We start from the raw sequence: 461,373 nt of genomic DNA, 5'->3' as shown, positions 1-461,373 counted from the left end.
GGCGTCGGCTCATCCACATGCAAAGTCTTCGGCAACACACCCCGCTGCATCGCCAGCACCATCTTGATCACACCTGCCACACCCGCAGCCGCCTGCGTATGACCGATATTCGACTTCAACGACCCCAACCACAACGGCCGCTCACGACCCTGCCCATACGTCGCCAACAAGGCTTGCGCCTCAATAGGATCGCCGAGCTTAGTACCCGTGCCATGAGCCTCCACAGCGTCCACGTCTGTCACCGACAATCCGGCATTGGCAAGCGCCTGGCGAATCACCCGCTGCTGGGAAGGCCCATTCGGCGCGGTCAAACCATTCGACGCACCATCCTGATTCACCGCCGAACCACGCACCACCGCCAACACCCGATGACCATTCGCCCGAGCATCAGACAACCGCTCCAACAACAACAAACCGGCACCCTCACCCCACCCAGTGCCATCGGCCCCCGCCGCAAACGGCTTACAACGACCATCGGGGGCCAGACCCCGCTGCCTGCTGAATTCGACGAATGCCCGTGGGGTGGACATCAAGGTCACACCGGCGGCGATGGCGAGCGAGCACTCACCCCGTCGCAGGGATTCGGCGGCCAGGTGCGTCGTGACGAGCGAGGAGGAACATGCAGTGTCAACGGTCATTGCGGGCCCCTCCAGCCCCATGACGTAGGACAGCCTGCCCGACAGCACACTTGCGGCGTTTCCAGTGCCGACGTACCCTTCCGAGCCCTCGGGCATCGAAGTGGCCAGGGTGGCGTAGTCCTGCCCGTTCGTTCCAACGAAGACACCGGTGGCGCTGCCGCGCACGGCCTCGAAATCGAGGCCGGCACGTTCGAATGCCTCCCACGAAACTTCCAGCAGCAGTCGCTGCTGGGGGTCCATGGCGCGTACCTCACGAGGACTCAGTCCGAAGAATCCAGCATCGAATTCGGAGATCGCCTCGAGGAAGCCGCCACTACGGACATAGCTCGTGCCGAAACTCTCCGGATCAGGATCGTAGAGCGCCGCCAGGTCCCATCCGCGATCTGCCGGAAAATCTATGAAGGCGTCGGCTTCACGCTCGAGCAATGACCACAGCCCCTCGGGAGTATCAGCGCTGCCTGGGAATCGGCAGCTCATTCCGACGATCGCGATGGGCTCGGCACACCGTTCCTCGGCATCCCGAAGTTTGCGATTTGCCACGTCCAGGTCCGCGGTGACACGCTTCAGGTACTGGAGGAGTTTCTCTTCGTTTGTCATCTCAACGTGCCCCATACTTCTGGTCGATATATGCGAATACGTCATCAGCGCCAGCCATTTCCAGCTCCGCAGCATCCATGCCGCCCCGGAGCTGATCCAGCAGCGCTTCGATCCGGGTGACTGCGTCGGCCCGAATGCTCTCAGTGTCGAGATCAACCAATTGCGCTGAAAGCCTTTCGAAATCGTGAAGCCATTGCATCGGCTCGTCGCCGCCCAACTCGGCTTCCAGGAAGTCTGCCAGCGCGCTCGGATTCGGTTCGTCGAAGACGACCGTCGCCGACAAGGCAAGCCCGGTCGCGGCGCGCAACGCATTGCGCAACTCGACCGCCATCAGTGAGTCAAGACCCATATCTCGCCAAGGTCTTTGACTATCATTCAAGCTCGCCGCACCGCGCCCTAGCACCGCCGAGGCCTGTTCGCACACCAGTATCAGCAGGGCTTCGCGGCGCTCGGCCTTCGAAAGACCGGCAAGGTTCAGTTCTGGTTTGCTCACCGCGGGCGTTTCCGTGACGTCCGTCAGCAATCGACTGGGGCGGGTGCGCGTGAATCCGGGTATGAACGAAGGCCAGTCGATGTCGGCAATTACGACGGACCCGTCGTGGCAAGTCAGTGCCCGGTCCAGCGCAGCGAGTGCATCCAACGGCTCCATGGGTCGAACGCCATTGCGGCGCAGTCGGTCGATCACCCCGGTGTCCGACGACGCCATCCCGCCGCCAGCCCAGGCACCCCATGCGACGGAAGTGACCGGCTCTCCGAGTGCTCGACGCTGATCGGCAAACGCATCGAGGAAGGAGTTTGCGGATGCGTAATTCCCCTGCCCGGCACCACCGATCGCCCCTGCAAACGATGAGAACACCACGAATGCCCTCAGGTTGTGCTGCGCCGTGAGCTCATGAAGGACCAAGGTCGCATCGACCTTCGGACGTGCGACGGCGGCGAACCGCTCAGGGGTCAAGCTATCCAGGACACCATCATCTAGAACGCCAGCCGCATGGATTACGGTTGTCAACGGATGATTCTCGGGCAGCTCCGCAAGTAGCGCTTCCAGTGCGTCCCGATCGGCAATATCGCATGCCGCGACCGTGATCCGCGCGCCAAGGCCCTGCAGCTCATCAACGAGTGCCCGGCTACCCGGAGCGCTGTCGCCTCTGCGGCTGACGAGCACGACATGTTCTGCTCCCTTGGTGATCGCCCACCGTGCCACGTGGCCTCCCAGCGCACCGGTACCACCTGTTATCAGGACGCTTCCGCTCAGCGGCTCGCCCTTGGCCATATGTAGCGACGGCCCCCGAACCAACCGCCGCACAAACACGCCTTCCGGCCGGAGCGCGATCTGATCTTCATCGGTGTCCGTATCAACCACCGAGCACAATCGATCAAGAGTCGCCGCATCAAGGCGATCCGGGAGATCGATCAGGCCTCCCCACCGGTCCGGGGTTTCGAATGCGGCTGCCCGACCGAGGCCCCAGATCCGCGCCTGCTGAGGCGAGGCCACCCGATCGTCAGGTCCCGTCGAGACCGCGCCACGGGTTGCGCACCAGAGAGGCGCACTGATTCCCGCATCGCCCAGCGCCTGGTACAACGCCAAGGTCGTACGCATACCGGCGGATTCATCGACACCGAGCAGTGACAGCACACCCGAAAGATGTTCCGGGTCAGTGACAGTCTCTTGCAGCGCCGTCCGGCACGCACTTCGTCCGAGACCAGCGCCATCGAGAACCAGGAATTCGACAGTCTCGGATCTCGGCACGAATGCAGCACGAAGATCTTCCGACTCCTGCTGGTTTGGACATACGACGAGCCATCTTCCGGTCAAGCGGCTCGTAGGAGCGAGGTCGGCGAGTTGCCAGTTGAGGTGATAGGTCAAGTCTTCGGCAACTCGAGTGGACTCATGAGCTGTGGGCGTGCGCTCGGGCCAATAGCGTTGGCGTTGGAAAGGGTACGTCGGCAGATCCACCTGACGCCCGGCTACCAACTCCCGCCACCGGACCGCGATACCGCGCGTCCACAACCCCGCGAGGGCGGTCACCGCGGTCTCGGGCTCCTCACGATCACGACGCAGAACCGGGATCGCCAACGACTCCGCCTCGCTCACGCATTCCGGCACCAGCGCCGTGAGAGCACCGTCCGGCCCTAGTTCGACAAACGTCCGCACGCCCAGCGACTCGAGGTGCGCAACGCCCGCCGAGAATCGGACCGGCTCCCGAACCTGCTGCACCCAGTACTCCGGAGAGCACATATCGGCCCCGACGGCAACCGTCGATACTAGAGGAATCCGCGGTGCGTGATATGTCAAACCCTCAGCAACTAAACGGAACTCATCCAACATCGGCTCCATCAGTGGCGAATGGAACGCATGGCTGACCGTCAACCGTTTCCAACGCGAGAACCGCGACGCCACCTCGAGAACCGCAGCTTCCTCGCCCGCGACCACCACCGACGACGGACCGTTCACCGCCGCAATCGCGACACCCGGCTGCAACTCCGCCACCACCTGCGACTCGGACGCGGCGATCGCCACCATCGCCCCGCCAGCCGGCAAGGCCTGCATAAGCTGCGCACGAGCATTCACCAACCGCACCGCGTCCTCGAGCGACAACACACCCGCAACATGCGCCGCCGCCACTTCGCCGACCGAGTGCCCGAGCAGGTAATCCGGCCGCACACCCCACGACTCCAACAGCCGGAACAACCCCACCTCCAACTCGAACAGAGCCGGCTGCGCGAAGCCCGTCCTCGACACATCACCTCCCTCCAAGACCTCCGGGATCACCAAACCCGCAGTACGCACCTCTTCGACCGCCCGCGCGAAAGCCGGGAAGGCCTCGAACAGACCCTCACCCATCCCCCAACGCTGACCACCCTGACCCGCGAACACAAAACCCACACCACCCGAGACCACAGACCCACGCACCACCGCCTCGCCCTGCGCGAACAGCACCGCCCGATGGTCGAAATCGGGTTTCAACGTCAGTGAATAGCCAACATCTTCCGCGTTGAGAGTGGTTGCTTGCGAACGGATTTGATCAACCTGAGCATTCAGGGCGCTCGCATCCTTCGCCGACACGACCCACGGAACCACCCGGGTTGTCGCGGTGCGCTCCGGAGCATCTCCGAGGTCGCCCTGCTCGACGATGACATGCGCGTTGGTGCCGCTCACACCGAAGGAGGACACCGCAGCCCGTCGCGGCCGACCGGTCTCCGGCCACGGCTTAGCCTCAGTGAGCAACTCCACCGCACCGGATTCCCAATCCACGTGCGGCGTCGGCTCATCCACATGCAAAGTCTTCGGCAACACACCCCGCTGCATCGCCAGCACCATCTTGATCACACCTGCCACACCCGCAGCCGCCTGCGTATGACCGATATTCGACTTCAACGACCCCAACCACAACGGCCGCTCACGACCCTGCCCATACGTCGCCAACAAGGCTTGCGCCTCAATAGGATCGCCGAGCTTAGTACCCGTGCCATGAGCCTCCACAGCGTCCACGTCGGACGTCATCAACTGCGCATTTAGCAACGCCAGTTCGATGACTTCCTGTTGGGAAGGGCCGTTCGGCGCGGTCAAACCATTCGACGCACCATCCTGATTCACCGCCGAACCACGCACCACCGCCAACACCCGATGACCATTCGCCCGAGCATCAGACAACCGCTCCAACAACAACATGCCGACGCCTTCACCCCACCCGGTGCCATCGGCCGCTGCCGCAAATGCCTTGCACCGGCCATCCGGGGCGAGCCCGCCTTGCCGGCCGAACTCGGTGAAAAGAAACGGTGTCGACATGACCGTCACGCCGCCGGTGATGGCGAGCGAGCACTCCTTACGTCGCAACGCGGTGCAAGCGGCGTGCAGTGCCACCAGAGAGGTCGAGCAAGCAGTGTCGATAGTGTACGAAGGCCCGGTGAGGCCGTAGAAGTAGGAAAGCCGCCCGGAGAGGACACTGGCCGCGTTGCCTGTCAGTACGTGCCCACGCAGATCTTCGACCGCGTCGCCGGCAACCGATACATAGTCCTGCCCATTCGTACCTATGAAGACACCCGCATCCCCGCCGCGCAGGGTGGCCGGGTCGATTCCCGCATGCTCGAGAAGTTCCCAGGACGATTCCAGCAGCAGCCGCTGCTGGGGATCCATGGCCTGCGCCTCACGCGGGGAGATTCCGAAGAAGTCCGCGTCGAAATCCGCAGCGTTCGTGAGGAATCCAGCAGGGCGCACGTCGGGCGCGCTTTGCCAGCCGCGGTCTGTGGGCGGCGAAGAGAGCGCCTCGTCGCCCGCAGCGAGCAGCTGCCACAAGGATGCCGGTGAGTCGATGCCCCCAGCGAATTGGCAGCTCATCGCCACGATTGCGATGGGCTCATGGCTACTTTGCTCGAAATATTGCAGGCGCTCCTGCGCGCTTTCCAGTTCGGCGGAGATTCGCCGCAACAGGTGTCGAGCTCGATCGTCAACAGACATAGAAATACTCTCAGCAGTAGTGTGGTTCGTGCTTGCTTCGCAGATCAGGCGATGCCGAACTTCTCTCCGATAAGATCAAGAAGCTCATCGTCCGAAGCACTCTCGAAATCTTCGCCCGCGTCCGCTGGGGCCACTTTGGAGGACGCGAGGGCCCGCATTCGGATCAGGATCCGGCGGTGTTCCGCTGTGCCGGGCTCGATGCCGGAGAAGGCGCCCTCGAACTCGATGAACTGTTTGTAGACCGAGTGGGTGGAGCTGCCGTACAGCTGGTTGAGCAGATGCGCACTTAGGGATTCCGGCGTCGGATAGTCGAAGGCCAGTGTCGTCGCCAAGTTCAGCGAGGTCGAGGCGCTCAGTCGATTCCGCAATTCGACGGCGGTCAGGGAATCGAATCCCATGTCGCGAAAAGAGCGTCCCATGTCGACTGCCTGTGCCGACGGCTGCCCCAAGACAGCCGCGACGGTGCCCCGCACCAGCTCGTTAACCGCGCCACCCTGAAGCTGCGGCGGCAGGCCGATTAGTCCGGCCGAGCTGGATTCGGCATTGCGACCGGCACCGTGCGCTTCGGCGATCTCCGAGATCAGCGGGCTGGGACGAACCGCTGTGAATTCCGTTGCGAAGCGCGCCCAGTCGACCGCTGCCACCACCGGCGTCGGGTCATCCGCTGCCAGAGATAGTTCCAGCGCCTCGATAGCGAGATCCGGGTCCATGGGGATCAGGCCGCTGCGGCGCATCCGCGCGACCACCACAGGGTCCTCGGTGGCCAGGCCCACATCACCCCAGGAACCCCAGGCCACCGACGTCGCGGGTAGCGCGATGGACCTCCGCTGAACAGCCAGGGCGTCAAGATAGGCATTGGCCGCCGCATAGTTTCCCTGGCCAGCACTGCCGACGGAACCGGCGAACGAGGAGAACAGTACGAATGCTGACAACTCAGTCCCCTCGGTCAACTCGTGCAGCCATTGCGCCGCAGCGGCTTTGGGCGCCCAAACTTCCGCCATGCGATCAGGGGTCAGTGACTCGAGCACACCGTCATCGAGCACACCAGCGGTATGGAAAACCGATGAGACAGGGTGCTTCTCGAGCAGTCGTTGCACTGCTCCGCGGTCAGAGACATCGCACGCCTCGACGGCGACTTCAGCACCCAGGGCGGTGAGCTCTTCGATCAACTCGGTGACGCCGGGTGCGGCCGGCCCCCGTCGGCTGGTGAGGACCAGCCGATCGACCCCGGATCGCGCCAGCCACCGAGCCACATGTCCGCCGAGAGCACCCGTGCCGCCGGTGACAAGTGCGGTACCTCGGGCGTTCCAGCGGCCGGTGGGTTCCGCTTCGGTGAGTCGCCGCAGGCGACGAGCAACGATTCCCGACGGGCGAATCGCCACCTGGTCCTCGGTACCAGTCAGCACCGAGCACAAGCGTGCGGCGGTTCGGGCGTCCCATACCGCGGGTAGATCGACGACCCCGCCCCACACCTTCGGATACTCCAGCGCCGCGATGCGTGCGAGGCCCCAGTGCGACGCGGCGGAGGCGTCGACTACGTCGTTGGGGTCGATCACGACGGCGCCCGACGTCAGGCACCACAGCCGCGCCGTCGACTCCGATCCGATACGCGCCTGAAGCAGAGACAGCGTCTCCGACGCGTCTTCCAACAGCGAGATAAGGCCATCGACGCGAGGTAGAAGTGGCTCGTCCGTGATGGGGACGCCGGATGAGACCTCGATCCGCACGACGTCCGCACCTGCGGCCCTAAGGGCGCTGTCGACCGCCACAGCGAGACGATCATGCGCAGCGCGAGCGACGATGGCCCACCTTCCCGTCATCCTTGCGCGCGTGGGCTCGGGAAGTGCCGTCCAATCGATTCGATAACGCCACGATCCCACCGCGGTGTTGCGATGCTCCAGCTGTCGAGGCCAGAAGTGCTGGTGCTGGAAAGCATACGAGGGCAACTCCACCCGCTGCGCGTCCGCAAACACCGCACCCCAATCGACCTCCACACCCAACAACCACGCCGCCCCCAACGACGACACGAAACGATCCAAACCTCCCTCACCCCGCCGCAACGACTCAACCGAACGATCCCCCAAACCCGGCAACAACACCGGATGCGGACTCACCTCCACCAACACACAATCGCCAAGACGCTCCACCACCGGACCGAACTCAACCCGTGATCGCAAGTTCCGGAACCAATACTCCGCATCGAAAGCCCCGCCACCACAAGTCGAATGAAACGTCACGACCGGCACCCTCGGTTCCACCGGTGCCAACACCTCCAACAGCTCCTCCCGCAACGCATCCACATCTGCCGAATGCGACGCGTAATCCACCGGAACCCACCGCGCCCGATCACACCCGGCTACCAACTCCCCCAACAACCCCCTGTCCCCAGCCACCACAAACGACGACGGACCATTCACCGCCGCCACCTCCAACCCCTCAGGAACCACAAACCCCTCCAAGGGCAGCGCCACCGACACCATCCCCCCAGTACCGGCCAACCCCCGCAACGCCTTCGATCGCAACGCCACCACCCGCGCACCATCCACCAACGACAACCCACCAGCCACCACCGCCGCCGCGATCTCACCCTGCGAATGACCCACCACCGCGGACGGCCGCACCCCGAACGACTCCCACACCGCAGCCAACGACACCATCACCGCCCACAACACCGGCTGCACCACGTCTACCCGAGCCAACGCCCCCTCATCCGACAACACCTCCAACAAATCCCACCCAACGAACCCCGACAACGCCTCCCGACACTCACCCATACGTGAAGCAAACACAGGCGACGACCCCAACAACTCCACCGCCATACCAACCCACTGCGCACCCTGACCCGGAAACACAAAAACCACATCACGCCCGTAGCTCGCTTCGCCCTCGAACACGTTGGCAGCAGGTACATCTGAAGCGAGCCTTGCCAGGCCATTCTCAAGCCCGGACTTGTTCCCGGTAACAACAGCTCGACGACTGTGAGCCGTCCGCGTGGTCGCCAGCGACCACGCGACGTCCGCCATACTCAGGTCCTCGCGGTCCCGTATGAAATCGAGCAGCCGGCTCGCCTGTCCCCGGAGAGCGCGCTCCGTGTGGCCCGAAACAGCGAACATGGCAACCTGACCGGAGTCATTTGACACGATCGGGTCGGCATCACCCTGTTCGAGGATGATGTGAGCATTGGTGCCACTCATTCCGAAGGAGGACACCGCAGCCCGTCGCGGCCGACCGGTCTCCGGCCACGGCTTAGCCTCAGTGAGCAACTCCACCGCACCGGATTCCCAATCCACGTGCGGCGTCGGCTCATCCACATGCAAAGTCTTCGGCAACACACCCCGCTGCATCGCCAGCACCATCTTGATCACACCTGCCACACCCGCAGCCGCCTGCGTATGACCGATATTCGACTTCAACGACCCCAACCACAACGGCCGCTCACGACCCTGCCCATACGTCGCCAACAAGGCTTGCGCCTCAATAGGATCGCCGAGCTTAGTACCCGTGCCATGAGCCTCCACAGCGTCCACGTCTGTCACCGACAATCCGGCATTGGCAAGCGCCTGGCGAATCACCCGCTGCTGGGAAGGCCCATTCGGCGCGGTCAAACCATTCGACGCACCATCCTGATTCACCGCCGAACCACGCACCACCGCCAACACCCGATGACCATTCGCCCGAGCATCAGACAACCGCTCCAACAACAACAAACCGGCACCCTCACCCCACCCAGTGCCATCGGCCCCCGCCGCGAATGCCTTACAACGACCGTCGGGCGACAGCGCGCCTTGGCGCGAGAACTCGCTGAACACATTCTCCGTGGAAAGGAGGGTCACGCCACCGGCCAGCGCGAGCGAACACTCGCCGCGGCGCAGCGAATCCGCAGCAAGATGCAGCGTCACGAGCGAGGAGGAACAGGCCGTGTCGACTGTGATGGCCGGGCCCTCGAGCCCGAAGCTGTAGGCGATGCGCCCAGACGCGACACTCGGCGCATTGCCGGTCGCGTAGTGCCCCGCGAACTCCTCGGGGCTGCGGTGCAGCGCGATACCATAGTCGGGACCATTCGAGCCGACGAAGACACCTGTCCTGGTGCCTTTCAAGGTATTTGGTGGTATGCCCGCCCGTTCGATCGTCTCCCAGGCCAGCTCGAGCAGGATCCGCTGCTGCGGATCCATCGCGAGAGCTTCGCGGGGCGAAATACCGAAGAAGTCCGCATCGAAGTCGGCGACGCCGTCCATGAATCCGCCGGCCAGCGCGGCGGGTCGGCTTCCGTTCGGCGACTCTATGTCCGGAATGTTCCATCCGCGATCGTCCGGGATCGGCGACTGTACCTCCCTGCCTTCCGAAACGACTCGCCACAAGCCCTCCGGAGACTTGGTGTCACCGCCAAAGCGGCATCCCATGGCGACAATGGCGATCGGCTCGCCGAGCTCAGCACTGAGCTGGTTGTTCCGCTCCCGCAGTCTCTCGTTCTCCTTCAGAGATTTGCGTAGCGCTTCGACAAGTTGATCATTGTTACTCGACATCTGAATTCCCCCGGTATCCGGTAACGATCAAGAGTTTGCGGCGTTCATCGCCAATTGAACGAGCGCGTCGACGTCCATGCCGTCGATATCCTCGCCGGATGTCTTCACCATCTCCTCCGATGGAAGATCGTCGAGCTGCAGTAGGGCATCCAGGAGTCCAGCGTCCTTCAGCCTCGATAGCGGTGCCGTCGCAAGGAGCCTCCGGATCCGCTTCTCATCGTCAGCGTCCGCCAACGCGAGGCTCTCCACGATGTACTCGGCGAGCGCTAGCGGGGTCGGGAAATCGAAGACCAGCGTCGTCGACAGCGCGAGGCCGGATTCGGAAACCAATCGGTTCCGCAGCTCGACCGCGGTGAGTGAATCGAAGCCGAGGTCCTGGAAGGCCGAATCGATGTCGAAGTGTTCGAACCCGTCGTGGCCGAGAACACCGGCCACCTGCCTGCTGACGAGGTCAACGACGGCACGCAGTTGCTCCACAGCGGAAAGCCCCGAGAGCCGCACGGCAAGATCCGACTCTTCGGATCCCGTGTCTGGTGCGCTTGCAAGGTCTTGCACCAGCCGGCTCGGCCGCACCGCCGTGAACCCCGGCACGAAGCGGTTCCAGTCGATATCCGCGACCATGAGAGCTGCGTCGTCGTCCCGGCGCAATGCCTCCTCTAGGGCGCGCAACGCGATCGAGGTCGGTAGGCCCTCAAGTCCATCACGACGCATGCGTTCCAGCACCATTCCATCGGCCGCCATGCCTCCTTCCGCCCACGGACCCCAGGAGATGGCAACGGCCGGATACCCTGCCGCGCGTCGCTTTTCCGCGAGCGCATCTAGGTACGCATTGGCTGCGGCATAGCTTCCCTGGCCCGGACCGCCGATGACTCCCGCAATCGACGAGAAGAGGACGAAAGCGGACAGTTCATCGGTCAATTCGTGAAGATACTGCGCGCTCCGTGCCTTTGCATCGGTCACGCGGGCTAGCTGATCGGGAGTCAGGGATGCGAGGACACTGTCATCGAGCACACCGGCAGCATGGAACACAGCCGATACTGGGTGCTGTGTGAGCAATGCCGACAGCGCCCCCCGGTCCGAAACATCGCATGCCTCGATCACGACTTCGGTTCCTTCGGCGGCGAGTTCGTCAACAAGGTCGTCAGCGCCCGCTGCCGCGCGACCACGGCGGCTCGTCAGGATCAGCCGTTCCGCGCCGCGCGCAGACAGCCATCGGGCCACGTGCCGTCCAAGCGCGCCAGTACCGCCGGTTACGAGGATGGTCCCCTTTGGCTGCCACTCTTCGCCGAGCGAAACCGACTGTGCAGCAGGAACGAGTCGGCGCGCGTAGACGCCCTCGGGCCGTATCGCCACTTGATCCTCGCGACCGGTCAACACCCCGACCAGACGCTGACCGGTGCTGCTGTCCCAGACCTCGGGCAGATCGACCAAGCCGCCCCACCGCTCCGGCAGTTCGAGGGCGGCAACGCGCCCGAGTCCCCAGATCTGAGCTTGGTCTGGATCTGAAACATCAAGCACTGCAGCGGATGTCGCACACCACAACACGGATTCAGTGTCAGCATCTCCCATCGCCTGGAGCAGCGCCAGGTTGGAATCGACATCGCCCAGCAGCGAAACCACGCCTTGGAACTCGTGTTGTCCACCCAGCAATCCGACGAACTCCTCACGTTTACATGATTCTCCGACCGTAAGAAGTCGGGCGTTTGCGCCGCCCACGGTCAAGGCCTCGACAACCGCTCCGGCTCTTGACAGCTGCACAGGATCCGAATAGCAGACGACCAGCCAGTCTCCGACCAAGAGCGCCGATTCTGTCGGCACCGACGACCACTCGATCCTGTAGAGCAAGGCACCCACGCCGGTTTCGTGCTCTTCGCCACCGACCCACAACGGGCGGGCAGTCTCGCTCACCTCGGGCCAATACCGTTCTCGCTGGAATGCGTACGGCGGCAGGGATGTTCTCCTCGGGCCGACAAACAGATCGGACAGGTTCACCGTGTGGCCACTGCTGTGCAGGCTACCGAGTGCGGTCACCGCGGTCTCGGGCTCCTCACGATCACGACGCAGAACCGGGATCGCCAACGACTCCGCCTCGCTCACGCATTCCGGCACCAGCGCCGTGAGAGCACCGTCCGGCCCTAGTTCGACAAAGGTCCGCACGCCCAGCGACTCGAGGTGCGCAACGCCCGCCGAGAATCGGACCGGCTCCCGAACCTGCTGCACCCAGTACTCCGGAGAGCACATATCGGCCCCGACGGCAACCGTCGATACTAGAGGAATCCGCGGTGCGTGATATGTCAAACCCTCAGCAACTAAACGGAACTCATCCAACATCGGCTCCATCAGTGGCGAATGGAACGCATGGCTGACCGTCAACCGTTTCCAACGCGAGAACCGCGACGCCACCTCGAGAACCGCAGCTTCCTCGCCCGCGACCACCACCGACGACGGACCGTTCACCGCCGCAATCGCGACACCCGGCTGCAACTCCGCCACCACCTGCGACTCGGACGCGGCGATCGCCACCATCGCCCCGCCAGCCGGCAAGGCCTGCATAAGCTGCGCACGAGCATTCACCAACCGCACCGCGTCCTCGAGCGACAACACACCCGCAACATGCGCCGCCGCCACTTCGCCGACCGAGTGCCCGAGCAGGTAATCCGGCCGCACACCCCACGACTCCAACAGCCGGAACAACCCCACCTCCAACTCGAACAGAGCCGGCTGCGCGAAGCCCGTCCTCGACACATCACCTCCCTCCAAGACCTCCGGGATCACCAAACCCGCAGTACGCACCTCTTCGACCGCCCGCGCGAAAGCCGGGAAGGCCTCGAACAGACCCTCACCCATCCCCCAACGCTGACCACCCTGACCCGCGAACACAAAACCCACACCACGCCGGCCCCGGACACGATCTGCCTCAATTCCGCCGTGTGCCACGGCCTCCAGACCACGGCAAAACGCTTCCTTGTTGGCGCCCACCAGCGTCACCCGGACCCCGAGGTGACTTCTTCCGGTCGCCAGGGTGTATCCAATATCTTCCAGGTTCGGTGCCGGGATGCCCGCCACATGCTCGTGCAAGCGCTGGGCTTGCGCACGCAGCGCCACACCAGATCTTGCGGAAAGCACCCACGGCACCGCCCGCCCGCCCGGAACCACATCCACCGCGCTCTCGACATCGCCCTGCTCGAGAATCACATGCGCATTCGTTCCGCTCATTCCGAACGACGACACACCGGCGCGATGCGGCCGACCGGTCTCCGGCCACGGCTTAGCCTCAGTGAGCAACTCCACCGCACCGGATTCCCAATCCACTTGCGGCGTCGGCTCATCCACATGCAAAGTCTTCGGCAACACACCCCGCTGCATCGCCAGCACCATCTTGATCACACCTGCCACACCCGCAGCCGCCATGGTGTGGCCGATATTCGACTTCAACGACCCCAACCACAACGGCCGCTCACGACCCTGCCCATACGTCGCCAACAAGGCTTGCGCCTCAATAGGATCGCCGAGCTTAGTACCCGTGCCATGAGCCTCCACAGCGTCCACGTCTGTCACCGACAATCCGGCATTGGCAAGCGCCTGGCGAATCACCCGCTGCTGGGAAGGCCCATTCGGCGCGGTCAAACCATTCGACGCACCATCCTGATTCACCGCCGAACCACGCACCACCGCCAACACCCGATGACCATTCGCCCGAGCATCAGACAACCGCTCCAACAACACAACGCCCACGCCCTCACCCCACCCAGTGCCGTCCGCCGCGGCGGCAAAGGCCTTGCAACGGCCGTCCGGCGACAGGGCACGCTGACGCGAGAAATCGATAAACGCGGTGGGTGTGGACATCACGGTTGCTCCGCCGACAACCGCGAACGAGCACTCTCCACGGCGCAGCGAATCCGCAGCAAGATGCAGCGCGACAAGCGACGACGAACAAGCCGTATCGACGGTCAGAGCTGGACCCTCGAAACCGTAGTAGTACGAGATCCGGCCGGATGCGACGCTGCCTGCGCCGCCGGTGCTCAGATAGCCCTCGACATCATCCTTCGACCGTGCAATGACTGAGGAGTAGTCCTGCCCACTGATCCCGACAAACACTCCAGTATCGCTGCCGTGCAGCGAGTCTGGCACGATCCCCGCGTCCTCAAAGGCACACCACGAAGTCTCCAGCAGAAGCCGCTGTTGGGGATCCATGGACAGCGCCTCGCGAGGCGAGATGGCGAAGAATCCCGCATCGAACGATGCTACTTGGTCGATGAATCCGCCATGTCCCGCATAGGTGGTTCCAGCCCGACCCGGGTCGGGATCGAACACCGCATCGGTGTTCCAGCCGCGATCGGCCGGGAAAGGACCGATCGAATCCGCGCCATCCAGCACCAGATCCCAGAGGTCTTCCGGCGACTCCACGCCGCCTGGCAACCGACAACTCATGCCCACGATTGCGATTGGCTCGTCGCTCGCCGAAACCGTGCGACCGGTCGTGGCGGCGGTGCCGCCGAACAGGAAGTCGACCAGGGACGACGGAGTCGGATAGTCGAACACCAGCGTGGCTGGCAAAGTCATATCGAGCACCGACCGTAGGCGGTTGCGGAACTCGACTGCCGTCATCGACGTGAACCCGAGATCACGGAAGTTCTCGTGCCCGTCCATTTCGGCGGGAACGTCGCCCAGTACGGCGGTGATGGTGTCCTGGACGAGCGTCATCAGCTCGGCGCGATCCCTCGTTCGCAGCTCGGAGCGGGCATCCGATTCATGGCCCGCCGCCTTACCGTCCTGCCTCGGAGCAGTCTTGAGGATCCGCTCGGGCCAATAGCGTTGGCGTTGGAAAGGGTACGTCGGCAGATCCACCTGACGCCCGGCTACCAACTCCCGCCACCGGACCGCGATACCGCGCGTCCACAACCCCGCGAGGGCGGTCACCGCGGTCTCGGGCTCCTCACGATCACGACGCAGAACCGGGATCGCCAACGACTCCGCCTCGCTCACGCATTCCGGCACCAGCGCCGTGAGAGCACCGTCCGGCCCTAGTTCGACAAACGTCCGCACGCCCAGCGACTCGAGGTGCGCAACGCCCGCCGAGAATCGGACCGGCTCCCGAACCTGCTGCACCCAGTACTCCGGAGAGCACATATCGGCCCCGACGGCAACCGTCGATACTAGAGGAATCCGCGGTGCGTGATATGTCAAACCCTCAGCAACTAAACGGAACTCATCCAACATCGGCTCCATCAGTGGCGAATGGAACGCATGGCTGACCGTCAACCGTTTCCAACGCGAGAACCGCGACGCCACCTCGAGAACCGCAGCTTCCTCGCCCGCGACCACCACCGACGACGGACCGTTCACCGCCGCAATCGCGACACCCGGCTGCAACTCCGCCACCACCTGCGACTCGGACGCGGCGATCGCCACCATCGCCCCGCCAGCCGGCAAGGCCTGCATAAGCTGCGCACGAGCATTCACCAACCGCACCGCGTCCTCGAGCGACAACACACCCGCAACATGCGCCGCCGCCACTTCGCCGACCGAGTGCCCGAGCAGGTAATCCGGCCGCACACCCCACGACTCCAACAGCCGGAACAACCCCACCTCCAACTCGAACAGAGCCGGCTGCGCGAAGCCCGTCCTCGACACATCACCTCCCTCCAAGACCTCCGGGATCACCAAACCCGCAGTACGCACCTCTTCGACCGCCCGCGCGAAAGCCGGGAAGGCCTCGAACAGACCCTCACCCATCCCCCAACGCTGACCACCCTGACCCGCGAACACAAAACCCACACCACCCGAGACCACAGACCCACGCACCACGCCGGAACCCACACCACCACGGGCCATCACACCCAACCCATCCAGCAACTCTCCACGGCCGGTCCCCAGCACTACCGCCCTCTGCCCAAGCCCAGCCCTTGACACCGCCAACGACCAACCGACATCCCCCACTGGCAACCGCGCGTCACCGGACACGCACTTCCGCAGACGCTCTGCCTGCTCGTACAAAGCGGCAGGAGTCTTGGCCGACAACACCCACGGTAGAAGCCCAGCAGTGGTGATGGCGTGCTCGCCGCCGGGCTCGGTGGCCGACTGTCCGTCAGCCCGCAAAGGCTCTTCGACGATGACATGCGCGTTGGTGCCGCTCACACCGAAGGAGGACACCGCAGCCCGTCGCGGCCGACCGGTCTCCGGCCACGGCTTAGCCTCAGTGAGCAACTCCACCGCACCGGATTCCCAATCCACGTGCGGCGTCGGCTCATCCACATGCAAAGTCTTCGGCAACACACCCCGCTGCATCGCCAGCACCATCTTGATCACACCTGCCACACCCGCAGCCGCCTGCGTATGACCGATATTCGACTTCAACGACCCCAACCACAACGGCCGCTCACGACCCTGCCCATACGTCGCCAACAAGGCTTGCGCCTCAATAGGATCGCCGAGCTTAGTACCCGTGCCATGAGCCTCCACAGCGTCCACGTCTGTCACCGACAATCCGGCATTGGCAAGCGCCTGGCGAATCACCCGCTGCTGGGAAGGCCCATTCGGCGCGGTCAAACCATTCGACGCACCATCCTGATTCACCGCCGAACCACGCACCACCGCCAACACCCGATGACCATTCGCCCGAGCATCAGACAACCGCTCCAACAACAACAAACCGACACCCTCGGACCAACTAGTCCCATCGGCCGCAGCAGCGAACGCTTTACAACGACCATCGACAGCCAAGCCACGCTGACGCGAGAAATCGACAAACGAATCCGGTGTCGACATAGCAGCAATGCCGCCGACCAGCGCTAACGAGCACTGACCGCGCCGAAGCGCTTGAACACCCAGGTCGAGCGCGACAAGCGACGATGAACAAGCCGTATCGACGGTCAGTGCCGGACCTTCGAACCCGTAAAAGTAGGACACCCGACCGGAGAGGACCGACCCAGCGAGACCGCTACTACGAAACCCCTCCGCACGACCCTCACCCGCGACATGCACCGCGTAGTCGTGATACATGGCTCCGACGAAGACACCGGCCGCAGTGCCTTTCAGTGAGTGTGGATCGATCCCGGCGCCCTCGAACAGTTCCCACGAGGTCTCCAGCAGCAATCGCTGCTGCGGATCCATTGCTAAGGCTTCGCGCTGCGATATACCGAAGAACCCAGCATCGAAACCGGCGATGTCATCGAGGAAGCCGCCGTAACGCGCATAGGTCTTTCCGAGCGCTTCGGGATCCTCGTCGAATAATTCTCCGAGATTCCATCCGCGGTCGTCGGGGAAGGAACCGATTACCTCCCCCTCCGCCAGCAACAGATCCCACATATCTTCGGGCGAAGCCACCTTTCCTGGATACCGGCATGCCATTCCGACAATGGCGATCTGATCTCCGCCGATCGACTCACTGGAAAGCTCTGGATCACCGTGCTGTTCCCCGGCCAGTGGCCCGATCAGTGCACGGCGCAGATAGTCCGTGAGCGCACGGACATTCGGGTAGTCGAATACCACGGAGGACGGCAACGCTAGTCCGGTTCGCGCCGAGAGGCGTCCCCTGAATTCGATTGCCCCGGTGGAGTCCAACCCCAGGTGATAGAACTGCGCGTTCTGGTCGAATCCGGTCGTCAAACCGAGTAGGGCTGCTACCTCTTCGAGCACGATCTGGCCGATGCGTCGCCGCTGCTCTGATTCCGTGAGGGCACCAAGTTCCTCGGCCCACCGCGCAATGAGGGAGTCGTCCGACTCGACGTTGATCGAGATCTCCCGATAGATCCTATCGAATGCCATTACCTCCGCATCCTGAATTCCTGAGAGTATGGCCGCATCGATCCCTCGGCACAGCTCCTGCACCGACAAGGAGTCGGAGAATCGGAGTTCCAAATAGAAATCACGTCCTCGAAGTTCCAACGCATTCGGATCCGCCGGATGAAGCGCAACCTCACAGCCGTGCTGATCCTTAAGATGTTCGAGCACGGACGCTACCCTGTCGTCATTATTGTCCATCCAAAGCGAGACATCGAGACCAGCGAGAACACTCGCATCGGAAGCCGGAATCGTCGTTATCCCTCCATCCTCCACGGATGTCCTCTGTAGATTCAAGAATTGAGCCGTAGCTACGGCTGTCAACCTCGACGGAGTACCGGAGACCAGACGCCGCATGATCTTTCCGCTCCCCGTCCTGGGGATATTTTGAGCACGATAGATCTCGACCGGAACCTTGTAGGAGGACAGGCTTTCACGACAGCTACGGATAATTTCGTCAGGCGCAAGCGATGAACCGCCCTGCGCCACGATGTACGCAACAGGAACCTCACCCAGCGTGCCGTGCGGACGCGCGACAATTGCAACATCCAGCACCTTCGGATGCCGTCGAATTACGTCTTCGACTTCGCTCGGATTGATCTTCTGTCCACCACGAATAATGAGATCCTTCCGGCGGCCAGTGATCGACAGGAATCCCTCGTCATCAAGGACACCGAGATCTCCGGTATGGAACCAGCCGTCAACAAGGGTCGAGGCCGTCTGCTCGGGTGCATTGTGGTAACCCAGCATGAGCCCCGGGCTGCTAACCCAGACCTCCCCTTCGGCCCCCGACGGAAGGCCGATACCCGTATCCGGATCGACGATCCTCAGGTCAATGCCGGGAAGTGCACGGCCGCACGAACCGGCTTTCCTTGATCCTTCGACCCCGCTGCAGGTCATCAGCCCGGTCGTTTCCGTACTTCCATAGCTGTCAACCAGCGGCACACCGAATCGCTGCTCGAACTGCCTCCCCAGCTCGATACCGGTCAATGCGCCGGCCACTACGCAGCCGCGGAGACTACCTAAATCGGAATCTTCCGCTGGTGCGTCTAACAGGAGTTGGATCATGGTGGGCACGGCAGCCATCAGCGTGAATTGATTGGTCCGCAAAGCAGCGAGAACATCTTCGCTCGAAAAGTCCGAGAGGATTCTCGCCGAAGCACCGACCGCTATCACACTCAGCATGCCGAAATGATGCGAAAGACTGTGATAGAGAGGCAATGGCCACAGCACCCGATCGTCCGGCGCCATTTCGAGCACGGACGCATAGCTGGCGCCGACAGTCCACATGGCGGCCCGTTCCGTCGAGATGACACCTTTGGGCGCGCCTGTCGTGCCCGAGGTATAAAGCATCCACGCCGGCTCGTCGAAGCGCTCAGGCGCGCGCATAAACGCAGGATCACCGATGGCGGTGTCATCCGGCAGGATAATCAGATGGAGGTCGTCGATGCCTTCAAACTTACTGGCGCACTGAAAGTCGGTAATCACAATCGTGGCGGCCGAGTCGGCGAGATAATGATTCAACTCGACATCGGTGGATCGCGGATTAACCGGTGTCGCCGTCAAACCTGCACGAACCGCAGCGAGGCAACTCTCGATGAACTCGATTCGATTCCCCATACAGATGAGGACCGGTTGCCCGGCCCGCACATCGAGCGATTTCAGGTGCCCGGCCAATCGCGCTGTTGATCGCTCGAGTTCACGATAGGTGATCTCCCGATGCCGATCGAAGAATGCCACCTTGTCGCCGCGTTCCCGTGCATGGCTCAACAATAGGTCGGAAATCGGTCGAACAAGTTCAGAACGCACGTTGCACAGCCCTTTCATATAGTCACTAAAACTAATCTGGCTGCAATCAACGCATCGAGAATAACAGCCAATGCAATATCGGCGGCCGTAGATTTTTTGGTCCGCAGAATTTAGTCAGGTTACGTGGAATATAAACCGGAATCCGCGCGAGCATGGTCACGAATCAACTCGGACACTCGCGCATTCATCTACCCTTCGAACAAACCCCCATAAGACACCCCCGAATCGCACCACAAAGGCTTCCCCATGTCCCCTCTGTAAAAATAGAGTTCGCTCAGTCGAGGCTCGCATACGATCACGACTTTGTCGACTAGGAAACCATCGTTGTGACACAAGTCACTATCATGATCGCGGAAGCCCCTGCATCTATTGTGGCAACCCCCCACTCGTGCTGTAGTGAATACCCCGGGGGTATTTCCGACATCTTCTGGGAAGTCTCATGCACTTTGTCTATTGAAAGGCAAACCTAACTTGACTATCTCGGCCAACCCCTCGCATTGGTTCCGCACCTTCGGCACGACCCCTGACCCCGCGGCTCGACTCGTCTGCTTCCCGCATGCCGGCGGGTCGGCAACCTATTTCCGACCGCTCTGGTCAGCGCTACCCGCATCAATCCAGCTGGAGTCGGTCCAGTACCCGGGCCGACAGGACCGCCGGAACGAACCGTTCGCGGATACCGTGACCGGCCTCGCTGGACTGATCACCAACGCATTCGAGTGGCGCGACGACGTACCCACCGCGTTCTTCGGACACAGCATGGGAGCAACGGTGGCGTTCGAGGTTGCGCGACGGCTGGAACAGCGCGGACGAAACCTGTTGGTGCTCTTCGCCTCCGGTCGTCGAGCGCCCACCTTCTCACCTTCGGACCCAGTGCGACTCGATACCGATGCCGATGTGCTAGCCGAGCTGCGGCGACTCGGCGGCACGGATGCCGCCCTACTCGACGACGACGATGTGATGCAGATGATCCTGCCCGCCGTCCGAAACGACTATCAAGCCGCCGAGGCGTACCGCTATCAGCCCGGCCCCTCCGTGTCGTGTCCGATCGTCGCACTGCATGGCAGCGACGATTGCCGGGTCTCGTCCGTCGAGGCCGACGGTTGGCGGAACCACACGAGCGACACCAGCTTTAGGTACGAACTCAACGGCGGCCACTTCTACTTGGACACAGAGTATTCCGCGGTCGCGCGCCTCGTCGAGCAGCACCTCGGCGTGACCCCGGAAGGGCATACGCGGCAGTCAGATGTTCACGCCTAGAACGATCCTCTATATTTACAGAGCTTCTAGCCTGCCGGACATGGCGGCCAGGCATATCCCTCGTCGAATGAGGTACTCGAATGCACGAACATCGTTATGACGTGGTCATCGTCGGTGCCGGCGGCGCCGGCATGCGCGCAGCCATCGAGGCCGGCCCTCGGGTGCGCACCGCGGTCCTGACCAAGCTCTACCCCACCCGCAGCCACACCGGCGCGGCCCAGGGCGGCATGTGCGCCGCGCTGGCGAACGTGGAGGAAGACAACTGGGAGTGGCACGTCTTCGACACCGTCAAGGGCGGCGACTATCTCGCGGACCAGGACGCGGTCGAGATCATGGCCAAGGAGGCCATCGACGCGGTCCTCGACCTCGAGAAGATGGGTCTGCCGTTCAACCGGACCCCCGAGGGCAAGATCGACCAGCGCCGCTTCGGTGGGCACACCCGTGACCACGGCAAGGCCTTGGTGCGCCGTGCGTGTTACGCCGCGGACCGCACCGGTCACATGATCCTGCAGACGCTCTACCAGAACTGCGTCAAGCATGACGTCGAGTTCTTCAACGAGTTCTACGCGCTCGACATCGCGCTGACGGAGACCGAGGAGGGCCCCGTCGCGACGGGCGTCATCGCCTACGAGCTCTCCACCGGCGAGATCCACGTCTTCCATGCCAAGTCCATCGTGTTCGCCACCGGCGGCTCGGGACGCATGTACAAGACCACCTCCAACGCCCACACCCTCACCGGTGACGGCATGGGCATCATCTTCCGCAAGGGCCTGCCCCTGGAGGACATGGAGTTCCACCAGTTCCATCCGACAGGCCTCGCGGGCCTTGGCATCCTGATCTCGGAGGCCGTCCGAGGCGAGGGCGGCATCCTCCGCAACGCGGACGGTGAGCGCTTCATGGAGCGCTACGCCCCCACCATCAAGGACCTCGCGCCCCGCGACATCGTGGCCCGTTCCATGGTGCTCGAGGTGCTCGAGGGTCGCGGCGCAGGCCCGAACAAGGACTACGTCTACATCGACGTGACCCACCTCGGCGAGGAGGTGCTCGAGGAGAAGCTCCCCGACATCACCGAGTTCGCCCGCACCTACCTGGGCGTCGACCCGGTCACCGAGCTGGTGCCCGTGTACCCGACCTGCCACTACGTGATGGGCGGCATCCCCACCAAGATCCGCGGTGAGGTGCTTCGCAACAACGACGACATCGTTCCCGGCCTGTACGCCGCGGGCGAGTGCGCCTGCGTCTCCGTGCACGGCGCGAACCGTCTCGGCACCAACTCGCTGCTCGACATCAACGTGTTCGGCCGTCGCGCCGGCATCGCGGCCGCCGAGCACGCCGAGAACACCGACTTCGTGCCGCTGCCGGAGAACCCGGCGAAGATGGTCGAGGAGTGGCTCGCGGTCATCCTCTCCGACCACGGCAGCGAGCGGGTCGCGGACATCCGCACCGAGCTGCAGCAGACCATGGACAACAACGCGTCCGTGTTCCGCACCGAGACCACGCTGAGCAACGCACTCAAGGACGTCCGCGCCCTCAAGGAGCGGTACAACCACATCACCGTGCAGGACAAGGGCAAGCGCTACAACAGCGACCTGCTCGAGGCCGTCGAGCTCGGCTTCCTGCTGGAGATGGCGGAGGTGACCGTCGTCGGTGCGCTCAACCGCAAGGAAACCCGCGGCGGCCACGCACGCGAGGACTACCCCGACCGCGACGACGTCAACTTCATGCGCCACACCATGGCCTACAAGACGAACCCTGGACAGATCTCCGAGATCCGTCTCGACTACAAGCCGGTTGTGCAAACCCGATACGAGCCAATGGTCCGGAAGTACTGACGACATCGCAGATCAGGGTACTTAAGGTAGTGCAGTTAGAACGCGCACACGGACCGCCACTATCGCGTCGCGCGTCCACCGAGTCCCCGGTGTGGAGTCCGCAGTCATGCCGAACTACGTCAGCAACGTCGAGGAGCATTGATGACCCCCGCACGAGAAGTTACGTCCCCTAAACGGGAAGATACGCCGACGATCTCCCGGCGCGAAGCTATCTGCGAAGCTGCCGTGGATCTCGCTGCCGAAGGCGGCAACAAGGCTGTGACGCATCATGCGATCGACGATCGTCTCGGCATCGCACGCGGTTCGACCTCTTACTACTACCGAACCCGCCAGAAACTGCTCAACGCCACGATTCTCCATCTGGCAACAGCATCGGGTCGAGACTTTCGCGCCACTATGGACGCACACGAGCCCAGTAACGAATCGATCGATGACGCGGCCGAGCTGATGGCCAAGCATCTGGATACCCTACTGGGTACCCGTCGCCGCCACGCGCTCGCCCGCTATGCGCTCGCAGTCGACACTGCCGAAGACGTGGAGCTTCACAGCGCACTCGCGGCGTGCCTGTTCTCGGTCCCGGCCGCCCAAGCCCTGCTATCCATGCTCGGCACACCCGACCCGGCTACAGCCACCCGCGATCTCCTCAGCTTGCTTGAAGGACTGCTGTTCGACCGCATCTACGGGACGCGCTCGCGCCCCGAAATTCACGCCGGCACAGCCGAGAGCCTCGAAGATCTCCGACGGACGATCCGGCTGTGGCTCACGGCCCTCAGGTACAGCGACCATCTCATCAACCTGGGCAATAGTTCTTCATAGCGAGAAGCAATGAAGACCAACAATTCTATTGAGGAAACACTCATGGTAACAGTCGACCCTTCGACAATTGAAGAATTGCAAGTAGATGACACGAAACGGGGCTTGGGATTCGCACTCCTCGCACTGAGTGCCGCAGGACTCATAGTGTCGCTGCAGCAAACCGTTGTTATCCCGCTGCTTCCGCAACTCGCAACCCAGCTGCACACCAATGTCGCCGGCGTGACATGGCTTTTCACCGGAGCCCTTCTCGCCGGCGCCGTCGCTACTCCGTTGCTTTCGCGCTTCGGCGATATGTACGGCAAGAAGCGAATGATCCTGCTTTGTATGTGCACATTGATTGCTGGCTCGATCATATGCGCATTCGCAAACTCCCTGGGCACTTACATTGCCGGTAGGTCATTGCAGGGAATTTCCGCGGCGATGATCCCACTGGCAATCGGCCTCATCCGCGACCTGTTTCCCCGTGAGCGACTAACGACGGCGATCGGCGTGGTCAGCGGGACTATTGGGGTCGGCGGCACCGTGGGAATGCTGATCACCGGCCTCATCGCGAACGAGACCACGAATCCGCATCCGGTCTTCTGGCTCACTGCAGGACTCGGCGTGGCCGCGACCGCGCTGATCGCGACGACCATCAAGGACGTGGGCGTTCGACATGGCGGTAAGCCCGACTACGCCGGTGCGATCCTTTTGGCAACGCTGCTGGTGTGTCTGCTGCTCGCGATCAGCGAGGGCCCACAATGGGGTTGGACCTCCCGGAGCGTTGTCGGATTGTTCGGGGCCGCCACCGTGCTCTGCGTGATATGGATCCTCGTGGAGCTGAAGGTAAGCCAACCGCTGGTACGCCTACCTCTCCTCGTCGGCGCAAAGTCGTTGTCGGCCAACCTCGCCTCGGCCTTTCTAGGCTTTGCGATGTTCGGATTCATCTCGCTCATGTCGAACTTCGTCCAGACACCCCACGAAAAGTTCGGCTATGGCCTGTCCGGTTCCGTGCTGGCCGTAGGACTCTACGGAGTACCGACCGCCGTGCTGATGACCTTCTTCTCCTTCCAGGCCGGCCGTATCGTGGCTCGGATCGGCGCCGCGTACACCTTGGCGATCGGCGCGGCGTTCGCGGGAAGTGCGTCATTGTGGCTGGCTGCATTCAACACTCATGGATACGACATGGTTATCTCGAATATTTTACAGGGAACCGGATTCGGAATCGGCTATGCGGCGCTAGGAACATTGGCAGTGCAACACGTGTCGATGGGCGAGAGCGGCATTGCCAGCGGCATCAACGCATTGGTGCGCACGGCAGGCGGAAGCATTGCAGGGGCTCTCACCGCATCGATTCTGAGTGCCTACACCATTGCTGGCACCGATTTTCCAACTCTGCACGGATATATAATCAGCTTTACCATACTCGGCGTCGGGGCTTTGATTGCCGCCGCAATCGCTGTCGGTCACGGACTGAAGTACCGTGGCGAATGAATTGAAATATCTTGGTCACCTGGCGCTTCCGACTTGTTGGAGGTCTGGGTTGACCGATCGGGACCGTGTCGGTGATTGATCGAGGCCTCGCGCCCTTGTGCACAGGGTGTTCTCTACGCATCCATCAGCGGCGAGGTCGCGAGCATGCCCCAGAGTGGTCCAATGCTGTTCGGTCTCGACGGTGTGGTCGTCGCGCCGGCGCGTGGATCCATCCCGATAATTGCCCGGACGCTCCACGTGGTGGGCGGCCCCGCGGCAGGTCAGGTGTGCCAGTCGTGCGCGACCGTCTCGGTTCGGTCGAAAGGGTCGGTGATCACCCGTCCCGCGAGATCAGGATCGGTACAACCGGCCGGCAATCGAGTGACGTAGGCGGAAATGGTTGTGCAGCAAAGCCTCGTGCGACCGCGATTGTTCACCGAGTCGATGGCCGCAGCTCCCGCGGCTGCCCGGGTCATAGTGCGAGCGAAGACTAGCGATTGCTCTGGCGGTCCTTGACGGCGACCGCTCCGTCGAAGCCGCCGAGGCCGCATACGGGTGCTCGCGGAGCACCTGTCACCGGGCCGTATCGCTACCGCCGACCCGGTACTCGTCACCGAGGCCGGCGCCGTCGTCGTTCTCGGTATCGACGACGCCCACCGCGGAAGCGAAGTGGGAGACCTGCGCCGAGACAGGGACACAGGGTGGCCGGTCAACACTGTCGGCGATCGGGGCCTGTTGACTCAGGTGAATGGGCGTACCTCGGTGTCGGTGACCGACTAGTTCGACGCCCGCGACGACGGCGGGAAGGCACAGATCAGCCACTTCGCGGTCGAAGTGTTGACGGTTTACGCGAAAGCGGACGCTACGGCCTGCCACACACGCAACTGATCGTGGACTGGTTTCCACCTGGCGAAGAATGCCAAATGAGGTGGCCGACACCGTCCACCGACGTGTCACGCACGAGCAGCGGTGCTGGCGGGGCCGCAAGAGCGACATCGAATGGATCAATCGTCGCCGACCTATGGTGTCGACAACGAGCTCGTTCTGCAGGACGCGGCTGACGTCGACGGCCTCTTACCCTGGCCGATCGTCGAGGCCAGATCACCTGCGGCATCAGCGCCCTGGGAGTAATAGGTGATGGTGAGACCTGGCGCCCGGGCAGGACGTTACTACCTCCGACTGCACCTGCTATGCCTTGTCGAGTGCGTCGGCTATGTCCCTATGCAGCCTGGCAAACGACGGGCGGGATCACCGGTAACCACGCGCCGCCGCGGGGCGAATTAATGGACACCGCGCCCCGCGTCAGCCGCAGACAGTGACCGACTAGAGCAACTGCGTGGCCATCATTCCTCAGCACTGAGTGTCGTTCCGCATCATGACGTTGGGCTCGCGGGTACCAGCTGCCAAGGAAGCAAGGTCCACTCAGGGAGCTATCGCGAGTTCGGCAATGTCGGGATCGATGCGGCAGAGTTGACCGAGTCGGCTCCTGATTCGTTCGATGTCGACGGGGAGTTGTGCGCCGTGAGTAAGGGTGTCCAGGGGCATGGTTGCAAGGAACACGGTGGTGACATCACGGTCGTAGAGCACGTCGATGACGTTGGCGAAGCGTTGCACTGGCTCGCGCCCAGCGGCACGCAGGTCGGGCACGTCGCTCACCACCCACTGCCGGAACTCTTTCGCCAGTGCGAGGTAGTCGACTGGGGCGGTGGTCTTCTCACACAGGTCGACGAAATCGATCCACAGGCATCCATCACCCGCCCGCCGCACGCGGATGGGGTGTCCAGCTGGAGCAAGTGTCCGGTGTTCGTTAGGGGTTGGCGGATAGAGGCCAAGCTGCTCGAGTTGTTCCGGTGTACCGGGGTTAACCCACGATCCGGCAGCGAATCCAGCCTCGTGGCCGGAGACGGTTCGGTAGTCGACGGAACCATCGACGGTGAGGACCGTCACGGACTGCTCAATCAGCTCAATGGTGGGCACGAAGTCGTGGTGAAACAGAGGGTTGGGCAGCAAAGAATGAGGCGGATAGTTCGAGGTCAAGATTACCCGGACATCCCGGTCGAACAGGGCGGGCAGGAGACGGGCGATGAACTTGCCGTCCGCGGGATCGTGAACGTGAAACTCGTCGAAGCACACAACGTCCAATTGACCGAGAAGATCGTCCAGGGCGGCCGAAAGGTTATTGTTACGCCTCCGGATTGCCAGGTGCAGGTCGCGGAAGAACTCGTGGAAATGGATCCGCGCTTTCCGATTAGTCGGCAGCGCAGCGAAATACGTCGCCATCAACCAACTCTTCCCCCGACCTACAGGCCCCCACAGGTACAGGTTTCGATCATCTTCCGCGAGGGCATCCGCAGCTCGCTGTTGCGCAGCATCGAGTGCAAACCCGAGTTCTTCTGCCGCTCTGTCGAATACAGCAAGGTCTACGCATACCTGACGGCTTGACTGTGAAGCTCGGCGAGTCCATCGCATACCGAGACTCTAACATCGTAGAGTCTCGCAAGGATTGAGATATGGCTCACCGTCGCTCCCGTCGTGACGACACACATGCCTCGACTTGGCCCGGGGTTCGACCTCGTCCTAGTGCCGCATCCGCCGCCCTTTGGTGCCCACTGCTACCGCGCACCTGAAATGCCGCTCTCGTGAGACTTCCTCGATGCTGTCCCGTCGCTCCCGCCGGCAACGACCTGATCGCAGCCCAGCTCGAAACGCTTCTGACAGAAGGACGTCGAGACGTCCTCGCCACGAAGGCGCTGGTAGCCGACGCGACGGTCGTTGACGAACACGGGAGGGCCCGGCATCGCTCCTATTTCTCGCTCCCAACAGCGACGGAACTGATGGGCTTCCTGGCCCTGCCCAACCCGCAGGCTGCCGCACGTGACGTCATCAGCCTGGTCGATTGGCTGGTGGTCCCCATACTTTCGTGGCACGGCTGCTCGGCGCGGACACTTCGATCACCGATTAGACCGAGCCACAGCGGGCTCCCATCCAGCCGTAAATCGATGCACTCGGCAGGGGCCAATGACACCCGCAAGATGAATACGAGCTCCGTGGCCAGGATCTGTCATCCGTGCGCCATCCTCGGGAATGCGCGTGGGAGTCCGATTCGACAGCTCTTCGTGTAGCCGAATGATGTCGTATACCCGCTAGTAGCTGTGGACGTCTTGCAACGCTCTGTACCTACCTATCTGCTGACCGGCGGCCAACGCAACACTCGCGCGTACATCGCACATCGCCGAACGTGACATATCAACAACGCATTCCAGGCGATGCACACAAAAGAGGCTCACCACACACTAGAACTGGTACAGCTCAAAGCCGACGGCACGATCGGCCGCGAAACCGTCCCTCGGACCGGTTGCCATCTCGATCTGCGCCCGCGCCTGGTCCAGCACCGGGACGTCGCTGAGCGCCTGCAGATACCGACCGTGTTCGGCGAGCGACGCCACCGCGGTGTCCACCGTGCCACTGACGTCGACGGCGTGCGTTGCCCCGACCATCACATTGACCGCCACCCACCGCACACCCGTCCACCGCGGTTCGGTGAGCTCGGGAAAGATCCACTCGTTGGCCGCGTCGGACACCGCGTCGAGCACGCTCTGCCCGAGCGCCCGATGGTCGGCGCTGTTGAGGAAGCCCGGCCCCCAGGTCTCGCGATGATTCATGGTGAGCACGAATTCGGGCCGATGCCGCCGGATCGCCGCCGCCAGATCGCGTCGCAGGTCCAGCCCCTCCTGGAGCCTGCCGTCCGGGTGGCCGAGGAAGTCGACCTCGTCGACACCGACGACGGCCGCCGAGCGACGTTCCTCCTCCTCGCGCAGCGGCCCACACTCGGCGGGCGGCAGGCCCGCGATGCCCGCCTCACCGCTGGTCGCGAGGACGTACCGGATGTCCTTGCCCTGTCCGGTCCAGCGGGCCACCGCCGCGGCGGCCCCGTACTCGATGTCGTCGGGGTGGGCGACGATGACGACGCCCCGCTTCCAGTCCTCGGGAATCGGCTCCATGCGCCTCAGCATGCCCGGCCCCGGGCGGTACCGCGCGGCGCCGCGCTAGAGCCGGGTGACGTCCTTCGTGTCGCTGTCGGACATCGCCTTGAAGAGCAGGTACAGCCCGAATACCACCGCACCGACGACCAGAACCCAGAACAGCCCCTTGACCAGCGCGCCGACCACGGCGAGCGCGATCCAGACGAGGGCGACAATACCTACGATCTTCCAGAACACCGGGTTCTCCGTTCACTCGATCCGACCGCCGCACTTGACGGCCCGATGCGTCCAGCCTGGCAGGACTCGATAAGAAAAGCACCAGCTCAGAGGCAAGATCAGGGAAAGATCAGGGTGATCCCTTAGGGCGCCGACGTCGCGGCGGTCCGGGTGAACACCGCGGGTACCTGCCGCTGGCATAGGCTCAGCGGGTTGTCCCCACGTACTCGCAAGGAGCTCGACCGCTCGTGTCTACACGCACCGCAGGCGCCCCCCGCAACACCGCTCGTGACCTCGCCCAGGTCGCGGTGTTCGCCGCCCTGATCATCGCCCTCGGGCTGCCCGGCACGATCACCATCGGCTCCTCCGGCGTCCCCATCACGCTGCAGACGCTGGGCGTGATGGTCGCGGGCGCGCTGCTGGGACCCCGCAAGGGCGTCCTGACCGTGCTCACCGTCATCGTGCTCGGTCTGGCCCTGCCGGTGCTCGCGGGCGGCCGGACCTCGCTCACCTCGCTGTCCAGCGTCACCGGTGGATTCCTCATCGGCTGGATTCCGGCGGTCGCGCTGATCGGCTGGCTCACCGTCAAGATGCTGCCCCGCTACAACGTCTTCATCGGCATCGTCATCAACGCGCTCGGCGGGATCGTGGTGATCTACGCCTTCGGCATCGCGGGCATGATGCTCCGCAGCGACCTCACCTTCTGGCAGGCCCTGAGCGCCAACGGCACCTTCGTGCCCGGCGACCTCCTCAAGGCCGTCATCGCGGCGGTCGTGGCCGCCCAGGTGCATCGCGCCTACCCGGCGCTGCTGACGTCGGCGGCACCCGCCCGCACGCCCGCCGACGCCGTCTAGTCCCGCCGATGCCCGAGATCCGCTTCGAGTCCGTCGCCCACCATTACGGCGAGCGCGCCGTGCTCGCGGGTGTCGACCTGGTCCTCACCGAGGCGCGGATCGGGGTCATCGGCGCGAACGGCAGCGGCAAGTCCACCCTGGCCCGGATGATCAACGGTCTGGTGACACCGAGTGGCGGTCGGGTCACGGTGGACGGCCTCGACACCGCGCGCGAGGGCCGCAAGGTGCGGCGCAAGGTCGGCTTCGTGTTCACCGACCCTGACCACCAGATCATCATGCCGACGGTCGCGGAGGACATCGCGTTCTCCTTGCGCCGCAGTTCGATTCCCGCCGCCGATCGGGCCGCCAGGGTCGCGACCGTGCTCGAGACGTTCGGACTGGCCGGGCACTCCGAGCACCCGACGCATCTGCTCTCCGGTGGCCAGAAGCAGCTGCTCGCCCTCGCCGCGATCATGGTCACCGACCCCGAGCTGATCGTCGCCGACGAGCCGACCACGCTGCTCGACCTGCGAAACACCAGACTGGTCGCCGAGACTTTCGCCGCGCTGAGCCAGCAGGTCATCGCGGTGACCCACCAGCTCGACCTGCTCGGCGACTTCGACCGGGTGCTGGTGATCGATTCGGGCCGGGTGGTCGCGGACGGCGCCCCGGACGAGGCGATCGGCTTCTACCGGCGACTGATCGGATGACCACGCTCGGCATCTACCACCCTGGCTCCTCGCTCCTGCACCGAGCGCCCGCAGGAGCCAAGCTCGCCTGCCTCGTCGTGGCGCTCATCGCGCTCGCGGCGGCGGTGCGCTCCCCCTGGCAACTCGTCCCCGCCGCGCTGCTGGTGGCGGCGGGATTCGCGACGGCGCGCATCCCATGGCGGCTCACCCTCGGGCAGCTGCGCCCGGCCATCTGGATGCTCCTGTTCGTCGGCGCCTTCCAGGTGATCTTCACCGGTTGGCAGCGCGCACTGGTGGTGTGCGGGGTGCTGCTGCTGTCGGTGGCGCTCGCCGCGCTGGTCACGCTCACCACGAGGGTGATGGACATGCTGGACGCGGTGGCGCGAATGCTGGCCCCGCTGAGGCGGTTCGGCGTCAACCCGGAGCGGGTGGGACTCGTGCTCGCCATGACCCTCCGGTGCATCCCCCTGCTCAGCGGCCTCGTCTCCGACGTGACGGAGGCGAGAAAGGCCAGGGGCCTGGGATTCTCGCTGCGCGCACTCGCGGTGCCGGTCGTGGTGGGCGCGCTGCGCACGGCCGACGCGATGGGCGAGGCACTGGCCGCGCGCGGCGTCGACGACTAGGCGCGGTGCCTGCGCCTGATCGCCTCGATCTCCTCGAGCGCCCCGGCCAACCCCTCCAAACGATCCGACGCCGACAGCATCTCGGACCGCTGCCTTTCGAGGGCTCCGAGCGAATCGGCCGTGGCAGGCACCGTCATCTTCGCCACGGAGGCGAGGAGCTCCTCGTACTGCTCCACGCCTGCCGACAGCCGGGCCGCCGTGGCCTCGATCGCGTCGCCGAGCTGCAGCCCGGCCGTCGTCGCACCCGCCCGTTCCATCGCGATGACGTCATCGGCGACCGCGAACAGCGCCTCGGCGGCCGACGCCGCGGTCTCGCCGATCTGCTCGATGTCCTCCTCCGCGACCAGCGCGGACCTGGTGAGCACTCCCAGCAGCTCCTGCAGACCCGTCTGTGCGCCGAGCAGCCGACCAACCGGCTCGCGTGCCGCCGACCCGACCGGTGGCAGTGCCCGTCGCGCCGGGGCGCGCGCGGGCAACGGAATCTCGTTGAGCCGCCGGTAGGTTCGCCATGCGGCGACCGCAGGAACCGCGAACAGCGCGGTGGCGCCGCCACCCACGATCAGCGACCATTCCGGCGCCGACGCCACGGCCAGGCCCACCGTGCCCACCGCCGAGGCACCCGAGACGGTGCCGTACCGCATCCGACGCCGATTGGCGCGGCGCCGCCTGCGGAGCAACTTCGCACGGGGATCGGACCATTTCCGCACGGCCGACGCCACCGACCCGCTCACGGTGCGGGCCGCCTCGGAAGCCGCGACCACGCTGGAGGCGCCGTTCGCCGCGACGGCGAAAAAGGCAGCGGCCGAACGGGAATCACTTCCCGCTCGGCCGCGCCTCGAACTCGTCATCTCACCCTCATCGGACCACGCGACTACTGCGCGGCAGGTCCCGCTGCATCGGGCTTGGCCGCCGGGGTGGCGGGTGCTGCCGGGGTGGCGGGGGCTGCGGCGGGGGTCGCCGTGCCGCCGGTGGGCAGCGCGTCGCCCTTCATCGAGGCCCGGATCTGCTCGAGCCGGCTGTGCCCGGCCATCTGGACGCTGGCCTGCTGGACCTCCATCATGCGGCCCTGCACCGAGTTCTGCGCCAGCTCGGCGGAACCGAGCGCATCCGCGTAACGACGCTCGATCTTGTCGCGGACCTCGTCCAGGTTCGGGGTGTTGCCCGGCGCGGAGAGCGTGCTGTCCATGGAGCGCAGCGAGTCGCTGACCTTCTCCTGCATCTTCGCCTGCTCGAGCTGGCTCAGCAGCTTGGTCCGCTCGGCGACCTTGGCCTGCAGGGCCATCGCGTTCTGCTCGACGGCCTTCTTGGCCTGGGTGGCGGCCTGCAGCGACTGGTCGTGCAGCGCCTTGAGGTCCTCGACGCCCTGCTCGGCGGTGACGAGCTGCGCGGCGAACGCCTCGGCGGCATTGGTGTACTGGGTGGCCTTCTCGACGTCACCGGCCGTGGCGGCCTGATCCGCCAACGTGACCGCCTGACGGGCATTGGCGTTGAGCTTCTCCACCTCGTCGAGCTGGCGGCTGAGCTTCATCTCCAGCTGGCGCTGGTTACCGATCACCGACGCGGCCTGCTGGGAAAGTGCCTGGTGCTGACGCTGCGCGTCCTCGATCGCCTGCTGAATCTGAACCTTCGGGTCGGCCTTCTCGTCGATCTTCGCATTGAAGAGCGCCATCAGGTACTTCCATGCCTTGACGAACGGATTAGCCATGGGTTGATCCTGCCTCCATTTGATGCGCCGCGCGATGCGCGACCCGATGCGCGACCGTCACGCACCGGAACACGGGCACTGCCCTACCTGCTGGTCGGACCCACCAGTCGAGCACTGGTGGTCACACACAAATCTATCGGTTCGGACGACCGCTGGCATCCTCGCCACGGCCCAATTGTCAAGAACTTATGCGGCGGCGAGCGCGGTGGCGTTCGGAGCCGGGATCACCATGCGGGTGTCCTCGGCGATGCGTGGCGAACCGCCTGCCACACCGGGGGTCGCGCTCGCGGGGGCCACGTTGGAGTTCGCCGGGGCGCCGCGATCGGCGGCGGAATCCGACAGCGACTCGCTGACGTCGTACAGAACCTCGGACAGGGGCACTTCGAGGGCATCGCAAATGGCCGCCAGCAGCTCGCTGGAGGCCTCCTTGCGCCCGCGTTCCACCTCGGAGAGATAGCCCAGGCTCACCCGCGCCGTGCCCGAGACCTCACGCAGGGTTCGGCTCTGCGAGACCCTCGCACGCCGCAGACTGTCACCGATTGCTTCACGCAACAGCACCGCCATGTGGCTCCTCCTTCATCTCCGCCCAACAGCTTGTTCAACGCCCGAGGGTTCCGAAATGGTTCCCGGTGGCCGCGGCTTGAGCAAACCGAGCCTATCCCGCCGCGGCCGCGCGCATGCGGACTAGGAGTGCCGACACGGCCGATCTGACCGCGCCGCTCCGAATCGCCCACCGATCACCGGCGAGTTCGAGCCGCTCCGCCGAGACCCCGTCGGGTCCGGCGATACCGAGGTAGACCGTGCCGACCGGCCTGCCATCCTGCGGGTCGGGTCCCGCGACACCGGTCAAACCCACACCCCAGTCGGCCCCGCACCGGGCCTGCGCGCCCACCGCCAGCGCCCTGGCCGTGCTCGCGGCGACAGGACCGTCCGAGGCCAGCACCGCGGGATCGACGCCCGCGAGGCCGGCCTTGAGATCTGTCGCGTACACCACCAGGCCGCCGCGCAGCACCAGGCTCGCGCCCGGAATACCGGCGATGGTGGCCGCGAGCAGCCCCGCGGTCAGCGACTCCGCGGTGGCGACCGTCTGGCCCCGCGAGGTGAGAGCGGACACCAGATCAGCCGCCTCGGTCCCGGCGACCAAGGGGTCGGTCATCGCCCGGGTTCGTGCGGGTGAACGCCTGCCCTGAGGCGAACCGCCTGGATCACGTAGTCCAGTCCGGTCACGACCGTGAGGAAGACCGCCAGGCCCATCGCGATCGCGCTCACCGTCGCCCAACCGGCGGGCAGCGGCAGCAGATACATGCCGATGGCAAGGGATTGCACGAGCGTCTTGAGCTTGCCGCCCCGTCCCGCGGGAATCACTCCGTGCCGCAGGACCGCGAAACGCATCAGGGTGATCCCGAGTTCGCGGGCCGCGATGATCGCCGTGACCCACCAGCTGAGATCGCCGAGCACCGACAGCCCCACCAGTGCGGCACCGATCAGGGCCTTGTCGGCGATGGGATCGGCGAGCTTGCCGAAGTCGGTGACGAGTCCGTACTTCCGCGCGAGCTGGCCGTCGATCCGGTCTGTGATCGCCGCGACCGCGAAGACGATCGTGGCGATGATCCGCCAGAAGGTCGAGTGCCCGCCGTCCATGAACAGCGTCACCAGGAAGACCGGGACCAGGAAGATGCGGAGCACGGTGAGGATGTTGGCGATGTTGACCACGGGCACCGGCTTCTCGTGCGGCACGCCGCCGGAGACCGATGCCACCTCAGTCCCCGAGTCCCGGCGCCCGCCGGACGCCATCTCGTCGTGCGACTGCGCGGTCACCGGGCCGCCACCCACGCAGCGCGAGACGCCACCCCGTAGAAGAGGGTTTCGTCGCGGGAGCTGTCCAATCGGGCGGGCACATGGCTAAGAATATCGGTTGGCTCCATGACTACTCTTCACCACATGACCTCTGGGCCCATGACCTCCGATCCAGACGCTCCGACCGTCCGCCGCGCGCGAACCTCCGACGTGCCGCAGATCAAGCGCCTGATCGACATCTACGCGGGCCGGATCCTGCTCGAGAAGAACCTCGTGACCCTCTACGAGGCCGTTCAGGAGTTCTGGATCGTCGAACTCGACGGCGAGGTGATCGGTTGTGGCGCACTGCATGTCCTGTGGGCCGACCTCGGCGAGGTACGCACGGTCGCCGTCGACCCGAAGGTCAAGGGCCGCGGCATCGGGCACCTCGTGGTCGCACAGCTCGTCCAGGTCGCGCGCGAGCTCGAACTCGGGCGCGTGTTCGTGCTCACCTTCGAGGTCGACTTCTTCGGCAAGCACGGTTTCGTGGAGATCGAGGGGACCCCGGTGACCGCGGAGGTGTTCGGCGAGATGTGCCGGTCCTACGACACCGGCGTGGCGGAGTTCCTCGACCTCAGCTACGTGAAGCCGAACACGCTCGGCAACACCCGCATGCTCCTCACCCTCTAGAGACCCGCCAACCCCTCACCGAAAGCGAGCCCCCATGCCCATCGTCGCCGTCGAGTACACCTACAGCGAGGCCACCACCGCCGCCAGGGACGAGATCCGGCCCGACCACCGCGCGTGGCTGTCCGGACTGGTCGAGCGCGGCACCGTGCTGACCACGGGACCGTTCGCGGACGGCAGCGGCGCACTGATCCTGGCGACGGCCGAGGACGTCGCGGCCGTGCGCTCGCTCTTCACCAACGACCCGTTCGCCAAGGCCGGCCTCGTCGAGGCCGCACGGTTCACCGAATGGACGCCGGTGATGGGCGCATTCTCCTGATACAGCTGCGCCGCGGGTGGTGCGGTCACGAGTCCTCGGACTCCGTGATCGCGCCACCGCGGCGTCAGCGTATTGCTCGGCTTACTTGGCGGCGGTGTTGCGGGTCTTGAGCAGGCTCGCCACCGCGGTCACCACCAGCACACCGAGGATCACGAGCAGCGAGAATCCCGTGGAGATCACGGGGACGCTCACGGGCTCGCCGCCGTTGATGAACGGCAGGGTGTTCTCGTGCAGCGCGTGCAGCACCAGCTTCACGCCGATGAACGCGAGGATGATCGAGAGGCCGTAGGACAGGTACACCAGCCGCTCGAGCAGCCCGCCGATCAGGAAGTACAGCTGCCGCAGGCCCATCAGCGCGAACGCGTTCGCGGTGAACACGATGTACGGCTCCTTGGTGAGGCCGTAGATCGCCGGGATGGAGTCGAGCGCGAACAGGATGTCGGTGAACCCGATGGCGACGAGAGCCAGGAACAGGGGCGTGACCAGACGCTTGCCGTCGATCCTGGTGGTCAGCCGGTCGCCGTCGAACTCCTCGGTGGTCGGCAGGAACCGCTTGGCCAACGCGATGATCTTGCTCTCGCGTTCCTCCTCGACCTCCGCCTCGTGACCTGCCTCGCGGATCAGCTTGTACGCGGTGTAGACGAGGAAGATGCCGAACAGGTAGAAGACCCAGCTGTACGCGTTGATCGCCGCCGCGCCGACGGCGATGAAGGCACCGCGCATCACCAGGGCCATCACGATGCCGATCAGCAGCACCTTTTGTTGGTACTGACGGGGAATGGCGAAGGTCGACATGATGATCACGAACACGAACAGGTTGTCGACCGAGAGGGCCTTCTCGGTGACGTACCCGGCGAAATACTCACCGCCGTAGGTGCCGCCCCAGCCCCAGATGATCACGAAGCCGAACAGGATCGCGATGCAGATGTAGACGGCCGACCAGAAGGCGGATTCGCGGAAGGTGGGCTCGTGGGGGGTGCGCACGTGCGCGAAGAAGTCGAATACGAAGAGCCCCAGGATCACCAAGATGGTGACGATCCAGATGAGCGGAGTGACATGCATCAGCCAACGACCTCCGGTTGCCGATAGGTAGGGCACCGGAGGTCTCTCCCGCCGACGGTGCAGTCGACCGGCAACCCCGGAGCGGCAATGGTGCCGTTCGTGCTGACGAGGTTGCCACAGGAATGGGGGATACTCCCCTCCAAGGCCCGTTCATTCAACCACAACGCGGCCGGCCCGCCGGTCAGGCGCGAACCGTTCCGACTCAGTCCTCCGGCTCGGACTCCGGGTCCCCGCCGCGGATCGACCACAGCAGCCCGTCCAGCTCGTCAGGCTTGATCAGCACGTCGCGGGCCTTGGAGCCCTCGCTGGGGCCGACCACTCCCCTGGTCTCCATCAGGTCCATCAGGCGACCCGCCTTGGCGAAGCCGACCCGGAGCTTGCGCTGCAGCATGGAGGTCGACCCGAACTGGCTGGTGACCACCAGTTCGACCGCCTGCAGCAGCACGTCCATGTCGTCACCGATGTCGGGATCGACGTCCTTCTTGTCTGCCGCCTTCGAGGCCGTGACGCCCTCGGTGTACTCGGGCTCGGCCTGGTTCTTGGAGAAGTCGACGATCGCGGAGATCTCTTCGTCGGTGATGAAGGCGCCCTGCAGACGGGTCGGCTTGCCTGCCCCCATCGGCAGGAACAGCGCGTCGCCCATACCGATCAGCTTCTCCGCCCCCGGCTGGTCGAGAATGACCCGCGAGTCCGTGAGCGAGGACGTCGCGAACGCAAGGCGGGAGGGCACGTTGGTCTTGATCAGTCCGGTGACCACGTCCACCGACGGACGTTGGGTGGCCAGCACCAGGTGGATGCCCGCCGCGCGCGCCTTCTGCGTGATCCGGACGATCGCCTCCTCCACGTCCCTCGGCGCCGTCATCATCAGGTCCGCGAGCTCGTCGACGATGGCGAGGATGTACGGGTACGGCCGGTACACGCGCTCGCTACCGAGCGGCGCCGTGATCTCCCCCGAGCGGACCTTCTTGTTGAAGTCGTCGACGTGCCGGACCTTGTTGGCCTGCATGTCCTGGTAGCGCTGCTCCATCTCCTCGACCAGCCACGCCAGCGCGGCCGCCGCCTTCTTCGGCTGGGTGATGATCGGGGTGATGAGGTGCGGGATGCCCTCGTACGGAGTCAGTTCCACCATCTTCGGGTCGATCAGGATCATCCGGATCTCGTCCGGGGTGGCCCGGGCGAGCAGCGAGACCAGCATGGAGTTCACGAAGCTGGACTTACCCGAGCCCGTCGAACCCGCAACCAGCAGGTGTGGCATCTTCGCCAGGTTGGCGCTGACGAAGTTGCCCTCGATGTCCTTGCCGAGGCCGATCACCAACGGGTGGTGATCCTTCCGGGTCGACGGCGCCGACAGCACATCCGCCAGGCGCACCATCTCCCGGTCCGAGTTCGGCACCTCGATGCCCACCGCGGACTTGCCGGGAATCGGCGCGAGCAACCGGACGTTGTCGGTCGCCACGGCGTACGCGATGTTGCGGGCCAGGGCGGTGATCTTCTCGACCTTGACGCCGGGACCGAGCTCCACCTCGTATCGGGTGACCGTCGGGCCGCGGGTGAAACCGGTGACCGCGGCGTCGATCTTGAACTGCTCGAGCACCTCGGTGATGGCCTCGATCATGGTGTCGTTGGCCGAACTGCGGGTCTTCGGCGGATCGCCCTCGATCAGCAGCGACGTCGGCGGCAACGTGTAGTCGCCCTCGATGACGCGGTCCGGGATCAGCATCGCGGGCGTCGTGTCCTCGGCCGCGGCCGGGGCGGGGGTCGGCTTCGGCTTCGGCCGCGGTCGGGCCGGGGGCGCCGGAGCGGCGGGCGGCGCCGCGATGACCTCGGTGACCGCCTCGTTCGCGGTCTCCCCGACCGGGTAGTTCGCGGCGGGCCCCACCGGCTCCTCCACCGGGTAGCCGTCGGCGTCGAACAGGGCCGGGTCGAAGTCCGACGGGTCCTGGCGCGCCCGACGGGATCGGCGCGCCGGCCGCAGGTTTCGCAGGTCCTCGAGGTCGTCGTGCCCCAGGTCGTCGTGCCCGTGGTCGTAGCCGTCCTCCGGGTCGTACGGCTCGTACTCGTCGGCGTGCCCGTGCACGCCGAACAGCGTCCGCATCCGCTCCGGGACCTCACGGACGGTGGTGCCGGTGACAAGCAGGACCCCGAACCCCATCGCCAGGATCAGCAGCGGGATGGAGAGCCACATGGTGAGGCCGTCGGTCAGCGGTCCACCGATGACATATCCGAGGAACCCCGCCGCGCCGGCCCTGCCCTCCGCATCGACGGGCGCCCCGCTGATGACGTGCCACACGCCCAGCGCGGGCAAGCCGATCAGCAGCGAACCGAGGATCAGCCGTGGCCGCACCTCCGGGTGCGGTTCCGAACGCATCAGCACCACCGCGATCGCGCCCGCGATGATCGGCAGGACCGCGCCCGCGCCACCGAAAAGCGCCCGCACCCCGGTCTCGATCCAGTCCCCGACCGGGCCGCCCGCGGCGAACCACATGGCGGCCGCGACGATCGCGCTGCCCGCGACGAGGCCGAGCGCGATTCCGTCCCTGCGGTGTCCCGGCTCGATGTCGGCGGCCTTGCTGACCGTCCTCGTCGTCGCGCCGACGCCGCGCGCCATCAGGGCCCAGCCGCGGCCCAGCCCTCGCCCGGCGGCCTTGAGCGGGCTCACCGGCGCCTTGGCGGCCGGCTTGCGCCTCGCCGCCTGTGCGTTGCTGCGCGGCGCCGTCGGCCTCCGCGGGGTGGTCACCGTCTTGGTGGTCCGGCCGCCCGACCGCGCCTTCGAACCACCCGACGCCGACGATCCCGAGCTCGCGGAGGACCGCGGCGAGGATGACGCGCTCTTGGTAGTTCTGGTCCCGGTCTTACCTGCCATGCACGTCAGGTTAGTCGCTGAGGCCCCATCAGGACCATCCGCAACACCCGCAACAGGGCTTCTAGATGCCGCGATCGAGCGACATCACACCCTGGACGGCCTGATCGGGGCCGGTGGCCTCGAGCCGGACCGCGTCGCGCCCGAAGGCGTGCAGGGCGAGCTCCGCGGGGTCACCGCGCAGCACCACGGTCTCGCCGCCTGCGCTGCGCACCGTGGCCCGACGTCCGTCCGGGCGCTCCAGCACGACCGAGCAGGACGCCAGTCGATATGCGCGCCTGCCCATCCGCCGGGCAACCGCCCACAGCGGACCCGCCCAGGCCGGATCGAGGATCCGGGGCTCCCAGTCCGGACCACCGCGCCGCACGTCCTCGTGGTGGACGAACATCTCGGCCAGATTCAGCTGCTCGTCGAAGGGCCGCATCAGCGACCACACGGGCGGACCCGTCCTGATCTGCTCGAGGAGGTCCTCGAAGGAACCGCGGGCGATCGACGCCTGCACCCGCTCGGTGTACCCGGAAAGGGCGGAGACCATGATGCCCGCGGCCGCATCGGGCCGTCGTTCGCGGAGCACCAGGTGTGCGGCCAGATCCCGGACGGTCCACTCGCCGCACAGCGTTGGCGCGTCGGGCCCGAACTCGGCCATCGTGACCACGAGCGCGAGACGCTCGTCGTGGGCCAGCTTCATGCCCGCCACGCTACTGCCGCGGCGGCCCGTCCGCGCGCTGACACGCACCCAGTACCGTCCCTGCGGTGCCCATCACCGAGATGATCGTCATCGCCCTCGCCGGTTTCGGCGCGGGCGCGATCAACGCCCTCGTCGGCTCGGGAACCCTGATCACCTTTCCCACCCTGGTCGCGTTCGGCTATCCGCCGGTGGTCGCCACGATGTCGAATGCGGTCGGCCTCGTTGCGGGTGGCGTGTCGAGCACCTGGGGATACCGCCGCGAGCTCCGCGGCCAATGGGACCGGCTGCGCTGGCAGATCCCGGCATCGCTGGTGGGAGCGGGCCTCGGCGCCTGGCTGCTGCTGCACCTGCCCGAGAAGGCGTTCGTCACGATCGTGCCGGTGCTGTTGGCACTCGCACTGATCCTGGTGGTCGCCGGTCCGCGGATCCAGGCCTGGGCCCGCGAGCGCGCGGAGGCCCAGGGCCGGGACGCCGAGCACGTCGGGCCTGGCCGGATGGCCGCACTGACCGCGGGTACCTTCGCGGTCGGGGTGTACGGCGGCTACTTCACGGCCGCACAGGGAATCCTGCTGGTGGGCGTGATGGGCGCCCTGCTGCCGGAGTCGATGCAGCGGATGAACGCCGCGAAGAACCTGCTCTCACTGCTGGTCAACATCGTTGCCGCCACGGCGTACACCCTGGTGGCCTTCGACCGGATCAGTTGGGCCGCAGCGGGACTCATCGCCGTCGGATCGCTCATCGGCGGAGCCATCGGCGCCAGGTACGGCCGACACCTCTCCCCGACGGCGCTCCGCGCCGTCATCGTCGTCGTCGGCCTGATCGGACTGTGGCGACTACTGTTCTGACACCCGCGCGCGGGCCGGCCCGGTGATCGAACCGGGCCGGCCGTCGCGAGGAGTGGTGGTGCGGCGGCTAGACGCCGATGACGGTCGGCACGATCATCGGCCGACGCCGGTACTTGTCCGCCACCCAGCGACCGACCACGCGCCGAACCGCCTGCGCGATCCGATGGGTGTCGGTGATGCCCTCGGACGCGAGCCGGGCGAGCTCCGCCTCGACGAGCACCGCGGCCTCCTTGAGCGCCGCCGGGTCGTCGGAGAAGCCGCGCCCGTGCACCTCGGGGGTGCTGACGGCCTTGCCGGTGTGCGTGTCCACGGCGAGCGAGATCGAGATGAATCCGCCCTCGCCGAGCACGAGCCGGTCCGAGAGGGTCGAGTCACCGACGTCGCCGACGGAGTTCCCGTCCACGTAGACCATGCCGACCGGGACCCGGCCCACGATCTCCGCGAGGCCGTCGACCATGTCCACCACGACGCCGTCCTCGGCGAGCACGATGCGCTCCTCCGGGACACCGGTGGCCTTGGCCAGCGCCGCATTGGCCCGCAGGTGCCGCCACTCGCCGTGCACGGGCATCGCGTTGGTCGGCCGCACCGCGTTGTACAGGTACAGCAGCTCGCCCGCCGAGGCGTGACCCGAGACGTGCACCTTCGCGCTCTGCTGGGTGACGACGGTGGCGCCGCGCTTGGCGAGGCCGTTGACCACCGCGAACACCGAGTTCTCGTTGCCGGGGATCAGTGAGGACGCGAGGACCACGAGGTCGTTCGCGCGGACGTTGATCTGCCGGTGCTCCCCGCGGGCCATCCGCGACAGCGCGGAGAGCGGTTCGCCCTGCGAGCCGGTGGAGATGAGCACCAGCCGGTCGTCGGGCAGGTTCGCCGCGGTGTCGACGTCGACGACGACGCCGTCGGGAACGGACAGATAGCCGAGGTCCTGGGCGATCTGCATGTTGCGGACCATGGACCGGCCGACGAACGCGATCCGGCGGTTGTACCGCACCGCGACGTCCACCACCTGTTGGATGCGGTGCACGTGGCTGGCGAACGACGCGACGATGACGCGCTGTTTGGCCTTGCCGATGACGTTGTCCAGGACACCGCCGATCTCCCGCTCGGGAGTGACGAAGCCGGGCACCTCGGCGTTGGTGGAGTCCACCAGGAACAGGTCGACACCCTCGTCGCCGAGCCGCGAGAAGCCCGCGAGGTCGGTCAGGCGGCCGTCGAGCGGCAGCTGGTCCAGCTTGATGTCGCCGGTGTGCAGCACGACGCCCGCGTCGGTGCGGATGGCGATGGCGATGGCGTCCGGAATCGAGTGGTTGACGGCGAAGTACTCGCACTCGAACGGGCCGTGCGTGGTGCGCTGACCCTCGATGACCTCGATCAGGTTCGGCCGCTGCCGGTGCTCGCGGCACTTGGCGGCGACCAGCGCGAGGGTGAACTTCGAGCCGATGACCGGCAGATCCGGGCGCAGGCGCAGCAGGAACGGGATCGCGCCGATGTGGTCCTCGTGACCGTGCGTGAGCACCACGGCCTCGACGTCCGCCATCCGGTCCTCGATGTACGCGAAGTCCGGGAGGATCAGGTCGACACCGGGCTGCTGGTCCTCGGGGAAGAGGACGCCGCAGTCGACGATGAGGATCTTGCCCTTGTGCTCGAAGACCGTCATGTTCCGGCCGATCTCGCCGATGCCGCCCAGCGCGACGACCCGCAGGCCGTTACGGGGCGCCTTCGGCGGGAGGCCGAGCCGTTCGGTCGGGTCGACGCCGACGCGGCCGTCCGGGCGCTGCCCACCGCCCGCGTTCTTCGGCTGCCGCTGCGGACGTCCCGAACCGCCCTGCGAACGAGACTTGGGGGCGTTGCCACCCTGCGACTTGGCGGCGGCGCCGCCCTGCGACTTCGCGCCACCGCGGCGACGCTTGGGTGCCTGCTCCTGCGCCGCAGGTGCCGACTCGGCCGGTGCCTGCTGCTGCGGCTGTTCGGGAGCAGGGGCCGGCGCCTGCTGCTGCGGGGCGGGGGCCTGCTGCTTCGGGGCGGCCTCGGGAGCCGCGGTGGGAGCCGGGGGTCCGGCCTGACGGCTGGCGCTGCGACGACGCGGCGGGCGAGTCATGACAGCACCCCTGCCGCGCGCAGGTCGGCGGCGAGGACCTCGACCTGATCCGGGCTCGGCGGCACCTGTGGCAATCGTGGGTCACCGACGTCGATGCCCTGCAGTCGCAGCCCGGCCTTCGAGGCCGAGACGCCACCGAGCAGGCCGAGCGAACGGATCAGCGGGAGCAGGCTCACGTTGATCTCACGGGCGCGGTCGTTGTCGCCCGCCAGGAACGCATCGCGCAGCTCGCGCAGGCGCCCCGGGACGAGGTGACCGATCACGCTGACGAAACCGGTGGCTCCGACGGAGAGCCACGGCAGGTTCAGCGGGTCATCGCCGGAGAAGAACTGCAGGTCCGTGTTCGCGATCAGCTCCGCGCCCGCGTTCAGGTCGCCCTTCGCGTCCTTGACCGCCAGGATCCGCGGGTGCTCGGCGAGCCGGTAGATCGTCTCGGTCTCGATCGGCACCACCGAGCGCGGCGGGATGTCGTACAGCATCACGGGCAGGTCCGTCGCGTCGGCGACCGCGGTGAAATGCGCCAGCAGGCCGGCCTGCGGCGGCTTCGAGTAGTACGGGGTGACGACGAGCAGTCCGTGCGCGCCCGCCCGAGCGGCGTCACGCGCCAGCTCGACGCTGTGTGCGGTGTCGTTGCTGCCCGCGCCCGCGATGATCCGGGCCCGGCTGCCGACGGCGTCGATGACCGCGCGCATCAGCTCGAGCTTCTCGTTCTCCGTGGTGGTGGGAGATTCACCGGTGGTGCCCGCGAGCACCAACCCGTCGCAGCCGCCGTCGACGAGGTGCGTCGCCAGCCGAACGCCCGCATCGACGTCCAGCTTCCCGTCGCCGGTAAACGGGGTCACCATCGCGGTCAGGATGGTGCCGAACGGATGCTCGACGGGGGCGGATTCACCGTTGGTCATGGTCAGAAGGTTACCCGGTGGGCAGGTGAAGATTGAACACCGCAGTGCCCGTGCCGAATCGCCCCGCTCAGTCGCGGTTGTCGAACTCGCTCACCGCGACCTCGGTGCCGTCCGGCAGTGTCGCGATCTCGAAGTCTCCGAACACATTCGGTGCTGCCTCCGTGAGCTGACGAAGGCATTCGATTGCCAGGCTGCGAATCTCCACGTCGGCATGCTCGGAGGCACGCATCGCGATGAAATGCCGCCACGCCCGGTAGTTGCCGGTGACGACCACCCGGGTCTCGGTCGCATTGGGCAGCACGGACCTCGCCGCCTGCCGTGCCAGGCGCGCCCGCAGCGACCCGTTCGGGACGTGCGCGAGCTTGGTCTCGAGCGCCTCGAGCAGTTCCACGTAGGCGGCGCGGCTGGCATCGGTCGCCGCCACGAACAGCGCTTCGAGTTCGGGGTCGCCGACCACGGCGGGCGGCACCACGACGTTCGCGTCCCGCTCGGTGACCGATCGCTGCGAGAGCTGCGAGTACGACAGGTGCCGATGCCGGATCAGCTCGTGCGTGCAGGAGCGCGAGATCCCCGTGATGTAGAAGCTCACGCTGCCGTGTTCGAGGACCGACAGGTGCCCGACCTCGAGCAGGTGACGCAGGTAGCCGGCGTTGGTCGCGGTTCTCGGGTTCGGCTTCGACCAGCTCTGATAGCAGGCCCGACCGGCGAACTCGACGAGCGCCTCGCCGCCGTCGGCATCGGTCTCCCACGGCACGTCCGCCGGTGGGGCGAACTCCGTCTTCGCGATGAGTTGCACTTTCAGGGACACCGCTTGCCGCACTGCGTTCCTTCCTTGTCCTGCTCGTCCTGCTGAGTCCTGCTCGCCGAATCACCGCACCCTATCGGCGCGACTCCTCGCGTTCACCTGAACGGTGTACCAACTCCTGTGTCCGAACGTCTTGGATCACCGCGCCGTGATCCGCGCCGACCCCCCCATGGAGACACCTCGTGGCCCTCACCCCGAACCGTGCCCGCGTCCTGCGCGCGGCCGCCGCCCTCGCCATCGGAACCTCGATCTTCGTCGGTTCCGCCGCAGGCACCGCACTCGCCGCGGCGCCGGCGGCCGTCGAGCAGTCGACCTTCGACCGGTCTCTGCACCTCGACGGCGCCAAGAACGCCCGCGACGTCGGCGGATACACCACCGTCGACGGCCGCACGGTCAAGACCGGGCTCGTCTTCCGCACCGATGCGCTGAACAAGCTGTCCCCCGCCGACCTCGCCAGGCTCGAGGGCCGCAACGTCAAGGCCGTCGACGACCTGCGCACCGTCTACGAGCGGGCCCTGCAGCCCGACCTCGTACCCGCAGGCGCCAAGGCCAACTGGTACGACGTGCTCGGCGCCTCACCCGTCACCACGCTGGTCGACCTGAACTCGGCGTACCGCGCCTTCATCACCGGCCCCGGTGCCAACCAGGCCTTCGCCGCCGTGCTCCGCGACATCCGCGACACCGACGGCGCGGTGCTCTTCCACTGCAGCGCGGGCAAGGACCGGACCGGCTGGACCGCGGCGGTGCTGCTGACGATCCTCGGTGTCGACCGCGCGACGGTGAACGCCGACTTCATGCTCAGCAACGTCTACCGCGGGGTCGACGCAACCAGCCCCACCGCGATGCTCGACGGCGTCAAGCAGGAATGGCTCGACAGCGCCTTCGCCACCGCCGACGAGCGGTACGGCAGCTTCGACAACTACGTGCACCAGGGCCTCGGTCTGACCGACGCCGACATCGCCGCACTCAAGGCGAAGCTGCTCGCCTGACGCCATGACATCTTGACCGACGTCAACAATGGCGTCACACTGACGTCATGGAACTGTCGGAGTACACCACCACCCTGCGTCACGACCTGATCGCGGCGGCCGCCCTCGGCGACGAGAACACCAAGAGGATCGCCGAGGCGCTGGCCGTCGCGGCCGAGAACTCGGCGCGATTGATGCTGCTGTCCGCGCTCTCCGACCTGGCGGCGGAGGTGTCGACCGCGCTCGGCGACCGGACGGTGCACGTGCGACTCGACGGCGATCGAACGCATGTCGAGGTGGCTCGCCGTGCGCGGCCCGGATCCGGCCCGCGCGGCGAGAGCACGACGAGCGACTACATCAATGACGCCGTTGATGACGTCACCGGTGACATCTCCCGGGTGACCCTGCGCCTGGTGGATCAGATGAAGTCACGCGCGGAGGAGGCGGCATCCGAGAACGGGATGTCACTGAATTCCTGGGTGTCGCAGGCCGTCCAGGGCGCGCTCCGGGACCAGGTGCGCAAGGGCAGGCGTACGGAGGAATGACCTGGACGCGCGTCCGCAACCCAGGACGGTCCCGGAGTGATGTAATGACGCACTGAGTTTGGACGCAATCGCATTAAGGGGTGGGCTCGATGGCCGTGTCAGGCAACAAGGAATTCCACATCAAGGCCGATCCGGCCAAGGTGATGGAGGCGATCGTCGCGGTGGAGCGAGTACCGGAGTGGTCGTCCTCGCACAAGTCGGTGATCGTCGAGAGCACCCACCCCGACGGCCGTCCGCTGCGCGTGCGCATGAAGGTCTCGGTGCTGGGCGTCAACGACGAGCAGGTCGTGGACTACCAGTGGGTCGGCGACGAGAAGGTGAGCTGGAGCCTCGTGGAGAGCGACCAGCAGAAGACCCAGGACGGCTCGTACACGCTCGTCGCGGACGGCGACGGCACGAACGTGACCTTCGATCTGACCGTCGACCTGAAGATCCCGATGCCCGGGTTCATCGTCAAGCGCGGCCAGAAGATCGCCCTCGAAACCGCCTCGAAGGGCCTGACGAAGTTCGTCGAAACCCTCTGACCGACAACCGGATCCGATCCGGCGTGATCAGACCCGATCGGCGAGCGCGGCGGCGAGATCGCCGCGCTCGCCGACCCTGACGTCCGAGAGCCCGAGCCAGTCCGCCATCTCGCGCAGCGACGAGGCCAGCGACTCCACCACGCGCCCGTCCCCGCCCTCGCCCTCGCCCTCCGCGAAGGCGCCGTGCACCTGGAGCGCGTCGGCGCCACGATCGGCCTTCAGATCCACGCGGGCGACCAACTCGCCGTCGAGCAGGAACGGGAACACGTAGTACCCGTGCACCCGCTTGTGCTGGGGCGTGTAGATCTCGAGCCGGTAGTGGAAGTCGAAGATCCGTTCGGTTCGCGGACGGAAGAACACCAACGGGTCGAACGGGCACAGCAACGCCGCTCCGGTGATCCGACGCGGCGTCCGCGCCTCGACGTGGCGGTAGGCGGGCGCTCCCCAGCCGCGCACGGTCACCGGGACCAGAGTCCCCTCGTCCACCAGGTCCGCGATCGCGGCGGCGGCCTGGGCGCGCGAGAGCCGGTAGTAATCGCGCAGGTCCGGCTCCGTTCCGACGCCGAGTGACCGCGCGGCGCGACGGATCAGTTCGCGCACCGCGTCCGCGTCGTCGATCCGGCTGGACACGACGCCTGCCGGGAGCACCCGGTCGGCGAGGTCGTAGTGCCGGACGAAGCCGACCCGCCTGTCCACCGACAGCGCACCCGCCGCGAAGAGTTGCTCGCAGATGACCTTCGTATCGCTGCGATCCCACCACGGCCCGGCCCTGCGACCGCGGTCGATCTCGAGGTGCCGCTCGATGTCGCCCGCGCTCGCCGACCCGACAGCCGAGATCACGTCGACGACGTCGCGAATCAGGGCCGGGTTCCGCTCGAGCACCTGACGTTCCCCGGCCCAGCGACCGCCCTCGTAGGCGCGCATCCGCCAGCGCAGCAGCGGCCAGTCCCCCACCGGGATCAGCGCGGCCTCGTGGGCCCAATACTCGACCAGCGCACGGGGCTTCGCGGCGGTGTGCCGCCACGCGGCGTCGTCCAGGAGGCCCCGGTCGTAGGCGCCGATCCGGCTGAACACCGGCATGTAGTGCGCCCGTACGGCCACCGCGACCGAATCGATCTGCAGTAGCGAGGTCGTACCGACCGCCTTGAGCAGGTGCCTGCGGGTGGGCGCGGTGGTCGGGCGCGCGTCGGCGAACCCCTGCGCGGCCAGAGCGGTTCGCCTGGCGGCGGCGGCCGTCATCTCAAGCATGTCCCCACCCTGCCATCGGGGTCCGACATCAGCCCGAGAGCGAGGGGCAGATTCACCGCTGCAGACGGGATCTCAGGTTGGACAAGGGTAAGGGTCGTGAGGATTACCGAACGTCGGTGTGGGTACCCGCTGGAAGGCCAATGGTGATGTGACGGTGGCCCTGACCGGGCCGGCCCCGAACAGAAAGTCGATGTGATGAAGGTTCATGAACTCCTCGACCTGCCCGAGTCGGTCGACGCGCTGGATCGGGTCAGCGCACCTCTTCAGCAGCGTCTCGACGGACTGCTCGATCACGGTCCGACCGCCGGGTTCCTGCGCGGTTCCTGGCTGGGCCACCCGATACACCCGATGGCGGTCACCGTCCCCGTCGGCGCATGGACAGCGGCGGTCGTACTGGAGACCGTCATGCGCGACCACCACGCGGCGCGGCGCCTGATCGGTCTCGGGCTCGCCGGAGCGCCATTCGCGGTCGTGACCGGATGGGCGGATTGGGTGGAGCGTGACGAGGCAGACCGCCGGGCCGGGCTGATCCATGCGCTCGGCAATACGGCGGCGGCCACCGCGATGCTCGTCTCGTTTCGGCTGCGCAGGCGCGCACCGAGCGTCCGCGCGCAGGCCTGGAGCTGGACGGGTCTGGCGGCAGCTGCGGCCAGCGGCGCCCTCGGCGGTCACATCGCGTTCGGGTCGTCCCGTCGGGCAACGGCCTCCGAGTAGGCAGGGTGCGGGTCGACAAAGCTCCCGCGCGCGACATCAACGGGGCTGCCACGCCAGAGGGCAGCAGTCCTGCCGCCGTTACACCGGTTCCATCCCCGCTATACCGCCCGTCGCAGGCGATCGGGCACCAGATCACCCGGGCACGGCGACGGCATCGTCGGCCGGGATGTCTGCGTCCTCGACTGCCTGAAATACGGTCGGCAACACGTCCGAGAGGAATCGAATCGAGAATCTTGTGGGCCCTCGGACACCAGGACGTGGGTCGAGTCCGCGAACGGGTTTCTGGGGTACTCCGAAAAGCGCTGCCCCAGTGCCATACTCGCGAACCTGGGTGGTCTCGCACTGTGATTGCAGTCCTCGCGCAGAATCCGATCGTTTCGGCACCACCGCACGGGAGGCCGAGTTCGGTGAGACCCTCGATGAGCGGCTCGCCCAGGAGGAGCCCAAGGACGGGTGATTTTAGGTGGCGCGCCCTGTCAGGTCGACGTCTTGCTGATGCAGTTCATGACCGTCTGGACCACTCATTTGACGCGCTCGTTGTCGACCGGCCGGGCTTCGCGCTCTGCCCGTAGGTCTGCGTTCTCGATCTCCAGTCGGAGTTTTTCGGCCTCGAGCTGCAGGATCCGCGCAATTCCCGCAAGGTTGATTCCGCCGGCGACGAGTTCGGCGATATGACGCAAGGCCATCAGGTCGTCGTCACTGTAACGCCGAGTGCCGCCCTCGGTCCGGGCCGGGGCGAGCAGTCCCCGCTGCTCGTACAGACGCAATGTCTGCGGATCGATGCCCGACAGTTCAGACGCGACCGAGATGCCGTAGACGCCCAGCCGCGAACGAGGGGTGGACTCTTGCGTCATTGCGGTACCTCCAGCGTCTGATGTCCTCTTGCACCAGGCTAGCAGCAGTGGCACCATAATCTGCGCCCGCGATGAGAGATAACTTTACACTTGAAGCTTTGATTATCCAGAGCCGCTTCCATCAGTATTGACCCGCCTGGAGGTAACGGTGATGTTGATGCCCGCAGACCAGTTTCGCGGAAGCGACCGCCTCGCTCGGCAGAAGGTGCAGAGGGTGGCTCGTCCGGCAGTGATACCAGCGGACATGTGGCGCACCGCGCACAGGACCTGACTCCGATCGCATTTCAGCGCTATTCGATCTCGCGGCTACTCACGCACGATCCCTGACCCTGTTCGGCTACCGATGCCTGCTTCTCGCTCTCACAGCGCGACCCGAGTGGAGGAGGTCTGGAAATGCACATTCACATTCGTCAGTACAGCCGCTTGGATGACTGTCTCTGCGAAGCACGGGGCCGAAGCCGGGGCCCTGGATCAACTGTTGTCGAAGTCGGCGGTGAACTCGACTACACGTCCGTCGAAGCTCTGCGATCGGCCCTCGAAACCGGCATCGACACAGCGGTCATGAGCCTGATACTGGATCTGACCCACACGACTTTTCTCGGGATTTCTGGTGCACAGTTGCTGGCGCGAGCGAACATCCGCGCCTCCGCCAATGGCCTCCAACTCCTTCTCGTCGCACCTGCGCGCGGTGTCGTGCGCGCGCTTGATGTGGCCGGCTTGGCGAACCAGTTCCGAATCTTCACGACGATTCAGGACGCGGTCGATGAGAACCGGCGCCTACGCCTGGCTCCAGCCGAAACGCCAGAAGTGCAACTTTTCCCAGCCCCAAGAGGGGCATGAGATCGCCCTGGCAGACTCGACCTGATCTGGTTCACGGAAGCGTGTCTGACCAATGCACTCGAGATGGATTCCTTCATCTCTGATGCCGAACGTTGCGGCGACACGGAAGTGGCCGACTTCTTCCGACGCGCGCAGGCAGACAGCAGGAAGGGCGCGGAGCAAGGCAAGCAACTGATGCTCAGCAGACTTGGCGCCACTGGCTGAGTCCTTCGGCTCCCGAACTCCGGCATGCTCGCCCGATTGCATCCCGCTTTCGCGGGTACCCGGTCTGGCATGAAGGAACTCGATGCAGTGCTAGGTGCCCCGTTCACGTTCGCCTCAGCGTTCCGCCGAGCGCGTATCTTCCACCCGCGTGGGGTGCTCACCCAGGGGCACGCGGAACTGGGAGCGCACTGGTGGCCGGTTCAAGGACGGATACCGGTGACCGCCCGACTCTCCCGGGGAATCGGTCTCCCCGGCGTGCTACCGGACATGATGGGTCTCGCAATTCGTTTACACCTGATCGGTGGGCCGTGGGACCTGCTGCTGGTGTCGGCCCAGCTGTCCACGCGGGTGGTGCTGTGGCCGGCCCGCGGCTGGTCCAGCGCAAGATACAGCAGCGTCACCGCCTATTGCGCGGAGGACGGACCTGCCACCTGGGTTTTCGCCGTGCCGGACCACGGGCAACCACGAACGGGTTCGACGTCGGCGCTGATCGACGGCGGCCCCTTGCACTTCACGCTCTCCCTGGCGACTGCCCGCGGCAAGGCGACCCCGGCGGGCCGGATCTGGCTGGACTCTCCGAGCGCAGTCGCCGACGACGCGCAGCCCGCGTTCGATCCCGTGATCAACCTCCCGCCCGAGCTGCGGATGTGGCCGGAATGGCTTGCCACCCCGCGGAGGACGGCGTACTGGGCGAGCCGAGTCGGGCGCGGCGCCGCGCTCCCCGTACCCGAAGCCGAACCGCGCGCGTAGCGCGCCCTCCCGGCACTGCTTACCGCCAGCCCGCGCGTCCGGAACAACACTCATAGAGGTCGTTCCCACACCACCGCGCCCTGCTCACTTGAGGTCGCCTCTGTGCAGTGAAGTGTCATCTTCGGGTGAGTCGTCACCGCTCGAACCGTCGATTCCCTCTTCTGCTTGCTCTCCATTGCCCACGATGTCCCCCTCCATGAAGAGGATCCCGTGTGCGACAGCCCTCCATTTCGGAATCGATCGCAGAAGAAATCCAGGTCCATGCTGAAGTGCTGGTCAAATCGCATGCTGGCTCCTCTGGATGTGCACCCGCACTCGAGGGTTCCATGGGCGTCCCGCGGCGCGTCAGCGGTATCGGGAGGGCGAGTACGCGGGAGGCTCCTGCATCTCTTGCACCAGGAAGGTGAGGAGTGCCAAAATAATCTGTGGTGGGAATAGAAGATAACCTAAGTACGTTGACACTGGTATCAACTGTTCATTTGGGAAGTTGCCTGGAGGTGACGATGATGTCGATGCGTACTGATCCCTTCCGTGACTTCGACCGGCTCGCCCAGCAGGTCTTCGGCACAGTGGCGCGTCCGGCTGCGATGCCGCTGGATGCATGGCGCGACGGCGACAGGTTCATCGCCGAATTCGACCTTCCCGGTATTGAGGCCGACTCGATCGATCTCGACGTCGAGCGAAACGTACTCACCGTTCACGCGGAACGCCCAGAGTTGAGCGGGGATTGCGAACTGGTCTCCGCCGAGCGGCCCCGTGGCGTGTTCAGTCGACAGCTGTTCCTCCGCGAAACCCTGGATACCGACGGCATCGAGGCGAGCTATGAGGATGGCGTCCTGAGGTTGTCCATCCCGGTGGCGGAGAAGGCGAAGCCCCGCAAGATCGAGATCGCAGGCAAACATGAACAGAAGGTGATCGACGCCTGACAGGCGCGTTGTCCCCAATAGTCCAGGTGCTCTTGAAGTTCAGGCGAATGCGGAATCGAAACCATCGCCGCGGCTCCCCTGGCACTGCCCTGGCGGCTGGAGCCGGTTTGAGCGGTGCCATACGAGGGCATTCCCAGCTTCGATCGATTCGCCACGGATGCTGCGGAATTCACTTCCCGCGCTTGGTTCTTTGCATTGTGCGCGTTCCTCGTGGTCTTCTGGGTGCCGTCGATTGCCGGTGCCACCCACGTGGCTGTTGCGCGCCGCTATCAGATTTACGCGAAGCTTCTCCCGGAATGTCGGACGGGCCGTCGTGATCGAAAACCACCCGAGACCACCACCGGTCGAGGGGGCTCGATTCCGGCCAGATCACTGAGTCCTGGGCTGTCTCTGGCTGGCGTCGCTCACCCGTACGGGACGACCGATGCGTTGTACGGTCCACAACCTCGCCTCCCCATCTACCCCGCGCAGAAATACCATCGTTCGCCGGTTCGGAACCGGCACAGCGGCTTTGGCGAACCGTCACAGATCCTCGTCGATACAGGCCAGGCGGTCACCGGCCATGCCGGCCACGCCGGGACCAGTCATGGTGCGCTGTGCGTGGAGGACGACGGAATTGGCCTCGTCGTCGCGAAACTCCCAGTTGACGGCCGTCGACGACTGCGCGTTGCCGTTCCCATCGGTGGTGACGTCGAGCCAGATCTCGTTCTGTGGGTTCGCGTAGGCAGGATCCGACGACGGCGATTCCGGGGTGGCCATCGGATCGACATCGTTCTGATAATGCGGACCCGAATCCGACGGTTCCCGCCCACACGCCCGCGTGTGCACGTGCACGCCGAAGTCGCGGTTGGGCGCGAGGCCGGTCGCGCTGAATGTGACCGTGGTGCGGCCATCGTCGACGTTCACCGACGAACCCACCGGGACGGCGGCTTCGTCGTAGGTGAAGGCATTGTCGGTGCCGCCTTCCACCGGCAAAGTGAAGCCGCCGCGGGGGGTGAGCAGGCTGGTGGTCGCCGTTTCGAGCGACGTCGGAGGCGTCTCGACTGTCGCGCTGTCGTCAGTCGATTCATCGTCGTTGCCGCACCCCGCGACGACGAGGACAGTCACGGAAGCCCCTGCAATCAAGGTCGCGCATCGTGTGTACATGACTAGGCACTACCCACAATGCGGGGTGCTGAACCACGACCGGCGCTCACCAGCGTGCGATGTCCTGAACCGTGCGGGTGACCGCGAGTTTCACGACCTGCGTGAGGTCACCGGATCGGAGCAGGGTTCGATGCTGCCAGTCGGCGCCGTTGCCGTCCTCGAGCCGGTTCGCGAGGGCCGACTTCACCCGTCGATATTCGCCGAGCTCGTCGAGCGCATCGTGTACGTGATCGAGCAGGGCTCCTACGAGGGCGGCCGGCGTCTTCGGTCTACCGGTGTGCGGGTCCAGGGCCGTTCCGGACACTCCCACCCGCGCGGCCGCCCAGCTTGCCGCGCGCAGTGTCTCGAGCGCAACCGGCGGCGCACCTGCGCCACGTTCGATCGCGCGAGTCGCAGTCATCACGAGCGCCCGGACGATGGTGGCCAGAAGCACGGCGTCATCGACCGTCGGCTGCACGTCACTGACCCGGACCTCGACCGTCGGAAGATGACTGGACGGTCGAACGTCCCAATACACCATCCGTTCATCCATGATCGTCCCGCTGTCGACCAGCATGTCGACGAGTGCCTCATAGTGTCGCCGTGAGTCGAAGTAGGGTGGCGGCCCCGACACCGGCCATCGAGACCACAGGATCCATCGCCAACTGGCGAAACCGGTGTCCAGGTCCCGGTGGATCCGTGAGTTTCCTCCGAGGGCGAGGAGAATCGGCAGCCACGGCCGCACATGGTTGCAGACCTCGATCGCCGTCTCGCGCTCCGGGACGTCCACATGGACGTGGCAACCACAGATGCCCTGCTCGAGTGCAAGCGCGCCATACCTCTCCGCCATGGCGCGATAACGATCGGAGTCGGTGACACTGATCCGCCACGGACCGATCAGGGGTGCCGCCGTGGCCACCAGCCGGCAGTCGTGGCGCAGAGCTGCGGCCGCGGCCACTGTGCGCATCCGAAGTAGGTGCGCGCGCAGTTCGCGGGCATCGTGGCAGATGGGGGTGTTCGTCTCGACCTGGCATTGGGTGAGCTCGAGTTGCAGCTCGAGTCCGAGTTCGGAAGCGCTACGGGCGACGGCAGCGTTGTCCATACGCAGCATTGCCGTGTGTGCGTCGACGAGCAGGAATTCCTCCTCGACGCCGATCGTCGGGCCACTCGAACCCTGCCGAGATGCCCGGGAACCGCTGCCCAGAATTCTGCTCATCCCCGCGACTACCCGCCCGAAAGGTCCCGGAAACGTGATCGGCGATGTTTGAAGGGACGCCTGTTCAAGCGCTGTGGTTGATCATCCGATCGCACACTGCGCCAGCAATTCCAGTGCCCGCTCCAGCGATGCCTGCACCACCTCCGCAGGTGTCCCATCGAAGCGGCTCATCTCGCAGAACTCGGCGACGGGCGAGGTCACCGCCAGCCAGACGGTGCCGGGTTCCTGCCCGTCTTGCCCCTCGGGCCCACCCGCGCCCGTCACGCTCACAGCAAGATCGGCGCCGAGCAATCGGGCGACCCCCGTGGCCATACTGCGCGCCGCGGCCTCCGATACCACCGGCCCGTCGGGCACCCCGAGCACCGACCGCTTCACGTCGCTCGAGTAGGCAACGACTCCACCACGGAACCACAACGAGGCATCGGGCGCCGCGCCGAGTGCGGCCGCCACCTGTCCCGAGGTGAGGGATTCCGCGGTAGCGACGGTCCAGCCCCGTCCGGAGACTGAGCCGGCGACCCGTTCCGCCAGATCACTGACCGAGACCGATTTCGATTCATTTCCCATCGCGACCTCCCGATCGGCGTGCCGCCTGGGCTTCCGCCAGCGTCACCGCAACGGTCGCCCCCAGCTCGTAACAGAGTTCGCGGGCGCGGGCATCGATCCCGTCGGTGACCTCCACCGTCTGCGCCACCTTCGTCAGCGCGAGCCCGGCGACGATCTTGTCCACCGACCGCACCGCCCCGGCGGTGTCGTTGTTGCCGTGCACCCACAGCCCGTACGGGCGGCCCGCGACGGCGTCGAGGCACGGGTAGTAGACGGTGTCGAAGAAATGCTTGAGCGCCCCCGACATGTAGCCGAAGTTCGCCGAGGTGCCGAAGACGTAGCCGTCCGCGGCCAGCACATCCGGGATGGTGGCCCCGAGCGCGGGCAGCGAGCGCACGGTGACCCCCTCGATCTCCGGGTCGTTGGCACCGCCCAGCACCGATTCGACCAACTCGCGGGTGGCGGGCGAGGGCGTGTGGTGCACGACCAAAAGGGTTGGCTGCCTGCGCTCGTCCGTCACGCGGTCCAGAGTACGGCCGAGGCGGGACCGACGGTGCGGGTCAGCCCTGCTCCCGCTCGGCCTGCTCCAGCGCGACGGCCCGGCGCATGGTGTCGCGGGCCCGGCCGCGATCGCCCGCGTAGTCGTACGCCCGCGCGAGCCGGTAGGAGTTGCGCCAGTTGTCCGGATCGGCCTCCCACTCCGACTTCACCTGTGCGAAAAGCTCATCCGCGGCATCCCTGTCGATCCGACCCGAGGGCCGCCTCGGCAGCTCCGACACATCGAGCTCGAGTCCCTCGTCCGCGATGCGCTGCGCGAGGTGCTGGTGCTGGAATCCGGCACGCAGCGTCACCACCACGATCCAGACCCCCAGCACCGGCAGCAGGAGCACGCCGATGCCCAGTCCGATCGGCGCCACTCCCCCCTCCCGGATCAGGTCGAGGCCGCGCTGGCCGAGCAGCACGAAGTAGAAGCCGAGCGCGAGGACGATCGCCGCGATGGTGACGACGACCTTGGTGGTGCCGTTCTTCACAGGTCGAGCAGGGGGTCGATGCCGACGGTGAGCCCCGGACGACCCGCGATCGCCCGGACACCGAGCAGGACGCCGGGCGCGAAGGAGTTGCGGTCGATCGAATCGTGCCGGATGGTCAGCGTCTCGCCCTGGGTTCCGAGCAGGACCTCCTGGTGCGCAACGAGTCCCGCGAGGCGGACCGAGTGAACCCGGACCCCGTTCACGTCGGCGCCGCGCGCACCCTCGAGCTCGGTGGAGGTCGCGTCCGGGCTCGGCCCGCGGCCGGCCTTCTCGCGTGCCGCCGCGATCAGCGCGGCGGTGCGGTAGGCGGTGCCCGACGGGGCATCCGCCTTGTTCGGGTGGTGCAGCTCGATGACCTCGACCGAGTCGAAGAAGCGCGCTGCCTGCTCGGCGAACCGCATGGACAGCACGGCGCCGATGGCGAAGTTCGGCGCGATCAGCACGCCCACCTCGGGGTTCTCCACCAGCCAGGACTGCACGGTGGCCAGCCGTGCGTCATCGAAACCGGTGGTCCCGACGACCGCGTGGATGCGGTTGGCCACCAGGAACTCCAGGTTGCCCATCACCACGTCGGGGTGGGTGAAGTCGACCACGACCTGTGTACGGGTGTCGACGAACGTCTCGATCCGGTCGCCCTGGTCGACCTGCGCGACGAGTTCCAGATCGGGCGCGGCCTCCACTGCCTCGCAGATGGCGCGGCCGACCTTGCCGCTGGCACCAAGAACACCGACCCGGATCATCGTCACTCGATTCACTCTCCGTCTATCACGTTGACTCTCGAAGGAAGCCTACGCAATCGCACCGGGGGTGCGAACGGCGCTACCGATCCGCCGCGGGCACCAGGCCGGGCGCGGTCCGGAACGAGATCCGCTCCATCAGCGGCCTGCGCTTGGTGTTGTGAAACGCCGCGATCCGCCACCGCCCGTCGGCCTCGCGGACCATCGCGTACGTCTGGACCTTGCTGAGCTTCGCGGGCGGATCGCCCTTGTAGGTGTCGCCGCGGCCGGTGACCACGGCGGCGTCCGCGCCGAGGAACCTGACGTCGAGCACCCGGTCCGCCAGGCGGGTCCCCTTGACGAACTTGTCGAACAGCACCCGATGGCTCTCGACGATGTCGGCGCGGCCCCGGTAGTAGGTGCCGACATAGGTGACGTAGGTGGCGTCGTCGGTGAACTGCGCGCCGTAGGCATCGGCGTCGTGGCGCCCCCACGCGTCGACGAGCGCATCGATGACCTGATCGATCGCGGCGCGATCCTCGGTGGTGCCCATACCGTCCTCCTCCTCGTTAGACTGGAGCAGATACTGCACATGAGCATTATCTGCATACGTGCAGATATAATACTAGGAGGGATGCACGGTCATGGCAAGCGACACCGAGGCGAACCGGCATGCGATCTTCCGCGAATACCTCGACGCCGTCGGCCTCAACGGCCTTGCCGGCGCGGAAGCGGCGGGGCTGCACACCTCCGAATGGCACGCCATGAGCAGGATCGGCCTGCACGGCAGCCTGACCTCGGGTCAACTGGCGGCCGAAACCGGCCTCACCACGGGCGCCACCACCCGCCTGATCGACCGACTCGAACGCGCCGGGTACGTGCGGCGCGCGGCCGATCCCGCCGACCGCAGGCGGGTGATCATCGAACCGGTCGCGGAGGCCCTACCCGAGATCGACGAGGTGGTGGGCCCGGCCCGCCGACACCTGGCCGAGGTCCTCACCCGATACTCCCCCGAGCAGCTCGACCTGCTGTTCGATTACTTCGCGCACGCCGCGCCCGCCTTTCGCGCGGCCACCGAGGAGATCCGCGCCGCGACTACTTCCCGGAACAGCGGTCCGCGGAGAAGCTCGGGTCCAGCGCCTTCCTGACGATATAGGCGGCCGTCGGCGAGGTGGCGAGCGCGATGTGATCGGAGTGGTCCGCGGCGCACAGGTCCTGGATCCACAGATTCTCGACCGTGGCACCGGGGCCCGCGGCGAGGAAGGTCGCCTCGGGCGGCGTGGAGATCGAGTCGTTCCGGCTGGCGACTACCGTGTAGTCGATCCCGGGCATGGTGTCACCACCGGAGTTCAGTGCGGTGATCACCGGGCTGTCCACGAGCTGCTGGACCGAGGCCTTGCCCGCGACGCCCTCGGCCACACCGACCATCGGCGGGATCCGCTTCGCCAGCTCCGACATCCCGGACATCGTGGTGCCGTGGTTGGTCGCGCCCAGCGTGATCAGATTGCGCACCTTGTTGCGCGATGGATCCTCGGCGTTCGCGCCGCCCTCGAACTTGAGGAACTGGCGGGCGACCACCCCGCCCTGCGAATGCGCGACGACGTCCACCTGATCGGCGCCGGTGCTCTGCAACACCCGACCGACGAACGCACCGACCTGCCTGGCCGACGTCGGGATGTCGCTGGTCGCGTACATGCCCATCGCGCCCATCATGCTCGTCGGGTCCTTGCCGTAGTTCAGCGTGAAGACGCAGTACCCGTCCGCCGCGAGTTCGGGCGAGAGACCGTCCCAGCTGTTCTGGTTGCTCATGGTGCCGTGCAACAGGACGACGGGACGCGGATGATCGGCGGTGGGCCTGCACTCCCAGAGGTTTGCGCCGGGCGGTGCCTCCGCGGGCTCGGAATCGCCGACCGACCCGGCGCCCGCCGGTCCCGCGATGGCAAACGTCAACGCGCCCAGTGTGATCAACGCTGTTCCGGCCCGACGGATCAGGGTCCAGGCGCTCGTAGGTCTTGTCACGGCTGGACAGTAACGGAGATCACAGCATCTCGCGCGCCGGAGCGGCCGGCTCGCCGGCTCAGTCGAAGACGATCACCTGACGGATCGCCCGGCCCTCGGCCAGCTCGTCCATGCCGCGATTGATGTCGTCGAGCGTGATCTGCGAGGAGATCAGCCGCTCGACGGGCAGTCGGCCCTCGCGCCACATCTGCGCGTACCTCGGGATATCCCTCGAGGGCACGGCCGATCCGAGGTAGCTGCCGACGATGGTCCTGGTCTCGGCGACCAGCAACAGCGGCGAAACCGAGGACCTGGCCTCGGGACTGGGCAGCCCGACCGTGACGGTGGTGCCGCCGGGGGCCGTCGCCGCCACCGCGGACTCGAAGGCGCGCGCGTTGCCCGCCGCCTCCACCACCAGCGATGCCCGCACGCCGCGCTCCGCCAGCTCGCCCGGGGTGTACACCTGCGTGGCGCCGAGTTCGGTTGCCACCGCGAGCTTCTCGGGCATCGCGTCGACGCCGATCACCTCGCCGAGGCCGAGCGACACCGCGGTCAATATCGCGGCCATCCCTACCCCGCCGAGGCCGACCACCATGATCGAATCCCCCGGCGCTGTCCGTGCTGCGTTCAGCACCGCGCCGCCGCCGGTCAAGACGGCGCACCCGAGCACCGCCGCGACCGCGGGTGGCACGTCGTCGCCCACCGGGACCACCGACCGGCGGTCGACCACCGCATGCGTCGCGAACCCCGACACCCCGAGATGGTGGTGCACCGGCTCGCCGTCGCGGTGCAGGCGCTCGCCCCCGCCGAGCAGTGTGCCCGCGTTGTTCGCGGCACCGCCCGCGCTGCAGGGCATCCGGCCGTCGGTCGCGCAGCCCGCACACTCACCGCAGCGCGGCAGGAAGGTCATCACCACGCGCTCGCCGACCCGGACGTCGGTGACGCCGTCGCCGACCCTCTCGACGCGGCCCGCGGCCTCGTGACCGAGCAGCATCGGCACCGGACGCACCCGGTTCCCGTCCACCACGGACAGGTCCGAGTGGCACAGGCCCGCCGCCTCGATGCGGACCAGCAGCTCGCCGGGGCCGGGCCCGTCCAGCTCGAGCTCCGAGATCGAGATGGGCCGCGACTGTGCGAACGGACGCTCCCGACCGATCTCCTCCAGCACCGCACCACGAATCCGCATGCCGCTACCTCTCCTCGTCGCGACCGCCCGTCGCCGGTCGCCCCCGTCCAGCCTGCCACGCCCGGAAGATCAACAGCCCGACTGCCACACCCACGATGTCCGCGACCCAGTCCCAGACCGACGCGCTCCGGTGGATCGGCAGCAGGCCCTGCAGAACCTCCGACGCCGCCGCGTAGAGCCCGGCCCAGACGATCACCGCCGTGACCCCGACCCCCGCGAACCGCGCGCTGTAGGCCAGTGCCGCGAACATCAGCAGGTGGGTCACCTTGTCGATGTTCGGCGGCCCGCTCGGCACCGTGGAACCGGGAGAGAACAGCATCACGAGGGTGATGAGCGTGACGACGGCCAGCGGCACAGCACGCCGCGACCGGAAAAGCGCCACCGGTCAGACGATTCCGCGGACGGCGGCGGGCAGGTCCCTCTTGCGCTTGTAGGGGCCGACGACCGAGGCGCCGTACGGCCGGCTCAGCAGCATCGCGGCGACCTCACGCACCTCCTCGGTGGTGACCTCGTCGATCCGGGCCAGCGTCTCCGTGATGCTGCGATGGTTGCCGTAGTTCAGTTCGCTTCGGCCGATCCGGTGCATCCGGGAGCCGGAATCCTCCAGTCCGAGAACCAGTCCCCCGCGGATCGAACCCTTGGCCCGCGCGCATTCGTCGTCGGTGATGCCGTTGGCCGCGACGTTCGCGAGCACCTCGCGGATCACCGTCGTGACCTCGCCGAGGTTTTCCGGCTGGCATCCGGCGTAGACCGAGAACGCCCCACTGTCCGCGAACGTGTCGATGCTCGAGTACACCGAGTACGCGAGGCCCCGCGACTCCCGGATCTCCTGGAACAGACGGGAACTGAGCCCACCACCGACGGCGGTGTTCAGCACGGACAGCGTCCAGCGGTGACCCTCGTGCCGCCCGAAGGCGCGCACACCCATGCACAGGTGCGCCTGCTCGCTGTCGCGCCCACGCAGGGTGAGCTCGGGGACCGTGCGCAGCCGCAGCCGGCCCTCGCGCCGCTCCGCCGGTTTCGGCCCCCTCGTCAGGTGCCCCTTGAAACTGCGCTTCACCAGTGCGACGGTCTCGTCGTGGTCCACGTTGCCCGCCACCGCGACGACCATCCGCGGCGGCGTGTACCGGCGGACGTGGAACGAGTGCAGCTGGGTCCGGGACATCGACTCGATCGACTCGACGCTGCCGATCACCGGGCGGCCCACCGGGTGGTCACCGAAGAGCGCGGTCAGGAAGTCGTCGCCGAGCAGGTCCTCGGGGTCGTCGTCGCGCATCGAGATCTCCTCGAGCACCACCTGGCGCTCGACGTCGACGTCGTCGGAGCGGCAGCGTCCCCGCAGCACGACATCGCTGACCAGGTCGATGGCCAGCGGCAGGTCGTCGTCGAGCACGTGCGCGTAGAAGCAGGTGTGCTCGCGGGAGGTGAAGGCGTTGAGCTCGCCGCCGATGCCGTCGACCACCTGGGCGATCTCCAGCGCGCTTCGGGTCGGCGTCGACTTGAAGAGCAGGTGCTCGAGGAAGTGCGCGGCCCCCGCCACCGACGGTTGCTCGTCGCGAGACCCCACGCCCACCCACACGCCCACCGATGCGGAGCGGACGCCCGGCATGTGCTCGGTGACCACCCGGAGACCGCCGGGGAGCACGGTGCGTCGGACTCCGAAGTCCTCGGATCTGGTCGTCAATGCGGAGGTTCGACTGCGATTGTGTGCGGCCATGAAGTGGGTCTACGGTCCTCGTCAGCTGTGCGGGTGTGAGGCTCAAACAGTACACACCGGGCGGGATACGAAAACACCGGTGCTCCCGCGCGAGCGCGCGGGAGCACCGGTGTTCAACCAGCCGATAGGGCCGGATCTACTCCGAGTCGGTCGCCTCGTCGGCGGCCGCGTCAGCAGGCGCGTCCGATGCCGAGGACTCGTCCTCGACGGGGATCAGCGAGATCTTGCCACGGTTGTCGATGTCGGCGATCTCGACGCGGAGCTTGGAGCCCACGTTGACCACGTCCTCGACCTTGGCGATCCGCTTGCCGTTGCCCAGCTTCGAGATGTGCACCAGCCCGTCGCGGCCCGGGAGCAGCGAGACGAACGCGCCGAAGGCGGTGGTCTTGACGACCGTACCGAGGAAACGCTCGCCCACCTTGGGCAGCTGCGGGTTGGCGATGGCGTTGATCATGTCGATCGCGGCCTGCGCAGACGGACCATCGGTGGCGCCGACGAACACGGTGCCGTCGTCCTCGATGGAGATGTTCGCACCGGTCTGCTCGGTGATCGAGTTGATCATCTTGCCCTTGGGCCCGATGACCTCGCCGATCTTGTCCACCGGCACCTTGATGGCCGTGACGCGCGGGGCGTACGGGCTCATCTCGTCCGGGGTGTCGATGGCCTCGGCCATGACCTCGAGGATCGTGGTGCGGGCATCGTGCGCCTGCGAGAGCGCGCCTGCCAGCACCTTGGACGGGATGCCGTCGAGCTTCGTGTCCAGCTGCAGCGCCGTGACGAAGTCCTTCGTGCCCGCGACCTTGAAGTCCATGTCGCCGAACGCATCCTCGGCACCGAGGATGTCGGTCAGCGCCACGTACCGGGTCTCACCGTCGACCTGGTCGGAGACCAGGCCCATGGCGATGCCCGCGACCGGAGCCTTCAGCGGCACACCGGCGTTGAGCAGCGACAGGGTCGAGGCACAGACGGAACCCATCGAGGTGGAACCGTTGGAGCTCAACGCTTCCGAGACCTGACGGATCGCGTACGGGAACTCGTCCTGGCTCGGCAGCACCGGCATCAGGGCGCGCTCGGCGAGGGCGCCGTGGCCGATCTCGCGACGCTTCGGCGAGCCGACGCGACCGGTCTCACCGGTGGAGTACGGCGGGAAGTTGTAGTGGTGCATGTAGCGCTTGCTGGTCTCGGGCCCCAGCGAGTCGATCTGCTGCGCCATCTTCACCATGTCGAGGGTGGTGACGCCCATGATCTGGGTCTCGCCACGCTCGAACAGCGCGGAGCCGTGGGCCCGCGGGATGACCGCGACCTCGGCCGACAGCGAACGGATGTCCGTGATGCCGCGGCCGTCGATCCGGAAGTGGTCCTTGAGGATCCGCTGGCGCACGAGCTTCTTGGTCAGCGAGCGGAACGCCGCGCCGATCTCCTTCTCGCGACCCTCGAAGTTCGGGGCGACCAGCTCGAGGACCTCGACCTTGATCTCGTCGGTCTTGTCGTCGCGCTCCTGCTTGCCCGCGATGGTCAGTGCGGCGCTGAGCTTGTCGGCTGCGGCCTTCTCCACGGCGGCGAAGACGTCGTCCTGGTAGGCCGGGAACACCGGGTAGTCGCCGGTCGGCTTGGCGGCCTTGGCGGCGAGTGCCTGCTGAGCGGTGCACAGACGCGCGATGAACGGCTTGGCCGCCTCGAGGCCCTCGGCCACGATCGCCTCGGTCGGCGCCTGCGCGCCGCCCTCGATCAGCTCGATCACGTGTGCGGGCGCCTCGGCCTCGACCATCATGATCGCGACGTCGGCGTCGTCACCGGAACCGGAGACGATACGGCCGGCGACGACCATGTCGAAGACCGCGGTCTCGAGCTGCTCGACGGTCGGGAAGGCGACCCACTGGCCCTTCTTGTTCTCCTCCGAGGTGAGCAGCGCGACACGAACGCCACCGACCGGGCCGGAGAACGGCAGGCCCGCGATCTGCGTCGACGCCGAGGCGGCGTTGATCGCGACCACGTCGTACAGGTCCTTCGGGTCCAGGCTCAGGACCGTCACGACGACCTGGATCTCGTTGCGCAGACCGTCGACGAAGGACGGGCGCAGCGGCCGGTCGATCAGGCGGCAGGTCAGGATCGCGTCCGTGGAGGGGCGGCCCTCACGACGGAAGAAGGAGCCGGGGATGCGGCCCGCGGCGTACATACGCTCCTCGACGTCCACCGTGAGGGGGAAGAAGTCGAAGTGCTCCTTGGGGTGCTTGCTGGCCGTGGTGGCCGACAGCAGCATGGTCTCGTCGTCCAGGTAGGCGACGACCGCGCCTGCGGCCTGCTGTGCGAGACGACCGGTCTCGAAACGGATGGTGCGGGTGCCGTAGCTCCCGTTGTCGATCACGGCGGTGGATTCGAACACGCCCTCGTCGACCTCTACTGCGGAATTCTCTGTCATCTTTTCTCTTCTCGTCCTCTCGTCTTTTGCCGTATCCGTGTGTGGGCGTCGCAGCCCTCCTGGCTGCGACGCGCACCATCACGACGGTCCAGCGCCCGAGGCGGGCGGGAACATCGCTGCGCGGAGGCGGTCATCGATCGAAGCCCTCCGGATTGGCGCCGTCGTGAGATCGACGCGTCCGAGTGACCACTACCGAGGACCGACGCCACGGCTTCAGGTACGTACGGCTGGATCCCGTGGATCCGATGCTAAAGCTGCGGCGTGAAAAACGCCGGTAGCCAGCGAGGCCAAGTCTATGCACTCGGCTCGCTGGCTACCGGGAAGTTCACGTCCAGATGACCCGCAACGTGTCGCGGGTCACCGTGTACGCCGAATTATCGACGCAGGCCCAGACGCTCGATCAGCGAGCGGTAACGCGCGATGTCGACCTTCTGGACGTACTTGAGCAGACGACGACGGCGTCCGACCAGCAGCAGCAGGCCGCGGCGGGAGTGGTGGTCGTGCTTGTGCTTCTTCAGGTGCTCGGTGAGGTCGACGATGCGCTTGGTGAGCATCGCCACCTGCGCCTCCGGCGAACCGGTGTCGGTCTCGTGCAGTCCGTACTCGCCGAGTACGGCCTTCTTCTCTTCGGTGGTCAATGCCACTGGGAATCTCCTGTAACTGACGTCCGCGTGATTGGAACCGGGGCTCACACCCGAAGATGTTCGCCCCAGTTGGTGCGGCCACCGCGGACCGCAGCACACACCGACAGGAGATACTACCAGGGCATACGAGGCGAACTACTCGCCGTGACGCAGGTCGGCCTCGATCAGGATCTCGCGCGAGCGCTCCGCGTCCCGGCCCATCTCCGCGACGAGTTCGTCGACCGAGTCGAACTTCTCCATGCCGCGCAGTCGCTCCACGAAGTCGACCGCGACGTGCTGGCCGTACAGGTCGGCCTCACCGTCGAGCACGAACGCCTCGACCGTGCGGGTGCGTCCGGAGAAGGTCGGGTTGGTGCCCACCGACACCGCCGCCTGGTGCCGCTCGCCGGGAACGACGGTTCCGGTCAGTGGTCCGGCGCCCAGGACGGTGAACCAGGCCGCGTACACGCCGTCCGCGGGGATCGCCGAGTACATCGGGGGCGCGATGTTCGCCGTGGGGAAGCCGAGCTGGCGGCCGCGCCCGTCGCCGTGGACCACCACACCCTCGACCCGGTGTGGTCGACCCAGTGCCTCGGAGGCGGCCGCGACATCGCCCGCGTCCACGCACGAGCGGATGTACGTCGACGAGAAGGTCACCGCGTGTTCGGCCAGCAGGCTGACCCCGTCGACCGCGAAGCCGAACCGTTCGCCGGTCTTGCGCAGCAGGTCCACGTTGCCTGCCGCCTTGCGCCCGAAGGTGAAGTTCTCGCCGACCACCACCTCCGCGACGTGCAGCCGCTCCACGAGGATCTCGTGCACGTAGCGCTCGGGGGTCAGCTTCATGAACTCCGGGGTGAACGGCATCACGCAGAAGACGTCGATACCGAGTTCCTCGGCCAGTTCCGCCCTGCGCGCGAGCGTCGTCAACTGCGCGGGGTGACTGCCCGCGCGCACCACCTCGGCCGGATGCGGATCGAAAGTCATGAGCACACTTGCGATTCCACGCTCGCTGGCAGCCTTGACCGCCCTGCTGATCAGTTGCGCGTGCCCACGGTGCACGCCATCGAAAACGCCGATCGTGAGAACGCAACGACCCCAGTCGGCAGGCACTTCGTCGAGACCACGCCATCTCTGCACGAGTGGCAGCCTACGGCCCCGGTCCGAGTGCGTCACCTTCGGCTCAGGACTCGACGGCCTTCGCGGCGATCGCATTCGCGACCTCGGCGAGCCCGAGGGCGATCGCATCAGTGTCCCGATCGACCAACCAGCGCAGCACCAGACCGTCGACGATGGACAGGCTGCGGTGCGCGATCGACGCGACCGGCTCCGTCCAGACCATCCCGGTGCGGTCCGCACACTCGACGAGAAACGCCGTGACCTCGCGGTCCATCATCCGGTACTGCTCGCCGACGACATCGCCCGCATCCGGCGATCCCGCCTCGCGCAGGCGCATGGCATGCGTGGCGATCTCATAGGTCAGCAACCTGCGGTTCGGATTGGCCTCGACGATCGACCACATGGCCTTCAGCCCGATCCGGACCAGCTCACGCAGGCCCGCCCGGCCGTCCGCCTGCGTTGCATCGCCCACCGCGGCCAGCACCATCTGCGAAGCAGTGCTCAGCTCGTACACCAACCGCTCCGCCATCTCCGTGAGGAGCGCTTCCTTGCTCGCGAAGCAGTAGTGCACCATCCCCAGGGATATGCCCGCCTCCCGTGCGATCGCCCGCACCGTGACCGCGCCGATGCCGCCGCGCTCGGCGACGTCCAGCGCGCACTCGATCAGTTGGCGGCGGCGCTCGTCAGCGGAGAGCCGGGCTGTCGAGACCGGGGCGGAAGCCGCGGGGCCACCCGAGGGCGCCGACTGAAGCGTCACCGCGCCGGTCGCCATCGTGTCGGTCATCATCGTGGAGGTCATCGCATATTGATACCAGCGCTAAGGGGCTCTGGTGGGATGGCGGACACGCGTTAGGGGTCGAATAGGGGCAGGCCCGTGTCCCCAGCCCCTATCCCCCGCGAATCCCCCTGTCCGGTCCCCCGACCCCGGGTCCCGAGAGTGTCGGCTCACACCCGCAGGCGTGCATTGCCTAAGCTCATGATCGTGGCCGAGAGCAAGAGTGGACCGAGCGAGACCGGGAGCGCGGCGGCGCCGGAATCCCTGACCACCGTCGCGCAGGACTACCTCAAGGTGATCTGGACGGCCGGCGAATGGTCCGGCGAGCACGTCTCGACGAAGATGCTCTCCGAGAAGATCGGGGTGTCTGCCTCCACCGTGTCCGAGGCGATCCGCAAGCTCGCCGGCCAGGGTCTGGTCGACCACGCCCGTTACGGATCGATCGCGCTGACCGACCGGGGCAGGACCGCCGCGATCGGCATGGTCCGCAGGCATCGGCTGATCGAGACCTTCCTGGTCAACGAGCTCGGCTACGGCTGGGACGAGGTCCACGACGAGGCCGAGGTCCTCGAGCACGCGGTCTCGGAGCTGATGATCGCCCGGATCGACGCCAAGCTGGGCCATCCGGAGCGGGACCCGCACGGCGACCCGATCCCGACCGCCGACGGCGCCATCCCGACCCCGCCCGCCCGGCAGCTCAGCGATTTCGCGGACGGCGAGAGCGGCCGGGTTGCACGGATCTCCGACTCCGACCCGGCGATGCTCCGGTACTTCGACACGGTGGGGATCGCCCTCGACCTGACGATCACGGTGGTCGAGCGGCGCGATTTCGCAGGCACCGTCTCGGTCCGTCTCGGGGACGGCGTCGACGACACCGTGGACCTGGGCAATCCGGCCGCCGAGGCTATCTGGCTCGTCGAGGGCTGACCGGGTGCGGCGAGTGAGGACCATGCGGCTCGGCGGCGTGCTGACCGCGATCATCGGACTGTTCATCGGGATCATCGCGGCCTGCCCGCTCGCCGAGCGGACCGTGCTCGCCGAGGGTTCTCCGCTCGCTCATACCGCGCCGGCCACCGCCGACCAACGCGATGCCATCGGCAAGTCGCCCGGCTGCCGCAAGGACCCGGCCGCACCGGTCGCGCCGATCCAGGCGGGGGTTCCCCATCGCGAGGACCTTCGGATTCCGCTCGCCGCCCACCACGCACCCGCTCCGGTGATGCTCGGGCGCTCGATCCACACCGGCTCCGGACCGGTCGACACCAACGGTCCGCCGTCGCCTGCCCTGGACCTGACCACAATTCTGCGAATTTAGACGACCGTTCCCGGCCTCGACGTCGCCCCGATGGGCGGTGCTCGGGCCGGGCTTCGTCATGTCCTCAATTCGCGGTTTCGCGTGCCAACCGAGTCGGCGCGCGCCCAGTCAGGAGCCATCCCCATGTCCAACCGTTCCCAGAGTCGTGCCAGAAAGTCCACTCCCGCACCAGTTCGCAAGATCGGCGCGGCGCTCGCCCTCCTCGCGGCGGTCGGATTGCTCTTCCTCGCGATCTCACAGATCGGTGATCGCACCGAGTCCGAACAGCCGGACAAGGCCGCGGCGACGCAGTCCGGCGACAGCGAGATGTACCGACAGCTGGCCGCATTCGCGCGCCGCGATGCGGCCGATCCGATGGCACGGGGCTCGGTGACCGCACCCGTGGTCATGATCGAGTACTCCGATTTCCAGTGCCCGTTCTGCCGCCAGTTCGCACAGAACACCGAGCCCGAGCTGATCGAGAAGTACGTCGACAGCGGCCAGTTGCGGATCGAATGGCGCAACCTCGCCATCTTCGGCGAGGAATCCGAACTCGCGGCGCGCGCCGCCTGGGCGGCCGGGCAGCAGGGCAAGTTCCCGGAAATGCACGCGATCATGTTCGAGCACTCGCCCGCCAAGAAGAACACCGGCGTCTACACCGCCGATCAGCTGACCGAATGGGCCGGGCAGGCCGGAGTCGCGGACCTGACCAGGTTCCGCGCCGACATGGATTCCGACGCCGCACGCGCCTCCGTGAACACCGATGTCGACGAGGCGGTCGGCATCGGCATCAATTCCACCCCCGCTTTCCTGATCAACGGCAGGCCGGTCCTCGGCGCGCGTCCGATCGAGCAGATGATCGCGGTCATCGAAGCCGGACTCCAGGACGACACCGAGGCGGGCCGGTAGTGGGCTTCGGAATCGGATACGGCGCGGCCTTCCTCGGCGGGCTGCTCGCCCTGCTGAGCCCGTGCAGCGCGCTGCTGCTGCCCAGCTTCTTTGCCTACTCCTTCAACTCCACCGGCAAGCTGCTCACCCGCACCGGCACGTTCTACCTGGGCCTGTGCACAACGCTCGTACCGCTGGGCGCGGCCGGTTCCCTCCTGGGAGGGGTGCTCACCCGGCACCGCGACACGGTGATCACCATCGGCGGGGTGACCATCATCGTGCTGGGCATCCTCCAGATCCTCGGCCGCGGTTTCTCATTCGAGTTCGCGCAGCGCACGATGGCCGAGCACGGCCGCTCCGACAGGGGTGGCGCCGTCTATCTGCTCGGCATGGTCTACGGCCTGTCCGGGTTCTGTGTCGGGCCCATTCTCGGCTCGATCCTCACCGTTGCTGCGCTGAGTTCCTCTCCCCTCCACGGTGGTTCGCTGCTGGCCGTCTACGCCCTCGGGATGGCCATGCCGCTGTTCCTGATGGCGATCCTCTGGGACCGCTTCGATCTGGGTCATCGCCGCTGGCTGCGAGGTCGCGCCATCACGGTCGGCCGCTTCCACCTGCACACCACATCGCTGATCTCCGGCGTCTTCTTCATTGCCGTCGGCGTCCTGTTCCTCGTGTCCGACGGCACCTCCGCCCTGGCCGGAACCGTCGGAGCCGATACCGGTTTCACGCTGGAGACCCAGGTCATGCGGCTCGGTGATGCCGTCCCGACGACGGCCCTCCTGCTCCTGCTCGGCGTCGCGGCGCTGCTGGTGCTGGCCTGGCGACTGCTGCGGCCGGGGGTGCGGGTCGAGGATTCGCCCGATTCGGGCTAGCGGTCGCGCGGCGCCGTCAGCACCCCAGCCGCGCGAGCCAGTCCGCGACCGGTCCGAACGTCAGCATCCCGCTGCCCGCGCCCGCGACCTCGTCCCGCGCGGGGGCGAGGGCCGCGCGTGCGCGGTCCGCCGCGCCGTCGTGACCCGTCTCCAGCGCCGCCTGCGCGACGACGCACCACAGCGCCTCGAGCAGCAGACCGGGCGGCGGGTCGGCGAGGCCGTCGAGCAGCGTCCACGCCGAATCCGGGTCGCCGCCGCGCGCCACTGCGAGCGGTCGCACCCACGGGGCGTACGGTCCCCAGCCGTCGGTCGCGACTTCGGTTGTGCGCCCGCGGATCATGTCGAGCCCCAGCAACGCGAGCGGGAGCAGGCCGTCCGCGACGCCGGGCATCCCCGCTCCCCGGAGCGTCCGGTCGGCCAGGGCAAAGCGGTCCGCGGCATCCGGCGCCCCGTCCTGTGCCGCGCGCATCGCGCGGTACCAGGCGACGAGGACGGGTGCGCGCGGGCGCTCGTGGCGGGCCGAGACGGCCTCGATCTCACGGGCGAGGGCGTCGCCGTCGTCTGGCCTGCCAAGGGCCCCCGCCGCCTGTAGGCGCAGCAGCAGCCCCTGCACCTCCGGGGTCGGGAGGTCGTGCGTGCGTGCGAGCGGAATGATCTCCGCGCCGATCCGGTCGCGCTCGGCGGCGAGACCGGCGCGGCTGCAGGTGTGCACGGCGAGGGCGCCGAGGGCGGAGCACAGCAGCGCCGGGTTGTGCAGCTCACGGGCGAGGCGGACCGCTTCCTCGGCGTGGGCGCGGCCCGATGTCCCTGGCAGTCCGCGCGTCTCGACGGCGGCCAGCACGTGCAGCCGCGCCCGCGCGGTCGGCGCGGCGTCGTCGGGCAGGGCCGCCAGGGTGCGCCCGGCGAGCGCGGCGAGCTGCCCGGAGCGTTCCGGGTCGTCGCTGCGCGGCCAGACGCTCGGCACGTCGAAGCCCCCGAGGACCCGCGCGGTGAGGGCCGGGTCCCCGAGCTCCTCCGCGGCCGTCCCGGCGGCGAGCAGATCCTCGTGCGGCTCGGCGGGAGCGGGGGCGGACACGGCCATCCGGCGGAGCATGCTCACGGTGGTCTCGAGCCGGGCACGCGATCCAGGGCCGAGCACGCGCAACGAGTCGTCCGCGACGCGCCGGAACACGTCCTCCGGCCCCCGCACCCGCGGGTCGTGCCGCAGGATGTCCGCCTCCAGGCCGGTGAGCGCCGCGGACGGGTCGAGGCCGAGCTCGTCGCGCAGGACCGCCCGCGCGCGGCGCAGGACGTCGAGGGCGTCGGCCTGCCGTCCCGCGCGGTAGAGGGCCAGGGCCAGCAACCGCCAGCCCTCCTCGCGCCACGGGGACGCGCCGACGTACGGGGTCGCCAGCGTCACGGCCTCGTCGGCGCGCCCGGTCTCCGTGAGCGCGCCGACCAGCCGCTCGACCGCGGTCGCGCGCAGCGCTGCGAGGCGCACCTGCTCGGGCCCCGCCCATGCACGGTCCGCCACGTCGGGGTAGGCGTCGACGGGCCAGTCTGCGACGACCGGCCCGAGCGCACGCACCACGCGCTCGGCGGGGGCGTCCACGGAACCGGCCACCGCGGCGTCGGCACGCCAGGCGTCCACGGCCGAGTCGGGCAGCCGCAGGGCGTACCCGCTGCCCTCGGTCACCAGGACGCGCGCGGGAGAGCGGGCCGGCCGCGCGGGCTCGAGAGCCGCCCTCAGGTCCGCGACGAACGTGCGCACGGTCCCCACGGCGCGGACCGGAGGCGAGTCGCCCCACAGGTCGTCGACCAGGCTCGCCACCGGCACGACGCGTCCGTGCGCGGCAACCAGCCGGGCCAGGAGCTCCCGGTGCCGCGGACCGCGCAGGTCGATTCGGGCCCCGTCGTCGTCCCAGGCGGCGGTCGGCCCGAGGACACGGACCCGGGCCACGCCGCTCGCCCGCCCGTCGTCCCGCACCTCGCCAGCGTAAACGCGGGACCCGGCGGACATGCCCGCCGGACCGGCACTGATCCGGTGCTGATCGGCGCGCCGGAGGCTCGTGCCACCCCCCTCGACGGAAGGAACTCCATGACCACCACCATCCCCGGCTTCGAGACCCGACGCGTGCCCACGGCCGACGGCGTCGCGCTCCACACCGCGGTCGGAGGACAGGGCGACCCGATCGTCCTGCTGCACGGCTTCCCACAGACGCACCTCATGTGGCGGCACGTCGCCGCCGACCTGGCGCGCGACCACACGGTCATCTGCCCCGACCTGCGCGGCTACGGCGCGAGCGACAAGCCGATCGCTACGGACGAGAGCACCTACGCCAAGCGCACGATGGGTTCCGACGTCGTGGCGCTCGCCCGCGAGCTCGGGTTCGAGCGGTTCGCCCTCGCCGGGCACGACCGCGGCGCCCTCGTCGCGTTCCGGACGGCGCTCGACCACCCCGGCGCGGTCACGCACCTGGCGACCCTCGACGTGCTGCCGACGCTGGACATGTGGGAGATCCTGCGCGGTGCCGACGCGCGGGTCGCGTGGCACCTGTATCTCATGGCCCAGCCGGCGGGTCTGCCCGAGGCGATGATCGAGAGCACGGCCGACGCGTTCTTCGGGTCGTTCCTCGACGGCTGGACCGGCCGTCCCGACGCCATCCCGGCGGAGGTCCGCGCCGAGTACCTGCGCGCGTCGCGCGACGCAGTGCCGTCGATCGTGGCGGACTACCGCGCCTCGGCGGGCGTCGACCTCGAGCACGACCGCTCGGACCGTGCGCAGGGCCGGACCCTCGCGATGCCGACGCTGGTGGTCCAGCAGGACTGGGGCGCCCGGCTCGGGTACGACGCGGCCGCCCTCTGGGGCGCCTGGGCCACCGACCTCGTGCACCGCACGCTCGCCGTCGGCCACTTCATGGCGGAGGAGTCGCCCGAGACGATCTCGGCCGAGCTGCGGGGACTCCTCACCCGCTGAGCGTCAGTGCTCCCGCAGAGTCGCGGGGCGGACCACCATCACCGAGCTGGCGCGTCTTCCGCGCTCCTGCAGCAGTGCGATCGTGTGGCCGCCCGGGTCGATGGCCGCGTAGGTGCCCGGGATCCCGATCGGCTCGAGCCACCGACCCTGGCTGATCGACTCGGCCTCGTCCGCGGTGACCTGCCGGTGCGCGAACGCGGTCTGGGCGGCCTGATCGATGTCGAGGCTGACCGCCGGGTCCTCGGCGAGCGCCTCGAGGGTGCGCGCGTGCTCCAGGGTGAACGGGCCGACCCGGGTGCGCCGCAGCACCGTCAGGTGTCCGCCGACGCCGACCGCGGCACCCAGGTCGCGGGCCAGCGCCCGGACGTAGGTTCCGGAGGAGCACTCGACTTCCACGTCGAGATCGACGAACGGCCCCTCGCGCCTGGTCTCGGTCAGCGCGAACCGGTCCACCGTGACGGGCCGGGCCTTGAGTTCGAACTCCTCGCCGGCGCGGATCAGCTTGTGGGCCCGCTGCCCGTCCACCTTGATCGCGCTGACGCTGGCCGGGACCTGGGAGATGTCGCCGGTCAGCGTGGCCATCACGGCCGCGATCTCGGCGTCGGTGACGGCGGAGGCGTCGGCCTCCGAGATCAGTTCGCCCTCGGCGTCATCGGTGGTCATCGCCTGGCCCAGCCGGATCGTCGCCGTGTACGCCTTGGTGGTCAGGGCCAGCAGCCCGAGCAGCTTGGTGGCCCGCTCGACGCCGAGCACCAACACGCCTGTGGCCATCGGATCGAGGGTGCCCGCATGCCCGACCTTGCGCGTGTTCAGGATCTTGCGACACCGCGCCACGACGTCGTGGCTGGTCATCCCCGCGTCCTTGTCGACGATCAGCAGCCCGGCGCCAACGAGGCCGGAGGACGGTTTGCGGTGAGAAGACACGGGTTTCGAGACTACTGGACGGTGATCGCGGTGATCACCAGGCCGTCGGCGACCATCCAGCGGCCGTCGAAGGAGGACAGCGGCGGGCCCGACGTCGCCTCCCCCGGCACCAGCAGCTTCGAGTGGAAGGTGCCCGCCGCCGCGCCCTCCCCGGCCTCGGACAGGGTGAAGGTGATGTGCGCGTCCTCGAACCCCAGCCAGCGACCGGTCACCGGGAACCATGCCTTGTAGGTGGTCTCCTTGGCGCAGAAGAGGATCCGGTCCCAGTGCACGATGCCGGGTTCGGCGGCCGCGATCGCGGTGCGCTCCTCCGGCAGGCTGACGGCGTCGAGGACACCGTCCGGCAGCGGGCCGTGCGGCTCCGCGTCGATGCCCACCGATCGCACCTGCATCGCGTAGCCGAGCACCGCAGCGCGGTATCCGTCGCAATGCGTCAGGCTGCCGACGACCCCGCGCGGAAACAGCGGAACGCCCCGTTCGCCTCTCAGGATCGGTGCCGGGTCCATGCCGAGCTTGTCGAGCGCGACCCGCGCGCAATGCCGCGCGCTGGTGAACTCGCGGCGGCGCTTCTCGACCGCCCTGGCGATCAGCGACTCCTCCTGCGGGTGCGGCACGAGACCCGGCGGATCCTCGAACAGCTCGGCGGATACGACGCCGGTAGGCAGAATCTTCTCGATCACGCGCGCCCCGCCCTCATCGCATCGAACTCGGCTTCCTGCTCCGGGGTGACCTTGAAGTGGCCGCCCCACTTGTTCAGCGTGCCCGGCGGGTACTCCGGCACCGGCAGGATCTGGCGCAGCAGCCGCTCGGGCATCCCGCGGCGCTGCCACTCACGCGGATAGCCGAGCGAGACCTCCTCGAAGCGGACGCCGTCGTAGTAGGTGGTGCGCGGGATGTGCAGGTGGCCGTACACGCTGCAGATGGCGTTGTACCGGGTGTGCCAGTCGGCCGTCAGCTCGGTGCCGCACCACAGCGAGAACTCCGGGTAGAACAGCACCGAGGTGGGCTCGCGGACCAGCGGGAAGTGATTGATCAACACCGTCGGGATGGTGGGGTCCAGCGCGTCCAGCCTGGCCCGGGTCGACTCCACCCGGGCGTGACACCACGCCTCCCTGGTGCTGTACGGCTCGCAGGAGAGCAGGAACTCGTCGGTGGCGACCACGTTCTTGTCCCGCGCGATCTGCAGCGCGTGCGCCTTGGAGATCGATCCCGGCGGCCGGAACGTGTAGTCGTAGAGCAGGAACATCGGAACCAGGGTGGCCGGACCACCCTCGCCCTCCCACACCGGATAGGGATCCTCGGGCGTGATCACGTCGAGCTCGCGGCACATCGCGACGAGGTAGTCGTACCGGGCCGCGCCGTGGATCTGGACGGGATCCTTCGCCGTGGTCCACAGTTCGTGGTTGCCGGGCACCCAGATCACCTTCTCGAACCGGCTGCGGAGCAGTTTCAGCGCCCACGCGATGTCGTCCGTCTTCTCCGAGACGTCGCCCGCCAGGATCAGCCAGTCCTCCGGCGAATCCGGGTACAGCTCCTCGGTGATCGGACGATTCCCCCGATGCCCGACATGGGTGTCGCTCACCGCCCACAGCTTGCGTGTCACGTGCACTACCTTCCCGCCTGAATATCGGCACCGGTCACTGCCCATCGCCCGGAACCCACCCGCCACACGACGGCCAGCATCCGCAGCACCATGAACACCGTAAGCCCCGACCAGATTCCCGCCAGACCCCAGTCCCGCACGAGCGAGAGCCAGATCAGCGGCAGGAACCCGACGATCGCACAACCGAGCGTCGCGTTGCGCAGGAACGGCGCGTCGCCCGCGCCGAGCAACACCCCGTCCAGCGCGAAGACCACCCCGGCGACCGGCATGATCGCGACGAAGAACCACCAGATGACGTCGATCTGGCCGAGGACGGCGGTGTCGTCGGTGAACAGCTCCGGAATCACCGTGTGCCCGAGCGCGAATGCCGCGGCGAGCGCCACCGCGAACACCGTCGACCACTCGGTGAGCCGGCGCGCGAGCCCCTTCGCCTGGGCCGCCCTGCCCGCACCGAGCGCCGCACCGACCAGCGTCTGCGCCGCGATCGCGAGCGAGTCCAGGGTCAGCGCCACCAGGTTCCAGAGCTGCAGCACCACCTGATGGGCGGCGACCGCGGCAGCCCCGAACCGGGCCGCGACGGCGGCCGCCGACAGGAAGCAGGCCTGGAAGGCGAGGCTCCGCAGGATCAGGTCTCGGCCCAGCACGATCTGGGCCCGCATCACCGCGGAGTCGGGCCGCAGGGAAACCACCGATCCCGAGGATCGGGCCTGCCGCAGCAGCGCCACGACGAAGAACACCGCGGTGACGGCCTGGCCGACGACATTGGCGACCGCGGAGCCGATCAACTCCCAGCGCGGCGCGCCGAGGAGTCCGTGCACCAGAACCGGGCACAGCACGGCGGACAGCCCGAGTCCCACCAGCACGAAGCGCAGCGGGCGCACCGTGTTCTGGACCCCGCGCATCCAGCCGTTGCCCGCCATCGCCACCAGGATCAGGGGCGCGCCGAACACCGCGATGCGCAGCCACGACAGCGCCTCGGCGGCGATGTCGCCGCCGCCTGCGATCAGCGAGGTGACCGGCTCGGCCAGGACCTGGACCACGGCGATGATCGCCAGCCCGATGCCAACGGCCAGGTAGGTGGCCTGCACGCCCTCGCGGACCGCGCCCGCCTCGTCGCCCGAGCCGTGCATCCGGGCGGCGCGGGCGGTGGTGCCGTAGGACAGGAAGGTGAGCTGGGTACTGACCTGCGCCAGGATCAGCCCACCGACGGCCAGCCCGGCGAGCGCGAGCGCGCCGAGCCTGCCGACCACCGCGATGTCGAAGAGCAGGTACAGCGGTTCGGCGGCCAGCACGCCGAGAGCGGGCAGCGCGAGCCCCAGAATCCGCGAGGCGGACGGTTCGGCCCGGCGCCGCCGGGCGGTCTGCTCAGCCAATGTCTCTCAGGAGAGGGCGCCGAGCAGCGCGGCGACGACGTACTCGCTGTCGCCCTCGGCGGTGTACCCGGACGCGAACCGGTGACCGCCCCCGCCGAGCCGAGCGGCGACGACGGACACGTCGACGGCGGCCTTCGACCGCAGCGACACCGACCAGTGACCGGGTGCGGTCTCCTTGAGCACCGCGGCGACCTCCGCCTCCGACGTGGTCCGCACGATGTCGATCACGCTCTCGATCTCCTCGGAGCGCATCCCGATGGTGTCCTCGTGGCGGAGCAGCGCGTACACGAGCCCCAGCCCCTCGGCGGAGTCGGGGACCAACTGCGCCGACCCGAGCACCGCGGCGAGCATCGGCAGCCAGCCGAATGGATGGGTGTCGAGCAGCACGCGGGCGATCTCCGCCGAATCGATGCCGGTGTCGATGAGCCGCTCGGCCAGCAGGTGGGTACCGGGCTGGACCCAGCGGAACGAACCGGTGTCGGTGACCAGGCCTGCGTACAGGCAGTGCGCGATGTCCCGATCGATCTCCACGCCCCACTCGTCGAGGAGGCGCGCGAGGATCGCGGTCGTCGACTCGGCCGATTCGTCGACCAGGTTGTGCTGGGCGTACCGGGTGTTGGAGCGGTGGTGATCGATCACCAGACTGGTGCGCGCGCCGTCGAAGCGATCGGCCAGGTGACCGAGCCGACCGCGGCTACCGCAGTCGACCGTCACCAACAGGTCCACCTCGGGGTTGACCTCCGAGGCCGCCGCCAGCAGGTGTGTTCCCGGCAGGCCGCTCATCGACTCGGGCAGGTCGTCCGGGCGGGCGAACGCCACCTGAACGGGGATGCCCTTGCGCTCGAGGACGATCGCCAGCGCGAGTCCGCTGCCGATGGTGTCCGCATCCGGCTGGATGTGGCACAGCACCGTCACCGATGCGGCGGCGGACAGCAACCCGACCGCGCCTGCCAGGTCGACGTCAGAGTTCTGCTCGGTCACGGTCATCCCGGGCCCTAGTCGTCCTCGCCGGCCCGGTCGTCGTCCTCGTCGTCCACCGAACGCGGCTCCTTGTACGGATCGGCCTCGCCAGCATGCGTTGCGTTCGCCCTGGCGCGCGCCACCTCGTCGTCGGCCGCGCGGGCCTTGGCGAGGAGCTCCTCCATGTGCCGGGCCGTGTCGGGCACGGTGTCGGCGACGAAGGTCAGCGTCGGGGTGAACCGGACGCCGGTACCCGCGCCCACCTTGGAGCGCAGCGATCCGGTGGCCTTCGCGAGGCCGGCCGCGGCACCCTCGTAGTCGGGTTCGGTCTCGAGGTCGACACCACGAACCGTGTAGTAGACGGTCGCGTCGTGCAGGTCCGCGGTGACCTTGGCGTCGGTGATGGTGACGAAGTCGAGGCGCGGATCCTTGATCTCGCCCCCGATCGCCGACGCGACGATCGTCGCGATGCGCTTCGCCAGCTTGCGCGCTCTCGCCGGATCTGCCATGACGGGATGTCCCTTCTCGAAATCATCCGACGGCAGTGCCGTCGTTGAAGCCATTCAATTCCATGCGGACACCGAGTCAATCCTCGGGTCCGAAGATCCTTCGCCGTACCGCGAGCAACTGCAACTCGGGTCGGCCCGCCACATGACGCTCGCAGGTGTCGAGCACCTCGGTGAGATGGCCGACGTCGGCACTCGCGACCGCGACACCGAGCAGTGAACGCCGGTAACGGTCGTGCTCGCCGGTCTCGGCGACGGACACCCCGTATCGGGCAAGGGCAGCGATCACGGGCTTGACCACAGACCGCTTCTCCTTGAGCGAACGCACGTCGCCCAGCAGGATGTCCAGCTCAAGAGCACCGAGATACAACGAGCCTCCCGCCGGTCTGCCCAGTGCGCGCCCCGTCGACCAGCGGTCGACGGGGCGCGCACAAGGTGTCACACTGCTCAGTCGCGCGGCTTCTCGCGAAGCTCGTACGCCTCGATCACGTCACCGACCTTGATGTCGTTGTAGGTGACGGTCAGGCCGCACTCGTAGCCCTCGCGGACCTCCGTGACGTCCTCCTTCTCCCGCTTGAGCGAGGAGATGGTGACCGTCTCCGCAACCACGACGCTGTCGCGGAGGAGGCGTGCCTTGGCGTTGCGCTTGATCGACCCGGAGGTGACCAGGCAGCCGGCGATGTTGCCGACCTTCGAGGAGCGGAACATCGCACGGATCTCCGCCTTGCCCAGCTCGACCTCTTCGTAGATCGGCTTGAGCATGCCCTTGAGGGCCTTCTCGATCTCGTCGATCGCCTGGTAGATCACCGAGTAGTACCGGATGTCGACGCCCTCGCGGTTCGCCAGCTCCGTTGCCTTGCCCTCGGCCCGGACGTTGAAGCCGATGATGATCGCGTTCGAGGCCGAGGCCAGGTTCACGTTCGTCTCGGTCACGCCACCGACACCGCGGTCGATGACGCGCAACTGCACCTCGTCGTCGATCTGGATGCCGAGCAGGGCCTCCTCGAGCGCCTCCACGGTGCCCGAGTTGTCACCCTTGAGGATGAGGTTGAGCTGACTGGTCTCCTTGAGCGCTGCATCGAGATCGTCGAGGCTGATCCGCTTGCGGCTGCGTGCGGCCAGCGCGTTGCGCTTACGCGCATTGCGACGATCCGCGATCTGCCGGGCGATGCGGTCCTCGTCGACCACGAGCAGGTTGTCGCCTGCACCGGGGACCGACGTGAAGCCGACCACCTGGACGGGACGCGAGGGCAGCGCCTCGAGCACGTCGTTGCCGTGCTCGTCGACCATCCGGCGAACGCGTCCGTAGGCGTCGCCCGCCACGATCGAGTCGCCGACCCGCAGCGTTCCGCGCTGGATGAGCACGGTAGCGACGGGGCCGCGGCCACGGTCGAGGTGCGCCTCGATGGCGACACCCTGGGCGTCCATGTCCGGGTTGGCGCGCAGATCCAGGGAGGCATCCGCGGTCAGCAGCACCGCTTCCAGGAGGGCATCGATGTTGGTGCCCTGCTTGGCCGAGATGTTGACGAACATGGTGTCTCCGCCGTACTCCTCGGTGACGAGGCCGTACTCGGTGAGCTGCTGGCGGATCTTGTCGGGGTTCGCCCCCTCCTTGTCGATCTTGTTCACCGCGACCACGATCGGCACGTCGGCCGCCTGGGCGTGGTTGATCGCCTCCACCGTCTGCGGCATGACGCCGTCGTCGGCCGCGACCACGAGGATCGCGATGTCGGTGGCCTTCGCACCACGGGCACGCATGGCCGTGAAGGCCTCGTGACCGGGGGTGTCGATGAAGGTGACCAGGCGCTCGTTGCCGTCCAGCTCGGTCAGCACCTGGTAGGCGCCGATGTGCTGGGTGATGCCGCCGGCCTCGCCCTCACGGACGTTGGCCTTACGGATCGTGTCGAGCAGTCGGGTCTTACCGTGATCAACGTGGCCCATGACGGTGACCACCGGCGGACGGGACTCGAGGTCCTCCTCGCCACCGGCATCCTCGCCGTAGGTCAGGTCGAACGAGTCGAGCAGCTCGCGGTCCTCGTCCTCCGGGCTGACGACCTGGACGACGTAGTTCATCTCGCCGCCGAGCAGCTCGAGGGTCTCGTCGTTCACCGACTGGGTGGCCGTGACCATCTCGCCGAGGTTGAACAGCGCCTGCACGAGTGCTGCGGGGTTCGCGTCGATCTTGTCGGCGAAGTCGGACAGCGACGCGCCGCGGGCGAGACGGATGGTCTCGCCGTTGCCGCGAGGCAGCCTGACGCCACCGACTGCGGGAGCCTGCATGCTCTCGTACTCGGCGCGCTTCGCCCGCTTCGACTTACGGCCACGACGAACGGCGCCACCGGGGCGACCGAACGCGCCTGCCGCGGCACCACGCTGGCCGGGACGGCCACCGCCGCCACCGGGACGACCGCGGAAACCACCGGCGGGAGCGCCACCGGCGGGAGCGCCCGTGCCTGCACCTGCGCCGGGAGCTCCGCCACCGCGGTATCCGCCGCCACCGGGCGGACGCCCGCCCGGACCGCCGGGACGACCGCCGCCGCCGGGCCTACCGGCACCGGGAGCGGGACGTGCCGAACGAGACGGCATGGCACCCGGGTTCGGGCGAGGAGGCATCGAGCCGGGGCTCGGACGCGGGCCACCCTGGCCGGGAGCCGGACGGGGACCGCCCTGACCTGCGGCCGGACGCGGTGCGCCGGGCGCGGGACGGGGACCGCCCTGGCCGGGAGCCGGACGCGGGGCACCCGGACGGGGTGCACCCGGGGCCGGACGCGGCGCGGGACGCTCGGCCGGGGCCGAGGAGTACGGGTTGTTACCGACGCGCGGCGGCTTCGGGCCGGGCTTCGGACCTGCGGGGGCCGCAGGAGCGGCCGGAGCCGCGCTCGCGGCGGGTGCCGCAGGCGCTGCCGGTGCCGCGGGTGCGGGGACCGGCGGGGCAGCCGGGACCGGCGCCGCGGGCGCGGCCGGACGCGGTGCCGGCTGCTGGGCGACGGGGGCCGGGGTCGGCGCTGCCGGGGCCGCGGGGGCGACCGGCTGAGCCGGAGCTGCCGGTGCGGGTGCAGCCGGCTTCGGGCCGGGGCGCGGGGCACCGGGCTTCGCCGCGCTGGGCGACGGGGTCTTCGGCTTTGCTGCCTCGGCATCTGCCGACTGTGCGCCGGGGAATGACTCCCTGATGCGCCGTGCAACCGGGGCCTCCACGGTGGAGGACGCCGACTTCACGAACTCGCCTTGCTCCTTGAGCCTCGCGAGTAGTTCCTTGCTTGTGACACCGAGTTCTTTTGCCAACTCGTGCACGCGGGCCTTGCCTGCCACTGCTCTCCTCACTGAGAGGTCGAGCGCGGCTGGGTGCCCGCACGACCTCGGGTTATCTCCGATGGACGATCATCGCTGGTGCTTCACGGTGTGCTCATGATGTGTTTGCCTGACTTCTCGAGAGGTACTGCTCTGTTGTGGGAGCGATTCGATCATGTGATCGAGGGCCGCCGTGTCCAGGCTTCCGGACACTCGCAGTGCTCTGCCGAATGCTCGGCGCTTCTCGGCCTGACTCAGACACTGCGGGTCGGGGTGCAACCAGGCACCTCGCCCCGGGAGTCTGCGTCGCGGGTCGGGCACCAGCGTCCAGCCTTCTGGCTGCACCTCTCGCGCAACGATCCTCAGCAGATCAGCGGCCAACGCTTGTTTACGGCATCCGATGCATGTGCGGACCGGTTTCCCGGGTTTCGCACGCGCCTGTACCGAAAGCTCACGCTGAGCCATTGACCACTCTACCGCTGTTCGGGCCAGTTTCCCGCATGCCGCCCCTAGACACGCGAGGAAGCGGGTCCGGCAGGCCGATCCTGGGAGGGTTCGGCGTCACTGCGGATGTCGATTCGCCACCCGGTCAACCGCGCTGCCAGGCGGGCATTTTGCCCTTCCTTGCCGATGGCGAGGGACAACTGGAAATCAGGGACGACCACCCGGGCTGCACGCGCATCCGCGTCCATGACTGTGACCGACACCACTTTCGACGGCGAGAGTGCGTTTCCGACGAACCGGGCCGGATCCGGGTCGTAGTCGATGATGTCGATCTTCTCGCCCGCGAGTTCGCTCATCACATTGCGCACCCGCTGACCCATCGGACCGATGCACGCACCCTTGGCATTGAGACCCTGGACGCGCGACTGCACCGCGATCTTCGACCGGTGACCGGCCTCGCGGGCAACGGCGATGATCTCGACCGAGCCGTCCGCGATCTCCGGGACCTCGAGCGCGAACAGCTTGCGGACGAGGTTCGGGTGCGTCCGGGACAGGGTGATCTGCGGACCACGCTGGCCGCGGGTCACGCCGACCACGTAGCACTTGATCCGCTCGCCGTGCTCGTAGGTCTCCCCCGGCACCTGCTCGGCGGCCGGGATGATGCCCTCGGCGCCGCTGGCCTCGCTGCCGATGTGCACGACGACCATGCCTCGGGCGTTGGCCCTGGTGTCGCGCTGGATGACGCCGCCGACGATTTCGCCTTCGTGCGTGGAGAATTCACCGAAGCTGCGCTCGTGCTCGGCGTCGCGCAGACGCTGCAGGATCACCTGGCGAGCGGTGGTCGCGGCGATCCGCCCGAAGCCCTCGGGGGTGTCGTCGATCTCTTCGCCGATCATGTTCCCGTCGGCGTCGACGTCATGGGTCATGACCCGGACGACACCGGTCTTGGTGTCCACGTCGATCCGTGCGTGCGCATGGTGGCCCTCGGTATGCCGGTACGCGGTCAGCAGCGCGGTCTGGATCGCCGCGATGATGGTGCCTGCGGAGATTCCCTTCTCCACCTCGATCGCGCGCAGCGCGGCAATGTCGATATTCACTTGTCTACCCCTCTACCTCTTCATCAACCTGAAAATCTGTCTCATCGATCTGCGCCGAGGCCACCCGACCCTCGGCCACGCCACCGGCCAGTTCGAGCTCGCGCTCGTTCGGGGGCGAGAACTCCACCTGCACGACCGCCTTGTCGATGTCCGCGAGCGCGATCTCGCGCACCGACGGACCACCCTTGCCGGGCAGCACGATCGCGATCACGCCGTCACCGAGCACACCGATGCGACCGGTCACGCTCTCGTCGGCGAGGTCGATCTTGACCTTGCGGCCCCGCGCCCTGCGCCAGTGCCGGTCCTCCGTCAACGGACGGTCGATCCCGGGAGAGGTGACCTCGAGCGTGTAGGGCGCCTCCCCGAATTCGGGTGTCGCGTCGAAGATCTCGGAGATCGTCCGGCTGAGCTCCGCGACGTCGTCGAGGTCGAGGCCGGTGTCGCTGTCGATCATCACCCGGACCACACTGTGCTTGCCCGCGAGGGTGACCGCCACATCCTCCAGGTCGTATCCCTGGCGATGAACCAGATCGGAGAGAAGCTCGATCACCCTCTCCTTCGGCGGAACCGGCATCAGTGGAGCTCCCTCGTTCAGTTGTGGTCGGCAGGTCTCGTGTGCACAAGTCGTGCGCGCCCGAAAATGGTTTCCGGCGCGATGATCAAGGATATCGCGCATTCGACCGCTCCGTGACCAGCCTCGGTCGCCGCGATCGACGGGGCACCTGCCAAGATGGTCGGGTGCCTGTAGCCGTCACCCCGTCACCGATCTCCCGGCGTTCGGCCTTCCGGATCGCGGGCGCCGCGTCGGTCGGACTGACCGCGCTCGCGCTGTCCGCCGGGTGCACGTCCAACTCCTCCGACCGGGACTCCTCCGAGCCCGATCCCCTCATCTCCGCGGCGGAAACGGCGCGCCGGGACGCGGCCACCGCGACCGCCGCGACCGCCCTCGCGCCCGAGCGTGCCGGGGCGCTGAGTGTCATCGCGAGCGAGCGGGGTGCCCACGCCGACGCACTCTCGGCCGAGGTCGCGCGCGCGGCCGGGGTCGATCCGACCGCGATGCCCTCACCCAGCCCGACCGGCTCCCCCACCGAGCCGGCACCGCCCCCACCGACCATCGACGAGTTGCGCACACAGCTGGCCACCTCCCAGCGCGACGCCGCGGGCCTGGCCCGTCGCCTGTCCGGATACCGGGCCGGCCTACTCGGTTCGATCAGCGCCGCCGTCGCGGCAGAGCAGGCGGTGTTGCTGCTGTGACCTCCCCCAGCCCCACCTCGTCACTCGGACCGGAGCAGCAGGCCCTGTCCGATGCACTGCGCGCCGAGCACGCCGCCGTCTACGCCTACGGCCTGATCGCCGCGTTCTCGAACCCCGCGCGGATCGGCGACATCACGACCGATGCAGCGGCCCACCGGGCCAGGCGCGACGCCACCATCGATGCGCTCACCGCAGCCGGGGTCCGTGCGCCCGCGGCCGAGTCGGGCTACACCATGCCCTTCCCCGTCGTCGATCCGATCTCCGCGATCCAGCTGGCGGCGGCGGTCGAGGCCGATACCGCGGTCGCGTGGCGGTCGGTGATCGAGCGGGCCGAGTCCGAGCACACCCGCCAGGCGGCGGTCGACGCACTGACGGAAACGGCTCTGCGCGCGGCGAATTGGCGCGCGATCCTGGGAACGGCACCTCCGACGGTGCCGTTCCCAGGCCAGCCCTGACCGTCCTCCGGCTAGACCTGCTGCGCCTGCCTGCTCGGCATGAACAGTGCCGCGACGATCGCGACCCCGACGGCGCCCGCGCCGACGAGCAGCGCCGGCTGCAGTCCCTCCGCGTAGCCGGCCGGGGTGAGGCTGCCGCCGTTGCCGAGGAACACCGCCGTGAGGATCGCGATGCCGAGCGCAACACCGATCTCCCGGATGGTGGAGTTCGCGGAGCTGGCGGTCGCGTGGTCCACCTCCGCCATGTCCGCGAGCACCGCGGTCGCGCTCGGGGCGAAGGTCAGTCCCATGCCGACGCCTGCCATCACGAACGCGGGCACCATCTCGCCGTAGGCGGCGCCCGGCTCGAGCAGCTGGGACATCCACACCAGTGATGCCGCCTGCAGGGCGAGACCGAGGATCAGCAGCGGCCGCAGGCCCACCCGCGGCGCCAGGATGCCCGCGATGGGTGCCACCACCATCGGCGCGGCCGTCCACGGCAGGGTTCGCAGGCCGGCCTCGAAGGGGCTGTACCCCATCACGATCTGGAGGTACTGGGCCAGCAGGAACACCGCCCCGAACATGCCCAGCGTGAACGCGAGACCGATGATGTTGGCCATCGAGAAGCTGCGCGAACGGAACAGCCGCAGCGGCATCACCGGGTTCGACGTCCGCGCCTCGCGGAACACGAACGCGGCGAGCGTGACCACCGAGCCGGCCAGCGCGCCCAGCACGCTCGCGGAGGTCCAACCGTCGTCGTTGCCGTGCACGATTCCCCAGACACCCAGGAAGACGCCCGCGCCTGCCAGCACCACGCCGAGCACGTCGAGTCGCTCACGCCTGCCGCGGGATTCGCTGAGCGCGTAGAGCGCGAGCGGCACCGCGATCAGCGCGACCGGGACGTTGAGCCAGAAGATCGCCTGCCAGGAGACGCCGTCGACCACGGCCCCGCCGACCACCGGGCCGAGCGCGACGCCGAGACCGGACACCCCGCCCCAGACACCGATGGCGAGCGCCCGCTTGGCGGCGGGCACCGCACCCGCGAGCAGGGTCAGCGACAGCGGCATGATCGCGGCCGCGCCCGCTCCCTGCAGTGCGCGCGAGGCGATCAGCAGCTCCGGCGTCGTGGACAGCGCGGAGGCGATCGAGGCGACCGTGAACAGCCCGATGCCGAACAGGAACATGCGCCGCCTGCCCCAGCGGTCCCCGAGCGTCGCCGCCGAGAGCATCAGCGTCGCGAAGCACAACGTGTACGCGTTCATGAACCACTGCAACTGCCCGACCGAGGCGCCGAGATCCGCCTGGATCACGGGCAGCGCGCTGGTCATCACCAGGTTGTCCAGGGTCGCCATGAACATCGGCAGCGAGGCCGCGAGCATCGCCAGCCAGATCGGCACCCGGCGCCCGGCCTGCGTTCGAGACGGGCTCTCGATCAGGACATCGAGCTCATCGGTTGTTGCGGTCATCACCACTCCTCGAAGCGAAGATCTGACTTGTAAGCATCGAATGATTACTTAAATGAAAACGCTAAGGCATCGAGTGATAACCTGTCAACATGGCAGTGCAAGGCGGCTCCGCTGAGTCGACGAAGTCCCCCCGTCCCGCGACCCGGATGAGCGCGCCGGAGCGTCGCGAGCTCGTGCTGGCCGCGGCCTCCCGGGCGTTCGCGCGCGGCGGCTACGCGGGCACCAGCACGGACGCCGTCGCCAAGGAGGCGGGCGTCTCACAGCCCTACGTGGTGCGGATGTTCGGCTCCAAGGCGGAACTCTTCCGCGAGGTCTTCGCCCGGGCTCTGCAGCGCATCGTGGCGGCCTTCGACCAGGAACTGGACCGGATCGCGGCCGAACCGGGCGGCGGCATCGATCCCCAGAGCGAGGACTTCTGGTCCCGACTCGGCGCCTCATACGGCGAGCTCGTCTCCGACGGCGACCTGCTGCTGGTGATGATGCACGGCTTCTCCGCGGGCGGAACCCCCGAGATAGGCGCGCAGGCGCGGGCCGCGATGTCGGAGATCTACACCCAGATCCGTACCCGCACCGGGTGCACCCCGGAGGAGGCGCGGGAGTTCATCGCGAAGGGGATGCTGCTCAACGTCCTGCTCGCCATGCAGGCGCCCGAGCATTTCGACGAGGACCCAGCGCTCGCCGAGCTCTCCGAGTGCGCCTTCGGCCAGACCCTTGACGCAGCGATCTCGGGTTCGGCGGCCATCCTGAACGCCGCCGCGGCCGGTCGGGGCTAGAGAGTGTCTCCCAATCGGCGAGGCGCTTGAGCCAAGCACACCGCCGATAGGAGCACGGATCCCGGGCGGGCACGGCCAGACGCGGGTGCTGCCGGTGCTGGTGATGACGGCGGCGTATTCGCTTCATGACCGCGATGATGTTGCCATCGCGACAGAGCGGCGATCGGCTCGATCGGGAGAGTGACCCCGCACCACCAGCGGCTTTCGCGGGAACACTGGCCACGAAGATCGTGTTGCCCCCCTCCCCGGGATCCGGAATTCAAGAGAATGGTCGAGCGTTGCAACGGTTTCCTGGAGACCTCGTTCCTGCCCGGCCGAAGTTTCGGTTCGCCGGCCGATTTCAACACTCAACTCGGTGAATGGCTCGCTCGCGCGAATACGCGCACGGTCCGGGCGATCAGCGGCCGTCCGGTCGATGTCCTCGATATCGATTATTCGGCGATGACTCCGTTACCGCCGGTCGATCCGCTCATCGGGTTCAATCAGCGAATCCGGTTGGCACGTGACTATTACGTCCACGTCGACACCGTCGAGGCGGGTAACGGGGGGTCTTTCCGTCCGCGTCAGTGATGATGGTGTCGCGATACCACTCACCCGGACTATTGCCACGGAACTCGTCGGTGAGCTTGCCGTTCTCGTCCATCCGGAAGTGGTGTACGCCCGAGTCGGTCTCTTCGGTTCGCGTCAGGACCGTCTTGCCTTGGCTGTCCGAAGACACCTGCCATCGCTGCGGGCCATCCTTACCCGAGATGTCCCGCCAGCCGTTGCCTTCGCTATCGACCTGACCGGTGAATGTACTGACGAGCCCCCCACTCTCGTCTCGGGTGGTCTCTGAGAATGTCTTGTTGCCGTAGTTGTCGACATGAACGTTGTCGTACAGACCGCCCTTGTTCGCGACACCCACATCGGTGCCCACCCGGTTCCCGTCTTCGTCGTAGGAAGCGGTATAGGTCTGTTTGTAGTCGGTGGACATCCCGAACTCGTGGCTGGCGTTGCCCGTAGTCGATGTCCCGGGATTGAAGTGCTGGCCGTAGACCTCGGTGCCCTGCCCGTCCTTGCCGGCGTAGGAGGAGGTGCCGGTGGAGTCGTCGTTCCACCGCTGCCACCCGCCCGCTCCGTTGTCGACTGCACGCGAACTGGTCGTGCTGCCATCAGGATTGGTGATGACCTGATCGACAGTCTGATTGCCGTTTCCTATTGGGATGGTGTTCGCAACGGTTCGCCCGTCGGGCAACGTCGTAATCCACGTATCGCCCTCCTTGCGTCCGTAGGTGTCGGGCAGACCGTAGATATCTGACACGGCTCATCGCCTCCTCAAAGATTTCAGGCGCGTCGCGACAGGACTCGAAATGCTGCAAGCAACGCGGCACCCGGATGGGTAGCGACGGCGAGCAATTCGGCGTGCGCGCGCAGAGAATTTGTCGACCGGTCTGTGACAAGTCGAGAAAAGACATGTGCCGCGCTCAACCAAAGGTTGAGCGCGGCACATGAAGAACGCGATCCCCGACATCGGGAATGGCTTTACACCACTAGATGTGGTGTAGCCCGAGTGCGCGGAGTGCGGGAATAGGCACCGAGTTACGGTGCGATCGCGACGGTGACCGAAAGGTCTCCGGCAGCGGTGGTGACCGCGTTGGCGGTGCGGGCCGTCACCGCGGCGCCGAAGCCCGCGTCCAGGACAACCTGGCCGCCGGACCCGACAGCGACACGAGCCGTGGCCGATCCTTCACTGCCGAGCGAAAGAGTCACCTGCGGTACGGGTTTCGTAGCGAAAGTCAAAGACCCGAGCCCGGTCGCCTCGGCGGCGAGCTTGGCCGAGGGCTTGAAGGTCACGGCTGGGGTGGTGGTTCCGCCGAACGCGGCGTACACGAATACCGGGATGACCGGGACCTGTGCACCGTCGACCCTGCTGACCGGCGACCCCGGCAGTGCCACCACCATCGTCGGTGGCGCCGCGACCGCGGTGAGCACTGTCGGTTGCGTGGGCAGTGCGGCCACGATCGCCTGTGCTGGTGCTGACATAGCAGCCTCCAAATCGAAGAGGTGAATCAGCTCACGGCGAAGGTCGGGGTGATCAGCAGGGTGCCCTGGGCGCCCAGCGTGGTCGGGGCGATCGCGACCTTGTCGATGAACGTGCCTCCGGTGGCGGCGCTCCACAGACCGGCGTGGGTGTAGGTGCCGGCGGGCAGGTTCACTGTGACCTGGCTGCCGGTGATCTGGCCGTTGGCCGGCGCGCCCCAGGTGGTGGCCACACGGACATAGGCCGGCGCACCACCCGAGGCTTCCGCGAGGCCGGTGGGGCCCGGGTCGCCGGTATGGACCGAAACGTACACAGTAGTCGCCGTAGCGGCGTAGGCGGCGCACAGAGCGTTCTTGGTCGACGTAACAGCGATAGCCATGATGTTCTCCTTGAGAATTGTTTCTTTGCAATGAACTTCGCCGCTGTCGAGCGGCGAAAGAGGTCAGTTGCGGATGACGGAGCCGACGTACCAGGCGTAGGTGGTGGCCGGGGTGGTCGTGTAGGTGACCAACATCGTGTAGCGCGAGTTGGTGGGGATCGGATCGGACGTGGCCGCGGGTACGGTCCAGCTGGCCGCGGTCGGGCTGACGGTGGCGGGCCAGGTACCCAGCGAAGCGCCGCCTGGCGCGGTCAGCACGATGGAGACCGTTGTTCCGGAAGGGAATACGGCCCCATCGGAGGGCTGAATGGTCTGCACGAAGCCGGCGCCGGTGGTGAGTTTGAGTGGTTCGATCTTCGGCTGGTAGCCGAGGTATCCGGGATCGATCGGTGATGTCATGTGATTCCTCTGCTATGTTCGACCTCGTCCATGAGTTCTCTGGACAGGTTCAGTTCCGGGATGCGGCCGTGCTGGGCCGCTTCGATCACGCCGCGCAGAACGGCGAGCGCCTCGCGGAAGAGGCCGGTGACACGGTCCAATTCCTGCATGGACGCCGCTTGCGCGGCCTCTACTCCGTCGAGCCGCAGGGAGACGACCCGCAGTTCTTCGGACACACGGGACAGGGTCGCCAAGGCGATGTCGTTGACCTGTTTGGCGGCGGACACTTCGTGGCGAATGTTTTGTGCTGGTCGTGCTTTCCGGACCTGAAGCCAGGAGTAGAAGCTGGTGGCGCCCGAGCCACCCAGAAAGGTGGCGGCGCTGATCAGCGTGGTTTCGAGAAGAGGCATCAGGTCCCTTCGGACCTGGGCACGGCCGGCTGGTGATGGCTCTGCGCCATTGTGGACTCCAGGGGCTAGTAGGGTCGCCAACGGGAGAGGGCTCGACCGAGTCGGCCCTGCGAAGGCATCGGGGTTGAGTTGGGCACCGCTAGGCGCGGTTGATCAGGGCCCCGTCGAAATAGGTGTTGGAGCCGACGAGATTGTTGTTGTCACTGGAGCTGTAGCCAGGAGCGACGACTGCCCCCGCGGGCAGGTAGACGACGAACGTGGCCTCGACGCTCCAGGCGTCGTCGGTGTCAACGGTCTTGGGCCCGGTGCGCAACTGCTGCCAGGTCGCGCCGGGGCTCCGGGCCCACCAGAGATCGGCCCCGATCTGGGTGGTCAGCGCCTTGGCGTAGGTCAGGCCGAGGCTCATCCGGTACCAGCCTGAGACCGGCACCTGAACTTGTCCGGGCCCCAGGGCGGAGACCGTCACTGCCGAGCTGTGCCGAACGGTGTCGAAGGTACCTGCCGCGACGGCACGGGACCCCGCTGGCTGGAGCGCGTTCGTGGAACTGATGCGGGCCAGCGCCCAGCCGATACCGGTGACCGGCGGGGACGCGAGGTCACTAGCCGTCAACGCGGCGACGGCGAAGGAGAAGTACCCGAACAGGCCCGACCAGTAGTACCAGCTGTCGAATCCGAAAGACCTGTTCCCCACCCCGACGGGTGAGCTCTTGGCACTGTCGTTGTAGGCCACGGCCGGGACCCCGTTGATCAGCACCTGGTAGTTCGCTCCGACAGCGTGCAGGGTGACGGTATCGCCGGTTCGGACGGGAACTTTCGCAGCGACCCATTGCGTGTAGTTCAGCCCGGTTGTGCGGGTGCCTCGTCCGAGCAGCACTTCATCGTCCTGTATGAAGAGGTAGACGAAGGTGGCCAAGTCGGGCGCGGCACGAATGTAGAGCGTGGTGGTCGCTGTGCCGGCTTGATTCGCACGGCCCATGACCGCCGAGACCGATTGATCGTCGGTTCGCAGCACCGTCTTCGACAGTGCGACGACGTTGCCGGTGCCCTTGTCGCCTTGCTGGTTCAGTTGAACCTGACCGCCGACAATGGTCAGGTCTGCGACTTGACCGAATTTATAGGTGGTGTAGCCGGATCCGAGCTCCGTGCGCTCGAAGTCATCAGAAAACGTGGTGCCAGTGGGCTGTTCGCCAGGCGGAGGCGGTGTCAGGGCCTCGATAGTGGCTTTGGTGCCATCGGCAACCGCCTGCGCACTGGCGACTGTGGAGTTGGCATCGGAGGACCGCGTTTGCGCTGTTGTGGTGGCGGATTGGGATTTGTCGGTGATCGCCTTCCAGTTGCCGCCGATGGCGGTCACGCCCGCGAACGAGCCGATGACACCGGAAACAATCGACGCTCGGGCACCCTCCCAGGTCAGCTTCTGGAGGTTGCCGATGTTGTTCGAGGCTGCCGCGTCGCCCACGTACGCGCCGCTGGGGACCGATTTGTCAGGTGAGGTCACAGTCATGCTCCATCAGTAGCTCAGCATTGCGCCATCGAAATAGGTTGCCGTGCCGACGAACCCGTTGTCACCACTGAGGTAGTAGCCCGGCGCCACCACCGATCCCTGCTGCAGAAAGACGGTGAATGAGCTGCCGAAGCTGTAGGACCTTTCGTTTTCGGACGTGCTAGCGCCGACCCGCGCCAACGACCAGGTTCCGCCGGGCGCCGGCGCGGTCCACAGTCCGACCCGCGCTCTTTCGGTATACGAAAACAGGGCATATGCGGTCGTGATCGCGTACCAACCCGATTTCTCGATCTGCACCTGGCCGCGTCCGAGATCGGGTACAGCGATGTTTCTGGCGGGGCCGAGGGTATCGAAAGTGTTTGCCGCCAAGCGTGCTTCACCGGCCGGCTGGGTGGCCTTCTCGGGGTTGAGGCGGTACAGCGACCATCCGGTGCCGACGATCGGCGGCGAGGAGAGATCGGCCGCGGTGAGCGCGTTGATCGCGAACGAGAAGTATCCGAACAGCCCGGTCCAGCGGTACTGGCAGCCGAAGCCGAAGGACCGGTTGTTCGCCCCGATCGGAGATTTGGGGGGGTCGGCGGTATCCCCATCCGTGTGACCGGCGACGAGAACGCCGTTCACCAGGACCTTGTAGGTGCGACCCACGGCTTCGACGGTGACAGTATCACCGGTACCTACCGCGGTGTCCCCCGACTTCCAAAAGTTGTACACGGTGGTGTTGCCACTGCGCGTGCCCCAGCCGAGATGAACGCTGTCTCGATAGACATGCGCGTACACGAAAGTCGACAGGTCCGTCGCGGAGCGGACGATGATCCGGGCAGCGGCGCTGTGGTGCTCCTGAATCCGGCCGACCACCACGGACACGCGCTGATCATCGGTGCCCGTCACGGTTTTGGACAGGGCGACAACATCGCCGGTGTTCTTGTCACCGGAGCGATTGAGTTGCACCTGGCCGTCGATGACCACCAGATCCGCCACCGGGCCGGTCTTGAATGTGGTGTAGTCCGGACCCAACTGACTGCGGTTGAATGCGTCGGAGAACGCTGTACCGCCCGTGGCTTGGCCGTACTGAGTGGCAACCAGCCCCTCCAGGGACGCGGCGTTATCGGTCGTGGTCTTTTGCACGGCCACAGCCGACGCCTGCGCCTGGGTGGCGCCGGACTGCGCGTCGGTGGCAGCGTTCAACGCCAGCTTGGTCGCCGAGTTCAGATTCGAGCCGATCGCCCCCACACCGGCGAACGACGCTGTGACGCTGGACAGGATCTGCGACCGGGCCGAGTCCCAGGTGACCTTCTGCAGGTTGCGAATCGAGCCGCCGGTTAACGCGCCCGACGGTACGGCCCGGTCCGGGCTGGTCATCGGGCACCGCCCGTGGAAGTATGTCCCGCCACCACATGGTCGGAGTCCGAGACTCCGACCATGTCGGTGAACGATTCCACCAGCTCGGCCGCAGCGTCCGCAGCGGCTTCCAGCACCGGCTCGTTCTTGACGATCCACACGTTGACGGTGCGCAGCACTTCGAGTGCGGTGAGCACTGCAACGCTCGCGCCGACCGCGGAAGCCGGCGCGTACTGAAGCAATGCCACCGAAACGGTGAGCACGCTGATGATGCCGCCGATCAGCGACACCACCGCTTTCGCGTTGCGAGCGACGAAAGCTCCAACGTTCTGAGCCATGAGCAACTCCTAGGGAGACAATTGCGCCGGAAGGCGCGAGAAGTGAATTGGAGGCGGGCCTGATCTGGACAGGATCGATGCCCGAGCCGAGTCCCAGCTGACCTTGTGCAGATTCCGGATCGAGCCGCCGGTTTGCGCACCGAGGGGAAGGGGTCCATTCGGGCTCGTCATCAGCTGCCGTCCGGGCACTATTCGGCAGAACCGACTTTCGCGGTGTTCAGGTCGAGATCACGCGGGTCCACCAGGTGCTTGAGTTCACCGGATTCCCTGAGCTGCTCTACCAGGTGAGCCCTTTCGTCCGGCGTCAGCTCGGTGACATCCGGTACCGAACTCTCCGGCGGACACGGCGCGCCCTTCTCCGCCCATTGGCCGGCGCCGTTGAGCCAATGCGAGAGACCGCGCGCGGGCGGGTGATATTCCTTGGTCTGCTCGCCGGCGTAATGACGAAATCCTAGGTCCCACAAGTGTTTCGACCACTGCCGCAATACGTCGGGGTGCACGAGAAGTGGTGAGTTCTGGGGTCCGGGTAGGCCGACCAGCGCCCATACGAAGGCCTCGCTGGGATCGTCGGGGTTGCACTGCTCGAGGGAAGGGATGGACATGTTCTCTCCGGTGGGTTTCGATAGGGATTCGGCGGGCGGAACTACATCTGGACGGCCAGTGCGTGGATGTCGTCGACGATGTCGGCGACCACGCGCATGGACTTGGCGAAGGGCATGTCGTGGTCACGTTCCGAGCCAACGGTGACCTGCCAGGCCGGGCTCGCGGTCCGCGACCAAGCCAGTTCGAGTTCGGTGACCTGGTCGACGTACACCGAGCCTTCGGGCATGCCCTTGACGGTGGAACCGACACGATCGCCGAGGAAGAAGTGCCCCTGACCCTGGTCGCCGATCAGATACGGCTCGCCGTTGGCGACGATGAACTTGTGGGTGAAGTGCTGGCGGGTCTTCCACATACCCTCACCCAGGGTCAGCAACGCGCCGAGGGTGTAGGCCCGGTCGGCACTGTTTTCGAAGTGCTCCCAGTAGTGCGACCAGCCCGCGTCCCGGACGCGCTGTCCCGACTTGTGTTTCTGCCAGGCCATCAGCGTGTCCGACAACAGCGACGTCGCGATCGTGTTCGCCACCGCCGTGGAGGCGTTCACCACACCACCGGCGATGGAACCACCGAACGGAATCTCACCGAGGGCGCCGGCGACCAGCATGCCGACCACCTGGATCGCCGAGGAGATCGCCTCGTTCACACCGGGCATCGAGTGACCGCCGGTGAGAACCTGCACCGCCGATGAGGGGTTGACGATGAACTGTGAGGTCTGGATGCCCGTGTTGTCGTTCTGCCGGTAGACCACCCACGGATTCGACGGGAGCGTGCCCATCCAGCCCGGATTCTTGTACAGCTCAGGCACATTCTGATCCGGCAGCACACTTGGGCTGTAGTCGAGCATGGTGTTGTCGTACACCTGCTTGGTGCGCTCGAGCCCATCCCACATGTCGCCGCCGGTGCTCGTACCGGTCCAGAAGCCGGACTTGTCGACGATGTCGACAACCAGGCAGCCGTGCCGGACCTGCGCGCCCGGCCACGGTGGCGGATCACCCTGCAACCAGCGCCGCGTGACGATCGCCAGCTGAGCCGTTTCCAGGGTGCCCGCCGAGGCTTCGTGGAAGTTCTGGAAGCGAGAGCCGAAGATCGTCCACATCGACGTATCAGATCGGAACTCGCCAGGTTTCACCACGACACCCCACGTGGACTGATCAAGGCTGCCCCACTGACTGGGATCCATCGGATCGTCGGGCAACGTCCACAGCCCGCCTTGCAGGCGGAGCAGATTCAAATGCAACGCGGTCTTGAGCACCCAGACGCTGGGCCCCGCAAGCAGGAACTGCCGCGGGAACTGAACCTGTTCCGGCAGAAACGGATTCGACCAGCAGTAGATGTGCTTGAGATCCTGGTACGAGTGCATGAACAGTAGCTCGACGGTGGTGACACCCTGCCCGTCGGTCTTGATGACAGCCTTCTCCAGCCGCCCGTCCCAGCGCGCGCCATCCTTGTCGACCGTGATGTGCACGTTCTTCTTGGTGCGGCCATTGATATCAACCGCCCACTTCGCCAAGTAGTAGTCGTAGGGCAGCACCAGCAGACCGGTGCCGGCCTGGTTCAGAATCCAGCGGAAATCAGCGCTGATCTCCGCGCCGCACACACCGCGCAGGTTCCAGTCGCCATCCCACAGGCGGATCAGAGGCCGCGAGAACCGCTGCTGCTTGCGCACCGTCTTGGCCGATTGCGCATCCGCGTAGATCGCGGGGAGGTCCAGCACCGAAGTCACTGCAGCCCCCACGGGCGCGACCAGTTACGCGGCTGCACCACCAGCACCGACGCGCCGGTCGGCGCACCACTCACCGAAACCGGGACCGCGGTGGCCGGCGTGTACGGGGGCACCGGATAGAGGAAGCTGACGCCGTTCATCAGCGCCCAGACCTGGGAGCCGTCCTTGGCGACGATCATCTCTTCCATCGGGTCGGTGTCGACCGTCAGATCCTTGCCCGCGGCGGTCAGCGGCAAGGTGATCACCCGCGCGCCGTCGCGATCGACCGCACCCCACGAGAAGTCCGGCAGTGTCCACTTACCCGGCGCCGAACACACCCACTTGAGCCACATCGGCTGATCGGTCGGGTTGGCGATGGTGATCGTGCCGGACTGGCTCTTGCCCGCGCCGGTGGTATCGGTCGTGGAGGTCCAGGCCCCGGTCACATCGGACTCGACCCACCACGGATTGCCCGCTGTACAGGTCATGACGACCTTGCCGATCGACTTCAGATGCGGATCCTTGTCCGGCTTGAAGTCCGGCTGCTCCGACATCCGCAGTTTCAGCGTTCGCGTGCCGAAATCGGTCGTGATCGTCAACGTCGCGTCGCGATCGTAGGCCCAGGCCTTGCGCCACGCGGAGTCCACCGCCTCCCACGAACTACCGGCGGTCTGAGAGACATTGACCGCGAATACGACATCGCGCTTGTTCGTCCGGTAACCACCGAACGAAGAACCGGCCTGAAACGCCGACTGATTCCAAATCGTCGTCACCGGCGCGTCGTACAACCCGGTCGGCGACGTAGCCAGCTCTACACCCTCACGACCACTCCCCTGACCGGCGATGGTCCATCGTGAACCATCGACTCCGGTCACCGTGATCATCGCAGCATTGGACGCCACAGATTCACCTCAATCCATATCATTGCCGCGGCGACTAATGAGACAATTCCCATTGCGCCGCAAGAATTTTCAGTCTTCCGATGATGTCTTCATTGCTCGACATCGAGATATTCACCGTCGCCGGCTGCCCGCCGGGAGCCGGCTGGGCCGGGCCGCTACCGCCGCCGGATCCCCCGCCCGGCGAACGCGCCGCCAACATCTTCTGCAAGAAGGACGGATCGGCGTTCAACGCCTGCAGGAACGGGCGGTTTGCCGCGGTCGATCGTGCGTTCATCACGAATTCACCGTCGGAAAGGTAGGCCGGAATCTTGTCGCCGATCGACGATCCCGGCCCCTTGATATCGCCGCCGGTGGCGTAAGCGGGCACATTTCCGCTCTGTCGCAAGAAGCTCTGCAGCCTCCTGCTCGCGTCACTACTTTCGTTCATAGTCATATCGATTCGTTTGCCATCGTCTGCGCGTCAGCTCACGAAGACCGACACGAACAGCCCATTGTCGATGGCCAGCCCCGTGCCGTTCTGGTGCAGTCGCACGTCCAGCACGTCGCCGGAGCGCAGTACCGGTTGCGCGGTGAGCGGAATGGTGACGGGGATTTCCGCGGCCAGATTCAGGTCGGCGGTCAGCGTGAGGCTCGCAAAGGTCTGCAGCACAGCGCCATCGCGGAGCTGGCGGACAGAGATGGTGGCGTTGTTGGTCGCGGCGCCGGTGACAGTGGCAAACCCCGGCGGTGCGACGAGCTGGACGTCGGTGACGGTGTCGCCGCTGTAGAAGGCCGGGGAATAGACCCCGGCCAGGGTCGTGGTGTCGGCCGCGCCGGCGGCTTGGGCCGGCAGCGTTGCGGAATAGATCATTCGTCCTCCCAGGTGGATCCGGTGAACTGGTCGATGAGGCCTTGCATCGACTCGTCTCGTTGTGCGTCGCGGACGATGTCCACCGCGGTGACCGGTCGGGGCATCGGCGTCATCCGGGGCGGATCGCCACCGGCGGCGGCGATCACCGCGGCCTGCACGCCCTGGAGTGCGTCGATGATCGACAGCAGCAGATAGCTGTCGATGGTGTACCCCTCCGGAGCCGGGCCGGCGGGTTCGGTCTTCTCTTCGTACAGGTCGAGTTCGGCCTCGGCTTGTTCAGCGGCGAGCATCTGCTCGGCCAGCTCGCGATCCATCGCCAGCGCCGAGCGATATTGTGAACCGTGCGGCAGTCTGTCCTTGAGGGACCAGATCGTGCGCCAATCACGGTTGCGAATGGTGTGGGGCCCGAAGCATTCCCGGATGTCGATGCCGCGCTCGAGCAAGTCGTAGTCGAGCGCGGCACCGAAACGTTCCCAGAACTCTACGAGCCCTGCGATCCCCCCGGCAGCTCCGAGGAACCCTGGCCGAAGAGGTGGGCGTAAAGGTCCTTCTGGAAGGCGAACCACTCGTCGAGCGGCCGATCGGCGAACAGTTCTTCGACGGCTTCGTACTGGTCGCCCAGCACGATGACCATCTGTTCGTCATCGCTGGCGGTCCCGCGCAAGGCCAGGACCTGGCTGCGGGTGACCGGTGCGATCGCGATGTCGTCGGTCAGGCGGTAGGGCGCGCGTCGGCGCGCGGCGAGCTCTTGCTGCAGCTCGTAGAAACGACCGCCGACCTCGGCCTGGTCGGCCGCTTCGGGTGTGGATGCCATGATGCTACTTCTCCGGGTTATGTTGTGTTACTGGGACTTCGAGGCACGGCCACTGGCCGGCTTGTCGACGGCTTCGACCTCGGCCTTCTCGGCGTGGCCGAGCTTGAAGACCGCGGTGACGTATTCGGTCGCGTTGGCAACGAGGTAGTCGTCGACGCCGTCGGTCATGGTGACGGGGTACTCGGTGGGGATGGCGGACACGGTGGACCCGCTTTCTTCTCCGGCAAGAATGGATAAGGAATGAGTGGGGCGTGCCATGACCGGAGACACATGACACGCCCCACGCCCAAGTCCGTAGACCTGGGAGATCGAGAAACCGTCAGGAGACGGTTGGGGGTGCTTTACGCAGCGTTCGGGATGTTGGTCTGGGTCAGGATCTTCTTCCAGCCCGAGCCGCCGAAGCCATGGGCGATGGCGTAGCCGGCGGTATCGTCCTTGAAGGCGACCATGGTCAGCTTCTGGGCGAGGACCTCGGTGGGGTTCCACTGCTCGCCGCCGTACTTGCTGACCGCGACCTTCGGCAGCACCTTGTAGACGTAGATCGGGTTGGCGTCGTTGCCGTCCTTGCCGATGATGATCGCCGAGTAGTAGGTGATCTCTTCCGAGGTCGGCTGGGCGAAGAACACTTCACCGGAGGCGGCATTGGCCTTGATCGCCGACAGCGCGGTGCCAGTGGCCAGGTTCAGCGTCAGCGCGGTCGTCTGCTGCGGCTGGAACTCGATGGTGGTGATATCGCTGGTGACGTCGTTGCGCACCGGCTGCAGTTCACCGTAGGACTCGATCGGCGCGGCGGTGATGCCACGAGCGAAGGCCACACCGGTCTTCTTGTCGATCAGGCCGACAGGCTGGTAGGCCGGCGGCAGCGTCTGCAGGGCACCGGAGGCGTCGGTCAGCGCGGACGGCGCCGCGGTGTAGTGCGGTGCGATGAAAACGGCCGCGTCGAGCGGCTTGAGCAGCAGCGACCGCTGCGCGTTCTTCAGCGCGGTGAGGTTGGTGGCAGGCATGTGTCTCCATTCGAGCGCCCGCGGATGCGGGCATGGTTAACAGGAATCGGCACCGAGTGGCGCCGGTGAAAGCCCCGTCAAGGACGGGATTCACCCACCGCCTACTGGCGGCGAGCTTCGATCGAGAACGCGACCTCGACCATCTGGTTGAGCGGGTCGAGGTCGGGCACCTCGGTGAGACCGCGGCTGCGACGCAGGATCGGCGGATGGAACTTCGGTTCCTCCGCCGCGATCTCCTCGGTGTAATCGACGAGCACACCGTTGACCCGGTTGGCCGGGGCATCGAGCATCGCCGTTCGGATCTGCACCGAAAGCTGCTGCGCCTGAGCGCGAGTGGCACCGAAGGCCACCACGCTTACTTTCGCCTTGTAGGTGATCGCATTGATGTCGAGCGTTCCCCCGGTGGTCCGCACCCAGATCAAGGGCAGGTTGGACTGCAGGTCCGCCGAGGTGGCGGGCAAGGTGGTGACGGTGGTCGCGGTCGGGGTGAACAGGTCGACCATGAACTGCTCGAAGTCGGGGAACTCCCCCGGTGCGGGATAGGTCGGCATCACGCTGCTTCCGGTGCCGGGCCGACTGTCACCTCGGCGCCGAGCGCGCCCTCGGGGGCACCCTCGGACGTCTCCGGCGGCGGAATGGCCGCGGCCACTGTCATCGCGACACCCTGGGCGAGGTTGGACAGCACATTGACATCGGCCTTCAACGTCGCGAGTCGCGCGACCACGGCCTGCACGTCGGTCTGGATGCGTTCGGCGAGACCACTGGGATCATCGGAACTGGGCACGAGATTCTCCAAATGTTGGGTTCACGGGTGATCCGTGGAAGCGAATGGTTCGGATTCGGTCCGGAGGCATCGACTGCGCTCTTGGACCCAGCGGGGGTTCCACGAACCCCGTTCTGGCACTGCGTGTTAAATACCGAGAAGCGGAAGCAACAGCGGAAGGATCACGCTGACAATTCTGAGGACATCGACGACGGCACCGAGCATTTCTCATCACCCCCTTTCACTCTTGCGAGCGGGAGCGCTTCAGCGCACGTGGCTCAGATAGGTTGCGAGTCGGTCGCGCAACGGGTCGTTGGTGAAAGTCGCACTGTGGGGGGCGGTCTTGATCACGTTGATGGTGGTACTCCGGTCGATCTCCGGTCTCATACGCCCTTTGGGGGTGCGCCATTGGGGCTGCGCCAGCTTCGGGGTGTTCTGGCGGCGGTTCCGCGATGCTGAGGACAGGGTCTGCACCACGGTGCTGACCGTGCTGGTCAACGCCGTGGCCGCGCCCGCGGCAGCGGCTCCGGCCGGGCCGGTGACGGCGCCGACCATAGCCGTGATGGCGGCTTCGCCACCTGCGGAGACGACTTCGTCCCGCGTGCCCTTGTAGATGTCGTACCAGTTGTGCCACTGCAGGAAAGGGAACAGCGAGCCGACCGGAGCCGTGGAGAGGAAGCCGCCGGCGTCGGTGGGACCGTGTTCATCCTCCACTTCGCCACCGGAAGCGTAGGCCTTCACATTGACCATTGCCTTGGTCGGGCCCTTCAGCGCACTGCGGGCAAGCGACGCCCACTGCAGGAAGGGAAGCGGTCGGCCGGGTTGTGAGACCGACAGTGCGCCATCGTCATAGCCTGTGCGGCGGCCTTCCCATTCGCCGTCGGCGAAACGCACGAACTGTGCGTCATCTCGTACATCTTCGAAAGACATTGTCGACCATCCATTTGGTTCTAGGCGGTGACCGCGGGTCGGTGCGCATTGAGCAGCACGGCGAGCCGGTCGCAGTAACCATCGGTTCGGTATCTGACGTTGTGGGCGCCGCCGCGGACGTAACCGTCCATCAGCGCGGCGGCCTGAGATCACAACTGCCAGTGGTGGATCGGGTCACGCCACCGGTCCCGGTGGTTCAGCTGCCAGCGGTTGCCGCGGATATGTTCGGCCAGTGCGCTCCCCCACCCGCCCAGGGCGGCGAAGCTGAAAGCCGACATGGTGTCGGCAAGCGTGGGAAGCGGCGAATCGGCAGGGCAGCAGTTGATTCCATCGGCGACGTGGGCTACTTGTATCCGAGGATCCCCACACGGTTCGGGGTAGCGCGGATTTCCGCGACCAGCGCCCGAGCGCCCCATCGCGACCGACTGTTCCTCGGAGCAACCGGCAAAGAGGTTCTGCGGATTGGAGGGACCGACACTGGCCGGGTAGTGGACGTCGGGGCCGATCAGGCACTTGCTGCTGTCGAGCCGGCGCGTGACGCACGAGAGCATATTCACCGGTGCGCCTCGCACGCTCTCCGGTGCCGCGACACGTCAGAACAGTGATCACGCCGTCGACCTTTCTGTGTTGCGGAACTCCCTGTGCGGGAATCCATTCGATGAGTTGGAGAAGTCCCGCCCCCGGAGTCGAGGGGAATGCTCCGGGGGCGGGACTATGACGCCCCTGCGCTGCGACGACGTCTGCGACCGCGGAACACCCGCGGGAGACGGGCGCGCAAGGGGCGGGGCATGCGGAACGCTCTCAACCCGCTTTTCAACCAGATAGTTGTTCGGGGGCGAGCCGCATGGGCTTGGAGTGACGGGCTATCAGCCCCGTCGAGATTGTTGTAATCGAGAGGTGAGAAACTTTGGAAGGAGTTCCGATTCGTTTCTTGCCTGTGGCTCAAGCCTACAACGGGGTATGTGACAACTCGCCGAAAAGCGACCAACAGTGCAGGTAAATAGTGGTTTGAACCACCCCGCGGTTTGCGGAGGCTTCATTCCTTGGATGGCCGCCGAGATCCGCCACGAACACGGCTCGGAGTGGGCGGCAATCGAGTCCGTCGCAGGCAAGTTCGGGATAGGTAGTGCTCAGACGTTCCACAACTGGATCCGAAAGGCGCAGGCCGATTCGGGGCAACGCGCCGGCGTGACCTCCGCCGCTGCGGCCGAGTTGCGCAAGTGAGAATCGAGAACTCGAGCGGCCAACGAGCTCCTGAAGTCTGCATCGACCTTCTTCGCGGCGGAGCTCGACCGCCAACGCAAGTGATCGCCGACTACATCGACAGCCACAGGGAGGAGTTCGGCGTCGAGCCGATCTAGTGAACATCCCCGTGGACATGGACGTGCGTCTCAAGTCTCGGTACGAGTCGTGTTCGCACCCGGATTGCGATCGAGCCGAGCATCCACCGCGATCGTGAACGGCCGGTCGCCGTGCTCGAGGAGCCATCGGTACTCGATTTCGCAGAACAACGTGTCACACCCCGGGTTCCGCTCCCGACTGGGCATCGATCCGATCAGGAGGTTTCCCGGGACCGGTCGCACCCCAGGCCGTCAGTACCGGGTGTTGCATCGACCAGTTGAACTCGCCCAGGTATACCCAGTCAGCAGCCGTCGATATCGGCGTGCAGGGATCGAGGTGCTTGATCGACGCGCTCGACGATCAGTCGTCGTCGTCCTCGTCCTCGTCGTCGTCCCATTCATCTTCGGGTTCGTCGGTCCATGCTTGGTGCTTGGGACTGACGAGGCGCATGGCGACGGACCCGAGCCCCGCCGAGAGGATGATCACCACGTTCGGCAGATCCCAACGAAGTTTCTTGACGATACCGGAGGTAACGGGGGTTCCCTCCCCGAATTCCGCGGCCATCGGCACGCTCAACTCACCCAGTAGCTCCGCCATCACCTCCGGCATCCTCGTACCAGGGTCGGCTACGTCGGTCACCCACAACCGTATGATTTGGAGGGGTCCCCAAATCAGTGACGCGTCGCCGCTGCGACGGTTGATGTCGAGGTTCGTCGTGAGAGTGGCTGCGTTGTCGGAGAAGCGCTCTGCCTGCCAGCCCGCGGCGGCGCAGAAGCGTTCGAGGTCCTCGGAGTCCCAGGTCCAGTCGAAATGGGCTGCCAGGCGCGCGGTCCGGACCGCGCCTTCGATGTCGGCGTGCATGATCAGGAATCTACCCTTCGATCGGTGTGGTTACAGGTGGGCCGCGGTGCCCCAGACCCGAAGATCTTCCGGCGACCACGCTGAGGTGTCGGGGCGGGTGGTGATGGTGACGTTGAGGCTTTCGTCGACGGGTGAGGGCTGGAACAGGGTCTGGTATATCGCTGGGATCGACGCGAGGGCAGGCAACGCGAGCATCGACAGACCGCTGAGGAAATCGGCTGCGGGTTTCACCAGGCCGTCGAACGGCGACCCGCCACCGCCCCCGGGTGATCCAGACACCTGGTGCACCGGACCCGCGAAAGGAACGGGGGACGCGACCGGCCTGAGGCCGAGCGGTGATGCCGCCGCTGGTGCGGGGATCCGGTATTTCGTGTTCGGGTCCAGTGCGGCGTCCCATTCCCACACGTTGCCGTTCGTGTCGGTCTTTCTGACCTTGTAGACGACGTTGGCACGGCCTTCTCGTAGCGCGTCGGCAAGGGCGGCATATTCGGGGGTGTTGAGTTTGGCGGCCAGGTCGGGGTCGTTGGCGAGGATGTCGTCGAGGTATTCCTTGGTGCCCTGCCCGACCCACTTTTCCTTGCCGTCGATCACGACCTTCCTTCGCCCCATCTTCAAGGCTCCGGGTTTGCCGCCCTTGGCTTCGATGATGTAGAGGGTGAGGTTGTTCGGGTCACTCATGTCGGCGGCGGCGATATCGACCCGGCCCTGCTCCCTGGGTTTGGGCTCACCAGGTTTGCGGGCCGGAGGACGCTCACCACCGATCAGAATGTTCCTCTTCGCCTCAGCGGGCAGGCCGTCACGACCACCGATCATGCCCAGTTCCGCCTTCTCACCGGTGAGAGCGTTATAGGAATCGATCCGTGTTTCGACCAAATTCTCTAGATGAACCCGGTCCGCGTCGCTAACCCCGGAGTTCTTAAGCCCTTCCAGGATGTCGTCCAGGTCTTGTCGTTTGATGAGTCCTTCGAGTTGTTTACCGCCTCCCAGTTTGATTCCGAGCCCGTCAGCAACCTGCTTAATATGGAGTTTCTCATAGAAATTCGATTCACTGCCCTTGAGGCTCGCGAATCGATCCTCTTCGAGCTCAATAACGGACAGTTGCGAATCGATTTCCTCAACCGCCTCCTTAGAGAGTGCCTGTTGTTTACCACTGGCCCCGTTGGTGGTGTGGTAGAGGCTCATCTGGTCGTCGACGTAGCTCTTCGTCTTCGATTCCGGATTGCCGGAGGGCTTCTTCAGCCCCGGCGCCTTCGCCTCCGCGCCGCCGCCATTTCCGTGCTGGCCGGGGCTTCGTCTCGGAATTATGGAACGACCCGGGTTCGGCCCTACATCGAGCATGCCGAGGCCATCCCACTCGTCGGCTAGGGGATTCCTGAGGCCGGGACCACGGACAGGGCCGGGACCACGGACGGGTGGGATGGTGCGTGGTGGCGCGACCGCCACGGGGGCCTCGATGCCGGGGGTGTGCCAGGGCAGCTCCTCGGGTTTCGGGTAGTCCACGATGCTGGGGCGAGAACCAACTGCTGCACCGTCGGCGAGGAAGGGCGTAGGTACGTCCGGGATCGCCTGTGCCACACCGGGTAACGCTCTGATGGGAAACTGGGAAAGCCCGATGGTCGCTTGTGCGGCAACCTCGGCTTCCGCGACTGTCAGCGCCTCGGGTGCGGCCTCGAGTCCCTTTTCGGCCCACTTCACGACACCGGCGCCTACCTTGCCGGCTACCTTGCCGATCCCGCGCCCGATCAGGGTGCCGACACCCGGGACGAAGGTCAGAGCGGTCATCGTGCCGCCCCAGACGGCTTGTCCCCAATTGCCGTCCTCGATACCCTCGGCGAAGTCTTTCAGGCCGGTGAACTCACCGGCCAGGTTGCGGAAATCTTCCCCCCTTTGACCCCGCTTGGAGGACTCACCGAGTTTCGGCTCGTACGGGGTGTCGTCGGGGGTCAGTGATGTGTTCGGGTCGGCCGAATACATCCTGGGTGTGTTCTCGAGTTGCTTGGCCTGTTGAGGAGACAGGAGCCCGATCTCGGCGCGGGCGAGTCGACTACGGGCGTCAAGGGACTTTTGTAAGATCTCATTCTGTGCCTGAGCAGGGCTCAGGCCCTGTGCGAGTAGACCTTTGATCTTCGGGTCGTCGACCGGCAGGCATAGGATCTGCGCCGCGATCTGATCGTCGTCCTGTTGCTTCTTGGTATAGGCATTCTTCTCGAGCCGGTGCTGGGCATCACTACGCAACTGAGTGCTGCGCTCGTCCAAATTGCCTGTAGTCGAGGCCAAACTCAGGTCGTTCGCCAGCTGCGCCGCGCTGTAGTCGAGCCTGGGCATCACGATGCTGCCGTCAGCGAAGGCAGGCAGCGCGGATTGGTCCCAGTGCGCGTTCAATCGTGCGGTCGCGTCCTGGCGGGCGGCTGCCTCCGCCGCCAAACCGGCCTCGGTGTACGGGCCCTGCACACGAGGACCGTTGAGCAAGGCCAGATCCCGGTCGCGGTCGGCGGGCGTGTACGCCGCGTCCGTGGCGAACAGCCCCGCCATCTGCTCGGGTGAGATCGCCAACCCGGGAGTGGACACCACCCTTGGGCTCCCGTTGGGAAGGGCGACCGTGGTCGTCTCTCCGATCAGTCCGTTCACCATCCTGGCCTGATCTGTCTGGACAGTGGTGCCGCTGGGCAAGGTCACCGGCTGGCCTGTGGGTGTCTCGTCCTGCATATACGCCAGCAAGTCCTCCGTACCACCGGCCGGCGGCGGCTGCTGCGGTTGGCTCGCCGGTCCCTGCACCAACATCAGATCCGCCAAGTTCTGCTGCTCTTCGGTAAGAGGCGCCGGGGTGGCGGGCACAGGGGTTCGGGGCTTGCCCCGACTCTCGGCGAGAGTCGGGCCATAAACTGGAGGGTTGGGTGCCATGGGTGTGTCTCGGGGCAGGCCCCGACTCTCGGCGAGAGTCGGGCCATAAACTGGAGGGTTGGGTGCCATGGGAGTACCTCGGTGTTTCATGAAAGAGGCCGCACCCCAAGGTGGGGAGCGGCCGAAGAAGGGAGGGCGGAAGAGGAAAGCGCGGTACCCGACCGAAGGGGTATCTACCGGTGCGGAGTCGATGGGATGTCGGTCATGTGGACCGCGGTGTGCTCAAAGGAGTGAAATGGGTTGGCAGCCAAGGCCGTTTCGCCCGAACACGCCAGGCCGGAAGCGAAGAGAGGACATGAAAAGGCCCAAGCAGCCTGCGTCGGAAACACTGCTTGGGCAATGTGATTCATGACCAGTCGAAGTGTTCTCGAATCTCGATCGGCCACCACGGACCACCTCACACCGAGGGCATCAGCCCATCGCGTGTTTTGTGACAGCCCTATGGAAAGCGACCAACAGTGCAGGTAGAGTACTGTTTCGGCAACCTGCTTCGGCAGGCCGCGTGGCCGGTCTGTGCCCAGCGGGATTGCCCGGGTTTTGGTTGACTTCTGACTGGTGAGGATGCGTCCTTGGCCAGTCGAGTTCGAGGCCCTCCACTACCGCAATCACGAACTCAGTAGGTCTCCGGACTCGCCGGGGCGGTTCACCCCTATCCGGAAATGGCTTTCCGTCCGGACCGACACCGATCATGTCGTATGGATTGACATTCGCTGGTTTGCTGGGGCCGGGTGCGGATGGGCCGGTCGGCTTCCAGGAGTTACTGGTTCCGGAGACATGAGGGTTCTCGCTGTTTCCTGCGCGAGGACGCGACCACAGAGCAATTCACCGAACTCCGAGATGACGGCGATCATGCGGCGAAGCGTCTGGCGGGATCGATCCGGCACAAGATCCCTCAGCAGGGAGTCGGATCAGAAAGAGGAGTAGTCCCGCCCCGGGGCATGTGCCGGCCCGAGGGCGGGTTACCTGGGCGCCCCCGGGCGGCGGCGTCTGCGACCGTGGACTTGCACGGGAGACGGATGCGCAACGGGGCAGGCCTGAGCGGACGCCAGGCCCGGCGGCTGTTCAGCGGAGCTTTGGGCGATGTCGCGCGGGGCGGGGCGCGTGGGGGTTAGGGGGCGGGCGGGATGAAGCGGCTTTCGAACTTGTCCAACCGGCCGATGACGTCAGCGAGGGCGTCGACAAGGGTGTGGCCGCCGAGCTGCGGCCAGCCGGCGTACTGGCCCAGGTCACGTTGGCCCAGGCCGCAGAGCTGTTCGCGGATGTCCTTGACATCGCTACTAATCGGGCCGCAGAACTTGGTGATGAAGTCCTGGAGCTGGGTGACTTCTGAGGCGCTCATCGGCGCGTCCTTTCTCTCAAGGAAGGCCGCTACGTCGCGGCGGAATTCGTTCATGTCGATGCCGGCAGGGTCGATTTTTCCCTCTCGGCTGTACTCCCGGTGGGCTACGCAGTCATCGGCGGTGCGGCCGATGCGTCCCAGAATGGCGGCGCAGCCGCGTTTGTAAGCGTCGAGCTGGGCTGGGGTCCAGTCGGTTCCGTCGCCGCGGGAGACGGCCTCGATGCCGATCACGTGGTAGTTGGCGTTGTCGGTGGGCCAGCCAGGCCAGGAGCCGCGGCCGGCGTGCCAGCAGACGCCCGCGGCGATGACGCGGAAGGTGCCGTCACGTTCCAGCACCAGCTGGGCGAGGGGGCCGTCCAGGTCGGGGCGGCCGTACTGGACGATGCGCCAGTCCTCGGTGCCGCCGCCGGCGGTGTGGTGGCACAGCACGCCGCGCAGGTCGCGGAAGTCGCCGTGGCCCCGGTCACGCCAGCCTTCGTGCTCGATCACCCGCAGGCCGGCCGCGCGCAGCACGTCAGCCAGCCAGATCGGGTCTCCGGTCCAAGACATCGGGTATTTCCTTTGCTGTGTGTATTCGTTTGCAGGGACATTCAGTGGCCCTGCAGCACTGAACGTGTGGAAGAGGGCGTGACTCCGCGGGCCGGCCAGGAAAGTGGCGCCGACTCGGTGGAGGACGAGCCAAGGAAGCGAATGATGTTGGCAGACAACGGCACAAACATCGTATGACGGAAATGACATCGAAATATGTTGCTATACAACAGATCTGCATCCACAACAATCCGACGGCCCAAGCCTATCAGCGGGTCCGTGACGAATCCGGGAAAACTGGCCAACACCCCAGGTAAATAGCCATTTTGAATCGTCCCGGTGAGTCTGGAGACTAACGAGTTCCCTATCCGACAGACTCCTGTGAGACGCAGGACCTGGCCGAGTTTTAGCGATGAGCCGGACCGCGTACCAGGCCTGGCAGGCAGAAACCGTCGAGGACCTCCTCTCGCTGGTGGGTGCGGTGACCGCGTGCCGGCTGGTGGGCCGTTCGCGGGCCACCCATCACCGGCAGGCCAACCCGAAGCCGTCGATGCTGGGCCCGCGACGCAGGCCACAGCACCCGGGCGAGCTCACCGCGACAGAGCGTGAACCAGGTCTGGGCGCGTGAGCTTGACGAGGGCCGCTACTACTGTTCGGCCCGGACGATGTACCGCGTCCTGGCCGCCGCGGGCAATCCCGGAACTGGTCGCGACCGGCCCGAATGCCATGTGGTCGTGGGACATCACCAAGATGCGTGGGCCGTCCAAGGGGATCTGGTACCACGCCTACGTCGTCATCGACATCTACTCCCGCTACGTGCTCGGCTGGCGCATCGAGGCCGTCGAGGACGGTGACCTGGCCGCCTAACTGGTCGCGGACATCGTCGCCGAGCAAGGCACTGCGCCGGGTCACCTGCACGCCGACGGCGGGGCGGCGATGACCTCCAGGCCGCTGGCCTCGCTGCTGGTCGACCTCGACGTGCGCCGGTCCCACAACCGGCCCCGCACCAGCAACGACAATCCGTTCAGCGAGGTGCAGTTCAAGACGATGAAGTACATGCCCGACTACCCAGAGCGGTTCGCGTCCATCGGCGAGGCGCGAGCATGGATGCATGCCTTCACCAGCTGGTACAACCACGAGCACCGCCACAGCGGCATCGGGCTGCACCCGCGCCAGCGTCCACTACGGCACCGCCGACGGAATCCAGCACGCTCGTCAGCGGACCCTGGACGCGGCCTACGCCGCCCACCCCGAGCGGTTCCACCGACGCCCGCAGGCACCCACACCGCCCGCACGCGTCACCATCAACGACCCCGCCACACGCGAGGTAAGAACTCCAGCAACAAAATTGGCTGGACACGTCTCATTTGACTTGACATCTACCGGTCACACCGCCCCGATCGCAGGGGACGGACGGCCCTTGGCCGGATCCGTCAACCTGCGACCCGGCTGCAGGGCAACCCGGCCCGTGCTCGCGCCGCAGGGGTGAACGGTAATCTCGCAACTATGACATACGAGTTGGACCCGCAGACCCCCGACGAGTTCGATGGTGACATCACCTCGACCTTGGATTCGGGACTGGTAGGTACGGCCGGCTACCACGGGCGATCAAACGGCATCCCCCCAAGGGCCGGTGATTTGTCCGACCTGAACGAGGACGACAAGCGCCTGTACGACGAGTTCCTGGCCACTCTGAGGTAACGGCGGCAACATACGCACGAATCCAGCAACCCATGAGGTCTCCATAGATCCAATTTCGAACGAGGTGTCAGCAACAATGGCCAGCCGCAGGGCCAGCAACCGGTACGACGCGCGCGTCCAGGCGGCGAAACTTGACGTCACGATCGGCCATGCCGGCTTCGCAGCACCGATCGTCATCTGGCAACCCGAGTTCCGGGCGATACTAGTCACCGCGGACCTGACCCCAGTGGATCGTCGAGAAGCACTCGCCCACGCGCTCGCGCACGCGCAACTGGAGCACTCGGAGACAGTCCGAAAAGCACGTGCCGGCCGCGAATCTCGTCAGAGGGTGGAACTCCGCGTTTACGAGCTGGCGTGTCGCAACCTGATACCTATCGCGGATCTCAGAGATGCACTCGCGCGTTATATCAGCGTCAAGGACGTTGCCGACTGGCTCCAGGTGAATCCCGATACGGTGCGCTATCGACTCCACCACCTGTCGCGCACGGAACGGCGAGTGCTGCCCCCGGACATCCTGAATCGTCTCGACTGGTATGCAGACGCGAAGTACCCGCTGCCGGTCAGCTGCATCTGGACCAACTCCGCGCCGCTGCCGGCATACCGGAAGCTGCCCGAGGTCCTCAGACAATTTCGGTAGTCCCAATGACAGATGTTCCCTGAAATCTGTTGCGAATCAGGCCGATCGGCGATGGTCCCCCTGCGGCAGCGCACAGAGTTCGATCACGTCGCCCAGCCGGTACACGGTGCCGTTTCCTACTACATGGCCAGTCAGCTTGCCTCGACGGGCCCACTGCCTGATCCGCTCGGCGGAGATGCGGTCACCGGAGCTGTCGGACAGCAGCCTCGCGAGTTGAGCCGCCGTACCCATGATTTCGTAGGCCTGGTCCATCATTTCACGGCGGCGACGCCGCACCGCGACGACGGTCCCGCAGCCCTCGCATCGGACGAGGTCGGCATCGGACTGGGCGGAGAGTCCCCGGCCGCACTCACAGTTGCCAACACCGACACGAGATTCCGGGCGGTCGATCGTGCGATATCCCAACCGAATAGCCCTGGACAATGCGGCATCCAATCCGACGAGGGCATCCGAGTCATCGGGAATCGGGGGCAGGTGACGGATGAGGAACTGGCACTGCTCTATCGCGGTGACCGGAGCACGCTGCGCGATGGCAGCCGAGACCTTCGCGGCATAGTTGGTCAGCACCCCCGCGATGTCTCGGTGCGCTTTCGCGGCACCGCTATTGAACGGCAGGACCTGCTCAGCTCTCGTCGTGCGCACATACCCCAGCGAACCCGCGGAGGTGATGGCGTCTGTGCGACTGAGAGTGATATCGAGTTCCGCCAACAGCGTTGGGACGACCTCGAGGGCCGCCATGACAGCGGCGCGACGCTCGGAGGTGAGATGTTCGGTGTACATATGACCTTCTTGACTAGGCGATCAGATCCTGCGCCGCCGCGGGTTGCTGCGGGTTGTATCGGACATACACGACTCCTGCGCGCACCTCCGACTCGAAGCCCGGACCGAACGCGGCCGCCATTCCGGTGCGGAGACGATGTTTGGTGGAGTGCGGGTATCGCGTCGGCCACGGGTACATCGCCCACCGCCCAGGACGACTGCGCAACTCTTCGGCAAACTGCCGATTCTCGCGTTCACGGGCACGGGTCTGCGGAGGAGGCAGCTGGACAGGGTTGGTGGACATGAGATTCCTTCTGGATGCACAGCGCAAGTCGGGGATCACCGATGCCACCTGGACGGGCACCAACCCTCGCGACAGCGCCGTCGCGGGGCGCGACGCAGCACCCAGGTTACAATGACACATGCAACTCTGCAATATATGCAGCGGCACCGGGCCGACGAAGCGGCCTATTGCCCTTCCCACCAGGCGTTTGAACACACTCAATCGAAGATGTATTAGATGTGTGTAATTGTTGGTAATGATATAGAATCGGATGCATGAGCAATCGTCAAAGCGCCCCGGTGCCCAGGGAGGTCAGCGAGGCGATCCGTAGCGCGAGGCAGGCCAAGGGCCTGTCCCGTGATGCTGCAGCACGAGCGGCCGGGGTCAGCGTCAGCCTCTGGACGCAGGTCGAATTGGGCACCCAGTACAAAGGCGAGAAGAAGGTCGACGCCCGAACCACAGCGCGCACACTCCAGGCCATGGCCGAGGCCGTGGGGGTGGATCCTGCGCCATTGCTGCGCAAGACGGGATTGGACAAGCCCGCGACCGGCACCCCATCCACTTCGCGTCCGCAGCCCGTCCTTGACTTGACGGGATTGTCGAATGAGGACCTGGGCATGGTCGCCGCGTTCGTCGCCGGCCTCAGAGCGCGCTGAATTTCCTACATTGACTACAAGTTCGGTGCATACAACTTGCAATTCATGTTGTAGCCTAGCGCTATGAACGATCAACCACCTTGCCTTGGACTACCTGGATTCCTGCGGCCCAAGGACACGAGCGGCTGGCAGGTACTGCCGGCAACCATCGCTGCGAAGGCGCTGTGTCAGGACAGATGTCCGCGCGACATCTTCCTGGCTTGCGCGCGTTCAGCTTTGACCGCCGGGACCTGCTTTGGGGAAGAAGAGCCCCGCGTCGCTGACGGCGTGGTGATGGCGGGAATCGTCTGCCGCGGCGATGCCCTGACCGAGAAAGCGCTCCGCCGCGTAATCAAGCAACTCGCGCAAGCGCCGACGGCGCGCCCTACCCATTGCCGGAATTGCCACAAGCCTATGACCACGCGCCGTGGCAAGCTGGTCGGCCACGTCGTCCATGAAGGGGGCGGAATGTGCACAGGGTGCCGCCGTGCAGAGCAACGATCTGCGTGACTCGACGCACAGTGCAGCACTTGCGACCACAAGCCGATCAACCTCTTTCCGGGTCGATCACCGACGACTCGTAGCCTAGGCCCGCGACTGTGCCTGATTCGGTCCAAAGTGGGACAGTGCAGGTAAACAACCATTTCGGTGTGGCCCGCTCCGCGTGTCGGTTCAATGCTTCGTTGCAAGGAGTGCGCGGGCGCTGGATCGGCGCAGTTTGCCGGAGGTGGTTTGGGCAGGGTTCCGGGCGCAAGAACGGTCACCGTCCGGGGAGGGATGCCCACGGCTTTTGAGACCGCTGTGCTGATGGCGCGTCGCAGTTGCAGGGTGGGGGCCTCGTCGTTGTGGTGGGCGGATTCGGCGAGCACGGCGAATCCTTCGCCGGGGCTGCCTGCGGCGAAAGTTGCCGCGATGGCGTTGGCGGTGCGGACGCCGGCAACGCGTTCGGTGGCCCGTTCGATATCGGTCGGATACAGGTTGCGCCCAGAGATGATGATGACGTCCTTGCGGCGTCCGCAGATCACGGTTTCACCCTCCTCGGTAAAGCATCCGAGGTCACCGGTCTGAATCCAGCCATCGGCATCCTGGGCGGCGACGCTCCCGCGGGCGGTGAGGTATCCGCTGGTGATGCTCTCGCCACGCAGTTCGAACTCGCCTACCTGCCGGATCGCGAGCGGGGTACGCGTGTCCGGGTCGACGACCCGCACCTCCATCCCGGACAGCGGCTTTCCGAGTGTGGGGTAGGCGGGACCATCGGCCGCGGATGCGGCGATGCCTTCGACTTCAAGCACCTGCCGGTCGACATGGTCGGCCCGCAGACGGTGATGACGACGGCCTTGGGGTCGCCGGTGGTCCCCGAGGACAGATGTAGCAGAGCCGCATCGTCCTCGGCCGGCATCAATGGTTCGGCGTCTGGACCCGTAGCGAGGTCGCCCATTTGTAGCACCGATACAGCCAGCCTGCCTTCGGGCAAGGCGGCTTCGAATGGCGAACCCACGACCAGCACCGCAGCCTCGATAGTCCCCAGCACGCGCTCGGTCTCTGTGACCCACTGGCCTAGGTCGGTGCGGGAGGTGGGCTGCTGCGGCATCCTGAAGGCCCCACCACGCATCCAGATCGCCTGCACCAAATGGGCAACATCTCCCGCGCCCCCCTGCACTTGCCCGCACTGTGGGAAGGATTGCTGCGCGGTGTGACCGGGGCCACCTATCGTCCAGGTCACAGAAGATCAGTGACCAGAGAACGGGACACACCTTGGACCTCGCGCAACGGATCGCCGCCCTCGAAGCGATCGAAGCGATCAAGAACCTCAAGCACCGATACTGGCGGGCGTGCGACGGCAAGGACCCGAAGTCCTTCCGCGCCTGCTTCATCCGTTCGGGAGCGAACATCGACTACGGCCGGCTCGGCGCGTTCGACGACGTCGAGCCGATGGCCGAGATCTTCGAGAAGATCGCCCTGCACCGGGTCGGCGGCAAGCACGTCATCCTCGACATGCACCACGGCATGCACCCCGACATCACCATCACCGGCGAGGGCACCGCGACGGGGCGGTGGACGCTGCGCTTCCGTCAGTTGAACCTGCTCGAGAACACCGAGACCGTCTCGACCGGCGAATACGACGACGAGTACGTGCTCGAGGACGGCGAGTGGCGCATGTCGAAGTGCCACTTCACCGAGACCTGGTCACTGACCCGCCCGCTCTCCCCCGACGCCGTGGTGTCCGAGGGCAAGTTCGCGGGGGTGGCGCAGTGAATATTCATGAAGCAACGAGTGAGCGGCGGGTCGCCCTCGTCACCGGCGCCAGCCGAAGCGTCGGCAAGGGCATCGCGCTCGCCCTCGGCTCGGACGGCTGGACGGTCTACGTCACGGCCCGCGGCGAGGTCGGGACCGACGGCCCCCTCGACGCGACGGCGGCCGAGGTCACCGCGCGCGGCGGCACCGGGATCGCCGTGCAGTGCGACCACACCGACGACGCGCAAATCGAGGCGCTGTTCGCCCGCATCGCCGACGAGCAGTCCGGGAGGCTGGACCTGCTGGTCAACAACGTCTGGGCGCACCCAAAGGGTTTCGCCGGCTTCTCCGACCCGTTCTGGAAGCGTCCCATCAGCGACTGGGACACGCTCATCGGCGTCGGACTGCGCGCGCACTACGTCGCCAGCGTCGAGGCCGCCAAGCTCATGGTCCCGCGCGGTTCCGGCCTCATCGGCAACATCTCCTCGTTCGGCACCCGCGGCTACCTGCACTCGGTGCTGTACGGGATGTCCAAGGCCGGCCTCGACAAGATGGCGGCGGACATGGCGGTCGAACTCAAGGGCACCGGCGTCACGGCCCTGTCCTTCTGGCCCGGACTGGTGCGCAACGAGGCGATGCTGGCGAGCGGGATGGAGAGCTTCGCCGGCTTCCCCCTCTCCGAGGCGGAGACCCCCGAGTTCATCGGCCGGGTGATCGTCGCCCTCGCCAACGACCCGGAGGTCGGCAAGCTCAGCGGGAGCACCCAGATCACCGCGGAGACCGCGCTCGAGTACGGGATCACCGACGTGGACGGCGCCCAGCCGGCCTCGCACCGCGCCGCGTTCGGCGGCGGTCCCCTGTTCTGACACCGACGCCACCCAGGGTGGTGAATCCATCACCCTGGGTGTCTCCCGCCCCACCGCTTGGGGGCCTGTCCGCACCCTCCCCCTCCGACGAGACTTTGAGACCAGAGCAGTTCCCGGTCACCGAAGTCCGAGTCGAGGGAGAGTTTCGTGAACCAGCCAGTGCAGCCCACCAGCATCTCCGGTTGCGGTACCCGGGCGCGGGTCATCGCGCTCTCCGCCGCCGCGCACTCGGTCTGGTTCTCCCAGCGCGTCTCCGGTGACGCGCCGATCTCCGTCGCGCAGTACGTCGACATCCGCGGCGCGCTCGACATCGACCTGCTCATGGACTCGGTCCGATGGGCGGGACGGGAATTCGGGGCGGGACGGCTGCACGTGGTCGAGGTCGACGGGTTCCCGTACCAGACCCTCGCCGCCGCCGCCGACGACTTCGTCGCCGCGGTCGACTTCCGCGGCCGGGTGAACCCGGTGGCCGCCGCACAGCAATGGATGCGCGAAGAACAGTCCCGCCCGGTCGACATGTCGGCCGACCAGCTCATCGTCGCGGCCGTGCTGCGGATCAGCGAGGTGCACACCTACTGGTACGTGCGAGCACACCAGGTCGCCCTCGACGCCTACGGGCTGCGCACACTGATCGAACGCTCCGCCGAGCTCTACACCCATGCATTCGTCGGCGCCTCCGCCAGCCCGTCCGAGGCTCTCGACCTCGAGGCCGTGGTGGCATCCGACGCGACCTACCGGACATCCGACCGTTTCGAGCGCGACCGCGAGGCCTGGGCCGAGCATCTCGCAGGCGTCCCGGATCCGGTCACGTTCGCAGGCGCGGCGGCACCGGCACAGTCCGAGCCCGTGGTGATCGGCGGCGAGCTGGCGCCCTCGGGCCCCGGTGCCGCCCTGTCGGCGCCGACAGTGGTCGCCGCGTTCGGGGCCTTCCTGGCGCAGCACACCGGACGAGACGAGATCACCGTCACGCTCCCGACCCCCGCCCGGGGCACCGCGGCACTGCGCCGCTCGGGTGGATCGCTCGCCAACGTGGTCCCACTGCGCCTGTCCTCGGGCGCGGGGATGACGGTCGGCGACGCGAGCATGGCGGCGGGCCGGGAACTCGCGGGAGCACTGAGCCGTCAGCGCCACCGCCAGGAGGACATCGCACGCGAGGTCGGCGTGATCGGAGACCGCGCGGCCTCCTTCGGCCCCACCATCGAGCTGATGCTCGCCGACAGCGAGGTCCCGCTCGGACCGCTGGACGGCGCGCTCCACGTCCTGACCACGGGCCGGGTCGACGACCTGACCGTCCGGGTCCGACCGGGCGCGGTCGAGGGCGCCACCCGGATCGACTTCCTGGCGAACCCGGACCTGTACTCGGAGACCGAACTCCGCCGGCTGCACCAGCGGTTCCTGGTCTTCGTCGAGGGCTTCCTCGCCGCGGACGCGGACAGCCCGCTGTCAACGGTCGTCTGACCCCACCCACCGCGGCGGTGGGTGAGGGTGCTGGGCGGTCAGGCTGCGAGTTCTTCGATGTCGTACTTGACGTTCCTGTCGCTGATGAGCAAAGCGAATCCGAGTCCGAGGGCGGCGCCCGGAAGTCCGAGCATGATGAATCTCCTCAATGAATGGCTGGTTTCCGGGCCCGTGCGTACGGGTGGGGCATCACCGGAATTCCAGAACGCGTGAACACGCGCGGTCCACCCGAGAGCTCAGACGTACGAACTCCATCGAAATCACCTCGGCTGCGAACGTCCTCAGAAGACGCCGTCGAATTCGGCCCGACACCCGTCGCGGTCACGGATCTGTGCTCTGGGCGGCTCCTCGAGCCCGGTGTCGCGCCCGCAGCTCGCTACCGAGCGGTGCGCAGCCCGGCCGCAGTGCCCGCGCCGAGCAGGCTCAGCACAACTGCGACCACGAATGCACCTACGTACGCCGAGCGGTCCTGGCCGCCCGCGACGAGCACGGCGGTGGTGACCGGCGCGCTGATCGCCGACCCGATCGTGCGGATCACGCTGTTGAGGCCGCTCGCCGCCGCCATCTCGGTCGGCGGCACCAACACGGCCAACAGCTGCGCACAGATCGCGTATCCGAGTCCGTTCCCCAGGCCGATAAGACTGAAGAACACCACTAGCGACCAAATCTGAGTGGGCCACACGGCCATCCCGGCCGCTCCGAGCCCCATCAGCACCATCGCCGCAACGGCCGGCGTCCGCAGGCCGAACCGCGCGGTGATGCTCGAAGCAATCCGCCCGCCGAGGAAGACCATTACCGCCGACGGCAACAGTGCCAGCCCGGTCTGGACCACCGTGAACCCGCTGCCGTAGCCAGTTGCATGCGGGGCCTGCAAGATGCGCGGGATGCACAGATAGAAGACGTACGGAATGAAGCCCAGCACGAGGGTGACCAGGCTGGTCAATGCCATCGGCGCGTCCACGAGGCTGCGGACGTCCACCAGCGGGTTCGGCTGGCGGAGTTCAGCTACGACCAGCGCCACCGCCGCGAGCAGTGCGACTGCGAACAGCCCCAGGGTCGCCGGTGCCGTCCAGCCCCAGGTGCCGCCCTGCGTCGTCGCGAGGAGCAGCGCGACCAGTGAGCTGCTGAGGAGCACCGTACCGACCCAGTCGGTCCGTGATGCGACCTCGGCGCTTTCAGCCTGCGGCACCCATCGCGCCACCATGGCCAACGCAACAAGGATCAGGATGCCGGTACCGACGAACAGCCACTGCCAGCTCAGGTACTCCAGGATCAGTCCGCCGAGGACGAGCGCAGCACCCGCGCCGAGACCGAGCATGCCGGCGACCCAGCCGATGCCGGCCGCCATGGCGGGACCCGACAGGTTACGCCGCAGCACCGCCAGCGCCAGCGGGAAGGCCGCCGTGCTCACACCCTGCACCATGCGCATCACCACCAGCATCTCGATGGTGCTGGCGAGCGCGGCACCGAAGGTGGCGGCCGCGAACACCACCAGCACGGCCAGCAGGACGCGCTTGTCGCCGTATCGGTCGCCGAGAGACCCGATCACCGGAGCGAGCACCGCCCCTGCCATCAAATAGGCGGTGAGGATCCACCCCGTCGCCGGAACCGAGGCGCCGAAGGTCTCGCCGAGCACCGGCAGCGCCGGTACCAGGAGCGTCTGCATCATCGAGTAGATCAGCACGGTGAAGGCCAGCGCCACCACGAGCAGTCCCGGGTGCACCGATGTCGACGACGCACGTGAATGCTTCGGCGACGACGCACGTGAGTGCTTCGGCGCAGTCAGTGGCATGTTCATGGAGGTCCCTTCGGAGCAACGAGCTTCTCGGCCATATGGATGCAAATCGGAACGGAGCGTTCCGGTCCGAAATCAGAACACGGATTGATAGCCTCTGGCAATGCGACAGGACGAGATGCACGGACCCGACCGGGCCCCGACCGGGCCGGGACGGGCCCGGGAAGCACGGTCGAACGACATCGGCGTCTTGCGCGCCGCCCGCGAGATATTCGCCGAGCGCGGCTGGGATGCACCGGTTTCCGCGATCGCCGACCGGGCCGGAGTAGGCGTCGGCAGCATCTACCGCCGATACCGCACCAAGGAGGAACTCGCCCAGTCCCTGCGTGTGTATGTCATCGATCACCTCACCCAACTGGCCCGTGACTGCGTCGCGCGCACCGACCCCGACCAGCGACTACTCGAGGTGTTCTTCCGTCGCCATCTCGCCGAGTTGGACAGCCCGCTCATCCCGACACTCGGCGGACACCTCCCCCGCGACCCAGAAGTGGACCGGGCCACCGGGGACCTTTCGTCGGCACTCGAGGCACTGATCGACCTCGCCCGCGACCGAGGCCAGGTACCGGACAGCTTCACCGCTGCCGACATAATGCTCATGACGGTGCACCTGCGTCCCCGGCTGCCCACGACCACCGAACGCGCCCGCGAACTGCACGAGCGCTACCTCGACTTCATGCTGATGGGGATCGCACACGCCGCGGACCGCGCGGAGCATGGGCCGAGCTGGGACGAGTGGTATGCGATGTGGCAGCCGAACTGACCGCCGCCGTCGCAGACCGCACTCGGCCGCCCCTATATTGGGCGGTGGGCGTGTCTCGAACCATCCCGTTTCACCCGGATGACTTCATGCACAACCAATTACCTGGAAACCGGATGCTCTAGTCCCCCTCCGCGGCGATCCAGCTTTCCGTGGCCATCCCGCGCCCGCCCGGGGCATCGAGGTGCTCCGCCAGCACCGGACCGATCACCGCGACCGCCTCTGGCTCGATCATCTGGTTGTGTTCGCAGTCCACCTCGATCTCCAGGAGCTCGCCGGTGATCGCCTGCCGCCATTCCTGGGCGGAGTGCCCGCTCTCCGACCTCACCGCGGAGAAGAACAGCAGGTCACCGTCGAAGAGCGCCGGGCTGAACCGGGACATGTTCTCGGCGGAATCGGCGAAGCCGTCGGCGATCCGCTCGAGGTGCGCCGCGGTCAGTCCCATGTCCTGGCCCAGCGAATCGTTCAGAAGCTCGGCGGCGCGCTCGTAGGTCAGGCCGCCGTTGCCCGTGTCCTCGGCCTCGAGGCCGAGGCCGGCGAGCAGTTCCTCGGCAGTCAGCCGCGGCTGGACGGGCTCCCCGGTCACCGCGTAACTGTCCAGGAGGGCCAGGGTCGCCACCTCGTTGCCTGCCCCGCGCAGTTCGACCGCCATCGCGTGCGCCACACACCCGCCCAGTGACCAGCCCAGCAGGTGGTACGGGCCCTGCGGCTGGATCGAGCGCAATTCCTCGACGTAGCGGTGCGCGAGCTGCTCCACCGAATCGAAGTGCACGCCCTCGCTGATGGTCGGCAGCTGCAGTCCGTAGACGGGCCGATCCGCGGTGAGCTGCGCGGCCAGGCCGGCGTAGCCCCAGGACAGACCGATCCCGGGGTGCACACAGAACAGCGGCGCCTTGCTACCGGTCGCGCGCAGGGAGATCACCACCGACAGCGCCTCTTCGAGGCCCGAGGCGCCGACCCCTGTGACCTCACCGTCCAGGTCCGCGATGCGCCGGGCGAGACCCGCGGGTGTCGGATCGAAGAACATCAGTTGCAGCGGGATCGGCCTGCCGAGCCGCTCGTGCAGTTCCGCCATCACCCGGGTGGCGACCAGCGAGTTCCCGCCGAGGTCGAAGAAGCTGTCGTCGACGCCCACCCGCTCGAGGCCGAGGATCGCCTCGAAGGCGCCGACGACGGCCTCCTCGAGCGGACTGCCCGGCGCCCGGAACCCCTCCGCCCGCGCCCCGAATTCGGGCGCGGGCAACGCATTTCGGTCGAGCTTTCCGACCGGTGTCAACGGGACCTCGCTCAGCACGCGGATCGACGAGGGCACCATGTACCCGGGGAGGAACGCCGCGGCGTGGGCCTTGACCTCCCCCGGCTCGAGGGTGACGCCCTCGTGCGGGAGCACGTACGACACCAACACTGTGTCGCCGGTGGGTCCGGCGTGCCCGATCGTGGTCGCGAAGCTGACCCCCTGGTGACCCATCAGCACGGCGTCGATCTCGCCCAGCTCGATCCGGAACCCGCGCACCTTGACCTGGAAGTCGCTGCGGCCGAGGTAGTCGAGGGTGTGGTCGGGCAGCCATCGCACGAGGTCCCCGGTCCGGTACATCCTCGACCCATTCGCTGAGACATTCCCCGTCGCTTCGCTCGCCCCGCGGAACGGATTGGCCACGAATCGTTGGGCCGTCAGCCCGCCCTTGCCGTTGTAGCCGCGAGCGAGGGCGGGACCGAACACGTACAGCTCGCCGGACACCCCCATCGGCACGGGCCGCAGGCGGGAATCGAGCACCGCCACACCGAAACCGATTGCGGGCCCACCGATGTCCACCGGCTTCCCGGAGATCATCGGCCCGCCGACCGCTGCCTGAACCGTCGTCTCGGTGGGGCCGTACCCGTTGTACATCCGGCGTCCCGGCGCCCAGCGCGCGACGAGTTCCGGCGGGCACGCCTCCCCCGCTACGACGAGGACCTCCACGTCCTCGAGTCCGCGGTGGTCGATCGACGAGAGCGCCGTCGGGGTGACCAGCGCGTGGGTGACGCCCTCGTCGCGCAGCAGGTCGGCGAGCTCGGCGCCGCCGAAGACGGTGGGCGGGACGATCACCAGGCGCGCGGCCGCCCCGAACGCCATCAACAACTCGTACACCGACGCATCGAAACTGGGCGACGCCAGGTGCGAGACCCGCGACTCGTGCGTCACCTCGAAGAGCTCGCGCTCCTGTCTCGCGAGGTTCGCCAGCCCGCCGTGGGTGACCACGACGCCCTTGGGCACGCCGGTCGAGCCGGAGGTGTAGATCAGGTAGGCGGGGTGCACGTGCCGCAGCGGGGAGATCCGGTCGTGGTCGGTCAGCGGCGCGGCCGAGTAGCCATGAACCCAGGCCTGCACCTCGGCAGCATCGAGCGCCAGCCACGGCACGAGGTCCGGCAGGTTCGCCCTGCTGCCGCTCGCCGTCAGCCCCAGCAGCGCCCCGGAATCGGTCAGCATGTGGCCGATGCGCATCGCGGGATGGTTCGGGTCCACCGGCACGAAGGCGGCGCCCGCCTTGGTCACGGCCCACACCGAGAGCACCGATTCGACGGATCTCGGCAGCCCGAGCGCCACCACCGACTCGGGTCCGACACCCCGGTCGACCAGGGCGCGCGCCAACCGGTTCGAGCGCTCGTCCAGCTCGCGGTAGGTCATCGAGGATCCCCTGTAGGTCAGCGCCACCGAGTCGGGCCGGGCCGCGACCGCGTCAGCGAGCAACTCCGGCCAGGTCCGCGGCGGCTCGCCCGGCAGTCCCATCGCGGGTGCCAGGTCTGCCCGTTCGCTGCCGTCGAGTATCTCGATGTCACCGACCGGCCGAGCCGGATCCGCGGTGACGGACTCGAGGATGCGCAGGAACCGATCCGCGAAGCCGCGCACCGTGCCGGGGTCGAACAGATCGGTCGCGAAGTCGAAGCCGGCCGCCATCCCCGCGGGGGTGCCGTCGGTGCCGAGCTCCTCGGACAGCAGCAGTTCCAGGTCCTCCTTCGCCACGTTCACCTCGAGTTCGACGCCGGACACGGTCAGTCCTGGCAGTTCCAGGCGGGGACGGAGGTTGTTCTGGAACTCCAGCGACACCTGGAAGATCGGCGAATAGGAGGTGGATCGGATCGGGTTGAGCGCCTCTACGATCCGCTCGAACGGGACGTCGGCATTGCCGAACGCCGCCAGATCGATCTCGCGCGCACGGGCGAGCAGTTCGGTGAACGACGCGGCCCCGTCCACGCGGCTGCGGAGCACCAGCGTGTTGACGAACATTCCGACGAGGTCGTCGAGTTCCTCCTCCCCCCGGCCCGCGACCGGCGTGCCGATCGCGACGTCCTCGGTGCCGCCGAGCCTGCTGAGCAGCACGGCGAGCGCGGCATGGACGACCATGAACACGCTCGTGTTGTTCTCCCGCGCCAGCGCGACCAGCCGGCGGTGCAGGTCGGGTTCGACGGTGAAGTCGACACGATCGCCGTGGAAGGACTGCTGAACGGGTCGGGGCCGATCGGCCGGCAGCTGCAACACGTCGGGCAGACCCGCAAGCGTCTCGGTCCAGAAGTCGAGCTGGCGCGACGCCAGGCTGCCCGGATCGTCCGCGGAGCCGAGCAGTTCGTGCTGCCAGAGCGCGTAGTCGGCGTACTGGATCTCCAGTGGCGCCCAGTCCGGCGCGCGGCCGTCGATCCGACAGGTGTAGGCGGTCATGACGTCGCGTGCCAGCGGCGCCATCGAGAACCCGTCGGCGCAGATGTGGTGGACCACGATCGCCAGCACGTGCTCGTCGGGCGCCAGCCGGAACAGGGCGATGCGGTGCGGGATGGCGGTGGTCACATCGAATCCGGTCGCCATGAACCGGCCGAGGCGATCCGGCAGATCGGTCTCGTCGCCGAGATCGATGGGGGTCAGATCGGGCACGATGCCGGTCGCCGGGTGGATCACCTGGCGTGGCCCCTCGGTCGACTCCGGGAAGGTGGTCCGCAACGACTCGTGTCGGGCCACGACATCGGCGAGCGCGATCTGCAGCGCAGGCAGGTCGAGATCGCCGGAGAGGCGGACCGCGAGCGGGATGTTGTACGCGGCCGAGGACGGGTCGAACTGGTTGATGAACCACATCCGCTGCTGGGCAAGGGAGAGCGGGATGTCCGCGGGGCGCGGGCCCGCGGACAACGCGGGCCTGGCGGTGCCGACCCCCGCGTGTCGCTCGACACGGTTGGCCAGCTCCCACACCGTGGGGGCCTCGAACAGCGCGCGCACGCCGATCTCGGTCTGCAGCGCCGCGTTCAGGCGGGCCATCACCCGGGTGGCGGTCAGCGAGTTGCCACCCAGATCGAAGAAGTTGTCGTCGAGGCCCGCGCGATCGCATCCGATGACGGCGGTGAAGACGTCCGCGACAGTCTCCTCGATCGGCGTCGTCGGGGCGCGGAACTCGGTGGTGGCGAAGACGAAGTCGGGTTCCGGCAATGCCTTTCGGTCGAGCTTGCCGACCGGGTTCAACGGGATCTCGTCGAGCACGGTGATCGCCGATGGCACCATGTGCGCGGGCAGCCGACTCGCGAGGTGCTCGGTGAGTTCGCGGGTCGCCACCGGCGCGCCACCGGCGGGCAGCACGTACGAGACCAGCACGGTGTCGCCCGATCGTCCGGTGTGCCCGAGAGTCGCGGCGAAGGCGACGTCGGGATGATCGGTGAGCGCCGTGTCGATCTCGCCGAGCTCGACGCGGAACCCGCGGACCTTGACCTGGAAGTCGCTGCGGCCCACGTACTCGATCGCCAGGTCGCCACTCTCGGTGTCCCTCGTCCACCGGACGATGTCCCCGGTCCGGTACATCCGGGCGCCCGGCTCGAACGGGTTGGCCACGAAGCGGCCCGCGGTCAGCGCCGCCCGCCGGTGGTAGCCGCGCGCCAGCCCGACACCGGCGAGGTACAGCTCGCCCGCGACGCCGACCGGCACCGGTTGAAGCCTGGAGTCCAGTACCAGCTCCGCGACGCCGCGGAGCGGCCCGCCGATGGTGATCGGCTCCCCCGGGGTCATCGCCACGCTGATGTTCGACATGACGGTGGTCTCGGTCGGGCCGTAGGCGTTGAACAGCCGGCGCCCCGGCGCCCACCTGGCCACCAGGTCCGGCGGGCAGGCCTCGCCGCCGAAGACCACGAACTGGAAGTCGTCGAGCCCGGCGGGATCCATGGTGGAGAACGCCGCGGTGGTGATGAACCCGTGCGTGACCCGTTCCGCCGCCAGCAGCCGGGTCAGCTCGATACCGCCGTAGACAGTCGGGGGAACCACCACCATGGTCGCGCCCGCTCCGCAGGCCTGCAGGTATTCATAGATCGACCCGTCGAAACTCGGCGAGGAGAAGTGCAGGGTCCGCGACGCGGGCGTGGCGTGGAACCGCTCGGTCTGCATGGCCGCGAAGTTGTCGAGCCCGCGGTGGGTGACGACGACGCCCTTCGGCACGCCGGTCGACCCCGAGGTGTAGACGATGTACGCGGCGCAGTCCAGGGTGATCGGCGACGTCCGGTCCGCGTCGGTCAGGTCCGTGCAGGAGGTTTCGGCACAGTCCGACTCGAACGCGGGGTCGTCGAGCGCGATCCAGTGCGCAGCTGCGGGAAGTCGATCCCGCTCGGCCGCCGTCGTCAGACCGAGGGTGGCGCCTGCGTCGGTGAGCATGTGCTCGATCCGCTCGGCCGGGTAGTTCGGGTCGACCGGCACGAAGGCGGCCCCGGTCTTGGCGACCGCCCAGACCCCGAGTACCGATTCCACCGATCGTGGGATGCCCAGCGCGACAAAGGTCTCCGGCCCGGCGCCCCGTGCGATCAGCAGGCGGGCGATCCGGTTCGAGCGCTCGTCGAGTTCGCGGTAGCTGACGTCCCGGCCCTGGAAGCTCAGTGCGATCGCCTCGGGGTCCCTCGCCGCGGCGTCCGAGAAGATCTGCGGCAGCGTGCGGATCGACCCGCCGGGGTGCCCACGCACCGGCGCCAACTCGCGGCGCTCGCGCTCGTCGAGCACCTGTATCCGGGCCACCGGCTGGTCGAGGTCCAGGAGGTCGAGCACGCGCACCACCCGCCGCGCGATTGACTCGACGCTGTCGCGGTCGAACAGATCTGGGAGGTACTCGAGCTTGAGGTGCATGCGCGAGTCCACGGACGCGACGAGGCACAGCGGGTAATGCGCGGAGTCGGATCCCTCCACGTCGACCACCCGCATGCCCGCGATGTCCGTCTCCTCGGACAGTCCCGAGCGGTCCACGGGGTAAGACTCGAACACGGCGAGCGTGTCGAAACCGAGCCCCTCCCCGACCGCGCGCTTGATCTCGGGCAGGCCCATGTAGTGGTGATCGAGCACGGCGGCCTGTTCGGTCTGGACCCGGTCCAGCAGTTCGCCGAGGGTCTCCCTCGGCAGCAGCCGGACCCGCACCGGGATCGTGTTGATGAACAGTCCGATCATCGATTCGATCCCGGAGATCTGCGGCGGGCGGCCGGACACCGTTGCGCCGAAGACGATATCGTCGCGGCCGGTCAGGGTGCCGAGCACGATGGCCCACACGGCCTGCACGACGGTGTTGAGGGTCAATCCGCGCTCGCGGGCCACCGACCGCAGACGATCGGTCTGCTGCTCGGTGAGCGAGAGCTCCACCTCGTTCGAGACCGTGGACACCTCCCGGCCCGGATCGGCGGGGACGATCAGGGTCGGATCGGTGACCCCCGTCAGGGCGGTCGTCCATGCCGCGGTGGACTCGGCGGCATCGCGCTCCGACAGCCATTCCAGGTAGTCGCGGTACGAGCGGACACGCGGCAGGACCTCCTGGTCGCCGTCCGTCGCGTAGAGGACCAGTAGTTCGCGCAGCAGCAGCGGGGTGGACCAGCCGTCGAGCAGTACATGGTGGTTGGTCATCACCAGGCGGTAGTGCTCCGGCGCCGTCCTGATCATCGTGAACCGCAGCAGTGGCGCCCGTGCCATGTCGAAGCTGGTGACCCGGTCCGCGGCGAGTCGTGCCGTCAGCTCTGCCTCACGCACCACCGGATCCAGGGCCGAGAGGTCGACCTCGGTCCACGGCAGTGTCACCCGGTCCTGGATGACCTGTACCGATCGGCCCTCCTCGTCCTGGACGAAGGCCGCCCGCAGGTTCGCGTGCCGGTCCAGCAGCGCCTGCCCGGCCCGTCGCATCCGCTGTGGGTCGACGGCACCGCGCAGTTCCAGCCCGAGCTGGACCAGATAGGAGTCGACGCTGTCGTCGGACAGCAAGGCGTGGAACAGCATTCCGGATTGGAGCGGCGACATCGACCAGACATCGGCCAGGTCGGGGTACCGGCTCTCGAGGCGATCGATCGCGGACTGGTCGAGATCCACGAGGTCCAGGTCCGAGGAGGTCAGCCCGCCCGCGCGGGGGCCCGCGGCGTGTGTCGCCAGGGCTCGGAGCGCGCGGATCCACAGCTCCGCGACATCCTCCACCTCGGCCACGGTGAGCACGCCGCCGGGGAACGACCACGTCGCCCGCAGCTGCGGACCGTTCTCGGTGGTCCTGGTCATGGCGTTGATGTCCAGTACCGCCGCGACCGGCATCTCCGGGTTGTGGGGGTCGCCGAGCCCCGCGTAGTCGACCGGCAGCCATGCCGCCTCACCGGAACCGCCCGCCGTGGCCGTCGCGAACCGGCCCAGGTAGTTGAAGCTGACCTGTGGCACCGGCAACTCGCGGAGCACGGCCGCCGACGCGTCGTCGAGATACCGCAGCATGCCGAAACCGATGCCGTGGTCCGGGATCGCCAGCAGCTGCTCCTTGACCGCCTTCACGGCTGCGCCCGCTGCGGGCCCGCCCGCGAAGGCGTCGTCGAGGTCGATGCCCGAGAGATCCAGGCGGACAGGGAATATCGTGGTGAACCAACCGAGGGTCCTGGCGAGGTCGGCGCCGGGAACGACCTGCTCCTCGCGACCGTGACCCTCGAGGTTGACCAGCGCACTGTCGGCCCACACTCCCCGCTCGCGCCGCCACCGGGTGATCGCCATCGCCAGCGCGGCGAGCAGGGCGTCGTTGACGCTGCCGTGGAACGCCTGCGGCAACGAGGTCAGGACCGCGTCGGTCACGTCGGTCGGCACCGAGACCTGAACTTTCTGCACAGTCGCGTTGAGATCGAGGGCGCGGTCCCGCGGCCTGCTGCCGAGCACCGGGTCCTCGGCCGCCAGCATCTCCCGCCACAGGTCCAGCTCCGCGATGCGCTCCTCGCGGTGCACCACCTCGGTCAGTCCGTGGGCCCACCGGCGCAGGGATGTCCCGACCGGCGCGAGCACGGGCTCGGCGCCGGAGGCGATCTGCGCCCAAGCGGCGGCCAGATCCGGTACCAGGATGCGCCAGGACACCCCGTCGATCGCGACGTGGTGCGCGAGCACCAGCAGCCGGCCCTGCCCCTCGGGCGGGTCGAACCAGACTGCCTGCAGCATGATCCCGGCCGCGGGGTCCAGCCGGTCGGCCGCCGCGTCCAGTTCGGCGGCGGCGATCGCGGTGAACCCCTCTCCCACCACCGACGGCACGGCGACCCGGCGGAGCATCCGGTCCCCGTGCTCCGAGCCGATGGGCTGCACCTCAAGGAACCAGTCGCCCCGATCCGACCGCAACCGCGCGCGCAGCGCGTCGTGGTGGTCTACGACGGCCTGCACGGTGCGCCGCAACGAGACCTCGTCGATGTCGGGTGGCAGGGCCAGCACCGCCGCCTGCGCGTAGCGGTGGAACTCACCGCCGCGTTCGAGCATCCAGCGCACGATCGGTGTGAGCGGAACCGTTCCGACGCCGCCGTCGGGGAGTTCCTCCAGCACCTCGGCCCCGGCGGCCTCCGCGACGCGGGCCACCTCGGCGAGCGCGGCGACCGTCTTGCGCTCGAAGACATCTCGGGGCGTGATGACGACCCCTGCGGACTTCGCCCTGGCCACCAGCTGGATCGACATGATGCTGTCGCCGCCGAGCGCGAAGAACGAGTCCTCGACACCGACCGACTCGAGCCCGAGCGCCTCCGCGAACAGCTCGGCCAGCACCCGTTCCGCCTCGCTGACCGGTGCCCGGCTCGCCGTCACCCGTGCCCCGAAGTCCGGCGCGGGCAGCGCCTTCCGGTCCAGCTTGCCGTTCGCGGTCAACGGCAACTCGTCGAGGACCACCAGCGCGGCGGGCACCATGTGCGCGGCGAGCACCTCCGCCGCGAAATCGGAGACGGCGCCGACGTCGAGAACCGTGCCCGCCTCCGGCACGAGGTACCCGACGAGGCGGACTCCACCGCTGCCGTCGTCGCGGGCCAGCACCACGGTCTGCGCGACGCCAGGGCAGCGCAGCAGCGCAGATTCGATCTCGCCGAGCTCGATCCGGAACCCGCGGATCTTCACCTGGAAGTCGCTGCGGCCCAGGTATTCCAGCTCGCCATCGGTGTTCCACCTGGCCACGTCCCCGGATCGGTACATCCGCGCGCCGTCGTCGCGGAACGGGTCGGCCACGAAACGGCCGGAGCTGAGCCCGGTCCGGCCGAGGTAACCGCGGGCGGCCTGGGCACCCGAAACGTACATCTCGCCCGAGACGCCGGGTGGAACCGGGTGCAGTCGCTCGTCGAGCACGTACACCCGGAGCCCGGGCAGACCCCGGCCGATGACGGACGCGGACGCCTGGGCCGCGAACTCCCGGTCCAGGGGAATGTGGCTGACGTGCACCGTGGTCTCGGTGATGCCGTACATGTTGACAAGCGCGGGGGCCCGGTCGCTGTGCCTGGCGTACCAACGGCCGAGCTGACCGAGGTCGAGCGCCTCGCCGCCGAAGATCACGTACCGCAGGCTGAGCCCGGCCGGGTCGCCGCGCTCCGCCGCCACCCGGTCGGCCTCGGCCAGCTGGTAGAACGCGGTCGGCGTCTGATTGAGCACCGTCACCCGCTCTCGCCGCAACAGCTCCAGGAACATCTCCGGCGCGCGGGCGGTGAAGTAGTCGACGACCACCAGCGTGCCGCCGTACACGAGCGGGCCCCACAGCTCCCACACCGAGAAATCGAAGGCGTAGGAGTGGAACATCGTCCACACGTCCGTGTGGTCGAATCCGAACATGCCCTCGGTGTTGGCCATCAGCGTCGCCACGTTCCGATGCGAGACGACCACGCCCTTCGGTCGCCCGGTCGACCCCGAGGTGTAGATCACGTACGCCAACGACGCCGGTTCCAGCACCTCGCGGCGATCCGCGTCGGTGATCGGCGCGGAGGGCAGGGCGTCGAGCCGGCTGACGATCTCCGGCGCGTCGAGCCGGACGGTCGGGATCGCCGACCCGGGTACCGACTCGGCGTCGTCCACCGTGGTCAGGACGCACACGGGCCGCGAGTCCTCGAGCATGAACGCCAGCCGTTCCGCTGGATAGGTCACGTCCACCGGCAGGTAGCCACCGCCCGCCTTGATCACCGCGAGGAGCGCGACGACCAGCTCGGCGGAGCGCGGCATCGCCACGGCCACCAGGTCCTCCGGTCCCACCCCGAGCGAGATCAGGTGCCGCGCCAGGCGGTTGGCGCGGTCGTCGAGCTCCGCGTAGGTCAGGGAGGTGTTCTCGTAGGTGACCGCGACGGCTCCTGGATGCTCCGCGGCGCTGCGCGCGAACAGGTCCGCGAGCGTGACAGAGGGGACGGCGACGCCCTCCTCGCCTGCGAGCATCCGGTCCCGCTCGGCGGGGTCCACGACGTCGATGTCGCCGATGGTGCGGTCCGGGTCGGCCGTGACCGCTTCGAGGATGCGTAGGTACCGTTCGGCGAAGGTCGCGGCGGTTTCCCGGTCGAAAAGGTCGGTGGCGAAGGTGAACCCGGCGCTCATGCCCGCGGGCTCGCCGTGGTCGTCGTGTCGTTCGCCGAGGGTGAGCTGCAGGTCGAACTTCGACACGCCCAGGTCGTGGTCGACCGCGTCGACGGCGAGTCCGGGCAGCTCGAGGTGGGCGGACAGGTTGTTCTGGTACTCGATCAGCACCTGGAACAGCGGAGAGTGCGCGGTGGAGCGTTCCGGCGCCAGCACGTCGACCAGTCGCTCGAACGGCAGGTCCGCGTTCCCGAACGCCGCCAGGTCGGTCTCGCGGACCTGGGTCAGCAGGTCGGTGAAGGTCGCCGTGGCCGGGGCGTCGCTGCGCAGGACGAGGGTGTTGACGAACATCCCGACCATGTCGTCGAGCTCCGCCTCGCCACGTCCGGCGACGGGGGTGCCGATGGCGATGTCGGCGGTCCCGGACAGGCGGGCGAGCAGCACCGCGAGGGCGGCGTGCGCCACCATGAACAGTGTCGAGTTGTGCTGCCGGGCAATCGCCGCCAGCTCCCGGTGGATGCGCGGGCCGATCTCGAAGTCGACCACCTCGCCACGGAAGGACCGGGCGAGCGGGCGCGGGCGGTCCGCCGGGAGCTGCAGCAGATCGGGCAGCCCGGTGAGGTTGGACGTCCAGTACGCCAGCTGCTGGGAGATCACCGAGTCGGGGTCGTCCTCCGATCCGAGCAGCTCGTGCTGCCAGAGCGTGAAGTCGGCGTACTGCACGGCCAGCGGGGCCCACTCGGGCTCCCGCCCCTCCACCCGGGAGCTGTACGCGGTCATGACGTCGCGGGCCAACGGCGCCATCGAGAAGCCGTCCGCGGCGATGTGGTGCACCACGACCGTGAGGACGTGATCGTTCTCGCCGAGTTCGAAAAGGCCCGCGCGTAACGGGACCTCACGCGTGACATCGAATCCGGCCGAGACGAAGGACGCGATCCGGTCGGCCAGGTCCGCCTCGGCCACCTCCACAGGAACCAGATCCGGCCCGGCCTGCGCGGCGTCCACGATCCGCTGGACCGGCTGCCCGTCGATGGTCGGGAACTCGGTGCGGAGCGATTCGTGCCTGGTCAGCACGTCGCGGATCGCGGCGCGTAGAGCGACCAGGTCCAGGCGGCCGGTGAGCCGGATGGCAAGCGGGATGTTGTACGCCGACGAGGCGGTGTCGAACTGGTTGATGAACCACATCCGCTGCTGCGCCAGCGAGAGCGGGATGCGGTCGGGGCGAGGGACCGGACGCAGCACGGGGCGGTCCCGCCGGTCGGCGGTGTGGTGCTCGATGGCGGTCGCCAGGCGGTGCACGGTGGGCGCCTCGAACAGCACGCGCACGCCGATGTCCGAGCCGAGCGCCTCGTTGACCCGGGCGATGACGCGGGTGGCGGTCAGCGAATTGCCGCCGAGATCGAAGAAGTCGTCGTCGACGCCGATCCGATCGGCGCCGAGGACCGCGACGAACACGTCCGCGATGGCTTCCTCCGCCGGGGTCGCCGGCGCCCGGAACTCCGCGGTGGACAGCACGTACTCCGGTGCGGGCAGCGCCTTTCGATCGAGTTTGCCGACCGGGGTCAGGGGGATCTCCTCGATCATCACGATCGAGGACGGCACCATGTGTCCGGGCAGCCGGGTGGCGGCATGTGCGGTGAGCCGGGCGGCGAGATCGGCGGCTGATCCGTTCGCGGCGGCCGCGTCCGGGGCGGGCAGCACGTAGGCAACCAGCCTGGTGTCCCCGGACGGACCGGTGTGACCGACCGTCGTCGCGAAGTCGACCTCCGGGTGATCGGTGAGTACGGCGTCGATCTCGCCGAGCTCGATCCGGAATCCGCGGACCTTCACCTGGGAGTCGGCGCGCCCCAGGTACTCGAGTCTGCCGTCATCCGTCCACCGGGCCAGGTCGCCGGTTCGGTACATCCGCGAACCGGGCTCACCGTGCGGGCTCGCGACGAACCGCGCGGCGGTCAGCGGCCCGCGGCGGTGATAGCCCCTGGCCAGACCTGCTCCGGCGACGTACAACTCGCCCGGCACACCCACCGGAACCGGCTGCAGCCGGGAGTCGAGGACGACCTCGGCGACGCCACGGATCGGGCCACCGATGGTGACGGGCTCCCCCGCCGACATCGCGTCGCTCATGTTCGTCGCGACGGTGGCCTCGGTGGGGCCGTACGCGTTGAACAGCCGTCGCGTAGGCGTCGCCCACTCGCCGACCAGCTCGCGCGGGACGGCCTCGCCGCCGACGATCACGGAGGTGAACTCGTCGAGGCCGTCGGGTTCGATGGAGGCAAGGGCGGACGGGGTGAGGAAGCCGTGCGTGACCCGCTGGGCGCGCAGCAGTTCCGCGAGTTCGGCGCCGCCGTAGACGGTCGGCGGCGCGATCACCATCGTCGCGCCCGGCCCGAACACCAGCAGGTACTCGAGGACCGAGGCGTCGAAGCTGGGCGAGGAGAAGTGCAGCACCCGTGAGGTCGCCTCGGTTCGGCAGCGGGCCCGCTCCTCGGCGGCGAAGTTGTCCAGCCCCCGATGCGTGACCACGACGCCCTTCGGCATGCCCGTCGATCCCGAGGTGTAGATCAGGTAGGCCGGGTGGTCGAAGCGAAGCGCGGTGCGACGGTCGGCGTCGGTGACGGGGGCGGAGGACATGCGCGCACAGTCGCGCTCGAGATCGGGATCGTCGATCGCCATCCAGTCAACCCGGCCGGGCAGCGAGTCGCGTTCGGTCGTGACCGTCAGCCCCTCGGTCACGCCAGCGTCGGTGAGCATGTGCACGATGCGCTCCGACGGGTAGTTCGGGTCGACCGGCACGAAGGCCGCACCGCTCTTGGCCACCGCCCACACGGCGAGCACGGACTCGATCGATCGGGAGATCGCCACGGCCACAAAGGTCTCGGCACACGCTCCGCGTTCGATCAGGACGCGGGCCATCCGATTCGAGCGTTCGTCGAGTTCATGGTAGGTCACCGAGTCGTGGGCGCAGATCACCGCGATCGCGTCGGCCCGGCGGGCCGCCGCGTCGGCGAGCAACTGCGGCAGCAGCCGGATGGACAGCCCCCTCGGCCCGTACACGGGCGCGAGCCGATCACGCTCGGCGGTGCTGAGCAGGTCCAGCGCGGCCAGCGCCGTGCCGGGATCGGCGGCAACCGCCGCCAGTACCCGGACCACCCGGTCGGCGATGGATTCCACCCCTGCTCGATCGAGCAGGTCCGGCAGGTAGGTGAGCCGCAGCCGCAGTTCCGCGTCGGCGGAGGCGATGACGGTCAGCGGGTAGTGCGTCGCGTCGCCACCTTCGATCACATCCGCGATCCGCATCCCGGCGATGTCAGTGACCTGGGACAGCCCGGCCCGGTCGACGGGATACGACTCGAACACGGTGAGGGTGTCGAAGCCGAGCCCGGATCCGACAGCCTGGGCGATCACCGGCAGGCCGAGGTGGTGGTGGTCGAGCAGGGCGGCCTGTTCGGTCTGGACGCGGCTCAACAACTCACCGAGAGTCTCGTTGGGGTCCAGGGTGATTCGAACCGGCAGCGTGTTGATGAACAATCCGACCATCGTCTCGACGCCCGCGATCTGCGGCGGCCTGCCGGAGACGGTTGCCCCGAACACCACGTCGTCCCGACCGGTCAGCATCCCGAGCACGATCCCCCAGGCCGCCTGCACCATGGTGTTCAGCGTGACCCCATGCGTCCGGGCCACCTCACGCAGCGCATCGGTCTGCTCCTCGCTGACCGAGGCGTACGCCTCCCCCGGGATGGTGCTCACCTCGCGTCCCGGCTCCGCGGGGACGAGCAGCGTCGGGTCCTCGACGTCCGCGAACGCGCGTACCCACGCGTCCGTCGACTCCGCGACATCTTGGCGCGCAAGCCATTCCAGATAGTTCCGGTAAGGCGCCACCCGCGGGAGCACGCCGGCATCGCCATCGGTGGCATAGAGGACGAGCAGCTCCTTGAGCAGCAACGGTGTCGACCAGCCGTCGAGCAGGATGTGATGGTTGGTCATATAGATCCGGTGCCGGTGCGGTGCCGTCTTGATCAGCATGAACCGCATCAGCGGCGGCGTCGCCATGTCGAAGCTGGTGGCGCGGTCCGCCGCGAGGATCGTCGCGAGCCGTGCCTCGAGCACCGCAGGAACCTCCTCGGACAGGTCCAGTTCGACCCACGGCACCTCCACGTGCTCGGCGATCAGCTGCACGGGCTCGGCGTCGCCGTCCTGGTGGAAGGCGGCACGCAGATTGGGGTGCCGATCCAGCAGTGCCTGCGCGGCACGCCGCATCCGCTCCGCGTCGACGACGCCGTCCAGCTCCAGTCCGAGCTGGACGAGGTAGGCGTCCACCGACCGATCCGACAGCAGCGCGTGGAACAGCAGACCCTTCTGCAGCGGCGCCATCGTCCACACGTCGGTCAGGTCCGGGTACCGGATCTCGAGCCGGTCGATCGCGGCCTGGTCCAGCGACACCAATCCGAGGTCCGAGGGCGTCAAGCCACCCGCTCCAGGGGATTGGGCATACCCGGTGAGCGCCGTGAGCGCCGTGACCCACAGCTCGGCGAGCTCCTCGACCTCGTCCTCGGCGAGGACTCCGATGGGGAACGCCCAGGTGGCCCGCAGCTGGGGGCCTGCGGCGGTCGTCGCGGTGACCGCGTTGACATCGACGGCCGCCGCGACGGGCAGCCGAGGATCCGTGACGCCGCCGAGGTCCCCCGCGTCCTCGACCGGAAGCCAGCCGGTGTCACCGTGATCGGATGTGGCCGTGGCGAACCGGCCGAGGTAGTTGAAGCTGATCTGGGGTGTGGCCAGCTCGCCGAGCACCGAGGAGGCGCCGTGGTCGAGATGGCGCAGCATCCCGTACCCGATGCCGTGGTCCGGGATCGCCAGCAGTTGCTCCTTCACGGACTTGATCGCCGCACCGGCCGCCGGTCCGCCTGCGAACGCGTCGTCGAGGTCGATGCCGGACAGGTCGAGGCGCACCGGGAACACCGCGGTAAACCAGCCGACCGTGCGGGTCAGGTCTGCGCCCGGCACCACCTGCGCCTCACGACCGTGGCCCTCGAGGGTGACGAGCGCGCCGTTCGCGCGCACGCCGCTGTTCTCACGCCACCGGGTCAACGCCAGAGCCAGTGCGGTGAGCAGGCCGTCGTTCACGCTGCCGTGGAACGCCGAGGGCAGCGCGGTCAGCACCGCCTCGGTCACCGCGGGCGGGAGCTCGATCTCGACCCTGGCCACCGTGGCATTGACGTCGACGGCCGGATCGAGCGGCCGCGACCCGAGCAGCGGGTCCGGCTCGGCGAGCATCCGGGTCCAGGTGTCCAGCTCATCGGAACGGTCGCGCGCGGCGTCGACCAGCGCGTGCGCCCAGCGGCGCATCGAGGTACCGACGGCGGCGAGGTCCGGCCGCTCGCCCGCCTCCAGCTGTGCCCATGCGGTCGCGAGGTCGGGTATCAGGACCCGCCAGGACACCCCGTCCACCACGAGGTGATGCGCGACCACGAGCAGTCGTCCGACCCCGGCGGGGGTCTCGAACCAGACCGCCTGCACCATGTTCGCTGCGGACGGGTCGAGTCGGCCCTGTGTCTGCGCGAGTGTGTCGGCCACCACGGCCGTGAACTCCGGGCCGGTGACCGCGTCGACCGGGATCCGGCGCAGCACCGTCTCCGCCGACACCGATGCGGTCGGCAGTACCTCGAGCCCCCAGCCTCCCGGCCCGCCGTGCAGTCGGGAACGGAGCATGTCGTGGCGGTCCAGCACCGCCTGCAACGCGCGTTCGAGCACGTCGCGGTCCATGCCGGGCGGGAGTGTGAGCAGCACGGACTGGGAGTAGCGGTCGAAGTCACCCCCGCGGTCGAGCAGCCAACGCACGATCGGCGTGAGCGGGACCTCGCCCACCCCGCCGCCGGGGAGCTCGTCGAGCGTGGGCACCTCGGCGGTCTCGCCGACCACGGCCACCTCGGCGAGCGCGGCGACGGTCTTGTGCTCGAAGACATCCCGCGGCGACAGGAACATCCCGGCCGTCTTGGCCCGCGAGACCAGCTGGATCGACATGATGCTGTCGCCACCAAGGGCGAAGAAGGAATCGTCGACACCGATCGACTCCACCCCGAGCACCTCGGCGAACAGCTCGGCCAGCAGGCGTTCGGTCTCGGTGACCGGAGCCCGGCTCTCGGTGGTGCGGGCGCCGAAGTCGGGCGCGGGCAGCGCCTTCCGATCGATCTTGCCCGCGGGCGTCAGAGGAAGCTCGTCCAGCACCACCAGCGCGGCGGGCACCATGTGCGGCGCCAGCACCTCCCCGACCGAGGCCAGGATCTCCGTGGCAGCGAGCTCGGCGCCCTCCTCGGGCACCACGTAACCGACCAGTCGCCCTACGCCGCGACCGTCGCCGGAGACGGTGGCCACCGCGTCGGCAACCCCGACGCAGCCCCGCAAGGCGGATTCGACCTCGCCGAGTTCGATCCGGAACCCGCGGACCTTCACCTGGAAGTCGCTGCGACCCAGGTAGGCCAATTGGCCGTCGGGTCGCCAGCGCACCACGTCTCCGGTGCGGTACATCCGGGATCCGGGGTCGCCGAAGGGATTCGCCAGGAACCGGTCCGCGGTCGCCCTCGCCCTGCGGTGGTATCCGCGGGCGAGCCCGGGTCCCATGACGTAGAGCTCACCCGCGACACCCACCGGAACCGGGTGCAGGCGCTCGTCGAGGACCGCGACGCCGCACCCGACCGGGGGCCGCCCGATCGCGACCGCCGTGCCAGGGACCATCGGATCGCTGACGGCGGCGACGACGGTGGCCTCGGTCGGACCGTAGGCGTTGAACATCGTCACAGCGGCCCACTGGCGCACCAGTTCCGGCGGGCAGGTGTCGCCGCCGGTCACCACGCACTCGAGGGCATCGAGCCCGGCCGGGTCGACGGACGCCAGCGCGGCGGGGGTGACGAAGGCGTGGGTGACCCGCTCGCGGGCGAGCAGTTCGGCCAGCTCCGCGCCGCCGTAGATGGTGGGCGGTGCGATCACCATCGTGGCACCCGCGCCGAAGGCCAGCAGCAATTCCAGCACGGACGCGTCGAAGCTCGGCGACGAGAAGTGCAGTGCCCGCGCGGCCGGGCCGACGCCGAACCTGGTGCGTTCGTCGGCCGCGAAGTTCGCGAGGCCGCGGTGCGTGAGCACCACGCCCTTGGGGACACCGGTCGAACCGGAGGTGTAGATCAGGTAGGCGGGGTGCCCGAGCAGCAGCGGCGCATGCCGGTCGGTGTCGGTGACCGCCGTTCCCGGCTGCCCGTCGATCTCGGCGCCGAATCCCGGGTCGTCGAGGACCAGCCACTGCGTCGTGTCCGGCAGGTGCGTACGCGACCGCGAGACCGTGAGACCCAGCGCGGCCCCGGAATCGGTCAGCATGTGCTCGATGCGCTCGGCCGGATAGCTCGGATCCACCGGCACATAGGCGGCCCCCGCTTTCGCCACGGCCCACACCGACAGCACCGACTCGATCGACCGCGCCATTCCGAGCGCCACGATAGATTCCGGGCCGACGTCCAGGCCGATGAGCACGCGCGCCAACCGGTTCGAGCGTTCGTCCAGCTCGCGGTACGTCAGGCTGTCGCCCTCGCAGATCACCGCGACGGCATCGGGATCGATCGCGGCGGCGTCCGAGAGCAAGTGGGGCAGGGTGCACGGCGCCGCCCCTGCGGGTCCGGTGACCGGCGTCAGCGACCGGCGCTCGCTCGGATCGAGCAGCTCGATGTCCCCCACCGCGATCGACGGATCCGCGGTCGCGGCCTCGAGGACCCGGACGAACCGCGCGGCGAGGCCGTCGATCGTCGCCGCGTCGAAGAGGTCGGTGGCGAAGGTGAACGCGGCCGCCACCCCCACGGGGGCGCCGTCCCTGTCGTAGCGCTCGTCGAGGGTCAGCTGCAGATCGAAGTTCGCTGTGACGGAATCGAGTTCGACGGGTTCGATGACGAGCCCGGGTAGCTCCAGCCGCGCCCGTTCGGTGTTCTTGAACTCGAGCATCACCTGGAACAACGGGGAGTGTGCGGTCGACCGTTGCGGGGCGAGGACGTCCACCAGGCGCTCGAACGGGAGGTCGGCGTGACCGAACGCGCCGAGATCCGTCTCGCGCACGGAATCGAGCAACTCGGCGAAACTGGTCGAGCGATCGACGCGGGTGCGCAGGACGAGGGTGTTGACGAACATGCCGACGAGGTCGTCGAGCGCGGCCTCGCCGCGGCCGGCGATCGGCGTGCCGACCGCGACATCGTCGGTGTCCGCCAGCCTGCTCAGCAGCACCGCCAGGACGGCGTGCATCGCCATGAACACGCTCGAGCTGCGCTCCCTCGCGGTCGCGACGAGCCTGCGATGGGTATCGGCGTCGATCGAGAACTCCACCCGGTCGCCGCGCAACGAGCGCTCCGCGGGCCGTTGCCGGTCGACCGGCAAGGCCAGCACCTCGGGCAGGCCGGACAGCGTCCGCGTCCAGTAGTTCAGCTGCCGCGCGATCAGGGACTCGGGGTCCTCCTCGGAGCCCAGCATCTCGCGCTGCCAGAGCGCGTAGTCGGCATACTGCACCGGCAGCGGTGCCCACTGCGGGGACTCGCCCGCCATCCGGGAGCTGTACGCCGCCATGACATCCCGAGCGAGCGGGACCAGTGAGAAGCCGTCGGCCGAGATGTGGTGCACGACGACGACCAGGATGTGCTCGGTCTCGTTCAGTTCGAACAGCGCCGCCCGCAACGGAGCCGAGGCGGTCACGTCGAAGCCGGCGGCGACGAACCGGGCGAGTTCTCCTGGCATCGCATCCGGTGACACCGCGATCGGTGACAGGTCCCCCACCACGTCGTCGGCGTCGACGATCACCTGGATCGGTTCCCCGTCGACGAGCGGGAACATCGTGCGCAGTGCCTCGTGCCGGTCGACGACGTCGAGGATCGCCTTGGCCATGGCATCCGCGTCGAGCGCACCGGAGAGCCGGACCGGCAGTGCCACGTTGTAGGCGGCGGAGGACGTGTCGAACTGGTTCATGAACCACATCCGTCGCTGCGCGAGCGAGACGGGCACCCGCGGCGGACGAGCGGCCGCCTGCAACGCGGGGCGCGGAACCGCCCGTGAACTCTCGGTCTCGGCGCACACGGCGAGCGCGGCCACCGTCGGGGAGTCGAAGAGCTCGCGCACCCCGATCCGGGTGTCGACCGCCGCGTTCACCCGGGCCACCAGCCTGGTTGCCACCAGCGAGTTCCCACCGAGGTCGAAGAAGTTGTCGTACACGCCGATACGGCCGAGGCCCAGCAGGTCCGCGAAGATCGACGCGATGATCTCCTCGATCGGGTTCCGCGGCGCCACGAACTCGGAGGTCTTGGCCGCGAACACCGGTTCCGGCAGCGCGGAACGGTTGAGCTTGCCGGTCGAACCGAGGGGGAACTCCTCCAGCACCATCAGCTGCGCGGGAACCATGTAGCCGGGTAGCCGCGAGGCAACGCGTTCGAGCACATCGTCGGTGTCGATCTCCAAGCCGCGCTCGACGACCAGGTAGCCGATCAGCGAGTCGCCCGTGAGCGCGTCGCTGTGCATCGTCACCGCCGCCTGCACCACCGCCGGGTGTTCGAGCAATGCCAGCTCGATCTCGGACAGCTCGATGCGCAGTCCCCGCAGCTTGACCTGGAAGTCGGTGCGGCCGATGTACTCGATGTTCCCGGTCTCGTTCCACCGCACCAGGTCACCGGTGCGGTACATCCGCTCACCCGGCGCGAAGGGATCCGCCACGAAGCGGTCCGCGGTGAGGTCCGCGCGACCGACGTAGCCGCGTGCCAGCTGGACACCGCTCAGATACAGCTCGCCCGCGACACCGACCGGGACCGGGTTCAACCGGCCGTCGAGCACGTACACCCGGGTGTTCCACACCGGCGCGCCGATGGGCACGACCACCTCGTCCGCGGCGCTGCACGCCCAGTGCGTCACGTCGACCGAGGCCTCGGTCGGCCCGTACAGGTTGTGCAGTTCCGCGACGCTGAACTCACGGAACGCCTCGGCCGCCGACGGCGCGAGCGCCTCGCCGCTGCAGAACACCCGGCGTAGCGACCGGCATCGGGCCGGATGCGCGCCCGCGGTGAAGGTCGACAGCATCGAGGGCACGAAGTGGATCGTGGTGACCCGCTCGCTCTCGATCAGCCGCGACAGGTAGTCCGGATCCCGGTGACCGTCCGGGGCGGCGACCACCAGCCGGGCACCGGTCTGCAGCGGCCAGAAGAACTCCCACACCGAGACGTCGAAAGTGGCCGGGGTCTTCTGCACCACCACGTCCTCGGAGGTGAGGGGGTACCGGTGCTGCATCCACGACAACCTGTTGGCGATCCCGGCGTGCGTGACCGCGACGCCCTTCGGCCTGCCGGTCGAGCCCGAGGTGTAGATCACGTACGCGACGTCGTCGGGGCGCAGGCAGCCGAGCCGGTCGGCGTCCACGATCGGCGACGGGTCCTGCGCGCCGAGGTCGAGCCCGTCGATCTCCAACGCCTGCAATGACTCCGGGAGTGCGCCGCGATCGGCGTGGGTGGTGAGCACGCACACCGGCTGGGCGCTGCCCAGCACATATGCGGTCCGGTCCGCCGGATGGTCCGGATCGATCGGCACGTAGGCGCCGCCCGCCTTGACCACCGCATACATGCCGACCACGAGCTCAAGGGAGCGGCGCATGGCGAGGCCGACGGTCGACTCCGGTCCGACCCCGAGCGAGATCAGGTGACGGGCCAGGCGATTGGCCGCAGCGTCGAGCTCGGCGTAGGTCAGCCGGTCCTCGCCGAACACGACGGCGACCGCGTCGGGCGTGCGTGCGACCTGCGCGTCGAAGAGGTCGCCGAGGGTGGTCGCGGGCAACTCCTGCTCGGTGGCGTTCCAGTCGGTCAGCACCTGCGAGCGCTCGCTCCCGGCGAGGAGGTCGACATCACCGACCGTGACCGCGACGTCCTCGGTGACCGATTCGAGCACCCGGACGAAACGCTGCGCGAACCGGCGGACGCTCGGCGCGTCGAACAGGTCGGTGGCATAGGAGAACGCTGCATGGATCCGGCCGGGCGCGCCCTGGTCGTCATAGGTCTCGGTCAGGGTGAGCTGCAGGTCGAACTTGGCGGTTCCGTTGTCCAGCGCCTCGACGTCCACGATCAGGTCGGGCAGTTCGAGTCGCGTGTGGCCGGTGTTCTGGAGCACCAACAGCACCTGGAACAGCGGGGAGTATGCGGTGGACCGCGTCGGGTTGAGAACCTCCACGACCCGCTCGAACGGGACGTCGGTGTGGCCGAACGCGTTCAGGTCCACCGTGCGGGTCTGCCTGACCAGCTCCGAGAACGTCACCCCGGCTTCGACGGGTGTGCGGAGCACCAGGGTGTTGACGAACATGCCGACAAGGTCGTCGAGCGCGGCCTCGCCCCTGCCCGCGATCGGCGTCCCGATGGAGATGTCGGAAGACCCGCTCAGCCGCGCCAGCAGGACCGCCAAGGCGGAGTGCAGCACCATGAACAGGCTCGAATCCATCTGCCCGGCCCGCGAGATCAGCTTGTTGTGCAGTTCGGCGGAGATCGTGAACTCCTCGATCGCACCCCGGAACGACTGCTCAGGGGGGCGGGGACGATCCGTCGGCAGCTCGAGCACGTCGGGGGCGCCCGACAGCGCGGTCGTCCAGTAGTCGAACTGGCGAGAGATCAGGCTGTCGGGGTCGTGTTCGTCACCGAGCAGTTCGCGCTGCCACAGGGAGTAGTCCGCGTACTGCACCTCGAGCGGAGCCCAGTCCGGTGGGCTGCCGAGCCTGCGGGAGTTGTAGGCGGCCATCACGTCCCGCGCGAGCGGTGCCATGGAGTAGCCGTCGGCGGCGATGTGGTGGACGACCAGGACCAACACGTGCTCGGTCGGTCCGAGGCGGAGCAGCTCGGTCCGCACCGGGAACTCGGTGGTGACATCGAAGCCGGTCGACGCCAGCCCGGTGACCATGTCGCGCAGTCCGCTCTCGGACACGGGCACGGGCGTGAGATCCGGCACCACCTCGGCGGCGGGCCGGATCAGCTGGAAGGGACCGTCGGGAGAGTCGGGGAACACGGTGCGCAGCGACTCGTGCCGTTCGACGACATCTGCCAGCGCCCTGGCCAACGCGTCGGGGTCCAGTTCGCCCGCGAGGCGCACGGCGATCGGGATGTTGTACGCAGGCGAGGACGGGTCGAACCGGTTGATGAACCACATCCGTTGCTGCGCAAGAGAGACCGGGATACGGTTCGGTCGCTCCCCCGCTGCCAGCACGGGCCGGTCCGAGTCCCGGCGACCGATCGAATCGATCCGCGCGGCGAGCGTCTCGACCGTCGGCGCCTCGAACAGATCCAGCACCCCGATGTCGCTGTCGAGGACGGCGTTGATGCGCGCGACGACCCGGGTCGCGATCAGCGAGTTGCCGCCGAGGTCGAAGAAGCTGTCCCTTGTGCTGATCCGCTCGACGCTGAGGACCGTCGCGAAGACCCCGGCGACTGCCTCTTCGCTGTGGGTTTCCGGTGCTCGGAACTCGGCGGTCGAGGTGACGAAGTCCGGTGCGGGCAGCGCCTTCCTGTCGAACTTCCCCGCGGGAGTCATCGGGATCTCGTCGAGCAGGACGATGCTGGACGGCACCATGTGCCCCGGCAGCCGGGCGGCCAGGTGCGCGGTCAGCTCTGCGGCGGCGATCGCGGCGTCGTTGGTCGGGTGCACGTACGACACCAGCACGGTGTCCCCGAACGGGCCGGGGTGGCCGACGGTGGCGGCGAAGCTGACGTCGGGGTGTGTGGTGAGGGTGGCGTCGATCTCGCCGAGCTCGATCCGGAAGCCCCTGATCTTCACCTGGAAGTCGCTGCGTCCGAGGTACTCGAGGGTGTAGCCGTACCCGTCCTCGGTTCTCGTCCAGCGCGCGAGATCTCCCGTCCGGTACATCCGGGTGCCGGGCCCACCGAACGGGCTGGCCACGAAGCGGTCCGCAGTGGGGACCGGCCGCCGGTGATAGCCACGGGCGAGACCGGTGCCGGTGACATAGAGCTCACCGGGCACCCCCGCGGGCACCGGGTGCAGCCTGCCGTCGAGCACCACCTCACCGCACCCGAGCGGCGGCCTGCCGATGGTGACCTGTTCACCGGGGGTCATCCGGTGGCTGATCGACGAGACGATCGTCGTCTCGGTCGGGCCGTACGCGTTGAACATCCGATGGCCGGGCGCCCACTGCTGCACCAGTTCCGGCGGGCAGGTGTCGCCGCCGGTGACGAGGCACTCGATGTCATCGAGGCCGGCGGGGTCCACGGAGGCCAGCGCAGCCGGGGTGACGAAGGCATGGGTGACCCGGCGGCGCCCGAGTAGTTCGGCCAGTTCCGCGCCGCCGTACACGGTCGGCGGGGCGACCACCATCGTCGCGCCCGCACCGAAGGCCATCAGCAGTTCGAGGACAGACGCGTCGAAACTCGGCGACGAGAAATGCAGGGTTCGCGACGCCGGGGTCACGGCGAACCGGTCACGCTCCTCGGCGGCGAGGCTGGCGAGGCCGCGGTGGCTCAGCACCACGCCCTTGGGCACACCCGTCGAGCCGGAGGTGTAGATCAGGTAGGCCGGGTGCGTGAGCAGCAGCGGGGCACGGCGGTCCTCGTCCGTGACCTGCGCCGGGGAGTAGCGCTCGAGTGCCGCCTCCAGGTCGGGTGCGTCGAGGACCAGCCACGGCACCGCGTCGGGAAGTCGATTCCTGCGTTCGTCGACGGTCAGGCCGAGCGCGGCACCGGAATCGGTGAGCATGTGCTCGATGCGCTCCGCCGGATAGTTCGGGTCGACCGGCACGAAGGCGGCGCCTGCCTTGGCCACCGCCCACACCGACAGCACGGACTCGACGGACCGGGCCATGCCCAGCGCCACTATCGATTCCGGGCCCGCTCCCCGATCGATCAACATCCGCGCGAGCCGATTCGAGCGCTCGTCGAGTTCGCGATACGTCAGGCTCACGTCCTGGAACACGAGCGCCGCCGAATCGGGGTCGATGTGCGCGGCGTCGGCGAACAGCTCCGGCAATGTCCGCGGCGGCACCTCCGGCCCCCCGAACACCGGCGCCAGGGCGTCGCGTTCGTCGGCGTCGAGTAGTTCGATGTCGCCCACCGCGATCGACGGATCCGCGGTCGCGGCATCGAGTATCCGGACGAACCGGGTCGCGAAACGCTCGACGGTGTCCGGATCGAACAGGTCGGTGGCGTAGGTGAACGCGGCCGACATGCCGGCAAGGGCGCCGTCCGCGTCGTGCCGCTCGGCGATGGTCAGGCACAGATCCACCTCGCCCGCGACGCCGTCGGCCTCGGCGTATTCGACTGTGAGCCCAGGCAGTTCGAGGTGTGGTCGCCGCGCATTGCGTACCTCGAGAAACACCTGGACCAGGGGCGCATAGGCTGTCGAGCGGACCGGACACACCGTCTCGACGAGACGCTCGAAGGACTGCTCGGCGTGGTTGAAGGCGCTGAGCTCGCCGAGGCACGCCTCGTGCAGGAGTTTGCCGAACGAGTCGCCGCCGTCGACCCGCGTGCGCAGGACCACTGTGTTGTCGGAGGACTCGACGGTGCCGTCCACGGTCGCGGCGCGAACCGTGACCGGGGTGCCGATGGCCACGTCGTCGGTGTCGCCGAGCCTGCTCAGCAGCACCCCCAGCGCCGCGTGCACCGCGGAGAACACACTCGAACTCCTGTCCCGGGTCAGCGAGATCAACCGCTCCTGGAGATCGGCGCCGATGTCGAACTCCACACGATGGCGTCGGTCCGACAGCACGATCGGGCGGGGTCGATCCGCGGGCAGCGTCAGCACCTCGGGCATCCCCGAGAGGACTCGCGACCAGTGCGCCAGCAACGACGCGGCTTTGTGCTTGCGCCCGGCCATCCGGAAGCTGCGCGCGTGGATCTCCATCAGCCTGGTGTCGGGATCGGCAGCGACGAACCCCTCCAGCATCTCGACGAAGGCGTGGTGCCGCGATCGCAGGTCGTCGTCCTCGTAGAGGTTCGGGTTGCCCCGGAAGTCGATGACGGTGCTCGGCGGGCTGCCGCTCTGATAGATGTTGACCAGCAGGTCGTCGACCGGGCCCGAGGTCATGATGCGGTTCTCGCCGACGACGGAGCCGAGCGTGACCTGTTGGCTGAACAGCATCACGTTGACCATCGGCGCGTGCAGGGAGCGTTCCCCGCTGCGCCCGGCGTCCCTGCGGATGTCCTCGAGGCTGCAGCGCTGATGCCGCAGCGCACCCATCAACTCGAGGTTGACCCGCTGCACCAGCTCGGCGACGGTGTCGCCCGGCCGCACGCTCAGCCGCAGCGGCACCACGTTGACGAGCATCCCGCCGGATCGGTGCAGAACCGAGGTGGTCCGCGCCGAGACGGGGATGTTGACCAGGACATCCTCGGTACCGGTCATCTGGGACAGATAGCAGGCGAATCCCGCGATCACCACGGCCGCCGACGTCGCGCCGCGCCGGAGGTCGGAGTCCTCGAGCAGCAGGACAGCGTCCTCGGTCAGCGGCGCGCTCGCGAGCCTGCTACGGGCGGCGGCGGGCGCGACCTCCGCCACCAGGCTCGAGCCCTCCTCGATTCCACGGATCCGATCGGCCCAGAACTTGCGGTCCGACTCGAACCGGCTGGAGGTGCGGTACTTCACGTCGAGCTCGTACAGATCCGTCAGCGGAGAGCATTTGGCCGGACCGGCGTCCCCGCCCTCCACCGCGGCGGTGTACAGCGCGGCGATCCGGTTCATCACGGTCGCGCCGCCGTAGCCGTCGAGGGCGACGTGGTGAATTCGGCTGTACCAGAGGTAGTCCCGGTCGCCGACCTGCAGGATGGTGATGTCGAACAGGCGGTCGGTCGAGAGGTTCACCGGGGTCGCATAGTCCCGGTGCATCCACTCCACGGCCGCCGCGGCCGGATCGTCCTCACCCCGGAAGTCCACGAAGCCGAGCGGTAGGCCGATCGATTCGTCGACGAGCTGGAACGGTTCACCGTCGACCTCGATCACCCGGAGATAGGGCGACTGGAACTCGTGTGCCGCCGTCTTCGCCGCCTGGTGCAGCACCTCGAAATCGAGATCCCCGTGCAACTCGATGTACTGGGCGATGGTGATCGGGACCGTCGGGGTGAGCTGCTGGGCGAACCACATGGCACGTTGCGCCGCGGAGAGGGGGAACGCTCCGGCTGGAATGTTGGTAGCCACCGACGGGCCCCTTTCAGAGTTCCTCACGGGCCGAGCGCAGCCGCGCCACCTCGGTCTCGAGTTCTACGAGGCGCCGATGGAGTGCCTGGATGGCGGCCATACACACCCCGTTCGCGTCGGCGACGGAGATCCGCCGGTCCGTGGATCCCAGCCCGAACGCCGCGGCGAAGTCCTGTGCCATCGGGCCCATATGACGCACCGACGGGTGATCGAACCCGTAGGTCCACACGCTGAGCGGCATCTCGGCCAGGCGTTGCAGGACCTCGTCGGCGCCTGCGGGCACGGACCGGCCGGTCTGGACCCCTCGCCGGTGACTGAGGGCCGAGTTCAGCCAGGCCAGCGGGTGCCGGGTCCGGGCGGAAAGACGCGCACGCGCTCGCCCCCGGCCGGTGTCCACCCACTGGCCAGGGGCGTCCTGCGCGCGCTCGGTGCTCGCTTTCATGGCTTCGGTCACCGAATCGCCTCGGTTCAGTCCGTGAGTTCTGTGACGTCGTGCTTGATGGTCGCGTCGCTGAGCAAGAGCCCGAGCCCGAGCCCGATCGCTCCGAGTCCGAGTCCGAGCCCGATACTGAGCGCCGCGCCGCCGAGTCCGATTACAAGTCCGAGCATGATTCCTCCTGATTGTCGTCTGGTGTCGGAAGTCGGCCGATGTGCCGAACTCCCTGTTGTGAACACCTACAACCCTGATTCATCGACGCGGGCGCCGAAACCAACCCAAGGGGTGGTGACGCCCACCCTTCCCGAAACCCGTGCGGCGGAACCCAACGACTGAAACAGCTGTGCCACAAGAGAGTTGATGGCTGTACCTTGGTCAGGGCGTCATCAGATCATCACCAGAAATCCTGTGCGTGAGCATGCTGGGGCGACCATCCCCGATTCTTGGCCCGGTCCCCGATCGGGACCGAATCCGGGGCGTGATGTGCGTCTGCCGCCCGCTGTTCGAATAGGCGGGCGCCGCGCCGGCGGGTCTGCCGGCCTGCACGTACGCGTTCATCACAACCACCTTTGACGCAGGTCTTTCACGATACGCCGAAGCCCCTGTGCGCGGTCAGCGGCGAGTTTCCCGATTCGACCCTCACGAAAAAGTATTCGACGTGGTCGAGGTGGGCGTCAAGGCGATCAAGGTTGTTCCTTACCTCAGCTATCGAGAATTCGATCTTGCTGCGCGCACCTCCGGAGGGCACGATGGAAACGTGCCCTGGGGTTGTCGTGGACCGAGCAACTGAGTCTCGCCTGATCTACTCGGACAGGGAAGGTCGACAGCACAAGCTGGACCTCTCCCCCGATAGCCCACGCCTGACCGTCGGGCGCTCACCCGATTCCGGGCTGCCGTTGACCGCCGACGAGGAGGTGTCGCGGCTGCACGCTGTCATCGAATGCGTTGGCAGCCACTGGACCGTCGTCGACGACGGCATGTCCCGCAACGGCACCTTCGTCAACGGCGAGCGGATCACCGGGCGCCGACGACTGCGTCAGGGCGACAGCATCAGGATCGGCGGAACCCTGTTGACCTACAACGAGTTCGGCGGCGCGGTCGACGACGCGACCATGGTCGCCGCGAACATGCCGAACGTGCGGTCGTTGACCGAGACGCAACGCGCGGTGCTGACGGGGCTGTGCAGGCCGTACAAGCACGGGGCGACGTTCGCCAATCCGGCGTCGAACCAGCAGATCGCTGCGGAACTGTTCCTCAGCGTCGATGCGATCAAGACGCACCTGCGGGCACTGTTCGCCAAGTTCGATGTCGAGGACCTCCCTCAGAACCAGAAACGGGTGCGGCTGGCCGAGCTGGCCATGCAGAGCGGCATCATCAACGAGCGCGACCTGTGATCAGCCGGCGTTGGCGAGGATGCCCTTGTCCGTCGAGGTAGCCGACCCGCCGTGACCTGCGCGGGCGACCAGCGCGGCCACCGCGTGCGCGACCTCGGCCGCGCGCTCCAGGATCACCGAGTGACCGGCCCCGCTGATGCGCACCAGCTCGGAGGCAGGCAGCCGGGACGCGATGGCTGCGGAGTGCTCGAACGGGGTCATCACGTCGGCGTCGCCGCACAGGACCAACGAGGGGATCCCCACCAGGGAGGACAGCGACTCCGACTCGTCGAAGCCGATCAGGGATTCCAGGAAGCTGGACATCGTGACCACCGAGGTGTCGTTGACCATCGCGGCCGCGAGCGCGACGACCCGCGAATCCACCTGGCGGTTGCCGCACCCGATCACCCGGACGATTCCGGCGCACAGCATGCGGCTGAGCTGCTTGGAGCCCTGCATCATCCGGGGCGCCCGGCGGACCGCCTTCCGGAAGGCGGACACGATCGGGGAATGGAGGAGCCGGCCGAGGCCGGCGTCCGTGAGCCCGTTGGCGGCCGATGCGATGAGCGCCATCCCGACGATTCGCGAGCCGATCGAGTCCGGGTACTGCCGCGCGTAGGCCAGGGCCGTCATGCCGCCCATCGAGTGGCCGATCAGCACTACGGGGCCCTCGGGGACCACCGTGCGGATGACTGCGTCCAGATCGTGTCCGAGCTGGTCGATCGTGTAGGTGTCGACGGGGCCGTGGCCGGAGTCGCCGTGCCCGCGGTGGTCGTAGAAGACCATGCGGACGTCGGCGCCCCAGGAGTAGGAGAGGTATTCGCGGAGGAAGGACCACGATTCCGTGCGCAGGCAGTGACCGTGCACGAACACCGCGGTGATGGGGGCGTCCACCCGGCCGTACTCCTGGACCGCGAGGGGGACGCCGTCGTCGGCGAGCACCGTGATGCGGCGACCGGCATGATCTCGTGCGCTCGGCGTGCTCAACATTGCGTCCTCCGTGCCTGGGTTCGTCCTGTTCCGCCCTCGTCTGCGGGTACTTACCAATCTGCTATCTGCGGTGATACGGAGCCAGCTACCCAAGTACTCGCTATATCGACCTGAGGGTGAAGTTTCTTACACCTGGGGTGGAATCCGCGGAAATTTTGCTCGACTGGAGTCGTTCCAAGCAGGGGCGGAATCCCTCACCCTCAGAACGGTGGGGGTCGGCGCTTCTCGCGTGCGCCCAGGATCGCGAGGTGTTCGGCGTGGTGGGCGCGCAGTTGTGCGCACCGGGCGAGGTGGCCGGGGTCGGTGATGGTGGCGAGTTCCGGGAGCGTCGGCGGTAGGTCGGTGGGGTGCATGTGGGTTTCCCACCAGGTCGGTTCGTAGATGCCGGGGTCGGGTGGTTCGGGTGGCGGTGGTGCGGGTGTCGGCTTCGAGGTCGGCCGCGCTGCGGGTTTCTTGGTGCGGGCGCTGGGTCGTTGTTCGGCCGGCAGGGGCAGGGTGACCCCGATTGCGCCGTGTTGGCCGATCCAGACGATGACGTCGCCGTCGAGGCGGACGACGCGGAAGAGTCGGTCGGTCTTGGCCTGGTGGTGCCAGATGCAGGCGGGTTCGCCGTTGCTCTCGATGGTCCAGCCGCCCGCGAGAGGGTTGTCGGGGTCGAATTCGACGATGTCGTCGAACTGGCAGTCGCGGGCCTTGACGGTGCAGCCGGGAAACGTGCAGGTGTCGTACTTGTCGAAGACCGCGGCACGGACGGCGTTGCTGGGCCGGTAGGTCAGGGCTCCGCGGGGCGGGTGGGCGTATCCGCCGTGCCCGTCCGGGTACTGGCCGTCGAGCAGGGCCGGGTTCGCGGTGATCGCATCGAGGATGTCGGTAATCCTGGGCTCGCGAGTGCCGACGCCGGGTGAATACGGAGGCGGTGTCGACGAGTCCTGTCGGGGCGGCAATTGCCCTGCCTTCCTCCGGCGCAGTCGATAGCGGCTCGGGACGCCAGGTGTGGCGGTCTGGACAGAGCTGTCCCCTGAACCGATGTCCACTGAATCAATGTCGCCCTTCGGTTCTCGTGGCGAATCATCGTCGTCAGTGTCGCCATGGCTGCCGTTCTCGCCCTCATCGTTGGCGGCAGCGTTGTGCTCCGCCTGGATGCGCCGAGCATCGGTGATCACCGCCTGCCACGTCGCATCCCCGGCGAGCAACCTCGCCAACTCCGGATCGATAGGCCCGTGACCCTCCACATGCCCGGGATGATCCGCCAACCGCAGCAGACTCTCCAGATCGATATGGATATGCACCTCGGGTTTCGGCCGCTCGGTGCGCGGCAAATGCGCGGTCGGACAGTCATCGCGCCCACACAGGCAGTGCAGATAGCTCTCGCCGTGCACCAGCGCCATGAACGCATCCGTGCGCAGGTTGTCGACGGTGCGGGGATCCTCCCGGCAGACGGTGCCCGCCATCTCCTGGACGAGCGAATCGAGGGTCCGGCCCTCCGCCGCCGTCAGCGTCGCATATACCTGGGCCATGCCGTGCAGGTCCGCGGTCACCGACACCCGACGACAGTGACGCTCACGCCGCTTGCGCAACTCTTCTGCCTCGATGGGGTTGATGCGGATCAACTCCCGCATCACCTCCGCTACGAGTTTCTTCGGCGTCAGATACAGGGCCGCGTCCGCGAGGTGGCCCTCCATCCGTTCGAGGGTGGCGTCGGAGATCTCCGCGGTCGCGTCGACGATCGCGAACACCCGCGGAAAATCCACCCGCCCTGACACGAACACCGCACGAATCAACGGCAACCGCAGATCCAGCGCATTGCCCACCGTCACATACCGTTCCGCCGTGAAGGCACTCACACCCAACGCCAGCGAGGTCTCCATCTCCGCCGACCGACCGGCCCGGTAAGCGAACTCCTCCCCGAACAGATCAACCTCGGATGCGAACTGCCGCCGCGCAAACGACGCCGCCGTCAACACCTTGTGCGCCGCGGCGACGTTCTCCGCCCGCCCGTACTCCCGCAACGCCGACAGAGCCGCGGCACCGTCCTCGAAATCCACCGGGCGCTCGACGGCGCGGGCGCCCTCACCTGCGGCGCCACCCCGAAACCCCCCGGTATCGAACATGTGTACGAGCCTACGCGCGGCCGCCGACAGAAATTTTGGGTGCCAACCATGCACACCCAGCACCGGCGGATACCTCCATCGCCAACGCAACACGACCGAAGGCAAACGTCCCGCGAGGTTGACGCTGCCTCAAACAGCAAATCGCCAAAAGTCTCTAGCGGCCCATGCGCGACGACTCGAAGAATGGCTGGTGCCCGTTCGATTCCGTGGATCGCATCACGGCCCAAGCAGAGAAGCTAGTGCCACATCAGGCAATGTTCGCCCTGCTGTGACCATTGGCTGTGTGGATCGATACCCGATGATTGAGCACATGACGAATGGCATGTCCGTGTCCGGAAGGACGACTCGTCCTGGGCCGCCTCATCTGGTCGGTCTGACCGAGCCGGCTGACCGTCCCTGCAACGTATCCGAGAATTTCTGGGCAGAGTTGTTGGAGGTCGGCTGGGCGGCACGGCTGCGATCCCAGGGCGGCCAGACTCGATTTCAGTTGCGCTACTACGGGGAGCGGTCCGAAGGGCTAATCGTCGGTGACGACTTGCCCGCGCTGGTGTACGCGGTCACCGAGTCTGGACAGCAGATTCTGCTGTTCGACGGTGCGGCGCATGGCCATGACGCGATGTTTTGTGACAGCTGGGACGAAGCCAGACTGCGCACTCGCTGTGCCAATCAGGTGTATGTCGATGCTGAAGGCGAGAACACATTCGAGCTGGTGGTCTGGGTCGGCTACAACATCGACTGGGGGGATGAACGGCACTCCATTACGGACGCTGACGATCCCGACCTGGTCACGCTCGTCGACGGTCGTCGTATCCCGTTCGAGGTCGCCCGGCACGCCGCCTTCGACGCTGTGTTGATATCCGCCACGAACGTGCGGGGCCAGGCCACCGATGCCGTGTCGGAGGAACTGGCCTGAACGGTGCCCACGGCGGGGACGTCGCGTGCCGTTCCGGATGCTGGTCCACGCGGCGCGGTGTTGCCAGGCCGTGCGGGTGGCAGAACGGGTACACGTCCGCGAGGTCGTGAACAAGGCGAACGTTGCCTGATGCAGCAGATACTCCGCGACCTGTCTGAGGATTTGTTGACGCACCTCGGCGATGTCCACGGGTGCGACCTCACCGAGTAGCCGGGCACCGGTGGACTCGCGGCTGTCGATGAGAGCGAGCAGGAGGTGTTCGGTTCCGATGTGGTCGTGACCGAGCAGTGCAGTCTCGCGTGTGCTCTGTTCGAGCACGATCTTCGCTCGGGGCGTAAACGGAATCTGTCCTGATCGGCCAGCCTGGGGCTGTTCGGAACAGCTGATCCGGCTGTCAACGGCTTCGACCGACAGGCCCAACGACTCCAGCGTCTTCGCCGCCACACCGTCGCCCTCACGGAGAAGGCCGACCAAGAGGTGCTCGGTGCCCAGGTAGTCGCGGTTGCGTGCCAGCGCTGCTTCGGATGCCAAACATGATCGGTGAATTTCTCGAACACAGGCTGCTCCTATCGGACTCTCCACCGTGTGGTGCCCACCAACCCTCAGTATCTGCCGATCCTGTCCGGTCAGGACGGCTCCGCTCCTGAATCGACACAGCGTTCTCTTAGGCGGCCCCACCCAGGTGTCACATTCGATCCTTCGCCGGTGTCTTCATGCCGAGAGCACATAACCGGAGGAGGAATGATGACCACCAGGATCCCGCGGGCCGAGCTGACCGGCGTCTACGGCGCGATCGTCAAGCGGATGTCCCGCAAGATGTTCGGCGAGGTACCCGAGCCGGCCGAGGTTGCATGGCACAACCGCAAGGTGCTGAATTTCAGTTTCACCATCGGACGCAAGGCGCAGAAGTGGGATCAGTGCGACGAAAACCTGAAGACCTTCGCCCACATGGCGGTGGCCAGCATGGTCGGCTGTAGCTTCTGCCTGGACCTCGGCTACTTCCAAGCCAACAACGACGGGCTCGATCTGACCAAGGCACGCGAGGTGCCACGCTGGCGCGAGTCGGACGTGTTCACGCCGTTGGAGCGGGAGGTCATGGAGTACGCCGAGGCGATGACCCAGACCCCGCCCACGGTGACCGACGAGATGTCCGCACGGCTGCTCGAGCAGCTCGGCGCACCGGCGCTGGTGGAGCTGACCGCGTTCATCGCGCTCGCGAACCTCTACACCCGGAGCAACACCGCAATGGGCATCACCTCGCAGGGGTTCTCGGCGGCCTGTGGCCTCAAGCCGCTCGCCGTACGCTCGAAGTCATGAGCGACGACCCGTTCGTCACCCACCGCAGCCTGCTCTTCACCGTCGCCTACGAGATGCTCGGCTCCGCCGCCGACGCCGAGGATGTCGTCCAGGAGACCTGGCTGCGCTGGGCCGAGGTCGACCGGGCCAAGGTGCACGACCCGCGGGCCTATCTGGTCCGGATCGTCACCCGGCAGGCGCTGAACCGGCTCCGGTCGCTGTCCCGCCGCCGGGAGGACTACGTCGGGGAATGGCTGCCCGAGCCGCTACTGACCAGTCCCGATGTGGCCGAGGACGTCGAGCTCGCCGAGAGCGTCTCGATCGCGATGCTCACCGTGCTGGAGACCCTCGGTCCGGCCGAGCGGGCGGTGTTCGTGTTGCACGAGGTGTTCGAGACGCCGTACCAGGAGATCGCCGAGGTGATGGGCAAGAACCCGGCCGCGGTCCGGCAGATCGCGCACCGTGCCCGCGAGCACGTCGCCGCGCGGCGGCCACGGATGCAGGTGGACCGAGCCCAACAGCAGGCGGCCGTCGAGAAGCTGATGGCCGCCCTCTCCACCGGTGACGTCCAGGGCCTGATGGAGGTGATCGCCCCGGACGTGGTGGTGATCGCCGACGGCGGCGGCATCGCGGCGGCTGCGCGCAAGCCCATCGTCGGGGTCGAACGGGTGGCGGCCTTCCTGTCCCGCGCGGCAAAGATCCCGGATTTCGTGACCACGTCGACGTTCTTCAACGGCCTGCCGGGAATTCGGATCGATGTCGGTGGCGAGGCCACCGCGGTGAGTGTGGTGGTCGAGGACGGCCGGATCACGCGGATCTACGCGATCCGCAACCCGCACAAGCTGGGGCGGCTGGACCTGGTAGCGGATCTGCGGCGCTGAGGATCGCTCACCTAACCGAGCTCGCCGAGTCGCCGCTCGGCCTCCTCGAGACGCCGACGGGCGCCGAGGAGGTCGCTCTCGCTCCGCTCCGCGGCTTGGGCCGCCGCGGTCTCGGCGCTGCGCGCGAACTGCCGCTCCTGTTCGGCCCGCTCGAGTTCGCCCCTGAGCGCGGCGATCCGGACGTCGATCTCCGCCGTAACCTCCGACGCTCGTTCGAGTTCCACCCGTGCGCCCTCGGCGGCCGCGGTCGCCTGCTCCAGGTCAGCGGTGGCCTCGGCGAGTTCGGTTCGGGCGCCTCCCAGCAGGTCCGGGGCGGCCGCCGCAGGCTCCGTTGTCTCGGGCCCCGGCTCCGGCTTCGTCGCGGCAGATTCCTGCTCGGCGACCACGCTCAGCCCCGCCGGCCCGAACCCGCTGTAGCTGGCCGCGGTGACCACGCGGCCCGCACGGACCCGGTCCGCCACCTCTGGATCCGCGAGCGCCGCATGCAGGGTCTGCCCGACCTCCCGCAGCGAACCCTCGCCGACCTTCCGCCCGTGCTCAGCCGCGAGCCGACCCGCCCGCCGGGCGAGCGCGCGGACGACCTGCTGCCGCTGCGAGGACAGCTGCCTCAGGTCTTCGCCGGACAGCTGCCGCTGGGCGTCGCGCAGATCCTCGCCCAGCCGGAGCAGCGCCGCGACCTCGTCCGGCGACTCGCGGGCCAGGAGATTGACCACCCATCCGACCGTCGTCGGCCTCCGCAAAGCGGTGATCGCGCCCGCGAGCGCCCGATCCCCGCCCTCGCGGGCCTCGGCGGCGCGAGCCGTCCTCTTCTCGACAAACTCGCCGGGGTCGAGGGCGTAGAGCTCGTCGGCGACATCGTCAAGATCCACCCCTCGATCCTGTCACCGTCGCCGCCGCGGCGCGGTCGACCCACCGATCAGATCGGGGTCATCTCGGCGATCAACCACTCGTCGCCGACGCGCTCCATCGTCACGATCACCCGACTCGACGTCGAGGTCGGCGCGGGCGACAGCGTGCTGGTGGTGATCTGGTCGACGAAGGCGAGCAGTCGCGCTTGATCGGCGGCACCGCTGAGATAGCCGGTCTCCGCGATCCGCGCCCTGGTGCTGATCCCCTCGCTCTTCGACTTGGGGGCGACGGTGTTCGCCGCGAAGTCACGGAACCCCTCTGCGAACGTCCCGGTGGCGCCTCGCGCCGCCTCGTCGAGATCGGCATCCACCGTCGCGGCGTCGTAGCTCAGCAGCGCCTCGATTCGCTCCGGTGCCGCGGCCAGCGCCTCGCCGCGGGCCGACTCCCGCTGCGCCTCCGTCCGGTTGGTCCACACCAGCGCCGCCGTCACGAGCAGCGTTGCGAGGAGCACCAGAACGGCCCCGCCTGCCGCGACCCGCCGCGTCCGCCCGCTCACGGCACGAACTCCACACCCGACATCAGGAGCCGGCCGTCGACCTCGTCGATCGTCACCCGCAGCCGATAGCTGCGCGGTGTCGCGGTCGGACTGTCGACATTGCCGACCTGTGACGATGCCGCCACGATCACCACGCCCGATTCTCCCGACTCGCTCACCAGCGCGGCCGAGTCGATCCGCCCGTCCGAGTTCACCGCCGCGTCCCGGATCGACGCCGCGAGTCCGACGGAGCTGTCCCCGAGCTCCTGTGCGAACGCACCGGTGCTCCACTCCCGCAGCTGCGCCATGTCGTCCTCCGCGGTGTCGGTGTGCACGTCGATCAGGGCCAGCACCCCGTCGCCTGCGGCCTCGACCAGCGCCTCGCGATGCGACTCGCGCGAGCGATCGGCCAGATAGGTGGTGGTCGCGACGACGGCGCACGCCAGCACCGCGATCGCTGCGGCGCCGGCCAACGCGGACAACAGGATTCGACGTCGTCCCGACGACCATCGGGTACCGTCCTCCGCCACCGGCACGTCGGGGACCTCCGTGTCGACCGCGGTCACGGCCGCGGTCCCGTCAGCAGCTGCTGCCATCCCGGTGTCCCTTCCGCGGGGGCTGACGCGGGCGCCGCCGCGGGGGCGAGGTCGGTGTGTCGGGTTCCCGCTGGGCCCGTGTACAGCTCGTCCGGCGCATTTGTACCGCTCGGGACGAACGGTTCGGGGCTGCGGCAGATCTGGGGGTTCGGCGCCCGCTTGCCCGGCACCTCCGTACACGGGATGTTCCGGGATCCGCGCACCGCGAAGATCGAGTCCTGCGGCACCTTGCAGTACAAGTCCGGGGGTGTGTCGGGGACGGTCGTCTGATTGGGATCACGACGCTCCGAGGCGGGCAGGTATCCGGTCGAGCAGGCGGCCGGGTCCTGGGCCTCCAGGTGGAAGTTGACGTTGGCGGCGCCGTCGGCCTGGCCGCGCTGCACCACCGTCTCCTGGGCCGCGATGAGCGGCGGGAGGATCACCAGGACCTGTTCGAGGGACGCGTTGTACGTGACCGCGACCTGCTCGGTGCTGGTCAGATTCGCCAGCAGCAGGGGCAGGGTCGGACGCAGGTCCTGGAACAGCGTGTCGGCCTCGTCGGCGAACCCCGGGCCCTTGTCGAGGATGCCGCGCACCGACCCGTCTGCGGTCGCCAACTGGCCGCTCAGGTGCGCCACATTCGTGGTCCACTGCCGGATCTGATCGCCGGTCACCACCTGGGTCTCGAGTAGCGGGGCGAGTTGCTGCACCAGGGTGGTCGCGGGAGTGGTCGCCTCCGACGCCTGGTCGATGAACGAGGTGGTCGAGTCCAGTAGCCGCGCGAGGTCCGGAGCCCGGCCCGCGAAGGCGGCCGCGGATTCGTCGATCACCGCGCGCAACTTGTCCTGCGGAACCGATTCCAGCATCGCCTTCGCCTGGTCGAGAACGGGGCCGATCTCCTGCGGCACCGTCACCTGCTCGGCCGCGATGACGTCGCCGTCGGCGAGGAACGGCCCCTCGGTGCCGGTCGGCTGCAGATCCACGTACTGCTCACCGATCGCGGACACGCTGCGCACCGCGACCGTGAGATCGCTGCTCGGCACCGGCACCGCGCTCTCCAGCGTCAGCTCGGCGCGCACACTGTCCGGGTCGAGTCGCACCTCCCGCACCCGACCGACGGTGTCACCGCGATAGGTGACGTTCGCGTTGCGGTACAGGCCACCGGCATTCGGCAGTTCCACGGTCACCGTGTAGCGGCCGATCCCGAGCGCGGTCGGGACCCTCAGGTAGGAGACCGCCGCCGCGGTCATGCCGATCACCGCGATGACCGCGAAGATCGTCAACTGCGTGCGGACCATTCGCGTCAGGATCATCGACCGCTCCCCTCCTGGCCTGCCGCGGCCGTGAGCGGCGCGGTCATCGGGTTGGTGGGCTTGCCGCCGGACACGGACGGCGGCGGACCGAACGGCGTGCCGAAGCCGAGGCCGGTCCGCAAGCGATCGGAGGTCAGGTCCATCAGCGCCCACAGATTCGTGTAGTCGCCGCGCATGCCCTGGTCGATCGCCGTCTGCGGGAACGGGAAGGTGCTGAGGTTGCCCAGGTTGTTGATGAGGTCCGGCCCCGCCTCGACGACCTTGGCCAGGGTCGGCTCGAGTGCCGCGAGATCGGCCTTGAGATCCTCACGGCTCCTGTTCACGAGGTCGGTCCCCACGTCGCCGAATCTCCCGACCGCGTCCAGGGCCGCCGTCAGGTCGGCGCGCTGCGCGGCCAGCACCCCCATCGCCGGGTCCAGGGTTTCGATGGCCCGACCGAGAACGTCTCGCTGAGAGCTGATCTCGCCCGCGAACAGGTCGAGGTTCGCCATCGTGGTCACCATCGCATCCCGCTGCCGGTCCAGGATCTCGGTGAGCGAGTCCAGCTGCGGCAGCAGGTCCCGCACCGCGTCCTGCCTGCCGTCGAGCGCCTTGTTCAGTTCGGTGGTGATGGTCTGCACCTGCGCGAGCCCGCCGCCGTTGAGGACGACGGACAGCGCGGTCAGCGCCTCCTCTGTGGTCGGGTACACCCCCGCCGAGGCCAGCGGGATCACGGACCCGTCGTCGAGCCTGCCCTCCGGCGCGACATCGGTCGGCGGCGCCAGCGCGATGTGCTTGGAGCCGAGCAGGCTGGTCTGGCCTATCTTCGCGGTCGCGTTGGCCGGGAGCTGCACCGAGTCCTCCAGCGACACGGTCACTCTCGCATGCCAGTTCTGCGTCTCGATGGAGCTGATGCTGCCGACCGTGACGTCATCGACGAGCACCGGCGAGTTCGGGCTGATCGTGGTGACGTCGGGCATCTCGATCACCACGGTGTAGCTCCCCTCGCCCCGGCCGGCCGCGCCGGGCAGGGCCACCGAGTTCAGCCCGCTCCACTGGCAGCCCGACAGCAGCGTCGCGGCGGCCACCACCGCGCCGCCGATCCCCCACGCGCGCTTCGTCATCGGGTCGACCTCCCTGGTGTCATCAGATCGGCCAGGTTCGGCGGTACCGGAACCGTCGGCATGGTCAGTGCAGGCATCGACGTGGCCGCCGCCGGCTTCAGCTGCGGTTCGCTGTACACCAACTGGTCCGGGGTGGCGCCGAGCGCCCGCGTTGGATTGATGCTCAGATCCGGGTAGTTGGCCCTGACGGTGTTCAGCAGCGGACCGAGATACTGGGCGCACAGTTCCGCGCCCTTTTCTGAGGTCTCGTTCGCGAGGCCGGCGATGCCACCGCAGATCAGGTCGATCGGGTTGCCGATGTTCTGGAAGGCGGGCACCCCGACCATCGCGCCCTGCGCGGGCCGGTAGACGTTGTAGTAGTTCGACAGTGCGGTCGGCCCCAGGTGCAGCACCTTCTCGAGTCCGTCCTTCTTGTCGACCAGCACCTGCGACACGTCCGCGAGGGTGCGCACCTGCTCGGTCAGCCCGGCCCGGTTCTGCGCGACGAAACGCTGCACGTCGGCGATCGCGGTGTCCAGCTGTGCCAGCGCGGGCGCCAATTGCGTTCGGCTGTCGGCCAGTACCCCTGTCACGGTCGCGAGGCGGCCCTGGAACTGCACGATCTGCTCGTTGCTGGCGGCCAGCGCGGTGGTGAACGCCTGCAAACCGCGGATCGTGCCGAAAAGATCGCCGCCGCTGCCTGCAAGGGTGCTCATCGCCCGCGACAGCTCCACAACGGACTCCCCCAGCGCGGCGCCGTTGCCCTGCAACGCGGTTCCCGCCCCCTCGAGCAGGTTCGCCGCGGGCCCGGGGTCGTCCCCATTCGGCCCCAACGCCTCCGCCGCCCGGCCCAGTTCCTGCTTGACCCGGTCCCACTCGACCGGGACCGCGGTGCGCTCGAGTCCGATCTCGGCGCCATCGGCCAGGGCCGGTGTCGACTCCTCCGTCACCGCAGGGGTCAGCTGGACGAAGCGCGCGGAGACGAGGGACTGCGCCACGATCACCGCCTTCGCGTCCGCCGCCACGGGCACCGAGCGATCCAGTTCGAGTCGTACCCGCACCCGGTCGCCATCCGGGTCGATGCCGGTCACCTTGCCGACGTCGACCCCGACCACGCGCACGTCGTCTCCGACATACAGGCCGGTGACGGAGGTGAAATAGGCAGTCACCCGGTAGTGCCGGAAGTGGTCCACCGCAAGGTAACCGGACACCACGACCGCGGCGGCCAGTGCGAGGCCCACCCCGCCAACGGCCATCCTGCGCCAGGTGATCATCAGCGGACCTCCGGAATCGGCAGCGGCGCGGGCGCCAGCCCGAACATCGCATTGATCAGCGGCTGGTTGTACTGGGCGGGCAACAGGTTCTGGATGTACGCGTAGTAGAACGGGCCGCTGGCCACGGTGTCGCCGAGGGTGCCGACATAGGTGCCCAACCCGTCGATGCCCTGCGCCAGGTTGTCCCGGTTCTTCTGCAGGATCCCCACCACGGTGTTGAGCTCGTCGAGGACCGGGCTCAACTGCGCCTCGTTGTCGTGTACCAGCCCGCTCAACTCTGTCGAGACCGCGGAGACGTTCGTGATCACCTCGGACAGGGCGCCCTGGCGACTGACGAGCTCTCCTAGCAGCGCATTGCCGTCCACGAGCAGGGAATTCACCTGCGGACCACGCTCGGCGAGCAGGCCGGCCACGTTGTTCGCGTCGGCGAGCAGCGCCCTCAGGGTCTCGTCGCGGCTGCTGAGGCTGGTGGAGATCCGGCTGACTCCGTCGAGGGCGGGCCGCAGGTTCGGGGCGCTGTCCGCCATCACCTTCCCCACCTCGTCCAGTGAGGCCGACAACTGGTCGAGGTCGATGTCCTCCACGGTCGTGGTCAGGTCCCCCAGGACATCCGGCAAGGAGTACGCCGACCGGGTGCGTTCGAGGGATATCTGCCCGCCCACCGGCATCCGTCCGTCGTCCGCCAGGTCGAGGGTGACCGCCTGCTTGCCGAGCAGCGACATGGTGGTGATGGCGGCGGCGGTGCTCTCCCCCAAACCGATCGATCCGTCGAGGGTGAAGCTCACCACGGCTCGCCCGCCCTCGACACCGATCTCCTCGACGGTGCCGATCTTCACTCCCGCGGCGTTGACCTCGTCGCCGACGGCCAGCCCGCTGGCATCGTCGAACACCGCGCTGTACCCCACCCCGGACTTCAGGAACTGAAGGTCCTGATACTGCAGCGCGGTCAGCACCACCGCCGCGGTGACGGCGAGGCCGATCACCCCGACCCGCACCGCGTGGCTCTCCACCATGTTCCTCATCGCGGCGCACACCTCCCGGTCTTCTGGTCGACCAGGTCGACCGTGATCGGCCTGCCGTCGGCACCGTCGACCTTCATCGCGATCCCGCACAGGTAGAAGTTGAAGAAGGAGCCGTAGGCGCCGATCCGGATGAGCTGTCGGTAGTTCGCGGGCATCGATTCCACGATCCGGTTCAGCTCGCCCTGCTGCTCGATCAGTGGATCCAGGCTCGTGTTCAGCTCGGTCAGGGTGCCCGCGATGTTCGGCCGGGTGTCGGTCAGCAGGTCGGCGAAGGTTCCGGTGGCGGTGTTCACGCTCGTCACGGCGTCGCCGATCAGTTGGCGGTCCGCGTCGAGGCCGCTGACCAGCTGCTGCAGGTGGTCCAGGGTGCCACTGAACTGCCCACCGCGAGAGCGTAGTTCGCTCAGCACCCCGTCGAGATTGTCGATCACGCGGCCGATCAGCTCGTCGCGGTCCGCCAGGGTGTTGGTGAGCGAGCCCGTGTGCGCGAGCACCGATGAAACGGTCCCCGACTGCCCCTGGAACACCTCCAGCAACGACATCGACAGCGCGTTCACCTGCTCCGGGTCCAGTGCCTGGAACAGGGGCTTGAAGCCGCCGAGCAGCGCGTCGAGATCCAGTGCGGGCGCGGTGCGTTCGACCGGGATGGTCGCGTCCTCGACGAGCGGCTCGGCGGTGCCCGGGCTGTCGAGCAGCTCGAGGTACCGGTTGCCCACCAGGTCCTGGTACCGCACCGCCGCTCTGGTCTCGACGGTCACCGTGTTGCCTGCGTCGACGGTGAACTCCACCTGTGCCCGCCGGTTCTCGCCGAGCTCGACGGCGCTGACCGCGCCGACCGGCACCCCCGCGATCCGTACCTTGTCGCCGGGCTTGAGGCCGGACACGCTGGTGAACTCGGCGCCGTACGAGTTCGCGCCGCCGCTACGCAACTGGCCGAACACGAGGATCAGTCCCGCGTTCACCAGCAGCATCACCAGGACGAAGATCCCGAACTTGACGGTGTACCCGCGCACTTTCATCGGACCGCCGTTCCGAACAGGTAGGTCATCAGGTTCGCTGTCGCACCGCTCGGCAGGCCGCCATTCGGCTGACGCTCGGGGGCAAAGGGATTCACCCCGATATCGGTGACCAGGAAGGGTGCGTTGACGTTCGGGTCACGCAGTGGCAGTCCCATACAGTGCGGGCCGCCGGTCGCCGCGACCTTGGGCAGGTCGTCGGGATAGTGGTAGGGCTCGGTGCCCGCGATCAGGCCGATCGACATCTTGATCCCCGGCTGGCCGTTGTACGCACCGTCGCCGATCTTCTTGCTCTCCTGCAGTCCGGTGAACATGCAGGGGATCACCGGCGAGTACTCCTCGAGGAGCACCGCGGTGGGGCGCAGCAGCGAGACCACGTCGACGGCCGCGTTGCTGTTCTGCGTCAGCACCTCGTCCCCCGTGTTCGCGAGCCCGGTCACCTCGAGCAGCAACAGGTCCAGGTCCGCCTGTCGGTCCACCACGGTGTTCCCGGTGGTGGTCAGCGCGCCGAGCGAACGCATCAGATCCGGGGCCACCGCGGCATAGGTGTCGGACACGGGCGGCAGCTCGGTCAGCACCTGGTCGAGCGCGCCGTGGGCCGCCCCGAACTCCACCAGCGACGAGTCCGCCTGTCCGAGTGCGACACCGAGCCGGTCACCACGGCCCTGCAGCGCGCTCGAGAGGGCGGCAAGCGTGGCGTCCAGCTTCTCGGGCTGGACGGTGCGCAACACCTCGGTCAGGTTCTCGAAGACCGTGTTCATCTCCACCGTCACGTGTGAGGCGTCGATGGTCGAACCCGCGGCGAGCCGCTCGGCACTGGGCTGCTCGGGCGCGGACATGCTCACGAACTTGGCTCCGAATGCCGTGTTCGACGTGACCTGCACGTCGACGTTCGCCGGGATCGCATCGAGCGCATCGGGATCGATCAGCAGTGACAGGAGCGCGGTGGACTCGCCGGACTGGATGATCGAATCGACGGTGCCTACGGTGACGCCCGCCATCTTCACCCTGGCGCCCGGATCCATCACCAGGCCCGCGCGCTGCGCGACCACGGTCACCGGAACCCGGTCGGAGAAGGACTGATCGAACATCGCCACGGCCAGTGCGACGACGCCGCCGATCGCGGCGACCAGCGCGAGTGCGGCCAGCTTGTACCCGTTCGTGCGCATCTTCCCCCCTAACCCGACAGGTTGAAGTTGCCGGACCCGCCGTAGATGGCGAGCGAGACGAGCAGGGTCACCGCGACCACACAGATCAGTGACAACCGGACCGCGCGACCGACCGCGGTGCCGACCCCTGAGGGCCCACCCGTCGCGTTGTAGCCGTAGTAGGTGTGGATCAGCATGACCAGCATCGCCATCACGAGGACCTGCACGAACGACCACATGACATCGATCGGGTCGAGGAAGGTCGAGAAGTAGTGGTCGTAGAGCCCGGACGACTGGCCGAACAGCACCACGGTGGTGAACCGGCCCGCCAGGAACGAGGCGACCAGCGCCAGCGAGTAGAGCGGCAGGATCGAGATCATGCCCGCCACCACCCGGGTACTGACGACGTACGGAACGGAGCTGATCGCCATCGATTCGAGCGCGTCGATCTCCTCGCTGATCCGCATCGCACCGAGCTGCGCCGTCGAACCGGCGCCGATGGTGGCGGACAGCCCGATGCCCGCGATCACCGGCGCCGCGATCCGCACATTGATGAAGGCGGAGAAGAACCCGGTCAGCGCCTCGACCCCGATGTTGCCCAGCGAGCTGAAACCCTGGATTGCGATCGTGCCACCGGAGGCAAGGGTGAGAAATCCGACGACGGCCACGGTCCCGCCGATCAGGGCCAATGCGCCTGTGCCCATACTGATCTCGGCGATCAGCCGGAGCACCTCCTTGGGGTGTTTACGCAGCGCCCACGGCACGTGCGCGAGCGCGCGGACAAAGAAGACCGCCTGGCGGCCGATGTCGTCGACGGTTCGGGACAGGCCTGCCGCACGGTTGCGGGTACGGCCGAACTTGCCGGTCGTCGCCAATGCCATCGCGTCAGCCCGCCGTCAGCCGGATGCCCACCGCGGTGACGATGGTGTTGACCACGAACAGCGCCATGAAGGCGTACACCACGGTCTCGTTGACCGCCTCCCCCACGCCCTTGGGCCCACCGCGCACCGTCAGCCCCCGATAGCAGGCGACCAGCCCCGCGAGCAGGCCGAACAGCGCCGCCTTCACCATCGAGATCGCCACCTCCGGCAGACCGGTCAGCAGCGTGATGCCGTCCGCGAACGCGCCAGGGTTGACGCCCTGCAGGAACACCGAGAACACGAACCCGCCCGCAATGCCGATCACGCAGACCAACCCGTTGAGCAGCAGCGCGACCACCGTCGACGCCACCACCCGCGGGATCACCAGCCGGGTCACCGGATCGATGCCGAGCACCTCCATCGCATCGATCTCCTCGCGGATGGTGCGGGAGCCGAGGTCGGCGCATATCGCGGTGGCCCCGGCACCCGCGACGATCAACACGGTCACCACCGGGCCCACCTGGGTGACCGCACCGAGGGCGGCGCCCGCCCCGCTGAGGTCGGCCGCCCCGATCTCACGGAGCAGGATGTTGAGTGTGAAGCTGACCAGCACGGTGAACGGCACCGCGACCAGCACCGTCGGCACGATCGACACCCGTGCGATCATCCAGCTCTGTTCCAGGAACTCCTGGAGCTGGAAACGGGTGCGCACCAACCCGACCGCGACATCCGCCCCCATCCGGTAGAAGTGGCCGAGCTCGCGCATCGGCCCCTTCAGCGTCGTACTCGCCACGAGCCCTCCCTCGTCGTGTGCACGCCCTGTCAGTGCGCTACGGGACACCCAGACGCGCGGGTTCCGTAATCGACCTCGAAGCTCGTGACCCCGTTGATCCATCCGGACTGCAGGCGGCGGGGATCACCGAGCTTCGAGATGTCGGGCATGTGGTCTGCGATCTTGTTGAAGATCAAATCCAGTTCCATTCGGGCCAAGTTGGCCCCGATGCAGTAGTGCGGCCCGGTCCCCCCGAAGGCGAGGTGCGGGTTCGGATCCCTGGTGATGTCGAAGGTGCGTGGGTTGTCGAACACGTCCTCGTCGAAATTCGCTGACCCGTACAGCAGTACCACTCGCTGTCCCGCCTTGATGGCGGTTCCACCGATTTCCGTGTCCACCAGTGCCGTTCGCTGCAGTGAGGTCAGCGGCGACGCCCAGCGGATGATCTCGTCCGCCGCGGTGCGGGGACGCTCATGTTTGTAGCGCTCCCACTGCTCGGGGTGCTCCATGAACGACATCATGCCGAGCGTCGTCGCGTTTCGGGTCGTTTCGTTGCCTGCAACCGCGAGCATGATCACGAAGAAGCCGAACTGCTCGGGGGTCAGGGCCTCCCCGTCGAGGTCGGCGTGCACCAGCGTGGAGATGATGTCCTCGAGCGGCTCCGTGCGGCGCGCCTCCGCGAGCTGGTAGGCGTAACCGAGGATCTGCGCCGACGCCATCCGCGAGGCGCCCTCGAGGGTCTCGTCGTCATATCCGGTCATCTGGTTGGACCACTCGAAGAGCTGTTTCCTGGCGTCCTCCGGGACCCCGAGCAGTTCCGAGATCGCCTGCATCGGGAGTTCACTGGCGACCTCGGAGACGAAGTCCCCGCTCGGGTTCGCCACCGCGGTGCGGGCGATGAGGTCCGCGCGCTCGTCGAGGGCGGCCCGCATCGACTCGACGGCACGCGGGGTGAACAGCCGGGAGACCAGTTTGCGCAGCTGGGTGTGCTCGGGCGCGTCCTTGTTGATCAGGACGTGCTTGGTCACCTCCAGCTCCTCGGCGGAGATGTCGTCCTGATGCCGTGGGATCGATCCGTTCACGTGGTTCGAGAAGTGCTCGGGGCGGCGCGAGATCTCGCGCACGTCGGCGTGCCGCGAGACCACCCAGCAGCCGCCGTCGTGGAAGCCGCCGGTGCCCGGTTCCTGCTCGTTCCACCACACCGGGGCGCAGCGGCGCAGTTGTGCGAACTCGGCGAGCGGCACGCGGTCGCCGTACAGCTTGGGATCGGTGACGTCGAAGCCCCTCGGGAGATCGAGCGCCGGGACGTGCTGATCGGTCATGGCAGGCCTTTCGGGCGAGGGTCAGTCGATTCGGTGATCGGGCGCGCGGCCGGCGGCATGGCCCTTGGCCCAGCGGTAGTCCGGCTTGCCGCTCGGCGTCCGCTCGACCTCGGCGGCGATCCAGAACGATCGCGGGATCTTGTATCCGGCGAGGTGGCTGCGGGCGTGCTTCTCGAGGCTCTCGAAGTCGGGCGTGCCGTCGCGGGGGCACAGCACCGCGGCCACCCGGTATCCCCAGCGCTCGTCGGGCACCCCGATCACGATGGCGTCGTACACGTCCGGATGAGCCTTGACGATCGCCTCGACCTCCTCGGCGAACACCTTCTCGCCGCCTGTGTTGATCACCATGTTGCCGCGACCGAGCAGCGTGATCGACCCGTCGTCCTCGATCCTGGCCCGATCGCCGGTCACCACGGCACGTTGCGTGGAGCCTGCGGGATGCACATCGGCACAGCCGTTGATCTCCCGGAAGATCTCCGCCGATTTGACGGGGTCGTTGTAGTAGCCGAGGGGGACATAGCCGAGCTTCGCCAGCCATCCCTCCCCACCGGAACCCGGTGCGAGCACCCGATTCTCGTCGTCGACCACCACGGTGTGCCGGTGCGATCCCACCTTCGGGCCGCCGTGCTGCTCGAAACCCTTCGTGGCGAACCCGATACCACCGAAGCCGGTTTCGGACGAACCCACCGAGTCCGAGATCATCAGGTTGGGGATGGCCTCGAAGAACGCGTCCTTGACCGACGCGGAGAACAGCGCCGCGCCCGAGGCCACCACGGCCAGGCTCGACGTGTCCGCCTTGACATTCCGGTAGGCCTCCACCAGCGGCCGACCCATCGCGTCGCCGGTGATGACCATCGCGGTCGGCCGGTGCCGGGCGACCAGGTCCCAGGTGCGTTCGGCATCGAATTTCGCGGAGTAGACCACCGCATTGCCCGCCAGCAACGCCGTGAATGTCGGCATCAGCGCCGAGGTGTGGATCAGTGGCGGCAGGATCAGCATCCGGATCTGCTCGCCCGCGGCCCCGGTGCGGGACTGCTGGTACTCGTCGGCGATCGGTTCCCCGGTGAAGAAGTCGAGGCCGCCGCCGAGGACCCGCCACATGTCCTCCTGCCGCCACACCACCCCTTTCGGCCTGCCGGTGGTGCCGCCGGTGTACAGGATGTAGACGTCGTCGCCGCTGCGTTCGTCGAAGCCGCGGGCCGGGGACTCGGCGGCGAGCGCTTCCTCGTACCGGACCGCGGCCCGAACGAGCACCGGGGCGTCGACGGCGGCCGATTCCAGCTCGTCCGGCACCTCGATCAGATGCCGGATCCGGGGCATAGCGGGCGCGACCTCCGCGACCCGCTCGCCGAACCCGCGGTGATAGACCACCGCCTCCAGGTCGGCATCGTCGTAGAGGTAGGCCAGCTCGTCGGCCGTGTAGCGATAGTTGACGGTCAGCGGCACCGCCCGGATCTTGAATGCCGCCAGCACCGCCACCATGGTCTCGATCGAGTTGTGCATCTGGATACCGACGTGCGCTCCCACGCCCAGCCCGACGGACTCCAGGTGGTGGGCGAGCCGGTTCGCGCGCTCGTCGAGCTCCCTGTAGGTCACCTGCTCGTCGCCTGCGATCACGGCGACGCGATCGCCCATGGCGTCGACGGCGTGCTCGAACAGGTCCGCGAACGTATATGCCATGCGAGTCCTTCCAGCGTTGGACGCTCAGATCACCGTGAGCGGCAAGGGGATTCCACGATCTGCGAACACGAACCCGGCTCCGGTACTGACCCGGGTGATGGCGACCTCCACACACTCGGGCGCGGGTTCGTCCTCGGTCACCACCTCGACGAGGAGCGCGTCGACGTCCTCCGAGAGCACCCGGACGGTGAAGCGGGGATCGACCCCACGCACCAGCGCCTGCAGCGGCTCGAGGTGGTCGCCGTCGATCAGGGCGGGCCAGCCTCCGTCGGCGTCCGCCGCGCCACCGCGACCGAGCAGCAGCTCCAGCCGCCCGCCCCCGAGCCGAATGTCGCTGTCCACGTACTGCTTCGGGCTCAGCAGCGGATGCACCGACAGCACCTCGGCAAGGCCTGCCAGGTCACGCGGCAGCCCGAGCGCATCGCGGATCCGCTGCGCGGCTACCCCCGCGATCCCGGTGAGTTGCTTGCGAGTGATCTCGAGCGCCTTGTCCTCCTCCGCCCGCTTGCGGACCGCGAGCAGGAACCCGAGGGCGAGCAGGTGGTGCTGCAGGCAGACCTCCTCCGCGATCCGCACCAGGGCCGAGTGCGAGAAGTCCGCGAACCGGACGTCGGAGAGCAACGGACCCGAGTAGTCGTGCGCGCCCTCCCCCGTGCGGTCGATGGGGCTCAGCTCCACCGTGTTGGCCGCGGTGCGGCCGATCTGCTCGGTGTGCGTAGTCATCTGGGGCGGCGCGTGCGACGGATCGATGACCACCGTCCACGCGCAGTGCGGCTTCCGGTCCACCGGTCGGCGCGGCGGGCGGTGGATGGGCCGCACCTGTGCGTGCGGGTTGGTGGCCAGCGCGGTCGCATCGAAGGTCGGGTCCTCGATGTCGTGGCACATGGTCTTTACGTACTCGTCGCCGAGCGGCTCGACGTCCATCAGGGCACCGCAGTGATCGAGCCAGAACTCGCCGTGTGCTGGATCGTCGACCCGGTACCGAAAGTCCATGAACTGGGGTGGTGCCCCGATATCGAGCTGCAGTCCCTTGAAGATCGTGACCACGTCGTCGCCCTCGTACCCGAGCGCCCTCTGCATCCGGCGCGTGTACCAGGGGCTCGACGCCTGCCACTCCTCGATCGCGACGGCCGCCATGCCCTCGCGCCCGAACTCCACGATCAGGTGTGCCATTCCCGAGCGATCGATCAGCTGCCCGCACAGCAGCAGCTCGGGCACCAGGGTCGCGAGATCCGCCCGGGAGAGCGCGTCGAACGACCGCCTCGACTGGGCCTCGGTCCTCACCACAGCGGGACCGGAGTCTGGCCGATCGGGTACCAGCCGGGGAGCTTCTCACCGGAGACGGACCGCTGGATGCGGGACTGCATGCCCGTCGACAGCGCGTTGTCCTTGATCATCTCCATGAACAGCGCGGAGACGTGGCCGAAGTCGAAGAAGTCGCGCTGCCAGGACCACTGGAAGTCGCCGGCGTAGCGGAACCAGCTGCCGCCCATGCCGTAGACCTCGTAGTTGCTGCCGTCGGCCCGCTTCGCATCGGCGACCTGCTTCCACAGGCCGATCACGTTACCGCTGCGTTCGTCGACGACGATCTCCTGGTACGGGTAGGTCCACCCCTCGAGCCCTTTCATCTCGAGGCCGAGTGCGATGTCGCGGATCTCCTCGCGGCCGACCGTCATGATGTCCTGCTTCGGGCCGATGTTCCAGCCGTAGGTGGCGTCCTCGGTGTAGAACTCGGCCAACGGCGTCCAGTCCCGCACTGCCTCGGCCTTCTTGTTCGCCTCGATCCAGCGCTCCACCATCTCGTCGAGTTCCGCACGATCGAACTGGGACATCACTGGTCTCCTTCGGATTCGGTCATTCTCAGCGCGCGGGTCGGACAGAACTTCACCGCGTTCTCCACACTCGCGCGCAGGGACTCGGGAGGGTTGGGGTCGAGGATCTGCACGGTCCCATGCTTGGGCACCGAGAAGACCTCGGGCGCCTCCATCTCGCAGGCGGCATGCCCCTGGCACAGGTCCGCGTCGACCTCGATCCTCATCGGATTCCCCGCCTGCGATATCGGACCCGGCACGGTTGCTCGAGTTGGACCACCATCTTGCTGTGGTCGTTCCGGTACGAGTCCGACGGCTGCGCCATCTCGAACTCGAAGTCCCGCAAAAGGATCGAGAAGATCGCCTTGAGCTGCATCTGCGCGAAGGCGGCCCCGACGCAGCGGTGCCTGCCCGCCCCGAACGGGATCCAGGTCCACCGGTTGACGATGTCCTCCTGGTTCGGATCGATGTAGCGACCCGGGTCGAAATCGTTCGGGCGCGGGAAGTCCTCGGGGATCCGGTTGGAGATCGCCGGGGTCGCCGCGACCAGGTTGCCCTTCTCGATCCGGAAACCACCGACCTCGAAGTCATCACGCGCCAGCCGCAGCAGGATGATCAGCGGCGGGTGCAGTCGCAGGGTCTCCTTGACCACCGCCTCCAGCACCGGGATCTGCCGCAGTGCATGAAAGCTGATGTCCGCGCCGTCCGCGTACAGCTCGTCGAGCTCGCCGACCACCTGTTTCATGGCGTCCGGGTGCCGGAGTAGCTCGATCAGGCTCCAGGCCGCAGTGCCGGAGGTGGTGTGGTGGCCCGCGAACATCATCGAGATGAAGATCCCGGTGATCTCGTCGGCGCTGAAACGCTCCGCACCGGTCTCGTCCTTGATCGAAACCAGCACGTCGAGCATGTCCCGGTCGTCCTTGCCCCGCGGTGGGTTCGCGATCCGTCCGGTCATGATCTCCTGCACCAGCGCCACCAACGCCAGCCGCGCCTCGTCGCGGCGCCGGAAGCTCTCGATCGGCGCGTACGGATCGACGAATGCGAGTGCGTCCGTGCCCTGTTCGAGCTCGTGGTACAGCTTGGCGAACCGATCGTCGAGCTGGTCGCGGAACTTCTTGCCGATCAGGCAGGCCGAGGAGGTGTAGATGGTCAGCTCCGCGAAGAAGTCGAGCAGGTCGATCTCCCCCTCGTCGCCCCAGCCCGCGACCATCGCCTCCACCTCGGCACCGATCGTCGCGGCGTGGCCCTTCATCTGCTCACCGCGCAGTGCCTGGTTGTGCAGCATCTCCTTGCGCCGCTCGGGGCTGGCGTCGAACACCACACCCGCCCCGAAGATCGGCTTCATGAACGGGTACGCGGCCTGTTGGTCGAGGTCCTCGTCCGACGAGCGGAAGAAGAACTCGTTGGCCTCGGCCCCGGAGAGCAGCACCACCTCGCGGTCGGCGAGCCGGAAGGTCCCGACGTCGCCGCACTCCTCCCGCACGCGACGCATCAACGCGATCGGATCGGTGCGCAGTTCCTCGAGATGGCCGTGCTCGTGCTCACCGCCGGACACGCGTTGGGGGTCTTGCAGACTCATCTCTTCGCCTCCTTCGGGTCGGGGTGGTTCTCGGTGGCGGGGGCACTCAGCGGCGCCTCCGGCTGGACCTCGACCAGCACCAGGTGCGCGCCGCGCGGCGCCGACACCACCGCGACAACGGCGTTCGCGATGTCGGAGGCGCGCAGGAAGTAACCGTGCCTGGCGAAGCCCCAGGTCTTCCAGGATTCAGCGAGCGGGCCGATGACCTCCGGGGTGGAATCCATCCCCATCCCGGTGAGCGTCGGCCCCGGCCTGACGATGGAGGCGCGGATTCCGGTGCCCTCGAGCTCCATTCGCATCTGCCGACCCATCGCCTCAAGTCCAGCCTTGGCCGCGTCGTAGGCGCCCATCAGCGGCCGCGGACGGTCCGCGCAGTCGGATCCGATCAGCACGAAGTCGCCGCGGCGCCGCTCGCGCATGCCGGGCAGGATCCGGTGCGCCAGCCTTTGCGCACCGACCAGGTGCACCTCGACCTGCTTGAGGAATCGCTCCGGCTCCATCTGGTCGGCCGCACCGAACTCGAGGTCGCCCGCGCTGGAGAGCACGATCTCCGTCGGCCCCAATGCATCCTCGGCGGCCGTGACGAACTCGTCGACCGAGGCGGCGTCGGTGACGTCGAGGAAGTGCGCGAACGCGTCGCCCCCGCCCTGCCGGATCTTCTCCGCGATCGCCTCGCACTCCGCGACCCGCCTGGCGCCCAGCGCCACCGGGTGGCCGAGCTCGGCGAGCGCATAGGCGGTGGCGGTGCCGATCCCGGAGGAGGCGCCGGAGATGACCGCGGGCCTGCGCTCCGGGTTCGGTTCGAATCGTGGCATCAGCGCACCTGCACCTTCACCGGCAGGGCCGCGAAGCCTCTGACGTTCGTCGAATGGACGCGCTCGATCCCGGACTCGTCGACCTCGAAGTCGGAGACCTTCCTGGCGAACTCGGCGAGCGCGATGTTGGCCTCGAGCCTGGCCAGGTGGGCGCCGAGGCAGAAGTGAACGCCGCCACCGAAACTCGCCAGCTTGTTGGTCGAGCTCCGTCCGATCTGGAACTCGTCGGCCTCCTCGAACACGTCGGAGTCCCGGTTCGCGGATCCGATCAGGAGCAGCATCTTCTCCCCGGCGGGCACGGTCTGGCCGTAGTACTCGAGATCAATCGCGGTGGTGCGGGCGACGATCTGGCTCGAGGTGTCGTAGCGCAGCGTCTCCTCCACCCAGTCCGGTGCCCGGTCCGGGTCGGCGAGCACCGGCGCGACCTGGCCGGGATGGCGTGAACCCCAGTACAGCGCGTTCCCCAGCAGCTTGGTGGTGGTCTCGTTGCCCGCCACCACCATCAGGAACATGAACCCGAGGATCTCCTCGTCGCTGAGCCGGTCCCCGTCGATCTCGGCCTCGAGGAGCGCGGAGGTCAGGTCCTCGGTCGCCGACCGCCTGCGCTCGGCGATCATGTCCCGGTAATAACCCATCAGACTGATCGAGGACTCCACCGCGGCCTGCGGGACGTCCTGGACCCCGTCCTCCCGGTGCACCACCAGGTCCGCCATCCGTCGCAGCTCCGCGCGATCCGGCTCCGGCACCCCCATCAGCTCGGAGATCACATCCATCGGCAGCCTGCCTGCCACCTCGGCGATCCAGTCGAACTCGCCCGCCGCCAGCGACGGCTCCAGGTACTGATCGGTCAGTTCCAGGATGCGCCCCTCGAGCTCGGCGACCCGGCGAGGCGTGAACCCGCGAGAGACCAACTGCCGCAACCGCATATGCCTCGGGTCGTCCATCGCGAGGAACGACATCACCAGGTGCGCGTGCGGTCCGTACGCGGCCGGATCGAGCGAGACGCCGTTGGCACTCGAGAGCCGACGATTGTCCTTGAAGGCGTCGGCGACGTCGCCGTGCCGCGAGAGCGCCCAGAACCCGATGTCCGGATTGTGATAGATCGGCGACTCCTCACGCAGTCGCTTGTACGTGGGGTACGGATCGTCGTGGAAGTCGTAGTCGTACGGATTGAAGACCACCGGGGTGATCAGGGCTTCGGTCATCGTGGCTCCAGGATCAGTCTGGCGGAGGCCTCTAGTCGCTGCGCGAGTTGCGGGTAGGACCCGTATCCCATCCCGGCGCGCAGGAGAGCTCCCGCGTAGAGAAGTTCGAGGGTTTCGAGCAGTTCTGGGTCGTATCCCGGGCCGAGGGCCTGACCGAGCCGGTTGTGGATCTCGAATCCGATCCGGCTGCGCAGGTGCTCGACGTCCGGATCGGCGCCGAGCAGCGCGCCGGTCACCGCGTCGGACACCTCCGGCTCGTCGGCAAGGAGCAGTGCAATCCCACGCAGCACCGACAGCACCCGTTCCGTGCGGTCCAGGCCGGTGCCGTCCGGAACCTCGGAGGCCTCGAGCCGTCGCCAGAAGACCTCGGCGACGAGATGTTCCTTCGATGAAAAGTAGGTGTACGCGGTCGCCGGGCCGACGCCCGCCCGCGCGGCCACCGCACGCACGGTCAGCCCACCGAACTCCTGCTCGCGCAGCACCTCGACGGCGGCACCGGTCAGTCGCTCGACGGTGTCGGCCTGCTTCTCGGTCAACCGCCTTCGGGTCGACTCGAAACTACGACTGGACACGTGTCTGGACATTACTACGGTCTCCCGTCCGGCGGTACCCTTTATCGCGCTCTAGAGCCCGATCTTCATCCCGGCCCCGCCGTCGACTCGCAGTTGCTGACCGGTCACGTACCGCGATTCGTCCGAGGCCAGATACACCACCGCGTGCGAGATGTCCGCCGGCTCGACCCACGGAATCGGCATGGCCTGCATGAACGGGAAGGTCAGCGCCGCATCCTCTGCGGTCGGGTTCTCGAGGTCGGGCCGGAACGTCTTGTACATCGGCGGACTCTGCAACATGTCGGTGTTCACGTTCGTCGGATGGATCGCGTTGACCCTGATCGAACTCGGCCCCAACGTCAGCGCCAGCGAGTTCGTGTAGGCCTGGATCAGCTTCTTGGCCAGCCCGTACCCGTCACCCCCCGGACCCTGCAGCGCCTGCTGGCCGTTGAACCCGGTCTGCGGCACCAGGCCGGCAACCGAACCGATCGCGATGACCGAGCCGCCCTCGCCCAGATACTCCATCGCCGCGTGCACGGTGTTCACCACCCCGATGAAATTCACGTCGAAGGCGTCCACGAATCCCGCGTTGGGAACGTGCTTGCCCAGCGGACAGATTCCCGCGTTGGCCACCACGACGTCGAGGCCTCCCAACTCGGCGACCGCCTCGGCCAGTGCCGCCTCGACGGCCGCCCGGTCGCGGACGTCGACGCGGGCCGTGACGGCCCTGCGGCCGGTCTTCTCGACCAACCGCGCCGTCTCCTCCAGGTCGGCCTCGGTGGCGAGCGGGTATTCGTTGCTTGCGATGTCCGCACAGAGGTCGAACGCGATGATGTCCGCGCCCTCTTCGGCGAGATGGACCGCGTGACTGCGGCCCTGCCCCCGCGCTGCGCCGGTCACGAACACGACCTTGCCTGCGACTCGATTCATCGGATCACTCCCTGCAATCAATGGAACGTTCGACGTTCTTCTGCCTGAAAGCATTGCGAGGCACCTCTGTGCGAACTATAGTCCAGACACCTGTCCAGATGTGGAGGAATTGAGCATGACGCTTCGCCCGACCGACAGCTCGGCCCTACTGATCGACGGAAAGCTCGTCGCCGGCTCCGGCGGCACCTTCGAGGTGCTCAACCCCGCGACCGAGGAGGTGCTCGGATCGGCGGCCGAGGCCACCGCCGCCGACATGGACGCCGCGATCGCGGCCGCCCGCCGCGCGTTCGATCAGGGCACCTGGTCCCGCGATCATGCGTTCCGCGCCCGGTGTCTGCGCCAACTGTGCGACGCCTTGCAGTCGCACATCGAGGAGTTGCGCGAGGTGACCATCGCCGAGGTCGGTGCGCCCGCGATGCTGACCAGCGGGCCACAGCTCGAGGGGCCCGTCGAAGACCTGCGCTACTGGGCCGACCTGGCCGAAAACTATTCGTGGGAACAGGATCTCGGGTCCGCGACGCCGATGGGGATCCCCACCGCTCGCCGGGTGCTGAAGGAAGCCGTCGGGGTCGTCGGCGCGATCACCCCGTGGAACTTCCCGCACCAGATCAACTTCGCCAAGCTCGGGCCCGCCCTGGCCGCGGGCAACACCGTGGTGCTCAAGCCCGCACCCGACACCCCGTGGTGTGCGGCGCTGGTCGGCAGGGTGATCGCCGAGGAGACCGAGATCCCGGCGGGCGTGGTCAACATCGTGACCTCCACCGATCACGCGCTCGGCGCGCAGCTGTGCACCGACCCGCGCGTCGACCTGGTCTCGTTCACCGGGTCCACCGCGACCGGCCGCACGGTGATGGCCTCGGCAGCCGACAGCCTCAAGAAGGTCTTCCTCGAGCTCGGCGGCAAGTCCGCGTTCATCGTTCTCGACGACGCCGACCTGGCGAGCGCCTGTTCGGTCGCGGCATTCTCGGTCTGCGTGCACGCCGGACAGGGCTGCGCGCTGACGACCCGGCTGCTGGTCCCGCGCGCCCGCTACGACGAGGCGGTCGCAGCGACCGCCGCGACCATGTCCGGCATCCGCGCAGGCGACCCCAGCAAGACCGGAACCGTCTGCGGGCCACTGATCTCCGCGCGCCAACGCGAGCGGGTGGAGGGCTACCTGAAGCTCGCGGTGGCGGAGGGCGGCACCATCGTCACCGGCGGTGGCCGACCCGCCGACCGGGACCGCGGGTTTTTCGTCGAGCCGACCCTGATCGCCGGGGTGGACAACTCCGCGCGGGTCGCCCAGGAGGAGATCTTCGGCCCGGTCCTGGTGATCCTCCCGCACGACGGCGACGAGGACGCCGTCCGGATCGCCAACGACTCGCCGTACGGGCTGTCCGGCTCGGTGTGGGGCACCGACCCGGAGCGGCTGAACCGTGTGGTCGCGGGCGTGCGTACCGGAACGCTCAGCGTCAACGGCGGGGTCTGGTACTCCGCGGACGCCCCGTTCGGCGGCTACAAGCAGTCCGGGATCGGCCGCGAGATGGGCGTGGCCGGCTTCGAGGAGTACCTGGAGACCAAACTCGTCGCCTCCCCCGCGACAGCCTGATCCGCAGCCCGCTACACCTACCGAGGAGACAACACATGGGACGTTTCGACGGACGCACCGCCATCGTCACCGGCGCGGCGCAGGGCATCGGCGAGAGCTACGCACGGGCACTCGCGGCGGAGGGCGCCAACGTTGTGGTCGCCGACCTCAACCGTGAGCTGGGCGAGACCGTGGCCAAGCAGATCACCGCAGACGGGGGCTCCGCCGCCTTCAAGGAAGTCGATGTGGCGGACGGGGCATCGACGAAGGCGCTCGCGGACTTCACGATCGAGAGATACGGCAGCATCGAGCACCTGGTCAACAACGCCGCGATCTACGGCGAGATGAAGATCGACTCGCTGCTCACGGTCGACTGGGACTACTACCGGCGGTTCATGAGCGTGAACATGGACGGCGCGCTGCAGGTCTGCAGGGCCGTCGTCCCGCACATGCGGGCCAACGGCGGCTCGATCGTCAACCAGTCCTCCACCGCGGCCTGGTTGTACTCGAACTACTACGGACTGGCGAAGGCGGGTGTCAACAGCCTCACCCAGCAGCTCGCCACCGAACTCGGCTGGTCGAACATCCGCATCAACGCGATCGCGCCCGGCCCGATCGACACCGAGGCCACCCGCACCGTCACCCCCGGCAACATCGTCAAGGACATCGTCCGGCGAATTCCCCTGCAGCGCATGGGAACCACCGAGGACCTGGTCGGTATGTGCCTGTTCCTGCTCTCCGACGAGGCGGGCTGGGTGACCGGGCAGATCTTCAACGTCGACGGCGGACAGGTGTTCCGGTCGTGACGGGCGGCGACACCGACATCACGGTCGGCTACATCGGCCTCGGCAACATGGGCGCGCCGATGGCCACCCGGCTGCTCGACTGGCCCGGCGGCCTGGTCGTGTGCGACGCGCGACCCGAGGCGCTGACCCCGTTCACCGATGCAGGAGCCACCGCCGCGGACACGCCCGCCGCGGTCGCCGCACAGGCCCAGGTGATCTCGGTGACCGTCCTCGACGACGCGCAGGTGCGGGAGGTGGTCGACGGGCCCGATGGGATCCTCGCCGCCGCCGCGCCCGGCACGGTGATCGCGGTGCACTCGACGATCAGCGACCGGACCGCCACCGACCTCGCGCAGCGTTGCCGGGAACGGGGGGTCGACCTGGTCGATGCGCCCGTCAGCGGCGGCGCCCCCGGGGCCAAGCAGGGTCGGCTGGCGGTCATGGTCGGTGGATCCGAGGAGGCCTTCGCCGCGGTCAGCGGGCCGTTCGCACACTGGGCCGACCTGGTGGTCCACGCCGGGCCGGTCGGCGCGGGCACCCGGATGAAGCTGGCGCGCAACCTGCTCCACTTCGTCTCGTTCACCGCGGCCAGCGAGGCACAGCGCCTCGCCGAGGCCGCGGGCCTGGACATCCGCGAGCTCGGCAAGGTCGTCCGGCACACCGACGCCATCACCGGGGGCGCCGGCGCGATCATGTTGCGCGAGACCACCGCCCCGGTCGCCGAGGACGACTTCTGGCACCCGATCCTCTCGCACGTCCGCAACCTCGGCGAGAAGGACCTGTCCCTGGCGCTCGACCTCGGCGAGCGGCTCGACGTCGACCTGCCGCTCGCGCGGCGAGCACTCTCCGATCTCGGCCCCGGACTCGGGGTCGGGACCGGCACACAATCCGACGCTGCAACGAAGGAGCACGCATGACCGACGGAAATGGTGTCACCGAAGCCCGCGCGCGGGGGGTGGCGATGATGAATCAGGTCTACGGCTGGGAGATGCCGGCCGACATCCCCGGCGACTTCTTCGCGGTCACCGCCGACCATCTGTTCGCCGACATCTGGACCCGGCCCGGGCTGAGCCTGCGCGACCGTCGACTGTTGCTGCTCGGCGCCATCACCGCGCAGGGTCAGAGCGACGTCGCGAAGATCCAGATCAACGCGGCGCTGCACAACGAGGAACTGACCGAGGAACAGGTCGAGGAGGCGGCGATCTTCCTCTGCCACTATGTCGGCTGGCCGCTGGGTACCGGACTCAACAACGCCATGATCGCCGTCAATGCGGACCGCCGCAAGGCCGCCCGCGCCGCGGAGAAGGCCGCGGAAACCACCACCGGTTGAGGCTCGGCCGGAAATACTGCACTCTAGGCAACAACTCTCGAGACAAGGATCACATTCATGGCCGAGGCCACTCCCATCCGCCCGCAGCCCGCTGACACCATCGAAACCTGGCACTACGAAGCCGACGTGGTCGTCGCCGGCTACGGGATCGCCGGGGTCAGCGCCGCGATCGAGGCCGCTCGAGCGGGCGCGGATGTCCTGGTGCTCGAGCGGACCAGCGGCTGGGGCGGCGCGGCGGCGCTCGCCGGCGGATTCATCTACCTCGGCGGCGGCACCCCGCTCCAGCAGGCGCTCGGCTTCGAGGACTCGCCTGCCAACATGAAGGCCTTCATGATGGCGGCCCTCGGCCCCGGCGCCGACGAGGAGAAGGTCACCGACTACTGCGAAGGCAGCGTCGAGCACTACAACTGGCTGGTGGACAACGGGGTTCCGTTCAAGGAGTCCTTCTACGGCCAGCCTGGCTGGGAGACCCCGTTCGACGACGGGCTGATGTACTCCGGCGGCGAGAATGCGGCGCCGTTCAACACCATCGCCACCCCGGCGCCGCGCGGGCACGTCCCGCAGATGGCGGACAAGCGTACCGGTGAGAAGGGCGGCGGCTACATGCTGATGAAGCCGCTGGTGGAGACAGCCGAGGAGCTCGGCGTCCGTGCCGAATACGACATGCGGGTGCAGCGCCTGATCGTCGACGGGGACGGTCGGGTCGTCGGGATCATCGCCAAGCAGTACGGCAAGGAGATCGCGGTCCGCGCCCGCACCGGCGTGGTGCTTGCCACCGGCAGCTTCGCCTACAACAAGGAGATGGTGCAGAACTACGCGCCGCGCCTGATCGGCAAGCCGGGCGCCTCGATCGAGGAGCACGACGGCAGGGCGATCCGGATGGCACAGGCCCTCGGGGCGGACCTGGCGCACATGGATGCCACCGAGGTCGCGTTCTTCGGCGACCCGCAGCTGATGGTCAGGGGCATCCTCGTCAACGGCCGCGGCCAGCGGTACGTCAACGAGGACACGTACCCGGGCCGGATCGGCCAGGAGACGTTGCTGCGCAACGAGAACCAGGCCTACCTGATCATCGACGAGGACGCCTACGAGGAGGGCTGCGCAGGCGACAGCTCGACGCCGTTCTTCCGGTTCCAGCCGAAGTGGGTGGCGGAGACGGTCGAGGAGCTCGAGTCGGAGATGGGCCTACCTGCCGGCACGCTGGTCTCGACCGTCGAGGTGTACAACCGGCACGCCGAGAACGGCGAGGACCCGGTGCTGGGCAAGAAGTCCGAATGGTGCAAGCCGATCGGCTCCCCCATCGCAGCGCTCGACCTGCGCAACTTCACCGCCGGGTTCACCCTCGGCGGACTGCGCACCACGCTCAACTCGGAGGTGCTGCATGTGAGCGGCGAGCCGATCCCCGGCCTGTTCGCGGCCGGCCGCTGCACCTCCGGCGTCTGCGCGGGTGGCTACGCGAGCGGAACCTCGCTCGGCGACGGCAGCTTCTACGGTCGCCGCGCCGGAGTCGCCGCCGCGAAGGGCTGAGGCGGCTGGGCCGCCTGTGCGTGGTTGACGAGTCCCCACACTCGTGTCTGTGTTCAGGACATCGCGAACAGTTGATGTCTCAGGACATCGTGAACACTGAACGGCCCACCCCGTGACAATCGGGGATGGGCAGAACAGGGTTTTCGATGGATCCAGAGTTCGTGTCCGCGATCGTCCGCGCAGCAGGCGGCGAGAACGTCAACATCGCCGACTTCTGCAGATCCCACTCGATCTCACGCACGACGTTCCACAAGTACTTCGCACGGTTCAAGGCCGAGGGAACCGGCGGGTTCACCAGACGCTCCACCGCCCCGCACACATCACCGACCCGAACGTCGGCGGTGCTGTGCGAGGCGGTGGTGCGTGCCCGTAAGGAACTCGACGACGCAGGACTCGACAACGGACCGCAGAGCATTGCCTGGCGGCTCGAGTCCCTCGGGTTCGATCCGTTTCCATCGCGGGCGACGGTGTACCGGATCCTGCTCGACCACGGCCAGATCGTCGCCCAGCCCCGTAAACGACCCAGGACGAGGCGGCGGTTCGAATACTCCGATCCCGGCGGGTTGTGGCAGATCGACGGCATGGAGCACTACCTGTCCACCGGTGAGAAAGTCTGCGTCCTGCAGATACTCGACGACCATTCCCGGTTGGACGTCGGCTCGTGCGCCGCGGTCAGCGAGAACGGCGCTGAAGCCTGGCGGGCGCTCGAGCAGGCCTTCGCCGGCTACGGCCTGCCGGTTCGGGTGCTCTTCGACAACGGTCGCGCGTTCTCGGCCAAGCACCGTGGAGGAACGTCCGCCCTCGAGCGCACCCTCGCCGCGCTCGGGGTGCAGACCATCACCTCGTCCGTCTACAACCCGCAGACCTGCGGGAAGAACGAACGCGTGCACCAGACCTTGCAGAAGTGGTTACGCAAGCAGCCGGCACCCGACACCCTCGAGGAATTGCAGAGCCTCCTCGAGCAGTACCGGGTGGTCTACAACAACCGGCGCCATCAGAGCCTGGCGGGGAAGACGCCGCAGCAGCGATACGACGAGAAACCCACTGTCGCAGCTACTCCGGAGCCGAAGATCAGGCACGGCGAGATCGCTCGATCGATCTCACACACCGGCATCGTCCAGTTCGACGGACATTCGATCTCCCTGGGCAGAGCCTGGGGAGACCGGACAACTAGTCCCCACTCGAACGGCCTGTTCGCTCTGGATGGGGCGATCCGGGATCACCAGTCTGGTGTGTGTTTCCGCGGGATCCCCCCCTTGACGCGGCCGTAAACCGTGCCTGATTTGTGACCTTTGTCTTTCATGAAGTTCGCGTGCGTGTTTCATTACGGTCCCTTCTAGGGGTGGAGATTCCATCTTGGTCAAGGGGAGGACACAATATGGCTATTCGAATGTTGTCCGGGAAGTCTGCTGCGCGAGCCACATTCGTTGGACTGGCCGCGGCGACACTGGCGGTCACAGGTGCAGGCGTGAGTTCGGCGCAGACCGAGACCGGCTGGGTCGGAGGGACGCCTCCCGTCGGCGGGGTCATCTACCTGCATGCATCGACCATCAGCAACGCGCCAACCCTCTCGGCATCGACAGCCATCTAACCGAGTTTCGGGCAGATGGTTCCCGACTTCAGGATGGGAGTCCAATCACGCCTGTTCAAGAGCGGTGTGCTCTGCAAAATCACTCCCTTGCAGTACAACCCGATCTCCACCTCGCGGCTCGAGAACCGAACGAGCGGTGACTGCGGTTCGGGTTCATACAACAGCCACGGATTCGTGCAGGCAGGAGATGGCGTGAACTGGTCGACCTACGTGACGTTCCCGACCAATCCACTCGACTATGTGGCGCCGGCACCACTGGCGAGGGCGACCGCTCCGACTACAGCTCCTGCCGATCTGTCTGCTGGAACCAACGCGGACGGGTCCACCTACGGAACCGCCGCCGGCGTCAAGGAAGCGACGGACATTCCTGATCTTGTCGCGAGCTACGGATCGGACGGAACCTTCGGATATGTCAAGGCAACCGACCTGAACGAAGTCAAGAACAACAGCGGCAGCATCCCCCCTTTACGACCGCGACGGCCGGACGGTCATCGGGGCCTTCGGACTGAACTAGAGGGGGCGAGAAGTACGTGGCTCGGCTTCCGGCGAACACCCCGGAGTCGAAGCGGAACGAGATCACGGCCGCGCGCGCATCCGCACAGACACGCGCGGCGGCACCGCCCTCATCCGATGATCGAAGTGGAGGGACGATCGTTCCGTTTGGTGGCAACAGTGGCACCGTCGACAGTGCTTGGGAGTGGTCGAGCGACGACCATCGGCCTATCGTCAACTGCCCGGGCGACGGTGGGGAGTGCGTACAGATCGACTGGACCGACATCCATTTCGAGTACAACATCTTCTTCAACAGCGAAGTCACCCTCTCCGGAACCATGCAAGCGCGAGATTCGATCGGAACCTTTGGGGTGAAGAACTTCACTTGCCAGTTGAAGGCCGACAAGAACCTCGCGATTGATCCCGTTCGCGCGACGTTCACCAACTGTGTCGGGGCGCCAAAGACAAAGAGTCTCTTGATCTACGACCAGACGAGGTCGCATACCTACACAAACGAATTGAACTGGATGAACATCAAGTTCGAATCGTATGACACCACATATGGAATCTCCTTCGGCACAGTGGAGTACAAGAGTCCGAACTTCAAGAAGGAAAGTTCTGGAGCCCAGACGTTCAACTACTAGATAGGGGGCTCAAATGACCTCCGACCAGGAACAACGGCTGGCGATACTCGAGGCCGTGCAGTGGGCAGTTGATCACCCACTCGACCTCGTCCGCATCGCCACCGATTCCGATACAGAATCGGATGCGGTCTCGGCGATTATGCGACAGTCTGGGCTGACGGAGTGGCAGTCCGAGTTCTGTCTGTCGATGCCATTTCGGCGGCTCATGCGTAAGAATCGCGAGCAGTTGGCTGCCGAACTGCGTGAAGTCAGAAAGTCGATGGGCCAGGACTGAGTGAAAGTGTCCCGTCGGAGGGGGTCGGTCACGATCATCGTGACCGACCCCCTCCGTTTTCCCTACTGGCGGGGCGAACGCTGAGCCGCCCTCCCGAGCTGATTTGTGCTCGCCCGCGGTGTTCTGCGGGATGATGGCGGCGGGTGCCCACCTATTCGTCAACGCCGAAGGACACCATCATGGCCCCGCACGAGCCGATCTGGCAGGAACTGCAAGACCTCCACGGTGCGAGCAGTGAGCTGTACGTTTCCGGTGTCATGGATCATCAGTACATCCGCCATGACCGGTCCCTGGACGAGGGCACGTGGACGTTCCAGCACGGCCCCGACAGCCGATGGCGGATCGAACGGTCCGGCCTGGTGCAGTACCTCCGGCACGGCGCCGCTGCACTCGCGCGGTTCGATGATGGGATGCGCTCGGTAGCGCCCGAGCAGACACGCCTGGTCGCGCTGCTGCCGATCAGCCCCCTCCGGTTCCTCGGCGGCCCCACGTCGATCCTGTTCGACCTCAATACCGATGCCGAACCGACCATCCTCGGCACTACCACCATCGCTGGACGGCGGGCGTGGCAAGTTCGCCTGACGGCGGGGGCCGGCGCAGACCCCACAGAGCTCGACTTCGACCAGGAGACCGGGATGCTGCTCGGTCTGAGAGGGCTCGGCGGCAAACTCGCCGCGACCATGAAGGACCTGCGAGTCGGTGAGCAGATCCTCGACGACGCGTTCACCTGGGGGCTACCCACGGCGCCCTCACCGCTGATCGAGCGCAGATCAGCGACGGAGATCCAACAGCTCCGAGAGATTCCGGTCGCCGTGCCGAGATACTGGCCCACCGGAATCGGACACATGCCGCAGGCTGGTGACCCCGACACCGGAGAACTCATTCTCAGCCTCGAGGTCGACGGCGCACCCATCCTGGCGCGGTGGCCCCTGAACACCCATCTGACATTGCTCGATCAGCTGCTCGTGGCCGGTCACCGGCATCATGTCGGATGGTCCGACGCCACCTGGCACTGGCGCCTCTACACCCGGACCCCTCTCGAGCAGGACGAGGTCGATCGCATCCGAGACTCCATGCGACACCACTGACATGATCGGAGCCGGCAATGGCCCTAGCCGGGGCGGCGGGCCTTCTTCATCAGCTGGCAGCCCGGGTGCCACCCACCTCGGGAGCGAGGGGCACGGTCGAGGGCATCGGCCCCGCGCTGCCTTCTTCTATCGCCCGGCGGGGCTCTGTGAGATGTGTTCGCGCAGGCGGCGTAGAAATCTCTCGCGATGCCCGTGCAGAAGTTCCGCCTCGGCGGCATACACGGCCTCTTCATGCTGCTCGACCCTGCGCAGTTCGAGTGCGCGGGTCACGCGCGCCGGGGCGGTCTGCTCGTGTAGTCGGCAGGCGCGAGTCGCGGCTGACTCGTCATTTAGCAGGTCGGCGGCCGCGCGATCGCAGTCGATGAGGGCCTTCTCGTATCCCAGGCGCAGCGCCGACTCTTCGGGGAGCCGCACGACGGCGACGTCCTCGATCAGCTGGAGCGGTAGGCGTGCGAGCCGGTAGTTGAATCGGGCCATCGCCATCGGGAGGCCGAGCACGGTTCGATCGTATCGGTAGTGCGGCGGAGCCGGGCTGTGGGTGATTGCTGAACCCCGCCCCGTGTGGTGACCTGCGAGACGACGGGACCGTTCATTCATTGGCTCCGGGTCCGTCCGGTCCTGGCCATCTGCGCCCGTCGTGCACGCCGTGGGCATTTTCTGTGAGGGACGGTGCCGACTGTTGGCTCCTGGAGGGATCGCCTAAGCGGTGCGTTCCCACGCCGATGCGGCTGATGATGCGGCGGCCACGGCGGCTGGGAAGGTAACCGGCCAGACGATGGAAGGGCTGTCGGTGCTGGCCGAAGTCAGCGATGCCCAAATGGAACTGAGTCGGCGCGGGCGCGGTGCATTGTTGCGCCAGGACGCCTAGTAGCCGATCGACGGCAGCCACGCGCCCTTCGGCTCGTTGTAGAGCCCGATCGTCATCAGCGTCGACTGCTGGACGATCTTCAGACCAGCATCGAAGCACCAGGCCATGAGGCGGGTGTTGCGTGACGGCACGAGGAACCCGAGGCCGGTGAACTCGTCGGCGCTGGCGAGCAGCGCGATGACGTCGTCGTCGGCCTTGCCGACCGCATGCCAGGTGTAGCCGATGCCCGTCGCATAGCCGGTGATCTGGCCGCCACGCTCGACCACGCGGGCGGTGCCGACATTTACCCAATGTTGCAGCTCGTCGTGGCGGTCGTGGCCGTGCACCTGCCGGCAGATCTCGTCGCAGGCGGCGATGTCGTCCGGTGTCGCCGGACGCACGACTGCGCCGGGAATCGCGGACCCGCGTGGCGTTCCCTGGAAGACGGACAACAGCTCACGCACGGCGAAGCCGAGCTTGGCGTACAGGGAGAAGGACCGGTAGTTGTACGCCGTCTGTACCAGCCGCACGCCTGCGACGTCGCGCTCGCGCGATCGCTGAAGCAACGCATTCATCAACGCACGCCCCGCCCCCGCGTCCGACGCCGCCGGGTCGACGCAGACGGGTCCTATGCCGACGATCTTGCCGCGCTCGTCCTGTAAGGCGCTGCCGACGATGTGACCGTCGCGCTCGGCAACCAGACTGTAGATGCCGTCGGTGTCCAGCATCGCCTTGATCTGGAAGTCGGCGAATTCGGGCGTGCCCGCTTCGATCGGGAAGTTATGGCGCGTGGCGAGCGCCTCGAAGGCGTCGAACATGAGGCGCCCACACACCTGGGCATCGTCCGACGTCGCCTCGCGAATCTGCAGCTCGGTCATTCACCTATTGTCGCGCTTGCGCTGCCGACGGGTGTCCCAATGGGGGATCCTCATCCGGCGCTCATTCGGCGTTCCTCATTGACCTGGCAGGGGCGCGTTTCGTTAGTCCGGAAAAGGGCCTGGTGCCGTCATGGGCGAAGGATCCGAAGATCGGCTCGCGGATGATCAACGCCCGCTCCGAGACAATCACGGCGAAGCCGGCGTTCAAGGCCGCCGCAGCCCGCCGACGCTGTGTCCCGCCTGCCGAGGGCTACTTAGAGTGGCTCAAGGGCGAGGACGGGAAGAAGATCCCGTACTTCCTGAACGGCGACGGCCCGATCGCGATGGCCGGCCTCTACGAGCTGTGGCCGAACCCCGAACTCCCTGAGGACGATCCCGGCCGCTGGCTGTGGACCTGCACCGTCCTGACGCGGCCGGCCACCGACGCCGCCGGCCAGATCCGCGCGAACCGGCGAGCGGGCCGCGAGGCTGCCGCACCTGTTGCTCACCTACCGCGACGCGGACCGATATCCGGTGATCGCGCCGGTCGGGGTGGCCGGGGCGACGCCGATGGCGTCCGGCTGCGCGTGCCCACCTGGGTTCCGCCAGGCGGCCGCAGTGCCAGTCTGCTCGCGCATTCCTATCGAGCCCAGCTCGTCGGCCTCGAGGCCCGCCAGAACACGGGCTGGCTCGAGGTCACCGGTGCCGAGGCGCGCTACGCGCCGCACACCGACTTCGGGTTCCGCGCACCCGCGAACAAGACGATCGTGTTGCTGGCCAACGGTTTCCTGGCCCGGCGCGGCCTGGCGAAGGCCCGTAAGCAGGGGCGGGTCCAGGCGCTGGGCTGATCCACCCGCGCTACGGGAATTACGCCGAGGACTCGTCGGTGTGGTCGGACTGGTCCCTGAGTTGCCGCCCAACTGGCGAGCAGTTACAGCGCGTCCGCGGTCGGGGGTTCCCGCCGGCGCCGTGTAACGCGCGACGCGGGGCTGACTTCGAGAACGGGAACGGTGGCAACCACCGGTGCGCCCGTCACCACGGCACCGTTCCCGCGTCGTCGAAGAATCCGCCGGTCGGGCCGTCGTCGGGCAGGGTCGCGAGGCGAATCGCGACGGCCGCACCCTGTTGCGGTGTACGGACGCCGCGAAAACCATTGAGGTCGGTGGCAGTGAAACCCGGACAGCCGGAGTTGATCAAAATGTTGGTGTCACCCAGTTCCTTGACGTACTGGATGGTGAGGGCATTGAGGAAGGTCTTCGAGGCCAAGTAGGCGGCGGGAACCGGGCCCATGTCGATGCCAGGTGTGGTTTGCAGGGCGAGCGAGCCGACGCTGCTGGACATGTTGACGATTCGCGGTGACGCCGAGGCGCACAGCATCGGTAGCATCGCGTTGGTCACCCGGATTACCCCGATCACGTTGGTTTCCACGACGATTCGCACGGTCGTGGGATCGACCGTGGTCGGTGTCTGCGGCACACCGCCGGTGATCGCGGCATTGTTGACCAGAACATCGAGCCCTCCGGCATGGTCGGCGATCAATTCGGCCGCCGCGGCCACACTTGCGTCGTCGGTCACGTCGAGCGGCACACCGAACGCATCGGTCCCAGCCGCGCGCAGCTTCTCCACCGCGGTGTCGCGGCGTTGCCGATCACGCGCGCCAACACCGATTCGCCAGCCGAGCGCGCCCAGGCCAGCGGCGATCTCGTATCCGATTCCCTTGTTCGCGCCGGTCACCAGCGCAATCGTCTGTTCACTCACACCGCCGATCCTGCCGCGATTCCGGGGGCAGCGTCCAAGACCGATCGGGTGGGCGGCGATACCGCACGGGTATTGGTCGTGGTCATCGCCGGATACCATGGCCTGGTGGAGACGCGGGAGATGCGATACTTCGTCGCCGTCGCCGAGGAGTTGCACTTCGGACGGGCGGCACAGCGGCTCTCGATCGCGCAACCACCACTATCGCGAGCCATCCAGCAGCTCGAACGGCGGCTCGGAGTCGTCCTGCTGCACCGCACCGCTCGCGCAATCACTTTGACCAAGGCCGGGTCGGTGCTTCTGCAGGAGGCCCGGCCGGCCCTCGAAGCGGTCGAAGCCGCCGAGCGCCGCACCCGCCGCGCCGCCACCGACCGGGCCGGCGTGGTGCTGGCCGCCAAGGCAGGAGCGTCCAGAGAACTGTTGTCGAAGCTGTTGGACGCCTACGCCGCCGACCCCTCCGCTGTCGCAGTCGAGGTGATGCTCTGCGGGCCCGGCGAACCTGAAGGCCTGCTACGCAACGGGCGTGCCGACGTTGCTCTGCTCCAGCCGCCCTACGACACGACGGCCGGATTCGACACCGAGGACCTGCACACCGAACACCAGGTCGTGGTCCTACCCGCGGGGCACCCCCTCGCCATCCGACCCCACATGTCGATGGCCGAGGTCAACGCCCTGACGGACCTGCCCCTGCCACGCTGGCCTCGACGGGATGGGAGTTATCCCGAGGGCCCCGGCCCGAAGGTTCGCGACCATACCCAATTGACCCAGCTGATCACGCTCGGCCGGGCCTGCGCGCTCATGCCCGAATCGCTCCGAGCACAGCTACGCGGCGAGCACGCCATCGTGCCTGTGCCGGACGCACCGGCCGTCACGACCGTCATCGCCTGGCCACCACACAGCAGATCCCAAGCCGTCGCCGACCTTGTCCGTACGGCGGTACACCTCTAGCCGATAACATCAGCAACAGGCCCTAGTTCGAGACCGGCTCCCGGTTCAGCTTGCCCGCGAGCCGCCCCAGGTAGGCCACCACCTCGGCCTCGGACTTGTCGGGCACCCCGAACACGACCTCGGTCACGCCGAGGTCCTCCCAGCGGGCGAGCTTGTCGGGGTCGGGCTTGCCTGCCAGCACCACGACCCGGGGCGCACCCTCGCGGCCTGCCTCCTGCCAGATGCCGCGCAGCAACAGCACATTGTCGTCGATGTCCTGCTCGATCGGGGTGGTCATCCAGCCGTCGGCGGACCGGGCGATCCACTTGAAGTTCTTCTCGTTGCCCGCCGCGCCCACGATCACCGGAACACGAGGCTGCTGAATGGTTTTCGGCCACGCCCAGCTCGGTCCGAACGTGACGAACTCGCCGTCGTACTCTGCCTCCTGCTGCGACCACAGCGCCTGCATGGCCTCGAGGTACTCGCGCAGCATGGTCCGGCGCCGCCCCGGCGGCACACCGTGGTCGGTCAGCTCGTCGAGGTTCCAGCCGTACCCGACGCCGAGCACCACCCGGCCGCCGGAGAGATGGTCGAGCGACGCGATGGTCTTCGCCAGGGTGATGGGATCGTGCTCGACCGGGAGCGCAACTGCGGTACCGAGTGCGATGCGTTCGGTCACCGAGGCCGCGGTCGCCAACGCCACCCAGGGGTCGAGGGTGCGCATGTAGCGGTCATCGGGCAGCGTCTCGTCACCGGTCTGTGGGTGCGCGGCGTCCCGCCGGGCCGGGATGTGGGTGTGCTCGGGGACGTAGAAGGAATCGAACCCGGCCCCCTCCGCGGCGACGGCAGCGGCCGCGGGCGTGATCCCGCGATCACTCGTGAACAGCGTGATTCCAAATTTCACCAGGGTCTCCTTGCGCCGTCTGCGAGCCTCGAATCACGACCGAGACTATTAGCTGGACAGCTGTTTGGCAAGGTGTCCAGACCGATCGGTCTCCATGCGAATCTAGAACTCGTTCACATGCTCAACCAGGGGTGGTACCAGCTATTATTGCCCGCCATCGGTCGGCTTCATGACACAGGTTCGTATAGCAAAGGGCGTGACGACCGGCGGTATCACCACTGGGCGTCACGCCCTCGACCTCGGAGTCAGCGCCTAGGGGACGACGATCGTGCCGCGCCCCTGGACATGCGGGAAGTTCGTGTCGATCTGGACTTCGATCCGCCCGACCCCGGTGTCCGCGGTCATCGGCACCCACGGGCCGTCCGTCGGCGAGAGCGGCGTGTTGTCGCCGAGCGGCACCGGTGGCCCCGGGAAAACTCCGCTCGCGCCGGTGTCCAGGTTCTTCCAGCGCAGGGTGGCTTCGACGCCGCAGTAGGGGGCCTGGAACAGGCCCGGAACGAAGGTGAACTCCGGTCGCACCCAGATCGTCGGGTTCTGCCCGAAGAAGAGGGCGTTCGGGTCGTAGTGCGCGTCCACTGTCCCGACGCACCCGATCGCCCCGCCGCCGAGCGTGTACGTCGGCGAGATCCCCACCGGGTCGGACGACGACCCGGTCGACGCCGTGGCGGTGCCGCCCGTCAGCGACGCCGCCACCGCGACCGACACCACAACTGCCCGAATCGTTCTCATCGTCCCTACCCCCCAGCCGACGCTACGGCGTCATCTCGTAGGCGCCATCGTAGGCCCGCACCTGCTCCCACACCCGACCGAACCGATCCTCGTCCACCACCGGCTTGCGGATCGCACCGAGCGCCCACTCCTGCTGAGCAGGCGTCGACGACGGCTTCCCGTGCAGGGCAACGGCATACCCGGAGAAATCTCGGACCTGGAAGTCGAATATCTGGTCGACCAGGTCCCGGTCGAGCCCGGTCATCTCGGCCTGCTCGAGGATCAGCTGCCCGTAGACGACGAGCGAGAACAGGTGCCCGACGTTGAGCAGGAAGTCCAGGTCCTTCTGCTGCGCGGCATCGGGAGCCGCGGTGGTGAGCAGCTTCTTGAGCTCCAGCGCCTGTTCGTAGAACCGCACCACGTTCGGGATGTCCTGGAACCGCTCGTAGACCTTCGTCCAGTCGTGGAACTGCACCTTGGCCGCGCCGCGGGTGGGACCCTGGTTCCAGAAGAACTCGTCGTCGGCCGCGTCCGTGCGGGTGCAGATCTCGGGGAAGCTCGCCGGGTTGAACATGTAGTTCGGCATGAACTTCAGGATCAGCCCGACGTTGACGTGAACCGTGCCCTCCAGCTTGGGCAGGCAGCCGATGACCTCCACGGCCTCACGGAAGTAGGTGTTCTTCTCGTACCCCTTGGCCGCGACCACGTCGTGCAGCAGCGCGATCACGCGCTCGCCCTCGGAGGTGACCTTGGCCTTGGTCATCGGGTTGAACAACAGGTACCGACGGTCCTCGAGGCTCGCGCTGCGGAAGTAGTCGACGGCCCTGGCGCTGAACTGCTTCATCGCGACCATCCGGGCGTAGGCGTCGACGAACGCCGCCCGCACGTGGGTGAAGTCGGTGACCGGGTTGCCGTAGAGGATCCGGTTCTGCGCGTGGGTGATCGCCTCGTAGAAGGCGTGCTCGGTGATGCCGATCGAGCCGGTGCACAGGTTGAACTTGCCGACGTTGACGGTGTTGAGCGCCGCCTCGAACGCCTGGACACCGGTGTGCAGGATGTCCTCCTCCCGCACCGGGTAGTCCTCGAGCCGGAAGGTACTCACGTACATCTGGCCGTGGATGACGTTGTCGATGAGCTTGTAGTTCGGATGCTGGCTGTCCGCGACGAAGAAGACGTACCCGTCGGACCCTTCGACGTCGGTCCTGCGACCGAACACCGACACCATGCCGGCGACATTGCCGTTGCCGATGTAGTACTTCTCGCCCGTCGCCCGGAAGGCGACGTCGCCGTCGTCCGATTGCGGGGCGAGCAGCATGTCGGTGGAGTACACGTCGGCGCCGTGCTCGCGCTCCGAGAGACCGAACGCCATCACGCCGCCCTCCGCCAGCTCGCGGGCGGCCCGCTGCTTCGCGGCGGTGTTGTCGCTCATCCAGATCGGCCCGAGGCCGAGGATGGTGACCTGCCAGGCGTACCAGTAGGCCAGGCCGTAGAACCCGAAGATCTCGCTGAGGGCGGCGTTGCGGGCCGCGTCCCAGCGACGGTTCGGGTCGCCGTCACCGAACTCCGCCGGGGTCTGGAAGGTGGCGAAGAGCTTCTCGCTCTTCACGAACTCCAGGAAGTCCGACACCCAGGTCGCGTCCAGGTCGTCCTGGAGCAGTTGCTTCTTGCCACGGTTCTCGAACCACTCGACGGTCGCACGCAGCAGCCGCCGGGTTTCCTCGTCGAACTCGGCGAAGTCGCTGGTGGTCGGGTTGAACAGTTGTCCGTTCGCGGACATGGGTTGCCCCTCTCTCGCAGATCAGCTCGCGTCTGAGATGAACCTACCAGCGAGTAGCTATTCCACCCCCTTGTGTCGCAGGTCACTTCGCTGCTACGTTCTGGAACAGAGACACAGTTTTGTTTCATCGTCCAAGAGCCGACAGGAACCCACGATGCCGCTCGACTTCGATTCCGCCATTCGCGAGGCCGTCCCCATGCCGGTCGACGACGAGATCGCCTCGACCTCACCTCGGCTCGGCCCCGATTCCCTGATCTGGAAGTACTACGGCGACGTCCGCGGACTGCTGGGCTTCCAGCGGATCGCCGGGACCGAGAACTGCATCGAACAACTCGGCAAGGCGGTCGAGGACCACTCTGTGATCTTCTCGGACACCCTCGGCCGGGCACGGCGCAGCGGACCCCCGATCATGAAGACCGTCTACAGCGAGGACCCGCACCGCTGGGGCCGCACCGTCCGCGACTTCCACAAGCCGATCAAGGGCACCGTCGCCGATGGATCGCGCTATCACGCGCTCAACCCGGAGCTCTTCTACTGGGCGCACGCCACCTTCGTCGACCAGGTCCTCTACGTCACCGACACCTTCGTCCGGCGCCTGTCCCACGAGGAGAAGGTCCAGATCTTCGAGGAGGGCAAGACCTGGTACCGCCTCTACGGGGTGAGCGATCGCAGTCAACCGCAGACCTACGAGGAGTTCCTCGAGTACTGGGAGCAGATGCTCGACCGGTTCGTCCCGACCCGCACCATCGTGTACGCCACCGGGTACATCAGGAAGGGCGTGCCCTGCCCCCGACGGATCCCGGCACCGGTGTGGCGACTCCTGTCGGCCCCCCTGAACGGCTTCATCCGCACCGTCGTCGTCGGCACGCTGCCCCCACAGATGCGGGAGGTCTGCGACCTCGACTGGGATGCCAAGAAGGAGAAGCGGTTCCAGCGGTTCGCTGCCTTCTCCCGCCGGATCAACCCGCTCGTCAACCGGCTGCCCCTGCGCGCGCTGTACCTGTCATGGGCCTACGACGCCTGGCGCCGGGTCGGCATCGACCCTCGCCCCCTGATGAACGTTCCCACCGCCCCCACCGCCCGCTAGGAGTTCCCCGTGCGCACCAAAGTGCTGGCAGCACCACCCGCAGGCAGCGGCCTCCGACCGATCTACGGCACCGGCGACCCCGGCGTGATCGAACTCCTCCGCTTCTTCCGCAATCCGATCGAGCTGGTGGCCCAGCGCCGCGCGGCCTTCGGGGACATCACCTACATCAAGGCGTTCGGCCTCGAGTTCGCCATCCCCCTCACCGCGGACGGCACCGAGTCGGTGGCCATGAACCGGCAGAAGGCGCTGGCCGCCGAACCCGCGTGGGGCTTCCTCATCGGTCCGTTCTTCCGCCGCGGCATCCTGCTGATGGACTTCGAGGAGCACCGCCACCATCGACTGATCCTGCAGCAGGCCTTCAACAACAAACGCCTGCGCGGGTACCTGGACGAAATGCAGCCGATGCTGCGCAAGGGGGTCGAGCGACTCCCGACCGGCAAGAACGTGCTCGTCCTGGACGAGCTCAAGGCGCTCACCCTGGACCTGGCCCTGGAGATCTTCCTCGGGATGGACCTGCCGCGCGCCGAGGCCGATCGGATCAACAAGGCCTTCATCGACTGCGTGAACGCCGGGATGTCGATCATCCGCAAGGACATTCCGGGAACCAAGTGGGCTAGGGGCCTGGCCGGGCGACGCGTGCTCGAGGAGTTCTTCCATCGACACCTGCCGGCCAAACGCGCATCCGGCGAGACGCCCGATCTGTTCTCGGTGCTCTGCCATGCGCGGTCCGAGGAGGGGCACACCTTCACCGACGAGGACGTCGTCAACCACATGATCTTCGTGCTGATGGCCGCGCACGACACCTCGACGATCACCCTCACCACCATGGCCTACTACCTGGCCAAGCATCCCGAGTGGCAGGACCGTGCGCGGGCGCAGTCCCGTTCGCTGCCCCGCGAGATCAACTACGACAACCTCGACGAGTTCACGGTGCTCGACGCCGTGATGAAGGAGTCGCTGCGACTGAACTCCCCGGTGCCGGGGCTGGCTCGACGAGCGTTGGAGGACACCGAGATCAACGGGCACTTCGTCCCGAAGGGCACCTACGTCAGCGCGGTGGGCATGGTCAACCACCACAACCCGGACCTGTGGACGCATCCCGAGCACTTCGACCCGGATCGCTTCTCCCCCGAGCGCGCCGAGGACAAGTCACACCGCTACGCCTGGATGCCGTTCGGGGGCGGCGTGCACAAGTGCATCGGCCTGTACTTCGCCCAGATGGAGATCAAGACGATCATGCACAACCTGCTCCTCGAGTACGAGTGGTCGGTACCCGCCGACTACACCTGGAAACTCGACAATTCCACGCTGCCGGTCCCGAAGGACCACCTGCCCGTCACGCTGCGGGCGCTGTGACCGCGGATATGCTGGCACACGATGAACACGCGTCCCGCCCCCGTCGCGCCGACCGCACCTCCCGCGGAGCAGGCGATGCTCGACGCCGCCCGGGACGAGTTCGAGCGCTACGGGATCCGTCGGACCAACATGGACGACGTGGCCAAGCGTGCCGGGATCAGCCGCAGCACCCTCTACCGGAAGTTCCCGAACAAGGACGCCCTGGTCGAGGTGCTGGTGTTGCGCGAAGCGGGGCTGTTCTTCGATCAGCTCGACGCCCTGGCCCGGGATCTGGACCCGGTACGGGCCGTGGTCGAGTGCTTTGCGCGGGGCATCGCTCTGACGCGGGAGATTCCGCTACTCGGCCGGATTCTCGAGAGCGAACCGGAGATGCTGGTCGAGGTGACCACCCGCACCGAGGGCGCACCGATCGCGGTCGCTGCCGCCCGGGTGGCCGCCGCGCTGCGACACAGTGGGGCGACCATGCCCGAGGACGACCTGCTCTCGGTCTCCGAGATCCTCATCCGGATCTCGATGTCGCTGCTGCTGCACCCGCACGGCCGACTGGACACCACCGATCCCGATGCGGTGCGTCACTACGCCGAGAGGTACCTCGCCCGACTGGTGTGGTGACACCATGACGGCGTCGGTCGAGGCGCTGTTGCGCCAGCTGCCGCCGTCCACCGAGTTCGCCTCGGCCACGGCCCCTTTCACCGGCGAGCCCCTCCCCGACGTTCCCCAGACCGGAACCGAGTCGGTGGCCGCAGCGGCGCTCGCCTGCCGCGCCGCGCAGCCCGCGTGGGCGGCCAGACCGGTGCGCGATCGGCAGCGGGTGCTGGCGCGGTTCGCACGGCTGCTGGTCGACGACCACGACCGGCTGTGCGACCTCATGCAGTGGGAGACCGGCAAGGCCCGCGTGCACGCCGCCGTCGAGGTGCAGGGCGTCGTCTCCGTGGCCCGGCACTACGCGGCCCGCGGCGGCGCATACCTGGGCGAGCGGCGCGCGCTCGGCGCGGTGCCCGGCCTCGTCTCGGCCCGCGTGGGGTACCGCCCGAAGGGGCTCGTCGGGGTGATCGCCCCGTGGAACTACCCGCTGTTCCTGGCCGTCGGCGACGTGGTCCCGGCGTTGCTCGCCGGGAACGCGGTCCTCAGCAAGGCCGACTCGCAGGCCCCGCTCACCCTGCTGCACGCGCGGCACCTGGCGGTGCGGGCGGGGGTGCCCGAGGCCGCGTGGCAGGTGATCGCCGGACCGGGGAGCCGGATCGGGCCCGCCCTGATCGACGAGGTGGACCACCTGAGCTTCACCGGCTCGACCACGACGGGGCGCGAGATCGCGCGTCGCTGCGCAGACCGCCTGATCGGGGCCTCGCTCGAGCTCGGCGGCAAGAACCCGATGATCGTCTGCGCGGACGCCGACCTCCGCGCCGCCGCCCGCGGCGCCGTGCAGGCCGCCTTCTCCAATGCCGGGCAGATGTGCATCGGCATCGAGCGAATCTACGTCCACGAGAAGGTGTTCGACAGCTTCCGCGACGAGCTCGTCAGACGGACCGCGCGACTGCGGCTGGGAGCCGGACACGGCTACGACGTGGACATGGGTTCGCTCACCTCGCAAGGGCAACTGGACCTCACCCTTCACCATGTGGCGGACGCCTTGGCCAAGGGCGCGAGCGTCGCGACCGGCGGCAGGCCCCGGCCCGACCTCGGTCCGTTCTTCCACGAGCCCACCGTGCTGACCGGTGTCACCACCGAGATGGCCGTCTACGCCGAGGAGACCTTCGGTCCGGTGGTCGCCCTGTACCGGGTGACCTCGGATGCCGAGGCGATCCGCCTCGCGAACGAGGGAGAGTACGGCCTGAGCGCCAGCGTCTGGACCCGGGACCTGCGGCGTGGCCGCCGGGTCGCGGCGCAGGTGGTCGCGGGGGCAGTGAACGTCAACGACGGCTACCTGTCCGCGATCGCCTCGCTCGGCGCGCCCATGGGCGGGATGCGCAGCAGCGGCACCGGGCGGCGGCACGGCCGGGAGGGCGTCGTCCGCTACACCGAACCGCAGACGGTCACCACCCAGCGCATCGCCACGGCCTACCCCGACCGATTCCGCGGACCCCTGCTCCGCGCGATGAACGCGGGCACCCGTGCGCTGCTCGCCATTCGACACCGATCATGAGGAGAACGATGCGAATCCTCGACGAGGCGCTCGCCGCAGGCACGCTCTGGCGGGCAGGGGCAGTGCCGCGCAACCCATGGGCCTTGGCCTCGGGTGCCCGCGCGGTCGCCCGGCTCGGGCCGTTCGGCGGTCTTCCCGCCTTCGGGGCTTCGGCCTTCCCCGACCGGGTCGCCCTCGTGGACGACCGGGGCCAGCTGACGTTCGCCGAGTTCGCGGGGCGCACCCACCGGCTGGCACACGCGCTCACGTCCCGGCTGGCCTCGCCGCGGCCGGGGATCGGCATCCTCTGCCGCAACCACGCCGATGCCGTCGTCGCCCTCTGCGCGGCGTCGGCCGCGGGCGCCCGGGTGGTGCTGCTCAATTCGGATTTCGGCCCGCGCCAGGTGGCCCAGGTGGCCGCCCGCGAGCGACTCGATGCGCTCGTCTACGACGAGGAATTCAGCACCGCGGCATCGGGTTTCGACGGCCCCCGGTGGTGCGCCTGGACCGAGGACGCCCGGGCGGAGAGCTGCATGTCCGCCCTGATGACCGGCGAGTCCGCCGCGCTGCCGGCCCGGCCGGCTCGATCCCCGGCGTTGGTCGTGCTCACCAGCGGCACCAGCGGGCTGCCCAAGGGCGCCCCGCGCTCGCAGGCACCGTCGCTGCTGGTCCCCGCCGGGCTGCTCTCGAAGATCCCGCTACGCGGCGGCGAGCGCGTGCTGCTGTCCGCACCGGTCTTCCACGGCTGGGGCCTGATCGTCGCGACACTGACCCTGACCCTTGGCTCGACGCTGGTGCTGCATCGAAGGTTCGACGCCGCGCGGGTGCTGACGGACCTGCAGCGGCACCGCTGCTCCACCCTGGTGGCGGTCCCGACCATGCTGCGTCGGCTGGTGGCGCTCGGTGACGCGATTCCCGCGGCCGACCTGTCCGCGCTGCGGATCGTCGCGAGCGGCGGCGCCCGGCTCGACGGCGCCCTGGTCGCCCAGGTCACCGCGGCGCTCGGCCCGGTGCTGCACAACCTCTACGGTTCCACCGAGGCCTCGTACATCAGCATCGCGACACCGGAGGACCTGGCCGTGGCCCCGGACTGCGCGGGACTCCCGCCCCGTGGCACCGTCGTCCGCATCGCCGACGCGGACGGCACGAGCGCAGCGGTCGGTGCGGAGGGCCGGATCCTCGTGCGCACGCCGGGCCAGATCGACGCGTACACCGACGGCACCAGGAAGAGCGATCCCGACGGGTTCCTCGACACCGGCGACCGCGGCCACCTGGACGCCGCCGGACGCCTGTACGTGGCCGGCCGCTCCGACGCCATGATCGTCTCCGGTGGCGAGAACGTCTTCCCGGAGGAGCTCGAGATGGCGTTGCTCGCGCATCCTGACGTGGCGGACGCCGCCGTCACCCCGGTACCGGACGCCGAGTTCGGGCATCGGCTGCGCGCGTATCTCGTCCGGGCCGACGCCCCCGCCGGTCGGGACACGCTCGACGAGCAGGCGGTCCGCCGATACCTCGCCGCGGAACTGCCCCGGTCGCGGATGCCGCGCGAGATCGTGTTCGTCGAGCGTCTCTCGCGCAGCTCGACGGGCAAGCTCACCCGCCACACACTCGACGAACTGCAGGAGGAGCACAGATGAGGGGCATCGATCTGACCGGCCGGGTGGTGGTCGTCACCGGCGGGGCCCGCGGCATCGGCCGCGCCACCGCGACCGCGCTGCGCGCCGCCGGGGCCCTGGTCGCGATCGGCGACATCGACGAGGCCGAGGTGATCCGCACGGCCGGGCAACTCGGCGTGCTCGGCGCCGTGCTGGACGTGGCCGATCCCCAGTCGGTGACATCGTTTCTCGCCCAGGTGGAATCGGGACTGGGTCGGCCGTGGGGATGGGTGAACAACGCAGGCATCATGCCGCTCGGCACGCTGCTCGATCAGGACGACGCCATCGTGGACACGGCGGTGGACGTCAACCTGCGCGGTGTCCTGCACGGCACCCGCGCCGCCGGACGGGCGATGGCCTCTTCCGGTGGCGGACGGATCGTCAACATCGCCTCGATCGCCGGCTGCATACCCGTCCCCGGCATGGCCGTCTACAACGCGACCAAGGCCGCGGTGCTCTGCTTCGGCGACGCCGCAGACGCCGAACTGTCCGCCGCCGGGGTGCGGGTGTCGACGGTGCTGCCGTCGTTCACGAACACCGCGCTGCTGGACGGCACCCACCCCGGCCGACTGCTCACCCCGATCCCGCCGGAGACGGTCGCCGACGCGGTCGTCGCGACGCTGCGGTCCGGCAGGCGCCGGGCGGTCGTCCCTCGCCGGCTGTCCGGTGCCCTGCTGTGGCCGCTCTTCCCGCGTCCGCTCGCCCGCCTGCTGCGGCGCGCGACCGGGCTCGACCGGGTGTTCCTGGACACCGACTCCGGTCGCGCCGCCTACGACGCACGAATCCGCGGCGGGTCCACGTAGATCGGGACGCCGCCGCGGTGTGTGAGAGCATCCAGTACCGCATCACCACTCGAGCCGAGGGACCGCTTCCGGATGTTCACCGCCGTCGCACTGCTGGCCGTTGGCGCGGCCGGATACTTCGGCTACCGGCGACTGCGCCGCGATCCCGCGCTGCGCGCGGACCTGTGGGCCCGGGTCCGGACGTATGCACTGGCGGTCGGGCTGTTGGCGCTGGCGGCGGTTGCCGTGCGCAACGGACCGACGGGTGAGACAGCACTGGTCCTCGCCTGCGCCGCCGTGCTCGTCGTCCCGCTCGCCACCCGCGCGACCGCGCAGGACCGGGCCGCGGCCCGCGAGTCCCTGCGACGCTCCCAACTGGGTCTCGAACCGCGCAGGCCGCTGGTCAACGTCCCCGCGCTGCAGGCCCGCTGGGTGGCCGCAGGCGCCCTCGCCTACTTCTGCATCGGGGGCTTCCGCGGCTTCGTCGCGCTCAACGCCGTCTTCTCACAGCACGCACCGGACGCCGGCTGGGTGCTGTCGGCGGTCGTCGCGGCCACCGCGGTGGCCGCGGTCGCCCACGTGAGCGTGCAGCGGCGCCGGGTGGCGGCGGAGGACGCCCGCCTGAACGCACTGGACCGGGCCGTCAGCTGACGGCCCGGTCCGGTACTGCTTGTTTCGTGCGTCAGCCGCGGACGGCGGCGAGCACCTCGTCGAGCGCAGACCCGGCGGGCACCTCACGGGACTCCCCGGTGAAGCGGTCCCGCAGTTCCACGTTGCCCTCGGCGAACCCACGGCCGACGACGACCACCAGCGGCACACCGAGCAGCTCGGAGTCCTTGAACTTCACGCCGGGCGAGGCCTTGCGGTCGTCGAGGATCACCGACAGTCCGGCGCGGTCCAGCTCCGCGGCGAGCGCCTCGGCGCCCTCGCGGGCCGCATCGTCCTTGTTCGCGATCACCAGGTGCACGTTGGCGGGCGACACCTCGGCCGGCCAGCGCAGCCCCTTGTCGTCGTGCTGCTGCTCGGCCATCACCGCGACCAGCCGCGAGACGCCGATGCCGTAGGAGCCCATGGTCGGGCGGACCGGCTTGCCGTTCTCGCCGAGCACGTCGACGCCGAACGCGTCGGTGTACTTGCGGCCGAGCTGGAACACGTGGCCCACCTCGATGCCGCGGGCGGCGACCAGCGGCCCGGCACCGTCGGGCGAGGGATCGCCGTCGCGCACCTCGGCGGCTTCGATGGTGCCGTCCGGGGTGAAGTCGCGGCCGGCGACGAGGCCCACGACGTGCTTGCCCTCCTCGTCGGCGCCGGTGATCCAGCTGGTGCCGTCGACGACCCTGGGATCGACGAGGTAACGGACGCCGTTGGCCTGCAGCGCCTTCGGGCCGATATAGCCCTTGACCAGGAACGGGTTGTTCTTGAAGTCGGTCTCGGTGATCAGCACGTATTCGGCCGGCTCCAGCGAGGCCTCGAGGCGCTTCTCGTCGACCTCACGGTCGCCCGGGATGCCGATGGCGAGCAGTTCCCACTCACCGCCGGGCACGCGGGTCTTGACCATGATGTTCTTCAGCGTGTCCGCGGCGGTGACCGCTTTTCCGAGGTCGGCGCCGTTGGCCCAGTCGACCAAAGACTCGATGGTCGGGGTGTCCGGGGTGTCGTACACCTTGGCCTCGGGCTGCCCGTCGAACGGGATCGCCGCGGGCGCGAGGGTCTTGACCGCCTCGACGTTGGCCGCGTAACCGGACTCGATGCACCGGACGTAGGTGTCCTCACCGATCGGGCTCTCGGCCAGGAACTCCTCCGAGGCGCTGCCGCCCATCGCGCCCGACGTCGCGGAGACGATGACGTACTTGACGCCGAGCCGCTGCAGGATGCGCTCGTAGGCGTCGCGGTGCGCCTGGTAGGACGCCTCCAGGCCCTCGTCGGTGAGATCGAAGGAGTAGGAGTCCTTCATCACGAACTCGCGGCCGCGCAGGATGCCCGCACGCGGACGCTCCTCGTCGCGGTACTTGGTCTGCACCTGGTACAGGGTGACCGGGAAGTCCTTGTACGAGTTGTACTCGCCCTTCACGGTGAGCGCGAACAGCTCCTCGTGGGTGGGGCCGAGCATGTAGTCGTTGCCCTTGCGGTCCTTGAGCCGGAACAGGCTGGCGCCGTACTCGGTCCAGCGGTTCGACGTCTCGTAGGGCTCGCGCGGGAGCAGGGCGGGCAGCAGGATCTCCTGCGCGCCAATGGCATCCATCTCCTCGCGGACGACCCGCTCGACCTCGCGCATCACTCGGAGGCCCAGCGGCAGCCAGGAGTAGACGCCCGGCGCGATGCGCCGCACGTAGCCGGCGCGGACGAGCAGCTTGTGGCTGGCGACCTCGGCGTCGGACGGGTCGTCGCGGAGCGTGCGAAGGAACAGCTGAGACAGGCGGGTGATCACGGGGTATCAGGATAGTCGGAACGCCACGGCGGCGGTGCCGCCCGGTCCCTCAGTGCGCGGCCCGCCCGGTACCGTTACCGCTCGTGCTGGTGCTGCTTCCCCCCTCCGAGACCAAGTCCGACGGCGGCAAGGGCGCCCCCCTCGACCTGGGCGAGCTGTCGCTGCCCAAGCTCACCGCGACCCGCGAGGTGCTGGTGAACGCGCTCGTCGAGCTGGCCGCCGACGCCGAGGCGTCGAGCCTCGCGCTGGGGCTGAGCGCGGGGCAGTCCGACGAGATCGCCCGCAACGCGGCGCTGTGGACCTCGCCGACGCGACCGGCCCTGGAACGCTACACGGGGGTGCTGTTCGACGCCCTCGACGCGAAGTCGTTCACCCGCGTGCAGAAGGCGAAGGCGCTGACCCGCCTCGCGGTCGGCTCCGCACTGTTCGGCGTGGTCCGCGCGGGCGACCCGATCCCGGCCTACCGGCTCTCCGGCGGCTCGAAGCTGCCCGGGATGGGCACCCTGCAGTCGGTCTGGAAGCCCGAGCTGACCTCGGCTCTCGAGGCGGAGGCCGACGGCCTGGTGGTGGACCTGCGCTCGGGCACCTACCAGCAGCTCGGCCCGGTGCCGGGTGCTGTGATCGCCACCGTGCTCACCGAGAAGCCGGACGGCAGCCGCTCGGTGGTCAGCCACTTCAACAAGCACCACAAGGGCCTGCTCGCCCGCGCGCTGGTGGTCTCCCGTGCGGAGCCGTCCGACGTCAAGGGCGTCGCCAAGGTCGCGGCCAACGCCGGGCTGCGAGTCGAGATCGCCTCCCAGCGGGAACTGATCATCCTGACGTAGGCGCCTCCGGCGCCCGTGCGCGTGTTTCACCCCGATGGGGGTACACATCGCTCACAGGTGCGGAAGGCGGCTCACAGCCGGGGATCGACCGCCTCCGACTCCAGGGCGAGCACGGCGAACACCGCCTGGTGGATCCGCCACAGCGGATCGGCCCTGACCAGTCGGTCGACCGCCTCCATGCCCAGCGCGTACTCGCGCAGCGCCATCGACTGCTTGTGCCCCAGGTTTCGGTTGCGCAGCCGCTCCAGGTTCTCCTTCTCGGTGTAGTGCGGACCGTAGATCAGTCGCAGGTATTCGCGGCCACGCACCTTGATGCCGGGCTGAACGCGACGAGCGCCTGCCTGCGCCCCGTTGGCGAGCGGTTTGACCACCATGCCCTCGCCGCCTGCGCCGGTCAGCTCGTCCCACCAGGCGATGCCCGCGGCCTCCGACTCCGGCGAGCCGGTGTCGACGACGACGCGCCGGGTCGTGGTGAACAGGGTCGGTGCCGCCGCCACGAGCCGGTCCGCGATCGCCAGGTGCCAGCCGTGATCGCGATCGCTGTGACCGGCGCCCTCGGTGGCCAAGACCTGGAACGGCGCCACCCGCACGCCGTCCAGGCCGTCGGTCGGCCAGACATATCGCCGGTAGGCATCGGTGTAGCGCGCGACGTCGGCCGCCCTGCTGTTCACCCGCTCGAGGAGATCCCCGACGTCGAGTCCGCGCTCCGCCGAGGCCTCGAGCACCGATCTACGGCCCGCCAGGTCGGCGCGCGCGGCCGCACCCACCGCGGCGTACTGCGACCGGAGCAGCCCCTCGGACTTCGCTGACCACGGCAGCAGCTCCGCGTCCAGGAGCATCCAGTCGGTGCCGAGCTCCTCCCACAGCCCGGCGTCCCCGACGGCCTCCGCGACGAGGGTCACCAGGCGCTCGGTCTGTTCCTCGTCGAACATGCGCCGACCGGTTCGGGTATGCACCATCCCGGACAGGCCGTCCGTGACGCCGAATCGCGCGGCCACCACCGAGGCATCGCGGCACACCATCACGATCGCCCGCGAACCCATGTGCTTCTCCTCGCAGATCACCTCGCTCACCCCCGCTTTTCGGTACTCGGCGAAGGCTTCGGCTGGATGCTCGAGGAGACCGGGTCGCGACGAGGTCGCGCACGGCGCCATCGTCGGCGGCAGGTAGTGCAGCCACTGCGGCGCCACCGCCCATCGGCTCATCACCTCGAGCGCACCCGCCGCGTTCTCGGGCCGAATCGTGATCCGTCCGCGCAGCGCGGTATCCACTCCCCCGACCCGGAGAATGTCCTCGATGTCGAGGGCCTGCGGATCGGGCTCCGGCATGTGCAGCGGCTTGGCCGGCGGATACCACTCCCGATCGGCCGGAACGGAGACCACCTCGCGCTCGGGGTAGCGCATCGCCGTGAGCGCGCCGCCGAAGACGCACCCGGTGTCGAGGCAGGCCGTGTTGTTGAGCCACCGCACATCCGGCACCGGCGTGTGCCCGTACAGCACCATCGCGTCGCCGCGATAGTCCTCTGCCCACGGGTAGCGGACCGGCAAACCGAATTCGTCCGTCTCACCGGTGGTCTCGCCGTAGAGCGCGAAACTGCGCACCCGACCGGACGCGCGATTGTGGTACTCCTCCTTCAGGCCCGCGTGGGCGACGACCAGCCGCCCGTCGTCGAGGACGAGATGCGCGACCAGCCCGTCGCAGAAGTCCGCGACGGCGCGGCGGAACTCCTCGGACTCGGACGCGAGCTGCTCGAGGGTGCGGTCGAGACCATGAGTGGCGTTGACCTTCTGGCCGCGCAGCGCCTTCACGAGCTTGTTCTCGTGGTTGCCCGGCAGTGCCAGCGCGTGACCGGCCGCGGCCATACCCATCACCAGCCTCAGCACACCCGGCGAGTCGGGGCCACGGTCCACGTAGTCGCCCACGAACACCGCGGTGCGCCCGGCAGGCGGAAGTGCATCCACCGGCCTACCCTGCTCGTCCCGCCGCACCGTGTATCCCAGGGCACCCAACAGGGTTTCGAGCTCGCCGAGGCAGCCGTGGATGTCCCCGATCACGTCGAACGGCCCGGGCAGATCGCGACGGTCGCTCCGCAACGGCTGCCGGACGATCCGCGCCGACGCCACGTCCTCGACCCCATCGAGGACGTGGACCGTGCGGAAACCCTCACGAGCCAACCCGCGCATCGACCGCGAGAGCTGCTGGTGTTGACGTCGCAGGACGCTGCGATCGAACCCTCGGTCCCCCCGGGCAGCGTTGCGCTCGGCGCACACCTGCTCGGGCAGGTTCAGCACGATCGCCACGGGCAGCACATCCTGGGAGCGGGCGAGGTCGATCAGTTTCTTGCGGGCCGCAGGCTGGACGCTCGTCGCGTCGATGACGGTCAGCTTCCCGGCGCGCATTCGCTTGGTGGCGATGAACTCGAGGACCTCGAACGCATCGACGGTGGCCTCCTTCGAATTCGGGTCGTCACTGACCAATCCGCGACAGTGATCGCTCGAGATCACCTCGTACGCGCCGAAATGCTCGGCCGCGAAGGTCGACTTCCCCGACCCGCTGATCCCGATGAGCACGACCAACGACGGCTCGGGTATCTCGAGAACACTCATGCCGAAACCTCCCGTCGGATGAACACGGCCATCTGGGTGGGCGCGCCACGGGTTCCGTCGACATCGCCGATCCCCGTGAAGCTCACGTCATAGTCGTGTGCGGACGTGACCTCTGCTGCCCAGGCCTCGAATTGCGTTCGGCTGAACTCGAATCGGTGGTCGGGATGCCGGAAGGTGCCCGGCTCGAGATTCGGATACAGCACGTTGTACTCGGCGTTGGGCGTGGTCACCAGGACCACCCGCGGGTGCATGTCGGCGAACACCGACCGCACCAGCGCCGGCAGCCGCGACTCGTCGACGTGCTCGACCACCTCCATCAACACCACCGCGTCATACCCCCTCAGGCGTGGATCTCGGTAGGTGGCCGACGACTGGAGCACCGAGATCCGCTCCCGCTGACGGTCCGACAGCTCGGCCAGCCCGAGCCTGCGTTCCGCCTTACGCAGCGCGCTGTCGCTGACATCGACGCCGACGATCTTGGTGAAGGCAGGCCGGGCGAGCAGCTCCCGCAACATCTTTCCCTCACCGCAGCCGACATCGACCACCCGCGCAACACCGAGGTCCTCGAGCGTCGCGATCACCGCGTCCTGACGCCGGTTCGCGAGGCCGGCGTTGACCGCCAGCACATCACCTGTTTCCGTGGTTGCGTCCTCGACCAGCCGATCGACGACGGACGCCACCAGCTCACGTCGGTGCGCGAGGTAGCGCGAGGCGATCAGCTCGGCTTCCGGGTGGCCGCTCAGCCACTCCCCCGCCATCCGAACCAACTTGTCGGCCTCCTCCTCGCCGACCCAGTAGTGCTTGACGTCATCGAGCACCGGCAGCAGGACATAGAGGTGTCGCAGCGCCGCGGACAACGTCTGCGTGCCGACGAGCGTCAGGCTCACATATGCCGAGTCACCCCACTGCGGAATGGTCTCGTCCAGCGGGAGCGGCTCCGCGATGACGTCCCAGCCGAGTGGCCCGAAGAGCCGGCCCGGCAGGTCTGCGCCGCCCCTGGCCGGCATCGCCGGAATGGTGACCCGTAGCGGAAGGGCCGTCAGCGGAAGTTCCTGGCGCGATGCAAGCGTCCCGGCGAGGGCCGATTTGAACACTCGCGAGATCGCCACCGCCAGCATCGACGACCCGGCATACGGTCGGTCGTTGACGTACTGCCCCAACGCGAAACCGTCACTGCCCCGCCGGAACTTGCTGCGCGCCAAATCGACTGGATCGACGTCGAGGATCATCGCCACGGTGCAGCTCGACTGCGAGGACTCAGGATAGAGCACGGTCGCGGTCCCCACCGACAACTCGAACGTCTGCACCCGATCGGGATGCTTGTGCAGGAGGTAGCCGAGGTCCGACGCATCCGGGAAGCCGCCAGTCGCGGTCGCGGTCAGTGTGAACAGCACCATTCGGACACTACCGGCGGTGTCGAGCGACTTTCCGTCGCGACGGTCGGCGGGTTGCGGCGGCTGCGCGTCTCCTACTCCCGAAAGGAGTACCGCATGACAGGGGGTGGGCGGCGGGGCCTGATATATGCGCAGCTCCACAGGCCCGTGGCGACTGCGACGATGACAGCGCCGCCGGACCCCAGGCTCGCCGCCTTATGGAAGAGCAACCACACTCCCCCGGCCCACATCACGAAGCCGGCCCCCCATAGCACCGATCTCGTGTGCGATGTCCGCGCCGAGACATAGCGCCAGATCGCCAAGCCGAATCCCCACGTCCCGATGACCGTCACCACCATCGCCGCGAGAAACCACCAGACCGCCGGAGCGTCGGTCCGATCGGTGAGCACTCCCGTACGCCACACCCCCGACTCCCTTACGCGGTGATCGGTTTGGTGTGCGGATTCCCGGTACCGACATGGGGATCGGGTTGGGCCACTCCCGGTTTCGTGAGCGTCCAGGCGTAGGCGGGCGGCAGGTTGGTCCAGACCTTGACGCGATCCTGGCGGAAGCGTGCGCGGAACTCGGCGAGCGCCCGTGCGCTGCCTCGGCGGTGCCGACGGTGCCGTTCCCCGGAAAACCGGTCGACCGCCGCACCGCCGAGATACGAGAAGTAGGTGATGCAGCCGCCGGGCTTGAGTACCCCGTCCAGGGCTTCGCAGATCGCACGCGTCTCGTTCTCGGTGAAGTTCGCGAACGGGAGTCCGACCACGATGACGTCGTACTTTTCGGCCGCCGGGAGTCCGACGATGTCGGCCTGGCGGATCACGATCCGCTCCGCGCAGGCGCGGAGAGCCGGATCGACACCGATCTCCGCTCGGAGGTACGCGGCGAGTCGCGGGTTCCGTTCGACACAGGTCAAGGTGTCGTCCGGGCCGATGCGGGCCGCGATCGCCCGGCTCAGCGCACCCGTCCCCGCACCGACCTCGAGGATCGACAGCGCGGTATCGGTGGAACGGGCGATCGACTCCGTCAGCGCACGTGCCAGTCGGGGACTGCTCGGCGCGATCGCGCCCGTCGTCCGCAGGTCGCGGCCGGCCTCGGCGGCAAACAGCGCGTGGCCGCCGAATCGTGTCGGAGAGATCCTGGCGGCAAAATTCATCATGTCCCCACAGTGCGGGCGCGGCACGGTGGGCCGCATCGGCAATCCGGCCACCGGCACCCCCGACGAAAGTAGGTGGTACCACCGGCGATCGGTCGAAACAGTCGATGCCGAAGCCGATTCCGCGGGTACATTCGCAACGTGATCTCCATCCTCGTCGTCGACGACGATCCGTTCGTGCGCCAGGGGTTGGCCGACATGCTCGCCACCGACGACCAACTGTCCGTGGTCGCGCACGCGTCGGACGGCGCCGATGCGGTGCGAGTTGTTCGGTCCCGTGACATCGACGTGGTGCTGATGGACATCCGGATGCCGACGATGGACGGGATCGAGGCGACGCGCCGGATCGCGGCACTGCCGTCCCGTCCGCGCATCCTGGTGCTCACCACGTTCGATCTGGACCAGCACGTGTATTCGGCGCTCGCGGCAGGGGCAGACGGATTCCTGCTCAAGGAGACACCTCCCGCGGAGATTCTCCGAGCGGTCCACGTCGTCGCGGCGGGCGGGTCGATGTTGCATCCCGGCGCGGCGCGGGCGCTCATCGACCGATTCCACCAACAGACAGCCGAGTCCGCCCAGGCCGCGGCAGAGCGCATCGCGCGCCTCACCCCGCGCGAGACGCAGGTCCTCGAGCGGGTCGCGCGTGGGGACTCCAACGCCGACATCGCGGAGAGGCTGTCGATGCGCGAAAGCACGGTGAAGGCGCACGTCAGTCGAATTCTCACCGCTCTTGACGTCTCGAACCGGGTCCAGGCGGCGCTGGTGGCGCGTGACGCTCAGCTGCTCGGCGAGTCCGGCTGACGGCTGGGCCACGGCAAGCTTGCGAACACCCGGAAGCCGCCGTCGGCGGTGGGCCCGTGCTCGAACGTTCCCGCGGCGACCATGACGCGCTCGCTCAACCCCTCCAGTCCCGCTCCGGACCCGCCCAGGGTCGTGGTCGCCGAGGATTCTGCCGGCGCCGCATTGACGATCTCGATGCTCAGACGGTCGCCGGGTGCGCCGTCGATCGCGATCGTGGTGGCGGCGCCCGCCGCGTGCTTGTGGATGTTCGTCAGCGCCTCCTGGGTCACGCGGAAGGCCGCGTGCGCCAGCACGGAGGGTGCCGGACGGTCCAGGTCCGCGCGGATGTCCTCCACGATCGGGACGCCCGCGGCACGCGACGCGGCGATGAGCGCGGGAATGTCCCGCAGCAGCGGCTGCGGCGGTTCCGGCGCGGGTTCGTCGGACGAGTCCCGGAGCACGCCCAGCACGCCGCGCAGATCCTCGAGCGCACCGCGGGCGGTGTCGGCGATCAGCGTCGCGCTGCGGTGTACGCGGTCGGCATCCGGTGCGCGGGTCACCTGCAAGGCGCCGGCGTGCAGTGCGATCAACGAGACCTTGTGCGCCACCACGTCGTGCATCTCGCGGGCGATGCGGCTGCGTTCGGCCAGCCGAGCCTGGGCCGCTCGTGCCTCGCGTTCGGCTTCCGCCTGACGGACGCGATCGTGAAGTCCGTCCAGATAGGCGCGGCGCAGGCCGATATAGGCGCCGAGAACGGCGAAGGCGGCGATCGCGAACAATGCCGAGCCCAGCACGGTCGGATAGTCCTCCGCGGTACGCCGGAAAGACTCGGACACGGCGTCCGTCAGCGCCCCGGCCACCGCCAGGATCCAGAGCCATCGGTCCCGGCGGCGAACCGCAAGGGTGCAGATCGCGACGAGCATCATCAGATTCGACCCGGACAGAGCACACACGAGAATGCCGACGCACGTGATCGCGATCGGATACCGGCGGCGCCACCACAGCGTCGTGGCGGCGGCGACCGAAATCGCCGACAACCAGAATGCTTGCGCCGAATGGTCGCCCGCCTGCACGAACCGCCCGACAAGGACGAAGATCGTCGCCGCCAGCAGCGCGATGTCGCGAATCCGCGGAAGACGGGGCTCGAGCCTCCGGCGGTACTCCTCGAGGGCGGTCACACGCTGAGTATGTCGCGTATCCGATCACGAACGCTCCGTCAGTTGGTCCATCGTCCGGGCGGAGGGTCCATGGATGTATAGGCGGGGAGCGGGAGCGGCTGATCGTTCAGGAACGTCTCCAGCAAGCCTGTGTAGATCTCCGGTTGGTCCGTCGAGACCCCGTGGCCGGCACCCTGGATGTCGACCAGCGTGGAGTGGGGGAAGGTGTCTCGGTACTCGCGTGAGACCGGCCAGCGCAGGAAGTCGCATTGGGCCGCCATGACCAGGACGGGAACCCGCGCGTTCGTGAGCGCAGGCCTGGGATCCGGGATGGAGCCGAAATCGGCCGTCGTCATCTGATTGACGTAGAACCCCTGCAGATTGTCGTGCGGCGGCGTGGTGACCTCGCGTGAGCACGAGGCCCCGTCGCGGCCGGTGAGGGCGACCTCGTGCATCCACGAGTCGGCCTCGGCGTCGGGGACGAACGCATGTGCGGCTTGGGGATTCACGCCCATCAACAGCGATTGGGCGAGAATGCGCGGGTTGCCCATCAGTTCGTCGTAGCGTGCCTGCTGGGCGGGATCCATCTCGTGCCAGGGTTCGCCGACGCCGTCGGGAAATGCCGTCGGCCAGATCGCTCCTGGCGCGACGAAGACGGCTTTCGCGACGCGATCGGGGTGCGCAGCGATGTACTGCGCCGTCAGCGATCCGCCCCAGGACCGTCCGACCAGGACGAGTTGCTCGGCACCGAGTTCTTGCCGTATCGCTTCGAGATCGGCCACCTGGCGCTGCACGGTGTAGTCGGTGACATCGTCGAGTCGGGTCGAACGGCCCGCCCCCACTTGGTCATACGCGTACACGTCGAACCCCTGGGCGGCGAGTTCGGCGCCGCCGACCGGTATTCCCTCGCCGGGTGTTCCCGGTCCGCCGTGCACGAAGATCACCGGCGGCTTCGGGGTCGGGAGTGCGGCGGCCGGGGCGTGGACGTAGGCGATGCGCGAACCGGTCGGCAGGTCCCAGTACTGGACGTCCGACGGCACCGCGGAGTCCGGCTGAGCAGGGAACGGACTGAGGATCGTCGATGCTGCCAGCGCGGCGACGGCCACGCCGATCACCACGCTCAGTCCGGCCGCACCCACCTTCGCACGACGCGCCCCCGTCAGCCGAAAACCCCACCAGCTCACCAGAAAACAGACGGCGACGGCGCCGGCCAATCCCGCTCCGAGGAACAGCGCCGGGATGTCAACCGCGAGCGCCACCAGGCCCACCGCCAGCGCTCCGACGACGATCGCCACCACGATTCCGAGGACGATGGTCACCACCCCCAGGGCGATACGCCACCGACTGCGCGCCTTCGTGGGCATTGCCGATTCTCGCGGCTCAGCCGTCATTGCAGGTCCTGTCCCCCGTCATTGCCTGTTCGTCGCACCATACTGGACGGTCGCCACAGGCGGAGCGGGACAGGTGCGGCCTCCGGCACCGCTAGGACTCCTGCGCCGCCTTCTCCGCGGCCTGCGCCTGTGCGACCTGCTGCGGGGTGAACCGGATGAACAGGGCCACGACGGCGGCGAGGGCGGCGAAGATCGCGCAGCCGAGCAGGGCCGTCGTATAGCCCTCGCTGAGCGCGAACAGCTGGTCCGCGTTCATGGTCGACGCCACCCCGGAGGTGCCGCCAAGCGAGAGCGTCTTGGACGTGGCCATCGCGCCGACGATCGCCAGCCCGATCGGGCCGAAGAGCACCTGTGCGACCTGGGCGATCGCGGACAGCGGGCCGATCTCGTGCTGCCCGACCCCGGCGATCGCGCACAGCGGCAGCGGCACCACCGCGAGGCCGACACCGAATCCGACGCCGACCACCAGCATGAACAGGTTGCCCATGTAGGTCGCCGAGGTGTCCAGCGTGGAGCCGTACAGCAGGCCCAGCGTGGTCAGGACGGTGCCGGCGACGATCAGCCACCGGGGCTGGACGCGGACCGCGAGCTTGGACGCCACGAATGCGGCGGCGCCGAGGCCGAAGGCGAACGGCACGAACGCCATGCCCGCGGCGAGCGGGCTGTAGCCGAGGATGTCCTGCACGTACAGCGCCACGAACGGCGCCAGGCTGAACATCACCGCGCCCACCAGCGCGATCGCGATGAAGGTGGCCACCCGGTTCCCGTTGCGGAACAGCGAGAACGGCAGCAGCGGGTTCTCCGCCCTGCGCTCGACCAGCAGGAACGCCGCCAGCATGCCCAGCCCCACGGCCAGCGCCGCGATCACCGGCGGGCTCGTCCAGCCCATCTCCGCGCCCTCGGTGAACCCGAAGACCACGCCGGTGCAGCCCAGGGTCGCGAGCACCGCACCCGGCACGTCCAGCTTGAGCCGCTCGGCGCCGGTCTCCACCAGCGAGGGAATGGCGAGGCCGATGATCAGCAGCCCGATCGGCACGTTGATCAGGAAGATCCAGCGCCAGGACACCTCGGTCAGTGCGCCGCCGACGATCAGTCCGGTCACGGAACCGATGCCGGTCATGGCCGCGAAGATCGCGATCGCCTGGTTGCGGACCGGGCCGGGCGCGAATGTCGTCGCCACCAGGGCAAGCGCGGTCGGCGACGCGATCGCCGCACCCACGCCCTGCAGCGCCCGCGCCGCGATCAGCGAGACCTCACCGGTGGCGAGTCCGCAGATGAGCGAGGCCACCGTGAACAGCACCACGCCGCCGATGAAGACCCGCTTGCGCCCGAAGGCGTCGCCGAGCCGTCCGCCGAGCAGCATCAGGCCGCCGTAGGTCAGCGCGTAGGACGTGATCACCCAGTTCCGGCCCGCGTCGCTCAGGTCGAGATCCTGCTGGATCCGGGCCAGGGCCAGCGAGGCGACGGTCCCGTCGAGCACCATCATCAGCTGCATACCGCCGAGGACGACGATGGCGAGACCGAAGGCTCGCGTGGTCACGGGGTACTTCACGACAGTGGAGTCAGGCACGGTCGCCCAGGTTACTGCGCGTCGGCGGTCAGGCCCGCGACCGGCCCGATCACGACGATCGCGGGCGGGCGGATGTTCTCCTCGCGGACCCGGGCCGCGACGGTCGCCAGATCGGCTCGCAGCACCCGCTGAGCGCGCGTGGTGCCCTCCTGGATCACGGTCACCGGGGTCTCGGCCGGCCTACCGCCCTCGGTGAGCACGGCGGCGAACTTCTCGATCCGCTCCACCGCCATCAGCAGCACCAGGGTGCCGCGCAGCTTCGCCAGGGCCGACCAGTCCACCAGCGAATCGGGGTGGTCCGGGGCGATGTGCCCGCTGACGACCACGAACTCGTGGGTGACGCCGCGGTGGGTCACCGGGATCCCGGCCGCGGACGGCACGGCGATCGCGCTGGTGATGCCCGGCACCACGGTGACCGGCACCCCGGCGGCCGCGCAGGCCTGCAGCTCCTCGAAGCCGCGGCCGAACACGTACGGGTCGCCGCCCTTGAGCCGGACCACGAACTTGCCGGCCTTGTAGCCGTCGATCAGCGCGGCGTTGATCGCCTCCTGCGCCATCGCGCGGCCGTACGGGATCTTCGCCGCATCGATGACCTCGACCTGGGGGCCGAGCTCGGCGAGCAGCTCGGGCGGCGCCAGCCGGTCCGCGACGACGACGTCGGCCCGGGCCAGCAGCCTGCGGCCGCGGACGGTGATCAGATCCGGGTCGCCGGGTCCGCCGCCGACCAGCGCGACGCCGGGCACGTGCGGCTCGGCGACGTCCACCACGCCACCGGACTGCAGGGCCTCGACCAGCGCGGTGCGCACCGCGGCCGAGCGGCGGTGGTCGCCGCCCGCCAGCACACCGAGCTCGAGCCCGTCGAAGGACGCGCTCGCGGGGGTGACGGCGGTGCCGTTGCGGGCACTGTCCGCGCGGACGCAGAAGATGCGGCTGCGCTCCGCCTCGGCGACGACGGCGGCGTTGGTGTCCGGCTCGTCGGTGCAGGCGATGGCGTACCAGGCGCCGTCCAGGTCGCCGTCGGCGTACGCGCGCAGGTCGATGGTGATCTGGCCGCCGGTGGCCATCGCCTCGACGGCGGGGGTGACGGCGCGGCTGACCACGTGCACCCTCGCCCCGCAGGCCACGAGCAGGCCCAGGCGCCGCTGTGCGACGGTGCCGCCGCCCACGACGACCACCCGTCGATCGGTCAGGTTGAGCCCTACGAGGTAGTTGGGCTCGTCTCCGGCCGCTGCTGGCACTTCGCGCTCCTTGACTGGGATGTCGGGGGTCTTCGGGCTACCAAACATTACGGGCGACGGCAACGGTGACGCCATTGCGGGCGCGTTTGCGCACCAGCAGGTCGCCGCCGCCCGCGCCGAGGAGCGCCGCGGCCTCGGCGACGCTCGGCGTCCCGACCTCGGCCGCGACCCGTCCTGACGGTGTCGGCACGTCCACGGCCGAGAGTTCGTCGGCCGTGAACCCGAGCACCGGTACACCCAGCTCGGCCGCCGCAATGGCGATCGAGGACTCGGTGGCCTTGCGTTCGAGGGTGGCCAGCGCGTGCAGCTCGGTCGGGTCGTCGACGACGGCGCTGATAGCAGCCAGCACGGTGTCGGGGTCCACCCCGTCGCGGGCACCGATGCCCACCACCAGATCACCCATTGGACGCCTCGAAATCTCTTGCCGCGGAGACGAACCGGCGCACGGAGGCCGGGTTCCCCGCGGGATGGGTGTGTAGATAGGAGGCGTGTACGCCGCCGCCCGCGAAGCCTTCCCGCGCCGAGGTTCCCGCCGCCCGCCAGCCCCAGGCCGGGGCCCAGCCGTCCACCGAGGCCGACGTGAGCCGGGTCCGGTGGAACTCGTGACCGACCACCCTCGTCCCCGGTTCGAACAGCACCGACTCCCCCAGCGCGACGGCCTCCCGATAGCCCAGGGTCAGCGACTTTCCGAACTCAGCATCCACCCCGATCACCCCCGCCATCGGGTGCCCATCGAGACGACGTGCCAGGTACAGCAGGCCCGCGCACTCGGCGTGGATCGGCATCCCGCGGCGCGCCAGTTCGCGGACGGTGGTGAGCAGCGGGATGTTCGCCGCCAACTCGGGCGCGTGCTCCTCCGGGAACCCGCCCGGCAGCACCAACGCGGCCGCGCCCTCGGGAAGCTGATCGACGGCGGGGTCGAAGGTGCACACCCGCGCGCCCGCCGCCTCAAGCAGTTCGCGATGCTCGGCATAGCCGAACGTGAACGCCGAGCCACCGGCCAGCGCCACCACGGGATCGGGTCCCGGCGCGTCCGTACCGGCCTCGTCCGCGGCATTCCAGGCCGGCACGCCGACGCTCGAGCGGGCCAGCGCCCGCACCGCGGGCAGGTCCACGTGCCGCGCGATCAGCTCGGTCATCGCGTCCACCGCGTCGGTGGCGGCCCGTCCGTGCTCGACGGCGGTGATCAGTCCGAGGTGCCGCGAGGGCACCGCCAGCTCCGCGAGCCTGGGCACCACCCCGAGCACCGGCACCCCGACCCGGTCGCAGGCCTGGCGCAGCACCTGTTCGTGCCGCTCGCTGCCGACCCGGTTCAGGATCACCCCGCCGATCCGGACGCCGCTGTCGAAGGTCGCGAAGCCGTGCAGCACCGCTGCCAGCGACTGGCTGTGGCCGCGGGCGTCCACGACCAGGACGACCGGGGCGCCGAGCAACCCGGCGACCTGCGCGGTCGACCCCTCCGCGGCGCCCTCGGGCGCCGGGTCCGCGATCTTGCCGTCGAACAGGCCCATCACGCCCTCGACGACGGCGATGTCGCAGCCCGCGCTGCCGTGCCGGTACAGCGGGCCGACCCTGTCCGCGCCGACCAGCACCGGATCCAGGTTGCGTCCGACGCGGCCCGCGGCGAGGCCGTGATAGCCCGGGTCGATGTAGTCGGGCCCGACCTTGAACGGCGCCACCCGATCACCGGCCGCGCGCAGGGCGCCGATCAGACCCGTTGCGACGGTGGTCTTTCCGCTGCCGGATGCGGGTGCGGCAATGACGACCGCCGGAACGGTGTTCACCACTCGATGCCCCGCTGGCCCTTGCGTCCGGCGTCCATGGGGTGCTTGATCTTGGTCATCTCGGTGACGAGGTCGGCCGCCTCGATCAGGGCCTGCGGCGCATCCCTACCGGTGATCACCACGTGCTGGTTCCCCGGCCGCGCATTCAGCACCTCGACCACCTCGTCGACGTCCACCCAGCCCCACTTGAGCGGGTAGGTGAACTCGTCCAGGACGTAGAACTTGTGCTCCTCGTTGGCGATCCGGCGGGCCACCTCGCGCCAGCCGTCCAGCGCGACGCGGGCGTGGTCCTCGTCCTCGCCCTTCTTGCGGGTCCAGGACCAGCCCTCGCCCATCTTGTGCCACTGCACCGGTCCGCCGATTCCGGTGGACTCGTGCAGCTCACCGAGCGCGCGGAACGCCGACTCCTCACCGACCTTCCACTTCGCGCTCTTGACGAACTGGAACACCCCGATGTCGAAGCCCTGGTTCCAGGCTCGCAGCGCCATCCCGAACGCGGCGGTCGACTTCCCCTTGCCGGGACCCGTGTGCACGGCCAGCACCGGCGCGTTGCGGCGCTGCCGGGTGGTCAGGCCGTCGTCGGGGACGTTCTCGGGAAGCGGTACACCCTTGGGCATCGTCTCTTACTCCTCTTTCCGTTCTAGGCCGCGAGCTTCGAGGTACCGGCCCGGACCACACCGGCCACCTGCTCCGCCGAGAGCTCGCCGAGCCGGATGTAGGCGCCCCGCAGCGCGGTCGCCAGGTCGCGGGCCAGGCCCAGCCGCACCATGCCGGACTCGCAATCCACCACCACCGAGGCCACCGACTCGCCCGCCAGCAGGGTCGCGGCCACCCGGGCGCGATGGACCGGGTCGGTCCCGCCGGTCGCCCGGCCGTCGGTCAGCGCGACCACCATCGCCCGACGCTGGGGGTCGCGCACCTTCTCCCGCAGCACCACCTCGCGGGCCTTCAGGAATCCTTGCGCCAGTGGGGATTTGCCGCCGGTACGCAGCGAGCGCAGTCGCCGGACCGCGACGTCGACGGACGAGGTGGGCGGCAGCACCAACTCGGCGGCGGCACCCCGCACGGTGATCACCGCAACCTTGTCGCGGCGCTGGTAGGCGTCGCGCAGCAGCGAGACGACGGCGCCGGTGACCGCGGAGAGCCGGTCCCGCGCTGCCATCGAGCCGGACGCGTCGACCACGAAGACCACCAGGTTGCCCTCACGGCCCTCGCGGTGCGCCCCGCGGATGTCGCCGGGCGCCAACAGCATCCGGCCGTCCCGCCGTCCGCGGGCGACCTGGTGCTCGGCGGCCGCGAACAGGGTGCCGACCAGGTGTAGCCCGCGTCCCGGTTCGGTGGTGGGCCGCACGGTCCGGCCCTGAGCGGAGCGTGAACGCGAGCGCCTGCCCGGCGCGCCCTCGCCGACGCCGGGGATGGTCAGCAGCCGGGTCTTGAACTGCGCGGAGGGCGCCGCGGCCTGGCGTTCGGGGGCGCGGGCCGGGCCGGGCCGTTCGGTCTCGCTCGGCTCGGCGGACTGCTGGGCGTCGTCGGGGGTCGGTGCCCCGTCGGACTCGGGCTCGGGCGCGCCGCCACCGGGACCGTCGGGATCGGGCTCCGGCTCGGGTTCTGGCTGGTTCGCCTGCTCGGCCGCGTCCCGCATCGCGTCCTCGAGCTGCTGCGGGTCCAGGCCCGGCTCGTCGAACGGGTCGCGGCGGCGGCGGTGCGGGAGCGTCAGCTCCGCGGCGATCCGCACGTCCTCCTCGCCGACGGCCTCGGCGCCGCGCCAGGCGGCGTGCGCGGTGGCCGTCCGCGCCAGCACCAGGTCGGCACGCATGCCGTCGACGTCGAAGGAGGCGCACAGCGCGGCGATGCGGCGCAGTTCGGTGTCGCTGAGTTCGATGGCGGGCAGGGCCGCCCTTGCCGCGGCGATGCGGCGGGCCAGCGCCGAGTCCTCGTCGGCGTACCGGGCCGCGAATCCGGCGGGGTCGGCCTCGAAATCGAGTCGGCGGCGCACCACCTGCATGCGGACGTCCACCTCGCGCGAGGCCGCCACGTCGACGGCAAGGCCGAATCGGTCGAGCAGCTGCGGGCGGAGTTCGCCCTCCTCCGGGTTCATGGTCCCGACCAGGACGAACCGCGCGGGATGGGAGTGGGAGACGCCGTCGCGCTCGATGTGCACGCGACCCATCGCGGCGGCGTCGAGCAGCACGTCCACGAGGTGATCGTGCAGCAGGTTGACCTCGTCGACGTAGAGCACGCCGTCGTGGGCCGCGGCCAGCAGCCCGGGCTGGAAGGCCCGCTCCCCGTCCCGCAGCACCTTCTCCAGGTCCAGCGAGCCGACCACCCGGTCCTCGGTGGCGCCGACCGGCAGCTCCACCAGCCGGGCGGGCCTGCCACCGTTGCCGTCGTCGACGGGCGGCAGCAGCGCGGCGAGCGCGCGCACCACCGTCGACTTCGCGGTGCCCTTCTCGCCCCGCACCAGCACTCCCCCGATTCCGGGGTGCACGGCGCAGAGGGTCAGGGCGAGCCGGAGCGTGTCCTGACCGACGATCGCACTGAACGGAAAACCCGGTTCGGACCCGGTACCAGCTTGTGCCACAGCGTTTTTCCCTTCACTCCCCGGTGTCCACGCCGAGGGTTCGGACCTCTACCCGCTGCCGCGGCGATCTGACTCCGGTTCCGGACGTGGCCGGATCCATCACAGTGGCGGGACCGTGCCTGGTTCACACAGGACTTCCCCGCGGCAGGGATTGTCGGACCCTGACTCTAGACCTCGCGCCAGGGCTCGCCGCCACCGCGCCGCATCGGCACGTGCGGGATCCCGTCCTCGATGAACTCCTCGCCGTCGGGGGTGAACCCGTGCTTGGCGTACATGTCCACCAGGTGGCTCTGCGCGCTGAGCCGGCACGGCGCGGACCCGACCTCCGCGAGCGCCGTGCGCAGCAGCCTGGTGGTGTGCCCGTGCCCGCGCGCGTCCGGGTGGGTGCACAGCCGCCCGATGCGGTAGGAGCTGCCGTCGTCGTGCTCCTCCATCAGGCGGAGGGTGCACACGACCTGACCGTCCTGCTCGATCCACAGGTGCCTGGTGCCGGGGAGCAGGTCCCGCCCGTCCAATTCCGGGTACGGGCAGGCCTGCTCCACGACGAACACGTCGACCCGCAGTCTCAGCAGGTCATAGAGCGTGCGGAGGTCCAGATCGAGCGCCCAGGCGCGGTGCAGCGCCGCTGTTGCCGTCATACGGTGTGACTATCACACCGCGGCGGAGGCGGTCTCCTGAACGTCGGTGTCGAGTTCGAGCACGCGGCTGGACCAGTCCCAGACCTCGGTGAACAGCGACTTGTCGTCGGAGAGCTTCACACCGAGCGAGGGCACCATCTGCTTGAGCTGCGGCTCCCAGGACGCGAACCGGTCCCCGAAGCAGCGCTTGAGCACGTCGAGCATCGCCGGGACCGCGGTCGAGGCGCCGGGCGAGGCGCCAAGCAGACCCGCGATCGAGCCGTCCGCGGCGCTGATGACCGCGGTGCCGAACTCGAGCACGCCGCCCTTGCGCTTGTCGCGGCGGATCACCTGGACGCGCTGGCCGGCCGTGATCAGCTCCCAGTCCGCTCCGATTGCCTCGGGGACGAACTCGCGCATGGTCTCGATCCGACCCTCCGCGTTCTTCGCCAGCTCGCTGACCAGGTACTTGACCAGGCCGAGCTCGGAGACGCCGACGCCGAGCATGGACAGCAGGTTGTTCGGCTTGACCGAACCGGGCAGGTCGGTGACCCGGCCCTCCTTGAGGAACTTCGGCGACCAACCGGCGTACGGGCCGAACAGCAGGCCCGGCTTGCCACCGATGACGCGGGTGTCGAGGTGCGGGACCGACATCGGCGGGGCACCGACCGCGGCCTTGCCGTACACCTTCGCGCGGTGCTGATCGATCAGCTCCGGGTTGGTGCAGCGGAGGAAGGCACCGCTGACGGGGAAGCCGCCGAAGCCCTTGGCCTCCTTGATGCCGGACTGCTGCAGCAGGTGCAGGGCGCCGCCGCCTGCTCCGACGAAGACGAACTTGGCGTTGACGACCTTGCGGCCGCCGGTGCGACGGTTGTGCACCTTGAGCTTCCAGCTGCCGTCGGACTGCTTCTTGATGCCGGTGACCTCGTGACCGAAGTGCACGGTGCCGCCCGAGGAGGCGACGTGGTTGAGCAGCTGCTTGGTCAGCGCGCCGAAGTCGACATCGGTGCCGCCCTCGGTCCAGTTCAGGGCGACGGGGTCGGAGTAGTCGCGACCCTTGGCCATCAGCGGCAGGCGGCGGGCGAACTCGTCCGCGCTGTCGGTGTACTCCATGCCGTTGAACAGCGTGTGTCCAGCGAGGGCGTCGTAGCGCGCCTTCAGGTACTTCACGTTGTCCGCCCCGTGCACGAAGCTCACGTGCGGGATGGGGTTGATGAATTCCTTGGGGGCGGTGAGGATGCCCTGTTCGAGCGCGTGCGCCCAGAACTGCCGGGAGACCTGGAACTGCTCGTTGACCGTGATCGCCTTGGCGATGTCGACGGAGCCGTCCTTGTTCTCGGGGGTGTAGTTGAGCTCACACAGAGCCGAGTGTCCGGTGCCCGCGTTGTTCCACGGGTCGCTGCTCTCCGCGGCGGCGGCGTCGAGCCGCTCGAACACGCTGATCGACCAATCCGGCTGCAGCTGCCGCAGGATGGCTCCGAGGGTCGCACTCATGATGCCCGCACCCACGAGCACTACATCGGTCTTGGTCTCTACCGCGTTGTTGTCTGACACTGGAAAATCGACTTCCTTGTCCATTGGCAGTGCGCAGTCGCGCCGACTGCAGCGGATAGGTTACCCGCGCGTATACGCGTCGTTCACCTCACCCAATTGTGCGCCACTGCGGGGGGCATTCCTGCGCATTACATTGTGATCTGTGACTACTTGGGCTCCCGACGTCCTCGGCGACGGATATCAGCAGTTGACCATCCCACTCGGAATCGATCCCGACGGTGAAGGTGAGATCGACGCCACACTCGTCAGGTACCAGCCCGAGGGCGGGATCGACCGCACACCCGCGCGGGCCGTGCTCTACGTGCACGGGTTCACCGACTACTTCTTCCAGCACCACATGGCCGAACACTTCCACGACCAGGGCTACTCGTTCTTCGCCCTGGACCTGCGCAAATGCGGCCGCTCACTGAAGCAGGGCCAGACCCCGCACTTCGTCACCGACCTCGCCCTCTACGACGAGGAACTGGGCCGCGCGCTGGCACTGGTCCGCGAGCAGATCGGCGGCGGCACCGTCCTGCTGGTGGCGCACTCCACCGGCGGGCTGATCCTGCCGCTGTGGCTCGACCGGCTGAACAAGCGGCCAGGCGGCAGCGCAGGCGCAGGCATCGCCGGGCTGATCCTCAACAGCCCGTGGTTCGACCTGCAGGGCCCGTCGTACCTGCGCAGCGTCGGCACCGTGGCCGTCAAGGCCGTCGGCCGGGTCAAGGACCGGCTCGCCGTCAAGCAGCCGCCGATCGACGTCTACGGGCGCAGCCTGCACGTCGGGACGGGCGGCGAGTGGGACTACAACCTCGAGTGGAAGCCGATGACCGGGTTCCCGGTGACCTTCGGCTGGCTGCGCGCGATCCGCCACGGCCACGCGAAGCTGCACCGCGGGCTCGACGTCGGGGTGCCCTCGCTGATCCTGCGGTCCGAGAAGACGCACTACTCCTCCCGGTACACCGCCAAGTCCGACGAGGCCGACCTGGTGCTGGACGTGAGGCAGATCGCCCGCTGGGCGGGCTGCCTCGGCGACCGCACCACGATCGTGCCGATCGAGGGCGCCCGGCACGACGTCTTCCTCTCCACCGAGGTGCCGCGCAAACAGGCCTTCGACGAGGTGGACCTGTGGCTGAACTGGCTCCACGGACACGGCGCATGAACCACTTCGACCTCGCGATCATCGGATCCGGTTCCGGCAACACCATTCTCGACGACCGGTACGCCGACATGCAGGTCGCGCTGCTCGAGGACGGCGTCTTCGGCGGCACCTGCCTGAACGTCGGGTGCATCCCGACCAAGATGTTCGTCTACGCCGCCGAGGTCGCCCGCACCATCGAACACTCGAGCAAGTACGGCATCGACTCGCGCATCGACAAGGTGCGCTGGCCGGACATCGTCAGCCGGGTTTTCGACCGGATCGACCCCATCTCGGCGGGCGGCGAGCGCTATCGGCGCGACGAGAGTCCGGGCACCACACTGTTTTCCGGCCACGCCAGGTTCATCGGACCGCGACGCCTGGAGACCGGGACCGGCGAGGTGATCACCGCGGACCAGGTGGTGATCGCGGCCGGATCGCGGCCGATCATCCCTGAGGCGGTGACCCGCAGCGGAGTCCGCTATTACACCAACGACAACATCATGCGGCTGCCGGAACTGCCCGAGCACCTGGTGATCATCGGCAGCGGGTTCATCGCCTCCGAGTTCGCCCATGTCTTCTCGGCATTCGGCAGCAAGGTCACGATCATCGGCCGCGGCAACCGCCTGCTGCGACACCTCGACGGCGACATCTCGGCACATTTCACCGCCCTCGCCCGCGAGAAATGGGATGTGCGACTGGGCAATCCGGTGACGACCGTGCGCGGCGGCGACGGCAACGTCGAGGTGGAACTCGCGGATGGCAGCGTGGTCTCGGGCGACACCCTGCTGGTCGCGGTGGGGCGGGCCCCGAACGGCGACCGGCTCGGCGCCGAGACCGCGGGGGTCGACGTCGACGACGAGGGACGGGTGCTCGTGGACCGGTTCCAGCGCACCACCGCGGAGGGCGTCTTCGCGCTCGGCGACGTGTCCTCGCCCTATCAGCTCAAGCACGTGGCGAACCACGAGGCCCGGGTGGTGCAGGAGAACCTGCTGCGCAACGCGTGGGCGGACGGCGCGGACCTGGTCCGCACCGATCACCGGTTCGTGCCGGCGGCGGTGTTCACCGACCCGCAGATCGCCGAGGTCGGGCTCACCGAGGAGCAGGCCCGCGATCAGGGCCTCGACATCACGGTGAAGGTGCAGAAGTACTCAGACGTCGCCTACGGCTGGGCAATGGAGGACACCGAGGGCCTGTGCAAGGTGATCGCCGAGCGCGGTACCGGCAGGCTGCTGGGCGCCCACGTCATCGGCGCTCAGGCGCCCACGGTGATCCAGCCGCTGATCCAGGCGATGAGCTTCGGCCTGAGCGCCCAGGACATGGCCAGGGGCCAGTACTGGATCCACCCGGGCCTCCCCGAGGTCGTCGAGAACGCCCTGCTCGGGCTGGAATAGGCGGCTGCGCCGCCCGTGAGTCTTTCTGGCCCACCTGGGGACCAGAAGGACTCACGGGCGCGGAGCGCCTACCAGCTGCTGGTACGGAGGACGATCTCGGTGGCCATCTCGGCGGCCGCGCCCTGCGGCACCGAGTCGACGCCGTCGAGCTGGACGACACGGAAGTCGGAGTAGACGTGCCTGCCGCTGGTGTCGGCCATCGGCCGGCCCAGCGAGTTCCCGATCAGCAGCGTCGTCGGCATTTCCACGGGCGCACAACCGGACTCGCGCACGACACCCTCGAGATCCGGCACAGCGGGGTGCGGGCAGTCCGCCACGACCAGACTGGCGAACCGGCCGAAGGTCTTCGCGGCGAGCAGCCAGGCCAGCGCGGCACCCTCGCGGTTGCCTGCGAGGTTGACCCACGGCAGCTTCAGCGCGTCGAGCAGCGCGATGGCGCTGGTCTCGTCGAGTCCGTCGATCGACTCGGGCACGACCGTGCGCAGGTCGGAGTTGTGCAGTCGCTCGCACACCGCGTCGAACACGGACGCGGACTCCCCTGCACCAGGGAGCAGCAGCACCGTATGCCTGCTCTCCGGGCCGTCGACGCGAACGGTGTAGGTGCCCTCCCCGACGGGAACTTGCGTCAATTCCATGGCTACGGACGGTACGCCATCGGGCCGCGCCCACGATCGCTTGCACACCGCACCCAAAGGTCCTATGGTTCATTACATGAGTAATGAACCAGTAAGCCTCACGGGCGGCGGTTCCGGTGAACGACGACGGTAGGCCGCTGTTCCAGCAGATCGCCGAGCTCGTGGAGAACTCCATCATCGACGGATCGCTGCCGGAGGACGGCCAGGTTCCGTCCACGAACGAGCTCGCCGCCTTCCACCGGATCAACCCCGCGACGGCGGCGAAGGGGCTCGGGCAGCTCGTGGCCGAGGGGATTCTCTACAAGAAGCGAGGTATCGGGATGTTCGTCACGGAGGGCGCACGAGACGCGCTGCGATTCCGGCGCCGCGAGCACTTCGTGCGCCAGTACATCGAGCCGCTGATCGCGGAGGCCGACAAGCTCGGCATGTCGATCACCGAACTCAAGTCCATGCTCGACAACCGGGAGGAAAGCAGATGACCGTGACCGCCATCGATGCCGAACCGATCGTGTCGGTTCGCGGCCTGAGCAAGCGGTTCGGCGACGTCACCGCGCTCGACGACGTCTCCCTCACCATCGAGCCCGACAAGATCTACGGCCTGCTCGGCCGGAACGGCGCGGGCAAGACCACGCTGATGCAGATCCTGACCGGACAGGACACCCAGACATCCGGCGACGTGACGGTTCTCGGCGGCACACCCTTCGAGAACGCGCGGGTCCTGCGCAACATCTGCTTCATCAAGGAGAGCCAGACGTACGTCGACGACCTCCGAGTGAAGCACGTGCTCGCCGCCGCCGGGCATCTGATGCCCGGCTGGGACCGCGAGTTCGCCGACCGATTGCTCGACGATTTCCAGCTCCCGCTGTGCCGCAAGGTCAAGAAGCTGTCCAGGGGCATGAAGTCCACGCTCGGCGTGATCATCGGGCTCGCCGCGCGGGCACCGCTCACGCTGTTCGACGAGCCCTATCTGGGCCTCGACGCCGTCGCCCGGCACCTGTTCTACGACCGACTGCTCGCCGACTATGCCGAGCACCCCCGCACGATCGTGCTGTCCACGCACCTCATCGACGAGGTCAGCAACCTGCTCGAGCACGTCATCGTCGTCGACGGCGGGCGGATCATCGTCGATGACGACGCCGACGCGCTGCGCAGGCGGGCAGTGGTCGCGACCGGGCCGGCCGAGGCCGTCGACGCGTTCGCGGCGGGCGCCCGGGTGCTGCATCGCGAATCGCTGGGTTCGCAGGCCCGCACCACGGTCGAGCGCACGGCGACCGAGCCCGAGCGCGCCCTGCTGCGCGCGGCGGGTGTCGAGCTCGAACCCGTATCGCTGCAGGACCTCGTCATCGCGACCACCACCGGAGCACGGGAGATCACCGCATGACCACCCAGACCGCAACCACTACGATGACACCGCCGCGCACCGAGCCGGGCTCCGACTCCCGGATCGGCGCCGTCCTCCGCGTGCACACCGTGGCGTGGCCGCTGCTGATCGCCTGGCCTGTCGCCATCCTCGCCTCCTCCTTCCTGATCAGCTACACGATCTACTTCCTGGTCGACAACGATCAGGAAGAGGGTTTCACCGGCAGCGTCTTCTCCGTATACGGGTTCGTGCTGGCGTTCTACCTGCAGGCGATGGCCCAGACCTTCCCCTTCACGCTCGGCATGAGCGTGACTCGTCGCGAGTTCTTCTCCGCCACAGCGCTGTTGGCGCTCGCTCAGTCGGCGGTGTTCGCCGCGGCGCTCTACCTGCTGTCGGTGGTGGAGGCCGCCACCGACGGTTGGGGCGTGTGGATGCGGATGTTCGGCCTGGCCGACTACCTCACCGACAACCCGCTGCTGCAGTTCCTGACCATCTTCTCGACGCTGCTGCTGACCACGGCGATCGCGATTGCCGCCGGCGCGATCTACCAGCGCTGGCGGGCAACGGGACTACTGGCCGCCGGAGTCGGGGTCCTCGGCCTCGGTGGTATCGCCGCGATCCTGATCACCTGGGCGCGGTGGTGGCCCGCGGTGGGCGACTGGTTCGCCGACTCGCCGCGGGCCCTGCCGCTGGTGGCGCTGCCCCTGACCGGCACCGCGATCGCGATGGCGGTCGCCTGGCTTGCGCTGCGTCGGGCGACCCCGTGACGTCCCGCGATCAGCGAACGGGGTCCACCACCGCGCGGCCGTGCGTGACCACCGGAAGATCCCGCGGCGCACCGCAGTTGATGATTTCCTCGATCGCGTCCACGTCGAGGTGCCGCTCCACCAGGTCGGCCAGCAGGTCCAGCTGCGCGGTCCGCTCCGCCGCCACCGAGGTGTCGGGCGCGACCGTGAACGGCCGCCTGGTGACGGCCGCGACCCGGGTCAGGAACCCGCGACGGAACTCGTCCGACTCGAGCAGACCGTGCCAGTGGGTGCCGAACACCTGCCCACGGACGCTGCCCTCCGGCTCGCCGTCCGCGCCGAGCAGCAGCGGCGGGTCTGCGTTGCGGACGACCCGCCCGTGGTGGATCTCGTAGCCGGACACCGCAACCGAGTCGGCGGTCCCGGTGACCTGCCGCAGCACCTTCTCGGGCGCGAACTCGATCTCCATGTCCAGCAGGCCCAACCCGTCCACCGTCCCCGCGCCCGATTCGACGTCGTCGACGATGGTGCGCCCGAGCATCTGGTACCCGCCGCAGATGCCGAGGGTCGGCAGCCCGGCCGCGGCCCGCGCGTCCAGCGCGTCCGCGATCCCGCTCGAGCGCAACCAGGCCAGGTCCGAGACGGTGGACTTGCTGCCGGGGATCACCACCAGGTCGGCATCCTGCAGCCGCGACGGCTCGCCGACCCAGTGCACCGAGACGCCGGGTTCGCAGGCCAGGGCCTCCACGTCGGTCGCGTTGGACACCCGCGGCAGTCGCACCGCGGCCACCCGCAGCCACCCCTGACCCGCCGGCGCGGCGGGCCTGCCTACCGGGGCGTCCACGACCGTGGACAGCGAGTCCTCGGCGTCGATCCAGAGTCCCTCGGCGAACGGCACCACGCCGAGGGTGGGGCGTCCGGTCATCTCCCGCAGCTGGACCAGGCCGGGCTCCAGCAGACCCACATCGCCGCGGAACTTGTTGATCACGAAACCGGCGATCAGTGCCTGGTCCTCGGGTGAGAGCACGGCGAGGGTGCCGAACAGGTGCGCCAGCACGCCCCCGCGGTCGATGTCCCCGACCACGATCACCGGGAGCGAAGCCGCCCGCGCCAGCCCCATGTTCGCCAGGTCCGTCGCACGCAGGTTGATCTCCGCGGGCGATCCGGCGCCCTCGCAGATCACCACGTCGAATTCCGCTCGCAGCGAAGACAACTCGTCGGCGACGACGCCCCGGAGCCACTCCCGATGCTCGATGTAGTCGCGGGCCCCCACGTTGGTCACCGCCCGACCGCGGACCACCAGCTGCGAGGTCCGGTCGCTGCCCGGCTTGAGCAGCACCGGGTTGAAGCGCACGCTCGGCTCGAGCCCGCAGGCCCGCGCCTGCAGTGCCTGCGCCCGCCCGATCTCGCCGCCGTCGAGGGTGACGACCGAGTTGTTGGACATGTTCTGCGCCTTGAACGGCGCGACCGACACCCCGCGCCGGGCCAGCATCCGGCACAACCCGGCGACCAGCACGCTCTTGCCCGCGTCGGAGGTCGTTCCGGCGACGAGCAGCGCACCCTTCACGACCGGAGCGGGCCCCGACATCATGGCAGCGTGAGAATTTCCGCGCCCGTGTCGGTGACGACGATGGTGTGCTCGAACTGGGCCGTCCACTTGCGGTCCTTGGTGACGACGGTCCAGCCGTCGTCCCAGATGTCGTAGTCGACGGTGCCGAGGTTGATCATCGGCTCGATGGTGAACACCATGCCCGGTTCGATGACGGTGTCCACGTTCGGCTGGTCGTAGTGCAGGATGACCAACCCGTTGTGGAAGGTCTCGCCGATGCCGTGGCCGGTGAAGTCCCGCACCACGCCGTAGCCGAAGCGGTTGGCGTAGGCCTCGATGACCCGCCCGATGACGTTGAGCTCGCGGCCGGGCTTGACCGCCTTGATGGCGCGCATCGTCGCCTCGTGGGTGCGCTCGACGAGCAGGCGGTTCTCCTCGGACACGTCACCGGCCAGGAAGGTGGCGTTGGTGTCGCCGTGCACCCCGCCGATGTACGCGGTCACGTCGATGTTGACGATGTCGCCGTCCTGGATCACCGTCGAGTCGGGGATGCCGTGGCAGATGACCTCGTTCAGCGAGGTGCAGCAGGACTTGGGGAAGTCCTTGTAGCCCAGCGTGGACGGGTAGGCGCCGTGGTCGATCATGTACTCGTGCGCGATCCGGTCGAGCGCGTCGGTGGTGACGCCCGGCGCGACCGCCTTGCCCGCCTCCTGCAGGGCCTGGGCGGCGATCTTGCTCGCCACCCGCATGGCCTCGATGGTCTCCTGGGTCTGCACCCACGGCTCGTTGCCCTCGTTGACGGTCGGCTTCCACGCATACTCCGGCCGCTCGATATTGGCGGGGACGGCGAGCGTCGCGGAGACGGTTCCGGGGCTGAGCTGGGTGCGAACTGGCATACGGACAAGGGTAGACGCACCGCGTGGGCACACCGTCAGACCCACCGCGTCGCGTCCTGCCGCGGCGCGGACCATGTCGTACCGAGGTCACCCCTGCTTGGGCACCCAGTGATCGACCTCCAACTCGAAATCGTGTTTGAGCTCGCCGTACGCCGCGCGAAGGGCGTCTTCGCCCTCCCCGTATCGCTTGATGGCCGTGTCGCGTGCCTCCGCGAAGACCACCTGCGCCTCCTTGGACGATCGCCGCACTGTCTGTGGGAGCTCGGTCCGGTTCACCGCTGCCCCTCCTCCGTCGGTCGAGGCCGTCATTTCTTGCCCCTCGATTGTCCGCCCGTCGACACCTCAGCGAAAGCGCCGGTCCGAACTACACAGGTCGACTGACACGCCCGGGGAATCCCCACGCTGTCGCCGCCAGGTGGTACCAACGGAGGCAGGATGCCGATCGCCCCGACCCGGAGGTAGCACCATGGCCTGCGCCGCGTGTGCCGACAGTCTCGACCACTGTCACGGAACCCTGATCGTGCACCGGACCGACCCCGCCGAGTGCACCGAAGAGCAGTGCGCTGACCTGACCGCGATGCGGCACCCGCTGGTGCTGGACTGCGGCGACGTCCCGCTCGGCTGCCGCTGCGCGGATTCGGCCGGGCAGTCGTCGCGCGCGTCGTAGGTATCCGATGACCATCGACCCCGTCGCCGGCGACGACGGCAGACACGAGACCGAGACCGAGCGCCTCGACCGCAACTGGGCGAGCATCCTGCAAGAGCTGCGGGTGACGCAGACCGGTGTCCAACTGCTGACCGGCTTCCTGCTGATCCTGCCGTTCCAGGAGCGGTTCGCGGAGCTGTCGACCTACGAACGGGGCGTCTACCTCGCCACCGTGTTCTTCTCGATCGCCGCCACCGTGCTGTTGATCGCCCCCGTGGGGTTCCACCGGATCCTGTTCCGCAGACGGAAGCTGGACACCATCGTCTCGACGGCGCACCGCCTCGAACTCAGCGGGCTGGTGATGCTGGGACTCGCCCTCACCGGCGTGGTGATGCTGATCGCCGGAACCGTCGTCAACTCGGTCGTCGGGGCCGTTGCCGCCGGCTGCACGGCCATGGCGTTCGCCTACTTCTGGATCGTCCTCCCGCTCACCTACCGACGCGACTGACCCTTTCGGCGGTGTTCGGCTAGTGCTTGAATTGAGCTGAAGTCAGGACCTTTCCGATTCCACGGATCCGAGATGGTATTGATGCCCGAAGTTGGGCGTTCCCCCGCATGAATCACCCCGTGTGCCCGTCCATGGGGGTGGAAGAGGAATTCCTGCTGGTCGACCCGGACACGGGTCTCCCGCAGATGCGGAACTCGGCGGTGATCTCCAGCGCCACCGAACTCGGGGTGTCGCTCCAACTCGAGCTCTCGCAGTGCCAGATCGAAACCAATTCCCCGGTGTGCTGGGACAGCAACGGGCTGCGCACCCACCTGCTCGAGGCCCGCAGGCTCGCGGCCGCCGCGGCCGCCCGCAACGGCAGCAGGCTGCTCGCAACAGGCACGCCGCCCGCGGGTCCCGCCCGGATGCCGGTGAGCGACTCTGACCGCTACCGCGCCATGGCGAAGAGGTTCGGCACCCTCGCCCTGGAACAGGGCATCTGCGGCTGCCACGTGCACGTCGACGTACCCGACCGGGAGAGCCGGGTGCAGGTCTGCAACCACGTTCGGCCCTGGCTCCCGACGCTGCTGGCGCTGAGCGCCAACTCGCCGCTGCACCGGGGGATCGACAGCGGCTTCGCGAGCTGGCGGACGATCCTGTGGTCGAGGTGGCCGGTTTCCGGCCCGCCGCCGTACTTCCAATCGGCCGATGCGTACGACGAACTGGTCGCGATGCTGGTCGACTGCGACTGCCTCCTGGACGAGCGCATGGTCTATTGGGACATCCGGCCCTCCTCCCACCTGCCCACCGTCGAGGTCCGGGTCTGCGACGTGATGCCAACCGTGGACCAGACGGTGCTGGTGGCGACGCTGGTGCGGGCCCTGGTCATGACGGCGGTGTCTGCCGTCGAGCGGGGCGACGACCCTCCCGCCGTCGAGCTGGCGACGCTCCGGATCGCCAACTGGATGGCCGCCAGGGACGGCCTGTCCGGTCTCGGCCTCGACCCGCGGACGGCGCAGCCCGTCCCCTGCACGCGCCGGGTCGAGCTCCTGCTCGACCACGTGCGGGATGCGCTCGACGAGCTCGGGGAGAGCCGCCGGGTCGAGGCGGCGCTCAGGTGTGAGCTCGAGCGGGGCAATGGCGCGATCTGGCAGCGAAACGCGTTGGCGAACAGCCGCAGCATCGGCGAGGTGGTGCGGTCCGCGACGGAACGGACCCTCGAGCACTGCGAGCCCCTACCGGCGTAGTCGCGCCCGCAGGCGTCAGAACGTGGTGTTGATCGGTCCCGGGGTCCACAGCCCGGATCGCGGCGTGGTCGTGACGTCGAGGGTCGCGGGATCGGCCGTCGGGTCGAGCGGCGTGAACTGCTCGATCTCGCCCCAGTCCCGACCCCAGTCCTGATCCAGATATGACGGGATGGTCCTGGCGGCCAGCAGCATCTGCGTCCAGCCGAGCGGTCCGCCGCCGAAGTGGTCCTGCCACAGGTTCGTCGTCATGGCGCCGATCCGGTCCGGGAGGATGCGGTACTCGGGGACCTCGGCCACGCCGTCGCGATGGTCGAACGGTCGCTGACACGGGAACGCCAGCCCGACCGACCAGTCGACCAGCACGGGCGTCTGCGACCCCACCACCGAGTTGAGCGTCTGCGTCTGCGGTACCCGCGGCGGGGTCACCGCGAGCCACTGCTTGGGATCCCGGTCGTTGTCGGACGCGACGATCCGGACTACGTCGGCCTCGGCGGGCAGCGCGTCGAGCGGGACCCGGAGGTTGCGCCAGGACGGCGCGGGACCGGGGTCGAGCGGGGCCACCGTGCCGAGGGCGACCGCCGTGCCGTCGCCCTGTCCCCTGCCGTACTCGAGCTCGAGATCCTGCCCTTCGGTGACGATTCCGTCGGCGTCGACGGATCGGATCCGGCCGGCCGCGGCGATGGAGATGAGGTCACCCCGCGAACCGTCGGAGCCGACGGGCGGGAGCCGGTACCAGCCGGTCGTCAATGTGGCGACGCCGTCGGCAAGGTGGCTGCCGAGCACCGGGGTGGTCGCCGGATCGAGGCCGTACGGGAGGGCCACCGCGCTGCCGTTGATGCCGACCCGTCCGGCCCCGCCCGCCGTGCCCGCCGCGTTGCCCGACTTCGCCTGGTTGTCGTTCGAATCGACCGAGTTCGCCGTGACCGAATCCGACGATTCCTTGTCGGCGCTCAGGTCGGCGGCGACACCGTTCGGCTCGAAGCCGACCGTGCCCGGTCCGGCCAGGCCGGTCGCGGGGCCACCCGAGAGCGGTTGCAGCATGGAGGCATTCGGGTCGGTCTCGAGCAAGACGTCGTTGGCGAGACCGCAGACCTGGCCGCCGAGCGCGTTGAAGTTCGCACGGCCGACGGAGTACGCCGGGTACTGCGCGACGGCGCCCTTGGCGAGCGAGAGGACCTCGAAGAGCACCATCGCCGCCGCGGCGACGGTGAGCGGAGGAATAGCCCAGAGCCGACTGGTCCGCCCCGAACCGTTGCCGGCGTGCGGCTCTCGGACGTGACACCAGACCGCGACGAGCAGCATCGCCATCGTGGCGCCGAGCAGCATGGTGCCCGCGCCCAGCCCTCCGATGGAGACCGGCTTGTCCCACCACGGCACGCTGTAGCTCGAGACGTACCACCAGCCGTTGCTGCCGGTGAACGACATGGCGAGCACGAACAGCACGGCCGCGGCGAACAGCGCACGGTTGCGAGGCGACCGCAGGACGTGGACGCTCACGGCGACCGTGGTCAGCACGGCGACCGCCCCGGCCAGTCCCGCGTAGATCCCCAGGTGGTGCGTCCACTTCGTCGGGGTGAACATCATCAGCACCATGGCGCCGAGGGTGATCCCGAGGATCCGGCGCGCCGGTCCGGCGGCGGTCCCGGGGATGCGGCCACCCTTGCGGAGCATCGCCAGGATGCTCACGGCGACGCCGAGAATCATGATGAAGATGCCGAACCGCCGCGCGAGCGATCCGTCGGGCGAGATGTTCAGCAGCCACTGGTAACGCAGGTACTCGTCGAACCACTTCTCGTTGGGCCCCGCGACCTCGTGCACGCGCTGCATCTCGAAGACCGCCGCCAACGTCTGGTCCGCGAAGATCACCGCCAGGATCGCGGTGCCCGACGCGAGGAGCGGCAGCAGCAGCGCGAGATATCCGACCTCCTTCGCGCGCGCGACGACGACCTGGCCGATGGGGCGCAGTCCGGCGATCAGCGCGGCGAAGCAGATGATCCCCGAGGGGCCGACCGAGAGGGTCATGGCGGCGACCAGGATCGCGCCCGCGGCGGGGAGCAGCCGTCGGGTGGCGATGGCGCGCTCGACCGAGCACCAGGTCAGCAGCACGCCCGCCGCGACGATCGGTTCGGGGCGCAGCCCGTTGTTGTACGGGAGCCAGACGGCGAGGAAGACCAGACCGCCGGTCCACAGGGCCAGCCGGTTGGCCCGCGCCGCCGCGCCGAGGCGCGGCACCACCTCACGGCTGAGCACCAGCCAGGTCACGATGCCCGCGATCAGCGCGGGCAGCCGGACGAAGGGGCTCGCGGGCGTGATGTGGGCGAGCAGCCCGAACACCTCGTAATACGGCGTCCCGAAGGGTGTTTCGGGCACCCCGTAGTACCGGAAGTAGTTCGCCATGTAGCCGGCCCGCTCGGCGGCGCGGGCCATCGTGAACTGATAGCCGTCGTCCGAAGTGGTCGCGCCGATGAAGTGCCACAGCACCAGGGTGCCGATGATCACGGCGTCCACCACGCCGAACTTCCACCAGCGCGCGGGCAGGAACCTGCGCGAGCGCCTGCCGTCGACACGGTCGAGGCGGTGCAGGGCGACGAGGGAGGCGAGCATCGCCAGCACGCCGACGACCATCGCGATCAGCTTGAGCGTCGACGGCGTCGAGGTGAAGCGCGAGTCGAGTTCCGCGGTGACCTGGAGGCCGTCGGGCGCCGCACCAACCAGATCGGTGAACACGCCGACCATCTGGGGACGGAGGTCGCCCTCGTGCACGGTCGGCGCGATCCCGGACCCGGTGATCTCGGCGGTGGTCCTCGTCGCGTCGGAGTACACCGCGATCGCGCAGTCGCCGCCCGCGAGCCGGTCGAGCGGCGCGGACAGCAGCACCGTGTCGCGCAGGACCACCTCGATGCGGCCGGGATCATCCGCACCCGCGGGTATGACCTTGGCCACGAGGCCGTAGCGCTCGGCGTCGGGGGCACCGTTCGGGGCGGTGGCGACGAGGGTGCCGCCCTGCCCCGCCAGCGGGCCGATGGCCGTGCAGGGGATCGCGACGTCGAGGCTCACCGGCGAGTACGAGACGAGCGGCGCCGAGACGCTGCGCGCCAGGTCCTGCTGCGGCCATGAGAGCACCGTCTCGTCCGTCACGACGGGCAGCAGCGGCACCGACAGGGTGAGGAGCATGCCGATCAGGCCCGTCACGATCGCGGTCCAGCGGGCACCGCGGAGCGAGGACTTCCCGTGCGCCTCGTGGGGAGGGATCTCCGGACCGTTTGCCGATGCGGATCTCGTCGCCACGATGCTGTCAACCACGGGTTCGGATGCTAACCGCAATCAACTCATGAGTGAAACGAACGACGCCCGCGCTCACTCCCGCAGCGTGGCGAGGAATGCGACGCGATCGCCGCGATAGAGCGAGCGGACCCGCTCGATCGGCACACCCGCTGTGTCCAGGGAGATCCGGTTCAGCAACAGCATCGGCATCGCGGTCGTCGAGTCGAGCAGGGCGGCCTCGCGCGGCGACGCCAGCACCGTCTCGATCCGTTCGGTGGCCGAGTCGAAGGTCACCCCTGTGGCGCGGATCGCGGCGTACAACGAGGTGCCCGGGTCGAACGTCCGTGCCATCGAGGCGAATCGGCAGGCAGGCAGGTACGTACTCTCGAGCCCGATCTTCTGCCCGTCCGCGAGCAGCACCCGCTCGAGATGGATCACGGCGGCCCCCGCGGACAGCCCGAGGTCGGCGGCGAGCTCGGAATCGGCCCGCTCGTTCGTGAAGGTGACCAACTCCCGGCCGGGCACCCGGCCCTGGCTGACCGCGCCCTCTGTGTACGAACAGAGCGAGAGCGGCTGGGTGAGCTTGGGGCTGGCGACGACGGTGCCGCGGCCGCGACGCTGGATCCTGCCCTCCACCAGCAGCTCGTGCACTGCCTGGCGCACCGTCTCCCTGGACACCTCGAAGCGCACCGCGAGGTCACGCTCCGCGGGCACGGGATCGCCCTCGTCGAGATCGTCGATGATGGTCGCCAGTTCGGTGCGCACCCGGTAGTACTTGGGCGCAGACTCCCCCACCTCGCCCGATCCGATCCCCTTGTCTTTCATGCAGGTCAGCGTACCTCAAATTGGTCTATACCAATTGTTCATCCGGCGTTCTCCCCACCATCACCAGATGGTCTAGACCAAAATGCATGCTCTCGCCATGCGAATTCTGATTGTGGGCGGAGGCATCCTCGGCACGGCCCACGCCGACGAGGCGATCCGCCGCGGACACGACGTGGTCCAGCTCGAGCGCGAGACCGAGGCCCGCGGCGCGACCGTGCGCAACTTCGGCCTGGTGTGGGTCTCCGGCCGCGCCGAACACGAGCTCGACGCGGCCCTGCGCTCGCGCCGACTGTGGGAGGACCTCGCCGCCCGCGTCCCGGCGATCGGGTTCCGCGCGGCCGGCTCGATGACGCTGCTGCGCACTCCCGCGGAGGTCGCGGTCGCCGAGGAGGCGATGGCCCGCCCCGACGCCGAGGCCCGCGGCTTCGCGCTGCTCGACCCCGAGCAGGTGCTCGCCGTCAACCCCGCCCTCCGGGGAGAGTTCCTCGCCGGGCTGCACTGCGGCCGCGACGGCGCCGTCGAGTCCCGCGTGGCCCTGCCCGCGATCCGCCGCCACCTCGAGGAGAGCGGCCGCTACACCTTCCACGCAGACACCGAGGCCCGCGAGGTGACCTCCGACGGTGCAGGCGTGCACATCCGCGACGACCACGGGCGCGTGTTCGGCGCCGACCTGGCCATCGTCTGCCCCGGCGCGACGCTCGGCGGCCTGGCCAGGGACCTGGCCGGGGAGCTGCCCCTGCGCCGGGTCCGGCTGCAGATGATGCAGACCGCCCCGCTCGGGGAGGAGCTGACCACGGCCATCGCCGACGGCGACAGCCTGCGGTACTACCCGGGTTTCGCGGGCGGCGCCCTCGAGAACCTCAGAACCGTCCAGCCGCAGTCCCCGACCGCGGAGGCGCACCGCATGCAGTTGCTCTGTGTGCAGCGCCTGCACGGCGGACTGACCATCGGCGACACCCACGAGTACGACGAGCCGTTCGACTTCGACGTCGACGAGGCGCCGTACGAGCACCTGACCGGGGTCGTCGAGGAGCTGCTCGGCCGCAGGCTGCCCGCGATCGTCAAGCGCTGGGCGGGCGTCTACAGCCAGTGCCTCGACCCCGGCGAGCTCGTGCACCGCGGCAGCCCCGCGGACAACGTCTGGGTGGTGGCCGGCCCCGGCGGTCGCGGCATGACCCTCGGCCCCGCCCTCGCCGAACAGACCGCCGACCAGCTCGGCCTCTGAATCACCGACTCATCCATCGCCCCAGGAGAAATCGTGACCGCCACCCCCATCGAACTCGCCGTGCTCGACATGGCCGGCACCACCGTCTCCGACGACGGACTGGTGCTGCGGGCCTTCGCCGCGGCGGCCGACGCCGCCGGCCTGCCCCCCGAGGGCGCCGAGGCCGACGACGCGCGCCGGTACGTCCTCGACACCATGGGTCAGTCCAAGATCGTCGTCTTCCGCGCGCTGTTCGGGGACGAGGACCGCGCCCAGGCCGCCAACATCGCCTTCGAGTCCGCCTACGACCGGCTGATCGAGGAGGGCAACGCCGAGCCGATCCCCGGTGCGGCGGAGTCGATCACCGCGCTGCGCGAGGCCGGGATCAAGGTCGCACTGACCACCGGGTTCAGCCGCGGCACGCAGGACAAGCTGCTCTCCGCGCTCGGCTGGCAGACCATCGCCGACCTCACCCTGTCCCCCGCCGAGGCCGGCCGCGGTCGGCCCTACCCGGACCTGATCCTCACCGCGCTGCTGCGCCTGCGGGTCGATGACGTGAAATGCGTTGCCGTGCTGGGCGACACGTCCAACGACGTGACCAGCGGGCTGCGCTCGGGCGCGTCCATCGTCGCGGGCACGCTCACCGGCGCGCACGACGAGGACCAGCTCCGCGCGGCGGGCGCCACCCACGTCGTGCCCTCGGTGCGCGAGTTCGCCCGGCTTCTCCTGAATCCCTAGCACCCCTCACCCACAGTTAGGAATCCGTCATGCGCATCCGCCCCAGCCTGGCCGCAGCCGCCCTGGCCGCGACCCTGCTCACCTTGACCACCGCCTGCGGTGGCACCGGCACCGCCGCGAGCTCCGACACCGAGACCGTCACCGTCTACAGCGCCAACGGCCTCAGCAACTGGTACAAGGCCCGGTTCGACGAGTTCACCAAGGAGACCGGCGTCGCCGTGAACCTGGTCGAGGCCGGCTCCGGCGAGGTCGTCTCCCGCGTCGAGAAGGAGCAGTCCAACCCGCAGGCCGATATCGTCGTCACGCTGCCGCCGTTCATCCAGAAGGCCGACGCGCAGGGTCTGCTCCAGCCAAGCGGCATCGACACCTCCGCGGTCCCCACCGAGGAGAAGGACCCGGCGGGCAAGTACGTCCCGGTCGTCAACAACTACCTCAACTTCATCGCCAACCCTGGCGCGAACCCGGCCCCCGCGACCTGGGACGACCTCCTCGGCGAGCAGTTCAAGGGCAAGCTGCAGTACTCCACCCCCGGCCAGGCAGGCGACGGCACCGCGGTGCTGCTGCTGCTCCAGCACCTCAAAGGCAAGGAAGGCGCGCTCGACTACCTGAACAAGTTGCAGGCCAACAACGTCGGACCGTCCTCGTCCACCGGCAAGCTGCAGCCCAAGGTCAGCAACGGTGAGCTGCTGGTCGCGAACGGCGACGTGCAGATGAACCTCGCGTCCATCGCGGACGACGGCTCCGAGTTCAACGTCTTCTTCCCCGCCGAGGCGAACGGTGCCCGCACCACCGTGGCGCTGCCCTACGTGATGGGACTGGCCAAGGGCGCCCCGCAGTCCGAGCAGGCCAAGAAGCTGATGGAGTACCTGCTCTCGGAGAAGGCGCAGCAGACCGTCGGACCCGACGCGTTGGGCGTCTCGGTCCGCAAGGACGTGCGCGAGTCCGCGACCGTCGACGTCAATGACAAGTCCACCCCGGCGGGCCTGCTGAACGGCGTCACCGTCTGGACCCCGAACTGGAACACCGTGATCACCGAGCTCGACGCCGACGTCGCGGCCTACCAGAAGGCCACCGGGAGCTGACATGAGGAAGATCAACACCGGGCTGGCCCGGCCGAGGATCGGATCGGCTCCCACGCGAACCGCCGACACCGGAATCCTCGGGGCCACCGACTACTCCGCGCCCGCCATCACCTTCGACCGCGTCAACGTGGCCTACGGGCGGGGCTCGAGCGCCACCCGGGCGTTGATCGATTTCAACCTGCGGGTGTCCCCGGGGGAGACCGTGGCTCTCCTGGGGCCCAGCGGGTCCGGCAAGTCCACCGCGCTCAAGGCACTGGCCGGCTTCACCCGGCCGGTCTCGGGCTCGGTCCGGCTGGCGGGCAGGGACATCACCGACCTGCCGCCGGCCAAGCGCGGCATCGGGGTGGTCGTGCAGTCGTATGCACTGTTCCCGCACATGCGGGTCTCGGAGAACGTCGCCTTCGGACTGCGCTCGCACCGGGTGCCCCGCGCGGAAATCGGCACGCGGGTCGCCGAGGCGCTGGAGATGGTGGGCATGTCCGCCTTCGGCAAGCGACTGCCCCGCGAACTGTCGGGCGGGCAGCAACAGCGGGTCGCCATCGCGCGCGCCCTTGCGATCCGACCGAAGGTCCTGCTGCTCGACGAGCCGCTGGCCGCGCTCGACGCCCAGCTCCGGCAGAGCATGCTGGCCGAGCTGCAGCAGCTGCGGGCGGCCCTGCCGGACACCGCGATGCTCTACGTGACCCACGACCAGAGCGAGGCCCTGGCGCTCGCCGACCGGATCGCCGTGATGCGCGACGCCCGGCTCGTCGACGTCGACACCGCGGAGAACCTCTGGAAGCGGCCGCCGAGCAGCTTCACCGCGGCCTTCCTCGGCGGCGCGAACCTGCTGCCCTGCACCGTGACCCGGGTGATCGGCACCTCGGCCCTGGTGTCGGTCGGCGGCACGCCGGTCACCGCGCACGCCCCACTGCCGGACATCAGCCCGACCGAGTGGGAGTCCGACGCCGGGGCCCTGCTCTGCCTGCGCCCGCACGCGATCACCCTCACCTCGCCCACCGAGCGCGGCGCGCTCCCCGGCCGGGTCACCGCGAGCGTCTGGCGCGGCTCGACCACCAGGCTCACCGTCGCGCTCGCCGCCCTGCCCGACGCCCTGCTCGAGGTGGACGTGACCGGGCACGACGAGCGGCCCGCCGGAACCGCTGTTGGCGTTCGCTTCCCGGACCAGGGCGCGGTGCTCGTCCCCGCACCGGGGCCGGCGTCATGACCGCCGTCCTCGGACGGGTCCACCTCGATCCCCCGCCGGTCCGGCCAGAGCGGAGCCGGTGGCGGCCGGTGGCCTGGGCGCTGCCGCCACTGCTGCTGGTGCTCGGCTTCGCCGTCTACCCGATGGCCCGGGTGTTGGCCGAGTCCACCGTCACCGACGACGGCAGAGGGCTGTCCACCTGGACAGAGGTGCTCGCGTCCGCGCAGTTCCGAAACGCGTTGTGGCGCACCATCGAGATCGCCGCGTTGTCCACACTCGGATGCCTGGCGCTGGGCACCTTCCTCGCGCTGGTACTCGCCTTCGTTCCATTCCCCGGCTCGAAGGTGGTCGGCCGACTGATCGACACCATCCTGTCGCTGCCCTCGTTCCTCATCACGCTGGCGTTCACGTTCCTGTACGGAACCGCGGGCGCGGTCAACGCCCTCATCGCCCAGCTCACCGGCGCCGACAGCGGGCCGCTGAACTTCCTGAACACCCCGCTCGGTGTGATCGCCGCGGAGATCACCTTCTTCACCCCGTTCGTGGTGCGGCCCCTGCTGGCCGCGTTCACCCAGATGCCCCGCGAACAGCTCGACGTCGCGGCGAGCCTCGGTGCCTCCCCGTGGCGGGTGCTGCGGACCGTCGTGATGCCGGAGTCCTGGCCCGCGCTGATGGCGGGCGGCTCGCTGGTACTGCTGTTGACGCTCAACGAGTTCGGCATCGTGCTGTTCACCGGGGCCAAGGACGTCGTGACGCTGCCGGTGCTGATCTACACCCGCGGCATCGTGACCTTCGACCTGCCGGGCGCCGCGGTGATCGCGAGCGTCCAGGTGGTGCTGTCGCTGTCGCTGTACTGCGGCTACCGATTCCTGTTCAACCGACTGCTTGGAGGCCGCCGTGCTGCTGTGGACCACACGCGCTAGGGCGTTGACCCTTGCCCTCTTCGGCGTCGTGGTGGTCGTGGTGTTCGTCGCCCCCATCGCCACCGTCGTCGCCGCCGCCCTCGCCGGGGCCTGGACCGGGCCGCTGCCGTCGAACCTCGGCCCGAAGAACCTCTCCGCCGCCCTCTCCGAGGAGAACCTGGCGAGCCTCACGGTCAGCCTGCAGACCGCGTTCATCGCGGGCGCGCTGGCGCTGTTCGTCGGCACCTGGGCGGCGCTCGCGGCCCGCGAGGCGCCCGTCTGGCTGCGCAAGACCACCGACGCGGTCTTCCACCTGCCGATCGCGGTGCCGTCGGTGGCGATCGGCCTCGGGCTGCTGATCGCGTTCAACGCCGAGCCGCTGCTGCTCGGCGGCACCAAGTGGATCGTGATCCTCGCGCACACCGTGCTGGTGCTCGCGTTTGCGTTCAGTTCGGTCTCCGCCGCGCTGGACCGGCTCGACCCCGCCTACCGCCAGGCCGCCGAGTCGCTCGGCGCCGGACCGACGCGGGTACTGCTGCGGATCACCCTGCCGCTGCTCCTGCCCGCGCTCGGCGCGGCCGCGGGCCTGGCGATCGCGCTGTCGATGGGTGAGCTCGGCGCGACCATCATGGTCTACCCGGCCACCTGGAAGACGCTGCCGGTGACCATCTTCGGTCTCACCGACCGCGGCCAGGTGTTCCTCGCGGCCGCCGACACCACCCTGCTGATGGCCGTCACCCTGGTCGCCCTGCTGGTGGTCGGGCGCATCCGCAGGCGATAGGCGCTGACGCGCCCGTGCGTGGTTGACGAGTCCCTGGACTCGTCAACCACGCACGGGCGGCAGAGCCGCCTACTTCTGGCGCAGGAGGTAGCGCTGCACCTTGCCGCTGGGGGTCTTCGGCAGCGACGGCACGAAGTGCACGGTCCGCGGGTAGGCGTGCGCGGCGAACTTCTTCTTGACCAGCGTCTGCAGCTCGGCCTCGAGCTCGCCGGTGCCCAGGGCGCCGTCTCGGAGCACCACGAAGGCCTCGAGCACCTCGCCGCGCAGCTCGTCGGGCATGCCGACCACGGCCGCCTCGATCACGTGCTCGTGCATCACCAGGACGCTCTCCACGTCGAAGGGCCCGATGCGGTAGCCGGCCATGATGATCACGTCGTCGTCGCGCGAGGAGAAGAAGAAGTGGCCGTCCTCGTCGGTCTTGCCCGCGTCGCCGGTGATGTACCAGCGGCCGTCCGCGCTGAAGCGCTGCGCGGTCTTCTCGGGCGCGTCGACGTAGCCGGTGAACCACATCAGCGGGCTGGCCTCGGCGTCGATGGCGACGCGACCGGGGGTACCGGCGGGCGCGATCTCGTCCGCCTCGTCGAGCAGCACCGCGCAGCTCCAGCCCGGCAGCGGCCGGCCCATCGAGCCGGGCCGCACGTCCTCGCGCAGGCCGTCCGCCCACGCGTTGACGATGAACATGCCGTGCTCGGTCTGCCCGTAGTGATCGCGCACCTCGACGCCGAGGGCGCTCTGGGACCAGGCCACGACGTCGGGGGTGAGCGGCTCGCCCGCCGAGGACGCGCGGCGCAGCGACAGCCCCTCGGGCACCGGCGTGGTGTCGGCGCGCAGGCTGCGGTAGACGGTCGGCGCGGCCGCGAAATTGGTGACACCGAACTTCTCGATGATCTGCCAGGTGAGCGGCGCGGAGAAGCCCGAGTGCAGCAGCAGGCTGCGGGTGCCCGCCACGAGCGGGCCCAGCAGCGCGTAGTACAGCCCGTAGGCCCAGCCGGGGTCCGCGGCGTTCCAGAACACGTCGTCGCTGCGGACGTCGAGGCCGAACTCCTGATAGGCGTGGAACGAGGCCAGCGCGCGCACCGGCACCGGCACGCCCTTGGGGGTGCCGGTGGTGCCGCTGGTGAACAGCTGCACCATCGGGCCGTTGCCGCCGACCGCGACCGCGGCGCCTGCCGGGTCCTCGGCGGTGTGCGCCGCGAGCAGGTCGTCGAATCGCAGCTGGTCCGCGGACTCGGGCTCCCCCGCCGCGACGATGACCCGCCAGGACGCGTCGGCCGGGATGTCCTCGCCGGGCGCGAGCTTGGCGAGCTGGTTCTGATCGGACACCACGAACTTGGCGCCGCTGGAGCCGAGCCTGAACGCGATGGCCGGGGACGCGAACGCGGTGAACAGCGGCACGTGCACAGCGCCGCGACGCCAGATGCCGAGCAACGCGATGACCAGCTCCGCGGACTTGCCCATCAACGTCGCCACGCAGTCGCCCGGCTCGACGCCGAGCTCGGCCAGCGCGGCCGCGAACTTGGTCGATTCCGCCCGCAGCTCGCCGTAGCTCAGGTTGCGCGAGGTCAGATCGCCCTCGATCACCGTGAACGCGACATCGGTGTCGGGGTGCCGGTCACACAGCAGGTCCGCGGCGCAGGCCTGCGGCGTGTCGTACTGCTCCAGCAGCTCGCGCACCCGCGAGGTGGCATCGGTGCCCATGGTTTGCTCCTTCAACAGCGGTCCGGCAGACGCCGAACTCCTCCATGGCCCTATGATCTAGCTCACAAACAACACGCACCACCCCCGGAAAGGGGTAGCCCATGCTCTCCCGCACCCCACCCCTGCTGCGGCCCCGCGACGGCGACGCCCTGCGCGCCGAACTGCGCGCGGTCGCGGCACGGGCGAACGTGCCAGTGCTGTTCGGCGGCGAGGTCTCCGCGAGTACGTTGCACCTGACCGAGTTCTTCGGGACCAGGACCAACGGGCTCAAGGGCCTGGTGATCCCGCCGAACTCGGGTCTGGGTGGACGGGTGGTCCTGCAGCGGCAGCCGGTCTCGATCCCCGACTACGGCAGCGCGATGTCGATCACGCATCACTACGACCGGCCGGTCCTCGGCGAGGGCATCCGCTCGGTGCTCGCGGTCCCCGTCCTTGTCGACGGCGCCTCGCGCGCGGTGCTCTACGCCGCGGTCCGGGAATCCATGCCGATCGGCGACCGCACCGCCGAGATCCTGGTGCAGGCGGGCCGCAGGCTCAGCACCGAGCTCGCCATCCGCGACGAGGTGGACCGCCGCCTGCAGATGCTCGGGGTGCTCGACAGCAACCGGGGCAACGCGAGCGGGGCGGTGGCCGAGGGCATCCGCGACGCCCATGCCGAACTGCGCGGGCTCGCCCAATCGGTGCCCGAGGGCCCGCTCCGAGGGCGGCTGCGCGCGGTGTCCGACAAGTTGGCTGCGCTGGTCAACGACGAGACAGAGACCGGTGACGCCTCGGTCACGCTGTCGCCCCGGGAACTGGACGTGCTCGCCCACATCGCCCTCGGCTGCACCAACAACGAAGTGGCGCATCGGCTCTCACTCCAGCCCGAGACGGTCAAGAGCTATCTGCGTGCCGCGATGGGCAAGCTCGACGCCCACTCGCGCCACGAGGCGGTGGTCACCGCCAGGAGGTTGGGTCTGCTTCCGTAAGCACCGCGGCCGGCCAGGCCGCCCTCACCGAGGGGATGCGCAGTGACGAAACCACCAGCCGCCGTGAACGAATCGAAGGACGAACCGACCCTCAAGCGGGTGATGGGCCCGTGGTTGCTGCTGCTGTTCATCGTCGGCGACATCCTCGGCACCGGTATCTACGCCCTGACCGGGCAGGTGGCCAACGATGTCGGCGGCGTGGTGTGGCTGCCCTTCCTGGTCGCCTTCGTGGTCGCGCTGATCACCGCGTTCAGCTACCTCGAACTGGTCACCAAGTACCCCCAGGCCGCAGGCGCCGCGCTGTACACCCACAAGGCCTTCGGCATCCAGTTCTTCACCTTCATGGTGACGTTCGCGGTGATGTGCTCCGGGATCACCTCCGCCGCGACCGCCTCGCGGGCGTTCGCCGCCAACTTCGCCGAGGCCTTCGACCTGGACGTGCGGACCGGTATCGGGATCACGCTGATCGGCATCGTCTTCATGATCGCGGTGGCGGCGGTCAACTTCCGGGGCGTCGGCGAGTCCGTCAAGCTGAACGTGCTACTGACCTGCATCGAGCTGTCCGGGCTGCTGATCATCATCTTCATCGGCATGTGGGCGCTCGGCATCGGCGAGGGCGATTTCTCGCGGGCGGCGACCTTCGACACCGGCGACCGGTCCGCTCTTGGCGGCGTCATCGCGGCCACCACCCTCGCCTTCTACGCGATGGTCGGCTTCGAGGACTCGGTGAACATGGCCGAGGAGTGCAAGGAGCCCAGCCGGATCTTCCCCAAGGTCCTGCTCATCGGCCTCGTCTCGACCGGCATCATCTACGTGCTGGTGTCGGTCACGGCGATCGCCCTTGTCCCCGCAGACGATCTCGGCGAGGGCGACACCCCGCTGCTCAAGGTCGTGCAGGCGGGCGCGCCGGGCTTCCCGATCGGGATCTTCGCGTTCATCACCATGTTCGCGGTCGCCAACTCCGCGCTGATCAACATGCTGATGGCGAGCCGACTGCTGTACGGCATGAGCCGCCAGCACGTGCTGCCGCCGCAGCTCGGTAGGGTGCACCGCACCCGACGGACCCCGTACATCGCGATCGGGTTCACCACGCTGCTGGCGCTTGGACTGATCACGATCGTCGGCGAGGTGCCCCAGCTCGGCGGCACCACCGCCCTGCTGCTGCTGTGCGTGTTCACCGTCGTGAACATCGCCGTCCTGGTGCTGCGCAAGGACACCGTGGACCACAAGCACTTCCGCGCGCCGACCGTGCTGCCGATCATCGGCGCGATCAGCTGCGCGTTCCTGGCCACGCCGCTCACCGACCGCGATCCCGCGCAGTACAAGATCGCGGGCGTGCTGCTGGCGATCGGCGTGGTGCTGTGGTTCGTCAACAACCTGGCCAACAAGAAACTGGGCGTGAAGGCCGAGCTGCACCCCGAGTTCCTCGGCGAGGAGGGCGTGCCGCCCGGACCGATGAACTGAGCGGACGCGAGGACTGAATCTAGAACAAGTTCTACCTTTCCTGGCATACTCCGATCGACCGTCCGACGCCGATCCCAGGGGTGCCATGTCCGCGAATCCGTCCACCGACGACCTGCTGGCCCTCGCGCGCTCCTCCCCCACGGCGGTCGCCGTGCACGACAAGGCCGCGTGGCTCGGCCTGTTCGCGCGCCAGCACATCATCGAGGACCCGGTCGGCGGTCGCCCCGTGCTGGGCGGCCTGTACGACCGGAAGTCGGGCCGACGCGGCGGCGACCCGCTGGCCCGGTTCTGGGACACCTTCATCGCGCCCAACGACATCAGCTTCGACATCGAGCACGAGGACATCGTCGACGGCCTGCACGTGGTCCGCGACGTGACCATCGAGACCCGGCTCTCGGCCGGGGTCGTGGCCAGGGCGCCGATGCACCTGCTCTACGAGGCCACCCTCGACGACGGCGAGCCGCGGATCCGCCGCATCGCCGCGCACTGGGAGGTGACGCCGATGTTCGCGCAGGTCGCAGGCGTCAGCCCCGAGCGGCTGACGGTCGCCGGCTCGATGAGCGCACGGATGCTGCGCCTGCAGGGCCTCGGCGGCACGCTCGCGTTCGGCAAGGCCGCGCTGAGCGTGGGCAAGAAGGGCAAGGACGCGGTCCGGCGACTGATCGACTCCGCGCAGCGCGGCGACGCGCCGGCGCTGAAGATGCTCGGCGGCAACGCGATCACCGACCTGACCAAGGTCATCGCCGCGGGCGACGCGGTCACCGCCACCGGGACCGTGGACGGCGCGCACGCGGTGCTGTTCGCCTACCTGGACCGCAAGACCCACACCGTCAGCGAGTGCAAGGTGTACCGCGCGGCCTGATCGTGTCCGGGTGATACTTCTCGGATGCCGCACCGCATCGCCGACCCCGTTCGCTTCGAACCGGTCCAGGACCCCCGACCGTCCGATCAGCGGTGGCCGGCGATGACGTGGCCGGTCCCGGCCGGTACCGAACTCGTCGGGACGTCGGTCCGGCTGACGCCGCTCGACCCGGACACGGACGCGCCCGAGCTGTTCCGCGCCCTTGACCACGACCGCGTCTGGGCACACGTGCCCTGGCGACCGTCGGACCCCGAGCAGTTCGCGGATTTCCTCCGCGAGCGGTGTACGCAACCGGAGTGGCAGCCGTGGACCGTACGCACGGTCGGCCCGTGCGGAGAACTCCCCGCGGGCGCCGTCATCGGCATCAGCTCCTATCTGGATGTCGCGGTTCGTGACGCCCGGCTCGAGATCGGGATGACGCTCTACACCCCCGACGTCTGGAGCAGCGCCGTCAACCCCGAGGCGAAGTCTCTCCTGCTGCGTTACGCCTTCGAGGAGCTGGGGGTTGGGCGCGTCCAGCTCAAGACCGATGTGCGTAACGTCCGCTCCCAGCAGGCCATCGCCCGGCTCGGCGCCACCTACGAGGGGACGCTGCGCCGCAGTTTCCGGCGCGAGGACGGCACCGTCCGGGACAGCGTCCTGTTCTCGATCATCGCCGAGGACTGGCCCGACGTGCGGGCCCGGCTCGCGGCGCGACTCGACCGGGCGGGGTCGCCGGCCTGACCCCGCCTACGCCAGGCCGGATCCCTTCCGCGAGCGCAGAAGCCGCCGCCACCGCCCGGCACGCCGACGCCGGAACAACTCGTCGGCCATCGGTTCGTCCACCGCAAGGATCCGCACCTCCCCCTCCTGCCCGCACCACGACTCACCGAGGTGCCGAACGGAGACGCACACCCCGGTCTGCACGTCGAGGCGGATCACCGTGTCCGCATTGGGAACCCAGGTCATCTGATCGAGCGATTCCGAGCCGCTGAGCAGGGCACAACAGTCGCAGCGCGGTTCGTAGTCGGGCGTAGGCCGAACCCGCGCCTCCCAGGCCGAGCGCCCGTGGTGGGTGACCTCGCGGACATCGCCGATCTCGACCCCGACGGACAACTCGACGGGGTCGAGCAGGGCGACCCAGAAGTAGTCGGAGTGAAACGGCGGGTCGTAGTCGATGGTGGTGTCCTCCGGCCGCTCCGATACCAGCCCGTTGTCACCACAGGTTGGATCTACGTCCGTTGGCCACACTCGGGCGATGGGAACGCCCATGCCGCTGCTCGAGTACCCCACCCGTCCGAACGGCGGGGCCTCGGACTGGATGTGCGCGACCTGGCCCTTCGATTCCACCCGCAGCCGATCCGGCCGCGCGATCCACGCATGCTCGACCGTCCCCGAGCGATCGACCTCGAACTCGAGTGTCGACCACCGCCACGGTGATGACCTGGCGAGCGCACGAAAGTCGGTGACTGCGGGCATCATCGCCCCCTCAGTAGCCCTCGGGCAACGCCGTGAACATGTCCCGGGTCACGGCCACCGCGTTGTCGGAGCTGCCGCCCCTGACCACCAGCGTCGCGAACGCGATGTCGCCGCGGTACCCGACGAACCACGCGTGCGAGCCGCCGTCGACCTCGGCCTCACCGGTCTTGCCGTAGATCTCGCCCTGGTCGGCGATCCGGGTGGCGGTACCGCTGGTGACCACGTCGCGCATCATCCCGCGCAGGCCCTCGACCATCTCCGGGCTGATCGGTGGGTGGGCGCCCTCGATCTTGGTCTCCTCCCCCGAGATCAGCGTCGGCACGGGCGTCGACCCGTTCGCGATCGTCGCCGCCGCCAGCGCCATCCCGAAGGTGCTCACGACGACCTTGCCCTGGCCGAAACCGTCCTCGGTGCGCTGCACCAGTTCCGGTGCGGGCGGGACGGATCCGGAATCCGTCGGCAGGCCCGGCACGTCGTAGTCGGGCCCGATGCCGTAGCGCGCGGCTGCCACCGTCAGGGCGTCGGGCGCCATCTCGCTGGCCAGCTTGGCGAAGGTGGTGTTGCACGAGCGCGCGAACGCGGTGCTCATCGGCACCGTGCCCAACGCGAACTCGTTGTAGTTGGGCACCGACCGTTCCCCGATGACGATCCGTCCCGGGCAGCCGACGGGGGTACCGGGCTGGGCGAGGCCGTTGTCGATCGCCGCGCCCGCGGTGACGATCTTGAAGGTGGAGCCGGGCGGGTACAGGCCCGTCGTCGCGACCGGGCCGTCCCTGTCGGCGGCCTTGTTCTGCGCGACCGCGAGGATCGCACCGGTGGACGGCTGCAGCACCACCATCATCGCCTGCTCGGCCCTGGCGTTGACCGCGTTCTGCGCGGCCACCTGGATGGGCCGGTCCAGGCTCACGGAGAAAGACGGCGCCGGTTGGGGTTTGGTCTCGGTGAGCACATCGATGTCCACGCCGTTCTTGTTGACGGTGACCACGCTCCAGCCGGCCTTGCCGTCCACCTCGTCGATGACCCGCTTCTTGACCTGACCGATCAGGTCGGGGGCGAAGTCGCGATCGGTGGAGACCAGGTCCGCCTCCTCGGTGACCGAGACCCCGGACACCCCGCTCAGGGCGGCGGCAACCGCGTCGTAGTCCTCCTGCCGCAGGCTCGCCACCAGATAGGCGCCGCTGACCGAGGTCGCCGACTCCACGATGGACTGCGGGGTGAGCGTCGAGTCGAACGGCTCCAGCGCTGACGCCAGCGCGGTCGCGGCCGCGGTGGGGTTGGCGGACTCCTTGGCGTTGAACTTGATCCGCTGGATGGTGCCCGGCACCAGCACGTCCGAGCCTGCCCGCTCGTTGACGCGGGCCCGTGGCGCCGGGGTGGCCCGCAGCGTCATCGTCTGGGTGTCGCCGAGCTTCGGGTGCAGGTCGGTGGCGTTCCAGCGGACCGCCCACTCGCCGTTGCGCCTGCCCATCTGCAGGTCGCCGGTGTAGGTCCACACCCGGTCCTTGGGCAGATGCCATTCGTAGGTGTAGCCGACGGTCGCGGTGTCGCCGTCCACCCGGACCGAATCGGTCGTCGCGGTGAGGGATTCGGCCTGCAGCCCCTCCCAGGCGGCGTCGAGCGCGGAGCGGGCGTCCGCAGGCCGGTCGGACAGCGCGGCGGCCCGCTCGGTGTCCCGATCGGCGACGGCGTCGAGGAACTCCTGCGCGGCCGGTTCGGGGCCGTCCGGCTTCGGGGTGCACGCGACCGCGCCGAGTACGAGCGCGCCCGTGACGACGAGCGAGGAGAGGATGCGGGGTGCGGCGGTGGAGATCATCGCCTGCCATCGTAGGTGGGCTCACGGCCGAGACCGGGAAGGCACCCGCACCGTGCGCGCTTTTCACCCCGACCGGGGTACCACTCGCGCGCGGGCGGCGAAGCCGCTAGTCCAGCAGGACCGTCGAGAAGGTGCCGACCTGGGTGAACCCGATGCGCTGGTAGGTCCGCCGCGCCTGGTGGTTGAAGCTGTTCACGTAGAGGCTCGCGGTGCGGCCGGACGCCACCACCGCCGCCGCCACCGCGGCGGTCCCGGCCGCGCCGAGACCGTGGCCCCGGTACTGCGGGTGCACCCACACGCCCTGGATCTGGCCGACCTGCGCGGACATCGAGCCGACCTCCGCCTTGAAGGTCACCTCCTCGCCGTCGAACCTGGCCCAGGCCCGACCCGCGGCGATCAGGCCCGCGACCCGCCGCCGGTAGCCGCGGCCACCGTCGTTGGAGCGCGGGTCGACCCCGACCTCCTCGATGAACATCGCGACCGCGGCCGTGAGGTACGGCTCGAGCTGATCCATCCGCACCGGACGCACGTAGGGATCCGGCGCGACGACGGGCGGCGCCGAGAGCGCGAGCAGCGGCTGCTCGGCGCGCACCTCGCGCGCCGGACCCCAGTCGGTCTCGAGCATCTCCCACAGCGGCAGCGCCAGCTCGCTGCGGCCGACCACCGACGAACACATCCGCGGTCCCCGGCACGCCCGGTCCGCGAAGGCCCGCAGGTCGTCGAGGTCGCCGCGCAGCGGAACCATGTTCGCGCCCGAGAAGCACAGCGATTCGGCCGGGCCGCCCCTGCTCCAGAGCTCGCCATTGATCGCTCGCGGGTCGATCCCTAGGTCCTGGATCCGCGCCGCGACCATGCACGAGGCGATCGGGTCGGCGTCCAGCACGCGCAGCACGTGCACCCTGTCGCGCGCACCGAGCTGCCTGGCGCCGAGCAGTTTGAGCACCGAGTCACCCCCGCGTCGGGTCGTCGGGATTCGAATTGTCTGGTGTTCCCACGATACGTGCGAGTTTCAGCTGACGGTAACGACCGGGGAACCCGATGCAGATTGGTCCTCGCCGAACTCCTCGGCGATCCGCATCGCCTCCTCGATCAACGTTTCCACGATCATCGCCTCGGGCACCGTCTTGATGACCTTGCCCTTGACGAAGATCTGGCCCTTCCCGTTGCCGGACGCGACGCCGAGGTCGGCCTCGCGGGCCTCACCGGGACCGTTGACGACACAGCCCATCACGGCCACCCGCAGCGGGATCTCCATGCCCTCGAGGCCGGCGGTCACCTGCTCGGCGAGCGTGTAGACGTCCACCTGGGCGCGCCCGCAGGACGGGCAGGACACGATCTCCAGCTTGCGCGGACGCAGGTTGAGCGACTGCAGGATCTGCGTGCCGACCTTGATCTCCTCGGCGGGCGGCGCGGACAGCGAGACGCGGATGGTGTCGCCGATGCCCTCCGAGAGCAACGCACCGAACGCGACCGCGGACTTGATGGTGCCCTGGAACGCGGGGCCCGCCTCGGTCACGCCGAGGTGCAGCGGGTAGTCGCACTGCGCGGCGAGCTGGCGGTAGGCCTCGACCATGATCACCGGGTCGTTGTGCTTGACCGAGATCTTGATGTCGCCGAAGCCGTGCTCCTCGAACAGGCCCGCCTCCCACAGCGCCGACTCGACGAGCGCCTCCGGGGTGGCCTTGCCGTACTTCTGCATCAGGCGCGGGTCGAGCGAACCGGCGTTGACGCCGATCCGGATCGGGATGCCCGCGTCGCCCGCGGCCTTGGCCACCTCGGCGACCCGACCGTCGAACTCCTTGATGTTGCCGGGGTTCACCCGCACCGCCGCGCACCCGGCGTCGATGGCGGCGAAGATATACCGCGGCTGGAAGTGGATGTCCGCGATGACCGGGATCTGGCTCTTCTTCGCGATCGTCGCCAGCGCGTCGGCGTCCTCCTGGCGGGGGCATGCCACCCGCACGATGTCGCAGCCGGACGCGGTGAGCTCGGCGATCTGCTGGAGGGTGGCGTTGACGTCGTGCGTCTTGGTGGTGCACATCGACTGCACCGACACCGGGAAGTCGCTGCCGACCCCGACCGATCCGACCTGGAGCTGTCGGGTCTTGCGGCGCGGCGCGAGGACGGCGGCCGGGCCTTCGGGCATGCCCAATCCGACGGGGCTGGTCACGTGGATGCCTTCTTTCGTAGCGTCAGGACAAGTTTAGCGAGCACTAGAAGATCTTGATCGGGTTGACGATGTCCGCGGTCAGCGTGAGCAGCATGTACGCGCCGCCCAACGCGATGACCACGTAGGTGATCGGCATCAGCTTCATGTAGTTGACGGGTCCGCCCGCGGGCAGGCCGCGGCGCGCGCGGATCGAGTCGCGGATCTTCTCGTAGATGGTCACCGCCATGTGCCCGCCGTCGAGCGGCAGCAGCGGCAGCAGGTTGAAGATGCCGAGGAAGAAGTTCAGCGTCGCCAGCAACCCGATGAACAGGTCGATGTAACCGCGTTCGGCCATCTGGCCGCCGATGACGGAGGCGCCGACGACGCTGATCGGGGTCTCGATGTCGCGTTCGCCGCCGGTGACGGCGGTCCACAGGTCCGCGACCTTCGACGGCATCTGGACCAGGGCATCGACGCTGCGGACGAAGACATCGCCGGTGTAGACGAAACTGCCCGGGATGGCGGAGAGCGCCGAGTACTCGAGGAACGTCGGCGGCGCCTTGATGCCGATCGCGCCGACGTCGCGGGAGACGGGCGGCAGCGGGTTGCTGTTCGTGGAGTCGGGGTTGTTGACCCAGCGCTGCGCCTGCTGCACCTGCACGTCGACCACCTGGGTCTGACCGTCACGGTCGACGGTGAACTCCGCGGTGCCCGAGAGCGGCTGCGTGGCCTTGACGACGTCACCGAAGGTCGAGGTCGGCGTCCCGTTGACCGCGACGACCACGTCGCCGGGCAGGATGCCCGCCTGCTGCGCGGGCCCCTCGCCGGTGCAGTCCGCAAGCGCGTAGTCGCCGTCCTTGCCGCTCTGGGTCGGCGCCACGCAGGTGACGCCCTCGACGACGGCCCTGGTCTCGGTGTTCGGCAGCCCCCAGCCGACGGCCTGGATGTAGACGAGCACGAAGCCGAAGATGAAGTTCATCGCGATGCCGCCGGACATGACGACCAGTCGCTTCCACGTCTTCTGCTTGTACATCGCCCGGTCGATCTCGTCGGGCGCGAGCTCGTCGTGCTGGGTCATGCCCGCGATGTCGCAGAAGCCACCGGCGGGGATCGCCTTGAGTCCGTACTCCGTCTCGCCGCGGCGGAAGGAGAAGACCTTCGGCCCGAAGCCGATGTAGTAGCGGCGGACCTTCATCCCCAGCGCACGGGCGGTCCACATGTGGCCGGCCTCGTGCAGAGCGATGGAGACCGTGATGCCCAACGCGAACAGCACCACACCTATGACGAACACCATGCGGCTCTAGTCCTCCTGCTTGACGAGCTCGTGTGCCCGTGCGCGCGCCCACCCGTCCGCGGCGAGCACATCCTCCACGGTAGCCGGTGGCGCGGTCCACTCGTCGCCACCAGCGAGAACGCGTTCGACGGTGCGCACGATCGCCGGGAACCGGACGATCCCGTCGAGGAACGCCTGCGCGACGACCTCGTTGGCCGCGTTGTAGACCGCGGTCAGGCAGCCGCCGGCCTTACCTGCCGCCCTGGCCAGGTCGACGGCCGGGAACACCGATGCGTCGAGCGGCTCGAACGTCCAGGTCGACGCGGTGGAGAAGTCGCAGGCCGCGGCGGCACCGGGTACCCGGTCCGGCCAGCCGAGCGCCAGCGCGATCGGCAGCTTCATGTCCGGCGGGCTGGCCTGGGCGAGGGTGGAGCCGTCGGTGAAGGTGGCCATCGAGTGCACGATCGACTGCGGGTGCACGGTGACGTCGATGCGGTCGTAGTCGATGCCGAACAGCAGGTGGGTCTCGATCAGTTCGAGGCCCTTGTTGACCAGGGTCGCCGAGTTGAGCGTGTTCATCGGGCCCATCGACCAGGTCGGGTGTGCGCCCGCCTGCTCGGGGGTGACGGCCTCGAGGGCGTCGGCGGTCCAGCCGCGGAACGGGCCCCCGGAGGCGGTGAGCACCAGCCGGTCCACCTCCTCGGCGCGCCCGCCGCGCAGGCACTGCGCAAGCGCCGAGTGCTCGGAGTCCACCGGCACGATCTGACCGGGCGCCGCCGCGGCGGTGACCAGCGGGCCGCCCGCGACGAGCGACTCCTTGTTCGCCAGCGCCAGTCGAGCGCCGGATTCGAGCGCCGCGAGCGTCGGTTCGAGGCCGAGGGAGCCGACGAGAGCGTTGAGCACCACGTCCGCCTCGGTGGTCCGGACCAGTTCGGTGACGGCGCCGGGGCCGCTGAGGGCGGGGCCGTCGAGACGGGCGGCAGCCTCGGGGTCGGCGACCGCGACCGCGCTCACCCCGGTCTCGCGGATCTGGCGGGCCAGCAGGTCGATGTTGCCGCCGCCCGCGGCCAGACCGACGACGGTGAACTTGTCGGGATTGGCCGCGATGACCTCGAGGGCCTGGGTGCCGATTGATCCGGTGCTGCCGAGCAGGAGCACGCGCGTAGGTTCTGCCACCCGTCCATTGTTCACGACGGCACCTGAGAAGAAGCTGACAGGACACCGATGCGGGGCGTCGAAGTGATACCTACGCGCGGCCTAACGGAAGGTGTCGGCGTTGGCCGCGGCCCACTGCGCGAAGGTCGTGGCCGGGCGTCCTGTGACCTCCGCGACCGTGGCGGTCGCCCGCTGCGGCGCACCGACCAGCGACGCGACGGCGGTCTCGAGGTAGAACCGGGCATTCACACCCATGACCGGCTCGAGGATCTCGACGGCCTCTTCGACCGGCACCCGGACGTACTCCACGGGCCGGCCCAGCACCGCGCCGAGTTCGTGCACCCGCTCGGCGCGCGAGAGGGCCGTCGGCCCGGTCAGCTCGTAGGTGCGGCCCTCGTGCCCACTGCCGAGCAGCACGGACGCGGCGACCCTGGCGATGTCGTCCATCGCGATCGGCGCGCTGACCACATCGGGGTACGGGTCGCGCACCTGTCCGGTGCGTCGCACCTGGTCACCCCACACGAGGTCGTTCTCGAGGAACTCCCCCGCCCACAGGTGTGTCCAGGCGATCCCGGACCGCTCGACGGCCGAGGTGACCGCGCCCCACCACGATTCGTGCTCCCCGGACAGGTCCACGATGTGCCGGACCCCGGCCTCGGCGGCCAGCGACACCACCTCCTCGACGGTGTCCGGGGTCGGCGCCAGGTACATCCTCTCCACCCCATCGAAGGCGGCGGGCAGCGACTCGGGCCTGCGCAGGTAGCCCTCGGCGACCTCGACGCCACTCGGCAGCATCGCCTTTCTGGGGTTGTTCGTCAGGGCCCGGACATCGGTTGCGCCTGCCGCCAGGAGGTGGTCGACGACCAGTCGGCCGATGTTCGCGGTGGATCCGGTCACCAGAATCGTCATGTAGTACACCGTACGGTTCAGGCCGCCACCCGGCCACCCTGCCAGGATGGCGGGTATGGATCTCGCCAGGCTGCAGACCGCGCGGCTGACCTACCCCGAGGTCGGCGGCACCCGCGCCGTGCTGCCCGACGGGTACCACCACGTGCACGAGAGCGCCGTCATCGGAGTCGGCGTCGAGGACTTCGAGCGGGCGAAACGCGTACTGCTGCAGTGGGACATGCACCGCCGCGCCGGACTGCGCGTGCGGGCCACCGACGATGAGGCCGTCGAGGGCGCCGTCGTGATCCTGCGGCTCGGACCGGGTCCGCTGGCCGTCACGGCGCCGTGCCGGGTGGTGTACCGGATAGACGAGCCGCGGCGGTCCGGCTTCGCCTACGGCACTCTGCCCGGACACCCCGAGCGCGGCGAGGAACGCTTCGCGATCGAGCTCGGCGAGGACGGCCGGGTGCGGGTGGTCATCGACGCCTTTTCGACCGGCGGCGGTGCGCTCACCCGGCTCTTCGGCCCGGCGAATCGGGTGGTGCAGCGGTTGATCACGCGCCGCTACCTCGACGCGTTCACGCGAGCTCCCCTGGCGCGCCGACCCAGCTAGGTACGACGCACGGTCGTATGCCACGATATGCAGGCACACGCACACCCGTACGAGCAGGAGGATCGACCGTGGCCACCGAGCTGGATCCCAGCGTGAACGAGCCCCTCGTCGCCGCACACGTCGACACGGCAGAAGTTCCGTCCGCAGCCTGGGGCTGGAGCGGCGAAGCGCCGCGACTGTTCCGCTTCCTTGGCTGGTTCTTCGCAGCCTTCCTGCTCGTCTACACGATCGGCAACCACGAGGGCAAGGTCGAGGACCTGTGGCTCGTCGGAATCTCCGCCGGCATGGTGTTCCTGCTCGTGCGCGACATCATCCGTCGCCGCAAGCCCCGGTAGCCAAACACTTTCCACAACGGCCGCGCCGCTCCCCTCGGAGCCGCGCGGCCGTTGTGCGTCGAGGCTCGGATAGTGTCCCGGGTGCGATGCGCGCCGGGGGGCGCGCGAACGGGGGGAATCCAATGAGCGTCGTCAACTGTCTACGGGCACTGCGGTTCGCACCGCCGTGGGCGGTCGGGGCCATGTGCGCCTTCATCACCTGCGCTCTCGCTGTGGCGCTTCTCGGCACCCTCGGCCTCGATGTAGGGATCGGCACGGTCGTGCTCGGCCTGGCGTTCGGGCTGGGCGCCGGGGTCGCCATCGCATTCAGCACCGTCCATCGCCGACGCCGCTATCGCGATACCGCGACGATGCGGACCTTTTTCGCGGCGATCGACACCGGCCGCCTCCCCGAGCACCTCGACCAGGAGCAGTGGGGATCGATGATCGGAAGCGAGATCACCGAGCGTACCCGCGCGCAATCCTCGTCATGGGCGTTCCTGATCCTGGCCGCGGGCCTCGTCGTCAACGCCGCCGTCAACGAACCCCGCTGGTTCTACGTCGCGACCGCGGTCTTCCTGCTGGGCCAGTTCGCGTGGATTCGGGTGTCCACCCCGCGAATCCTCGCCTCACTGACCTCACTCGCCGCGCAGGGCCAGGAACGCGGATACCCCGCGATCACCCAGTTCCGCTGAACGAGCTCAGTTCTCGGCGGCGAGCTGCCCGCAGGCCGCGGCGATCTCCTGGCCGCGGGTGTCACGGACGGTGCAGGACACGCCCTGCGCGACGACCCGGCGCACGAACTCACGCTCGACGTCCTTGGGGCTCGCGTCCCACTTGCTGCCCGGTGTCGGGTTCAACGGGATCAGGTTCACGTGCACTCGCGAGCCCAGCGCCTTGTGCAGCTTCTTGCCGAGCATGTCGGCGCGCCACGGCTGGTCGTTGATGTCCCGGATCAGCGCATACTCGATCGACACCCGGCGACCGGTCTGATCGGCGTAGTACTTGGCGGCGTCGAGCACCTCGGCGACAGTCCAGCGGTTGTTGACCGGGACCAGGGTGTCGCGCAGCTCGTCGTCCGGGGTGTGCAGCGACACCGCGAGCGTCACCGACAGCCCCTCGTCGGCGAGCTTGCGGATGGCGGGCGCCAGCCCGACCGTCGACACGGTCACCGAGCGCTGCGACAGCCCGAGGCCGTCCGGCGCGGGCGAGGTGATCCGCCGGACCGCGGCGACCACCCGCTTGTAGTTCGCGAGCGGCTCCCCCATACCCATGAAGACCACATTCGAGAGCCGGCCCTCGCCACCCGCGACGTCGCCGTCCCGCATCGCCGCGGCCGCCGAGCGGACCTGATCCACGATCTCGGCGGTGGAGAGGTTCCTGGTCAGTCCGGCCTGGCCGGTCGCGCAGAACGGGCACGCCATCCCGCAGCCGGCCTGGCTGGAGATGCACAGCGTCGCGCGGTCCGGGTAGCGCATGAGCACGCTCTCGAGCAGCGTGCCGTCGTTCGCCTTCCACAGCGTCTTGCGGGTGGTGCCGTCGTCGCATGCGACGTGCTTGACCGCGGTGAGCAGCGTCGGGAATAGCGCCTCACTCACCTTCTCGCGCACCGACGCGGGCAGGTCCGTCATCTTCTCGGGATCGGCCTCGAGCCGGCCGTAGTACTGACGGGCCAGCTGATCCGCCCGGAATCCGGGCAGGCCCAGCTCCTGAACGGCCGCCTTCCTGCCCTCGGAGTCGAGGTCGGCGAGGTGCGTCGGCGGCATGCCGCGACGCGGAGCGTTGAACACGAGCGGGACTGAAACGGCCATAGTGTGCTCCAGTGTCCCATCCGGCACCCGCGACATGCGAATTCTCGTCGCGATGCGCGTGCAATCACACATCCGGTGCGAAATGATCGGGGCATGGCGCACAGCGACGGACCCAACCCGGACGACCTGAGCGACGACCCGCGTGGTGCGACCCAGCCGGCGCCCGCCGCCGAGCCGCCGGTGGACCCCGCCCAGGCCGCACTCGATCGGCACACCAGCCTCGGGCATACCAAGGCAGCCGCCACCTGGACCGGCCTGGTCATCGGCGTCCTGGTCCTGATCTTGCTGCTGGTGTTCATCCTGCAGAACCTCGACAAGGTCGGGCTCAAGCTGTTCTTCTGGGAGTTCTCGCTGCCGCTCGGCGTGAGCCTGTTGCTGGCCGCGATCGCGGGCGCGCTGATCATGGCCCTCGCGGGCGGCGTCCGCATCGTGCAGATCCGCCGGTTGGCGAAGAAGGCCAGTTCCACCACCCACTGACCCGCCTGTGCGACGGCGCACATTACTTACGCAAACTGGCTCGGCACCCCCGGCGAGAGGACGATGAAAGACGTCGTCCCGATCATCGGAGGAGTTGCTGTGACCATTCACGCGGAGCGTCGAGGGGTTGCCGCCCCACCCGATCTCGCCCGGTCCTGGCTGCTGGTGCCCGCCACCAAGCCCGAGGCTTTCACACCACCCGCCGAATCCGGGGTGGACGCGGTGATCCTCGACCTCGAGGACGCGGTGTCCCCGCCCGCCAAGCCCGCGGCCCGCGCCCGGGTGGTCGAGTGGCTCAGCCGCGGCGGCAGCGCCTGGGTCCGCATCAACGACGCCACCACGCCCTACTGGGCCGACGACCTCGCGGCCCTCGCGGCGGCTCCCGGCCTGGCCGGGGTGATGCTCGCCAAGACCGAGAGCGGCAACCAGGTCGACGCGACCGCGGACCGGCTGCCCGAGGGCACCCGCATCCTCGCGTTGATCGAATCGGCGATGGGCCTGGAGGCCGCGCCCGAGATCGCCAGGGCGGACGGGGTGTTCCGGCTCGCGTTCGGCAGCGGCGACTTCCGCCGCGACACCGGCATGAGCGACGACCCGATGGCGATGGCGTACCCGCGGTCCCGCCTCGTCGTCGCCAGCCGCGCGGCCCGGCTCACCGGACCGATCGACGGCCCGACCATCAGCACGAACGAGACCGTCCTGCAACGCGATTCGGCGCTCACCGCGTCCATGGGGCTGACCGGCAAGCTCTGCATGCACCCCGATCAGGCCCTCGCGGTCAATCGGGCGCTGAGCCCGAGCCAGGACGATGTCGTCTGGGCACGAGATGTGATCGCCGAACTCGGCGAGGACGGCGAACACGTGCGTGACGGCAGCGACCTGCCGCGCCTGGCCAAGGCGAAGAAGGTCGCGGACCTCGCCAGGTCGTTCGGCCTGGACTAGGCCCCGGCTCCGCGATTCGCCGAACACGGCCCAGGTCCCGATCGCGGGACCTGGGCCTTTTCGGTGAATCCGCGCGGGCTCGAGTGGTGTCGCCGCGACAACCCGTGGTGTCGTCGCGGCCGCAGGCACCGTCGTCATGCCCAAAACTCCCCAAGAACGCCCCATTGCGTCGCATCTCCAAAATCTTCTTCGCGAGCATAAGATCGCCTTGACCTGCATATTTATCAATTTCGCATCACAGTGACACCACTGTGATGCCAGAAGTGACACCCCACCCCTTGTGCCGACACCCGAGTGGTGTCATAGTGGTGTCATGAACCTGACAAGATACGTCGACGAGCTACAGCACCAGCTCGCCACCGCAGCCGCCGCAGGCGGCGACGAGGCACGTGAGCTCGCCGACCGCCTGACCGCCCCGCTCGACGCCGCCGTCCGACTCGTGCTGCTCGAGGCGCTCTCGACAGCGGCGAACGAGATCACGGCCGAGCTCGCCCCCGGGTCCGTCGACGTGCGCCTCCAGGGCCGTGACCCGGAGTTCGTCGTCACTCCCCCGCCGGCCTCGGCATTCGACAACGCAGAGCCCGCGACGGCGGAGCCCGCGCTGCCCACGCCCCTCGACCCCGACGACGTCAGCACGTCCCGCACCACGCTCCGCCTCCCCGACCAGCTCAAGGCCCAGGTCGAGGCGGCGGCGGCCCGTGAGGGCGTATCCCTCAACACCTGGCTCGTGCGCGCGGTCGCGGCCGCTGTTCAGCCCGCCGCACCGTCCCGCGCAACAGCACGCACCTCCAGCACCGCCGGTCGGCTGACCGGCTGGGTGCGCTGATCTAACACCCCGAACCCCAGACCCGCGCCCCGCCCACAGGGGCCGACACCACACCCCGAGGACACACCATGCCTATTTTCGCGACCCCAGAATCGATCACCGTCGCCGTCGATATCGCCGCAGGCGCCGTCAACCTCGTCGCCAGCGATCGCGCCGACACCGTGGTCACCGTCCGCCCCAACGACCCGAACAAGTCCGGCGATGTCAAGGCCGCCGAGGAGACCCGCATCGACTTCCACGACGGCACCCTCACCGTGCAGACGAACACCAGGTGGAAATACCTCACCAAGTCCGCCGTCGACATCACGATCGAGCTCCCGACCGGTTCCGCCCTGCAGGGCGGCGCGCTCGGCCCCCTGTTCGCCCAGGGTCGGCTCGGCGCCTGCTCGTTCACGAGCCGCGCGGGCGACGTCCGGATCGACGAGGCCGGCCGGCTCGACCTCCGCGCGACGGCGGGCTCCGTCGTCGTGGGACGCGCCCTCGGCTCCAGCGAGATCGTCGTCACCGCAGGCGGCGTGCGCATCCGCGAGCTCGACGGAGACGCCAGCATCAAGAACCCGAACGGCCCCACCGAGATCGGCCAGTCCACCGGGATCCTGCGGGTGAACGGTGCCCACGGGCCCATCACGATCGAGCGGTCGCTCGGTGACACCACTGCCCGGTCCGCGCACGGAAACATCCGCGTCGAGCAGGCCATCAGCGGCCGGGTCCAGCTCGAGAGCTCGACCGGCGCGATCGAGGTCGGGGTGCCCGAGGGCACGGCCGCCTGGCTCGACGCCACCGCGCAGCACGGCAAGGTCCGCAACCTCCTGCACGACGCCACGGGCCCCGACGAGAACGACAGGACCGTCGAGGCACGAATCAGCAGCACCTACGGCGACATCGTCGTCCGACGTCCGCACGCCTGAACCGAGCCCCAACAACCCACCATCGAAGGAGAACCCATGACCACCACCGTCCGCGGTCCCGCGATCGAGGTCGCCGGTCTGCGCAAGTCGTACCGGTCGAAGGCAGGCGAGCAGCTCGTGCTCGACGGCGTCGACCTGATCGTCCCTGCCGGCTCCGTGACCGCCCTGCTCGGCCCCAACGGGGCAGGCAAGACCACCGCCGTCGGCGTGATGTCCACCTTGCTCGCCGCCGACTCGGGCACGGTCCGCGTCGCGGGCCACGACGTGGCGAGTGAGCCCGAGGCGGTGCGCGCGTCCATCGGCGTGACCGGCCAGATCACCGCCGTCGACGAGCTGCTCAACGCCACCGAGAACCTGCGGCTCATGGCCGACCTCAACCACCTCGGCCGCACCGAGGGACGCCGCCGGATCACCGACCTGCTCGAGCGCTTCGACCTCGCCGACGCCGCGCGCAAGCCCGTGGCGACCTTCTCCGGCGGCATGAAACGCAAGCTCGACCTCGCGATGACGCTCGTCGGCGCACCGTCCGTGGTGTTCCTCGACGAGCCGACGACGGGCCTCGACCCGCGCAGCCGTCGAGTCCTGTGGGACGAGGTGCGGACGCTCGTCGCCGCGGGCACCACGATCCTGCTCACCACGCAGTACCTCGAGGAGGCCGACAAGCTCGCCGACTCGGTCGCCGTTCTGAACGAAGGCCGCATCGTCGCCGAGGGGACGCCCGCCGAACTCAAGGCCGCGCACGACACCGGCTCGCTCGACGACGTGTTCCTCGCCCTCACCGAGCCCCCCACCGAGACCGAGAACGACCCCGCCACCACCGAGGAGAACGTCCGATGACCACCATCGCCACCACCGCTCCCGCCACCCTGCGCTCGCGCCCGGCGACGGATGTCCTCACCATGCTGCGGCGCAACCTCCTTCGCGCGGTGCGCTACCCGGGGCTCACCATGTTCCTCGTCGCCGGCCCGCTGGTGATGCTCGTGCTGTTCGTGTACATCTTCGGCGGCGCCCTCGGCGCAGGCGTCATGCCAGGGGTCGCCCCCGGTGCCGACGGGCGAGCGGCGTACCTGGACTACATCACGCCCACCCTGTTCATCCTCACCATCGTCGGCGCGGGACAGTCCGTGGCCATCAGCGCCGCCATGGACGCCGCGAGCGGGATCATGGCGCGGTTCAAGACCATGGCGATCTCGCCGGGGTCCGTGCTCTCCGGGCAGGTGCTCGGCACGGTGCTCCAGTCGCTGGCAGCGCTCGTCCTCGTGCTCGGCGCCGCACTCGCGATGGGCTACCGTCCCGACGCCGACGTGCTCGACTGGGCCGCGCTCCTGGGTCTGTTCGTGCTGCTGGGCCTCGCCCTCAGCTGGCTGTGCGTCGCCATGGGGCTGAACGCTCGCAGCGTGGAGACGGCCAGCAATACCCCGATGATCCTGCTGCTGCTGCCCTTCCTCGGTAGCGGGTTCGTGCCGGTCGAGACCATGCCGACGGCGGTGCGCTGGTTTGCGGAGTACCAGCCGTTCACGCCGATCATCGAGACCGTGCGCGGGCTGCTCGCCGGCGGCGCGGGGCTCGAGGGAGCGGTGGTTGCGCAGGCCGTCGGCTGGACCGTGGCGATCGGCGTCGCCGGATACGCATGGGCGCGCTCGCTCTACCGCCGCGAGCGTCGCCTCTGAACCATCCACGAGCTGTCAGGGTCACACCGGGGAATCTCCCGGAGTGGCCCTCACAGCTCGTTGGTGGAGGGGATCGGTTGGGTCGCGAACCGGTCAGCGCGCGGCATCGATCTCCTCGCGGCGCAGGGCGATGATGCGGGTGAGCACCTGCGGCGGCAGCGGCCGGTCCGCGGTGAACCTGATCGTGCCCTTCGAGAGCGAGTAGCCGCCCAGCTCGGGCGCGACCGCCTCGACGACCGCCGCGCTGAACGGGAACACCGACAGGTGCGTGGCCGCGGCGCGCACGGCGAGCAGCGGCTTGTCCCGGTAGCGCAACGCCGGCATGCCGTAGCTCACGCCCTCGGTCGCGTCGGGGGCCAGTTCCAGCACGCGCACCCGGATGCCGTCGAGCAACGACCGCTCGGGTTCGTCGAGCGTCGCCAGATAATCGGTCAGCTCAGCCATCGGGCCATCATGCCCCCGCCCGGCGGTCTCGGGCAGGCGGATCGACTCAATACAGCAATCCGGCGGGCGCGCGCCTGGTGTGGATCCGGTAGCCGACCTCGAGCGACAGTCCCGGGGTCTGCGCATAGGCGCGCTGCGCGATCTTTCCGCTGAACTCGATCCCGAGCACGGCGCGCAGGGACCCCCTGCTGTCGAACTCCCACCGGGTCCGCACCCGCGAGAGCTCGAATCCCTGTGCGGCGAAGAAGGACTCGACCCCGGCCGGGTCGTAGTGCGGCAGGTCCGTGCGCATCCACTCGCCGTACGGGCCGACGGTGGCGTCCAGGTCGACCACCGCGAGCACTCCCCCTGGCCGCAGGACCCGCATTGATTCGATGATGCCCGGCCCGCAGCCCGCGCCGAAGAAGTACGCGGTCCGCGCGTGCACGATGTCCACGGAGTTCTCGGGCAGCGGGATCCGCTCGGCGGAGCCCGCCAGCACCGTGACGGTGTCGAGTCCCGCCGTGCGCCTGCGCGCCCGGTCGACCAGCGGTGGGTGCGGCTCGACGCCGACCACCGACCGGGCCCCCGCCGCGAAAACCGGTAGGTGGAAACCGGTGCCGCAGCCGAGGTCCAGCACGTCGCGCCCGGCCCAGTCCGCGACCCGCCGCAACTCCGCGAAGACGGCGCCGTCGGCGTCCTGGGCGCGGTTCTCCACCTCGTAGACGTCCGGCCAGTGCCAGATGTTGGGGCTCGGGATCGGTGCCGTCACGACTGCGCTCGCACGGTCACAGCAGCGCGGTGAACACCAGCCAGGTGACGAACGCGGACGGCAGCAGCGAGTCCAGCCGGTCCATGATCCCGCCGTGCCCTGGCAGCAGCGTGCCCATGTCCTTGATGCCGAGCTCGCGCTTGACCTGCGACTCGATCAGGTCGCCGGTGGTGGCCACCAGGACCAGCACGACGCCGAGCACCACACCGACCACCGCGTCGGCATCGAGGATGAGGGTGACGGTGAGGACCGAGCCGATCACACAGAAGAGCAGGGAACCGGCGAAGCCCTCCCAGGACTTCTTCGGGCTGATCGCGGGCACCATCGGGTGCTTGCCGAACAGCACACCCGCCGCGTAGCCGCCGACGTCGGAGCACACCACCCCGATGATCAGGCAGAAGATCCGTCCCGGACCGTCCTCCTGACGCACCATCAGCGTCGCGAACGAGGCAAGCAGCGGGATCCACGCGGCGACGAAGACCGCGACACCGGTGTCGCGGAGGAAGTTCTGCGGGGTGGCCTTCAGCCCGCCCTGCAGCAGTCGCCACACCATGCACACGAGCACTGTGCCTGCGAACCCACCGAGTACGCCGGTGGTGCCGTACGGCCAGCCCAGCCAGATCGTGGCCTGCCCACCGAGCAGCAGCGGGACGAACGGGACCGCGATCCCGCCCTCGCGCAGCCGCTTGGTGACCTCCCACGTCGCGACGGCCATGGCGGCCGCCACGATGGCGAAGAACAGGTTCGGGACGTAGAGCAGCGCGACGACGAGCATCGCCCCGAGTCCAACGCCGACCCCGATCGCCGCGGGCAGGTCGCGTCCTGCCTTGGCGTTCACGGCCGCGGCGGCGCCCTGGGGCGCCGAGCCTTCGGTTGACACTAAACCTCCAGCAATTCAGCTTCCTTGTGCTTCACAAGTTCGTCGATGTGCGCCACATACTTGGCGGTGGTCTTGTCGAGTTCCTTCTCGGCGCGCCCGACCTCGTCCTCGCCCGCGTCGCCGTCCTTCTGGATGCGCGAGAGCTCGTCCATCGCCTTGCGGCGGACGTTGCGGATGGAGACCTTGGCGTCCTCGCCCTTGCCCTTCGCCTGCTTGACGAACTCGCGGCGACGTTCCTCGGTCAGCTGCGGCACCGAGATGCGGATGATGCTGCCGTCGTTGCTGGGGTTGAGCCCCAGGTCCGAGTTGCGGATCGCGGTCTCGATCGGACCGAGCTGCGCGGCCTCGTAGGGCTTGATGATGACCATCCGCGCCTCGGGCACGTTGATGCTCGCCAGCTGGGTGATCGGCGTGATCGACCCGTAGTACTCGATCACGATCCGGTTGAACATGCCCGGGTTCGCCCGGCCGGTGCGGATTCCGCCGAGGTCCTCCTTGGCCACCGCGACGGCCTTCTCCATCTTCTCCTCGGCGTCGAAGAGAGCTTCATCAATCACGGTGTTCCTCCAGGCTCGGCGGGTGCGGTGGGATGGTTCATGACTTGACGAGTGTTCCGATCTTCTCACCGGCCACCGCGCGCGCGATGTTCCCCTCGGTGAGCAGGTTGAACACCAACATCGGCATCTGGTTGTCCATGCACAGGCTGAACGCGGTGGCGTCGGCCACCTTCAGTCCCTGCTCGATGACCTCGCGGTGGGTGATGTCGGTGTACATGGTCGCGTCCGGGTCCTCGCGCGGATCCGCGGTGTAGACGCCGTCGACGGCCTTGGCCATCAGCACGACCTCTGCCCCGATCTCGAGGGCGCGCTGCGCGGCCGTCGTGTCGGTGGAGAAGTACGGCATGCCCATGCCGGCACCGAAGATGACGACGCGGCCCTTCTCGAGGTGCCTGCGCGCCCGCAGCGGCAGGTACGGCTCGGCGACCTGGCCCATGGTGATGGCGGTCTGCACGCGGGTGGCGACGCCCTGCTTCTCGAGGAAGTCCTGCAGCGCAAGGCAGTTCATCACGGTGCCGAGCATGCCCATGTAGTCGGACCGGGACCGGTCCATGCCGCGCTGCTGCAGTTCGGCGCCGCGGAAGAAGTTGCCGCCGCCGATGACGACCGCGACCTGCACGCCGGAGTTGACGACATCGGCGATCTGCTCAGCCACGGTCTGCACCACGTCGGGGTCCAGTCCGACCTCGCCACCACCGAACATCTCGCCACCGAGCTTGAGGAGGACGCGCTTGAAGCCGTCCCGTCGGGGCGCGGAATCGGTCGGTGCGGGTTCGGTCATGGCTCTCCTCGATCGTCGGTGCCGCGCTGGGCGGTGTGTGGCCAGCATGAATGGGCCACCCGGTGTTCTGGCCACAGATGACCACTCCATCCTGCCTTATCCACCCCCGCGAACGGCGCCCGGGGCCGACGACGCGCGCGGCACACGCAGAAAGGCCCCGCACCCGGAAACCGGGGCGGGGCCTTTCGGTGGAGCTGGTGCCGTCTAGCTGGCGCCGACCTCGAACCGCGCGAAGCGGGTGATGGTCACGCCGGCCTCGTCGAGAAGGGCCTTGACGGTCTTCTTCGAGTCGGTGACGGACGACTGCTCGGTGAGCACGACATCCTTGAAGAAGCCGTTGACACGGCCCTCGACGATCTTGGGGAGTGCAGCCTCGGGCTTGCCCTCCTCCTTGGCGGTCTCCTCGGCGACGCGGCGCTCGGCCTCGACGATCTCCGCGGGGACCTCGTCACGGGTGACGTACTTCGCCTTGAGCGCGGCGACCTGCATGGCGGCGGCGCGAGCGGCCTCCGCAGCGGCGTCGCCCTCGCCCTGGTACTCGACCAGGACGCCGACGGCGGGCGGCAGGTCGGCACTGCGCTTGTGCAGGTAGGTCGCGACCGGGCCGTCGAACGCGACGACGCGACGCAGCTCGAGCTTCTCGCCGATCTTCGCGGACAGCGCCGCGACGAGCTCGTCAGCGGTCTGGTCGCCCGCGGAGGCGGCCTTGAGTGCGTCGAGGTCGGCAGGCTTGGCGGCGGCGGCCGCGGTGACGACCTTGTCCGCGAGCTCCTGGAACTCGGCGTTCTTGGCGACGAAGTCGGTCTCGCAGTTGAGCTCGACCATGACGCCGTCCTTGGCGACGACCAGGCCCTCGGCCGTGGTGCGCTCGGCGCGCTTGCCCACGTCCTTGGCGCCCTTGATGCGGAGCAGCTCGACGGCCTTGTCGAAGTCGCCGTCCGTCTCGGCAAGCGCGTTCTTGCAATCCATCATTCCGGAGCCGGTGAGCTCGCGGAGCCGCTTCACGTCAGCGGCGGTGTAGTTCGCCATTGGGGGCGAGCCTCCTTGAGTGAGATTCGATGCCTGGGGTGGAGCATGAAGTGAAGCGGCCCTGACCTTGGAAGGTCAGGGCCGAGTCACTAGGCCTGCGGGGCCTCGGCTGCGGGAGCCTCGGTCGCCTCGGCTGCGGGAGCCTCAGCTGCGGGAGCCTCGGCTGCTGCCTCCGCCTCGGCGGCGGGGGCGGCCTGCGAGAGCAGCTCCTGCTCCCACTCGGCGAGCGGCTCGGCGCCGGCCTCGGGCTTCGCGTCGTCCGCGGAACCGCGGCCCGCGCGGGCCTGCAGGCCCTCGGCCACCGCGGAGGCGACGACCTTGGTCAGCAGAGCGGCGGAGCGGATCGCGTCGTCGTTACCCGGGATCGGGTAGTCGACCAGGTCGGGATCGCAGTTGGTGTCCAGGATCGCGATGACCGGGATGTTCAGCTTGCGGGCCTCGGAGACCGCGAGGTGCTCCTTGTTGGTGTCGACGACCCAGATGGCCGACGGGACCTTGGCCATGTCCCGGATGCCACCGAGGGTGCGGTCGAGCTTGGTCATCTCACGCGTGAGCATGAGGATTTCCTTCTTGGTGCGACCCTCGAAGCCACCGGTCTGCTCCATCGCCTCGAGATCCTTGAGACGCAGCAGACGCTTGTGGACGGTGGTGAAGTTGGTCAGCATGCCGCCGAGCCAGCGCTGGTTCACGTAGGGCATGCCCACGCGGGTCGCCTCTTCGGCGATGGACTCCTGCGCCTGCTTCTTGGTGCCGACGAAGAGGACGGTGCCGCCGTGGGCAACGGTCTCCTTGACGAACTCGTACGCCTTGTCGATGTACGTGAGGGTCTGCTGCAGGTCGATGATGTAGATGCCGTTGCGGTCCGTGAGGATGAAACGCTTCATCTTCGGGTTCCAGCGACGGGTCTGGTGCCCGAAGTGGGTACCACTGTCGAGCATCTGCTTCATGGTTACGACAGCCATGGCTGTGTACCTCTTTCATAGCCGGTTGACGCAGGCGATCGGTGATCCCTGCCCTGGCGCCCGCCAGCCCCCGGACCTGCACGAGTGCAGGACCAGCCGGAGGCCGCTGTTCATGCGCGGGCGCGCGAAGTCGGACTGTGCGTGCACAGACCGCATGGACAGTGTACGGGCTGACACCAGCAGGTCATAACCAGCGCTGTGGACAGCCGATCTGTCCACAGATCGCCCGACGCGGCCCCGGCGGCGACCCGGCGTGGCCCAGGGTGAAGTGATGCGGATCCTGACCGTTCTCGGATTGTGCGCGATCGTCCTGCTCGGTGGTCCGTCACCGAGCACGGCCGCGCCCGACGGCTACTCCTGGCCGCTGCGTCCGCGCCCGGCGCTCGCGCGGGCCTTCGACCCACCCGAACACGACTGGCTGCCCGGGCACCGCGGCGTCGACCTGGTCGGCAGCCCCGGCCAGGCGGTGCTCGCGGCGGGCGAGGGGGTGGTGGCGTTCGCGGGCGTGGTGGCGGGCAAGCCGGTGGTCTCGATCGATCACCCCGGCGGGCTGCGGACCACCTACGAGCCGGTCCGCGCGGCGGTCGCCGTCGGCGGGCGGGTGGGGCGCGGAACGCCGCTCGGCACCCTGGAGCCCGGACATCCCGGGTGCGGGACGTGCCTGCACTGGGGGCTGCGGCGGGGCCGCGAGTACCTCGACCCGCTCGGCCTGGTGCGCACGGCGCCGGTCCGGCTCAAGCCGCTGGGCGCGGAGGGCAGGCGGAACTAGCTCCACTCGGCGACGGCATGCCTGCCCGAGGAAGCCGGGAAGTCGTCGGCGACCATCGCCGCGAGCTCGACGAAGGCCCGTCGGGTGGCGGGCCGGAGCAGGTTGAGGTCGATCTCGGCGCCCTCGGCCAGGTGCTCGTCGAAGGGCACCACCTGCACGGCCCGGCACCGGGCGAGGAAGTGCCTGCTCAACTCGTCGAGATCGATCGTCGACGCGCCCGGCCGGGCCGAACTGATCACCACGACCGTCCGTTCGACCAGGTGCCCGTAGCCGTGATGTTGCAGCCAGTCCAGGGTGGCCGCGGCGCTGCGGGCACCGTCGATCGCGGGTGAGCTCACCAGCACGAGCGAATTGGCAAGCTGCAGAACGCCGTTCATCGCCGAGTGCATGATGCCGGTGCCGCAGTCGGTGAGGATGATGTTGTAGTACACCTGCAGGATGTCGATGACCGACCGGTAGTCGGCCTCGCTGAACGCCTCCGACATGGCCGGATCCTGTTCGCTGGCCAGCACCTCCAGCCGACTCTCGGCCTGCGAGGTGTGCCTGCGTACATCGGAGTAGCGGCGCAGGTTCGGCGCGTCGGCGAGCAGATCGCGCACCGTCGAGGCGGTCTGCAGCGGGACCCGGGTCGCCAGGGTGCCCATGTCCGGGTTCGCGTCCACCGCGATCACCTGGTCCCCGCGCATCGAGGCGAAGGTCGAACCGAGCCCGACCGTGGTGGTGGTCTTGCCGACTCCGCCCTTGAGCGAGAGGAACGCGATCCGGTAGTCACCTCGGATCGGCTGGTTGATCCGCTCGACAAGCGCCTGCAGTCGCTGTTCCTCGCCGGACTGACCGGGGTTGATGACCCCGCCGGAGATGCGGTGCACGGCAGCGCGCCAGCCGGCATCGGGGGCACGTCGCGGCCGCTTGAGCAGCGCCCCGGCGACCAGGTCCCGGTTGGTGGGCTGGTGCGGCGGCGCCGGTGGGCGGATCGGCTCGGTCCAGGTCTGCTCGACCGGGGCGGGTTCGGGCTGTGCCCAGTCGGGTTCGACGGCGCGGTTGGGCCCGGTCCACGTTTCCTGAGGGCAGGCGGCCGGCACAGCGGGCGCCGCTGGTGCGGCGGGGGCGGCTGTCGACCACGCGGGCACGGCGGCGGGCGGCGCACTCCGATCCGTCCAGGCCGGCTCCTCCGCGGGCGCGGCGGCTCCCTGCAGCCAGGCCGGCGTCGAATGATCGCGGTTCACAATTCCCCCGAATGTGTGGCAGATCTGCGGGTTCGACCCGCAGCAGTCTGGGCGAGGCTACCAAGTGGAGCCTGGACATCGCCCCCCCGCCGGGGAGAAACATCGGTGACAGGCAACCACAGGAGGCAAGCCATGTCCGGATTGGTTCGCAAGAGTTTCGATTCACCCGAGGAGACCCGCCCGTTCGCGGACGGCAAGGGCAAGATCGATCTGGTCGACCTCGCAGGCGGAGCGGTCGGGCGTGGGGTTTTCGAACCCGGCTGGAAGTGGTCCGACCACGTCAAGCCGATCGCCAAGACCGACAGCTGCCAGGCGGCCCACGTGGGCTACTGCGTCTCTGGACGCATGGTCGTGGTCATGGATGACGGCGAACGGCAGGAGTTCGGTCCCGGCGACGTGATGATCGCCCCGCCCGGTCACGACGCGTGGGTGGTCGGCGACGAGGCCTGCATCCTGGTGGACTGGCAGGGCTTCGCCGACTACGCGAAGCAGTAACCGCCGTCAGGCCCGTGGGTGCGCCTGATCGTGCACCGCGCGCAACCGCGCCACCGACACGTGGGTGTAGAGCTGCGTGGTGGCCAGGCTGCTGTGCCCGAGCAACTCCTGCACCACCCGCAGATCGGCGCCGCCCTCGAGCAGGTGGGTCGCCGCCGAGTGCCGCAGCCCGTGCGGGCCGAGGCTCGGCGCGCCGGGCACCGCCTCGAGGACCTCGTGCACGACGCTCCTGGCCTGCCGCTGATCGATCCGGCCACCGCGCCGGCCGAGCAGCAGCGCCCGGCCGGAGCGCTCGTTCACCAGCGCGGGGCGTCCCGACGTCAGCCAGGCGTCGACGGCGGCGGCCGCCGGTCCCCCGAACGGCACCGAGCGCTGCTTGTTGCCCTTGCCCAGCACCAGGAGCACCCGGCGTTCGAGGTCGACGTCGTCGAGGTCGAGGCCGCACAGCTCCCCGACCCGGATTCCGCTGGCGTACAGCAACTCCACGATAAGCCGGTCCCGCACCGCGATCGGTTCGAGCTGCGCCGCACCGGATTCCGCGGCCTGCATGGCCTCCGCCGCCTGGCCCTGGCGCAACACGGCAGGCAGGGTGCGGTGGGCCTTGGGCGCGACGAGGCGGACGCCGGGATCGCGCGGGATCCGGCGGGTGCGGGTCAGCCAGGAGGTGAACGTGCGGGCGGCCGCGGTTCGGCGGGCCAGGGTGGTGCGCGCCACCCCCGCCGACGCCTGCGCCGACAGCCAGGACCGCAACGCCCGGAGGTCGATGTCCTCGAGATCCGCCTCCGGCGAGGCGGCCGCGACGTGCGCGAGCAGCGACCGCGCATCGGCCAGATACGCCCGGACCGTGTGCTCGGACCGGCCGCGCTCGAGCGACAGGTACTCGCCGTAGGCGTCGAGGTGCGACGCCAACCGCGTTGGCACCTCGCCCGGTTCCTGCCGCTTCGCATGCGAACTCATGTTCGCACCGTCTCCCCCGGACGGGAATAAATCAAGCACCCGCGCCGCTGGGTCCCTCATGTGAGCCGAACCATTCCGATCCCGATGCTGTTGATCCTCGCCCTGCTGTCCGCGATCGCGCCGCTCGCGACGGACATGTACCTGCCGGGCCTGCCCGCGCTCGGCGAGGACCTCGGCACCTCGGCCTCGACGGTCCAGCTCACCCTGACCACCTTCATGGCGGGCCTCGGCATCGGCCAGCTGATCATCGGCCCGCTCTCCGACGTATGGGGGCGGCGCAAGCTGCTCATCGGCGGCACCATCGTCTGCGCGATCAGCGGCGTGGCCTGCGCGCTCGCACCATCGGCGGAGGTGCTCATCGGCGCCCGACTGCTGCAGGGCCTCAGCGGCGGCGCGGGAATCGTGTTGGCGCGCGCGGTGATCGCCGACCGGGCCAAGGGCGACAACGCCGCAAAGCTGTTCAGCATCATGATGATCATCGGCGGCGTCGCCCCCGTGCTGGCCCCACTGATGGGCGGCGCGTTGCTCGGACCGATCGGCTGGCGCGGCATCTTCTGGGTGCTCGCCGCGGCCTCCGTGGTGATGCTCGTCGGCGTGCTCACGCTGGTGCCCGAGACGCTGCCCGTCGAACGAAGGCACGGCGGCGGACTCTCGGCTCTCGCGCACAACATGCGGTACGTGACCGGCAACCCCCGCTACGTCGGGTACGCGCTGACGTTCATGTTCGGATTCGGCGCGCTGTTCTCCTACATCTCCGCCTCCCCCTTCGTGGTCCAGGACGTGCTCGGCCTGACCCCCGGTCAGTTCTCGATCGTGTTCGGCGTCAACTCGATCGGCATCGTCGCGGGCAGCATCGTCAACACGAGACTGATCGGGCGGTTCCACGCCCACCAGCTGCTGAGGTTCGGGGTGTCGATGCTGCTCATCGCAGGCACCCTGCTGCTGCTCGAGGTGACCGTCGGCGCCACCGCGACCGCGGTCGTGCTGCCCCTGCTGTTCCTGGTGACCACCAGCCTCGGATTCATCATGGGCAACGCCACCGCGCTCGGGCAGTCCGAGGTGACGGCCGCCGCGGGCACCGGGTCCGCGCTGATGGGCGCGGGCCAGTTCGGCCTGGCGGCGCTGATCTCGCCGCTGGTCGGCGGGTCCGCGCTGGGGATGTCGATCGGCATCGTGGTCTGCGCGGTCGCGGCGATGACGGCGCTGCTCACCCTTGGCAGGCCGGCAAAGCCGGCGGACACGGGTGCCGACGTCGCGGCGGCCCGGGTCTAGACCGACGGCGTGACGCGCCCGGCGTCGACTACACCGTCTGGGACCCGGTGTCCGCGATGATGATCCGGTGAGCAACCGCAACGGGACGGGCAGCAGGTTCCTGGCACTGGTCGCCGCGCTGGCCGTGTTCGGGCTGGCCGCGGGGGTGCTCGGCGCGATCGGTTGGCGCCACGCGACCCCGTACGCCGACTACTCACCCACGGAGCCGAACGGCCGCCTTGGCGTGCGGACGATCTACTACGGGTTCATGTACTTCCCCGGCCCGCCGTGGCTCCCGGCGCTGCTGATCTTCCCGGCCGTCGGTGCGACGATGCTGGCCGCCGTCGGTGCGCTGGTGGGGTTGTCCGGCTGGCGGTTGGTCCGCCGCGGGGGCGACGGCCGAGGACCGTTGTTCGCGGTCTTCGTGATCTGCGGCCTGGTCTACGGCGCGATCGTCGCGCTCGTCGGCGGCATCCATCCGCCCCAACTGGGCCAGCCCTTCGCGCTGGACCGAACACCGACCGGCGATCCCACCACCGCATCACTGCCGTGGCACGTCGACCTCGGACCGACCTGGCTCAGCTTCCCCGCCATCGGCCTCGCGCTGGGCCTGATCATCGCGATAACGCTCAGCGGCACCGGGATTCGTCTGGTTCGCCGCGGTGCGCCGGTCCCCGTCGGCTAACGCGGGCGTTCCGGGTTCTCGGTGGCCGCGAGCTCCGATTTCCACACCCGGAACCCCTCCTCGGTGCGGCCGCGTCGCCAGTAGCCGGAGATCGACGCCCATTCGGCGGCGACCCCGCGCTCCTTGCGGATGTAGGCGCGCAGACCGTGCATCACGGCATGCGCCTCGCCGTGGATGAACACGTGTGGCTGCCCGGGCAACCACGGCACGGCCTTGACCGCATCGATCAGCGGCGCGTTGTCGCCCGCCCGGTCGTCGCCCACCTCGTCGGCGGCGCCGCCGCGGTGCACCCAGGTGACCTGCACTGGCGCGGGCGATGGCAGGGGCACCTCGTCGTCCGGGCCCGCGACCTCGAGCACCACCCGCGCCACCGCGTCCGCGGGCAGCGCCGCGACCGCCGCCGCGACCGCGGGGATGGCCGATTCGTCGCCTGCGAGCAGGTGCCAGTCGGCGTCCGCGCGCGGCGCATAGGCCCCGCCGGGCCCGTACAGTCGCACGCTCTCCCCCGGCTGGGCGGACGCCGCCCACGGTGCGGCCACTCCCTCGTCGCCGTGCACCACGAAATCGATGGCGACCTCGCGGTTTTCGTCGTCCACGGAGCTCACCGTGTAGGTGCGCAGCACCTGATCATCGTCCGGCCCGAAAATCAGCTTGACGTAGGCGTCGGTGAAGTCGTTGGGGACGAACTCCTCGAATCCGGGGTCGCCGAGGAAGACGCGCACCAGGTGCGGGGTCAGCCGCTCGGTGCGCGAGACCGTGAGTGTGGTGATTCGCCTGGCCATTCCGACACCTCTCGCTAGTTAGCGTTACCTAACACAGTACCGGCTGACTCGAGATGGATGGCGTGATTCCCCTCTCGTTCGGCCACGGCCTGAGATACTGCTGCCTGGCCGATTCGCCGTGTGCGTTCGACCGTCCACGCCGGGGCGAGGTGAACCAACCCCGCCGCCAACGACTTCCGCGTCTTTTCTCGAGGGGCAATGACACACATCCGCCGCATCCGTTCGCTCGCCGTCCTCCTGCCGCTGACCGCCGTCCTGCTCGGCGGGTGCTCGGCGGCCTCCTCCGAGCCCGGAACGGCGGAGGCGGCGGCATGCGTCGACGCGACGCTCCCCAACGCCACCGCCGAGGAGCTCGTCGACGTGCTCCGGCCGAGGGGCGACGGGACCACAGACTCCGTCGAGCAGAACCTGGTGGACCAGTTCGCCGCCTCGCGCCCGGCCCAGGTCGAGCGCGTCGGACAGAGCACGGTCTTCCGGAACGTGCCCGAGGGCGGCGACGCCGGGTACGCGAGCGCCGTCTGCGCGGACAGCCGCTGGGACGACATCACCGCGGGCGCGATCACGCTGAGCCCGCGCGCCGAACGCGCCGCCATCGTGTCCGCGGGCCACGGCTACTGCGAGGCCTACGAGCAGATGCTGCCCGCCGCTGTGTCGACCGGCTCCTGGGACGACTGGGCGGGATACACGGCGGCCCTCATCGGTGCCCGGCAGTCCGCCCTGGACGCCGCGAAGGCCGCGGGTCGCGACTCCTCGGCCGAGCAGCAGGCGCTGGAGGAGGAGACCAGGGCCTACGACGCGGCGCGGCAGCACATCTGCCCGCAGTTCGGCTGACGCCCGGCTACGCCTCGCAGACGACGTCTTCGCTCGGCAGTGTGCCTTCCCTGAGGTAGTCGTTCACCGCGTCGCGCGCGCAATCGTTGGGGTAGTCCGGGAACACGGCATGCGTGCGTCCCGGCACAGTGACCAGCCTCGACCCTCGCATTGCCCGGTGCATGCCAAGGCCCTCCTCGTAAGTGGTCCTGGTGTCCCCGAGCGACTGCACCTGCAGCGCGGGGGTGTCATTGCCGATCTCGACCTGCTCGATCGGTTCCCCACGCCAGAACGCACACGGCGTAATGGAATTGTGCACGGATCCGAAGATGGGCTGGTCGGCGCGAGCGCGTTCGATGTTCTGCCAGTACCACTCCGGGTCCGTCGGCATCGCGCGGTCGCCGCAGAGGATGGCCAGGGTCGACGCGTAGTCGGGTCCCGTGCCTGACTCCGGGCGGAACATCGCTTGCAGCAGGCCCGCGAGTTTCGGCATCGGCGTCACCTGCTTGCCTGCCGCGAACTGACGGAGCTGCACCAGGGCGTCCGCGAAGGCGGCGTTGTCCGTGTCGCTGGTGGCATAGAAGTACAGCACGAACGGCAGCGTGTGGTCGTCGAGCGTGAACTGCCCCACCGTGATCGGGGTCGCCTCCGCGTCGGCGATCAGTTGCTCGATGCCCGCCCGCACCTGCGCCGGGGCGGCCCCAAGGCCGTAGTCGTCGTCGCGCTGCGCCGCCCAGCCGGCGAAGTCGTCGATGGCCTTCTCGTTGGCCGGGCCCATGTCCCGGAACATCTCGATGCCGTACTTGGCCGGATCGGCCGCGCTGTCGAGCACCAGGCGATCGATCCTCTCCGGAAACATCTGGCTGTACGTCGCGCCCAGCACGGTGCCGTAGGACCAGCCGTAGTACGAAGCGGTCTCCTCCCCCAGTGCCTCGCGAATTACGTCGAGGTCCCTGGCGATGTTGGCGGTGTTGATGTGCGGCAACACATCCGGATACTTCTCCCAACACAGGTCGGCGGCCTTCGAGGCCCGTTGCACGTTCTCGTCGAACCCCGATCGCCCGGCGCCGGTCGAGCGGAACCAGGTCATGTCCGTCAACCCACAGTCGAGCGGGGTACTGGCGCCTAGCCCGCGGGTGTCCATCCCGATGATGTCGTAAGCGGCGGACACGTCGGGGGTCATCCCTTCGCGCAGGTTGGCAGGCATACCAAGGCCGCGGCCGCCCGGTCCACCGGGGTTGGTCAGGAGGATGCCGCGCCTGCTGTCGGGGTCGGTGGACGCCATCCGGGAGATCGCGAGTTCGATGGTCGCGCCCTGCGGATCCCGGTAGTCGAGCGGGACGTCGACAGTGGCGCACTCGCTGCCGGTCGCCGCGAGTTGCTCGTCGGCGCAGGCCGCCCACGAGACGGGCTGCCGGTAGTAGCGGTCGAGGTCGGCGGCCGACGCGCTCGATAGCGGGCCTGTGGCCTCCGGATCCGCCTGGGGCTGAGCGCATCCGGCGAGCATGGCGCCCACCGCTGCCGCCGCGGCCGTGATGACTGTCAGTTTTCGCATGCGCGTGTACCTCCTGAATTCGGGCATGACAGATGGACCCGCAAGTAACGCGGGCATGAATGGGTGAATCGGTGGTGTGCGGCGCTAGGCGCCGTCGGCGAGCCGGGCGGCCACCGCCCGGACGAACCTCGCGTAACCGGATGAGGCGTTGTTGAAGCGGTGCTCATCCATCAGGGCGGCCATCCGCTCGTCGTCCCTGATGTACGGGACCTCACTGGGACGCATCTGGTCGGGCAGCACCTCCGCCATGAAGGCGCAGTAGTCCGTTGCGAGCGCTTCGATCTCGGCGGCGCCGGCGTCGTCCCCTAGCCGCGAAACCCGGCCGATAAGATCGACGCCGCGCGCCCGATGGGGTTGTGCGAGCACCCGCCGGTGGATACTGAGCAGCCGCTCGCTCACGTCGGGACTCCCGGCCGAGACTGCGAGCACGAGCAGCAGGAACTCCTTCTCCTGCGCGACCCATTCCGGCGACACCCCCGCGGCGAGGTACTCCGACATCACCTTCGCGAACTCGTCGGGCAGCTCCGGATCGAGGCTTCCTCGCAGGTCCGCTATGGTGCGGCGGCGGAGCGCGATGAGCCGGGACTGCTCGGCCAGTTCATCGTCCAGCGCGTCGAGCGCCTGGTGGATGCCGCCGGTCTCGCCATCGAGCAGATCGCCGATCTGGGCGATGGACAGTCCGAGGTCGCGAAGCCTGCGGATGCGGCTGAGCTGGACCAGGTCCTGCGCGCCGTAGCGGCGGTACCCGTTCGCCTCCCGCGGGGGCTCCACGAGCAGGCCACGGGCGTGGTAGTGCCGCACGGTCTTCACAGTGGTGCCCGCCAGTGATGCGAGTTCGCCGACCGTGAGCATCACCGATCACCGCGCCTTCGGGCGTCGCTCGGGGTCTCGGTGCTCGTCATGCCGACCATTCTGCAAGCCTGCCCCAGGGGCAGGGTCAAGTCACAGCGTCATCCCCGCCTGAACCATCGTCTCGTCCGATCCCACCAGCTCCAGCACCGACAGCGCGCCCCACACCGACTCGATCGGCACACCCGCCCCCCAACCGCTCGTGCAACTGGATAACCTCAGCTCAGGCGGTGTCGTCTGACTGAACGACAGCAGTTTCAGGGGACTGCCGACCCGTACCGTTCGGTCTGTCAAACTCTCCGAGCAATCACTGAGCTTGACCCTCAAGAGACGGACTTGGAATGCTCCCTCCCGCTGGCTGGCACTCGGACCCATACGATCCAAGCGCAAGTGAGCGCTACTGGGACGGCGAGAGATGGACCGACCAGGCGCGTCCGCGTGTGGCCGGTAATGGGGCCAAGAAGAAGCATCAAAATTGGCCTTGGCTGGTCGGTGCGGCTGTGGTTGCGTTCATCGCATTCGGGGCAATGACCGACGGCGGTGATACCGGATCCGATGCCGGAACGACGGTTACCGCTACGGTTCAACCGGTTTCCTCGACGCCGCGCGCAACGACAACAACGAGGACGGTTCCGCCCTCATCGCAGCCGGCCACGGTACCGGTTTCACCGGTTGTCGAGTCCACGACGCAGCGGCCGATCACCATCGAACCCACACTGTCACTCGAAGCCTCGTGCAGCGACTCGGACTGGCGGGAGTCGATGGGGCTCGAGGGCGACAGACTCTGCGGATCGACGTGGGTCCCGAGAAACCAGCCGCCAGCTCCTGCACCGCTATTCTCCCCTCCCACGACAACGGTGGCACCTGCGCCCGCACCGGTCTACTCGCCTCCAGCAGTGGAGCGATCCGGAGGAACAGTTCACCCGGGGTCGTTCTGCTCCACTCCAGGAGCGACTGGTGTCACCACGAAGGGCAATCAATGGTGTGCGATGTCGCCAGCGACGGAAAGGATCGTTGGCAGTCCGCGTACTAGCCGGTGCCCAGCAGCCTGAGTCCCGAACCCTCCGGGCCTGCCACGATGGCCGGAACCCGCGGATTCGTAACTCTTTCTCCCGATTTCACCCGCGCCTGAACCACCCCGTCCCGTCCGAGCCGACCAGCCCTGCCAGCTCCAGCACCGGCAACGCGCCCCGCACCGATCCGATCGGCAGCCCCGAGCCCTCCGACAGCTCGCGGACGCCCACCGACCCCGATGCGGGCAGCGCGTCGTACACCAACGCCGCCTTGGCGGAGAGACCGTCGAGCGCGCGCACCGGGCCGCCGTCCTCGCCTGCCACCCCCACCGGCCCGGCCGCCTCCACCACATCGGCGGCCCGCGCCGCGAGCAGCGCCTCACCCTCCCGGATCATCCGGTGGCACCCCACCGAGGACGCCGAGGTCACCGGGCCGGGCACCGCCAGGACCGGACGGCCCAACCGCGACGCCCACGTCGCGGTGTTACGCGCCCCGCTGCGCGCCCCCGCCTCAACCACCAGCACAGCGTCCGCGAGCGCGGCGACCAGTCGGTTGCGGGCCAGGAAGCGGTGCCGGGCCGGAGGCGTGCCCGGCGCATATTCACTGACGACCGCCCCCTCCCTGGCGATCTCGCGCAGCAACCGCGCGTGCCCCGCCGGATAGGCCCGGTCCACCCCGCACGCCAGCACCGCCACCGTCGCACCACCCGCGGCCAGGGCGGCGCGGTGCGCAGCACCGTCGATCCCGTACGCACCTCCCGAAACGACTGTCCAGCCCCGGCCCGCGAGGTCGTCGACGAACTGCCCGGTCACGTGCTCGCCGTAGCCGCTGGCGGCCCGGGTCCCGACCACCGCGACCGCCCGATCGGTCAGCTCGGCCAGCGGCCGCTCCCCCAACACCCACAGCGCCAACGGCGGCGCCGACTCCCGCTCGCGCCGCGAGTCGAGGCCGTCGAAGGCCAGCAGCCGCCACGCCGGCCAGTCCTCGTCGTCCGGCGTGAGCAGCCTGCCGCCGAGCCGCCCGACGAGGTCGAGATCGCGAGCCGCGGAGTCGATGTGCCTGCGCGCCTCCGTCCGCGTCCGCAGCGCCTCCGGCAACTCCGCCCCGCGCACCGCCCGCGCCGCCTCCAACGGCCCCACCGCCTCGACCAGTTCCACCAGCGGGGCACACGGACCCTGCGCCACCTGCGACAGATACGCCCAGGCCTCCCGTCGCGCACTCATTCGCCCCGCCGATCCCGGTAGCCCAGCGCACACCCCACCTGGTCCTCCCCTGGCAACGCCAGGCCGGACAGGTCCGCGAGCGTCCACGCGACCCTGAGCGCGCGGTCGGCGCCGCGGGCGGTGATCTGCCCCTCCCGCAGCGCCCCCTCCAGCGGGCGGAGTGCCCCACGAGAGATCCGGAACCGTTGCCGCAGAGCCGGGCCCGGCACCTCCGCGTTGGTCCGCCAGCCGAACTCACGCCACCGCTCGACCGCCGTCGCCCGGGCTGCCGCCACCCGCGCGCGAACCTCCGCCGTCGACTCGGCGGCCTCACCGTTCAGTGCGCCGACCGAGAGCGGCTGCATGCTCACCCGCAGATCCACCCGGTCGAGCAGCGGACCCGACAGCTTCCCCAGGTAGCGCCTGCGCGCGGTCGGCGCGCAGACGCAGTCCTCGGTGCGGGGCGGCGCGCACGGACACGGATTCGCCGCCAACACCAGCTGGAACCGCGCCGGATAGCAGGCCACCCCGTCCCGCCGCGCGATCCGGACCTCACCGTCCTCGAGCGGGGTGCGCAGTGCCTCCAGCGCCTTGACGCCCAACTCGGCGCACTCGTCAAGGAAGAGCACGCCCCGGTGCGCCCGGCTCACCGCGCCCGGCCTTGCCATCCCGGACCCGCCGCCGACCAGCGCGCTGATCGAGCAGGTGTGGTGCGGGGCGACGAACGGCGGTTCGGTGATCAGCGGCCGCTCGCTGGTGATCAGTCCCGCCACCGAATGGATCGCGGTCACCTCGAGCGCCTCCTGCTCGCTCAGCGGCGGCAGCACCCCCGGAAGACGTTGCGCCAGCATCGTCTTCCCGATACCGGGCGGACCGGTCAGCATCAGGTGGTGTGCCCCCGCAGCCGCCACCTCCAGTGCCAGGCGCGCTTCCCCCTGGCCCGCCACGTCGCTGAGGTCGGCCGTCGTCCGCTCGGGCGGCACCTCCAGCGGGGCAGGCCCCGGCAGCACCAGCTCCCCGCGCAGCCACTCGATCACCTCCCGTAGGTTCCGCGCGCCCCAGACCTCGATGCCGTCCACCAGACCGGCCTCGGCCAGCGCCGGGTACGGCACCACCACGCTGGGTCGTCCCGCGGACTTGGCCGCCAGCACCGCGGGCAGCACGCCGCGGACCCCGCGCAGCCGGCCGTCCAGGGCGAGCTCGCCGAGCAGCACCGCCTTGTCCAGGTCCGTGCTCGGCACCCGTCCGTCCGCGACCAGGACCGCGCAGGCCAGTGCGAGGTCGAAGCCGCTGCCACCCTTCGGCAGGGTCGCGGGCGAGAGCGCCAGGATCACCCGCGAATCCGGCCATCGCTCACCGGAGTTGGTGACCGCGGCGCGCACCCGGTCCCGCGATTCCTGTAGCGCGGTGTCGGGCAGCCCGACCAGGTGCACCCCGGGCAGCCCGCGGCCGATGTCCGCCTCGATCTCCACCAGCTGACCGTCGACGCCGCGCACCGCCACCGCGTAGGCCCGCCCGAGCGCCATCAGAACACCGCGCGCAGGTGCTCGAGCACCGGATCCCGGCCGGACTCCACGACGACGGCGACCACGTCGAAGCGCACGTGCCGCCAGCCGTGTGGCTGCTCGGCCAGCCACAACCCGGCCAGCCGGCGGATCCGGCCCTGCTTCGCGAACGTCACCGCCTCGGCGGGCGTGCCGTAGCCCCGGCCCGATCGCGTCTTCACCTCGACGAAGACGACCGCGTCCCCCTCCCGGGCGATGAGATCCAGCTCGCCGTAGCGGCACCGCCAGTTCCGGGCGAGGATCGTCAGGCCCGCTCGGGCGAGGTGGCCCGCGGCCAACTCCTCACCCCATGCCCCCAGCTCCAGGTTTCGTGCCATGACCAGACCCTGCACCGCGGCCGAGACGAATCGCGCCCGGCGACGGCCGATTTCCCGGTATCTGTGGACGGATCCCGGCCTGTGGAGAACGCAGCCGACCGACCCTGTCACCGGCGACACCTACACTCGGCCGGTCGCCCGATCCCGCACACAGACAGGAGGCGGCGTGGCCAACCGCACGTACCTCTACACCACTCCCCTTGACCCACAGACGGATCCGCCCGCGACCGGCACCCGGCGTCTCGCCGGCATCTCCGAGTGGTCGTACGCGATTCCGCTGGTCCCCCGGATCCTCGTCTCCGTGGACCCCTGCACCCGCCAGTCGATCATCTGGGACGACACCCCCGGCCTGATCGCGGTCACCGCGCGCTGCGGCCCCGGCATCGCCCGGCTCGAAAAGTTCCTGAGCCGCATCGACCACCCGGGTATCGGCACGATGGCCGAGGACGCGCTGCGCTTCCTGCGCGCCCACACCGACCCCGACGACCACTTCGTCCTCGAATGCGGCGAGATCTTCGCGATGGACGACGAGCCGTTCGCCGACCAGGGCTCGGCACTGGTGGCCGGGCTTGCCGACATCGACGCCGAGATGGAGGCCGCGCTTGCCGGGCTCGCGCCCACCAAGCCGAGCTTCTGGCGGCGGCTGTTCACGCCGTCGCAGGAGAGCATCGAGGAACCCCTCCGCGAGCTCGGACTGGGCTACTGGTCCGACGCGCTGTACTTCGAGCTCGACGGCCCGCGATAGGCCCGGCCGCGCGTCGGTGCCGCGGTCTACGCTCGTCCGGGTGAGTTCCGAGAAGATGCTGGCCCGGATCGGCGGTCTGCTCCGCCAGGCCGAGTCCACCACCAACCCGCACGAGGCCCAGGCCTTCATGGAGGCCGCGCAGCGCCTGGCCACCGCGACCTCGATCGACCTCGCCGTCGCGCGCTCGCACACCTCGCGCCGCGAGCAGCGCGTCACCCCCACCCAGCGGGTCATCGCGATCGGCGAGACCGGCAAGAAGGGCCTGCGCACCTACGTGCACCTGTTCGTCAGCATCGCTGCCGCCAACGACGTGCAGTGCGACGTCGCGCACAACTCGACGCAGGTGTTCGCCTACGGCTTCGGCACCGACATCGACGCCTGCGAGGCGCTGTACTCGAGCCTGCTCGTGCAGATGGTGCGGGCCTCCGACGCGTTCATCAAGTCGGGCGCTCACCGCCCGGTGGCGGGGGTCACCGCCCGGCTGAACTTCCAGCTCGCGTTCGCGGCCCGGATCGGCGAGCGGCTGGCCACCGCGAAGAGGGCCGCCGAGGCAGACGCGGTGCGCGCGGACGAGTCCACGGGCCCCGAACTGACCGGCACCGCGCTGGTGCTGCGCGACAAGCAGCTCGAGCTGTCCGACTTCTACCGTCAGACGTCGCAGGCGCGCGGGACCTGGCGGGGATCCAAGGCCACCGCGGGGCACTCCTCGACCGCGCGGCGGGCGGGCGACCGGGCAGGCAGGGCCGCACGCCTCGGCCACGCGCCGGAGCTGGCGGGCGCGAGGAAGCAGCTCGAGTGAGCACCGACCGCGACAGCCAGCGCTCCCGGGTCTACGAGGCCGAGACCGTGGTGCGGACGGTGTTCGACCGCGCCGACAAGGGGGCACGCGAACTCGAGCTGTTCGGCTCCACGATCACCCTGCCGGTGGAGCGGAAGTTCGCCTCGGTCGACTCGGTGCAGGACTACGCGGACCGGGTCCTGGCCCTGAACTGGGTGCGCGCACGCTGGTCGGGCGCGGCCGTCCCGGTCACCGTCCGCGCGCGAGCCGGGGCGGCCGCCGCCCACTACGAGGCCGGCGCGGCGACCATCGCTGTCCCGCTGCACACCCGCGGCACGGCATGGGCGCTGCGCGAGCTGGTGGTCCTGCACGAACTCGCCCATCACCTCGAGCCGGACGGCGCGGCGCTCGCCCCGCACGGCCCCGAGTTCGTCGACCGCTACCTGGTCCTGGTCGACGAGATCATCGGCGGCGAGGCCGCCTTCGTGCTGCGGACCACGATGCTGGAGAACGGCGTCCGGATCGCCTGACCCGCGCCTGCCCGACATCGCGCACCCCCATTGACGAGAACGCACACCCCGTGAGCGATCAAGGGGTGTGCGAACTCGGCAAAAAGTGTGCGGCGGTGCGCTCGCCCTACTCCCCGAACGGCCCGTTCTCGGGCAACCGCAGGTCGGACTTCTCCAGCTCCTCGATGTTGACGTCCTTGAAGGTGATGACCCGGACGTGCTTGACGAACCGCGCGGGGCGGTACATGTCCCACACCCAGGCATCGGCCATCCGCACCTCGAAGTAGATCTCCCCGTCCGCGTTGTGCGGGATCAGCTCGACGGAGTTCGCCAGGTAGAACCGGCGTTCGGTCTCCACTACGTAGGCGAACTGGCCGACGATGTCCTTGTACTCACGGTAGAGCGAGAGCTCCATCTCCGTTTCGTACTTCTCGAGATCTTCGGCACTCATCTGTTTCGCCGTCCTCCTGCTCTGTGGTGAACCATCATCATCCCGCACGCACCTCCGCGGTGTACATTTCGCCCACCTCATCGGCCACCAAGCGGTCCTCGCGCACCGGATCGCGCTGCATCAGTCGCGCCGCGGCGACGTTCGCGTACGACATCCGGTGCTCACGACTCGGGCCGAGCGCGGCCATCGCCGCGGTGTGCGCGGCCGTGCTGTACCCCTTGTGCGCGGCGAACCCGTACCCGGGCAGTTCCGTGTCCATCGCCACCATCGTGCGGTCGCGCGAGACCTTCGCCAGCACGCTGGCCGCCGCGATGCACGCCGCCGACGCGTCGCCGCCGATCACCGGCAGCGACGGCGCCGGCAGGCCCGGCACCCGAAACCCGTCCGTCAGAACGTATCCCGGGGACAACGCCAGGCCCGCGACCGCGCGCCGCATGCCCTCGATGTTCGCCACGTGCACGCCGAGCGAGTCGACCTCCCACGCCGGGATCTCCACGATGCACCAGGCCCTGGCGATGCGCGTGATGGCGGGGAACAGTTCCTCCCGCGTCCGCTCGGTCAGCTTCTTGGAGTCGTCGAGGTTCACCAGTGCCGGGTGCAGCTTGGGCCCGAGCGCGCAGGCGGCGACCACGAGCGGACCCGCGCAGGCGCCGCGGCCGGCCTCGTCGACGCCAACCACGGGGCCGAGGCCGCTACGGATGAGGGCAGACTCCATCGTCCGCAGGCCAGCCGCTCTGCGGATGATCGTCCTCGGTGGCCAGGTACTCACTGTCCTTGGATATCAGGCGAATCGATGAGGCCCCAGCGCGAGGGCGGCAGCACGATGGCGACGGCCTTGCCGATGACGTTGTCCACGGGCACGCTTCCGTTGTACTCGTCGCCGACGTGATAGCGCGAGTCCGCGGAATTGTTGCGGTTGTCGCCCATCATCCAGAGGTTGCCCTCGGGGACGGTGACGGGACCGAAGCAGCGCCCCGACTTGAGCGGGGTGTCGCAGGTCTGGGTGCCAGGGGTGAAGGGGAAGTCGGTGACGACGTACGGCTCGTCGATCGGCTTGCCGTCGACCAGGATCCGGCCTTGGTCGTCGCAGCATTCGACGGTCTGACCACCGGTCGCGATGACCCGCTTGACGAGATCGTTCTCGTCCGGCGGCACCAGGCCGACCAGGGAACCGAACTCCTCCAATCCGCGGACCACCGGGTTGTCGGAGCGGGTGGATGACCAGCCGGCGTTCCAGGACTCCGGGCCCTTGAACACGATCACGTCACCGGGCTGCGGGTCGCCGAAGCGGTAGCTGATCTTCTCGACGGCGATCCGGTCGCCGGTGCAGCCGGCGCAGCCGTGCAGCGTGGGTTCCATCGACTCCGACGGAATCAGGTACACCCTGACGATGAAGGTCTGCAGCAGAAAGCTCATCACGAGCGCGACGAGAATGAGGATGGGGAGTTCCCGCCAGAACGAGCGGGGTTTCTTCTCGACCCTCCCCGACGTCGGTTCGGGGGATTCGGCACCGTCCGGCGCCGTCGATTCCTGAGGGGTATTTACCACCGGAACAGGTTAGCCCGGCCCCGGAACGGTCGTGCTGTTCCGGGGCCGGGCCGACGTGAAAAAGATCAGCGCTTTTCCTTGATCTTGGCGGCCTTGCCACGCAGATCGCGGAGGTAGTACAGCTTGGCGCGACGGACGTCACCACGGGTGAGGACCTCGACCTGAGCGATGTTGGGGCTGTGCACCGGGAAGGTGCGCTCGACGCCGACGCCGAAGGAGACCTTGCGAACGGTGAAGGTCTCGCGGATGCCGCCGCCCTGGCGACGGATCACGACGCCCTTGAAGACCTGCACGCGCTCCTTCGAGCCTTCGATGACCTTGACGTGCACGTTCAGGGTGTCGCCGGGACGGAACTCCGGAATGTCGTCGCGGAGAGAGCGGGCGTCCAGAAAGTCCAGGGTGTTCATCGGTTGTTCCATCCTTGCGTTTTCGCACGAGTAGAGGAACCGAGCGGCACTGCTCACGCTGTGCTCGGCTGGTTCGTACTCCGATTAGGTAGGTGTTGCCTGTACAGGCAACCCGTCAATTGTGCCAGACGACCAGGACGGGACGAAATCGGGACTACCGAGGCACCCGCTCGTGGTGCGGGGCCGGGGGCGCGGCCTGCACTGTCCGCTCCAGCTCCTGCTCGGTCGCGACCTTCGCGTGCTCGACGCTCGGCTTGCCCGCGACGAGGTCCTGGACATAGATCTTCGCCCGGACCACCGGCCGGTGGTAGCGCTTCTCCCGTTCGATGGCCCGCAGCATCCGCTTCGGCCGCTCCTCATAGCGCCACCGCGCCCACGGCGCCCCCGGTCGGCTCAACCGGATCGCGCCGACCAGGAGCACCGGGAAGACGAACATCCCCAGCATGGCGGTCCAGATCTTGCCCTTGGCGATCACCACCGCCGCGACCATCAGGCCCAACACGGTGATCAGCACCACCAACCCACGCACCCACCAGGGCTCCTGCCCGCGGAAGTCCTCGACGTCCAGGATCGCCGTCGGGCGGGCACCGAGCAGCAGCAGTCCGGTGACCCCGATGGCGACGAACACCGCATCGACGGAGGTTCGGCCCTGCTCCGCCCAGTAGACGTCCTTGAGGTAGAAGATCAGCGCGAACTCGTCGAGGACCAGCGCGGCGCCGACCCCGAAGACGCCGGCGAGCACCGCGCCGGTGGTCGAGCTGCCGTCCTCGAAGACCGCGATCAACCACCCGCCGCTGACGAGCATGGCCACCACGCCGAACACCACGTGATGCACGTGCTGGCCGCCAGGGGTGACGTTGCCGGGCCACCACCGGACCTGGGCGCGGATCATCCGCACGCTGAGCCGGATGAACGCGAAGCCACCGATGAAACCCAGGAAGAACATGAGCAGCGGCAGCTTGCCCGGCTCGATGATCGCCCGCTGCAGCCAGTGGTTCATCAGCGCGGCCCCGGCGACCTGACGATGCAGCGGAACCCGACGTGGCAGGTGGAGGTCTCCTCGGTCTCCCCCTGGCGGGCGGCGGGGCGATAACGGAGGCAGTAGTTGGGCGCGCACAGGTGCGAGCCGCCCTTGATGACCCGGCGCGGGTAGCTCTCGCCCTCGGTCCGCGCCGCCGACTCCGACCTCGGGTTGCGCGGGATGCAGCACGAGCTCGCCGGGTTGACGTTCTTCCCGCCCGCGCTGTGATCGGCGGTGTGGAAGTCGGTGGTCCACTCCCAGACGTTGCCCGCGACGTCCAGGAGCCCGTAGCCGTTGGGCTTGAAACTCCCGACCGGCGAGGTCCCGACGAACCCGTCCTCGACGAGGTTCTGCCACGGGAACTGGCCCTGCCAGGTGTTGGCCTGCTGCTTACCGCCGGGGGTGTACTCGTCGCCCCACGCGTAGGCCGTGCGGTCGAGACCGCCACGGGCGGCGAACTCCCACTCGGCCTCGGTCGGCAGTTCCTTGCCCGCCCACGCGGCGTAGGCCTGGGCGTCCGCGTACGCGACGTGCGTCACCGGGTGCCGCTCGCGCCCGCCGACGTTGCTGTCCGGGCCCTCCGGGTGACGCCAGTCCGCGCCCGGCACCCAGGACCACCACTGCTGGTAGTCGTCGAGCGAGACCGGGCCGGGCGGCGGGGTGAACACCAGCGAGCCGGGCACCAGCAGCGCCGGGTCGGCGCCGGGATAGTCGGCGGGGTCGGGCGCGGTCTCGGCGACGGTGACGTGGCCGGTGTCCTTCACGAAACGCCGGAACTCCGCGACGGTCACCTGGTGGGTGTCCATCCAGAAGCCGTCCACCTCGACCTGATGGACGGGCTTCTCCTCCGGGTAGAAGTCCTCCGAGCCCATCCAGAAGAGACCGCCCGGCACCCAGGACATGTTCTTGAGTGGGGTGTTCAACGACTGGGTGTTCGACGCCATGCAAGGAAGCATGTCACCTCACCCGCACCGGGCGCAGCCACCACCGGTCACCCTTTTCGGGTGGTTCCCGCCCACCGGCCGACTGAGACCATGCCAACCATGGGAACTGCCATTGGTGACATTCTTCCGCTCGCGCTCGGCGTCGCGATCAGTCCGATCCCGATCATCGCCGCGATCCTCATGCTGCTGACGCCGAAGGCGGGGAGCACCGCGACCGCGTTCACCGCCGGCTGGGTTCTCGGCATCGCGCTCGGATACACGGTGATCGTCACGATCGCCAGCGCGGTCGGCCTGGACAGCTCGTCGGGCGGGAACGCGACGACCGCGACCATCAAGATCATCCTGGGTGTCGCGCTGCTCGGGCTGGCGCTCAAGCAGTGGCGGGGCAGGCCCGCGCCCGGCGAGGAACCGACCATGCCCGGCTGGCTCGCCGCCATCGACAAGGTCACCCCCGGCAAGGCGCTTGGGCTCGGCTTCGCGCTGTCCGCGGTGAACCCGAAGAACCTGCTGATGATCGTCGGCGCGGCGGTGGCCGTCGCCAACCTCGGGGTCAGCGGCGCCACGCTGGTGGTCACCGGGGTGGTCTTCACGATCCTGGCCGCCAGCACGGTGGCCGTGCCGGTGATCGCCTACTTCGTCGCCAGGGAGAAGGCCACGGTCTGGCTGCAGAACCTCAAGTCCTGGCTGACCGCCAACAATGCGGCCGTGATGGCGACGCTGCTGCTGGTGATCGGTGTGGTGATGATCGGCAAGGGTCTCGGCGGTTACTAGGCGCTGCGCGCCTGTGCGCGATTGACGAGTCCAGAGACTCGTCAACCGCGCACGGGCGGCGGAGCCGCCTACTTGCCGAAGCCGGCCTTGCGGAGGGCGTCCGCCATCGAGCCGCTCGCCGGGCTGCTGCCGCCCGATCCGCCGCCCTGACGCTGACCGCCGCCCCGCTGCCCGCCCTGGCGCTGACCGCCACCCTGACGTGATCCGCCGTCCCGCTGGCCGCCGCCCTGACGCTGACCGCCTGCGGCGCGCTGTCCGCCGCCCTGTCCGTCCTGCTTGGCCGCGCCGGGCTCGTCGTCCAGGCGCAGGCTCAGCCCGATGCGCTGGCGCGGCAGGTCGACCTCCATCACCTTCACCTTCACGACATCGCCGGACTTGACCACCTCGCGCGGGTCCTTCACGAAGTTGTGTGACATCGCGGAGACGTGCACGAGCCCGTCCTGGTGCACGCCGACGTCGACGAAGGCGCCGAAGGCCGCGACGTTGGTGACCACGCCCTCCAGCGTCATGCCGGGCTTGAGGTCGGCGACCTTCTCCACACCCGACGCGAACGTCGCGGTCTTGAACTCGGGGCGCGGGTCGCGGCCCGGCTTCTCCAGCTCGGCGATGATGTCGGTGACGGTCGGGATACCGAACTTGTCGTCGGAGAAGTCCTGCGGCCGCAGCGCCCGCAGCGCCGTGGTGTTGCCGATGATCTCCTTGACGCCGGTTCCTGTGGCCTCCACTATCCGCCGCACGACGGGATACGCCTCGGGGTGCACCGCGGAGGCGTCAAGCGGGTCGTCGCCGTCGGTGATCTTGAGGAAGCCCGCGCACTGCTCGAATGCCTTGGGGCCCAGCCGCGCCACGTCGAGGATGCCGGCGCGGGCACGGAAGGGACCGTTCGCGTCGCGGTGCGCGACGATGGATTCGGCCAGCGAGCCGGTGATGCCCGAGACCCGCGAGAGCAGCGGCACCGAGGCGGTGTTGACGTCGACGCCCACCGCGTTCACCGCGTCCTCGACCACCGCGGCCAGCGAGCGCGCCAGCAGCGTCTCGGAGATGTCGTGCTGGTACTGGCCGACGCCGATCGACTTCGGGTCGATCTTCACCAGCTCGGCCAGCGGGTCCTGCAGCCGGCGCGCGATCGACACCGCGCCGCGGATGGACACGTCCAGGTCCGGCAGCTCGGCGGAGGCGTACGCGGAGGCGGAGTACACCGAGGCGCCCGCCTCCGAGACCATCACCTTGGTGAGCCCGGCCTCCGGGAACTTCTTGATCAGGTCCGCCGCCAGCGCGTCCGTCTCGCGCGAGGCGGTGCCGTTGCCGATCGCGATCAGGTCGACCTTGTGCTTGGCGGCCAGCGCGGCGAGCGTGGCCAGGGACTGGTCCCACTTGTTGGCCGGCTGGTGCGGGTAGATGGTGTCGTACGCGAGCACCTTGCCGGTGGAGTCGACGACGGCGACCTTGGTGCCGGTCCGGAAGCCGGGGTCGAGGCCCATCGTGGCGCGGGTGCCCGCGGGCGCGGCCAGCAGCAGGTCCTTGAGGTTCATCGCGAACACGTCGACGGCGTCCCGCTCGGCGGACTGTCGCAGCCGCATCCGGGTGTCGATGCCGAGCGTGATGAGCATCTTGGTCTTCCAGGCCCAGCGGACCGTGTCGAGCAGCCACCTGTCGGCGGGCCGTCCGCGGTCCGCGACGCCGAACCGGCCTGCGATGCGGCCCTCGTAGACGCTGACCTCGCCGAGCGGGAGCTCCTCGGTCTCGGGGTCGAGGGTCAGCGAGAGCACCTCCTCCTTCTCGCCGCGGAACATGGCGAGGATGCGGTGGCTGGGTAGCTTGCCGAAGGGCTCGGAGAACTCGAAGTAGTCGGCAAACTTGGCGCCCTCGGTCTCCTTGCCCTTGCGGACCGCGGACTTGACCTGGCCGCGGGTCCACATCAGCTCGCGCAGCTCGCCGACCAGGTCGGCGTCCTCGGCGAACTGCTCGACCAGGATGGCGCGGGCACCCTCGAGCTGCTCGGCGGTGTACTGCGCGGGGTCGGTGGTCGGGTCCGACAGCAGGGCGTCGGCGACGGGCTGGTGCCCGGCCTCGCGCGCGATCTGCGCCTTGGTGCGGCGCTTCGGCTTGAACGGCAGGTAGATGTCCTCGAGGCGGGCCTTGGTGTCCGCGAGCATGATCTGCGCCTCGAGCTCGGGATCGAGCTTGTCCTGGGAGCGGATCGACTCGAGCACCGCGACCCGGCGCTCGTCGAGCTCACGCAGGTACCGCAGCCGCTCCTCGAGCGTGCGCAGCTGGGCATCGTCGAGGGTCCCGGTGACCTCCTTGCGGTACCGGGCGATGAAGGGAACCGTCGCGCCGCCGTCGAGCAGTTCGACCGCCGCGCGGACCTGCTCTTCCCGGACGCCGAGTTCCTCCGCGATGCGCGCGTTGACTGATTTCAGAGCTGGTGCATTCGGAGCTGAGGTCACGGCGATCGACCCTACCGGCAGGCACCGTCAGGGCTCGAGAACAGCGCGATCCGAGTCGGAGAGCTCGACGTGTTCGAGCAGGTCGGGGCGGCGTTCGCCGGTGCGCAACAGCGACTGTTCCCGGCGCCAGCGGGCCACCTTGGCGTGGTCACCGGAGAGCAGGATCGGCGGCACGTCGAGCTCGCGCCAGCTCACCGGCCGGGTGTAACTCGGACCCTCCAGCAGGCCGTCGGAGAACGAATCCTCTTGGTGCGACTGCTGATTGCCGAGCACGCCGGGGAGCAGCCGGACGACGGCCTCAGCCATCACCAGCACCGCGGCCTCGCCCCCGATGAGGACGTAGTCGCCGATGCTGACCTCCTCGACCCGCACCCGCCTGGCCGCGTCGTCGAACACCCGCTGATCGATGCCCTCGTAACGGCCGCAGGCGAACACGAGGCGCTTCTCCCCCGCCCATCGGTGCGCGGTGTCCTGTGTGAAGGGCACGCCTGCCGGAGTGGGGACCACCAGCAGCGTGTCGGGGTCAGGCTCGGTGCCGAGCACCTCGTCCATGGCCTCGCCCCAGACGGTCGGCTTCATCACCATGCCAGGGCCGCCGCCGTACGGCGAGTCGTCGACCGCCTTGTGGACGTCGTGCGTCCAGTCCCGCAGGTCGTGCACGCCGACGGAGATCAGGCCCTTGTCGATGGCCTTGCCCAGCAACGCCGTTCGCAACGGCTCGAGGTACTCGGGGAAGATCGTGATGACGTCGAGGCGCACAGCTACTCCGGATTCAGAAGTCCCTCAGGCGGATCGATCTCGATGACTCCGTCGGCGACAGACACGGAGGTGACGATGGCCGCGACGAACGGGATCAGGATCTCGCCGGTCTTCTGCCCCTCCGGACGCACGGAGAGCAGCTCGCCCGCGGCCGAGTGCAGCACCTCGATGACGGAGCCGACCGGGGTGCCGTCGCCAAGCCGCACGGCGAGGCCCTCGAGCTCGTGGTCGTAGAACTCGTCGGGATCATCCGACGGCGGCAGGTCCGCGGTGTCGACGATGAACAGCGTGCCGCGGATCGCGTCCGACGCCGTGCGGTCGTCGATCCCCTTGAGACGCAGCAGAAGCCGCCCGGAGTGTTCCCGGGCGGCTTCCACCGTGTAGCTGGTGAGTTTCTGCTCGCGGGGCTTGCGGCCGTGCAGCACGGTGCCGACCGCAAAACGCTCCTCGGGATCGTCGGTCCGTATGTCTACGGCCAATTCACCCCTGATGCCGTGTGACTTGGCCACACGCCCGATGACGAGCTCCACTGATTTACTGATCGGTGTCGACCACGTCGACGCGGATGCCGCGACCACCGATACCGGTGACCAGGGTCCTCAACGCGGTGGCGGTGCGTCCGCCACGACCGATGACCTTGCCCAGGTCCTCGGGGTTCACGTGCACCTCGACCGTCCGCCCACGGCGTCCGGTCGAGAGCTCGACCCGGACGTCGTCGGGGTTGGCGACGATGCCGCGAACAAGCTGTTCGACGGCATCGGCGACAACGGCACTCACTTGTCAGCAGCCTCGGAATCCGCGGCGGCCTCGGCCTCGGCGGGAGCCTCGGTGGCCTCCGCGTCGGCCTTCTTGGCGGCCTTCTTCTTCGGGGTGATGGCCTCGGCCACCGGCTCGCTGTCGGCCTGCGCCAGCGCGGCCTGGAACAGCTCCAGCTTGGACGGCTTCTCAGCCTTGACGCGCAGGGTGCCCTCGGTGCCCGGCAGGCCCTTGAACTTCTGCCAGTCGCCCGTGATCTTGAGCAGGTTCTCGACCGGCTCGGTCGGCTGCGCGCCGACACCCAGCCAGTACTGCGCACGCTCCGAGTCGATCTCGATCAGGGAGGGCTCTTCCTTGGGGTGGTACTTGCCGATGGTCTCGATCGCACGGCCGTTGCGGCGGGTGCGAGAGTCGGCGATGACGATGCGGTAGTGCGGGGTGCGGATCTTGCCGAGCCGCATGAGCTTGATCTTGACAGCCATGGTGGAGCCTTTCAGATGGTCACGGCGCAATTCAGCGATGCGCAAGGCCTGCGCACCCGGTTTCGCGTTGAGGGGTTGTCGTGACCGCCGCGCGGTACGTAACCGGAGACGGGCGAACAGCGGTCCATTCTGCCAGACGATGAGGTCGCGCCGTTAATCGCCCGCGGCCGCCGGTGTTTCGCCCTTCCGCGGGCGCCCCCTCGGCCTAGACTTCGTTGGCACGTCATCACCGCAGGTCGGTGACGAATTCGACCGAAGTCGTCGCTCGTTCACAAGGGGGATCATGTCCAACGCGCCGTTCGCAGCGCCCATCGCGGGGCCACCTGTTCCGGCCGTCGGCCGACCGAACGCACTGGGCATCGCAGTGCTCACGCTCGGCCTACTCAACCTGTTGCTCGGCTTCGGCCCCTATTTCGTCGTCCGAACCTCCGGCGATGTGATCAACATCAGCGGCTTCCTCCTCCCGCAGGCCCTGCTCGTCGTCGTCTTCCTGCTGCTCTCCGGCATCAGTGCGGGCCTGTCCACCGTGTCTCGGCTGTCCCAGTTCCCGGGCGCGGCGCCGGCCCTGCGGGCCATCGCGACCGCCGCGGCCGCGGTCGGCGCCCTGCTGGCCCTGTTCCTGCTGATCGCGATCAGCAATGTCCCCACCTTCACCGGCAACTTCTTCGACGATTCCGACGACCAGAGCCTGTCCGTCTCTCTCGGCTGGGGCGGGATCGCGATCCTGGTTCTGTCGATCCTGCAGAGCGTGGCGGCGTTCCTGGCCCTCTCCTACGACCTCGGCCTGGTGCAGCCCCGCGCCGCCCGCGTGCTCGATCAGGGCGCCGGTCTCCCGCCCGCACAGGCCGAGCCCGTCGACGCGGAGGTCGCAGGGACACCGACGCCCACGCTCGGGTCGCCCGCCCCAACCAAGCCGTACACGCAGGCACTGGCGCTCGACCCGTACACCCCGCTGCAGACGCTCGGCCACATCGCCCAGTCCGATGCCGCGTTGCGTCCGTACGTCGCGGCGAACCCCAGCGCCTATCCCGACCTGCTGGACTGGCTGGCGGAACTGGGCGACCCCGAGGTGGACGCCGCGCTGAAGGCACGCCCGGACCGCACCGAAGCCAAGTCCGGGGACGAGACGACGGACAAGGACGCGGACGAGCCCACCGACAAGAACAAAGACAAAGACGCGAAGCAGTCCGCCGACAAGGCCGCCGAGAAGGTGGAGGCCCCGTGACCCCCGACGACGGACCTCGCCCCACCGCCGAGGCGACTCCCCCGCCGCCACCGCCACCTCCGCCGCCCGCCCAGCCCTTTTTCGACGCCACCGATGGACCCGCTCCCGCACCCGCGCCCGGGCGCGGGCCGCTGTCCTGGAAGGGCTGGCTCGGCATCATCGCGGCCGTCACCGCCGCGGTCGTGCTGCTCGCAGGCGGCGGCTTCTTGCTCAACTGGACGCTAGCCCGCGACACCGATGGCGAGGCGACGGCCGCCACCAATGAGGCCTACGACGGCGACGCCTTCAGCAGTGGCGCCGGCGACGGCGATGGCAGCCCCGCCGCGATCACCCCGACCGGCGCCGTCCCCACCTGCGCCGCCTACCCGCCCGCGGTCGACTCCACCGGCCGCAAGAACTCCTACGAGGCCCCGAACGCCACCGACGGCGACGTCACCACCGCGTGGCGCTGCGCGGGCACCAAGGGCCAGGTGCTCTCGGTGAGCTTCGCCTGCAAGCTCGACCTCACCTCCGTCGGGATCGATCCCGGCTACGACAAGAAAGACGTGGACGGCTCCGACCGGTTCGCGCAGAACCGCAAGGTCACGAAGGTGACCTGGGCGTTCGACGACGGCACCTCGGTCGTCCAGGAGGTCCGGCCGGAGCGCGGCATCCAGGCGCTCGACGTCGACAAGGCGGCCAAGACGGTCACCCTGACGATCAACGAGACGGTGGACGGTCAGCCTGTCAAGAACGCGGCGGGCCAGGAATCCGCGCCGTTCAACGACGTCACCTCGGTCAGCGAGGTCCGGTTCACCGGTCGCGCCGATGCCGGGGCCGATCCCTGCGTCAAATAGACCGCATCACACGACCCGGCCGCGCACCTCGACCAGCCGGCCGCGCAGCATGACCAGGTCCGGGGCGGCGAGCACCTCGGCCCCGGTGCGCGGGTCCTGCTCGTAGACGAGCAGGTCGGCGGGCGCGCCGGGCTCGAGCCCTGGCCGACCAAGCCAGGCCCTGGCATCCCAGCAGGCCGCGCCGAGGGCGCGGGTCGGTCCCAGTCCGGCCTGCGCGAGCGCGGCGACCTCGTCGGCGACCCGCCCGTGCACGATCGAGCCGCCGGCGTCGGTGCCCGCGTAGATCTGGATGCCTGCGTCATGCGCGTCGCCGACGGTGCGACGGACCCGCGAGTGCAGCTCCCGCATGTGGCGTGCGTAGACCGGGTACCGGGTGGCCGAGTCCGCGATGCCGGGGAAGGTGTCGATGTTGATCAGCGTCGGTACCAGCGCGGTGCCGCGTTCGACCATCAGCTCGATCGTCTCCGAGGTGAGTCCGGTGCCGTGCTCGATGCAGTCGATGCCTGCATTGATCAGGCCCGGCAGCGCGTCCTCGGAGAAGACGTGCGCGGTCACCCGGGCGCCGACCCGGTGTGCGGCCTCGATGGACTCCTTGAGGATGTCGTCGCTCCACAACGGGCGCAGGTCCCCCACCGAGCGGTCGATCCAGTCCCCGACGATCTTGACCCAGCCGTCGCCGAGCAGCGCCTGCTGGGTGACCGCCTCCGGCAGCTGCGACTCGTCCTCGAGATCGACGGCAAGGCCGGGGATGTACCGCTTCGGCATCGCGATGTGCCGACCGGCCCGGATGATCCGCGGCAGGTCCTCGCGCGCGTCGAGATCCCGGGTGTCCACCGGCGACCCCGCGTCGCGCAGCAGCAGCGCCCCGACCGCGCGTTCGGCCTCGGCCTGCGCGATCATTCCCGGCCGGTCCTCGTGACCCCCGCCGTACTTGATACCGACGTGGCAGTGCGCGTCGACCAGCCCGGGCAGGATCCAGCCCGACTCGCACAGCGACTCCGCGCCGGGCACCGGCTGATCGGAGATCACCCCGCCGCCGACCCACAGTTCCAGCGGCTGCCCGTCGGGCAGCCCGACACCGCGCAGCCGGAAGGACCCTGGGCGGGCAGGCGCCACGGCTACTTCTTGGGCAGCTTCAGCTGGGACAGGTCGATGCCCTCGAGGCCGGGCGGCAGCTCGTCGAGCCCCTTCGGCATCTTCGACAGGTCCATGCCCGCGGGCAGTCCGGGGAACCCGGCGGGCATCCCGCCCGGCATCCCACCGGGCATGCCGGGGAAGCCGCCGCGGATCTTCGGCTGCGTCGGCCCCTTGCCGCCCTTCTTGCCCTTCTTGCCCTTCTTGCTGCGCTGGCTCGAGCGGGCCCCTGGCATCCCCATCCGGCCCGCCATCGCGGCCATCATCTTGCGGGCCTCGAAGAACCGGTCCACCAACTGGTTGACGTCGGAGACCTTGACGCCGGAGCCGTTGGCGATGCGCAGCCGCCGGGAGGCGTTGATGATCTTCGGGTCATCGCGCTCCGCGGGAGTCATGCCGCGGATGATCGCCTGGACCCGGTCGAGCTGCTTCTCGTCGACGTTGGCCAGCGCGTCCTTCATCTGCCCGGCGCCGGGCAGCATGCCCAGCAGGTTGCCGATCGGGCCCATCTTCCGCACGGCCATCATCTGCTCGAGGAAGTCCTCGAGGGTGAGCTGGCCGGAACCGATCTTCTGGGCGGTGGCCTCGGCCTGCTTCGCGTCGAAGACCTGCTCGGCCTGCTCGATCAGGCTGAGCACGTCGCCCATGCCGAGGATCCGGCTGGCCATCCGGTCCGGGTGGAAGACGTCGAAGTCCTCGAGCTTCTCGCCCGTGGAGGCGAACATGATCGGCTCGCCGGTGATCTCGCGGACGCTCAGCGCGGCACCGCCGCGGGCGTCGCCGTCGAGCTTGGTGAGCACCACGCCGGTGAAGCCGACGCCCGCGCGGAACGCCTCCGCGGTCTGGACGGCGTCCTGACCGGTCATCGCGTCGAGGACGAACAGGATCTCGTCCGGGTTGACGGCGTCGCGGATGCCCGCCGCCTGACCCATCAGCTCCTCGTCGATGCCGAGGCGTCCGGCGGTGTCGACGATCACCACGTCGTGCTGCTTGGCCCTGGCCTCCGCGATGCCCTGCCGGGCGATGTCGACCGGGTCGGCCGCCGACTGACCCAGCGCGTTCTCGCCGCCGCCGATCGAGGTGCCCGGGTGCGGCGCGTACACCGCGGCGCCCGCGCGCTCACCGACGATCTGGAGCTGGCTGACCGCGCCGGGACGCTGCAGATCGCAGGCCACCAGGAGCGGCGTGTGTCCCTGCCCGGTCAGCCACTTCGCGAGCTTGCCCGCGAGGGTGGTCTTACCGGAACCCTGCAGGCCGGCCAGCATGATGACGGTCGGTGGGTTCTTCGCGAACCGGAGCCGCCGGGTCTCGCCGCCGAGGATCCCGACGAGCTCCTCGTTGACGATCTTGACGACCTGCTGCGCCGGGTTCAGCGCGCCGGAGACCTCGGCACCCTTGGCGCGCACCTTGATCTTCTCGATGAAGGCACGCACCACGGGCAGCGCAACGTCGGCCTCGAGCAGGGCGAGCCGGATCTCCCTGCAGGTGGCGTCGATGTCGGCGCCGGAGAGGCGCCCCTTGCCCCGGAGGTCCTTGAGGGCACCGGTCAACCTGTCGGAAAGGGATTCGAACACCGATCGGGCTCCTGGCTGTCGCGTGGGCGTTTCGGTCAAGCCTAGCCGCTCTACCCGGCGCCCCCGTCCGTGGCGCCATCCCCGGCGCCCTCGCTCGTGCGCGGGCGGGGCGCCGGAACCACCGCGAGCATCGCCGCCTCGAACTCTTCCCTGGTGACCCGCGAGTCGGTGTCGCCGAGATGCAGGCAGAACGCGTCGACCACCGACGCGCCGAGCGTGGAGACCCGCGCCCAGCGAATGTCGGCACCGTGGCGCTCGAGCACGCTCGCCAGCCGGCACAGCAGGCCGAGCCGGTCCTCGGCCCTCAGTTCGAGGATCACCTGGCCGTCCACCGGGGTGTCGAACCAGATGATCCGCGGCGGCGCCTGCGCGTACTGGACGGGCACGCCCTCGGCGCCCCGCTCGAGCGCCTGCTCGGCCAGCGACTGCTGCTCCTTCGCCTCGAGCATCGCGACCAGGTCGAGCTCGCCGGAGATTGCCCGGATCAGTTCCTGGCGCAGCAGCCCGGCCTGCGGCGGCGCACCGAACCGGGGCGCAACGGTGAACGAGTTCACCGCGGCCCCCTCGTGGCTGCCGAGGGAGGCCGAGAGCACGCGCAGCGAATGCAGCGCCAGCACGCCCGCGGCGTCCGAGAGCAGGCCCGGGGTGTCCGGTGCGACCACGGTGACGGTGTAGGTGTGCGCGCCCTCCGCGGGCTGCAACAGCACGTGCACGCCCCCGTCCGCCGCCAGCGCCGCGTGCTCCGGGTCGATCGGGTCAGGAGTCGGCAGTTGCTCGCCCGCCATCACCATCCGGCAGCGCCGGACCAGTTCCCGGATCAGCGACGACTTCCAGTCCCCCCACACACCAGGACCGGTGGCCAGCGAATCGGCCTCGGCGAGCGCATAGAGGAGTTCGAGCAGCACCGTGTCACCGCCGAGAGCCTCCGCGACCATCCGGACCGTCGCCGGGTCGTCCAGGTCGCGGCGGGTGGCGGTTTCCGGCAGCAGCAGGTGGTAGCGCACCATCGCGCTGAGCACGGCCACGTCCGAGGGCCACAGCCCGAGCCGATTGCCGATCTGATTTGCGAGCTCGGCGCCGACCAGGCTGTGATCGCCGCCGCGGCCCTTCCCGATGTCGTGCAGGAGTGCGCCGAGCACCAGCAGGTCCGGCCGCGAGACCCGGGTGGTGAACCCGCTGGCGTAGGCGGCGGTCTCGACGAGGTGCCGATCCACCGTCCACGTGTGCACCGCGTCGCGCGGCGGCAGGTCGCGGATCGCGCCCCATTCCGGCAGCAACCGACCCCAGAGGCCGGTGCGGTCGAGCGCCTCGATCACCGCGATCGTGTTCCTGCCGGATCCGAGCAGCACCAGCAGATCGTCGAGGGCCTCCTTCGGCCACGGCTCCCGCAGCTCGGGCGCGCTGTCCGAGAGCCGGTTCAACGTCGAGGCCGACATCGGCATGCCGGTCTGCGCGGCCGCGGCCGCCACCCGCATGATCAGCCCCGGGTCCTTGTTCGGCTTGGCATCGCGCGCCAGCACCACCTCACCCGCGTGCTCGACCACGCCCTCGTCCAGAGGTCGCCGCACCGGCACCCTGCGCAGCCGCGAGAGGCCGCGGCGCGGCAACGCGTTGCCCGCCGTCCGCAGCCCGACGTCGACGGAGTAGCTGATGGTGCGGGCCGAGTCGCTGAGCATCCGGGCCAGGTCGAAGCGGTCCCCTATCCGCAGGGCCGCGCCGATCTCGTCGGCGTCCTGGGCCCGGAGCTGGTCGCGGGCGCGTCCGGCCACCCGGTGCAGTTCGGTCCGCACGTCCAGCAGCCGCTCGTGCGCGAACGCCAGTCCGCCGCCAGGTGTCTGTGGGCCGAGGCCCGGCACCGCGTCGGTCAACTGCGCGATCGCCAGCGCGCTCAGCAGCTGGATGTCGCGCAGCCCGCCGCGGCCGTTCTTGATGTCCGGTTCGGCCCGGTGCGCGATCTCGCCGCTGCGTGCCCACCGCGTGCGGGCCTGCTCCACGAGTTCGTCGAAACGCGAACGGATCCCGGTGCGCCACTGCCGCCGCACCCCGCCGATCAGCAGGTTGCTCAGCTCCACATCGCCCGCGATGTGCCGGGCCTCGAGGAGACCGAGGGCGGCGGTGAGGTCCGACGACGCCACCTGCAGCGCCTGCGGGACGGTCCGCACGCTGTGGTCGAGCTTGATGTGCGCGTCCCACAACGGATACCAGAGCCGGTCGGCCACCTCGGAGACGACCGAAGGGTCCAGGTCGTCGTGCAGCAGCACCAGGTCCAGGTCGGAGTACGGCAGCAGCTCGCGGCGGCCCAGCCCGCCGACGGCGACGATCGCGAATCCGCTGTCCGGCTTGATGCCGAGCTCTGCCCCCTTGGTGGTCAGCCAGAATTCGTGCAGGTCCACCAGCGCTTGCCGGAGGGCGACCGTGTCGAGGCGGCGGCTCCGGGAACCACCGTCCAGCAACTGCTTCCGGGCACGGACCAGATCGTCGGCGGCAACAATGCCACCGGACGCGGGTGGCCCCGACCCCGCCGACGTCGCGGCGGGATCGGGGCCACCAGATCCGGACCCTGTTGGGTCAGAGCGCATCCGCGCCCCGTTCACCCGTACGTACGCGGATGACGGATTCGACGGGCGATACCCACACCTTGCCGTCTCCGATCTTCCCGGTACGAGCGGCCTCGACGATGACCTCGACGACCTTGTCCACGGCGGCGTCGTCGACGACGACCTCGACGCGCACCTTGGGCACGAAGTCGACCGAGTACTCGGCACCGCGGTACACCTCGGTGTGGCCCTTCTGACGGCCGTAGCCCTGGACCTCACTGACGGTCATTCCGAGCACCCCGGCCTGCTCCAGGCCGGTCTTGACGTCCTCGAGGGTGAACGGTTTGACGATTGCGGTGATCAGCTTCATATTTCTCATGCCTCCCTGACGGTCGAGCGCCCCGGTACCGAGCTTCCGCCGAGCGCGGCGAAATCGTATGCGTTCTCAGCGTGTTCTGCTTCGTCCACGCCGAGCGACTCGGCCTCATCGCTGGCCCGGAGGCCGATCGTGTACTTGACGATGAGCGCGACGATCGTCGTGGCGACGAGCGAGTACAGCAGAACCGCACCCGCACCGACAGCCTGACGCCACAGCTGGTCGAAGCCCCCACCATAGAACAGTCCCTTGACGCCCGCGGGCGCCTCCTCCGTCGCGACGAAGCCGATCAGCAGGGTGCCGACCAGACCACCGACGAGGTGGACACCGACGACGTCGAGCGAATCGTCGTAGCCGAAGCGGTACTTCAGGCCGACCGCGAGGGCGCAGAGGACGCCCGCGGCCACGCCGACGGCCAGCGCGCCGAGCACGTTCACCGAAGAGCAGGCGGGGGTGATGGCGACCAGACCTGCGACGATGCCGGAGGCGGCGCCGAGGGTGGTGGCGTGCCCGTCACGGATCCGCTCGACCAGCAGCCAGGACAGCATTGCGGCGCAGGTGGCGATCACCGTGGTGAGGAAGGTGGCACCGGCGATCCCGTTGGAGCCCACCGCGGATCCCGCGTTGAAGCCGAACCAGCCGAACCACAGCAGCGCCGCGCCGAGCATCACGAACGGCAGGTTGTGCGGACGGAAGGGCGTTCCCGGCCATCCCCGACGCTTGCCGAGGACGATGGCGAGGACCAGGCCGGCGATGCCGGCGTTGATGTGGACCGCGGTACCACCCGCGAAGTCGATTGCCTTGAGCTGGTTGGCGATCCAGCCGCCCTTCTCCGCGGTCACGCCGTCGAAGGCGAAGACCCAGTGCGCCACCGGGAAGTACACGATGGTGGCCCACAGGCCCGCGAACAGGAGCCAGGGGCCGAACCGGAGTCGGTCGGCGACCGCGCCCGAGATCAGGGCGACGGTGATGATCGCGAACATCGCCTGGAAGGCGACGAACACGGTTGCCGGGATGGTGCCGACCAGCGGGATGGCCACGCCTGCGCCGGTGTCGGCGTCGGCCAGGTAGGCGCCGCCGAAGATGCCCTTCAGGCCGAAGTACTGGAAGGGGTCACCGAAGAGGCCGCCCTTGTCCTCGCCGAAGGCCACCGAGTAGCCGTACAGGACCCAGAGGATGCCCACGACGCCCATCGCGCCGATGCTCATCATGATCATGTTCAGAACGCTCTTGGCCCGGACCATGCCGCCGTAGAAGAATGCGAGCCCCGGCGTCATCAGCAACACGAGCGCGGCGCTCATCAGCATCCACGCGGTGTCTCCGGTGTCCGGCGCCCCGATTGTGGGAAATTCCACGTTGAGCCTCCTCCTTCTGTCGTCCCGCTCCTTGCGGCTTTCGACTTGGTGTGAAGACTGCTGATCCGGTGTTTCAGCTGTGGCGCTGTCGTGTTTCGCTCGAGTGAACGCATCGGGGGAATGTGTTGCTTCTGCGTTTCACGAACCTGTCGCCCAAGTGAATCTCCCTGTGCGGAGGCCGAGCCGGGCGAGCCCGGGCCGCTTCGTTACTCATTCGTTAGGCGTCCTCCGACGGTCACGGGGGCGCCGAGAGGGCGCCCCCGTGACCCCCCCTCACTCCCCGGCGAGCAGCTGCTCGAGTCGGGCCATGCAGAACCCGCTGATGCTGACGTTGTCACCGAGGTTCAGGTGGGTGGACAAGCGCAGCAGCGGCACCGAGAGCAGCACCGCGCCGAGCACCTCGTTGAACAGCAGGTTCTGTACCTTCCAGCCGGTCAACTCTTCGTAGCGGGCGACGGTCTCCTCCCGCGTCGGGGTGCCGGGCAGGGTCGGATGCCCCTCGTTCTCGCTGCACGCCCAGTCCAGGAACAGCACCCAGGCCAGGTCGGCCTCGTGGTCACCCAGGTACGCCATCTCCCAGTCGAGTACACCCGCGACCGACAGCTCCGGCGTGTACAGGATGTTCGACATGCGGGCATCGCCCCAGACCAGCGTCACGTGCTCCGGCTCGTAGAGGTTGGCCTTGAGCCAGGCAAGGGCCCTCTCCATCACCGGGGGCAGTTCCGGCGCCGCCCAGCGCACGGCCCAGTCGAGGTAGTTCACGATCTGCTCGACCGGCTTGTCCCCGAACTTCGGCATCGCCAGGAACCCGAGCCGAAGCTCCTCGGGATCGAGCAGATGCACCTGCGCCATCGTCTCGATGCACTCCCACCACATCTTCGCCCGACCCTGCTCGTCGGCCTCGAAGTAATTGCCTGCAGTGTGGTACGACGGGAAGTCGCTGGGCGCCTCGGCATTGCCGATGCGGTCCATCACGTAGTACGGCGTGCCGAGCGGGTTGTCGTCCGCGTCGATCCACCGGACGCTGGGGACCGGGAGATCGGTCGGCGCGAGCCGCTCCGAGACCAGGTACTGGCGCCGCAGGTCGTAATCCGGGAACAGCGAGATCTCAGGCGGCCGTCGGAAGACGTACCCGGCCGATTCGTGCTCGGCGCCCTCGAGGTCGAACAGGTAGGTCTCGGTGGAGAACCCGCGTTCGGTGCGCTTCCAGTCGACGATCTTCGCGTTCTGTGCGCCCGGAATACGCTGCTGGACAATCGGTTCGAGGGCGGCCGCCAGCTCCTCCTGCGCGACCCGCTCAGCCATTGTTCTTGCCGGCTCGGTTGGCGCTCCAGTCGGTGTAGCCGTAGCGCGGGTTCACTCCCATGAACACCATCTCCACAAGGCCGTGTCCGACCTTGTCACCCATCCGGACCTCGACGAGCGTCTCGCTGAGCATGCTCACCTTGCGGATCTCGTCGACGTCGGTGATGTCGACTTCAAAGCTGTCGCTGAAGTCCTTGCCGCGGTACATGCCCGACGCGTAGCCGTTGTATTCGTCGTACCCGGCCAGACCCGGCCAGAAGTCGCACACCGGCTTGACCTCGATGACGTCGGTCGTGCGATCCGAGCGGTGCACGGTGAACGTGCCGGACTTGACGACGCGGAGGTCGTCGCGGAAGTCCAGGTCGTGCTCGACGTCGATGATCGGCAGCGGCTCCTTGCCGGAGTCGATCGGGAAGAGCACCTCGCCCTCGAACTGCCAACGCTCCCCCGTGTGGGTCTCGCGCTGCGCGAAGTGCACCACCTCGTCGTCGAACTGGAAGATGCCCATGTAATAGAGGACGCCGGCAGGCACCTCGGAGGGCTGCATGTTCCCGCCCTCGGGCAGGCTGCCGCCGCCGCCGCCGTGGCGCACGCCCCACGAGTGATCCCGGCCGAACCACCAGTTCTCGGGGTCGATCTCGATGCGCTCGCCGTCGATCTCGATCCAGCCGGTGATGGTGCCGTTCTGGTAGAACCGGCGCGCATCCTCGCGGACCCGGCCGCGGCTGCGGTGGAAGGCCGCGGTCTGCTCGTAGACCGGGAAGTCGCCGCTGAAGTCGAGCTGCAGGCTCAGGCCGTGCTCGTTGGACTCGACGGTGGAGCGCACCTTGCGCAGCGGCTCGACGATCTCGTACGTGTACGGGCCGACGCTGAACGCGTTCAGTGCCCCGGTCTGGGGGTTCAGCTCGGTGGACAGGCGGACGACGCGGGCCTGCTCGCCCTTGCGGGTGACCATGGCGTAGGCGTCGAGAACGTTGCGGTTCGGGTACTTCGCCATGCCGGTCATGATGCTGATCTCGCCGGACTTGTCGAAGCCGTACATCACGATGCGCTCGGTCCAGCGCAGGTCGCTCTGCGAGACGTGGTCGAGCGTGGTCGGGAGCTGGTGGATGAGCAGTTCGTCGTGCGGGGTGATCATGGCGAGCCCTTCGTGAATCGGATGATTCCCGAAATATAATACGGAGCATGTCGCATCGTAATGATTTCGGCGAAATCTCTCCGGTACTGTCCGCCGATGTGAGCGAACAGAGGGATCGGCAGGTTCAGCAACCGGGCGCGGGCAGGCCCCGCGACCCCGAGGTCGACAGGTCGATCCTCCAGGCCACCCGCGAGCTGCTGACGGAAACGGGCTACCAGAAGACCACCATCTCGGCGATCTCCCGGCGCGCAAAGGTTGGCACCGCCGCCATCTACCGACGCTGGGCGACCAGGGAATCGATCGTCGAGGACGCGATCTTCGGCATGCAGGACGTGGACCTGCCCACCGCGACCGGCGACCTGCACGCCGACCTGCTCGCGTGGACCAGGATGTTCCTCGACCGGATCGCGGAACCAGCGACCCGGTCGGCGATCCCCGGCCTGCTCTCGGCCTATCACCACCACGAGGGCGTCTACGAACGGCTCGTCGGCCGCGCCGAGCTGCCCGCCAGGGAGGCGATGACCGAGCTGCTCGCCTCGGCCGCGCCGGAGCGCACGGCCGAGGCCACGCAGGTCACCGCGAACGCGGTCTTCGACCTGCTGATGTCGGCCACGACCATGCGCGGGCTCACGGTCGGGCTGATCGACGCGGAGTCGTTCTGCGCCCGGACCGCGGACGCGTTGACGGTGCTCGCCGAGTCCGGGGTCTGACCCCTCGGGTCAGCCCAGCAGCGCGTCCACGAAGGCGCCCGGCTCGAACGGCGCGAGGTCGTCCGCGCCCTCCCCCAGCCCGACGAGCTTCACCGGCACCCCCAGCTCGTGCTGCACCTGGAAGACGATGCCGCCCTTCGCCGTGCCGTCGAGCTTGGTCAGCACCACTCCGGTGATGTCAACGACCTCCGCGAACACCCGGGCCTGCATCAGGCCGTTCTGGCCGACGGTGGCGTCGAGCACCAACAGCACCTCGTCGACGACGGCGCGCTTCTCCACCACGCGCTTGACCTTGCCGAGCTCGTCCATCAGCCCGGTCTTGGTGTGCAGCCGGCCTGCGGTGTCGACGATCACCACGTCCACACCGGTCTCGATGCCCTTGGTCACCGAGTCGAACGCGATCGCGGCGGGGTCACCGCCCTCGGGACCACGCACCACCTCGGCGCCCACCCGCTCGGCCCAGGTCTGCAGCTGGTCGGCGGCGGCCGCGCGGAAGGTGTCGGCGGCGCCGAGCAACACCCGGCGACCGTCCGCGACGAGCACACGCGCCAGCTTGCCGGTGCTCGTGGTCTTGCCGGTGCCGTTGACTCCGACGACCAGGAGGACGCCGGGGGTCGAATCGTGGGGCAGCGCCTTGATAGAGCGGTCGAACTCGGGGTGCAGGGCCTCGATCAGGACGGTGCGCAGCAGGGCTCGGGCGTCGGCCTCGGACTTGACGCTGCCCGCCGCCAGCTCGGAGCGCAGTCGGGTCATGATCTGCTCGGTGGTGGCGCTACCGAGGTCCGCGATCAGCAGAGTGTCCTCGATCTCCTCCCACGAGTCCTCGTCCAGGTCGCCGCCGCCGAGCAGACCCAGCAGGCTCTTGCCGACCGCGGACTGCGAGCGCGAGAGCCGGCCGCGCAGCCGGTCGAGCCGTCCCGCGGTCGGTTCGATCTCCTCCACCGGGGCGGGAACGGCAGGGGCCGGAGCGGCCGCAGGCGCCTCCTCGACGGGGGCCGGCTCGACCGGGGCGGGCGCGGCGGGGGCCGGCGGAGCGGGAGCGACCTCCGGAGCCTCCTCGACGGGGACTTCCTCGACGGGGGCCGGCGGGGGCTCGACCGGCGCAGCCTCGACGGGCGGCGCGGGCTCGACGGGCGCAGTCTCGACGGGCAGCACCTCCGTGACCGGTTCCTCGACCGGCGGCGTCACCGGCGGCGCCTGCGGCGGGGTCGGCCGGGACACGGGCGGCGCGGTGGCCGTCGCACCCTGGCTGAAGCTGATCCCGCTCGCGGGCTTGTACCCGCCCGAACGGTCCTTCGTCTCCCCCAGTTCACCGGGCGCCGGCTGGGTGGGCTGCAGGCTGACCCGCCGCCTCCGGTACAGCGCCCAGCCCACGACGAGCGCGACGAGAAGGACGGCCACGACGGCCGCGATTGCGATCCAAGCTCCGGTAGTCACGCCCCCCATCCTTTCAGGCACCGATCCGGCGCAGAGAGGCGACGGGAGATCACCCGGTCAGCGAGCGATCGACGCGCAGCGCATCACTCCGCGACCGGCTGGGGAACGGCCAGGTTCTGCCCCCGCATGCGCTGCGAGATGACCTGCGTGATGCCGTCACCGCGCATGCTGACGCCGTACAACGCGTCGGCCACCTCCATGGTCGGCTTCTGGTGCGTGATGACGATCAGCTGCGACTTCTCGCGCAGCTGCTCGAACAGGCCGATCAGGCGCCGGAGGTTGGTGTCGTCGAGGGCGGCCTCGACCTCGTCCATCACATAGAAGGGGGACGGACGGGCGCGGAAGATCGCCACCAGCATCGCCACCGCGGTCAGCGACTTCTCGCCACCGGAGAGCAGCGAGAGGCGCTTGACCTTCTTGCCGGGCGGACGCGCCTCGACCTCGATGCCGGTGGTGAGCATGTCGGACGGGTCGGTCAGCACCAGCCTGCCCTCGCCGCCGGGGAACAGTTTCGCGAAGACCCCGACGAACTCGCGCTCGACGTCCTCCCATGCCTCGGTGAACACCTGCAGGATCCGGGTGTCGACGTCGGCGACCACCCCGAGCAGGTCCTTGCGCGCGGTCTTGACGTCCTCGAGCTGGGTGGACAGGAAGTTGTAGCGCTCCTCCAGCGCCGCGAACTCCTCCAGCGCAAGCGGATTGACCTTGCCAAGGGTCGCGAGATCTCGCTCGGCCCGCTTGGCCCGCCGCTCCTGGGTGTCCCGGTCGTAGGGCATCGGCGCGGGCGCCACCACCTGTTCGCCCCGCTCGCGCGCCTGCTCGTACTCGGCCATCTCCAGGGCCGACGGCGGCAGCGGCACGTCGGGTCCGTACTCCGCGACGAGGTCGTCCAGGCCGATACCGTGCTGCTCGGAGATGGTCTGCTCGAGCTGCTCGATCCGCAGCGCGGCCTGCGCCCGGGCCACCTCGTCGCGGTGCACGGCGTCGGTGAGCGCGGTCAGCTGTCCGGTGTACTGCCGCACCCGCTCCTTGACCGTCTCCAGTTGCTGTGTGCGTTCGGTGCGTTGCCGGGTCAGCTCGTCGCGGTGCGCCACCGCCGCCGCGACCACCTCCTCCAGGTGAGCCGCCACCCGCCTGCCGGACTCCGCGACGGCGGCGGCGACCGCGGCCGCGTTCTGCCGCGCGGCCATCGCCCGTTCGGCGCGGGCCCGTGCCTCGCGTTCCACCTGCGCCGCGCGCCGAAGCGAATCCGCCTTGCCGCGAACGGATTCCGCCCGTTCCTCGGCCGTCCGCAGCGTCAGGCGCGCTTCCATCTCCACGGACCGCACCTCGGCGAGCGCCGCGGCCGCGGCCTCGCGCTCGCCGCTGCTGGGGTCCCCGGCCGCCGGATCGCTGTCCAGCGACTGCTCCTGCTGGGCCAGCGCCAGGCGATCCTCCAGCTCGCGCAGCGACGCGACCGCGTCCTCACGGCCCGTCTCCGCCGCGGTGCGCTGGCCTGCCAGCCGCTCGGACTCGGCGTGCGCGGCGCGGGCCACCTGGCCGAGCCTGCCGAGCTGCTCGTAGATCGCCGACAGGGCGGCGTCGGACTCGTTGAGCGCGGCCAGGGTCTGCTCGGCGGACTCGGCGCGGTGCTCGCGTTCGGTGGTGGCCCCCGACAACGCGGCGGAGAGCTCGTCCGCACGGCGCTCGGCGTCCGCGAGGCCCGCCGTGGACGCGTCGATGGCCGACTGCACCTCGAGGGTGGAGGGTCGCCGATCGGAGCCGCCGGTCATCCAGCCGGATCCGAGGAGGTCACCGTCCCTGGTGACCGCCCGCACGCCGGGTCGTCCGGCGACGAGGTCCGCGGCCTCCTCCAGAGTGTCCACGACGGCCACCTCGCCGAGCAGCGCGCTCAGCGCCCCGCGCAGGTTGTCGGGGTGTTCGACCAGGTCGAGGGCGCGCAGCGCGGATCCCGGCAGCGGGGCTTCTTCCCGCGGCGACGCCTGGGTGCCGTCCCGGACCACCAGTGCGGCCCGGCCGCCGTCGGCCTCCTTGAGTGCAGCGACGGCCGAGCGCGCGGCCGCCACCGTCTGGGCCGCGATGGCATCGGCGGCGGGCCCGAGCGCGGCGGCGATCGCGACCTCATAGCCGTGCCGGATGCGGAGCATCCCGGCGAGCGGGCCGATCAATCCCTCACCGGAGCGATGTTCGATCAGCCAGGCGGCGCCGTCCTTCTGCTGCAGTCCGATCGAGAGCGCCTCGATCCTGGCCCGCAGCGAGGCGACCTCCTGGCCGGCGGCCCGCTCGGCGTCCTGCAGTTCGGTGACCCGGGCGGTGGCCGCCTCGAGCGCGGCGACGGCGCGTTCGTTCTGGGTGTCGAGCCCGAGTTCGCCCTCGTCGAGATCGCCGATCTGCGCCTGCACGCCTTCGAATTCCGCCTGTGCCGCATCGCCGCGGGCGCGCGCGTCCTCGATCGCCAGCGTCAGTCGCGCCACCTCGGCGTCGACGGAGTCCGCGCGGCTGCGGAGGGTGTCCACCTGGCCGGAGAGCCGGGCCAGGCCCTCGCGACGGTCGGCGATGGCCCGGACGGCGGCCATGTGCGCCCGCTCGGCGGCGGCGGAGGCCTCCTCGTACTCGGTCAGGGTGTCCTTCGCCGCATCGAGGGTGGCCCTGGCCATCTCGACCGCGGCCACCAGCTCCGCCTCCTCCGCCGCGACGCGTTCGGCCTGCGCCTCGAGCTGGTCGGGGTCCTGCCCGCGGCTCGAGGTGGGTGCGCTGTCGAGGTGGCGGGCACGTTCGGCGGCGATCCTGATCGTGGCGTTGACCCGCTCGGCCAGCGCGGAGAGCTGAAACCACGTCTGCCCGGCTGCCTCGGCGCTCGGGGTCAGCCTGGCCAGGGCCTGCTCGTGGGCGCCGAGCTCCGCGGACGCCGCCTCGAGCTCGGTCTGGACGTGCTCCTGCTGGGCTCGGGCCATCGCCTCGTCCTGGGACTGCGATGCCAGCTCGGCCCGCCGGGTGACCAGGTCGTCGGCCACCAACCGAAGCCGGGCGTCGCGCAGGTCGGCCTGCACGGTCTGCGCGCGGCGCGCGACCTCGGCCTGCCTGCTCAGCGGCTTGAGCTGACGACGCAGTTCGGTCGTGAGGTCGGTCAGGCGGGCGAGGTTGGCCTGCATGGAGTCCAGCTTGCGGACGGCCTTTTCCTTGCGCTTGCGGTGCTTGAGGACGCCCGCGGCCTCCTCGATGAACGCGCGGCGGTCCTCCGGGCGGGACTCCAGGATGGCGGCCAGGCGGCCCTGACCGACGATGACGTGCATCTCCCGGCCGATACCGGAGTCGCTGAGCAGCTCCTGGACGTCCATCAACCGGCACGAGGTGCCGTTGATCTCGTACTCGCCCGCGCCGTCGCGGAACATCCGCCGGGTGATCGAGACCTCGGAGTACTCGATCGGCAGCGCGCCGTCGGAGTTGTCGATGGTGAGCGTCACCTCGGCGCGGCCGAGCGGGGGCCGGCCGGAGGTGCCGGCGAAGATGACGTCTTCCATCTTGCCGCCGCGCAGCGCCTTCGCGCCCTGCTCGCCCATCACCCAGGTGAGGGCGTCGAGAATGTTCGACTTGCCGGACCCGTTCGGTCCCACCACGCAGGTGATGCCCGGTTCGAACCGCAGAGTCGTCGCGGACGCGAAGGACTTGAACCCCTTCAGCGTCAGACTCTTGAGATGCATGGCGAATGACGTTACTGCACCGCACCGACCGAATCGGCCATTGAACGCCGTGCCGGGGCGAAGACCTGGGCCTTCGCCCGCGGCAGGGGTGAGGCCCTACCCCGATGCGCCCTGGGCCGGGGAACCAACGGTGAACCTGGCGCCGAACGGGTCGGTGATCTCCCCGGTCCGCCCGTAGGGCATGTCGGTCGGGTCGTCCGCGGCGCCTCCCGCCGCTCGCGCGGCGGCCACGGCCACGTCGGCATCGGTGACCTGGAACAGCGTGCCCCAGGCCGATGCGGGTGCCGCCGGGTCGCCCATGATGCCGCCGATCTCGTGCCCGTCCGGCCTGCGCAGAAACGTGAAGTCCATGCCCGGCAGGTCCTCGTTCCCGTCCAGCGTGAAGTCGAACACCGCGGCGTAGAAGTCGCGCGCCGGGCCGGGGTCCGGCGTCACCAGATCGTTGCGCAGCAGCGTGTTCGGCTCGTTCACCAACTCGCAGCCGACGTGTGCCTGCCCCTGCCACAGCCCGAACTGTCCGCCCGAGGGGTCTCGCACGATCGCCATCCGACCCTGCCCCATCACGTCCATCGGATCGACCAGCACGACACCGCCCGCGTCCCTGGATCGCGCGACGGTGACATCCAGGTCGTCGGTGGCCAGGTAGACGTTCCACCAGAACTCGGTCGCGTTCTCGTCGGGGTTCGGCATCAGCGCGGCGACCTTCTTCCCCCGCAACAGACACATCGTGTACCGCCCGGCCTCTTCGGGGCCGATGTCGAATTCCCAGCCGAAGACCTGCCCGTAGAACGACATCGCCCGATCCAGGTCGGGGATGCCCAGGTCGATCCAGGTGGGGGTGCCAAGCGGTTGGTTCGTCGTGACGGCGCTCATCGCTACTCCTCAACTGTCGGGTACGCCGTCGACGCTAGCCTTCGGCGCCGACACGGACCCTGCATTACTCTCCCCCGAGTGATCGATGATGTGACCAGTTCCAAGGGGCTCAGGGCGGGGGCCCTGAGCCTGACCTCCAGCGTGGTGATCGGGGTGGCCTCCGCCGGCCCCGCCTACAGCATCGCCGCCACCCTCGGCCTCGTCGTCGCGGCTGTCGGGCTGCAGGCCCCGGTGGTCGCGTTGCTCGCGTTCGTCCCGATCCTGTTCGCCGCGTTCGGCTACAAGGAGCTCAACCGCGCCGACCCGGATTGCGGCACCACCTTCGTCTGGGCCACCCGCGCGTTCGGCCCGTCCTGGGGGTGGATGGCCGGCTGGGCGATCGTCGTCGCGGACGTGCTGGTGATGGCGAGCATGGCCCAGGTCGCGGGCCAGTACACCTTCCTGCTGTTCGGCGCGGAGGGGATCGGCCGCGACGCCACCAGCGTCTGGGTGCTGCTGCTCGGGGTGGCGTTCATGGTCGCCATGACCTACCTGTGCTTTCGCGGCATCGACATCTCGGCACGCTTCCAGTCGGTGCTGCTGACGATCGAGTTCGTCGCGCTGGTGCTGTTCGCGGTGGTCGCCCTGATCCGCGTGTGGCTGGGCAATGCGGGTGCCGCGGCCCTGACCCCGCAGTGGAGCTGGTTCAACCCGTTCGAGATCGGATCCTTCTCGACGTTCGTCAACGCGATCCTGCTGATGGTGTTCATCTACTGGGGCTGGGACTCGGTGGTCTCGGTCAACGAGGAGACCGTCGACAAGCGGCGCACGCCGGGCCGCTCGGCGGTGATCTCCACGATCGTGCTGGTCGCCCTGTACGTGCTCGTCACCGTCGCGGCGCAGTCCTTCGCCGGGATCGGCGAGGAGGGAACCGGGCTGGCCAACCCCGAACACGTGGACGACATCTTCGCCGCGCTCGGGACCGCGGTGTTCGGCGAGAGCATGCTCGGGCAGATCCTGGTGCACGTCCTGCTGCTGATGATCATGACGTCGGCGATCGCGTCGACGCAGACCACCATCCTGCCGACGGCCCGCACCACCCTGTCGATGGGCGTCTTCAAGGCGCTGCCGGACAGCTTCGCGAAGGTGCACCCCCGCTTTCTGACCCCGACGGTGTCCACCCTCGCGATGGGTGCGGTGTCCGCCGGCCTCTACATCGCGTTCAACTTCGTCTCCGCGGGCAACCTGATCTTCGACTCGGTCTCCGCGATCGGGATCGCCGTCGGCTTCTACTACGGCATCACCGGTGTGTCCTGTGCGTGGCTGTACCGGGACACCCTGCGCGACGGTCCGCGCGAGCTGTGGATGCGAGGCATCCTCCCGCTCCTCGGCGGCGCGATGCTGCTGTTCTCGGCCGCATGGACGGCGGTGACCTCGTTCGCCTCGGACTACGGCGAGACCAGTTGGACGCTGCCCTTCGCCCCGCACTGGCAGATCGGCGGTGTGTTCATCCTCGGTGTGGGGTCGATGCTGCTTGGCCTGCCGCTGATGTGGTGGTGGCGCGGCCGCGATCGCCGGTTCTTCGACGGCGAGATCATCGAACGCCGACTCCCCGAACCCGAGGCCCGCGACCGCGAGCCGGTCGTCTGAGGCGTCAGGTGCGCTTCGTGGGCGGCATGACCCGCTTGAGCACCTCGAACATGGGCCGCTGGTACCACGAACCGAGAATGCGCACCATGAGGTCCAGGCCGCGGGCATCGTTGCCGACGAGGACGCGCGCTCGGTTCTTCGCGACGCCGTCGAGGATGATCTCCGCCGCCTTCTCCGGGCTCATCCTCAGCAGCTTCTCGTTGTAGAGCGCGGTCTCGGCCTCGTCCTTCGTCGGGCCCGCGTGCCCTGCGTTGTTGGCGACGTTGGTCTTGACGCCGCCCGGGTGCACGCACGTGACGCGCACGGGGTGCCCACCCGCGAACATCTCCAGCCGCAACGACTCGGTGAACCCGCGCACCGCGAACTTCGCGGAGTTGTAGGCGCTCTGGCGGGGCAGGGCGAGGATGCCGTAGAGGCTGGACGTGTTGATCACGTGGCCGTCGCCCGACGCGATGAGGTGCGGCAGGAAGGCCTTGGTGCCGTTGACGACTCCCCAGTAGTCGACGTCGAGGACCCGCTCGATGTCCTTGAACTCGGACTCGAGGATAGAGCCGGAGAAGCCGATGCCCGCATTGTTGTAGACCTGGTTGACGACGCCGAAATGCTCGACGACGGCGTCGGCATAGTGCAGGACCGCTTCGCGCTCCGACACGTCGAGCCGGTCCGATCTCACCTCGGCACCCAGTTCCTCGAGCAGCCCGACGGTCGCGGCGAGTCCCTCGGCGTCGACGTCGGAAACCGCCAGTCGCGCCCCGCGGCGAGCCAGACCGAGTGCGAGGGTTCGCCCCATGCCGGAGCCTGCGCCGGTGACGACCGCGACACGTCCGAGGAATTCACTCATGCCGCCAACCGACTCCCGGCCCGTGGGAGTGGGGACGCCTACAGGATGGCGACCGCGACGATCAGACCGAGCGCGAGATGCGCGGCCGCGACGACGAGCACCTCGGGGGTGAAGCGCTCCTCGGCGAGCACCTCGCCGATGTCGATGCCGGTGACGAGCTCGATGAATCGCACCGAGAACACCTGCGCGACAATCCCCAACAGCCCGAAGACGAGCGTGTAGATCAGGCCCTCGACCAGTCTGCCGGAGGAGGCGTAGATCGCCAGCACGATGATCAGCGCCATGCTCACCATGCCCGCCGACGTCACGATCGCGGCATTGGGTCTGCCCTCGCGCACCAGCGTTCGCAGGTGGCCGGGCGTGGTCCAGTCGATGGCGTAGAAGCCGAGGACCATCAGCAGCAGACCGACGATCGCGTACAGCGCGATCGCGGAGACGCCCCTGCCCAGATCGGACCAGTAATCGCTGCTCAGGGCGAGCACCTCAGTCGTCATCAATCGCTCCGTTTCGGTATGCATCGGGTTCGAAGAGTGCGGTCACGGCTGCGGAATCCGGTGCGGCACGAAGGCCGCGCCGTCATCGGTGATCAGTCCGGAGGTCTCGCGGATGCCGAGACCGGCGGCCGTGTCGCCGACGATCCAGGCCCCGAGAGCCGGGCGCATGCCGTCGAATACCGGTAGCGGATCGAGCAATTGGTAGACGAAGCCCTCGTCACCGTAGATGCCGCCGGTGGTCGTCTCCATGCCCGCGCCCACCACCGAGATGTTCGCGCCCTCCCGGCCGAGCCTGGGCTTGCGCACGTACTCGGTGAGCTCGTGCGGGTCGTCGAGATAGGCGGGCAACAGGTTCGGGTGCCCGGGATACATGCCCCACAGCACCGCCAGGATCGCCTTGTTGCTCAACAACGTCTTCCAGAGCGGCTCGACCCACATCGTCTCCGGGAGCAGCGCGAGCGCCTTCTTCCCGAAGTCGTCGTCGAGCACCCACTCCCAGGGGTACAGCTTGAACAGGGTCGAGATCGGCGCCTCTTCGAGGTCGACGAACCGGTGCAGGTCCTCGTCGTAGCCGATCTCCTCGATCGCGAGCGCCACGGTGTTCAGCCCCGCCTCCGCCGCGGTCTCCTGCAGGTACGCGACGGTGATGTTGTCCTCGCCGCTGGCATCCGCCGACGACCAGGAGAAATGCGCCTCGTCGCCGGGCAGCCGGTCGCGGATCGCTCCCCACCGCTCGACCAGCGCCTCGTGCAGCGAGTTCCACTGGTCGTCGTCGGGGTGAGTGTCCTTGAGCCAATGCCATTGCAGGATGGACGCTTCGAGCAGGGTGGTCGGTGTGTCCGCGTTGTACTCGAGCAGCTTCGCGGGACGGCGACCGTCATAGCGGAGGTCGAATCGACCGTAGACGTGCGGGTCGCCGCGACGCCAGGACTCGGCGATCGGGCCCCAGGTCCATTCCGGCAGACCGAAGTCCGCGAACCGTTCGGTGAGGATCACGTGCTCGACCGCGTTGAGGCACATCGAGTGCAGCAGTTCGACATCCGCCTCGATCGCCAGGATCTCGTCCATGTCGAACTCGTAGTGCACCGACTCGTCCCAGTAGGGGCGGGCGGTGCCGTCGCCGAGACGAGCCGGGGTGCCGTACACCAGGCCCTGGGATTCGACGATCTTCTGCCACCCCGGACGCGGGGTGGATCGAACTCTGCGCACGTCAGCTCCCGCCGCTGCCGGTCGACTTGCTGCCGAACCCGCCGCGTTGAATCGTGGTACCGGACTTGGTGGTGATGGTGGTGCCCTTGGGTGTGACGACGGTGCCCCCGGTCACCTTCGTGCCGACGCCGCCCGCGCTGCCGCCGTAGTAATAGCGGTACGGCGAGCCGGCGAAGATGAACATGCCCGCCATGCCGCCGGTGCCGGGCGTCCCGGTCGTGCAGTACGACTCGTCGACCTCGACCTCGGTGTTCGGGTCGATGCAGGTGGCCTGGACCTCGTCCGAGGACAGCGCGGTGTATCCGAGCGCGACCAGTCCGACCACGCCGACCACCGCGACGCCGCCGATCAGGCCCTTCTTCCGCTTGCGTCGGCGTTCCTCGGCCTTGGCCTCGGCCTCGGCGGCCAGCCGCTCCTGCTCGGCGCGGTCCTTGCGGGCCTTGTCCCTGGCGCGCGCCTCGCCGACCGTCGGCGGACGGGGCACGGTGCTGCCGGGTTCCTGACGGCGTATCCGGCCGCCGCCGGGAGCCTGCGCGGCCTCGTCGCCTGCGCCGGACCCGTCCGTACCGCCGGTCTCGCCTGCCCCGTTCCGGTCGTCCGGTCCGCCCTGATCCGGTCCCACTCGTCCCTCCCCATCCTGTGACGTCATCGCACCGAGGTTAGCGTTCGTCGAAACCGGTGAGGTTTCCGGCGGCGTCCGACCAGCTCTCCACCACGAGATCGACCCGGCCGGGCGTGGAACCGGACCGGAGCAGCTCCAGCAGCAGCTCGCACTGCGGCCGGGGCCCCTCGGCGATCACCAGCACCCGGCCGTCCGGGCGATTGGTGGCATGTCCCACGAGGCCGAGTTCGAGCGCCCTCGACCGCGTCCACCACCGAAACCCCACGCCCTGAACCGACCCGTGGACCCAGGCGGTCAGGCGCACCGGTTCCGGTGGGCGCATCGGAGCTCGCTCAGCTGCTCTTCGGCGGCACGAGCTTGTGCACGCTGCCGTCAAAGCTGGTGGTGTACAACGCCGCCGGATCCCAGCCGGGGCCGGATCCGAACCGGACGGAGCTCGTCAGCGGCAGATCGGAGCCGATCTCGCAGGTGGAGCCGGTGGTGGGGTCGACCCGAACCACCTTGCCCGCGCCGTTGAGCGCCATGTAGATGTTGCCGTCGGCCCCGACGGTGAGGTCGTCGCCCGCGTTCGAGGAACCGGATCCCGCGACCTTCATGGTGTGGACCGCGCCCTTGAGATCGGTCGCGTCCAGCTCCCGGATCTCGGTGTTCGAGTCAAAGGTGTTGCCGACGTAGACAGTTGCGCCGTCCGCGGACACGGCGAGGCCGTTGGCGGAGCCCAGGTCGGTACGCACCGACGCCGGGGTGCCCGGCTGTGCGGCCGGAATCCGGGTCAGACCCTGGTCGGACCCGAGGTTCCTGGTGACCAGCAGGTCACCGTTCGCCAGCTTGGCCAGCCCGTTCGGCATCGTCAGCCCCTTGGCCACGGTGGTCTGCTCGCCGGTGTCCAGGTCGAGGGACTCGATGGTTCCGTTCTTGCTGTTCGACAGGCCCGCCATCGCGTTGTTCCCTGTGGTGAACAGGATGTTGTCACCGCTGACGACGATGCCGCCCGGCCCGGTGAAGTCCGAGACCAGCGTGCCGGTCTTGCCCCCGGGGGACAGCGTGCGGATGGCTCCGTCGCCGAACAGGGTGCCCTCGGACAGCAGCATCTTTCCGCGGCCGTCGAACGCCAGGTTCTCCAGCATCCCGAATCCGCTGGCCACCTCGCTCGCCGTCCACGGCGTACACGACTGCGCGGCAGCGGTGGTCGTGGTGACGGACGGCGTCGTGGTCGCGGCGGCGGGCGCGGGTGCCGAGCTCGCGGGCGTCGACGTCACCGGCGCCGCGGTCGGCGCCGCGGTGGCGGGCGTCGCGGCCGCAGGTGCGGCGGAGGTGGTCGGCGCGACGGCGGGCGCGGCCGTCGTGGTCGACGCGACGGGTGCGGCCGTCGTGGTCGGCGCGGCAACTCCGGGCAACGGCGAGGTCAGGCCGGGCAGCGAGAAGGGCGGCGCGACAGTGGGCGTCGTCGTGGCCGCGGGCTCCGCGGGAGTCGGAGCAGGCTGAACGGGAGCGGGCTGGGCGACGGCGATCGGGGCACCCACGATCGCGCCGGTTGCCACCAGGGCACCGACCATCGCAACACGAGAGAGCAACATGGCGCCTATTTGATCACGAATCAGTTTCAACCGTCAGGTTCACCACGGTGCCATTTTTCAGGGTACGTCCGACCGTGCACACCTTGTCCACGGATTTGAGCGCAACAGTGAGCAAACGCTCCTGCGCCTCGGCGTCGAGTTCGCTGAGATCGACCTCGAGAACCTCGTCCAGCCGCGGGTACACCTCGTTCTCACGGTCCGCCGCGCCCGACACCCGGACTGTCGCGTCGTAGTTGTCCCCGAGCCTGCGCGAGAGCGGCAGGTCCGAGCTCATGCCGGTGCAGGCGGCCAGCGCGATCTTGAGCAGCTCACCGGGGGTGAACACGCCGTCGACGCTCTCCGACCCGATCAGCACCTCCGCGCCGCGCGAGCTGCGGCCCGTGTAGCGGCGCGTCCCGGTGCGCTCGACCCACAACTCGGTGGACGCGGCCGGCTGGGCGGGGGTACTAGCGGAAGTCTGATCAGCCATACCCGAATCCTGCCATCCGCCGCGGTCGGCTCCGCAGCCGACATGGCGCCACTCGGCTACACCTGGAAGCGGTACCCCATCCCGGATTCGGTGATCAGATGCTTGGGCTGCGAGGGATCCCGCTCCAGCTTGCGGCGCAGCTGCGCGAGATACACACGCAGGTAGTGGGTTTCGGTGGCGTACGACGGGCCCCACACCTCGCGCAGCAATTCCTTCTGCCCGACCAGCTTGCCCTTGTTGCGCACCAGCATCTCCAGCATCCCCCACTCGGTGGGCGTCAGATGCACCTCGCGCTCGTCCTTGATCACCCGCTTCGCGGCCAGGTCGACGGTGAACGACTCGGTCACCACCACCGGCTCGCCCACATCGGTGGCCGCGGAGTGCCGCCGTACCGCGGCCCTCAGGCGTGCCAGGAACTCGTCCATGCCGAAGGGCTTGGTGACGTAGTCGTCGGCGCCCGCGTCGAGGGCCTCCACCTTGTCGGCCGAGTCGGTGCGCGCGGAGAGCACGATCACGGGGGCGGTGGACCAGCCGCGGAGCCCGGCCAGCACCTCGATGCCGTCCATGTCCGGCAGACCCAGGTCGAGCACGATCACCTCGGGGTGCTTCTCGGCGGCGGCCCGCAGCGCCGCCGCCCCGGTCGCCGCCGTGGTCACCTCGTAGCCCCGCACGCTCAGATTGATCCGCAGCGCCCGCAGGATCTGCGGTTCGTCGTCGATCACCAGCACCCGTGTCACACAGTCACCTTCCCGATACCGGCCAAGTCCACCACCATTGTCAGCCCACCGCCCGGTGTATCCGTGGCGCTGACGCTTCCCCCCATCGCCTCGACGAAACCGCGCACCACCGACAACCCAAGGCCGACCCCGGTGGACATGTCTCGGTCGCCGAGGCGTTGGAACGAGTCGAAGATCTGATCCTCCGCACCTCGGGCGATGCCCGGGCCGGTGTCCGCAACCGTGATCAGCACCCGGTCCTTCACCGGAGCCGCGGCAATCCGCACCATCGAGTCGGGTGCGTACCGGAGCGCGTTGTCCACCAGGTTCGCCAGTACCCGCTCGAGCAGTCCGCTGTCCGCCATCACCGCGTTGCCGCCGACCTCGACCTTCACCCGGTCCGGTCCAGCCCGGCCGATTCCCGGCGCGCCGATCCCGACGCCGACCAGCGCGCGATGGACCACCTCTTCCAGGTAGACCGGGCGCAGGGTCGGGCGCACCACGCCCGCCGCCAGCCGCGAGGAGTCGAGCAGGTTACCCACCAGATTGGTCAGTTGGTCGGCCGACTCTTCCACCGTGGCAAGCAGTTCCGCGGTGTCCTCCGGCGAGAACTCCACGTCGTCGCTGCGCAGGCTCGAGACCGCGGCCTTGACCGCCGCCAGCGGCGTCCGCAGGTCGTGGCTCACCGCGGACAACAGCGAGCGTCGCAGCCGGTCCGCCTCCGCGAGAGCCTTCGCCTGGCTGGCCTCCTCGGCGAGCTCGCTCTGCCGGATCAACCCCACCGCCTGATTCGCTACGGCCAGCAGAACCCGTCGGTCGCGCGCGTGCAGTTCGCCGCCCCGCAGGGCCAGCGCGTACTCGCCGTCGTTGACCTCGCACACGGTGTCGGCCTCGTCGACCGTCGTGAGCGGGGCCGGTCCCACCGAGCTCACCACCCCGTGCTCGCGGCGGATCATGCTCACCGACTGTTGGGCGTAGGTCTCCCGCACCTTCTCCAGCAGTGCGGGGAGGTCCGCCCCACGCAGCACCGACCCGGCGAACAGGGCGAGCAGTTCCGCCTCCTTCGACGCCCGGCGCGCCTCCCTTGCCCGCTTCGCGGCGGCGTCCACCAGCACGGCCACGGCGACGGCGATCACCAACAGCACCACCGTGGTGATGAAGTTGTCCGGCTCGGCGATCGTGAAGCTACGCACCGGCGGGGTGAAGAAGTAGTTGAGCAGCAGGCCCGAGATCAGCGCGGACAGTGCCGCGGGCGCCACGCCGCCGAGCAGGGCGACGAGGAGCACGACGATGAAGAACAGCGCGCTCTCGCCCCCCCAGCCGAGGTGCCGGTCGACCGCTCCCATGACCAGCGCGGCCGCCGAGGGCACCAGGACCGCGGCGACCCAGGCCAGGATCTTGCGCGAACGGGTTCCGACCGGGGTCAGCCTGCGTGGCGTGCTCGACTCACCGTGGGTGACCATGTGCACGTCGATCGAGCCGGACTGCTGCACGACGGCCGCGCCGATGCCCTCGTCGAGGATGCGGGCCCAGCGCGACCGCCTGGAGGTCCCCAGCACCAGCTGGGTCGCGTTGGCCGCGCGCGCGAACTCGAGCAGGGTCGACGGCACATCGTCGCCGACCACGCTGTGCAGGCTCGCGCCGATGCTGGTCGCCAGCTTGCGCACCTTGCCCATCTCCGGCGCGGACACCCCGGCCAGCCCGTCGCCGCGCACCACGTGCACGACGATGAGCTCGGCACTGGACTTCGAGGCGATCCGGCCGGCCCGGCGCACCAGGGTCTCCGACTCCGGTCCCCCGGTGACGGCCACCACCACCCGCTCCCTGGCCTCCCAGGTGTCGGTGATCTTGTTCTCCGCACGGTACTTCGCGAGCGCCGCATCCACCTGGTCGGCGACCCACAGCAGCGAGAGCTCCCGCAACGCGGTGAGGTTGCCGCGACGGAAATAGTTGCTCAATGCCGCGTCCACCTTCTCCGCGGCATAGATGTTTCCGTGGGAGAGCCTGCGGCGCAGCGCCTCCGGGGTCACGTCCACCAGCTCGACCTGGGTGGCCGCGCGCACGACCGCGTCGGGAACGGTCTCCCTTTGTGTCACCCCGGTGATCTGCTGGACGACGTCGTTGAGGCTCTCGAGGTGCTGCACGTTGAGCGTGCTGAGCACGTCGATGCCCGCGGCGAGCACCTCCTCGACGTCCTGCCACCTCTTCTCGTTGCGGCTGCCGGGAGTGTTGGTGTGGGCGAGCTCGTCCACCAGCACCAGCGCCGGCCTGCGGCGGAGCACCGCATCCACGTCCAGTTCGCCCATCGTGGTGCCGCGGTAGTCGATCAGCTTCGGCGGCACCACCTCGAGATCGCCGATCTGTGCGGCCGTGCGGGCGCGGCCGTGGGTCTCCACCACGGCCGCGACCACATCGGTGCCTCGTTCGCGACGGCGATGGGCCTCGCCGAGCATCGCGAACGTCTTGCCCACCCCGGGGGCGGCGCCCAGATAGATGCGCAGCTCACCGCGCTTGCACCCGTCCCAGGAACCCGTACTGCTCACTCCGTCATCATCCACCAGTGCGCACGTCAACCGCAGGAAGGCGCGGTCAAGCCCAGTGCGAGATTCAGTTCGAGCACGTTCACCCGTTCCTCGCCGAGCAGCCCGAGCCGGCGGCCCTCGGTGTTCTCGTCCACGAGCTGGCGGACCCGCTCCTCGCCGAGCCCGTTCGCCTCGGCAACCCGGGGCACCTGGATCGCGGCGTAGGCGGGACTGATATGCGGGTCGATGCCGGACCCGGATCCGGTCACCGCGTCGACGGGAACCTGATCGGGGCGCACGCCCTCCCGCTCGGCGATCGCCGTGCGACGCTCGGTGATGAACGACGCCAGGATCTCGCTGCTGGGGCCCTGGTTGGTCGGCAGGGCCGTCGCCGGGTCGCCCGGCGCAAACGGGTCCTCATCGGCGACCGAACCGGTGACCCTGTTGTGGAAGAACGGATCCGGCGCACCGGACTCCACCTGCGGGTCCACCCCGACCCAGCGACTGCCGACCACGCAACCGTTGCTGTCACGCACCGGCGAGCCCTCCGCGGATCCGGAGCTGATCCGGCCCACCCCCCACACCGCGGCGGGATAGATCACCCCGAGGATCGCGGTGAGCGCGAGCAGGACCAGCAGGCCGGCCCACACCTGCTTCACGAAACCGATAGTGAATCGCATTCAAGCTCACCCAATCCCAGGAATAAGTCGGACGACGAGGTCGATCAGCCAGATGCCGATGAACGGCGTGATCACACCACCGAGGCCATAGATCAGCAGGTTTCGGCCCAGCAACTGCGAGGCCGAGGACGGCCGGTAGCGCACGCCCTTGAGCGCCAACGGGATCAGCGCCACGATCACCAACGCGTTGAAGATCACCGCCGACACGATCGCCGACTGCGGCGTCGCCAGGCGCATGATGTTCAGCGTGTCCAGCTGCGGGTAGATGCCGCTGAACAGCGCGGGCAGGATGGCGAAATACTTCGCCAGGTCGTTGGCGAGCGAGAACGTGGTCAGCGCTCCACGGGTGATGAGGAGCTGCTTGCCGATCTCCACCACCTCGATGAGCTTGGTGGGATCCGAGTCAAGGTCCACCATGTTCCCGGCCTCCTTGGCCGCGGAGGTACCGGTGTTCATCGCGACGCCGACGTCGGCCTGTGCCAGCGCGGGCGCATCGTTCGTGCCGTCACCGGTCATCGCGACCAGACGTCCACCCCGCTGCTCCTTGCGGATCAGCTCGAGCTTGTCCTCCGGGGTCGCCTCGGCCATGAAGTCGTCCACACCTGCCTCGGCGGCGATCGCCTTGGCGGTCAACGGGTTGTCGCCGGTGATCATGACGGTACGGATGCCCATGGCCCGCAGCTCGGCGAACCGCTCGGCGATGCCCGGCTTGACCACGTCGGAGAGCTCGATGACACCGAGCACCCTCGGGCTCCCCGCCTCGACCACGGCCACCACGAGCGGCGTGCCGCCGACCTGGGCGATCTCGTTGACCGTGTCGGTGACGGCAGGGGCCGCACCGCCGCCCTGCGTCCGCACCCAGGACAGCGCTGCGTCGCTTGCGCCCTTGCGGATCTGCGATCCGTTGAGGTCGAGTCCGCTCATCCGGGTCTGAGCCGTGAACGGCACGAACTCGCCGAGCTTCTCCGCCTCGGACGGGTCCGGGTCGAGCCCGAAGTCCCTGGCGCACAGCTCCACGATGCTGCGGCCCTCCGGCGTGCCGTCCGCCAGGCTGGACAGCCGGGCGGCTGCCGCGAGTTCCCCCGCGGTGACCCCGGGAGCGGGATGCAGGGCGGTGGCCCTGCGGTTGCCGTAGGTGATGGTGCCGGTCTTGTCCATCAGCAGCGTGTCGATGTCGCCCGCCGCCTCGACCGCGCGGCCCGACATGGCCAGCACGTTGCGTTGCACCAGTCGATCCATGCCCGCGATGCCGATGGCCGAGAGCAGCGCGCCGATGGTCGTCGGGATGAGACAGACGAGGAGCGCGATCAGCTTGATCGGGTCCTGCTCCTGGCCCGCGTACATGCCCATCGGCCCGATGGCGACCACGGCCAGCATGAAGATGATGGTCAGCGAGGCCAGCAGGATGTTCAGGGCGATCTCGTTGGGCGTCTTCTGCCGCGCGGCGCCCTCGACCAGGGCGATCATCCGGTCCACGAACGAGTGGCCCGGCGCCGCGGTGATCTCGACGACGATCCGGTCGGACAGCACGATGGTGCCGCCGGTCACCGCGCAGCGGTCGCCGCCGGACTCGCGGACCACGGGCGCGGATTCGCCGGTGATGGCCGACTCGTCCACGGTGGCGATGCCCTCGACGACGTCGCCGTCACCGGGGATCACCTCGCCCGCGACCACGACCACCCGATCGCCGACCACCAGGTCAGCGCCCGGGATCGACTCGATGGCACCACCGGCGGTGATGCGGTGAGCGGTGGTGTCCTGCTTGACCTTCCGCAGGCTTGCCGCCTGAGCCTTTCCGCGCCCCTCTGCGACGGATTCGGCCAGGTTCGCGAAGAGCACGGTGAACCACAGCCAGGCCGCGACCACCCAGGAAAACACCGACGGGTCGGCGATCGCCATCACCGTGGTGACCACCGAGCCGACGAGCACCACGAACATGACCGGGTTGCGCGCGAGGTGACGCGGGTCGAGCTTGCGGACCGCACCGGGCAGCGCCGTGAGCAGTTGCTTCGGGCTGAAGATCCCGCCCTGCACCCGATGCTGGTGGTGCTGGTCGTCCCCCGCGCCTTCCCCGGATCGCGGGGTGACGTCGGGTCGTACGGTTGTGTTCACACTCATTGCAGAGCCTCCGCGATCGGGCCCAGAGCCAGGGCCGGGAAGAATGTCAGCGCGGCGACCAGGACGACGGTGCCGGTGAGGAGTCCGGCGAACATCGGGCCCGCGGTGGGCAGGGTGCCTGCGCCCGGCGCCGTCTTCTTCTGCGACGCCAGGGATCCGGCGAGCGCGAGGACGAAGATGATCGGCAGGAATCGTCCGAGCAGCATGCAGACGCCGAGCGAGGACTGGAACCAGTCGCTCGTCACGGTCAGGCCGCCGAAAGCGCTGCCGTTGTTGTTCGAGGCCGAAGCGAACGCGTAGAGGACCTCGGAGAACCCGTGGATGGATCCGGGCGTGCCCGGATCGCCGCTGTTGCCCTGATATCCGGTGGTGGACGACAGGATCACGGTGATACCGGTGCCGATGAGCACCAGTGCCGGCATCACGAGCACCGAGAGCGCCGCCAGCGTGATCTCCCGCTGCCCCAGCTTCTTGCCCAGATACTCGGGGGTGCGGCCGACGAGCAGTCCGCCGACGAACACGGCGATCAGCGCCAACACGAGGATGCCGTACAGGCCGGTGCCGACGCCGCCGGGTGCGATCTCACCGAGCAGCATGTTGAGCATCACCGCGCCGCCGCCGAGCGGCGACATGCTGTCGTGCGCGGAATTGACCGCGCCGGTGGAGGTTCCGGTGGTGCTGACCGCGAACAGCGCGGTGCTGGGGATCCCGAATCGGACCTCCTTGCCCTCCATCATGGCGCCTGCCGCGGTGGCGGCGACGCCACGCTGGCCGGACTCGGCGGCGAGGGTCACGGCGAGCAGGCCGGCCCAGAGGAGGCCCATGACGGCCAGCAGGGTCAGGCCCTGCTTGCGATCGCCGACCATGGTGCCGAAGGTGCGGGTGAGCGACACCGGGATGAGCAGGATCGCGATGATCTCGACGATATTGCTCAGCGGAGTCGGGTTCTCGAACGGGTGCGCCGAGTTCGCCGCGAGGATGCCGCCACCGTTGGTGCCCAGTTCCTTGATGGCCTCCTGCGAGGCCACCGGCGCGAGCGCGTTGGTGACGGAGTTCCCGTCGAGGCCGGTCGAGGAGAAACCGGAATCGAAGGACTGGATCACGCCCTGGCTCAACAGGATCAGCGCGATGACGAACGAGATCGGGAGCAGGATCCGAATGCAGCCACGGGTCAGGTCCACCCAGAAGTTGCCGATCTCGCCGCCGCGGGAGACACGGACGAAGCCGCGGATCAGCGCTGCCGCGACCGCCATACCGACCGCCGCGGACACGAAGTTCTGCACGGCCAGGCCGAGCGGCTGGGTCAGGTTGGTCATCGTGGTCTCGGGCGCGTAGGACTGCCAGTTGGTGTTCGCCACGAACGATGCGGCGGTGTTGAAGGCCATCGCCGGGCTCACCCCGGACAGGTCACCGCTGAGCGGCAGCACGCCCTGGACGCGCTGCAGGAAGTAGAGGAACAGCACGCTCGCGGCCGAGAAGCCGAGCAGGCTCCCGGCGTAGCCGTACCAGGTCTGGTCGGTGCGGGCGTTGATACGGCAGAGCCGGTACAGGACCGTCTCGATGCGCAGATCCCCTGAGCGGAGATCGGTGTCGGTGGTGTAGACCTTGGCCATGTAGTCACCGACGGGGACATACAGAATCGCTAGCACGGCGATCACCAGTGCTATCTGCAGTCCCGCAGCAAGCGCGGGATTCATGTGTCAGAACCTCTCGGGGTCAAGAAGCGCGATCAGCAGGTAGATCACGAGGGCCGCCGCGATGGCGATCAGGATGACGCTGAGCGTCCCGCCGGCGGTCACTGCGCACGCTTTGTCTGCAACCCGCGCAGCACCAGCGCGCAGAGGCCGAAGGTGCCGATGATGAGCGCCACGTAGGCCAGATCAGCCATGACAGTTCCTTTTCGAAAGTCTCACGCGCGCCGTCCATCGGCGTGCGCCGTCCCCGTTTTCGGGCACAGTGCAGCGTGCTCCCGGACGAGGGCGAATAGGGACTTCCTTACGGCTCGCTAACGCCGCCACCTGGGCTGTTGACGCCTTCTTTACGCGCTTGCGCCTGTGCGCGCGTCGCACCCCAACAGGGGTACAACGCGCGCACAGTTCCGTGGCGGTCAGACGACAGCGGTCTCCCCCGCGAGCCGACCGACCGACGCGGGCACCGGGGTGTCCCCGTCCACCCAGGGCGCCGGAATCGGTGCGCCCGCCACGGTCCGCAGCGGCACGACGCCCGCCCAGGCATCGCCGACTCGGTTGGGTTCGCTCGGCGGGGCGTTGCGTACCTTGACCGTCCACCCGCCCGCGCTGATCGGCAACGCGATGGTCAGCGTGGCCGCGAGCTCCTTCTTGGTGTGGCCGCGCACCTCGGCACTCCGTCCCGGGATCAGGGCGTCCGAGAGTGCGTTCAGCGCGTCGGCGGACTCATCCCGCGTGAGCGCGATCAGGTGCCCGCGCACCACGGCGGATCGGTAGTTGGCCGAGGAGTTGAAGAGGTTGTCCGCCACCACGATTCCGTCGAGCAGGGCAACGCAGAGCGCGGCGGGTGCGCCCGACGCGACCTGGCGTAGTGCCCCGGCGCCGGTGGACCCGTGCAGAATGATCCGGTCGCCGTCCCTGGCATAGAGCATCGGAACCGCCCACGGCATGCCGTCGACGACGGTGGCGAGGGTGCCCACCACCGCTGCATCGAGCACGGCGTCGAGCTGGGTTCGGTCGAGCATCGAGCGTTCGGGGTGCCTGGTGATTGTGTCCACCCCACCAGCCTCGTCACATTCTGGCGCGGCCAACAGGTCCAGAATTGCCAATCTGCATAGTCCAGTATTCTCCGAGCATGGCCCGCCACCCCCGCGACGTCCAACTGACGCTGACGCTGCCTCCCACCGGCGCCGCTCTCCGGCACCGCATCTCGGAGGCGATCATCGACGCGATCCGGCTCGGCCGGCTACACCCCGGCGACGCACTGCCGCCGACCAGGGCGCTCGCCGCCGAGCTGGGCGTGTCCAGGGCAGGCGTGGTCGAGGCCTACGACGAACTCTGCGCGGCCGGATATGCGTGCGCGCGGCCGGGATCCGGGACCCTGATCGCGCCTGGGGCCGATGCCGCGGCCGCCGCGGGTGCCGGCTCCCACGTGTCGGACCGCCCGACGCCGGTCCCGGACACCGGACCGACACCGACAGCCCCGACCTGGGACCTCACCCCGGGCTGCCCGGACACCGGCCTCATCTCCCCCGACGACTGGCGGCGCGCCTGGCGGGCGGCCGCGGCGGCACCGATCCGCCCGCGCTCGCCCGGCTCGACCGGCCATCCGGTGCTGCGCCACGCGCTGGCCCTGCACCTGCGCCGCACCCGCGGGATTCTCGCCCACCCGGACGAACTGGTGGTCGTCCCCGGTGTCGACTCCGCGCTGCGCACCCTCGCCGCGGCCGCGGACCTGGCCGGCAGGGACGTCGCCTTCGAGGAGCCGGGGTACCGCAACGCCCGCCGGACACTCGAGCTGTCCGGGGCCCGCCCGCGGCCGATCGCGGTCGATGCCGACGGTCTCGACCCGGCGGCGCTCCGCGAGACCGATGCCGCCGTGTATTGCACTCCGGCGCACCAGTATCCGCTCGGCGCCCGGATGCCGGTCGCCCGTCGCGCCGGGCTGGTGGGGCGGGCGGCCGCCTCCGGGACGCTGATCATCGAGGACGACTACGACGGCGAGTTCCGCTACGACGTCTCCGCACTGCCTGCCTGCGCAGCATCGAGGGCGGACGCGAGCACGTCGCCTACCTCGGCACCGCGTCGAAGATCCTCTCGCCCTCGATCCGCCTTGCCTGGCTGCTCCCCCCGCCCGCCCTGCTCCAGCGGGTGCACGAATCGCTGCGCCGCACCGGCGAGAACTGCTGCGGGGTCACCGGACTCGCACTGGCCCACTTCATCGAATCCGGCGCCCTGACCCGGCACCTCGCCCGGGCCTCGCGCACCTACTCGGCGCGGCGGGCCGCCCTGGTCGGTGCACTCCGGAGCCGCCCAACCCTGATGGACCGGCCGGGGGTCGACCTCGCGGGCATCGAGGCCGGGCTGCACGTGGTGCTGCGCCTGCCGGACCACGCCGACGACGACGCCATCGCAACCGAACTCGGCACCAGGGGCATCGCGGTGCCCGGCCTGGGTCCCTACCGCACCGACGCGGCGGGTCCACGGGGCCTGATGTTCGGATACGCGCAGTTACCCGAGACCCAGGCCGACGCCGTCGCCGGTGCGATCGCGGAGGTGGTCGGCAGGCATCTCGCCCGCTGACTCACGGCTGCTCATCCGGCTCCTGCTCGAGGACCTTCTCCAGGAAGTCCTTGAGCTCCTGGATCGCCGACGCGCCGGGGATGGCGCTGAGACTGGCGAGGGCCGCGTTCAGCGCGGCCAGGAGGGTTCGAAAGATCCGCCGCCCGATCGTCCCGCCGCCGCGGACGACCCCCATCACCTCGCTGCGGCCTGCCAGCTCGATCACCGCGAGCTTGAAATCACGCATGGCGCCGTCCCAGCCCGCCGATCCCAACGCGTCGATCACGGTGTCGGCGGGGAACTCCCGGCTCTCGCCGCTGAGCGCGCGGAGCGCCTCCGCCCCCTGATTCGCCACGAGTTGTTCGACAGCCGAGGCGAACCGGCGTCGGAGATCCTCGTCGGGCAGCACGGCGCGCTCCGCACCGCTGTCGTCACCGAGGGCCGCGTCCGGTTGCGCCGACCAGCGCAACACCAGCAGCACATCGTCGACGAGCTGGCGCACGATGAGCATGTCGTCGTAGTCGGCCACGAGACCTCCTCGCCGAAGGACACCCGTCAGTGTGCGCGTCGCGGGTCGGGGTCTACAAGCCTCGCGGCCGTGGCTGGCACTTCGGGCAGCTGTAGGAGGACCTGTTCATGAACTTCTCCCGCCGGATGGGCGCACCACAGCGCGGGCACGGACGGTCCTCGCGGCCGTAGGCGGACAGCGACCGGTCGAAGTACCCGGACTCCCCGTTCACGTTCACGTACAGCGCGTCGAACGAGGTACCGCCCTGCGCCAGCGCCTCGCTCATCACCTCGGTGACCGAGCCGAGCAGCAGGCGCACCTGTGGGCGGGTCAGCCGGTCAGCAGGCCTGTTCCCGTGGATCCCGGTGCGCCACAACGCCTCGTCGGCGTAGATGTTGCCGACCCCGGACAGTACCGTCTGATCCAGGATCACCCGCTTGATCTCGGATCCCTTCGCCCGGATCGCGGCGACGACCGAATCCGCGTCGAACAACGGGTCCAGCGGGTCCCGCGCGATGTGGGCCACCGGCTCGGGCAATGCCGTCCCGTCCACGTCGACGATCGGCGCCAATGCCCAGCCGCCGAAGGTGCGCTGGTCGACAAACCGCAACTGTGACCCGCTGTCCAGGTTCGCCAGGATGCGCAGATGCTTCTCGCGCGGCGCGGCCGGCGGCTGCACCAGCATCTGGCCGCTCATCCCGAGGTGCACCACCACGGCGAGGTCGCCGGGCGCCAACTCGAGCCAGAGGTACTTGCCGCGACGGCTGGCGCCGACGACCCCGAGACCGGCAAGCTGCGCCGCGAGATCGTCACCGCCGAGAAGGTGCCTGCGGACGGCTCGGGGATGCAGGACCTCGACGGCATCGATCCGGGAACCGACGACGTGGGCCTCGAGCCCGCGCCGGACCACCTCGACCTCGGGCAGCTCCGGCACGGCGTCAGCCGACCTGGTCGGAGTCGTCCTCCGAGAGGGACTTCCAGGCGGTGCTGGCCGCCTTCTGCTCGGCTTCCTTCTTCGACCGTCCGACACCGACGCCGAGCGCATCCCCCGCGACCAGCACGGTCGCGGTGAACTCCTTGTCGTGATCGGGCCCGGTCGCACTGATCTCGTAGACCGGCACGCCCGCGCCACGCTCCGCGGTCAGCTCCTGCAGGCTGGTCTTCCAGTCGAGACCCGCGCCCAGCTTGGGTGCGCGCTCGAGGAGGTCACCGAACAGCGAGAGCACGACGGTCCGCGCCGTGTCGATGCCGTGCTGCAGGTGCACGGCACCGAGCAGCGACTCCATGCCGTCCGCCAGGATGCTCGCCTTGCCGCGGCCCCCGGTCATCTCCTCGCCCTTGCCGAGCAGGAGATGGGCACCGAGACCACCCTCACCGAGATCGCGTGCGACCTCCGCGAGTGCGTGCATGTTGACGATGCTGGCCCTGATCTTGGCCAGCTCACCCTCGGACTTCTCCGGATGCGCGACGTAGAGCTTCTCGGTGATGGTCAGGCCGAGCACCGAGTCGCCCAGGAACTCGAGCCGCTCATTGGTCGGCAACCCGCCGTTCTCGTACGCATACGAGCGGTGGGTCAGCGCCAGCGTGAGCAGCGGTTCGTCCAGGACAACGCCAAGAGCGGCGAGGAGGGAATCATGATCCCCCTCGCCGCCGGCGGGTGCTGCGTTGCTACTTGTCACTGCGCGACTAGACCGCAGCGGTGACCTGACGACCCTTGTAGGTGCCGCAGGACGGGCACGCAATGTGGGGCAGGGTCTTCTCGCCACAGCCACGGTTCGGGCAGGTGATGAGGGTGGGCACAGTGGTCTTCCACTGGCTGCGACGCGACCTGGTGTTGGACCGCGACATCTTGCGCTTGGGGACAGCCACTTCTACTTCTCCTCGGCTTCAGTGTTCACACGACTCTTGCTGGGCTGGGATGATGCATCCTCAGCGTCGAACTTCCCCGCGAGGGCAGCCCAGCGAGGATCCAGTATCTCATGTCCATGCCCAGATTCTGCAATCGCCAGACGAACCCCACATTCGGGGCACAGTCCCTGGCAATCTTCGCTGCACAATGGCTGCAGCGGAAGCGCTAGCCCGGCCGCATTCACGATGACCGGTTCGAGATCGATCAGGTCATCGACGATGCGGTAGATCTCATCTTCTTCGGTGGTCGCCTCGGTGGTGCTGTTCGGGTACGCGAACAGCTCGGTGAGGTAGAGGTCGAGCTCGGCGTCGAACGGTTCGAGGCAGCGCGAGCACTCCCCCTCGGTGGCCGCCCGGACGGTGCCGGTGACCAGCACGCCCTCCGAGACGGACTCAAGCCGGAGGTCGAGTGCGACGTCACCGCCGACCGGCACCGCGATCATGTCGAGGCCGATACGGGAGGCGGCGGGCACCGTGCGGGTGACCGTGGTCATCGACCCGGGACGGCGCCCCAGACTGAGGATGTCCAGCACAAGACCGCCCTCGTGAAGACGGGGCGAACCGGAACGATGCGAGGACACGCGAATACTCTTTCGTCAGCGAAGAAGGGGATGGGCAACCACTCAACGGTACGCGATGGGGTGCCCCAATGGAAAATCTGAAGCCGGCGACCCTCGGCTACCGGTGACGGCTCGACCGGCTGGGTCGCTCGTCGGGCTCGTCGTAGTCGGGGATCCCGGAGCCGGTCCGCAGTTGCTGGCGGCCGCGGCCAACGGAGCGGATGGTCCCGCTGAGGAACTCCTCGAACTCGGCGAGCTTGCCGTCCACGTACAGGTCGCATTCGCCCCGCAGCCGGTCCGACTCGGCGTGCGCGGAGTCGATGACCCGAGCCGACTCCGAGTGCGCGGCCTGCACGACCTCGGTCTGCGACACCAGCCGCTCCTGCTCGGCGCGCCCGTCCGCGACCGACCGCTCGTGCGCGGCGCGGCCGGATTCGACCAGGCGCTCCGCCTCGGCCGCTGCCTGCCCGGTGAGGCTGTCGTATTCGTGCTGCCCCTCGGCGATGGTCCGGTCCGCCTCCTCGCGCGCGTCCGCGACGAGTTCATCGGCGTGTGCCTGCGCCTCGGAGACCATCCGGTCGGCCTTCGCCTTGGCGTCGGCGAGGATCCGGTCGGCGTTGTCCCGCGATTCGGCGAGGGTGGCCGCCGCCTCGGCGTCCGCGCTCGAGACCGCCTGCTCGGCGTGCGCGCGGGCGTCGCCGACCAGCTTGTCGCGGTGGTCGAGCACGTCCTGCGCGTCATCGAGCTCGCCCGGGATCGCCTCACGGACGTCATCGAGGAGTTCGAGGACGTCACCGCGGGGCACCACGCACCCGGCCGTCATCGGGACACCGCGCGCCTCTTCCACGATCGCGACGAGCTCGTCGAGCGCCTCGAATACCCGGTACACGCCAAACCCCAATCGTCGACGACGGCTTACGGGACCAGTCTGCCCGTCGCGCCGCTCACCGGCGCGCCGCCACGCCCAGTGTGTCGAGGATCAACCGTTACGCGGTCGGCCCCGCGGCGCGCTCCGCCAGCCGGGCCAGCAGCCGCTCGTGCACCTTCGCGGGCAGCATGTCCGCGACGTCACCGCCGTAGGTCGCCACCTCCTTGACCAGCGAGCTGGACAGGTAGCTGTAGCGCGGGTTCGTCGCGATGAAGAGGGTGTCGACGCCGGTGAGCTTGTGGTTCATCTGCGCCATCTGCAGCTCGTAGTCGAAGTCGTTGGCGCCGCGCAGGCCCTTGACGATCGCGCTGGCCCCATTCGCCTTCGCATAGTCGACGAGGAGTCCCTGCCAGGAGTCGACCCGGACGTTCGGCAGGTCCGCGACGGCCTCGCGCAGCATCTCGAGGCGTTCGTCGATGCTGAACAGCCCCTTCTTGTTCTTGTTGATCATCACCGTGACGATGACCTCGTCGAACTGAACCGCCACCCGGCCGATCACGTCGAGGTGACCGTTGGTGATGGGATCGAAGGACCCGGGGCAGACCGCACTGCTCATGACTGCAGACCGTAACAGGCGATCTCGATCCGGGTCTCGCCATACTTACGCACCCGGTCGGCCGACAGTCCGGACGGCCACACGGTCGCGGGCGATCGCGAGGACCGTTCGAGGACGACCAGCGAATCCTCCCCGATCCAGCCCCCGTCGACGAGCGCGCCAAGCACCGATCCGACCTCGTCCTCGCCCATCGCGTACGGCGGGTCGAGGAAGACCAGGTCGTACTCCCGATCGGGCGTGCCCGCGACGACCGCGGCCACCGGCGACGACCGCACGAGCGCGCCGGGCAGCCCGAGCGTCGCCACGTTCTCGCGCGCCACCGCGGCCGCCTTCGCGTCCGACTCGACCAGCACCACGTGCTCGGCGCCCCGTGAGAGCGCCTCCAGGCCAAGCGCTCCCGATCCCGCGAACAGGTCGAGCACGGCGGCGCCGTCGAGATGCATCCGGGCGTCGAGCGAACTGAACAGCGCCTCGCGCACACGCTCCGAGGTAGGCCGGGTGCCCTTCGGCGGGACCCGGAGCCGGCGCCCACCCGCGGCGCCGGCGACGATCCGGGTCACTGCGGCCCGTCCTCCTCCGTCGACACCACGGAGATCACGGTCAGCAGGTCGCCGCCCTCGACCTGCTGCACCGGGGTGATCGCGAGCCTGCTCACGACGCCACCGCGGGTTGCGGTGATCGCCGCCTCCATCTTCATCGCCTCGATCGTCGCGACGGTGTCGCCCGCAGCGACCTTCTGTCCCTCCGCCACGACGAGGGTGACGACGCCCGCGAACGGCGCGGCCACGTGGCCGGGGTTGCCCCGGTCCGCCTTCTCCGCGGCGGGGACCTCGCTGGCGATCGAGCGGTCGCGCACCGACACCGGCCGCAGCTGGCCGTTGAGGATGCACATCACCGTGCGCATGCCGCGCTCGTCGGGTTCGGAGATCGCCTCGAGCCCGATGAGCAGCTCGACACCGGGGGCCAGCGTGACCCGGTGTTCCTCGCCGCGGCGCAGTCCGTAGAAGAACTGGTTCGCCGACAGCCGCGAGGTGTCGCCGTACTTCTCGCGGTGCTCGAGGAACTCGCGGGTCGGGCCGGGGAACAGCAGCCGGTTCAGGGTGCCGCGGCGCTCGGCAGGAGAACCGTCGAGTCCGGCCTGGTCGTCCGCGGTCAACGGCGTCTCGGGCTTGGCTTCGCCGCGGCCCTCGAGCGCCCTGGTGCGGAACGGCTCCGGCCAGCCGCCTGCCGGGTTGCCCAGTTCGCCGCGCAGGAACCCGATCACCGATTCCGGGATGTCGTATCCGGCGGGGTTCTCCGCGAACTCGTCCGTCGACACGCCCGAGCCGACGAGGTGCAGCGCGAGGTCGCCGACCACCTTGGAGGACGGGGTCACCTTCACCAGGCGGCCGAGCATCCGGTCCGCAGCCGCGTACTTCGCCTCGACCTCCTCGAACTGGTCGCCCAGCCCGAGCGCGATGGCCTGCTGGCGCAGGTTCGACAGCTGACCGCCGGGGATCTCGTGCGTGTAGACGCGACCGGTGGGGGCGGGCAGCCCGGACTCGAACGGCGCGTACACCTTTCGCAGCGCCTCCCAGTACGGCTCGAGGTCGCACACGGCCTGCAGATCCAGGCCGGTGTCCCGCGCCGAATGGGCGGTGGCCGCGACGATCGCCGACAACGCGGGCTGGCTGGTGGTGCCCGCCAGCGCCGCGCTCGCGCCGTCGACGGCGTCGGCTCCCGCCTGCCACGCCGCCAGGTAGGTGGCCAGCTGGCCGCCGGGGGTGTCGTGGGTGTGCACGTGCACCGGCAGGTCGAAGTTGCTGCGCAACGCCGATACCAGGGTCGCGGCCGCCGGTGCCCGCAGCAGTCCGGCCATGTCCTTGATGGCCAGCACGTGGGCGCCCGCGTCGACGATCTGCTCGGCCAGCTTCAGGTAGTAGTCGAGGGTGTAGAGGTCCTCGTTCGGGTTCGACAGGTCACCGGTGTAGCTCATCGCGACCTCGGCGACGGCGGTGCCGGTCTCGCGGACCGCGTCGATGGCCGGCCGCATCTGGTCGACGTTGTTGAGCGCGTCGAAGATCCGGAAGATGTCCACGCCCGTCGAGGTGGCCTCGCGCACGAACGCGCGGGTGACCGACTCGGGGTAGGGCGTGTAACCGACGGTGTTGCGGCCGCGCAGCAGCATCTGCAGGCAGATGTTCGGCATCGCCTCGCGCAGCGCGGCCAGCCGCTCCCACGGGTCCTCGTGCAGGAAGCGCAGCGCGACGTCGTAGGTCGCGCCGCCCCAGGCCTCCACCGACAGCAGCTCGGGGGTCATCCTGGCGACGTGACCGGCGACGTCGAGCAGGCCTCCGGTGCGCACCCGGGTCGCCAGCAGGGACTGGTGCGCGTCGCGGAAGGTGGTGTCGGTGACACCGAGCGCGTCCTGTGCACGCAGCGCGGCGGCGAAGCCCTCGGGCCCGAGCTCGATCAGTCGCTGCTTCGAGCCGGCGGGCGGCGGCGTGGTCAGGTCGATCTTGGGCAGCTTGTCGCGCGCGTAGACCGTGGTCGGGCGCTCGCCGTGCGGCTTGTTTACGGTCACGTCGGCGAGGTAGGTCAGGATCTTGGTGCCGCGGTCGGCCGACGCCCTCGAGGTGAGCAGTTGCGGGCGCTCCTCGATGAACGAGGTCGTCACGTTGCCCGCGCGGAAGTCGGGGTCATCGAGGACGGCCTGCAGGAACGGGATGTTGGTGGCGACGCCGCGGATCCGGAACTCGGTCACCGCCCGGCGCGCCCTTGCGACGGCTGCGGGCAGGTCCCGGCCGCGACAGGTGAGCTTGACGAGCATCGAGTCGAAGTAGGCGCCGACCTCGGCGCCCAGGTTCGCGCCGCCGTCGAGGCGTACGCCTGCACCGCCGGGGGTGCGGTACGCGGTGATCCGGCCGGTGTCGGGACGGAACCCGTTGGCCGGGTCCTCGGTGGTGATGCGGAGCTGCAGCGCCGCGCCGCGGAGCTTGATCGAATCCTGGGACAGGCCCAGATCGGCAAGCGTCTCGCCGGAGGCGATCCGCAGCTGCGCCTGCACCAGGTCCACGTCCGTCACCTCCTCGGTGACGGTGTGCTCGACCTGGATGCGCGGGTTCATCTCGATGAACACGTGGTTGCCGCGGGTGTCGAGGAGGAACTCGACGGTGCCCGCGCAGCTGTAGTTGATCTCCTTGGCGAACGCGACCGCGTCGGCGCAGATCCGCGCGCGCAGTTCCTCCGGGAGGTTCGGCGCGGGCGCCAGCTCGATCACCTTCTGGTGTCGTCGCTGCACGCTGCAGTCGCGCTCGAACAGGTGGATCACGTTGCCCTGACCGTCGGCCAGGATCTGCACCTCGATGTGGCGCGGGTCGACGACGGCCTGCTCGAGGAACACGGTGGCGTCACCGAAGGCGGACTCCGCCTCGCGGGCCGCGGCCTCGATCGCCTCGCGCAGCTGGGCGCGCTCGGCGACCCGGCGCATGCCGCGGCCACCGCCGCCTGCGACCGCCTTGACGAACAGCGGGAACTGCATGGACGCGGCGGCGGCGAGCAGCTCGTCCACGTCGGCGGACGGCGCCGACGAGGAGAGCACGGGGAGGCCTGCCGCCTTCGCGGCGGCGATCGCGCGGGCCTTGTTGCCGGTGAGCTCGAGCACCTCCGCGGACGGGCCGACGAAGGTGATGCCCTCGGCGGCACAGGCCGCGGCCAGGTCCGGGTTCTCGGAGAGGAAGCCGTAGCCGGGGTAGATGGCGTCGGCGCCGGACTTCTTCGCAGCCGCGACGATCTCGGCGATCGACAGGTAGGCCCGGACCGGGTGCCCCTCCTCCCCGATCTGGTAACTCTCGTCGGCCTTCAGACGGTGGACCGAGTTGCGGTCCTCGTACGGAAAGACAGCTACGGTCCCCGCGCCCAGCTCGTAGGAGGCGCGGAATGCCCTGATCGCGATTTCCCCGCGATTGGCAACCAAAACTTTAGAGAACATTGCTGAAAATTACCCTTGCTCTCGTACCGCTCGCCGGACGGTGTCCTAGCATCCGGGAAATTCCCGCATACTCGACCCGCTGTAACGATGCAGTACGCTACCGGCCCCCACCTCACAGGGATACGGCACCCACCGTGAGCTGCGGATATACGACTCGATCACAACTCTTTCGCAGGGTTCACAGATGGCCCGAACGGCGGGCGAACACCCCCGCAGCGAGCTGGTCGACCGCTCCCGGTCTGCCTCATATACTCGTCAGTGCAATCGGTCCGCCCGGTGTGGTCATGAGGAGCCCCGAAGTCCCCGCCCGGCGTCGAAGCACGTCTCCCTTGCCTATGAGGAGAGAGGTGTGAGAGGGAACCCGGTGAGAATCCGGGACTGTCCCGCAGCGGTATGCAGGAACGACCGCCGTCACCATGCACTGGACTTCGCGTCTGGGAAGCGACGGCCACTAGGACCGGTGTCGATCACCGGGCGCCTGCGAGTCCGAAGACCTGCCGACTGCGTCGGGCACGCCGTGCCCGACGGTCCACCGCCTCGTGGAATGGGCGAGTAGATCGGATCGCCGTTGACTGCTGCCCGCACGCGGGCGCCACCTGGGCTCGGTCCGTGCTCTCGTCTGCCGGTGGTGGCCACCCCGTTGTCAGCAACTGGAGAACACCGTGACATCCACCTTCACCGCAACCGTGCTGGGCTCCCCGCGCATCGGTCCCCGCCGCGAACTCAAGAGGGCCGTCGAGTCCTTCTGGGCCGGCAGTCTCGACGCCTCCGCGCTCGATGCCGTCGCACGGGACCTACGCACACAGACCTGGACCGAACTGCGCGACGCCGGGATCGATTCCGTTCCGGTCAACGTCTTCTCGTACTACGACCAGATGCTCGACACCGCCGCGATGCTCGGCGCCCTGCCGGAGCGGGTCGCCGGCGAGTCGACGGCTCTGGATCGCTATTTCGCGGCCGCCCGCGGCACCGCCACCGTCACCCCACTCGAGATGACGAAGTGGTTCGACACGAACTACCACTACCTGGTCCCCGAGATCAGCTCCTCGACCCGGTTCACCCTCGACCCGTCGAAGGTGCTGGGCGAGGTCGAGGAGGCGCAGGCCCTCGGCATCGCCGCGCGACCGGTGCTGATCGGGCCGGTCACCTTCCTGCTCCTGTCGAAGGCGATCGACTCCGAGTCCTCCCTCCTCTCCCGGGTCGGGGAGCTGCTCCCGCTGTACTCCGCGCTGCTCGGGCGGCTGGCGGACGCAGGCGTCGAGTGGGTTCAGATCGACGAACCAGCGCTGGTCGCCGATCGCACGGAGTCCGAGATCGCCACCGCTGGCGAGGTGTACCGGTCGCTGTCCGCGCTCGAGCATCGGCCCGCGATCCTGCTCGCCTCCTACTTCGGCGACCTCGGCGCCGCCCTGCCCGCGCTGGCGAAGACCGACATCGAGGGTCTGGCGGTCGACCTCGTCGCGGGCGACCAGGAGGCGCTGGCCGGAATCCCCGAACTCGCGGGCAAGCACCTCGTCGCCGGGATCGTCGACGGGCGGAACATCTGGCGCAACGACCTGGCCGCATCCCTGACGACGCTCGAAACCCTGCGCGGAAGCGTGGCTTCGGTCGCGGTCTCCACCTCCTGCTCCCTGCTGCACGTGCCGTACTCGCTCGAGAGCGAGAGCGAACTCGACGACGCCCTGCGGTCCTGGCTGGCCTTCGGCTCCGAGAAGGTGCGCGAGGTCATCACCCTCGCCACCGGCCTGCGTTCCGGTCGCGAGGCCGTCGGCGAGGAGCTGGCGCAGGCGGCGTCCGCGAAGGCCACCAGGGCGGCCGATCGACGGCTGCACGACTACGCGATCCGGGCGCGATTGACCGGTCTGAAGGCGTCCGACGGCGGGCGGCGTCCCGCCGCGGAGCGGCGCGAGGTGCAGGCTGCCGTCCTGCCGCTACCGAAGCTGCCCACCACCACGATCGGCTCGTACCCGCAGACGACCGCCATCCGGGTGGCCAGGGCCGCGCTGCGGAAGGGCGAGATCGACGAGGCCGAGTACCTGCGCCGGATGCGCGGCGAGGTGGCCGATGTCATCGCCCTCCAGGAACAGCTGGGTCTGGACGTGCTGGTGCACGGCGAACCCGAGCGCAACGACATGGTGCAGTACTTCGCCGAACAGCTCGACGGCTTCTTCGCCACAGCCAACGGTTGGGTGCAGTCCTACGGGACCCGCTGCGTGCGACCGCCGATCCTGTACGGCGATGTCCGTCGACCGCGCCCGATGACGGTCGACTGGACCTCGTACGCACAGTCCCTGACGGCGAGGCCGGTCAAGGGCATGCTCACCGGGCCGGTCACCATCCTGGCGTGGTCGTTCGTCCGGGACGACCAGCCGCTGTCCGAGTCGGCCGACCAGGTGGCGCTGGCGATCCGCGACGAGACCGTCGACCTCGAAAGAGCGGGGGCGCGGGTGATCCAGGTGGACGAGCCCGCGCTGCGTGAGCTGTTGCCGCTGCGGTCGGCGGATCAACCCGCCTACCTGGACTGGTCGGTCGGCGCGTTCCGGCTTGCCACCTCCGGGGTCGCCGACGCGACCTCGGTTCACACCCACCTGTGCTACTCGGAGTTCGGCGAGGTGATCGGGGCGATCGCCGGTCTGGATGCGGACGTCACCTCGATCGAGGCGGCGCGCTCGCACATGGAGGTCCTCGACGATCTCAACGCGGTCGGATTCGATCTCGGTGTCGGTCCGGGCGTCTACGACATCCACTCCCCCAGGGTGCCCTCGGTCGCGGAGATCGCCGACTCGCTGCGTGCCGCGCTGAAGGCTGTTCCTGCGGAGCGGCTGTGGGTCAACCCCGACTGCGGCCTGAAGACCCGTGGCCGGGCCGAGGTCGAGGCGTCCCTGCGCAACCTCGTCGCCGCGACCGCACTGGTCCGGGCCGAGCTCTAGGCCGGCGCCGCACCTGCGCTCGCCCCGGGCGGGCGTGGGTGCGGCTACGCGTGTGGGTACGGCAGGTGGCCGCTGCTGTTCTCGTTCACCAGGACCGACCGCCCCAACTGCGGGAATGCCTGTTGCGCGCAGGCGGGGCGGTCGCACACCTCGCACCCCGCGCCGATCGGCACGATCGTGGCCGGATCGTCGGTCTGGATTCCGCGCGAGTACACCATCCGGTCGGCGTAGGCGATGTCGCAGCCGAGCCCGATCGCGAAGTTGCGTTCGGGTGCCAGGTAGCCGAGGCCGCCGCTGTGGGTGGTCCGGGCCACCCACAGGTAGGTGCGCCCGTCGGGCATCTTCGCCACCTGCGTGTGGATCCGCCCGGGGTTGGCGAACGCCTCGTGGACCACCCACAACGGACAGCTCCTGCCCACCCGGGAGAAGTGAAAGGCGGTGGCGGACTGCCGCTTGGAGATGTTCCCGGCACGATCGGTTCGGACGAAGAAGAAGGGCACCCCGCGCTGGCGGTGCCGCTGCAGCGTGGACAGCCGGTGACAGATGGTCTCGAAGCCGACCTCGAACTTCAGGCTCAGGAGGTCGATTTCGTAGCGCAGCGATTCAGCCGAGTCCAGGAACTGGCTGTACGGCAGGATCAGCGCGCCTGCGAAGTAGTGCGCCAATCCGATCGGCGCCAGCGCGGCGGATTGAAGTACCGCTTCGGCTACGACGATTCGCTCGACGTCGACGGCGCCGTCTTCGGTCTCCACGTCCGCGGGCACGATGCCGTAGACGTGTCGCCGGCGTCCTCGTCCTCCTCGACTGCGTCCTCGTCCTCGGCTTCCTCGCCCGTGTCCATTTCGTATTCGTCCTGCTCTGGCTCGACCACCTCGCCGTCCCGGATTTCCCCGGGCCAGCCCTCGACGTCGTCGGGATGTAGGACAGTGCTTGTCATGACATGGCGTTGGAAGTTCTTCAGCTCCAAGCGCATCCGCCGACCCTGGGCTCGCCAGATGTTTCCGGTCTTTTCGAAGAAGCCCTGCGGGTGATACTCGAGCACGACGAGGATGCGGGTGAGGATCGATCTTGTCTGCCGATGGCGCCTCGTCCCGGCGGGCGCGTTGCGTAGGGCGGTGCGCAGTCCCACCCGTCGCCCGGTGTTTACGTCAGCGGGCACCGGGAACGATGGGCGGAATTTCAGTTCGGAGGCCGTTTCCGGCGCATCATCGGAGGTCGCACGCAGGAATCGGTCGGGCAGGGCGAGTTTGTGGATGGTCCGCAGCGTCAGAAGGTATTGCCGTGCCAGCGACCCGGTGGTGTACGGCAGGTCGTACTTTTCGCACAAGGCGCGCACCTTGGCGGAGATCCCCGCATAGCGGTTGCTGGGGAGGTCGGGAAACAGGTGATGTTCGATCTGGTAGCAGAGGTTGCCGCTCAGGAACGCCAACACCGGGCCGGCGTGGAAGTTCGCGGCGCCGAGCATCTGACGCAGATACCATTCCGCCCGGCTCTCGTCTTCGAGTTCCGTGAGGGTGAATTTCTCGGCTCCGTCGGGAAAGTGCCCGCAGAAGATCACCACGTACGCCCACACGTTCCGCAGCAGGTTAGCGGTCAGGTTTGCCGTGAGGGTTCTTCGCCAGCGGCGTCCGCTGAGGGCGGGGATGAGCAGGTAGTCCTTTCCCGTCTGTCGGGCGATCTTCCCAATCAATTTTCTGCGATGCGCCGATTTCTCGGCGTCTGTGTCGGCGCGGGCCTGTTCGGAATACAGGTCGTGCAGGGCGATGCCCCATTCGAATGTCACCGCCAACAACAGGTTTCGTACCGGTTGCAACAGATTGTCGAGCCTCCATGGCTGGTCGCGGGTGATCCTGATGACGCCGTAGCCGAGGTCATCGTCCATCCCGACAACGTTGCTGAACACGTGGTGGCGGTAGTTGTGGGAGTAACGCCAGTGCGACGACAGCCCGACCATGTCCCATTCCCAGGTGCTGGAGTGGATTTCCGGGTCGTTCATCCAGTCCCACTGCCCGTGACAGACGTTGTGGCCGATCTCCATGTTCTCCACACTCTTGGCCACACCGAGCGCCGTCGCCCCGAGAATCCACCCTGCCGGCGACCTACTACCGTGGATCACCAACCGGGCCGCCGTATCGAGCAGCCGTTGGAAGGCAATGGTGCGGCGGATATATCTGGCGTCCTTCTCGCCGAGCGACTCAGTGACGTCTTGCCGGAGACTGTCAAGTTCGGAGCGCAGCGCCTCGACGTCGTCAGCGGTGAGGTGCGCATATTCCTTGATGTCGGAGATCGCCATGCGTCTGCTCCACACTCCGGATCTTCACCCCCACCGCGAAACATCGCGGCGCGGGCGGGACCGGTGGATACAACTCGGACTACGGGTCAGTAGTAGTGGCGTCGGCCCGCCACAGCGTGGCCGGTCATGCCCATGATCTCGAGCGCCACGCCGATGACGATAAGGGCGACCCCGATGTACAACAGGACGGGAATGCTGGCAACCGCGCCGATGATGGCGAGGATGATACCGAGAATGAACATGACGTCGACCTAATTTCGGGAGAGAGACTGGGGATGGGATATCGAAGGGCGTGAGCGCGGGTCAGTGTTTGAAGGCGTGCTTGATCTTCTGTCCCGCTTGCTTGAGCTTGTCTCCGGTTTGCTTAGCGTTGCCCTTTGCCTGGTCTGCGCGCCCCTCTGCCTCCATGCGTTCGTTTCCGAGAGCCTTACCGACCGTCTTCTTGGCTGCACCCTCTGCGGTTTCAGCCTTGTGCCGAAGCTTCTTCCCGATGCTCATGGCGGTACTTCTTCTCTGTTGGGTGATCGGCCCGCGGGCGGGGCCGAGGGTTGTTCGCATCTGTGCGGCGACAGTGTGCGAAGTCGTGGCGGCCCCCATCGGGTGGTTCATCCCGAGGGGCCGCAGGTCGATTGCTTCCATTGGAGGGCCTCAAACTTCGGGTTTCCCGCCTGACGCCTGGACCAAACCCGTCTCATCGACGGTGTGGTTTCAACACACCAACGGCCCGGTCTTCCGAGGCCCGCGCCCGTGTGGTGGGCGAGTTCCGCAGCCTGCTATCCGCCGCCAGCGAAACTACCGATGATCACGCTCGCTAGCGCAACACCTTTACGACGCAGGTGAACGCCCGGGCCGGATCTCGGCCGGGTTGAAAGTCGCCGAATAACCTCTTTTCATGCACCTGAACCAACAACCCAGAAGTGGTCCACCAGGCAGTTCATTGCGGCGGCGAATGGGCATGATCCCGACATTGCTGTGCCATTCTTCCGCTGGGTATCCCCATCGTGAGGCTTGCCCGCCGCCTCTGCACCCTTGCCGGGACGGTCATGCACCGCTCCTGAACAACGTCCCCTCTGCACTCTGAACTGCTGCTTCGTCAACGAAGCGAAGCTAGCCCGTTTCGGCGGTTTGCACTCGGCTGCCTGCGGGCATAGCGGTAGCAGGACGTATTGACGAGATCCGGCTGAGCGCCCGTCTCACACAACAATCGGGAGATGTCATGGTGAAAACGTTGTTCTTCGCATCGGGGGCGGCCGTTGGCTTCGTTCTGGGAACCCGGGCTGGCAGGCAAACCTACGAGAAGATGAGGGATCAGTCCGTCGAACTTTTGCACAACCCCGCCGTGAAGGAGAAGGTGAGCGACGCAACAGAGACCGTGAAGGATAAGGCCCCGAAGCTGCAGCAGAAGGTCGGTGCCCTGGCGAAGAAGGCTACCCACCACGGCGCTGACGGCGCTGACACGAGCGCGATCACCGCTTCCACCGCCGGCGCGCCGCTGGAAGAAGCTGCGACCCCGACTCCGGCGGCGGAACCGACCGTTTCACCGCCGATGGGCGGCAAGCGCACCCCCTGAGCAGCCATACGGCGCGGCATGGTGTGGGGGCCTGTCCACGCGGACCGCGCGATCCGCAGTTGACTTGGGTATCCGCAAGGGCGGCCGAAAAGGCCAGTCGTCCCGGAGGGGCAAACGAGGAGGTTCGGTGATGTCACGGTCTCGGCTCGCGAGTGCTCTCCCTGTCCAGAAGGCTGCACTCGTGTTCGCGTTGGTGTTCGTGACTGTCAGGCTGCTCGGTTTTGTGCCGAGCGTGACGACCGACACGCACCGCTCGGCGCGCAAGCAACCGAATACCTCACAACGGTCCAGTTCGAAAAGAGGGGCTGCGACATGTAGTGGTGGCGGGTCCGGCTGCCCCTCACGGACGTTCGCGACGAGATCGTGACCAGAGGCCTGCCGCTCGCCGAACATTTCAGCCGACCGGGCGTATGGCGTCCTTTGCCCCAACCGACCACCGAATCCGGAGGGGTAAACCCAGCCGCGCCGCGGATGGAGCAACGGGAGGTCACCGTCGTCGGCGTTTGCGCTCGCATCTGATGGGGCATACCTATGTCATGCGCAATCTGTGGACAGGAATGGTCATCGGCGCCGCTACGGGAGCCGCCATCGGTGCGATCGTCGACGGAAGCAGGCGGGCGGGACTCGTTACAGTCAAGGCCGGCCACACTGTCACCCAGGCTGTCAAGGAGCACGTCCCCGAGGCCAGAGAACGGCTGCAGAAGATTGACCTGCCCGGCAAGGCACACGAGATTCTCGACCGCGCTGCCGAGTCGCAGGCCGCTGAAGCAACGCAGCACGCGGCCCAGAACCTGGCGGACTCTGCGAAACACGCCGCCGGGACGGCTTCGAGCCACTTGTATCACCACGATGCCGCCGACGAGCAATGACATCGAATCCCGCCGAGCACCGTTAGACATCGCCGGGATTGGGTATCCAGGCCCTGGCCGCGTTGCACGCGGCTCACTGTCCGCGAACCCGCGGCAAGATCAGCGAGTGCAAAGGAGACACAATGGGCGCCGTCGACAAGGCGAAGAACAAGGCCGAAGAGGTAGCAGGAAAGGCCAAGGAGAAGGTCGGAGAGGCCACCGGAGACAAGGACACTGAGGCCGAGGGCCGCAAGGACCAAGCCAAAGGCAACCTCAAGCAGGCCGGCGAGAAGGTCAAGGACGCCTTCAAGGACTGACCCGACCCAATGTTGACGCCCGCTCGTGGGCCGACGAGCGGGCGGGGCACGGGGTGCCAGCCGCCATGAACGCAAGGTCATTGTCGTGCGCTGCTGGCGAATTGGCTGATCCCAAGCGTGCATCAATGGACCTTTTTGCCAATTGTCCCCGGGCGCCCGCTGCTGCTCGTCGCCACCGAAATCGCCGGATGGATCTAGCCCACCGCCCTGAATCAAGCCGAGAGAGTTCAATCAACGGGACCAGGAGCGTTCAAGTGAACGACAAAACTGGAAGGCAAGAAGAGCCACAGTCCGAGCGAGGCGAACCAGGCTCGCGTGGCATGCCCTCGCCAGGCGCGTCCGAAGGCGCTGGGCGACGATCTGGCGCGATCGAGGACCACGATCTGCCGTCCACCGATCCAGATCAACCAGACGCGCCCGAACCCCTGTACACCACCGAGATTGGCGACGCGGATCCGGTCGTCCCGCCCTATGAGGGCAGAACCGGCCAGTCCGACGCAGGCGGCTCTCAGCGGCACTCGACCGATCCCACAGGCTCTTCCGCCACGCCGAGGAGCTCCGGGGGCGACGCCTGACGACGAAGAACCCAAACATCCAGACTCGACCGATGACACCGAACGGAGTGTCGGTCCGGCCCATCAATCCGGCGTGTCACGGGTCGAGGATCAATCCTGACCGATCCGGATCCGACGTCCGGTCCACACCGGGAGGATCGCCGCCGTGAGCGATAGCGTCACTGACTCCGCCGCGGAACGGGTAGCGCAGAATAGTGTCTTCGAGCGGTTCGCCCGCGCGGGATACGTCACCAGCGGCCTCGTCCACCTCATCATCGGCTACATCGCCATCCGGCTCGCCCTCGGCGGGGGCGGCGCGGCCGACCAGTCCGGTGCGCTGGCCGAGTTGGCGAGCAAGCCGGGCGGTGTGCTCGCGCTGTGGGTAGCCACCGTCGCGTTCGCGGCGATGGCGCTCTGGCGTCTTGCCGAAACGATATTCGGACGTTCGACCGATCCGAAAGACCAAGACCCCATGTCCGAGGTCTTTGACCGCGGCAAAGCCCTCGCCCTGGCGGTCGTCTACCTCGCATTCGCCTACTCCACCTTGGAATTCACGCGCGGGCGCGGAAAGTCCACCGGGCAACAGGACGCGGGAATCAGTGCGCACATGATGCAATCCGCGGCAGGCACCGTGGCCCTCGTAGCGGCCGGGTTAGTGATCGTGGCGGTCGGCGGATATCACGTCTACAAGGGCGCGAGCCAGAACTTCCTCGAGGACCTCCACGGCGCGCCCAGCAATGTCGTGAGAACACTGGGGATCGCCGGTTACGTCGCGAAGGGACTCGTTCTCGCCGAGGTGGGGGTGCTCGTCGTCGTGGCCGCGATCGTGTCGGATCCGAACCGGGCGACCGGACTCGACGGCGCGCTGAAATCGCTTCTGAGCCAACCCTTCGGGCCCGTGCTCGTCGTCGTTGCGGGTCTCGGGCTCATCACCTACGGCCTGTATAGCTTCGCCATGGCCCGGTACACCAAGATGTGACCACCAAGGTGCCCGCGGGGCCAGGCGAACCTCGCCGACCGTGGAGTGACGGCCGTTCATGATCGGGATGGCAGCGCGATCCCCCGAGGTGAGGTCATACAGCGCGTAGCGCCCCGTTGGCGCCCGACCGTGGCCGCCGACCAGGGAAGTATGCCGCCTAGGACTTCTCCAGGTACTCGATCTTCTCGGCGTCGATCGCGGCGGTCACCATCGAGGCCAAGCCAGGATGCCGGGCCAGGTCCGGATCGGCGTCGATCACCGCGCGCGAGAACTCGCGCGCGGCGACGATCACGTCCTCGTGGTCGAGCAGCGAGAGCAACCGGAGGGTGGTGGTGCTGCCGGATTGCGCGGCGCCGAGCACGTCGCCCTCGCGCCGCTGGGCGAGGTCGAGCTGGGCGAGCTCGAAGCCGTCGTTCGTGCCCGCCACCGCGGTCAGTCGTTCGAACGGCGGTGAGCCGGGCTTGGTGTCCGTGATGAGCAGGCACAGCCCCTGGTGGGCGCCACGACCCACCCGGCCGCGGAGCTGGTGGAGCTGACTGACGCCGAACCGGTCCGCATCCTTGAGCACCATCACGGTCGCGTTCGGCACGTCCACGCCGACCTCGACCACGGTGGTGCACACCAGCACGTCGATCAGTCCCGCGGTGAAATCGCGCATCACCGCGTCCTTCTCGTCCGCGGGCAACCGGCCGTGCAGCAAGCCGACCCGCAGATCGGACAGCGGACCGAACCGCAGCTCCTCGAACAGCGCCAGCGCCGCCGTCGTGGGCTGCTCCTTCGCGTCGGGGGCGTCGTCGCCCTCGCCGATCCGCGAGCACACCACATAGGCCTGCCTGCCGTCGGCGACCTCCTCGCGGATCCGTTCCCAGGCGCGGTCCACCCACGCAGGCTGGGTCAGAGCGGGCACGACCTTGCTGACGATGGGCGACCGCCCGCTGGGCAGCTGCCGCAGCGTCGAGGTCTCGAGGTCGCCGAGCACGGTCATCGCGATGGTCCGGGGAATGGGCGTCGCCGTCATCACCAGCAGGTGCGGGCTGAGCCCCTCGCGTGCCCGGCCCCGCAACTCGTCGCGCTGCTCGACGCCGAACCGATGCTGTTCGTCCACCACCACCATGCCGAGGTTGAAGAACTCGACGCCGTCCTGGATGAGGGCGTGGGTGCCGATGACGATCCCGGCATCGCCCGTCACCGCCTCCAGCAACGCGGCGCGGCGGGCCGCGACCGACATCGACCCGGTCAACAGGGCCACCCGCGTGGCCAGCTCGTCGGCGCCGAGTTCGCCTGCCATGGCGAGGTTTCCGAGCATCTGCCGCAGCGACCGGGCGTGCTGCGCGGCGAGCACCTCCGTCGGCGCCAGCAGCGCGCACTGATAGCCGGCATCGATCACCTGCAGCATGGCGCGCAACGCGACGACGGTCTTACCCGAGCCGACCTCACCCTGCAGCAACCGGTTCATCGGGTGTGCCCGGCCGAGGTCGGCGGAGATCTCCTCGGCGACCGCGTGCTGCCCCTCGGTCAGGGTGAACGGCAGCCGTGCCTCGAACGCGGCGGCGACACCGTCGGGCTTCGGCGGGCAGGCGGGCGCCACCCGTCCCGCCACCTCGTGGCTGCGCTGCGCCAGCACCAACTGCAGGGCGACCGCCTCGTCGAACCGGAGGCGCTCGCGGGCGAGATCCACCTCGTCCTTCGTCTCCGGCAGGTGCACCGATCGCAGCGCCTCGTCGAGACCGATCAGCCCGTGCTCACGCCGAATCTCCTCGGGCAGCGGGTCCTGCACCTCGTCGAGCTGGTCGAGCACCTGACGGATGCACCGGAGCAGCGTCCAGCTCTCGACCTCGCGGGTCGCCGGGTACAGCGGGATGAGGTTCCGTTCGAAGATCGACATGTCGACCCCAGCGCCCGGATCCTGCGCGCTGCGCGCCATCCCGGCCAGGGCACCACCACCGCGCACCTTGCCCGCGGCCACCACCGAACCGTCGTCCTCGTCACGGTTCGGCAGGATGAGATAGCTGGGATGGGTGAGCCCCAGCTTGCCCCTGAAGTACTTCACGTTCCCCGAGAACATCGCGCGCACACCGGGTTTGATGGAGTGCGCCACCTTTTGCGGGTTGAAGAAGGTGGCGTCGACGCTCTGCTTGTCGGACGTCAGCACCACCTTGAGCATCTTCCCGCTGCGCGACTTCATCGAGATGATCGCGGCCGAGGTCACCGTCGCCAGGATCGTCAGGTGCGTGCCCTCGGGCGGCTCCTTCTCGCCGAGCTCGGCGCCCTGCGTCGCGTACCGGTGTGGGTAGTGCCGCAGCAGGTCCTGCATGGTCTCGATCCCGAACGCCTCCGCGAGCGGCTCCGCGACCTTGCGGCCCAGCAGGTGATCGATCCGATCGGTCAGAGTTGCCATCACACCGCCTATTCGACGCCGAGCTGCAGCAGATCCCCGGCCTGCCCGCCCTCGTAGACCAACACCTCGACGCCCGGGTGGCGCGCCGCGACATGCTCCGAGAGGAGGTCGGCGAAGCCCGCGGGAATCTCTGCCCCCAACAACAAAGTCAACAGTTCGCCGCCGACCCCGAGAACCTGGTCGATCAGGCGCCTGCCCGCCTCGGCCGGATCGGGCGCGATCACCACGACCTCGCGGCCGATCAGCCCGAGTCCGTCGCCGGCCTCGCACGTACCCATCAGGGTGAGCGCCCGCTCCGTCGCCACGCGCAACGATCCCCAGCGCGTCGTCGCTGCCGCCTCGGACATCGCGAACACATCGTCGACGGCGGCCCGACCCGGGTCGTGCACGGCGAGGGCGGCGAGTCCCTGCACCATCGACGAGCAGGGCAACAGCAGCACCTCGTGGCTCTCGTCGCGGGCGGCGACTCCGATGGTCACCAGCTCCGGCGCCGAGAGCGCGCCGTTCGGGAGCACCAGCACCTCACCGCAATCGAGCGCGCGAATCGCGTCGAGCAGCTGATCGGGGGTGACCGGTTCGTCACAGCGGAGCACCATCGCACCCTCCCCCGCGAAGAGGTCGGCGGCGCCGTCACCCGCGACGATCGCGAGAACCCCGCGGTCGGTCGCGCCTGCACGCCTGCCCACCCGCCCGGCACGCGTCTCGTCGAGGGCAAAGCAGGAGATCCGGATGTCGTGGGTGCGACCCGCCGCGAGCCCGGCCTCGACCGCGGGGCCGGGATCCGAGCAGTGCACGTGCACCGACCAGGAGCCCTCACCGTCACCGACGATGATCACCGAGTCGCCCAGCTCACCGAGCCGGGACCGCAAGGTGTCCACCCTTCGCGAGTCGGACCCGGAGAGCAGGTACATCACCTCGTAGTCCTGCTCGCCCGGCTCGTCCGCGCAGGCGGACGGCGGGACGACCACGCCGGGGGTCGCCAGCGTGACCGGCGCGACCACGATGTCCTGGCGCTCGGGTGTCGCCCCCGTGACCACGCCGACGAGCGCGTCGAGGATGACCAGCAGCCCGAGCCCGCCCGCGTCGACCACGCCCGCCGCGCCGAGAACGGAGAGCTGCGAGGGGGTGCGCGCGAGCGCCTCGGCGGCGGCGTCGGCGGCCTCCGTGGCCACCACCGACAGCGCCGCGTCGTGCGGGCACCCGTCCGCCGCCGCGGCGGCGTGCCGGAGCACCGTCACGATCGTGCCCTCGACCGGGATGCTGATCGCCTCGGTCGCCAGCACGGCGGCCTCGTTCAGCGCACCGCGCAGCAGCCGGGCGTCCAGCGGCTCGTCGCCTGCGACCTCGGCGATCCCACGCAGCACCTGGGACAGGATCACACCGGAGTTACCGCGAGCTCCCGCGACCGCACCTCGGGCCAGGGCCGCGGCCACCGCACCCACCGAGGCGGCCGGGCCGACGACCTCGGCGCCTTCGGCAGCCGCGCGCATGGTGAACAGGAGATTCGTGCCGGTGTCCGAGTCCGGGACCGGGAAGACATTGAGGCTGTTGATCTCCTCGCAGCGGGCGACGAGGCCGTCCACGCACCATCGCGACCAACGCAGCAACGCCTCGCCGTCCACGCTGTCCAGGGCAATGAGCAACTCGACTCTTCCTCTCTGCCCTAGTGGGAACTGCTCGGCTCGGCCAGACTATCCTTCTCCACAGACGGTCCGCCCGGCTCCACGTGCGGGACAGGCCGGTTTGGTCAATCAACACGGATACGGTTACTCTTGCAGGGTTGCCTCGCAAGGGTCACTTCGGTGTCCCGTGTTCGTAGGCCAGCACCAAAGAAGATATCCGTACATCAATTCAAGGAGTTCGCGACTATGGCTGCCGTCTGCGACGTATGCGCCAAGGGGCCCGGCTTCGGTAAGTCGGTCTCGCACTCGCACCGGCGTACCAACCGTCGTTGGAACCCGAACATTCAGACTGTCCGGGCCCAGGTTGGACCCGGTACCCGTCAGAAGCTCAACGTGTGCACCTCCTGCCTCAAGGCAGGCAAGGTCGTCCGCGGCTGACGCGTTCCACGCTTTCACGACTGTGCCCCGACACCTCAGGTGTCGGGGCACAGTCGTATCTGCGGCCCCGATATGGTTCATCGGTGACTTCACTCGACGGCCTCAGCCACGTCCGCCTCGAAGGCGACGTACTCCGAATCGCAATCGCCACCGCCGACAACGGCACCTCCCTCGACTTCGACGGGGTGAGCCAGGGCACCACCGCCCTGCAAGCCGTGGCGGCGGGCACCCTCGCCGCGCGCAGCGTCCTGTTGATCGGCGAGGGCGCCAACTTCTGCGCTGGCGGCAACGTCCGGGCCTTCGCCGCCGCCGAGAACCGCGGCGAGTTCGTCGACTACCTCGCGCGCACCCTGCACGACTTCGTCCGCGCGATCGATGCCACCGAGATCCCCGTCGTCGCCGCGGTTCAGGGCTGGGCGGCAGGCGCGGGCATGAGCCTGGTCTGCGCCTCCGACGTCTCCATCGGTGGCCCGTCCACCAAGCTCCGCCCGGCCTACCCCTCGATCGGGTACACCCCCGACGGCGGCATGTCCTGGACGCTGCCGCGGATCGTCGGTATCGCCAAGGCCCGCGAGATCCTGCTCACCGACGCGATCATCGGCGGTGACGAGGCGGTGCGGCTCGGCATCCTGAGCAGGCTGGTCGGCGATGACGAGATCCGCGAAGAGGCACTGCGGGTCGCCCGCACCCTCGCGGCAGGCCCGACCGCCGCATATGCGGGCATCAAGCGCCTGCTCGCCCAGTCGGGTCAGCGTTCGCTGTCCGAGCAGCTGGACGCCGAGACCGCCTCGATCTCGGCCGCGGCCGCAGGCCCGACCGGCCGGGAAGGCGTCGACGCCTTCGTCGAGAAGCGTCGCGCCGACTTCTCCGCAGGCCAGTAGCTCGACCAGCGCTTCCGACAGGTTCACCACGCGCGATAGGAGGCCGGAGGGACTGCTCGCGAGCTGTCCCTCCGGCCCACGTATGCGGTCGGGCCGACTCAAAAGGCCACCCGAGCAACGGGCCCAAGCGTCTACGGGAGTTGGAAAACACCGATCCCGGGACTGACCGGCACCTGAGGCCAGGTGCCGCTCCCGTGCGGGAATACGCGGGCATTGACGTCGGCGATCGAGGCGACCGTGCCGCTACCGGCGACCACTGTCGCGGGGGCGTATCGGCACCACTCGTCCGGCGCGATGGACGCACTGAAGTCAGTGGGCTGTATGGCTCGGAGCACGGTGGTACCGGCCGCACCCGTGGTCAGATTTCGCCAGTTCACCGACACGTCAATACAGTCGAGCGTGGTGATCGAGGTCGTCGTCGGAGGACCGGCCGCAAAGGTGACCACGCCGGGAGCACCCGTCGTGGCCGTCGGCGTCACCGCTGCCAGCTGGTGCGGCACCCAGCATCTGAACCCAACCGTGCTACACGCCGAGACGAACGTCACCGGGACCTGAAACACCGTGGTCGCCGGGGTCGGCATGGGCGGCCCGTCCGCCTGCGCCGCGGCGGGCAAGCCAAGCGGGAACGCCAGACCAGCCGCGGACGCAACGGCCCAGGCGACGAACCGACGACGACTCGCGACATAGCGCATGGCGTGACCCTCCACGACAGAATCCGCCCCGACCTGCTGCAAAGTCAGCGTACTCGCGAGTCCGGACCGCCCCGCCGAACGCTGGTTTGGCCGGCCACGAGATGTGTGCCGACTGGATACGACTTCGTGATGACGTGTCGTGTCGGACCCCCACGCTAGAATTCGAACATGAGTTCGATCGATGACGCCGGGGCTGCGAGGCAGGTGCAGGAACACCTGTCCGCGATCGCCGACGCCGTCGAGGGACTGGGCGACAGCGATTTGACCGGGCTCTCCGACGCCGAGCTGACCGACACCATGCGCTGGTTGGAGAAAACGCTGCGCCGGGCCTCGGCGGTCGGCCACAACCTGATCGTCGAAACGGCCGAACGTTCGCTGCCCGGCAAGCTCGGTCACAAGTCCGTCAACAAGCTGCTCATCGGGGTGCTTCGGATCTCCGCGGCCGATGCCTCCGCGAGGGTCACCGCAGCGAAGTCACTGGGTACCTGGCATGCGCTCTCCGGCCAACCGCTTCCCGCCGATCTGCCCGACACCGCTACCGCGCAACGCGACGGCGACATCGGCCCGGACCATGCCCGCGCGATACGCGAAGTCATCCGCAAGATCCCGCACGCCGTCAGCAGTTCCGACGTCGCCGCCGCGGAGCAGATTCTGGCGGAACTGGCGCGCTCGGCCACACCCGAGGACGTCGAGAAAGCCGGGCACGAGTTGCTCGCGCACCTGAACCCCGACGGCAACCTCACAGACGACAAGGACCGCAAGCGTCTTCGCGGGATCCGCCTCGGCCGGCAAGACCAGAACCTCATGACACCGATCTCCGGGCACCTCGACCCCGAGACCCGAGCGTTGCTCGACCCGATCCTCGCGAAATGGGCGCGGCCAGGGATGAACAATCCCGACGACCCCGAATCACCCACCGGCGCCGCCGAACACCCCAGCGTCGACCGCGACCAGCTTGCCGCCGCCGCGGGCCTCGACACCCGCACCGCCGCGCAACGCAACCACGACGCAGTCAAGGAAGCACTGCGCGCACTCCTCGCATCCGGCATCCTCGGTTCCCATCGCGGGCTTCCCGCGACGACGATCATCACCATGACCCTCGATCAGCTCGAACACGCCACGGGTGTCGCCACCACCGCGTCCGGCGGGATCCTCCCCATTCGAGACGCACTGAAGATGGCCGAACGCTCGCACCCAGTACTGGTGCTCTTCGACCACAACGGCAGACCCCTGCACCTCGGACGTTCGAAACGCCTCGCCACCGCAGACCAACGACTCGCGTTGATCGCCGCCGATCGAGGTTGCACCCGACCCGGCTGCGACGCCCCCGCCACGATGACCGCCGTCCACCACGTCCATGACTGGTCCAAGGGCGGCGCCACCGACATCGGCAGCATGACCCTCGGATGCGACGGCTGCCACGCACTCATCCACGACGGCCCCGGCGGCTGGCAAACCCGCACCGCGTCCAAAGCCTCCGAATACGCCGGACGCACCGAATGGATCCCACCGCCGCACATCGACCCCGAACAGAAACCCCGGATCAACCACCGCCACCACCCGAAAGAGCTCCTCGAACGCGCCCGGCGAAAAGCGCAGGCGCGTCGAAAGACAGCGAGCGCCCACAATGCAGCCGTACGTTCAGCTCGCGGGGTCGTAGTGGAACGCGCGTACCTCCTGCGCGCACTGGCAGGCAACCGCGATCTTCGCAGCCCATTTCAGTGCCGCCTCGCGGGAGGGCAACTCCAGCACCGTGTAACCGCCTTCGAGCTGCTTCGTCTGCGGGTACGTGCCCTCGGTCACCGTGCCATCCCCATCGACCAGGACAGGCGGAACGCTCTCGTCGATTCCACCGCCGAACACCCAGACGCCGGCGTCCTTCGCCTCCTCCACCACCGCGTGCGACGCATCCGACGCTGCCTGCAGAACCTCGTCGGGAAAGTCCATGGCGCCACTCGGGAACGAGATCAGGTACTTCGTCATCGCGTCGACTCCTTCTTGACGTTTCAGGGATCGGATCCAATCCTCGCCCACGCGGCGCGCGCTGCACACAGGAATGAGACCCGACTCGGACCCATTACCCGCACTCTCCGGATCCGACAGGGACGTGTCATCACCCCAGTTCAGGACCTGATTAGGATCTCCGGGTGACAGAGGAACGATTCGACACCAACGGGACTAACCGCATCACCGGCGTCGCCCTCACCGATGCCGCCGTCGTGCTGACCCTCGCCGACGGGCAAACACTCACTGAGCCGCTCCGGCGCCATGTTCGTCTGGAGAAGGCGACACCCGCGGAGCGGGAGCGGTGGGCGCTGACCGATGACGGTCACGGCGTGAACTGGCCGGAACTGTGGGAGCCGAGCCCGGAGGGAATGGTGAGCGTGTGGGAGATCCTGCAGGATCGCCTCTACGACGCCGCACTCGGCCGACTCATGACCGCCGATTGGAACGTGGATGCGATCTCGCCGCGCGACTGCGACCTGGTCGCGCTGTGGCGGGCGGAGGCCGACATCAACAACGGCGGGTTCCTGCAGTTCCTCGGGAACTGGGGCATCCGCAATCACGAGACCGCGGTCACCGCATTGGATGCGATCGGCGCGGCGGCGGCCGCCGGCATCCTGCGGGCGATGTTCATCGTCGTCGAGCCGCACCTCGCCGCAGGCGGGATCGAATCGATCTCGGACATCTACGGCCGCCTGACCGAAGCCGACAACGGACGCCTGGGCGAGCTGGACGAAGCCTTCTGGGAGTACCCAGACCCGCTCACCCGCCTCGTCGTGGAGCACTACGGCCCCTGATCTCAAGGCGAGACAAGCGTTCCTACCTGATGCTCAGTTCCCCCGACACCGTTGCATGAATATCAACCCACGGCGGGGCGATCGCTCAGGAGGGCAGCCGCCAGTCGACCGGCCCCTCCCCCAGTTCGTCGAGGAGCCGGTTGGCGCGGCTGAACGGCCGCGACCCGAAGAATCCACGCCGGGCCGACAGCGGCGACGGATGCGCGGACTCGATCACCGGCACATCGCCGAGCATCGGCTTCAGGGTGCCCGCGTCACGTCCCCACAGGATCGCCACCATCGGCTCGGGCCTCGCGACCAGTGCCCGGATGGCCTGCTCGGTCACGGCTTCCCAGCCCTTGCCTCGATGCGCGGCCGCCCTGCCGGACTCGACGGTGAGCACCCTGTTGAGCAGCAGCACGCCCCGCTCGGCCCACGACGTCAGGTCGCCGTTGCCGGGCGTGGGCAACCCCAGATCCTCGCTGTACTCGGCGAAGATGTTGCCGAGGCTGCGCGGCACCGGACGCACGTCCGGCGCCACCGAGAAGCTCAGTCCCACCGCATGTCCCGGCGTCGGGTAGGGGTCCTGGCCCACGATCAGCACCCGGACGTCACGAAACGGCTGCCGGAAGGCCCGCAGCACGTTCTCCTGAGCAGGCAGGGGGTCGCGGCCCCGCGCGGCCTCGTCACGCACGAACTCCTCCATCGCGGAGATCCGTCCCGCAACCGGCGCCAGGGCCTGCGCCCAGCCCGCCTCCATCAGCTCGTCGAGCGGTCGGGCCGGCATCAGTCGAGACGCCGGAGCGCGTCCCGGTAGAACGCGGCGTTCGCCGAATAGGTCTTCACGTTGATATCCAGGTGCCCCTCGGGCACCTCGTAGCCCTCGCGGATCTTCGCGGGCACGCCGAGCGCCATCCGGCGCGCGGGCACCTCGAACTTGAACGGGATGACGGCTCCGGCGCCGACGATCGCGCCGCTGCCGACCTTCGAACCGTTCAGCACGACCGATCCGGACGCGATCAGGCAGTTGTCGCCGATGGTGGCGCCCTCGATGTGCGCGCTGTGCCCCACCACGCAGCCCGACCTGATCACCGTCGGATCGATCGGGGTGCAGTGGATGACGGTGCCGTCCTGGATGTTGGTGTCCGCGCCGATCGTGATGGTGCCGTAGTCGCCGCGCAGCACCGCCTGCGGCCACACCGAGGCACCCGCGGCCAGGGTGACCGCACCGATCACCACGGCGTCGGGGTGGACGTACGCGTCCGGATGGATGTCGGGAACGCGGTCACCGAGGGCGTAGATAGGCATGCGGGCAATCTATCTAATCGAAGCTCTGCCATCCGCCGCCGCCCGCCCAGGAACGGCCGTCGACCTGCACGCCGTCACCGGCCAGGACCGACCCGATCCGACGCCAACCCGAAGGCAGCGACGCTTCGGCGGGGAAGGTCGCGGCCAGGGCATGGTCCTCGCCACCGGTGAGCACCCAGTCGAGCGCGTCCGCCCCCAGCGCCGTCGCGGCCTCGGAGAGCTCGGGCCCGGGTTCGAGCAGCGCGCTGTCCAGGTCCATCGCGACCCCCGAGGCTGTGCACATGTGCCCCAGATCAGCGATCAGTCCGTCGGACACATCGGTCATGGCGGTGGCCCCTGCGCGCGCCGCAACCGGACCGCTCTCGTAGGGTGGGAACGGAACCTTGTGCGCGGCAACAAGTTCCGGGAAACGATCCGATTCGGCGAGCAACGCGGCCAGTCCCGCCGCCGACCAGCCGAGCCGACCCGCGACGGCCACCTGATCGCCGGGACGCGCCCCGGACCGCAGCACCGGCGCGTGCCCGCCCAGGTCTCCGAGCACCGTGATCGAGACCACCAACTGCTCCGCCTGCACCATGTCCCCGCCGATCACACCCGCACCGAACCCGGCCACCTCGGCCCAGATCCCGTCCGTCAGCGCGTCGGTGACGGATACCGGCGTGCTCGGTGGGCACCCGATCGCGACCAGGAACGAGGTCGGCCAGGCGCCCATCGCGACGATGTCCGCGCCGTTCTGCGCGACCGCCTTGCGCCCCACCTGTTCGGGGGTCGACCAGTCCAGCCGGAAGTGCCTGCCCTCGACCAGCATGTCGGTCGAGGCGACCACCGCGCCGTCCAGCGCCCGCACCACCGCGGCGTCGTCTCCGGGGCCGAGCAGCGTGCTCTCGGGTTGCGCTCGACCCGCCACCGCCCGGTCGATCACCGCGAATTCGCCGATGTCGGCGACCGTGCGCCCGGCATCGGTGCCGCGATCAGTCGATTCGATGACGCACCTCCGAGGAATGAGAACCGGTACCCTTTATCGCAGCCGGGAGTGACCCGACCGTGCAAGTGGCAGGCCAGGGCCACCGCGACTCTACCGAGGTCGCGGGCACTGCACCGAGAAGGGGCGTCAGCGATGCAAGCTTTCGTTCTGATCCAGACCGAGGTCGGCAAGGCCCTGCTCGTCTCCGAGGTGATCAGCCAGCTACCTGGCGTTCTCAGCGCGGAGGACGTCCTCGGCCCCTACGACGTGGTGGTCCGGGTCGAGGCCGCGGACACGACCGAGCTACCAGGCGTGGTGCAGCGGATTCAACGCGTCCAGGGAATCACCCGGACCCTGACATGTCAGGTTGCGGCACACTAGTAACCGTGAACGACCCCGATCTCCCCGATTCCGCTGACGCTCCCGAACCCACAGAACCCCATCCCACCGCACGGCGCAGCCCGGCGCTGATCGCCGTCGCGGTCGCCCTCCCGGTCGCCCTTGTGGTCGGCGTGCTCGTCGCCGCCGTGATCGCCGGACGCGACCCCATCCAGGAGCCGGTCGCGCTCGGCACGGTGCCCGCCCCCGCCGCCGAGTCCCCCGAGTGCGCCGCCCTGATCGCGGCATTGCCCGAGAACCTCGGCGATTTCGAGAGAGCCGAACTGATGGATCCGGCCCCCGTTGGAGCGGCCGCCTGGCAGGCGGACGACGCCAAGGAGGTCGTGCTTCGCTGTGGGGTGGACCGTCCGCTCGAGTTCAACGCGGCATCGCCGTTGACGGTGGTCGACGCGGTGCAGTGGTTCGAGGTTCCCGGCGAAGAAGGACTGGACGCCAGCACCTGGTTCGCGGTCGATCGAGGCGTCTACGTCGCACTGACCGTGCCGCACGGATCGGGTCCGACCCCACTGCAGGACGCCTCGGCCGCAATCACCAGCACTCTGGAGCAGCGGCCGCTGGACCCGGCGCCCATTCCGACCCCATGACCCCGGGCCTGCCGGCCTGCGTCAGCGCAGGCCGGTCCCCCGGGCCAGCGCCGTCTCGACCAGAGTGGACACCAGGGTCCGGTAGTCGATCCCGGCGGCGTCCCACATCCGCGGGTACATCGAGATCGAGGTGAACCCGGGCATCGTGTTGATCTCGTTGATCACCGGGCCGTTCTCGGTGATGAAGAAGTCGACCCGGGCGAGCCCCTGGCAGTCGAGCGCGGCGAAGGCCCGCACGGCGATCGCCCGGATCTCCTCGCTGATCGCGTCGTCGAGCTTGGCAGGGACATCGAACTCGCAGATGTCGTCGAGGTACTTGGTGTCGAAGTCGTAGAAGGCGCCGTCGTCGCCAGCGAACTCCGGCATCCGGATCTCCGCCACGACACTGGATTTCACTGAGCCATCCGGGAATTCGAGGACACCGCACTCGACCTCGCGGCCGACGATGCCCGCCTCGACGATGACCTTCGGGTCGTGTCTGCGGGCCATTTCGATCGCCGCGTCGAGCTGATCCCATGATGACACCCGGGAGATACCGATCGAGGACCCACCGCGGGCGGGCTTGACGAACACCGGGAGGCCGAGCCGCTCGCGATCGGCGGGCGACACCGTCGCGGTGCCCGCGCGCAGCACCACCTGCTCACCGATCGGCAGCCCATCGGCCGCGAGCAGCTTCTTGGTGAACTCCTTGTCCATGCCCGCCGCGCTGGCCAGCACACCGGGACCGACGTACGGCAGGCCCGCGAGCTCGAGCAGGCCCTGGATGGTGCCGTCCTCTCCGTAGGCGCCGTGCAGGACCGGGAACACCACGTCCACCGACGCGAGGACCGCGCCCGCCTCGTCGTTGCTCAGCGACACAAGCGCGCCCGAACGGGTCGGGTCGGCGGTCAGGGTCAGTGCGGTACCCGCCGCGTCGACGGTGGGCAGTGAGCGGCCCGCGATGGTGAGGGCGTCGGGATCCGTCGGACCGAGCACCCAGGCACCGTCGGGGGTGATGCCGATCGGCACCACCTCGTAACGCTCGGGATCGAGGTTGCGAAGCACACTACCAGCGGAAACACAGGAGACCGAGTGCTCACTGCTACGGCCACCGAAGACCACAGCCACCCTCGTACGCGGATTACTCACGTACCGAACCGTACCGTTGGACCAACCGATCTGCCGCGTCAGGTCACCGCTGATCGGGACCGCGCGAACCGTTCGGGCCTGCTCACTCGGGCTTGGTGCGCCGCCCCAGGAGCAGTCCGACGGCATCCGGGACCGACATGCCCTCGTGGCAGACCCGATGAACCGCGTCGGTGAGCGGCATCTCCACGTCGTGACTCGCCGCCAGCGCCCGCACCGAGGTGCAGGACTTCACGCCCTCGGCCACCTGCCCCTTCGTGGCCCGTTGCGCGCTCTCCATGGAGCCGCCCGCACCGAGATGGTGTCCGAAGGTCCGGTTTCGCGAGAGCGGCGAGGAGCAGGTCGCGACGAGGTCGCCGACGCCCGCCAGCCCGGCCAACGTCGCCGGGTTCGCGCCGAGCGCCACCCCGAGTCTGATCATCTCGGCCAGCCCACGGGTGATGATGGTGGCGTTGGTGTTCTCCCCCAGGCCGATCCCCGACGCCATTCCGCAGGCAAGGGCGATCACGTTCTTGCACGCTCCTCCCACCTCGCAGCCGATCACGTCGGAGTTGGTGTACGGACGGAAATACCCGGTGGCGCAAGCCTTTTGAAGGTCCACCGCGCGAACGGAATCGGTGCACGCGATCACGGTGGCTGCCGGCTGGCCCGCGGCGATCTCCCTGGCCAGGTTGGGCCCCGACAGCACCGCCACCCGCGACGGATCCGCACCCGCCACCTGGCTGATGACCTGGCTCATCCGCATCAGTGTCCCGCTCTCGATGCCCTTCGCCAGGGACAACAGCGTCGAATCGGGCTCGATCGACGGCGCCCAGGCACCGAGGTTCTCGCGCAGCGACTGCGAGGGCACGGCAAGGACGACGATATCGGCACCCTCGAGCGCGACGCGATGATCACTGGTCGCCGACAGCGAGGGCGGCAACGCGATCCCCTCGAGGTAAAACGGATTCTGGTGATCGACCGAGATCGACTCGGCCACTTCGGGTCTCCGCGCCCACATCGTGACATCGGTGCCGGCATCGGCCAACACCTTCGCGAACGCCGTCCCCCAGGATCCCGCCCCCAGTACCGCTGCCTTGCTCATGGAATGTCCCTTCCCCTCGCCACCCGCTGCCACCGGGACCCAAGAGTAGACGGCCGCAGGGGCACCGCGGTCTGCTCGCCCGCTGCGGCGTGCTGGCAGGATTGCCGGTATGGACCCAGCGCATCGCACGCCGCCCGCGGGGCAGGCGCACGTGTTGATCGCGGTCAAGGAGCTCGGCCGGGCCAAGAGCAGGCTGGCCGCCCGCCTCGAGCCGCAGGAGCGGACCGCGCTCGTGCTGGCCATGCTGCGCGACACCTTGACGGCGGCCGCGAACGCGTCGGGGATCGCTGAGCTCACGGTCATCACCCCCGACCCGTCGGTGGCCCGCGTGGCGCGCGAGTGCGGGGCCGGGCACTACGCCGATCCGGCAGGCGAGGGCGGCGATCGCCTCAACACCGTCCTGCGGGCCGCCGCCACCCATGTGCGATCGACCCACGGCCGCGGACCCATCGTGGCGTTGCAGGGCGATCTCCCCTGCCTGCGCCCGGGCGAGCTGACGGCGGCGCTGGCCGCTGGCGCACGGGCACCCCGCTCCTTCGTGGTCGATCACCACGGCACCGGAACCGCGGCGCTGATCGTCGGGGATCCGGAGGCCGACCTCGACCCCGCGTTCGGCCCGGACTCGGCGCGGCGACACCGCCTTTCCGGGGCCGCGGAACTGACCGGCGACTGGCCGGGGCTGCGACTCGATGTCGACACCGCGGCCGACCTCGATGCCGCGGTGCTGCTGGGGCCCGGCCGGGCGACCGCCGCGGAGCTCGACCGGATCGGCTGGCCCGGCGTCGCGGGAACCGCCCGGCGAATTCACCGAAGATAAATGCGCATCGTTTGTCGCCCACTCGCGATCTGGGGGATGATCTACGCGTGAGTAACGGTGAGGTACGCGGACAGGACGCCGGGCAGCACACGGCGTCGGGAACCGGCGAGCGCGATTGGAGCGCACCGATCGTCAATCACCTTCCGGTGATCCCGACCGCGCCGCCCGCCGCCACCCCGGTGGTGGTCGACGGTTCGGTCATCCCCCTGCCGGAGGAGCGCTACCTCAACCGCGAGCTGAGCTGGCTCGACTTCAACTCCCGGGTGCTCAGCCTCGCCGAGGATCCGTCGCTTCCGCTGCTCGAGCGCGCCAAGTTCCTCGCGATCTTCGCCTCGAACCTCGACGAGTTCTACATGGTCCGGGTCGCGGGCCTCAAGCGCCGGGACGAGACCGGACTCTCGGTCCGTTCCGCCGACGGCCTGAGCCCGCGCGAACAGTTGGCGCTGATCGGCAGGCGGACCCAGGAGATCGCAGAGAAGCACGCCAGGACCTTCCTGGACAAGGTGCTGCCCCAGCTCGCCGAGGAGGGCATCTCCATCATCGGCTGGGCAGACCTCGATGCCGACGAGGAGGAGCGCCTGTCCGCGCACTTCCGCGAGCAGGTGTTCCCCGTGCTGACCCCCCTCGCGGTCGATCCGGCCCACCCGTTCCCCTACATCAGCGGCCTGAGCCTGAACCTCGCGGTGACCGTGAAGGATTCGTCGACGGGCGGCGAGCACTTCGCGCGGGTGAAGGTGCCCGACAACGTCGACCGGTTCGTCCGCGTCAACCGCACCGATTCCCCCGCGACCACCCCGGCTTTCCTGCCCATGGAGGCGCTCATCGCGGCGCACCTGAACGCGCTGTTCCCCGGGATGGAGATCGTCGAGCACCACGCCTTCCGTATCACCCGCAACGCCGACTTCGAGGTCGAAGAGGATCGCGACGAGGATCTGCTGCAGGCCCTCGAGCGCGAACTGGCCCGCAGGCGGTTCGGGTCGCCGGTGCGGCTCGAGGTCGCGGACGACATGACCGAGCACATGCTCGAACTGCTGCTGCGCGAGCTCGACGTGGATCCGGGCGACGTGATCCAGGTCCCCGGCCTGCTCGACCTGTCCTGCCTGTGGCAGGTCTACGGCGTCGACCGCGCCAACCTCAAGGACGCCCCCTTCGTGCCCGCGACCCATCCGGCATTCGGAGAGCGGGAGACCCCGAAGAGCGTGTTCTCGACGCTGCGCGACGGCGACGTCCTGGTGCATCACCCCTACGACTCGTTCTCCACCAGCGTGCAGCGGTTCATCGAGCAGGCGGCGGCCGATCCGCATGTGCTGGCGATCAAGCAGACGCTGTACCGCACCTCCGGCGACTCCCCGATCGTGAACGCGCTGATCGACGCCGCGGAGGCTGGCAAGCAGGTGGTGGCGCTCGTCGAGATCAAGGCACGGTTCGACGAGCAGGCGAACATCAAGTGGGCGCGCAAGCTCGAACAGGCGGGCGTGCACGTGGTGTACGGGCTGGTCGGGCTCAAGACCCATTGCAAGACTTGCCTTGTCGTACGCCGGGAGGGCTCGGCGATCCGCCGGTACTGCCACATCGGCACCGGGAACTACAACCCGAAGACGGCCCGGCTGTACGAGGACGTGGGCCTGCTCACCGCCGCACCCGAAATCGGTGCCGACCTCACAGACCTGTTCAACTCGCTGACCGGATACTCGCGTAAGGCGCAGTACCGGAACCTGCTGGTCGCTCCCTACGGCGTCCGCGACGGCATCATCAAGCGGATCGACGCGGAGGTCGCGCGCCAACTCGAGGGCAAGTCCGCGGGAGTCCGCCTCAAGGCCAACGCCCTGGTGGACGAGCAGGTGATCGACGCGCTCTATCGCGCCTCGCAGGCAGGCGTGCAGGTGCAGGTGGTGGTCCGCGGTATCTGTGCGCTCAAGCCAGGCGTGCCGGGACTGAGCGAGAACATCGAGGTCCGTTCGATTCTCGGGCGGTTCCTCGAGCATTCACGCATCCTGCATTTCGTCGGCGCGGAGGAATTCTGGATCGGCAGCGCCGACATGATGCACCGCAATCTCGACCGGCGGGTGGAGGTGATGGCCCAGGTGAAGGATCCGCGGCTGGCACGTCAGCTCGGCGACATCTTCGACTCCGCTCTCGACCCGACCACCAGGTGCTGGGTGCTCCAGTCCGACGGGCACTGGGCGGCCTCGCCCGCCAGGGGTGAAAGCGTCCGCGAGCACCAGCAGGAGCTGATGCGCGGCCGCCGTGCAATCGGCTCGTAGGAACGTTTTCCGGCCACCACAGGAAGGCAGCCAGTGAGCTCGAAGTCGGATCGACCCATCAAGGCCAATATCTTCGCGGCAGGTGCCGTGCTCTGGCGTAAGTCACCGACCAATCCCTACGAGATCGAGATCGCACTGATCCACCGGCCCAAGTACGACGACTGGTCCTTCCCCAAGGGCAAGCTCGACCCCGGGGAGACGCCGATCGTCGCGGCGCTGCGAGAGGTGCAGGAGGAGACCGGGCTACGGGTGCGCCTGGACCGGCGCGTGACCCGAGTCGCCTACGAGATCCCCGGCCACCGCAAGCGCAAGCGGGTCGACTACTGGGCCGCCGAATCACTCGGTGGCGAGTTCGTACCGAATTCCGAGGTCGACGAGCTCCGGTGGGTGGCACCCGAGGACGTGGCAGGCGAACTCTCCTACTCGGTGGACGGCAAGGTGATGCGCCGGTTCCTCCGTGTTCCCGCCGACACCACCACCATGCTCGTCGTCCGGCACGGCAAGGCCGGACGACGGAAGGACTCTCCGGACGACACGCTACGACCGTTGGATCAGCTCGGGCGCGTCCAGGCCGAGGCCCTGGTGCCCCAGCTCCTCGCCTTCGGTGCGACGGCGGTTCATTCGGCCGATCGCATCCGCTGCGAGCAGACGGTGGAACCGCTGGCGCGTGCGCTGGGCACCGAGATCGTGGCGGAGCCGCTGCTCTCGGAGGAGGCGTACGCGGAGGATCCGGCCGCGGCCCGGTCCCGCGTGCGAAAGATCGCCACGCTCGGCGGCGTCCAGGTGATCTGCAGTCAGAGCGGGGTCATCCCCGACCTGCTGAGCTGGTGGGCGGAACGGGACGGGATCACCCTGCCGCGTGCCCGCAACCGGAAGGCCAGCACCTGGGTTCTCTCGTTCTCCGGGGGCAAGCTGGTGGACGCCAGCCACATCGACAGCCCGCTGCCCGAGAACGCCTGAGGCGGCCACCGATCCGACAGAGGGCGGCGACGGTTTCCCGTCGCCGCCCTCGATCTCGTGCGGGGCACGAGTAGTCGGTCGTGCCTACTTCTTGCGAGCGGGCGCCTTCTTGGCCGGCGCCTTCTTGGCCGGAGCCTTCTTCGCCGGAGCTGCCTTCTTCGCGACGACCTTCTTGGCCGGAGCCTTCTTGGCCGGAGCCTTCTTCGCGGGTGCCGCCTTCTTCGCCACGACCGCCTTCTTGGCCGGTGCCGCCTTCTTCGCCACGACCGCCTTCTTGGCCGGTGCCGCCTTCTTCGCCACGACCTTCTTGGCCGGAGCCTTCTTCGCGGGCGCCGCCTTCTTCGCCACGACCGCCTTCTTGGCCGGTGCCGCCTTCTTCGCCACGACCTTCTTGGCCGGAGCCTTCTTCGCGGGCGCCGCCTTCTTGGCCGCAACCTTCTTCGCTGCGGTCTTCTTCGCCGCTGCCTTCTTCGCAGGTGCCGCGGCAGCCGAGCCACGCTTGACCGCGGGTCCGCTGGCCGGAAGCTTCTGGCTACCGGCGATCACGGCCTTGAACTGGGCGCCCGGACGGAACGCAGGCACCGAGGTCGGCTTGACCTTGACGGTCTCGCCGGTGCGCGGGTTGCGCGCGACGCGGGCCGCACGGCGACGCTGCTCGAAGACGCCGAAGCCGGTGATCGTGACGCTCTCGCCCCTGTGCACGGCGCGCACGATGGTGTCGACGATGTGCTCGACCGCATCGGTTGCCGTACGGCGATCCGAGTCCAACCGTTCGGTCAAGATGTCAATGAGCTCTGCTTTGTTCATGGAAGTCCTCCGCAAACTGATGGCCCATTGTCGGACCGACTAGCAAACACGGTAATCCGGAAAAGGGCAAGAGTCTATGTGCCACGCCAATTCTCATGTACCTCTCAGAGGCGTGGCACCCTCTTTCGTGCCTGAATCCCGTTAGTCGGTCGTATTAGTTTCCCTCGGCAACCCGTGCCGGGAGGGTGGCAGGTTTCCATGACGGCCTTGACTTTTCGAACTCCGAAATCGCATCTACCTGCCGCAATGTCAATCCGATATCGTCCAGACCCTCGAGCAGACGCCACCGCGTGTAGTCATCAATGTTGAAGCGCACCACCAGCGTTCCTGCGGTCACCGTGCGCTCCGTGAGATCCACAACAATTTCGAGACCGGGCTGCTCTTCAAGCAACTTCCAGAGCAGTTCGACGTCCGACTGGTCGACCTGAGCGGCCAGCAGACCGGCCTTGCCGGAGTTGCCGCGGAAGATGTCCGCGAAGCGAGAGGCGATCACTACGCGAAATCCGTAGTCCGATAGCGCCCACACCGCGTGCTCACGGGACGAGCCGGTGCCGAAGTCCGGACCCGCGACGAGAACCGAGCCCTTGTCGTACGGCGGAATGTTCAGGATGAACTCGGGGTCGGCCCGCCAGCCCGCGAAGAGGCCCTCCTCGAAACCGCTACGAGAGACCGACTTTAGGTAGACCGCCGGAATGATCTGGTCGGTGTCGACATTGGAGCGCCGCAGGGGGACGCCGATTCCCTTGTGTGTCGTAAAGGCTTCCATCAAATACTCCTGTCGTTCCGGTGGTCTTCAGTCCAGGTCCACGGGCGCCGAGAGCGTGCCTCGCACCGCCGTCGCCGCCGCAACCAGCGGGGAGACGAGATGGGTCCGCCCGCCCTTGCCCTGCCTACCTTCGAAATTCCGGTTGGAAGTCGATGCCGAGCGCTCACCCGAGGACAGCTGATCGGGATTCATGCCGAGACACATCGAGCACCCCGCCTGCCGCCATTCCGCACCCGCTGCGGTGAAGATCTCACCGAGGCCCTCCTTCTCGGCCTGCGCGCGAACCCTCATCGAGCCGGGGACGACCAGCATCCGCACGCCCTCGGCCACCTTGCGACCCTTCAGCACGCCCGCCACGGCCCGCAGATCCTCGATCCGGCCATTGGTGCAGGAACCGACGAAGACCGTGTCCACGGCGATCTCACGCAGCGGAGTGCCTGCCGTGAGGCCCATGTAGGTCAACGCCTTCTCGGCGGCCTGGCGTTCGCTCTCGTCGACCATCTGGGTGGGATCCGGCACCGAGTCGCCGAGCGGCGCACCCTGGGCCGGGTTGGTCCCCCAGGTGACGAACGGGGTCAGCGAGTTCGCGTCGATGTAGACCTCTTGGTCGAAAGTCGCACCTTCGTCGGTCTTCAGCTGCTCCCACGCGGCGACGGCGGCATCCCAGTCCGCGCCCTGCGGCGCGTGCGGCCGTCCCTTGATGAACTCGTAGGTGATCTCGTCGGGCGCGATCATGCCCGCGCGGGCACCGGCCTCGATCGACATGTTGCAGACCGTCATTCGGGCTTCCATCGACATTTGACGGATGGCCGATCCGCGGTACTCCAGGACATAGCCCTGGCCGCCGCCGGTGCCGATCTTCGCGATGACGGCGAGCACGACGTCCTTGCTCGTCACCCCGGGCTGGAGTTCGCCGTCGACGTTGATCGCCATCGTCTTGAACGGGCGCAGCGACAGCGTCTGGGTCGCCATCACGTGCTCGACCTCGCTGGTACCGATTCCCATTGCGAGAGCACCGAAGGCGCCATGCGTGGAGGTGTGGCTGTCGCCGCACACCACGGTCATGCCGGGCTGAGTCAGGCCCAGCTGCGGACCGACGACGTGCACGATGCCCTGGTCGAGGTCGCCCATCGGATGCAGGCGGACACCGAACTCCTCGCAGTTGCGACGAAGGGTCTCGACCTGGATACGGGAGACCGGGTCCGCGATCGGCTTGTCGATGTCGATCGTCGGGACGTTGTGGTCCTCTGTGGCGATCGTGAGATCGGGGCGGCGCAATGGCCTGCCCGCCAACCGAAGGCCGTCGAAGGCTTGAGGACTGGTCACTTCGTGAATGAGGTGCAGATCGATGTAGATGAGGTCCGGGTTACGCGATGCGCCCTCCCCCTCGCCCTGGACGACGACATGCTCGTCCCACACCTTCTCTGCCAGGGTGCGCTTTCTACTGACCATGTTCTCCACCTCTCAGTGTGACTAGTGCGTCCCGGACATCGGACGGCCTGGAGTGCGCCACTTCCATCATCTCCCCGATCACGCCCGATCGAAGCCGTCCGAATTTCCATCTCAGAATGCGAGACGGTAGTATCGCCCTATGAGACAGCATAGCGGCTCCCCCGCCTCGAGCGGGATCGGGGTGCTCGACAAGGCGATGACCGTTCTCCACGCCGTTGCGGAGCAGCCCTGCAATCTCGGAGAGCTGTGCGCCCGCACGGGTCTGCCCCGGGCGACGGCTCATCGACTGGCGGTCGGCCTCGAGGTGCACCGACTCCTCGCCCGCGACGGCGACGGACTCTGGCGCCCTGGCCCCGGCCTTGCTGAGCTGGCCCCGACCGCACACGACAGCCTCCTCGAGGCGGCCGCCATGATCCTGCCGCGACTGCGCGAGATCACCGGAGAGAGTGTGCAGCTGTACCGCAGGGAGGGCACCCAGCGGGTGTGCGTGGCCTCCATGGAGCCGCCCACCGGCCTCCGGGACACCGTACTGGTCGGCGCACGGCTGCCGATGACCGCAGGCTCGGGAGCCAAGGTGCTACTGGCATGGGCGGATCCGCAGACCCAGCGGGCGGTGCTGGCCGACGCGCTCTTCAGCGAACGGGCACTGCTCGAGGTGCGCAAGCGTGGCTGGGCACAGAGCGCCGCCGAACGCGAACCCGGCGTGGCGAGCGTCGCGGCGCCGGTGCGTGATGGCGCGGGCGTCGTGGTCGCGGCGATCTCGGTCTCGGGCCCGATCGACCGAATGGGCAGGCGCCCCGGCGCCCGCTGGGCCGCCGATCTCCTCGCCGCCGCGGACGCACTCCACAAACGTCTGTAGCCGCCTTCGCATCCGATGTGGCCCATATGGCCACAGTCACATGTGTGGCCCATGGCACAGTGCATGCGAGAACAGGTTCCAATCCCCATGGGAGGACAGCGCAGTGGGCACCAACCAACGTAGCCAGATCACGATGAACGACGACGAGATCGCCGGGTTCATCGAACGCAGCCGGATCGCCACCATGGCCACGGTCGGCGCGAAGGGCGCGCCGCACCTGATCGCCATGTGGTACGCCGTGATCGACGGCGAGATCTGGTTCGAGACGAAGTCGAAATCACAGAAGGCCGTCAACCTCCGCCGGGACAACCGGATCACCGTGATGATCGAGGACGGCAACACCTACGACACCCTGCGCGGCATCTCCATCGAGGGCACCGCCGAGATCGTCGACGACCGAGACGCCCTCTGGCAGGTCGGCGTCAGCATCTGGGAGCGCTACACGGGCCCGTACTCCACCGACGTGGACCCGGCGATCGAGATGATGCTCAACAAGCGGGTCGCCGTGCGGGTGAAGATCGATCGCATCCGGTCCTGGGATCACCGCAAGCTCGGATTGCCCCAGATGCCCGTGGGTGGCACCACAGCGGCTTTCCTGTAGTAGCGCCACCGCAGAAATCTGCGGGACTTCCCGCGGCGGCGGCGGTACCGTCACGGTGCGACCAAACAGAATGGGAGGAGCGCACCGTGACTGACTCCGCGAAGGATCAGAACGAGAACGATCAGATCAAGCAGCAGTTCCGCGAGGCACTAGAGCGCAAGAATCACAAGAACGCGAACCCGACGGCCGCCACGGCCGGCGATTCGAAGATTCATCACACGCACGGCCCCGCCGATCACAAACGAGAATTCCGCCGCAAGAGCGGCTAGCCGTTTCGAGCGAAGGCGCTCACCCGACTCGGGTGGGCGCCTTTTTTCGAGCGCCGCCGTTCGATCTGCCGGAGACAAGAAAAGACCCCCTGGCATGTGCCAGAGGGTCTTCTTCATTTGTAGCCCCGACGGGATTCGAACCCGCGCTACCGCCTTGAGAGGGCGGCGTCCTAGGCCGCTAGACGACGGGGCCAAGAACACGCTGTACTGATTTGTTGCGCTGCTGTGGAACTCTTCCGGAGAGAAGTTCCGCATCAGTGGAAGCTCGGCTAGCTTAGCTGGCCGGAGTTCAGAGTCAAAATCGTCTGAACTCTCCGCTGGGGTACCAGGACTCGAACCTAGAATGGCGGTACCAGAAACCGCTGTGTTGCCAATTACACCATACCCCAATGACCTCGGCGGCTCGCTCAACCTTGCGGCTGTGCTCTCCGTTTCGGACGAGGAGAACAATAGCAAAGCCCTAGGGCCATTCTCCAAATCGGCTGGTCAGGGGCCTGAAATTGCCCCTGGCCAGCCGACAGGAACTCCTACTGACCCACCTGAGCGCGTGCCGAGCGCAGCCGGGCCATCGTCTTCTCCCTGCCGAGCAGCTCCATCGACTCGTACAGCGGCGGGCTGATGTGTGAGCCGGTCACCGCGACCCGCACGGGCGCAAAGGCCTTGCGCGGCTTGAGTTCCAGGCCATCGATGAGAGCGGCCTTGAGAGACTCCTCCAGGTCCGCGCTCGCCCAGTTCGGCGTCGCCTCGAGCGCGGCGATCGTGGCGTCGAGCACGGGAGCGGAATCCGCGCCCAGGTTCTTCGCGGCCGCGGCCGGATCGATCGCGAACTCGGACTCGTCCACGAAGAGGAACTTGAGCAGATCCCACGCATCGGCGAGGACGACGATGCGCGTCTGCACGAGTTCGGCCGCGACGGCGAACGAGGCCTCGTCAAGCGCCTCAACGGGATGACCGTGACCGGCCAGGAACGCCCGCAGCCGCGCCGTGAAATCGGCGGGGTCGAGCAACCGGATGTGCTCGGCGTTGATCGCGTCGGCCTTCTTCTGGTCGAAACGCGCCGGATTGGAGTTGACCTTCGAGATGTCGAAGGCCTCGACCATCTCCGTGAGCGAGAACACGTCGCGATCGTCCGCGATGCCCCAGCCGAGCAGGGCCAGGTAGTTGAGCAGGCCCTCGGGAATGAAGCCGCGGTCCCGATGGATGAACAGGTTCGACTCGGGGTCGCGCTTCGAGAGCTTCTTGTTGCCCTGTCCCATCACGAACGGGAGGTGACCGAACTCCGGGGTGAGCTCCGCGACGCCGATCCGCTGCAGCGCCTCGTAGAGGGCCAGCTGGCGCGGCGTCGACGACAGCAGGTCCTCGCCACGCAGCACGTGAGTGATCTTCATCAGCGCGTCATCCACGGGGTTCACCAGGGTGTACAGCGGGATGCCGTTGCCCCGGGTGAGCGCGAAATCGGGCACCGTGCCCGCCTTGAAGGTGGTCTCGCCGCGAACCAGGTCGTTCCAGGTCAGGTCGTGGTCGGGCATCCGCAACCGCACGACGGGCTTACGCCCCTCGTCGAGGTACGCCTGACGCTGCTCGGCGGTCAGATCGCGATCGAAATTGTCGTACCCGAGCTTGGGGTCACGGCCGGCCGCCTTGTGCCGCTCCTCGACCTCCTCGGGGGTGGAGAAGGACTCGTAGGCCTCCCCCGCCGCCAGCAGCTTCGCGACGACCTCGAGGTGCAGGTCTCGTCGCTGCGACTGGCGGTACGGCGCGTACGGGCCGCCGACCTCGGGACCCTCGTCCCAGGTCAGGCCGAGCCAGTTCAGCGCGTCGAGGATCGCCTGGTAGGACTCCTCCGAGTCCCTCGCGGCGTCGGTGTCCTCGACACGGAAGACGAACTTGCCGCCGTGGTGCCGGGCATAGGCCCAGTTGAACAGGGCCGTACGGATCAGCCCGACATGGGGCGTGCCGGTCGGCGAGGGACAGAAACGAACACGCACTTCGCTGGAGGTCATGGCTCACTTGGGTCGGAGGGGGGAATCGGTCCCCTACAGGCTAGTCTTCCCCGCCCCCACCCGGCCCGGCAGTGACCACCGACCGTCGCAACGCCGCCGGACTCAGCCCTTGGCGGCCACCGGGTTGGCGAGGGTACCGATCCCCTCGATGGTGACGCTCACGGTGTCGCCCGCAACGATCGGACCGACCCCCTCGGGGGTGCCGGTCAGGATGACGTCACCGGGGAGCAGCGTCATCACCGCGGAGACCCACTCGATGATCTTCGGAATGTCGTGCAGCAGAAGCGAAGTCCGGCTGCGCTGCTTGACCTCACCATCGACATCCGTCTTGATCTCGAGATCTGAGGCGTCGAGGGTGGTCTCGATCCACGGGCCGAGTGGGCAGAACGTGTCGTGCCCCTTGGCCCTGGTCCACTGACCGTCCTGGCGCTGTTGATCGCGCGCGGACACATCGTTCGCGGCGGTGTATCCGAGCACCACGTCGAGCGCCTTCGCGGCGGGCACGTCCTTGCAGGGACGCCCGATGACGATCGCGAGCTCGCCCTCGTAGTGCACCTCATTCGAGCTGGGCGGCAACATGATCGGCACGCCGGGGCCGATGATCGAGGTGTTCGGCTTGAGGAAGATCACCGGATCCTCGGGCGCCTCGGAGCCCATCTCGGCCGCGTGCGCCGCATAGTTCTTGCCGATGCAGATCACCTTGCTGGCCAGGATCGGCGCGAGCAGCCGGACATCGGCGAGCGGCCAGCTCCTGCCGGTGAATGTCGGGTTGCCGAACGGATGCTCGGCGATCTCCTTCGCGGTCTGCGCGTCACCCTCCCCTTCGATGGAAACAAAGGCGACCCCATCGGGGCTGGCGATTCGACCTAGACGCATGGCGGCAGTCTATCGGCCGCCACCGGACCCCCGCGTCCGCCCGTGGCGCGCGGCCGGGAACGGCGCGATACACTCGATCTCAAATTCCATTGTATAAGATTCTCATTCCACATCTTGGGACGGCTTGCATGAGTGTTCAGGAACAGAACAGACAGGATCCGCAGATCACCGCGCCCAGGCGGTGGTCCATGCTCGGCCTCGGTGTCCTCGCCCAGGCTGCGGGCGGCGTATTCGCCAACGCGCCCGCCTTCCTCATCCCGACCCTGCACGACGCGCAGGGCATGAGCCTGGCCCGCGCCGGGCTGATCGCGGCCGCCCCGACGGTCGGCTTCCTCGTCAGCCTGTTCGCGTGGGGTGTGGTGGTCGACCGGATCGGCGAACGCCGGGTGCTGGCCATCGGACTCGGCGCCGCCGCCCTCGCGACTGCCGCGGCCGCCGCACTGAGCGCGTCCTTCCTGGCACTGGGGGTGTTCCTGTTCCTCGGCGGTGTGGCCGCCTCGAGTGCCAACGCCGCCAGCGGGCGGGTTGTGGTGGGCTGGTTCCCGCCGCACCGGCGCGGATTCGCGATGGGCGTGCGCCAGATGGCACTGCCCCTCGGGGTTGCGGTGGCCGCGCTGACCGTCCCGAACCTGGCCGCCGACCACGGGATCGGCTGGGCGCTGGCCGTGCCCGCGATCATCTGCGCGGTCGCCGCACTGGCCTGCCTGGTGTTCGTGGTCGACCCACCGCGACCCAGCCGCGCGGCCGCGTCGTCGCAGGGCCTGTTGGCCAACCCGTACCGGAACCAGAGCGTGCTGTGGCGAATCCACTCGGTCTCCGCGGTGCTGGTGGTGCCGCAGTACCTGGTGTGGACCTTCGTCCCGGTCTGGCTGATCACCGACCAGCACTGGTCGGCGGCGTCGGCGGGCATCCTCATCACCGCGACCCAGCTGCTGGGCGCGCTTGGCCGGATCGGCGCGGGGATCTGGTCGGACCGGGTCGGCAGCCGGATGGGCCCGCTGCGGACCGTCGCGGTCGCCGCGGCGCTGTCCATGGCGGCGCTGGCGATCACGGACTGGCTCGACTCGCCGATCTCCGTCGCCCTGATGGTGGTGGCCTCGGTGATCACGGTGGCCGACAACGGACTCGCCTTCACCGCGGTTGCGGAGATCGCGGGCCCGTATTGGAGCGGCAGGGCCCTCGGCGCCCAGAACACCGGCCAGTTCCTGGTTGCCGCGTTCGTGCCGCCGGTGTTCGGCGCGGTGATCGGGACTCTCGGCTTTCCTGCCGCCTTCGCGCTCGCCGCCGCGCTACCGCTGGCCGCCGCCCCGCTGGTCCCCGCCGACCCGCCGACATCGACGTGAACCAACCCCGAACGCACTCCGCCCGCGAACCTTTCGGTTCGCGGGCGGAGTGCTACTACGGAGTTTTCGCCGAGCCTAGAGGCTCGCGGCGATGCGGTCGCCGACCTCGGAGGTCTTGATCGGACCGTCACCGCGGGCCGCGAGATCGGCCTCGACGGCCTGCTCGACGCGGGCCGCATCCTCCTCGCGCCCGAGGTGACGCAGCATCAGTGCCACCGACAGGATCGCGGCGGTGGGATCGGCGATGCCCTTACCCGCGATGTCAGGAGCCGAGCCGTGCACGGGCTCGAACATCGACGGGTTGGTGCCCGAGGCGTCGATGTTGCCGGACGCCGAGAGACCGATACCACCGGTGACCGCGCCTGCCAGGTCGGTGATGATGTCGCCGAACAGGTTGTCGGTGACGATCACGTCGAAGCGCGACGGGTCGCTGACCATGTAGATGGTGGCGGCGTCGATGTGGCAGTACGCGGTCTCGACGTCCGGGTACTCGGCACCGACGGTCTCCACCGCACGAGACCAGATCGCGCCCGCGTTGGAGAGCACGTTGGTCTTGTGGATCAGCGTGAGGTGCTTGCGCCGCGTCTGCGCCAGCTCGAAGGCGTAGCGGACGACGCGCTCGGCACCGAACCACGTGTTGATCGACACCTCGGTGGCGATCTCGTGCGGCGTCCCGACGCGGATGGCGCCGCCGTTGCCGGTGTACGGGCCCTCGGTGCCCTCGCGCACCACCACGAAATCGATGTCCGGGTTGGCTGCCAGCGGCGACGTCGCGCCCGGGTACAGCCGCGACGGACGCAGGTTCACATGGTGATCGAGCTGGAACCGCATGTTCAGCAGCAGGCCACGCTCGAGGATGCCGGGGCCGACCAGGCGCGGGTCGCCGATCGCGCCGAGCAGGATCGCGTCGTGCTCGCGAATCTGCGCGAGCTCCGCGTCCGGCAGCAGTTCACCGGTCGCGTTGTAGCGCGTCGCACCGAGGTCGTACTCGGTGGTCTGCAGGTCGGGGACCAACTTGCGCAGCACCTTGAGCGCCTCTGCCGTGACCTCGACCCCGATGCCGTCGCCGGGAATGACTGCAAGCTTCATGTACTTACCCACTTCCTCGCAGAGACGAAATCAGGACAGGTCGACCTGGGCCACGCGGGCGTCGAGCTGGGCGACGACCTCCGCGACCTCGGCATCGCCGACCACGCGGTCCACGCGCAGGATGACGGTGGCGCCCTCGCCCTCCACGTCCTGGCTCAACGCCGCGGCCTGGATGTCGATGCCTGCGTTGCCGAGCACAGTGCCGAGGGTGCCGAGCACGCCCGGACGATCCTGGTAGTGCACGACGATGTTGTGGCCCTCGGCGCGCAGGTCGAAGCTGCGACCGTTGACGTTGACGATCTTCTCGATCTGCTGCAGGCCGGTCAGCGCGCCCGCGACGGCGGTGACGGTGCCGTCGGCCGCGACGGCCCGCACCTCGACCGCGCTGCGGTGCGTGAGCGCCTCGCTGTGCTTGTCGACCTCGACGCTCACGCCACGCTGCTCGGCGAGCGCGGGCGCGTTGACGAAGGTGACCGGCTCGTCGCTGCTGGCCGAGAAGAGTCCGCGCAGCGCGGCAAGGCCGAGGATCTCGACGTTCTCCGCCGACAGCTCACCGCTGACGATGACCTGGATGTTCTGCACGGCCTCCGGGGAGAGGGTGCCCGCGAGCAGACCGAGCTTGCGGACCAGGTCGAGCCACGGCGCGACCTCCTCGCCGACCGGGCCACCGGAGACGTTGACGGCCTCGGGCACGAACTCGCCCGCCAGCGCGAGCAGCACGCTCTTGGCGACGTCGGTGCCCGCGCGGTCCTGGGCCTCCGAGGTGGACGCGCCGAGGTGCGGGGTGACGACGACGTTGTCGAGGTCGAACAGCTTCGAGTCGGTGCACGGCTCGGTGTTGAACACGTCCAGGCCCGCGGCGCGGACCTTGCCGGAGACGAGCGCGTCGTACAGCGCATCCTCGTCGATCAGGCCGCCGCGGGCGGCGTTGACGATGATCAGCCCGTCCTTGGCAGTGGCGAGACGCTCGGCGTTGATCAGGCCGGCGGTCTCCTTGGTCTTCGGCAGGTGCACGGAGATGAAGTCCGAGCGCTTGACCAGCTCGTCGATGTCGACGAGCTCGATGCCGAGCTGCGCGGCGCGGGCCGCGGGCAGGTAGGGGTCGTACGCGATGACGTGGGTCTCGAACGCCGCGAGGCGCTGCGCGAACAGCTGCCCGATCCGGCCGAGGCCGACGACGCCGACCGTCTTGCCGAGGATCTCGGTGCCGTTGAAGCTCGAACGCTTCCAGGTCTTCTCGCGGAGGGTGCGGTCGGCGGCCGGGATCTGGCGCGCGGTGGCCAGCAGCAGGGCGACGGCGTGCTCGGCTGCGGTGTGGATGTTCGAGGTCGGCGCGTTGACGACCATCACGCCGCGCTCGGTGGCGGCCGGGATGTCGACGTTGTCCAGGCCGACGCCTGCACGGCCGACGATCTTCAGCTTGGTGCCCGCGGCGAGGACGTCCGCGTCGACGGTGGTCGCCGAGCGGACCAGGATCGCGTCGGCCTCGGGGACGGCGGCCAGCAGGGCGGGACGGTCGGGACCGTCGACCCAGCGCACTTCCACGCCATCGCCGAGCGCCTCGACCGTGGACGGCGCGAGCTTGTCTGCGATCAGAACAACGGGACGGCCTGGCTGGCTCACGAGTGAACTCCTGTGTTAGGTGTCGGGCGGATCGTCCGCGGCCCGGCGCCGCCTCGGGCGCCCACGTGAGGCCGTGACCGAAGACAGCTTAGTGTGCGGGCCCCCGGGTTTCGGCACCCTGGGTGCGCCGATACCAGATAGTGGACACCTCGTGGGACGGATCACTCAGCCGGAGCGGCCGGCCTCGAACGCCTCCACCGCGGCGTCGAGGGTCGGATAGAACCTGTCGTGGCCGAAACGGTCGCCGACCCCGAACAGGATCAGCCGATCCTTCACCGGTCCCTTCATCTCGGCGAAGACCAGTCGCACCCCGTGGCTGTCCAGGTACTGGTCGAGCTCCACCAGTTCGTCCACCGCCGTGGTGTCGAGCCCGGTCAACGGCTCCGAGGCGATCACCACCCATCGGACCGGATCGGGCGCGTCGGTGACGAGCCCCCGCACGTAGTCATCGAACAGCGCACCGTTCGCGAAGAAGAGCTGTGCGTCGAACCGCGCGATGACCAGGCCCGGGATCCGGTGGCCCTCGGGGTGCCTGGCGAGGTCGTGGTAGCCGTCGAGGTCGGGTACCACCACCAGTTCCGCACGGTACGGCTGCCACGCGTGCACGACGACGGCCACGAAGGACAGGGCGATCGCCACCACGATGCCCTCCAGCACCCCGACCAGCGCGACGCCGAGGAACGCGGCGATCGCCAGGGACGCCTCCACCTTGCTCATCCGCCACATCGCCACCATCCCGCGGACGTCCACCAGCGAGGTCGCCGCCACGATCACCACCGACGCCAGCACCGCCGACGGCAGGTAACCGGTGACGCCGGGCGCGACGAGGATGAACAGCACGATGGCCAGCGCACCGACCACCCCGACGAGCTGGGTCTTGGCACCGTTCTGTTCGGCGACCGGGGTGCGCGAGGAGCTCGCGGACATCGGGAATCCGCCGAGCAGCCCGCTGGCCACGTTGGCGGTCCCGATCGCGCGCATCTCGATGCTGCCGTTGACACTCTCGCCGCGCCGCGCCGCGAAGGTGCGCGAGAGCACCCCGGTGTCGGCGAACGCGATCAGCGCGATGCCCGCGGCCGGGACGATCAGGTCGGCGACGTCGGACCAGGCCAGCCCACCGAGCGCGGGTGCAGGCAGGCCCTGCGGCAGCGCGCCGACCATCGGGAGGTCGTCCTGCAGACCCAGGACGTAGGCCAGGATGATCGCGCCAACCACCGCGACCAGCACACCGGGGATGCGGCTGTGCAGCAGCTTGAAGGCCAGGATGACCGCGATGCCCCCGATGCCGAACGCGGCGGCGGTCGGGTCGATCTCGCCGTCGGCGATCGCGACAACGGTGTTGCGGGCCTCGTCGATGAGGTTGACGCCGTCGACGGAGAAGCCGAGCAGCTTCGGTATCTGGCTGACGACCACGACAAGGGCGATGCCGTTGAGGTAGCCGAGCCGAATCGGTTTGGACAGCAGGTCCGTGACGAAGCCCAGGTTCAGCAGGCCACCGGCGACCAGGATCAGGCCCATCAGGATCGCGAGCAGTCCGGCGAGGGCGACGGCCCGGTCAGGATCTCCTGCGGCGAGCGGCAGTACGGCCGCGCCGATGATCGGGGCGAGCGAGGAATCGGGGCCGAGCACCAGGATCTTCGAGGGCCCGACCAGTGCGTAGACGAGCAGCGGCACGATGGTGGCGTATAGGCCGGTCTCCGGGGGCAGGCCTGCCGCCTCGGCGTACCCCATGCCCGCGGGGATCAGCAGCGCGGTGAGCGCGACCCCGGCGGTGAGGTCGGGGCGCAACCAGGACCGCTCGTATCGGCGGGCGACCTCGACACCAGGAAGCCATGACCCAAGGGACGATTGTCGTGCCATCCATCACCTACCCCGGACAACGCAAGGGCCCGATGCCCTCCGTGACAGTCTGCACTGTCACGGGGTGACATCGGGCCCCGAAATGCGCTTCGCGCCCCGTGAGTCTTTTCGGCCCCCTACGGGACCAAAAGGACTCACGGGTGGCGCAGCCGCCTAAGCGGTTTCGGTGATCGGGCGATCGACCCAGCTCATCAGGTCGCGCAGCTTCTTGCCGGTGACCTCGATCGGGTGCTCGGCGTTGGCCTTGCGCAGGCCCTCGAGCTCGGTGTTGCCGTTCTCGACGTTGGCGACCAGCCGACGGGTGAACTCGCCGGACTGGATGTCGGCCAGGATCGCCTTCATGCGGTCCTTGGTGCCTGCGTCGATGACGCGCGGGCCGGAGAGGTAGCCACCGAACTCGGCGGTGTCGGACACCGAGTAGTTCATGCGCGCGATGCCGCCCTCGTACATGAGGTCGACGATCAGCTTGAGCTCGTGCAGAACCTCGAAGTACGCCATCTCGGGCGCGTAGCCGGCCTCGACCATGACCTCGAAGCCCGTCTTGACGAGCTCCTCGGTGCCGCCGCAGAGCACGGCCTGCTCGCCGAAGAGGTCCGTCTCGGTCTCTTCCTTGAAGGTGGTCTTGATGACGCCGGCGCGGGTGCCACCGATCGCCTTGGCGTAGGACAGCGCCAGGGCCTGGCCCTCGCCCTTCGGGTCCTGGTCGACGGCGATGAGGGCGGGAACGCCCTTGCCGTCGACGAACTGACGGCGCACCAGGTGGCCGGGGCCCTTCGGGGCGACCATGCCGACGGTGACGAACTCCGGGGCCTTGATCAGGTCGAAGTGGATGTTCAGGCCGTGCCCGAAGAACAGCGCGTCGCCGTCCTTGAGGTTCGGCTCGATGTCGTTGGTGAAGATCGACGCCTGCGCGGTGTCGGGTGCCAGCACCATGATCACGTCTGCCCACTCGGCGACCTCGGCGGGCGTGCCGACGGTCAGGCCCTGCTCCTCGGCCTTGGCCCGAGACTTCGAACCCTCCTTCAGGCCGATGCGCACATCGACGCCCGAATCACGCAGGCTGAGCGAATGCGCGTGTCCCTGGCTGCCGTAGCCGATCACAGCGACCTTGCGGCCCTGGATGATCGACAGGTCGGCGTCATCGTCGTAGAACATCTCGACTGCCACTGGTATTACCTCTCCTCGGTTATCTGAAGACTTGATTCGTGAATAGAAAGTACTAGCGGGCCGCGGTGATGGACTTCGGCCCACGGCCGACAGCCACGACACCGGACTGCACGATCTCCCGGATCCCGTAGGGATCGAGCATCCGCAGCAGCGCGTCGAGCTTCGACCGGGTGCCGGTCGCCTCGATGGTCACCGACTCGGGCGAGACGTCGATCACCTTGGCGCGGAACAGGTTCACCGTCTCGAGGACCTGCGTCCGAACGCTGGCGTCGGCCCGCACCTTGATCAGCACGAGCTCGCGGGCCACCGAGGCCTCGGTGTCCTGCTCGACGATCTTGAGCACGTTGATCAGCTTGTTGAGCTGCTTGGTCACCTGCTCGAGCGGGAACTCGTCGACGGTCACGACGATGGTCATGCGGGAAACGTCGGGGAGTTCGGTCCCCCCGACCGCGAGGGACTCGATGTTGAAGCCCCTGCGCGAGAACAGCGCGGCCACCCTGGCCAACACTCCCGGCTTGTCCTCGACGAGAACGCTGAGGGTGTGGCTGGTGCTCACTGGTTGTCCTCCCTTGCGGCGGCAGCGGCCTGGCCGGACTGCTGCTCGCGCTCCATGGCCTCGTGGATGACGGCGGGCTCGTTGACGGCCTCGTCGTCGTCGAACAACGGCCGGATGCCCCGCGCCGCCTGGATCTCGTCGTTGCTGGTGCCCGCGGCCACCATCGGCCACACCTGGGCGTCGGCGCCGACGATGAAGTCGATCACCACCGGCTTGTCGTTGATGGACTGCGCCTCGCGGATCGCAGCCTCGACGTCCTCCTCGCGCTCGACGCGGATGCCGTGGCAGCCCAACGCCTCGGCGAGCTTGACGAAGTCCGGGATCCGGATCGCGCCGTGGGTGCCGAGGTTGGTGTTGGAGTAGCGCTGGTCGTAGAACAGCGTCTGCCACTGCCGCACCATGCCGAGGTTGCCGTTGTTGACCAGCGCGACCTTGATCGGCACGCCCTCGACCGCGCAGGTCGCGAGCTCCTGGTTGGTCATCTGGAAGCAGCCGTCACCGTCGATGGCCCAGACTTCCTTGTCCGGCATGCCCATCTTGGCGCCCATCGCGGCTGGCACCGCGTAACCCATGGTGCCGAGGCCGCCGGAGTTGAGCCAGGTGCGCGGCTTCTCGTACTTGACGAACTGCGCCGCCCACATCTGGTGCTGGCCGACGCCCGCGCAGTAGATCGCGTCCGGGCCCGCGAGCCTGCCGACCGCCTCGATCACGTACTCAGGGGACAGCGCGCCGTCCGACGGCTTGCCGTAGGCCAGCGGGTAGGTGTCGCGCAGACCGTCCAGGTACGACCACCACTCGACGTAGTCGAGGGTGGTCCCGGTGGCCTGATCCGCCTTGATCGCCTCGATCAGCTCGGTGATCACCTCGCCGCAGTCACCGACGATCGGGACGTCCGCGTACCGGTTCTTACCGATCTCGGCCGGGTCGATGTCGGCGTGGATGACCTTGGCGTCGGGTGCGAACGAGTCGAGCTGACCGGTCACCCGGTCGTCGAAACGCGCGCCGAGGGTGATCAGCAGGTCGCTCTTCTGCAGCGCGCCGACCGCCGCGACGGTGCCGTGCATACCCGGCATGCCGCAGTGCAGCTGGTGGCTGTCGGGGAACGCGCCGCGGGCCATCAGCGTCGTCACGACGGGGATGCCGGTCAGTTCCGCGAGCTCGAGCAGCTCGGCGGACGCGTCGGCCTTGATGACACCGCCACCGACGTAGAGCACCGGCGCCTTCGACTCGGCGATCAGCCGGGCCGCCTCGCGGACCTGCTTACCGTGCGGCTTGCTCACCGGGCGGTAGCCGGGCAGGTGCATCTCCGGCGGCCACGAGAACGTGGTCTGCGCCTGCAGCACGTCCTTCGGGATGTCGACGAGGACGGCACCGGGACGACCGGAGGCCGCCAGGTAGAAGGCCTCCGCCATGATCCGCGGGATGTCAGCGCCGTCGGTGATCAGGAAGTTGTGCTTGGTCACCGGCATGGTGATGCCGGAGATGTCGGCCTCCTGGAAGGCGTCGGTGCCGATCAGGCTGCGACCGACCTGGCCGGTGATCGCGACGATCGGGACCGAGTCCATCTGCGCGTCGGCGATCGGGGTCACCAGGTTGGTGGCGCCGGGGCCGGAGGTCGCCATGCAGACGCCGACCTTGCCGGTGGCCTGGGCGTATCCGGTCGCGGCGTGTCCGGCTCCCTGCTCGTGCCGGACGAGGACGTGCCGAACCTTCTTCGAGTCGAAGAGCGGGTCGTAGACGGGCAGAACGGCGCCGCCGGGGATGCCGAATACAGTGTCGACCTCGAGCTCCTCGAGGGCCCGAACCACGGACTGGGCGCCGGTCACTCGCTCGGGGGCGACTTGACGGCGGGTACCGGGTTGGGCGGCCGGCGCTGCCGCGGGGCTGGGCTGACCCGTTCCCCCCGACTTGCGCGGCGTGGGCTGCGGCCGTGCGGTTGGTGCGCTCACTGCATAATCCTCTGGTCTTGACGGTTCAAGCTGGCTCCGGGCAAGAAAAAACCCCCGTCAGCAATCTTGCTGTACGAGGGTGGCGCGTCGTGCTTGTGAGTTGACGAAATCGACTCAGGCGGCGACGCGCCGGCCGATTACGAGCAACTCATTCTGCTTCACGCGCTCGAAGGTAGGCGCGTCAAGGGTGAACAGTCAACTTGGTGAGTCGGCTGTCCCAGAATGTGAGAAGCGCTGACCGCAATGCAAGGATGGTGCGGTGTCATCCTCATCGCAGCCCGTGCCACCGAACTCATCCTCGCACACCGCCGAACCGATCGAGCAGTCCATACACATCTCGAAGCTCGGACTCCTCGCGGTTGGCCTGCTGGCGATCTGCCTGAGCCCGGTCGTGCTCACCAAGCCGGTCCCCCTTCTGCTCCTGCTGCTGATCCCGGTCGCGGTCGCCTGGTGGATGCTGCGGGTACGGACCACGGTCACCGCCGAGGGACTGCGCCTGCGCCGGATGTTCTCCACCGAGAACATCGAGTGGCGCCAGATCAAGGGCTTCCGCTTCCCCAAGCGCGGATGGGCGCGCGCCGACCTGACCGACGGCCGCGAGGTGAGCCTGCCCGTGGTCACCTTCGGCCGGCTCCCCCAGATCGCGGCGGCCAGCGGCGGCCGGGTGACCGACCCCTACGCGGCCGCGGATCGCGCGGCCCGCGAGAAGGCCGCTGCCGAGAGGGCCGCCGCAGAGAATGACGAGACCGAGTCCGGCACGGAGTCGGATCCGGGAACGAAATAGCCCGCGAGTAGCGTTGCTACGGACACTCGACGCCAGGGCGCCGACGGCAGCAACCCCATGCCGAGGACCCGCCCACCGGCCCAGCCCGCCGGAGCCGCTCGAGTCACGGCAACGTTCGCAGTTCGACGATTAAGGACAGTCCTATGCCCCCGTTGAGGTCCCGCACCACCACCGTCGGACGCAATGCCGCCGGAGCCCGCGCCCTGTGGCGCGCCACCGGAATGACGGACTCCGATTTCGGCAAGCCGATCGTCGCGATCGCGAACTCGTACACCCAGTTCGTCCCCGGGCACGTGCACCTCAAGGACGTCGGCGAGATCGTGGCCGAGGCCGTGCGCGCCGCGGGCGGCGTGCCCCGCGAGTTCCACACCATCGCGGTGGACGACGGCATCGCGATGGGCCACGGCGGCATGCTCTACTCGCTGCCCAGCCGCGAGATCATCGCCGACTCGGTCGAGTACATGGCGAACGCACACACCGCCGACGCCCTCGTCTGCATCTCCAACTGCGACAAGATCACCCCCGGCATGCTCAATGCCGCGATGCGCCTGAACATCCCGACCGTCTTCGTCTCGGGCGGTCCGATGGAGGCAGGCAAGGCCGTCGTCGTCGGCGGCGTCGCGCAGGCCCCCACCGACCTGATCACCGCCATCTCGGCATCCGCGAACGACGCGGTGTCCGAGGAAGGCCTCGACGAGGTCGAGCGCAGCGCCTGCCCGACGTGTGGCTCCTGCTCCGGCATGTTCACGGCGAACTCGATGAACTGCCTCACCGAGGCACTCGGCCTTGCGCTGCCCGGCAACGGCTCCACCCTGGCCACCCACGAGGCCCGCCGCGCGCTGTTCTCCCGCGCGGGCACCACGGTCGTCGAGGCCGCGCTCAAGTACTACCGCGACGAGGACGAGTCGGTGCTCCCCCGGAACATCGCCACCCCCAAGGCGTTCCGCAACGCGATGGCCCTCGACGTCGCGATGGGCGGCTCGACCAACACGGTCCTGCACACCCTCGCCGCCGCCCAGGAGGGCGAGGTCGACTTCGACCTCGACACCATCGACGAGATCAGCCGCCTGGTGCCGTGCCTGTCGAAGGTCTCACCCAACTCCGATTACCACATGGAGGACGTGCACCGGGCAGGCGGAATCCCCGCACTGCTCGGCGAGCTGCGTCGCGCGAACCTGCTCGAGACCGATGTCTCCACAGTCCACACCAAGAGCTTCGACCAGTGGCTCGACGACTGGGACATCCGCTCCGGCAAGGCAACCGACGAGGCGATCGAGCTCTTCCACGCCGCACCGGGCGGGGTCCGCACCACCGAGCCGTTCTCCACGTCCAACCGCTGGAGCGCGCTGGACACCGACGCCGCAGGCGGGTGCATCCGGGACAAGGAGCACGCGTACACCGTCGAGGGCGGACTCGTGGTGCTGCGCGGCAACATCGCGCTGGACGGCGCCATCCTCAAGACCGCGGGCATCGACGAGGAGCTGTTCTCCTTCCAGGGTCCGGCGCTCGTCGTCGAATCGCAAGAGGAGGCCGTCTCGGTGATCCTGCAGAAGAAGATCAAGTCCGGCGACGTCCTCGTGGTCCGCTACGAGGGCCCCAAGGGCGGACCGGGCATGCAGGAAATGCTGCACCCCACCGCATTCCTCAAGGGTGCGGGCCTCGGCAAGGAGTGCGCGCTCATCACCGACGGCCGCTTCTCCGGCGGCACCTCCGGCCTGTCCATCGGGCACATCTCCCCTGAGGCCGCGGCGGGCGGCGTGATCGGCCTGGTGGAGAACGGCGACCAGGTCCGTATCGACGTCGCGACCCGGACCCTCGAGATCCTCGTCGACGACGCCGTGCTCGCCGAGCGCCGCGCCAAGATGGAGGCGTCCGAGCGTCCGTGGCAGCCGGTCGACCGCCAGCGCACCGTCACCACCGCGCTGCGTGCCTACGCGGCGCTGGCGACCTCCGCGGACAAGGGTGCCGTTCGCTACGTGCCGTAGTCCTGACCGTTCACAGACAGCGCCCCTGCGGTGCCGGGAATGCCCGGAACCGCAGGGGCGCTGTCGTATCGGCGGGATGCTCCCGCTCTTGCCCCGGCTCAGGCCGCGCGGACCTCCGCGATCCGCCGCTCGGCCAGCTCGATCGCGGCGGTGGAGGTGTCCACCCCGGTCACCCGGGCCCGGTCGAGGATCTCCATCACCACGTCCGCAATCCGGTCCACCTTGCCGACGAAGTCCGTCAGCCCGTTCACCTCGGCGTCGCAGGAGATCAGGCCGCCCGCGTTCGACACGAAATCCGGGACGTGCACGATGCCGCGGGCGGTCAGCGCGTCACCCGCGGCCTGCGAGGCGAGCATGTTGTTGGCCGCTCCGACCAGCGCCACCGCCTTGAGCCGGTCGACTGCACGCTCGTCGATCACCAGACCCGGACCCGCGGGGCAGACCACATCGACGTCGGTCTGCAGGATCTCGTCCAGCGAACTCGCCTGCGCACCAAAACCTTCCACCGCGAGCCGCACCCGCTCCGGATCGGGGTCGGCCACCAGCACCGTGGCCCCGGCCGCGGAGAGGAGCTCGACGATCCCGAGGCCGACGTTGCCGGCACCCTGCACGGCTACCCGCAGCCCGTCGACGCCGTCGCGCCCCAGATGGTCGGCGACCGCCGAGATCGAGGCGACCACTCCCCTGGCCGTGTACGGCGAGGGATCGCGGCCGTCGCTGGAGACCCGGGGGGCGTGCTCCGCGATCACCTTCAGGTCCGCGGGTCCGGTGCCCATGTCGGCGCCGGGGATGTAGCGGCCACCGAGCAGCCCAATGTGCCTGCCGTGCGCCTCCAGGAGCGAACGCGTCTTCTGGCTGCGGGGATCGGCGTTGATCACACTCTTCCCGCCGCCGAGCGCCAGGCCGGCGAGCGCCGCCTTGTAGGTCATCGCGCGTGCGAGGCGCATCGCGTCCGCCGCGGCCGCATCGTCGGATTCGTACTGGCGGATCCGGACTCCCCCGAGCGCGGGCCCGAGGGTGGTGTCGTGCACGGCGATGATGCTGGCGAGCCCGTTCTCCACGCGCTGGATCGACAGCTGCTCGAAGTCCTGCTCGGCCAGGGAATTGATGGCGCTCACTACTGCTCCTGAGGTCAGCCCACGACAGATGACACCCTTGTGGGGCTGATCCGTTGCGGGACAGAGAGTTACGGCACTTGTGGCCGCGACGGGCGGAGTACCTGCCCGGCATGAACTGTAAGGCGCGTCACACGGATGTCAAGCCGTTGCCTGTTCCGCGCACGGCGACCCCGGGGTCGCGATCACGGGCCAAGGCAGCAGAATTGGCGAATCGGCCTAAACCAGGTGTGCACATCGCGCAGTTCGCCCGAGCGATTCGGCGCGCAGCTGAGCAGGATGCGCCATCGAGCGATCGGGTGTTGCGCATCGGGTTCACAGGTGGTTCTCTCTTCACGCCGATGAGACACAGATCACATCCGGTCAAGCACAGCCCCCACCCGGCGACCCACAAGGTCATCGGGAGTCAACCAAGGAGCCCATCCATGCCCGGAGTCGGTATTTGGCGCACCAAGTCCGTCGAACAGTCGATATCAGATACCGATGAACCCGGTACCCGCCTACGCAAAGAGCTGACCGCCTGGGACCTGACCGTCTTCGGCGTCGCCGTGGTCATCGGGGCGGGCATCTTCACCCTCACCGCGAGGACGGCAGGCAACGTCGCAGGGCCGTCCATCTCGCTCGCCTTCGTCCTCGCCGCCATCGCGTGCGGGCTCGCGGCCCTCTGTTATGCCGAGTTCGCCTCCACCGTCCCGGTCGCAGGCAGCGCGTACACCTTCTCCTATGCGACGTTCGGCGAGTTCGTCGCCTGGATCATCGGATGGGACCTCATCCTCGAGTTCGCGCTCGCGTCGGCAGTTGTCGCCAAGGGATGGTCGCTGTATCTGGGGAACGTGCTCGGAGCCAGCGGTTCGACCACCGCGCATCTCGGCCCGATCGACTTCGACTGGGGCGCCCTGCTGATCATCGGCGCGATCACCACCGTGCTCGCCATCGGTACCAAGGTGTCCTCGCGGGTGTCGGCCATCATCACCGCCATCAAGATCGCCGTGGTCCTGCTCGTCATCGTGGTCGGCGCGTTCTACATCAACAAGGACAACTACTCCCCGTACATCCCGCCGGCCGAGGGCGCGGCCAGCACGGCCAGCGGCATCCACCAGACCCTGTTCTCGTTCCTCACCGGCGCCGACGGCAGCAGCTACGGCTGGTACGGCCTGCTCGCCGCGGCCAGCCTCGTGTTCTTCGCGTTCATCGGGTTCGACGTCGTTGCCACCACCGCCGAGGAGACCAAGAACCCGCAGAAGGCGCTCCCCCGCGGCATTCTCGGTTCGCTCGCCATCGTCACCGTCCTGTACGTCGCGGTGACCCTGGTCCTGACCGGCATGGTCAAGTACACCGACCTGAAGACCGGCAGCCCGCTCGTCGGCGACAGCAGCGCCACCCTCGCGACCGCATTCGAGGCGCACGGGATCACCTGGGCTCAGTGGGTGATCAACTTCGGTGGCCTCGCCGGACTGACGACCGTCGTCATGGTCATGATGCTCGGCCAGACCCGGGTGTTGTTCGCGATGTCGCGGGACGGGCTGATGCCGCGCGGTCTCGCCAAGACCGGCACCAAGGGCACCCCCGTTCGGATCACCGTCGTGGTCGGCGTGATCGTGGCGCTGCTCGCCGCCTTCTTCCCGATGGGGACCCTCGAGGAGATGGTCAACATCGGCACCCTGTTCGCCTTCGTCCTGGTCTGCATCGGGGTCGTGGTGCTGCGCAAGACGCGACCCGACCTGCCGCGCGGATTCCGGGTCCCGCTGGTTCCCCTCGTGCCGATCCTCGCGGTGCTGGCCTGCGGGTGGCTGATGCTGAACCTGTCCGTGGAGACCTGGATCCGGTTCCTGGTCTGGATGGCGATCGGCGTGGTGATCTACTTCGCCTACGGCAAGCGCAAGTCGGTGCTCGGCCAGCGGCTCGCCGCCCAGTCCACACCGCCCCCGGAGGAGCAGCTGGAGACGGTCACCGCCTGACCGCCCCGATCGCGAACCCCCTGATCACTCAGATCAGGGGGTTCGCCCCGTTGAAGAAGATCCAGAGGCAGACGCCTGCCGCGACGCCGAGGATCAGCGCGACGAAGGAACCGATGTGCGGCCTGGTCGCCCACTTCCGGCCACCGTCCAGCGAGAACCGGCCGGGGCCGGTCAACACCACCGCGACGGCCGCGGCGACCAGCATCGTCTCGTGCTCGACGCCGGACGGTGCGAAGAACTGCAGTCCCGGCTCGGCCACCTGGCGAACGCACCACGCGTTGATCAGCACCGCGAGCACCGCGGCGCCGGCCAGCGGCGTCACAAGACCGATGATCAGGAGGGCGCCTGCCGCGACCTCACCGACCGCGGTGAGGATCGAGAGCAGTCGGGCCTGCTCGAAGCCGGCATCGAGGAGCGTCGTCTCGAAGCCGTCGAGTCCGGGGCCGTTCCACCAGCCGAACAGTTTCTGCAGCCCGTGGAACAGCGCGACCGTCCCGAGCCCGACCCGGAGGACGAGCAGGCCGAGGTCGAGCGTGCCTCGCCCGGACGGCGTCTCCGGCGCGATCGTCTCCGGCATCGCCTGCTGGACGGGCGAGGTGAATGCCGACACAACGGCAGGCTCGGACGGATCGGCGAACCGCAGTTCCTCGGTGGGATACACCTCGTCCGTGGGATACACCTCATCGACCGAACTGCCCCGGTAGGTCGGGATCTGCTCGGTGGGCATCAGCCCGAGGTCGTCGTCCGATACGGGCAGCGCGCCGCCGGCGGAGGTGGGAAGTTGCTCGGTCGGCAGGTCGAACGGACTGGAGGCGGTGCCATCGGCGCCGTCGCGGTCCGGGTTCCCTTGCTGCTTCGCTGTCACGATGGACAGCGTAAGGGCGAGCGGCAGATACGCGCTCCGGCGCGCCGCACCGGGCCGCCGTGGCGCCGCCCGCACCGGATTCCGTACCGTTTGCAGTCATGGGAGCAAGTCGGGTCAGGGTGTTGGCGGCCGTGTCGATCGTCGTCGCGGTGGCGGGCTGTGCCCGGTTCGACGACTCGGCAACGAGCCCGTTCACCCCCGCGCCGACGTTCGACGCCGGCGGCGAGCTCCGGCCCCGACCGCCCGGCACACCCCCGACCAGCCCCCGCGAGCCCCTCCCGACCGTCGAACCGGCGCCCTGCATCGACCCCGACCCCGCCGTCGTTGCGACCTGCCTCGACACCACCGGCGGCATGGTCATGCTGCCCGGCGGCGATTCGGCGCTGGTCACCGAGCGCCGCACCGGCCGCATCCTCCGCGTCACCCCCGGCAAGCCCACCGAGGAGTTCGCCCGACTCGACGTCGACGGCTCCACCGACGGTGGCCTGCTCGATGTCGCGCTGTCGCCGACCTTCGTCGAAGACAACCTGGTGTACGCCTATGTCTCCACCCCCGGCGACAACCGGGTGGTGCGGGTCGCACCGGGCGATGTGCCCAAGGACGTCCTGACCGGTATCCCGCGCGGATCCGTCGGCAACACCGGAGCCCTGACCTTCGCAGGCCCCAATGAACTACTGGTACTCACCGGCGACGCCGGAAACCCCTCCGCCGCAACCGATCCCGGCTCACTGGCCGGAAAGCTGCTCCGCGTGACCGCGCTGACGCCCGGGCCCCCCGGGTCACAGCCCTTCCCCCAGGTCGCGCTGTCGGGCATCGGCGGCGCGGGCGATGTCTGCGTGGACCCGACCGACCAGAACATCTGGGTGACCGACCGAACCCCGCTCGAGGACCGACTGCAGAAGGTCGCGCCGAACGGCGCGGCAGGCGTCCCGGTCTGGACCTGGCCGGACCGGCCCGGCGTCGCAGGCTGCACGGCGGGCGGCGGGTCGGTCGCCATCGCGCTGACCGAGGGCCGGGCACTCGCGCTGCTCGACACCGATCCGCAGACCGGCGCCGTGACCGCGGCGCCGTCGCTGATCGCCCAGGACCGGTACGGCCGGCTGGGCGCGGCCGCGCTCGGGGCCGAGAACACGATCTGGGTCTCGACCGTCAACAAGGCCGACGGCCATCCCGGCGGCCCGACCGATGACCGGGTGGTCAAGATCCCCGCACCGCAGGGCGGCGGCGGCTTCGACTGACCGTCGAGTGTGCAGCTGCCGGGGCATCGGCCGAGAACACCCGCCGGCAGGTGCACACTCGGCGCTAGCCGGTGGCGGGGGCCGGGACCTTCTTCGGCGCCTTCGGCGCGAGCAGCGAAGCGGACAGCGGCAACACCAGCACGGTGATCGCGCCCGCGGCGACCAGGATCGAGGCGTTCGACTCGGTCATCTGTCCGGCGTTCACCGCGACCCCCGTCACCGCGACGATCAGCGGCAGACCGGTCGCGGCGTACAGCGCAACCTGCCCCCGCTCCCGCACGGTCGGCTGCGGATCCTTGAGCTCCGGACCCCGGTCGAAGCGTTCGGCGAAGAACACAGGCAGCCCGCGCACCAACAGGATCAGCACCAGGAACGCGAGCAGGATGCCCGGCGCAGCGGCCACGGCCTTGACGTCGATCGCCATGCCCGAGGTGACGAAGAAGATCGGGATGAGCAGCCCGAAGGCCAGCCCGTCCAACTTCGCCTCCAGCTTCTCGTCGCCCGACGGCATCGCGCGGCGCAGGATGAAGCCCGCGGCGAAGGCGCCAAGGATGATGTCGAGGTCGAAGATCGTCGCGACCGCGATCAGCGTGACCAACAGCAGGATCGTCAGCCGCACGGTCGTCTGGGCGGTGGTCTCGGAGCCCAGCCGGATGATCGAGGCCAGCTTCGAGCCCTCGCGGCGCAGGCCCGCGGGGATGAACGCGACCCCGACCGCAGCCGCCGCGAACGCCGCCAGCACGACCAGCGACGCGCCCGCACTCCGCGAGCTCAGCAGGATCGCCATCGCGATCACCGGGCCGAGCTCACCGAAGGCGCCGTGGTTGAGAACGGTTCGGCCCAAGCGGGTTCCGAGCATGCCGCTGTCCTTGAGGATCGGCAACAGCGTGCCCAGCGCCGTGGAGGTCAGGGCGATGGCCACCGCGATCTCCGCATTGATCGCGCCGGTGAGGCCGAGCAACCCGACCACCACGAAGGCCAGCACCAGGCAGGACAGCCAGGTGATCAGCGCCCGACGCCCGCCCCGACCGGTCAGCTCACTGGTGTTGATCTCGTAGCCGGCGAGCAGGAAAAGCATGCCGAGGCCGAGCTCGCGGAGCAGGTCGATCTCGCTGCCCATGACCGCGAGGTCGAGCACGTGCGGCCCGACGATGACGCCCGCGATCAGCAGCAGCACGACCTCCGGCACCAGCTTGCGTGGCACCAGCCCGGCGACCAGCGGAGCGATGACGGCGCAGAGCGCTATCCAGAAGAACGAAGCGGAAACTGAGGGCACCCGCCTGATTCTGCTAGACGGGGACCACCATCGACGACAGGACCCTCACGCCGTGTGTCGGCTCAGGAGCAGGCCGCGATGACCAGGTCCTTGACCTGAGCCGGGTCTGCCTGGCCCCGGGTCGCCTTCATGACGTCGCCGACGATCTTGCCTGCCGCCGCAACCTTGCCCGCGCGGATCTTCTCGGCGATGTCCGGGTTCGCGGCGAGCGCGGCGTCGACCGCGGCCTGCAGCGCCGAGTCGTCGCGCATCACGGCGAGTTCCCGCTTCGCCACGACCTCGTCCGGCTCGCCCTCGCCTGCCAGCACACCGTCGACGGCCTGCCGCGCCTGCTTGTTCGCCAGTGTGCCGTCGGCGACGAGCGCGATGATCCGCGCGAGCTGGGCCGGGGTGATCGGCAGCTCGGCCAGCGCCACGCCACGGGTGTTCGCCTGCTGCGAGAGGTACGCCACCCACCACGAGCGGGCCGCGTCCGCGGGCGCGCCTGCCTCGGTGGTCGCGATGACCAGTTCCAGCGCACCGGAGTTCACCAGGTCGCGCATCTCCTCGTCGGAGACGCCCCAGTCGGCCTGGATGCGGGCGCGGCGGATCCACGGCAGCTCGGGCAGCGTGCCGCGCAGCTCCTCGACCCACTCTGCTCTCGGGGCGACGGGCTCGAGGTCCGGCTCCGGGAAGTACCGGTAGTCCTCCGCGGTCTCCTTGCGGCGCCCGGCGGAGGTGGTGCCGTCGGCCTCCTGGAAGTGCCGGGTCTCCTGGATGACCTCACCGCCCGAGCTGAGCACGGCGGCCTGGCGGCGCATCTCGTAGCGGACGGCCACCTCGACGCTCTTGAGGGAGTTGACGTTCTTGGTCTCGGTGCGGGTGCCGAACTCCTTGGCGCCGATCGCCATCAGCGAGATGTTGGCGTCGCACCGCATCGACCCCTGGTCCATCCGGACGTCGGAGACGTCGAGCGACTTGAGCAGATCACGCAGCGCGGTGACGTACGCGCGGGCGACCTCGGGGGCGCGCTCGCCCGCACCGGAGATGGTCTTGGTGACGATCTCCACCAGCGGGACGCCTGCGCGGTTGTAGTCGAGCAGCGAGTGGCTGGCGCCGTGGATCCGGCCGGTGGCGCCGCCGACGTGCAGCGACTTACCGGTGTCCTCCTCCATGTGCGCGCGCTCGATCTCGACCCGCCAGGTGGTGCCGTCGTCGAGCACCACGTCGAGGTAGCCCTCGGTGGCGATCGGCTCGTCGTACTGCGAGATCTGGTAGTTCTTCGGCTGATCCGGGTAGAAGTAGTTCTTCCTGGCGAAGCGGCCCCACGGGGTGATCGAGCAGTTCAGCGCCAGACCGATGCGGATGGCGGACTCGACAGCCGACTGGTTGACCACCGGCAGCGAGCCCGGAAGGCCCAGACAGACCGGGCACACCTGGGTGTTGGGCTCGGCACCGAAGGTCGTGGGGCACGGGCAGAACATCTTCGTCGCGGTGTGCAGCTCGACGTGCACCTCCATGCCCATGACGGGCTCGAAGCGGGCGAGCACCTCGTCGTAATCGAGAAGGTCAGTACTTGTCGCCACCCGGCCGGCTGCAGTCATGGTCACGAGTTTATGCGCCCCGCTTCGGCAGCAGCAGGTCGGCCAGGTTGTCGATCTGCTCGTGCGCATCCGGCCAGGCATCGCGGGCCGCATCCGCGTGCGGATAACGGGTTTGCGCGAGCCTCAGCGCCACCATGCCGTGCGTCGCGCTCCACAGGTGCATCCCGAGCAGCACCGTCTCCTTCGCGTCCGCAGGCAGGTCCAGGTATCGCCCCACCTCCTCGGTGATGAGCCGGATGGCGCGGTGCGCGTGCGAGTCGGCCATCCTCTCGCCGGCCTGATGACGCAGGTTGGAGACGAACAGCACCCGGTAGTGACCGGGATTGGCCAGCCCATAGCCGACGTAGGCGTGCCCCATCGCCCGCAGCCGGGCGCCCGGGTCCTCCCCCGCCTCCTCGGCGGCCGCCTGCAGCACGGCGGCGAACTCCTCGAACCGGAGCTGCTTCACCGCCAGGTGGAGCTCCTCGCGATCGGCGAAGTGCAGATAGATGGAGGTCGGTGTGACGCCGACGCGCCTGGCGACGCCGCGCAGCGACACCGCGTCGACGTCGCCGGTCTCACCGAGCATCTCCGCGGCTGCCGCGAGGATGTCCGTTCGCAGCGACTCGCCCGCGCCCCGCCTGGACGGCGTGCGCTGGGTCTTCTTCCTCGTCGAAATCACGCGAGCCACCTTAGTCGCGGGGGTCAGCCGACCCGGGCCGGGCGTTCCGCATTGACACCCGTAGGGCTACGACTGTTAATTTACACCCGTAGCGCTACCCGATCCGGCACGGCGCGTCCGCAGAGGAGGACCGATGGCCGGTACCGGCTCGCTCACCGACATTTCCGACCGGCTGTCTCGAGCGACCTGCAAGCAGTCGCCAGCGGAGGCCACCGCGGAGTCGACCGCCGCCCATCCGACCGCCACGCTGATCACGGTCTGCATCGGGATGTTCATGCTGATGCTGGACATGACGATCGTCGCGGCCGCGCTGGCCAACATCCAGTCCTCCCTCGACGCCTCCCTCAGCGGACTGCAGTGGGTGGTCGACGCCTACACGCTGCCGGTCGCGGCGCTGCTGCTGACCGCGGCCACCCTCGGCGACCGACTCGGCCGACGCCGCCTCTACATCGCGGGCATGTCGATCTTCACGCTCACCTCGCTCGGCTGCGCGCTCGCGGGCGACATCGTGACACTCAACGTGGTGCGGGCGGTCCAGGGCGTCGGCGCGGCGCTGCTGTTCGGCGTCTCCCTGCCCCTCGTTGCCGTCGCCTTCCCCGATCCGATGAAGCGGGCAAGGGCGATCGGCATCTACGGCGCGGTGATGGCATCGGCGACCGCCGCCGGTCCCCTGGTCGGCGGGGCCCTCGTCACGGCGATCGGCTGGGAGTGGATCTTCCTGATCAACGTTCCCATCGGCATCGCCGCGGTGGCGTTGGCGTACCGGTACGTCACCGAATCCCGTGCGGACAGTGCGGCGCCCGCGGACTGGGCGGGTACAGGGCTGCTCACCCTCGCGCTCCTGTCCGGGGTGCTGGCGCTGATCGAGGGCAACGAGTGGGGCTGGTCGTCCACGCGGGTGATCGCCCTCGGCGCCACCTCGATCGCCGGACTGCTCGCCTTCATCGCCTGGGAGCTACGTGCCGCACACCCGATGCTGGACCTTCGCCTGGTCGTCCGGCCCGCCTTCGCGGCAAACGCGCTCGCGGCCTTCGCCGGAGCCGGAACACTCGTCGCCGCAACGAATTTCCTGGCGCTGTACTTCATCAACACACTCGGCCACGACCCGTTCCAGGCGGGTCTGCGGGCCCTGCCGCTCACCCTGTCCGCGCTCGTCGTCGCCCCGCCGATCGCCGTGCTGCACGACCGCCTGCCCGCGAGGTGGTCGCTGCCGGTCTCGATGGGGGTCGTCGCGGCTGGCCTGTGGCTGTGCACCGGTGCGGACGCGTCCACCACGTGGACGCACTACATCGCCGGGTCGATCCTCGGCGGCGCCGGACTCGGCGCGGTCACCGTGATCGCCTCGCAGTCCGCGCTGACCTTCGTCGAGGTGGACCGGGCAGGCATGGCCACGGGCGCGGTCAACACCGCCCGCCAGGTCGGCATCGTGGTCGGGGTGGCCGGCCTCGGCGCGGTCTTCTCGCACGCGGTCGCCGCCGAGGCGGGTGCCGGGCTCGCCTCGCTGACCGTCGGGACGATGACCGTCTCCGTCCCGGACGAGCAGGCCGACATGATCACCGAGGCACTCGGTTCCGGTGCCGGACAACGGGTCATCGAGTTCGTCCCCGATCAGTTCGCGGCCGCGGTGCCCGCGCTGTCCGAACTGGCACGCGGGGCGACCGCGCAGGGACTGGACGCCGTCATGGCGACGAGTTCGGCGATCGCGGCCGTGGCCACCCTCGCGGTCTTCGTGCTGCTGCGGATCGGGCGGCGCTGACCCGGGTTCACCCGAAGATCACCCGCATCTCCTGATACCGGTGCGCGGGTACCGACTTGTGGTCGACGAGCGCCTCGTCGAAACCCACCCGCACGATCTCCGTTCCGTGCAGCGCCACCATGTGGCCCCACTCCTCGTCCGCCACCAGATCGGTGACCGCCATGCCGAGCCTGGTCGCGAGGACACGGTCGAACGCGGTCGGAACGCCGCCCCGCTGGATATGGCCCAACACCGTCGCCCTGGTCTCGATTCCGGTGCGCTCCTGGATGATCGGCGCCAGCAGCTCGGCGATCCCACCGAGCCGCGGGCGGTCGAAACCGTCCATGCCCTTCGTCGAATGGGCCGCCGTCATGTCCGGCAGGGTGAAGCCCTCCGCGACGACAACCATCGGCGACCGGCCGCGTTCGCGGACGCTGTTCACCCACGAGCAGATCTGCTCGACACTCTCGGGCTGTTCGGGGATCAGGATCGCGTGCGCGCCGCCGGCCGTCCCCGAGTGCAGGGCAATCCATCCGGCGTTGCGCCCCATCACCTCGAGGACCATGCACCGCTTGTGCGAGTTGCCCGTCGTCCGCAGCCGGTCGATCGCCTCGGTCGCGATCTCTACCGCCGTGTCGAATCCGAAGGTGTAGTCGGTCTGGTCGAGGTCGTTGTCGATGGTCTTCGGGACCCCGACGATCCGAATGCCCTCGTCGAACAGGCGCTGCGACGCGGCGGCGGTGCCCTCGCCACCGATGGCCACCACCGCATCGACCCCGAGCCGCTCCATGGTGCGGGCGATGTTCTCCGCCCCACCGTTCGGTCCCTGATACGGACCGATGCGGCTGGTCCCGAGAATGGTCCCGCCCTCGTGCGAGAGTCCGCGGACGCGGCTGCGGTCCAGGGGCATCGCGTCGCCCTCGACCAGACCGCGCCACCCGTCGAGGAATCCGACGAACTCCTGACCGTGCACCTCGGAGCCCTTGAGCACCGCACCCCGGATCACCGCGTTGAGGCCGGGGCAGTCGCCGCCGCTGGTGAGAATGCCGATCGTCGTCATCGTCAATCGCCCGTTCTACGTGCAGGTGGATGCTCAGTGTCCCACTGCATACTGCCCTCGCCCGGCGGTTCGGGCACGCCGGCGGGTCAGCCGGGGGTGACCAGGCCCGTCTCGTAGGCCAGCACCACGGCCTGCGCCCGGTCCCGCAGGTGCAGCTTGCCGAGCACCTTGCCGACGTGCGTCTTGACGGTCTGCTCGGCCACGAACAGCGACTCCGCGATCTCGACATTCGACAGCCCGCGGGCGATCAGTTCCAACACTTCCCGTTCGCGGGGCGTCAGCGCCGCGAGCTGCGCAGGCTCGCGCCGTGCGGGCGCGCGCCTGCTGGTGACGTCGGCGATGAGCCTGCGGGTCACGGTCGGCGCGAGCAGTGCCTGCCCGTCCGCCACCACCCGGACCGCCCGGATCAGTTCCTCGGCGGGGGCGTCCTTGAGCATGAAGCCACTGGCACCGACGCGCAGCGCCTCGTAGACGTAGTCGTCGATGTCGAAGGTGGTGAGCATCAGCACCCGCACCGGCTTGTCGAACGAGACCGACAGGATCTGCTGCGCCGCCTCCAGCCCGTTCAGGTTCGGCATCCGCACGTCCATCAGGACGACGTCCGGGCGAAGGCGCATCACCTCGTCTACTGCGATCTTCCCGTCTGGGGCGTCGCCGACCACGCTGATGTCGGGCTGCGCGCCGAGCAGCGCGCCAAAACCCTGGCGCACCATCGCCTGATCGTCCGCAATGAATACCGTGATCGCCACCCGATCACCCTATGCCGGGGTGACGTGGCCGCTCGACACCGCCGTCCCCGGCATCGCCGGCACTCGCGCCAGCACCTCGAATCCGCCGTCGGGGCGCGGTTGCGCGACCAGGCTTCCACCCACCGACGAGGCCCGATCGATCATGCCGGTGATGCCGTGCCCACCGGCATGATCGGCGACGGTCGACACAGTGGTACCGACGGGCGGGTCGTTGACCACCGCCATGGTGGCGAGGCCCCCGTCCCGGCCGAGGATGACGCGAACCGGCGCCCCCGGCGCGTGCCGGGCCGCGTTGGACAGCGATTCCTGCAGGATCCGGTACATCGTCAGTCCCGCCGAATCGGACAACCGCTCGGGCATCCCGATCCTGTCCACCTGCACCTGCATGCCCGCCCGCCTGCTTCCCTCCACCAGCTCGTCGATCCGGTCGAGGCCCGGCATCGGGGCGTCCTCGGCGAGCTGGCCGTCGCTGCGGAGCACACCGAGCATGCCCCTGATCTCGTTGAGGGCATCGCGGGCGGTGGCACCGATCGATTCGAACTCCGCCCGTGCCGCGGGCGAGACGTCGTCGATCCGGTACGGCGCGCTCTGCGCCTGCACCACGACCAGCGACATGTGGTGCGCGACGACGTCGTGCAGGTCGCGGGCGATGCGCGCCTTCTCCTCGAGGATCGCCCGCCGCGCCCGCTCGACCTCGGTGACCTCCTCCTGGCGGGCGAGCTGCCGGCGGGAGAGCACCAGCCAGCGGATCAGCAACCCGAACAGCACCAACGCGGTCAGCCCGACCGCCCAGCCCCTGCCGTCCTGGCCAGGGGCGTTCGCGAGGAACAGCAGCGCAGTCGCCATCCACGAGACGCCGACGACGGCGAGCGGCGAGCGCATGCTGACGGCGAGGAGCAGCGCCATGATCACCATGACGTGCACGACCTGCCACGGAAAGTCGTAGTCGTCGGTGCGTTCGAACACCAGTGGGATCACCAGCGCGCCCGCCGCCGAGATCGCCCATCCCAGGGCGGGATTCGACCGAACCAGCAGCAGGGGCAGCGCCGCGAGCCCGGCGATGACCGGCTGCACCCCGGCCGGCACGTGGTGCGTAACCTGCAGCGTCGGCCAGGCGATGGCGAAGAGCACGCCCGTGACGAATACGATGAAGATGTCCACCCACAGACTCGAGCTCACCCGCTTGAGTCGCGGCGCGGCCGCCACGGCGGCGTCATTCGCGACCTTCTTGAGCGCACGATTTGTCTTACTCACATCCAGAACAGTAGGAACCGGGACCCGAAAAGTCCTCATACTGCGGGGTGAGACCGGCGCGGCACCAGGGTATGAGGGCGCCGCACCGACGCCCCCTGCGCGGGGACCCGGGAACCACGCTGCGGGGTGATGTGCCCTGGTCCCGCCGATTCCTAGCGTCTTCTTCATGCGGAAGACGACCTGGACAGCACTGACGGTGGCCGCGGCGGCCGCCCTGACGACCACCCTGATGGCCGACCCGGCCGCTGCGGAGCAGCCTCGCGAGAGCACCCCCACCGCGGCCGCGATCGCCTCGCTCACCACAGCCGATCACGCGGCGCCCGCGTCGTCGATCCCGGCGGACTTCGCCGCCACGATGGGCTACCGCCCGGCCGTCGAATCCGGGATGCTCGTGAACCCGAGCGGCGACTGCTCCTCCCCGGTCACGCTGCCCACCGAGTTCGAGACCGCCTGCAAGGCCCACGATCTCGGCTACGACCTGCTGCGCTATGCAGACCGCCACGGCGCCGCGCTCGGACCGTGGGCACGGAAAAGCCTTGACGCGCAGCTGGACCGGCGGATGCACGGCGCCTGCGACGCGCGCACGGTCGATGCGGCGCGGACCTCCTGCTACGTGATGGCCAACATCGCGAGCGCCGCGGTGACCTCGAACTCCTGGCGGCAGGGATATGTCGCACCTCGACCCGAGCCGATGACCGGTTACGCGCTCGCGGGCGGCGTGGGGGCCGTGCTGATCGTCGGTGCGGTCGCCGCGACCAACCGGCGCGGGCGGGGTACCACCACCGCCGTCGGCGCGGCGACCCGATCGGCGCTCGCATGACCGCCGTGATCGATCGGCCCACCGCGACCGTTGACATCGCCGCCGTCGCGCTGCCCCGGGTACTCACCAGCGTCGCCGTCACGTCGATGGTCGCGGTCTCGCTCGCGCCCTCCCTGCTCCCCCGCAGCGCGGTGGTCCAGGCGGTCCTCACCGGACTGCTGGCGGCGCTCGGCTGGGGTCTCGCGAGCGCGTGGCATCACCTGTCCCGCAGGCTCGGGGCCGGCCGTCCCGCGCCGTCGCGGGAGTCCGCACGGCTGCTGGTGCTGCTGGCGGGCGCGGTGACCGTGGCAGCGGCGATGCTGCTGGCCGATCACTGGCAGGACTCGCTGCGCGTCGCGATGGGCGTGCCGACGGTCGGCGGCGGACATTGGGCACAGGTGGTCGTGGGCGCCGCCGCCATCGCGCTGATCCTGGCGGCCGGGACGAGGGCCGTGGCGGCCGGTGTTCGTCGACTCGGCGCGGTGCGGTCGGCCGCGGTCGTCGCCGCGCTCGCGATCGCAACACAGTTCTGGGCCGGGCCCGCGCTCTGGCAGGCGCGCGCCCAGTCGTATCACGCGGCGAACACGACCGTCGACACCTCACTGCGGCAACCGGTTTCGTCGTCGATCTCCGGAAGCCCCGACTCGCTGACGTCCTGGTCCTCGCTCGGCGCCCAGGGACGCAAGTTCGTCGCCGCCGGGGCGGCCTACGGCGCGGTGCGCACCTACGCGGGCATCGACAGCGCCCCCGACCAGGACGGCCGGGTGCGCCTTGCCGTCCACGAGCTGGAACGCGCAGGCGGCCTGGCCAAGTCCACCGTCGTGGTGGCCGTGCCCACCGGATCCGGCTGGATCGACGGCAACGCCGCGGAGGGTCTCGAGCAGCGCTTCGGCGACGACGTCGCCCTCGTGGGGGTGCAGTACTCCAGCGCCCCGAGCTGGGTGACCTTCCTGTTCGATCGCGATGCGGCCGAGCAGTCCGCGCGGGCGCTGTTCACCGCGGTCTCGGACCGGATCTCGCTGCTGCCCGTAGGGGAACGCCCCCGGCTGTACGTCTACGGGCAGAGCCTCGGCGCGGTGGGCGCGAGCTCGATCTTCCGGAACGAGGAACTGGGCGAGCGGGCCTGCGGCGCCCTCTACGCGGGACCACCCGCAGGCTCAGCCCGCACCGCTGGGGCGGTGGTGCTGGCCAACTCGTCCGATCCGGTGGTGCGATGGTCGCCTCGGCTGTTGCTGCACCCGCCTGCACTGGACCGGACCCGGACCGACGCGCCGCGCCCGGCCTGGCTTCCGGTCGTCAGCTTCGTGCAGACCAGCGTGGACCTGCTCTCGGCCCTGGATGCCCCGGCCGGGCACGGCCACCGGTACGGCACCGACCAGGGCACGGCACTGCCCGACGGCGGCTGCGCCACCGGTGCGGCCCCTGCATGACGTCGATCGCCCGGCATCGCGGTCTTCTTACCGATCAAGGCGGCGGGCACTGGGGCGTCCGTAGCCCCTGGAGCGGATGGTCGGCAGTTCCAACGGCGCCGGCAACGAAGCGCCCACTCGCAGCCCGCACCGACGGTCACTCACGACCACGACGCCCTACCTGGCCGGGCCGCCTGGCGCCGGCAAGTCCAGCGCGCACGAGCACCTGTTCAGCGGCGGCGACCGCACCCATTGGCGCGAACTCGATTCCGACGTGTTCAAGGGCTATCTCCTCGAGGCAGCCATCGACAATGGCTCGCTTCAAGAGATGCTGCCCGAGAACCTCCGAGTGTCAGACCACCAGGGCTACTTCTACCCGAACGAGCTGTCCGCGCTCGTCCATCACGAATCGACCGACCTGGTCGCGACCGCCGCGAAGGACGTGATCGGCCGCGGCGACAACCTCGCTGTTCGCGACGGTGCGGCGCGCTGACGAGCCGGGGTGATCCCCGCAGTCGGCTTCGTGTTCGTCGCCGACGCAGCCTCGATCGTCAGTCGAGGCCTTCGATGATGCGGAAGTCGCGCTCGACGCCGTCAGCAAGTGCGGCCAGCGCCTCCTGGTAGGCCGCACTCGCATGTGCGGCGACGGCCTGTTCGAAGCAATCGAACTCGATCAGGACGGTCCGCTCGCCGATTCCGGCGTCGTGTGCGACGACCCGACCGTCGCGGGCGAGCACCCGCCCGCCCCCGGCCTTGACGGCCGGAGGGGCCAGCTTGTTGTAGGCAGCCAGCTTCTCGGGGTCTGCAATGGTGCGGTAGGCGCTGACCCAGTAGCCCTTGGGCATGGAACCTCCAGTGTTGGGATGAGTGCATCTGACTTACGGGTTGGTCTCGGACGAGCGTCGGCGGGCGAGAGCGACGCTTGTCAGCGTCGTGATCGCCATGGCGCCGATGCCGACCAGCGCCGCGGTGGTGTAGGCGCTGTCGTCGGGGAAGACGTGGCCGGGGCCGGTGCCCGCGGCGAGGATCAGGCCGCCGATGGCGCTGCCCAGGGAGTACCCGACGCTGCGGACGACGTAGTTGAAGCTCATGGCGCTCGACGTCTCGCTCTTGGGGGTGACGGCCAGGATGACACCGGGCATGGCGGCCGAGAAGCTGCCGACGCCGAAGCCCAGCACGCCCATGGCCGCGAGCAGTTCGGCCAGGTTGGACCGGGCGGTGGCGAACAGGACGAACCCGCCGCCGACGATGGCGGCGCTGCCGGCCAGGAGCAGGGGGCCGTCGATCCGTTCGCGGACCCGCGGCGTGAGCTTGCCGGCGACGAATCCCAGCACGGAGAACGGGATGAGGACCAGCCCCGCCACGAAGGTGGTCAGTCCGAAGCCGTAGCCGGCGCTGTGCGGCGTCTGCGCGTAGCGGGTGATGAGCGTGAGCAGGAGGTACATGCCGCTCCCGCCGACGAACATGGCGATGTTCGCCCCGGCGACCGCCGGGTGCCGTACCGCCCGGACGTCGACCAGGGGCGACTTGGTTCGCAGTTCGGAAACGGTCCAGACGCAGAGCAGGAGTAGGGCGGCGACGGCAAGGGTCACCGCCACGGCGAGGTGTCGGCTCCACAGGCTCCCCTCGCCGGCCAGGAACAGGACGAGGAGCAGTCCACCCGCCAGGACGAGCGCACCGGCCACGTTCACGTGAGCGGAGCGGCCTTCGGGAGCTGCGGGCATGGAGCGCCACGCGGTCACGAAGGCGATGGCGGTGACGAGCAGGCCGAGGCCATAGGCGGCTCGCAGTCCGCCGAACTCGGCGAGCAGCGCGGCCAACGGGTAGCCGACGCCGGCTCCGATGATGGAGACCACTGAGATCAGGGCGATCGTGGCCGCGCTGCGCTCCTCGGGAAGATGGTCGCGGGCCACGCCCATCATCAGCGCAGTGAGACCGAGTCCGACGCCTTGGGCCGCTCTGCCCACGAGCAGCCAGGCGAACGGCAGCGGCAGCACGGTGAGCGCGCTGCCGACGACGACGATCGCCAGCGTGGCGAGAATCGTGCCCCGCCGGTGCGGACCGGCTCCGAGCCGGCCGAGGACGGGTGTGGCGACGGCGCCGCTGAGCAGGGCGATGGTCAGCGTCCACTGCGCGCTGTCGAGGGAGACCTGGAACGTGGTCGCCACGCTGGTGATGAGCGGCGTCCCGAGGCTGGCGACCGCCGCAACGACCAGGACGATGAACATCAGGGCGGGGACCAGCAGACGTGCCTCGGAACGTATCCGGGCAGTGCTCATGGTCTGGTCATGAGCCTGGGCCGCGGTCACCGGTCCGACTCCTCTCGGGCGTGGCCTTCGAGCTCCGCCAGATGCAGCAGCGCCGGAAGGGCTGCTGCCAAGGCCTCGATCTCGTCACCGGTGAGTTCGTCGATCAACCGCGCGTACGCGTCGACGCCCGCCTGGCGTCGCGTCCGGACGTACGACGCGCCGGCCTCGGTCAGGCACACCAGCGTGACCCGCTTATCGGACGGATCGCCCTTCCGCTCGACCAGCCCGGATGCCTCCATCACCCGGACCAGGACGGTCATCGCGGGCTGGGTGACGGCCTCGGCCACCGCCAGATCGGTGATCCGTCGCGGGCCGGTCTTGTCCAGGGTGGCCAAGGTGGCGGCGGACGTCAGGCTCATGTCGCGGGGAAGGCGTCTCACGGCCCTGGTGGCCAGACCGTAGAGGGCTGACCCGATGGCATCGGAAGCGCCGTGCGCGGCGTCTCGGCGACTCATGCCTGAAGCATAGCAACTTTATATAAATCCTTTATGCATCTCCCGATCGGGGTTCGGCGAAATCGACACTTTCTTCGTCGTACCGGACACTCCCCCGGCCGAGTGCTGTATTTGAAAACCTGGCTATTTGGGTATCCGGTAGGCATGTTCACTGGATACGCGCGGTGCGCCGCCCAGGGCGATGACGAACGCGAGCAGCGTGCGGCACTCGTCGAGCTCGGGGTGCCAGCGGACCGGATCTTCGTCGATCACGGGTTGACCGGCACCGACCGTGAACGCGAGGGATTGCCTGCCGCGCTCGCCGGGTTGTCGACCGGCGACACCCTGGTCGTCACGAAGCTGGAGCGTCTCGCGTGGTCAGTAGCCGACCTGAGTCACACGGTCACCAAACTCGAGGACCGGGGCGTGAAGCTGTCGTTCGACGGCGAGACGTACGACGCCGCGGATCCGATCGGGCGGAAGGTGTTCGCCATTCTCGGCACGACGTTCGCCGAGTTCGATTCCGGGCTGATCCGCCTGCGGACCTCGGGCGGGGTGGCCAAGGCCAAAGCTGAGGGGAAGTACCGGGGCCGCGTGCTCAAGCTCTCTCCCGAGCAGCAGAGCGAGCTGTTCGACCGGCACCAGTCCGGCAAGTACAAGATCGCCGAGCTGCAGAGCATGTACGACCTCAGCATGAAGGCGGTCTACAACTACGTGGACAGGGAAAGGCCGCCCGCGCAGCGAAGTAGATGCTGCGGTAGCTAGCGGCGACGACGCTGGCCGCGCATTGCCCCACTGAAGCGGTCGAGCTTCCCAGGGTCAGGACGGTGCGCAGGGCGTTGTGAACGGCGGTGGGGACCTTATCCCGTCCCGCCTGGGTGTAGCTGGCTGCGATGATCGTCGGGTCGTGCGGCTGACTGGCTGCGAGTGCGTCGCCGATCGCGGTGAAGATCGGGCGGTGGAAGGGGTTCTCGAAGTTGTCTTCCCGCATGTGGGTGAACAGGAATCGCAGGGTCGTTTCGTCGCGGGACCACAGGGCCGCGCACAGCAGATGTGCTTCTGGGTCCAGATCCATTTCGACATAGTCGATTTCCGGATCCGCGTCTGGCTCGTGTGTGTGGTGTTCCGTCATGTCTCCCCCCTCCCCCCCTCGGGGCGGGCCAGGCGTCTCGCACCCGGCCCGCCAGTCTCGATCAAGCGTTGCTGCTGGCCTTCTCGACCTTGGCCGACCAGGACCGGTAGCCGGTGTCGGCGGTGCTCGACCACCATGGCCCGGCGCGCCCGTAGGCGCCGTCCTCGAGCACCTTCTCAGCCTTCTCGATGTTCCAGATGGACGGATCCACCTGCGGGGCAATCAGCTCGGGCGCACCGCCGCCAGGACCAGGTCGAGCAGGGAGTCCACATACGCCTCGGTCAGGCCTCCCAGCCCGAGCGCCCAACGGGTTTGGACAGGCCCGACCAGCAGGTCGACCGCGACCTCCAGGTCGGCGTCCGCCCGGATCGCGCCGGACAGGGCCGCGACCCGGAGCCGCTCGCGAATCGCCTCGCGCTGCGGCGCGAGCAGCCGATCGCGGTAGATCTCGGCGAGGTCCGGATCCGACTGGATCTCGATCATGACCGCGCGGAGGAAGGCATCGAAGCGCGGTTCGGTCATCTCCGCCACGGTGGCGCGCAGGAACAGCGCGAGATCCGCACGCAGGTCACCGGTTTCGGGCAGGGCGACCCCGTCCGGGCCGCCGGACAGCTCAAGCAGCGCGTCGAACAGCACCGCCCCTTTGGTCGGCCACCAGCGGTAGATCGTCTGCTTGCCCACGCCCGCGCGCGCCGCGATCGCCTCGATCGTCAGCCGGCCGTAGGGCACCTCGAAGACCAGCTCCGCGGTGGCGGTGAGGATCGCCGACCGGGCGCGCTCGCTGCGCCGCGCAGGCGCGGCCTTGGGTTCGGGTGTCATTCGCCCACCGTATCAGCGAGACGAGACGTTGCGTCTTGACACACCCTCATTGCGATGCCACTGTGGTTCACGAGACGCACCGTCTCGCGAACTCACCCGAGGAGGCCACGATTCCCACCACCGAACCCCGCACCTGGTTCATCACCGGCGCCGGACGCGGACTCGGACACGCCTTCGCCACCGCCGCGCTCGACGCAGGCGATCGGGTGGTCGCCACCGCCCGCGACGCGACGACCCTCCTGAACCTGGAGGCCGCCCACCCGGGGCGCGTGGCCGCGCTACGACTGGACGTGACCGATCGCGACGCCGCCGCCGAGGCCGTTGCGCGGGCCGTCGACCGGTTCGGCCGGATCGACGTCGTCGTCAACAACGCCGGGTACGGACTGATGGGCGCCGTCGAGGAGATCACCGAGGACCAGGCCAGGTCCCAGATGGAGACGAATTTCTTTGGCGCCCTGTGGGTCACCCAGGCCGTCATACCGCAGCTGCGAGCGCAGGGATCGGGACACATCATCCAGATCTCCAGCGTCGGCGCGGTCGGCGCGATGCCCACCTTCGGCCTCTACAACGCGAGCAAATGGGCCCTCGAGGGCTTCAGCGCCTCGGCAGCCGAGGAGCTCCGCCCGTTCGGGATCTCGGTGACGATGGCGCAACTCGGCGGTTTCGACACTGATTGGGCGGGCTCGAGCATGAGGTTCGCGACCGCGAACCCCGCCTACGACGAGACCCGTCTCGCCATCCTCGGGACCGCGGCATATCCGGACCCGAGCGCCCCGCCGCAGGCGGAGCCCGAGGACTCCGATCCCGAGTGGGTCGACGCCCCACCCGCGGAGGCGGCGGCCGCGCTCCTCGCATTGGTGGACAACCCGCACCCGCCGGTACGCCAGATCATCGGCACCGGCGCCCATCAGATGGTGAACATGGCCCTCGCCGCCCGCCGAGCGGATTACGAGGCGGACGCCGAGTTCGTCTGGCCGTAGCGCTCACACCCTTGCCTCCTCGCCCCCGGCGGGGGGAGCCTTGATGAATGCACACCGTGCTGATCCTCGGCGCCGGGTTCGGAGGACTCGAGCTGGCCGCGTGTCTGTCCGAATCGGTCGCCGACGAGGCCCGCGTCGTGCTCGTCGACAAGAGCGACTCGTTCATGTTCGGGTTCGCGAAGATGGACCTCCTCTTCAAGGGCGCGACCGAAGAATCGGTCCGGATTCCGTACCGCGACCTCACCCGGCCGGGCGTCGAGTTCCGGCAGGAGACGGTGACCTCGATCGATCCGAGAAACCGCCGGGTGATCACCGACCGGTCCGAGTACGAGCCGGACACCCTGGTGGTCGCGCTCGGCGCCGACTACGAGCCCGGCGCGACCCCGGGATTCCTGGCGGACGGGCACGAGTTCTACTCGGTCGACGGCGTCGGCCGGCTGCGCGCCCGGCTCGACGAGTTCACCGGCGGCAGGGTGGTGCTCGGCATCCTGAGCGTCCCGTTCAAGTGCCCGCCCGCACCCTATGAGGGCACCCTGCTCCTGCACGACGAACTGGTCCGGCGCGGACTGCGCGACCGGACGAGCATCCACGTGCTCAGCCCGATGGACTCGCCGATCCCGGTGTCGGCGGGAACCTCCACAGCCCTCGTCGAGGCGCTCGTGGAACGCGGCATCGAGTACTCGCCGGGACGCCTGGTCCACGCGCTCGACCCGTCGGCGCACCGCGCCCGCACGCGTGCAGGAGACCTCGATTACGACCTGTTCATCGGGATCCCGGCACACCGCGTGCCTGCCGTCGTCGCCGCCTCCGGCCTGACGGAGGGCGGAACGGACGGCTGGATCGCCGTCGACCAGTGCACGCTCGCCACGCCCTTCCCTGGCGTCTATGCCATCGGGGACTGCGCAGACGCCCCCGTCCCCCTGGCCGGGGCGTTCGCCGAGGACGCCGCCCGCACGGTCGCCCCGGTCATCGCCGCCAGGGCGCGATCAGAGCCTCAACCCGAGGTGAAGTACAGCGGCAGGGGCGCCTGCCACATCGAGTTCGGCGGCGGCCTGGTCGGCAAGGTGGACGCGGACTTCCTGTCCGGTCCGGCGCCCGTCGCTCCGTTCGTCGCGCCGTCGGCCGAGTTGGCCCGAGAGAAGGCGGAATTCGCCGCGGCCCGGCGTCGCCGGTGGTTCTCCGGCTGACCCGGCAGGAAAACGCCGAACGGGCGGTTATCGGGACATCGGTCTAGTGACCGAACCGATAACCGCCCGCTCGTGAGCGCGCGACGAATGTCAGCGCACGATGGGTCCGCGCGCGGCCTCGTAGGCCGCGCCCACCCGGTACAGCCGCTCGTCGGCCATCGCCGGGGCCATGATCTGCAGGCCGACGGGCAGCCCGTCGTCCGAGGACAGACCCGAGGGCACCGACATCGCGCAGTGCCCGGCCAGGTTGGTCGGCAGGGTGCACAGGTCGGAGAGGTACATCGCGAGCGGATCGTTGACCTTCTCCCCCAGCTTCCATGGGGTGAAGGGGCTGGTGGGCGAGACCAGCACGTCGACCGACTCGTAGGCCTTGTCGAAGTCGCGCGCGATGAGCGTGCGGACCTTCAGCGCCGAGCCGTAGTAGGCGTCGTAGTAGCCGGAGGACAGCGCATAGGTGCCGATCATGATGCGGCGCTTGACCTCCTTGCCGAATCCGGCGGCCCGGGTCGCGGCCATCACCTGGTCGGCGCTCATGTTGCCGTCGTCGACCCGCATGCCGTACCGCATCGCGTCGAAGCGCGCCAGGTTCGAGGAGACCTCGCTCGGCAGGATCAGGTAGTAGGCCGCGAGCGCGTGCAGGAAGTTCGGGCAGGAGACCTCGACGACCTCGGCACCGAGCTCGGTGAGCTGCGCGACGGCCGCGTCGAAGGAGGCGATGACGCCGGGCTGGTAGCTCTCCGAGTGCAATTCCTTGACGACGCCGACGCGCACGCCCTTGAGGTCGCCGCTCGCACCCTGACGGGCGGCCTCGACCACGGGACGGACCGGCGCGTTCACCGAGGTGGAATCGCGCGGGTCGTGGCCTGCGATCACCTCGTGCAGGAGCGCGGTGTCGAGGACGCTGCGGCCACACGGGCCGCCCTGGTCCAGCGAGGACGCGCACGCGACCAGACCGAACCGGGACACCGTGCCGTAGGTGGGCTTGGTGCCGACGGTGGCGGTCACGGCCGCGGGCTGACGGATCGATCCGCCGGTGTCCGTGCCGATGGCCAGCGGCGCCTGGTTGGAGGCGAGCGCGGCGGCCGAACCGCCGCCGGAGCCGCCCGGGATCCTGGTGGTGTCCCACGGGTTGCGGGTGGGTCCGTAGGCCGAGTTCTCCGTGGACGATCCCATCGCGAACTCGTCCATGTTGGTCTTGCCCAGCACCGGGATGCCGGCCTCGCGCAGCTTGGTGGTCAGCGTCGCGTCGTACGGCGACGCCCAGCCCTCGAGGATCTTCGATCCGCAGGTGGTGGGCATGTCGGTGGTGGTGAACACGTCCTTGAGCGCGAGCGGGACACCGGCAAGCGCGGAGGCGGGCGCCTGGCCGGAGCCGATGGCGTCGTCCACGGACTTGGCGGCGCTCAGCGCCTGCTCCCCCGCCACGTGCAGGAAGGCATTGATCTCGCCGTCGACCGCGGCGATGCGGTCCAGGTGCGCCTGGGTGACCTCGACGGAGGACACCTCGCGGGCATGGATCTTCGAGGCGAGGACGGAGGCGTCCAACGCGGTCAGGTCGGTGGTCACTGCTCTTCCCCCAGGATCTGCGGCACGGCGAAACGGTCCTGCTCGACGGCGGGCGCGCCGGAGAGCGCCTGCTCGGGGGTGAGTCCTGGAACGATGACATCCGGGCGCGTCACGTTGGTGATCGCATTGGGGTTCGCGGAGGGCGGCACATCGTCCGTGGCGACCTCGGCCACCGTCTTGACATGGCTGAGGATCGAATCGAGCTGACCGGCGAACTCGTCGAGTTCGGCGTCGGACAGCGCGAGCCGGGACAGCCGGGCGAGGTGGGCGACCTCGTCACGGGAGATGGCAGGCACCGCGTGGGCCCCTTTCAGGTCGGAGACAGCGATCGGCCCCTAGCCTAGAGCGTCACCGCCCGGCCGCCACAGCCAGAGCCGGGGCCGGACGCGCCCCGGCGCGCGATGCGACTTCATTTCCGCGGCGGAACGATCACATGTCGCCCGTGTCACCGAACCGCGGCGAGCTGGGAGTCCGACGGGCAGCGGCGAATTCGCGGACACGTCCGGGCGGCACGCGGACCGCCAACGGTGCAAGGATGGGGTCACGGCGAACCCACCGTTCCCCGACCACCCGCAATAGAAGGAACGCCCCGTGTCGTATCTCCTGCGTGTCCAGCTCCCCGATCGTCCAGGAAGCCTGGGCTCGCTGGCCGTCGCGCTCGGCTCGGTCGGAGCCGACATCCTCTCCCTCGACGTGGTCGAGCGGGGCGCCGGGTACGCGGTCGACGACCTCGTCGTCGACGTGGCGCACGGCTCGTTGCCGGACACCCTGCTGACCGCCGCGGAACAGCTCGCCGGCGTGCGCGTCGACTCGATCCGGCCCTACACCGGAATCCTCGACACCCACCGGGAACTGGAGCTGATCGATCAGGTCGCCACGGCCACCGACGACCGGCTCCAGGTCCTCGTCGACGGCGCCCCCCGAGTGCTGAGGGTCGGCTGGGCGACGGTGATCGGTATCGGCTCGCGCGGGACGTACCGGGTGGTCGGCAGCTCGGGAGCCCCCGAAACCCATGCCGGGGAAGCGCCGTGGATGCCGCTGACCAAGCCGACGGTCCTCGACGGCGAGGACGACTGGGTGCCGACGGTGTGGAAGGACATGAACACCACGCTCGCGGCGGCCCCCCTCGGGCATTCCGATCAGGCGCTGCTGCTCGGCCGCCCGGGCGGACCGGAGTTCCGGCCGTCCGAGATCGCGCGGCTCGGCTACCTGGCCGGCATCGTGGCGACCGTGCTCAGCTAGTCCCGCCCTGCCGGCTCAGACGAACTCGCGCACCAGCACGGTGAGCGCGACGCCCGGCATCGGCTCCCAGTCGCGCTGGGGCGCGGGGACGAAGTCGTTGCGATCGTAGATGCGGCGAGCGTCGACCATGTCGGCCTCCGTCGAGATCACCACGCGCGCGAGCCCTCGGTCGTAGGCCTCGTCCAGGACGTGCTTCACCAGCGCCGAGCCCACGCCCTTGCCGCGGGCGGTCGGCGCGACCGCGAGCATCCGGAACTCCAGTTCGCCCGGCTCCGCGACATCGGCGAAGGGGGTGCCGGGCTCCGCGATCGTCAGCGAACCGACGATCTCGTCGCCTGCGACGGCCACCACGACCTCGGCGTGCTCCGCGCGGCTCGCGGTATCGCGCAGGCGGTCCACGTACGTGCTCGTGTCCGACACGAATCCACCGTCGACGTAGACGTCGACGGTCAGCTCGCCGATGGTGTCGTAGTCGGCTGGCGTTGCGGGGCGAATCTCGATCATGGCGTCACTATCGCAGGACTTTCGTGAGATCCGGTCACGCGTGCGGGCCGATTGTGAACAACCTCACCCCCCGACCAGGGCCGACGTGAGGGGCGCGAGCAGGCCTTATGCCCGCAGCAGCAACGCGCTGTCCCCGAACTCGTGCCACAGGTATCCCTCCGCGAGCGCGGCCTCGTAGGCCCTGCGCACCGCCGCTGGGCCCACCACCGACTCGAGCAGCATCAGGTGCGACGCGCCGGGGGCATGCCAGCCGGTGATCAGGCCGTCCACCACCCTGGCCGGCCGCCGCCCGCTCAGCACCAGGTCCGTCCAGCCCGCCCCGGCCACCGCCGTCCCGCCCTCGGTGGCCCCGGTTTCGAGCGCACGGGTCACCGTGGTGCCGACCGCGATGACCCGGCCGCCCGCGGCGCGCCGGTCGTTGATCAGCCGAGCGGTCCACTCGGGGAGCTCGTACCGCTCGGGAATCGGCGGCTCGCCTGGCTCGGCCGAGGAGACCGAGGTGTGTAGCAGGATCGGCGCGACCGCCACCCCGGACACGGCCAGGTCGGTCATCATCGGGTGCGTGAACGGCCTTGCCGCGCTGGCCATCTCCGCACTTCCCCGATCCTTCCCGAAGATGGTCTGGTAGTACGGCAGTGGCCACCGCTCCCGCACGTACGCATAGGTGATCGGCCGGCCGGCAACCGCGAGCAGATCCCGCGCGACGTCCGCGACGCCGTCGATCTCCGCGCGCCACAGCCGGATCGACGTCCGCGGCCAGGGTTCCCGCAGCGTCGCCTGCGCGCCGAGTGGAAGGCGAATGCGCATGCCGGCGGAGGCGGCACCGAGCGGCCCGGTGACCGGACCCGGCGCGCGCACCTCCACCACCCAGGCGCCGTCGTCGAGTGGCGTGGAGAAGTGCACGACCACCCGGCCCACACCGTCGACGGTGCCGTCGACCGCGGCGGCGAGGGTGGCCGACGTGTTCACAATCACAACGTCGCCGCCGCGCAGATACCGCGGCAGCTCGTGGAAACGGGCGTGTTCCACCCGGTCCCCCTCGGCCACCAACAGGCGCACGGTGTCCCGCAGCTGCCCGCGACTCTCCGGTGGGCCGCTCGCCTCCAGCCGGTTCGGCAGCACGAAGTCTGGCCCGGCCGCGGCCTCGACCCTCACCTCGGTCACGACGATGCCGCCGTGGTCAGCAGGTCCGCCGCGCGATAGCGGCCGCTCGCCGGTCGGGTATCGAGCAGCCACATCAGCGCGGGCACCACCGCTTCGGGTTCGGGCCGGTCGGAGATGTCCTCGCCCGGGAACGCCGCCTGGTGCATCGCGGTGCGCATGTCGCCCGGGTCGAACGCGTACACCGAGAGCCGCGGATGCTCAACCGCGAGCACCGCCGTCGCGTGATCGAGGGCGGCCTTCGCCGCACCGTATCCGCCCCACCCCTCGTAGGCCTCGACCGCCGCGTCCGACGACACGTTCACGATCGCACCGCCAGCGCGGCTCACCGGTTCGAGCAGCGCGGAGATCAACGCCAACGGCGCGAGCACGTTCGTCGCGAACACTTTCGTCAGCTCGGCCTCGGGGTACCGTGCGAGCGCAGGCATCGGGCTCGGCCCGAGCGCGCTGGCATTGTTGAGCAGCAGGTCCAGCCGCCCGCGGGCGGCGATCTCCCCGCGGAGCCGTTCTCTGTGACGGGCATCGGTGACATCGCCCTGACACGTGGTGATCCCGTTCGCCTGCGCCGCGACCCGTTCGAGTGGCGCCGTGTGGCGGCCGGTGATGATCACCTGCCAGCCCCGCTCGGCCAGCGCGAGCGCCACCGCCCTGCCGAGGCCGGCCGATCCGCCGGTGATCAACGCCGTACTGGTGTCGTTCATCAGAGCTCCTTGCGTCCGGTGACTTCTGAGACCATCCTGAAAGCTCAAGTTCACTTGATGTCAAGGACCGCAGGTGAGGAGCTCCCCATGCGCACCACGGATCTGCTGACCGTCGGCGAGGTCGCGCGGCGCAGCGGCCTTGCCCCGTCCGCACTGAGGTACTACGAGGACCAGGGCCTGATCGCGTCGAGCAGGACGTCCGGCAACCAGCGGCGCTACCAGCGCAGCGTGCTGCGCAGGATCGCCTTCGTCCGCGCCGCAAGGAGCATCGGGCTCAGCCTGGAGGAGGTGGCCGAGGCGCTCGCGCAACTGCCGGACGGGCGCGCGCCGACCCGGGCCGACTGGACGAGACTCTCGCAGAGTTGGCGCGGCAGGCTCAACGAGCAGATCGATGCCCTCGTCGCGCTGCGCGACGGGCTCGACTCGTGCATCGGCTGCGGGTGCCTGTCCCTCAAGACGTGCGCGCTGTCGAACCCGGGCGATGCCGCCGCGAGCTACGGACCGGGCGCGGCCTACCTACCCAAGGCGCTGCGCCCCGACGACGCTGACCGCTCCGCCTGACCGGCGCCCGGCTCCCTACCCCGGCAGCCGGGCGCGCAGGGCCCGCAGGAACCAGTCGAGTGCGGCCGCCGAACTGTCCGGCGCTGCCCATCCGTTGACCACGGCGAGCAATCGGAGATAGCGCTCCCGGCGCGGGTCGTTCGCCGCCTCCAGCCGCGACAGCAGCCGCCGCCGAAGCGCGACGTCGTCGTCGGAACTGCCGCGCAGTCGGGCGTATTCCGCGGTCACGTCCGCCACCACCGGGTCGGCCGCGGACGAGGCCGGGTCGATGCCGGTGGCCAGCATCGGCTCGGCGTGGTCACGGACGACCGCGACGATCTCGCGGTGCACGCCCGCGCAGCCGTCGTGCACGCGGTCGTCTGCATGGCCGCTCGCCATCTCCCGCATGACGGCGCGAAAATCCGGATCCCAGGACAACTCGGCCAGTTCCAGCCACGCCTCGACCTGTTCGGCCTCGGGATCGTCGGGCAGTTCGGGGGTCATCGAGCGCATCATCCCCTCGAACGCGGGATCGCCGTCCAGCCCGCCGAAGGCGTGGTCGAGGAAATCGCCTATCAGGCTTCGCCGTTCGGTCTCGGACAGCTTGGCCAACTTGTGCACGAGCCTCATCTCCTCCGGGCCGGAGCCGCGCTTGGCCACCACCGACAACACCGTCCGCCGCAGGCGCAGTGTCCGGATCTGCGCCGCCAGCGCCTCCGCGTGCGCCGCCGCGACCTCGGGCAGGGAGGTCTGGCGGTCCACGACGCCCTTGATCGTGGCCAGGTCCAGTCCCAACTCGCGCAGCGTCCGCACGAGGTCCAGCCGCGCGACCGAGTCGACGTCATAGAGCCGGTAGCCGGCCGGGCTGCGGCCGGTCGCAGGCACGATCCCCCGATCCGCATAGAACCGAATGGCCTTGACCGTCAGTCCGGTTCGCCTGGCCAGATCACCGATCGAGTAGAGCGCGTCGTCGTCCATGTCCCCACTCTCGCGTCTCCCCCGGCGGGAGACTCAAGTCCCGTGCCGCGGCCATCGCTCCGACCTGCGGAAACGAGCTCAAGAACCGCTGCGCCGATGCTAGCCTGGATGGACGCGGCGACCGGAAAGGCGCTTGTCGATGAATGGACACATTCGGAGATCGGCCACGGTGGCGCTGGCGCTGGCCGCCTCAGCGTTTGTTGTCGCTCCCCCGCAGGCGCACGGTTTCGCTGAGGACATCTGCTACTCCGAGGGTGGAGCCCCGCCGCACAACTGTGCGCCCCTGCCGCAGTCGTGTCCGCTCGACGATCCAGACGGTCCCCTGTGCGGACTCGAGGCGTTCGTTCGCTACGGGTACACGTTGCGTCAGCCGCTCGGCGGGCGCAGCCTCGTGCATTCCGACTCGACCTACCTCATCGCCCGCACCGTCGGCTTCTCGGAGCGGGATGCGTATTGGATCGCGGCATACGACGAGGCGACAGACCTGGGCACCTTCGCGCCACGAGACATGAACGGCCAACTCGTCGCCGACGCCGCCGCCTTGACCACCAAGGACATCGGCGGTCTCGTGCGAACGCATTTCACCACCGGCGGCTTCCTCTTCCATTTCCTCCCGACGATGCGGGGACCGTTCGATCCCGAGCCCGACGGGATGCGACCCGACGTCGATGATCCCGCACACGAGGTCATGCTCACGCACGTGCGGCGGTGGGCCATGGCCGGGCCGGGCGGCAGCGCCCCGTTGTGCACGGGAGGCTTCACCAATCGCTCGGCCGACGGCGACTACGCCACTGGCGCAGCCTGTTACGCGGACCCGGAGCCGGCACAGATCAACGGCGTGTACAGCGTGGAGACCCCGGTAGCGATCCCGTTCACCAACGTCACCGGAGAGCAGGTCATCTCCGACGGTGTGTCATCGTCGCAATTCGACTCCTGGATCGGCGGCGATTCGTGGGATGCGAGGATCGGCATCTACATCCACGCCCTCGGTGATCGCATCTCACACCATGCCTGCACCGATGCCGGCACGATCAGCGCGCCGTCGCCGGACCGGCAGGAGTTTCGCATCGATCTGAACAAACCCACCTGTGACCAGGGCCCGCACGCGGTCCGCCACGAGTACGAGACCGGAGTGGATTTCGCCGGGCTCGAGTCGGAGGACCAGACCACGGAAGCGGCGCTGTCGATGGTCTACGACGAGCTCGTCGAATTCGCACGAATCCGCGGAACCCTCGATGCCAACGCCACCATGCCGTCGACCAAGAGCGCACTGCTACAGGGTGGGCTGCTGCCGGCCTTGGAAGTCAGGAATCCGGTCGAGCGGATGGAAGCCGTCACCGCTGTCGGTTGCCGGTTCGGTGTGTCGGCATTTCCCGGAAGTCCCGCCTGTCGGGGGTGATTGATTACTATCGCGCTCGGTACTGCAGGAACACCGTCCCGCCCTCGAACCGACGCTCGTCGGCGAGCCGTAGGTCCAGCCGAACGCCCGCGGGTAGCGCCGGGGTGCCGCCGCCCACCACGGCAGGGACGAGATACAGCTGCCACTCGTCGACGAGTCCCGCCCGGATCGCGCAGGCAGCAAGTCCGGGGCCGCCGATCGACAGGTCGCGCGGCGAGGACGCCTTCAACGCTCGGATCGCCGCGGGATCGAACTCCCGCTCGAGCCGGGTGCGGGAGGTCGACACCGCCTGCAGGGTCGTGGAGTACACGATCTTGTCGGCGGCCCGCCACAGCGCGGCGAAGTCATCCGCCACAGGCGGGCCCGCGTCGCCGGCAACCGACTCCCAGCCGGCCATCACCTCGTACATGCGGCGCCCATAGAGGTAGGTGCCGATCGATCGCTCGCGGTCGTTGACGAAACCGTGCACTTCCTCGTCCGGCATGGCCCAGTCGAAATTGCCGTCGCGGTCCGCGACGTATCCGTCGAGCGAACAGATCGACGAGTAGATCAACGCGCCCATGTCGTCCTCCCGCTGTGCCTGCTATCCGGCGGTGTCGGCGTCGCCTTCCCCGCCTGCAGGCGTCACCGCGTCCGGGCCGCGCTCGAGCAGCAGCCGGAACCCGTCCTCGTCGAGCACCGGCACCCCGAGCTCGATCGCCTTGTCGTGCTTGGAACCCGGCGCCTCGCCCACCACCACGAACGCGGTCTTCTTCGACACCGAACCGGCGGCCTTGCCGCCGCGGATCAGGATCGCCTCCTTGGCGCCGTCACGGGTGAACCCGACGAGCGAGCCGGTGACCACGATCGACAGGCCCTCGAGGTTGCGCTCGATCGACTCGTCGCGGGCGTCCTCCATCGACACCCCGGCGGCGCGCCACTTCGCGACGATCTCGCGATGCCAGTCCACCGCAAACCATTCGACCACGGCGGCGGCGATGGTGCCGCCGACGCCGTCCACGGCCGCCAGTTCCTCCACGGACGCGTTCTCGATCCGCTCGAGGCTGCCGAACTCGGAGGCCAGCGCCCGGGCCGCGGTGGGGCCGACGTGCCGGATGGACAACGCCACGAGTACCCGCCACAGCGGCTTGTCCTTGGCCGAGTGCAGGTTGTCGAGGAGCCTGCGCCCGTTCGCCGACAGCGCGCCCGCCTTGGTGGTGAACAGCGAGGTCTTCATCAGGTCGTCGGAGGTGAGCGAGAACAGGTCTCCCTCGTCGGCGATCACTCCCGATTTGAGCAGCTCGGTCGCCGCCTCGTAGCCGAGCACCTCGATGTCGAAAGCGCCACGCCCCGACACGTGAAAGACCCTCTCCCGCAACTGCGCCGGGCAGGACCGCTGGTTCGGGCAACGGATGTCCGCGTCGCCCTCCTTGGCGGGGGCCAGCTCGGTGCCGCACTCGGGACAGTGTGTGGGCATCACGAACTCACGCTCGTCCCCGGTGCGCACATCGACCACCGGACCGAGCACCTCAGGGATGACCTCGCCCGCCTTCCTGATGACCACCATGTCGCCGATCAGCACGCCCTTTCGCTTGACCTCGGACCCGTTGTGCAGCGTCGCGAGCGAGACGGTCGATCCGGCAACCGTCACCGGCTCCATGTAGGCGAACGGGGTGACCCGGCCGGTCCGGCCGACGCTGACACGGATGTCGAGCAACCGGGTGGTGGCCTCCTCCGGTGGGTACTTGTACGCGATGGCCCAGCGCGGAGCCCGTGAGGTGGAACCGAGCCGCCGATGCAGCGCCATCTCGTCGACCTTGACCACCAGGCCGTCGATCTCGTGTTCCACGTCGTGGCGGTGCTCGTCCCAGTACGCGACCCTCGCCACGACCTCGTCGACGCCGCGGACTCGCGCGGTGTGCGTGGACACGGGCAACCCCCAGGCCGCCAGCGCGGTGTAGGCGTCGTGCTGGGACGCCGGTGCGAAGCCCTCGATCCGGCCGAGCCCGTGGCAGATCATGCCGAGCCGCCGCTTGGCCGTGACCGCCGGGTTCTTTTGCCGCAGTGATCCGGCGGCCGAGTTGCGGGGATTGGCGAACGGCGCCTTGCCCTCCGCGACCAGGGACGCGTTGAGGGCCTCGAAGTCCTCGAGCCGGAAGAACACCTCGCCGCGGACCTCGAGCAGCGACGGGATCGGGAACTCCTCGCTCGGCGTCAGCACGTGCGGGATCTCCTCGATCGTGCGCGCGTTGAGGGTGACGTCCTCGCCGGTGCGGCCGTCGCCGCGGGTGGCGCCGCGCACCAGCCTGCCGTTCTCGTAGACCAGGTTCAGCGCGACACCGTCGATCTTCACCTCGCACAGGTAGTGCAGGTCGGAGCCCGTATCAGCTTCCACCCGCCGCACCCAGGTGCGCAGCTCCTCCTCGTCGAAGACGTTGTCCAGGCTCAGCATTCGCTCGAGGTGGTCGACCGCGGTGAACTCGGTGGCGAACCCGCCGCCGACGAGCTGGGTGGGCGAGTCCGGGGTGCGCAGATCGGGGCGCGCCTCTTCGAGCGCGATCAGCCGGTTCAGCAGGGCGTCGAATTCACCGTCGGAGATGATCGGCGAGTCCCGCACGTAGTAGCGGAACTGGTGCTCGCGCACCTCCTCCGCGAGCCGCTGCCATTCTTCGCGTTCGTCGGAGGTCGCTGCTGACAGTGCTGGTTCAGACCCCTGGGCTGCGTTCTCGTCCACGCCGGAAGGTTATCGCAGGAGGCAGACAACGCCGCCGCTCGAGCGGGCGCCCGCGGGTCCGATTCAGTCGAACTCGGCGCCGTCCGCGAATGCCCTCGTCAGCTCGGCGGCGCGACGCAGCGCCGTCCGCGCCCACTCCGGGCTCGCGCCCGCGAGGCCGCATCGCGGCGTCACCGTCACCTGCGTGGCGAGGACGGATCGCGGGAAGCCCAGCCGGTCGACGAGGGTCACCGCGGGCTCGGCGAGTTCGCGCCAGCCCGGCGCGGGCTCGGCACCAAGGGTCGGCACCAGCCCGAGGGCCAGCGCGATGCCGTCCTCGAGCAGTTCGCCGACGCCGTCGAGGTCCGCGACCGTCAGCTCGCTCAGGTCCAGTCCGATCATCGCGGCGCCGCTGCGACGCAGCAGCCCCAGCGGCAGACCGGCGGCGCAGGAGTGCACCAACACCGGCGACTCCAGGCGGCCGATCACGGACGACAGGACGGCGAGCGCCTCCGGTTCGGGCATTGCGCGGGGGGTCTGCAGGATCGAGACGCCCGCCAGCGAACCGGCCAGCACCGCGGGCAGTCCTGGTTCGTCGAGCTGCACCACGACGGGCGAGCCGAGCCTGCGGGCCACCTCGTCGACGTGCACGCGCAGCCCCTCGGCCAGCGATTCCGCGAGGTCGCGCAGCGCGCCCGCGTCGGTGAGCACGCGATGCCCGCCGGAGAGCTCGACCTGCGCCGCCAGCGTCAGCGGCCCGACCGACTGGACCTTCACCGGCTGATCGGTGCCCCGGCGCCCGGCGACCTCCCAGGCCTCCTCGAGCGCGTCCAGGTCACGCCGGAGCAGGTCGCGGGCCCGACGCGTGACCGCACCCGGACGCTGCGCGAGCCGGTAGGCGGTGGTGGAGGTGTCGAACGGCAGGTCGACCAGCAGCGCGGCCGCGCGGCCGATCATGTCGGCGCCGACGCCGCGGTCGGGCAGTTCGACCAGGTGCGGCAGGGCGGGCAGTTCGCCCACCACGATGGCGGCGGCCTCCCGCGGATCGGTGCCGGGCCAGGAACCGACGCCGGTCGCGACGCCGACCGGGATGGACGGTGCCGTCACCGGCGGTCCGCGCCGGTGCCGACGATGGTGCCGCTACCGAGGACCTCGTCGCCCGCGGCGTCCGGCCGGTACAGCACGACGGCCTGTCCCCTGGCCACGCCGGTCAGCGGCTCGCGCAGCTGCACGTCCAGTCCTCCGTCGACGGGCACGACCACGGCCTCGGCCAGTCCGCCGTGCGCCCGGACCTGCACCACGCACTCGATCGGTCCCTGCGGCGCCGCGCCGGAGGTCCAGATCGCGCGCTCGGCCGCGATCGTCCAGACCTGCAGGCGCTCGGCCGAGCCGACGGTGACGGTGCCGGTCTCGGGTTCGATGGCGGTGACGTAGCGCGGCTTGCCGTCGGCCGCCGGGCCCTGCACGCCCAGTCCCTTGCGCTGGCCGATGGTGAACCCGTGCACGCCCTCGTGATCGGCGAGCACCTCGCCGGAGTCCGCGTCGACGACCTTGCCGGGCCGGATCCCGATCTTGGCGCCGAGGAAGGCCCGGGTGTCCCCGGACGGGATGAAGCAGATGTCGTGGCTGTCGGGCTTGTCCGCGACCGCGAGCCCGCGCTCGGCGGCCTCGGCCCGAATCTGCGGCTTCGGGGTGTCGCCGACGGGGAACATCGCCCGGGAGAGCTGCTCGGCGGTGAGCACGCCGAGGACATAGGACTGGTCCTTGTCGGCGTCGACCGCGCGGCGCAGCACGCCGTCCTCCAGTCGCGCGTAGTGACCGGTCGCGACCGCATCGAAACCGAGCGCCATCGCGCGGTCCGCGAGGGCGGCGAACTTGATCTTCTCGTTGCAGCGCAGGCAGGGGTTCGGCGTCTCCCCGGCGGCGTAGGACTCGATGAAGTCCTCGATCACGTCTTCCTTGAAGCGATCCGCGAAATCCCAGACGTAGAAGGGGATACCGAGGATGTCGGCGGCGCGGCGCGCGTCCCCGGCGTCCTCCTTGGAGCAGCAGCCACGCGAACCGGTGCGCAGGGTGCCCGGCGCGGTGGACAGCGCCAGGTGCACGCCCACCACCTCGTGTCCGGCGGCCACCGCACGCGCCGCCGCCACCGCGGAGTCCACTCCGCCGCTCATCGCCGCCAGTACCCGCATCAGCGTGCCCCTCCCCTGGCCCCGGCGCCCGCCAGGCCCGCCATCCTGGCCCGCTCGACCACCTGCGGCAGCGCCGCGATCAACGCATCGACATCGGAATCAGTCGAGGTGTGCCCCAACGAGAACCGCAGCGACCCGCGCGCGATGGTCGCGTCGACGCCCATCGCAATGAGCACGTGACTGGCGCTGGCGACCCCGGCCGTGCACGCCGACCCGGTCGAGCACTCGATCCCCGCCGCGTCGAGCAGCATCAGCAGCGAATCACCCTCGCAACCGGGAAAGGTGAAGTGCGCATTCCCGGGCAGTCGCTGATCGCCGACCGGGCCGTTCAGCACCGCCGTTGGCACCGCCGCGCTCACCCCGGCGATCAGCCGCTCGCGCAGCCTGATCAGCTCGGAGGAGCGGGAATCCATGTCCGACACGGTCTTCCGCAGCGCGGTGGCCATCGACACCACCGCCGCGGTGTCCAGGGTGCCCGCCCGCAGGTCGCGCTCGTGGCCGCCGCCGTGCAGCAGCGGCACGCACGGCACCTGGCGGCCGAGCAGCAGCGCTCCTGCGCCCTGCGGCCCGCCGAACTTGTGCGCGGCGACGCTCAAGGCGGAGAGCCCGCTGGCCGCGAAGTCCACCGGCAGCTGCGCCACGGCCTGCACCGCGTCGCTGTGAATCGGGACCCCGAACTCGGTGGCGACGGCGGCGAGTGCGGCGATCGACATGATCGAGCCGACCTCGTTGTTCGCCCACATGACGGTGACGAGCGCGACCTCGTCGGCGCCGGCGGCCAGCTCGACGCGCAACGCATCGGGGTCGATGCGGCCATGCCGGTCCACCGGCAGCCACGTCACCTCGGCGCCCTCGTGCTCCACCAGCCACTCGACCGCGTCGAGCACGGCGTGGTGCTCCACGGCGCCCGCGATGATCCTGCGGCGGCGCGGGTCGGCGTCGCGGCGGGCCCAGTAGATGCCCTTGACGGCCAGGTTGTCGCTCTCGGTTCCCCCGGAGGTGAAGATGACCTCCGACGGCCGTGCGCCCAGGTCGGCCGCGATGGACTCCCGTGCCTCCTCCACCCGGCGGCGGGCCGCGCGGCCCGAACCGTGCAGCGAGGACGCGTTGCCCACCGTGGCGAGGACCGCAGTCATCGACTCGATGGCCTCGGGCAGCATCGGCGTCGTCGCGGCGTGATCGAGATAGACCTGGGATGGCGCGCTGGACCGCAGGGTGGCATCACTGCGGTTGGAGGCGCTCGGGTGGGGCGTTGTCATGACCTGACCAGGATAGCCCGTCGGCCGGGGGCCGCTGCGACCGCGACTGTGCTGGTAGGCGCGCTCACGCCGCCGCGGTCTGACGCTCCTCCATGCCGTCGAGGATGTCCTGCACGGTCAGGTCCGCGCCGAGGATCACGCGCGCCGCCCGCTCGCAGCGCCGCGCCAGCTCCCTGCGGTCGGCGCCCGGCTCCTCCAGCGGCGCGAGCAGCACCTCCACGTCGAGCCTGCGCAGCCCGACCGTCCGGCGCAGCGACGCGGCCAGCGTCTGGTCCCCGACGAAGCAGGCCGTGGTGTCCAGCCGCCCGTCCGGCGTGCAGTACCTGATCCCGACGGGCTGCACCAGCGCGCCTGCCTCGACCGCGGACTGGAACAGGGCTGGGCGGAAGCTGCCGTAGGCGCGCCCGCACCAGGTGGTCCCCTCGGGGAAGGCCACCACCCGCCCACCTGCCCGCAGCCGCTCCGCGGCCTCGTCGACCGCGCCGGGCAGCTCGGACAGCCGCGCCCGGTCGATCGGGATGATCCGCATCCGCCGTGCCAGGGTCCCGAGCAGCGGCCAGTCCAGCAGGTCCGCCCTGGCCACGAAGTCGGCGGGCCCGAGCGCGCAGAGCACCAGCACATCGGCCCAGGAGACGTGCCCGGCCACCACCAGCACACCCCGTTCCCCAGGATCGATGTCGAGGCCGCGCTCGTCGCGCACCCGCAGCCGCATCCCCAGCCCGCTCAGCGCGGCCCGCGCGTAGCCGCGCTGCACCGAGCGGCGCCAGGATCCCGGCAGGACCCCACCCGCCAGCAGAACGGGCAGCGAGAGCAGCATCGCCGCGAGCATCACGAACCGCGCGGCCACCCGGGCCAGGCCGGCCCGCTCCACCGCGGTCGGCAGGCAGCCGTCGCCGCAGGGGCTCGAGGGCATCCAGTCGTGCGTCATCGGAGGATCATCGGGACGGCGGCGGCGGCCGACCGCAGCCGGCTCAGGTAGCGCTCGTCGGCCTCCGCCATGCCCAACAGGGCCACGAAGTCGGCGACGCCGAAGTCGGGGTCGTGCGCGGGCTCGCCGCAGATCGAGGCGCCAAGGCGCAGGTAGCCGCGCAGCAGCGGGGGCAGCGCCGTGCGGGCGGGGGCCGCGATCTCGTCCAGGCCGGGCACCGGCCGCAGCGGACGCACCCGGAGGTCAGGGGCGGTGGCGTGCGCGTCGAGCAGTCGGTCGCGGACCCCGCGCACGTTCGCGCCCGGCAGATCACTCGGCCGCGCCTGCATCGGCACCGACACGCACCCCATGGCCCAGCGGTAGCCGGTGAGCTCCAGGTAGTTGAGGATGCCCGCCCACATCAGGCCCAGCACCGAACCGGAGCGGTGATCGGGGTGCACGCAGGCCCGGCCCATCTCGACGAGCTGTGGGCGGAGCGGGTCGAGCGCGGCGAGGTCGAACTCGGTGGCGGTGTAGAGCCCGCCCGCGGCGATCGCGGCGTCCGGGGTCAGCATCCGGTAGCAGCCGACGACCTCGTCGGCCAGCTCGTCGCGCACCAGCAGGTGATCGCAATATTCGTCGAAGTGGTCGGCGTCGAGACCGTCGGAGATGCCGCGGACCGCGCCTTCGAAGCCCGGTTCGGCCGCGAACACCTGGTACCGCAGCCGCTGCGCGGCGATCCGGTGCTCGCGGTCCGAGGACAGCAGCAGGGTGTATCTGGGGACGGTGGTGACGCTCGGAAAATCGTTGATGAGGACCGGCGTTGTCGTCATGCCCCGAAGGGTCACCGAGCCGGGCGGCCTCCCGGCATCAGGTCGGTGTCGTGTCGATGCAACTTCGGTGAACACGACGGCGGCCCCGCTCCCAACCAGGGAACGGGGCCGCCGAAAGGTGACGCGGGATCAGCCCTTGTGAGCCTTGACCGCCTCGGTGAGCTGCGGTGCGACGTTGAACAGGTCGCCGACGACGCCGTAGTCCGCGATCTCGAAGATCGGGGCCTCTTCGTCCTTGTTGACGGCGACGATGGTCTTCGACGTCTGCATGCCTGCGCGGTGTTGGATGGCGCCGGAGATGCCGAGCGCGATGTACAGCTGCGGGGAGACCGTCTTACCGGTCTGACCGACCTGGAACTGGCCCGGGTAGTAGCCCGAGTCCACGGCGGCACGCGAGGCACCGACCGCGGCGCCGAGCGAGTCGGCGAGCTCCTCGACCACGCTGAACTTGTCGGCGCTGCCGACGCCACGGCCACCGGAGACGACGACCGACGCCTCGGTGAGCTCGGGGCGGTCGCCGCCGACGATCGGGTTGCGCGAGGTCACCTTGACGGCACTCTCGTCCTGAGCCGGCACCTCGACGGTGACCTGCTCGGCGGCACCGGCCTGCGGCTGGGCCTCGACGGCACCCGGGCGAACCGAGATGACCGGGACCTCGCCGTTGGCCTTGGCCTCGACGGTGAACGCGCCACCGAAGATCGAGTGCACGGCGCTGCCGTCGGCCTTGACCTCGATGACGTCGCTGAGCAGGCCGGAACCGATCCGTGCGGCCAGACGTCCGGAGACCTCTTTGCCCTCGGTGGTGGCGGCGGTGATCACGGCAGCCGGTCCGGCGGACTCGACCAGGGCGGCGAGGACGTCGACCTTCGGGGTGATCAGGTAGCCGTCGATGTCATCGGACTCGGCGACGTAGATCTTCGCGGCGCCCGCGGCGGCCAGCGCCTCGGCGAGCTTGGCCGCGGTTCCGGCCGGGCCCGCGACGACCGCAGCCGGCTCACCGAGCGCGCGCGCTGCGGTGATGAGCTCGGTGCTGACCTTCTTGAGCGCACCCTCGGCGTGCTCGACGAGCACAAGTACTTCTGCCATTGCTGTCTTCTCCTACGTGTGGGTCTGCTGGTTGAGGGGCGCGATCAGATGATCTTCTGGCCGACGAGGTAAGCGGCGATCTTGCTGCCGCCATCACCCTCGTCGGTGACGCGCTCACCAGCGGTACGCGGGGGCTTGGGGGTGGACGCGGTGACGGTGGTGCCCGCGTTCGCGACGCCAACGGTCTCCGGGTCGACGCCGAGGTCGGCGAGGGTGAAGACCGAGACTTCCTTCTTCTTCGCGGCCATGATGCCCTTGAAGGACGGGAAGCGCGGCTCGTTGATCTTCTCGGTGACCGAGACGATGGCGGGCAGCGAGGCCTCGAGGCCGAAGATGCCCTCGTCGGTCTCGCGCTCGCCGGTGACCTTGCCGTCGGCGACGGTGAGCTTGCGCAGCTGGGTGAGCTGCGGGATGCCGAGGTACTCGGCGATGATGGCCGGAACGGCGCCGACGCGGCCGTCGGTGGCCTCGTTGCCTGCGATGATCAGGTCGGCCGGCTCATCGTTCTCGAAGCCGATCTGGCCGAGCGCGGCGGCCAGGGTCCAGCCGGTCTGGATGGCGTCGGAGCCGTGCAGAGCCGGGTCGTTGATGTGAACGGCCTTGTCGGCACCCATGGACAGCGCCTTGCGGATGGCATCGGTGGCGCGGTCCGGGCCGGCGGACAGCACGGTCACCTCGCCCCCCTGCGCCTCCTTGATGAGCAGGGCCTCCTCGACCGCGCGCTCGTTGATCTCGTCGAGCACGGCGTCCGCGGCCTCGCGGTCCAGCGTGAAGTCACCATCGGTGAGCTTGCGCTCGGACCAGGTGTCAGGAACCTGCTTGATCAAAACGACGATGTTCGTCATGGGTCTTCGTCGACCTCCTGTGTATTTCTGCCTGATGATCGAGAGCAGCTCCACGTCGAGGAGGAGCGCTCGCGTAACCGTCTCGTTCGCACGTCGGGTGTGCGTCAGATTACCCCATGTTAAGTTACCCGCTAGTAACTTGGGTGGGAAACCTCGTCCACCATAACGGCCAGGAGGATCATTCATGCCTGTGATGTGGACCACCCCGACCAGTTCTGACACCGAGGGCACTAACCTCCCAACGGTGAGCGATTCATCTGTCTCGACCCCGGCCATGTCCGTCGACGCCGATAACAACCCGACGGCTGCCGAGGCGACCCCGCAGCCGAGCGAAGCGACCCTGCCGCTGACCGGCGAGCGCACCGTCCCGGGCGTGCCCGAGGAGAACTACTGGTTCCGCCGTCACGAGGTGGTGTACCGGCAGCTGCTCGAGCGCTGCGCCGGCCGCGTCGTCCTCGAGGCCGGGTCCGGAGAAGGCTACGGCGCCAACATGATTGCCGACGTCGCCGAGAAGGTCATCGGGCTCGACTACGACACCTCCGCCGTCGACCACGTGCGTGCCCGCTACCCGCGAATCGACATGCGCCAGGGCAACCTCGCGGACCTCCCGCTGCCGGACGCCAGCGTCGGGATCGTGGTCAACTTCCAGGTGATCGAGCACCTGTGGGACCAGGCCCAGTTCCTGGCCGAATGCTTCCGCGTGCTGACCCCCGGCGGCGAGCTGCTGATCAGCACCCCGAACCGGATCACCTTCTCCCCCGGACGGGACACCCCGCTCAACCCGTTCCACACCCGCGAACTCAACGCCGCCGAGATGACCGAGCTCCTCGAGGAGGCCGGCTTCGTCGTCGACCTGATGACCGGCGTGCACCACGGCCCCCGTCTGCGCGAGCTCGACGCCAAGCACGGCGGCTCCTTCATCGACGCCCAGATCGACCGCGCGCTGGCGGGCGAGCCGTGGCCTGCGGACCTCGTCGCCGACGTCGAGGCCATCACCGTGGACGACTTCGCGCTCACCGAACCCGACATCGACGCCAGCCTGGACCTGGTCGCCATCGCACGGAAGCCCGCGGTGTCAGGGTGAACAAACCGACCGGAGTTGCGCAGGAACCGGGCATGTTCTGCCTGGTCCTGCACTCACACCTGCCGTGGTTGGCCAACCACGGCCGGTGGCCCGTCGGCGAGGAATGGCTCTACCAGTCCTGGGCGGCCACCTACCTGCCCGTGGCCCGCGTGCTGCGCACGCTCGCCGCGGAGGGCCGCACCCGGCTGCTCAGCCTCGGCATCACCCCGGTGCTGGCGGCCCAGCTCGACGACCCGCACTGCCTGGCCGGGATGCACCACTGGCTGGGCAACTGGCAGCTGCGCGCCCACGAGGCCGCAGGCATGCGCGACCAGCCGCACCGCGACCTCGGCGCCCGCGAGCACCGACTCGCCGCGGAGGCGCTGACCGACTTCGAGGAGCGCTGGGCGCACGGCGGCTCGCCGGTGCTGCGCGGGCTCGTCGACGCCGACGCCATCGAGCTGCTCGGCGGACCGTTGGCCCACCCGTTCCAGCCGCTGCTGCATCCGCGGCTGCGCTCGTTCCAGCTCAGCGAGGGCCTCGCCGACGCCAAGGCGCGTTGGGGCACGAAGCCCTCCGGGATCTGGGCACCCGAATGCGGCTACACGCCCGGGATGGAACGGGAGTACGACGCCGCGGGCGTGCAGCACTTCATGGTGGACGGCCCGTCGCTGCGCGGGGACACCTCCCTCGGCCGCCCGGTTCGCGAATCCGACGTGGTGGCCTTCGGCCGCGACCTGCAGGTCTCGTACCGGGTGTGGTCGCCGAAGTCGGGCTACCCGGGCGACGGCGCCTACCGCGACTTCCACACCTACGACCACGACACCGGGCTCAAGCCCGCGCGCGTCACCGGCCGCACCGTCGACTCGAAGGACAAGGCGCCGTACGACCCCGAACTCGCGGCCGCCGCCATCGACCGGCACGTCGCGGACTTCGTCGACACGGTCAGGTCCCGGATGCGCTCGGAGAGCGAGCGCATCGGCAGGCCCGCGCTCGTGGTGGCCGCCTTCGACACCGAACTGTTCGGACACTGGTGGTTCGAGGGTCCGCAGTGGCTGGAGAAGGTCCTGCGCGCGCTGCCGGAGGCGGGCATCCCGGTCGGCACCCTCTCCGATGCAAGGGCGGCCGGCTTCGTCGGCGAACCCGTCCAGCTCGCCGACTCCTCCTGGGGCAGCGGCAAGGACTGGCGGGTCTGGGCGGGCGATCAGGTCGCCGACCTGGTCCAGCTGAACACCGAGGTCGTGCAGACCGCGCTGGACGCGGTGGACAAGGCCCGCGGGGCGCAGCGCGCGCCCGGCCGGCCGGAGCTGCGCGATCGGGTCAACGACCAGATCCTGCGCGAGGCCATCATGACCGTGCAGAGCGACTGGGCGTTCATGGTCAGCAAGGACTCCGCCGCCGGGTACGCCCGTGACCGTGCGCACCTGCACGCCCACGCCACCAGGGAGATCGCGGGCGCCGTCGCCGCGGGTCACCTGGACCGGGCGCGGCAGCTGGCCGACGGCTGGAACCACGCCGACGGGCTGTTCCCCTCGCTGGACGCCCGGCGACTCCCCGACGACGCGATCGGCGGTCCCGCATGAAGGTCCTGATGGTCTCCTGGGAGTACCCGCCGGTGGTGGTCGGCGGGCTCGGCAGGCACGTGCACCACCTGGCCACCGAGCTGGTGCAGGCAGGCCACGAGGTGGTCGTGCTCTCGCGGCGCCCCACCGGCACCGACGCGTCCACCCACCCGACCATCACCCACATCTCGGAGGGCGTGCTGGTGGTGGCGGTCGCCGAGGACCCGGCGCACTTCGTGTTCGGCGAGGACATGCTGGCCTGGACCCTCGCGATGGGGCACGCCATGGTGCGCGCGGGCGTCGCGCTCGGCAAGCCAGGGCTCGGCGACGGCTGGCAGCCCGACGTCGTGCACGCGCACGACTGGCTGGTCGCGCATCCCGCGATCGCGCTGGCCGAGTACTTCGACGTGCCGCTGGTCTCCACGCTGCACGCCACCGAGGCCGGCAGGCACAGCGGCTGGATCTCAGGGACGATCAACCGTCAGGTGCACTCCGTCGAGTGGTGGCTGGCCAACGAGTCGGACGCGATCATCACCTGCTCCGCCTCGATGGAGGAGGAGGTCACCGAGCTCTACGGTCCGCAGTTGCCGCCGATCACGGTGATCCGCAACGGGATCGACGTCACCACCTGGAACTACCGGCAGCGCGCGCCGCGCTCCGGCCCGCCGCGGCTGCTGTTCGTCGGCAGGCTCGAGTACGAGAAGGGCGTGCAGGACATCATCGCCGCGCTGCCCCGGATCCGTCGCAGCCACCCGGGCACCACGCTGGCCGTCGCGGGTGAGGGCACCCAGTTCGAGTGGCTGCAGCAGGAGGCACGGTCCAACCGGGTCCTGCGCTCGGTGGCCTTCCTCGGCAGTCTCGACCACACCGAGCTGCTGGGCTGGTTGCACGCGGCGGACGCGATCGTGCTGCCCAGCCGGTACGAGCCGTTCGGCATCATCGCGCTCGAGGCGGCGGCGGCGGGCACCCCGCTGGTCACCTCCACCGCGGGCGGGCTCGGCGAGGCCGTGGTCGACGGCGTCACCGGGATGTCGTTCCTTCCCGGCGACGTCGAGGGACTGACGTCGGCGGTGCGTGAGGTGCTCGACGATCCCGCGGGCGCGCAGCGCCGGGCCGAGGCGGCCCGCGAACGGCTCACCGCCGACTTCGACTGGCACAGCGTCGCGCTCGACACCGCGCAGGTCTACCTGAGCGCCAAGCGACGGGTGCGACACCCGTTGGCGCGCCCCGACATCCCCCAGCGGCCGCTCCCCGGCCGGTAGGCGGCTCCGCCGCCTGTGTGCGGTTGACGAGTCCCTGGACTCGTCAACCGCGCACAGGCGCGCAGCGCCTCAACGTGCTGCGGCGGCCTTCTTGCGCTCGATGTCCTCGAGGGCGGCGATGTACTTGGCCCGCTCGGCCGCGCCTGCCTCCCAGGCCTCCTTGCGGTTCTTGACGACCTTGACGGGCGCGCCGACCGCGATGCTGTAATCCGGGATCTCGCCCTTGACCACCGCGTGCGCGCCGAGCACGCAGCCGCGGCCGACGATCGTGTTCCTCAGCACGGTCACCTTGGCGGCGACCCAGGTGTCCGGACCGATCCGAACCGGGCCCTTCACGATGCCCTGATCCTTGATCGGGACGTTGACGTCGTCCATCCGGTGGTCGAAATCGCAGATGTAGCACCAGTCGGCGACGAGGGTGGAGGCGCCGATCTCGATGTCGAGGTAGGTGTTGACGACGTTGTCCTTGCCGAAGACGACCTTGTCGCCGATGCGCAGGGAACCCTCGTGGCAGCGGATCGCGTTGCCGTCGCCGATGTGCACCCAGCGGCCGATCTCGAGCCGCGACAGTTCGGGAGTCGAGTGGATCTCCACGTTCTTGCCGAGGAAGACCATGCCGCGCAGGATCACGTGCGGGTTCGCGAGCTTGAACTTGGCCAGCCGGTAGTAGCGCACCAGGTACCAGGGCGTGTACGCCTTGTTCTCGAGCACCCATCGCAGGGAATCACGGGTCAGGAACTTTGCCTGCTCGCTGTCGGTCCGACGTGATCCCCGCCACCTCGTGCGCAACGGTGCGCCCCACATGCTGGTCATGCCATGCAGCCTACGGTCAGCGGATGTGAGCTCCGCGACGGCCCACTCCGCCGCCCCCGCCGAGCCATCCGCCGCCGCCAAGCAGCGCCGCGACCAGCGCCGCCGTCACCGCGACCACGATGACCGCGAGCAGGGAGTTCGCCATCACGCCGATCAGCGTCGCGGCGCCGACGATCAGGCCGACGACGATCACCACCCCCGCCTGAGGCGTGCCGAGCAGGTGATTGTCGTTCGCGTCGACGCGCGGCGATCGGCGCGGCGCACTCAAATCTCCACCCCCTGACCCTTCCATGTCGCCATTCAAACACAATTGCGACCGGAATTGTGCGTTTCTGTCGGCTAATTATCGCAATTCGATACGGAATGTACCGAAATAACAGTCCAATCACAGGAGGCGCCGGACCTGCTCCGTCGCGCCACAATTGGACGCTTGTGATCACGCAGTCCCTTGAATTCTGAACCACTCACATTTTGCCCGCCGACCCCGCCCGGCGATCGGAACACGCGATTGTCCTGCGTTCAACGGATAGTCGATCCGCATTCTGCGAAGGGGCGGGTTCACACCCCGCGGTGCTCGGCCGGATAGTCTGCACCGAGCGAAATCCACACGAGGAGTGTTGAATGCGGCGTGTTCTCCGGTCGGCAGCGGTGTCGCTGACGGCAGTTTCGGCGCTGATCATCGGCGGCTGCAGCAGCGCACCACCGCTCGACGACGCCTACGCACCGAGCGGATGGCCCGCCATGCACGCGGACGCCCGCAACAGTGGCACCAGCCCCGCTGAGGGGGCCCGGTCGATCTCCTTCGACTGGTCGCGCCCGATCGGCGCACCGACCGCGACGGCCGCCTCGGTCGCGTCGAACGGCCAGATCTTCGTCACCTCGCGCAGCGAGAACGGCTGCAACCTCTTCTCGTTCGAGATCGAGACCGGCCGCAAGCGCTGGTGCAACCGGCTCGGCCCGGGCGTCGCGGTCTCGACCCCGCTCGTCGACCGCGTCACGAACGTGTACGTCGGCGAGGACGGCGCCATGAACTCCTTCAACGAGCACGGTCAGCTGCGCTGGCGCACCGTGGTGAGCGGGACGCCGCTGTCCGCCCAGTTCACCGCCGACGGAAACCTGCTGTTCGTCACGCATTTCGGCGTCGTCTCGGTGCTCAGTACCCAGACCGGCAAGGAGATCGTGCCGTCGTACCAGCTGATCCCGACCCCGACCTATGACGTCGCCCAGAACGTCCCGCTGCCGCCCGCAGCGCAGGGACTCGAGCAGTGCTTCTTCGGCGCCCCCGAGTGCCCCGTCTCCACGGCCCCGGCCATCGACCTCGCCACCGGCAGGTTCTTCGTGACCGTCTGGCGACCGGGCCGCCCGCACACCGAGCTGGTCGGCCTGCGCTACGCCGACGGCCGGATCAGCGAGGACTGGTCCTCCGCCGCACTGCCCGGCGGCGTGACGTCCAGCCCGGTGATCTCCGCCGACGGGACGACGCTGTACGCGAACGACAGCGCGGGCACGCTGTGGGCGCTCGATTCCGAGACCGGCGACCCCCGCTGGAGCCACGACCTCGGGTTCGCCGCCGCGGGCAGCCCCACCGTCGCCGCGGACGGCCTGATCATCCCGGCCGGCTCCGACAAGGGCCGCTTGCTCGCCCTCGAGGACAAGGGTGACCACGCCGAGTTGCTGTGGGAGCGAAAGGACGTCGTCCAGCTCGGCGTCCCGGCGCAGACCGGCGGCTCGACCGGCTACACCGTCGTCCGCGAGGGCGACACCGGTCTCGCGGTGCTCACCTTCGACACCGATACCGGCGAGACGCTCGACCAGGACACCCTGCCGGGCGCCGAGGGCTTCACCGTCGGCACGTCGATCGGCCCCGGTGGCGAGGTCGTCACCCCCACCCTGATCGGCGAGGTGTTCGTCCTCCGCTAGACCCGGACGCCCGCGGCGCAGACGAACGCCACCGGGGTGCGGCCGATCCGCGTCAGCACGACGCTCAGCGACGCCGAGCCGCGCAGCTTCAGCCGCGGGCGCAGCACCGCGGGGTCCACGTCGACCCCGCGCACCAGGATCTCGGCCACCCCGCAGTCGAGGCGGGCGAGCTCCTGACGCAGCGCCTTCTCGGAGTACTTGAGCTGCTCGATGATCCGGAACCCGCGCACGCCCGCGGGCACCGCGTCGCCGGTGAGGTACGCGATCCGCGGGTCGAGCTGCCAGAGCCCGTGCCGGGCCGCGTAGTGCCGCACCAGGCCCGCGCGCACCACCGCCCCGTCCGGGTCGACGATCCACTCCCCCGGTCCGCGCTCGGGGATCTCGTCCGGTTCGGCGTCGGTGAGCTCCAAGGCGGTGTCCGCGGTCAGCACGGTCGCGCGACGGCGAACCCCCGCCCCCGCGAGTCCGGGCGACCACAGGCAGGCCTCGCGCACGCCACCGTCGAGCGAGACGATCTCCACCTCGCCGGGCCACTCCAGCGCGTCGTAGTCCAGTCCGGGAGCGCATTTCACCGACAGGTCGCGGCCGCGGTACGCCTCCAGCAGGTCCGGCAGGGGCGGCTGCAGGGCGGCCGGGTCGTGCCTGCGCCTGCCGCCCGCCCGCCTGGCCGGATCGGCGAGGACGACGGTGTCCCGGGTGCAGGGCACCAGCGCGTCCGCACGGACGACCGTCGCGCCGGGCACGTTGTGTTGCGCCATCGCCAGGCGCACCGGGTCGAGATCGCTGCCGATCACCGCGCTCGCGACGCCGACAAGGGCGGACAGTTCCGCGCCAACCGAGCAGGTGACGTCGTGTACGGCCCGGCCCGCCACCCGGTGGGCTCGCCTGCGCGCGACCACCGAGGGCGTCGTCTGTTGCAGCGCGTCGTCGGTGAACAGCCAGTCCCGGCCACCGTCGATCTTGCCGACGGCTTTACGCCGCAGCAGCACCGTCTCGACCAGGGCAGCGGACCGGTCGACAAAACGCGCACGCACCCGGCCGATGTCGGCCAGGTGCGTGCGCGTCGAGAGTTCGAGCCGATCCACCTCGGTGAGGGCGGCGATGCCGTCCTCGGACGTCAGGTACCGCACGTCCTCCCGGGTGAACTCGTATCCCACTACTTCGGTTCGGGCTTCACGCCGGTGATCATCACGTTGTAGAAGAAGTTACGCGGGACCACGTGCTTGAGGATCTTCTCGTCCACCCAGCTCAGCGTCTTGAACCCACCGAACGCGAACTTGGCCCAGCCCCAGCCGAGCTTCTCCGGCGGAACCGCGGCCTCGAAGGTCCGGACCGGCCAGCCGAGCAGCGCCGCGGCGAACTCCTCGGTGATGGCCCGTACCTCGGTGCCGCCTGCCGACTTCGCCATGTTCTCGAGGTCGGTGGGGTCGAAGGTGTGGATGTCGACGACGGCCTCGAGCGCCGCGGCGCGGGAGGACTCGTCGAGCTCTTCCTGCGGACGACGCCAGCTGGCCAGGAACGGCAGCTTGGTGACCGTGGTGGTGGCCTCCCAGGTGGCGCGGCCGAGCCAGCGGGCGTAGAAGTTGCCGACCGTGGAGGGCTCGCCTGCGAAGACGAATCGGCCGCCCGGCTTGAGCACCCGAAGGACCTCGCGCAGCGACTGCTCGACATCCGGGATGTGGTGCAACACCGCATGTCCGACGACGAGGTCGAAGGTGTTGTCGTCGTACGGGATCCGCTCGGCGTCCGCGACGCGACCGTCGACCTCCAGGCCGAGGTGCTCGGCGTTGCGCAGCGCGACCTTGACCATGCCGGGCGAGAGATCGGTGACGGAGCCGGTCTTGGCGACCCCGCCCTGCATCAGGTTGAGCAGGAAGAAGCCGGTGCCGCAGCCCAGTTCCAGCGCCCGCTCGTACGGCAGCGGCAGGTCCCCTGCGACGGCGTCGAACCGGCCCTTTGCGTAGTCGATGCAGCGCTCGTCGTACGAGATGGACCACTTGTCGTCGTACGTCTCGGCCTCCCAGTCGTGGTACAGGACCTGGGCGAGCTTCGTGTCCTTACGAGCGGCCTCGACCTCTTCGGCGGTGGCGTGCGGACGCGGCGCGGGATCGATTCCGTCATTCGGGCTTGCAGTCATGGGTGAGAGCCTACCGGGTAGTAAGGAGTGTGAACAGGTTCTAGTTTTGCGGTGACATCCGGGCCGCTACTTGCCCGTGAACTGCGCCTTACCCGGGCCGTTCGCCACGAAGGACTCCATGCCGATCGTCCGGTCCTCGGTCGCGAAGAGCTGCGCGAACTGCTGTGCCTCGATCTTCAGGCCGGTGTTCAGGTCCGTGTCGAGACCCTGATCGATCGACGCCTTGGCGGCGGCGAGGGCGCGGCTCGCGGCACCGACGAACTGCGAGGCCCACTTGCGGGCCGCGTTGTAGACCTCGTCGGGGGCGACCATCTCGTCGATCAGGCCGATCGCGAGGGCCTCCTCGGCGCCGACGAAGCGTCCGGTGAACACCAGGTCCTTGGCCTTGCTGGGGCCGATGAGGCGGGCCAGGCGCTGGGTGCCGCCGCCGCCGGGGATCACGCCGAGCAGCACCTCGGGGACGCCGACCTTGGCGTTGTCGCCCGCGATCCGGCGATCCGCGCCGAGCGCGATCTCCAGGCCGCCACCGAGGGCGTAGCCGGTGATCGCGGCGACGGTCGGCTTCGGGATCTCGGAGATGCAGCCGAGCGCCGACTGCAGGTCGCCCGCGACCGGGCTCATCTCGGCGAAGGACATCTCCGCCATCTCCTTGATGTCCGCGCCCGCCGCGAACACCTTCTCGCCGCCGTACACGATGACCGCCTTGACGTCGGCGTTGACGGTGGCCTCGCGGGCAGCGGCCCGGAGCTCCTCCTGCAACTGACGGTTCAGCGCGTTCATCGGGGGGCGCGCGAGCCGGATGGTGCCGATGCCGTCGGATACCTCGAGAGTCACAAACTCAGCCATGAAGCGAAGGCTACCTTTCGCCCCACGGGTGCGCCCCGGCGGCGTAGTACGGCTCCTGACCGGGGAATCGCACCCGCCACGAGCCGTCCTCCTCCTGGTACAGCGTCGGCAGGATCACCGGGATCTCCGGCTCGGCGGCGAGAACGTCTGCGACGGTGGCATATTGGCCGATCGCGCTCAGCTGGCTCCAGGTCGGCGGGAGCAGCATGGTGCGGCCCTCGATCCAGTCCGTGATGGCCTGCGCCGGGGTCTGCCAGGTGACCTCGGCGGCCTCCGACGTCTCGCCGTCCGCGATCTGACCGGCGGGGGCCGCGGCAACGAAGAAGCGGGTGTCGTAGCGCCTGCCCTCGCCGACCGGGGTGATCCAATTCGCCCACGGCCGAAGCAGATCCGCGCGCAGTACCAGGTTCTCGCGGGCGAGGAACTCGCTGAAGGAGAACTCGCGGGCCTCCAACTGCTTCCGTGCCTGCGCGTAGCCGGCGGTGTCCGCGACGACGGTGTCTGCGGTCGGCCCGGCCAGCAGCACGCCGCACTCCTCGAAGGTCTCCCGCACCGCCGCACAGACCAGCGCCTTCGCCCTGCCCTCGTCGACGCCGAACCGCTCGGCCCACCAGGAGACCGGGGGTCCGGTCCAGGCCACGTCCGCGTCGGCGTCCTGCGGGTCGACGCCGCCGCCGGGGAACACGGTCATGCCACCCGCGAAGGCCATCCCACCCACGCGCCGGAGCAGGAACACCTCGGGCCCGGACTCGGAGTCGCGCACCAGGATGACGGTGGAGGCGTCCTTCGGGGGAACTTCGGGGTGTGCTTCAAAAGTGGCCATGTGTCGGACGTTACAACGCCACCGCACCCATTAGTTCGCGCGGCTCAAGAAAGTGGCCTCCCGCGGGGCGCCTCAGCGGCGGTGCTGGCCAGGGAGCCGGGTGCGCCTGGCGAAGAACCGGCCGTCCACCTTGTCCAGGCTGATCGCCTGACTGAACGCGTGGGTCAGGTTCTCCGCCGTGATCACGTCGTCGATCAGACCCTGCGAGACGACCTCGCCCTCCTTGAGCAGCAGCGCGTGCGTGAAGCCCGGCGGGATCTCCTCGACGTGGTGGGTGATGAGCACGGTCGCGGGTGCGTCCGGGTCGGCGGCCAGGTCCGAGAGCCGCGCGACGAGCTCCTCACGCCCGCCCAGGTCCAGCCCGGCCGCCGGCTCGTCGAGCAGCAGCAGCTCCGGATCGGTCATCAGGGCCCGCGCGATCAGCACGCGCTTGCGCTCCCCCTCCGACAGCGTGCCGTAGGTCCGGTTCGCCAGGTGCTCGGCGCCAAGGCTCTCGAGCATCTCCACCGCGCGAGTGGTGTCCATCTCCTCGTAGCGTTCCCGCCACCGGCCGAGCACGGCGTAGCCGGCCGAGACCACGAGGTCGCGCACCACCTCGTCGGCGGGCACCCGGTGCGCGAGCGAGGAGGACGATAGCCCGATCCGCGGTCGCAGCTCGGTGACGTCGACGCGGCCGAGGACCTCGCCGAGCAGGTGCGCCTTGCCCGACGTCGGGTGCACCTCGGCGGCCGCGATCCGCAGCAGCGAGGTCTTGCCCGCGCCGTTGGGCCCGAGCACAACCCACTTCTCGTCGAGCTCCACCTTCCACGTCACGGGGCCGACCAGGGTCACACCGCCACGGCGGATGAGCACGTCGTCGAAATCGATGAGCAGATCGGGATCAAGTTCGGACACGACGCCCATCTTGACCTACCCGCTCGCGGCGCACGCGTCAGGACCGGGTTGCGTGTCGCCGGTCCCGGCTGCCGCGCAGGTCAACGGGCCGGGCAATCCTCGCGTGCGACGGCGGGCACCGACATCGCCGGTGCGACACCGCCGCCGCCCCGGTTCTGACCGAGCCGGTTCAGGAGGCCCATCATCAGCTGGATCAGGGGCCCGATGCCGAGCGCATAGACGACGGTGCCCACCCCGACGGTGCCGCCGAGCATCCAGCCGGTCGCCAGCACGGCCACCTCGAGTCCGGTGCGGGCCAACCGCACCGACAGTCCGGTACGCGCGACCAGCCCGGTCATCAGCCCGTCGCGCGGACCGGGGCCGAGCCCGGCACCGATGTAGAGCGCCGCCGCGAACGCGTTGAGGACGACCGCGATCAGCATCACCGGAATCCGGGTGGCCAGCGCGTCCAGTTCGGGGAGCATGGCCAGCGAGGTATCCACCGCCACCGCGATCACCACGACGTTCGCGACCGTGCCGAAGCCGGGGCGCTGGCGGATCGGGATCCACAGCAGCAGCACCGCGGCACCGGTCAGCGCGGTGACGGTGCCGAAGCTCAACGACGTCCGCTGCGCCACACCCTGGTGAAACACGTCCCAGGGATCGAGCCCGAGCCCGGCAACGACCATCAGCGCCATCGAGAATCCGTAGAGCCAGAGGCCGACGAAGAGCGCGACGAGACGGGAGGGCAGGCGGGTGAGCATGGTGGCCAGTCTCCCGAGAACTGGACCGGCAATAAAGTGCCACTTCGCCATCGCTGGACTGCACGAGTGGTATTCGTGGTACGCCAACCGGTCAGGTCGTCACGGCATCGAGCCGATCGAGCATCGCCCGCGGATCGTCCACATGCAGGCTCACGCCCGTGATCACGGTCGGTTCGTCACTGGGGAAGGCGATCGGGACGCCGCTTCGAAAGTCGATGTCGAGGACCGTGCCGTCCGGGCCCGGCAGATGCAGGCGGCCGTCGCGTACTTCCTCGTCGGTGCGATCGAACCGCCTGATCAGCCTCGTGGCGCCGATCTCGGTGAGATCGACGGTCGCCACGACAGCCGACCCCGATCGGAGGACGAGCTCGTCCTCGGTGACCAGGTGCGGGTGCACCGCTCGCCCGGCGAGCCAGCCGACGACCGCGAGGAGGGAGACAACCGTCGCGATCAGCAGCGTCACCCGCAGCCACTGCCACGGCACCAGCAGGTGGATGGCCACCGCCTCGATCAGCCCGGCGACCATGAACGCGAGCGGGAGCGCGACGGTGCCCTTGCTGTACCCGAACGCGGCCGCCTGGCCGTGTCTGTCGTCCACCTCACCTCGGACCCACATCCACATTGCGGCGATCACGGGGTGGCCCCATCAGGCGACATCCCGAGCCGTGCGAGGACCCGCATGAGGACCTCACACTGCGCCCGGTCGGGTACCAACTCGGCGACGGTCATCATCGGCCGCACCATCGGTGCCGCGGACTCCGCGTCCTCGACGATCAGGACCATATCGCCGTACTCCCGAGCGATCACCGACGCGAGTGCCTCAGCGAGAGAGTCGATCTCCTGCTTCGCCGCGGCGGGATCGGCGCCGACCAGTGCCGCGAACCGCCGGTACAGGCCGATCACCACCGCGCGCGAGTCCGGATCCGAGAGCACCCGCGTCGCGGCGTCGAACAGCGCGGAGGGACCCGTCCCGGAAACGGCGAGCAGTTCCCAGGCGTCCCGCTCGCGTTCGAACTCACGGCGGGTTCTGGGATCGCCTTCCGCCGAGATCAATTCGGCAAAGGCCACGGCCAGGTCGGCGGGCAGCGGCGAGACCGGCCGACCCTCGCGGTGTGCGTCGAGCATCTCCCGCAGCCGCAGGCGTTGGCCGCCCAGGCGATCGAGTTCGGCATCGATGCCGTCGATGAGCACCGTCAGGTCATCGCCGAGGTCATCCGTATCACCCTCTGCGCGGGCCGATTCCATGATCGTGGCGATCGAACCGAGCGGGATCCCCGCGGCGGCCAGCCATCGAATGCGGAGCAGCCTGATCAGATCCGGCAACTCGTAGGCCCGATAGCCGTTGGAGAGCCGTCTCGGCTCCTCGAGAAGCCCGAGACGGTGATAGTGCCGGATCGTCCGAGGGGTGATTCCGGCCGTCTGGGCAAGGTCGCCGATTCGCATGAACCCAGCATCAACCATGACGCTGCGTCATGGTCAAACTCGGCGGTTCCTAGCCGAGCGCCGCGATCACGGTCATCGAGCCCGGGGCCACTTCGGTGTACCCGGCGTCGCGCACAGCGATCGCCCGCCGCTGCGCCACCAGCTCGCCGAGGGCCGCCCAGTGCGCCGGATCGGCGTCCCGCACGCTGCAGCGGTAGCCGTCGAGCGACCACGCCAAGGCCCGCTCGGGGTCCATCGCACCCGCCAACAGCATCGAGGCGTGCCCGACCTGGGCCGCGGCCTTGCCGACGGTCATCTCCAGGGAACGGTTCACCCATAGCACCGGCAGGCCCGACACCGGTTCGCCCGGCTCGTCGTGCTCGAGGTCGGTGCCCCCGATCTGGAGTTTGCGGACGCGCTGATCGACCTCGCCGACCGGGCCTGGCACGATGGCCCGGGCCTGCGCCCCGTCGACCTCGACCGTGACGCCGTCCACCTGCTGCGCGGCGAGCCACTGCGATCCCCTGGCCCGGCGCGCGACCTTCCGGATCCGCGAGCCCGTCCAGTCGAGCAGGGGCTGCTGCCACGGGCCCGGTTCGCCGTCGTCGGTCGCGCCTGCCCGCTCGTCGAGGCACAGCGCGACGGTCGCCGCGGCCGCGGCCGCCAGCAGTGCGCTGCGCGCGGGCGGGTGCACCTTGGTGATGTGCAGGACCATCGGCATCGCCAGCACCTGCGCCGGGTCTTCCGGGTCCGCGCGGCCGCCGTAGCCTGCCGCGAGCACCGCATGCCGGTCAAGGAAGGCGGCGGGGAGGCGCTCGTCCATCAGAGCGGCACCCGGCGCACCAGTCCGTCCTCGGCGTCGGCCGCCTCCACCTCGTGGCGGGTCACGCCGAGGATGAACAGCACCGCATCGAGGAACGGATGCGAGAGCGCCGCGTCCGCCACCTCCCGCAGTGCCGGCTTGGCGTTGAACGCGACCCCGAGGCCCGCGGCGTTGAGCATGTCGATGTCGTTGGCGCCGTCCCCGACGGCGACGGTCTGCTCCATCGCGACGCCGGACTGGGCGGCGAACTTGCGCAGCGCGACGGCCTTCGCGGCCCGGTCGACGACATCGCCGATCACCCGGCCGGTCAGCTTGCCGTCGACGATCTCGAGGGTGTTCGCCTCGACGAAGTCCAGCTCCAGCTCGTGCGCGAGGCCCTCGATCACCTGGCGGAAGCCGCCGGAGACCACGCCGCAGTGGAACCCGAGTCTGCGCAGCGTCCGGATGGTGGTGCGGGCGCCGGGGGTCAGCTCGAGCGACTCGCCCACCTCGTCGATGACCGAGGCGTCCAGCCCGGCCAGCACCGCGACCCGCTGGTGCAGCGACTCGGTGAAGTCGATCTCGCCGCGCATCGCGGCCTCGGTGACGGCGCGGACCTCCTCCTCCTTGCCTGCGCGGGCGGCGAGCATCTCGATGACCTCGCCCTGCACCAGGGTGGAGTCCACGTCGAAGACGATGAGCCGCTTCGCGCGTCGGGCCAGCCCGGCGCGCTCCACGGCGACATCCACGGCCTCTCCGACGGCCACCTCGGACAGTCCGGTGCGCAGGGCGGCGTCCGCCTCGGCACCGGTGTTGGCGGCGGTCACCATCAGCTCGAGACCGGTCACCGGGTAGTCCGCGATACCGCGGATGGAGTCGATGTTCGCACCCTGCTTCGCGAGTTCACGGGCGATCGTGCTGAACGAGCGGGCCGTGACCGGGCTGCCGAGCACCACCACCGCGTGGGTGCACGGCGCGGGCCGGGCCGCGGCGAACGAGCCGGACTCGACGTCGACCTGCATGCCGACGGTGGCCATCGCCCCCTCGAGCTCGTCCTGGAGGGCGTCGGCGTCGTTCGGGTAGGACACCAGGACGCCCAGCGTCAGGCGCCCCCGGATGACCACCTGCTCCACGTCCAGCAGGCTCACGCGGTGACGCGAGAGCGCCGCGAGCAGCACGGACGTGACGCCGGGGCGGTCCGGTCCCGTGACCGTGACCAACACCGTGGTGTCTGAACCCACCGAGAACTCCCTCCATCCCGCGGCCCAGACCGCGGATTCGAACCCATTGTGCCAATCACAAGGCCCCGCCCGAAGCTCGGGCGGGGCCTTGTGAGTTGTTCATTGCGGCTAGTGCGCGTCCTCGAGGACCGCGGTGGCCTTGCTGCCGTGGCCGGGCCCGACGTGCGCCTCGGCACGCATCCGCTCGACCATGTGCGGGTAGTGCAGCTCGAACGCCGGACGCTCCGAACGGATCCGGGGCAGCTCGGTGAAGTTGTGCCGCGGCGGCGGGCAGGACGTCGCCCACTCCAGGGAGTTGCCGTAGCCCCACGGGTCGTCGACCGTGACGATCTCGCCGTAGCGGTAGCTCTTGAAGACGTTCCAGATGAACGGCAGCGTGGAGGCACCGAGGATGAACGCGCCGATCGTGGAGATCGTGTTCAGCGTGGTGAATCCGTCGCTGGGCAGGTAGTCCGCGTAACGACGGGGCATGCCCTCGTTGCCCAACCAGTGCTGCACCAGGAACGTGGTGTGGAAGCCGATGAAGGTCGTCCAGAAGTGCCACTTGCCGAGGCGCTCGTCGAGCAGGCGGCCCGTCATCTTCGGGAACCAGAAGTAGATGCCCGCGTAGGTGGCGAACACGATGGTGCCGAAGAGCACGTAGTGGAAGTGCGCGACCACGAAGTACGAGTCGGTGACGTGGAAGTCGAGCGGCGGGCTGGCGAGCAGCACGCCGGACAGACCACCGAAGAGGAACGTCACCAGGAAGCCGACGGAGAACAGCATCGGCGACTCGAAGGTCACCTGGCCCTTCCACATCGTGCCGATCCAGTTGAAGAACTTCACGCCGGTCGGGACCGCGATCAGGAACGTCATGAAGGAGAAGAACGGCAGCAGCACGGCGCCGGTGGCGTACATGTGGTGCGCCCACACCGCGATGGAGAGGGCCGCGATACCCAGCGTGGCGTAGACCAGGCCGCTGTAGCCGAAGAGCGGCTTACGGCTGAACACCGGGAAGATCTCCGAGACGATGCCGAAGAACGGCAGCGCGATGATGTAGACCTCGGGGTGACCGAAGAACCAGAACAGGTGCTGCCAGAGCAGGACGCCGCCGTTGGCCGGGTCGAAGATGTGTGCCCCGAAGTGCCGGTCCACGAACACACCCAGCAGTGCTGCGGTCAGCAGCGGGAAGGCCAGGAGGATCAGGACGCTCGTCACCAGGATGTTCCAGGTGAAGATCGGCATGCGGAACATGGTCATGCCGGGGGCGCGCAGACAGATCACCGTGGTGATCATGTTGACGCCACCGAGGATGGTGCCGAGACCACCGACCGCGAGGCCCAGGATCCACAGGTCCGCGCCGACGCCGGGCGAATGCAGGGCGCTGGTCAGCGGGCTGTAGGCGGTCCAACCGAAGTCGGCGGCACCACCGGGGGTGATGAAGCCGGCGGTGGCGATGAGCGCACCGAACAGGTACAGCCAGTAGCTGAACGCGTTCAGGCGCGGGAACGCCACGTCGGGGGCGCCGATCTGCAGCGGCAGGATGTAGTTCGCGAAACCGAACACGATCGGGGTCGCGTACAGCAGCAGCATGATCGTGCCGTGCATGGTGAAGAGCTGGTTGAACTGCTCGTTCGACAGGAACTGCATTCCCGGAACCGCGAGTTCTGTTCGCATCAGCAGGGCCATGAGGCCACCGACGAGGAAGAACGCGAACGACGTCACCATGTACATGATCCCAAGAACCTTGGGGTCAGTGGTGGTGATCATCTTGTAGATGTACGAGCCCTTGGGTCCCAATCGCGCCGGGTAGGGCCTGGCGGCGTTTATCTCGGGGACTGGCTGGGGCGCTACGGCAGTCACTGATCCTCCTGAATGTGCCCTTGGTCGCTCCGCAGGCTCCGCTCAGGACGTCCGGCCCCGGGCTGCGAGGCGAACGTCCTCTTGCTTGCGCTCTGACGAATCGTAGACCGTCCCTCCACGATCCGCGGAGCCGGTCCTACCCATCGTCGTACTTCGTGTCGCGTACAGCCGTCACGCAGGCTCCGACCAGGGAGTACGCGGCCGCACCATCGGCGCTCCATCGACGATAACGTCGAGCCGCTCCTGAAAGAAGGCGACCAGTCCGGCGATCTGCGGACAGTCCGGCAGCGGGCGTTCGTAGCTCCACGCGACGTCGACTCCCGGCTCGCCCGCCTGCTCCACGGTGAAGTACGACGCCTCCCCCTTGTAGGCACACCATGTCCTGGTCGCCGTCGACGTCATGGCGACGCGGACATCCTCGCGCGGGAGGTAGAAGCGGGTCAGCGGCAGGCCGGTCTCGAAGAGCATCATCGACCGATCGGACTCGGCGATCAGAACGCCGTCGAGCTCCATCCGGACGCGCCGGGAGCTGCGGCGGACGTCGACCCGATGGAACGGGTCGCGCGGATGCCCCCGGACCGGTTCGTCCTCCTCGAGCCAGTCGAAGGCCTCGAAGTCCAGCAGCACCAGGTCAGCCAGCTCGGGATCGTCGGGACGAAACGCGACGCCGTCGAGAGCGGTGCCGTCGACCTCGATGGCCAGCGCGGTGCCCGGGCAGCTGTGGAAGCCGAATCCGGTCCGCGGATCGAGGACGGGATCGCCGTCACCGAGCGGAACGGGGACCGCAGGCGCGGCCGCGGCCGACGAGGCGGTCATCGGTGCCGCGACGTCCGCGACAGGCAGCGTGTAGACGGGGACCACGCGCCGCGGCTCCCACACCAACGCGGCACGGGTGGAGTCCGCCACGACCACGACCACGTCGCCGCGCAGCGCCCGGATCCGCTTGGCGGTCGGCTGAAATCTCAGCTCGTCCAGGCCCCGCATCAACATCTGGCTCACCGAAACGGCCATCGCACCATTGTGCCCCCGCGCGGCCCTCCCGGCGGCGCACCACACGAGATAGGGCAGCCTTGCTAAGGTTTCGCTTACCTAATGATCTGACAGGAGTTCTCTGTGAAGGCCCGCAAGAATCCGCTGCTCACGCTCGTCGCGGGAGCCGCAGCCGCAGTCTTCGTCCTGACCGGCTGTTCGACCACGAACACCGAGTCGGCCCCGGAGTCGGCCGCACAGGCGCAGTTCCCCCGCACGGTCGAGCACGCGCTGGGATCGACCGAGATCCCCGCCGCCCCGAAGCGGGTCGTCGCCCTCGACACCAGCTATTCCGACGCAGTCCTGCTGCTCGAGACGGACCTGGTCGGGTACGTCACCTATCGCACCGACACCCTGCCGGACTACCTCGGCGACTCCCGCGAGGAGTTCGCGAAGGACGCCGTCGCCGTGGGCCCGCTGGCGACGCCCAGCCTGGAGAAGATCGCCGAACTCCAGCCCGACCTGATCGTGTCCGCGAAGGTCCGGCACGGCGACATCTACGAGCAGCTGTCCAAGATCGCGCCAACGGTGATGTCCGAGACCACCGGGCCGACGTGGAAGGACAACATCCGCCTGCTCGGCACGGCCCTCGGCAAGGAGGACCTCGCCGAGCAGAAGATCGGCGCCTACGAGGACCGCGCGGCGGCCGTCGGCGCCGAGATCAACGCCAAGGCGAACAACCCGACCGTCTCGGTGGTCCGCTTCGCGGGTGAGCCGACCGCCCGGATCTACCGCAGCACCTCGTTCAGCGGCATCGTGCTCGACGACGCCGGGCTGGCCAGGCCGGCCAGCGCGGCTCCGGACCCGGCGAAGCCCTCGAGCATCTCCAACGACATCAGCCCCGAGCTGATCACCGAGGCCGAAGCCGACCTGATCCTGGTCTCGACCTACCACGCCCCCGACGGCAGCACCGCGGTGGCCGACCACGCCAAGCCGTTCCTCACCAACCCGCTCTGGACGGGCCTGCGCGGCCGCAAGATCGACGTCGACGACACCGTCTGGATGTCCGCGGTCAGCGTGCAGGGCGCGGGCGGGATCCTCGACGACCTGGCCGCGGCCTACGACGTCGACCCGCGCCGCGGCTAGTCTCGACACCGCCCGTCAGCTCAGGAGGACCCCCACATGCGTAAGCCTCATCTCGTCCGCCGCGTCGTGCCCGCGGCCCTGCTCACGGCGTCGGCCGTGCTGCTCGCCGCGTGCGGCGGGTCCGGCACCGACGACGCCGCCGACGGCATCGTGCGCAGCACCACCACCGTCGCGGGCGCGGGCGTGCTCGGCAACGACCGAGATACCGAGAACGTCTGCGGCCCAACCGCTCCCGTGGACCCCGCGGGCGTGACGGGCACCACCCGCAAGGTCGTGCACGCGGCGGGCGAGACCGAGATACCGGCGGATCCGCAGCGGATCGTGGTGCTCGACACGGACAAGCTCGACACCGTCTGCGCGCTTGGCCTGCAGGACCGGCTGGTCGGCGCCGCGGTGACCGGGGCGGTCGGGTCCCAGCCCGAGTACCTCGGGCCGACGATCGCGGGCGTCGAATCGGTCGGGACGGTGCAGGAACCGGACATCGAGAAGATCGCGACTCTCAAGCCGGACCTCATCCTGGGCTCGAAGTTCCGCACACCGGAGCTGTACCAGCAGCTGAGCGCGGTCGCCCCCACCACGTTCACCGAGAAGGTCGGCACGACGTGGAGGGACAACCTGCTCCTCGACGGCGCAGCGCTCGGCCGCGGCGCGGCCGCCCGCCAGGCCCTCGACGACTACCAGGGCGCCGCCACCGCGACGGGCAACACCCTCGACTCCTCCCAGACGCAGGCCTCGGTGGTCCGCTTCATGCCCGGCGCCATCCGGATCTACGGGCCGGACAGCTTCTCGGGCCAGGTCCTCGCCGATGCGGGCGTCCAGCGCCCGACCTTCCAGCGCCTCGAGGACGCCAAGGACAAGCGCTTCGCGGAGCTCAGCGAGGAGCAGCTGAGCAATGCCGAGGGCGACGTCATCTACGTGAGCTTCTACGGCGACGAGGCCAGGGGCCAGGGCGTCGAGGTCATGAACGGCGGTCTGTGGCAGGGCCTTGGCGCCGTCAAGGACAAGCGCGTGTTCACGGTGGACGACGAGATCTGGATGACCGGCATCGGTGTGATCGCCGCCCGCGGCATCCTCACCGACCTGGAGGCCTCGCTCAATGGCTACGTCAACTAGGCGCCGCGGCGCCCTCCCCGCGCTCGCGGCCGCGCTGATCGGGTCGCTGACGTGGGCGGCCCCGGCCGCTGCGGCGCCTGCCGAACCGACCGGGCACGCCAGGATCGAACTGTTCGCCGCCGACGGCACCACCGCGCTCGGCGACACCGCCGTGCACGAGGGTGACCGGATCGTGGTGCGCGGCACCGGGTTCGATCCGCAGGCCAACACCGGCGGACTGCCGGTACCGGTGCCGCCCGGCGTCCCGCACGGCACCTTCGTCGCATTCGGTGCGTTCGCCCCGCAGTGGCGTCCGTCCGAGGACGCACCGGCGCAGGCCCGGGTCGGGCAGCAGCGCTCGGCCACCGCGTGGGTGATGTCCGAAGACGCACTGAACCGGGTTCCGGACGCACCCTTCGATTTTCGTCGCACCATCCGTCAGCAGTGGGTCCCCCTCGCGGGCGACGGTTCCTTCACCGCCACGCTCACGGTGAAGAAGCCGGCGGGCGCAGCCCCCGACGCGGTCTACGGGGTGTACACCTACGCCGCCGCGGACGCCGTCAACGCCGCGGAGGAGCTGTCCGTCCCTGTGAACTTCGACCCGGCTCCCGGGCCGAACGCGCCGACGCCGCCGGCGCAGGACCTGCTGTGGGCCCTCGCGCCCGGCTACACCGAGCTGGTGCAGCGCGGCACCCAGGGTTCGGTTGTGGTCAGCGACGGCGGGACGGTCCGCAAGGACGGCCGCCTCGCGTTCGAGCTCGAGTCCGCCGACGTCGATCCCTCGAGCGGCCACGGCACCGTTCGCTATCGGGGCACCGTGGTCTCCTTCACCCGCTTCCACCTCGCGGAGATCGCGCTGGCCGATCCGTGGATCGAGTTCACGCCCGAGGGCACGTTCCTGTCCGCGGAGACCTCCGAGGGCAACATGGTCGGCACCGACGCCATGACCCGGATCCGGTTCGCGCAGTTGGACGTTCCTGCTAACGCGGGCGTGTCCGAGTTCACCGATGTTCCCGCCCGGTTCGCGGCACCGCTGCAGCCGAGCATCCTGCTGCCGTACTCCGGCGGGCAGGCCGCCCCGGTCACCTTCCGGTACTAGCCGTGGCGATCCCCCGGTTCGTCAGCGACCTCCGCGCTCACGTCGGACACGCCCCGTTGTGGCTGTCCGGCGTGAGCGCGGTCGTCGTCGACGATACGGGGCGAATCCTGTTGACCCGCAGGGCCGACAACGGGTTGTGGGCGGTGGTCTCCGGCATCCTCGAACCCGGTGAGGAACCCGGCCCTGCGGCTCTCCGCGAGATCCTCGAGGAGACCGGGGTCGAGGCGGACCTCGTGCGCATCACCAGCGTCGACACCGCCGGGCCGATCACCTACCCGAACGGGGACGTCGCCAGCTACCTCGACGTCTGCTTCCTGGCACGACACACCGCGGGCGAGGCGCGCGCCGCCGACGAGGAGAACCTCGAGGTCGCCTGGTTCGCGCCGGACGCGGTGCCCGCGGACCTCACCGACAGCTCGACGCGGCGCATCGAGAAGGCCCTCCGCGACGTGCCCGAGGCATGGTTCAGCCGGCGTTCTCCCACAGACCCATGATGTTGCCCTCGGTGTCCTTGAAATAGGCCGCGAACCCCATCTCACCGACCGGCTGCTTCTCCCCGACCGTCGACCCGCCCAACTCGGCGATCTTGGCCAGGGCGGCGTCGATGCTCGGCACGTCGATGGTGATCACCGGCCCCTTCGGATACTCCGGGACGCGCTCGAACATGCCGCCGCCGATGTAGCCGGGTTCCGCGGGCATCCCCGACTCCGCGGCGGGCCCGGTCGAGACGATCGTGTAGCTCATCTCGGGCATCTCGACGGTGTTCCATCCGAACGCCTGCTGGTAGAACGTCCTCGCCCGGTCCCCGTCGTCGAACGGGACCTCGAAGTGCACAACTTTTCCACTCATCGCCGCCTCCTCACCTGGGTGAATCCGACGTCCTCGACGCTAGACCTGATCCCCACGCAGGTGAAGGCATTTCGATTTCGGGTGGGCGCCCGATGAATGCCGTCTCCTCGACAACGCGATAATGTTCAGCTGCTCGGTCACGTGTGGTCGAGCACCGCTGGGGGCGGGCAACATCGCACGGGGGGCAGATGAACGAGGACAGTGCGCAGGATCTGCACGCACGGGGAAATGCACTGCAAGATCAGATCGACTCGATGCTGGACACTCTCGATCGGCAAGCCCGAGACCTGAGCGGGGCACGGGCACAGATTGCCCAGCTTCGCCTGCGCGGCGAATCGGTCGACAGACTCGTTCGCGTCGAGACGGATTCGACGGGCTCGGTGTTGAGCGTCGACATCTCACCGGATGCGTTCCGCCGGTCGACGCCGGACTCCCTTGCACTGTCGGTCGCAGACGCGGCACGCGACGCCGCCGCTTCCGCACAACGAGAAATGATGCGACTCATGGGGTCGGTTGTCGCTGCCGGCCACGAGGTGCCCGACCTGCCGGACCTCGTTCCCGGAGCCCCGAGCCTTCGCGACCTGCTTCCGAGGCTCGGGACAGAAGACAGCCCCGGCGACCCGGCCGCGGACCTTCAGGACGACGCGGACGACTACTACCGGGGCGGATCGATTCTCGAGGATCCCCGACGGTGAGCGGCAATGTGTGGGTCGACCCCGACCACCTTCGCAACCAGGCGCCGCGACTCGATGAGCTGGCGGAACGCACGGCAGGCATCCTTGCGGCCCTGCGTGCGGTCATCGCGAGCGAGGGTTCTTGCTGGGGAGAGGACGAGACCGGTATGGCATTCGCGGGCGGTTATCTGCCGGGTGCCGAGGTCGGCGAGGAGAGCATCGGCTTCGCGGCGGCGGCGATGGAGCAGATCGGAACAGGGCTCCGGGCCACGGCGGACGCCTTCGAGAACACCGACCGGACATCCAGTGCCGGCTTCGACGGGATCTCCTGATGGGTATCGAGGTTCCGGGCAGTGTGCGGTGGCTGTCCGAGACCGTGGTCGGATCCGACTGGCCCGATGCGGACGAAACCGCGATGCTGCGCCTTGCACACGGTTGGTACGAGGCAGCTTCGTCCCTGGGCGAGGTGACAGACGAGAGCGACGCGGTGATCCGGACTGCCCTCGGCGGGATCGAGGGCGATGTGAGCATCGCGATCGCGGACCGCTGGGCGAGGATCGGCCCCGAGGGGGCTCTCACGGAGATCATCGCGCTGTGCAGCGCACTCGGGGAGTCCCTCGAGGGTGCGTCCGAGGACGTGCGGATCGCGAAGCTGACGATCATCGCCGCACTCGTTGCGCTGGCGGTCGAGTTGGCGGCGATCGCTGCCGCAACGATCATGACTGCCGGTGCTGCGAGTCCCGCAGCTGTCGTCGCGCAGACCGCCACCCAGATCGCAGTCCGGATGGCCATCAAACAGCTGGTCCTCTCCTTGCTCAGGCGGGCCGCGGTCGGCGCGGCAAAGGGTGCCGCGATCGGGGCGGGCCTCGAGGCGCTCAAAGAAGCGGGCCTGCAGACCTACGAAATCCACCGGGATCGTCGCGACGGCTACGACTGGGGCGATGTCGCCGAGTCGGGCGGCCAGGGTGCCGTCAAGGGCACTGTGAGCGGCGCGCTCAACGGCGCGATGGGCATCGGTCTGCTCGACCCACGCAAACTGCTGACCGGGCAGGCGGGTGCCGAGGTCCAAGGCGCGACCGTCGGGGAAACCCGATTCACCGATGCCCTCATCGCGGAGGTCGCGGCGTCCACGGGGATCGACGAAGGCATCGCCGAGAAGCGGCGCGAGTTCGATGAACTACTCGACAGATTGGGGCCATGACCGATGGGCACACCCGGTTACGGAACAGGTAGCCCGCCACTTCAGGCGACGCGCGGAGCATCGGGAGACCCCCGATACCCGTCGCCGAGGATGCTACGTCGATACATCGCATTCGTCATCGACTTCGTACTGCACGTCGGGATCGCGTTCGGGGTGTACGCAGCATGCGATGCGATCGCCGACCTGTCGGCGTTGGCGTTGCCCGCGGCAGCCCTTGCATGGGTGACAGCGTCCTTCGTCCACCGCGTGATCATCCAGCGGATCTTCCACACGACCGCGGGCAAGGCCCTGTGTGGGTTGGTGATGATCAGGTCTGACGACGGGCGCTGGCCCACAGCCGGATTCCTGGTGAAGTGGTGGCTGATCGGCGTGGTCGTGATCTTCATCGACAACATGGCACCGACTGACGAGAACGGATTCCCGCCAGCCGTGCGACGGTGCGATGTGGAGGCGCTGGGCGCCCGCTAGAAGTCCCAGTCCTCGTCCTCGGTGTTCACGGCCTTGCCGATCACGTAGGAGCTGCCCGACCCGGAGAAGAAGTCGTGGTTCTCGTCCGCGTTCGGGGACAGCGCCGACAGGATCGCCGGGTTCACGTCGGTCTCGTCCTTCGGGAACAGTCCCTCGTAGCCGAGATTCATCAGCGCCTTGTTGGCGTTGTACCGCAGGAACTTCTTGACGTCCTCGGTGAGCCCGACCTCGTCGTAGAGGTCCTGGGTGTACTCGACCTCATTGTCGTACAGCTCGAAGAGCAACTCGAAGGTGTAGTCCTTCAGGTCGTCGCGCTCGGCCTGGTTGAGCTGCTCGAGGCCCTTCTGGTACTTGTATCCGATGTAGTACCCGTGCACGGCCTCGTCGCGGATGATCAGCCGGATCAGGTCGGCGGTGTTGGTGAGCTTGGCCCGCGAGGACCAGTACATCGGCAGGTAGAAGCCCGAGTAGAACAGGAACGACTCGAGCAGCGTCGAGGCGACCTTGCGCTTGAGCGGATCTTCGCCACGGTAGTAGTCCATGACGATCTGCGCCTTGCGCTGCAGGTTCGGGTTCTCCTCCGACCAGCGGAAGGCGTCGTCGATGTCGCGGGTCGAGCACAGCGTCGAGAAAATCGAGCTGTAGCTCTTCGCGTGCACCGACTCCATGAACGCGATGTTGGTGTACACCGCCTCCTCGTGCGGGGTGATCGCGTCCGGGATCAGGCTGACGGCACCGACGGTGCCCTGGATCGTGTCCAGCAGCGTCAGGCCGGTGAAGACCCGCATGGTCAGCTGCTTCTCGTTCGGAGTCAGGGTGTTCCACGACGGGATGTCGTTGGACACCGGGACCTTCTCCGGCAGCCAGAAGTTACCGGTGAGGCGATCCCACACCTCGGCGTCCTTCTCGTCGGGGACGCGGTTCCAGTTGATCGCCGACACCCGGTCGATCAGCTTGATCTTCTCGCTCACGATTCCCTCACTCCATTCGAGCCGTACGCCACGGTCACAGCATGCACGAGACGCAACCCTCGACCTCGGTGCCCTCCAGGGCCATCTGACGCAACCGGATGTAGTACAGCGTCTTGATGCCCTTGCGCCACGCGTAGATCTGGGCCTTGTTGATGTCCCGGGTGGTGGCGGTGTCCTTGAAGAACAACGTCAGCGACAGGCCCTGGTCCACGTGCTGGGTGGCCGCGGCGTAGGTGTCGATGATCTTCTCGTACCCGATCTCGTAGGCATCCTGGTAGTACTCCAGGTTGTCGTTCGTCAGGTAGGGCGCCGGGTAGTAGACGCGGCCGATCTTGCCTTCCTTGCGGATCTCGATCTTCGACGCCACCGGGTGGATGGAGCTGGTGGAGTTGTTGATGTAGGAGATCGATCCGGTCGGCGGGACCGCCTGCAGGTTCTGGTTGTAGATGCCGTGCTGCTGCACGGACGCCTTCAGCTCACGCCAGTCGTCCTGGGTCGGGATGTGCAGGCCCGCATCGGCGAACAGCTGCCGCACCCGCTCGGTCGCAGGCTCCCACACCCGGTCGGTGTACTTGTCGAAGAACTCACCGGAGGCGTACTTGGACTCCGGGAAGCCCGCGAAGTACGTGCCGCGCTCCTTGGCGATCTCGTTGGACGCCCGGATCGCGTGGAACACCACTGTGTAGAAGTAGATGTTCGTGAAGTCGATGCCCTCGTCGGAGCCGTAGTGGATCCGCTCGCGCGCCAGGTATCCGTGCAGGTTCATCTGCCCGAGACCGATGGCGTGGCCGTCGTCGTTCGCCTTCCGGATCGACGGGACGGAGTCGATGGAGGTCTGGTCGGCGACGGCGGTCAGCGCGCGGATCGACGTCTCGATGGTCTGCGCGAAGTCCGGCGAGTCCATCGTCTTGGCGATGTTCAGCGAACCGAGGTTGCAGGAGATGTCCTTGCCGATGTGGCTGTAGGACAGGTCGTCGTTGAACGTCGACGGCGTGGAGACCTGCAGGATCTCCGAGCACAGGTTCGAGTGGGTGACCTTGCCCGCGATCGGGTTCGCGCGGTTCACCGTGTCCTCGTACATGATGTACGGGTACCCGGACTCGAACTGCAGCTCGGCGACGGTCTGGAAGAACTCGCGCGCCTTGATCTTCGACTTGCGGATGCGCTTGTCGTCGACCATCTCGTAGTACTTCTCGGTGACGTTGATGTCCGCGAACGGCTTCCCGTAGATCCGCTCCACGTCGTACGGCGAGAAGAGGTACATGTCCTCGTTCTTCTTCGCCAGCTCGAAGGTGATGTCGGGGATGACCACGCCGAGGGACAGCGTCTTGATGCGGATCTTCTCGTCCGCGTTCTCCCGCTTGGTGTCGAGGAAGCGGTAGATGTCCGGGTGGTGCGCGTGCAGGTACACCGCGCCTGCGCCCTGACGCGCGCCGAGCTGGTTGGCGTACGAGAACGAGTCCTCGAGCAGCTTCATGATCGGGATGACGCCCGAGCTCTGGTTCTCGATCTTCTTGATCGGGGCGCCGTGCTCGCGAACGTTGCTGAGCAGCAACGCGACTCCGCCGCCGCGCTTGGACAGCTGCAGGGCGGAGTTGATGGAGCGACCGATCGACTCCATGTTGTCCTCGATGCGGAGCAGGAAGCAGGACACGGGCTCGCCGCGCTGCTTCTTGCCCGAGTTGAGGAACGTCGGGGTGGCCGGCTGGAACCGGCCGGCGATGATCTCGTCGACCAACTGGGTCGCCAGGTGCTCGTCACCGGCGGCGAGGGTGAGCGCGACCATGCAGACGCGGTCCTCGAACCGCTCCAGGTACCGCTTACCGTCGAAGGTCTTGAGCGTGTAGGAGGTGTAGTACTTGAAGGCGCCGAGGAACGTCGGGAAGCGGAACTTCTTCGAGTAGGCGTGGTCGATCAGCGACTTGACGAACTCACGGCTGTACTGGTCGAGGACCTCGGGCTCGTAGTAGTTCTCCTTGACCAGGTAGTCCAGCTTCTCGTCCAGGTTGTGGAAGAAGACGGTGTTCTGGTTGACGTGCTGGAGGAAGTACTGGTTCGCGGCCTCGCGGTCCTTGTCGAACTGGATCTCGCCATTCGGGCCGTACAGGTTCAGCATCGCGTTGAGCGCGTGGTAGTCGAGCTCCCCCGCGGACGCGTCGGGTCGTGCCGCAGCGCGCTCTACACTCGCTGCCGGGGCTGCGTCTGTGATTGTCGGTGCCACTGTTCACTCTCCATGAATTGTTCGAGCCCGTCCCGGACTGCTACTACGTCTTCGGCGGTACCCATGAGCTCGAAGCGGTACAGGTACGGAACCTTGCACTTCTGCGAAATCACGTTTCCGGCATAGCAATACGACTCGCCGAAGTTCGTATTGCCGGCAGCGATCACCCCGCGGATGAGGGAGCGATTGTGCTCGTTGTTGAGGAATCTGATGACCTGCTTGGGCACATAACTCGTGTCGCGACCCGTCGCGGTGATCCCGCCCCCATAGGTCGGCAGGATCAGGACATACGGCTCATCGACCTCGAATGCGCCTTCGCGGTCATGCAGCGGAATGCGCGCTGCCGGGACACCCAGCTTCTGCACGAAGCGGTGGGTGTTCTCCGACGCGCTGGAGAAGTAGACCAGCGATGTCACAGCCGATCATCTCCGTGTGGTCTTCAGGCGGCGGCCGCGACGAGCGACTTGATCCGGTCCGGACGGAAACCCGACCAGTGATCCTCGCCCGCCACCACGACGGGGGCCTGCAGGTAACCCAGGGCCATCACGTAATCGCGGGCCTCCGAGTCCTCGGTGATGTCGATGACGGAGTACTCGATACCGGCCTTGTCGAACGCCCGGTAGGTCGCATTGCACTGAACGCACGCCGGCTTGGTGTAGACGGTGATGCTCATGTAAGTCCCTCTTTCTCTGGCTTACGGAACTGATGGTCAGTGACGCGGAAGATCATGTGGATCCCACCTACTGGACAGCGCTCCGGCCTGTGTTTCTCGACCGTTCCGGCTATGCCCTCTCGGTGTTCTAGACACTACACCTAGTGTCCGACATATCCATATAACGCGAGATGTTGTGAACCACATCCTTGAAATTCCCAGGTCGTAAGGCATCTGACCCCGCCACAAACGACCCGTCTCGGCGTGTCGCAGGTCACATTTCCGCCTTGCGGTGCGCGGCGCTTCCCCTCTGTGCATGCGGTCGGTGGCGACGGGCCTAGGGTGGGGCGGTGCCGACCGCCGAGGATCCCCAATTCCACGCCGCGGTGGTGTCGACCACCCACCTGTCCCCCAGCCTGCGCCGAATCCGATTCGCGCTCGCGGACCCCGCCGCGTTCGCCTCCAGCGGCGATCCCGACGAGCGACTGCTCGTCGAGTTCGGCGAGGACCACTGGCGCAGTTACACCGTGCGCCGCTGGGACTCCGGCACCGGCAACGTCGACATCGACTTCGCGGTGCATGCGGGCGGGCGGGCCGCCGAGTGGGCGCGGGCGGCCGAGCCGGGCGAGCCGGTCCGACTGTCCCACCCGAAGGGCTGGTACCGGCCGCCGCAGGACGCGCGCTGGCAGCTGCTGCTCGCGGACCTCAGCGCGCTGCCCGCCGCTGCTCGCATCATCGAGAACCTGCCGCCCGGCACCGGCGCCCACCTGGTCGCCGAGATCCCGGAGCCGGCCGACGAGCAGGACTGGGCCACCGACGCGGAGCTGACGGTGACCTGGCTGCACGACACCGGCAACGGCCGCACCCCGAGCGCACTGCCGGAGTGGCTGCGCGCGCACCGGCTCCAGGACGGCCCCGGCTACATCTGGTCGGCGGGCGAGACGGGCGCCTCGCGGCAGATCCGCAGGCACGTCCGCCGCGAGCTGGGCTGGGCGGCGGATCGATTCGACATCATGGGCTACTGGCAGGCGGACAAGGAACGCTGGCTGGCGCGGTACGCGGAGGTCGAGCCGCAGATCGAGGCGCTCACCATCAGCGAGCTGTCGGCCGGCCGCAGTATCGACGAGGTCCGCGACGCCGTCGACGACGCCCTCGAGCAGGCCGGGCTGTAGCCAGGATCGGGTCCTTGAGCTCGTCACCGAGCACGGCGGCCGGGTGCTGCAGCGGGCCCGCACCGACGGCACCGGGGATCAGCCCATGGAGATCCAGCTGTTCACGTTCGAATCCCAGTCGGCGTTGGACGGGTACATGCAGGACGAGCGCAGGCTCGCTCTCGCCGACGAACGCGACCGGGTTGTCGAACGCACCGCGATGATGCGGGTCACGCTCGATTGACCATGCACACGGGCCCGGGCGATGCGTGATGCACCGCCCGGGCCCGAATGGGAAAGATGCGTCAGGCGTCGACGAGCACCTTCGTGGCGTTCACCAGGTCGGCGACGACCTTGGCGAGCTGCGCCGAGACCTCGGCGTTCTCGCTGGCGTGCTTGTCGCCGAACTTCTCGAAGGCACCGCCGATGACGAGCGCGGTGTCCTCGACCACCTTGCCGCCCGCGATCCCGACGGCCTTGGTGGTGTCCTCGTGGGCCCACTTCGCGCCGTTGGCGCTCGGCGAGGCGCTGATCACGGCGACCGGCTTGCCCGCGATGGCACCGACGCCGTAGGGCCGGGAGATCCAGTCGATGGCGTTCTTGAGCACGGCGGGAATGGTCCCGTTGTACTCGGGCGTCACCAGCAGGAGGGCGTCGGCGGCACCGGCGGCCGCGCGCAGCGCCTCCACGCTGTCGATGGTGCCCGGGACGTCGATGTCCTCGTTGTAGAAGGGCACCTCGGCCAGGCCCTCGTACACCGTGACGTTCGCGCCCTCGGGTGCGACACCGACGGCGGTCTCGGCGAGCTGACGGTTGACGGAGGCGGCGCGCAGGCTGCCGACCAGGACGAGAACGTTGGCTTCAGACATTGGAGACTTCCTTCGATGATCCGGGGGCGCTTGCCGTTCTAGGTATATCAGCTAAGCGGACTACGGTCCACTTATATTCCGGGGAGGGTACGATCGGCCTCGTGCAGACCACCCCGATCCAGATGGCCGACCAGCCCGAGGCCGAACGGTGCGACGCCGTGCGCAACCGCGCGTTGCTGCTGAACGCCGCCGCCGCGCTGGTCGCGGAGCGGGGCGCGGACGCCGTGACGATGGATGCGGTCGCCGCGAAGGCCGGTGTGGGCAAGGGCACAGTGTTCAGGCGGTTCGGCAGCCGGTCCGGTCTGATGCAGGCCCTCCTCGACCACACCGAGCAGGAACTGCAGCACGCCTTCATGTACGGGCCGCCGCCACTTGGTCCCGGCGCCGAGCCCATCGACCGCCTCGTCGCCTTCGGCCGGGCCCGCATCTCGCTCGTGGACCTCAGCGGCGACACCCTCCGCGCGGTGGAGGACTCCCCCGAACTCCGCTTCGGCAGCGCCCCGCGCCAGGTCAGCCTCACCCACGTAGCGATGCTGCTGCGCGCGGCGGGCACCGAGGGCGACATCCCACTGCTCGCCCACAGCCTGCTCGCGCCCCTCGAGGCCTCGCTGGTCATGTACCAGATCCGCACCATGCACATGCCGATCGAGCGGATCGCCGACGCCTGGGAGCACCTGGTCCGACGGGTCACGGCACGCCCGGCGGGTCACTAGGCTCCTGGCATGCGCCTTCGCCGTGTAGCCGGACTCGCCCTGCTCGCCGCCGCCCTCCTCACCGCCTGCAGTGCGGAGAGCGCCTCGACGCCGAACGGTGAGGACCTGCAGGGACGGACCTTCATCTCCACCGAGGTCACGGGCACCCCGATCCCCGGCGGCGGGCCGCTCACCGTCGAGTTCGTGGAACCGGACAGGATCTCCATGACCGCCGGCTGCAACCGCGGCAACGGCACGGTCGACCTGTCCGACGGCAAGGTCGTCACCGGACCGATCGCGACCACCATGATGGCCTGCGTCGGCGACACCGCAGGCGCCGACGCGTGGATGACCTCGCTGTTCGAGGCAGATCCGGCCTGGAGGCTCGACGGCGACACCCTCACGCTGACCACGAGCGACACCTCGGTCGCCCTGGTCGACAAGAAGGTAGCCACCCCGGACCGTCCGATCACCGGGACCACCTGGGTCGTCGACCAGTTGATCAGCCCGAGCGCGGTCACCACGTCGGTCGCCCTCGAGACCGCCGCCCCCACCCTGCTGATCGCCGAGGACGGCTCGGTCAGCGGATCAACCGGGTGCAACCGGATGACCGGCACCGCCCAGATCGCCGGAGACAAGGTGACCTTCGGCCCGCTCGCGACCACCAGGATGGCGTGCGAGCCCGACGTCGCCGAGGTCGAGCGGGCGGTACTGAACGTGCTCAGCGGCGAGACCACCTTCACCGTCGACGCGGACCGGGCCCGCGTGATGCAGGCGGACGGCGACGGACTGGGCCTGCGCGCCCAGTAGCGACGGCGGCGCTACAGGTTCTCGGTCAACCAGGTCGCGAGGATCCGGGCGCTCGCGTCCACCTGGGCAGGCCAGTCCATGGCCGATTCGTCGGCGCGATCGCTGACGTGCTTGACGATTCGGCACCCGACGCCCATCCGCGCGCAGGCCGCCGCCACCGCGAAGCCCTCCATGTCGACGAGGTCGGCCCTGGTCGCGAGCGCGTCCCGCACGACCGCATCGGAGATGAACACATCACCGGTCGCGAGCACCGAATCGTCGCCGTCGGGGAGCGTTATCCGGTCCGTCACCGGGTGTCCGAGCGAGCGCAGCACGTCCGCGCTGATGTCGTGATTGAGCACGGCCGACGGTACGAACAGACCGGCATGATGCTCGTGCAGCGCCCCCGCGGTGCCGATGTTGACCACCGCCGGGCGATCGTCGGATCGGTACCGCGCGAGCGCCTCCGTGACCGCGACCGCCGCGGCGACCTTCCCGATCCCGGTGACGACCACCTCGAATCCGTCTGGCACGTATGCGGCCTCCCCCTCGGTGGCGGACACGACGAGAAACCTGGGCGCGGTCACATTGGGCACGCGTGGCACTGTATCGCCCGCCCGACCGGCCGCCGTCCGGGTCCCCGCGCGCACCCGCGCGCACACCGCCGACCGTCGCTAGAGTGACGCGCATGGCGAATCTCCGTGCGGAAATCCTGCAAGAACTCGGCGCGAAGCCGACCATCGACGCCGAGGCTGAGGTGCGCGCGCGCGTCGACTTCCTCAAGGGCTACCTGCGCTCCACTCCTGCCAAGGGATTCGTCCTCGGGATCAGCGGCGGCCAGGACAGCACCCTGGCGGGCCGGCTGGCGCAACTGGCGGCCGCCGAGCTGCGCGAGGAGGGCCACGACGCCGAGTTCGTCGCGGTCCGATTGCCGTACGGCGTGCAGGCCGACGAGCACGACGCCCAGACCTCGCTCGAGTTCATCAAGCCGGACCGCTCGGTGACCGTGAACATCAAGCCGAGCACCGACGCCGCGGCCACCGAGAGCGCAGGGGGTCTCGCCGAGATCATCGGGCACGACGGCGAGCTGCGGGACTTCGTGCGCGGCAACATCAAGGCCCGCGAGCGGATGGTGATCCAGTACGCCATCGCCGGACAGCTCGGCCACCTGGTTATCGGCACCGACCACGCCGCGGAGGCGATCACCGGTTTCTTCACCAAGTACGGCGACGGCGGCGTCGACCTCACGCCGCTCACCGGTCTGAGCAAGCGACAGGGCGCCGCGCTGCTGCAGCATCTCGGTGCCCCCGCAAGCACCTGGGCCAAGGTCCCCACCGCCGACCTCGAGGACCACAGGCCGGCGTTGCCCGACGAGGAGGCACTCGGCCTGCGCTACAGCGAGATCGACGACTACCTCGAGGGCAAGGAGGTGACCGCGGCGGTGGCCGAGAAGCTCGAGTCCATGTACCTGGGCACCCGGCACAAGCGCTCGGTCCCCGTGTCACCGCTCGACGACTGGTGGAAGTGACGCGATGAGCACCGTCCTGGTCGCGGGCGGCACCGGCACCGCGGGCGCGGCGGCGGTCGCCGAACTCCGCGCGCGCGGGCATCGGGTGCTGACACTGAGCAGGCACGCCCCCGAGGGGCCCGCCGCCGACCACGTCACCGCCGACCTGCTCACCGGCGAGGGCCTGCCCGCGGCGCTCGACGGCGTCGACGCGGTGATCTCCGCGGTGAACGGCCAGACCCGGCGGACCAGGCCTGTGTTCACCACTGGCGCCAGGAACCTGGCGCGCGCCGCCGAGGCGGCGGGTGTGCGACGAGTCGTGCTGCTGTCGATCGTCGGTGTCGACCGGGTGCGGTTCTCCTACTACGAGGCGCTGACCGAGCAGGAGGGCATCTACTCCGACTCCGGCCTGGACGTCCGGATCGTGCGATCCACCCAGTTCCACCAGCTGCTGCGGTCCATCTTCGCCACGACCGCGCGGTTCGGGGTGATCCCGGCGGTCCGCGGCGCCCGCTTCCAGCCGATCGACCCGACGGACCTGGCCCGCGCCCTCGCGGACGCCGCGCTGACCGAGTCCACCGACGACGGCAGGATCGAGGTCGGCGGTCCGGAGGTACAAACGATGCGTGAGCTGGCCGAGTCCTGGAAGCGCGCAACCGGCAGCCGGGCCCTGGTGCTCCCTGTTCCGCTCCCCGGCGCACCCGGCCGTTTCCTGCGCGCCGGGCTGAACCTGACCCCGGAAAACCGCTACGGCGCTGTCACATTCGACGAGTGGCTTGCCGCCGAGGGCTGATCAGCCGCCTGCGAACGGGGGCAGCACGTCGACACGCGACGCGGCCACCAGGGCGAGGTCGCGGGTCAACTCGTCGTCCTGCAGGAACGCGGCGACCGTCAGCACCCGCTCCATCTTGGGCCCGTGCCGCTCGACGAGCACGGACCTCAGCGCACCGAGGTCGGCACCCGCACCGATCCGCACGGATTCCTCGGTGCACCCGGCCGCTTCCGCCGCCGCCGCGAAATAACGCACCAGAATCGCCTGTTCAGCCACCGATCGCCCCCATGCTGCGTTGCGGCGGTTCGAAACCCTCCGCATTGATCCCGTGACCAGCCCACTTGTTCCACATCGCGCCCCGCCACAACTGTGCGAGGTCGTCGTCGCTCGCGCCCGAGCGCAACCCCGCGCGGAGGTCGATCTCGTCGTCGCTGAACAGGCAGGACCGGACCGTCCCCTCCGCGGTGAGCCTGGTCCGGTCGCAGTCGCCACAGAAATTCCTGGTGACCGAGGCGATGATGCCGACCGTGGCAGGGCCGCCGTCCACCAGCCATTCCTCTGCCGGGGCGGACGGATCGCCCGGGCGTCCCACCGCGGTCAGCTCGAAGCGCTCGCCCAGCACCTCCAGCAACCGGGTCGCGGCGATCATGGAGTCGCGGGCCCAGGCGTGGTCGGCGTCGAGCGGCATCTCCTCGATGAACCGGAGCTGACAGCCCTCCGAGAGGCACCACTCCAGCAGATCGGCTGCGCCGCCGAGGGTCTCCGGCATCAGCACGGCATTGATCTTCATCGGCGCAAGGCCCGCCGCGGCCGCAGCGCGGATACCCGCCAGCACCGAGGGCAGGCGGTCACGACGGGTGAGTTCGGCGAAGTGTGCCCGGTCGATCGAGTCGAGGGACACGTTCACGCGGGTCAGACCGGCGGCGGCAAGCGCCTCGGCGCGGTGCTCGAGGCCGACCGCGTTGGTGGTCATCGACAGCGGGATGCCCGGCACAGCCGCCGCACAGCCGGCGATCATCTCCTCGAGGTCGGGACGCATCAGCGGCTCGCCGCCGGTGAACCGGACCTCCCGGACACCGAGCTCCTCGACGGCGATCCGGACCAGCCGGACGATCTCCGCCGCGGTCAGCAACCGCTCGCGCGGGATCGCGGGCAGGCCCTCGGCGGGCATGCAGTAGGTGCAGCGCAGCGAGCACTTCTCGGTGATCGACACGCGCAGGTCCCTGGCCACCCGGCCGAACCGGTCGACCAACTCGGGGACGTCCGGGCGATCGGCGATCGACGGGTGGCTGTTGCGGACGCGCGGCAGCCCCATCTGGACCGGCCTGACGGTCGCAGTCATCGCGTCATCAGCTCTGCCACCCCACCAGTATGCGGCCAACACGGGTTGCTCGTCGCGCCGAGCGCCTGCCTAGGATTGGCCCCATGCCGCAGGAAACGCCATGACCAGCAGATCTGTCGAGGAGCACTCCGCCGAGGTGCAGCGCCTCCTCGCGCCGCTGCTGGCGCCGACCGTCGAGGACGTCGCCGTCACCGAGGCACTCGGACGGGTGCTGGGCGCCGACGTGCGCTCGCCGCTGGATCTCCCGCTCTTCCGCAACTCCCAGATGGACGGGTTCGCGGTCGCCGCCGCCTCGCTGACCGGGGTGCCGGTGACCCTGCCGGTCACGGGGACCATCGCGGCGGGTCCCGCCGAGCCTGCCCCGCTCGCCCCTGGCAGCGCGGTCCGGATCATGACCGGGGCCGTGATCCCGGCGGGCGCGGACGCCGTCGTCCCGGTCGAGGACACCGAGGCCGACGCCACCAAGGACATGGTGACCATCCGGGTGCCGCGCCGGGCGGGCGAGTACGTCAGGGAGGCCGGCACCGATGTACGGACGGGCGATCTGCTGCTGGCGGCGGGCACCCCGCTCGCTGCACGGCACCTGTCGTTGTTCGCGGCGGTCGGCCTCGCCACCGTCCCGGTCCTGCGCCGCCCGCGGGCGGCGGTCATCGCGACCGGTGCGGAATTGGTCCGCGCGGGCGAGCCGCTGCGGCCGGGACAGATCTACGAATCCAACTCAGTGGCACTGGCCGCGAGCCTGACGGCGAACGGCGCTGACGTGGTGTTCGTGGAACGCAGCGACGACGACCTCGCCGTGTTCGATGAGATCCTGCGCCGCGCAACCGCTTCCGCGGATCTGGTGATCACCTCCGGCGGGGTGTCGATGGGCGACTTCGAGGTGGTGCGCGAGGTGCTGACGCCGCTGGGCGGCTGGTTCGGGCACACCACCATGCAGCCGGGCGGGCCACAGGGCCTGGCCGAGATCGACGGCGTCCCGGTACTGAACTTCCCGGGGAACCCGGTGAGCACGATGGTCTCCTTCGAGGTGTTCGTGAAGCCGCTGCTTCGCCGGGCCGCGGGCCTGCCCGCCGTCCCCCTGGAGGAACTCGTGCTGACCGAGCCGATCACCTCGATCCAGGGCAGACGCCAGTTCCTGCGCGGCCGACGGGTCGACGCGGGCGTCGCCCTCGAGTCCGGGCCTGGCTCACACCTGGTCGGGGCGCTGGCCCGCGCGGATGTCCTGATCGACATCCCCGAGAATGTGACGACAATGAAGGCGGGAGACAACGTGCGGGTGTGGCCACTGTGATCGACGAACCGACGACAAACGGCCCGGCGGCGAACGAGCTGACTCATCTCGACGGCGAGGGCCGCGCGCGCATGGTCGACGTCAGCGCGAAGGCCACCACCACCCGGATCGCGGTGGCGGGCGGCGAACTGCAGACCACCGCCGAGGTGATCGCCCTGGTCCGCGCCGACGGCATGCCCAAGGCGGACGTGCTCTCGACCGCCCGGATCGCGGGCATCGCGGGCGCCAAACGCACCTCCGAGCTGATCCCGCTGTGTCATCAGCTGTCGCTGTCCTCGGTGAAGATCGAGTTCGGGTTCACCGAGGACACCATCACGGTCGAGGCCACCGCCAAGACCACCGGGCAGACCGGCGTCGAGATGGAGGCGCTGACCGCGGTCGCCGTGGCAGGCCTGACGCTGCACGACATGGTCAAGGCCGTCGATCCCGCCGCCACCATGAACGGTGTGCGATTGCTGACCAAGGAGGGCGGCAAGCGCGGGCACTG

At 68.7% G+C, this 461,373-nt stretch carries 427 protein-coding genes, 2 tRNA genes, 9 pseudogenes and 1 riboswitch (2 of these 439 running past the window's edge); of the genes and pseudogenes, 161 read left to right on the top strand and 277 right to left on the bottom strand.

Translation table 11 applies throughout. The features are described from left to right. The 4 genes in view from JOE46_RS02425 to JOE46_RS02410 are tightly spaced (at most 44 nt apart) and all read right to left on the bottom strand, a layout consistent with a single transcriptional unit that may run on beyond the window. Positions 1-1,250, bottom strand: the start of a protein-coding gene (locus tag JOE46_RS02425; RefSeq protein WP_374102912.1) for an SDR family NAD(P)-dependent oxidoreductase. Its footprint begins 9,409 nt before the window's first position; the window shows 1,250 of its 10,659 coding nt (coding positions 1-1,250); the start codon lies at positions 1,248-1,250; its stop codon lies off the left edge, out of view. Beyond that, entirely contained in the window at positions 1,237-5,694 is a 4,458-nt protein-coding gene (locus JOE46_RS02420; protein ID WP_209926123.1) for a type I polyketide synthase, read from the bottom strand. Before JOE46_RS02420 ends, JOE46_RS02425 begins: the two co-directional genes overlap by 14 nt. A gap of 44 nt (positions 5,695-5,738) precedes the next feature. Further along, a complete protein-coding gene (locus JOE46_RS02415) occupies positions 5,739-10,217 on the bottom strand; it encodes an SDR family NAD(P)-dependent oxidoreductase (RefSeq protein ID WP_209926120.1) in 4,479 nt (1,492 codons plus the stop codon). A 27-nt stretch (positions 10,218-10,244) separates the two neighbouring features. Then, positions 10,245-19,808: a type I polyketide synthase gene (locus tag JOE46_RS02410; RefSeq protein ID WP_209926115.1), complete on the bottom strand. Its 9,564-nt coding sequence runs from the start codon at positions 19,806-19,808 to the stop codon at positions 10,245-10,247. A gap of 396 nt (positions 19,809-20,204) precedes the next feature. On the opposite strand from JOE46_RS02410, the gene JOE46_RS02405 reads away from it, so the two are divergent. From JOE46_RS02405 to JOE46_RS02390, 4 genes are all read left to right on the top strand, one after another. Beyond that, complete coding sequence (locus JOE46_RS02405) at positions 20,205-21,065, top strand: alpha/beta fold hydrolase (RefSeq protein WP_307861243.1); 861 nt, start codon at positions 20,205-20,207, stop codon at positions 21,063-21,065. A gap of 80 nt (positions 21,066-21,145) precedes the next feature. Next, positions 21,146-22,897, top strand: coding sequence for a succinate dehydrogenase flavoprotein subunit (gene sdhA, locus JOE46_RS02400; RefSeq protein WP_209926105.1), 1,752 nt, complete (start codon positions 21,146-21,148; stop codon positions 22,895-22,897). Positions 22,898-23,038: 141 nt separating this feature from the next. Further along, on the top strand, positions 23,039-23,713 hold the full coding sequence (locus JOE46_RS02395; protein ID WP_209926103.1) for a TetR/AcrR family transcriptional regulator: 675 nt from the start codon (positions 23,039-23,041) through the stop codon (positions 23,711-23,713). Between the two features lie 9 nt (positions 23,714-23,722). Then, positions 23,723-25,186 (top strand): MFS transporter, encoded by a 1,464-nt coding sequence (locus tag JOE46_RS02390; protein ID WP_245220903.1) that lies wholly within the window; start codon positions 23,723-23,725, stop codon positions 25,184-25,186. A gap of 1,401 nt (positions 25,187-26,587) precedes the next feature. Here the strand turns inward: JOE46_RS02390 and zapE are convergent. The 3 genes from zapE to JOE46_RS02375 form a co-directional block, all read right to left on the bottom strand. Continuing rightward, positions 26,588-27,634 carry a cell division protein ZapE gene (gene zapE, locus JOE46_RS02385; RefSeq protein ID WP_209926101.1) on the bottom strand — a complete coding sequence of 349 codons (1,047 nt, stop codon included), beginning with the start codon at positions 27,632-27,634 and terminating at the stop codon, positions 26,588-26,590. An 824-nt stretch (positions 27,635-28,458) separates the two neighbouring features. Further along, positions 28,459-29,166 (bottom strand): PIG-L deacetylase family protein, encoded by a 708-nt coding sequence (locus tag JOE46_RS02380; RefSeq protein ID WP_209926100.1) that lies wholly within the window; start codon positions 29,164-29,166, stop codon positions 28,459-28,461. 45 nt (positions 29,167-29,211) lie between these two features. Further along, entirely contained in the window at positions 29,212-29,385 is a 174-nt protein-coding gene (locus JOE46_RS02375) for a hypothetical protein (protein WP_169310579.1), read from the bottom strand. A 227-nt stretch (positions 29,386-29,612) separates the two neighbouring features. Here JOE46_RS02375 and JOE46_RS02370 point away from each other — a divergent pair, with 227 nt between their 5' ends. The 3 genes from JOE46_RS02370 to JOE46_RS02360 are packed head-to-tail and all read left to right on the top strand — an operon-like array spanning position 29,613 to position 31,509. Next, positions 29,613-30,218, top strand: a complete 606-nt coding sequence (locus JOE46_RS02370; RefSeq protein WP_136911573.1) for a biotin transporter BioY — start codon at positions 29,613-29,615, stop codon at positions 30,216-30,218. Positions 30,219-30,226: 8 nt separating this feature from the next. Continuing rightward, entirely contained in the window at positions 30,227-30,907 is a 681-nt protein-coding gene (locus JOE46_RS02365; RefSeq protein ID WP_209926098.1) for an energy-coupling factor ABC transporter ATP-binding protein, read from the top strand. After that, the gene (locus tag JOE46_RS02360; protein WP_097211195.1) at positions 30,904-31,509 is read left to right on the top strand and encodes an energy-coupling factor transporter transmembrane protein EcfT; all 606 of its coding nucleotides are present in this window, start codon (positions 30,904-30,906) and stop codon (positions 31,507-31,509) included. The genes JOE46_RS02365 and JOE46_RS02360 overlap by 4 nt, the downstream gene beginning before the upstream one ends. Here JOE46_RS02360 and JOE46_RS02355 read toward each other — a convergent pair. The 5 genes from JOE46_RS02355 to pgsA all read right to left on the bottom strand — a co-directional run bounded on the left by JOE46_RS02355 (position 31,506) and on the right by pgsA (position 35,032). After that, positions 31,506-32,357, bottom strand: coding sequence for a hypothetical protein (locus tag JOE46_RS02355; protein WP_245220902.1), 852 nt, complete (start codon positions 32,355-32,357; stop codon positions 31,506-31,508). The genes JOE46_RS02360 and JOE46_RS02355 overlap by 4 nt on opposite strands. 23 nt (positions 32,358-32,380) lie before the next feature. Beyond that, entirely contained in the window at positions 32,381-33,214 is an 834-nt protein-coding gene (locus JOE46_RS02350) for a PspA/IM30 family protein (RefSeq protein WP_097211193.1), read from the bottom strand. 186 nt (positions 33,215-33,400) lie between these two features. Continuing rightward, complete coding sequence (locus JOE46_RS02345) at positions 33,401-33,778, bottom strand: helix-turn-helix domain-containing protein (protein ID WP_097211192.1); 378 nt, start codon at positions 33,776-33,778, stop codon at positions 33,401-33,403. Between the two features lie 91 nt (positions 33,779-33,869). Further along, entirely contained in the window at positions 33,870-34,370 is a 501-nt protein-coding gene (locus tag JOE46_RS02340) for a CinA family protein (protein ID WP_097211191.1), read from the bottom strand. Further along, a complete protein-coding gene (gene pgsA / locus JOE46_RS02335) occupies positions 34,367-35,032 on the bottom strand; it encodes a CDP-diacylglycerol--glycerol-3-phosphate 3-phosphatidyltransferase (protein WP_374102878.1) in 666 nt (221 codons plus the stop codon). Before pgsA ends, JOE46_RS02340 begins: the two co-directional genes overlap by 4 nt. Positions 35,033-35,155: 123 nt before the next feature. On the opposite strand from pgsA, the gene JOE46_RS02330 reads away from it, so the two are divergent. Next, positions 35,156-35,680 carry an amino-acid N-acetyltransferase gene (locus JOE46_RS02330; protein WP_077041355.1) on the top strand — a complete coding sequence of 175 codons (525 nt, stop codon included), beginning with the start codon at positions 35,156-35,158 and terminating at the stop codon, positions 35,678-35,680. Between the two features lie 34 nt (positions 35,681-35,714). Further along, complete coding sequence (locus JOE46_RS02325; protein WP_097211190.1) at positions 35,715-35,996, top strand: YciI family protein; 282 nt, start codon at positions 35,715-35,717, stop codon at positions 35,994-35,996. Between the two features lie 81 nt (positions 35,997-36,077). Here the strand turns inward: JOE46_RS02325 and JOE46_RS02320 are convergent, their stop codons facing one another. The 3 genes from JOE46_RS02320 to JOE46_RS02310 all read right to left on the bottom strand — a co-directional run bounded on the left by JOE46_RS02320 (position 36,078) and on the right by JOE46_RS02310 (position 40,606). Further along, positions 36,078-37,058 (bottom strand): TerC family protein, encoded by a 981-nt coding sequence (locus tag JOE46_RS02320; RefSeq protein WP_097211189.1) that lies wholly within the window; start codon positions 37,056-37,058, stop codon positions 36,078-36,080. A 202-nt stretch (positions 37,059-37,260) separates the two neighbouring features. Then, a complete protein-coding gene (locus JOE46_RS02315; protein WP_179800504.1) occupies positions 37,261-39,921 on the bottom strand; it encodes a DNA translocase FtsK in 2,661 nt (886 codons plus the stop codon). Between the two features lie 61 nt (positions 39,922-39,982). Continuing rightward, on the bottom strand, positions 39,983-40,606 hold the full coding sequence (locus JOE46_RS02310; protein ID WP_097211188.1) for a TIGR03085 family metal-binding protein: 624 nt from the start codon (positions 40,604-40,606) through the stop codon (positions 39,983-39,985). 80 nt (positions 40,607-40,686) lie between these two features. Between JOE46_RS02310 and JOE46_RS02305 the strand changes: the two genes are divergently transcribed. Continuing rightward, the gene (locus JOE46_RS02305) at positions 40,687-41,451 is read left to right on the top strand and encodes a sulfite exporter TauE/SafE family protein (RefSeq protein WP_179800513.1); all 765 of its coding nucleotides are present in this window, start codon (positions 40,687-40,689) and stop codon (positions 41,449-41,451) included. Between the two features lie 67 nt (positions 41,452-41,518). Here JOE46_RS02305 and JOE46_RS02300 read toward each other — a convergent pair whose 3' ends face one another. From JOE46_RS02300 to thyX, 3 genes are all read right to left on the bottom strand, one after another. After that, positions 41,519-43,549, bottom strand: a complete 2,031-nt coding sequence (locus JOE46_RS02300; RefSeq protein WP_097211186.1) for a ribonuclease J — start codon at positions 43,547-43,549, stop codon at positions 41,519-41,521. Beyond that, positions 43,546-44,451, bottom strand: a complete 906-nt coding sequence (dapA, locus tag JOE46_RS02295; protein ID WP_097211185.1) for a 4-hydroxy-tetrahydrodipicolinate synthase — start codon at positions 44,449-44,451, stop codon at positions 43,546-43,548. Before dapA ends, JOE46_RS02300 begins: the two co-directional genes overlap by 4 nt. A 67-nt stretch (positions 44,452-44,518) precedes the next feature. Next, entirely contained in the window at positions 44,519-45,271 is a 753-nt protein-coding gene (gene thyX / locus JOE46_RS02290) for an FAD-dependent thymidylate synthase (RefSeq protein ID WP_097211184.1), read from the bottom strand. 167 nt (positions 45,272-45,438) lie between these two features. Here thyX and JOE46_RS02285 point away from each other — a divergent pair, with 167 nt between their 5' ends. The 3 genes from JOE46_RS02285 to JOE46_RS02275 all read left to right on the top strand — a co-directional run bounded on the left by JOE46_RS02285 (position 45,439) and on the right by JOE46_RS02275 (position 47,293). After that, positions 45,439-46,245, top strand: a complete 807-nt coding sequence (locus JOE46_RS02285) for a tyrosine-protein phosphatase (protein WP_209926097.1) — start codon at positions 45,439-45,441, stop codon at positions 46,243-46,245. Between the two features lie 47 nt (positions 46,246-46,292). Continuing rightward, on the top strand, positions 46,293-46,769 hold the full coding sequence (locus JOE46_RS02280; RefSeq protein WP_209926096.1) for a toxin-antitoxin system HicB family antitoxin: 477 nt from the start codon (positions 46,293-46,295) through the stop codon (positions 46,767-46,769). Positions 46,770-46,858: 89 nt separating this feature from the next. Further along, positions 46,859-47,293, top strand: a complete 435-nt coding sequence (locus tag JOE46_RS02275) for an SRPBCC family protein (protein ID WP_097211330.1) — start codon at positions 46,859-46,861, stop codon at positions 47,291-47,293. A 27-nt stretch (positions 47,294-47,320) separates the two neighbouring features. Here JOE46_RS02275 and JOE46_RS02270 read toward each other — a convergent pair whose 3' ends face one another. Beyond that, a complete protein-coding gene (locus JOE46_RS02270) occupies positions 47,321-48,541 on the bottom strand; it encodes a winged helix-turn-helix domain-containing protein (RefSeq protein WP_209926095.1) in 1,221 nt (406 codons plus the stop codon). A 195-nt stretch (positions 48,542-48,736) separates the two neighbouring features. Between JOE46_RS02270 and JOE46_RS02265 the strand changes: the two genes are divergently transcribed. Further along, positions 48,737-49,255, top strand: coding sequence for a DUF2231 domain-containing protein (locus JOE46_RS02265; RefSeq protein ID WP_097211181.1), 519 nt, complete (start codon positions 48,737-48,739; stop codon positions 49,253-49,255). A gap of 135 nt (positions 49,256-49,390) precedes the next feature. Here JOE46_RS02265 and JOE46_RS26240 read toward each other — a convergent pair. Then, positions 49,391-49,612 (bottom strand): annotated as a pseudogene (locus tag JOE46_RS26240) (glutathione-dependent formaldehyde dehydrogenase); the annotation flags it as partial. A 164-nt stretch (positions 49,613-49,776) separates the two neighbouring features. Then, positions 49,777-50,109 carry a MerR family transcriptional regulator gene (locus JOE46_RS02260; RefSeq protein ID WP_097211180.1) on the bottom strand — a complete coding sequence of 111 codons (333 nt, stop codon included), beginning with the start codon at positions 50,107-50,109 and terminating at the stop codon, positions 49,777-49,779. A 393-nt stretch (positions 50,110-50,502) separates the two neighbouring features. Between JOE46_RS02260 and JOE46_RS02255 the strand changes: the two genes are divergently transcribed. From JOE46_RS02255 to JOE46_RS02245, 4 genes are all read left to right on the top strand, one after another. Next, the gene (locus tag JOE46_RS02255; RefSeq protein WP_097211179.1) at positions 50,503-50,949 is read left to right on the top strand and encodes an STAS domain-containing protein; all 447 of its coding nucleotides are present in this window, start codon (positions 50,503-50,505) and stop codon (positions 50,947-50,949) included. A gap of 21 nt (positions 50,950-50,970) precedes the next feature. Further along, positions 50,971-51,153: a hypothetical protein gene (locus JOE46_RS26235; RefSeq protein WP_097211178.1), complete on the top strand. Its 183-nt coding sequence runs from the start codon at positions 50,971-50,973 to the stop codon at positions 51,151-51,153. Between the two features lie 216 nt (positions 51,154-51,369). Beyond that, positions 51,370-51,903, top strand: a complete 534-nt coding sequence (locus JOE46_RS02250; RefSeq protein ID WP_257017337.1) for a phosphodiesterase — start codon at positions 51,370-51,372, stop codon at positions 51,901-51,903. A gap of 503 nt (positions 51,904-52,406) precedes the next feature. After that, a complete protein-coding gene (locus JOE46_RS02245) occupies positions 52,407-52,829 on the top strand; it encodes an Hsp20/alpha crystallin family protein (protein ID WP_097211329.1) in 423 nt (140 codons plus the stop codon). 522 nt (positions 52,830-53,351) lie between these two features. Here JOE46_RS02245 and JOE46_RS02240 read toward each other — a convergent pair. The 7 genes from JOE46_RS02240 to JOE46_RS02210 form a co-directional block, all read right to left on the bottom strand. Then, positions 53,352-53,975, bottom strand: a complete 624-nt coding sequence (locus tag JOE46_RS02240; protein WP_209926094.1) for a superoxide dismutase family protein — start codon at positions 53,973-53,975, stop codon at positions 53,352-53,354. Positions 53,976-54,021: 46 nt separating this feature from the next. Next, positions 54,022-55,170: a glutamate--cysteine ligase gene (locus JOE46_RS02235; RefSeq protein ID WP_097211175.1), complete on the bottom strand. Its 1,149-nt coding sequence runs from the start codon at positions 55,168-55,170 to the stop codon at positions 54,022-54,024. Between the two features lie 81 nt (positions 55,171-55,251). Then, the gene (locus JOE46_RS02230) at positions 55,252-55,734 is read right to left on the bottom strand and encodes a CinA family protein (protein ID WP_097211174.1); all 483 of its coding nucleotides are present in this window, start codon (positions 55,732-55,734) and stop codon (positions 55,252-55,254) included. After that, positions 55,724-56,233: a flavodoxin family protein gene (locus JOE46_RS02225; RefSeq protein WP_209926093.1), complete on the bottom strand. Its 510-nt coding sequence runs from the start codon at positions 56,231-56,233 to the stop codon at positions 55,724-55,726. The genes JOE46_RS02230 and JOE46_RS02225 overlap by 11 nt, the downstream gene beginning before the upstream one ends. 40 nt (positions 56,234-56,273) lie before the next feature. After that, positions 56,274-56,744 carry a hypothetical protein gene (locus JOE46_RS02220; protein ID WP_097211172.1) on the bottom strand — a complete coding sequence of 157 codons (471 nt, stop codon included), beginning with the start codon at positions 56,742-56,744 and terminating at the stop codon, positions 56,274-56,276. Next, the gene (gene dapB / locus JOE46_RS02215; protein ID WP_209928918.1) at positions 56,741-57,484 is read right to left on the bottom strand and encodes a 4-hydroxy-tetrahydrodipicolinate reductase; all 744 of its coding nucleotides are present in this window, start codon (positions 57,482-57,484) and stop codon (positions 56,741-56,743) included. Before dapB ends, JOE46_RS02220 begins: the two co-directional genes overlap by 4 nt. Positions 57,485-57,563: 79 nt before the next feature. Further along, positions 57,564-58,013: an SgcJ/EcaC family oxidoreductase gene (locus JOE46_RS02210; RefSeq protein ID WP_097211171.1), complete on the bottom strand. Its 450-nt coding sequence runs from the start codon at positions 58,011-58,013 to the stop codon at positions 57,564-57,566. 91 nt (positions 58,014-58,104) lie between these two features. Here JOE46_RS02210 and JOE46_RS02205 point away from each other — a divergent pair, with 91 nt between their 5' ends. Then, complete coding sequence (locus JOE46_RS02205; protein WP_097211170.1) at positions 58,105-58,608, top strand: MarR family winged helix-turn-helix transcriptional regulator; 504 nt, start codon at positions 58,105-58,107, stop codon at positions 58,606-58,608. Here the strand turns inward: JOE46_RS02205 and JOE46_RS02200 are convergent. The 8 genes from JOE46_RS02200 to JOE46_RS02165 form a co-directional block, all read right to left on the bottom strand. After that, on the bottom strand, positions 58,556-59,479 hold the full coding sequence (locus JOE46_RS02200) for an alpha/beta fold hydrolase (protein ID WP_307861242.1): 924 nt from the start codon (positions 59,477-59,479) through the stop codon (positions 58,556-58,558). The genes JOE46_RS02205 and JOE46_RS02200 overlap by 53 nt on opposite strands. Before the next feature lie 58 nt (positions 59,480-59,537). Continuing rightward, positions 59,538-60,644, bottom strand: a complete 1,107-nt coding sequence (locus tag JOE46_RS02195; RefSeq protein ID WP_209926091.1) for an alcohol dehydrogenase catalytic domain-containing protein — start codon at positions 60,642-60,644, stop codon at positions 59,538-59,540. A 4-nt stretch (positions 60,645-60,648) separates the two neighbouring features. Beyond that, positions 60,649-61,026 (bottom strand): VanZ family protein, encoded by a 378-nt coding sequence (locus tag JOE46_RS02190; RefSeq protein ID WP_257017334.1) that lies wholly within the window; start codon positions 61,024-61,026, stop codon positions 60,649-60,651. A 3-nt stretch (positions 61,027-61,029) separates the two neighbouring features. Further along, complete coding sequence (locus JOE46_RS02185) at positions 61,030-62,361, bottom strand: pitrilysin family protein (protein WP_209926089.1); 1,332 nt, start codon at positions 62,359-62,361, stop codon at positions 61,030-61,032. 136 nt (positions 62,362-62,497) lie between these two features. Then, complete coding sequence (locus tag JOE46_RS02180) at positions 62,498-64,780, bottom strand: polyribonucleotide nucleotidyltransferase (RefSeq protein WP_209926087.1); 2,283 nt, start codon at positions 64,778-64,780, stop codon at positions 62,498-62,500. A gap of 374 nt (positions 64,781-65,154) precedes the next feature. After that, entirely contained in the window at positions 65,155-65,424 is a 270-nt protein-coding gene (gene rpsO, locus JOE46_RS02175; RefSeq protein WP_097211165.1) for a 30S ribosomal protein S15, read from the bottom strand. Positions 65,425-65,559: 135 nt separating this feature from the next. Further along, complete coding sequence (locus JOE46_RS02170; protein ID WP_209926085.1) at positions 65,560-66,540, bottom strand: bifunctional riboflavin kinase/FAD synthetase; 981 nt, start codon at positions 66,538-66,540, stop codon at positions 65,560-65,562. 43 nt (positions 66,541-66,583) lie between these two features. Further along, complete coding sequence (locus JOE46_RS02165) at positions 66,584-67,318, bottom strand: TetR/AcrR family transcriptional regulator (protein ID WP_245220901.1); 735 nt, start codon at positions 67,316-67,318, stop codon at positions 66,584-66,586. A 177-nt stretch (positions 67,319-67,495) separates the two neighbouring features. On the opposite strand from JOE46_RS02165, the gene JOE46_RS02160 reads away from it, so the two are divergent. The 4 genes from JOE46_RS02160 to JOE46_RS02145 all read left to right on the top strand — a co-directional run bounded on the left by JOE46_RS02160 (position 67,496) and on the right by JOE46_RS02145 (position 70,345). Continuing rightward, entirely contained in the window at positions 67,496-68,221 is a 726-nt protein-coding gene (locus JOE46_RS02160; protein ID WP_097211163.1) for a metal-dependent transcriptional regulator, read from the top strand. Between the two features lie 13 nt (positions 68,222-68,234). After that, positions 68,235-68,606, top strand: a complete 372-nt coding sequence (locus JOE46_RS02155; protein WP_209926082.1) for a hypothetical protein — start codon at positions 68,235-68,237, stop codon at positions 68,604-68,606. 123 nt (positions 68,607-68,729) lie between these two features. Continuing rightward, positions 68,730-69,494 (top strand): thioredoxin domain-containing protein, encoded by a 765-nt coding sequence (locus JOE46_RS02150; protein WP_209926081.1) that lies wholly within the window; start codon positions 68,730-68,732, stop codon positions 69,492-69,494. After that, positions 69,494-70,345: a cytochrome c biogenesis CcdA family protein gene (locus tag JOE46_RS02145; RefSeq protein WP_097211160.1), complete on the top strand. Its 852-nt coding sequence runs from the start codon at positions 69,494-69,496 to the stop codon at positions 70,343-70,345. Before JOE46_RS02150 ends, JOE46_RS02145 begins: the two co-directional genes overlap by 1 nt. 16 nt (positions 70,346-70,361) lie before the next feature. Here the strand turns inward: JOE46_RS02145 and JOE46_RS02140 are convergent, their stop codons facing one another. Continuing rightward, positions 70,362-72,311, bottom strand: a complete 1,950-nt coding sequence (locus tag JOE46_RS02140; RefSeq protein WP_257017331.1) for a BTAD domain-containing putative transcriptional regulator — start codon at positions 72,309-72,311, stop codon at positions 70,362-70,364. A gap of 111 nt (positions 72,312-72,422) precedes the next feature. On the opposite strand from JOE46_RS02140, the gene JOE46_RS02135 reads away from it, so the two are divergent. Then, the gene (locus JOE46_RS02135; RefSeq protein ID WP_097211325.1) at positions 72,423-73,301 is read left to right on the top strand and encodes an alpha/beta fold hydrolase; all 879 of its coding nucleotides are present in this window, start codon (positions 72,423-72,425) and stop codon (positions 73,299-73,301) included. A 3-nt stretch (positions 73,302-73,304) separates the two neighbouring features. Here JOE46_RS02135 and truB read toward each other — a convergent pair whose 3' ends face one another. The 11 genes from truB to rimP all read right to left on the bottom strand — a co-directional run bounded on the left by truB (position 73,305) and on the right by rimP (position 84,070). After that, positions 73,305-74,225, bottom strand: coding sequence for a tRNA pseudouridine(55) synthase TruB (gene truB, locus JOE46_RS02130; RefSeq protein ID WP_097211158.1), 921 nt, complete (start codon positions 74,223-74,225; stop codon positions 73,305-73,307). An 11-nt stretch (positions 74,226-74,236) separates the two neighbouring features. Beyond that, entirely contained in the window at positions 74,237-74,905 is a 669-nt protein-coding gene (gene npt / locus JOE46_RS02125; protein WP_097211157.1) for a 4'-phosphopantetheinyl transferase Npt, read from the bottom strand. Beyond that, positions 74,902-75,828 carry a metallophosphoesterase gene (locus tag JOE46_RS02120; protein ID WP_097211324.1) on the bottom strand — a complete coding sequence of 309 codons (927 nt, stop codon included), beginning with the start codon at positions 75,826-75,828 and terminating at the stop codon, positions 74,902-74,904. The genes npt and JOE46_RS02120 overlap by 4 nt, the downstream gene beginning before the upstream one ends. A gap of 5 nt (positions 75,829-75,833) precedes the next feature. After that, on the bottom strand, positions 75,834-77,201 hold the full coding sequence (locus JOE46_RS02115; RefSeq protein WP_209926080.1) for an MATE family efflux transporter: 1,368 nt from the start codon (positions 77,199-77,201) through the stop codon (positions 75,834-75,836). Positions 77,202-77,207: 6 nt separating this feature from the next. Next, a complete protein-coding gene (locus JOE46_RS02110) occupies positions 77,208-78,188 on the bottom strand; it encodes a bifunctional oligoribonuclease/PAP phosphatase NrnA (RefSeq protein ID WP_097211155.1) in 981 nt (326 codons plus the stop codon). An 8-nt stretch (positions 78,189-78,196) separates the two neighbouring features. Further along, a complete protein-coding gene (gene rbfA / locus JOE46_RS02105) occupies positions 78,197-78,670 on the bottom strand; it encodes a 30S ribosome-binding factor RbfA (RefSeq protein ID WP_077041329.1) in 474 nt (157 codons plus the stop codon). Between the two features lie 76 nt (positions 78,671-78,746). Further along, positions 78,747-79,037: a DUF503 domain-containing protein gene (locus JOE46_RS02100; RefSeq protein ID WP_097211154.1), complete on the bottom strand. Its 291-nt coding sequence runs from the start codon at positions 79,035-79,037 to the stop codon at positions 78,747-78,749. Positions 79,038-79,114: 77 nt separating this feature from the next. Continuing rightward, positions 79,115-81,976: a translation initiation factor IF-2 gene (infB, locus tag JOE46_RS02095; RefSeq protein WP_077041327.1), complete on the bottom strand. Its 2,862-nt coding sequence runs from the start codon at positions 81,974-81,976 to the stop codon at positions 79,115-79,117. 69 nt (positions 81,977-82,045) lie between these two features. Continuing rightward, entirely contained in the window at positions 82,046-82,420 is a 375-nt protein-coding gene (locus JOE46_RS02090) for a YlxR family protein (protein WP_097211153.1), read from the bottom strand. Between the two features lie 44 nt (positions 82,421-82,464). Beyond that, positions 82,465-83,496: a transcription termination factor NusA gene (gene nusA, locus JOE46_RS02085; protein ID WP_097211152.1), complete on the bottom strand. Its 1,032-nt coding sequence runs from the start codon at positions 83,494-83,496 to the stop codon at positions 82,465-82,467. A 4-nt stretch (positions 83,497-83,500) separates the two neighbouring features. Then, positions 83,501-84,070, bottom strand: coding sequence for a ribosome maturation factor RimP (gene rimP / locus JOE46_RS02080; protein WP_097211151.1), 570 nt, complete (start codon positions 84,068-84,070; stop codon positions 83,501-83,503). Between the two features lie 164 nt (positions 84,071-84,234). Between rimP and JOE46_RS02075 the strand changes: the two genes are divergently transcribed. Next, entirely contained in the window at positions 84,235-84,750 is a 516-nt protein-coding gene (locus JOE46_RS02075; RefSeq protein WP_097211150.1) for a hypothetical protein, read from the top strand. Beyond that, positions 84,747-85,205: a ferritin-like domain-containing protein gene (locus tag JOE46_RS02070; RefSeq protein WP_097211149.1), complete on the top strand. Its 459-nt coding sequence runs from the start codon at positions 84,747-84,749 to the stop codon at positions 85,203-85,205. The genes JOE46_RS02075 and JOE46_RS02070 overlap by 4 nt, the downstream gene beginning before the upstream one ends. Before the next feature lie 11 nt (positions 85,206-85,216). Here JOE46_RS02070 and JOE46_RS02065 read toward each other — a convergent pair whose 3' ends face one another. Further along, positions 85,217-86,650 carry a DHA2 family efflux MFS transporter permease subunit gene (locus tag JOE46_RS02065; RefSeq protein WP_097211323.1) on the bottom strand — a complete coding sequence of 478 codons (1,434 nt, stop codon included), beginning with the start codon at positions 86,648-86,650 and terminating at the stop codon, positions 85,217-85,219. A gap of 146 nt (positions 86,651-86,796) precedes the next feature. Here JOE46_RS02065 and JOE46_RS02060 point away from each other — a divergent pair, with 146 nt between their 5' ends. Continuing rightward, complete coding sequence (locus JOE46_RS02060) at positions 86,797-87,423, top strand: TetR/AcrR family transcriptional regulator (RefSeq protein ID WP_097211148.1); 627 nt, start codon at positions 86,797-86,799, stop codon at positions 87,421-87,423. A 58-nt stretch (positions 87,424-87,481) separates the two neighbouring features. After that, positions 87,482-87,957 (top strand): annotated as a pseudogene (locus JOE46_RS27060) (IS21 family transposase); the annotation flags it as partial. On the opposite strand, the gene JOE46_RS02055 reads toward JOE46_RS27060, so the two are convergent. The 21 genes from JOE46_RS02055 to JOE46_RS01955 form a co-directional block, all read right to left on the bottom strand. Further along, positions 87,902-88,723: a hypothetical protein gene (locus tag JOE46_RS02055; RefSeq protein ID WP_209926079.1), complete on the bottom strand. Its 822-nt coding sequence runs from the start codon at positions 88,721-88,723 to the stop codon at positions 87,902-87,904. The pseudogene JOE46_RS27060 and the gene JOE46_RS02055 sit on opposite strands and share 56 nt — an antisense overlap. 278 nt (positions 88,724-89,001) lie before the next feature. Next, a complete protein-coding gene (locus JOE46_RS02050; RefSeq protein WP_097211147.1) occupies positions 89,002-89,445 on the bottom strand; it encodes a hypothetical protein in 444 nt (147 codons plus the stop codon). Positions 89,446-89,471: 26 nt separating this feature from the next. Next, a complete protein-coding gene (locus JOE46_RS02045) occupies positions 89,472-89,822 on the bottom strand; it encodes a hypothetical protein (RefSeq protein ID WP_097211146.1) in 351 nt (116 codons plus the stop codon). Between the two features lie 63 nt (positions 89,823-89,885). After that, positions 89,886-90,221, bottom strand: a complete 336-nt coding sequence (locus tag JOE46_RS02040; protein WP_097211145.1) for a hypothetical protein — start codon at positions 90,219-90,221, stop codon at positions 89,886-89,888. Further along, a complete protein-coding gene (locus JOE46_RS02035) occupies positions 90,218-90,610 on the bottom strand; it encodes a hypothetical protein (RefSeq protein WP_097211144.1) in 393 nt (130 codons plus the stop codon). The genes JOE46_RS02040 and JOE46_RS02035 overlap by 4 nt, the downstream gene beginning before the upstream one ends. A gap of 139 nt (positions 90,611-90,749) precedes the next feature. Further along, positions 90,750-92,108, bottom strand: coding sequence for a hypothetical protein (locus JOE46_RS02030; protein ID WP_108168810.1), 1,359 nt, complete (start codon positions 92,106-92,108; stop codon positions 90,750-90,752). A gap of 12 nt (positions 92,109-92,120) precedes the next feature. Next, positions 92,121-93,473 (bottom strand): hypothetical protein, encoded by a 1,353-nt coding sequence (locus JOE46_RS02025; RefSeq protein ID WP_209926078.1) that lies wholly within the window; start codon positions 93,471-93,473, stop codon positions 92,121-92,123. Continuing rightward, entirely contained in the window at positions 93,470-93,790 is a 321-nt protein-coding gene (locus JOE46_RS02020) for a hypothetical protein (protein WP_143548425.1), read from the bottom strand. Before JOE46_RS02020 ends, JOE46_RS02025 begins: the two co-directional genes overlap by 4 nt. Before the next feature lie 188 nt (positions 93,791-93,978). After that, positions 93,979-94,392: a DUF2744 domain-containing protein gene (locus JOE46_RS02015; RefSeq protein ID WP_097211140.1), complete on the bottom strand. Its 414-nt coding sequence runs from the start codon at positions 94,390-94,392 to the stop codon at positions 93,979-93,981. 41 nt (positions 94,393-94,433) lie between these two features. Beyond that, positions 94,434-96,056, bottom strand: a complete 1,623-nt coding sequence (locus JOE46_RS02010; protein WP_209926077.1) for a phage tail protein — start codon at positions 96,054-96,056, stop codon at positions 94,434-94,436. Positions 96,057-96,109: 53 nt separating this feature from the next. Further along, positions 96,110-96,976 carry a phage tail protein gene (locus JOE46_RS02005; protein ID WP_097211138.1) on the bottom strand — a complete coding sequence of 289 codons (867 nt, stop codon included), beginning with the start codon at positions 96,974-96,976 and terminating at the stop codon, positions 96,110-96,112. A gap of 52 nt (positions 96,977-97,028) precedes the next feature. Next, positions 97,029-97,427, bottom strand: coding sequence for a hypothetical protein (locus JOE46_RS02000; protein WP_143548423.1), 399 nt, complete (start codon positions 97,425-97,427; stop codon positions 97,029-97,031). Positions 97,428-97,454: 27 nt separating this feature from the next. Beyond that, the gene (locus JOE46_RS01995) at positions 97,455-97,844 is read right to left on the bottom strand and encodes a hypothetical protein (protein ID WP_097211136.1); all 390 of its coding nucleotides are present in this window, start codon (positions 97,842-97,844) and stop codon (positions 97,455-97,457) included. After that, positions 97,841-98,287, bottom strand: coding sequence for a hypothetical protein (locus JOE46_RS01990; protein WP_097211135.1), 447 nt, complete (start codon positions 98,285-98,287; stop codon positions 97,841-97,843). Before JOE46_RS01990 ends, JOE46_RS01995 begins: the two co-directional genes overlap by 4 nt. 38 nt (positions 98,288-98,325) lie before the next feature. Beyond that, positions 98,326-98,658, bottom strand: a complete 333-nt coding sequence (locus JOE46_RS01985; protein ID WP_097211134.1) for a hypothetical protein — start codon at positions 98,656-98,658, stop codon at positions 98,326-98,328. A gap of 27 nt (positions 98,659-98,685) precedes the next feature. After that, a complete protein-coding gene (locus JOE46_RS01980; protein WP_179800501.1) occupies positions 98,686-98,859 on the bottom strand; it encodes a hypothetical protein in 174 nt (57 codons plus the stop codon). Positions 98,860-98,999: 140 nt separating this feature from the next. Next, positions 99,000-99,662 (bottom strand): hypothetical protein, encoded by a 663-nt coding sequence (locus tag JOE46_RS01975; protein ID WP_097211133.1) that lies wholly within the window; start codon positions 99,660-99,662, stop codon positions 99,000-99,002. Between the two features lie 101 nt (positions 99,663-99,763). Beyond that, complete coding sequence (locus JOE46_RS01970) at positions 99,764-100,213, bottom strand: hypothetical protein (protein ID WP_097211132.1); 450 nt, start codon at positions 100,211-100,213, stop codon at positions 99,764-99,766. Then, on the bottom strand, positions 100,213-100,446 hold the full coding sequence (locus JOE46_RS01965) for a hypothetical protein (protein WP_143548421.1): 234 nt from the start codon (positions 100,444-100,446) through the stop codon (positions 100,213-100,215). The genes JOE46_RS01970 and JOE46_RS01965 overlap by 1 nt, the downstream gene beginning before the upstream one ends. 243 nt (positions 100,447-100,689) lie before the next feature. Then, on the bottom strand, positions 100,690-101,355 hold the full coding sequence (locus tag JOE46_RS01960; protein ID WP_143548420.1) for a hypothetical protein: 666 nt from the start codon (positions 101,353-101,355) through the stop codon (positions 100,690-100,692). 149 nt (positions 101,356-101,504) lie between these two features. Then, positions 101,505-101,912 (bottom strand): hypothetical protein, encoded by a 408-nt coding sequence (locus JOE46_RS01955; protein ID WP_143548419.1) that lies wholly within the window; start codon positions 101,910-101,912, stop codon positions 101,505-101,507. Positions 101,913-102,402: 490 nt separating this feature from the next. Here JOE46_RS01955 and JOE46_RS01950 point away from each other — a divergent pair, with 490 nt between their 5' ends. After that, a complete protein-coding gene (locus JOE46_RS01950) occupies positions 102,403-102,579 on the top strand; it encodes a transposase (RefSeq protein WP_143548418.1) in 177 nt (58 codons plus the stop codon). Positions 102,580-103,056: 477 nt separating this feature from the next. Here the strand turns inward: JOE46_RS01950 and JOE46_RS01945 are convergent, their stop codons facing one another. The 3 genes from JOE46_RS01945 to JOE46_RS01935 all read right to left on the bottom strand — a co-directional run bounded on the left by JOE46_RS01945 (position 103,057) and on the right by JOE46_RS01935 (position 108,346). After that, a complete protein-coding gene (locus JOE46_RS01945; protein ID WP_097211128.1) occupies positions 103,057-103,557 on the bottom strand; it encodes a DUF6301 family protein in 501 nt (166 codons plus the stop codon). 30 nt (positions 103,558-103,587) lie between these two features. Next, on the bottom strand, positions 103,588-106,350 hold the full coding sequence (locus JOE46_RS01940) for a hypothetical protein (protein ID WP_143548417.1): 2,763 nt from the start codon (positions 106,348-106,350) through the stop codon (positions 103,588-103,590). A gap of 1,216 nt (positions 106,351-107,566) precedes the next feature. Beyond that, on the bottom strand, positions 107,567-108,346 hold the full coding sequence (locus JOE46_RS01935) for an N-acetylmuramoyl-L-alanine amidase (protein WP_097211126.1): 780 nt from the start codon (positions 108,344-108,346) through the stop codon (positions 107,567-107,569). Between the two features lie 391 nt (positions 108,347-108,737). Between JOE46_RS01935 and JOE46_RS01930 the strand changes: the two genes are divergently transcribed. Together JOE46_RS01930 and JOE46_RS01925 are read left to right on the top strand one after the other, a co-directional pair. Beyond that, the gene (locus JOE46_RS01930) at positions 108,738-108,953 is read left to right on the top strand and encodes a hypothetical protein (protein WP_097211125.1); all 216 of its coding nucleotides are present in this window, start codon (positions 108,738-108,740) and stop codon (positions 108,951-108,953) included. Beyond that, positions 108,950-109,192 carry a DDE-type integrase/transposase/recombinase gene (locus JOE46_RS01925; RefSeq protein ID WP_143548416.1) on the top strand — a complete coding sequence of 81 codons (243 nt, stop codon included), beginning with the start codon at positions 108,950-108,952 and terminating at the stop codon, positions 109,190-109,192. The genes JOE46_RS01930 and JOE46_RS01925 overlap by 4 nt, the downstream gene beginning before the upstream one ends. Positions 109,193-109,233: 41 nt before the next feature. On the opposite strand, the gene JOE46_RS26220 is transcribed toward JOE46_RS01925, so the two are convergent. After that, a complete protein-coding gene (locus JOE46_RS26220) occupies positions 109,234-109,383 on the bottom strand; it encodes a hypothetical protein (protein WP_245220898.1) in 150 nt (49 codons plus the stop codon). On the opposite strand from JOE46_RS26220, the gene JOE46_RS27055 reads away from it, so the two are divergent. The 3 genes from JOE46_RS27055 (at position 109,358) to JOE46_RS01910 (ending at position 110,663) form a co-directional block, all read left to right on the top strand. Beyond that, positions 109,358-109,696 (top strand): integrase core domain-containing protein, encoded by a 339-nt coding sequence (locus tag JOE46_RS27055; protein WP_373560241.1) that lies wholly within the window; start codon positions 109,358-109,360, stop codon positions 109,694-109,696. The two genes, JOE46_RS26220 and JOE46_RS27055, sit on opposite strands and share 26 nt — an antisense overlap. 135 nt (positions 109,697-109,831) lie before the next feature. Next, positions 109,832-110,026, top strand: a complete 195-nt coding sequence (locus tag JOE46_RS01915; RefSeq protein WP_097211122.1) for a hypothetical protein — start codon at positions 109,832-109,834, stop codon at positions 110,024-110,026. 76 nt (positions 110,027-110,102) lie between these two features. Beyond that, positions 110,103-110,663, top strand: coding sequence for an ImmA/IrrE family metallo-endopeptidase (locus tag JOE46_RS01910; protein ID WP_097211121.1), 561 nt, complete (start codon positions 110,103-110,105; stop codon positions 110,661-110,663). A 36-nt stretch (positions 110,664-110,699) separates the two neighbouring features. Here the strand turns inward: JOE46_RS01910 and JOE46_RS01905 are convergent, their stop codons facing one another. Both JOE46_RS01905 and JOE46_RS01900 read right to left on the bottom strand, forming a co-directional pair. Beyond that, positions 110,700-111,401: a hypothetical protein gene (locus JOE46_RS01905; RefSeq protein ID WP_209926076.1), complete on the bottom strand. Its 702-nt coding sequence runs from the start codon at positions 111,399-111,401 to the stop codon at positions 110,700-110,702. A 55-nt stretch (positions 111,402-111,456) separates the two neighbouring features. After that, positions 111,457-111,726, bottom strand: coding sequence for a hypothetical protein (locus JOE46_RS01900; RefSeq protein ID WP_143548415.1), 270 nt, complete (start codon positions 111,724-111,726; stop codon positions 111,457-111,459). A gap of 254 nt (positions 111,727-111,980) precedes the next feature. On the opposite strand from JOE46_RS01900, the gene JOE46_RS01895 reads away from it, so the two are divergent. Continuing rightward, positions 111,981-112,361 carry a helix-turn-helix domain-containing protein gene (locus JOE46_RS01895; RefSeq protein WP_097211119.1) on the top strand — a complete coding sequence of 127 codons (381 nt, stop codon included), beginning with the start codon at positions 111,981-111,983 and terminating at the stop codon, positions 112,359-112,361. 167 nt (positions 112,362-112,528) lie between these two features. Here the strand turns inward: JOE46_RS01895 and JOE46_RS26695 are convergent, their stop codons facing one another. After that, positions 112,529-113,632 carry an AMP-binding protein gene (locus JOE46_RS26695; RefSeq protein WP_097211118.1) on the bottom strand — a complete coding sequence of 368 codons (1,104 nt, stop codon included), beginning with the start codon at positions 113,630-113,632 and terminating at the stop codon, positions 112,529-112,531. Positions 113,633-114,095: 463 nt separating this feature from the next. On the opposite strand from JOE46_RS26695, the gene JOE46_RS01885 reads away from it, so the two are divergent. The 3 genes from JOE46_RS01885 (at position 114,096) to JOE46_RS01875 (ending at position 116,899) form a co-directional block, all read left to right on the top strand. Then, positions 114,096-114,596, top strand: a complete 501-nt coding sequence (locus JOE46_RS01885) for a nuclear transport factor 2 family protein (RefSeq protein ID WP_097211117.1) — start codon at positions 114,096-114,098, stop codon at positions 114,594-114,596. Beyond that, the gene (locus JOE46_RS01880) at positions 114,593-115,441 is read left to right on the top strand and encodes an SDR family NAD(P)-dependent oxidoreductase (RefSeq protein ID WP_373560239.1); all 849 of its coding nucleotides are present in this window, start codon (positions 114,593-114,595) and stop codon (positions 115,439-115,441) included. The genes JOE46_RS01885 and JOE46_RS01880 overlap by 4 nt, the downstream gene beginning before the upstream one ends. Before the next feature lie 147 nt (positions 115,442-115,588). Beyond that, positions 115,589-116,899 carry a condensation domain-containing protein gene (locus tag JOE46_RS01875; protein WP_097211116.1) on the top strand — a complete coding sequence of 437 codons (1,311 nt, stop codon included), beginning with the start codon at positions 115,589-115,591 and terminating at the stop codon, positions 116,897-116,899. Between the two features lie 376 nt (positions 116,900-117,275). Here JOE46_RS01875 and JOE46_RS01870 read toward each other — a convergent pair whose 3' ends face one another. Then, positions 117,276-118,697 (bottom strand): MFS transporter, encoded by a 1,422-nt coding sequence (locus JOE46_RS01870; RefSeq protein WP_245220897.1) that lies wholly within the window; start codon positions 118,695-118,697, stop codon positions 117,276-117,278. 100 nt (positions 118,698-118,797) lie between these two features. Between JOE46_RS01870 and JOE46_RS01865 the strand changes: the two genes are divergently transcribed. Further along, positions 118,798-119,454: a TetR/AcrR family transcriptional regulator gene (locus tag JOE46_RS01865; protein ID WP_245220896.1), complete on the top strand. Its 657-nt coding sequence runs from the start codon at positions 118,798-118,800 to the stop codon at positions 119,452-119,454. 118 nt (positions 119,455-119,572) lie between these two features. Here the strand turns inward: JOE46_RS01865 and JOE46_RS01860 are convergent, their stop codons facing one another. Genes JOE46_RS01860 through JOE46_RS01850 form a run of 3 tightly spaced genes read right to left on the bottom strand, consistent with a single transcriptional unit; the run spans position 119,573 to position 147,019 of the window. Then, positions 119,573-146,410, bottom strand: a complete 26,838-nt coding sequence (locus JOE46_RS01860) for a non-ribosomal peptide synthase/polyketide synthase (RefSeq protein ID WP_307861241.1) — start codon at positions 146,408-146,410, stop codon at positions 119,573-119,575. A gap of 13 nt (positions 146,411-146,423) precedes the next feature. Beyond that, positions 146,424-146,864 carry a tail fiber domain-containing protein gene (locus tag JOE46_RS01855; RefSeq protein ID WP_257017317.1) on the bottom strand — a complete coding sequence of 147 codons (441 nt, stop codon included), beginning with the start codon at positions 146,862-146,864 and terminating at the stop codon, positions 146,424-146,426. Positions 146,865-146,878: 14 nt separating this feature from the next. Then, a complete protein-coding gene (locus tag JOE46_RS01850) occupies positions 146,879-147,019 on the bottom strand; it encodes a hypothetical protein (RefSeq protein ID WP_169310410.1) in 141 nt (46 codons plus the stop codon). A 576-nt stretch (positions 147,020-147,595) separates the two neighbouring features. Between JOE46_RS01850 and JOE46_RS01845 the strand changes: the two genes are divergently transcribed. Next, positions 147,596-148,240 (top strand): FHA domain-containing protein, encoded by a 645-nt coding sequence (locus JOE46_RS01845; protein WP_097211113.1) that lies wholly within the window; start codon positions 147,596-147,598, stop codon positions 148,238-148,240. Here JOE46_RS01845 and JOE46_RS01840 read toward each other — a convergent pair whose 3' ends face one another. Further along, complete coding sequence (locus tag JOE46_RS01840) at positions 148,241-149,209, bottom strand: alpha/beta fold hydrolase (protein ID WP_097211112.1); 969 nt, start codon at positions 149,207-149,209, stop codon at positions 148,241-148,243. 200 nt (positions 149,210-149,409) lie between these two features. Then, positions 149,410-151,320, bottom strand: a complete 1,911-nt coding sequence (locus JOE46_RS01835) for a DUF222 domain-containing protein (RefSeq protein WP_209926075.1) — start codon at positions 151,318-151,320, stop codon at positions 149,410-149,412. A gap of 310 nt (positions 151,321-151,630) precedes the next feature. Here JOE46_RS01835 and JOE46_RS26215 point away from each other — a divergent pair, with 310 nt between their 5' ends. Next, a complete protein-coding gene (locus JOE46_RS26215) occupies positions 151,631-152,233 on the top strand; it encodes a hypothetical protein (RefSeq protein WP_245222400.1) in 603 nt (200 codons plus the stop codon). A 165-nt stretch (positions 152,234-152,398) separates the two neighbouring features. On the opposite strand, the pseudogene JOE46_RS26210 reads toward JOE46_RS26215, so the two are convergent. Continuing rightward, positions 152,399-152,815 (bottom strand): annotated as a pseudogene (locus JOE46_RS26210) (Clp protease N-terminal domain-containing protein); the annotation flags it as partial. Between the two features lie 162 nt (positions 152,816-152,977). Here JOE46_RS26210 and JOE46_RS01825 point away from each other — a divergent pair. Together JOE46_RS01825 and JOE46_RS01820 are read left to right on the top strand one after the other, a co-directional pair. Then, on the top strand, positions 152,978-153,550 hold the full coding sequence (locus JOE46_RS01825; RefSeq protein ID WP_209926071.1) for a carboxymuconolactone decarboxylase family protein: 573 nt from the start codon (positions 152,978-152,980) through the stop codon (positions 153,548-153,550). Beyond that, complete coding sequence (locus tag JOE46_RS01820; protein WP_209926070.1) at positions 153,547-154,410, top strand: RNA polymerase sigma-70 factor; 864 nt, start codon at positions 153,547-153,549, stop codon at positions 154,408-154,410. Before JOE46_RS01825 ends, JOE46_RS01820 begins: the two co-directional genes overlap by 4 nt. Before the next feature lie 11 nt (positions 154,411-154,421). Here JOE46_RS01820 and JOE46_RS01815 read toward each other — a convergent pair whose 3' ends face one another. Genes JOE46_RS01815 through JOE46_RS01715 form a run of 21 tightly spaced genes read right to left on the bottom strand, consistent with a single transcriptional unit; the run spans position 154,422 to position 174,749 of the window. Continuing rightward, entirely contained in the window at positions 154,422-155,279 is an 858-nt protein-coding gene (locus JOE46_RS01815) for a hypothetical protein (protein ID WP_209926069.1), read from the bottom strand. A gap of 47 nt (positions 155,280-155,326) precedes the next feature. After that, the gene (locus JOE46_RS01810; protein WP_257017566.1) at positions 155,327-155,815 is read right to left on the bottom strand and encodes a hypothetical protein; all 489 of its coding nucleotides are present in this window, start codon (positions 155,813-155,815) and stop codon (positions 155,327-155,329) included. Continuing rightward, the gene (locus JOE46_RS01805) at positions 155,812-156,390 is read right to left on the bottom strand and encodes a hypothetical protein (RefSeq protein ID WP_143548488.1); all 579 of its coding nucleotides are present in this window, start codon (positions 156,388-156,390) and stop codon (positions 155,812-155,814) included. Before JOE46_RS01805 ends, JOE46_RS01810 begins: the two co-directional genes overlap by 4 nt. Further along, the gene (locus JOE46_RS01800) at positions 156,357-157,682 is read right to left on the bottom strand and encodes an MCE family protein (RefSeq protein WP_097212782.1); all 1,326 of its coding nucleotides are present in this window, start codon (positions 157,680-157,682) and stop codon (positions 156,357-156,359) included. Before JOE46_RS01800 ends, JOE46_RS01805 begins: the two co-directional genes overlap by 34 nt. Beyond that, positions 157,679-158,785 (bottom strand): MCE family protein, encoded by a 1,107-nt coding sequence (locus JOE46_RS01795; protein ID WP_097212781.1) that lies wholly within the window; start codon positions 158,783-158,785, stop codon positions 157,679-157,681. Before JOE46_RS01795 ends, JOE46_RS01800 begins: the two co-directional genes overlap by 4 nt. Continuing rightward, positions 158,782-160,038 (bottom strand): MCE family protein, encoded by a 1,257-nt coding sequence (locus tag JOE46_RS01790; protein ID WP_097212780.1) that lies wholly within the window; start codon positions 160,036-160,038, stop codon positions 158,782-158,784. The genes JOE46_RS01795 and JOE46_RS01790 overlap by 4 nt, the downstream gene beginning before the upstream one ends. Beyond that, positions 160,038-161,060: an MCE family protein gene (locus JOE46_RS01785; protein WP_245220895.1), complete on the bottom strand. Its 1,023-nt coding sequence runs from the start codon at positions 161,058-161,060 to the stop codon at positions 160,038-160,040. The genes JOE46_RS01790 and JOE46_RS01785 overlap by 1 nt, the downstream gene beginning before the upstream one ends. Next, complete coding sequence (locus tag JOE46_RS01780) at positions 161,057-162,079, bottom strand: MCE family protein (protein WP_097212779.1); 1,023 nt, start codon at positions 162,077-162,079, stop codon at positions 161,057-161,059. The genes JOE46_RS01785 and JOE46_RS01780 overlap by 4 nt, the downstream gene beginning before the upstream one ends. Next, positions 162,076-163,245 (bottom strand): MCE family protein, encoded by a 1,170-nt coding sequence (locus tag JOE46_RS01775; RefSeq protein ID WP_097212778.1) that lies wholly within the window; start codon positions 163,243-163,245, stop codon positions 162,076-162,078. The genes JOE46_RS01780 and JOE46_RS01775 overlap by 4 nt, the downstream gene beginning before the upstream one ends. A gap of 8 nt (positions 163,246-163,253) precedes the next feature. Then, a complete protein-coding gene (locus tag JOE46_RS01770; RefSeq protein ID WP_097212777.1) occupies positions 163,254-164,105 on the bottom strand; it encodes an ABC transporter permease in 852 nt (283 codons plus the stop codon). 4 nt (positions 164,106-164,109) lie between these two features. Continuing rightward, on the bottom strand, positions 164,110-164,850 hold the full coding sequence (locus JOE46_RS01765; protein ID WP_037175188.1) for an ABC transporter permease: 741 nt from the start codon (positions 164,848-164,850) through the stop codon (positions 164,110-164,112). Between the two features lie 56 nt (positions 164,851-164,906). Next, positions 164,907-166,178, bottom strand: coding sequence for a cytochrome P450 (locus JOE46_RS01760; protein ID WP_209926068.1), 1,272 nt, complete (start codon positions 166,176-166,178; stop codon positions 164,907-164,909). 21 nt (positions 166,179-166,199) lie between these two features. Then, positions 166,200-167,858: an acyl-CoA synthetase gene (locus JOE46_RS01755; RefSeq protein ID WP_097212775.1), complete on the bottom strand. Its 1,659-nt coding sequence runs from the start codon at positions 167,856-167,858 to the stop codon at positions 166,200-166,202. A gap of 24 nt (positions 167,859-167,882) precedes the next feature. Continuing rightward, positions 167,883-169,142 (bottom strand): hypothetical protein, encoded by a 1,260-nt coding sequence (locus tag JOE46_RS01750; RefSeq protein ID WP_373560270.1) that lies wholly within the window; start codon positions 169,140-169,142, stop codon positions 167,883-167,885. After that, a complete protein-coding gene (locus tag JOE46_RS01745) occupies positions 169,139-169,690 on the bottom strand; it encodes a nuclear transport factor 2 family protein (protein WP_097212773.1) in 552 nt (183 codons plus the stop codon). The genes JOE46_RS01750 and JOE46_RS01745 overlap by 4 nt, the downstream gene beginning before the upstream one ends. Next, the gene (locus tag JOE46_RS01740; protein ID WP_097212772.1) at positions 169,690-169,896 is read right to left on the bottom strand and encodes a ferredoxin; all 207 of its coding nucleotides are present in this window, start codon (positions 169,894-169,896) and stop codon (positions 169,690-169,692) included. The genes JOE46_RS01745 and JOE46_RS01740 overlap by 1 nt, the downstream gene beginning before the upstream one ends. Next, on the bottom strand, positions 169,893-171,248 hold the full coding sequence (locus tag JOE46_RS01735) for a cytochrome P450 (protein ID WP_097212771.1): 1,356 nt from the start codon (positions 171,246-171,248) through the stop codon (positions 169,893-169,895). Before JOE46_RS01735 ends, JOE46_RS01740 begins: the two co-directional genes overlap by 4 nt. After that, positions 171,245-172,063: an SDR family oxidoreductase gene (locus JOE46_RS01730; protein ID WP_209926067.1), complete on the bottom strand. Its 819-nt coding sequence runs from the start codon at positions 172,061-172,063 to the stop codon at positions 171,245-171,247. The genes JOE46_RS01735 and JOE46_RS01730 overlap by 4 nt, the downstream gene beginning before the upstream one ends. Further along, positions 172,063-173,268 carry a cytochrome P450 gene (locus JOE46_RS01725; RefSeq protein WP_209926066.1) on the bottom strand — a complete coding sequence of 402 codons (1,206 nt, stop codon included), beginning with the start codon at positions 173,266-173,268 and terminating at the stop codon, positions 172,063-172,065. Before JOE46_RS01725 ends, JOE46_RS01730 begins: the two co-directional genes overlap by 1 nt. After that, a complete protein-coding gene (locus tag JOE46_RS01720; protein WP_097212768.1) occupies positions 173,265-173,852 on the bottom strand; it encodes a TetR/AcrR family transcriptional regulator in 588 nt (195 codons plus the stop codon). The genes JOE46_RS01725 and JOE46_RS01720 overlap by 4 nt, the downstream gene beginning before the upstream one ends. Before the next feature lie 39 nt (positions 173,853-173,891). Further along, positions 173,892-174,749, bottom strand: a complete 858-nt coding sequence (locus JOE46_RS01715) for a mycofactocin-coupled SDR family oxidoreductase (RefSeq protein ID WP_209926064.1) — start codon at positions 174,747-174,749, stop codon at positions 173,892-173,894. A 115-nt stretch (positions 174,750-174,864) separates the two neighbouring features. Here JOE46_RS01715 and JOE46_RS01710 point away from each other — a divergent pair, with 115 nt between their 5' ends. The 10 genes from JOE46_RS01710 (at position 174,865) to JOE46_RS01670 (ending at position 184,047) form a co-directional block, all read left to right on the top strand. Then, positions 174,865-176,337 (top strand): aldehyde dehydrogenase, encoded by a 1,473-nt coding sequence (locus tag JOE46_RS01710; RefSeq protein ID WP_209926063.1) that lies wholly within the window; start codon positions 174,865-174,867, stop codon positions 176,335-176,337. A gap of 35 nt (positions 176,338-176,372) precedes the next feature. Next, positions 176,373-177,122 (top strand): SDR family oxidoreductase, encoded by a 750-nt coding sequence (locus JOE46_RS01705; RefSeq protein WP_097212765.1) that lies wholly within the window; start codon positions 176,373-176,375, stop codon positions 177,120-177,122. Between the two features lie 47 nt (positions 177,123-177,169). After that, positions 177,170-178,018: an NAD(P)-dependent oxidoreductase gene (locus JOE46_RS01700; protein ID WP_209928910.1), complete on the top strand. Its 849-nt coding sequence runs from the start codon at positions 177,170-177,172 to the stop codon at positions 178,016-178,018. Beyond that, positions 178,015-178,431: a carboxymuconolactone decarboxylase family protein gene (locus JOE46_RS01695; protein WP_209926062.1), complete on the top strand. Its 417-nt coding sequence runs from the start codon at positions 178,015-178,017 to the stop codon at positions 178,429-178,431. The genes JOE46_RS01700 and JOE46_RS01695 overlap by 4 nt, the downstream gene beginning before the upstream one ends. A gap of 57 nt (positions 178,432-178,488) precedes the next feature. After that, positions 178,489-179,958, top strand: a complete 1,470-nt coding sequence (locus tag JOE46_RS01690; RefSeq protein ID WP_209926055.1) for an FAD-dependent oxidoreductase — start codon at positions 178,489-178,491, stop codon at positions 179,956-179,958. Positions 179,959-180,104: 146 nt separating this feature from the next. Next, positions 180,105-181,229 carry a DDE-type integrase/transposase/recombinase gene (locus JOE46_RS01685; protein WP_209926053.1) on the top strand — a complete coding sequence of 375 codons (1,125 nt, stop codon included), beginning with the start codon at positions 180,105-180,107 and terminating at the stop codon, positions 181,227-181,229. Between the two features lie 197 nt (positions 181,230-181,426). Continuing rightward, entirely contained in the window at positions 181,427-181,549 is a 123-nt protein-coding gene (locus JOE46_RS26690; protein WP_269588176.1) for a hypothetical protein, read from the top strand. A 530-nt stretch (positions 181,550-182,079) separates the two neighbouring features. Then, entirely contained in the window at positions 182,080-182,685 is a 606-nt protein-coding gene (locus JOE46_RS01680) for a hypothetical protein (RefSeq protein ID WP_209926051.1), read from the top strand. 13 nt (positions 182,686-182,698) lie between these two features. Beyond that, the gene (locus JOE46_RS01675) at positions 182,699-182,959 is read left to right on the top strand and encodes a hypothetical protein (protein ID WP_209926050.1); all 261 of its coding nucleotides are present in this window, start codon (positions 182,699-182,701) and stop codon (positions 182,957-182,959) included. Positions 182,960-183,138: 179 nt separating this feature from the next. Beyond that, complete coding sequence (locus JOE46_RS01670; protein WP_209926049.1) at positions 183,139-184,047, top strand: hypothetical protein; 909 nt, start codon at positions 183,139-183,141, stop codon at positions 184,045-184,047. A gap of 126 nt (positions 184,048-184,173) precedes the next feature. On the opposite strand, the gene JOE46_RS01665 is transcribed toward JOE46_RS01670, so the two are convergent. Beyond that, positions 184,174-184,545 carry a hypothetical protein gene (locus JOE46_RS01665; RefSeq protein WP_179800617.1) on the bottom strand — a complete coding sequence of 124 codons (372 nt, stop codon included), beginning with the start codon at positions 184,543-184,545 and terminating at the stop codon, positions 184,174-184,176. Between the two features lie 208 nt (positions 184,546-184,753). Between JOE46_RS01665 and JOE46_RS01660 the strand changes: the two genes are divergently transcribed. Further along, positions 184,754-184,915 carry a hypothetical protein gene (locus JOE46_RS01660; protein WP_209926048.1) on the top strand — a complete coding sequence of 54 codons (162 nt, stop codon included), beginning with the start codon at positions 184,754-184,756 and terminating at the stop codon, positions 184,913-184,915. On the opposite strand, the gene JOE46_RS01655 is transcribed toward JOE46_RS01660, so the two are convergent. Next, entirely contained in the window at positions 184,912-185,772 is an 861-nt protein-coding gene (locus JOE46_RS01655) for a GNAT family N-acetyltransferase (RefSeq protein WP_097212757.1), read from the bottom strand. The genes JOE46_RS01660 and JOE46_RS01655 overlap by 4 nt on opposite strands. A gap of 116 nt (positions 185,773-185,888) precedes the next feature. Here JOE46_RS01655 and JOE46_RS01650 point away from each other — a divergent pair. Beyond that, a pseudogene (locus JOE46_RS01650) lies at positions 185,889-186,212 on the top strand (SOS response-associated peptidase family protein); the annotation flags it as partial. A 571-nt stretch (positions 186,213-186,783) separates the two neighbouring features. Here JOE46_RS01650 and JOE46_RS01645 read toward each other — a convergent pair. Then, complete coding sequence (locus JOE46_RS01645) at positions 186,784-187,485, bottom strand: SDR family NAD(P)-dependent oxidoreductase (RefSeq protein ID WP_257017562.1); 702 nt, start codon at positions 187,483-187,485, stop codon at positions 186,784-186,786. Positions 187,486-187,614: 129 nt separating this feature from the next. Here JOE46_RS01645 and JOE46_RS01640 point away from each other — a divergent pair, with 129 nt between their 5' ends. Next, positions 187,615-188,454 (top strand): LysR family transcriptional regulator, encoded by an 840-nt coding sequence (locus tag JOE46_RS01640; protein ID WP_307861240.1) that lies wholly within the window; start codon positions 187,615-187,617, stop codon positions 188,452-188,454. 22 nt (positions 188,455-188,476) lie between these two features. Here the strand turns inward: JOE46_RS01640 and JOE46_RS01635 are convergent, their stop codons facing one another. The 3 genes from JOE46_RS01635 to JOE46_RS01625 all read right to left on the bottom strand — a co-directional run bounded on the left by JOE46_RS01635 (position 188,477) and on the right by JOE46_RS01625 (position 191,822). Next, a complete protein-coding gene (locus JOE46_RS01635) occupies positions 188,477-189,337 on the bottom strand; it encodes an LLM class F420-dependent oxidoreductase (RefSeq protein WP_209926045.1) in 861 nt (286 codons plus the stop codon). A 252-nt stretch (positions 189,338-189,589) separates the two neighbouring features. After that, the gene (locus JOE46_RS01630; protein ID WP_143548487.1) at positions 189,590-190,066 is read right to left on the bottom strand and encodes a hypothetical protein; all 477 of its coding nucleotides are present in this window, start codon (positions 190,064-190,066) and stop codon (positions 189,590-189,592) included. A 22-nt stretch (positions 190,067-190,088) separates the two neighbouring features. Next, positions 190,089-191,822: an acyl-CoA dehydrogenase family protein gene (locus tag JOE46_RS01625; protein WP_209926043.1), complete on the bottom strand. Its 1,734-nt coding sequence runs from the start codon at positions 191,820-191,822 to the stop codon at positions 190,089-190,091. A 154-nt stretch (positions 191,823-191,976) separates the two neighbouring features. Here JOE46_RS01625 and JOE46_RS01620 point away from each other — a divergent pair, with 154 nt between their 5' ends. The 7 genes from JOE46_RS01620 (at position 191,977) to JOE46_RS01590 (ending at position 199,475) form a co-directional block, all read left to right on the top strand. Further along, positions 191,977-192,909: an oxygenase MpaB family protein gene (locus JOE46_RS01620; RefSeq protein ID WP_209926040.1), complete on the top strand. Its 933-nt coding sequence runs from the start codon at positions 191,977-191,979 to the stop codon at positions 192,907-192,909. 9 nt (positions 192,910-192,918) lie between these two features. Further along, positions 192,919-194,265, top strand: coding sequence for a cytochrome P450 (locus JOE46_RS01615; protein WP_209926038.1), 1,347 nt, complete (start codon positions 192,919-192,921; stop codon positions 194,263-194,265). 21 nt (positions 194,266-194,286) lie between these two features. Then, positions 194,287-194,877, top strand: a complete 591-nt coding sequence (locus JOE46_RS01610; RefSeq protein WP_097212750.1) for a TetR/AcrR family transcriptional regulator — start codon at positions 194,287-194,289, stop codon at positions 194,875-194,877. A gap of 4 nt (positions 194,878-194,881) precedes the next feature. Beyond that, positions 194,882-196,408 carry a succinic semialdehyde dehydrogenase gene (locus tag JOE46_RS01605; RefSeq protein ID WP_245220894.1) on the top strand — a complete coding sequence of 509 codons (1,527 nt, stop codon included), beginning with the start codon at positions 194,882-194,884 and terminating at the stop codon, positions 196,406-196,408. An 8-nt stretch (positions 196,409-196,416) separates the two neighbouring features. Then, positions 196,417-198,024 carry an AMP-binding protein gene (locus JOE46_RS01600; RefSeq protein WP_245220893.1) on the top strand — a complete coding sequence of 536 codons (1,608 nt, stop codon included), beginning with the start codon at positions 196,417-196,419 and terminating at the stop codon, positions 198,022-198,024. Beyond that, positions 198,021-198,845 (top strand): SDR family NAD(P)-dependent oxidoreductase, encoded by an 825-nt coding sequence (locus JOE46_RS01595; RefSeq protein WP_097212747.1) that lies wholly within the window; start codon positions 198,021-198,023, stop codon positions 198,843-198,845. Before JOE46_RS01600 ends, JOE46_RS01595 begins: the two co-directional genes overlap by 4 nt. A gap of 72 nt (positions 198,846-198,917) precedes the next feature. Continuing rightward, positions 198,918-199,475 (top strand): hypothetical protein, encoded by a 558-nt coding sequence (locus JOE46_RS01590; RefSeq protein ID WP_209926032.1) that lies wholly within the window; start codon positions 198,918-198,920, stop codon positions 199,473-199,475. A gap of 31 nt (positions 199,476-199,506) precedes the next feature. On the opposite strand, the gene JOE46_RS01585 is transcribed toward JOE46_RS01590, so the two are convergent. Next, positions 199,507-201,252 (bottom strand): proline--tRNA ligase, encoded by a 1,746-nt coding sequence (locus JOE46_RS01585; protein ID WP_097212745.1) that lies wholly within the window; start codon positions 201,250-201,252, stop codon positions 199,507-199,509. A gap of 83 nt (positions 201,253-201,335) precedes the next feature. Between JOE46_RS01585 and yaaA the strand changes: the two genes are divergently transcribed. Then, positions 201,336-202,076 (top strand): peroxide stress protein YaaA, encoded by a 741-nt coding sequence (gene yaaA, locus JOE46_RS01580; protein ID WP_209926030.1) that lies wholly within the window; start codon positions 201,336-201,338, stop codon positions 202,074-202,076. A 71-nt stretch (positions 202,077-202,147) separates the two neighbouring features. On the opposite strand, the gene JOE46_RS01575 is transcribed toward yaaA, so the two are convergent. From JOE46_RS01575 to JOE46_RS01565, 3 genes are all read right to left on the bottom strand, one after another. Next, positions 202,148-204,682, bottom strand: coding sequence for a polynucleotide kinase-phosphatase (locus JOE46_RS01575; protein ID WP_209926028.1), 2,535 nt, complete (start codon positions 204,680-204,682; stop codon positions 202,148-202,150). Continuing rightward, complete coding sequence (locus tag JOE46_RS01570; RefSeq protein ID WP_209926026.1) at positions 204,679-206,079, bottom strand: 3' terminal RNA ribose 2'-O-methyltransferase Hen1; 1,401 nt, start codon at positions 206,077-206,079, stop codon at positions 204,679-204,681. The genes JOE46_RS01575 and JOE46_RS01570 overlap by 4 nt, the downstream gene beginning before the upstream one ends. Positions 206,080-206,491: 412 nt before the next feature. After that, positions 206,492-207,220, bottom strand: coding sequence for a class I SAM-dependent methyltransferase (locus JOE46_RS01565; protein WP_209926024.1), 729 nt, complete (start codon positions 207,218-207,220; stop codon positions 206,492-206,494). Positions 207,221-207,358: 138 nt separating this feature from the next. On the opposite strand from JOE46_RS01565, the gene JOE46_RS01560 reads away from it, so the two are divergent. After that, entirely contained in the window at positions 207,359-208,018 is a 660-nt protein-coding gene (locus tag JOE46_RS01560) for a response regulator transcription factor (protein WP_269588194.1), read from the top strand. Here JOE46_RS01560 and JOE46_RS26205 read toward each other — a convergent pair. From JOE46_RS26205 to mqo, 10 genes are all read right to left on the bottom strand, one after another. Then, the gene (locus JOE46_RS26205) at positions 207,994-209,175 is read right to left on the bottom strand and encodes a sensor histidine kinase (protein WP_097212738.1); all 1,182 of its coding nucleotides are present in this window, start codon (positions 209,173-209,175) and stop codon (positions 207,994-207,996) included. The two genes, JOE46_RS01560 and JOE46_RS26205, sit on opposite strands and share 25 nt — an antisense overlap. A gap of 38 nt (positions 209,176-209,213) precedes the next feature. Beyond that, complete coding sequence (locus JOE46_RS01550) at positions 209,214-210,518, bottom strand: alpha/beta hydrolase (RefSeq protein WP_209926022.1); 1,305 nt, start codon at positions 210,516-210,518, stop codon at positions 209,214-209,216. Positions 210,519-210,636: 118 nt separating this feature from the next. Then, positions 210,637-212,040 (bottom strand): MFS transporter, encoded by a 1,404-nt coding sequence (locus JOE46_RS01545; RefSeq protein WP_097212806.1) that lies wholly within the window; start codon positions 212,038-212,040, stop codon positions 210,637-210,639. An 86-nt stretch (positions 212,041-212,126) separates the two neighbouring features. Next, positions 212,127-213,353, bottom strand: coding sequence for a uroporphyrinogen-III C-methyltransferase (gene cobA / locus JOE46_RS01540; RefSeq protein ID WP_097212736.1), 1,227 nt, complete (start codon positions 213,351-213,353; stop codon positions 212,127-212,129). A gap of 37 nt (positions 213,354-213,390) precedes the next feature. Continuing rightward, positions 213,391-213,756 (bottom strand): cobalamin biosynthesis protein, encoded by a 366-nt coding sequence (locus JOE46_RS01535; RefSeq protein WP_209926020.1) that lies wholly within the window; start codon positions 213,754-213,756, stop codon positions 213,391-213,393. Continuing rightward, positions 213,749-215,137 carry a cobyrinate a,c-diamide synthase gene (locus JOE46_RS01530; protein ID WP_374102877.1) on the bottom strand — a complete coding sequence of 463 codons (1,389 nt, stop codon included), beginning with the start codon at positions 215,135-215,137 and terminating at the stop codon, positions 213,749-213,751. The genes JOE46_RS01535 and JOE46_RS01530 overlap by 8 nt, the downstream gene beginning before the upstream one ends. Beyond that, complete coding sequence (gene cobO / locus JOE46_RS01525; RefSeq protein WP_209926016.1) at positions 215,134-215,754, bottom strand: cob(I)yrinic acid a,c-diamide adenosyltransferase; 621 nt, start codon at positions 215,752-215,754, stop codon at positions 215,134-215,136. Before cobO ends, JOE46_RS01530 begins: the two co-directional genes overlap by 4 nt. Before the next feature lie 23 nt (positions 215,755-215,777). Continuing rightward, on the bottom strand, positions 215,778-217,718 hold the full coding sequence (locus JOE46_RS01520) for a magnesium chelatase subunit D family protein (RefSeq protein WP_209926013.1): 1,941 nt from the start codon (positions 217,716-217,718) through the stop codon (positions 215,778-215,780). 167 nt (positions 217,719-217,885) lie between these two features. Further along, entirely contained in the window at positions 217,886-218,356 is a 471-nt protein-coding gene (locus JOE46_RS01515; protein ID WP_097212731.1) for a GNAT family N-acetyltransferase, read from the bottom strand. A gap of 12 nt (positions 218,357-218,368) precedes the next feature. After that, positions 218,369-219,913 (bottom strand): malate dehydrogenase (quinone), encoded by a 1,545-nt coding sequence (gene mqo, locus JOE46_RS01510; RefSeq protein WP_209926011.1) that lies wholly within the window; start codon positions 219,911-219,913, stop codon positions 218,369-218,371. Positions 219,914-220,031: 118 nt separating this feature from the next. On the opposite strand from mqo, the gene JOE46_RS01505 reads away from it, so the two are divergent. Both JOE46_RS01505 and mtr read left to right on the top strand, forming a co-directional pair. After that, entirely contained in the window at positions 220,032-221,030 is a 999-nt protein-coding gene (locus tag JOE46_RS01505) for an alpha/beta hydrolase (protein ID WP_209926009.1), read from the top strand. After that, positions 221,027-222,400, top strand: a complete 1,374-nt coding sequence (gene mtr, locus JOE46_RS01500; protein ID WP_209926006.1) for a mycothione reductase — start codon at positions 221,027-221,029, stop codon at positions 222,398-222,400. Before JOE46_RS01505 ends, mtr begins: the two co-directional genes overlap by 4 nt. A 68-nt stretch (positions 222,401-222,468) precedes the next feature. Here the strand turns inward: mtr and JOE46_RS01495 are convergent, their stop codons facing one another. Next, the gene (locus JOE46_RS01495) at positions 222,469-223,035 is read right to left on the bottom strand and encodes an alpha/beta hydrolase (protein WP_209926002.1); all 567 of its coding nucleotides are present in this window, start codon (positions 223,033-223,035) and stop codon (positions 222,469-222,471) included. Positions 223,036-223,151: 116 nt separating this feature from the next. Here JOE46_RS01495 and JOE46_RS01490 point away from each other — a divergent pair, with 116 nt between their 5' ends. Genes JOE46_RS01490 through JOE46_RS01480 form a run of 3 tightly spaced genes read left to right on the top strand, consistent with a single transcriptional unit; the run spans position 223,152 to position 225,162 of the window. Next, on the top strand, positions 223,152-223,514 hold the full coding sequence (locus JOE46_RS01490) for a GntR family transcriptional regulator (RefSeq protein WP_097212726.1): 363 nt from the start codon (positions 223,152-223,154) through the stop codon (positions 223,512-223,514). Continuing rightward, complete coding sequence (locus tag JOE46_RS01485; RefSeq protein ID WP_209926001.1) at positions 223,511-224,416, top strand: ABC transporter ATP-binding protein; 906 nt, start codon at positions 223,511-223,513, stop codon at positions 224,414-224,416. The genes JOE46_RS01490 and JOE46_RS01485 overlap by 4 nt, the downstream gene beginning before the upstream one ends. After that, the gene (locus tag JOE46_RS01480) at positions 224,413-225,162 is read left to right on the top strand and encodes an ABC transporter permease (protein ID WP_245220891.1); all 750 of its coding nucleotides are present in this window, start codon (positions 224,413-224,415) and stop codon (positions 225,160-225,162) included. The genes JOE46_RS01485 and JOE46_RS01480 overlap by 4 nt, the downstream gene beginning before the upstream one ends. A 10-nt stretch (positions 225,163-225,172) precedes the next feature. On the opposite strand, the gene JOE46_RS01475 is transcribed toward JOE46_RS01480, so the two are convergent. The 3 genes from JOE46_RS01475 to JOE46_RS01465 all read right to left on the bottom strand — a co-directional run bounded on the left by JOE46_RS01475 (position 225,173) and on the right by JOE46_RS01465 (position 227,862). Beyond that, positions 225,173-226,729, bottom strand: coding sequence for a cobyric acid synthase (locus JOE46_RS01475; protein ID WP_209926000.1), 1,557 nt, complete (start codon positions 226,727-226,729; stop codon positions 225,173-225,175). Beyond that, the gene (gene map / locus JOE46_RS01470) at positions 226,729-227,586 is read right to left on the bottom strand and encodes a type I methionyl aminopeptidase (RefSeq protein WP_097212723.1); all 858 of its coding nucleotides are present in this window, start codon (positions 227,584-227,586) and stop codon (positions 226,729-226,731) included. Before map ends, JOE46_RS01475 begins: the two co-directional genes overlap by 1 nt. An 87-nt stretch (positions 227,587-227,673) precedes the next feature. Beyond that, positions 227,674-227,862: a ChaB family protein gene (locus tag JOE46_RS01465; protein ID WP_097212804.1), complete on the bottom strand. Its 189-nt coding sequence runs from the start codon at positions 227,860-227,862 to the stop codon at positions 227,674-227,676. Between the two features lie 190 nt (positions 227,863-228,052). On the opposite strand from JOE46_RS01465, the gene JOE46_RS01460 reads away from it, so the two are divergent. The 3 genes from JOE46_RS01460 to JOE46_RS01450 all read left to right on the top strand — a co-directional run bounded on the left by JOE46_RS01460 (position 228,053) and on the right by JOE46_RS01450 (position 229,966). Then, a complete protein-coding gene (locus JOE46_RS01460; RefSeq protein WP_097212722.1) occupies positions 228,053-228,253 on the top strand; it encodes a hypothetical protein in 201 nt (66 codons plus the stop codon). 7 nt (positions 228,254-228,260) lie between these two features. Next, complete coding sequence (locus JOE46_RS01455) at positions 228,261-228,740, top strand: DUF6328 family protein (RefSeq protein ID WP_097212721.1); 480 nt, start codon at positions 228,261-228,263, stop codon at positions 228,738-228,740. Between the two features lie 107 nt (positions 228,741-228,847). After that, positions 228,848-229,966, top strand: coding sequence for a glutamate--cysteine ligase (locus JOE46_RS01450; RefSeq protein WP_245220889.1), 1,119 nt, complete (start codon positions 228,848-228,850; stop codon positions 229,964-229,966). Between the two features lie 15 nt (positions 229,967-229,981). Here the strand turns inward: JOE46_RS01450 and JOE46_RS01445 are convergent, their stop codons facing one another. Continuing rightward, positions 229,982-233,269 carry an arabinosyltransferase domain-containing protein gene (locus JOE46_RS01445; protein WP_374102876.1) on the bottom strand — a complete coding sequence of 1,096 codons (3,288 nt, stop codon included), beginning with the start codon at positions 233,267-233,269 and terminating at the stop codon, positions 229,982-229,984. 54 nt (positions 233,270-233,323) lie between these two features. Further along, the gene (locus JOE46_RS01440; RefSeq protein WP_209925998.1) at positions 233,324-234,055 is read right to left on the bottom strand and encodes a GntR family transcriptional regulator; all 732 of its coding nucleotides are present in this window, start codon (positions 234,053-234,055) and stop codon (positions 233,324-233,326) included. Between the two features lie 97 nt (positions 234,056-234,152). Between JOE46_RS01440 and JOE46_RS01435 the strand changes: the two genes are divergently transcribed. The 6 genes from JOE46_RS01435 to JOE46_RS01410 are packed head-to-tail and all read left to right on the top strand — an operon-like array spanning position 234,153 to position 239,948. Continuing rightward, positions 234,153-235,280: a TIGR03364 family FAD-dependent oxidoreductase gene (locus JOE46_RS01435; RefSeq protein WP_209925995.1), complete on the top strand. Its 1,128-nt coding sequence runs from the start codon at positions 234,153-234,155 to the stop codon at positions 235,278-235,280. Positions 235,281-235,313: 33 nt separating this feature from the next. Beyond that, positions 235,314-235,997: a phosphonatase-like hydrolase gene (locus tag JOE46_RS01430; RefSeq protein WP_209925993.1), complete on the top strand. Its 684-nt coding sequence runs from the start codon at positions 235,314-235,316 to the stop codon at positions 235,995-235,997. 29 nt (positions 235,998-236,026) lie between these two features. Continuing rightward, positions 236,027-237,079 (top strand): 2-aminoethylphosphonate ABC transporter substrate-binding protein, encoded by a 1,053-nt coding sequence (locus JOE46_RS01425; RefSeq protein WP_209925991.1) that lies wholly within the window; start codon positions 236,027-236,029, stop codon positions 237,077-237,079. A 1-nt stretch (position 237,080) separates the two neighbouring features. Continuing rightward, positions 237,081-238,286 carry an ABC transporter ATP-binding protein gene (locus JOE46_RS01420; RefSeq protein ID WP_097212715.1) on the top strand — a complete coding sequence of 402 codons (1,206 nt, stop codon included), beginning with the start codon at positions 237,081-237,083 and terminating at the stop codon, positions 238,284-238,286. Then, positions 238,283-239,188 (top strand): 2-aminoethylphosphonate ABC transporter permease subunit, encoded by a 906-nt coding sequence (locus JOE46_RS01415; RefSeq protein WP_097212714.1) that lies wholly within the window; start codon positions 238,283-238,285, stop codon positions 239,186-239,188. Before JOE46_RS01420 ends, JOE46_RS01415 begins: the two co-directional genes overlap by 4 nt. Further along, entirely contained in the window at positions 239,163-239,948 is a 786-nt protein-coding gene (locus JOE46_RS01410; RefSeq protein WP_097212802.1) for an ABC transporter permease, read from the top strand. The genes JOE46_RS01415 and JOE46_RS01410 overlap by 26 nt, the downstream gene beginning before the upstream one ends. Positions 239,949-240,017: 69 nt before the next feature. Here the strand turns inward: JOE46_RS01410 and JOE46_RS01405 are convergent, their stop codons facing one another. Then, positions 240,018-241,646 carry an AMP-binding protein gene (locus JOE46_RS01405; protein WP_209925989.1) on the bottom strand — a complete coding sequence of 543 codons (1,629 nt, stop codon included), beginning with the start codon at positions 241,644-241,646 and terminating at the stop codon, positions 240,018-240,020. A 101-nt stretch (positions 241,647-241,747) separates the two neighbouring features. Between JOE46_RS01405 and JOE46_RS01400 the strand changes: the two genes are divergently transcribed. From JOE46_RS01400 to JOE46_RS01385, 4 genes are all read left to right on the top strand, one after another. Then, positions 241,748-242,614: a LuxR C-terminal-related transcriptional regulator gene (locus JOE46_RS01400; RefSeq protein WP_097212712.1), complete on the top strand. Its 867-nt coding sequence runs from the start codon at positions 241,748-241,750 to the stop codon at positions 242,612-242,614. A gap of 102 nt (positions 242,615-242,716) precedes the next feature. Further along, positions 242,717-244,078, top strand: coding sequence for an APC family permease (locus tag JOE46_RS01395; protein ID WP_097212801.1), 1,362 nt, complete (start codon positions 242,717-242,719; stop codon positions 244,076-244,078). An 85-nt stretch (positions 244,079-244,163) separates the two neighbouring features. Beyond that, positions 244,164-244,940 carry a transporter gene (locus JOE46_RS01390; protein ID WP_097212711.1) on the top strand — a complete coding sequence of 259 codons (777 nt, stop codon included), beginning with the start codon at positions 244,164-244,166 and terminating at the stop codon, positions 244,938-244,940. Between the two features lie 24 nt (positions 244,941-244,964). Next, on the top strand, positions 244,965-245,663 hold the full coding sequence (locus JOE46_RS01385) for a GNAT family N-acetyltransferase (protein WP_209925987.1): 699 nt from the start codon (positions 244,965-244,967) through the stop codon (positions 245,661-245,663). Between the two features lie 6 nt (positions 245,664-245,669). Here JOE46_RS01385 and JOE46_RS01380 read toward each other — a convergent pair whose 3' ends face one another. From JOE46_RS01380 to JOE46_RS01350, 7 genes are all read right to left on the bottom strand, one after another. Further along, on the bottom strand, positions 245,670-246,398 hold the full coding sequence (locus JOE46_RS01380; RefSeq protein ID WP_209925985.1) for a hypothetical protein: 729 nt from the start codon (positions 246,396-246,398) through the stop codon (positions 245,670-245,672). A gap of 10 nt (positions 246,399-246,408) precedes the next feature. Continuing rightward, complete coding sequence (locus tag JOE46_RS01375) at positions 246,409-248,211, bottom strand: penicillin-binding transpeptidase domain-containing protein (protein WP_097212708.1); 1,803 nt, start codon at positions 248,209-248,211, stop codon at positions 246,409-246,411. A gap of 106 nt (positions 248,212-248,317) precedes the next feature. Continuing rightward, positions 248,318-249,154: a GNAT family N-acetyltransferase gene (locus JOE46_RS01370; protein ID WP_097212707.1), complete on the bottom strand. Its 837-nt coding sequence runs from the start codon at positions 249,152-249,154 to the stop codon at positions 248,318-248,320. 66 nt (positions 249,155-249,220) lie between these two features. Further along, entirely contained in the window at positions 249,221-250,381 is a 1,161-nt protein-coding gene (ispG, locus tag JOE46_RS01365) for a flavodoxin-dependent (E)-4-hydroxy-3-methylbut-2-enyl-diphosphate synthase (RefSeq protein ID WP_027499323.1), read from the bottom strand. Positions 250,382-250,424: 43 nt separating this feature from the next. After that, positions 250,425-251,654 (bottom strand): RIP metalloprotease, encoded by a 1,230-nt coding sequence (locus JOE46_RS01360; RefSeq protein ID WP_209925983.1) that lies wholly within the window; start codon positions 251,652-251,654, stop codon positions 250,425-250,427. Between the two features lie 6 nt (positions 251,655-251,660). Then, positions 251,661-252,809, bottom strand: a complete 1,149-nt coding sequence (dxr, locus tag JOE46_RS01355; RefSeq protein ID WP_257017554.1) for a 1-deoxy-D-xylulose-5-phosphate reductoisomerase — start codon at positions 252,807-252,809, stop codon at positions 251,661-251,663. A gap of 81 nt (positions 252,810-252,890) precedes the next feature. Beyond that, a complete protein-coding gene (locus JOE46_RS01350; RefSeq protein ID WP_209925981.1) occupies positions 252,891-253,697 on the bottom strand; it encodes an NAD(P)H-binding protein in 807 nt (268 codons plus the stop codon). 46 nt (positions 253,698-253,743) lie between these two features. On the opposite strand from JOE46_RS01350, the gene JOE46_RS01345 reads away from it, so the two are divergent. From JOE46_RS01345 to JOE46_RS01335, 3 genes are all read left to right on the top strand, one after another. Further along, the gene (locus JOE46_RS01345; protein ID WP_245220888.1) at positions 253,744-254,289 is read left to right on the top strand and encodes a DUF1990 family protein; all 546 of its coding nucleotides are present in this window, start codon (positions 253,744-253,746) and stop codon (positions 254,287-254,289) included. Between the two features lie 68 nt (positions 254,290-254,357). Beyond that, a complete protein-coding gene (locus JOE46_RS01340; protein WP_223263706.1) occupies positions 254,358-254,624 on the top strand; it encodes a DUF2631 domain-containing protein in 267 nt (88 codons plus the stop codon). A gap of 122 nt (positions 254,625-254,746) precedes the next feature. Beyond that, the gene (locus JOE46_RS01335; protein ID WP_209925979.1) at positions 254,747-255,298 is read left to right on the top strand and encodes a hypothetical protein; all 552 of its coding nucleotides are present in this window, start codon (positions 254,747-254,749) and stop codon (positions 255,296-255,298) included. Between the two features lie 6 nt (positions 255,299-255,304). Here JOE46_RS01335 and rlmN read toward each other — a convergent pair whose 3' ends face one another. Then, a complete protein-coding gene (gene rlmN, locus JOE46_RS01330; RefSeq protein WP_097212703.1) occupies positions 255,305-256,414 on the bottom strand; it encodes a 23S rRNA (adenine(2503)-C(2))-methyltransferase RlmN in 1,110 nt (369 codons plus the stop codon). A gap of 93 nt (positions 256,415-256,507) precedes the next feature. Between rlmN and JOE46_RS01325 the strand changes: the two genes are divergently transcribed. From JOE46_RS01325 to JOE46_RS01300, 6 genes are all read left to right on the top strand, one after another. Then, positions 256,508-256,891: a lipopolysaccharide assembly protein LapA domain-containing protein gene (locus tag JOE46_RS01325; protein ID WP_097212702.1), complete on the top strand. Its 384-nt coding sequence runs from the start codon at positions 256,508-256,510 to the stop codon at positions 256,889-256,891. Between the two features lie 105 nt (positions 256,892-256,996). After that, on the top strand, positions 256,997-257,833 hold the full coding sequence (locus JOE46_RS01320) for a CoA ester lyase (RefSeq protein WP_374102911.1): 837 nt from the start codon (positions 256,997-256,999) through the stop codon (positions 257,831-257,833). Between the two features lie 313 nt (positions 257,834-258,146). Further along, positions 258,147-258,659 carry a YlcI/YnfO family protein gene (locus JOE46_RS01315; RefSeq protein ID WP_097212700.1) on the top strand — a complete coding sequence of 171 codons (513 nt, stop codon included), beginning with the start codon at positions 258,147-258,149 and terminating at the stop codon, positions 258,657-258,659. Positions 258,660-258,727: 68 nt separating this feature from the next. Next, positions 258,728-259,567, top strand: coding sequence for a DUF4097 family beta strand repeat-containing protein (locus tag JOE46_RS01310; protein WP_097212699.1), 840 nt, complete (start codon positions 258,728-258,730; stop codon positions 259,565-259,567). 36 nt (positions 259,568-259,603) lie between these two features. Beyond that, positions 259,604-260,404, top strand: coding sequence for an ABC transporter ATP-binding protein (locus tag JOE46_RS01305; RefSeq protein ID WP_209925974.1), 801 nt, complete (start codon positions 259,604-259,606; stop codon positions 260,402-260,404). Next, positions 260,401-261,237 (top strand): ABC transporter permease, encoded by an 837-nt coding sequence (locus JOE46_RS01300; RefSeq protein WP_097212697.1) that lies wholly within the window; start codon positions 260,401-260,403, stop codon positions 261,235-261,237. Before JOE46_RS01305 ends, JOE46_RS01300 begins: the two co-directional genes overlap by 4 nt. Positions 261,238-261,330: 93 nt before the next feature. On the opposite strand, the gene JOE46_RS01295 is transcribed toward JOE46_RS01300, so the two are convergent. The 7 genes from JOE46_RS01295 to rpsB all read right to left on the bottom strand — a co-directional run bounded on the left by JOE46_RS01295 (position 261,331) and on the right by rpsB (position 266,641). After that, entirely contained in the window at positions 261,331-261,681 is a 351-nt protein-coding gene (locus tag JOE46_RS01295) for an iron chaperone (RefSeq protein WP_209925972.1), read from the bottom strand. Positions 261,682-261,727: 46 nt separating this feature from the next. After that, positions 261,728-262,432 (bottom strand): class I SAM-dependent methyltransferase, encoded by a 705-nt coding sequence (locus JOE46_RS01290; RefSeq protein WP_209925970.1) that lies wholly within the window; start codon positions 262,430-262,432, stop codon positions 261,728-261,730. A 16-nt stretch (positions 262,433-262,448) separates the two neighbouring features. Beyond that, positions 262,449-263,312 (bottom strand): phosphatidate cytidylyltransferase, encoded by an 864-nt coding sequence (locus tag JOE46_RS01285; RefSeq protein WP_257017551.1) that lies wholly within the window; start codon positions 263,310-263,312, stop codon positions 262,449-262,451. Next, positions 263,312-263,869, bottom strand: coding sequence for a ribosome recycling factor (gene frr / locus JOE46_RS01280; RefSeq protein WP_097212693.1), 558 nt, complete (start codon positions 263,867-263,869; stop codon positions 263,312-263,314). The genes JOE46_RS01285 and frr overlap by 1 nt, the downstream gene beginning before the upstream one ends. A 37-nt stretch (positions 263,870-263,906) precedes the next feature. Further along, a complete protein-coding gene (gene pyrH / locus JOE46_RS01275) occupies positions 263,907-264,650 on the bottom strand; it encodes a UMP kinase (protein WP_077041244.1) in 744 nt (247 codons plus the stop codon). A gap of 204 nt (positions 264,651-264,854) precedes the next feature. Continuing rightward, the gene (gene tsf, locus JOE46_RS01270; RefSeq protein ID WP_077041243.1) at positions 264,855-265,679 is read right to left on the bottom strand and encodes a translation elongation factor Ts; all 825 of its coding nucleotides are present in this window, start codon (positions 265,677-265,679) and stop codon (positions 264,855-264,857) included. Between the two features lie 89 nt (positions 265,680-265,768). Next, a complete protein-coding gene (rpsB, locus tag JOE46_RS01265) occupies positions 265,769-266,641 on the bottom strand; it encodes a 30S ribosomal protein S2 (protein WP_209925968.1) in 873 nt (290 codons plus the stop codon). A gap of 271 nt (positions 266,642-266,912) precedes the next feature. Between rpsB and JOE46_RS01260 the strand changes: the two genes are divergently transcribed. After that, positions 266,913-267,410, top strand: a complete 498-nt coding sequence (locus tag JOE46_RS01260; RefSeq protein WP_209925966.1) for a M23 family metallopeptidase — start codon at positions 266,913-266,915, stop codon at positions 267,408-267,410. Here JOE46_RS01260 and JOE46_RS01255 read toward each other — a convergent pair. Beyond that, positions 267,407-268,384 (bottom strand): MinD/ParA family protein, encoded by a 978-nt coding sequence (locus JOE46_RS01255; RefSeq protein WP_307861339.1) that lies wholly within the window; start codon positions 268,382-268,384, stop codon positions 267,407-267,409. The genes JOE46_RS01260 and JOE46_RS01255 overlap by 4 nt on opposite strands. A gap of 384 nt (positions 268,385-268,768) precedes the next feature. On the opposite strand from JOE46_RS01255, the gene JOE46_RS01250 reads away from it, so the two are divergent. Next, a complete protein-coding gene (locus JOE46_RS01250; protein ID WP_209925964.1) occupies positions 268,769-269,131 on the top strand; it encodes a cupin domain-containing protein in 363 nt (120 codons plus the stop codon). Between the two features lie 6 nt (positions 269,132-269,137). On the opposite strand, the gene JOE46_RS01245 is transcribed toward JOE46_RS01250, so the two are convergent. Further along, positions 269,138-270,088: a tyrosine recombinase XerC gene (locus JOE46_RS01245; RefSeq protein WP_209925962.1), complete on the bottom strand. Its 951-nt coding sequence runs from the start codon at positions 270,086-270,088 to the stop codon at positions 269,138-269,140. An 84-nt stretch (positions 270,089-270,172) separates the two neighbouring features. Between JOE46_RS01245 and JOE46_RS01240 the strand changes: the two genes are divergently transcribed. Further along, a complete protein-coding gene (locus JOE46_RS01240; protein ID WP_209928897.1) occupies positions 270,173-271,360 on the top strand; it encodes a multidrug effflux MFS transporter in 1,188 nt (395 codons plus the stop codon). Between the two features lie 67 nt (positions 271,361-271,427). Continuing rightward, the gene (locus JOE46_RS01235; protein ID WP_209925960.1) at positions 271,428-272,024 is read left to right on the top strand and encodes a hypothetical protein; all 597 of its coding nucleotides are present in this window, start codon (positions 271,428-271,430) and stop codon (positions 272,022-272,024) included. On the opposite strand, the gene JOE46_RS01230 is transcribed toward JOE46_RS01235, so the two are convergent. Further along, positions 272,021-272,806: a siderophore-interacting protein gene (locus tag JOE46_RS01230; protein ID WP_209925958.1), complete on the bottom strand. Its 786-nt coding sequence runs from the start codon at positions 272,804-272,806 to the stop codon at positions 272,021-272,023. The two genes, JOE46_RS01235 and JOE46_RS01230, sit on opposite strands and share 4 nt — an antisense overlap. 198 nt (positions 272,807-273,004) lie before the next feature. Here JOE46_RS01230 and JOE46_RS01225 point away from each other — a divergent pair, with 198 nt between their 5' ends. Then, complete coding sequence (locus tag JOE46_RS01225; protein WP_209925956.1) at positions 273,005-273,637, top strand: hypothetical protein; 633 nt, start codon at positions 273,005-273,007, stop codon at positions 273,635-273,637. 7 nt (positions 273,638-273,644) lie between these two features. Here the strand turns inward: JOE46_RS01225 and JOE46_RS01220 are convergent, their stop codons facing one another. Continuing rightward, positions 273,645-275,171 carry an alpha/beta hydrolase gene (locus tag JOE46_RS01220; RefSeq protein ID WP_245220887.1) on the bottom strand — a complete coding sequence of 509 codons (1,527 nt, stop codon included), beginning with the start codon at positions 275,169-275,171 and terminating at the stop codon, positions 273,645-273,647. An 84-nt stretch (positions 275,172-275,255) separates the two neighbouring features. Beyond that, positions 275,256-276,023, bottom strand: coding sequence for a MerR family transcriptional regulator (locus JOE46_RS01215; RefSeq protein ID WP_097212682.1), 768 nt, complete (start codon positions 276,021-276,023; stop codon positions 275,256-275,258). Between the two features lie 338 nt (positions 276,024-276,361). On the opposite strand from JOE46_RS01215, the pseudogene JOE46_RS27050 reads away from it, so the two are divergent. Beyond that, positions 276,362-276,457, top strand: a pseudogene (locus JOE46_RS27050) (DUF2510 domain-containing protein); the annotation flags it as partial. Positions 276,458-276,603: 146 nt separating this feature from the next. On the opposite strand, the gene JOE46_RS26685 reads toward JOE46_RS27050, so the two are convergent. From JOE46_RS26685 to JOE46_RS01195, 4 genes are all read right to left on the bottom strand, one after another. Then, positions 276,604-276,735, bottom strand: a complete 132-nt coding sequence (locus tag JOE46_RS26685; protein ID WP_269588222.1) for a hypothetical protein — start codon at positions 276,733-276,735, stop codon at positions 276,604-276,606. Positions 276,736-277,138: 403 nt separating this feature from the next. Then, complete coding sequence (dprA, locus tag JOE46_RS01205; RefSeq protein WP_097212680.1) at positions 277,139-278,257, bottom strand: DNA-processing protein DprA; 1,119 nt, start codon at positions 278,255-278,257, stop codon at positions 277,139-277,141. Beyond that, entirely contained in the window at positions 278,254-279,762 is a 1,509-nt protein-coding gene (locus JOE46_RS01200) for a YifB family Mg chelatase-like AAA ATPase (RefSeq protein ID WP_209925950.1), read from the bottom strand. Before JOE46_RS01200 ends, dprA begins: the two co-directional genes overlap by 4 nt. Further along, on the bottom strand, positions 279,762-280,118 hold the full coding sequence (locus JOE46_RS01195) for a YraN family protein (RefSeq protein ID WP_097212797.1): 357 nt from the start codon (positions 280,116-280,118) through the stop codon (positions 279,762-279,764). Before JOE46_RS01195 ends, JOE46_RS01200 begins: the two co-directional genes overlap by 1 nt. 166 nt (positions 280,119-280,284) lie before the next feature. Between JOE46_RS01195 and JOE46_RS01190 the strand changes: the two genes are divergently transcribed. The 3 genes from JOE46_RS01190 to JOE46_RS01180 are packed head-to-tail and all read left to right on the top strand — an operon-like array spanning position 280,285 to position 282,171. Continuing rightward, entirely contained in the window at positions 280,285-280,863 is a 579-nt protein-coding gene (locus JOE46_RS01190) for a hypothetical protein (protein WP_209925949.1), read from the top strand. A gap of 40 nt (positions 280,864-280,903) precedes the next feature. Then, positions 280,904-281,662: a DUF2786 domain-containing protein gene (locus JOE46_RS01185; RefSeq protein ID WP_097212677.1), complete on the top strand. Its 759-nt coding sequence runs from the start codon at positions 280,904-280,906 to the stop codon at positions 281,660-281,662. Beyond that, positions 281,659-282,171 (top strand): TIGR04338 family metallohydrolase, encoded by a 513-nt coding sequence (locus tag JOE46_RS01180; RefSeq protein ID WP_097212676.1) that lies wholly within the window; start codon positions 281,659-281,661, stop codon positions 282,169-282,171. Before JOE46_RS01185 ends, JOE46_RS01180 begins: the two co-directional genes overlap by 4 nt. A 106-nt stretch (positions 282,172-282,277) precedes the next feature. Here JOE46_RS01180 and JOE46_RS01175 read toward each other — a convergent pair whose 3' ends face one another. The 6 genes from JOE46_RS01175 to JOE46_RS01150 form a co-directional block, all read right to left on the bottom strand. After that, positions 282,278-282,601: a DUF2469 domain-containing protein gene (locus tag JOE46_RS01175; protein WP_072750096.1), complete on the bottom strand. Its 324-nt coding sequence runs from the start codon at positions 282,599-282,601 to the stop codon at positions 282,278-282,280. A gap of 37 nt (positions 282,602-282,638) precedes the next feature. Continuing rightward, positions 282,639-283,370, bottom strand: coding sequence for a ribonuclease HII (locus JOE46_RS01170; RefSeq protein ID WP_097212675.1), 732 nt, complete (start codon positions 283,368-283,370; stop codon positions 282,639-282,641). Further along, positions 283,367-284,149, bottom strand: a complete 783-nt coding sequence (lepB, locus tag JOE46_RS01165; RefSeq protein WP_209925947.1) for a signal peptidase I — start codon at positions 284,147-284,149, stop codon at positions 283,367-283,369. The genes JOE46_RS01170 and lepB overlap by 4 nt, the downstream gene beginning before the upstream one ends. A gap of 65 nt (positions 284,150-284,214) precedes the next feature. Then, positions 284,215-284,556 (bottom strand): 50S ribosomal protein L19, encoded by a 342-nt coding sequence (gene rplS, locus JOE46_RS01160; RefSeq protein ID WP_027499292.1) that lies wholly within the window; start codon positions 284,554-284,556, stop codon positions 284,215-284,217. A 154-nt stretch (positions 284,557-284,710) separates the two neighbouring features. Further along, positions 284,711-285,556, bottom strand: a complete 846-nt coding sequence (locus tag JOE46_RS01155) for a hypothetical protein (protein ID WP_097212673.1) — start codon at positions 285,554-285,556, stop codon at positions 284,711-284,713. After that, the gene (locus tag JOE46_RS01150; RefSeq protein ID WP_097212796.1) at positions 285,556-286,479 is read right to left on the bottom strand and encodes a formylglycine-generating enzyme family protein; all 924 of its coding nucleotides are present in this window, start codon (positions 286,477-286,479) and stop codon (positions 285,556-285,558) included. The genes JOE46_RS01155 and JOE46_RS01150 overlap by 1 nt, the downstream gene beginning before the upstream one ends. Positions 286,480-286,620: 141 nt before the next feature. Here JOE46_RS01150 and JOE46_RS01145 point away from each other — a divergent pair, with 141 nt between their 5' ends. After that, positions 286,621-287,292 carry a GAP family protein gene (locus tag JOE46_RS01145; RefSeq protein ID WP_097212672.1) on the top strand — a complete coding sequence of 224 codons (672 nt, stop codon included), beginning with the start codon at positions 286,621-286,623 and terminating at the stop codon, positions 287,290-287,292. A gap of 68 nt (positions 287,293-287,360) precedes the next feature. Here JOE46_RS01145 and JOE46_RS01140 read toward each other — a convergent pair whose 3' ends face one another. The 5 genes from JOE46_RS01140 to rpsP are packed head-to-tail and all read right to left on the bottom strand — an operon-like array spanning position 287,361 to position 291,739. Continuing rightward, positions 287,361-289,742, bottom strand: a complete 2,382-nt coding sequence (locus JOE46_RS01140; RefSeq protein ID WP_097212671.1) for a Tex family protein — start codon at positions 289,740-289,742, stop codon at positions 287,361-287,363. A 27-nt stretch (positions 289,743-289,769) separates the two neighbouring features. Continuing rightward, the gene (gene trmD, locus JOE46_RS01135) at positions 289,770-290,501 is read right to left on the bottom strand and encodes a tRNA (guanosine(37)-N1)-methyltransferase TrmD (RefSeq protein ID WP_209925945.1); all 732 of its coding nucleotides are present in this window, start codon (positions 290,499-290,501) and stop codon (positions 289,770-289,772) included. 2 nt (positions 290,502-290,503) lie between these two features. Beyond that, positions 290,504-291,031 (bottom strand): ribosome maturation factor RimM, encoded by a 528-nt coding sequence (gene rimM / locus JOE46_RS01130; protein WP_209925942.1) that lies wholly within the window; start codon positions 291,029-291,031, stop codon positions 290,504-290,506. Positions 291,032-291,035: 4 nt separating this feature from the next. Next, positions 291,036-291,278 (bottom strand): RNA-binding protein, encoded by a 243-nt coding sequence (locus JOE46_RS01125; RefSeq protein WP_027499286.1) that lies wholly within the window; start codon positions 291,276-291,278, stop codon positions 291,036-291,038. Next, positions 291,275-291,739 (bottom strand): 30S ribosomal protein S16, encoded by a 465-nt coding sequence (rpsP, locus tag JOE46_RS01120; RefSeq protein ID WP_097212668.1) that lies wholly within the window; start codon positions 291,737-291,739, stop codon positions 291,275-291,277. Before rpsP ends, JOE46_RS01125 begins: the two co-directional genes overlap by 4 nt. 283 nt (positions 291,740-292,022) lie before the next feature. On the opposite strand from rpsP, the gene JOE46_RS01115 reads away from it, so the two are divergent. Next, a complete protein-coding gene (locus JOE46_RS01115; RefSeq protein ID WP_209925935.1) occupies positions 292,023-292,964 on the top strand; it encodes a DUF5336 domain-containing protein in 942 nt (313 codons plus the stop codon). After that, positions 292,961-293,800, top strand: coding sequence for a hypothetical protein (locus JOE46_RS01110; protein ID WP_209925933.1), 840 nt, complete (start codon positions 292,961-292,963; stop codon positions 293,798-293,800). Before JOE46_RS01115 ends, JOE46_RS01110 begins: the two co-directional genes overlap by 4 nt. A gap of 6 nt (positions 293,801-293,806) precedes the next feature. On the opposite strand, the gene JOE46_RS01105 is transcribed toward JOE46_RS01110, so the two are convergent. The 7 genes from JOE46_RS01105 to JOE46_RS01075 all read right to left on the bottom strand — a co-directional run bounded on the left by JOE46_RS01105 (position 293,807) and on the right by JOE46_RS01075 (position 303,219). Further along, a complete protein-coding gene (locus JOE46_RS01105; protein WP_209925931.1) occupies positions 293,807-294,916 on the bottom strand; it encodes an amidohydrolase family protein in 1,110 nt (369 codons plus the stop codon). A 2-nt stretch (positions 294,917-294,918) separates the two neighbouring features. Then, complete coding sequence (ffh, locus tag JOE46_RS01100) at positions 294,919-296,508, bottom strand: signal recognition particle protein (RefSeq protein ID WP_077041212.1); 1,590 nt, start codon at positions 296,506-296,508, stop codon at positions 294,919-294,921. 50 nt (positions 296,509-296,558) lie between these two features. Beyond that, positions 296,559-299,087 carry a [protein-PII] uridylyltransferase gene (locus JOE46_RS01095; RefSeq protein WP_209925921.1) on the bottom strand — a complete coding sequence of 843 codons (2,529 nt, stop codon included), beginning with the start codon at positions 299,085-299,087 and terminating at the stop codon, positions 296,559-296,561. Next, complete coding sequence (locus JOE46_RS01090; protein WP_005240467.1) at positions 299,077-299,415, bottom strand: P-II family nitrogen regulator; 339 nt, start codon at positions 299,413-299,415, stop codon at positions 299,077-299,079. Before JOE46_RS01090 ends, JOE46_RS01095 begins: the two co-directional genes overlap by 11 nt. A gap of 5 nt (positions 299,416-299,420) precedes the next feature. After that, positions 299,421-300,728, bottom strand: a complete 1,308-nt coding sequence (locus JOE46_RS01085; RefSeq protein WP_179800619.1) for an ammonium transporter — start codon at positions 300,726-300,728, stop codon at positions 299,421-299,423. 321 nt (positions 300,729-301,049) lie between these two features. After that, positions 301,050-302,081, bottom strand: a complete 1,032-nt coding sequence (locus tag JOE46_RS01080; protein ID WP_097212665.1) for a phosphotransferase family protein — start codon at positions 302,079-302,081, stop codon at positions 301,050-301,052. Continuing rightward, a complete protein-coding gene (locus JOE46_RS01075; protein ID WP_097212664.1) occupies positions 302,074-303,219 on the bottom strand; it encodes a hypothetical protein in 1,146 nt (381 codons plus the stop codon). The genes JOE46_RS01080 and JOE46_RS01075 overlap by 8 nt, the downstream gene beginning before the upstream one ends. A 98-nt stretch (positions 303,220-303,317) precedes the next feature. On the opposite strand from JOE46_RS01075, the gene JOE46_RS01070 reads away from it, so the two are divergent. Further along, positions 303,318-303,929, top strand: coding sequence for a TetR/AcrR family transcriptional regulator (locus tag JOE46_RS01070; RefSeq protein ID WP_257017549.1), 612 nt, complete (start codon positions 303,318-303,320; stop codon positions 303,927-303,929). Positions 303,930-303,938: 9 nt separating this feature from the next. On the opposite strand, the gene ftsY is transcribed toward JOE46_RS01070, so the two are convergent. The 3 genes from ftsY to JOE46_RS01055 form a co-directional block, all read right to left on the bottom strand. Further along, positions 303,939-305,366: a signal recognition particle-docking protein FtsY gene (gene ftsY, locus JOE46_RS01065; protein ID WP_097212662.1), complete on the bottom strand. Its 1,428-nt coding sequence runs from the start codon at positions 305,364-305,366 to the stop codon at positions 303,939-303,941. Positions 305,367-305,449: 83 nt separating this feature from the next. Then, the gene (gene smc / locus JOE46_RS01060) at positions 305,450-309,067 is read right to left on the bottom strand and encodes a chromosome segregation protein SMC (protein ID WP_209925912.1); all 3,618 of its coding nucleotides are present in this window, start codon (positions 309,065-309,067) and stop codon (positions 305,450-305,452) included. Between the two features lie 96 nt (positions 309,068-309,163). After that, on the bottom strand, positions 309,164-309,940 hold the full coding sequence (locus JOE46_RS01055) for a VOC family protein (RefSeq protein ID WP_209925901.1): 777 nt from the start codon (positions 309,938-309,940) through the stop codon (positions 309,164-309,166). 78 nt (positions 309,941-310,018) lie between these two features. On the opposite strand from JOE46_RS01055, the gene JOE46_RS01050 reads away from it, so the two are divergent. Continuing rightward, complete coding sequence (locus JOE46_RS01050) at positions 310,019-311,569, top strand: APC family permease (RefSeq protein WP_269588234.1); 1,551 nt, start codon at positions 310,019-310,021, stop codon at positions 311,567-311,569. 4 nt (positions 311,570-311,573) lie between these two features. On the opposite strand, the gene JOE46_RS01045 is transcribed toward JOE46_RS01050, so the two are convergent. The 6 genes from JOE46_RS01045 to JOE46_RS26900 form a co-directional block, all read right to left on the bottom strand. Beyond that, positions 311,574-312,410: an SDR family oxidoreductase gene (locus tag JOE46_RS01045; RefSeq protein WP_209925898.1), complete on the bottom strand. Its 837-nt coding sequence runs from the start codon at positions 312,408-312,410 to the stop codon at positions 311,574-311,576. Positions 312,411-312,448: 38 nt separating this feature from the next. Continuing rightward, positions 312,449-312,904: a DUF350 domain-containing protein gene (locus JOE46_RS01040; RefSeq protein ID WP_097212659.1), complete on the bottom strand. Its 456-nt coding sequence runs from the start codon at positions 312,902-312,904 to the stop codon at positions 312,449-312,451. A gap of 42 nt (positions 312,905-312,946) precedes the next feature. Beyond that, positions 312,947-314,113 carry a glutathionylspermidine synthase family protein gene (locus tag JOE46_RS01035; RefSeq protein ID WP_209925895.1) on the bottom strand — a complete coding sequence of 389 codons (1,167 nt, stop codon included), beginning with the start codon at positions 314,111-314,113 and terminating at the stop codon, positions 312,947-312,949. Between the two features lies 1 nt (position 314,114). Then, a complete protein-coding gene (locus JOE46_RS01030; RefSeq protein WP_097212791.1) occupies positions 314,115-314,624 on the bottom strand; it encodes a hypothetical protein in 510 nt (169 codons plus the stop codon). Positions 314,625-314,772: 148 nt separating this feature from the next. Further along, positions 314,773-315,057 (bottom strand): acylphosphatase, encoded by a 285-nt coding sequence (locus JOE46_RS01025; RefSeq protein WP_097212657.1) that lies wholly within the window; start codon positions 315,055-315,057, stop codon positions 314,773-314,775. A 10-nt stretch (positions 315,058-315,067) separates the two neighbouring features. Further along, positions 315,068-315,880 carry an SMP-30/gluconolactonase/LRE family protein gene (locus JOE46_RS26900; protein ID WP_307861238.1) on the bottom strand — a complete coding sequence of 271 codons (813 nt, stop codon included), beginning with the start codon at positions 315,878-315,880 and terminating at the stop codon, positions 315,068-315,070. A gap of 49 nt (positions 315,881-315,929) precedes the next feature. Here JOE46_RS26900 and JOE46_RS26195 point away from each other — a divergent pair, with 49 nt between their 5' ends. Continuing rightward, a complete protein-coding gene (locus JOE46_RS26195) occupies positions 315,930-316,220 on the top strand; it encodes a hypothetical protein (protein WP_245220881.1) in 291 nt (96 codons plus the stop codon). A gap of 105 nt (positions 316,221-316,325) precedes the next feature. On the opposite strand, the gene JOE46_RS01015 is transcribed toward JOE46_RS26195, so the two are convergent. From JOE46_RS01015 to JOE46_RS00980, 8 genes are all read right to left on the bottom strand, one after another. Further along, the gene (locus JOE46_RS01015; RefSeq protein WP_097212656.1) at positions 316,326-316,781 is read right to left on the bottom strand and encodes an OsmC family protein; all 456 of its coding nucleotides are present in this window, start codon (positions 316,779-316,781) and stop codon (positions 316,326-316,328) included. Between the two features lie 56 nt (positions 316,782-316,837). Further along, complete coding sequence (locus tag JOE46_RS01010) at positions 316,838-317,518, bottom strand: response regulator (protein WP_027499265.1); 681 nt, start codon at positions 317,516-317,518, stop codon at positions 316,838-316,840. After that, the gene (locus JOE46_RS01005) at positions 317,515-320,040 is read right to left on the bottom strand and encodes a sensor histidine kinase KdpD (protein ID WP_257017546.1); all 2,526 of its coding nucleotides are present in this window, start codon (positions 320,038-320,040) and stop codon (positions 317,515-317,517) included. Before JOE46_RS01005 ends, JOE46_RS01010 begins: the two co-directional genes overlap by 4 nt. 26 nt (positions 320,041-320,066) lie before the next feature. Continuing rightward, a complete protein-coding gene (locus tag JOE46_RS01000) occupies positions 320,067-320,699 on the bottom strand; it encodes a potassium-transporting ATPase subunit C (RefSeq protein WP_097212655.1) in 633 nt (210 codons plus the stop codon). Between the two features lie 6 nt (positions 320,700-320,705). Next, a complete protein-coding gene (gene kdpB / locus JOE46_RS00995) occupies positions 320,706-322,817 on the bottom strand; it encodes a potassium-transporting ATPase subunit KdpB (protein WP_209925893.1) in 2,112 nt (703 codons plus the stop codon). Beyond that, positions 322,814-324,514 (bottom strand): potassium-transporting ATPase subunit KdpA, encoded by a 1,701-nt coding sequence (kdpA, locus tag JOE46_RS00990; RefSeq protein ID WP_097212654.1) that lies wholly within the window; start codon positions 324,512-324,514, stop codon positions 322,814-322,816. The genes kdpB and kdpA overlap by 4 nt, the downstream gene beginning before the upstream one ends. A 3-nt stretch (positions 324,515-324,517) precedes the next feature. Beyond that, positions 324,518-324,616, bottom strand: coding sequence for a K(+)-transporting ATPase subunit F (gene kdpF, locus JOE46_RS00985; RefSeq protein ID WP_099459055.1), 99 nt, complete (start codon positions 324,614-324,616; stop codon positions 324,518-324,520). Positions 324,617-324,924: 308 nt separating this feature from the next. Continuing rightward, positions 324,925-325,563: a pyridoxamine 5'-phosphate oxidase family protein gene (locus JOE46_RS00980; RefSeq protein ID WP_097212653.1), complete on the bottom strand. Its 639-nt coding sequence runs from the start codon at positions 325,561-325,563 to the stop codon at positions 324,925-324,927. A gap of 77 nt (positions 325,564-325,640) precedes the next feature. On the opposite strand from JOE46_RS00980, the pseudogene JOE46_RS00975 reads away from it, so the two are divergent. Further along, positions 325,641-327,088: pseudogene (locus JOE46_RS00975) on the top strand (PLP-dependent aminotransferase family protein). Position 327,089: 1 nt separating this feature from the next. Here the strand turns inward: JOE46_RS00975 and JOE46_RS00970 are convergent. From JOE46_RS00970 to JOE46_RS00930, 9 genes are all read right to left on the bottom strand, one after another. Then, positions 327,090-327,596, bottom strand: coding sequence for a hypothetical protein (locus tag JOE46_RS00970; RefSeq protein ID WP_097212651.1), 507 nt, complete (start codon positions 327,594-327,596; stop codon positions 327,090-327,092). Positions 327,597-327,648: 52 nt separating this feature from the next. Further along, positions 327,649-328,509 (bottom strand): bifunctional DNA-formamidopyrimidine glycosylase/DNA-(apurinic or apyrimidinic site) lyase, encoded by an 861-nt coding sequence (gene mutM / locus JOE46_RS00965; RefSeq protein ID WP_097212650.1) that lies wholly within the window; start codon positions 328,507-328,509, stop codon positions 327,649-327,651. 4 nt (positions 328,510-328,513) lie between these two features. Further along, positions 328,514-329,254: a ribonuclease III gene (gene rnc, locus JOE46_RS00960; protein WP_097212649.1), complete on the bottom strand. Its 741-nt coding sequence runs from the start codon at positions 329,252-329,254 to the stop codon at positions 328,514-328,516. Between the two features lie 7 nt (positions 329,255-329,261). Continuing rightward, complete coding sequence (gene rpmF, locus JOE46_RS00955) at positions 329,262-329,444, bottom strand: 50S ribosomal protein L32 (protein WP_077041191.1); 183 nt, start codon at positions 329,442-329,444, stop codon at positions 329,262-329,264. Between the two features lie 2 nt (positions 329,445-329,446). Then, complete coding sequence (locus JOE46_RS00950; RefSeq protein ID WP_257017545.1) at positions 329,447-330,016, bottom strand: DUF177 domain-containing protein; 570 nt, start codon at positions 330,014-330,016, stop codon at positions 329,447-329,449. A 145-nt stretch (positions 330,017-330,161) separates the two neighbouring features. Beyond that, positions 330,162-330,932, bottom strand: a complete 771-nt coding sequence (locus tag JOE46_RS00945; protein ID WP_077041189.1) for a DivIVA domain-containing protein — start codon at positions 330,930-330,932, stop codon at positions 330,162-330,164. Between the two features lie 97 nt (positions 330,933-331,029). Continuing rightward, positions 331,030-331,527: a pantetheine-phosphate adenylyltransferase gene (gene coaD, locus JOE46_RS00940; protein WP_097212648.1), complete on the bottom strand. Its 498-nt coding sequence runs from the start codon at positions 331,525-331,527 to the stop codon at positions 331,030-331,032. Continuing rightward, positions 331,524-332,087, bottom strand: coding sequence for a 16S rRNA (guanine(966)-N(2))-methyltransferase RsmD (rsmD, locus tag JOE46_RS00935; RefSeq protein ID WP_097212647.1), 564 nt, complete (start codon positions 332,085-332,087; stop codon positions 331,524-331,526). Before rsmD ends, coaD begins: the two co-directional genes overlap by 4 nt. After that, positions 332,084-335,497: a pyruvate carboxylase gene (locus JOE46_RS00930; protein WP_097212646.1), complete on the bottom strand. Its 3,414-nt coding sequence runs from the start codon at positions 335,495-335,497 to the stop codon at positions 332,084-332,086. Before JOE46_RS00930 ends, rsmD begins: the two co-directional genes overlap by 4 nt. 309 nt (positions 335,498-335,806) lie before the next feature. Beyond that, positions 335,807-336,014, top strand: a riboswitch (cobalamin riboswitch). 145 nt (positions 336,015-336,159) lie between these two features. On the opposite strand from JOE46_RS00930, the gene metE reads away from it, so the two are divergent. Next, complete coding sequence (gene metE / locus JOE46_RS00925) at positions 336,160-338,427, top strand: 5-methyltetrahydropteroyltriglutamate--homocysteine S-methyltransferase (RefSeq protein WP_097212645.1); 2,268 nt, start codon at positions 336,160-336,162, stop codon at positions 338,425-338,427. Positions 338,428-338,471: 44 nt separating this feature from the next. Here metE and JOE46_RS00920 read toward each other — a convergent pair. The 4 genes and pseudogenes from JOE46_RS00920 to JOE46_RS00905 form a co-directional block, all read right to left on the bottom strand. Beyond that, a pseudogene (locus tag JOE46_RS00920) lies at positions 338,472-339,152 on the bottom strand (short-chain fatty acyl-CoA regulator family protein); the annotation flags it as partial. A gap of 380 nt (positions 339,153-339,532) precedes the next feature. Next, positions 339,533-340,720, bottom strand: a pseudogene (locus tag JOE46_RS00915) (fatty acid desaturase); the annotation flags it as partial. 86 nt (positions 340,721-340,806) lie between these two features. Then, positions 340,807-340,962 (bottom strand): DUF6131 family protein, encoded by a 156-nt coding sequence (locus JOE46_RS00910; RefSeq protein WP_097212643.1) that lies wholly within the window; start codon positions 340,960-340,962, stop codon positions 340,807-340,809. Between the two features lie 61 nt (positions 340,963-341,023). Continuing rightward, positions 341,024-341,218, bottom strand: a complete 195-nt coding sequence (locus tag JOE46_RS00905) for a CsbD family protein (RefSeq protein WP_097212787.1) — start codon at positions 341,216-341,218, stop codon at positions 341,024-341,026. Positions 341,219-341,936: 718 nt separating this feature from the next. Here JOE46_RS00905 and JOE46_RS00900 point away from each other — a divergent pair. From JOE46_RS00900 to JOE46_RS00885, 4 genes are all read left to right on the top strand, one after another. Then, positions 341,937-342,290 carry a YtxH domain-containing protein gene (locus JOE46_RS00900; RefSeq protein WP_097212642.1) on the top strand — a complete coding sequence of 118 codons (354 nt, stop codon included), beginning with the start codon at positions 341,937-341,939 and terminating at the stop codon, positions 342,288-342,290. Between the two features lie 536 nt (positions 342,291-342,826). Beyond that, positions 342,827-343,159 carry a hypothetical protein gene (locus tag JOE46_RS00895; RefSeq protein WP_143548484.1) on the top strand — a complete coding sequence of 111 codons (333 nt, stop codon included), beginning with the start codon at positions 342,827-342,829 and terminating at the stop codon, positions 343,157-343,159. A 122-nt stretch (positions 343,160-343,281) separates the two neighbouring features. Continuing rightward, complete coding sequence (locus JOE46_RS00890; protein ID WP_097212640.1) at positions 343,282-343,455, top strand: CsbD family protein; 174 nt, start codon at positions 343,282-343,284, stop codon at positions 343,453-343,455. A gap of 720 nt (positions 343,456-344,175) precedes the next feature. Beyond that, positions 344,176-344,988 (top strand): DUF1206 domain-containing protein, encoded by an 813-nt coding sequence (locus JOE46_RS00885; protein ID WP_097212639.1) that lies wholly within the window; start codon positions 344,176-344,178, stop codon positions 344,986-344,988. Positions 344,989-345,145: 157 nt separating this feature from the next. On the opposite strand, the gene recG is transcribed toward JOE46_RS00885, so the two are convergent. After that, positions 345,146-347,386 carry an ATP-dependent DNA helicase RecG gene (gene recG / locus JOE46_RS00880; protein WP_097212638.1) on the bottom strand — a complete coding sequence of 747 codons (2,241 nt, stop codon included), beginning with the start codon at positions 347,384-347,386 and terminating at the stop codon, positions 345,146-345,148. An 8-nt stretch (positions 347,387-347,394) separates the two neighbouring features. Further along, the gene (locus JOE46_RS00875; protein WP_245220879.1) at positions 347,395-349,029 is read right to left on the bottom strand and encodes a DAK2 domain-containing protein; all 1,635 of its coding nucleotides are present in this window, start codon (positions 349,027-349,029) and stop codon (positions 347,395-347,397) included. Between the two features lie 225 nt (positions 349,030-349,254). Between JOE46_RS00875 and rpmB the strand changes: the two genes are divergently transcribed. From rpmB to JOE46_RS00855, 4 genes and pseudogenes are all read left to right on the top strand, one after another. Then, a complete protein-coding gene (gene rpmB, locus JOE46_RS00870; protein WP_072750141.1) occupies positions 349,255-349,446 on the top strand; it encodes a 50S ribosomal protein L28 in 192 nt (63 codons plus the stop codon). 83 nt (positions 349,447-349,529) lie between these two features. Then, a complete protein-coding gene (locus JOE46_RS00865; RefSeq protein ID WP_097212636.1) occupies positions 349,530-350,327 on the top strand; it encodes an enoyl-CoA hydratase/isomerase family protein in 798 nt (265 codons plus the stop codon). A 402-nt stretch (positions 350,328-350,729) separates the two neighbouring features. Continuing rightward, positions 350,730-350,882, top strand: coding sequence for a hypothetical protein (locus JOE46_RS00860; protein ID WP_179800613.1), 153 nt, complete (start codon positions 350,730-350,732; stop codon positions 350,880-350,882). Positions 350,883-351,187: 305 nt separating this feature from the next. Continuing rightward, positions 351,188-352,444 (top strand): annotated as a pseudogene (locus JOE46_RS00855) (DUF222 domain-containing protein); the annotation flags it as partial. A 216-nt stretch (positions 352,445-352,660) separates the two neighbouring features. On the opposite strand, the gene JOE46_RS00850 reads toward JOE46_RS00855, so the two are convergent. Beyond that, positions 352,661-353,002, bottom strand: coding sequence for a YciI family protein (locus JOE46_RS00850; RefSeq protein WP_097213551.1), 342 nt, complete (start codon positions 353,000-353,002; stop codon positions 352,661-352,663). Between the two features lie 164 nt (positions 353,003-353,166). Between JOE46_RS00850 and JOE46_RS26895 the strand changes: the two genes are divergently transcribed. Continuing rightward, entirely contained in the window at positions 353,167-353,820 is a 654-nt protein-coding gene (locus tag JOE46_RS26895) for a DUF4375 domain-containing protein (protein WP_097213552.1), read from the top strand. 85 nt (positions 353,821-353,905) lie between these two features. Here the strand turns inward: JOE46_RS26895 and JOE46_RS00840 are convergent, their stop codons facing one another. From JOE46_RS00840 to JOE46_RS00830, 3 genes are read right to left on the bottom strand one after another with little or no spacing between them, the layout of a single operon-like run. Beyond that, the gene (locus JOE46_RS00840; protein WP_097213553.1) at positions 353,906-354,586 is read right to left on the bottom strand and encodes a uracil-DNA glycosylase; all 681 of its coding nucleotides are present in this window, start codon (positions 354,584-354,586) and stop codon (positions 353,906-353,908) included. Further along, positions 354,586-355,107 carry a gamma carbonic anhydrase family protein gene (locus JOE46_RS00835; protein ID WP_097213554.1) on the bottom strand — a complete coding sequence of 174 codons (522 nt, stop codon included), beginning with the start codon at positions 355,105-355,107 and terminating at the stop codon, positions 354,586-354,588. Before JOE46_RS00835 ends, JOE46_RS00840 begins: the two co-directional genes overlap by 1 nt. A gap of 13 nt (positions 355,108-355,120) precedes the next feature. Then, complete coding sequence (locus JOE46_RS00830) at positions 355,121-356,092, bottom strand: thiamine-phosphate kinase (RefSeq protein ID WP_179800682.1); 972 nt, start codon at positions 356,090-356,092, stop codon at positions 355,121-355,123. 132 nt (positions 356,093-356,224) lie between these two features. On the opposite strand from JOE46_RS00830, the gene JOE46_RS00825 reads away from it, so the two are divergent. Together JOE46_RS00825 and JOE46_RS00820 are read left to right on the top strand one after the other, a co-directional pair. Continuing rightward, entirely contained in the window at positions 356,225-356,452 is a 228-nt protein-coding gene (locus tag JOE46_RS00825) for an Lrp/AsnC ligand binding domain-containing protein (RefSeq protein ID WP_077041177.1), read from the top strand. Continuing rightward, positions 356,431-357,054, top strand: a complete 624-nt coding sequence (locus JOE46_RS00820; RefSeq protein WP_097213556.1) for a DUF3515 domain-containing protein — start codon at positions 356,431-356,433, stop codon at positions 357,052-357,054. Before JOE46_RS00825 ends, JOE46_RS00820 begins: the two co-directional genes overlap by 22 nt. 21 nt (positions 357,055-357,075) lie before the next feature. Here JOE46_RS00820 and JOE46_RS00815 read toward each other — a convergent pair whose 3' ends face one another. Further along, a complete protein-coding gene (locus tag JOE46_RS00815) occupies positions 357,076-358,182 on the bottom strand; it encodes a D-alanine--D-alanine ligase family protein (protein ID WP_097213657.1) in 1,107 nt (368 codons plus the stop codon). A gap of 82 nt (positions 358,183-358,264) precedes the next feature. Continuing rightward, positions 358,265-359,263: an NAD(P)H-dependent glycerol-3-phosphate dehydrogenase gene (locus JOE46_RS00810; RefSeq protein WP_097213557.1), complete on the bottom strand. Its 999-nt coding sequence runs from the start codon at positions 359,261-359,263 to the stop codon at positions 358,265-358,267. Between the two features lie 109 nt (positions 359,264-359,372). On the opposite strand from JOE46_RS00810, the gene cofC reads away from it, so the two are divergent. From cofC to JOE46_RS00795, 3 genes are all read left to right on the top strand, one after another. Next, positions 359,373-360,080 (top strand): 2-phospho-L-lactate guanylyltransferase, encoded by a 708-nt coding sequence (gene cofC / locus JOE46_RS00805; protein ID WP_097213558.1) that lies wholly within the window; start codon positions 359,373-359,375, stop codon positions 360,078-360,080. A gap of 128 nt (positions 360,081-360,208) precedes the next feature. After that, positions 360,209-362,344 carry an RNA degradosome polyphosphate kinase gene (locus JOE46_RS00800; RefSeq protein ID WP_373560289.1) on the top strand — a complete coding sequence of 712 codons (2,136 nt, stop codon included), beginning with the start codon at positions 360,209-360,211 and terminating at the stop codon, positions 362,342-362,344. 33 nt (positions 362,345-362,377) lie between these two features. Further along, positions 362,378-363,304 carry an NUDIX hydrolase gene (locus JOE46_RS00795; protein WP_097213560.1) on the top strand — a complete coding sequence of 309 codons (927 nt, stop codon included), beginning with the start codon at positions 362,378-362,380 and terminating at the stop codon, positions 363,302-363,304. 84 nt (positions 363,305-363,388) lie between these two features. Here JOE46_RS00795 and JOE46_RS00790 read toward each other — a convergent pair whose 3' ends face one another. The 3 genes from JOE46_RS00790 to leuC all read right to left on the bottom strand — a co-directional run bounded on the left by JOE46_RS00790 (position 363,389) and on the right by leuC (position 366,329). Further along, positions 363,389-364,111, bottom strand: a complete 723-nt coding sequence (locus tag JOE46_RS00790) for an HU family DNA-binding protein (protein ID WP_209925890.1) — start codon at positions 364,109-364,111, stop codon at positions 363,389-363,391. 154 nt (positions 364,112-364,265) lie between these two features. Next, on the bottom strand, positions 364,266-364,877 hold the full coding sequence (leuD, locus tag JOE46_RS00785; RefSeq protein WP_097213562.1) for a 3-isopropylmalate dehydratase small subunit: 612 nt from the start codon (positions 364,875-364,877) through the stop codon (positions 364,266-364,268). Between the two features lie 27 nt (positions 364,878-364,904). After that, positions 364,905-366,329: a 3-isopropylmalate dehydratase large subunit gene (leuC, locus tag JOE46_RS00780; protein WP_179800677.1), complete on the bottom strand. Its 1,425-nt coding sequence runs from the start codon at positions 366,327-366,329 to the stop codon at positions 364,905-364,907. A gap of 139 nt (positions 366,330-366,468) precedes the next feature. Here leuC and JOE46_RS00775 point away from each other — a divergent pair, with 139 nt between their 5' ends. From JOE46_RS00775 to JOE46_RS00765, 3 genes are all read left to right on the top strand, one after another. Beyond that, entirely contained in the window at positions 366,469-367,188 is a 720-nt protein-coding gene (locus JOE46_RS00775; RefSeq protein ID WP_097213564.1) for an IclR family transcriptional regulator, read from the top strand. 103 nt (positions 367,189-367,291) lie between these two features. Further along, positions 367,292-367,789 (top strand): pyridoxamine 5'-phosphate oxidase family protein, encoded by a 498-nt coding sequence (locus tag JOE46_RS00770; protein ID WP_097213565.1) that lies wholly within the window; start codon positions 367,292-367,294, stop codon positions 367,787-367,789. Positions 367,790-367,875: 86 nt separating this feature from the next. Further along, complete coding sequence (locus tag JOE46_RS00765) at positions 367,876-368,058, top strand: DUF5302 domain-containing protein (protein WP_077041171.1); 183 nt, start codon at positions 367,876-367,878, stop codon at positions 368,056-368,058. 120 nt (positions 368,059-368,178) lie between these two features. Here JOE46_RS00765 and JOE46_RS00760 read toward each other — a convergent pair. The 4 genes from JOE46_RS00760 to JOE46_RS00745 form a co-directional block, all read right to left on the bottom strand. Next, a tRNA-Glu gene (locus JOE46_RS00760) sits at positions 368,179-368,251 on the bottom strand. Between the two features lie 124 nt (positions 368,252-368,375). Continuing rightward, a tRNA-Gln gene (locus tag JOE46_RS00755) sits at positions 368,376-368,447 on the bottom strand. Between the two features lie 138 nt (positions 368,448-368,585). Then, positions 368,586-370,061 carry a glutamate--tRNA ligase gene (gltX, locus tag JOE46_RS00750; protein WP_097213566.1) on the bottom strand — a complete coding sequence of 492 codons (1,476 nt, stop codon included), beginning with the start codon at positions 370,059-370,061 and terminating at the stop codon, positions 368,586-368,588. Positions 370,062-370,163: 102 nt separating this feature from the next. Further along, positions 370,164-370,937 carry a fumarylacetoacetate hydrolase family protein gene (locus JOE46_RS00745; protein WP_097213567.1) on the bottom strand — a complete coding sequence of 258 codons (774 nt, stop codon included), beginning with the start codon at positions 370,935-370,937 and terminating at the stop codon, positions 370,164-370,166. A 128-nt stretch (positions 370,938-371,065) separates the two neighbouring features. On the opposite strand from JOE46_RS00745, the gene JOE46_RS00740 reads away from it, so the two are divergent. Continuing rightward, on the top strand, positions 371,066-372,280 hold the full coding sequence (locus JOE46_RS00740) for an MFS transporter (protein ID WP_181320864.1): 1,215 nt from the start codon (positions 371,066-371,068) through the stop codon (positions 372,278-372,280). Positions 372,281-372,355: 75 nt separating this feature from the next. Here the strand turns inward: JOE46_RS00740 and JOE46_RS00735 are convergent, their stop codons facing one another. The 6 genes from JOE46_RS00735 to JOE46_RS00710 all read right to left on the bottom strand — a co-directional run bounded on the left by JOE46_RS00735 (position 372,356) and on the right by JOE46_RS00710 (position 380,524). Further along, positions 372,356-373,369, bottom strand: coding sequence for a 3-isopropylmalate dehydrogenase (locus JOE46_RS00735; protein ID WP_077041169.1), 1,014 nt, complete (start codon positions 373,367-373,369; stop codon positions 372,356-372,358). A gap of 30 nt (positions 373,370-373,399) precedes the next feature. Continuing rightward, complete coding sequence (gene serA / locus JOE46_RS00730; protein WP_097213568.1) at positions 373,400-374,992, bottom strand: phosphoglycerate dehydrogenase; 1,593 nt, start codon at positions 374,990-374,992, stop codon at positions 373,400-373,402. A gap of 165 nt (positions 374,993-375,157) precedes the next feature. Beyond that, entirely contained in the window at positions 375,158-376,852 is a 1,695-nt protein-coding gene (locus JOE46_RS00725; protein ID WP_097213569.1) for a SulP family inorganic anion transporter, read from the bottom strand. Positions 376,853-377,005: 153 nt separating this feature from the next. After that, positions 377,006-378,007 carry a ketol-acid reductoisomerase gene (gene ilvC, locus JOE46_RS00720; RefSeq protein WP_179800683.1) on the bottom strand — a complete coding sequence of 334 codons (1,002 nt, stop codon included), beginning with the start codon at positions 378,005-378,007 and terminating at the stop codon, positions 377,006-377,008. A 64-nt stretch (positions 378,008-378,071) separates the two neighbouring features. Next, a complete protein-coding gene (ilvN, locus tag JOE46_RS00715; RefSeq protein WP_027499209.1) occupies positions 378,072-378,575 on the bottom strand; it encodes an acetolactate synthase small subunit in 504 nt (167 codons plus the stop codon). Then, positions 378,572-380,524: an acetolactate synthase large subunit gene (locus JOE46_RS00710; RefSeq protein WP_097213570.1), complete on the bottom strand. Its 1,953-nt coding sequence runs from the start codon at positions 380,522-380,524 to the stop codon at positions 378,572-378,574. The genes ilvN and JOE46_RS00710 overlap by 4 nt, the downstream gene beginning before the upstream one ends. A gap of 259 nt (positions 380,525-380,783) precedes the next feature. Here JOE46_RS00710 and JOE46_RS26890 point away from each other — a divergent pair, with 259 nt between their 5' ends. Continuing rightward, positions 380,784-381,308 carry a PH domain-containing protein gene (locus JOE46_RS26890; RefSeq protein WP_257017719.1) on the top strand — a complete coding sequence of 175 codons (525 nt, stop codon included), beginning with the start codon at positions 380,784-380,786 and terminating at the stop codon, positions 381,306-381,308. Positions 381,309-381,451: 143 nt separating this feature from the next. Then, complete coding sequence (ilvD, locus tag JOE46_RS00700) at positions 381,452-383,293, top strand: dihydroxy-acid dehydratase (protein ID WP_097213571.1); 1,842 nt, start codon at positions 381,452-381,454, stop codon at positions 383,291-383,293. 98 nt (positions 383,294-383,391) lie between these two features. On the opposite strand, the gene JOE46_RS00695 is transcribed toward ilvD, so the two are convergent. After that, positions 383,392-384,411: a Glu/Leu/Phe/Val dehydrogenase family protein gene (locus JOE46_RS00695; RefSeq protein ID WP_257017720.1), complete on the bottom strand. Its 1,020-nt coding sequence runs from the start codon at positions 384,409-384,411 to the stop codon at positions 383,392-383,394. 422 nt (positions 384,412-384,833) lie between these two features. On the opposite strand from JOE46_RS00695, the gene JOE46_RS00690 reads away from it, so the two are divergent. Next, a complete protein-coding gene (locus JOE46_RS00690; protein ID WP_097213573.1) occupies positions 384,834-386,366 on the top strand; it encodes an amino acid permease in 1,533 nt (510 codons plus the stop codon). Positions 386,367-386,394: 28 nt separating this feature from the next. Here the strand turns inward: JOE46_RS00690 and JOE46_RS00685 are convergent, their stop codons facing one another. After that, a complete protein-coding gene (locus tag JOE46_RS00685) occupies positions 386,395-387,231 on the bottom strand; it encodes a DoxX family protein (RefSeq protein WP_257017721.1) in 837 nt (278 codons plus the stop codon). A 98-nt stretch (positions 387,232-387,329) separates the two neighbouring features. Between JOE46_RS00685 and JOE46_RS00680 the strand changes: the two genes are divergently transcribed. Continuing rightward, complete coding sequence (locus JOE46_RS00680) at positions 387,330-388,469, top strand: sorbosone dehydrogenase family protein (RefSeq protein ID WP_097213574.1); 1,140 nt, start codon at positions 387,330-387,332, stop codon at positions 388,467-388,469. A 64-nt stretch (positions 388,470-388,533) separates the two neighbouring features. Here the strand turns inward: JOE46_RS00680 and JOE46_RS00675 are convergent, their stop codons facing one another. The 3 genes from JOE46_RS00675 to JOE46_RS00665 all read right to left on the bottom strand — a co-directional run bounded on the left by JOE46_RS00675 (position 388,534) and on the right by JOE46_RS00665 (position 391,989). Beyond that, positions 388,534-389,745 carry a cation:proton antiporter gene (locus JOE46_RS00675; RefSeq protein ID WP_097213575.1) on the bottom strand — a complete coding sequence of 404 codons (1,212 nt, stop codon included), beginning with the start codon at positions 389,743-389,745 and terminating at the stop codon, positions 388,534-388,536. A gap of 62 nt (positions 389,746-389,807) precedes the next feature. After that, entirely contained in the window at positions 389,808-391,328 is a 1,521-nt protein-coding gene (gatB, locus tag JOE46_RS00670; RefSeq protein ID WP_097213661.1) for an Asp-tRNA(Asn)/Glu-tRNA(Gln) amidotransferase subunit GatB, read from the bottom strand. A 10-nt stretch (positions 391,329-391,338) separates the two neighbouring features. Beyond that, complete coding sequence (locus tag JOE46_RS00665) at positions 391,339-391,989, bottom strand: TetR/AcrR family transcriptional regulator (RefSeq protein ID WP_097213576.1); 651 nt, start codon at positions 391,987-391,989, stop codon at positions 391,339-391,341. A 133-nt stretch (positions 391,990-392,122) separates the two neighbouring features. On the opposite strand from JOE46_RS00665, the gene JOE46_RS00660 reads away from it, so the two are divergent. After that, complete coding sequence (locus tag JOE46_RS00660; protein WP_108168846.1) at positions 392,123-393,745, top strand: MFS transporter; 1,623 nt, start codon at positions 392,123-392,125, stop codon at positions 393,743-393,745. 7 nt (positions 393,746-393,752) lie between these two features. On the opposite strand, the gene JOE46_RS00655 is transcribed toward JOE46_RS00660, so the two are convergent. The 3 genes from JOE46_RS00655 to JOE46_RS00645 form a co-directional block, all read right to left on the bottom strand. Beyond that, positions 393,753-394,784 carry a 6-phosphofructokinase gene (locus tag JOE46_RS00655; protein ID WP_097213577.1) on the bottom strand — a complete coding sequence of 344 codons (1,032 nt, stop codon included), beginning with the start codon at positions 394,782-394,784 and terminating at the stop codon, positions 393,753-393,755. 86 nt (positions 394,785-394,870) lie between these two features. After that, entirely contained in the window at positions 394,871-395,533 is a 663-nt protein-coding gene (locus JOE46_RS00650) for a response regulator transcription factor (RefSeq protein ID WP_097213578.1), read from the bottom strand. A gap of 9 nt (positions 395,534-395,542) precedes the next feature. Continuing rightward, positions 395,543-396,787 carry a sensor histidine kinase gene (locus tag JOE46_RS00645; RefSeq protein WP_373560288.1) on the bottom strand — a complete coding sequence of 415 codons (1,245 nt, stop codon included), beginning with the start codon at positions 396,785-396,787 and terminating at the stop codon, positions 395,543-395,545. Between the two features lie 166 nt (positions 396,788-396,953). Here JOE46_RS00645 and JOE46_RS00640 point away from each other — a divergent pair, with 166 nt between their 5' ends. The 3 genes from JOE46_RS00640 to JOE46_RS00630 all read left to right on the top strand — a co-directional run bounded on the left by JOE46_RS00640 (position 396,954) and on the right by JOE46_RS00630 (position 399,488). Further along, complete coding sequence (locus JOE46_RS00640) at positions 396,954-397,607, top strand: hypothetical protein (RefSeq protein ID WP_097213580.1); 654 nt, start codon at positions 396,954-396,956, stop codon at positions 397,605-397,607. Then, on the top strand, positions 397,604-399,016 hold the full coding sequence (locus JOE46_RS00635; RefSeq protein WP_097213581.1) for an alpha/beta-hydrolase family protein: 1,413 nt from the start codon (positions 397,604-397,606) through the stop codon (positions 399,014-399,016). Before JOE46_RS00640 ends, JOE46_RS00635 begins: the two co-directional genes overlap by 4 nt. Positions 399,017-399,092: 76 nt before the next feature. Beyond that, positions 399,093-399,488 carry a hypothetical protein gene (locus tag JOE46_RS00630; protein WP_097213582.1) on the top strand — a complete coding sequence of 132 codons (396 nt, stop codon included), beginning with the start codon at positions 399,093-399,095 and terminating at the stop codon, positions 399,486-399,488. A gap of 58 nt (positions 399,489-399,546) precedes the next feature. Here the strand turns inward: JOE46_RS00630 and JOE46_RS00625 are convergent, their stop codons facing one another. Genes JOE46_RS00625 through JOE46_RS00615 form a run of 3 tightly spaced genes read right to left on the bottom strand, consistent with a single transcriptional unit; the run spans position 399,547 to position 401,759 of the window. Next, a complete protein-coding gene (locus JOE46_RS00625) occupies positions 399,547-399,840 on the bottom strand; it encodes a DUF1330 domain-containing protein (RefSeq protein ID WP_097213583.1) in 294 nt (97 codons plus the stop codon). Positions 399,841-399,873: 33 nt separating this feature from the next. Beyond that, complete coding sequence (locus JOE46_RS00620) at positions 399,874-401,304, bottom strand: MFS transporter (protein ID WP_209925888.1); 1,431 nt, start codon at positions 401,302-401,304, stop codon at positions 399,874-399,876. Further along, entirely contained in the window at positions 401,301-401,759 is a 459-nt protein-coding gene (locus tag JOE46_RS00615; RefSeq protein ID WP_245220878.1) for a MarR family winged helix-turn-helix transcriptional regulator, read from the bottom strand. Before JOE46_RS00615 ends, JOE46_RS00620 begins: the two co-directional genes overlap by 4 nt. A 144-nt stretch (positions 401,760-401,903) precedes the next feature. Between JOE46_RS00615 and JOE46_RS00610 the strand changes: the two genes are divergently transcribed. Continuing rightward, positions 401,904-402,503 (top strand): recombinase family protein, encoded by a 600-nt coding sequence (locus JOE46_RS00610; protein ID WP_097213585.1) that lies wholly within the window; start codon positions 401,904-401,906, stop codon positions 402,501-402,503. Here the strand turns inward: JOE46_RS00610 and JOE46_RS00605 are convergent. The 3 genes from JOE46_RS00605 to JOE46_RS00595 all read right to left on the bottom strand — a co-directional run bounded on the left by JOE46_RS00605 (position 402,427) and on the right by JOE46_RS00595 (position 403,689). Continuing rightward, positions 402,427-402,870: a DnaB-like helicase N-terminal domain-containing protein gene (locus JOE46_RS00605; protein ID WP_097213586.1), complete on the bottom strand. Its 444-nt coding sequence runs from the start codon at positions 402,868-402,870 to the stop codon at positions 402,427-402,429. The genes JOE46_RS00610 and JOE46_RS00605 overlap by 77 nt on opposite strands. 61 nt (positions 402,871-402,931) lie before the next feature. Beyond that, positions 402,932-403,081, bottom strand: a complete 150-nt coding sequence (locus JOE46_RS00600; protein WP_179800678.1) for a hypothetical protein — start codon at positions 403,079-403,081, stop codon at positions 402,932-402,934. 11 nt (positions 403,082-403,092) lie between these two features. Further along, positions 403,093-403,689, bottom strand: coding sequence for a TetR/AcrR family transcriptional regulator (locus JOE46_RS00595; RefSeq protein ID WP_097213587.1), 597 nt, complete (start codon positions 403,687-403,689; stop codon positions 403,093-403,095). Positions 403,690-403,799: 110 nt separating this feature from the next. Between JOE46_RS00595 and JOE46_RS00590 the strand changes: the two genes are divergently transcribed. Together JOE46_RS00590 and JOE46_RS00585 are read left to right on the top strand one after the other, a co-directional pair. Beyond that, complete coding sequence (locus JOE46_RS00590) at positions 403,800-404,669, top strand: SDR family NAD(P)-dependent oxidoreductase (protein ID WP_097213664.1); 870 nt, start codon at positions 403,800-403,802, stop codon at positions 404,667-404,669. 47 nt (positions 404,670-404,716) lie between these two features. Next, complete coding sequence (locus JOE46_RS00585) at positions 404,717-405,856, top strand: NAD(P)/FAD-dependent oxidoreductase (protein ID WP_097213588.1); 1,140 nt, start codon at positions 404,717-404,719, stop codon at positions 405,854-405,856. 90 nt (positions 405,857-405,946) lie between these two features. Here the strand turns inward: JOE46_RS00585 and gatA are convergent, their stop codons facing one another. Further along, the gene (gene gatA, locus JOE46_RS00580) at positions 405,947-407,422 is read right to left on the bottom strand and encodes an Asp-tRNA(Asn)/Glu-tRNA(Gln) amidotransferase subunit GatA (protein ID WP_097213589.1); all 1,476 of its coding nucleotides are present in this window, start codon (positions 407,420-407,422) and stop codon (positions 405,947-405,949) included. Beyond that, positions 407,419-407,718 carry an Asp-tRNA(Asn)/Glu-tRNA(Gln) amidotransferase subunit GatC gene (gene gatC / locus JOE46_RS00575; protein WP_027499190.1) on the bottom strand — a complete coding sequence of 100 codons (300 nt, stop codon included), beginning with the start codon at positions 407,716-407,718 and terminating at the stop codon, positions 407,419-407,421. Before gatC ends, gatA begins: the two co-directional genes overlap by 4 nt. A 295-nt stretch (positions 407,719-408,013) precedes the next feature. On the opposite strand from gatC, the gene JOE46_RS00570 reads away from it, so the two are divergent. Further along, complete coding sequence (locus JOE46_RS00570; RefSeq protein WP_097213590.1) at positions 408,014-408,664, top strand: amino acid-binding protein; 651 nt, start codon at positions 408,014-408,016, stop codon at positions 408,662-408,664. A 15-nt stretch (positions 408,665-408,679) separates the two neighbouring features. Here JOE46_RS00570 and JOE46_RS00565 read toward each other — a convergent pair whose 3' ends face one another. From JOE46_RS00565 to JOE46_RS00555, 3 genes are all read right to left on the bottom strand, one after another. After that, the gene (locus tag JOE46_RS00565) at positions 408,680-409,168 is read right to left on the bottom strand and encodes a GNAT family N-acetyltransferase (protein WP_209925884.1); all 489 of its coding nucleotides are present in this window, start codon (positions 409,166-409,168) and stop codon (positions 408,680-408,682) included. Between the two features lie 105 nt (positions 409,169-409,273). Then, positions 409,274-410,332 carry an S-adenosylmethionine:tRNA ribosyltransferase-isomerase gene (locus JOE46_RS00560; RefSeq protein WP_097213592.1) on the bottom strand — a complete coding sequence of 353 codons (1,059 nt, stop codon included), beginning with the start codon at positions 410,330-410,332 and terminating at the stop codon, positions 409,274-409,276. After that, complete coding sequence (locus tag JOE46_RS00555) at positions 410,329-411,030, bottom strand: SDR family oxidoreductase (protein WP_209925882.1); 702 nt, start codon at positions 411,028-411,030, stop codon at positions 410,329-410,331. Before JOE46_RS00555 ends, JOE46_RS00560 begins: the two co-directional genes overlap by 4 nt. A gap of 87 nt (positions 411,031-411,117) precedes the next feature. Between JOE46_RS00555 and soxR the strand changes: the two genes are divergently transcribed. After that, positions 411,118-411,591, top strand: a complete 474-nt coding sequence (soxR, locus tag JOE46_RS00550; protein WP_209925880.1) for a redox-sensitive transcriptional activator SoxR — start codon at positions 411,118-411,120, stop codon at positions 411,589-411,591. Between the two features lie 15 nt (positions 411,592-411,606). Here soxR and JOE46_RS00545 read toward each other — a convergent pair whose 3' ends face one another. After that, entirely contained in the window at positions 411,607-412,548 is a 942-nt protein-coding gene (locus JOE46_RS00545) for a MerR family transcriptional regulator (RefSeq protein ID WP_209925878.1), read from the bottom strand. Positions 412,549-412,687: 139 nt separating this feature from the next. On the opposite strand from JOE46_RS00545, the gene JOE46_RS00540 reads away from it, so the two are divergent. Continuing rightward, a complete protein-coding gene (locus JOE46_RS00540) occupies positions 412,688-413,947 on the top strand; it encodes a hypothetical protein (RefSeq protein ID WP_209925877.1) in 1,260 nt (419 codons plus the stop codon). Between the two features lie 7 nt (positions 413,948-413,954). Here JOE46_RS00540 and JOE46_RS00535 read toward each other — a convergent pair whose 3' ends face one another. The 9 genes from JOE46_RS00535 to JOE46_RS00495 form a co-directional block, all read right to left on the bottom strand. Continuing rightward, entirely contained in the window at positions 413,955-414,509 is a 555-nt protein-coding gene (locus JOE46_RS00535; RefSeq protein ID WP_097213601.1) for a dihydrofolate reductase family protein, read from the bottom strand. A 21-nt stretch (positions 414,510-414,530) separates the two neighbouring features. Then, positions 414,531-416,660: an NAD-dependent DNA ligase LigA gene (gene ligA, locus JOE46_RS00530; protein ID WP_307861237.1), complete on the bottom strand. Its 2,130-nt coding sequence runs from the start codon at positions 416,658-416,660 to the stop codon at positions 414,531-414,533. Positions 416,661-416,723: 63 nt separating this feature from the next. Further along, a complete protein-coding gene (locus tag JOE46_RS00525) occupies positions 416,724-417,746 on the bottom strand; it encodes a methionine synthase (protein ID WP_097213602.1) in 1,023 nt (340 codons plus the stop codon). Continuing rightward, complete coding sequence (mnmA, locus tag JOE46_RS00520; protein WP_097213603.1) at positions 417,743-418,831, bottom strand: tRNA 2-thiouridine(34) synthase MnmA; 1,089 nt, start codon at positions 418,829-418,831, stop codon at positions 417,743-417,745. The genes JOE46_RS00525 and mnmA overlap by 4 nt, the downstream gene beginning before the upstream one ends. Beyond that, positions 418,831-420,090 carry a cysteine desulfurase family protein gene (locus tag JOE46_RS00515; RefSeq protein ID WP_097213604.1) on the bottom strand — a complete coding sequence of 420 codons (1,260 nt, stop codon included), beginning with the start codon at positions 420,088-420,090 and terminating at the stop codon, positions 418,831-418,833. Before JOE46_RS00515 ends, mnmA begins: the two co-directional genes overlap by 1 nt. A gap of 64 nt (positions 420,091-420,154) precedes the next feature. Further along, positions 420,155-421,018: a 1-acyl-sn-glycerol-3-phosphate acyltransferase gene (locus JOE46_RS00510; RefSeq protein ID WP_245220876.1), complete on the bottom strand. Its 864-nt coding sequence runs from the start codon at positions 421,016-421,018 to the stop codon at positions 420,155-420,157. Then, positions 421,015-421,830, bottom strand: a complete 816-nt coding sequence (locus tag JOE46_RS00505; RefSeq protein ID WP_097213605.1) for a GNAT family N-acetyltransferase — start codon at positions 421,828-421,830, stop codon at positions 421,015-421,017. Before JOE46_RS00505 ends, JOE46_RS00510 begins: the two co-directional genes overlap by 4 nt. A gap of 129 nt (positions 421,831-421,959) precedes the next feature. Then, complete coding sequence (locus JOE46_RS00500; protein ID WP_097213606.1) at positions 421,960-422,916, bottom strand: electron transfer flavoprotein subunit alpha/FixB family protein; 957 nt, start codon at positions 422,914-422,916, stop codon at positions 421,960-421,962. A 44-nt stretch (positions 422,917-422,960) separates the two neighbouring features. Next, a complete protein-coding gene (locus JOE46_RS00495) occupies positions 422,961-423,761 on the bottom strand; it encodes an electron transfer flavoprotein subunit beta/FixA family protein (RefSeq protein WP_097213607.1) in 801 nt (266 codons plus the stop codon). 274 nt (positions 423,762-424,035) lie between these two features. On the opposite strand from JOE46_RS00495, the gene JOE46_RS00490 reads away from it, so the two are divergent. From JOE46_RS00490 to JOE46_RS00480, 3 genes are read left to right on the top strand one after another with little or no spacing between them, the layout of a single operon-like run. Then, positions 424,036-424,845 (top strand): class I SAM-dependent methyltransferase, encoded by an 810-nt coding sequence (locus JOE46_RS00490; protein ID WP_097213608.1) that lies wholly within the window; start codon positions 424,036-424,038, stop codon positions 424,843-424,845. A 32-nt stretch (positions 424,846-424,877) separates the two neighbouring features. Beyond that, positions 424,878-426,407, top strand: coding sequence for a glycoside hydrolase family 57 protein (locus JOE46_RS00485; protein WP_209928890.1), 1,530 nt, complete (start codon positions 424,878-424,880; stop codon positions 426,405-426,407). Next, positions 426,404-427,648, top strand: coding sequence for a glycosyltransferase family 4 protein (locus tag JOE46_RS00480; protein WP_097213610.1), 1,245 nt, complete (start codon positions 426,404-426,406; stop codon positions 427,646-427,648). The genes JOE46_RS00485 and JOE46_RS00480 overlap by 4 nt, the downstream gene beginning before the upstream one ends. Positions 427,649-427,717: 69 nt before the next feature. On the opposite strand, the gene JOE46_RS00475 is transcribed toward JOE46_RS00480, so the two are convergent. Beyond that, the gene (locus JOE46_RS00475) at positions 427,718-428,461 is read right to left on the bottom strand and encodes an acyltransferase (RefSeq protein WP_097213611.1); all 744 of its coding nucleotides are present in this window, start codon (positions 428,459-428,461) and stop codon (positions 427,718-427,720) included. 16 nt (positions 428,462-428,477) lie between these two features. Continuing rightward, complete coding sequence (locus JOE46_RS00470; RefSeq protein ID WP_209925876.1) at positions 428,478-428,729, bottom strand: hypothetical protein; 252 nt, start codon at positions 428,727-428,729, stop codon at positions 428,478-428,480. A 353-nt stretch (positions 428,730-429,082) separates the two neighbouring features. On the opposite strand from JOE46_RS00470, the gene JOE46_RS00465 reads away from it, so the two are divergent. Beyond that, positions 429,083-430,381 (top strand): PQQ-binding-like beta-propeller repeat protein, encoded by a 1,299-nt coding sequence (locus JOE46_RS00465; protein ID WP_097213612.1) that lies wholly within the window; start codon positions 429,083-429,085, stop codon positions 430,379-430,381. Here JOE46_RS00465 and JOE46_RS00460 read toward each other — a convergent pair. The 12 genes from JOE46_RS00460 to JOE46_RS00405 form a co-directional block, all read right to left on the bottom strand. Continuing rightward, positions 430,378-431,538 (bottom strand): SAM-dependent methyltransferase, encoded by a 1,161-nt coding sequence (locus JOE46_RS00460; protein ID WP_097213613.1) that lies wholly within the window; start codon positions 431,536-431,538, stop codon positions 430,378-430,380. The genes JOE46_RS00465 and JOE46_RS00460 overlap by 4 nt on opposite strands. Continuing rightward, complete coding sequence (locus tag JOE46_RS00455; protein ID WP_097213614.1) at positions 431,538-432,518, bottom strand: class I SAM-dependent methyltransferase; 981 nt, start codon at positions 432,516-432,518, stop codon at positions 431,538-431,540. Before JOE46_RS00455 ends, JOE46_RS00460 begins: the two co-directional genes overlap by 1 nt. 66 nt (positions 432,519-432,584) lie before the next feature. Continuing rightward, complete coding sequence (locus JOE46_RS00450; RefSeq protein WP_077041129.1) at positions 432,585-433,364, bottom strand: enoyl-CoA hydratase/isomerase family protein; 780 nt, start codon at positions 433,362-433,364, stop codon at positions 432,585-432,587. Positions 433,365-433,374: 10 nt separating this feature from the next. After that, complete coding sequence (locus JOE46_RS00445) at positions 433,375-434,187, bottom strand: NUDIX domain-containing protein (RefSeq protein ID WP_097213615.1); 813 nt, start codon at positions 434,185-434,187, stop codon at positions 433,375-433,377. 72 nt (positions 434,188-434,259) lie between these two features. After that, a complete protein-coding gene (locus JOE46_RS00440; protein ID WP_027499165.1) occupies positions 434,260-435,090 on the bottom strand; it encodes an ABC transporter ATP-binding protein in 831 nt (276 codons plus the stop codon). Positions 435,091-435,161: 71 nt separating this feature from the next. Continuing rightward, positions 435,162-435,824, bottom strand: a complete 663-nt coding sequence (locus JOE46_RS00435; RefSeq protein ID WP_245220875.1) for a YitT family protein — start codon at positions 435,822-435,824, stop codon at positions 435,162-435,164. A gap of 91 nt (positions 435,825-435,915) precedes the next feature. Next, positions 435,916-436,422, bottom strand: coding sequence for a hypothetical protein (locus JOE46_RS00430; RefSeq protein WP_307861236.1), 507 nt, complete (start codon positions 436,420-436,422; stop codon positions 435,916-435,918). 32 nt (positions 436,423-436,454) lie between these two features. Then, positions 436,455-437,267, bottom strand: a complete 813-nt coding sequence (locus JOE46_RS00425) for a MerR family transcriptional regulator (protein WP_209925875.1) — start codon at positions 437,265-437,267, stop codon at positions 436,455-436,457. Between the two features lie 49 nt (positions 437,268-437,316). Then, positions 437,317-438,069, bottom strand: a complete 753-nt coding sequence (locus JOE46_RS00420; protein WP_097213617.1) for an aminoacyl-tRNA hydrolase — start codon at positions 438,067-438,069, stop codon at positions 437,317-437,319. After that, complete coding sequence (serB, locus tag JOE46_RS00415; protein WP_209925874.1) at positions 438,069-439,289, bottom strand: phosphoserine phosphatase SerB; 1,221 nt, start codon at positions 439,287-439,289, stop codon at positions 438,069-438,071. The genes JOE46_RS00420 and serB overlap by 1 nt, the downstream gene beginning before the upstream one ends. Positions 439,290-439,397: 108 nt before the next feature. Continuing rightward, entirely contained in the window at positions 439,398-441,131 is a 1,734-nt protein-coding gene (gene ctaD, locus JOE46_RS00410) for a cytochrome c oxidase subunit I (protein WP_097213619.1), read from the bottom strand. Positions 441,132-441,302: 171 nt separating this feature from the next. Continuing rightward, positions 441,303-442,142 (bottom strand): DUF427 domain-containing protein, encoded by an 840-nt coding sequence (locus JOE46_RS00405; protein ID WP_209925873.1) that lies wholly within the window; start codon positions 442,140-442,142, stop codon positions 441,303-441,305. 102 nt (positions 442,143-442,244) lie between these two features. Between JOE46_RS00405 and JOE46_RS00400 the strand changes: the two genes are divergently transcribed. The 4 genes from JOE46_RS00400 to JOE46_RS00385 are packed head-to-tail and all read left to right on the top strand — an operon-like array spanning position 442,245 to position 445,931. Next, complete coding sequence (locus JOE46_RS00400) at positions 442,245-443,246, top strand: ABC transporter substrate-binding protein (RefSeq protein WP_209925864.1); 1,002 nt, start codon at positions 442,245-442,247, stop codon at positions 443,244-443,246. Between the two features lie 36 nt (positions 443,247-443,282). Next, positions 443,283-444,359 carry an ABC transporter substrate-binding protein gene (locus tag JOE46_RS00395; protein ID WP_209925862.1) on the top strand — a complete coding sequence of 359 codons (1,077 nt, stop codon included), beginning with the start codon at positions 443,283-443,285 and terminating at the stop codon, positions 444,357-444,359. Further along, positions 444,343-445,437 (top strand): HtaA domain-containing protein, encoded by a 1,095-nt coding sequence (locus tag JOE46_RS00390; protein WP_209925859.1) that lies wholly within the window; start codon positions 444,343-444,345, stop codon positions 445,435-445,437. The genes JOE46_RS00395 and JOE46_RS00390 overlap by 17 nt, the downstream gene beginning before the upstream one ends. Positions 445,438-445,439: 2 nt before the next feature. Then, on the top strand, positions 445,440-445,931 hold the full coding sequence (locus JOE46_RS00385) for an NUDIX domain-containing protein (RefSeq protein WP_209925857.1): 492 nt from the start codon (positions 445,440-445,442) through the stop codon (positions 445,929-445,931). Here the strand turns inward: JOE46_RS00385 and JOE46_RS00380 are convergent. Continuing rightward, on the bottom strand, positions 445,903-446,286 hold the full coding sequence (locus JOE46_RS00380; RefSeq protein ID WP_097213625.1) for a VOC family protein: 384 nt from the start codon (positions 446,284-446,286) through the stop codon (positions 445,903-445,905). The genes JOE46_RS00385 and JOE46_RS00380 overlap by 29 nt on opposite strands. Before the next feature lie 188 nt (positions 446,287-446,474). Here JOE46_RS00380 and JOE46_RS00375 point away from each other — a divergent pair, with 188 nt between their 5' ends. From JOE46_RS00375 to JOE46_RS00360, 4 genes are all read left to right on the top strand, one after another. Continuing rightward, the gene (locus JOE46_RS00375; protein ID WP_209925855.1) at positions 446,475-446,981 is read left to right on the top strand and encodes a YbaB/EbfC family nucleoid-associated protein; all 507 of its coding nucleotides are present in this window, start codon (positions 446,475-446,477) and stop codon (positions 446,979-446,981) included. Then, positions 446,978-447,292, top strand: a complete 315-nt coding sequence (locus JOE46_RS00370) for a WXG100 family type VII secretion target (RefSeq protein WP_097213627.1) — start codon at positions 446,978-446,980, stop codon at positions 447,290-447,292. The genes JOE46_RS00375 and JOE46_RS00370 overlap by 4 nt, the downstream gene beginning before the upstream one ends. Next, a complete protein-coding gene (locus JOE46_RS00365) occupies positions 447,292-448,161 on the top strand; it encodes a hypothetical protein (RefSeq protein ID WP_097213628.1) in 870 nt (289 codons plus the stop codon). The genes JOE46_RS00370 and JOE46_RS00365 overlap by 1 nt, the downstream gene beginning before the upstream one ends. A 90-nt stretch (positions 448,162-448,251) precedes the next feature. Beyond that, on the top strand, positions 448,252-448,629 hold the full coding sequence (locus JOE46_RS00360; RefSeq protein WP_245220874.1) for an RDD family protein: 378 nt from the start codon (positions 448,252-448,254) through the stop codon (positions 448,627-448,629). Here the strand turns inward: JOE46_RS00360 and nrdF are convergent. From nrdF to nrdH, 4 genes are read right to left on the bottom strand one after another with little or no spacing between them, the layout of a single operon-like run. After that, positions 448,626-449,600: a class 1b ribonucleoside-diphosphate reductase subunit beta gene (nrdF, locus tag JOE46_RS00355; protein WP_097213630.1), complete on the bottom strand. Its 975-nt coding sequence runs from the start codon at positions 449,598-449,600 to the stop codon at positions 448,626-448,628. The two genes, JOE46_RS00360 and nrdF, sit on opposite strands and share 4 nt — an antisense overlap. 34 nt (positions 449,601-449,634) lie before the next feature. Then, positions 449,635-451,821 carry a class 1b ribonucleoside-diphosphate reductase subunit alpha gene (nrdE, locus tag JOE46_RS00350; RefSeq protein WP_077041116.1) on the bottom strand — a complete coding sequence of 729 codons (2,187 nt, stop codon included), beginning with the start codon at positions 451,819-451,821 and terminating at the stop codon, positions 449,635-449,637. Then, positions 451,779-452,237: a class Ib ribonucleoside-diphosphate reductase assembly flavoprotein NrdI gene (gene nrdI / locus JOE46_RS00345; RefSeq protein WP_097213631.1), complete on the bottom strand. Its 459-nt coding sequence runs from the start codon at positions 452,235-452,237 to the stop codon at positions 451,779-451,781. The genes nrdE and nrdI overlap by 43 nt, the downstream gene beginning before the upstream one ends. 23 nt (positions 452,238-452,260) lie before the next feature. Further along, the gene (gene nrdH / locus JOE46_RS00340; protein WP_077041114.1) at positions 452,261-452,494 is read right to left on the bottom strand and encodes a glutaredoxin-like protein NrdH; all 234 of its coding nucleotides are present in this window, start codon (positions 452,492-452,494) and stop codon (positions 452,261-452,263) included. 329 nt (positions 452,495-452,823) lie between these two features. Here nrdH and JOE46_RS00335 point away from each other — a divergent pair, with 329 nt between their 5' ends. Next, the gene (locus tag JOE46_RS00335) at positions 452,824-453,645 is read left to right on the top strand and encodes a siderophore-interacting protein (RefSeq protein ID WP_097213632.1); all 822 of its coding nucleotides are present in this window, start codon (positions 452,824-452,826) and stop codon (positions 453,643-453,645) included. Positions 453,646-453,688: 43 nt separating this feature from the next. Further along, positions 453,689-453,868: a hypothetical protein gene (locus JOE46_RS00330; RefSeq protein WP_179800680.1), complete on the top strand. Its 180-nt coding sequence runs from the start codon at positions 453,689-453,691 to the stop codon at positions 453,866-453,868. A 61-nt stretch (positions 453,869-453,929) separates the two neighbouring features. Here JOE46_RS00330 and JOE46_RS00325 read toward each other — a convergent pair whose 3' ends face one another. After that, entirely contained in the window at positions 453,930-454,493 is a 564-nt protein-coding gene (locus JOE46_RS00325; RefSeq protein WP_097213633.1) for an NAD(P)H-dependent oxidoreductase, read from the bottom strand. A gap of 122 nt (positions 454,494-454,615) precedes the next feature. On the opposite strand from JOE46_RS00325, the gene JOE46_RS00320 reads away from it, so the two are divergent. After that, positions 454,616-455,206, top strand: coding sequence for a TetR/AcrR family transcriptional regulator (locus JOE46_RS00320; RefSeq protein ID WP_209928886.1), 591 nt, complete (start codon positions 454,616-454,618; stop codon positions 455,204-455,206). A gap of 9 nt (positions 455,207-455,215) precedes the next feature. Next, on the top strand, positions 455,216-455,995 hold the full coding sequence (locus tag JOE46_RS00315) for an META domain-containing protein (protein ID WP_097213634.1): 780 nt from the start codon (positions 455,216-455,218) through the stop codon (positions 455,993-455,995). A gap of 11 nt (positions 455,996-456,006) precedes the next feature. On the opposite strand, the gene JOE46_RS00310 is transcribed toward JOE46_RS00315, so the two are convergent. Continuing rightward, positions 456,007-456,561: a nucleosidase gene (locus JOE46_RS00310; protein WP_097213635.1), complete on the bottom strand. Its 555-nt coding sequence runs from the start codon at positions 456,559-456,561 to the stop codon at positions 456,007-456,009. A gap of 101 nt (positions 456,562-456,662) precedes the next feature. Here JOE46_RS00310 and nadE point away from each other — a divergent pair, with 101 nt between their 5' ends. Both nadE and JOE46_RS00300 read left to right on the top strand, forming a co-directional pair. Then, on the top strand, positions 456,663-457,502 hold the full coding sequence (gene nadE / locus JOE46_RS00305) for an ammonia-dependent NAD(+) synthetase (RefSeq protein WP_097213636.1): 840 nt from the start codon (positions 456,663-456,665) through the stop codon (positions 457,500-457,502). Between the two features lie 4 nt (positions 457,503-457,506). Continuing rightward, positions 457,507-458,274 (top strand): SDR family oxidoreductase, encoded by a 768-nt coding sequence (locus tag JOE46_RS00300; protein WP_097213637.1) that lies wholly within the window; start codon positions 457,507-457,509, stop codon positions 458,272-458,274. Here JOE46_RS00300 and JOE46_RS00295 read toward each other — a convergent pair whose 3' ends face one another. Both JOE46_RS00295 and moaA read right to left on the bottom strand, forming a co-directional pair. After that, a complete protein-coding gene (locus JOE46_RS00295; protein WP_097213638.1) occupies positions 458,275-458,574 on the bottom strand; it encodes a MoaD/ThiS family protein in 300 nt (99 codons plus the stop codon). Further along, entirely contained in the window at positions 458,522-459,595 is a 1,074-nt protein-coding gene (gene moaA / locus JOE46_RS00290; RefSeq protein ID WP_097213639.1) for a GTP 3',8-cyclase MoaA, read from the bottom strand. Before moaA ends, JOE46_RS00295 begins: the two co-directional genes overlap by 53 nt. 100 nt (positions 459,596-459,695) lie before the next feature. On the opposite strand from moaA, the gene glp reads away from it, so the two are divergent. Together glp and moaCB are read left to right on the top strand one after the other, a co-directional pair. Continuing rightward, on the top strand, positions 459,696-460,886 hold the full coding sequence (glp, locus tag JOE46_RS00285; RefSeq protein WP_097213640.1) for a gephyrin-like molybdotransferase Glp: 1,191 nt from the start codon (positions 459,696-459,698) through the stop codon (positions 460,884-460,886). 71 nt (positions 460,887-460,957) lie between these two features. Further along, positions 460,958-461,373, top strand: the 5' portion of a protein-coding gene (gene moaCB, locus JOE46_RS00280; RefSeq protein ID WP_097213669.1) for a bifunctional molybdenum cofactor biosynthesis protein MoaC/MoaB. It continues 550 nt past the right edge of the window; only the first 416 of its 966 coding nucleotides appear in the window; the start codon lies at positions 460,958-460,960; the stop codon falls past the right edge of the window.

This window comes from Rhodococcus sp. PvR099, from assembly GCF_017833315.1.
Classification (GTDB): Bacteria; Actinomycetota; Actinomycetes; order Mycobacteriales; family Mycobacteriaceae; genus Rhodococcus_G; species Rhodococcus_G oryzae.
The sequence above is the reverse complement of the archived record's forward strand: the minus strand, read 5'-3'. Positions and strand labels throughout refer to the sequence as shown.

Bases quoted from the DNA above. Each gene is read 5' to 3' on its own strand.
- JOE46_RS02420 (WP_209926123.1), bottom strand. From the start codon at position 5,694: ATGTCTGTTGACGATCGAGCTCGACACCTGTTGCGGCGAATCTCCGCC.
- JOE46_RS02415 (WP_209926120.1), bottom strand. From the start codon at position 10,217: ATGTCGAGTAACAATGATCAACTTGTCGAAGCGCTACGCAAATCTCTG.
- sdhA (WP_209926105.1), top strand. From the start codon at position 21,146: ATGCACGAACATCGTTATGACGTGGTCATCGTCGGTGCCGGCGGCGCC.
- JOE46_RS02395 (WP_209926103.1), top strand. From the start codon at position 23,039: ATGACCCCCGCACGAGAAGTTACGTCCCCTAAACGGGAAGATACGCCG.
- JOE46_RS02390 (WP_245220903.1), top strand. From the start codon at position 23,723: ATGAAGACCAACAATTCTATTGAGGAAACACTCATGGTAACAGTCGAC.
- zapE (WP_209926101.1), bottom strand. From the start codon at position 27,634: ATGCGATGGACTCGCCGAGCTTCACAGTCAAGCCGTCAGGTATGCGTA.
- JOE46_RS02380 (WP_209926100.1), bottom strand. From the start codon at position 29,166: ATGGAGCCGATTCCCGAGGACTGGAAGCGGGGCGTCGTCATCGTCGCC.
- JOE46_RS02365 (WP_209926098.1), top strand. From the start codon at position 30,227: ATGCCCGAGATCCGCTTCGAGTCCGTCGCCCACCATTACGGCGAGCGC.
- JOE46_RS02360 (WP_097211195.1), top strand. From the start codon at position 30,904: ATGACCACGCTCGGCATCTACCACCCTGGCTCCTCGCTCCTGCACCGA.
- JOE46_RS02355 (WP_245220902.1), bottom strand. From the start codon at position 32,357: ATGACGAGTTCGAGGCGCGGCCGAGCGGGAAGTGATTCCCGTTCGGCC.
- JOE46_RS02350 (WP_097211193.1), bottom strand. From the start codon at position 33,214: ATGGCTAATCCGTTCGTCAAGGCATGGAAGTACCTGATGGCGCTCTTC.
- JOE46_RS02345 (WP_097211192.1), bottom strand. From the start codon at position 33,778: ATGGCGGTGCTGTTGCGTGAAGCAATCGGTGACAGTCTGCGGCGTGCG.
- JOE46_RS02340 (WP_097211191.1), bottom strand. From the start codon at position 34,370: ATGACCGACCCCTTGGTCGCCGGGACCGAGGCGGCTGATCTGGTGTCC.
- JOE46_RS02330 (WP_077041355.1), top strand. From the start codon at position 35,156: ATGACCTCTGGGCCCATGACCTCCGATCCAGACGCTCCGACCGTCCGC.
- JOE46_RS02325 (WP_097211190.1), top strand. From the start codon at position 35,715: ATGCCCATCGTCGCCGTCGAGTACACCTACAGCGAGGCCACCACCGCC.
- JOE46_RS02320 (WP_097211189.1), bottom strand. From the start codon at position 37,058: ATGCATGTCACTCCGCTCATCTGGATCGTCACCATCTTGGTGATCCTG.
- JOE46_RS02315 (WP_179800504.1), bottom strand. From the start codon at position 39,921: ATGGCAGGTAAGACCGGGACCAGAACTACCAAGAGCGCGTCATCCTCG.
- JOE46_RS02310 (WP_097211188.1), bottom strand. From the start codon at position 40,606: ATGAAGCTGGCCCACGACGAGCGTCTCGCGCTCGTGGTCACGATGGCC.
- JOE46_RS02305 (WP_179800513.1), top strand. From the start codon at position 40,687: ATGATCGTCATCGCCCTCGCCGGTTTCGGCGCGGGCGCGATCAACGCC.
- JOE46_RS02300 (WP_097211186.1), bottom strand. From the start codon at position 43,549: ATGACTCGCCCGCCGCGTCGTCGCAGCGCCAGCCGTCAGGCCGGACCC.
- dapA (WP_097211185.1), bottom strand. From the start codon at position 44,451: ATGACCAACGGTGAATCCGCCCCCGTCGAGCATCCGTTCGGCACCATC.
- JOE46_RS02280 (WP_209926096.1), top strand. From the start codon at position 46,293: ATGGAACTGTCGGAGTACACCACCACCCTGCGTCACGACCTGATCGCG.
- JOE46_RS02275 (WP_097211330.1), top strand. From the start codon at position 46,859: ATGGCCGTGTCAGGCAACAAGGAATTCCACATCAAGGCCGATCCGGCC.
- JOE46_RS02270 (WP_209926095.1), bottom strand. From the start codon at position 48,541: ATGCTTGAGATGACGGCCGCCGCCGCCAGGCGAACCGCTCTGGCCGCG.
- JOE46_RS02265 (WP_097211181.1), top strand. From the start codon at position 48,737: ATGAAGGTTCATGAACTCCTCGACCTGCCCGAGTCGGTCGACGCGCTG.
- JOE46_RS02260 (WP_097211180.1), bottom strand. From the start codon at position 50,109: ATGACGCAAGAGTCCACCCCTCGTTCGCGGCTGGGCGTCTACGGCATC.
- JOE46_RS02255 (WP_097211179.1), top strand. From the start codon at position 50,503: ATGCACATTCACATTCGTCAGTACAGCCGCTTGGATGACTGTCTCTGC.
- JOE46_RS02245 (WP_097211329.1), top strand. From the start codon at position 52,407: ATGATGTCGATGCGTACTGATCCCTTCCGTGACTTCGACCGGCTCGCC.
- JOE46_RS02240 (WP_209926094.1), bottom strand. From the start codon at position 53,975: ATGTACACACGATGCGCGACCTTGATTGCAGGGGCTTCCGTGACTGTC.
- JOE46_RS02235 (WP_097211175.1), bottom strand. From the start codon at position 55,170: ATGAGCAGAATTCTGGGCAGCGGTTCCCGGGCATCTCGGCAGGGTTCG.
- JOE46_RS02230 (WP_097211174.1), bottom strand. From the start codon at position 55,734: ATGGGAAATGAATCGAAATCGGTCTCGGTCAGTGATCTGGCGGAACGG.
- dapB (WP_209928918.1), bottom strand. From the start codon at position 57,484: ATGATCCGGGTCGGTGTTCTTGGTGCCAGCGGCAAGGTCGGCCGCGCC.
- JOE46_RS02210 (WP_097211171.1), bottom strand. From the start codon at position 58,013: ATGGGCACCACCGAGGATCGCGCCGCGATCGATCAGGTCATCGATGCG.
- JOE46_RS02205 (WP_097211170.1), top strand. From the start codon at position 58,105: ATGGCAAGCGACACCGAGGCGAACCGGCATGCGATCTTCCGCGAATAC.
- JOE46_RS02195 (WP_209926091.1), bottom strand. From the start codon at position 60,644: ATGCGGATTCGTGGTGCGGTGCTGGAGGAGATCGGTCGGGAGCGTCCG.
- JOE46_RS02185 (WP_209926089.1), bottom strand. From the start codon at position 62,361: ATGGCCGCACACAATCGCAGTCGAACCTCCGCATTGACGACCAGATCC.
- JOE46_RS02180 (WP_209926087.1), bottom strand. From the start codon at position 64,780: ATGACAGAGAATTCCGCAGTAGAGGTCGACGAGGGCGTGTTCGAATCC.
- JOE46_RS02165 (WP_245220901.1), bottom strand. From the start codon at position 67,318: ATGACCTCCACGATGATGACCGACACGATGGCGACCGGCGCGGTGACG.
- JOE46_RS02160 (WP_097211163.1), top strand. From the start codon at position 67,496: ATGATCGTGGCCGAGAGCAAGAGTGGACCGAGCGAGACCGGGAGCGCG.
- JOE46_RS02150 (WP_209926081.1), top strand. From the start codon at position 68,730: ATGTCCAACCGTTCCCAGAGTCGTGCCAGAAAGTCCACTCCCGCACCA.
- JOE46_RS02135 (WP_097211325.1), top strand. From the start codon at position 72,423: ATGACCACCACCATCCCCGGCTTCGAGACCCGACGCGTGCCCACGGCC.
- JOE46_RS02110 (WP_097211155.1), bottom strand. From the start codon at position 78,188: ATGACCGTGACCGAGCAGAACTCTGACGTCGACCTGGCAGGCGCGGTC.
- rbfA (WP_077041329.1), bottom strand. From the start codon at position 78,670: ATGGCAGATCCGGCGAGAGCGCGCAAGCTGGCGAAGCGCATCGCGACG.
- JOE46_RS02090 (WP_097211153.1), bottom strand. From the start codon at position 82,420: ATGGCTCAGCGTGAGCTTTCGGTACAGGCGCGTGCGAAACCCGGGAAA.
- rimP (WP_097211151.1), bottom strand. From the start codon at position 84,070: ATGCCGGTTCCGCCGAAGGAGAGGGTGATCGAGCTTCTCTCCGATCTG.
- JOE46_RS02065 (WP_097211323.1), bottom strand. From the start codon at position 86,650: ATGACCGCAACAACCGATGAGCTCGATGTCCTGATCGAGAGCCCGTCT.
- JOE46_RS02060 (WP_097211148.1), top strand. From the start codon at position 86,797: ATGAGCGCGCCGGAGCGTCGCGAGCTCGTGCTGGCCGCGGCCTCCCGG.
- JOE46_RS02050 (WP_097211147.1), bottom strand. From the start codon at position 89,445: ATGTCAGCACCAGCACAGGCGATCGTGGCCGCACTGCCCACGCAACCG.
- JOE46_RS02045 (WP_097211146.1), bottom strand. From the start codon at position 89,822: ATGGCTATCGCTGTTACGTCGACCAAGAACGCTCTGTGCGCCGCCTAC.
- JOE46_RS02040 (WP_097211145.1), bottom strand. From the start codon at position 90,221: ATGACATCACCGATCGATCCCGGATACCTCGGCTACCAGCCGAAGATC.
- JOE46_RS02035 (WP_097211144.1), bottom strand. From the start codon at position 90,610: ATGCCTCTTCTCGAAACCACGCTGATCAGCGCCGCCACCTTTCTGGGT.
- JOE46_RS02025 (WP_209926078.1), bottom strand. From the start codon at position 93,473: ATGACCAGCCCGGACCGGGCCGTACCGTCGGGCGCGTTAACCGGCGGC.
- JOE46_RS02020 (WP_143548425.1), bottom strand. From the start codon at position 93,790: ATGGCTCAGAACGTTGGAGCTTTCGTCGCTCGCAACGCGAAAGCGGTG.
- JOE46_RS02015 (WP_097211140.1), bottom strand. From the start codon at position 94,392: ATGTCCATCCCTTCCCTCGAGCAGTGCAACCCCGACGATCCCAGCGAG.
- JOE46_RS02005 (WP_097211138.1), bottom strand. From the start codon at position 96,976: ATGATCACGGTGACCGGAGTCGATGGTTCACGATGGACCATCGCCGGT.
- JOE46_RS02000 (WP_143548423.1), bottom strand. From the start codon at position 97,427: ATGACTATGAACGAAAGTAGTGACGCGAGCAGGAGGCTGCAGAGCTTC.
- JOE46_RS01995 (WP_097211136.1), bottom strand. From the start codon at position 97,844: ATGATCTATTCCGCAACGCTGCCGGCCCAAGCCGCCGGCGCGGCCGAC.
- JOE46_RS01985 (WP_097211134.1), bottom strand. From the start codon at position 98,658: ATGGCATCCACACCCGAAGCGGCCGACCAGGCCGAGGTCGGCGGTCGT.
- JOE46_RS01975 (WP_097211133.1), bottom strand. From the start codon at position 99,662: ATGCCTGCCACCAACCTCACCGCGCTGAAGAACGCGCAGCGGTCGCTG.
- JOE46_RS01970 (WP_097211132.1), bottom strand. From the start codon at position 100,213: ATGCCGACCTATCCCGCACCGGGGGAGTTCCCCGACTTCGAGCAGTTC.
- JOE46_RS01960 (WP_143548420.1), bottom strand. From the start codon at position 101,355: ATGTCTTTCGAAGATGTACGAGATGACGCACAGTTCGTGCGTTTCGCC.
- JOE46_RS01950 (WP_143548418.1), top strand. From the start codon at position 102,403: ATGGCCGCCGAGATCCGCCACGAACACGGCTCGGAGTGGGCGGCAATC.
- JOE46_RS01945 (WP_097211128.1), bottom strand. From the start codon at position 103,557: ATGCACGCCGACATCGAAGGCGCGGTCCGGACCGCGCGCCTGGCAGCC.
- JOE46_RS01935 (WP_097211126.1), bottom strand. From the start codon at position 108,346: ATGTCTTGGACCGGAGACCCGATCTGGCTGGCTGACGTGCTGCGCGCG.
- JOE46_RS01930 (WP_097211125.1), top strand. From the start codon at position 108,738: ATGAGCCGGACCGCGTACCAGGCCTGGCAGGCAGAAACCGTCGAGGAC.
- JOE46_RS26220 (WP_245220898.1), bottom strand. From the start codon at position 109,383: ATGTACTTCATCGTCTTGAACTGCACCTCGCTGAACGGATTGTCGTTG.
- JOE46_RS01915 (WP_097211122.1), top strand. From the start codon at position 109,832: ATGACATACGAGTTGGACCCGCAGACCCCCGACGAGTTCGATGGTGAC.
- JOE46_RS01910 (WP_097211121.1), top strand. From the start codon at position 110,103: ATGGCCAGCCGCAGGGCCAGCAACCGGTACGACGCGCGCGTCCAGGCG.
- JOE46_RS01905 (WP_209926076.1), bottom strand. From the start codon at position 111,401: ATGGCGGCCCTCGAGGTCGTCCCAACGCTGTTGGCGGAACTCGATATC.
- JOE46_RS01900 (WP_143548415.1), bottom strand. From the start codon at position 111,726: ATGTCCACCAACCCTGTCCAGCTGCCTCCTCCGCAGACCCGTGCCCGT.
- JOE46_RS01895 (WP_097211119.1), top strand. From the start codon at position 111,981: ATGAGCAATCGTCAAAGCGCCCCGGTGCCCAGGGAGGTCAGCGAGGCG.
- JOE46_RS01870 (WP_245220897.1), bottom strand. From the start codon at position 118,697: ATGAACATGCCACTGACTGCGCCGAAGCACTCACGTGCGTCGTCGCCG.
- JOE46_RS01865 (WP_245220896.1), top strand. From the start codon at position 118,798: ATGCGACAGGACGAGATGCACGGACCCGACCGGGCCCCGACCGGGCCG.
- JOE46_RS01850 (WP_169310410.1), bottom strand. From the start codon at position 147,019: ATGCTCGGACTTGTAATCGGACTCGGCGGCGCGGCGCTCAGTATCGGG.
- JOE46_RS01845 (WP_097211113.1), top strand. From the start codon at position 147,596: ATGGAAACGTGCCCTGGGGTTGTCGTGGACCGAGCAACTGAGTCTCGC.
- JOE46_RS01840 (WP_097211112.1), bottom strand. From the start codon at position 149,209: ATGTTGAGCACGCCGAGCGCACGAGATCATGCCGGTCGCCGCATCACG.
- JOE46_RS01835 (WP_209926075.1), bottom strand. From the start codon at position 151,320: ATGTTCGATACCGGGGGGTTTCGGGGTGGCGCCGCAGGTGAGGGCGCC.
- JOE46_RS26215 (WP_245222400.1), top strand. From the start codon at position 151,631: ATGACGAATGGCATGTCCGTGTCCGGAAGGACGACTCGTCCTGGGCCG.
- JOE46_RS01825 (WP_209926071.1), top strand. From the start codon at position 152,978: ATGACCACCAGGATCCCGCGGGCCGAGCTGACCGGCGTCTACGGCGCG.
- JOE46_RS01820 (WP_209926070.1), top strand. From the start codon at position 153,547: ATGAGCGACGACCCGTTCGTCACCCACCGCAGCCTGCTCTTCACCGTC.
- JOE46_RS01805 (WP_143548488.1), bottom strand. From the start codon at position 156,390: ATGGCAGCAGCTGCTGACGGGACCGCGGCCGTGACCGCGGTCGACACG.
- JOE46_RS01800 (WP_097212782.1), bottom strand. From the start codon at position 157,682: ATGATCCTGACGCGAATGGTCCGCACGCAGTTGACGATCTTCGCGGTC.
- JOE46_RS01795 (WP_097212781.1), bottom strand. From the start codon at position 158,785: ATGACGAAGCGCGCGTGGGGGATCGGCGGCGCGGTGGTGGCCGCCGCG.
- JOE46_RS01790 (WP_097212780.1), bottom strand. From the start codon at position 160,038: ATGATCACCTGGCGCAGGATGGCCGTTGGCGGGGTGGGCCTCGCACTG.
- JOE46_RS01785 (WP_245220895.1), bottom strand. From the start codon at position 161,060: ATGAGGAACATGGTGGAGAGCCACGCGGTGCGGGTCGGGGTGATCGGC.
- JOE46_RS01780 (WP_097212779.1), bottom strand. From the start codon at position 162,079: ATGAAAGTGCGCGGGTACACCGTCAAGTTCGGGATCTTCGTCCTGGTG.
- JOE46_RS01775 (WP_097212778.1), bottom strand. From the start codon at position 163,245: ATGCGCACGAACGGGTACAAGCTGGCCGCACTCGCGCTGGTCGCCGCG.
- JOE46_RS01770 (WP_097212777.1), bottom strand. From the start codon at position 164,105: ATGGCATTGGCGACGACCGGCAAGTTCGGCCGTACCCGCAACCGTGCG.
- JOE46_RS01765 (WP_037175188.1), bottom strand. From the start codon at position 164,850: ATGCGCGAGCTCGGCCACTTCTACCGGATGGGGGCGGATGTCGCGGTC.
- JOE46_RS01760 (WP_209926068.1), bottom strand. From the start codon at position 166,178: ATGACCGATCAGCACGTCCCGGCGCTCGATCTCCCGAGGGGCTTCGAC.
- JOE46_RS01755 (WP_097212775.1), bottom strand. From the start codon at position 167,858: ATGGCATATACGTTCGCGGACCTGTTCGAGCACGCCGTCGACGCCATG.
- JOE46_RS01745 (WP_097212773.1), bottom strand. From the start codon at position 169,690: ATGTCCCAGTTCGATCGTGCGGAACTCGACGAGATGGTGGAGCGCTGG.
- JOE46_RS01740 (WP_097212772.1), bottom strand. From the start codon at position 169,896: ATGAGGATCGAGGTCGACGCGGACCTGTGCCAGGGGCATGCCGCCTGC.
- JOE46_RS01735 (WP_097212771.1), bottom strand. From the start codon at position 171,248: ATGAGTCTGCAAGACCCCCAACGCGTGTCCGGCGGTGAGCACGAGCAC.
- JOE46_RS01730 (WP_209926067.1), bottom strand. From the start codon at position 172,063: ATGCCACGATTCGAACCGAACCCGGAGCGCAGGCCCGCGGTCATCTCC.
- JOE46_RS01725 (WP_209926066.1), bottom strand. From the start codon at position 173,268: ATGACCGAAGCCCTGATCACCCCGGTGGTCTTCAATCCGTACGACTAC.
- JOE46_RS01720 (WP_097212768.1), bottom strand. From the start codon at position 173,852: ATGTCCAGACACGTGTCCAGTCGTAGTTTCGAGTCGACCCGAAGGCGG.
- JOE46_RS01715 (WP_209926064.1), bottom strand. From the start codon at position 174,749: ATGAATCGAGTCGCAGGCAAGGTCGTGTTCGTGACCGGCGCAGCGCGG.
- JOE46_RS01710 (WP_209926063.1), top strand. From the start codon at position 174,865: ATGACGCTTCGCCCGACCGACAGCTCGGCCCTACTGATCGACGGAAAG.
- JOE46_RS01705 (WP_097212765.1), top strand. From the start codon at position 176,373: ATGGGACGTTTCGACGGACGCACCGCCATCGTCACCGGCGCGGCGCAG.
- JOE46_RS01700 (WP_209928910.1), top strand. From the start codon at position 177,170: ATGGGCGCGCCGATGGCCACCCGGCTGCTCGACTGGCCCGGCGGCCTG.
- JOE46_RS01695 (WP_209926062.1), top strand. From the start codon at position 178,015: ATGACCGACGGAAATGGTGTCACCGAAGCCCGCGCGCGGGGGGTGGCG.
- JOE46_RS01690 (WP_209926055.1), top strand. From the start codon at position 178,489: ATGGCCGAGGCCACTCCCATCCGCCCGCAGCCCGCTGACACCATCGAA.
- JOE46_RS01685 (WP_209926053.1), top strand. From the start codon at position 180,105: ATGGATCCAGAGTTCGTGTCCGCGATCGTCCGCGCAGCAGGCGGCGAG.
- JOE46_RS01675 (WP_209926050.1), top strand. From the start codon at position 182,699: ATGACCTCCGACCAGGAACAACGGCTGGCGATACTCGAGGCCGTGCAG.
- JOE46_RS01670 (WP_209926049.1), top strand. From the start codon at position 183,139: ATGGCCCCGCACGAGCCGATCTGGCAGGAACTGCAAGACCTCCACGGT.
- JOE46_RS01655 (WP_097212757.1), bottom strand. From the start codon at position 185,772: ATGACCGAGCTGCAGATTCGCGAGGCGACGTCGGACGATGCCCAGGTG.
- JOE46_RS01630 (WP_143548487.1), bottom strand. From the start codon at position 190,066: ATGAGAACGATTCGGGCAGTTGTGGTGTCGGTCGCGGTGGCGGCGTCG.
- JOE46_RS01625 (WP_209926043.1), bottom strand. From the start codon at position 191,822: ATGTCCGCGAACGGACAACTGTTCAACCCGACCACCAGCGACTTCGCC.
- JOE46_RS01620 (WP_209926040.1), top strand. From the start codon at position 191,977: ATGCCGCTCGACTTCGATTCCGCCATTCGCGAGGCCGTCCCCATGCCG.
- JOE46_RS01610 (WP_097212750.1), top strand. From the start codon at position 194,287: ATGAACACGCGTCCCGCCCCCGTCGCGCCGACCGCACCTCCCGCGGAG.
- JOE46_RS01605 (WP_245220894.1), top strand. From the start codon at position 194,882: ATGACGGCGTCGGTCGAGGCGCTGTTGCGCCAGCTGCCGCCGTCCACC.
- JOE46_RS01600 (WP_245220893.1), top strand. From the start codon at position 196,417: ATGCGAATCCTCGACGAGGCGCTCGCCGCAGGCACGCTCTGGCGGGCA.
- JOE46_RS01595 (WP_097212747.1), top strand. From the start codon at position 198,021: ATGAGGGGCATCGATCTGACCGGCCGGGTGGTGGTCGTCACCGGCGGG.
- JOE46_RS01590 (WP_209926032.1), top strand. From the start codon at position 198,918: ATGTTCACCGCCGTCGCACTGCTGGCCGTTGGCGCGGCCGGATACTTC.
- JOE46_RS01575 (WP_209926028.1), bottom strand. From the start codon at position 204,682: ATGAGTGTTCTCGAGATACCCGAGCCGTCGTTGGTCGTGCTCATCGGG.
- JOE46_RS01570 (WP_209926026.1), bottom strand. From the start codon at position 206,079: ATGGTGCTGTTCACACTGACCGCGACCGCGACTGGCGGCTTCCCGGAT.
- JOE46_RS01565 (WP_209926024.1), bottom strand. From the start codon at position 207,220: ATGATGAATTTTGCCGCCAGGATCTCTCCGACACGATTCGGCGGCCAC.
- JOE46_RS01550 (WP_209926022.1), bottom strand. From the start codon at position 210,518: ATGCCCACGAAGGCGCGCAGTCGGTGGCGTATCGCCCTGGGGGTGGTG.
- JOE46_RS01545 (WP_097212806.1), bottom strand. From the start codon at position 212,040: ATGCAGCTGATGATGGTGCTCGACGGGACCGTCGCCTCGCTGGCCCTG.
- JOE46_RS01535 (WP_209926020.1), bottom strand. From the start codon at position 213,756: ATGGGTGATCTGGTGGTGGGCATCGGTGCCCGCGACGGGGTGGACCCC.
- cobO (WP_209926016.1), bottom strand. From the start codon at position 215,754: ATGCCCAAGGGTGTACCGCTTCCCGAGAACGTCCCCGACGACGGCCTG.
- JOE46_RS01515 (WP_097212731.1), bottom strand. From the start codon at position 218,356: ATGACGGCAACAGCGGCGCTGCACCGCGCCTGGGCGCTCGATCTGGAC.
- mqo (WP_209926011.1), bottom strand. From the start codon at position 219,913: ATGGACAAGGAAGTCGATTTTCCAGTGTCAGACAACAACGCGGTAGAG.
- mtr (WP_209926006.1), top strand. From the start codon at position 221,027: ATGAACCACTTCGACCTCGCGATCATCGGATCCGGTTCCGGCAACACC.
- JOE46_RS01495 (WP_209926002.1), bottom strand. From the start codon at position 223,035: ATGGAATTGACGCAAGTTCCCGTCGGGGAGGGCACCTACACCGTTCGC.
- JOE46_RS01485 (WP_209926001.1), top strand. From the start codon at position 223,511: ATGACCGTGACCGCCATCGATGCCGAACCGATCGTGTCGGTTCGCGGC.
- JOE46_RS01480 (WP_245220891.1), top strand. From the start codon at position 224,413: ATGACCACCCAGACCGCAACCACTACGATGACACCGCCGCGCACCGAG.
- JOE46_RS01475 (WP_209926000.1), bottom strand. From the start codon at position 226,729: ATGTCGGGGCCCGCTCCGGTCGTGAAGGGTGCGCTGCTCGTCGCCGGA.
- map (WP_097212723.1), bottom strand. From the start codon at position 227,586: ATGCCAGTTCGCACCCAGCTCAGCCCCGGAACCGTCTCCGCGACGCTC.
- JOE46_RS01460 (WP_097212722.1), top strand. From the start codon at position 228,053: ATGGCCTGCGCCGCGTGTGCCGACAGTCTCGACCACTGTCACGGAACC.
- JOE46_RS01455 (WP_097212721.1), top strand. From the start codon at position 228,261: ATGACCATCGACCCCGTCGCCGGCGACGACGGCAGACACGAGACCGAG.
- JOE46_RS01450 (WP_245220889.1), top strand. From the start codon at position 228,848: ATGAATCACCCCGTGTGCCCGTCCATGGGGGTGGAAGAGGAATTCCTG.
- JOE46_RS01440 (WP_209925998.1), bottom strand. From the start codon at position 234,055: ATGAAAGACAAGGGGATCGGATCGGGCGAGGTGGGGGAGTCTGCGCCC.
- JOE46_RS01435 (WP_209925995.1), top strand. From the start codon at position 234,153: ATGCGAATTCTGATTGTGGGCGGAGGCATCCTCGGCACGGCCCACGCC.
- JOE46_RS01425 (WP_209925991.1), top strand. From the start codon at position 236,027: ATGCGCATCCGCCCCAGCCTGGCCGCAGCCGCCCTGGCCGCGACCCTG.
- JOE46_RS01420 (WP_097212715.1), top strand. From the start codon at position 237,081: ATGAGGAAGATCAACACCGGGCTGGCCCGGCCGAGGATCGGATCGGCT.
- JOE46_RS01415 (WP_097212714.1), top strand. From the start codon at position 238,283: ATGACCGCCGTCCTCGGACGGGTCCACCTCGATCCCCCGCCGGTCCGG.
- JOE46_RS01405 (WP_209925989.1), bottom strand. From the start codon at position 241,646: ATGGGCACCGATGCCACCTCGCGGGTGCGCGAGCTGCTGGAGCAGTAC.
- JOE46_RS01400 (WP_097212712.1), top strand. From the start codon at position 241,748: ATGCTCTCCCGCACCCCACCCCTGCTGCGGCCCCGCGACGGCGACGCC.
- JOE46_RS01395 (WP_097212801.1), top strand. From the start codon at position 242,717: ATGGGCCCGTGGTTGCTGCTGCTGTTCATCGTCGGCGACATCCTCGGC.
- JOE46_RS01390 (WP_097212711.1), top strand. From the start codon at position 244,164: ATGTCCGCGAATCCGTCCACCGACGACCTGCTGGCCCTCGCGCGCTCC.
- JOE46_RS01385 (WP_209925987.1), top strand. From the start codon at position 244,965: ATGCCGCACCGCATCGCCGACCCCGTTCGCTTCGAACCGGTCCAGGAC.
- JOE46_RS01380 (WP_209925985.1), bottom strand. From the start codon at position 246,398: ATGCCCGCAGTCACCGACTTTCGTGCGCTCGCCAGGTCATCACCGTGG.
- JOE46_RS01375 (WP_097212708.1), bottom strand. From the start codon at position 248,211: ATGATCTCCACCGCCGCACCCCGCATCCTCTCCTCGCTCGTCGTCACG.
- JOE46_RS01360 (WP_209925983.1), bottom strand. From the start codon at position 251,654: ATGGTGTTCGTCATAGGTGTGGTGCTGTTCGCGTTGGGCATCACGGTC.
- JOE46_RS01350 (WP_209925981.1), bottom strand. From the start codon at position 253,697: ATGACGATTCTGGTGACCGGATCCACCGCGAACATCGGCCGACTGGTC.
- JOE46_RS01345 (WP_245220888.1), top strand. From the start codon at position 253,744: ATGGCGGGTATGGATCTCGCCAGGCTGCAGACCGCGCGGCTGACCTAC.
- JOE46_RS01335 (WP_209925979.1), top strand. From the start codon at position 254,747: ATGAGCGTCGTCAACTGTCTACGGGCACTGCGGTTCGCACCGCCGTGG.
- rlmN (WP_097212703.1), bottom strand. From the start codon at position 256,414: ATGGCCGTTTCAGTCCCGCTCGTGTTCAACGCTCCGCGTCGCGGCATG.
- JOE46_RS01325 (WP_097212702.1), top strand. From the start codon at position 256,508: ATGGCGCACAGCGACGGACCCAACCCGGACGACCTGAGCGACGACCCG.
- JOE46_RS01315 (WP_097212700.1), top strand. From the start codon at position 258,147: ATGAACCTGACAAGATACGTCGACGAGCTACAGCACCAGCTCGCCACC.
- JOE46_RS01310 (WP_097212699.1), top strand. From the start codon at position 258,728: ATGCCTATTTTCGCGACCCCAGAATCGATCACCGTCGCCGTCGATATC.
- JOE46_RS01305 (WP_209925974.1), top strand. From the start codon at position 259,604: ATGACCACCACCGTCCGCGGTCCCGCGATCGAGGTCGCCGGTCTGCGC.
- JOE46_RS01300 (WP_097212697.1), top strand. From the start codon at position 260,401: ATGACCACCATCGCCACCACCGCTCCCGCCACCCTGCGCTCGCGCCCG.
- JOE46_RS01295 (WP_209925972.1), bottom strand. From the start codon at position 261,681: ATGGCTGAGCTGACCGATTATCTGGCGACGCTCGACGAACCCGAGCGG.
- pyrH (WP_077041244.1), bottom strand. From the start codon at position 264,650: ATGACCGAACCCGCACCGACCGATTCCGCGCCCCGACGGGACGGCTTC.
- tsf (WP_077041243.1), bottom strand. From the start codon at position 265,679: ATGGCGAACTACACCGCCGCTGACGTGAAGCGGCTCCGCGAGCTCACC.
- rpsB (WP_209925968.1), bottom strand. From the start codon at position 266,641: ATGGCTGTCGTAACCATGAAGCAGATGCTCGACAGTGGTACCCACTTC.
- JOE46_RS01260 (WP_209925966.1), top strand. From the start codon at position 266,913: ATGCGGATCCTGACCGTTCTCGGATTGTGCGCGATCGTCCTGCTCGGT.
- JOE46_RS01250 (WP_209925964.1), top strand. From the start codon at position 268,769: ATGTCCGGATTGGTTCGCAAGAGTTTCGATTCACCCGAGGAGACCCGC.
- JOE46_RS01245 (WP_209925962.1), bottom strand. From the start codon at position 270,088: ATGAGTTCGCATGCGAAGCGGCAGGAACCGGGCGAGGTGCCAACGCGG.
- JOE46_RS01240 (WP_209928897.1), top strand. From the start codon at position 270,173: ATGCTGTTGATCCTCGCCCTGCTGTCCGCGATCGCGCCGCTCGCGACG.
- JOE46_RS01230 (WP_209925958.1), bottom strand. From the start codon at position 272,806: ATGGCCAGGCGAATCACCACACTCACGGTCTCGCGCACCGAGCGGCTG.
- JOE46_RS01225 (WP_209925956.1), top strand. From the start codon at position 273,005: ATGACACACATCCGCCGCATCCGTTCGCTCGCCGTCCTCCTGCCGCTG.
- JOE46_RS01220 (WP_245220887.1), bottom strand. From the start codon at position 275,171: ATGCGAAAACTGACAGTCATCACGGCCGCGGCGGCAGCGGTGGGCGCC.
- JOE46_RS01215 (WP_097212682.1), bottom strand. From the start codon at position 276,023: ATGCTCACGGTCGGCGAACTCGCATCACTGGCGGGCACCACTGTGAAG.
- dprA (WP_097212680.1), bottom strand. From the start codon at position 278,257: ATGAGTGCGCGACGGGAGGCCTGGGCGTATCTGTCGCAGGTGGCGCAG.
- JOE46_RS01200 (WP_209925950.1), bottom strand. From the start codon at position 279,762: ATGGCGCTCGGGCGGGCCTACGCGGTGGCGGTGCGCGGCGTCGACGGT.
- JOE46_RS01195 (WP_097212797.1), bottom strand. From the start codon at position 280,118: ATGGCACGAAACCTGGAGCTGGGGGCATGGGGTGAGGAGTTGGCCGCG.
- JOE46_RS01175 (WP_072750096.1), bottom strand. From the start codon at position 282,601: ATGAGTGCCGAAGATCTCGAGAAGTACGAAACGGAGATGGAGCTCTCG.
- rplS (WP_027499292.1), bottom strand. From the start codon at position 284,556: ATGAACACCCTGGACTTTCTGGACGCCCGCTCTCTCCGCGACGACATT.
- JOE46_RS01155 (WP_097212673.1), bottom strand. From the start codon at position 285,556: ATGAACCACTGGCTGCAGCGGGCGATCATCGAGCCGGGCAAGCTGCCG.
- JOE46_RS01150 (WP_097212796.1), bottom strand. From the start codon at position 286,479: ATGTCCTGGGTGCCGGGCGGTCTCTTCTGGATGGGCTCGGAGGACTTC.
- JOE46_RS01145 (WP_097212672.1), top strand. From the start codon at position 286,621: ATGGGAACTGCCATTGGTGACATTCTTCCGCTCGCGCTCGGCGTCGCG.
- rpsP (WP_097212668.1), bottom strand. From the start codon at position 291,739: ATGGCTGTCAAGATCAAGCTCATGCGGCTCGGCAAGATCCGCACCCCG.
- JOE46_RS01115 (WP_209925935.1), top strand. From the start codon at position 292,023: ATGTCCAACGCGCCGTTCGCAGCGCCCATCGCGGGGCCACCTGTTCCG.
- JOE46_RS01095 (WP_209925921.1), bottom strand. From the start codon at position 299,087: ATGCGCTCTGACCCAACAGGGTCCGGATCTGGTGGCCCCGATCCCGCC.
- JOE46_RS01090 (WP_005240467.1), bottom strand. From the start codon at position 299,415: ATGAAGCTGATCACCGCAATCGTCAAACCGTTCACCCTCGAGGACGTC.
- JOE46_RS01085 (WP_179800619.1), bottom strand. From the start codon at position 300,728: ATGCTGATGAGCGCCGCGCTCGTGTTGCTGATGACGCCGGGGCTCGCA.
- JOE46_RS01080 (WP_097212665.1), bottom strand. From the start codon at position 302,081: ATGGCTGAGCGGGTCGCGCAGGAGGAGCTGGCGGCCGCCCTCGAACCG.
- JOE46_RS01075 (WP_097212664.1), bottom strand. From the start codon at position 303,219: ATGATCACCCCGCACGACGAACTGCTCATCCACCAGCTCCCGACCACG.
- smc (WP_209925912.1), bottom strand. From the start codon at position 309,067: ATGCATCTCAAGAGTCTGACGCTGAAGGGGTTCAAGTCCTTCGCGTCC.
- JOE46_RS01055 (WP_209925901.1), bottom strand. From the start codon at position 309,940: ATGAGCGCCGTCACGACGAACCAACCGCTTGGCACCCCCACCTGGATC.
- JOE46_RS01045 (WP_209925898.1), bottom strand. From the start codon at position 312,410: ATGAGTGAATTCCTCGGACGTGTCGCGGTCGTCACCGGCGCAGGCTCC.
- JOE46_RS01040 (WP_097212659.1), bottom strand. From the start codon at position 312,904: ATGACGACTGAGGTGCTCGCCCTGAGCAGCGATTACTGGTCCGATCTG.
- JOE46_RS01025 (WP_097212657.1), bottom strand. From the start codon at position 315,057: ATGCGCCCACCGGAACCGGTGCGCCTGACCGCCTGGGTCCACGGGTCG.
- JOE46_RS01015 (WP_097212656.1), bottom strand. From the start codon at position 316,781: ATGGCTGATCAGACTTCCGCTAGTACCCCCGCCCAGCCGGCCGCGTCC.
- JOE46_RS01000 (WP_097212655.1), bottom strand. From the start codon at position 320,699: ATGCGATTCACTATCGGTTTCGTGAAGCAGGTGTGGGCCGGCCTGCTG.
- kdpB (WP_209925893.1), bottom strand. From the start codon at position 322,817: ATGAGTGTGAACACAACCGTACGACCCGACGTCACCCCGCGATCCGGG.
- kdpA (WP_097212654.1), bottom strand. From the start codon at position 324,514: ATGAATCCCGCGCTTGCTGCGGGACTGCAGATAGCACTGGTGATCGCC.
- coaD (WP_097212648.1), bottom strand. From the start codon at position 331,527: ATGAGCAGTGCGGTCTGCCCCGGGTCCTTCGATCCCATCACCAACGGT.
- JOE46_RS00930 (WP_097212646.1), bottom strand. From the start codon at position 335,497: ATGTTCTCTAAAGTTTTGGTTGCCAATCGCGGGGAAATCGCGATCAGG.
- JOE46_RS00910 (WP_097212643.1), bottom strand. From the start codon at position 340,962: ATGTTCATTCTCGGTATCATCCTCGCCATCATCGGCGCGGTTGCCAGC.
- JOE46_RS00905 (WP_097212787.1), bottom strand. From the start codon at position 341,218: ATGAGCATCGGGAAGAAGCTTCGGCACAAGGCTGAAACCGCAGAGGGT.
- JOE46_RS00900 (WP_097212642.1), top strand. From the start codon at position 341,937: ATGGTGAAAACGTTGTTCTTCGCATCGGGGGCGGCCGTTGGCTTCGTT.
- JOE46_RS00895 (WP_143548484.1), top strand. From the start codon at position 342,827: ATGCGCAATCTGTGGACAGGAATGGTCATCGGCGCCGCTACGGGAGCC.
- JOE46_RS00890 (WP_097212640.1), top strand. From the start codon at position 343,282: ATGGGCGCCGTCGACAAGGCGAAGAACAAGGCCGAAGAGGTAGCAGGA.
- recG (WP_097212638.1), bottom strand. From the start codon at position 347,386: ATGGCAACTCTGACCGATCGGATCGATCACCTGCTGGGCCGCAAGGTC.
- rpmB (WP_072750141.1), top strand. From the start codon at position 349,255: ATGGCTGCCGTCTGCGACGTATGCGCCAAGGGGCCCGGCTTCGGTAAG.
- JOE46_RS00850 (WP_097213551.1), bottom strand. From the start codon at position 353,002: ATGACGAAGTACCTGATCTCGTTCCCGAGTGGCGCCATGGACTTTCCC.
- JOE46_RS00840 (WP_097213553.1), bottom strand. From the start codon at position 354,586: ATGCCGGCCCGACCGCTCGACGAGCTGATGGAGGCGGGCTGGGCGCAG.
- JOE46_RS00835 (WP_097213554.1), bottom strand. From the start codon at position 355,107: ATGCCTATCTACGCCCTCGGTGACCGCGTTCCCGACATCCATCCGGAC.
- JOE46_RS00825 (WP_077041177.1), top strand. From the start codon at position 356,225: ATGCAAGCTTTCGTTCTGATCCAGACCGAGGTCGGCAAGGCCCTGCTC.
- JOE46_RS00820 (WP_097213556.1), top strand. From the start codon at position 356,431: ATGTCAGGTTGCGGCACACTAGTAACCGTGAACGACCCCGATCTCCCC.
- JOE46_RS00810 (WP_097213557.1), bottom strand. From the start codon at position 359,263: ATGAGCAAGGCAGCGGTACTGGGGGCGGGATCCTGGGGGACGGCGTTC.
- cofC (WP_097213558.1), top strand. From the start codon at position 359,373: ATGGACCCAGCGCATCGCACGCCGCCCGCGGGGCAGGCGCACGTGTTG.
- JOE46_RS00790 (WP_209925890.1), bottom strand. From the start codon at position 364,111: ATGAACAAAGCAGAGCTCATTGACATCTTGACCGAACGGTTGGACTCG.
- leuD (WP_097213562.1), bottom strand. From the start codon at position 364,877: ATGGAAGCCTTTACGACACACAAGGGAATCGGCGTCCCCCTGCGGCGC.
- leuC (WP_179800677.1), bottom strand. From the start codon at position 366,329: ATGGTCAGTAGAAAGCGCACCCTGGCAGAGAAGGTGTGGGACGAGCAT.
- JOE46_RS00775 (WP_097213564.1), top strand. From the start codon at position 366,469: ATGAGACAGCATAGCGGCTCCCCCGCCTCGAGCGGGATCGGGGTGCTC.
- gltX (WP_097213566.1), bottom strand. From the start codon at position 370,061: ATGACCTCCAGCGAAGTGCGTGTTCGTTTCTGTCCCTCGCCGACCGGC.
- JOE46_RS00745 (WP_097213567.1), bottom strand. From the start codon at position 370,937: ATGCGTCTAGGTCGAATCGCCAGCCCCGATGGGGTCGCCTTTGTTTCC.
- JOE46_RS00740 (WP_181320864.1), top strand. From the start codon at position 371,066: ATGAGTGTTCAGGAACAGAACAGACAGGATCCGCAGATCACCGCGCCC.
- JOE46_RS00735 (WP_077041169.1), bottom strand. From the start codon at position 373,369: ATGAAGCTTGCAGTCATTCCCGGCGACGGCATCGGGGTCGAGGTCACG.
- JOE46_RS00725 (WP_097213569.1), bottom strand. From the start codon at position 376,852: ATGGCACGACAATCGTCCCTTGGGTCATGGCTTCCTGGTGTCGAGGTC.
- ilvC (WP_179800683.1), bottom strand. From the start codon at position 378,007: ATGTTCTACGACGATGACGCCGACCTGTCGATCATCCAGGGCCGCAAG.
- ilvD (WP_097213571.1), top strand. From the start codon at position 381,452: ATGCCCCCGTTGAGGTCCCGCACCACCACCGTCGGACGCAATGCCGCC.
- JOE46_RS00690 (WP_097213573.1), top strand. From the start codon at position 384,834: ATGCCCGGAGTCGGTATTTGGCGCACCAAGTCCGTCGAACAGTCGATA.
- JOE46_RS00680 (WP_097213574.1), top strand. From the start codon at position 387,330: ATGGGAGCAAGTCGGGTCAGGGTGTTGGCGGCCGTGTCGATCGTCGTC.
- gatB (WP_097213661.1), bottom strand. From the start codon at position 391,328: ATGACTGCAGCCGGCCGGGTGGCGACAAGTACTGACCTTCTCGATTAC.
- JOE46_RS00660 (WP_108168846.1), top strand. From the start codon at position 392,123: ATGGCCGGTACCGGCTCGCTCACCGACATTTCCGACCGGCTGTCTCGA.
- JOE46_RS00655 (WP_097213577.1), bottom strand. From the start codon at position 394,784: ATGACGACGATCGGCATTCTCACCAGCGGCGGCGACTGCCCCGGCCTC.
- JOE46_RS00640 (WP_097213580.1), top strand. From the start codon at position 396,954: ATGCGGAAGACGACCTGGACAGCACTGACGGTGGCCGCGGCGGCCGCC.
- JOE46_RS00635 (WP_097213581.1), top strand. From the start codon at position 397,604: ATGACCGCCGTGATCGATCGGCCCACCGCGACCGTTGACATCGCCGCC.
- JOE46_RS00630 (WP_097213582.1), top strand. From the start codon at position 399,093: ATGGTCGGCAGTTCCAACGGCGCCGGCAACGAAGCGCCCACTCGCAGC.
- JOE46_RS00625 (WP_097213583.1), bottom strand. From the start codon at position 399,840: ATGCCCAAGGGCTACTGGGTCAGCGCCTACCGCACCATTGCAGACCCC.
- JOE46_RS00615 (WP_245220878.1), bottom strand. From the start codon at position 401,759: ATGAGTCGCCGAGACGCCGCGCACGGCGCTTCCGATGCCATCGGGTCA.
- JOE46_RS00610 (WP_097213585.1), top strand. From the start codon at position 401,904: ATGTTCACTGGATACGCGCGGTGCGCCGCCCAGGGCGATGACGAACGC.
- JOE46_RS00605 (WP_097213586.1), bottom strand. From the start codon at position 402,870: ATGACGGAACACCACACACACGAGCCAGACGCGGATCCGGAAATCGAC.
- JOE46_RS00595 (WP_097213587.1), bottom strand. From the start codon at position 403,689: ATGACACCCGAACCCAAGGCCGCGCCTGCGCGGCGCAGCGAGCGCGCC.
- JOE46_RS00585 (WP_097213588.1), top strand. From the start codon at position 404,717: ATGCACACCGTGCTGATCCTCGGCGCCGGGTTCGGAGGACTCGAGCTG.
- JOE46_RS00565 (WP_209925884.1), bottom strand. From the start codon at position 409,168: ATGATCGAGATTCGCCCCGCAACGCCAGCCGACTACGACACCATCGGC.
- JOE46_RS00555 (WP_209925882.1), bottom strand. From the start codon at position 411,030: ATGAACGACACCAGTACGGCGTTGATCACCGGCGGATCGGCCGGCCTC.
- soxR (WP_209925880.1), top strand. From the start codon at position 411,118: ATGCGCACCACGGATCTGCTGACCGTCGGCGAGGTCGCGCGGCGCAGC.
- JOE46_RS00545 (WP_209925878.1), bottom strand. From the start codon at position 412,548: ATGGACGACGACGCGCTCTACTCGATCGGTGATCTGGCCAGGCGAACC.
- JOE46_RS00540 (WP_209925877.1), top strand. From the start codon at position 412,688: ATGAATGGACACATTCGGAGATCGGCCACGGTGGCGCTGGCGCTGGCC.
- JOE46_RS00535 (WP_097213601.1), bottom strand. From the start codon at position 414,509: ATGGGCGCGTTGATCTACTCGTCGATCTGTTCGCTCGACGGATACGTC.
- mnmA (WP_097213603.1), bottom strand. From the start codon at position 418,831: ATGCGGGTACTGGCGGCGATGAGCGGCGGAGTGGACTCCGCGGTGGCG.
- JOE46_RS00515 (WP_097213604.1), bottom strand. From the start codon at position 420,090: ATGACAACGCCCCACCCGAGCGCCTCCAACCGCAGTGATGCCACCCTG.
- JOE46_RS00510 (WP_245220876.1), bottom strand. From the start codon at position 421,018: ATGACGCACGACTGGATGCCCTCGAGCCCCTGCGGCGACGGCTGCCTG.
- JOE46_RS00505 (WP_097213605.1), bottom strand. From the start codon at position 421,830: ATGACGACAACGCCGGTCCTCATCAACGATTTTCCGAGCGTCACCACC.
- JOE46_RS00500 (WP_097213606.1), bottom strand. From the start codon at position 422,916: ATGGCAGAAGTACTTGTGCTCGTCGAGCACGCCGAGGGTGCGCTCAAG.
- JOE46_RS00495 (WP_097213607.1), bottom strand. From the start codon at position 423,761: ATGACGAACATCGTCGTTTTGATCAAGCAGGTTCCTGACACCTGGTCC.
- JOE46_RS00490 (WP_097213608.1), top strand. From the start codon at position 424,036: ATGTCCGTCGACGCCGATAACAACCCGACGGCTGCCGAGGCGACCCCG.
- JOE46_RS00485 (WP_209928890.1), top strand. From the start codon at position 424,878: ATGTTCTGCCTGGTCCTGCACTCACACCTGCCGTGGTTGGCCAACCAC.
- JOE46_RS00480 (WP_097213610.1), top strand. From the start codon at position 426,404: ATGAAGGTCCTGATGGTCTCCTGGGAGTACCCGCCGGTGGTGGTCGGC.
- JOE46_RS00475 (WP_097213611.1), bottom strand. From the start codon at position 428,461: ATGACCAGCATGTGGGGCGCACCGTTGCGCACGAGGTGGCGGGGATCA.
- JOE46_RS00465 (WP_097213612.1), top strand. From the start codon at position 429,083: ATGCGGCGTGTTCTCCGGTCGGCAGCGGTGTCGCTGACGGCAGTTTCG.
- JOE46_RS00455 (WP_097213614.1), bottom strand. From the start codon at position 432,518: ATGACTGCAAGCCCGAATGACGGAATCGATCCCGCGCCGCGTCCGCAC.
- JOE46_RS00450 (WP_077041129.1), bottom strand. From the start codon at position 433,364: ATGGCTGAGTTTGTGACTCTCGAGGTATCCGACGGCATCGGCACCATC.
- JOE46_RS00445 (WP_097213615.1), bottom strand. From the start codon at position 434,187: ATGGCCACTTTTGAAGCACACCCCGAAGTTCCCCCGAAGGACGCCTCC.
- JOE46_RS00440 (WP_027499165.1), bottom strand. From the start codon at position 435,090: ATGGGCGTCGTGTCCGAACTTGATCCCGATCTGCTCATCGATTTCGAC.
- JOE46_RS00435 (WP_245220875.1), bottom strand. From the start codon at position 435,824: ATGCTCACCCGCCTGCCCTCCCGTCTCGTCGCGCTCTTCGTCGGCCTC.
- JOE46_RS00425 (WP_209925875.1), bottom strand. From the start codon at position 437,267: ATGCGAATCGGCGACCTTGCCCAGACGGCCGGAATCACCCCTCGGACG.
- JOE46_RS00420 (WP_097213617.1), bottom strand. From the start codon at position 438,069: ATGGACGAGCGCCTCCCCGCCGCCTTCCTTGACCGGCATGCGGTGCTC.
- JOE46_RS00405 (WP_209925873.1), bottom strand. From the start codon at position 442,142: ATGGCCGTTTCGGTGAGCCAGATGTTGATGCGGGGCCTGGACGAGCTG.
- JOE46_RS00395 (WP_209925862.1), top strand. From the start codon at position 443,283: ATGCGTAAGCCTCATCTCGTCCGCCGCGTCGTGCCCGCGGCCCTGCTC.
- JOE46_RS00390 (WP_209925859.1), top strand. From the start codon at position 444,343: ATGGCTACGTCAACTAGGCGCCGCGGCGCCCTCCCCGCGCTCGCGGCC.
- JOE46_RS00380 (WP_097213625.1), bottom strand. From the start codon at position 446,286: ATGAGTGGAAAAGTTGTGCACTTCGAGGTCCCGTTCGACGACGGGGAC.
- JOE46_RS00375 (WP_209925855.1), top strand. From the start codon at position 446,475: ATGAACGAGGACAGTGCGCAGGATCTGCACGCACGGGGAAATGCACTG.
- JOE46_RS00365 (WP_097213628.1), top strand. From the start codon at position 447,292: ATGGGTATCGAGGTTCCGGGCAGTGTGCGGTGGCTGTCCGAGACCGTG.
- JOE46_RS00360 (WP_245220874.1), top strand. From the start codon at position 448,252: ATGCTACGTCGATACATCGCATTCGTCATCGACTTCGTACTGCACGTC.
- nrdH (WP_077041114.1), bottom strand. From the start codon at position 452,494: ATGAGCATCACCGTCTACACCAAGCCGGCGTGCGTTCAGTGCAATGCG.
- JOE46_RS00325 (WP_097213633.1), bottom strand. From the start codon at position 454,493: ATGTCTGAAGCCAACGTTCTCGTCCTGGTCGGCAGCCTGCGCGCCGCC.
- JOE46_RS00320 (WP_209928886.1), top strand. From the start codon at position 454,616: ATGGCCGACCAGCCCGAGGCCGAACGGTGCGACGCCGTGCGCAACCGC.
- JOE46_RS00315 (WP_097213634.1), top strand. From the start codon at position 455,216: ATGCGCCTTCGCCGTGTAGCCGGACTCGCCCTGCTCGCCGCCGCCCTC.
- nadE (WP_097213636.1), top strand. From the start codon at position 456,663: ATGGCGAATCTCCGTGCGGAAATCCTGCAAGAACTCGGCGCGAAGCCG.
- JOE46_RS00300 (WP_097213637.1), top strand. From the start codon at position 457,507: ATGAGCACCGTCCTGGTCGCGGGCGGCACCGGCACCGCGGGCGCGGCG.
- JOE46_RS00295 (WP_097213638.1), bottom strand. From the start codon at position 458,574: ATGCGGAGGGTTTCGAACCGCCGCAACGCAGCATGGGGGCGATCGGTG.
- moaA (WP_097213639.1), bottom strand. From the start codon at position 459,595: ATGACTGCGACCGTCAGGCCGGTCCAGATGGGGCTGCCGCGCGTCCGC.
- glp (WP_097213640.1), top strand. From the start codon at position 459,696: ATGACCAGCAGATCTGTCGAGGAGCACTCCGCCGAGGTGCAGCGCCTC.